The organism is Microbacterium sp. W4I4 (assembly GCF_030816235.1).
GTDB lineage: Bacteria > Actinomycetota > Actinomycetes > Actinomycetales > Microbacteriaceae > Microbacterium.
Window position 1 is genome coordinate 1,474,041 of record NZ_JAUSXT010000001.1, and the last position, 461,373, is coordinate 1,935,413.

Annotated in this window: 405 protein-coding genes, 9 tRNA genes and 7 pseudogenes (2 of these 421 running past the window's edge); 182 read left to right on the plus strand and 239 right to left on the minus strand. The window is 67.1% G+C overall.

What is annotated here, in order from left to right; genetic code table 11:
• Both QF046_RS07085 and QF046_RS07090 read right to left on the minus strand, forming a co-directional pair.
• Window positions 1-658 carry the 5' portion of a hypothetical protein gene (locus QF046_RS07085; RefSeq protein ID WP_307367643.1) on the minus strand. 203 nt of this gene lie to the left of the window's left edge, so 658 of the gene's 861 nt are visible here — the first part of the coding sequence; the start codon lies at window positions 656-658; its stop codon lies beyond the left edge, outside the window.
• A gap of 9 nt (window positions 659-667) precedes the next feature.
• A complete protein-coding gene (locus tag QF046_RS07090) occupies window positions 668-1,810 on the minus strand; it encodes a glycosyltransferase family 4 protein (protein WP_307367645.1) in 1,143 nt (380 codons plus the stop codon).
• Between the two features lie 137 nt (window positions 1,811-1,947).
• Here QF046_RS07090 and QF046_RS07095 point away from each other — a divergent pair, with 137 nt between their 5' ends.
• The 4 genes from QF046_RS07095 to QF046_RS07110 are packed head-to-tail and all read left to right on the plus strand — an operon-like array spanning window position 1,948 to window position 7,236.
• Window positions 1,948-3,990 (plus strand): glycosyltransferase, encoded by a 2,043-nt coding sequence (locus tag QF046_RS07095; RefSeq protein ID WP_307367647.1) that lies wholly within the window; start codon window positions 1,948-1,950, stop codon window positions 3,988-3,990.
• On the plus strand, window positions 3,990-5,087 hold the full coding sequence (locus QF046_RS07100) for a glycosyltransferase (RefSeq protein ID WP_307367649.1): 1,098 nt from the start codon (window positions 3,990-3,992) through the stop codon (window positions 5,085-5,087). The genes QF046_RS07095 and QF046_RS07100 overlap by 1 nt, the downstream gene beginning before the upstream one ends.
• Window positions 5,084-6,136, plus strand: coding sequence for a glycosyltransferase (locus QF046_RS07105; RefSeq protein WP_307367651.1), 1,053 nt, complete (start codon window positions 5,084-5,086; stop codon window positions 6,134-6,136). The genes QF046_RS07100 and QF046_RS07105 overlap by 4 nt, the downstream gene beginning before the upstream one ends.
• Window positions 6,133-7,236 (plus strand): glycosyltransferase, encoded by a 1,104-nt coding sequence (locus QF046_RS07110; protein WP_307367654.1) that lies wholly within the window; start codon window positions 6,133-6,135, stop codon window positions 7,234-7,236. Before QF046_RS07105 ends, QF046_RS07110 begins: the two co-directional genes overlap by 4 nt.
• 64 nt (window positions 7,237-7,300) lie before the next feature.
• On the opposite strand, the gene QF046_RS07115 is transcribed toward QF046_RS07110, so the two are convergent.
• Window positions 7,301-7,858: a hypothetical protein gene (locus QF046_RS07115; protein WP_307367657.1), complete on the minus strand. Its 558-nt coding sequence runs from the start codon at window positions 7,856-7,858 to the stop codon at window positions 7,301-7,303.
• A gap of 208 nt (window positions 7,859-8,066) precedes the next feature.
• On the opposite strand from QF046_RS07115, the gene QF046_RS07120 reads away from it, so the two are divergent.
• Window positions 8,067-9,866: an ABC transporter ATP-binding protein gene (locus tag QF046_RS07120; protein ID WP_307367660.1), complete on the plus strand. Its 1,800-nt coding sequence runs from the start codon at window positions 8,067-8,069 to the stop codon at window positions 9,864-9,866.
• Window positions 9,867-9,897: 31 nt separating this feature from the next.
• The gene (locus QF046_RS07125; protein WP_307367663.1) at window positions 9,898-10,737 is read left to right on the plus strand and encodes an alpha-1,2-fucosyltransferase; all 840 of its coding nucleotides are present in this window, start codon (window positions 9,898-9,900) and stop codon (window positions 10,735-10,737) included.
• On the opposite strand, the gene QF046_RS07130 is transcribed toward QF046_RS07125, so the two are convergent.
• A complete protein-coding gene (locus QF046_RS07130; protein ID WP_307367665.1) occupies window positions 10,695-11,627 on the minus strand; it encodes a glycosyltransferase family 2 protein in 933 nt (310 codons plus the stop codon). The two genes, QF046_RS07125 and QF046_RS07130, sit on opposite strands and share 43 nt — an antisense overlap.
• A 65-nt stretch (window positions 11,628-11,692) precedes the next feature.
• Between QF046_RS07130 and QF046_RS07135 the strand changes: the two genes are divergently transcribed.
• The 4 genes from QF046_RS07135 to QF046_RS07150 all read left to right on the plus strand — a co-directional run bounded on the left by QF046_RS07135 (window position 11,693) and on the right by QF046_RS07150 (window position 15,820).
• The gene (locus QF046_RS07135; RefSeq protein ID WP_307367668.1) at window positions 11,693-12,640 is read left to right on the plus strand and encodes a glycosyltransferase family 2 protein; all 948 of its coding nucleotides are present in this window, start codon (window positions 11,693-11,695) and stop codon (window positions 12,638-12,640) included.
• A 62-nt stretch (window positions 12,641-12,702) separates the two neighbouring features.
• Window positions 12,703-13,548: a glycosyltransferase gene (locus QF046_RS07140; protein ID WP_307367670.1), complete on the plus strand. Its 846-nt coding sequence runs from the start codon at window positions 12,703-12,705 to the stop codon at window positions 13,546-13,548.
• The gene (locus QF046_RS07145) at window positions 13,545-14,606 is read left to right on the plus strand and encodes a glycosyltransferase family 1 protein (RefSeq protein WP_307367673.1); all 1,062 of its coding nucleotides are present in this window, start codon (window positions 13,545-13,547) and stop codon (window positions 14,604-14,606) included. The genes QF046_RS07140 and QF046_RS07145 overlap by 4 nt, the downstream gene beginning before the upstream one ends.
• On the plus strand, window positions 14,603-15,820 hold the full coding sequence (locus tag QF046_RS07150; RefSeq protein ID WP_307367677.1) for a hypothetical protein: 1,218 nt from the start codon (window positions 14,603-14,605) through the stop codon (window positions 15,818-15,820). Before QF046_RS07145 ends, QF046_RS07150 begins: the two co-directional genes overlap by 4 nt.
• A 22-nt stretch (window positions 15,821-15,842) precedes the next feature.
• Here QF046_RS07150 and QF046_RS07155 read toward each other — a convergent pair whose 3' ends face one another.
• The 5 genes from QF046_RS07155 to QF046_RS07175 are packed head-to-tail and all read right to left on the minus strand — an operon-like array spanning window position 15,843 to window position 21,469.
• A complete protein-coding gene (locus QF046_RS07155; RefSeq protein ID WP_307367679.1) occupies window positions 15,843-16,742 on the minus strand; it encodes a polysaccharide pyruvyl transferase family protein in 900 nt (299 codons plus the stop codon).
• 11 nt (window positions 16,743-16,753) lie between these two features.
• Window positions 16,754-17,905 (minus strand): glycosyltransferase family 4 protein, encoded by a 1,152-nt coding sequence (locus QF046_RS07160; RefSeq protein WP_307367682.1) that lies wholly within the window; start codon window positions 17,903-17,905, stop codon window positions 16,754-16,756.
• Window positions 17,892-19,481: a polysaccharide biosynthesis tyrosine autokinase gene (locus QF046_RS07165; RefSeq protein WP_307367685.1), complete on the minus strand. Its 1,590-nt coding sequence runs from the start codon at window positions 19,479-19,481 to the stop codon at window positions 17,892-17,894. The genes QF046_RS07160 and QF046_RS07165 overlap by 14 nt, the downstream gene beginning before the upstream one ends.
• 25 nt (window positions 19,482-19,506) lie before the next feature.
• On the minus strand, window positions 19,507-20,940 hold the full coding sequence (locus QF046_RS07170; protein WP_307367688.1) for an O-antigen ligase: 1,434 nt from the start codon (window positions 20,938-20,940) through the stop codon (window positions 19,507-19,509).
• Window positions 20,941-20,962: 22 nt separating this feature from the next.
• The gene (locus QF046_RS07175) at window positions 20,963-21,469 is read right to left on the minus strand and encodes a hypothetical protein (RefSeq protein WP_307367691.1); all 507 of its coding nucleotides are present in this window, start codon (window positions 21,467-21,469) and stop codon (window positions 20,963-20,965) included.
• A 154-nt stretch (window positions 21,470-21,623) separates the two neighbouring features.
• Here QF046_RS07175 and QF046_RS07180 point away from each other — a divergent pair, with 154 nt between their 5' ends.
• The 7 genes from QF046_RS07180 (at window position 21,624) to QF046_RS07210 (ending at window position 28,359) form a co-directional block, all read left to right on the plus strand.
• Window positions 21,624-22,934, plus strand: a complete 1,311-nt coding sequence (locus tag QF046_RS07180) for a UDP-glucose/GDP-mannose dehydrogenase family protein (protein WP_307367694.1) — start codon at window positions 21,624-21,626, stop codon at window positions 22,932-22,934.
• Window positions 22,934-24,040: a glycosyltransferase gene (locus tag QF046_RS07185; RefSeq protein ID WP_307367697.1), complete on the plus strand. Its 1,107-nt coding sequence runs from the start codon at window positions 22,934-22,936 to the stop codon at window positions 24,038-24,040. Before QF046_RS07180 ends, QF046_RS07185 begins: the two co-directional genes overlap by 1 nt.
• Before the next feature lie 62 nt (window positions 24,041-24,102).
• Entirely contained in the window at window positions 24,103-24,633 is a 531-nt protein-coding gene (locus QF046_RS07190) for a VanZ family protein (protein ID WP_307367700.1), read from the plus strand.
• The gene (locus tag QF046_RS07195) at window positions 24,630-25,346 is read left to right on the plus strand and encodes a low molecular weight phosphatase family protein (RefSeq protein WP_307367703.1); all 717 of its coding nucleotides are present in this window, start codon (window positions 24,630-24,632) and stop codon (window positions 25,344-25,346) included. Before QF046_RS07190 ends, QF046_RS07195 begins: the two co-directional genes overlap by 4 nt.
• Before the next feature lie 215 nt (window positions 25,347-25,561).
• The gene (locus QF046_RS07200) at window positions 25,562-26,353 is read left to right on the plus strand and encodes an AraC family transcriptional regulator (protein WP_307367706.1); all 792 of its coding nucleotides are present in this window, start codon (window positions 25,562-25,564) and stop codon (window positions 26,351-26,353) included.
• 187 nt (window positions 26,354-26,540) lie between these two features.
• Complete coding sequence (locus QF046_RS07205; protein WP_307367708.1) at window positions 26,541-27,332, plus strand: hypothetical protein; 792 nt, start codon at window positions 26,541-26,543, stop codon at window positions 27,330-27,332.
• A 10-nt stretch (window positions 27,333-27,342) separates the two neighbouring features.
• Window positions 27,343-28,359 carry a MauE/DoxX family redox-associated membrane protein gene (locus QF046_RS07210; protein ID WP_307367710.1) on the plus strand — a complete coding sequence of 339 codons (1,017 nt, stop codon included), beginning with the start codon at window positions 27,343-27,345 and terminating at the stop codon, window positions 28,357-28,359.
• Here QF046_RS07210 and QF046_RS07215 read toward each other — a convergent pair.
• Together QF046_RS07215 and QF046_RS18270 are read right to left on the minus strand one after the other, a co-directional pair.
• Window positions 28,309-29,406: a DUF418 domain-containing protein gene (locus tag QF046_RS07215; protein WP_307367713.1), complete on the minus strand. Its 1,098-nt coding sequence runs from the start codon at window positions 29,404-29,406 to the stop codon at window positions 28,309-28,311. The two genes, QF046_RS07210 and QF046_RS07215, sit on opposite strands and share 51 nt — an antisense overlap.
• Window positions 29,407-29,459: 53 nt before the next feature.
• Window positions 29,460-30,407 (minus strand): nucleotidyltransferase family protein, encoded by a 948-nt coding sequence (locus tag QF046_RS18270; protein WP_373425674.1) that lies wholly within the window; start codon window positions 30,405-30,407, stop codon window positions 29,460-29,462.
• 230 nt (window positions 30,408-30,637) lie between these two features.
• Between QF046_RS18270 and QF046_RS07220 the strand changes: the two genes are divergently transcribed.
• The gene (locus QF046_RS07220) at window positions 30,638-31,903 is read left to right on the plus strand and encodes a nucleotide sugar dehydrogenase (RefSeq protein ID WP_307367716.1); all 1,266 of its coding nucleotides are present in this window, start codon (window positions 30,638-30,640) and stop codon (window positions 31,901-31,903) included.
• Between the two features lie 49 nt (window positions 31,904-31,952).
• Here QF046_RS07220 and QF046_RS07225 read toward each other — a convergent pair whose 3' ends face one another.
• Together QF046_RS07225 and QF046_RS07230 are read right to left on the minus strand one after the other, a co-directional pair.
• Window positions 31,953-33,119, minus strand: coding sequence for a glycosyltransferase family 4 protein (locus QF046_RS07225; RefSeq protein ID WP_307367719.1), 1,167 nt, complete (start codon window positions 33,117-33,119; stop codon window positions 31,953-31,955).
• A 73-nt stretch (window positions 33,120-33,192) separates the two neighbouring features.
• Window positions 33,193-34,494 carry a hypothetical protein gene (locus QF046_RS07230; RefSeq protein ID WP_307367722.1) on the minus strand — a complete coding sequence of 434 codons (1,302 nt, stop codon included), beginning with the start codon at window positions 34,492-34,494 and terminating at the stop codon, window positions 33,193-33,195.
• Between the two features lie 204 nt (window positions 34,495-34,698).
• On the opposite strand from QF046_RS07230, the gene gmd reads away from it, so the two are divergent.
• The 4 genes from gmd (at window position 34,699) to QF046_RS07250 (ending at window position 39,218) form a co-directional block, all read left to right on the plus strand.
• Window positions 34,699-35,712, plus strand: coding sequence for a GDP-mannose 4,6-dehydratase (gene gmd / locus QF046_RS07235; protein WP_307367725.1), 1,014 nt, complete (start codon window positions 34,699-34,701; stop codon window positions 35,710-35,712).
• Between the two features lie 410 nt (window positions 35,713-36,122).
• On the plus strand, window positions 36,123-36,941 hold the full coding sequence (locus tag QF046_RS07240; RefSeq protein ID WP_307367728.1) for a glycosyltransferase family 4 protein: 819 nt from the start codon (window positions 36,123-36,125) through the stop codon (window positions 36,939-36,941).
• A 16-nt stretch (window positions 36,942-36,957) separates the two neighbouring features.
• A complete protein-coding gene (locus tag QF046_RS07245) occupies window positions 36,958-38,028 on the plus strand; it encodes a DegT/DnrJ/EryC1/StrS aminotransferase family protein (RefSeq protein WP_307367731.1) in 1,071 nt (356 codons plus the stop codon).
• Window positions 38,029-38,048: 20 nt separating this feature from the next.
• Window positions 38,049-39,218: a hypothetical protein gene (locus tag QF046_RS07250; RefSeq protein ID WP_307367735.1), complete on the plus strand. Its 1,170-nt coding sequence runs from the start codon at window positions 38,049-38,051 to the stop codon at window positions 39,216-39,218.
• A gap of 9 nt (window positions 39,219-39,227) precedes the next feature.
• Here QF046_RS07250 and QF046_RS07255 read toward each other — a convergent pair whose 3' ends face one another.
• The 6 genes from QF046_RS07255 to QF046_RS07280 are packed head-to-tail and all read right to left on the minus strand — an operon-like array spanning window position 39,228 to window position 45,858.
• Complete coding sequence (locus QF046_RS07255; RefSeq protein WP_307367738.1) at window positions 39,228-39,905, minus strand: acetyltransferase; 678 nt, start codon at window positions 39,903-39,905, stop codon at window positions 39,228-39,230.
• Window positions 39,906-39,910: 5 nt separating this feature from the next.
• A complete protein-coding gene (gene wecB, locus QF046_RS07260) occupies window positions 39,911-41,050 on the minus strand; it encodes a non-hydrolyzing UDP-N-acetylglucosamine 2-epimerase (RefSeq protein ID WP_307372769.1) in 1,140 nt (379 codons plus the stop codon).
• Window positions 41,050-41,946, minus strand: coding sequence for a sugar nucleotide-binding protein (locus QF046_RS07265; RefSeq protein WP_307367741.1), 897 nt, complete (start codon window positions 41,944-41,946; stop codon window positions 41,050-41,052). Before QF046_RS07265 ends, wecB begins: the two co-directional genes overlap by 1 nt.
• Window positions 41,946-43,016, minus strand: coding sequence for a polysaccharide biosynthesis protein (locus QF046_RS07270; RefSeq protein ID WP_307367743.1), 1,071 nt, complete (start codon window positions 43,014-43,016; stop codon window positions 41,946-41,948). Before QF046_RS07270 ends, QF046_RS07265 begins: the two co-directional genes overlap by 1 nt.
• A complete protein-coding gene (locus QF046_RS07275) occupies window positions 43,013-44,275 on the minus strand; it encodes a glycosyltransferase family 4 protein (RefSeq protein WP_307367746.1) in 1,263 nt (420 codons plus the stop codon). The genes QF046_RS07270 and QF046_RS07275 overlap by 4 nt, the downstream gene beginning before the upstream one ends.
• Window positions 44,272-45,858 carry an NAD-dependent epimerase/dehydratase family protein gene (locus tag QF046_RS07280; protein ID WP_307367749.1) on the minus strand — a complete coding sequence of 529 codons (1,587 nt, stop codon included), beginning with the start codon at window positions 45,856-45,858 and terminating at the stop codon, window positions 44,272-44,274. Before QF046_RS07280 ends, QF046_RS07275 begins: the two co-directional genes overlap by 4 nt.
• On the opposite strand from QF046_RS07280, the gene QF046_RS07285 reads away from it, so the two are divergent.
• The gene (locus QF046_RS07285; RefSeq protein ID WP_307367752.1) at window positions 45,857-46,180 is read left to right on the plus strand and encodes a hypothetical protein; all 324 of its coding nucleotides are present in this window, start codon (window positions 45,857-45,859) and stop codon (window positions 46,178-46,180) included. The genes QF046_RS07280 and QF046_RS07285 overlap by 2 nt on opposite strands.
• Before the next feature lie 272 nt (window positions 46,181-46,452).
• Here QF046_RS07285 and QF046_RS07290 read toward each other — a convergent pair whose 3' ends face one another.
• Together QF046_RS07290 and QF046_RS07295 are read right to left on the minus strand one after the other, a co-directional pair.
• Entirely contained in the window at window positions 46,453-48,303 is a 1,851-nt protein-coding gene (locus tag QF046_RS07290) for a nucleoside-diphosphate sugar epimerase/dehydratase (protein WP_307367755.1), read from the minus strand.
• Between the two features lie 79 nt (window positions 48,304-48,382).
• Window positions 48,383-49,585 carry a hypothetical protein gene (locus QF046_RS07295; protein WP_307367758.1) on the minus strand — a complete coding sequence of 401 codons (1,203 nt, stop codon included), beginning with the start codon at window positions 49,583-49,585 and terminating at the stop codon, window positions 48,383-48,385.
• Between the two features lie 103 nt (window positions 49,586-49,688).
• Between QF046_RS07295 and QF046_RS07300 the strand changes: the two genes are divergently transcribed.
• The 6 genes from QF046_RS07300 (at window position 49,689) to QF046_RS07325 (ending at window position 56,318) form a co-directional block, all read left to right on the plus strand.
• On the plus strand, window positions 49,689-51,089 hold the full coding sequence (locus tag QF046_RS07300; RefSeq protein WP_307367761.1) for a polysaccharide biosynthesis tyrosine autokinase: 1,401 nt from the start codon (window positions 49,689-49,691) through the stop codon (window positions 51,087-51,089).
• Window positions 51,090-51,177: 88 nt separating this feature from the next.
• Window positions 51,178-52,617 (plus strand): polysaccharide biosynthesis tyrosine autokinase, encoded by a 1,440-nt coding sequence (locus QF046_RS07305; RefSeq protein ID WP_307367764.1) that lies wholly within the window; start codon window positions 51,178-51,180, stop codon window positions 52,615-52,617.
• A gap of 38 nt (window positions 52,618-52,655) precedes the next feature.
• Entirely contained in the window at window positions 52,656-53,528 is an 873-nt protein-coding gene (gene rfbA / locus QF046_RS07310) for a glucose-1-phosphate thymidylyltransferase RfbA (RefSeq protein ID WP_307367767.1), read from the plus strand.
• Complete coding sequence (gene rfbB, locus QF046_RS07315) at window positions 53,525-54,574, plus strand: dTDP-glucose 4,6-dehydratase (RefSeq protein ID WP_307367770.1); 1,050 nt, start codon at window positions 53,525-53,527, stop codon at window positions 54,572-54,574. The genes rfbA and rfbB overlap by 4 nt, the downstream gene beginning before the upstream one ends.
• Window positions 54,571-55,956 carry a dTDP-4-dehydrorhamnose reductase gene (gene rfbD, locus QF046_RS07320; protein ID WP_307367774.1) on the plus strand — a complete coding sequence of 462 codons (1,386 nt, stop codon included), beginning with the start codon at window positions 54,571-54,573 and terminating at the stop codon, window positions 55,954-55,956. Before rfbB ends, rfbD begins: the two co-directional genes overlap by 4 nt.
• Window positions 55,957-56,081: 125 nt before the next feature.
• A complete protein-coding gene (locus tag QF046_RS07325) occupies window positions 56,082-56,318 on the plus strand; it encodes a hypothetical protein (RefSeq protein ID WP_307367778.1) in 237 nt (78 codons plus the stop codon).
• 31 nt (window positions 56,319-56,349) lie between these two features.
• On the opposite strand, the gene QF046_RS07330 is transcribed toward QF046_RS07325, so the two are convergent.
• Window positions 56,350-57,801 carry a hypothetical protein gene (locus tag QF046_RS07330; RefSeq protein ID WP_307367781.1) on the minus strand — a complete coding sequence of 484 codons (1,452 nt, stop codon included), beginning with the start codon at window positions 57,799-57,801 and terminating at the stop codon, window positions 56,350-56,352.
• On the minus strand, window positions 57,798-58,580 hold the full coding sequence (locus tag QF046_RS07335) for a glycosyltransferase family 2 protein (RefSeq protein ID WP_307367783.1): 783 nt from the start codon (window positions 58,578-58,580) through the stop codon (window positions 57,798-57,800). The genes QF046_RS07330 and QF046_RS07335 overlap by 4 nt, the downstream gene beginning before the upstream one ends.
• 61 nt (window positions 58,581-58,641) lie before the next feature.
• On the opposite strand from QF046_RS07335, the gene QF046_RS07340 reads away from it, so the two are divergent.
• Window positions 58,642-59,088: a GtrA family protein gene (locus QF046_RS07340; protein ID WP_307367786.1), complete on the plus strand. Its 447-nt coding sequence runs from the start codon at window positions 58,642-58,644 to the stop codon at window positions 59,086-59,088.
• A gap of 29 nt (window positions 59,089-59,117) precedes the next feature.
• Here the strand turns inward: QF046_RS07340 and QF046_RS07345 are convergent, their stop codons facing one another.
• From QF046_RS07345 to rplM, 5 genes are all read right to left on the minus strand, one after another.
• Window positions 59,118-59,558, minus strand: coding sequence for a hypothetical protein (locus QF046_RS07345; RefSeq protein ID WP_307367789.1), 441 nt, complete (start codon window positions 59,556-59,558; stop codon window positions 59,118-59,120).
• Window positions 59,559-59,650: 92 nt separating this feature from the next.
• Complete coding sequence (locus QF046_RS07350) at window positions 59,651-60,271, minus strand: hypothetical protein (RefSeq protein ID WP_307367792.1); 621 nt, start codon at window positions 60,269-60,271, stop codon at window positions 59,651-59,653.
• Between the two features lie 150 nt (window positions 60,272-60,421).
• Complete coding sequence (gene glmM / locus QF046_RS07355) at window positions 60,422-61,783, minus strand: phosphoglucosamine mutase (RefSeq protein WP_307367795.1); 1,362 nt, start codon at window positions 61,781-61,783, stop codon at window positions 60,422-60,424.
• A 14-nt stretch (window positions 61,784-61,797) separates the two neighbouring features.
• Window positions 61,798-62,283 (minus strand): 30S ribosomal protein S9, encoded by a 486-nt coding sequence (gene rpsI, locus QF046_RS07360; RefSeq protein WP_307367797.1) that lies wholly within the window; start codon window positions 62,281-62,283, stop codon window positions 61,798-61,800.
• 26 nt (window positions 62,284-62,309) lie between these two features.
• Complete coding sequence (rplM, locus tag QF046_RS07365) at window positions 62,310-62,756, minus strand: 50S ribosomal protein L13 (RefSeq protein ID WP_307367800.1); 447 nt, start codon at window positions 62,754-62,756, stop codon at window positions 62,310-62,312.
• A 530-nt stretch (window positions 62,757-63,286) separates the two neighbouring features.
• Here rplM and QF046_RS07370 point away from each other — a divergent pair.
• Window positions 63,287-64,273 (plus strand): hypothetical protein, encoded by a 987-nt coding sequence (locus QF046_RS07370; protein ID WP_307367802.1) that lies wholly within the window; start codon window positions 63,287-63,289, stop codon window positions 64,271-64,273.
• A gap of 296 nt (window positions 64,274-64,569) precedes the next feature.
• On the opposite strand, the gene QF046_RS07375 is transcribed toward QF046_RS07370, so the two are convergent.
• On the minus strand, window positions 64,570-65,238 hold the full coding sequence (locus tag QF046_RS07375) for an endonuclease/exonuclease/phosphatase family protein (RefSeq protein ID WP_307367804.1): 669 nt from the start codon (window positions 65,236-65,238) through the stop codon (window positions 64,570-64,572).
• A gap of 64 nt (window positions 65,239-65,302) precedes the next feature.
• Window positions 65,303-66,178, minus strand: a complete 876-nt coding sequence (gene truA / locus QF046_RS07380) for a tRNA pseudouridine(38-40) synthase TruA (RefSeq protein WP_307367806.1) — start codon at window positions 66,176-66,178, stop codon at window positions 65,303-65,305.
• A 59-nt stretch (window positions 66,179-66,237) separates the two neighbouring features.
• Between truA and QF046_RS07385 the strand changes: the two genes are divergently transcribed.
• Window positions 66,238-68,085 carry an acyltransferase family protein gene (locus tag QF046_RS07385; protein ID WP_307372771.1) on the plus strand — a complete coding sequence of 616 codons (1,848 nt, stop codon included), beginning with the start codon at window positions 66,238-66,240 and terminating at the stop codon, window positions 68,083-68,085.
• Between the two features lie 12 nt (window positions 68,086-68,097).
• Here QF046_RS07385 and QF046_RS07390 read toward each other — a convergent pair whose 3' ends face one another.
• The 10 genes from QF046_RS07390 to QF046_RS07435 all read right to left on the minus strand — a co-directional run bounded on the left by QF046_RS07390 (window position 68,098) and on the right by QF046_RS07435 (window position 78,246).
• Complete coding sequence (locus QF046_RS07390; RefSeq protein WP_307367808.1) at window positions 68,098-68,667, minus strand: hypothetical protein; 570 nt, start codon at window positions 68,665-68,667, stop codon at window positions 68,098-68,100.
• Window positions 68,668-68,884: 217 nt separating this feature from the next.
• Entirely contained in the window at window positions 68,885-70,357 is a 1,473-nt protein-coding gene (locus QF046_RS07395; RefSeq protein ID WP_307367813.1) for a cation acetate symporter, read from the minus strand.
• Window positions 70,354-70,764 (minus strand): heavy metal transporter, encoded by a 411-nt coding sequence (locus tag QF046_RS07400; protein WP_307367815.1) that lies wholly within the window; start codon window positions 70,762-70,764, stop codon window positions 70,354-70,356. Before QF046_RS07400 ends, QF046_RS07395 begins: the two co-directional genes overlap by 4 nt.
• On the minus strand, window positions 70,761-71,486 hold the full coding sequence (locus QF046_RS07405; RefSeq protein ID WP_307372772.1) for a LytTR family DNA-binding domain-containing protein: 726 nt from the start codon (window positions 71,484-71,486) through the stop codon (window positions 70,761-70,763). Before QF046_RS07405 ends, QF046_RS07400 begins: the two co-directional genes overlap by 4 nt.
• Window positions 71,486-72,670: a sensor histidine kinase gene (locus QF046_RS07410; RefSeq protein WP_307367818.1), complete on the minus strand. Its 1,185-nt coding sequence runs from the start codon at window positions 72,668-72,670 to the stop codon at window positions 71,486-71,488. The genes QF046_RS07405 and QF046_RS07410 overlap by 1 nt, the downstream gene beginning before the upstream one ends.
• A gap of 47 nt (window positions 72,671-72,717) precedes the next feature.
• Entirely contained in the window at window positions 72,718-72,954 is a 237-nt protein-coding gene (locus QF046_RS07415; RefSeq protein ID WP_373425675.1) for a YbdD/YjiX family protein, read from the minus strand.
• On the minus strand, window positions 72,954-75,227 hold the full coding sequence (locus tag QF046_RS07420; protein ID WP_307367821.1) for a carbon starvation CstA family protein: 2,274 nt from the start codon (window positions 75,225-75,227) through the stop codon (window positions 72,954-72,956). Before QF046_RS07420 ends, QF046_RS07415 begins: the two co-directional genes overlap by 1 nt.
• 222 nt (window positions 75,228-75,449) lie before the next feature.
• Entirely contained in the window at window positions 75,450-76,835 is a 1,386-nt protein-coding gene (locus QF046_RS07425; protein ID WP_307367824.1) for an aminotransferase class V-fold PLP-dependent enzyme, read from the minus strand.
• Between the two features lie 12 nt (window positions 76,836-76,847).
• Window positions 76,848-77,372 (minus strand): Rid family detoxifying hydrolase, encoded by a 525-nt coding sequence (locus tag QF046_RS07430; RefSeq protein WP_307367826.1) that lies wholly within the window; start codon window positions 77,370-77,372, stop codon window positions 76,848-76,850.
• Between the two features lie 307 nt (window positions 77,373-77,679).
• Window positions 77,680-78,246 carry a TetR/AcrR family transcriptional regulator gene (locus tag QF046_RS07435; RefSeq protein ID WP_307367828.1) on the minus strand — a complete coding sequence of 189 codons (567 nt, stop codon included), beginning with the start codon at window positions 78,244-78,246 and terminating at the stop codon, window positions 77,680-77,682.
• A gap of 117 nt (window positions 78,247-78,363) precedes the next feature.
• On the opposite strand from QF046_RS07435, the gene QF046_RS07440 reads away from it, so the two are divergent.
• The 3 genes from QF046_RS07440 (at window position 78,364) to QF046_RS07450 (ending at window position 82,030) form a co-directional block, all read left to right on the plus strand.
• Window positions 78,364-79,206, plus strand: coding sequence for an alpha/beta fold hydrolase (locus tag QF046_RS07440; protein ID WP_307367831.1), 843 nt, complete (start codon window positions 78,364-78,366; stop codon window positions 79,204-79,206).
• A 133-nt stretch (window positions 79,207-79,339) separates the two neighbouring features.
• The gene (locus QF046_RS07445; RefSeq protein ID WP_307367834.1) at window positions 79,340-80,377 is read left to right on the plus strand and encodes a LacI family DNA-binding transcriptional regulator; all 1,038 of its coding nucleotides are present in this window, start codon (window positions 79,340-79,342) and stop codon (window positions 80,375-80,377) included.
• A gap of 135 nt (window positions 80,378-80,512) precedes the next feature.
• On the plus strand, window positions 80,513-82,030 hold the full coding sequence (locus tag QF046_RS07450) for an alpha/beta hydrolase-fold protein (protein WP_307367837.1): 1,518 nt from the start codon (window positions 80,513-80,515) through the stop codon (window positions 82,028-82,030).
• 102 nt (window positions 82,031-82,132) lie between these two features.
• On the opposite strand, the gene QF046_RS07455 is transcribed toward QF046_RS07450, so the two are convergent.
• The 12 genes from QF046_RS07455 to QF046_RS07510 all read right to left on the minus strand — a co-directional run bounded on the left by QF046_RS07455 (window position 82,133) and on the right by QF046_RS07510 (window position 93,618).
• Window positions 82,133-82,206 (minus strand) — tRNA-Met (locus QF046_RS07455).
• 33 nt (window positions 82,207-82,239) lie between these two features.
• Window positions 82,240-82,311: transfer RNA gene (locus QF046_RS07460), tRNA-Thr, on the minus strand.
• A gap of 67 nt (window positions 82,312-82,378) precedes the next feature.
• Complete coding sequence (locus QF046_RS07465) at window positions 82,379-83,431, minus strand: M23 family metallopeptidase (protein ID WP_307367839.1); 1,053 nt, start codon at window positions 83,429-83,431, stop codon at window positions 82,379-82,381.
• A 287-nt stretch (window positions 83,432-83,718) separates the two neighbouring features.
• Window positions 83,719-84,510, minus strand: a complete 792-nt coding sequence (locus QF046_RS07470) for an inositol monophosphatase family protein (protein WP_307367842.1) — start codon at window positions 84,508-84,510, stop codon at window positions 83,719-83,721.
• Window positions 84,507-85,547: a hypothetical protein gene (locus QF046_RS07475; protein WP_307367844.1), complete on the minus strand. Its 1,041-nt coding sequence runs from the start codon at window positions 85,545-85,547 to the stop codon at window positions 84,507-84,509. Before QF046_RS07475 ends, QF046_RS07470 begins: the two co-directional genes overlap by 4 nt.
• Before the next feature lie 98 nt (window positions 85,548-85,645).
• Window positions 85,646-86,464, minus strand: a complete 819-nt coding sequence (locus QF046_RS07480; RefSeq protein WP_307367848.1) for an enoyl-CoA hydratase/isomerase family protein — start codon at window positions 86,462-86,464, stop codon at window positions 85,646-85,648.
• Between the two features lie 37 nt (window positions 86,465-86,501).
• The gene (locus QF046_RS07485; protein ID WP_307367850.1) at window positions 86,502-87,377 is read right to left on the minus strand and encodes a bile acid:sodium symporter family protein; all 876 of its coding nucleotides are present in this window, start codon (window positions 87,375-87,377) and stop codon (window positions 86,502-86,504) included.
• Window positions 87,378-87,457: 80 nt separating this feature from the next.
• On the minus strand, window positions 87,458-87,949 hold the full coding sequence (locus QF046_RS07490; protein ID WP_307367853.1) for an FBP domain-containing protein: 492 nt from the start codon (window positions 87,947-87,949) through the stop codon (window positions 87,458-87,460).
• Between the two features lie 9 nt (window positions 87,950-87,958).
• A complete protein-coding gene (locus QF046_RS07495; protein ID WP_307367856.1) occupies window positions 87,959-88,642 on the minus strand; it encodes a GntR family transcriptional regulator in 684 nt (227 codons plus the stop codon).
• 268 nt (window positions 88,643-88,910) lie between these two features.
• On the minus strand, window positions 88,911-91,649 hold the full coding sequence (locus tag QF046_RS07500; RefSeq protein WP_307367860.1) for a multicopper oxidase domain-containing protein: 2,739 nt from the start codon (window positions 91,647-91,649) through the stop codon (window positions 88,911-88,913).
• A complete protein-coding gene (locus QF046_RS07505) occupies window positions 91,646-92,953 on the minus strand; it encodes a hypothetical protein (RefSeq protein WP_307367863.1) in 1,308 nt (435 codons plus the stop codon). The genes QF046_RS07500 and QF046_RS07505 overlap by 4 nt, the downstream gene beginning before the upstream one ends.
• Window positions 92,950-93,618: a metalloregulator ArsR/SmtB family transcription factor gene (locus tag QF046_RS07510; protein WP_307367866.1), complete on the minus strand. Its 669-nt coding sequence runs from the start codon at window positions 93,616-93,618 to the stop codon at window positions 92,950-92,952. The genes QF046_RS07505 and QF046_RS07510 overlap by 4 nt, the downstream gene beginning before the upstream one ends.
• A 58-nt stretch (window positions 93,619-93,676) precedes the next feature.
• Between QF046_RS07510 and QF046_RS07515 the strand changes: the two genes are divergently transcribed.
• The gene (locus QF046_RS07515; protein WP_307367870.1) at window positions 93,677-93,991 is read left to right on the plus strand and encodes a DUF2249 domain-containing protein; all 315 of its coding nucleotides are present in this window, start codon (window positions 93,677-93,679) and stop codon (window positions 93,989-93,991) included.
• Window positions 93,992-94,038: 47 nt separating this feature from the next.
• The gene (locus tag QF046_RS07520; RefSeq protein ID WP_307367873.1) at window positions 94,039-94,539 is read left to right on the plus strand and encodes a GNAT family N-acetyltransferase; all 501 of its coding nucleotides are present in this window, start codon (window positions 94,039-94,041) and stop codon (window positions 94,537-94,539) included.
• Between the two features lie 58 nt (window positions 94,540-94,597).
• On the opposite strand, the gene QF046_RS07525 is transcribed toward QF046_RS07520, so the two are convergent.
• From QF046_RS07525 to QF046_RS07540, 4 genes are all read right to left on the minus strand, one after another.
• Window positions 94,598-94,679: transfer RNA gene (locus QF046_RS07525), tRNA-Tyr, on the minus strand.
• A gap of 86 nt (window positions 94,680-94,765) precedes the next feature.
• Window positions 94,766-95,686, minus strand: coding sequence for a carbohydrate kinase family protein (locus tag QF046_RS07530; RefSeq protein ID WP_307367876.1), 921 nt, complete (start codon window positions 95,684-95,686; stop codon window positions 94,766-94,768).
• Between the two features lie 164 nt (window positions 95,687-95,850).
• Window positions 95,851-99,717 carry a DNA-directed RNA polymerase subunit beta' gene (rpoC, locus tag QF046_RS07535; protein WP_307367878.1) on the minus strand — a complete coding sequence of 1,289 codons (3,867 nt, stop codon included), beginning with the start codon at window positions 99,715-99,717 and terminating at the stop codon, window positions 95,851-95,853.
• 39 nt (window positions 99,718-99,756) lie between these two features.
• Window positions 99,757-103,257 carry a DNA-directed RNA polymerase subunit beta gene (locus QF046_RS07540; protein ID WP_307367881.1) on the minus strand — a complete coding sequence of 1,167 codons (3,501 nt, stop codon included), beginning with the start codon at window positions 103,255-103,257 and terminating at the stop codon, window positions 99,757-99,759.
• A 237-nt stretch (window positions 103,258-103,494) separates the two neighbouring features.
• On the opposite strand from QF046_RS07540, the gene QF046_RS07545 reads away from it, so the two are divergent.
• The 4 genes from QF046_RS07545 to QF046_RS07560 all read left to right on the plus strand — a co-directional run bounded on the left by QF046_RS07545 (window position 103,495) and on the right by QF046_RS07560 (window position 107,000).
• A complete protein-coding gene (locus QF046_RS07545) occupies window positions 103,495-104,742 on the plus strand; it encodes an LCP family protein (RefSeq protein ID WP_307367885.1) in 1,248 nt (415 codons plus the stop codon).
• A 23-nt stretch (window positions 104,743-104,765) separates the two neighbouring features.
• Complete coding sequence (locus QF046_RS07550) at window positions 104,766-105,635, plus strand: spermidine synthase (protein WP_307367891.1); 870 nt, start codon at window positions 104,766-104,768, stop codon at window positions 105,633-105,635.
• 260 nt (window positions 105,636-105,895) lie between these two features.
• Window positions 105,896-106,423: a hypothetical protein gene (locus QF046_RS07555; protein ID WP_307367894.1), complete on the plus strand. Its 528-nt coding sequence runs from the start codon at window positions 105,896-105,898 to the stop codon at window positions 106,421-106,423.
• An 88-nt stretch (window positions 106,424-106,511) separates the two neighbouring features.
• Window positions 106,512-107,000: a SprT-like domain-containing protein gene (locus QF046_RS07560; protein WP_307367897.1), complete on the plus strand. Its 489-nt coding sequence runs from the start codon at window positions 106,512-106,514 to the stop codon at window positions 106,998-107,000.
• A 12-nt stretch (window positions 107,001-107,012) separates the two neighbouring features.
• Here the strand turns inward: QF046_RS07560 and QF046_RS07565 are convergent, their stop codons facing one another.
• The 9 genes and pseudogenes from QF046_RS07565 to QF046_RS07605 form a co-directional block, all read right to left on the minus strand.
• Window positions 107,013-107,387, minus strand: a complete 375-nt coding sequence (locus tag QF046_RS07565; RefSeq protein WP_307367900.1) for a DUF3054 domain-containing protein — start codon at window positions 107,385-107,387, stop codon at window positions 107,013-107,015.
• A gap of 81 nt (window positions 107,388-107,468) precedes the next feature.
• Window positions 107,469-108,131 carry a 2-phosphosulfolactate phosphatase gene (locus QF046_RS07570; protein ID WP_307367903.1) on the minus strand — a complete coding sequence of 221 codons (663 nt, stop codon included), beginning with the start codon at window positions 108,129-108,131 and terminating at the stop codon, window positions 107,469-107,471.
• A 228-nt stretch (window positions 108,132-108,359) separates the two neighbouring features.
• Window positions 108,360-109,829 (minus strand): ABC transporter permease, encoded by a 1,470-nt coding sequence (locus QF046_RS07575; RefSeq protein WP_307367906.1) that lies wholly within the window; start codon window positions 109,827-109,829, stop codon window positions 108,360-108,362.
• Complete coding sequence (locus QF046_RS07580; RefSeq protein ID WP_307367909.1) at window positions 109,826-110,587, minus strand: ABC transporter ATP-binding protein; 762 nt, start codon at window positions 110,585-110,587, stop codon at window positions 109,826-109,828. Before QF046_RS07580 ends, QF046_RS07575 begins: the two co-directional genes overlap by 4 nt.
• 191 nt (window positions 110,588-110,778) lie before the next feature.
• Complete coding sequence (locus tag QF046_RS07585; protein ID WP_307367912.1) at window positions 110,779-111,414, minus strand: response regulator transcription factor; 636 nt, start codon at window positions 111,412-111,414, stop codon at window positions 110,779-110,781.
• A gap of 66 nt (window positions 111,415-111,480) precedes the next feature.
• On the minus strand, window positions 111,481-112,680 hold the full coding sequence (locus QF046_RS07590; protein ID WP_307367914.1) for a sensor histidine kinase: 1,200 nt from the start codon (window positions 112,678-112,680) through the stop codon (window positions 111,481-111,483).
• Between the two features lie 179 nt (window positions 112,681-112,859).
• On the minus strand, window positions 112,860-113,651 hold the full coding sequence (locus tag QF046_RS07595) for a class I SAM-dependent methyltransferase (RefSeq protein ID WP_307367918.1): 792 nt from the start codon (window positions 113,649-113,651) through the stop codon (window positions 112,860-112,862).
• 103 nt (window positions 113,652-113,754) lie between these two features.
• Window positions 113,755-114,879 carry an AMP-binding protein gene (locus QF046_RS07600; RefSeq protein WP_307367921.1) on the minus strand — a complete coding sequence of 375 codons (1,125 nt, stop codon included), beginning with the start codon at window positions 114,877-114,879 and terminating at the stop codon, window positions 113,755-113,757.
• A gap of 202 nt (window positions 114,880-115,081) precedes the next feature.
• Window positions 115,082-115,994: pseudogene (locus QF046_RS07605) on the minus strand (1,4-dihydroxy-2-naphthoyl-CoA synthase).
• Window positions 115,995-116,070: 76 nt separating this feature from the next.
• On the opposite strand from QF046_RS07605, the gene QF046_RS07610 reads away from it, so the two are divergent.
• Window positions 116,071-116,778 carry a peptidylprolyl isomerase gene (locus QF046_RS07610; protein ID WP_307367927.1) on the plus strand — a complete coding sequence of 236 codons (708 nt, stop codon included), beginning with the start codon at window positions 116,071-116,073 and terminating at the stop codon, window positions 116,776-116,778.
• A gap of 106 nt (window positions 116,779-116,884) precedes the next feature.
• Here QF046_RS07610 and QF046_RS07615 read toward each other — a convergent pair whose 3' ends face one another.
• Both QF046_RS07615 and QF046_RS07620 read right to left on the minus strand, forming a co-directional pair.
• The gene (locus QF046_RS07615) at window positions 116,885-117,841 is read right to left on the minus strand and encodes a permease prefix domain 1-containing protein (protein WP_307367932.1); all 957 of its coding nucleotides are present in this window, start codon (window positions 117,839-117,841) and stop codon (window positions 116,885-116,887) included.
• Between the two features lies 1 nt (window position 117,842).
• Window positions 117,843-118,175 carry a PadR family transcriptional regulator gene (locus QF046_RS07620; protein ID WP_307367937.1) on the minus strand — a complete coding sequence of 111 codons (333 nt, stop codon included), beginning with the start codon at window positions 118,173-118,175 and terminating at the stop codon, window positions 117,843-117,845.
• Window positions 118,176-118,338: 163 nt separating this feature from the next.
• Here QF046_RS07620 and QF046_RS07625 point away from each other — a divergent pair, with 163 nt between their 5' ends.
• Entirely contained in the window at window positions 118,339-119,313 is a 975-nt protein-coding gene (locus QF046_RS07625; protein ID WP_307367939.1) for an o-succinylbenzoate synthase, read from the plus strand.
• Window positions 119,314-119,337: 24 nt separating this feature from the next.
• On the opposite strand, the gene QF046_RS07630 is transcribed toward QF046_RS07625, so the two are convergent.
• Window positions 119,338-119,955: a TetR/AcrR family transcriptional regulator gene (locus QF046_RS07630; protein WP_307367942.1), complete on the minus strand. Its 618-nt coding sequence runs from the start codon at window positions 119,953-119,955 to the stop codon at window positions 119,338-119,340.
• Window positions 119,956-120,095: 140 nt separating this feature from the next.
• Here QF046_RS07630 and QF046_RS07635 point away from each other — a divergent pair, with 140 nt between their 5' ends.
• The 3 genes from QF046_RS07635 (at window position 120,096) to QF046_RS07645 (ending at window position 125,779) form a co-directional block, all read left to right on the plus strand.
• The gene (locus QF046_RS07635) at window positions 120,096-122,990 is read left to right on the plus strand and encodes an efflux RND transporter permease subunit (RefSeq protein ID WP_307367943.1); all 2,895 of its coding nucleotides are present in this window, start codon (window positions 120,096-120,098) and stop codon (window positions 122,988-122,990) included.
• Window positions 122,987-125,023, plus strand: coding sequence for a YhgE/Pip family protein (locus QF046_RS07640; RefSeq protein ID WP_307367947.1), 2,037 nt, complete (start codon window positions 122,987-122,989; stop codon window positions 125,021-125,023). The genes QF046_RS07635 and QF046_RS07640 overlap by 4 nt, the downstream gene beginning before the upstream one ends.
• 165 nt (window positions 125,024-125,188) lie before the next feature.
• Window positions 125,189-125,779 (plus strand): 2'-5' RNA ligase family protein, encoded by a 591-nt coding sequence (locus QF046_RS07645; RefSeq protein ID WP_307367949.1) that lies wholly within the window; start codon window positions 125,189-125,191, stop codon window positions 125,777-125,779.
• A 108-nt stretch (window positions 125,780-125,887) separates the two neighbouring features.
• Here the strand turns inward: QF046_RS07645 and QF046_RS07650 are convergent, their stop codons facing one another.
• From QF046_RS07650 to QF046_RS07675, 6 genes are all read right to left on the minus strand, one after another.
• The gene (locus QF046_RS07650; RefSeq protein ID WP_307367952.1) at window positions 125,888-126,271 is read right to left on the minus strand and encodes a phage holin family protein; all 384 of its coding nucleotides are present in this window, start codon (window positions 126,269-126,271) and stop codon (window positions 125,888-125,890) included.
• Window positions 126,272-126,291: 20 nt separating this feature from the next.
• The gene (ccsB, locus tag QF046_RS07655; RefSeq protein WP_307367957.1) at window positions 126,292-127,284 is read right to left on the minus strand and encodes a c-type cytochrome biogenesis protein CcsB; all 993 of its coding nucleotides are present in this window, start codon (window positions 127,282-127,284) and stop codon (window positions 126,292-126,294) included.
• A gap of 1 nt (window position 127,285) precedes the next feature.
• Window positions 127,286-129,040, minus strand: coding sequence for a cytochrome c biogenesis protein ResB (locus QF046_RS07660; RefSeq protein WP_307367960.1), 1,755 nt, complete (start codon window positions 129,038-129,040; stop codon window positions 127,286-127,288).
• 4 nt (window positions 129,041-129,044) lie between these two features.
• Window positions 129,045-129,818 (minus strand): cytochrome c biogenesis CcdA family protein, encoded by a 774-nt coding sequence (locus tag QF046_RS07665; protein WP_307367963.1) that lies wholly within the window; start codon window positions 129,816-129,818, stop codon window positions 129,045-129,047.
• Window positions 129,815-130,435 carry a TlpA disulfide reductase family protein gene (locus QF046_RS07670; RefSeq protein WP_307367967.1) on the minus strand — a complete coding sequence of 207 codons (621 nt, stop codon included), beginning with the start codon at window positions 130,433-130,435 and terminating at the stop codon, window positions 129,815-129,817. Before QF046_RS07670 ends, QF046_RS07665 begins: the two co-directional genes overlap by 4 nt.
• Before the next feature lie 64 nt (window positions 130,436-130,499).
• Window positions 130,500-131,135: a histidine phosphatase family protein gene (locus QF046_RS07675; RefSeq protein WP_307367969.1), complete on the minus strand. Its 636-nt coding sequence runs from the start codon at window positions 131,133-131,135 to the stop codon at window positions 130,500-130,502.
• 72 nt (window positions 131,136-131,207) lie between these two features.
• On the opposite strand from QF046_RS07675, the gene aspS reads away from it, so the two are divergent.
• Entirely contained in the window at window positions 131,208-132,989 is a 1,782-nt protein-coding gene (aspS, locus tag QF046_RS07680) for an aspartate--tRNA ligase (protein ID WP_307367972.1), read from the plus strand.
• A gap of 131 nt (window positions 132,990-133,120) precedes the next feature.
• Here the strand turns inward: aspS and QF046_RS07685 are convergent, their stop codons facing one another.
• Window positions 133,121-133,897 carry a TSUP family transporter gene (locus tag QF046_RS07685; RefSeq protein ID WP_307372776.1) on the minus strand — a complete coding sequence of 259 codons (777 nt, stop codon included), beginning with the start codon at window positions 133,895-133,897 and terminating at the stop codon, window positions 133,121-133,123.
• Window positions 133,898-134,164: 267 nt separating this feature from the next.
• On the opposite strand from QF046_RS07685, the gene QF046_RS07690 reads away from it, so the two are divergent.
• From QF046_RS07690 to QF046_RS07710, 5 genes are all read left to right on the plus strand, one after another.
• Window positions 134,165-135,304 (plus strand): ABC transporter substrate-binding protein, encoded by a 1,140-nt coding sequence (locus QF046_RS07690; protein ID WP_307367975.1) that lies wholly within the window; start codon window positions 134,165-134,167, stop codon window positions 135,302-135,304.
• Window positions 135,301-136,233, plus strand: coding sequence for an ABC transporter permease (locus QF046_RS07695; RefSeq protein WP_373425676.1), 933 nt, complete (start codon window positions 135,301-135,303; stop codon window positions 136,231-136,233). The genes QF046_RS07690 and QF046_RS07695 overlap by 4 nt, the downstream gene beginning before the upstream one ends.
• Window positions 136,230-137,024 (plus strand): ABC transporter permease, encoded by a 795-nt coding sequence (locus QF046_RS07700; protein WP_307367978.1) that lies wholly within the window; start codon window positions 136,230-136,232, stop codon window positions 137,022-137,024. Before QF046_RS07695 ends, QF046_RS07700 begins: the two co-directional genes overlap by 4 nt.
• Entirely contained in the window at window positions 137,021-138,106 is a 1,086-nt protein-coding gene (locus tag QF046_RS07705) for an ABC transporter ATP-binding protein (protein ID WP_307367981.1), read from the plus strand. Before QF046_RS07700 ends, QF046_RS07705 begins: the two co-directional genes overlap by 4 nt.
• A 92-nt stretch (window positions 138,107-138,198) precedes the next feature.
• Window positions 138,199-138,378 (plus strand): YegP family protein, encoded by a 180-nt coding sequence (locus QF046_RS07710; protein ID WP_307367983.1) that lies wholly within the window; start codon window positions 138,199-138,201, stop codon window positions 138,376-138,378.
• 60 nt (window positions 138,379-138,438) lie between these two features.
• On the opposite strand, the gene QF046_RS07715 is transcribed toward QF046_RS07710, so the two are convergent.
• From QF046_RS07715 to QF046_RS07755, 9 genes are all read right to left on the minus strand, one after another.
• Window positions 138,439-139,194 carry an amino acid ABC transporter ATP-binding protein gene (locus QF046_RS07715; RefSeq protein WP_307367986.1) on the minus strand — a complete coding sequence of 252 codons (756 nt, stop codon included), beginning with the start codon at window positions 139,192-139,194 and terminating at the stop codon, window positions 138,439-138,441.
• Window positions 139,191-139,982 (minus strand): amino acid ABC transporter permease, encoded by a 792-nt coding sequence (locus tag QF046_RS07720; RefSeq protein ID WP_307367989.1) that lies wholly within the window; start codon window positions 139,980-139,982, stop codon window positions 139,191-139,193. The genes QF046_RS07715 and QF046_RS07720 overlap by 4 nt, the downstream gene beginning before the upstream one ends.
• Window positions 139,983-140,012: 30 nt before the next feature.
• Window positions 140,013-140,840, minus strand: coding sequence for an ABC transporter substrate-binding protein (locus QF046_RS07725; protein ID WP_307367992.1), 828 nt, complete (start codon window positions 140,838-140,840; stop codon window positions 140,013-140,015).
• Between the two features lie 207 nt (window positions 140,841-141,047).
• Complete coding sequence (locus tag QF046_RS07730) at window positions 141,048-141,350, minus strand: Dabb family protein (protein ID WP_307367995.1); 303 nt, start codon at window positions 141,348-141,350, stop codon at window positions 141,048-141,050.
• A complete protein-coding gene (locus QF046_RS07735; RefSeq protein ID WP_307367998.1) occupies window positions 141,347-141,610 on the minus strand; it encodes a glutaredoxin family protein in 264 nt (87 codons plus the stop codon). The genes QF046_RS07730 and QF046_RS07735 overlap by 4 nt, the downstream gene beginning before the upstream one ends.
• Window positions 141,607-141,900, minus strand: a complete 294-nt coding sequence (locus QF046_RS07740; RefSeq protein ID WP_307368001.1) for a rhodanese-like domain-containing protein — start codon at window positions 141,898-141,900, stop codon at window positions 141,607-141,609. The genes QF046_RS07735 and QF046_RS07740 overlap by 4 nt, the downstream gene beginning before the upstream one ends.
• 62 nt (window positions 141,901-141,962) lie before the next feature.
• Window positions 141,963-142,061 (minus strand): 30S ribosomal protein bS22, encoded by a 99-nt coding sequence (locus QF046_RS07745; RefSeq protein ID WP_003792170.1) that lies wholly within the window; start codon window positions 142,059-142,061, stop codon window positions 141,963-141,965.
• A 118-nt stretch (window positions 142,062-142,179) separates the two neighbouring features.
• The gene (locus QF046_RS07750; protein ID WP_307368004.1) at window positions 142,180-142,371 is read right to left on the minus strand and encodes a helix-turn-helix domain-containing protein; all 192 of its coding nucleotides are present in this window, start codon (window positions 142,369-142,371) and stop codon (window positions 142,180-142,182) included.
• A 125-nt stretch (window positions 142,372-142,496) separates the two neighbouring features.
• A complete protein-coding gene (locus tag QF046_RS07755) occupies window positions 142,497-142,910 on the minus strand; it encodes a helix-turn-helix transcriptional regulator (RefSeq protein ID WP_307368007.1) in 414 nt (137 codons plus the stop codon).
• A 105-nt stretch (window positions 142,911-143,015) separates the two neighbouring features.
• Here QF046_RS07755 and QF046_RS07760 point away from each other — a divergent pair, with 105 nt between their 5' ends.
• The 3 genes from QF046_RS07760 (at window position 143,016) to QF046_RS07770 (ending at window position 146,285) form a co-directional block, all read left to right on the plus strand.
• A complete protein-coding gene (locus tag QF046_RS07760; protein WP_307368010.1) occupies window positions 143,016-144,446 on the plus strand; it encodes a TrkH family potassium uptake protein in 1,431 nt (476 codons plus the stop codon).
• Between the two features lies 1 nt (window position 144,447).
• Window positions 144,448-145,110 (plus strand): TrkA family potassium uptake protein, encoded by a 663-nt coding sequence (locus tag QF046_RS07765; protein ID WP_373425677.1) that lies wholly within the window; start codon window positions 144,448-144,450, stop codon window positions 145,108-145,110.
• Window positions 145,111-145,214: 104 nt separating this feature from the next.
• On the plus strand, window positions 145,215-146,285 hold the full coding sequence (locus QF046_RS07770) for an alpha/beta fold hydrolase (protein ID WP_307368017.1): 1,071 nt from the start codon (window positions 145,215-145,217) through the stop codon (window positions 146,283-146,285).
• 11 nt (window positions 146,286-146,296) lie between these two features.
• On the opposite strand, the gene proC is transcribed toward QF046_RS07770, so the two are convergent.
• Window positions 146,297-147,136: a pyrroline-5-carboxylate reductase gene (proC, locus tag QF046_RS07775; protein ID WP_307368020.1), complete on the minus strand. Its 840-nt coding sequence runs from the start codon at window positions 147,134-147,136 to the stop codon at window positions 146,297-146,299.
• A gap of 65 nt (window positions 147,137-147,201) precedes the next feature.
• Between proC and QF046_RS07780 the strand changes: the two genes are divergently transcribed.
• Both QF046_RS07780 and QF046_RS07785 read left to right on the plus strand, forming a co-directional pair.
• The gene (locus QF046_RS07780; protein ID WP_307368023.1) at window positions 147,202-148,173 is read left to right on the plus strand and encodes a cation diffusion facilitator family transporter; all 972 of its coding nucleotides are present in this window, start codon (window positions 147,202-147,204) and stop codon (window positions 148,171-148,173) included.
• A gap of 4 nt (window positions 148,174-148,177) precedes the next feature.
• Window positions 148,178-149,071 carry an alpha/beta hydrolase gene (locus QF046_RS07785; protein ID WP_307368025.1) on the plus strand — a complete coding sequence of 298 codons (894 nt, stop codon included), beginning with the start codon at window positions 148,178-148,180 and terminating at the stop codon, window positions 149,069-149,071.
• Window positions 149,072-149,169: 98 nt separating this feature from the next.
• On the opposite strand, the gene QF046_RS07790 is transcribed toward QF046_RS07785, so the two are convergent.
• The gene (locus QF046_RS07790; protein ID WP_307368028.1) at window positions 149,170-149,625 is read right to left on the minus strand and encodes a nucleoside deaminase; all 456 of its coding nucleotides are present in this window, start codon (window positions 149,623-149,625) and stop codon (window positions 149,170-149,172) included.
• A 94-nt stretch (window positions 149,626-149,719) separates the two neighbouring features.
• Between QF046_RS07790 and upp the strand changes: the two genes are divergently transcribed.
• On the plus strand, window positions 149,720-150,352 hold the full coding sequence (upp, locus tag QF046_RS07795; protein WP_307368030.1) for a uracil phosphoribosyltransferase: 633 nt from the start codon (window positions 149,720-149,722) through the stop codon (window positions 150,350-150,352).
• Window positions 150,353-150,394: 42 nt separating this feature from the next.
• Here upp and QF046_RS07800 read toward each other — a convergent pair whose 3' ends face one another.
• From QF046_RS07800 to nadE, 3 genes are all read right to left on the minus strand, one after another.
• Window positions 150,395-150,973 carry a GNAT family N-acetyltransferase gene (locus tag QF046_RS07800; RefSeq protein ID WP_307368032.1) on the minus strand — a complete coding sequence of 193 codons (579 nt, stop codon included), beginning with the start codon at window positions 150,971-150,973 and terminating at the stop codon, window positions 150,395-150,397.
• Between the two features lie 213 nt (window positions 150,974-151,186).
• Window positions 151,187-154,690, minus strand: a complete 3,504-nt coding sequence (locus QF046_RS07805) for a bifunctional RecB family nuclease/DEAD/DEAH box helicase (RefSeq protein WP_307368035.1) — start codon at window positions 154,688-154,690, stop codon at window positions 151,187-151,189.
• A 156-nt stretch (window positions 154,691-154,846) separates the two neighbouring features.
• The gene (gene nadE / locus QF046_RS07810; RefSeq protein ID WP_307372780.1) at window positions 154,847-155,659 is read right to left on the minus strand and encodes an ammonia-dependent NAD(+) synthetase; all 813 of its coding nucleotides are present in this window, start codon (window positions 155,657-155,659) and stop codon (window positions 154,847-154,849) included.
• A 68-nt stretch (window positions 155,660-155,727) separates the two neighbouring features.
• Between nadE and QF046_RS07815 the strand changes: the two genes are divergently transcribed.
• Window positions 155,728-156,300 (plus strand): nucleoside phosphorylase, encoded by a 573-nt coding sequence (locus tag QF046_RS07815; RefSeq protein WP_307368038.1) that lies wholly within the window; start codon window positions 155,728-155,730, stop codon window positions 156,298-156,300.
• 41 nt (window positions 156,301-156,341) lie between these two features.
• Here QF046_RS07815 and QF046_RS07820 read toward each other — a convergent pair whose 3' ends face one another.
• The 4 genes from QF046_RS07820 to QF046_RS07835 form a co-directional block, all read right to left on the minus strand.
• Window positions 156,342-159,341 carry an SMC family ATPase gene (locus tag QF046_RS07820; protein ID WP_307368041.1) on the minus strand — a complete coding sequence of 1,000 codons (3,000 nt, stop codon included), beginning with the start codon at window positions 159,339-159,341 and terminating at the stop codon, window positions 156,342-156,344.
• Window positions 159,341-160,516: an exonuclease SbcCD subunit D gene (locus tag QF046_RS07825; RefSeq protein ID WP_307368044.1), complete on the minus strand. Its 1,176-nt coding sequence runs from the start codon at window positions 160,514-160,516 to the stop codon at window positions 159,341-159,343. Before QF046_RS07825 ends, QF046_RS07820 begins: the two co-directional genes overlap by 1 nt.
• Window positions 160,517-160,781: 265 nt before the next feature.
• Window positions 160,782-161,243: a DIP1984 family protein gene (locus QF046_RS07830; RefSeq protein WP_307368048.1), complete on the minus strand. Its 462-nt coding sequence runs from the start codon at window positions 161,241-161,243 to the stop codon at window positions 160,782-160,784.
• Window positions 161,244-161,274: 31 nt separating this feature from the next.
• Entirely contained in the window at window positions 161,275-161,583 is a 309-nt protein-coding gene (locus tag QF046_RS07835) for a GNAT family N-acetyltransferase (RefSeq protein ID WP_307368050.1), read from the minus strand.
• A gap of 336 nt (window positions 161,584-161,919) precedes the next feature.
• Here QF046_RS07835 and QF046_RS07840 point away from each other — a divergent pair, with 336 nt between their 5' ends.
• The 4 genes from QF046_RS07840 (at window position 161,920) to QF046_RS07855 (ending at window position 164,564) form a co-directional block, all read left to right on the plus strand.
• Window positions 161,920-162,609, plus strand: coding sequence for a winged helix-turn-helix domain-containing protein (locus QF046_RS07840; protein WP_307368053.1), 690 nt, complete (start codon window positions 161,920-161,922; stop codon window positions 162,607-162,609).
• Between the two features lie 49 nt (window positions 162,610-162,658).
• On the plus strand, window positions 162,659-163,597 hold the full coding sequence (locus QF046_RS07845) for a DNA-3-methyladenine glycosylase (protein WP_307368058.1): 939 nt from the start codon (window positions 162,659-162,661) through the stop codon (window positions 163,595-163,597).
• Between the two features lie 55 nt (window positions 163,598-163,652).
• Window positions 163,653-164,063: a VOC family protein gene (locus QF046_RS07850; protein ID WP_307368060.1), complete on the plus strand. Its 411-nt coding sequence runs from the start codon at window positions 163,653-163,655 to the stop codon at window positions 164,061-164,063.
• An 87-nt stretch (window positions 164,064-164,150) separates the two neighbouring features.
• On the plus strand, window positions 164,151-164,564 hold the full coding sequence (locus tag QF046_RS07855; RefSeq protein WP_307368062.1) for a VOC family protein: 414 nt from the start codon (window positions 164,151-164,153) through the stop codon (window positions 164,562-164,564).
• Between the two features lie 25 nt (window positions 164,565-164,589).
• Here QF046_RS07855 and QF046_RS07860 read toward each other — a convergent pair whose 3' ends face one another.
• Window positions 164,590-165,489 (minus strand): oxidoreductase, encoded by a 900-nt coding sequence (locus QF046_RS07860; protein WP_307368065.1) that lies wholly within the window; start codon window positions 165,487-165,489, stop codon window positions 164,590-164,592.
• Window positions 165,490-165,551: 62 nt separating this feature from the next.
• Here QF046_RS07860 and QF046_RS07865 point away from each other — a divergent pair, with 62 nt between their 5' ends.
• Both QF046_RS07865 and QF046_RS07870 read left to right on the plus strand, forming a co-directional pair.
• Window positions 165,552-166,115, plus strand: a complete 564-nt coding sequence (locus tag QF046_RS07865; protein WP_307368068.1) for a TetR/AcrR family transcriptional regulator — start codon at window positions 165,552-165,554, stop codon at window positions 166,113-166,115.
• A gap of 54 nt (window positions 166,116-166,169) precedes the next feature.
• Window positions 166,170-166,574: a VOC family protein gene (locus QF046_RS07870; protein WP_307368070.1), complete on the plus strand. Its 405-nt coding sequence runs from the start codon at window positions 166,170-166,172 to the stop codon at window positions 166,572-166,574.
• Window positions 166,575-166,581: 7 nt separating this feature from the next.
• Here the strand turns inward: QF046_RS07870 and QF046_RS07875 are convergent, their stop codons facing one another.
• Entirely contained in the window at window positions 166,582-167,013 is a 432-nt protein-coding gene (locus QF046_RS07875; RefSeq protein ID WP_307368073.1) for an NUDIX domain-containing protein, read from the minus strand.
• A gap of 219 nt (window positions 167,014-167,232) precedes the next feature.
• Between QF046_RS07875 and QF046_RS07880 the strand changes: the two genes are divergently transcribed.
• A complete protein-coding gene (locus QF046_RS07880) occupies window positions 167,233-168,081 on the plus strand; it encodes a CPBP family intramembrane glutamic endopeptidase (RefSeq protein ID WP_307368076.1) in 849 nt (282 codons plus the stop codon).
• A 127-nt stretch (window positions 168,082-168,208) separates the two neighbouring features.
• Here the strand turns inward: QF046_RS07880 and QF046_RS07885 are convergent, their stop codons facing one another.
• From QF046_RS07885 to QF046_RS07950, 14 genes are all read right to left on the minus strand, one after another.
• The gene (locus QF046_RS07885; protein WP_307368080.1) at window positions 168,209-169,648 is read right to left on the minus strand and encodes an aldehyde dehydrogenase family protein; all 1,440 of its coding nucleotides are present in this window, start codon (window positions 169,646-169,648) and stop codon (window positions 168,209-168,211) included.
• Between the two features lie 24 nt (window positions 169,649-169,672).
• Window positions 169,673-170,446, minus strand: coding sequence for an SDR family oxidoreductase (locus tag QF046_RS07890; RefSeq protein WP_307368081.1), 774 nt, complete (start codon window positions 170,444-170,446; stop codon window positions 169,673-169,675).
• A gap of 2 nt (window positions 170,447-170,448) precedes the next feature.
• Window positions 170,449-171,369, minus strand: coding sequence for a dihydrodipicolinate synthase family protein (locus tag QF046_RS07895; protein ID WP_307368084.1), 921 nt, complete (start codon window positions 171,367-171,369; stop codon window positions 170,449-170,451).
• Window positions 171,366-172,169 carry an enoyl-CoA hydratase-related protein gene (locus QF046_RS07900; RefSeq protein ID WP_307368087.1) on the minus strand — a complete coding sequence of 268 codons (804 nt, stop codon included), beginning with the start codon at window positions 172,167-172,169 and terminating at the stop codon, window positions 171,366-171,368. The genes QF046_RS07895 and QF046_RS07900 overlap by 4 nt, the downstream gene beginning before the upstream one ends.
• The gene (locus tag QF046_RS07905; protein WP_307368091.1) at window positions 172,166-173,380 is read right to left on the minus strand and encodes a CaiB/BaiF CoA-transferase family protein; all 1,215 of its coding nucleotides are present in this window, start codon (window positions 173,378-173,380) and stop codon (window positions 172,166-172,168) included. The genes QF046_RS07900 and QF046_RS07905 overlap by 4 nt, the downstream gene beginning before the upstream one ends.
• Window positions 173,377-174,765 (minus strand): FAD-dependent oxidoreductase, encoded by a 1,389-nt coding sequence (locus tag QF046_RS07910; protein ID WP_307368094.1) that lies wholly within the window; start codon window positions 174,763-174,765, stop codon window positions 173,377-173,379. Before QF046_RS07910 ends, QF046_RS07905 begins: the two co-directional genes overlap by 4 nt.
• A 69-nt stretch (window positions 174,766-174,834) precedes the next feature.
• Window positions 174,835-175,164, minus strand: coding sequence for a ferredoxin (gene fdxA, locus QF046_RS07915; protein WP_307368098.1), 330 nt, complete (start codon window positions 175,162-175,164; stop codon window positions 174,835-174,837).
• 43 nt (window positions 175,165-175,207) lie between these two features.
• Window positions 175,208-176,386 (minus strand): CaiB/BaiF CoA-transferase family protein, encoded by a 1,179-nt coding sequence (locus tag QF046_RS07920; protein WP_307368102.1) that lies wholly within the window; start codon window positions 176,384-176,386, stop codon window positions 175,208-175,210.
• Between the two features lie 60 nt (window positions 176,387-176,446).
• Window positions 176,447-177,268 (minus strand): ABC transporter permease, encoded by an 822-nt coding sequence (locus QF046_RS07925; RefSeq protein WP_307368106.1) that lies wholly within the window; start codon window positions 177,266-177,268, stop codon window positions 176,447-176,449.
• A gap of 2 nt (window positions 177,269-177,270) precedes the next feature.
• On the minus strand, window positions 177,271-178,053 hold the full coding sequence (locus QF046_RS07930; RefSeq protein ID WP_307368110.1) for an ABC transporter ATP-binding protein: 783 nt from the start codon (window positions 178,051-178,053) through the stop codon (window positions 177,271-177,273).
• Between the two features lie 3 nt (window positions 178,054-178,056).
• Window positions 178,057-179,127, minus strand: a complete 1,071-nt coding sequence (locus tag QF046_RS07935) for an ABC transporter substrate-binding protein (RefSeq protein WP_307368113.1) — start codon at window positions 179,125-179,127, stop codon at window positions 178,057-178,059.
• Window positions 179,128-179,287: 160 nt separating this feature from the next.
• Window positions 179,288-179,899: a helix-turn-helix domain-containing protein gene (locus QF046_RS07940; protein WP_307368116.1), complete on the minus strand. Its 612-nt coding sequence runs from the start codon at window positions 179,897-179,899 to the stop codon at window positions 179,288-179,290.
• A gap of 78 nt (window positions 179,900-179,977) precedes the next feature.
• The gene (locus tag QF046_RS07945; protein ID WP_307368118.1) at window positions 179,978-181,432 is read right to left on the minus strand and encodes an MFS transporter; all 1,455 of its coding nucleotides are present in this window, start codon (window positions 181,430-181,432) and stop codon (window positions 179,978-179,980) included.
• A 38-nt stretch (window positions 181,433-181,470) separates the two neighbouring features.
• Window positions 181,471-182,802 (minus strand): M20/M25/M40 family metallo-hydrolase, encoded by a 1,332-nt coding sequence (locus QF046_RS07950; RefSeq protein ID WP_307368121.1) that lies wholly within the window; start codon window positions 182,800-182,802, stop codon window positions 181,471-181,473.
• Window positions 182,803-182,832: 30 nt separating this feature from the next.
• Here QF046_RS07950 and QF046_RS07955 point away from each other — a divergent pair, with 30 nt between their 5' ends.
• Complete coding sequence (locus tag QF046_RS07955; RefSeq protein WP_307368125.1) at window positions 182,833-183,846, plus strand: FUSC family protein; 1,014 nt, start codon at window positions 182,833-182,835, stop codon at window positions 183,844-183,846.
• A gap of 6 nt (window positions 183,847-183,852) precedes the next feature.
• On the opposite strand, the gene thrC is transcribed toward QF046_RS07955, so the two are convergent.
• Both thrC and QF046_RS07965 read right to left on the minus strand, forming a co-directional pair.
• Window positions 183,853-185,271, minus strand: coding sequence for a threonine synthase (thrC, locus tag QF046_RS07960; protein ID WP_307372781.1), 1,419 nt, complete (start codon window positions 185,269-185,271; stop codon window positions 183,853-183,855).
• Between the two features lie 118 nt (window positions 185,272-185,389).
• The gene (locus QF046_RS07965; RefSeq protein WP_307368128.1) at window positions 185,390-185,884 is read right to left on the minus strand and encodes a methylated-DNA--[protein]-cysteine S-methyltransferase; all 495 of its coding nucleotides are present in this window, start codon (window positions 185,882-185,884) and stop codon (window positions 185,390-185,392) included.
• A 91-nt stretch (window positions 185,885-185,975) separates the two neighbouring features.
• On the opposite strand from QF046_RS07965, the gene QF046_RS07970 reads away from it, so the two are divergent.
• The gene (locus tag QF046_RS07970) at window positions 185,976-186,209 is read left to right on the plus strand and encodes a type II toxin-antitoxin system ParD family antitoxin (RefSeq protein WP_307368131.1); all 234 of its coding nucleotides are present in this window, start codon (window positions 185,976-185,978) and stop codon (window positions 186,207-186,209) included.
• Window positions 186,206-186,526, plus strand: coding sequence for a type II toxin-antitoxin system RelE/ParE family toxin (locus QF046_RS07975; RefSeq protein WP_307368134.1), 321 nt, complete (start codon window positions 186,206-186,208; stop codon window positions 186,524-186,526). The genes QF046_RS07970 and QF046_RS07975 overlap by 4 nt, the downstream gene beginning before the upstream one ends.
• A gap of 34 nt (window positions 186,527-186,560) precedes the next feature.
• On the opposite strand, the gene QF046_RS07980 is transcribed toward QF046_RS07975, so the two are convergent.
• From QF046_RS07980 to folE (QF046_RS07995), 4 genes are all read right to left on the minus strand, one after another.
• Window positions 186,561-187,304 (minus strand): pyrimidine reductase family protein, encoded by a 744-nt coding sequence (locus QF046_RS07980; protein ID WP_307368138.1) that lies wholly within the window; start codon window positions 187,302-187,304, stop codon window positions 186,561-186,563.
• Window positions 187,297-188,175 carry a dihydropteroate synthase gene (gene folP, locus QF046_RS07985; protein ID WP_307368141.1) on the minus strand — a complete coding sequence of 293 codons (879 nt, stop codon included), beginning with the start codon at window positions 188,173-188,175 and terminating at the stop codon, window positions 187,297-187,299. The genes QF046_RS07980 and folP (QF046_RS07985) overlap by 8 nt, the downstream gene beginning before the upstream one ends.
• A 63-nt stretch (window positions 188,176-188,238) precedes the next feature.
• On the minus strand, window positions 188,239-189,378 hold the full coding sequence (locus QF046_RS07990) for an NAD(P)/FAD-dependent oxidoreductase (protein WP_307368143.1): 1,140 nt from the start codon (window positions 189,376-189,378) through the stop codon (window positions 188,239-188,241).
• A 55-nt stretch (window positions 189,379-189,433) separates the two neighbouring features.
• Window positions 189,434-190,081, minus strand: a complete 648-nt coding sequence (gene folE / locus QF046_RS07995; RefSeq protein ID WP_307372783.1) for a GTP cyclohydrolase I FolE — start codon at window positions 190,079-190,081, stop codon at window positions 189,434-189,436.
• A gap of 187 nt (window positions 190,082-190,268) precedes the next feature.
• On the opposite strand from folE (QF046_RS07995), the gene QF046_RS08000 reads away from it, so the two are divergent.
• From QF046_RS08000 to QF046_RS08040, 9 genes are all read left to right on the plus strand, one after another.
• The gene (locus QF046_RS08000) at window positions 190,269-191,207 is read left to right on the plus strand and encodes a sugar-binding transcriptional regulator (protein WP_307368146.1); all 939 of its coding nucleotides are present in this window, start codon (window positions 190,269-190,271) and stop codon (window positions 191,205-191,207) included.
• The gene (locus tag QF046_RS08005; RefSeq protein ID WP_307368150.1) at window positions 191,204-192,598 is read left to right on the plus strand and encodes an FGGY-family carbohydrate kinase; all 1,395 of its coding nucleotides are present in this window, start codon (window positions 191,204-191,206) and stop codon (window positions 192,596-192,598) included. The genes QF046_RS08000 and QF046_RS08005 overlap by 4 nt, the downstream gene beginning before the upstream one ends.
• Window positions 192,599-192,742: 144 nt before the next feature.
• Complete coding sequence (locus QF046_RS08010) at window positions 192,743-194,308, plus strand: sugar ABC transporter ATP-binding protein (RefSeq protein WP_307368153.1); 1,566 nt, start codon at window positions 192,743-192,745, stop codon at window positions 194,306-194,308.
• Window positions 194,305-195,294, plus strand: a complete 990-nt coding sequence (locus QF046_RS08015) for an ABC transporter permease (RefSeq protein WP_307368155.1) — start codon at window positions 194,305-194,307, stop codon at window positions 195,292-195,294. The genes QF046_RS08010 and QF046_RS08015 overlap by 4 nt, the downstream gene beginning before the upstream one ends.
• A 41-nt stretch (window positions 195,295-195,335) precedes the next feature.
• On the plus strand, window positions 195,336-196,391 hold the full coding sequence (locus QF046_RS08020) for a substrate-binding domain-containing protein (RefSeq protein ID WP_307368158.1): 1,056 nt from the start codon (window positions 195,336-195,338) through the stop codon (window positions 196,389-196,391).
• An 8-nt stretch (window positions 196,392-196,399) separates the two neighbouring features.
• On the plus strand, window positions 196,400-198,106 hold the full coding sequence (locus QF046_RS08025) for a dihydroxyacetone kinase family protein (protein WP_307368161.1): 1,707 nt from the start codon (window positions 196,400-196,402) through the stop codon (window positions 198,104-198,106).
• Between the two features lie 31 nt (window positions 198,107-198,137).
• A complete protein-coding gene (locus QF046_RS08030) occupies window positions 198,138-198,599 on the plus strand; it encodes a ribose-5-phosphate isomerase (RefSeq protein ID WP_307368164.1) in 462 nt (153 codons plus the stop codon).
• Complete coding sequence (locus tag QF046_RS08035) at window positions 198,599-199,345, plus strand: GolD/DthD family dehydrogenase (protein WP_307368167.1); 747 nt, start codon at window positions 198,599-198,601, stop codon at window positions 199,343-199,345. Before QF046_RS08030 ends, QF046_RS08035 begins: the two co-directional genes overlap by 1 nt.
• Before the next feature lie 178 nt (window positions 199,346-199,523).
• The gene (locus QF046_RS08040; protein WP_307368170.1) at window positions 199,524-200,405 is read left to right on the plus strand and encodes an alpha/beta hydrolase fold domain-containing protein; all 882 of its coding nucleotides are present in this window, start codon (window positions 199,524-199,526) and stop codon (window positions 200,403-200,405) included.
• Between the two features lie 49 nt (window positions 200,406-200,454).
• Here the strand turns inward: QF046_RS08040 and QF046_RS08045 are convergent, their stop codons facing one another.
• Entirely contained in the window at window positions 200,455-201,345 is an 891-nt protein-coding gene (locus QF046_RS08045) for a cation diffusion facilitator family transporter (RefSeq protein ID WP_307368173.1), read from the minus strand.
• A gap of 9 nt (window positions 201,346-201,354) precedes the next feature.
• On the opposite strand from QF046_RS08045, the gene QF046_RS08050 reads away from it, so the two are divergent.
• Window positions 201,355-201,480, plus strand: coding sequence for a hypothetical protein (locus QF046_RS08050; protein ID WP_307368176.1), 126 nt, complete (start codon window positions 201,355-201,357; stop codon window positions 201,478-201,480).
• On the opposite strand, the gene QF046_RS08055 is transcribed toward QF046_RS08050, so the two are convergent.
• Window positions 201,459-201,824: a metalloregulator ArsR/SmtB family transcription factor gene (locus tag QF046_RS08055; RefSeq protein WP_307368179.1), complete on the minus strand. Its 366-nt coding sequence runs from the start codon at window positions 201,822-201,824 to the stop codon at window positions 201,459-201,461. The genes QF046_RS08050 and QF046_RS08055 overlap by 22 nt on opposite strands.
• Window positions 201,825-201,927: 103 nt before the next feature.
• Here QF046_RS08055 and QF046_RS08060 point away from each other — a divergent pair, with 103 nt between their 5' ends.
• From QF046_RS08060 to QF046_RS08085, 6 genes are all read left to right on the plus strand, one after another.
• Entirely contained in the window at window positions 201,928-202,455 is a 528-nt protein-coding gene (locus QF046_RS08060) for a VOC family protein (protein WP_307368182.1), read from the plus strand.
• 5 nt (window positions 202,456-202,460) lie between these two features.
• On the plus strand, window positions 202,461-203,264 hold the full coding sequence (locus QF046_RS08065; RefSeq protein WP_307368186.1) for a MerR family transcriptional regulator: 804 nt from the start codon (window positions 202,461-202,463) through the stop codon (window positions 203,262-203,264).
• A gap of 125 nt (window positions 203,265-203,389) precedes the next feature.
• Complete coding sequence (gene nhaA, locus QF046_RS08070) at window positions 203,390-204,688, plus strand: Na+/H+ antiporter NhaA (RefSeq protein WP_307368189.1); 1,299 nt, start codon at window positions 203,390-203,392, stop codon at window positions 204,686-204,688.
• Between the two features lie 45 nt (window positions 204,689-204,733).
• Window positions 204,734-205,423 (plus strand): TetR family transcriptional regulator, encoded by a 690-nt coding sequence (locus QF046_RS08075; RefSeq protein WP_307368192.1) that lies wholly within the window; start codon window positions 204,734-204,736, stop codon window positions 205,421-205,423.
• Window positions 205,424-205,473: 50 nt separating this feature from the next.
• Entirely contained in the window at window positions 205,474-206,412 is a 939-nt protein-coding gene (locus QF046_RS08080) for an ABC transporter ATP-binding protein (RefSeq protein WP_307368195.1), read from the plus strand.
• Complete coding sequence (locus QF046_RS08085; protein ID WP_307372785.1) at window positions 206,405-207,205, plus strand: ABC transporter permease subunit; 801 nt, start codon at window positions 206,405-206,407, stop codon at window positions 207,203-207,205. The genes QF046_RS08080 and QF046_RS08085 overlap by 8 nt, the downstream gene beginning before the upstream one ends.
• A 178-nt stretch (window positions 207,206-207,383) precedes the next feature.
• Here the strand turns inward: QF046_RS08085 and QF046_RS08090 are convergent, their stop codons facing one another.
• Window positions 207,384-208,268 carry an aminoglycoside phosphotransferase family protein gene (locus tag QF046_RS08090; protein ID WP_307368199.1) on the minus strand — a complete coding sequence of 295 codons (885 nt, stop codon included), beginning with the start codon at window positions 208,266-208,268 and terminating at the stop codon, window positions 207,384-207,386.
• A 254-nt stretch (window positions 208,269-208,522) separates the two neighbouring features.
• Here QF046_RS08090 and QF046_RS08095 point away from each other — a divergent pair, with 254 nt between their 5' ends.
• The 3 genes from QF046_RS08095 (at window position 208,523) to QF046_RS08105 (ending at window position 211,489) form a co-directional block, all read left to right on the plus strand.
• Complete coding sequence (locus QF046_RS08095; protein WP_307368202.1) at window positions 208,523-208,951, plus strand: MarR family winged helix-turn-helix transcriptional regulator; 429 nt, start codon at window positions 208,523-208,525, stop codon at window positions 208,949-208,951.
• A gap of 113 nt (window positions 208,952-209,064) precedes the next feature.
• Window positions 209,065-210,681, plus strand: coding sequence for an SPFH domain-containing protein (locus QF046_RS08100; RefSeq protein WP_307368205.1), 1,617 nt, complete (start codon window positions 209,065-209,067; stop codon window positions 210,679-210,681).
• A 133-nt stretch (window positions 210,682-210,814) separates the two neighbouring features.
• On the plus strand, window positions 210,815-211,489 hold the full coding sequence (locus QF046_RS08105; protein ID WP_307368208.1) for a TetR/AcrR family transcriptional regulator: 675 nt from the start codon (window positions 210,815-210,817) through the stop codon (window positions 211,487-211,489).
• A gap of 86 nt (window positions 211,490-211,575) precedes the next feature.
• Here QF046_RS08105 and QF046_RS08110 read toward each other — a convergent pair whose 3' ends face one another.
• The gene (locus QF046_RS08110) at window positions 211,576-213,036 is read right to left on the minus strand and encodes a collagen-binding domain-containing protein (RefSeq protein ID WP_307368212.1); all 1,461 of its coding nucleotides are present in this window, start codon (window positions 213,034-213,036) and stop codon (window positions 211,576-211,578) included.
• Between the two features lie 201 nt (window positions 213,037-213,237).
• Between QF046_RS08110 and hrpB the strand changes: the two genes are divergently transcribed.
• Window positions 213,238-215,796 carry an ATP-dependent helicase HrpB gene (gene hrpB / locus QF046_RS08115; RefSeq protein ID WP_307368215.1) on the plus strand — a complete coding sequence of 853 codons (2,559 nt, stop codon included), beginning with the start codon at window positions 213,238-213,240 and terminating at the stop codon, window positions 215,794-215,796.
• A 69-nt stretch (window positions 215,797-215,865) separates the two neighbouring features.
• Here the strand turns inward: hrpB and QF046_RS08120 are convergent, their stop codons facing one another.
• From QF046_RS08120 to QF046_RS08140, 5 genes are all read right to left on the minus strand, one after another.
• Window positions 215,866-216,600 carry an ABC transporter permease gene (locus QF046_RS08120; RefSeq protein ID WP_307368218.1) on the minus strand — a complete coding sequence of 245 codons (735 nt, stop codon included), beginning with the start codon at window positions 216,598-216,600 and terminating at the stop codon, window positions 215,866-215,868.
• The gene (locus QF046_RS08125; RefSeq protein WP_307368220.1) at window positions 216,597-217,376 is read right to left on the minus strand and encodes an ABC transporter ATP-binding protein; all 780 of its coding nucleotides are present in this window, start codon (window positions 217,374-217,376) and stop codon (window positions 216,597-216,599) included. The genes QF046_RS08120 and QF046_RS08125 overlap by 4 nt, the downstream gene beginning before the upstream one ends.
• Before the next feature lie 193 nt (window positions 217,377-217,569).
• Window positions 217,570-218,157 carry a TetR family transcriptional regulator gene (locus QF046_RS08130; protein ID WP_307368224.1) on the minus strand — a complete coding sequence of 196 codons (588 nt, stop codon included), beginning with the start codon at window positions 218,155-218,157 and terminating at the stop codon, window positions 217,570-217,572.
• 38 nt (window positions 218,158-218,195) lie between these two features.
• Complete coding sequence (locus tag QF046_RS08135; protein WP_307368226.1) at window positions 218,196-219,701, minus strand: L-serine ammonia-lyase, iron-sulfur-dependent, subunit alpha; 1,506 nt, start codon at window positions 219,699-219,701, stop codon at window positions 218,196-218,198.
• Window positions 219,702-219,790: 89 nt separating this feature from the next.
• Complete coding sequence (locus QF046_RS08140) at window positions 219,791-221,521, minus strand: L-aspartate oxidase (RefSeq protein WP_307368229.1); 1,731 nt, start codon at window positions 221,519-221,521, stop codon at window positions 219,791-219,793.
• A gap of 71 nt (window positions 221,522-221,592) precedes the next feature.
• On the opposite strand from QF046_RS08140, the gene QF046_RS08145 reads away from it, so the two are divergent.
• Window positions 221,593-222,558 (plus strand): LysR family transcriptional regulator, encoded by a 966-nt coding sequence (locus QF046_RS08145; RefSeq protein ID WP_307368234.1) that lies wholly within the window; start codon window positions 221,593-221,595, stop codon window positions 222,556-222,558.
• Window positions 222,559-222,599: 41 nt separating this feature from the next.
• Here QF046_RS08145 and QF046_RS08150 read toward each other — a convergent pair.
• From QF046_RS08150 to QF046_RS08160, 3 genes are all read right to left on the minus strand, one after another.
• Window positions 222,600-222,672 (minus strand) — tRNA-Arg (locus QF046_RS08150).
• A 66-nt stretch (window positions 222,673-222,738) separates the two neighbouring features.
• Window positions 222,739-223,374 carry an asparagine synthase gene (locus tag QF046_RS08155; protein WP_307368237.1) on the minus strand — a complete coding sequence of 212 codons (636 nt, stop codon included), beginning with the start codon at window positions 223,372-223,374 and terminating at the stop codon, window positions 222,739-222,741.
• A 50-nt stretch (window positions 223,375-223,424) separates the two neighbouring features.
• The gene (locus QF046_RS08160; protein WP_307368239.1) at window positions 223,425-224,084 is read right to left on the minus strand and encodes a GntR family transcriptional regulator; all 660 of its coding nucleotides are present in this window, start codon (window positions 224,082-224,084) and stop codon (window positions 223,425-223,427) included.
• Between the two features lie 191 nt (window positions 224,085-224,275).
• Here QF046_RS08160 and QF046_RS18275 point away from each other — a divergent pair.
• Together QF046_RS18275 and QF046_RS08165 are read left to right on the plus strand one after the other, a co-directional pair.
• Window positions 224,276-224,395, plus strand: a pseudogene (locus QF046_RS18275) (hypothetical protein); the annotation flags it as partial.
• Window positions 224,396-224,456: 61 nt separating this feature from the next.
• A complete protein-coding gene (locus tag QF046_RS08165) occupies window positions 224,457-224,978 on the plus strand; it encodes an alpha/beta hydrolase (protein ID WP_307368243.1) in 522 nt (173 codons plus the stop codon).
• Between the two features lie 13 nt (window positions 224,979-224,991).
• On the opposite strand, the gene QF046_RS08170 is transcribed toward QF046_RS08165, so the two are convergent.
• From QF046_RS08170 to QF046_RS08180, 3 genes are read right to left on the minus strand one after another with little or no spacing between them, the layout of a single operon-like run.
• A complete protein-coding gene (locus QF046_RS08170) occupies window positions 224,992-225,126 on the minus strand; it encodes a methionine/alanine import family NSS transporter small subunit (protein WP_307368246.1) in 135 nt (44 codons plus the stop codon).
• A complete protein-coding gene (locus QF046_RS08175; RefSeq protein ID WP_307368249.1) occupies window positions 225,123-226,745 on the minus strand; it encodes a sodium-dependent transporter in 1,623 nt (540 codons plus the stop codon). Before QF046_RS08175 ends, QF046_RS08170 begins: the two co-directional genes overlap by 4 nt.
• Before the next feature lie 26 nt (window positions 226,746-226,771).
• A complete protein-coding gene (locus QF046_RS08180; protein WP_307368252.1) occupies window positions 226,772-227,338 on the minus strand; it encodes an NADPH-dependent FMN reductase in 567 nt (188 codons plus the stop codon).
• A gap of 156 nt (window positions 227,339-227,494) precedes the next feature.
• Between QF046_RS08180 and QF046_RS08185 the strand changes: the two genes are divergently transcribed.
• Window positions 227,495-227,842 carry a YciI family protein gene (locus QF046_RS08185; protein ID WP_307368255.1) on the plus strand — a complete coding sequence of 116 codons (348 nt, stop codon included), beginning with the start codon at window positions 227,495-227,497 and terminating at the stop codon, window positions 227,840-227,842.
• Window positions 227,843-227,926: 84 nt separating this feature from the next.
• On the opposite strand, the gene QF046_RS08190 is transcribed toward QF046_RS08185, so the two are convergent.
• From QF046_RS08190 to QF046_RS08200, 3 genes are all read right to left on the minus strand, one after another.
• Window positions 227,927-228,949: a LacI family DNA-binding transcriptional regulator gene (locus QF046_RS08190; protein WP_307368258.1), complete on the minus strand. Its 1,023-nt coding sequence runs from the start codon at window positions 228,947-228,949 to the stop codon at window positions 227,927-227,929.
• 145 nt (window positions 228,950-229,094) lie between these two features.
• Window positions 229,095-231,485 (minus strand): carbohydrate-binding protein, encoded by a 2,391-nt coding sequence (locus QF046_RS08195; RefSeq protein ID WP_307368261.1) that lies wholly within the window; start codon window positions 231,483-231,485, stop codon window positions 229,095-229,097.
• A 121-nt stretch (window positions 231,486-231,606) separates the two neighbouring features.
• The gene (locus QF046_RS08200; RefSeq protein WP_307368263.1) at window positions 231,607-233,985 is read right to left on the minus strand and encodes a glycoside hydrolase 43 family protein; all 2,379 of its coding nucleotides are present in this window, start codon (window positions 233,983-233,985) and stop codon (window positions 231,607-231,609) included.
• 211 nt (window positions 233,986-234,196) lie between these two features.
• Here QF046_RS08200 and QF046_RS08205 point away from each other — a divergent pair, with 211 nt between their 5' ends.
• Complete coding sequence (locus QF046_RS08205) at window positions 234,197-236,632, plus strand: LuxR C-terminal-related transcriptional regulator (protein ID WP_307368266.1); 2,436 nt, start codon at window positions 234,197-234,199, stop codon at window positions 236,630-236,632.
• Between the two features lie 328 nt (window positions 236,633-236,960).
• On the opposite strand, the gene QF046_RS18280 is transcribed toward QF046_RS08205, so the two are convergent.
• Entirely contained in the window at window positions 236,961-237,035 is a 75-nt protein-coding gene (locus QF046_RS18280) for a hypothetical protein (protein WP_373425753.1), read from the minus strand.
• Window positions 237,036-237,930: 895 nt separating this feature from the next.
• On the opposite strand from QF046_RS18280, the gene QF046_RS08210 reads away from it, so the two are divergent.
• Window positions 237,931-241,149, plus strand: a complete 3,219-nt coding sequence (locus tag QF046_RS08210; RefSeq protein ID WP_373425754.1) for a tandem-95 repeat protein — start codon at window positions 237,931-237,933, stop codon at window positions 241,147-241,149.
• A gap of 25 nt (window positions 241,150-241,174) precedes the next feature.
• On the opposite strand, the gene QF046_RS08215 is transcribed toward QF046_RS08210, so the two are convergent.
• The 3 genes from QF046_RS08215 to QF046_RS08225 are packed head-to-tail and all read right to left on the minus strand — an operon-like array spanning window position 241,175 to window position 243,922.
• Window positions 241,175-242,170 carry an NADP-dependent oxidoreductase gene (locus QF046_RS08215; protein WP_307368272.1) on the minus strand — a complete coding sequence of 332 codons (996 nt, stop codon included), beginning with the start codon at window positions 242,168-242,170 and terminating at the stop codon, window positions 241,175-241,177.
• A 10-nt stretch (window positions 242,171-242,180) separates the two neighbouring features.
• Complete coding sequence (locus QF046_RS08220) at window positions 242,181-243,419, minus strand: MFS transporter (RefSeq protein ID WP_307368276.1); 1,239 nt, start codon at window positions 243,417-243,419, stop codon at window positions 242,181-242,183.
• Window positions 243,416-243,922 carry a PaaI family thioesterase gene (locus tag QF046_RS08225; protein ID WP_307368279.1) on the minus strand — a complete coding sequence of 169 codons (507 nt, stop codon included), beginning with the start codon at window positions 243,920-243,922 and terminating at the stop codon, window positions 243,416-243,418. The genes QF046_RS08220 and QF046_RS08225 overlap by 4 nt, the downstream gene beginning before the upstream one ends.
• A gap of 91 nt (window positions 243,923-244,013) precedes the next feature.
• On the opposite strand from QF046_RS08225, the gene QF046_RS08230 reads away from it, so the two are divergent.
• Window positions 244,014-244,496, plus strand: coding sequence for a helix-turn-helix domain-containing protein (locus tag QF046_RS08230; RefSeq protein ID WP_307368283.1), 483 nt, complete (start codon window positions 244,014-244,016; stop codon window positions 244,494-244,496).
• A gap of 45 nt (window positions 244,497-244,541) precedes the next feature.
• On the opposite strand, the gene QF046_RS08235 is transcribed toward QF046_RS08230, so the two are convergent.
• Window positions 244,542-245,189: a peptidoglycan-binding protein gene (locus QF046_RS08235; protein WP_307368286.1), complete on the minus strand. Its 648-nt coding sequence runs from the start codon at window positions 245,187-245,189 to the stop codon at window positions 244,542-244,544.
• Between the two features lie 676 nt (window positions 245,190-245,865).
• On the minus strand, window positions 245,866-246,414 hold the full coding sequence (locus QF046_RS08240; protein ID WP_307368289.1) for a TetR/AcrR family transcriptional regulator: 549 nt from the start codon (window positions 246,412-246,414) through the stop codon (window positions 245,866-245,868).
• 133 nt (window positions 246,415-246,547) lie between these two features.
• On the opposite strand from QF046_RS08240, the gene QF046_RS08245 reads away from it, so the two are divergent.
• Window positions 246,548-248,725 carry a glycoside hydrolase family 3 C-terminal domain-containing protein gene (locus QF046_RS08245; protein WP_307368292.1) on the plus strand — a complete coding sequence of 726 codons (2,178 nt, stop codon included), beginning with the start codon at window positions 246,548-246,550 and terminating at the stop codon, window positions 248,723-248,725.
• A 114-nt stretch (window positions 248,726-248,839) separates the two neighbouring features.
• Window positions 248,840-250,141: an MFS transporter gene (locus QF046_RS08250; RefSeq protein ID WP_307368295.1), complete on the plus strand. Its 1,302-nt coding sequence runs from the start codon at window positions 248,840-248,842 to the stop codon at window positions 250,139-250,141.
• Between the two features lie 57 nt (window positions 250,142-250,198).
• On the opposite strand, the gene QF046_RS08255 is transcribed toward QF046_RS08250, so the two are convergent.
• The 4 genes from QF046_RS08255 to QF046_RS08270 all read right to left on the minus strand — a co-directional run bounded on the left by QF046_RS08255 (window position 250,199) and on the right by QF046_RS08270 (window position 255,545).
• Entirely contained in the window at window positions 250,199-251,236 is a 1,038-nt protein-coding gene (locus QF046_RS08255; protein ID WP_307368298.1) for an alpha/beta hydrolase, read from the minus strand.
• Window positions 251,185-253,962 carry an alpha-L-rhamnosidase gene (locus tag QF046_RS08260; protein ID WP_307368302.1) on the minus strand — a complete coding sequence of 926 codons (2,778 nt, stop codon included), beginning with the start codon at window positions 253,960-253,962 and terminating at the stop codon, window positions 251,185-251,187. The genes QF046_RS08255 and QF046_RS08260 overlap by 52 nt, the downstream gene beginning before the upstream one ends.
• Complete coding sequence (locus tag QF046_RS08265; protein WP_307368305.1) at window positions 253,908-254,819, minus strand: alpha/beta hydrolase; 912 nt, start codon at window positions 254,817-254,819, stop codon at window positions 253,908-253,910. Before QF046_RS08265 ends, QF046_RS08260 begins: the two co-directional genes overlap by 55 nt.
• Window positions 254,820-254,939: 120 nt before the next feature.
• Window positions 254,940-255,545, minus strand: coding sequence for a TetR/AcrR family transcriptional regulator (locus tag QF046_RS08270; protein ID WP_307368308.1), 606 nt, complete (start codon window positions 255,543-255,545; stop codon window positions 254,940-254,942).
• A gap of 176 nt (window positions 255,546-255,721) precedes the next feature.
• Here QF046_RS08270 and QF046_RS08275 point away from each other — a divergent pair, with 176 nt between their 5' ends.
• The 4 genes from QF046_RS08275 (at window position 255,722) to QF046_RS08290 (ending at window position 261,136) form a co-directional block, all read left to right on the plus strand.
• Window positions 255,722-257,026, plus strand: a complete 1,305-nt coding sequence (locus tag QF046_RS08275) for an ABC transporter substrate-binding protein (RefSeq protein ID WP_307368311.1) — start codon at window positions 255,722-255,724, stop codon at window positions 257,024-257,026.
• 11 nt (window positions 257,027-257,037) lie between these two features.
• Entirely contained in the window at window positions 257,038-257,997 is a 960-nt protein-coding gene (locus tag QF046_RS08280; RefSeq protein WP_307368314.1) for a carbohydrate ABC transporter permease, read from the plus strand.
• A gap of 92 nt (window positions 257,998-258,089) precedes the next feature.
• The gene (locus QF046_RS08285; RefSeq protein WP_307368317.1) at window positions 258,090-258,836 is read left to right on the plus strand and encodes a carbohydrate ABC transporter permease; all 747 of its coding nucleotides are present in this window, start codon (window positions 258,090-258,092) and stop codon (window positions 258,834-258,836) included.
• A complete protein-coding gene (locus QF046_RS08290) occupies window positions 258,833-261,136 on the plus strand; it encodes an alpha-L-rhamnosidase (protein WP_307372787.1) in 2,304 nt (767 codons plus the stop codon). Before QF046_RS08285 ends, QF046_RS08290 begins: the two co-directional genes overlap by 4 nt.
• Before the next feature lie 42 nt (window positions 261,137-261,178).
• Here QF046_RS08290 and QF046_RS08295 read toward each other — a convergent pair whose 3' ends face one another.
• Window positions 261,179-262,294 (minus strand): alcohol dehydrogenase catalytic domain-containing protein, encoded by a 1,116-nt coding sequence (locus tag QF046_RS08295; protein ID WP_307368327.1) that lies wholly within the window; start codon window positions 262,292-262,294, stop codon window positions 261,179-261,181.
• A 41-nt stretch (window positions 262,295-262,335) separates the two neighbouring features.
• Entirely contained in the window at window positions 262,336-263,331 is a 996-nt protein-coding gene (locus QF046_RS08300) for a LacI family DNA-binding transcriptional regulator (protein WP_307368330.1), read from the minus strand.
• 164 nt (window positions 263,332-263,495) lie between these two features.
• Between QF046_RS08300 and QF046_RS08305 the strand changes: the two genes are divergently transcribed.
• The 7 genes from QF046_RS08305 (at window position 263,496) to QF046_RS08335 (ending at window position 277,284) form a co-directional block, all read left to right on the plus strand.
• Complete coding sequence (locus QF046_RS08305) at window positions 263,496-264,416, plus strand: alpha/beta hydrolase fold domain-containing protein (RefSeq protein WP_307368332.1); 921 nt, start codon at window positions 263,496-263,498, stop codon at window positions 264,414-264,416.
• 1 nt (window position 264,417) lies between these two features.
• On the plus strand, window positions 264,418-265,860 hold the full coding sequence (locus QF046_RS08310) for an MFS transporter (RefSeq protein WP_307368335.1): 1,443 nt from the start codon (window positions 264,418-264,420) through the stop codon (window positions 265,858-265,860).
• Between the two features lie 6 nt (window positions 265,861-265,866).
• The gene (locus QF046_RS08315; protein WP_307368338.1) at window positions 265,867-268,056 is read left to right on the plus strand and encodes a beta-glucosidase; all 2,190 of its coding nucleotides are present in this window, start codon (window positions 265,867-265,869) and stop codon (window positions 268,054-268,056) included.
• Between the two features lie 64 nt (window positions 268,057-268,120).
• On the plus strand, window positions 268,121-269,704 hold the full coding sequence (locus QF046_RS08320; protein ID WP_307368341.1) for a GMC family oxidoreductase: 1,584 nt from the start codon (window positions 268,121-268,123) through the stop codon (window positions 269,702-269,704).
• A 1,727-nt stretch (window positions 269,705-271,431) separates the two neighbouring features.
• Window positions 271,432-272,568 (plus strand): glycoside hydrolase family 99-like domain-containing protein, encoded by a 1,137-nt coding sequence (locus tag QF046_RS08325; protein ID WP_307368343.1) that lies wholly within the window; start codon window positions 271,432-271,434, stop codon window positions 272,566-272,568.
• A gap of 430 nt (window positions 272,569-272,998) precedes the next feature.
• On the plus strand, window positions 272,999-275,248 hold the full coding sequence (locus QF046_RS08330) for an alpha-L-rhamnosidase (RefSeq protein ID WP_307368346.1): 2,250 nt from the start codon (window positions 272,999-273,001) through the stop codon (window positions 275,246-275,248).
• 56 nt (window positions 275,249-275,304) lie between these two features.
• Window positions 275,305-277,284 (plus strand): glycoside hydrolase family 36 protein, encoded by a 1,980-nt coding sequence (locus QF046_RS08335; RefSeq protein ID WP_307368349.1) that lies wholly within the window; start codon window positions 275,305-275,307, stop codon window positions 277,282-277,284.
• A gap of 32 nt (window positions 277,285-277,316) precedes the next feature.
• Here QF046_RS08335 and QF046_RS08340 read toward each other — a convergent pair whose 3' ends face one another.
• Genes QF046_RS08340 through QF046_RS08350 form a run of 3 tightly spaced genes read right to left on the minus strand, consistent with a single transcriptional unit; the run spans window position 277,317 to window position 280,698 of the window.
• Complete coding sequence (locus QF046_RS08340) at window positions 277,317-277,838, minus strand: twin-arginine translocation signal domain-containing protein (RefSeq protein ID WP_307368352.1); 522 nt, start codon at window positions 277,836-277,838, stop codon at window positions 277,317-277,319.
• A gap of 51 nt (window positions 277,839-277,889) precedes the next feature.
• Window positions 277,890-279,437: a glycosyl hydrolase family 28-related protein gene (locus QF046_RS08345; RefSeq protein ID WP_307368355.1), complete on the minus strand. Its 1,548-nt coding sequence runs from the start codon at window positions 279,435-279,437 to the stop codon at window positions 277,890-277,892.
• A 46-nt stretch (window positions 279,438-279,483) separates the two neighbouring features.
• Window positions 279,484-280,698 carry a Gfo/Idh/MocA family protein gene (locus tag QF046_RS08350; protein ID WP_307368358.1) on the minus strand — a complete coding sequence of 405 codons (1,215 nt, stop codon included), beginning with the start codon at window positions 280,696-280,698 and terminating at the stop codon, window positions 279,484-279,486.
• A gap of 92 nt (window positions 280,699-280,790) precedes the next feature.
• Between QF046_RS08350 and QF046_RS08355 the strand changes: the two genes are divergently transcribed.
• Window positions 280,791-281,651, plus strand: coding sequence for a fumarylacetoacetate hydrolase family protein (locus QF046_RS08355; protein WP_307368361.1), 861 nt, complete (start codon window positions 280,791-280,793; stop codon window positions 281,649-281,651).
• Window positions 281,648-282,322, plus strand: a complete 675-nt coding sequence (locus tag QF046_RS08360) for an SDR family NAD(P)-dependent oxidoreductase (RefSeq protein WP_307368364.1) — start codon at window positions 281,648-281,650, stop codon at window positions 282,320-282,322. The genes QF046_RS08355 and QF046_RS08360 overlap by 4 nt, the downstream gene beginning before the upstream one ends.
• Before the next feature lie 70 nt (window positions 282,323-282,392).
• Here the strand turns inward: QF046_RS08360 and QF046_RS08365 are convergent, their stop codons facing one another.
• From QF046_RS08365 to QF046_RS08390, 6 genes are all read right to left on the minus strand, one after another.
• Window positions 282,393-284,597, minus strand: coding sequence for a DUF4038 domain-containing protein (locus tag QF046_RS08365; RefSeq protein ID WP_307368367.1), 2,205 nt, complete (start codon window positions 284,595-284,597; stop codon window positions 282,393-282,395).
• Window positions 284,598-284,863: 266 nt separating this feature from the next.
• A complete protein-coding gene (locus tag QF046_RS08370) occupies window positions 284,864-285,643 on the minus strand; it encodes an SDR family oxidoreductase (RefSeq protein ID WP_307368370.1) in 780 nt (259 codons plus the stop codon).
• Complete coding sequence (locus tag QF046_RS08375) at window positions 285,640-286,491, minus strand: carbohydrate ABC transporter permease (RefSeq protein WP_307368373.1); 852 nt, start codon at window positions 286,489-286,491, stop codon at window positions 285,640-285,642. The genes QF046_RS08370 and QF046_RS08375 overlap by 4 nt, the downstream gene beginning before the upstream one ends.
• Complete coding sequence (locus tag QF046_RS08380; protein ID WP_307368375.1) at window positions 286,488-287,429, minus strand: carbohydrate ABC transporter permease; 942 nt, start codon at window positions 287,427-287,429, stop codon at window positions 286,488-286,490. Before QF046_RS08380 ends, QF046_RS08375 begins: the two co-directional genes overlap by 4 nt.
• A 95-nt stretch (window positions 287,430-287,524) precedes the next feature.
• A complete protein-coding gene (locus tag QF046_RS08385; RefSeq protein WP_307368377.1) occupies window positions 287,525-288,805 on the minus strand; it encodes an ABC transporter substrate-binding protein in 1,281 nt (426 codons plus the stop codon).
• Between the two features lie 97 nt (window positions 288,806-288,902).
• The gene (locus tag QF046_RS08390) at window positions 288,903-290,342 is read right to left on the minus strand and encodes an FAD-dependent oxidoreductase (RefSeq protein WP_307368379.1); all 1,440 of its coding nucleotides are present in this window, start codon (window positions 290,340-290,342) and stop codon (window positions 288,903-288,905) included.
• Window positions 290,343-290,913: 571 nt separating this feature from the next.
• Between QF046_RS08390 and QF046_RS08395 the strand changes: the two genes are divergently transcribed.
• Window positions 290,914-291,738: an IclR family transcriptional regulator gene (locus QF046_RS08395; RefSeq protein ID WP_307368381.1), complete on the plus strand. Its 825-nt coding sequence runs from the start codon at window positions 290,914-290,916 to the stop codon at window positions 291,736-291,738.
• A 45-nt stretch (window positions 291,739-291,783) separates the two neighbouring features.
• Window positions 291,784-291,954, plus strand: coding sequence for a transposase domain-containing protein (locus tag QF046_RS18285; RefSeq protein WP_373425678.1), 171 nt, complete (start codon window positions 291,784-291,786; stop codon window positions 291,952-291,954).
• A 69-nt stretch (window positions 291,955-292,023) separates the two neighbouring features.
• Here QF046_RS18285 and QF046_RS08400 read toward each other — a convergent pair whose 3' ends face one another.
• Window positions 292,024-292,341, minus strand: a complete 318-nt coding sequence (locus tag QF046_RS08400; protein WP_307368385.1) for a helix-turn-helix transcriptional regulator — start codon at window positions 292,339-292,341, stop codon at window positions 292,024-292,026.
• 158 nt (window positions 292,342-292,499) lie between these two features.
• On the opposite strand from QF046_RS08400, the gene QF046_RS08405 reads away from it, so the two are divergent.
• From QF046_RS08405 to QF046_RS08455, 11 genes are all read left to right on the plus strand, one after another.
• Window positions 292,500-293,351 carry a hypothetical protein gene (locus QF046_RS08405; protein ID WP_307368388.1) on the plus strand — a complete coding sequence of 284 codons (852 nt, stop codon included), beginning with the start codon at window positions 292,500-292,502 and terminating at the stop codon, window positions 293,349-293,351.
• Window position 293,352: 1 nt separating this feature from the next.
• Complete coding sequence (locus QF046_RS08410; protein ID WP_307368393.1) at window positions 293,353-293,970, plus strand: M23 family metallopeptidase; 618 nt, start codon at window positions 293,353-293,355, stop codon at window positions 293,968-293,970.
• Between the two features lie 17 nt (window positions 293,971-293,987).
• Window positions 293,988-294,275, plus strand: coding sequence for a hypothetical protein (locus QF046_RS08415; RefSeq protein WP_307368395.1), 288 nt, complete (start codon window positions 293,988-293,990; stop codon window positions 294,273-294,275).
• Between the two features lie 476 nt (window positions 294,276-294,751).
• The gene (locus tag QF046_RS08420; protein ID WP_307368397.1) at window positions 294,752-295,753 is read left to right on the plus strand and encodes a hypothetical protein; all 1,002 of its coding nucleotides are present in this window, start codon (window positions 294,752-294,754) and stop codon (window positions 295,751-295,753) included.
• Window positions 295,750-297,243: an SCO6880 family protein gene (locus QF046_RS08425; RefSeq protein WP_307368400.1), complete on the plus strand. Its 1,494-nt coding sequence runs from the start codon at window positions 295,750-295,752 to the stop codon at window positions 297,241-297,243. Before QF046_RS08420 ends, QF046_RS08425 begins: the two co-directional genes overlap by 4 nt.
• Entirely contained in the window at window positions 297,243-298,829 is a 1,587-nt protein-coding gene (locus QF046_RS08430) for a hypothetical protein (protein WP_307368403.1), read from the plus strand. Before QF046_RS08425 ends, QF046_RS08430 begins: the two co-directional genes overlap by 1 nt.
• Complete coding sequence (locus QF046_RS08435; protein ID WP_307368406.1) at window positions 298,826-300,031, plus strand: ParA family protein; 1,206 nt, start codon at window positions 298,826-298,828, stop codon at window positions 300,029-300,031. The genes QF046_RS08430 and QF046_RS08435 overlap by 4 nt, the downstream gene beginning before the upstream one ends.
• Before the next feature lie 79 nt (window positions 300,032-300,110).
• A complete protein-coding gene (locus tag QF046_RS08440) occupies window positions 300,111-301,961 on the plus strand; it encodes a type IV secretory system conjugative DNA transfer family protein (RefSeq protein ID WP_307368409.1) in 1,851 nt (616 codons plus the stop codon).
• Window positions 301,958-302,347 carry a hypothetical protein gene (locus QF046_RS08445; RefSeq protein WP_307368412.1) on the plus strand — a complete coding sequence of 130 codons (390 nt, stop codon included), beginning with the start codon at window positions 301,958-301,960 and terminating at the stop codon, window positions 302,345-302,347. Before QF046_RS08440 ends, QF046_RS08445 begins: the two co-directional genes overlap by 4 nt.
• Window positions 302,344-302,823 (plus strand): hypothetical protein, encoded by a 480-nt coding sequence (locus QF046_RS08450; RefSeq protein WP_307368415.1) that lies wholly within the window; start codon window positions 302,344-302,346, stop codon window positions 302,821-302,823. The genes QF046_RS08445 and QF046_RS08450 overlap by 4 nt, the downstream gene beginning before the upstream one ends.
• A 36-nt stretch (window positions 302,824-302,859) precedes the next feature.
• Window positions 302,860-303,306, plus strand: a complete 447-nt coding sequence (locus QF046_RS08455; protein WP_307368418.1) for a single-stranded DNA-binding protein — start codon at window positions 302,860-302,862, stop codon at window positions 303,304-303,306.
• Between the two features lie 587 nt (window positions 303,307-303,893).
• On the opposite strand, the gene QF046_RS08460 is transcribed toward QF046_RS08455, so the two are convergent.
• From QF046_RS08460 to QF046_RS08500, 9 genes are all read right to left on the minus strand, one after another.
• Window positions 303,894-308,087 carry a DEAD/DEAH box helicase gene (locus tag QF046_RS08460; protein WP_307368421.1) on the minus strand — a complete coding sequence of 1,398 codons (4,194 nt, stop codon included), beginning with the start codon at window positions 308,085-308,087 and terminating at the stop codon, window positions 303,894-303,896.
• A gap of 80 nt (window positions 308,088-308,167) precedes the next feature.
• Window positions 308,168-310,189 carry a hypothetical protein gene (locus tag QF046_RS08465; RefSeq protein ID WP_307368424.1) on the minus strand — a complete coding sequence of 674 codons (2,022 nt, stop codon included), beginning with the start codon at window positions 310,187-310,189 and terminating at the stop codon, window positions 308,168-308,170.
• Window positions 310,190-310,248: 59 nt separating this feature from the next.
• Window positions 310,249-310,428 carry a hypothetical protein gene (locus QF046_RS08470; RefSeq protein WP_307368427.1) on the minus strand — a complete coding sequence of 60 codons (180 nt, stop codon included), beginning with the start codon at window positions 310,426-310,428 and terminating at the stop codon, window positions 310,249-310,251.
• 7 nt (window positions 310,429-310,435) lie between these two features.
• Window positions 310,436-311,647 carry a hypothetical protein gene (locus QF046_RS08475; RefSeq protein ID WP_307368429.1) on the minus strand — a complete coding sequence of 404 codons (1,212 nt, stop codon included), beginning with the start codon at window positions 311,645-311,647 and terminating at the stop codon, window positions 310,436-310,438.
• A gap of 4 nt (window positions 311,648-311,651) precedes the next feature.
• Window positions 311,652-311,912 (minus strand): hypothetical protein, encoded by a 261-nt coding sequence (locus tag QF046_RS08480; RefSeq protein WP_307368431.1) that lies wholly within the window; start codon window positions 311,910-311,912, stop codon window positions 311,652-311,654.
• Entirely contained in the window at window positions 311,912-314,830 is a 2,919-nt protein-coding gene (locus QF046_RS08485; RefSeq protein WP_307368434.1) for an AAA family ATPase, read from the minus strand. Before QF046_RS08485 ends, QF046_RS08480 begins: the two co-directional genes overlap by 1 nt.
• 671 nt (window positions 314,831-315,501) lie before the next feature.
• A complete protein-coding gene (locus tag QF046_RS08490; RefSeq protein ID WP_307368437.1) occupies window positions 315,502-316,032 on the minus strand; it encodes a hypothetical protein in 531 nt (176 codons plus the stop codon).
• Window positions 316,033-316,035: 3 nt separating this feature from the next.
• The gene (locus QF046_RS08495) at window positions 316,036-316,602 is read right to left on the minus strand and encodes an ImmA/IrrE family metallo-endopeptidase (RefSeq protein WP_307368441.1); all 567 of its coding nucleotides are present in this window, start codon (window positions 316,600-316,602) and stop codon (window positions 316,036-316,038) included.
• Window positions 316,603-316,606: 4 nt separating this feature from the next.
• Window positions 316,607-316,969 (minus strand): helix-turn-helix domain-containing protein, encoded by a 363-nt coding sequence (locus QF046_RS08500; RefSeq protein WP_307368443.1) that lies wholly within the window; start codon window positions 316,967-316,969, stop codon window positions 316,607-316,609.
• Window positions 316,970-317,063: 94 nt separating this feature from the next.
• On the opposite strand from QF046_RS08500, the gene QF046_RS08505 reads away from it, so the two are divergent.
• From QF046_RS08505 to QF046_RS08515, 3 genes are read left to right on the plus strand one after another with little or no spacing between them, the layout of a single operon-like run.
• Complete coding sequence (locus QF046_RS08505; RefSeq protein ID WP_307368446.1) at window positions 317,064-317,348, plus strand: multiubiquitin domain-containing protein; 285 nt, start codon at window positions 317,064-317,066, stop codon at window positions 317,346-317,348.
• On the plus strand, window positions 317,323-318,501 hold the full coding sequence (locus QF046_RS08510; RefSeq protein WP_307368448.1) for a ThiF family adenylyltransferase: 1,179 nt from the start codon (window positions 317,323-317,325) through the stop codon (window positions 318,499-318,501). Before QF046_RS08505 ends, QF046_RS08510 begins: the two co-directional genes overlap by 26 nt.
• On the plus strand, window positions 318,498-318,911 hold the full coding sequence (locus tag QF046_RS08515; protein ID WP_307368451.1) for a DUF6527 family protein: 414 nt from the start codon (window positions 318,498-318,500) through the stop codon (window positions 318,909-318,911). The genes QF046_RS08510 and QF046_RS08515 overlap by 4 nt, the downstream gene beginning before the upstream one ends.
• A 100-nt stretch (window positions 318,912-319,011) precedes the next feature.
• Here the strand turns inward: QF046_RS08515 and QF046_RS08520 are convergent, their stop codons facing one another.
• Entirely contained in the window at window positions 319,012-319,953 is a 942-nt protein-coding gene (locus QF046_RS08520) for a hypothetical protein (RefSeq protein ID WP_307368454.1), read from the minus strand.
• A gap of 132 nt (window positions 319,954-320,085) precedes the next feature.
• On the opposite strand from QF046_RS08520, the gene QF046_RS08525 reads away from it, so the two are divergent.
• Together QF046_RS08525 and QF046_RS08530 are read left to right on the plus strand one after the other, a co-directional pair.
• A complete protein-coding gene (locus QF046_RS08525; RefSeq protein WP_307368457.1) occupies window positions 320,086-320,226 on the plus strand; it encodes a hypothetical protein in 141 nt (46 codons plus the stop codon).
• Between the two features lie 99 nt (window positions 320,227-320,325).
• Window positions 320,326-321,288, plus strand: coding sequence for a hypothetical protein (locus tag QF046_RS08530; RefSeq protein ID WP_307368460.1), 963 nt, complete (start codon window positions 320,326-320,328; stop codon window positions 321,286-321,288).
• A 115-nt stretch (window positions 321,289-321,403) separates the two neighbouring features.
• On the opposite strand, the gene QF046_RS08535 is transcribed toward QF046_RS08530, so the two are convergent.
• The 3 genes from QF046_RS08535 to QF046_RS08545 are packed head-to-tail and all read right to left on the minus strand — an operon-like array spanning window position 321,404 to window position 324,619.
• Window positions 321,404-322,420, minus strand: a complete 1,017-nt coding sequence (locus QF046_RS08535) for a hypothetical protein (protein ID WP_307368463.1) — start codon at window positions 322,418-322,420, stop codon at window positions 321,404-321,406.
• Window positions 322,413-324,059, minus strand: a complete 1,647-nt coding sequence (locus QF046_RS08540) for a class I SAM-dependent DNA methyltransferase (protein ID WP_307368466.1) — start codon at window positions 324,057-324,059, stop codon at window positions 322,413-322,415. The genes QF046_RS08535 and QF046_RS08540 overlap by 8 nt, the downstream gene beginning before the upstream one ends.
• Entirely contained in the window at window positions 324,056-324,619 is a 564-nt protein-coding gene (locus QF046_RS08545) for a type IV toxin-antitoxin system AbiEi family antitoxin domain-containing protein (RefSeq protein ID WP_307368469.1), read from the minus strand. The genes QF046_RS08540 and QF046_RS08545 overlap by 4 nt, the downstream gene beginning before the upstream one ends.
• Before the next feature lie 126 nt (window positions 324,620-324,745).
• Between QF046_RS08545 and QF046_RS08550 the strand changes: the two genes are divergently transcribed.
• Together QF046_RS08550 and QF046_RS08555 are read left to right on the plus strand one after the other, a co-directional pair.
• Window positions 324,746-324,997, plus strand: coding sequence for a hypothetical protein (locus QF046_RS08550; RefSeq protein ID WP_307368472.1), 252 nt, complete (start codon window positions 324,746-324,748; stop codon window positions 324,995-324,997).
• 10 nt (window positions 324,998-325,007) lie between these two features.
• Window positions 325,008-325,988 carry a zeta toxin family protein gene (locus tag QF046_RS08555; protein WP_307368475.1) on the plus strand — a complete coding sequence of 327 codons (981 nt, stop codon included), beginning with the start codon at window positions 325,008-325,010 and terminating at the stop codon, window positions 325,986-325,988.
• Window positions 325,989-326,231: 243 nt separating this feature from the next.
• Here QF046_RS08555 and QF046_RS08560 read toward each other — a convergent pair whose 3' ends face one another.
• The 8 genes from QF046_RS08560 to QF046_RS08595 form a co-directional block, all read right to left on the minus strand.
• Window positions 326,232-326,819: a hypothetical protein gene (locus QF046_RS08560; protein ID WP_307368478.1), complete on the minus strand. Its 588-nt coding sequence runs from the start codon at window positions 326,817-326,819 to the stop codon at window positions 326,232-326,234.
• A 173-nt stretch (window positions 326,820-326,992) separates the two neighbouring features.
• On the minus strand, window positions 326,993-327,931 hold the full coding sequence (locus tag QF046_RS08565; protein ID WP_307368482.1) for a ribokinase: 939 nt from the start codon (window positions 327,929-327,931) through the stop codon (window positions 326,993-326,995).
• The gene (locus tag QF046_RS08570; protein WP_307368485.1) at window positions 327,928-328,911 is read right to left on the minus strand and encodes a nucleoside hydrolase; all 984 of its coding nucleotides are present in this window, start codon (window positions 328,909-328,911) and stop codon (window positions 327,928-327,930) included. Before QF046_RS08570 ends, QF046_RS08565 begins: the two co-directional genes overlap by 4 nt.
• Before the next feature lie 17 nt (window positions 328,912-328,928).
• Window positions 328,929-329,675: a GntR family transcriptional regulator gene (locus QF046_RS08575; RefSeq protein ID WP_307368488.1), complete on the minus strand. Its 747-nt coding sequence runs from the start codon at window positions 329,673-329,675 to the stop codon at window positions 328,929-328,931.
• A 123-nt stretch (window positions 329,676-329,798) separates the two neighbouring features.
• Entirely contained in the window at window positions 329,799-331,199 is a 1,401-nt protein-coding gene (locus QF046_RS08580; protein WP_307368491.1) for an MFS transporter, read from the minus strand.
• Between the two features lie 43 nt (window positions 331,200-331,242).
• Complete coding sequence (locus QF046_RS08585) at window positions 331,243-332,178, minus strand: nucleoside hydrolase (protein ID WP_307368494.1); 936 nt, start codon at window positions 332,176-332,178, stop codon at window positions 331,243-331,245.
• 25 nt (window positions 332,179-332,203) lie between these two features.
• Window positions 332,204-332,908, minus strand: coding sequence for a deoxyribose-phosphate aldolase (deoC, locus tag QF046_RS08590; RefSeq protein WP_307368497.1), 705 nt, complete (start codon window positions 332,906-332,908; stop codon window positions 332,204-332,206).
• Between the two features lie 20 nt (window positions 332,909-332,928).
• A complete protein-coding gene (locus tag QF046_RS08595) occupies window positions 332,929-333,855 on the minus strand; it encodes a ribokinase (protein ID WP_307368501.1) in 927 nt (308 codons plus the stop codon).
• A gap of 154 nt (window positions 333,856-334,009) precedes the next feature.
• On the opposite strand from QF046_RS08595, the pseudogene QF046_RS18290 reads away from it, so the two are divergent.
• A pseudogene (locus tag QF046_RS18290) lies at window positions 334,010-334,784 on the plus strand (nucleoside phosphorylase).
• Window positions 334,785-334,910: 126 nt separating this feature from the next.
• On the plus strand, window positions 334,911-335,696 hold the full coding sequence (locus QF046_RS08605; RefSeq protein ID WP_307368507.1) for a GntR family transcriptional regulator: 786 nt from the start codon (window positions 334,911-334,913) through the stop codon (window positions 335,694-335,696).
• Between the two features lie 194 nt (window positions 335,697-335,890).
• Here the strand turns inward: QF046_RS08605 and QF046_RS08610 are convergent, their stop codons facing one another.
• From QF046_RS08610 to QF046_RS08660, 11 genes are all read right to left on the minus strand, one after another.
• Window positions 335,891-336,889, minus strand: a complete 999-nt coding sequence (locus tag QF046_RS08610) for a nucleoside hydrolase (protein WP_307368510.1) — start codon at window positions 336,887-336,889, stop codon at window positions 335,891-335,893.
• Window positions 336,890-336,926: 37 nt separating this feature from the next.
• Window positions 336,927-337,871, minus strand: coding sequence for an ABC transporter permease (locus QF046_RS08615; protein ID WP_307368514.1), 945 nt, complete (start codon window positions 337,869-337,871; stop codon window positions 336,927-336,929).
• Window positions 337,868-340,660, minus strand: coding sequence for an ATP-binding cassette domain-containing protein (locus tag QF046_RS08620; protein WP_307368517.1), 2,793 nt, complete (start codon window positions 340,658-340,660; stop codon window positions 337,868-337,870). The genes QF046_RS08615 and QF046_RS08620 overlap by 4 nt, the downstream gene beginning before the upstream one ends.
• Window positions 340,661-340,731: 71 nt before the next feature.
• Window positions 340,732-341,775: a BMP family protein gene (locus QF046_RS08625; protein ID WP_307368522.1), complete on the minus strand. Its 1,044-nt coding sequence runs from the start codon at window positions 341,773-341,775 to the stop codon at window positions 340,732-340,734.
• 119 nt (window positions 341,776-341,894) lie between these two features.
• A complete protein-coding gene (gene lsrF, locus QF046_RS08630; protein ID WP_307368526.1) occupies window positions 341,895-342,779 on the minus strand; it encodes a 3-hydroxy-5-phosphonooxypentane-2,4-dione thiolase in 885 nt (294 codons plus the stop codon).
• A 50-nt stretch (window positions 342,780-342,829) separates the two neighbouring features.
• Window positions 342,830-343,207 (minus strand): cupin domain-containing protein, encoded by a 378-nt coding sequence (locus QF046_RS08635; protein WP_307368528.1) that lies wholly within the window; start codon window positions 343,205-343,207, stop codon window positions 342,830-342,832.
• A 30-nt stretch (window positions 343,208-343,237) separates the two neighbouring features.
• A complete protein-coding gene (locus tag QF046_RS08640) occupies window positions 343,238-345,205 on the minus strand; it encodes an SDR family oxidoreductase (RefSeq protein ID WP_307368531.1) in 1,968 nt (655 codons plus the stop codon).
• A gap of 1 nt (window position 345,206) precedes the next feature.
• Entirely contained in the window at window positions 345,207-345,719 is a 513-nt protein-coding gene (locus QF046_RS08645; protein WP_307368534.1) for a cupin domain-containing protein, read from the minus strand.
• Complete coding sequence (locus tag QF046_RS08650) at window positions 345,712-346,692, minus strand: nucleoside hydrolase (RefSeq protein WP_307368538.1); 981 nt, start codon at window positions 346,690-346,692, stop codon at window positions 345,712-345,714. The genes QF046_RS08645 and QF046_RS08650 overlap by 8 nt, the downstream gene beginning before the upstream one ends.
• Window positions 346,693-346,698: 6 nt before the next feature.
• Complete coding sequence (gene mtnA, locus QF046_RS08655; RefSeq protein WP_307368541.1) at window positions 346,699-347,706, minus strand: S-methyl-5-thioribose-1-phosphate isomerase; 1,008 nt, start codon at window positions 347,704-347,706, stop codon at window positions 346,699-346,701.
• Window positions 347,707-347,909: 203 nt separating this feature from the next.
• Window positions 347,910-348,632 carry a GntR family transcriptional regulator gene (locus QF046_RS08660; RefSeq protein WP_307368545.1) on the minus strand — a complete coding sequence of 241 codons (723 nt, stop codon included), beginning with the start codon at window positions 348,630-348,632 and terminating at the stop codon, window positions 347,910-347,912.
• Between the two features lie 246 nt (window positions 348,633-348,878).
• On the opposite strand from QF046_RS08660, the gene mtnK reads away from it, so the two are divergent.
• From mtnK to QF046_RS08675, 3 genes are all read left to right on the plus strand, one after another.
• Window positions 348,879-350,192 (plus strand): S-methyl-5-thioribose kinase, encoded by a 1,314-nt coding sequence (gene mtnK, locus QF046_RS08665; protein ID WP_307368548.1) that lies wholly within the window; start codon window positions 348,879-348,881, stop codon window positions 350,190-350,192.
• Entirely contained in the window at window positions 350,189-351,226 is a 1,038-nt protein-coding gene (locus QF046_RS08670; RefSeq protein WP_307368550.1) for a Gfo/Idh/MocA family protein, read from the plus strand. Before mtnK ends, QF046_RS08670 begins: the two co-directional genes overlap by 4 nt.
• Window positions 351,227-351,556: 330 nt before the next feature.
• Complete coding sequence (locus QF046_RS08675) at window positions 351,557-351,991, plus strand: hypothetical protein (protein ID WP_307368553.1); 435 nt, start codon at window positions 351,557-351,559, stop codon at window positions 351,989-351,991.
• Between the two features lie 195 nt (window positions 351,992-352,186).
• Here QF046_RS08675 and QF046_RS08680 read toward each other — a convergent pair whose 3' ends face one another.
• The 3 genes from QF046_RS08680 to QF046_RS08690 are packed head-to-tail and all read right to left on the minus strand — an operon-like array spanning window position 352,187 to window position 353,616.
• Window positions 352,187-352,441, minus strand: coding sequence for a glutaredoxin family protein (locus QF046_RS08680; protein WP_307368556.1), 255 nt, complete (start codon window positions 352,439-352,441; stop codon window positions 352,187-352,189).
• Complete coding sequence (locus tag QF046_RS08685; protein ID WP_307368559.1) at window positions 352,438-352,944, minus strand: hypothetical protein; 507 nt, start codon at window positions 352,942-352,944, stop codon at window positions 352,438-352,440. Before QF046_RS08685 ends, QF046_RS08680 begins: the two co-directional genes overlap by 4 nt.
• A gap of 3 nt (window positions 352,945-352,947) precedes the next feature.
• On the minus strand, window positions 352,948-353,616 hold the full coding sequence (locus QF046_RS08690) for a ParA family protein (protein ID WP_307368562.1): 669 nt from the start codon (window positions 353,614-353,616) through the stop codon (window positions 352,948-352,950).
• A gap of 114 nt (window positions 353,617-353,730) precedes the next feature.
• Here QF046_RS08690 and QF046_RS08695 point away from each other — a divergent pair, with 114 nt between their 5' ends.
• From QF046_RS08695 to QF046_RS08705, 3 genes are read left to right on the plus strand one after another with little or no spacing between them, the layout of a single operon-like run.
• A complete protein-coding gene (locus QF046_RS08695) occupies window positions 353,731-354,321 on the plus strand; it encodes a hypothetical protein (protein ID WP_307368566.1) in 591 nt (196 codons plus the stop codon).
• Window positions 354,314-354,538 carry an AlpA family transcriptional regulator gene (locus QF046_RS08700; RefSeq protein WP_307368568.1) on the plus strand — a complete coding sequence of 75 codons (225 nt, stop codon included), beginning with the start codon at window positions 354,314-354,316 and terminating at the stop codon, window positions 354,536-354,538. Before QF046_RS08695 ends, QF046_RS08700 begins: the two co-directional genes overlap by 8 nt.
• Window positions 354,535-355,686: a hypothetical protein gene (locus QF046_RS08705; RefSeq protein ID WP_307368571.1), complete on the plus strand. Its 1,152-nt coding sequence runs from the start codon at window positions 354,535-354,537 to the stop codon at window positions 355,684-355,686. Before QF046_RS08700 ends, QF046_RS08705 begins: the two co-directional genes overlap by 4 nt.
• A 19-nt stretch (window positions 355,687-355,705) precedes the next feature.
• Here QF046_RS08705 and QF046_RS08710 read toward each other — a convergent pair.
• The 10 genes from QF046_RS08710 to QF046_RS08755 form a co-directional block, all read right to left on the minus strand.
• Window positions 355,706-355,797 (minus strand) — tRNA-Ser (locus QF046_RS08710).
• 73 nt (window positions 355,798-355,870) lie between these two features.
• Window positions 355,871-356,872, minus strand: coding sequence for a LacI family DNA-binding transcriptional regulator (locus tag QF046_RS08715; RefSeq protein ID WP_307368575.1), 1,002 nt, complete (start codon window positions 356,870-356,872; stop codon window positions 355,871-355,873).
• An 87-nt stretch (window positions 356,873-356,959) separates the two neighbouring features.
• Window positions 356,960-358,243 carry an ABC transporter substrate-binding protein gene (locus QF046_RS08720; protein WP_307368578.1) on the minus strand — a complete coding sequence of 428 codons (1,284 nt, stop codon included), beginning with the start codon at window positions 358,241-358,243 and terminating at the stop codon, window positions 356,960-356,962.
• Between the two features lie 53 nt (window positions 358,244-358,296).
• Entirely contained in the window at window positions 358,297-358,950 is a 654-nt protein-coding gene (locus QF046_RS08725; RefSeq protein ID WP_307368581.1) for a hypothetical protein, read from the minus strand.
• Window positions 358,951-358,952: 2 nt separating this feature from the next.
• Window positions 358,953-359,852: a carbohydrate ABC transporter permease gene (locus tag QF046_RS08730; RefSeq protein WP_307368584.1), complete on the minus strand. Its 900-nt coding sequence runs from the start codon at window positions 359,850-359,852 to the stop codon at window positions 358,953-358,955.
• Window positions 359,849-360,844 (minus strand): carbohydrate ABC transporter permease, encoded by a 996-nt coding sequence (locus QF046_RS08735; RefSeq protein WP_307368588.1) that lies wholly within the window; start codon window positions 360,842-360,844, stop codon window positions 359,849-359,851. Before QF046_RS08735 ends, QF046_RS08730 begins: the two co-directional genes overlap by 4 nt.
• An 81-nt stretch (window positions 360,845-360,925) precedes the next feature.
• Window positions 360,926-362,218, minus strand: coding sequence for an ABC transporter substrate-binding protein (locus QF046_RS08740; protein WP_307368591.1), 1,293 nt, complete (start codon window positions 362,216-362,218; stop codon window positions 360,926-360,928).
• 133 nt (window positions 362,219-362,351) lie between these two features.
• Window positions 362,352-363,296 (minus strand): hypothetical protein, encoded by a 945-nt coding sequence (locus QF046_RS08745; protein ID WP_307368594.1) that lies wholly within the window; start codon window positions 363,294-363,296, stop codon window positions 362,352-362,354.
• On the minus strand, window positions 363,293-364,414 hold the full coding sequence (locus tag QF046_RS08750) for a Gfo/Idh/MocA family protein (RefSeq protein ID WP_307368597.1): 1,122 nt from the start codon (window positions 364,412-364,414) through the stop codon (window positions 363,293-363,295). The genes QF046_RS08745 and QF046_RS08750 overlap by 4 nt, the downstream gene beginning before the upstream one ends.
• A gap of 35 nt (window positions 364,415-364,449) precedes the next feature.
• Window positions 364,450-365,367, minus strand: coding sequence for a PmoA family protein (locus QF046_RS08755; RefSeq protein WP_307368600.1), 918 nt, complete (start codon window positions 365,365-365,367; stop codon window positions 364,450-364,452).
• 141 nt (window positions 365,368-365,508) lie between these two features.
• On the opposite strand from QF046_RS08755, the gene QF046_RS08760 reads away from it, so the two are divergent.
• From QF046_RS08760 to QF046_RS08840, 18 genes and pseudogenes are all read left to right on the plus strand, one after another.
• Entirely contained in the window at window positions 365,509-366,498 is a 990-nt protein-coding gene (locus QF046_RS08760) for a LacI family DNA-binding transcriptional regulator (RefSeq protein ID WP_307368603.1), read from the plus strand.
• 69 nt (window positions 366,499-366,567) lie between these two features.
• On the plus strand, window positions 366,568-367,917 hold the full coding sequence (locus tag QF046_RS08765) for a Gfo/Idh/MocA family protein (protein ID WP_307368607.1): 1,350 nt from the start codon (window positions 366,568-366,570) through the stop codon (window positions 367,915-367,917).
• Complete coding sequence (locus tag QF046_RS08770) at window positions 367,914-368,837, plus strand: NAD(P)-dependent oxidoreductase (protein ID WP_307368609.1); 924 nt, start codon at window positions 367,914-367,916, stop codon at window positions 368,835-368,837. Before QF046_RS08765 ends, QF046_RS08770 begins: the two co-directional genes overlap by 4 nt.
• Window positions 368,834-369,734, plus strand: a pseudogene (locus QF046_RS08775) (5-dehydro-4-deoxyglucarate dehydratase). The gene QF046_RS08770 and the pseudogene QF046_RS08775 overlap by 4 nt, the downstream one beginning before the upstream one ends.
• Window positions 369,731-370,813, plus strand: a complete 1,083-nt coding sequence (locus QF046_RS08780; protein ID WP_307368614.1) for a mandelate racemase/muconate lactonizing enzyme family protein — start codon at window positions 369,731-369,733, stop codon at window positions 370,811-370,813. Before QF046_RS08775 ends, QF046_RS08780 begins: the two are co-directional and overlap by 4 nt.
• 46 nt (window positions 370,814-370,859) lie before the next feature.
• On the plus strand, window positions 370,860-372,626 hold the full coding sequence (locus QF046_RS08785) for a glycoside hydrolase family 35 protein (protein ID WP_307368617.1): 1,767 nt from the start codon (window positions 370,860-370,862) through the stop codon (window positions 372,624-372,626).
• Window positions 372,626-373,594 carry a serine hydrolase gene (locus QF046_RS08790; RefSeq protein WP_307368619.1) on the plus strand — a complete coding sequence of 323 codons (969 nt, stop codon included), beginning with the start codon at window positions 372,626-372,628 and terminating at the stop codon, window positions 373,592-373,594. Before QF046_RS08785 ends, QF046_RS08790 begins: the two co-directional genes overlap by 1 nt.
• A 10-nt stretch (window positions 373,595-373,604) precedes the next feature.
• On the plus strand, window positions 373,605-375,605 hold the full coding sequence (locus QF046_RS08795) for a beta-galactosidase (RefSeq protein ID WP_307368622.1): 2,001 nt from the start codon (window positions 373,605-373,607) through the stop codon (window positions 375,603-375,605).
• Window positions 375,541-375,810, plus strand: coding sequence for a hypothetical protein (locus QF046_RS08800; protein WP_307368625.1), 270 nt, complete (start codon window positions 375,541-375,543; stop codon window positions 375,808-375,810). Before QF046_RS08795 ends, QF046_RS08800 begins: the two co-directional genes overlap by 65 nt.
• Before the next feature lie 296 nt (window positions 375,811-376,106).
• Window positions 376,107-378,626 (plus strand): annotated as a pseudogene (locus QF046_RS18295) (SGNH/GDSL hydrolase family protein); the annotation flags it as partial.
• Between the two features lie 981 nt (window positions 378,627-379,607).
• Window positions 379,608-381,524 (plus strand): annotated as a pseudogene (locus QF046_RS18300) (rhamnogalacturonan lyase); the annotation flags it as partial.
• A gap of 1,048 nt (window positions 381,525-382,572) precedes the next feature.
• A complete protein-coding gene (locus tag QF046_RS08810) occupies window positions 382,573-383,604 on the plus strand; it encodes an autoinducer 2 ABC transporter substrate-binding protein (RefSeq protein ID WP_307368631.1) in 1,032 nt (343 codons plus the stop codon).
• Window positions 383,605-383,680: 76 nt separating this feature from the next.
• On the plus strand, window positions 383,681-385,222 hold the full coding sequence (locus tag QF046_RS08815; protein ID WP_307368634.1) for a sugar ABC transporter ATP-binding protein: 1,542 nt from the start codon (window positions 383,681-383,683) through the stop codon (window positions 385,220-385,222).
• Window positions 385,219-386,238 (plus strand): ABC transporter permease, encoded by a 1,020-nt coding sequence (locus tag QF046_RS08820; RefSeq protein WP_307368638.1) that lies wholly within the window; start codon window positions 385,219-385,221, stop codon window positions 386,236-386,238. The genes QF046_RS08815 and QF046_RS08820 overlap by 4 nt, the downstream gene beginning before the upstream one ends.
• The gene (locus QF046_RS08825; RefSeq protein ID WP_307368641.1) at window positions 386,235-387,338 is read left to right on the plus strand and encodes an ABC transporter permease; all 1,104 of its coding nucleotides are present in this window, start codon (window positions 386,235-386,237) and stop codon (window positions 387,336-387,338) included. Before QF046_RS08820 ends, QF046_RS08825 begins: the two co-directional genes overlap by 4 nt.
• 100 nt (window positions 387,339-387,438) lie before the next feature.
• The gene (locus QF046_RS08830) at window positions 387,439-387,789 is read left to right on the plus strand and encodes an L-rhamnose mutarotase (protein WP_373425755.1); all 351 of its coding nucleotides are present in this window, start codon (window positions 387,439-387,441) and stop codon (window positions 387,787-387,789) included.
• Complete coding sequence (gene rhaI / locus QF046_RS08835; protein WP_307368647.1) at window positions 387,786-388,949, plus strand: L-rhamnose isomerase; 1,164 nt, start codon at window positions 387,786-387,788, stop codon at window positions 388,947-388,949. The genes QF046_RS08830 and rhaI overlap by 4 nt, the downstream gene beginning before the upstream one ends.
• A 92-nt stretch (window positions 388,950-389,041) precedes the next feature.
• A complete protein-coding gene (locus QF046_RS08840; RefSeq protein WP_307368651.1) occupies window positions 389,042-390,697 on the plus strand; it encodes a DapH/DapD/GlmU-related protein in 1,656 nt (551 codons plus the stop codon).
• A gap of 9 nt (window positions 390,698-390,706) precedes the next feature.
• Here the strand turns inward: QF046_RS08840 and QF046_RS08845 are convergent, their stop codons facing one another.
• Window positions 390,707-391,693, minus strand: a complete 987-nt coding sequence (locus QF046_RS08845; protein ID WP_307368653.1) for an aldo/keto reductase — start codon at window positions 391,691-391,693, stop codon at window positions 390,707-390,709.
• Between the two features lie 96 nt (window positions 391,694-391,789).
• Here QF046_RS08845 and QF046_RS08850 point away from each other — a divergent pair, with 96 nt between their 5' ends.
• The gene (locus tag QF046_RS08850; RefSeq protein WP_307368656.1) at window positions 391,790-393,847 is read left to right on the plus strand and encodes a bifunctional aldolase/short-chain dehydrogenase; all 2,058 of its coding nucleotides are present in this window, start codon (window positions 391,790-391,792) and stop codon (window positions 393,845-393,847) included.
• A 130-nt stretch (window positions 393,848-393,977) separates the two neighbouring features.
• A complete protein-coding gene (locus QF046_RS08855) occupies window positions 393,978-395,393 on the plus strand; it encodes a rhamnulokinase family protein (protein ID WP_307368659.1) in 1,416 nt (471 codons plus the stop codon).
• A 45-nt stretch (window positions 395,394-395,438) separates the two neighbouring features.
• On the opposite strand, the gene QF046_RS08860 is transcribed toward QF046_RS08855, so the two are convergent.
• From QF046_RS08860 to serS, 5 genes are all read right to left on the minus strand, one after another.
• Complete coding sequence (locus QF046_RS08860) at window positions 395,439-396,686, minus strand: LCP family protein (protein ID WP_307368663.1); 1,248 nt, start codon at window positions 396,684-396,686, stop codon at window positions 395,439-395,441.
• A gap of 20 nt (window positions 396,687-396,706) precedes the next feature.
• Window positions 396,707-396,791, minus strand: a tRNA-Ser gene (locus QF046_RS08865).
• Window positions 396,792-396,887: 96 nt separating this feature from the next.
• Window positions 396,888-398,588: an MFS transporter gene (locus QF046_RS08870; RefSeq protein ID WP_307368666.1), complete on the minus strand. Its 1,701-nt coding sequence runs from the start codon at window positions 398,586-398,588 to the stop codon at window positions 396,888-396,890.
• A 162-nt stretch (window positions 398,589-398,750) separates the two neighbouring features.
• Window positions 398,751-399,545, minus strand: coding sequence for an HAD family hydrolase (locus QF046_RS08875; RefSeq protein WP_307368669.1), 795 nt, complete (start codon window positions 399,543-399,545; stop codon window positions 398,751-398,753).
• Complete coding sequence (gene serS / locus QF046_RS08880) at window positions 399,542-400,879, minus strand: serine--tRNA ligase (RefSeq protein WP_307368673.1); 1,338 nt, start codon at window positions 400,877-400,879, stop codon at window positions 399,542-399,544. The genes QF046_RS08875 and serS overlap by 4 nt, the downstream gene beginning before the upstream one ends.
• A gap of 167 nt (window positions 400,880-401,046) precedes the next feature.
• Here serS and QF046_RS08885 point away from each other — a divergent pair, with 167 nt between their 5' ends.
• Window positions 401,047-402,045, plus strand: a complete 999-nt coding sequence (locus tag QF046_RS08885; RefSeq protein ID WP_307368676.1) for a diacylglycerol kinase family protein — start codon at window positions 401,047-401,049, stop codon at window positions 402,043-402,045.
• An 84-nt stretch (window positions 402,046-402,129) separates the two neighbouring features.
• Here the strand turns inward: QF046_RS08885 and QF046_RS08890 are convergent, their stop codons facing one another.
• The 3 genes from QF046_RS08890 to QF046_RS08900 form a co-directional block, all read right to left on the minus strand.
• Window positions 402,130-402,879, minus strand: a complete 750-nt coding sequence (locus QF046_RS08890; RefSeq protein ID WP_307368679.1) for a hypothetical protein — start codon at window positions 402,877-402,879, stop codon at window positions 402,130-402,132.
• 49 nt (window positions 402,880-402,928) lie between these two features.
• Window positions 402,929-404,392 carry a cardiolipin synthase gene (gene cls / locus QF046_RS08895; protein WP_307372789.1) on the minus strand — a complete coding sequence of 488 codons (1,464 nt, stop codon included), beginning with the start codon at window positions 404,390-404,392 and terminating at the stop codon, window positions 402,929-402,931.
• A 105-nt stretch (window positions 404,393-404,497) separates the two neighbouring features.
• Complete coding sequence (locus QF046_RS08900; RefSeq protein ID WP_307368681.1) at window positions 404,498-404,674, minus strand: hypothetical protein; 177 nt, start codon at window positions 404,672-404,674, stop codon at window positions 404,498-404,500.
• 136 nt (window positions 404,675-404,810) lie between these two features.
• On the opposite strand from QF046_RS08900, the gene QF046_RS08905 reads away from it, so the two are divergent.
• On the plus strand, window positions 404,811-405,929 hold the full coding sequence (locus QF046_RS08905; protein WP_307368685.1) for a DUF4192 domain-containing protein: 1,119 nt from the start codon (window positions 404,811-404,813) through the stop codon (window positions 405,927-405,929).
• 9 nt (window positions 405,930-405,938) lie between these two features.
• Here QF046_RS08905 and lysS read toward each other — a convergent pair whose 3' ends face one another.
• Window positions 405,939-407,471 (minus strand): lysine--tRNA ligase, encoded by a 1,533-nt coding sequence (gene lysS, locus QF046_RS08910; protein ID WP_307368688.1) that lies wholly within the window; start codon window positions 407,469-407,471, stop codon window positions 405,939-405,941.
• Between the two features lie 83 nt (window positions 407,472-407,554).
• Here lysS and QF046_RS18305 point away from each other — a divergent pair.
• Window positions 407,555-408,208: pseudogene (locus QF046_RS18305) on the plus strand (DUF2207 domain-containing protein); the annotation flags it as partial.
• Here QF046_RS18305 and QF046_RS08920 read toward each other — a convergent pair.
• Complete coding sequence (locus QF046_RS08920; protein ID WP_307368694.1) at window positions 408,145-408,396, minus strand: hypothetical protein; 252 nt, start codon at window positions 408,394-408,396, stop codon at window positions 408,145-408,147. The pseudogene QF046_RS18305 and the gene QF046_RS08920 sit on opposite strands and share 64 nt — an antisense overlap.
• Window positions 408,397-408,482: 86 nt before the next feature.
• On the opposite strand from QF046_RS08920, the gene QF046_RS08925 reads away from it, so the two are divergent.
• Window positions 408,483-409,376, plus strand: a complete 894-nt coding sequence (locus QF046_RS08925; protein ID WP_373425681.1) for a hypothetical protein — start codon at window positions 408,483-408,485, stop codon at window positions 409,374-409,376.
• Window positions 409,377-409,504: 128 nt separating this feature from the next.
• Here QF046_RS08925 and QF046_RS08930 read toward each other — a convergent pair whose 3' ends face one another.
• From QF046_RS08930 to QF046_RS08960, 7 genes are all read right to left on the minus strand, one after another.
• Window positions 409,505-410,206, minus strand: a complete 702-nt coding sequence (locus QF046_RS08930; protein WP_307368700.1) for a DUF2520 domain-containing protein — start codon at window positions 410,204-410,206, stop codon at window positions 409,505-409,507.
• A gap of 49 nt (window positions 410,207-410,255) precedes the next feature.
• Complete coding sequence (locus QF046_RS08935) at window positions 410,256-411,086, minus strand: serine hydrolase (protein ID WP_307368703.1); 831 nt, start codon at window positions 411,084-411,086, stop codon at window positions 410,256-410,258.
• Window positions 411,083-412,057, minus strand: coding sequence for an LD-carboxypeptidase (locus QF046_RS08940; protein WP_307368707.1), 975 nt, complete (start codon window positions 412,055-412,057; stop codon window positions 411,083-411,085). Before QF046_RS08940 ends, QF046_RS08935 begins: the two co-directional genes overlap by 4 nt.
• Complete coding sequence (locus QF046_RS08945) at window positions 412,054-413,715, minus strand: ABC transporter ATP-binding protein (protein ID WP_307368711.1); 1,662 nt, start codon at window positions 413,713-413,715, stop codon at window positions 412,054-412,056. The genes QF046_RS08940 and QF046_RS08945 overlap by 4 nt, the downstream gene beginning before the upstream one ends.
• Window positions 413,716-413,718: 3 nt before the next feature.
• On the minus strand, window positions 413,719-414,636 hold the full coding sequence (locus QF046_RS08950) for an ABC transporter permease (protein WP_307368714.1): 918 nt from the start codon (window positions 414,634-414,636) through the stop codon (window positions 413,719-413,721).
• The gene (locus tag QF046_RS08955) at window positions 414,633-415,673 is read right to left on the minus strand and encodes an ABC transporter permease (protein ID WP_307368717.1); all 1,041 of its coding nucleotides are present in this window, start codon (window positions 415,671-415,673) and stop codon (window positions 414,633-414,635) included. Before QF046_RS08955 ends, QF046_RS08950 begins: the two co-directional genes overlap by 4 nt.
• A gap of 97 nt (window positions 415,674-415,770) precedes the next feature.
• A complete protein-coding gene (locus QF046_RS08960; RefSeq protein ID WP_307368721.1) occupies window positions 415,771-417,621 on the minus strand; it encodes an ABC transporter substrate-binding protein in 1,851 nt (616 codons plus the stop codon).
• Window positions 417,622-417,929: 308 nt separating this feature from the next.
• Here QF046_RS08960 and QF046_RS08965 point away from each other — a divergent pair, with 308 nt between their 5' ends.
• Window positions 417,930-419,042 (plus strand): C39 family peptidase, encoded by a 1,113-nt coding sequence (locus tag QF046_RS08965; RefSeq protein WP_307368725.1) that lies wholly within the window; start codon window positions 417,930-417,932, stop codon window positions 419,040-419,042.
• Window positions 419,043-419,079: 37 nt separating this feature from the next.
• On the opposite strand, the gene QF046_RS08970 is transcribed toward QF046_RS08965, so the two are convergent.
• Window positions 419,080-420,204, minus strand: coding sequence for a M20/M25/M40 family metallo-hydrolase (locus QF046_RS08970; protein ID WP_307368728.1), 1,125 nt, complete (start codon window positions 420,202-420,204; stop codon window positions 419,080-419,082).
• Window positions 420,205-420,316: 112 nt separating this feature from the next.
• Between QF046_RS08970 and QF046_RS08975 the strand changes: the two genes are divergently transcribed.
• From QF046_RS08975 to QF046_RS08995, 5 genes are read left to right on the plus strand one after another with little or no spacing between them, the layout of a single operon-like run.
• Window positions 420,317-421,102: a GNAT family N-acetyltransferase gene (locus tag QF046_RS08975; protein WP_307368731.1), complete on the plus strand. Its 786-nt coding sequence runs from the start codon at window positions 420,317-420,319 to the stop codon at window positions 421,100-421,102.
• Window positions 421,099-421,821 carry a MurR/RpiR family transcriptional regulator gene (locus tag QF046_RS08980; RefSeq protein ID WP_307368734.1) on the plus strand — a complete coding sequence of 241 codons (723 nt, stop codon included), beginning with the start codon at window positions 421,099-421,101 and terminating at the stop codon, window positions 421,819-421,821. Before QF046_RS08975 ends, QF046_RS08980 begins: the two co-directional genes overlap by 4 nt.
• Window positions 421,818-422,969: an o-succinylbenzoate synthase gene (gene menC, locus QF046_RS08985; RefSeq protein WP_307368737.1), complete on the plus strand. Its 1,152-nt coding sequence runs from the start codon at window positions 421,818-421,820 to the stop codon at window positions 422,967-422,969. Before QF046_RS08980 ends, menC begins: the two co-directional genes overlap by 4 nt.
• Window positions 422,966-424,771, plus strand: a complete 1,806-nt coding sequence (locus tag QF046_RS08990; RefSeq protein WP_307368739.1) for a membrane dipeptidase — start codon at window positions 422,966-422,968, stop codon at window positions 424,769-424,771. Before menC ends, QF046_RS08990 begins: the two co-directional genes overlap by 4 nt.
• The gene (locus QF046_RS08995) at window positions 424,768-426,309 is read left to right on the plus strand and encodes a serine hydrolase (RefSeq protein ID WP_307368741.1); all 1,542 of its coding nucleotides are present in this window, start codon (window positions 424,768-424,770) and stop codon (window positions 426,307-426,309) included. Before QF046_RS08990 ends, QF046_RS08995 begins: the two co-directional genes overlap by 4 nt.
• 14 nt (window positions 426,310-426,323) lie before the next feature.
• On the opposite strand, the gene QF046_RS09000 is transcribed toward QF046_RS08995, so the two are convergent.
• From QF046_RS09000 to hpt, 9 genes are all read right to left on the minus strand, one after another.
• The gene (locus QF046_RS09000) at window positions 426,324-428,009 is read right to left on the minus strand and encodes a PH domain-containing protein (protein ID WP_307368745.1); all 1,686 of its coding nucleotides are present in this window, start codon (window positions 428,007-428,009) and stop codon (window positions 426,324-426,326) included.
• Complete coding sequence (locus QF046_RS09005; protein WP_307372791.1) at window positions 428,006-428,578, minus strand: PH domain-containing protein; 573 nt, start codon at window positions 428,576-428,578, stop codon at window positions 428,006-428,008. Before QF046_RS09005 ends, QF046_RS09000 begins: the two co-directional genes overlap by 4 nt.
• A 136-nt stretch (window positions 428,579-428,714) precedes the next feature.
• Complete coding sequence (locus QF046_RS09010; RefSeq protein ID WP_307368749.1) at window positions 428,715-429,179, minus strand: DUF3180 domain-containing protein; 465 nt, start codon at window positions 429,177-429,179, stop codon at window positions 428,715-428,717.
• Window positions 429,176-429,730 (minus strand): 2-amino-4-hydroxy-6-hydroxymethyldihydropteridine diphosphokinase, encoded by a 555-nt coding sequence (gene folK, locus QF046_RS09015; RefSeq protein ID WP_307368752.1) that lies wholly within the window; start codon window positions 429,728-429,730, stop codon window positions 429,176-429,178. Before folK ends, QF046_RS09010 begins: the two co-directional genes overlap by 4 nt.
• Window positions 429,727-430,098, minus strand: coding sequence for a dihydroneopterin aldolase (gene folB / locus QF046_RS09020; protein ID WP_307368754.1), 372 nt, complete (start codon window positions 430,096-430,098; stop codon window positions 429,727-429,729). The genes folK and folB overlap by 4 nt, the downstream gene beginning before the upstream one ends.
• Before the next feature lies 1 nt (window position 430,099).
• On the minus strand, window positions 430,100-430,909 hold the full coding sequence (gene folP / locus QF046_RS09025) for a dihydropteroate synthase (RefSeq protein WP_307368757.1): 810 nt from the start codon (window positions 430,907-430,909) through the stop codon (window positions 430,100-430,102).
• A complete protein-coding gene (gene folE / locus QF046_RS09030; protein WP_307368760.1) occupies window positions 430,906-431,544 on the minus strand; it encodes a GTP cyclohydrolase I in 639 nt (212 codons plus the stop codon). Before folE (QF046_RS09030) ends, folP (QF046_RS09025) begins: the two co-directional genes overlap by 4 nt.
• Window position 431,545: 1 nt before the next feature.
• Window positions 431,546-433,546: an ATP-dependent zinc metalloprotease FtsH gene (ftsH, locus tag QF046_RS09035; protein ID WP_307368763.1), complete on the minus strand. Its 2,001-nt coding sequence runs from the start codon at window positions 433,544-433,546 to the stop codon at window positions 431,546-431,548.
• A 104-nt stretch (window positions 433,547-433,650) separates the two neighbouring features.
• On the minus strand, window positions 433,651-434,202 hold the full coding sequence (gene hpt, locus QF046_RS09040; protein ID WP_307368766.1) for a hypoxanthine phosphoribosyltransferase: 552 nt from the start codon (window positions 434,200-434,202) through the stop codon (window positions 433,651-433,653).
• Window positions 434,203-434,330: 128 nt separating this feature from the next.
• Between hpt and QF046_RS09045 the strand changes: the two genes are divergently transcribed.
• Window positions 434,331-434,945: a DUF937 domain-containing protein gene (locus QF046_RS09045; RefSeq protein ID WP_307368770.1), complete on the plus strand. Its 615-nt coding sequence runs from the start codon at window positions 434,331-434,333 to the stop codon at window positions 434,943-434,945.
• A gap of 90 nt (window positions 434,946-435,035) precedes the next feature.
• Here QF046_RS09045 and tilS read toward each other — a convergent pair whose 3' ends face one another.
• Window positions 435,036-436,028 carry a tRNA lysidine(34) synthetase TilS gene (gene tilS, locus QF046_RS09050; protein ID WP_307368772.1) on the minus strand — a complete coding sequence of 331 codons (993 nt, stop codon included), beginning with the start codon at window positions 436,026-436,028 and terminating at the stop codon, window positions 435,036-435,038.
• Between the two features lie 100 nt (window positions 436,029-436,128).
• On the opposite strand from tilS, the gene ppa reads away from it, so the two are divergent.
• Complete coding sequence (gene ppa, locus QF046_RS09055) at window positions 436,129-436,620, plus strand: inorganic diphosphatase (RefSeq protein ID WP_307368776.1); 492 nt, start codon at window positions 436,129-436,131, stop codon at window positions 436,618-436,620.
• Between the two features lie 70 nt (window positions 436,621-436,690).
• Here ppa and QF046_RS09060 read toward each other — a convergent pair whose 3' ends face one another.
• Window positions 436,691-438,070, minus strand: a complete 1,380-nt coding sequence (locus QF046_RS09060) for a M23 family metallopeptidase (RefSeq protein ID WP_307368779.1) — start codon at window positions 438,068-438,070, stop codon at window positions 436,691-436,693.
• Window positions 438,071-438,280: 210 nt separating this feature from the next.
• On the opposite strand from QF046_RS09060, the gene QF046_RS09065 reads away from it, so the two are divergent.
• The 3 genes from QF046_RS09065 to QF046_RS09075 all read left to right on the plus strand — a co-directional run bounded on the left by QF046_RS09065 (window position 438,281) and on the right by QF046_RS09075 (window position 438,594).
• Window positions 438,281-438,353: transfer RNA gene (locus tag QF046_RS09065), tRNA-Glu, on the plus strand.
• Between the two features lie 27 nt (window positions 438,354-438,380).
• Window positions 438,381-438,454, plus strand: a tRNA-Asp gene (locus QF046_RS09070).
• A 67-nt stretch (window positions 438,455-438,521) separates the two neighbouring features.
• Window positions 438,522-438,594 (plus strand) — tRNA-Phe (locus QF046_RS09075).
• A 174-nt stretch (window positions 438,595-438,768) separates the two neighbouring features.
• Here the strand turns inward: QF046_RS09075 and QF046_RS09080 are convergent.
• Both QF046_RS09080 and QF046_RS09085 read right to left on the minus strand, forming a co-directional pair.
• Window positions 438,769-440,049, minus strand: a complete 1,281-nt coding sequence (locus QF046_RS09080) for a type II toxin-antitoxin system HipA family toxin (RefSeq protein WP_307368786.1) — start codon at window positions 440,047-440,049, stop codon at window positions 438,769-438,771.
• Window positions 440,046-440,342, minus strand: coding sequence for a helix-turn-helix domain-containing protein (locus QF046_RS09085; RefSeq protein ID WP_307368791.1), 297 nt, complete (start codon window positions 440,340-440,342; stop codon window positions 440,046-440,048). The genes QF046_RS09080 and QF046_RS09085 overlap by 4 nt, the downstream gene beginning before the upstream one ends.
• A gap of 264 nt (window positions 440,343-440,606) precedes the next feature.
• Between QF046_RS09085 and QF046_RS09090 the strand changes: the two genes are divergently transcribed.
• Together QF046_RS09090 and QF046_RS09095 are read left to right on the plus strand one after the other, a co-directional pair.
• The gene (locus tag QF046_RS09090) at window positions 440,607-441,701 is read left to right on the plus strand and encodes a MerR family transcriptional regulator (RefSeq protein ID WP_307368793.1); all 1,095 of its coding nucleotides are present in this window, start codon (window positions 440,607-440,609) and stop codon (window positions 441,699-441,701) included.
• Window positions 441,698-442,882 carry an MFS transporter gene (locus QF046_RS09095; RefSeq protein WP_307368803.1) on the plus strand — a complete coding sequence of 395 codons (1,185 nt, stop codon included), beginning with the start codon at window positions 441,698-441,700 and terminating at the stop codon, window positions 442,880-442,882. Before QF046_RS09090 ends, QF046_RS09095 begins: the two co-directional genes overlap by 4 nt.
• A 72-nt stretch (window positions 442,883-442,954) precedes the next feature.
• Here QF046_RS09095 and QF046_RS09100 read toward each other — a convergent pair whose 3' ends face one another.
• Window positions 442,955-443,530 carry a nuclease-related domain-containing protein gene (locus tag QF046_RS09100; RefSeq protein ID WP_307368805.1) on the minus strand — a complete coding sequence of 192 codons (576 nt, stop codon included), beginning with the start codon at window positions 443,528-443,530 and terminating at the stop codon, window positions 442,955-442,957.
• 117 nt (window positions 443,531-443,647) lie between these two features.
• On the opposite strand from QF046_RS09100, the gene QF046_RS09105 reads away from it, so the two are divergent.
• Window positions 443,648-445,147, plus strand: coding sequence for a deoxyguanosinetriphosphate triphosphohydrolase family protein (locus tag QF046_RS09105; RefSeq protein ID WP_307368809.1), 1,500 nt, complete (start codon window positions 443,648-443,650; stop codon window positions 445,145-445,147).
• Between the two features lie 2 nt (window positions 445,148-445,149).
• Window positions 445,150-445,464, plus strand: a complete 315-nt coding sequence (locus QF046_RS09110; protein ID WP_307368812.1) for a hypothetical protein — start codon at window positions 445,150-445,152, stop codon at window positions 445,462-445,464.
• A 73-nt stretch (window positions 445,465-445,537) separates the two neighbouring features.
• Here QF046_RS09110 and QF046_RS09115 read toward each other — a convergent pair whose 3' ends face one another.
• The 6 genes from QF046_RS09115 to QF046_RS09140 all read right to left on the minus strand — a co-directional run bounded on the left by QF046_RS09115 (window position 445,538) and on the right by QF046_RS09140 (window position 456,467).
• Window positions 445,538-445,801, minus strand: coding sequence for a DUF6458 family protein (locus QF046_RS09115; RefSeq protein ID WP_307368814.1), 264 nt, complete (start codon window positions 445,799-445,801; stop codon window positions 445,538-445,540).
• 108 nt (window positions 445,802-445,909) lie between these two features.
• On the minus strand, window positions 445,910-446,554 hold the full coding sequence (locus QF046_RS09120; RefSeq protein WP_307368824.1) for a hypothetical protein: 645 nt from the start codon (window positions 446,552-446,554) through the stop codon (window positions 445,910-445,912).
• Window positions 446,555-446,626: 72 nt separating this feature from the next.
• Window positions 446,627-451,195, minus strand: a complete 4,569-nt coding sequence (locus QF046_RS09125; RefSeq protein WP_307368827.1) for an LPXTG cell wall anchor domain-containing protein — start codon at window positions 451,193-451,195, stop codon at window positions 446,627-446,629.
• A 247-nt stretch (window positions 451,196-451,442) separates the two neighbouring features.
• Window positions 451,443-453,992, minus strand: coding sequence for a LuxR C-terminal-related transcriptional regulator (locus tag QF046_RS09130; protein ID WP_307368829.1), 2,550 nt, complete (start codon window positions 453,990-453,992; stop codon window positions 451,443-451,445).
• Window positions 453,993-454,081: 89 nt separating this feature from the next.
• A complete protein-coding gene (locus tag QF046_RS09135; protein WP_307368833.1) occupies window positions 454,082-455,260 on the minus strand; it encodes a low temperature requirement protein A in 1,179 nt (392 codons plus the stop codon).
• A gap of 19 nt (window positions 455,261-455,279) precedes the next feature.
• Window positions 455,280-456,467, minus strand: coding sequence for a glycosyltransferase family 2 protein (locus tag QF046_RS09140; RefSeq protein ID WP_307368836.1), 1,188 nt, complete (start codon window positions 456,465-456,467; stop codon window positions 455,280-455,282).
• Window positions 456,468-456,610: 143 nt separating this feature from the next.
• Between QF046_RS09140 and QF046_RS09145 the strand changes: the two genes are divergently transcribed.
• The 4 genes from QF046_RS09145 to QF046_RS09160 form a co-directional block, all read left to right on the plus strand.
• The gene (locus QF046_RS09145; RefSeq protein WP_307368838.1) at window positions 456,611-458,905 is read left to right on the plus strand and encodes an ABC transporter substrate-binding protein/permease; all 2,295 of its coding nucleotides are present in this window, start codon (window positions 456,611-456,613) and stop codon (window positions 458,903-458,905) included.
• 8 nt (window positions 458,906-458,913) lie between these two features.
• Complete coding sequence (locus tag QF046_RS09150) at window positions 458,914-459,693, plus strand: amino acid ABC transporter ATP-binding protein (RefSeq protein WP_307368842.1); 780 nt, start codon at window positions 458,914-458,916, stop codon at window positions 459,691-459,693.
• A gap of 41 nt (window positions 459,694-459,734) precedes the next feature.
• The gene (locus tag QF046_RS09155; protein ID WP_307368844.1) at window positions 459,735-459,998 is read left to right on the plus strand and encodes a glutaredoxin domain-containing protein; all 264 of its coding nucleotides are present in this window, start codon (window positions 459,735-459,737) and stop codon (window positions 459,996-459,998) included.
• A gap of 171 nt (window positions 459,999-460,169) precedes the next feature.
• Window positions 460,170-461,373 carry the 5' portion of an aldehyde dehydrogenase family protein gene (locus QF046_RS09160; protein ID WP_373425756.1) on the plus strand. Its footprint extends 578 nt past the window's final position, so 1,204 of the gene's 1,782 nt are visible here — the first part of the coding sequence; its start codon is at window positions 460,170-460,172; its stop codon lies beyond the right edge, outside the window.

Here is a 461,373-nt window from a genome sequence, read left to right on the forward strand (position 1 = left end):
TGCGCGTGCCGCCCTGGGAGACGGCGCGCCACAGCCGGTAGTCGCGATGACCGTGCCAGTTCTCGAGTTCGCCGGTGACGACGGATGCCGCGACCTCGGCGTGAAGTTCGCTTACGAGCTGATCGATCGAGCGCAGTTGTTCGGCAGCCAGTCCGCGTCGAAACGCCAGGGCCGCGTCACGATCGCCCTGCGATCCGCGCGCGGCGTTGAGAAGGAACAGCGCCCCCTGAGCAGCGAGTTCCGGCACCACCAGATCGAGCCCGGCGGCAGTACTCGCGGATGAGTCCCGCGCGAGCACGTCGAACGCCGTGGCATCCGCCAGCCCGATCCCGGGGAACCGGCGGTGAAGGTCGATGTAGCCCCAGTCCGGATGCCAGTAGGTCTGCGCATGTCCGAAGGGAGACCCCTCGTCGAAGGTGCTGTAGACCGTCCATCCGTGGGCGAGCAGCGCGCGGTGCATCTCGACCACGCGGCGGGGGTCGACGATGACGTCGACGTCGCTGCCTTCGCGTGCATCGGGCCGGATGCGGGCATCGAGCGTTGCGCCCTTGATGTGCAGCATCCGGATGCCGAGGCCGTCGGCGATCACCTGAAGACCGGCGCGGCAGAGCTCGATCCGCACCGACAGCGGAATCGTCGTCTCGGGCATCTCCCCCACGGCGTCAGCTTAGGCCAGCACGGGGCTGGTGCGGCGGGCGAGAACCTCGCCGTAGGCGTTCGCGTGCGCGCGGGCGACTGCGGTGTCGTCCATGAGGCCCGGGGTGCGCTGCCCGACGTCCGAGAGCCGTCCGCGCAGTGCCGGATCGTCGCCCAGGCGCCCCAGCGCGACGGCGAGCGCCGGCACATCGCGCGGCACGACCCGAAGGCCGTTCACGCCGTCGTCGATCCACTCGGTGGGACCGCCCTCGTCGGCGACGACCGTGGCCGCTCCCCCGGCCAGGTACTGCAGCACGTTCTGTCCGAGCGGCTCGGGGCGGGTGGAGTACTGCACGGCGATGTCCCACCCGGCGATGCGCGCCGCGGTGTTCTCGACGTGGCCGAGCAGGTGCACGCGGCGGCCGATGCCGAGTTCGTCGGCGCGGGCGCGCAGTTCGGCGGCGAAGGTCTCCTGCCCGAAGGGCGCGCCGCCCGCGAGTTCCAGGTGCGCGTCGCCGGAGCCGAAGGCCCGAGCGAAGGCCTCCAGCAGCTCCCGCTGTCCCTTCCAGGGGTCGATGCGGGCCAGCATCCCGACGCGCAACGGGCCTTCTCCTCGTGTGGCGGGTACCGGCCCGGAGATGCCGGAGGCGCTCGGGATGCTGACGGCGACGGTATCCGTGCGCAGGAAGGGACGCGCGCTGTCGAGCGTCGTGCGCGAGTTGCCGATCACGCCGTCGGCGCGCGGCAGGATGAGCCGCGTCATCAGTCGGTACCCGAATCCGCCGAGCGCGTCCGGCGTGATCAGGTCGCGCAGATGCACGACGAACGGACGCGACGAACCTCGCACCGCCAGCGCACCGTAGGCGGCGGCCCGGGTGCTGTTGGCCACGACCACATCGCTGCCGCGCACGCTGCGATGCCAGCGGGTGGCCGCGGCCTGCGCGAACAGCCGCGCCGCGAGGTCGGCGAGGCGTGCCGGTGACGAACCGCTGCCACCCGCCCCCTGACGCACTCCGGCGACGAACCGTGGAACGCCGGCAGGCAGCTCGGCGAAGACATCATCGGGCTCGGATGCCGGCAACAGCACCGTGGCATTCCACGACGGTTCGGCGCGCAGCAGGCGCAGCAGAGCCAGCTCTGCACCGCCTCGAGCACCGGTGTGGTCGAGATGCACAATGCGTGGCCGAACGTCCCCAGAACGCGCGCTATCCATTCCCCTTCGATCCCCAGAATCGACCGTCGCGGTGCACTCCCCAGTGCGTTCCACGACGGATATGGTTGCTCCTGACAGCATATCCCTGGGGAGGCCATGTGCGCGTGCTGCGAATCTCGCACAGCGCCACGATCACGGCGTGGCGCGGTCGTGAGCGCGCACTGCGGGATGCCGGGGACGACATAACCCTCATCACCGCCCCGCGCTGGCACGCCGGCGGGGTGTGGGTGGACCTCGACGCGCAGCCCGAGGAGCAGGTGCGTCCGGCGCGCACGTGCTTCGGCCGGCATCCGGCCCTCTTCGTCTACGCGCCGGGTCCGCTCTGGCGGGCGCTGGGCGAGCGCTGGGACGTGATCGACATCCATGAGGAGCCGTTCGCGCTCAGCACGGCTCAGGTGCTGCTGATGCGCGCGCTGCGCCGCAACAGCGCCCCGATCGTGCTGTACACCGCGCAGAACCTCGACAAGCGCTATCCGGTGCCGTTCCGATGGCTCGAGCGGTGGGCGCTGCGGTCTGCCGCCGGGGTCTCCGCGTGCAATACCGAGGCCGCGCGGATCGCGATGCGCAAGGGCTTCGCGGGTCGCGCGCGGGTGATCCCGCTGGGCGTGGATGCTGTGACGACGGATGCTGCGGCACCCCAGCGGACAAGTGGCACACATGGCTCCCTTGCTGCCCGGGAAAGCGACCATGTGGCGCACATGTCCGGGCGGGCGGACGGCGACGGCGTCGTCATGGTCGGTCTGCTCGGTCGACTCGTGCCCGAGAAGGGCGTGCTGACACTGTTCGAGGCGATGCGAGAGCGCCCGGCTCTGCGCGCTCGCATCGGCGGTTCCGGGCCTCTCGCGGACACACTTCCCGACCTGGCCGCCGCGCACGGCATCGAGGATCGCGTGCAGCTCCTGGGCGCCATCTCACCCGACAAGGTGATCGATTTCTACCGTTCGATCGACGTGCTCGCCGTGCCCTCGATCCCCACCGACTCGTGGACCGAGCAGTTCGGCCGGGTGGCGGTCGAGGCGATGGCCGCCGGAGTGCCGGTGGTCTCCAGCGATGCCGGTGCACTGCCGGATGTCGTGGGCGGGGCGGGCATCGTGGTGTCGGTGGGCGGGGCGGGCATCGTGGTGTCGGTGGGCGACCCGGAGAGACTCGCCGAGGCTCTCGAGACCGCAGCAGGCCCGCGCCGAGCCGAGCTCATCGAGGCCGGTCTGAAGCGGGCACAGGAATGCTCGTGGGAGTCGGTGGCCGCCCAGTACCAGGAGCTGTATCGCTCGGTTGCGCACGCGACGACGACAGAACGCGGCCTGGAGATCATCGTGGTCGCCTACGGCGCGGTCGACATGCTGCGCCGGGCGCTCACTCCCGTTGCCGCCCTGCCGGTCACCGTGATCGACAACTCGTCGATGCCCGAGATCGCCGCGCTGTGCGCGGAGCTCGGCATCCGCTACCGCGATTCCGGTGGCAACATCGGTTTCGGCTCCGCGGTGAACCTCGCCCTGACCGACCGCCTGGTGCCCGGCGGTGACGTGCTGCTGCTGAATCCGGATGCCGAGATCGACGCGGATGCCATCACGCGCCTGCACACGGCGCTGCGCGCCGAACCCGACCTGGCCAGTGTCGGCCCCGCCCAGGTCGACGATGCCGGCCACAGCGCCCGGGTCCTGTGGCCGTTCCCCGCGCCGCATCGCAGCTGGCTCGAAGCAGTGGGCCTTGCGCGCCTGATCCGCGGCCCGCAGTTCGTGATCGGCTCGATGCTGCTGCTGCGCGCCGAGGCGCTGGACCAGGTCGGCGGCTTCGACGAACGCTTCTTCCTCTATGCGGAGGAGACCGATTGGGCCTACCGCGCGCACCTGCTGGGCTGGCGTCACACGTCCGTCCCCGCGGTGCAGGCCGTGCACGCCGCCGGCGGGACCAGCACGGATCCCCGACGTCGCGAAGCGCACTTCCATGCTTCTCAGGAGCGCTACTTCCGCAAGCACTTCGGCGCGGGCGGCTGGCAGAGCGCACGGCTCGCGGCCTGGGTCGGCGCGACCGCCAGATCGATCGTCCTCCGCGGCGAGCGCGGCGCCGCCGCCCGTCGCCGCGCCGCTCTGTACTGTCTGGGCCCGGTGCGGGTCGAGCAGCGGTTCCGGAGGGCGGGCTGATGCACATCGTGCAGATCGCCTCGCGGGTCGGCCCGGGCACCGGCATCGGCGCGGTGGCATGGAACCTCGAGCGCGAGTTCCTCGCTCAGGGGCACACGGTCGAGCGGTTCACGATGACGCCGAAGGCGGCTCGGACCCGCCTCGGACACCAGCTGCGTCAGGCCTGGTCGACCGTGCATCTCACGTTCACCGGCACCCGCCGCGCACGTCGTTTCCTCGCCGAGCGAGCGGATGCCGTCGCCATCAGCCACAATGCTGTGATGGCCGGAGATCTCTACGTCGATCACGGCCTCGCCATCGCGGCGGTGTCAGCCCGCGGCCGTACCCCGCTGCGCGTGCTGCGCAACCCCGCGATCGGCTTCGGGTGGGTGCGCGACAGCATCCGCTTCCGCAACGGCACGCACCGGATGATCATCGCGCCGACCACGGCCGAGGCCGGCGTGCTGCGACGAGTGCACCGCGGCATCCGCACCCCGATCGAGGTGATTCCGCACGGCGTCGACCTCGAGACGTTCCGTCCGCCGACGCCAGACGAGAGGAGCTCTGCGCGCGCGGCACTGGCGCTGGACGACGAGCACCGGGTGGCGCTGTTCGTGGGACATGAGCTGCGTTGGAAGGGCGTGCCGCAGCTGATCGATGCCCTGGTGCACGCGACGACGGTGATGCTGCTCGTCGTGGGCGGCGACACGAAGACCATTCCCGAGATGCGACAGCGAGCGCAGCAGCGCGGAGTCGCCGAGCGGGTGCTGTTCGCGGGGATGCACGCCGACGTACGCCCTTTCTACTTCGCCGCCGACATGTTCGTACTGCCCAGCGGCTACGAGTCGTTCGCCCTGGTCATCGCCGAAGCGCTCGCCTCCGGTCTGCCGGTGATCGCGACCCGCACCGGATGCGCCCCTGACCTGATCGTCGAAGGCGAGACCGGGTATCTGGTCGACCGGGACCCGGTGATGATCGCCGACCGCTTGGAGCGCATCGCGGCAACAGATGTCGAGGAATGGCGCGTGCGCTGCCGGGAAACGGTGGCGGGCCTCGCCTGGCCGATCGTCGCGGCGCAGTACCTCTCGGTGCTGCGTGGCCTGGCGGTGACGAGGTGAGCGACGCGCTCCGGATCATGCATGTCGTCTGCTCCGACCGCTTCGCGGGCGTGGAGCAGTTCGTGCTGCGGCTGGCGGTCGCGCAGGCCGAGGCGGGGCACGACGTGCATGTCATCGGTGGCGCAGAACCGCGGATGCGAGAGCCGCTCGCCACCGCGAATGCCACCTGGGCTGCGGCGACGGGGGTCCGGCAGGCGTTCTCCGCGCTGCGATCTCGTAGCAATGATGTGGATGTGGTGAACGCGCACATGACGGATGCGGATGCCGCTGCCGTTCTCGCGCTGGGCAGGCGCGGTCCCGCACTGGTGTCGACCCGGCACTTCGCCCTTCCTCGCGGGCGGGCACTCGGAGTGCCGGTCGACCTGCTTGTACGACGGCGAGTGGATGCCGAGATCGCGATCAGCACAGCGGTGGCCGGCGCCACCGGCATCCCCTCGACGGTCGTGCACTCCGGCGTGCCAGAGGCCGCCCCTGACACAGGAGCACCGCGAGAGCGCGTGGTGCTGATGGCGCAGCGTCTGCAACCCGAGAAGCGCACCGACGTCGGCATCCGCGCCTTCGTGTCGTCCGGTCTCGCCCGCGACGGCTGGCGGCTCGACATCGCGGGCGCCGGGCCGCTGCACGGCGACCTGCAGCGGCTCATCGATGAACTCGATGCGGGCGAATCGGTGCGGCTGCTGGGCTTCCGTGACGACGTCCCTGAGCTGCTGAGGACGGCCGGACTGTTCCTCGCCCCGTGTGAGGTCGAGGGCCTCGGCCTGGCAGTACTGGAGGCGATGTCCGCCGGCATCGCCCCGATCGCCGCGGCCGCCGCCGGTCACCGGGATGTGCTGGCCGGGCTGGATGAGCGCAGCGGCTACCGACCGGGCGACATCGAGGATGCTGCAACAGCCCTGCGCACCCTGGCCGGCGACGACGAGCGACGAGCTCGCCTCGCGGCCGCAGCCCGCGACCGCGCCCGCACGGAGTTCTCGCTGGAGGGTCAGGTCGCCTGCACGGACGCCGTGTACCGCCGGGCACTGGAGCGCACCGGAGGGCGGCGCGCGTGAACGCCTCCAAGGATCTCGTCGTGCTGTCGCTGGAGCGCTGGGACGGAGTGTGGCGCCGCAACCAGCATCTGATCTCGGGCCTGCTCGCCGCCGAGCCCGAACTGCGGGTGCTGTTCGTCGAACCGGCAGATGACCCCGCGCACGACCTGCGCAGCGGGCGCCGCCCCGACCTCGGCAGTGGTCTGCGCCGCATCGATGACCGACTGTGGGGGCTGCGCCCCGTCAAGTGGCTGCCGCGCCGTCTCGATCGCCGTGCAGACGACCGGCTGGCACAGGCTGCGGCTCGCGCGGCAGAACAGCTCGAGATGCAGCATCCGATGCTCTGGGTCAACGATCCGGCTTCAGTGCAGCTCGCCCAGCGCACCGGTTGGCCGGTGCTCTACGACATGACCGATGACTGGTTGGCCGCTGATCGCCCGGAGGCCGAGCAGCAGCGCATCGCGGACGGCGAGGCCTGGTTGCTGGAGCACGCCACGACGGTCGTCGCCTGCTCGCCCGAACTCGTCCGACGCAAGTCGCCGCAGCGGGTGGACATCGCCCTGGTGCGCAACGGCGTCGACACTGCGCGCTACCTGACGCCGATGCCGCGACCTGCGGATGCTCCCGCCGAGCCGTACGCGCTCTACGTCGGCACGCTGCACCGGGATCGCATCGACGTCGACCTGTGCATGGCGACCGCGAACGCCATACACGGCAAGGGCCGGCTGGTGCTCATCGGGCCCGAGGCATGGAGCGCCTCGGACGCCCAGCGCGTGCGCGACGCGGGTGCGATCGTGCTCGGCGCTCGGCCGCACGATCAGGTGCCCGCCTACCTGCAGCATGCCGACGTGCTGGTCGTGCCGCACGTCGTCGACGCATTCACCGAGAGCCTAGACCCGATCAAGCTCTATGAGTATCAGGCCGTCGGCAGGCCGGTGGTGTCGACGCCGGTCGCGGGGTTCCGAGATACCCCGAATGCACAGATCGCCGGCGGCGCGGCATTCGCGGCTGCCGTCGCTGCCGCGATCCCCGCGGGGACGCGCTTCCCCCAGGATGCGAATGCCACGAACGCCGACTGGTCGACGCGCGTCGCGCAACTCGTCGCCCTGCTGTCACCCTGAGGGGAGTTCGTATGACAGCAGAGGACGCACGACAGGCGCCGACCAGTGTTCGACAGTCAGATGATCAGCAGGGCGGGTAGCCGCACTGACCGTAACCGGCCGACGTCGGAGTCGGTGTGCTGGACACGTGCCAGTCCTTGGTCACAGGCGCGTGGTTGTCAGGGTCGGGGCCGGGCCAGTTGTGTCCCCAGCTGATCTCGGCATGCGCATCGAAATTGATGTTCCCACTGTCGCTGCTGTTCGCCCATACGTGCAGGCAGACGCTGTCGCCCGGTGCGATCGGCGTGCCGAACGCGGGGTCTGCACCGTAGACCGAGAACGTGATCCCGCTCGACGTCGTCAGCGTCACCCCGTAGATGTAGATGACGCTGGAGGTGGTGTTGTCGACGTGGAACGTGAACATGTACGCCTTGTTGGCGTCGAGCGGTGCGCCCGGCTCGTTCGTGCAGCTCGCGCCGGGCCACTTCAGCGCAGGACCGACGGTGACTGTGGGCGGCGGGCCCGATGCAGCGAAAGCCGGAATCGGTGCGGCGACGGCGATCGCGGGAACCGCCCACGCCATCGCCTTGGTCACGGTACGGCGACTGATTCCGTCGCCGGTGGTCTGCGATTTCTCGCTCATGTGAGCATCCCCAATTGTGCGCCCCAGCGCGGCTCCCCCATAGAGCCGTGAACGCCAAAGGCATTACCGACTAAGACTAGCTCAATCGTCCTCTGCTGGGAAGACGCCGATATAACGGATCCGCTTCGGCGCAGAACGTCGATGTTAGATTCATCGAAGCTGTCGCCGCGATGCGCGCCGACAACTGCGAGGGGACGGGGATCACAGTATGGGGCGACAATCGGAACTGGCGCAGCTGCGTCGGCTTCTCGAGACCACAGGCGCCGCTCCGGGCCGCTGGATCGCCGTCACCGTCACCGTCTCGCTGCTCCTCGCCGGTCTCGACATGGTCGGCGTGCTCGCGATGCTTCCGCTGATGCAGTTGATCACCGTCGGGACCACCGACGGGCCCTTTCTCGGCACGATCTCGTCGCTGACCGGGGCGACCGAGGTGAGCTCGCTGCTGCCGCTGGTGGCTGCGCTCGTCACCGTGGCCTTCCTCGTGAAGAGCATCGGTGCGCTCGTGTTCCGCTGGTGGCTGCTCGGCCGCACCACCAGGGTGTCGGCCCTGGCCGCGTCCGAGCTGATGCGCCGGTACGTGCTGGCCCCGTACGGGGCGCATCGCAAGCGCAGCTCGAGCGAGATCTACCGCAATGTGAACGACGCCACGAATCAGGCGTCCAGCGTGCTGCTGGCGACGGTGAGCATCTCGACCGATCTGGTGACCATGACCGCCATCATCGTGGTCCTGGCGTGGAGCTCGCTGCTGTCGACGATCTTCGCGGCCGTGCTGTTCGGCGTGATCGTGTTCGGTGTGCAGCGCGCGCTGCGCCGCCGACAGATCGGACTCGGCGAGGTGACGGCATCCGCTTCTCTGCAGGCGTGGCAGGCCCTCATGCCGGGCATCGAAGGCTTCCGCGAGACCCGGCTGACGGCCAGCTCGGCGCTCTTCGTGAGCCGTTTCCGCGCCGCCCGCCTTCGTGCCGCGCATGCGCTGCGGCAGATGGGCATCCTCAGCGACATCCCGCGCTATCTGCTCGAGATCGCCTTCATCCTCGCGATCGCCGGCATCGCCGCGATCCTCGCGATGACCGGACAACAGGGTGAGATCCTGCCGGTGCTCGGCGTCTTCGCCGCCGCCTCGATGCGCCTGCTTCCCACGCTCAACCGCATCACCGCGAACGTGGCGACGACTCGCGCCGGCCGTGCCGGTCTGCGGATCATGGTCGAAGCGCTCGATCAGCTCGAGTCCGAGGGACAGCACGCAGAGGCGTCCGCGAACGCCCGTGCGCTCACCGGCGACATCAGCGTGGAGGATCTGAGCTTCCGCTTCCCGGACTCCAGCGAAGACGTGCTGCGCGCGATCACCCTGACCATCCCCGAGAACCGCACGACAGCGTTCGTCGGCTCCAGCGGCGCGGGCAAGAGCACACTGCTCGACCTGCTGCTCGGTCTGCTCACGCCCACCGGTGGTGAGATCCGCTGCGGCGACCGGTCCATCGACACCGATCTCGCGAGCTGGCATGCGGGACTCGGCGTCGTCCCGCAGGACGTGTTCCTGTCGAACACGACGCTCATCGAGAACATCGCGTTCGGGCAGCGTCGCGAGCAGATCGACGAAGAACGAGCACGCGAAGTCGTGCGGATGTCGCTGCTCGACGATCTGGTGGCCGAGCTGCCCGAGGGCCTGGACACCATGGTCGGCGATCGCGGCGTGCGCCTGTCAGGTGGCCAACGACAGCGGGTCGGTCTGGCGCGCGCGCTGTACCGTCGACCGCGGGTGCTCGTACTCGATGAGGCGACCTCGGCGCTCGACAACGCCACCGAGTACGAGATCGCCCAGACCCTTCAGCAGCTGCAGGGGTCGATGACGATCATCGTCGTCGCACACCGGCTTTCCACCGTGCGCCACGTCGATCAGCTGATCTTCATGCGCCATGGCGAGGTCGCCGTCTCCGGCACGTTCGACGAGGTGCGTGCATCGGATGCCGAGTTCGCACGGCTTGTGCAGCTCGGCTCGCTCGACTGATCGGGCGGCGCCCGACGCTAGGCTGTCGCTCGTGTCGAACCCGTCGTCTCTGCCCCTTCGCGTCGTTCATCATCTGGCGTGGCGGGGTCGGCGACTCCGCCGGACGACGGTCGACTTCTTCCGGCGCGGAGACCGCACGGTGATCATGACTCCGCCGGTCGGGCTGCGGTTCGGCAACTGGCTGTATCTGTGGCTCGATGCCCATCAGCAGACAGCGCTGGGGCAGCCGACGTTCGTGCGCGAGGCACCCGGCATGGCCGAGTGGTTCGACACGTTCCCGGAACTGCGCGCGCTGACCGTCGACGACGCCGAGATCGGCTTCCATGATCGGCGCGATTGGGAGGAGACGACCTTCCGTCAGCGGTTCGGCATCGACTACTCGCGGGAGACGCTGCATGAGTTCGCCCGCGACGTGCTGGCGCCCCGCATCCCCGTCGGTCCTCCCGGCCGGCTCGTGATCAACGTGCGCCGCGGTGACTATTACTCGACGCCGTTGAAAGCCGCCAGTTACGGCTTCGACCAGGTCGGCTACGTCCGCGCGGCTCTGGCACTGCTCGACGACGTCGTCGACGTGCTGGTCGTCTCGGACGACGACGTGTGGTGCCGTGAGAACCTCGACGGCCCGATCCGCGAGCGGGCGAGCAGCGTCGCCTACGCGAAACCCGATCCCGCTGCGAACTTCCTGGCCGTCGCGGGCGCCCGGCGCATCATCGGGATGAACTCCACGTTCACCTACTGGGCTGCCTACGTCGCGGATGCGATGAATGTCGACGCGAAGATCATCATGCCGAGCTTCCACGCCCGTCTGGGCGGCAGTTCGACGGCCGATCAGCTGGATCCGGCTTGGACGGCACTCGACGGCTTCGGCTGATCGCCCGATCCGCGCGCTCGCGTGACCACGGCCCGCACCGACTGCAGCGCCACGTGCAGCAGTCCCCATCCGGCGATCCGCAGGGCATAGCCGCGCTCGCCCCGTCGCACGGCGGTGATGAACTCACCGAGGTTCTCCGCGGCCGCATAGCGGCGAAAGGCCGCTCGGTGCCGGCGCAGCATCCGGGTCAGCCGCTGATCCGATCGAGCGCTGTCGAGCAGGTCGGCGAGTACCCGCCGGTTCGCCTCTCGACCAGCCAGGCCGCGCTGAGTGACGTTTCCGCGGTGCCTCCGATATCCGACCAGCTGACGGTCGACGCACGCGATCTCGCCGCGCTGCAGCAGGCGCTGGATCAGGTCGTTGTCCTCGGCGGGTTCCATCGCGCTGCGGCAGCCGTCGACGGCCAGATAGGCAGTGCGACGGATCAGCAGCGTCGTGATGCGCGGCGGAATCGCGTCGTACGCGATCATCTGCGCGGACGATGCCTGCGGGGCACCCCATCCCGATCCGAACGTCACTCCCTCGGCATCCATGTACCAGCCTCCGGTGCAGGCGGCGATCGCGTCGGGCATCGCATCGAGCGCCCTCAGCTGCTCCTCGATGCGCTCCGGATGCCAGACATCGTCGTCGTCGAGGTAGGCGATCCAGTCCCCGGTCGCGGCGACGGCGCCGTTGTTGCGCCCGACGGACAATCCCGAGGGCTCCTGCCGCAGGTATCCGAGTCCGAGCCGCTCGGCGACGCCACCGAGACCCGGTGCGGGAGAGCCGTCATCGACGAGCACGATCTCGTGCACGGGGACTGTCTGCGCCCGCACCGATGCGATCGCCGCATCGAGGTACTCCCCACCACGATTCGTGGGGACGATCACCGTCACCCTGGGCTCCGTCATCCCCACACCTTTCGGCCGCCTGCCGCGAGCCTATCGCCCGGCGCCGCCCAACTAGGCTGAGCGGCATGCCAGACCCGCTTCTGACCGTGTGCGTCGTCACCTATGAGCGCACCGCGTTCCTGGTGAGGTGCCTCGCCTCGCTCGCGGCGCACGCCGGCGATGTCGAGGTCGTCGTGGTCGATGCGTCCGCCCGCGACGACCGCGCCGCCGCGGAGACGGCCTTCCCTGGAGCGCAGTACGTGCACCGCCCTGATCTGGCCGGCTGGATGACACGCTCTCGCAACGCGGCGCTGCTGCACGTGCACGGCGACGTCGTCGCGTTCCTCGACGACGACGTCGTGATCTCCGAAGGCTGGCAAAGCGGACTTCTCGCGGCCTTCGCGGCGACGCCTGCGCCGGATGCTGTGGCGGGCCGCACTCGCAACCTCCAGCCCGGCGAGGAGACATACGAGCTTCCGATCGGCAGGCTGCGCGAGGACGGCACCCTGACCGCCGGGTTCGCGTCTCTGCCCGCTGGACCGGTGCCGGTGGATCACGGGATCGGGGCGAACATGTCGTTCCGCCGCGAGATGATCGCCCGACTGGGTGGATTCCGCGACGACTACCCCGGTACCGCGATGCGCGAGGACACCGACATGTTCCTCCGGGTGAAGCAGCTGGGCGGGCTCACCGTGTTCGCTCCGGACGCCGTCGTCGATCACCTGCCGGCACCGCACGTGAAGGGCCGCCGTTTCGACACCCGATACAAGCTCTACGGCCGCCGCAACCATCTGGTGCTGCTCGCGCGCCATGCGGGTCTGGGATCGCGCTTGGTGCGTCGCTGGATCGCGGCCGATCTGCGCGCGGTCGGCGCGGCCGGCGGCCTGGGTCGTCGGATGCAGCGTCTGGGCGTCACCGTTCCCGGCATCCTCTGGGGCATCGGGGCCGCGTTGCGTCAGGCGCGTCCGGCCCCGCTGGCTCCGGAGCGCCAGGGCCCGGCGGCGGATGCCATCCGCCTGGCCCTCAGGCGCTGAACCGGGCCGCGACGCACGATCGACGCGCCCCTAGACTGTGAGGCACAGCGAGGGGAGCGCGGATGCAGGGGACGCTGGGGATCGTCATCCCGGTGTGGAACACCGAGGGCGAGTTCCTCGATGAGTGCATCGCCTCCGTGCGTGCTCAGACACTCGAATGCGTGGTCGTGATCGTCGACGACGGCTCGACGAATCCGTCCACGCTCGACGCGCTCGCGCGTTTCGAACAGCAGGGTCTTCGGGTGATCCGTCACCCCGAGAATCGCGGCACGAGCAGGGCGCTCGACACCGGTGCTGCCGCCCTCGACACCGACTACCTCATGCCGCTGGGCAGCGACGATCGCATCCTTCCGACCTTCGCGGCGAACGTCGTGCGCGAGCTCGATTCGGATCCCGAAGCGGGAATCGTCTCCGTCGACCTGCGGTTCTTCGGGCGGGCCACAGGCGTGCAGCGACTGCCCGAGGTGAACGGCGTCGCAGACCTGCTCTTCGGCAACATCATCCCGGGCGCATCCGCGTTCCGCCGCAGCGACTGGGTGGCTCTGAACGGGTTCGCCCCGGGTCTGCGTCTGGGGCAGGACTGGGAGTTCTGGGTGCGCCTGCTGGCAACCGGCAAGAAGGCGCATGTCGTGCACGAGCCGTTGTACGAGTACCGCCGTCACAGCGGTCAGGCCACTGCACGCACGCCGTACGGCGACCGGATCGCTCTCAGCCTGGACGTCGTGCGGATGAACGCCGACATCTGGGGCGCGCATGTCGAGGAGATCATGGCCCGGTACTGGAAGGTCGATGCCGAGCGGCAGAGCCAGGCCGACCGACTCGAGGTGCTCGAGCGCCGCTACGGCGCGGTGAACCGGCTGCTCGGGCGGATGGCGCGCTTGGCACGACCGAGCCGACGATCGTCATGAGCAGCCCTCGTCTGAGCATCGCCACGATCGCGACGACCACGCCGATGGGCGCGCAGGCGTATGAGCAGCAGATTGTGAGCCGGATGCCGACGGCGCTGGCCGAGGTCACGTCGACGCCGTGGCGCACGCGACAGCTGGTGGTGCGTTCGCTGCGATCGCCCCTGGCCGGCACGCGGCGGCTGCCGATAGGCTACCTGTCTCGGGCATCGGCTGCGGTGCGTCGGGAGGCAGGACGGATGCTGTTCGCCGGCGACACCGTCTCGCATCGGATGGGCCTCGAGCTGCCGCCGTCGCCGCACGCAGACGTCGTGACGCTGCATGATGTGGTGGCCTGGCGGTTCACGGACGAGTCCGCGCCGGTGCCCGCCGCCGTCGAGGAGCTTCGGCGAGCGGCTGCGGTGATCTGCGTCTCGGAGTTCAGCGCCCGCGAGGCGGTCGAGGTGCTCGGCATCCCGCAGCCGCAGGTCGTGCACAACGGGGTCGACCCCCGCTACTTCGACGCCGCTCCGCTGCTCGACGAAGAACTCGCCGCACTCGGACTGCACCGCCCGTACGTGCTCCACGTGGGCGGCGCGGCTGAGCGGAAGAATCTTGCCGGACTGGCTGCGGCGTGGCCGCGCGTGCGGGCCGAGCGCCCGGAGCTCACTCTCGCGCTGGCCGGTCCACCGCATCCGCGTCGGACCGCGCTCTTCGAGGGGATGCCGGGTGTGGTTCTGCTCGGACGCGTGGCCGATGAGGCGATGCCGGGTCTGGTCGCGTCGGCGAGTGCGATGGCCGTCCCCTCGCTCTACGAGGGCTTCGGACTGCCGGTGCTCGAGGCGATGGCGGCGCACACTCCAGCGGTGGTCGCGAACACGAGCAGCCTCACAGAGGTGGCCGCGGGCCATGCGCTGCTGGTCGAACCGGATGGAGACTCGATCGCATCCGGCCTGCTCGAGGCGACCTCCGGCGACTCCGCCCTCTCCGCGTTGGTGCGCGACGCCCGGGCGCATGCCGGCGAGTTCACCTGGGAGCGCAGCGCGCTGGGACATGCCAGGGTCTGGGAGTCGCTGCGATGACCCGCATTCACGAGGCCGACGTGATGGAGACCTCACCGCCGCGACGCGACGAGATCGACGGCCGGGTGAGGGTGACCACGGACGTCGGCGGCCGCGCGCCTCTGTGGTTCTCGGTCGACGAGCTGTTCGGCGACCTGGTGAGCGATCGCGCCGATCACGTCCTGATCGCCCTGCTCATGCCCGCCATGAAGGAAGGGCTCGATCTGCATGTGGGCGGCACGGTGAGCGACAGCCTGCTGCACTACGCGAATGCCGACCTGCAGCGGCTGCTGCGGATGGAGCATCCTGATCTGTCCGTCATCCAGGTGACGGCCGACGCGCCGGTCGCTCCCGCGCCGAGAGCGGCCGGTGTCGCCACGGGCTTCTCGGGCGGGGTGGATTCGTTCTCCTCGCTCGCGGAGTACCTCTGGGGCGACGATGTGCCGCAGTCGCTGCGGGTGACGCATCTGCTGAACAACAACGTGGGCGCGCACGGCCATGGCAGCATCGCCGATGAGCTCTGGCATCGTCGCCGCGAGCCGCTGGCGCGGATCGCCGACGAGCTGGGCCTGCCGTTCGTCACGGTGGACAGCAACCTCGACGAGCACTACCCGCGCATCGGGTTCATCGAGTCCGTCACCATGCGCAATGCGGCCGTGCCGCACCTGCTCGGCGCCGGCATCGGCCATCTGCATCTCGCCTCGGCGATCCCGTTCCCGTACGTGCGGGTGGACGACACCGGCGAGATCGCCCGCATCGACACGATGCTGGTGCCGCTGCTGTCCACCGCTGCGGTGACGATCGCCTCGGCGAACTCAGGACTCACCCGCGTGCAGAAGACCCTGTCGCTGATCGGTCGACCCGAGTCGCAGCACCTCGATGTGTGCACCGACGGCGACCCGGCTCGGACCCGCAACTGCTCGGCGTGTTCGAAGTGCATGCGCACGATGCTGACGTTCGAGATCGCCGGGCACCTGCAGGAGTACTGCCCGGGAACGTTCTCGTACGAGCGCTATGCCGAGCGGAGAGACGCTTTCGTCGCGAAGGTGCTGTCATCCGACGACCCGTACCACCGGGAGATCCGCGCCTACGCGACCGAGGTCGGGTGGCAGTGGGATGCGGCCGACCGTCGTCGAGCAGCGCTGGAGGCCGCGCGCACTGCAGCCTCGCGCGCGATTCGAAGCGCCGCCCGGATGCCGCTGCTGCGGTCGCTGCGCCAGCGACTGAAGGGCTGAGCCGGTTGACGCGCTGAGACGATCAGCCCCCGAGCAGGGCGCGCACGGCTGCCACGGGGAAGGCGCCGATCGCGGATGCCATGACGCCATCGAGCGCATCCTCCAGCGAGTCGCTCAGCCGCGTGACCACCGCCGGATCGGCAGCCCACGCGCCGTCGACGAACTCTTCGAGCGAGCCCGCCCCGTCGAACGCCCGGTAGCGCGTGCGGCCCGGGGTGACGGCGGCCTCGTAGTCGCGGAACTTGAAATCGCCTCCCCCGAGCGGCGGCTCGAGCATCGTCCAGACCGCGGGGATGCCGTATGCGTCAGCCGTGATCAACCCGTGCAATGACGTGGTGACAACCGCGCGGCTCGCGGCGATCTCCCGCACGGCGGCGGCCGCACGCTGATGCACGTTCACGATGCGCACGGCATCGCCCTCCGCGGCGATCAGGCGCGCGAGCCCGGCATGCGTGCGGTGATGTCCGTGCGGAACCACCGCGATGCGCCCGTCCTGCACCGGCCTCGGCACGTGCCGCGCCACGAGCAGCCCGGGATCACCGTAGGCCGGCTGCTCGCGCAGTCCGATGCGCTCGGCGGTGAGCGGGCCGCGCACGGCGAGAACTGTCGCATGGGGCAGCGGGTACGCGGCGTCGTTCATCAATCCGGTCCCCCAGATCGCCCCGGCGAAATCCGTGGGCAGGAACTCGAGCAGGCTGCCGACACCGATCAGGCGGGCCGCACGAGGTTCGCGGTAGAGGGGGACGATCCCGTACCGGGGCAGCAGCATCGGCGTCAGGTCGTCGCCGAAGTTCGGGTGACCGTCCCACCAGAATGCGGGCACGATCACCCCGTCGCGGCGCGCACGAGGTTCGGCGAGCGCCTCTGCGAACCGTCGCACCTGCCTGCCCCGCCGTCGCAGCGCGCCCTCATACCGCGGCATGCGCATCGCCGTCACCGCGGCTTCCGGGAGCGGCGAACGATCGCGTCGAGCATCATCTCGTACAGCAGGGCGACGCGCGGCCAGCTGAACGCCTTCACCCGCTCGGCGCCCTTCCGCGCCAGGCGCTCGCGCAGTCCTGCGTCGTCGAGCATCCGGCGCATCGCATCCGCCAGGGCGTCGATGTCGAGGGGGTCGACGAGAAGACCGCCTTCGCCGTCTTGCACGAACTCCGCGGCTCCCCCGCGCGAGGTCACGATCAGCGGTGCGCCACCGCGCCAGGCTTCCAGGGCGACGATGCCGAACGATTCGGATCGGCTCGGCACCACCACGGCGGTGGCCGCCGCGATGCGCTCGGCGACGCCTGCGGCATCCCGAGCACCGACCAGCCGCACCCGATCCGACAGTCCCGCCTCATCGATCTGCTGCTGCAGCGCGTCGCGCTCGGGACCGCCACCGACGATCTCGAGCCGAGCCCCGTCGACCCGCGTGATCGCGTCGATCAGCAGGTCGAATCCCTTCATCCGCCCGAGCCGACCGACGGCGATGATCAGATCGTCCGCCCGCACGACCGAGCCCAGCCGAGGCAGCGGCGCGACCCCGTTGGGAATGATCGTGCCCTCCCCTGCACCGAATCGGGCGGTGAGGTCGTCGAGCACGTAACGACTGGGGGCGGCGTGGGCGGATGCTGTGGACAACGCTTCGCGCAGCGCCGTGCGCAGCTGCCGCGAGCGCACGAAGGCGCCGTTGTCGTCGCCGAGCGTCTCACCGTGCGACACCACGACGAGCGGGATGCCCGTCCGCCGGTGCAGGCGCAGCGCATAGATGCCGTTGGGCCCGAAGCACTGCACGACCAGCACGTCGGGCCGCAGGTCGCCCGCGGCGGCCGCCCACCTGCGGCGAGCGCCGATTGCCGTGGTCGCGTAACGCAGCATGGCCGAGATGCTGCGGGCGGGCAGCGGCGTGGGAAGGTAGCGCACGGGGAACGGGGCCGAGTCCTGGGTGCGCTCACCCCGATCGACCGTCCACACCTCGACGACGTGCCCGTGGGCATCCAGCGCGCGCGCGACCTGCGCCACGTGCTCTTCCACTCCGCCCACATGCGGCGCGTAGGACGAGGCGATCAGCGCGACGCGCAGACGCCGTCCGTCTTCAGCGACCGCCATCGACGCGGTGCTCGGCTGGTACGGGACCCGCTGGAGTTCCCCGGAACAGGTCGTCCAGCAGATCGGCGTCCTGCTCGATCCCCGCATTCGCCTGGCGACGAACGCCTGCAGCCGGGCGCGGCTTCCTGGTCGCGGACTCCGCCGGCGTGGCCTTCCTCGGGCGCGGAACCGGCTGCGGCGCTGCCTCCTGCACGCCCGCCTCATAGGCGTACACCCCGCCATAGGTGCCACCCGTGACCGGCAGCCTGTTGAGCACGATGCCGAGCACGTGACCATGGATCTTGTCCAGGACCGCAAGCGCGTCGTCCACGATGTCGTAGCTGGTCCGGCCGGCAGAGACGACCACGAGCGCACCATCGGCCTGGCGCGTCAGAATCGCCCCGTCGGTGACGGAGAGCAACGGAGGTGCGTCGATGATCACCATCGCGTGCTTGGCCAGGTCGTTCAGCAGCGCGTGCATCCGCTCCGACCCGAGCAGCTCACTGGGATTCGGCGGCAGGGTGCCGGCCGGCAGCACCAGCAGGTTGGGGATGCCGTTCACGCGGCGCAGCGCGTCGGTGATCTCGAGCCGTCCGGCCAGCACGTCGGAGAGACCGATGTCTCCGTTGACCCCGGTGGTCTCGGCGACGGTCGGTCGACGCAGATCGCCGTCGATCAGGATGACGTGCACGCCGTTGGCCGCCAGCGTGCCGGCCAGGTTCGCGGCTACTGTCGACTTGCCCTCGCCGGGCATGGCGCTGGTGACGACGATCGTGCGCGGCGGGTCGTCGACGTTCATGAACTGCAGGTTGGTCCGCAGCATGCGCAGTGACTCGCGCACGGCGAAGTCGGCGCGCTGCGCCTTCATGCCGTCTGCGGAGTCCGTCGGCCTGTAAAGCCGGTTTCCGCCGGACAGTGCTCCCACATCGGGGAGTGTGCCGGCGACCGGGATGCTCAGCCGCTGCTCCACATCCGCAGCGCTTCGCAGGCGACGGTCCGCCATCGCACGGACGAGCGCGAAGGCGATCCCGCCCCCGAGCCCGAGCATGAGCCCGACGATCATCGCCATCTTCTCATCGGGGAACTGCGGCGCGGTCGGCAGGGATGCCGATTCGCCGAGCTGGATGGTCATGTCGGCGCTTCCTGCGCTGCCGTCGCCTTCTACGCGATCGATCTCGGCGGACAGGGCGGTGACCCAGGCCGAGGCGAGGTCGCGGGCTGCGGCCGGCGAGTCACCGGTGGCGGAGATCTTCAGGATCGCGGTGCCCTGCGGGTTGGAGGTCGAGATGCGCTGCACCAGTGCCTCGGGCGAAGCCGACAGCTTCAGCTGTTCGACCGCCCGCTCCGCGACGGTTCGCCATGTCGCCATGTCGAGGTACGTCGGAACCTTGCTCTTGGCCAGACTGTCGGCCTGTCCCAGTCCGAAATTCGTCTGGTCGACGTTGTCGCTGACGCTGATGTAGCCGCTGGCGTCGGCCTGGTAGACGGGGGTCTGCAGTTTGGCCCAGCCGTAGCCGACACCGATGCCGAGCGCGATCATCAGCACGATGGCGAACCAATACCTGCGGAACGCGCCCGCATAGTCCCGAAGCCTCATCCCCATGCCCCTCTGTTGCGGTTGATCATACGCTGACGTCCTTCTCGCGGATCCCTGCTCTGGCCAGGGCGCGGTCGATCTGCGGCCGTGCGCTCGCGCGCCGGGTTCTGCGCTGACGGGGCGCCCAGATCTTCTCATCGGGATCGCGCTCATGCGCGAGCGCCTGCGCCCCCAGACAGATCCCCGCCACGAAGAACGGAATCGACACCTGCGCGGCCACCCAGAACAGGTCGAACTGCGCCTGGACGATGCGGGAGAGCACCAGACCGAAGGCGAGCATGCCGTACTGCGGAGCCACCCGCCACAGCGCGACGAGCATGACGACCCACATCGTCAGGAACCCGACGAGTCCGATGATGCCCGCCGAGGCCGCCACCTCGATCTCGGCCTGCGGCGGCTGGAAGTTCGCCTGCGGACTCACATACCAGTAGCGCAGCCCGTGTCCGAAGATCGGCGAGTGCTTCCAGAAGGCGAAGACCTCGCGCATCCAGTCCAGGCGCTGGTAGAAGGAGTTGAAGCGGTTCTGAGAATCGATCTGCTCGATCACGCTCTGCACGATCAGATAGGCAGCGGGCACCGCCAGCACGACGACGAGAGCGATGTGCTGGCGCACGCCGCGGCGCAGGGTGTGCACGAGAAGTGCGACGGCGAGCCCGATGCCGGCCTGCCGAGATTGGGTGAGCAGCAACGCGATCAGGAAGACGACGAACCCCGCCTTCATCCAGCGCGGATCGATCTTGGCCCAGGGCGGGTTCACGTAGGCGATGAGGGCCGCGAAGGCCAGCATGCCGCCCGCGAAGTTCTTGTGCATCGGCCACGGCCAGGTCGGGTAGACGGCATGAAGCGGCTCGCCCGAGACGGCCTGCAGCAGTGCCGTGCCGAAGGTCCCGGCTGCGATCACCGCGGCCGCGCCCAGGATCAGGATGAGTGCCAGCCGCGCGTGCCCGGCCCGGCCGATCGCCCAGCCGACGACCAGTGCACCCGAGATGAGCACCCACGCATGCACCCATTCGACGGTGTTCTGCGGGAAGGGGTTGACGATCACGGTGAACAGCGTCGCGAACTGGTAGCCCAGGTTCGCCCACAGCATCGCCTTCATCGGCGGGGTGTAGTCGTGCTTGCCCAGCAGCACGACCGCACCGAGGGCTGCGGCGAGTGCGGCATCCGACACGGTGAGGTCCACCCCACCCGCGCCGAGGCGTTCGGTGATGAGGATGGCGGGCGTCGCCATCAGCGCGATGGCGAGGGGCTCGGCCGCGGTGAGTACGACCCCGACGACGAGCACGGCGATGGCGGATGCCATGACTGCGCCGTTCGGGATCGCGCGGTCCAGCAGAAGATAGACGGCGAAGACGACACCGCCCGCGAACAGGCACCAGCGCCAGATGTTCGCCCACCACGCGCCCAGTCGGGAGGGCGCGGCGAAGGGTGGCGTGTGTCGCAGCAGCCCCATCCCCATGTGCGCCCCCTCAAGCGTTCCCTCAGTATCGCACTGCGACCCCCTGCACCGCTTGCGTCAGTATGCGCTCGACGAGCGCGTCGGCGGTCTCGTCGTGGGCGCTCTCGTCCTCGAGCAGGGTCGCGACCAGCGCGCGGATGCCGTCGGTGTAGGCGCCGGGCGCGACGAGCCACCACGGGGCCGCGTCGGCCTCCTCGTGAGTCTCCGAATCCTCGCGGGACGAGGCCCCGCCTGTCGCAGGAACGCTGACGGCGACCACGCCGACGGCCGTGTGCGCGCGAAGCGTCACCTCGCCGGCGGGCCCTACGTAGACGATCGGATCCGTGATGATCGTGGCCGAGCCGGCTCCCACCGACACGGTGCCGGCGCACAGGAGCAGCGTCGCGCTCGGCACCGTGGCTTCGCCGAAGTCCTGAACGGCGCCGGGAGCCAGCTCTCCGCTGACGATTGCGGCCGCTCCCCAGGTGCGGCGAACCGCCCGGCCTCGAGATGTCGGGCCGGTTTCGGAGTCGCCTTCACTGGTCATCATGATGGTGTCTGCGGCCGGAGCATCCGCCCCTGCCCCGCGCCAGCCGGTAAAGAATAGCTGAATATCCTGGTATAACGGCTGACCTTCGCGCCTCGCGGCAGCGCGGATGCATCATGATGAACTATCGACGTCCTCGGGGGAAAGGAAAGCCGTCGTGAGAATTTCTGTCATCGGATGCGGTTATCTGGGGGCCGTGCACGCGGCGGCCATGGCTTCGATCGGTCACGACGTGGTGGGCATCGACATCGACGCCGACAAGGTTCGCGCGCTGTCGCGGGGTGACGCACCGTTCTTCGAGCCGGGGCTTCCGGAGCTCCTGCAGCAGGGCGTGCGCTCGGGTGCTCTCACGTTCACCACTGACATGTCGGCCGCCGCCGGCGCAGCCGTGCATTTCGTCGGTGTGGGCACGCCGCAGCAGCAGAGCGGGCACGCCGCCGACCTGTCGTTCGTGGATGCCGCCTTCGATGCGCTCATTCCGCATCTGCGCGAGGGCGACGTGGTGGCGGGCAAGTCGACCGTTCCGGTGGGCACGGCCGCCGTGCTGGCGGAGCGCGTCGCTCCGACCGGCGCGACGCTGGTCTGGAACCCTGAGTTCCTGCGCGAGGGCTGGGCCGTTCAGGACACCATCGACCCGGACCGCCTGGTCGCCGGAGTGCCCGCGGGCGCGGAGGGTGAGCGCGCCGCCGACCTGCTTCGTCAGGTGTATCACCCGGCCGTCGCCAAGGGCACTCCGTTCATCGTCACCGACTACGCCACGGCCGAGCTCGTGAAGGTCTCGGCCAACGCGTTCCTCGCGACGAAGATCTCCTTCATCAATGCGATGGCCGAGATCGCAGAGGTGACGGGTGCTGATGTCACGCTGCTGGCCGAGGCGATCGGCCATGACAAGCGCATCGGCCGTGCATTCCTGGGTGCCGGCATCGGGTTCGGCGGTGGCTGCCTGCCCAAGGACATCCGCGCGTTCGCCGCCCGCGCCGAGGAGCTGGGCCGAGGCGAGTCCGTGAACTTCCTCCGCGAAGTGGATGCGATCAACCTGCGACGTCGCGATCGTGCCGTGCAGCTGGTCGTCGAGGGTCTGGGCGGAAGCGTGTTCGGCAAGAAGGTCACGCTGCTGGGTGCCGCCTTCAAGCCCTACAGCGACGACGTGCGCGACTCCCCGGCCCTGGAGGTCGCGGTGCGGCTGAACGGCCTGGGTGCCGACGTGGTCGTCACCGACCCCGAGGCGATCGAGAACGCCCGACGTCTGCACCCTCAGCTGACCTATGTGGAGAGCCGGGACGAGGCTCTGCAAGACGCGGATGCCATGGTGCTGGTCACCGAGTGGGATGAGTATCGACGCGAGCTGTCGCCGGAGCATGCCGCCTCGCTGGTGCGCGGCCGCGTGGTGATCGATGGACGCAACTCCTACGACGCGAGCGTCTGGCGTGCGGCGGGCTGGGACTACTACGGGATGGGCAGGCCCTAGTGACGGGCCTTCTCGTCCACGAATGGATCGAGAGGTCCGGCGGCGCCGAGCGCGTGCTCGATGCCATGGCCGCGGCATTCCCGGACGCCGGGATCCAGTGCCTGTGGAACGATGCCCCCGAGCGCTATGCCGACCGCACCGTGCGCGAGACCTGGCTGGCACGCACTCCCCTGCGCAGGCACAAGGCGCTGGCGCTGCCCTTCATGCCGGCCACCTGGCGGCGGCTGTCAGACGGCGACGAGTACGAATGGATGCTGATCAGTTCCCACCTGTTCGCCCACCATGCCCGCCCCCGCGATTCCGGCACCCCCAAGTACGTGTACGCGCATACGCCGGCTCGGTACATCTGGTCGCCTGAGCTCGATGAGCGCGGCAGCAGTGCGGTCGTGCGCGCGGTCGCGCCCGCTTATCGGCGTCTTGACCGCACGCGAGCACAGGAGGCTACCGCGATCGCTGCGAACAGTCGGTTCGTGCGAGACCGGATCGCCCGGACCTGGGACCGGGATGCGACGGTGATCCACCCGCCGGTGGTTACGGAGCGCATTCTGTCGACTCCGGACTGGCGCACGTCGGTGACGGACGACGCCGAGCGGCGGATGCTGGAGCAGCTGCCGCCTGTGTTCGTGCTCGGTGCGTCTCGCTTCATCCCCTACAAGAGACTCGACCTGGTGATCCGGTCCGCGGCTCGCGCCGATCTGCCTGCCGTGATCGCCGGCAGCGGCCCTGACGAAGCCCGTCTGCGGGCTGTGGCGACGGATGCCGGCGTTCCCGTGATGTTCGTGATCTCCCCCTCGGATGCGCTGCTCTACGCCCTCATGCAGCAGGCGAGCGCGTTCGTCTTCCCTGCCGTGGAGGACTTCGGCATCATCCCGGTCGAGGCACAGGCCGCAGGCACGCCTGTCGTCACCGGCCCCGTCGGCGGGCAGCGGGAGACCTTCACGGATGGCGTGAGCGGAGTGGCCGCCGCGTCGACCGGCCCGGGTGACCTTGCCACGGCGATCTCCGCGGCAATGGATCTGCCGCCCTTCATCGCTGCGAACGTCGTCGCGCCGTTCAGCGAGTCCGTCTTCGTAGACAAGATCAAGAACTTCGTCCTCGGTCGTTGAGCGAGCGCCAGCGAGTCGAAACGCCCACCAGTCCCTCAGATCGTCCGGATACGCTCGTCCTCATGCCGACATCTGCCCCTCCGAACTGGGTCCCTGAGCCTATGGAAGGGCGCGAGCCTGTCGAAGGGCCCGTCTACATGTGGGCCCCGCCGGCCCCGCGCCGCCGGCCGCATTTCCGTCTTCTCCCGAACGTCCTTCTGCTCCCCTACGCGATCGCGCTGTTCCTGATCACCTGGCTCCCTGCGTCGCAGGCGGGCAAGGTGACCGGGATCGTCGCCTACATCGCCCACTACCTCGACCCGCGTATCCCGTTCTCCGTCGGCTACCCGGTGCTCGAGTTCCTCGCGAACATCGCCCTGTTCGTGCCGCTCGGGCTTCTGCTCAGCGCAGGCTGGCCGCGCGTACCCGGGTGGGTGGTGATCCTGATCGGCTTCGCGACCACGGTGACGATCGAGTGCGTCCAATGGGGCATCCCGTCGCGCTTTCCGGCGATCTCCGACATCGTCTCGAACACACTGGGCACCATCATCGGCGTCGCTCTCGTCGCGTTGGTGACCGCCTTCGCGCCTCGGCGTTCTAATCTGGTGCGATGACCGATCCCGACGGCGAGACTCGCCCTCGCGTCAACCGCGCCGAGCTGCGGCGGCTCCGTGAGGCGCTCTCGCGCGACGATGTTCCGCTGAAGCTGCCGGTCACCGTGCCGACTCAGGTCGGCCCACGCGGCAGCATCCTCACCGTGTGCACGGGCAACATCTGCCGCTCTCCGATGGCCGAGGTGCTGCTCCACGCCGGCCTGCGGGATCTGCGGGTGCACCTGCACAGCGCGGGCACGCACGGTCTGGTCGCCCATGAGATGACCGAGCAGGCTCAGCAGCTGGCCGTGTCTCACGGCGCAGATGCGGCGGATGCCGCCGCCCATCGGGCGCGGCGTCTGGACGACTCGATCCTGCAGAACGTCGACCTGGTGCTCGCCATGGCTCGGGAGCACCGTTCATTCGTCGTGCAGTCGGTTCCGGCGCTGCTGCACCGCACCTTCACTCTCCGCGAGTTCGCCCGGCTGTCTGCGACGCTGACGGATGACGAGGTGCGTCGCGGTGTCGCGGGCTCGGGTCCCGACGCGGGCGGGCGCCTGCGGGCGCTGGCGAGGCTGGTCGGTTCGCAGCGAGGAATGGTCCCACCTGCGCCCGATGACGACGACGTCGTCGACCCGTATCGTCGCTCCATGGCGACGTACGAGCTGTCGGCATCGCAGCTGGTTCCGGCGGTCGACGAGGCCAATCGGGTCATCCGCGCCGCCCTGGTTTGAGTCCACACGGGTAGATGCCGATATGCTGTCGGCACACGGCGTGACTCGCCCGGCCTACCCAGCCGATGAGTGACGTCTCAGCTGTACAGGTCTGAGGGACGATGTCGGCGAACCAGGGGAACGTCGCGAGCGCTGTCCGCGTATTGGGAGCGCACGAGTTTCGTGGTGCCATCGGGGCGTCGCGCATCAGGGCGTCGGAACTCGCCTGCGGCAGCGTGACGATCCTGGATCTGACAGCCGATGCGGCCGAGTTCGACGTGCGTCCCTCACCCGAGCATGCGGACCTCGTGACCTTCACGTTCATCGAACACGGTGCGGTGCTCTCGAAGCATGCCGACGAACCGTGGCTGTCGTTCGGCGTGTCGATGGTGGTCTCGCCGGAGGGCATCGAGCGTCGCGTGCGGTTCGACTCGCCCACTCGATTGCTGTCGGTTCGCGTTCCCTCGTCCGAGCTCGCGGGATTCGTCAGCGACCTGCCGCTGCGGCCGATCGCGCACGATGATCAGCGGATGCTGGACCGCGCCCTGAATGCCTTCCTGAACGCGGTGATGAGCAGTGACCGCCCCAGCTCGGCCATCGACAAGTACGCCATCGAGCACCTGGTGCTGGAGATGTGCGGAGCGATCCTGCTCGACCGGATGGGATCGGTGTGGACGCACGGCGCTCCCGGCACCGCGCTGCGCGATCGTGCTCTGGCAGTGATCGCACAGCAGTGCGAGGATGCCGAACTCACTCCTGCGCGGGTCGCCCGCGCCGTGCAATCGTCGCTGCGGCAGCTGCAGGCGGTGTTCGCCGAGGTCGGCTTGACCATCGCGACCGAGATACGCCGCCATCGCGCCCGCCTAGCGCGTGCCACCCTGATCAACAGCCGCTTCGACGTTCTCACGATCGCACAGGTGGCGCATCGCTCGGGGTTCGGTAATCCGATGAGCCTGCGGCGTGCGCTGCACGACGTCTACGGCATCGGCCCGAAGGAACTTCGTCGCACGCGCGACCAGTCCGCGTAGCGCAAAAGGCACAATCCGCGCACGAATCGTGCACAGTACGCGGTCTTCTTGACTGCGCCGTTTTCGCTCGCGACCCGCTCCTATCGTGATGGCCAGGAGGGGCTTCGAGGGGACTTCGCGTCACACGGCTCCACCTACTCCCCATTACGCGCGACCTGTCGCGCACATGACTAGAGAAGGTATCACTGTGACTGAAGAGAACAAGGGTCTCTCCCGCCGTACCGTCGTCAAGGGCGCCGCCTGGTCGGTTCCCGTCATCGCCGCCGCTGTCGCCATGCCGCTCGCCTCGGCGTCCAACATCAACCAGGCACTCGACGTCACCGTGACCGGAAGCTGCACGGGGCAGTACGACATCGCCGATCTTCAGACGCTGCTGGCTGGTGTGAGCCTCGCCGGACTTCCGATCGGTTTTGGCGCATCCCAGCTTGTCGATGTTGTCAAGGCCGCTCTGGCGGCTCTCCCCGTCCCAATTCTGGACGGGGCAAAGCGGGGATTCAACATCAGCGTCGCCGGCGACGTGCTCCCCCAGGGCGCGACATTCGTGCTGAGCACCAGCCCCGGGACGCTTATCAATGCTGATCTCACACTCCTCAGCAGCCTGTTCAACACCCAGGCGCAGGCAGCATTCATTGCCAACGTCAACGGCAGCACGGTCTCGCTGACGACGACACGCCCCATCGACCCAGGCGAGTCGTTCCCCTTCGAACTTGTCGAAGGGCTACTGGACGTGGATGCTCTCACGACCACCACGCTGACGTACGCGCCCGCACTGGATACGACTGCCGCCGGCGAGGGTGCAGATGCTGGCAGCTTCACCACGCTGGTGGGGACTCCGGTCAACATCGGTTCGCTGAACCTCGCAGGCGTTCTGGACTCTGTCCTTGGTACGGCCCTCGCCCTCCTTGTGGGACCTCTGCTCGGGACGTTGCTGCTGCCCCAGCTGACCACCCTCTCGCTGCGAGTTCAGGTCTGCCAGTAATCTGAACTCTATGCACACGAGCCCGGTCGATTACGTTGCCACGTGGTCGGCCGGGCTCGTTGCATACACATTCATCCTTGCGGGATTGTCCAAGCTTCGATCCCCGGATGCAGTGGTCGCGGCCTTCAGGACGCTCCAAGCACCGAAACTCCTGGATCGGCGATTCTTCACAGTCGCCCTGCCCTTGGCGGAGGCTTTCCTCGGGCTCGCGTGGATGTTCACGTATGGCGTCCCACGCCTATTCGCCGGCGTCATCACCATTCTGGTTCTCGTCGTGTTCACTTGGTTCTTGATCAGTGCGATACATCGAGACGAGCAAGGATCATGCAACTGCTTCGGCGCGCTCGGCGACGATGTCCGTATCACGTACTGGTCAGTGGCCCGCAATGTCGCGCTCATGGTGCTTACCGCCGTCGCCCTACTCGTCAGCCCACACCGCGGCTCGATGCTCACGGAGACCCTCAGCGGCCCTCCAGCCTGGACTCTCGCCCTTATGCTCGGTTGGATGCTGATCCTGGTCGCGCTGCTCATTCGTCGAGTCGCGACTCTCTCCCAGACTCGCGAGACACCTTCCGACCTGCCCGTCACCGGAACCGCCCACCCGCTGCTGATCAATGAAATGGGCGACGCCATTCCAGCCGCCGAACTCGTGAGTGGCCAGGGCGTCACTGTCCCTCTGAATCGCCTTGGAAGAGGCGCACCAGTCATGCTGATCTTCGTATCCGCAAATTGCAGCTCGTGCCAGCCGGTCATGCGACGCATCGACGAGTGGCAGAGACTCCTTGGGCCGTTGCCGATCCGAGTAGCGACGTCATCCCGGCCTGATGAACTGGAAGCGGCACTTCCGGGCATTGCGCGCTATGCCCGCTATGGTGCGAGCGGCGCGCGTGCTGCGCTGGGTGTGACAAAGAGCCCCGCGGCAGTGGTCCTGGGTGATATCAACTTGCCGGTCATCGCTTCCCCGGTCGTGTACGGCCTAGAGGAGATCGACGGGCTCGTTCACAGCCTGGCGAGCGCTCGGGCGTGAGCTTGCGGTGAGCAATGGCTTGCGCCGGCCAGTGACGAAGCCCATCACCCACTCCACTGGACCGGTACCTACGTAGCGCCACCAAAGCCACGCGACCAGGCACATTCCGGGCACGATGAGCAGCCAGCCAACGTAGTTGTTGTGGTCGGGCCACCCATAAGCACGGCTCCATAGCGCGATGACACCCACATGCAGCAGGTACAGGCTGAGGGCGAGCTGCCCCAAGGCTCTGAATGGCGTGAGAACCGCGTCTCGCACACGAGCGCCAGGTTCTCGCAAGTTCGAGGTGGATACCAGCACCACCACAACGTAAGTCGCAAAGACGAGGCCAACATCGTGCAGGGTGTCGAGATAGTCGCCGGTCATCACCCGACCGAGATCGCGAGCGTTGACGCCTGCGGCCGGCAAATATGCGATCGGGGCGATGACCGCCATCGCCCACATCACGCGGTCACGCTTCAACCCTCGCCTGATCAGGAGTCCGCCAAGCAGGAAGAACGGCAAAAGGTTCATCAGCCGGTAGTGGGCACCGTTGATCGTCCAATCCGCGAGGGCTCCAACAGCTGGCCCCTGCATGACGAACCACCAGGCTCCTTCACGGGCCGCTGAGACTACGGGCTGACTGACCAGGAGAACAAGTACCGCGGTCGCCGCGACCATCCGGCTGCCGAGCAGCAAAAGCGGCACCCCGACGATCAACAACAGCCCGAGCGGCTGCAGCACGATCGCCACCCACGAGCCCCACGTCGCCATCCAGATACCGAGCGCGATCAGGATAATGCCACGGATCGCCTGCTGAACTAGATTGATCGGCACTCGCGCGGAGCGCTTCCACACCAGCTGAGCGGACATCCCCATCACAAGCGCGAATAACGGAGAGGCTAGGTCGTTGATGTTGCCGCTGAGGAAAGCAACGGCCCACGGCATATCCGGAATCAACGGCACGCCGTGCGCAACAAGCATCGCAACGATCGCGAGGCCCCTCAAGAGGTCGGGAATGGCCTGGCGTACTCTCACTGAGACATGCGCAGCATCAATCGACACCATTGCACTCTACCGAGGCCGCAAGATCACAAGCCAGGCGCTCTTACGGCCCGTTGTCAATCTCGTCGAAAATAGACTCGCATACCCCTCTTCCAGCGTTCCAATTGATAATCCCAATGCTCACGCCGAGATGGCAGTCGCGATACAAGCGACCGGGGTACATCCGCCCGTCGGACCCACAACGCGCGCCACAAGCGCGACAGCTGACCTGTGCGCAGAGCGCGCACGGTCTCGCTACGCCACAAAAACGCCGACTTGTCAGCAGTGTCGAGTTGAGTCAGTCTCCAGAGCCGCTTCTCTTCGGGACTCGCATCATCGATCATCTCGACCCCTGGGATGCCGCGTAATAGATCGTTGAGTATCCACCGCGAACGGCACGCGGAGGCCACGTCGAGAACCTGAGCGAGCTCAGGTTCGGAAAAGGTGTTCGTAAGTGCGTCCCTGATCCCGGGGAGCTCCCTGCGGTTGCGTGGTTCCGCAGGACTCCTGAGCGCATGTAATGCAACTATCAGCATCATCCCGCTCCGCGAGGGCGCAAAGACGGGCTGTCGAGCTATCTCGTATTGCTCACGCACCGCCCAGAGCGCATCAAAGCATATGTCTGGCGGGGCGAGCAGTCCTGGGAACGACCGATGTACGTCAATCGCGCACGGCCACTCGTCGTGTACCAGAGTCGTCGAGTGCGGGTCGAGAATACGAGGCACCTCGCGTGTGATGGGCGGGTGCCAACCCCGAGACGTCAGTGCCGCGCATAGCCCATCTACCGAGCTGGGCTCCACAAGCACGTCAACGTCAGCAGACACGCGGGCCGGCCGTAGCTCTTGAATGGCCGCGATCGGCCCCTTGATGAGTAACGCTCGAGCTCCGATGCCTAGCGCCATCCTTGCCACGAGGGCGTGAGCCAGATCCACCCCTTCGGATTGTGACATCGTCCGAGCCGACACCGTCAGTACCGGCCCGCCAGATCTGTCGGGAGGAGCGACACCCGGGGAGCGGTAGATCATGTCTCAATGTTACCGACAGCGACAGGACGCGCGATTCAATGTGGAACTCCCGTGCTGAGGTGAAGCTCCGGCAATTCACAGGCACATTCGTGATCACACGGAGTGCCGGATTGAGCCCAATGGTCGCCTGCCCGGCCCACTACGCTAGATAGACTCTTCCGAGGAAACGTGCGCGTGCGGCGCCCCGGACTTGCTGGGCACCGCCGTCACCTCACGCTTGAGGAGAGTTGATGACTGAGTCACAAAAGGTCGTCGTTGTCGGGCAGGGATATGTGGGACTACCTGTTGCTATGCGAGCCGTCGACGCCGGCTTCACGGTGATCGGTCTCGACATCGACGAGCATAGGGTCAACGCTCTAAACAACGGCATTTCATTTGTCGAGGACATCACCGACGATGAGCTATCCACCGCACTAGCGAGCGGCCGTTACACCGCGTCGAGGAACTACGAATCAGCGGCAGGCTTCGATGTTGCGGTCATCAGCGTGCCAACGCCTTTGCGTGAGACCCTGCCGGATCTCACGTTCATCGAAGATGCAGGGCGATCGCTCGCCGCACACCTCACGCCGGGCGCGACCGTCATCCTAGAGTCGACCACCTACCCTGGAACCACGGAAGAGTTGTTGATACCCATTCTTGAGGATGGCAGTTCTCTGAAAGCAGGAGACGATTTTCATGTCGGCTACTCCCCTGAGCGCATAGACCCCGGCAATAAGCGCTGGAACCTCAAGACGACACCTAAGGTCGTTTCGGGAATCGACGAAGCATCGCTCGCCCATGTGAAGGGCTTCTTCGACCGCATCGTGGACCAGACTGTCGCGGTCTCTGGTACCAGAGAGGCCGAGCTCACCAAGCTGCTGGAGAATACGTTTCGCCACGTCAACATCGCACTTGTGAATGAGCTTGCAGTGTTCGCAAACCAACTTGGCGTTAACGTCTGGGAGTCGATCGATGCCGCCTCGACAAAGCCCTTCGGCTTCATGAAGTTCACTCCGGGCCCCGGCGTCGGGGGACACTGCCTCCCGGTAGATCCGAGCTACCTGTCCTGGCAGGTGCGCCAACAGTTAGGTCAATCATTCCGCTTCGTTGAGCTCGCCAATGACGTCAACGAGCACATGCCCAATTACGTTGTGGAGCGCACAACAAGCATATTGAACGACGACAGAAAGGCCCTGAACGGTGCCCGCGTACTGATCATCGGGCTTGCATACAAGAAGAACACCGGTGACGTCCGGGAGGCGCCGTCGCTCCGACTTGTCCCGCTTCTCACACAGCGGGGAGCGAAAGTAGTTGCTGCTGATCCCTATGTCGTAGAGCACCGCTGGCCCGCAGGTGTTGAACGCGTGGACCTTAGCCAAGAGGAAGTAGACGGGGCTGACATCGCAATACTCGTCACTGAACATGACGAGTTCGACCTGGCAATGTTGAGTAGGGCTGCCACCCCAATCCTCGATACGCGTAATGTCGTTACTGGCGATCACGTGACGCGCCTCTGAGCCGCCCGCACGCTTCAAGGGACGTAACGCGAGTCGCCTAGCTGTACGATCAAGCGGTTCGACTATCAGCCAGCGCTGCCCTGGCAAGCATCCACACGTGCGCATCTGGTGTTCGCTTGGCCCAGTTTTCGTAAGCGGTTCCTGCCGCGGCCCGGCGCAAGCGTCGCTCCGCCGCCGGCTCGGTGGCGAGACGCTGCAACTCCTCCGCCCAGGCGCCCGCTGAACGGGCGATCACCAAACCTCCCCCGCCCTCCAGTATCGGAGTCCAAGGCGTATGTGGAGTTGTTGCTACGGCACAGGATGCACACAGAGCCTCTGCGATCACATGACCGAAGTTCTCGCCCGCCGTCGGCATAAGCATCACGTCGTATCCAGACAGGACCGTAACAACATCTCCTGGAGCGACCGGACCATGAAAAGCCAGTTGGATATGACGAGGAATTTCAGCTGCTCGGCTCTGGCACTCGGCGAAGTATGCTTCTTGCTCACGTGATCCATAGACATGGAACTCCAGCGGCACCGTGACGCTCTTCAGCGCTTCCAGAACGATATGCAAGCCCTTGTGTTCCACAATCCTTCCGAGAAACACGGCTCGAAACGCGTTCGAAGGGGCATCGGTGATCTCACGCGCGTGACGCGGCAAAAGCGTGTCGTTGCCACGTTCCACTATATGGACGCCATCGCCCCACTGTTGAATGATCTCAGCGGTTTCACGCGGAGCTGTGGAGTGCCAGATCACCCTCTTGGGGAGTCCAAGCAAACAGAACGCGCGCATGTACGCGCGCTTCTTTTGTGCTCGCCGCGAGAGAGCGCCTTCACCGAACTCACCCCGCGGCGCCAACAAGACTTTTGCGCCACGAAAGAATCCTAACCGCCAAAGCATTAAGGGAATTATGGAAAAGAGTGGATTCATGAAGCTATTCAAGTGTATGAGATTTGGTCGCTTGCGTCTAACTTCCCGCATCGCGTGCATGTACCCTAACCACGAGCCTATCGTGGCGTAATAAACATCCACCCCGTCTTTTTTCACCCAAGCGTTAGCAACGACCGGAAGCCGCTCTTCAGCGCCAAGGTCACGATCGCCTGTCAGCACCGAAACGGTCATGTCTTTGGGCGCGAGTTGCGCCATCGCGTGGATCGACCGAATCGGTCCGCCGCCATTGAACGCGGGAGGATAGAACGGGACAATGGCTACTACTCGGTATGTCGTTGTCATCTGCATTCTATTCTCTCGCCCGTCTGCATTCTTGGTTTCCGGGTGCACACGACGGCTCCGGACCGACCTTTGATCAACGGATACGCACCTTCTCGGAGTCGGCAGATCTCCGCCCACGTGCCGCGCGTCTCAAGAAAAGCACTAGGACGAGAGGCAGCGACGACACCAGGTCCTGAAGCATGCCAATTATCGTGTCGGGGAACGTCGAGAACCACCCCAGGGGCCCACTCATCACCAAAGCCAGCAGCATCACTCGGAAGGGCGTAATTCGGGCACCTCCACGCCAAATCAGGTTGACATATACCGCCAGCAGGAAATAGTACACGAAGACATAGAGCGGACCCTCTAACGCGTACGCGGTCGTAACCGGACCAAATGTATAAGCTGACGTAACATTCCCTCCCAGCGCAACATTGATCACCTGTCCAGTCGAAACCACGGGGCGGGCGGGGTCGAGGATGCGTGGAATGACCCCAAATCGAAGAATGTCTAGAGGCGTCGGATGCACCAGATGGGTGGGAATCTCGATGTCTAGAGGAACCTCAATATCCTGCGCGCGCGCGAATTGCAAGTCGAACCGCAAGCGATCGAACGCCTCCACACCTGCGGTTACCTGGACCCCCTCTTGCGCACGGAGATCGTTCCGGATGTCAAAGATCACTGGCCAGACAAGAAGAACAGCAAACGCTCCAATCAGGACGACCTTGACCTTGATGATGCCGAACAGCAATGTGACCATTGCTAGGAACGTGACGAGCATGAGCAATGGCGCGGTTATTTGAGTGAAATACGCGTTGACGATGCCGGCAACAACTGGCACCGAGAGGATCAGAAAAAAGAACCTGGTAGAACACATGCCACCTACGTGTGCAGCAAGCAACAGGCCTATACCAACATACACCCAGCCGCCAATGAGCGAATCGAGACTGTCGACTAACCCGGTCGAGACTTCAGCAGCACCAATTTGTACCGCAACAGAACCACGACCTGCATATGAGGCCAGCATGCTTGTAATGCTACTGGCAACGATCGCGAAAACAGCGACATAAAGCAACGCGCGCCCGTATTCACGCGCATTACTGGTTGCCGGCGCGGAGTCCTTTGCTTTCGGCCGAATCACTTCCGCGATGAAGGCACCCGCCAGTGCAATGAGAGCGACGCCGATCAGGAACCAGACTCGTGGATTCTCAAACACGAACGCAGGGGGGAGGACAAGCAGAACATACGGCGCCAGGAGCGAGATCGTAACCGGAAACCGGCGATACAGGGAGACGAAGCTGGTGGGATTCGTATACTGTTGCCAGCCACGTGGCGCATTCGGTCGCGCCTGCTGATCGCCCTCGGCGTTGTGGCTGCGAACCTGGGCATGGGTCATGGTCGGACTTCCTCCAGTTGCGTGCGCGCAACTGGTGGGTACTGCAGACCGTCCACAGACCCATGGTTGGAAAGTCTACGCCGCCAGTTCCACCCAAACGAAGCACGAGCGGACACCTCACGTTACTGTCCGAGAAGGTCGCGCCTCCTATACTGGCCTATCAGGCCCACGTTCGTGGGACTAGACAGAGTCCATCAGAAGGCGATGATGAAAACTGCACTGATCACCGGCACCACGGGCCAGGACGGGAGCTACCTCGTTGAGTTGCTTCTCAGCAAGGGGTATGAAGTACACGGAACCAAGCGCCGTTCGTCGTCCTTCAACACGTCCCGGCTAGAGGAGGTCGCTCGCGCCGAAGGACATCGACCAGATGGGCTCTCCCTCCACTACGCGGATCTGTCGGATGCCAGTTCGATCACGAACCTAGTCCGCGACATCCAGCCCGACGAGATCTACAACCTCGGCGCTCAGAGCCATGTTGCCGTGTCTTTCGACATTCCGGAGTACACAGCCGACGTCACGGGCGCTGCGACCATCAGACTGCTCGAAGCGATCCGCGCAAGCGGCGTCGACACCCGTTTCTACCAGGCATCCTCCTCAGAGATGTTCGGTTCAACACCGCCTCCACAGAACGAAGCGACTCCGTTCCACCCGCGGAGCCCATACGGCTGTGCCAAGGTCTTCAGCTACTGGTCCACCATAAATTATCGCGAAGCTTATGGGCTGCATGCATCGAACGGAATCCTCTTCAATCACGAGAGTTCCCGTCGCGGCGAAACCTTCGTAACTCGGAAGATCACACGAGCGGTGGCGCGTATTGCCGAAGGTGTTCAGAACAAGCTCGTGCTCGGAAACCTGGACGCGGTGCGCGACTGGGGATACGCGCCCGAGTATGTCGAAGCGATGTGGATGATGTTGCAGCAAGACCAACCCGACGACTACGTAATCGCCACTGGCGAGGCACACAGCGTTCGGGAGTTTGTTCAGGCAGCCTTCGAACGGGTGAACCTCGACTGGGAACGATACACGGAGACCGACTCGCGCTACGAGCGTCCCGCCGAAGTCGACGCGCTGATCGGGGATTACAGCAAAGCGAAACGTCAGCTCGGCTGGTCACCGACCACGACGTTCACTGGGCTTGTCCACCGTATGGTCGACGACGATGTGCAGGCAGTACGTGATGAGAAGGCTGGGCGCAACGTACGGGTGGAACTCTGAACGTGCGTGAGCACAATGCTCGCATGTCCTCGTCTGAGATAACTCTTGATTTTACATCTGTAGGACCAGACGCCGGAGGCGTAGGAATCGTAGCAGCCGGCACAGCACAGGGGTTATATGACTTAGGAGTGCGTTTCTCTTGCGTCGTGAATGAAAGCCAGTTCTCACCCTGGGCTCAGCATCTTCCGATGTTGAAGGAGCGAATTGTTCCCGTCAAAGTCGCGCTGAGTGCTACGAGCTTCTGGCAGAGTTTTCTCCGGCGTCATATTCCTCGCCGGATGCTTTCCGCGACCCTTCTCGGTAAAGTTCGCTCAGCGCGAGCACTGTCTACGGCTCGGACCGTGGACCAAGGTCAAGGTGTCGTCTGGCTACCGTTCCATAGATCACCGCTCACGTCGGATAAAGGCGTTGTGACTGTTCACGATCTCCGTGTTTTCGAGAATGGACTCGCTTCACCGGCTGACCAAAAAATTATTGAGGAGAACGTTCGAAAGGCTGCTGCAGTCGTTTGCAGCTGGGTTCATCCTTATCAATCGCTCCTAGAACGTTTCCCGTTCGCGAGAGAGAAGACGTTCTTAATCCCACTTCCTGTCCTCAATCCGGGCACTGCGCGTGTGCGTCAACAACCGAATTTCGGTCACGTACGGCTTCTGACACCCGGATTCATCACGCCGCACAAAAATCAGGAGGTGATCGTGAGGGCGCTTGCTCACCTCCCGAATGCTATCGCAGTCTTTACCGGAGCCGAGGATGGTCGATATGGCGACGAATTGCGCGCGCTCGCATCAGAACTCGAAGTGTCCGCACAAATCGAGTGGCGAGGTTACATCGGAACGTCCGAACTCGAAGATGAGTATTCCAAAGCCGATCTTTTGGTCATGCCGACCCGTTGGGAAGCAGCCAGCGGGCCCGTCTTCGAGGCAATCGCACGGCAGTTACCCTTCGTCGCCAGCGATATTGCGCCAATTCGTTCACAACTCGCAGCGATCCCGCTGGAAGCAGAACTGTTCGATTGCGATTCGCCGGACGCTCTCGTGAGTGCTATAAAGGCTGCAGTCCGCAATTACAATGCGTCGGTGACGAGGTTAGCGATGGTCTCAGGCCCCATAGTCAACCGCACATGGACAAATCTTGCCGCAGACTACAAGCGCGTTTTCGACTTCGCTGCGGGAACAGGTCCCCGCCCGTCGGACCTGATGATTGGAGTGTCCGATGATCCCAGTTTCTGAGCCAAGCCTTGGTCCCTTGGAACGCAGCTATCTCCTCGACGCTTTCGACAGTGGATGGATCTCTTCGCGAGGAGAGTACATCGGACATTCCGAGAAGATCCTTGCGAGTGTCGCAGGTACACCTTATGCGGCGGTTTGCAGTAATGGGACGACCGCGCTACACCTCGCGCTGCTCGCAATCGGGATCGCGCCTGGGGACGAAGTGATCATCCCCAGCCTCACGTACATTGCCACCCTGAACGCTCTTTACTACGTCGGAGCGACTCCGATCATCGTTGACGTGCTGGATGACACGTGGTGCATCGATCCGACTGCAGTCGAGTCGGTCATCACTGCCCGCACCAAAGCTATTATCGCTGTCGATCTGTACGGCCAGCCCGCCGACTATACCGCGCTGGCTCAGGTGGCGAAGCAACACGGCCTACGACTTATTGCTGATGCTGCCGAGTCAATCGCGGGATCCCTCCACGGAGTACCGACAGGAGCCCTCGCCGATGTGAGTGTCTTCTCATTCTTCGGGAACAAGGTGATCACAAGCGGCGAAGGGGGAGCGGTCACGACCGCTTCGCCTGACATCGATCGGCTCGTACGCCAGCTACGCAATCAGGGAAATCATCCCACGCAGCGTTACGTCCATGACATGATCGGCTACAACTACCGGATGACGAATCTGTCTGCGGCAATTCTCACCGCTCAGCTTGAGCGAATCGACGGACTGGTCTCTGAGCGTAGACGCGTAGTCGACACCTATACCTCTCTGATCGGGGGTTCAAACGCCTTTCGCCTCCAGGAGGTATCACCGGGAGCGGTGCCTACACCGTGGATGATTTCTGTACGGATCACTGGATTGGACTCGGCTAGAAGGGACGAGGTAATCCAGCGTCTCGGCGAAGTAGGCATTGAGTCACGACCGGTGTTCCCTCTCATTCAGACCATGCCGTTCGTGCCCAAGGAACACCGTCGATCGACACCTGTCGCTGAACTCATCTCGCAGGAAGGTATCAGTCTGCCTACGTTCCCGCAGCTCTCGGACGATACCATCCAAATGATCGTGGATGCTCTGCACCGTACGTTGGCCCAGATCTAACTGACCGACGACCGCCAAACGTGAACCGAAAACGCATCGCTTTCGCGGTCCTAAGTAACAGCGCCGCAAGCGTCGCTACCTTCTCATTATCAGTATCTGTGGCCAGGAATTCAACGATCGACGGGTTCGGTGCATTCTCTCTCGCGATGATCATTTTTCTGTTCGGGTCAGGCTTGCAACGGGCCGGTCTGACCGACTCTGCACTATCTCGCCCCGCGTCGAAAGGCGCATTCGTTCGAAACAGTCAAAGGGGATCGGTTGTTGGCGTGCTCGGCGGGATCTCACTCGCCGTCATCGGCACCCTTTCGGCGAACACGTACCTGATATTCCTCGGGATTGCCTTCCATGGCCTGCTGGCACTGGACTTTTTGCGGACGTATGATGCAGCAGTCGGCAACGTCACGCGGGCTTTCATGACGACCATTCTGTGGTCCGCGACCACAATCTCCTTTGCCGTCGTGTCGATCGTGTCCCCCATACCCTCCCCAGTCGTATTCGGATCTTGGGCATTCTGTGGCGCCACCATCGGTTATATTAGTGCGCTCATTGCGAGGATGCCGCTGGTCCCCCGCTGGCCCAAGAATCGATTCGAATCGCGTATCGCGGGACTGTTTGGCCTCGATTACATCGTCGGTTCCGGCGGTTCGTCCTTGACGACGGCGCTACTCGGTACTTTTGTCAGCCCGCAGGTAATCGCCGCAATCCGAGGCGGCGGCACTCTTCTCGGTCCGGTAAACCTTATCTCTGCCACCGTTCGTTCTCTGTCTCTACCCTTTCTAGCAGCAGGGGAACGCAGAATTTCCGAGTTCGCGAAGGCAGTTCGGCTAACACTCGCAGTCAGCGTGGTGATCACCCCGTTGCTGGGTTTCCTTGTCTTTCTGCCCGACACGTGGGGGGCAGAACTACTAGGCGAAAGTTGGACGGTTGCACGACCTGCTCTGCTCCCCCTAAGTATCGAGACGTTGCTTGCGCTTGTGGGTGGCATCGCTGCCGCCGGGCATCGCGTCGCCTTCGCCAGCGTCCGCACGTTGGTATTGCGTCTTTCTGTCGGCATCCCCCGACCATTTATAGTCGTGTGTTGCGCGGTAGCCTGGGGGATCCCTGGGGCCGCCTGGTCCATGGCGATAATCGCGGCGGTCAATGCTGTTCTCTGGTGGACCAGCTATCGTCTACTCACGCGGCCGGCTTAAACTACCACGTTACCGATTGAACACTCGTCCGGGTACGCCGACGACGACCACACCCGCGTCAACATCCTTAGTAACACATGCCGACGCCCCCACAGTCGCATCATTCGCCACGCGACGGTTTTCAAGGATAACGGCTCCCGCGCCCACCAGTGCTCGCCGACCTACCCTCACATCCCCCGAGATAATTGCACCAGGATTGATCGATACGAAGTCTTCAATTGTCACATCATGGCCAATCGTGGCATTCGGATTCACGGTCGAATAGCGGCCAATACGAACGTTCGTGGAAATGACAGCACCTGCGCAGACGATGGAGCCTTCGGCGATCGTCGTGTAACGCCCAACGTGGGCCGCTGGGTGTACGAGCGTCAGAGGTCTGATGCCCGCGCGAAGGAATCTATTGACCACCAATTCACGAATCCTGGGATCCCCCAGCGCAACAACGAAGTAATCCGCGTCCGGATTCGTTAGAAACTCGTCGTCCGTTCCTAGGTGACGCACTCCTCGCTGACGCAGCCTCGTTAGATGGGCGGCCATGGGTGACGGATCCGTCACCCCGACGACCGTGAAAGCTGCCTCGGACACCTCTGAAAGGTCATCTAGCACGTCAAGAGTCTCTCTGGCAAATCCTCCGGCTCCCGCGACTACAACCCTCCGACCAGCCGATTCAATATGCTTCCCGACCATTTTGACTATCCCTCGAGTGAATCGTTCCCGCGCACTCCCGTACGCATACGATGGGAGTGCGAGACGGAGCGGATGAAGGCGAGCACTCGTCTAGACGTGTCGCCAATCTCGTACTCTGCCGGGATCGATGCAGTCGTGCAGTGCTCATCGAGACTCAAACTCATTCGGACGGCATCGAGGATAGCGTCCTTCTCCAACCCTGTCGTGATGATCGTACCGACGTCGAGCGCCTCGGGACGTTCAATGAAATCCCGCATCGTGACGGCAGCGAACTTGAGGATGCTGGATTCTTCGCTGATGGTTCCGCTGTCCGAGAGCGTGAGCCGCGCGTTCAGCTGAAGTTTAATGTAGTCATGAAACCCAAACGGGGGATGAAAAATCAAACCTTCGCTATTGATTGAGCCGAGGCCCTCAAGCCTTTTCCGTGTGCGTGGATGCGTAGAGACGAGAACCGGCAGCGAATATTCCTCATGAAGCGATTGCAAGGCACGCACTGCAGAGCGAAGACGAACGGGGTGATCGACATTCTCCTCCCGATGCAAACTCACCAAAAAGTAGCCGTCTCTGGAAAGGCCCTGCTGCTCAAGTACGCCGCTCATCTCGATCTGCGATCGGTTCTGTGCCAGAACCTCCTGCATCGGAGAACCGGTCAACAGAATCCGGGAGGGATGAATGCCTTCTGCGAGGAGATTCCGTCGCGCATGCTCAGTGTAGACCAAATTGTAGTCAGAGATATGGTCCACGAGACGCCGATTGATTTCCTCAGGAACGTTCTCGTCAAAGGACCGGTTGCCCGCCTCCATATGAAATACCGGGACCTTCAAGCGCTTTGCAATCAACGCGGATATGCTGCTATTCGTGTCCCCAAGGATCAAGAATGCATCAGGCTTCTCCGTGAGAATAAGCTTCTCTATCTTGATCATGATGCTGCCCAAAGTCGAACCGAGGGAAGATGTATCCGCTTCGAGGAAATAATCTGGACGACGTAGACCCAAATCCGAGAAGAACACCTCGTTTAACTCATAGTCGTAGTTCTGACCGGTGTGCACGAGCACATGGTCGGCGTGATCGTCGAGTAACTTGATCGTTTCGGAGAGGCGGATAATCTCCGGGCGGGTGCCCACGACCGTCATAATCTTGAGCATCATTGATCTTCCCCTTGAACTCGTTCTAGATCCTTAACCATGTCCGCAATAGTAGGCAGAACCGTGTAACCACCGGCGGCCCATAGCGCTTCGTTGCGCGCTGGATCCGAGGATGCCAACGTCCGATTCACTGGGCTCCCAGTCTCAGTTGGCACTACTTCGATATCGTCACGTCCGAATGTTCGCAGGATCAGTCCCAGCAACTCATACTTCGAGACAGAATCTGCTGGGACAAGGTGAGCGAGCCCCGGTCGCCAGATGCCGTTCCTCACCACTCCTAGCGCCACCCGTGCGAAGGCCGTAGTAGTCACTCCGTTCCAGAAATGATCGGTATATCCGCGAATCACCGCTTCCTTAGGTTGTAAAACTGCCCAATCAACGAGCGATCGGTGCTCGCGCAGTTCACGCCCAATGATTGATGCACGGATATGCATAATCTGGGGGCTGGGAACTTCCCCGAGAGATTTCGTCTGCCCGTAGACATCGCCCTCATTGTGGGAGGATTCCTCAACGTATGACCCGAGCCTGCCGTCGTACACACAGTCCGTCGCAATTTGAATGATTCGGAACCCTCTTTCTCGCGAGGCCCGATCTAACTGATGCGGCAAGTTGGCGTTAAGGGCAATTGCACGCTCACGACTGTAGAGCGACGCGTCGTCAATCAAGTGTTTGATCAACCCGACGCAGTTGATCACTAGGTCCTGCTCAGCCAAACTACCAACGACTTCTGCCACGGGCGTAGTGGCGGCATCGAAGTAGATCAGTTCATCCGGCGATCTGTCGGCGACCTCGCGCTGAGTCGTAGTCCCGGCAACATCCAGTCCGAGCTCGGATGCGTGCGCCATCACTGCAGACCCAAGCATTCCAGTCGCTCCAAGAACGAGGATCTTCGACATCAGCGGTCGACTCTACTTGATTCCGCTTTACGCTCCGACGGCGTGATGCCTGCGGACGCAAGCACGGCTCGGATTTCTGGAAGCGTAAGCAGCAGCGCTTCGACACCCTCTACACTAAGCCTGTCGGCGGTGTGAGAGTCATAGTCCTCGAACTGGGATTGGCTAGGATCACCTTCCTCGAAGTATGCAGAGTAGTTCAGATCCCGTTTGTCTGCAGGAACCCGAAAGTACTCTCCCATGTCGTACGCCCTCGACAACTCTTCACGGGTGGCAAGTGCCTCGGAAAGCTTTTCTGCGTGCCTTGTGCCGATCACTTCCACCTTCGCGGAAGACTGGAACAGGTTGATCACTGCCTGCGCGAGATCACCGATCGTGCACGCTGGCGCCTTCCGAATGAACAGATCCCCCTGGGCGGCGTTCGTGAAGGCGAAATCGACAAGATCGACCGAATGGGCAAGTGACATCATAAATCGAGTCATGGCGGGATTTGTGACTGTCAAGTTCTTTCCCGACTGCAATTGTTTGATGAACAGAGGGATAACCGACCCTCTCGAGTACATCACGTTGCCATAGCGGACGCAGGAGACCGTAGTAGCCGTCTTCGGATTGTTAAGTCCGTGAGATTGCGCAACCTTTTCCATCAACGCTTTGGACATTCCCATCGCGTTGACCGGGTAAACCGCCTTGTCCGTGCTAAGACAAACCACCGACCTTACGTCATTCTTTTCTGCTGCCCTGACGACGTTTTCACTGCCCATGACATTAGTTCGAACAGCTTCCATAGGGAAGAATTCGCATGAGGGCACCTGCTTCAGAGCGGCCGCGTGGAACACATAGTCAACATCGCGGGATGCGCGTTCGACGCTTTCATAGTCCCGCACATCGCCGACATAGAACCTCAAACGGCTATCACTGACTTCGTGACGCATGAGGTCCTGTTTTGCCTCATCCCTGCTCAAGATCCTGACTTCACCGACGTCACGTCCCAATAGTTGAGCCGCGACGGTGTGGCCGAACGACCCTGTGCCTCCTGTTACGAGAACCCGCTTGCCTGTGTATGAGTCGTTCACCCTCGGCCTCCATTGCTGTTTATTACATTCGAAAGGGAATCGACGATCGCTGCCGTCGTGGACCGCACAGACAAGTGGGAATCGTAATAGCGACGCCCTCGTTCACCGTACCCTGCCCATTGAGAGGAGCCGGCATCAGCCATCCGGGTGATGGCAGCGGCGAGCCCCTCGGTGTCTCCCGGGCGTACCACGAGACCTGCCTCGGCATCGCTGATCATACGAGCGCCATCTCCGGCGAGGTGGCCGATTATCGGAACCCCCGAAGCAAGCAGGGATGCGATCTTACTCGGTGTCGTGTAGGCCAGGAACGGCGCATCGGAAAGACTCACAAGCTGGACCTGCGCACGCGCGATGAGCTCTGGGATCGTGTCCTGCGATACTCGGCCGAGGAACCTGACATTCGTGAGGCGCTCCTCCTGAGTGCGCCGCTCAAGTCGTTGTCGGCTGATACCGTCGCCCACGATCGTCACGCGGATGTCAGCTCGACCTCGGAGGAGTGCAGCGGCGTCGAGAAGCGTGTCGAGCCCCTGTACGTCGCCCACTGCGCCCGCATACATGATCTGCACCACGTCTGCCGCCTTGGCTGGAATGCCCTTTTCGGCACGGATGGCGTCCACAGGTCGGAAGAGGGCCTCGTTCGTCGGATTGGGAGCGTAAACAATCTTCTGCGGATCGATCTCCGGGTGTCGTGACAGCAAGATGTCGCGCACGCTGCGCGAGCTGACCCCGATGACTGCAGCATGCCGTTCGGTTACGCGCACCACCCTCGCCATCACAGATGCAGCGATGGTTCCCACGAGCCCTTGTGGCAGCATTCCGCTGTCGATCATCGAATCCGGCCAAAGGTCCTGCACATGGAGGAAGAACGGCTTGCGCCCCCATCTCGTGTGCCAGAGCAGCGGAAGCCCTACGGTCGGAGGCGAGTTATACACCCAAACCGCATCTGCGTCCTTAAGAGCTGCGCCCGACAGGGCTGTCGCCGACGCGAGAAAGGACACATAGTTGGCAATGCGTCCGAACGACGAGGAACTGTGATTCGGGTAGAGGGCGACCCTTGTGACATCCATACCCGGGCTGTGCTCTCGAGTCCGCGGGCGAATGCGAAAGCCGTCGTAAAGCACTCCATCGGGATAATTGGGAAACCCGGTGAGCACACGAACTTCGTGGCCTCGCGCAATCAGCTCGCGGGCGTAGACACCGGGTAGCGATGCCGGCCCGGGCTCTGGGTCAAACCACTGGCTGAGGATGCCGACTTTCATGTTGCTGCTCCCGATCCCGTCTCATGGTGCACGCCGTCCGAGAGAATACGCTCCAGTCGCTCACGCTGAACCGCAGGGAACGAACTCGAGAAGGAGGACACTTGCCGTTGCCCTAGCCACATCAATTCCAAACGGCGGGCTGCGCCGGCGATCTCCGGGACGACAACGCCGATGGTACGAGCGATCGTGATCAGCGCCCGACACAGAACAGGAGGCAGGCTACGTGGCACTCGGCCTCCTGCGCTGCGGAGCACATCTGAGGCCGAGAATCCCTCCCATGGCTGCAACATGATCGGACCGAGCTCCTGCTCGCTTCGCGCAACGCCAGTGACGAAGGCGACTAGCCCATCAATGCTACTCACCACCGTTGGTTGACTCCCGGTGCCTGCCACACTGGCCAGCGGAGACTGCGCGACCCTGCGAAGCGTCTCTGTCGTTCGTCGCCCAGGACCTTGCACAGAAGTCGCTCGAACCACGATCAGGTCCGGAGCGGAATCCGCTAGACACGAAACGAGAAAGGCTCGTTCCCCCAGCGCCTTGGATCGCGAATAAGGCGAGAACGGCGAAACCTCGAGGCTCTCGTCGAGAACGGCACGACGGCCCTGCGTGGCGGCAGAACTGAGGTGAATCACCCGTCGTGCTCCCGCAGCTGCCGCGGCCTTGGCTACGAGTACAGGCAGAAGCGCATTGGCCCCATAAAGCTCCTCGCTAGCGGTGGCGTCTGGCGTCGCAAGCCCTGCGGCGTTAATCACGACGTCCACCCGTCCGATCATTCTTGTCAGATCAGCGACAACGTGTTGATCCCCGATCGCTGAGGCGATCTCGAATGGGTCGTGACATTGTGGCGATAGCTTCACGCGAGGTCCGCGAACCCCGACGACGTCGATGTTCTGAGCGCGAAGATACGCAACGACGGCTGCCCCAACGAATCCTGTCGCCCCGATTACCGCATAGCGCTGCGGGCGGAAGCTCTGTCGTGGCGCGACCGCGAGAGGCTGCTCAATCTGGCCTACGGGGTGTGTAGACCGCAACGGGAGCTTGCTTCCGCGTAACCGCGGCAGCAGGAGGTAAAGTGCACAGACAAGGCAGATGCCAACTAGCGCTCCCCAGAACCAAACGCCGCCGCGCATTGCCACTATCCCGAGTCCAGCGTTGATCCCAGAGAGCAACGCCACGAGTATCGAGACCTGAACGTGTGATAGACCCGTGTCAGTCAGACGCTGGTACGCATGCGTCCGGTGCGCGCTAAGGACCGCCTCACGGCGGCTCGCCCGCCGGACAAGCACCGAGATCGTGTCAACAAGGTATATCGACAGTGGGGCGAACACCGTGAGCAGTGGCGCCCCGACGAATACTGCGGCGATGGTCGCGGCCGCCACGAAGCTGCCGAGCAGATAGCTGCCGACATCTCCGAGGAACATTCCCGGCGGCAGTAGATTCCACGGCAGGAAGACCGCGAACACGACGGCGATCAGCAGCCCCACAGCGATGAGCCATGAGAAGTCGAGCATTACGCCGATCGTCGCGAATGCCCCGCCGACAACCATCCCGTGCAGTCCTGAGATGCCATTAATTCCGTCCATGAAGTTAGCAAAATTGACGTATGCCGCGAACAAGATAATTGCGACGACGACAAGCCATCCTGCTGCTCCGAAGAAGTTACCCAGCCAAACCGCAGCGAAGCGCTCCGATCAGAAGCTGACTACCTGCGCGGACGGCAACGTTAACACCTCGCAGGTCCTCGGCCGCACCGACCATGCTCATCATCACGGCGCTGAGCGCCACCGCGACGAACGGTGCTGCCGCGTCAGTGCCTATGAACCCGGCGGTGACTACTCCTCCACCCACCATGACTCCGGCAAGTGGACCGATCCCGCCTCCGCGGAGCGTAGGCCGCACGTGTGATGAGCGTTCGTTGGGAACATCCAGCACACCAAGACGCGTCAGCGCCGGTCGCAGGAAGACGGGGACTATCCCCGCGACGAGCAGACCCAGGCCAACCCCGATCAAAATGGGCCAGGTCATCGATCATCTCTCCATGCAGACCCCTCGCCACCACATTCCGCCCTGCTCAGTGCTGAAGACTTCCGAGGTACAACGACGACCATACGACGATGCGCGATCGCCCTCACGGATTCAGCCCAGTACTCATCGCAGACGGACTGATGTCGAGAGCATCACGGTGGGATTACGGACGTGTCGTTGTTCCTGGGCTTCTCTGCCATCCGTGCTTTCCAGCCCGCGTTGTCCAGGCGCTCCGGCGAGATCGGGTCGGCATGCGTGTGGGAGATCTTGGGGTGGAACGGACGTTCCAAGTGCTCCTTCGCGCCCACGAGAACCTCGTGCAGCTTCTCGCCGGGCCGCAGGCCGGTGAAGATGATCTCGATGTTCTTGCCCGACATCGAGATCATGCGCTTGGCGACCTCCAGAATCGACACGGGCTCTCCCATGTCGAGGATCAGCACCTCGCCGGGGCGACCGATGCCGCCGGCCTGGATCACCAACTGGCACGCCTCGGGAATGGTCATGAAGTAGCGCGTCGCCTCGGGGTGCGTCACCGTGATCGGCCTGCCCTCACGGATCAGCGTCTGGAACGTCGGCAGCATCGAACCGCGGCTGCCGATCACGTTGCCGAAGCGCACCGACACGTAGTTCATACCCGTCTCCTGAGCGGCCCATGCGGTGAGCTTCTCGGCCACGCGCTTGGAGTGCCCGAGCACGCTGGAGGGATTGGCCGCTTTGTCGGTCGACACGTTCACGAAGTGCGTCACGCCCACTCGCCGAGCGGCATTGAGCACGTTCAGTGAACCGAGCACGTTGGTCTTCCACCCCTCGTCGGGGTACTGCTCCAGCATCGGCAGGTGCTTCAGCGCCGCCGCGTGGAAGACGACCTCCGGGCGGCGGTCGTCGAAGATGCCATTGATCACATCCGCCTCGCGGATGTTCGCCAGAACAACCTCGCGATTGTTCAGCAGCCCGTGTCCGGAGACACCGAGCTGCGCGACCTGCAGACCGGTCTCGTCACGGTCGAGCATGATCAGCTCGGCCGGGCCGAACTTCGACAGCTGACGGCACAGTTCCGACCCGATCGAGCCGCCGGCGCCGGTGACCAGCACGCGCTTTCCCGTGACATAGCCGGCGATCAGCTCGACGTTGGTGTCGACCGGATGCCTGCCGATCAGGTCTTCGATGCTGATGTCCCGCACATCGGTCGGCGCCTCCTCGCCCGACATCATCGCGTTCAACGTCGGGGTGACGGCGACGCGGGCGCCGACGCTCTCGGCGTGGTCGCTGATCCTGCGCAGCATGACGCTGTCGGCCTGCCCCATGGCGACGACCACCATCGTCGCGCCGGTGCGCTTGACCACATCAGCGACGTCGGAGGTGCGTCCGAGCACGGGCACCCCGCGCAACACGAGGTTCTTCTTCGCCGGGTCGTCGTCGAGCAGACCAACCGGCCGGATCGGGGATGTCGGGTCGGTCGTCATGTTGTGCAGCATGCGATCGGCGATAAAGCCGGCGCCGACGATGATCGCCGGCTCGGCATCGGCACCCGGCTTGCGCGAGTGGTCGAGCACCAGACGGGCGAAATAGCGCACCCCGAACATGAGCAGCAGCACGATCGGCGCCGCCAGGAACACGGTGCCGCGCGGCACGTGCACGGCATTGCCGATCACGGCGATGACGAGCCCCAGCACGATCGTGATGCTGAGCACGATCATGGCGAGCAGACGGACTTCGTCGAACGAGCCGTAGGTGTGGCGTCCGCGGTACAGCTTGGTCGCGTAGCCGATGGTCACGTGGATTCCGGCCGCGACCAGAGCGAGCAGCAGGGTGACCGTCCAGCCTTCGGGCGCCATCGAGAACTCGAAGCGCAGCGCCACCGCGAGGAGCACGCCGGTTCCCCACGCCAGCGCATCGACCACGGCCGCCCAGGCCCGACGCCGTCGCTGCGCAAGGGAGACGGCAGGTACGACGGTGATCTCACCGGTCGGTGGCACGGCTAAATTGGCTTCTTCAGCCCTCATGAGTCAACCCCTCAGTCGACGAACTCTGCTCACAGCATATTCCCACCCAACGCCGCGCCCTGCCCCGTGTCACGCGAGGTCACCCTTCGGGAATCGTGATGGGTGATCCGAGGTCGGCGGCCGGATCGGCACCCTGATCACTCGGGTCTGTCGGAGTCGGAGTGGGCGATGGGTCTGGCGTCGAATTCCTCGGCGGATTCTGCTGCTGCTCGCGTCTACGCTCCTCCTCACGCAACTGATCCGCGCGCACGCGGTCCTGATGCACCTGGTCGGCGACGAGCTCGATGAGGGCGGTGCGATAGCCCGACAGCGTCGCAAGGCCATCCGGCGTCGTGAGGTCGGCGGCGGCAACGGCTCCCGCGGCCACGGTCAAGGCGTCCTTGACATCCTGACCGGCATCCGGATTGTCGTCGATCGCCGCCTGGGTCGTCGGGACGAACGTCGCAGTGAAGGTCTTCAGCTGCGAGGCGAAGGCCTCGCCGCGGGACTGCACGGCGGCGCGCACCTCGCGCGCAGACGCCGTGGCACGATCCAGCTCGGTCAATTGCAGCTGAGCCGCGTCGATCGCCGCAGCGACCGAGGTGAGCGATCCCTTGTCCATGCTCTTGCGCTTGTAGGCATCGGGTAGCGACGGCGGTTCGACGGCCGCGAGGTCCTTGCGATACCCGTCGACGGCGGCGAGCGCGGCATCCAGCGCCTTGCCGTCGGCGATCGGAATCGTCCCGGCATCCGCGGGCGGCTCGCTCTGACCGGGCGGGATGTCTTCGGGATCGGGTGCCTCACGCACAGCCTCCAGCGCCGTTCGCAGGGCCGCGGCCTGCGCGTCGGCGGCGGCGATGTCGTCCGCGATCTGGGTCTGTCCCTCCACCAGACGCGCTTCGACGCTGCTGATCGTCCGCTCATCGGCGGTGAGCACTCCCAGCGCTTCGCTCGCCGGGCTGGCCGTCGCCGCCTGCATCCCCCCGACGACCCCCGCGGTGACCACTGCGACGACGGCGAGCGCGACGACGCCGACATTCAGGAGGTCGATCCGTCGGCGAACGGGCTTCTGCTTACCCTGCGGCCCCGGCGACGCCGACCGCGTGGGTTTCGCGTCGGCGGCGGCCTGGTTGACCAGACTCACCAGTGCAGGGCGCGAGGAGGCCCGATGGGTCAGATCGAGGTCGGCACGACGGTCACCGAAGAGCTGATCGAGCCGGCGCATCGTGTGGTGGTCGTCGAGCACCACCTGCGCGTCGCGATGCTCTTTCGCGTCGGGAAAGATGTCGTCAAGAGTGCTCATACCTGGTTCCGGGATCGAGTGCCTGCGGGCGGGTGCGCCGTCAGCCGATATCCTCAGACGATACCCGGGGTACCTGCCCGGTGTCTGGATCAACGGGAGCAGCATGGATCTTCGCGACCTCATCCGCGTCGCTCGACGCCAGATGGCCGTGCTCGTCGCCGCCACCATCATCGGTCTGTGCGGCGGTCTGATCTACTCGATGCTCACCCCCGAGCGCTACCAGGCATCCGTGCAGCTGATGATCACCGTCGACACCGCCGACGCGTCCACGACGGGCGAGCTGAACCTGGCCAACAGTTATGCCGTGCAGGTGGCCGAGAGCTACCGCGCCGTGCTGAACAGCACCCTCGTGCTGCGCCCGGTCATCGAAGACCTCGGGCTGGGCTACACCGCCGGCGCTCTGGCCTCCAAAGTGACGACGAGCCTCGCCCCCCGCGGCGTGATCATCACCGCCACCGTCAGCGACGGCAACCCCGGGCAGGCGGCGCGCATCGCCAATGCGATCGGCGAGAGCTTCAGCACCGTCATCGCCGATCAGGTCGAGCGTCGCGATGAGGCGACCGCCTACACCGTCAAGATCGTCACGGTGCAGCCCGCGAGCGTGCCAGTCACACCCGCAGCGCCGAATGTGCCCCTCTCGATCACCCTGGGCGCGATCCTCGGACTTGCGGTCGGCATCGGCCTCGCGCTGCTGCGCACCGTGCTCGACCGGCGAATCCGCACCCTCGACGACGTCGACAAGGCGGTCGACGCGCCCGTGATCGGCGGTGTTCCGTTCGACGCCACGTCATCCAGCCGCCCGCTCGCAGTCACCAGCGACCCGCACGATCCGCGCGCCGAGGCCTACCGCACCATCCGCACCAACCTGCGGTTCCTGTTCCCGCCGAACGAGGTCGGCGTCTTCGTCGTCACCAGCGCCGGACCCTCCGAAGGCAAGTCGACCACCGCGGCCAACCTGGCGATCGCGCTGAGCGAGTCGGGATATCGCGTCGCGCTCATCGATGCCGATCTGCGCAAGCCACGCGTCGCCGGCCTGTTCGGTGTGGAGGGCACGATCGGACTGACCGACGTTCTGGTCGGCCGAGTCAGCATCTCGGACGTGATGCAGCGCTGGGGTCGGGGAACGCTGTTCCTGCTGCCGGCGGGCACTCGTCCGCCGAATCCCGCCGAGATGCTGGGGTCATCGGCGATGGAGATGCTCGTCCTCGACCTCAAGGCGGCGTTCGACGTGGTGATCATCGATGCTCCCCCGGTGCTGCCGGTGACGGATGCCGCCGTCATCTCGCGCATCGCCACCGGGGTGCTGCTGGTGGCGGCAGCCGGAGCGACCACCACCGACCACCTCTCCGCCGCCGCAGAGCGGATCCACACAGCGGATTCCCGTGTGCTCGGCACGATCATCACCATGCTGCCCACCCGCGGAGCAGACAAGACCGCCTATGGTCGATACGGCTACAGCGCCGCGCACGCGGGGTCGACCACGTCTCACAGCACACATGTGTGAGAATCGAAGGACGTGGGGACGATGCATCACAGGCACTGGGGACAACTGAAACACAGACACCGGGTCTGGAACTGAGGAGAACGAACGCGTGGAGCTTCGCGACTACGTCCGCATCCTGCACAAGAACTGGATCCTGATCCTGATCCTTCTTGTGCTGGGTCTCGCGGGAGGCGCCGGATATGCGGCGCTGCAGGCACCCAAGTACGTCGCCTCGACACAGCTGTACGTGTCGGTGCGCACGGAGGGAGCCGCCACAGGCGACCTCGTGCAGGGCACGACCTTCGCGCGGCAGATGGTGACCAGCTACGTTGACGTCGTCAACACCGCCCTCGTGCTCGATCCGGTGATCGAGCAACTCAAGCTGGACACCACCGTCGCCGCCCTCGCACCCCGAGTCAGCGCGACCACGCCGCTCAACACCGTGCTGATCGACATCTCCGTGACCGACGGCGATGCCGAACGCGCCGCGAAGATCACCAACGCGGTCGCCGAGAGCTTCACCGGCGTGGTGCAGGGCAAGCTCGAGGCGCGCGCCGAATCCGCCGACGCGAGCCCCGTGCTGGTCACGATCACCGAGCCCGCCGTCGCGCCGAAGTCTCCGTCGAGCCCGAACGTGCGGATGCTGATCCTGCTCGGCGGACTGCTGGGCCTGGCCGTCGGCATCGGCCTGGCCATGCTGCGCACGGTGCTAGACACTCGCATCCACACGCTGCATGACCTCGAAGACATCACCGAGCGGCCCATGCTCGGCGGCATCGCGAATGACCCCGATGCGCCCAAGCGCCCGCTGATCATGCACGCCGACCCGCACAGCCCGCGCGCCGAGTCGTTCCGCACCCTGCGCACGAACCTGCAGTTCCTCGACGTCGAGGGCGGGCCGCGCATCTTCGTGATCTCCAGCGCCGGCCCCGGCGAGGGCAAGTCCACCACCTCGGCGAACCTGGCGATCGCCCTGGCCGAGACCGGTGCCCGCGTGGCACTGATCGATGGCGACCTGCGACTGCCGCGCGTGGCCGACTACATGGGCCTGGAGGGCGGCGTCGGGCTGACCGACGTGCTCATCGGCCGGGTCGACGTGGCCGACGCCCTGCAGAAGTGGGGCAAGAACGAACTGTTCGTGCTCACCAGCGGACGCATCCCGCCGAACCCCAGCGAGCTGCTCGGCTCCACGGCCATGACGCAGGTGCTCAAGCCCCTGGGCGAGTACTTCGACTACGTGCTGATCGACGCACCGCCGCTGCTGCTCGTGACCGACGCCGCCGTGCTCGGGCGCAAGACCCGTGGCGTGATCCTGGTCGCCGCATCCGGCAAGACCAAGAAGCAGGAGCTCACCGGAGCGGTGCGCAGCCTGGCCACCGCCGGCGTCGACCTGCTCGGCACGGTCGTCACCATGCTCCCGACCAAGGGTCCGGACAGCTACGGCTACGGCAGCTACACGTACGGCGCCAAGCACGTCGTCGACCAGGCCGAGCCGGAGCTCAGCGAGGCACAGGCGAAGCCGAGGCGACGAGCCACCGCGAAGGTCTGAGCTAACCGCCGCGCATCCCACCATGCCACGATGGAGGGATGAAGGGGATCATTCTCGCCGGCGGCTCGGGCACGCGACTGCATCCGATCACGCTCGGCGTCTCGAAGCAGCTGATCCCGGTGTTCGACAAGCCGATGATCTACTACCCGCTGTCGACCCTGATGCTCGCCGGCATCCGCGACATCCTGGTGATCACCACCCCACACGACGCACCGTTCTTCGAACGCCTGCTCGGTGACGGTTCGCACTTCGGCATCTCGCTGACCTACGCGCAGCAGGCCTCACCCGACGGTCTCGCGCAGGCGTTCACGATCGGTGCTGATTTCATCGGCGACGACTCCGTCGCCCTCGTGCTCGGCGACAATCTGCTCTACGGTCCGGGCCTCGGCACCCAGCTGAAGCGCTTCTCGGGCATCGACGGCGGGGCCATCTTCGCCTACTGGGTGTCGGAGCCCACCGCCTATGGAGTGGTCGAGTTCGACGGTGAGGGCCGGGCGGTCTCGCTCGAGGAGAAGCCGACTGTACCGAAGAGCAACTACGCGGTGCCGGGACTATATTTCTACGACAACGACGTGATCGAGATCGCCCGTGGACTTCGGCCGAGTGCGCGCGGCGAGTACGAGATCACCGACGTGAACCGCGAGTACCTGTCGCGGGGTGCACTGCAGGTGGAGGTGCTCCCCCGCGGAACGGCCTGGCTCGACACCGGCACGTTCGACCAGATGACGGATGCCGGCGACTACGTGCGCACCATGGAGCGTCGCACCGGGATGAAGATCGGGGCGCCCGAAGAGGTCGCCTGGCGACAGGGATACCTGTCCGACGACGAACTGCGCATGCGCGGCGAGGCCCTCGTGAAGTCGGGCTACGGGACGTACCTGCTGGGGCTGCTGGAGAGAGGCGAGCGGTGAGGCTTCTGGTCACCGGCGGTGCCGGGTTCATCGGATCGAACTTCGTGCACCACGTCGTGGAGCACACCGATCATCACGTCACGGTGCTCGACAAACTCACCTACGCCGGCAACAGGGCGTCACTCGCGGGCTTGCCATCCGACCGGGTCGCATTCGTGCAGGGCGACATCGCGGACGCCGAGCTGGTCGATTCGCTGTTCGCCGAGACGGATGCCGTGGTGCACTACGCCGCCGAGTCGCACAACGACAACTCGCTGCACGACCCGCGCCCGTTCCTCGACACGAACATCATCGGCACCTACGTGCTGCTCGAGGCCGCGCGCAAGCACGACGTGCGCTTCCACCACATCTCCACCGACGAGGTCTACGGCGACCTCGAGCTCGACGATCCGGAGCGGTTCACCGCGACCACGCCTTACAACCCGTCATCGCCGTACTCGTCGACCAAAGCCGGCTCCGACCTGCTGGTGCGCGCCTGGGTGCGCTCGTTCGGGTTGCGCGCCACGATCTCGAACTGCTCGAACAATTACGGTGCATTCCAGCACGTGGAGAAGTTCATCCCCCGTCAGATCACGAACGTCATCCGCGGCATCCGCCCCAAGCTGTACGGTGCGGGCCTCAACGTGCGCGACTGGATCCATGCCGACGACCACTCGTCCGCAGTGCTGCGGATCCTGGACGCCGGCCGCATCGGCGAGACCTACCTGATCGGCGCCGACGGCGAGAAGGACAATCGGTCGGTGATCGAACTGATCCTCACCCTGATGGGCCAGCCGTCCGACGCCTACGACCACGTCACCGACCGCGCCGGACACGACCTGCGCTACGCCATCGACTCCAGCAAGCTGCGCGACGAACTCGGCTGGACGCCGCAGTACGCCGACTTCGAGAAGGGACTCGCCGCGACCATCGACTGGTACCGGACGAACGAGGACTGGTGGGCACCCGCGAAGGATGCCACCGAGGCCCGTTATGCCGCACAATCGGTCGTTGAGCGAGGGAGCGCAGCGACCGAGACGAAACGCGACCACGGAGAGACCGCATGATCCGCGAGACGCCGATCCCCGGCCTTCTGCTCGTCGACCTGGGCGTGCGGCACGACAACCGCGGCTGGTTCAAGGAGAACTGGCAGCGCGAGAAGATGGTCGCCGCTGGCCTGCCGGACTTCGGCCCCGTGCAGAACAACATCTCCTTCAACGACACAGTCGGCACCACCCGCGGCATCCACGCCGAGCCCTGGGACAAGTTCGTCTCCCTCGCCACCGGCCGCATCTTCGGCGCCTGGGTCGACCTGCGCGAAGGCCCCACCTTCGGCACCGTGTTCACCGCCGAGCTCGATCCCTCTCGCGCGATCTTCGTACCCCGCGGCGTCGGCAACTCGTACCAGACGCTCGAGGCGAACACGACGTACGCGTACCTCGTCAACGACCACTGGTCCCCCGACGTCGACTACGCCTTCCTGAACCTCGCGGATGAGACCGCCGCGATCGCGTGGCCCATCCCCCTCGACCAGGCCGAACTGTCCGACAAGGACAAGGCGCACCCGCGGCTGGCGGATGTCACACCGATCCCGGCTCGCAAGATCCTGATCACCGGCGCCGACGGACAGGTCGGTCGCGCACTGCGGATGCTGTACGGCGATGCTCCGCACGTCGAGTACGCCGACCGGGCATCCCTCGACCTCACCTCCGCGGACCTGGCCACGGCACGGCGTTGGCGCGACTACAGCACGATCATCAACGCGGCCGCCTACACGCGCGTCGACGCCGCCGAGACCGCCGAGGGCCGGGCCGATGCATGGGCGGTCAATGCCGCGGCATCCGCTTCTCTCGCCCGCATCGCGGCCGAGTACGGGATCACCCTGGTGCACATCTCGAGCGACTACGTCTTCGACGGGGCCTCCGAGCAGCCGTACTCCGAGGCTGCGCCGCTGAGCCCGCTGGGCGTGTACGGGCAGACGAAGGCGGCGGGCGATATCGCCGCCTCCACCGCAGCGCGGCACTACATCGTGCGGACGTCGTGGGTGATCGGCGACGGCGCGAACTTCGTGCGCACCATGGCATCCCTCGCCGAACGCGGCATCGACCCGCGCGTGGTCGATGACCAGACCGGCAGGCTCACGTTCGCCGACGACATCGCCCGCGGCATCCGACACCTGCTCGACACCGGCGCTTCCTACGGGACGTACAACCTCACCGGGTCGGGTGCTGCCGTTTCGTGGGCAGACGTCGCCCGCTCTGTCTTCGAGATCGCCGGCCACGATCCGGCGCGGATCACGCCGGTCAGCACCGAGGAGTACTACGCGGATGCCACCGGGCCGATCGCCCCGCGCCCCCGCAACAGCGTGCTGAAGTTGGCAAAGATCGAGGCGACCGGGTTCGTCCCGGGGGATTCAGCTGAGGGGCTGCGGGCGTACCTCGGAGGTTGAGGAGCCTGTTCTCCACATTCGACGACTGGCACGGGTTGTCCACAACCGCCGGGATTCCGACGATGGGACATCCCACTGCTTCGTAGGATCGTGACAGGCCCCGAGATTCGAGGCAGAATGGAGGCATGTACATGTCCGCCGAACTGATTGCGATCCTGAGCTGCATCGTCACGCTCGGCGTCGGCATGTTCGCGGGCTTCGCCTGGATGGTGCGACGACTTGACCGAGTCGAAGACAAGCTCGGCTCACGGATCGACGGAGTCGAACAGAAGCTCGGCGCGCTGACCGGCGAGGTGACCGATCTGAAGATTGCGGTCGCGCGATTCGAAGGACCGCCGCGGCACCTGATTCAATCGCGCTGAGCGCTGACGACGTTTGGTGAGACGCTGAGAATCAGGGCGCGGCACACACCCGATAGCGCGCGCCCTCGACGAGCGTCGGAGTCTTGCAGGGGAAACCCGTCAGCCGTGGCACGCCGGCCATGGCGTTCGCATCGAACAATCCCACGTGCGCACCCGACAGCACAATTGGAGCGACCGCTGCACCCCACGGGTCCGCAGCCAGCCAGGTCGTACCGGTCTCCCGCACCCAGTCTGCGATCGGAGCGACCGCCACCCGCTGGGTGGCGAGCGTCTCGGAACGCGGCAGCGCAGTCTGCTGCACGTGTCCGACCACGCTCCACGCCAGCGACGCGCTGAGCAGAGCCACCAGAAGGGCCCCCAGAGCGCGTCTGAGGCCCCCGTGAGCGATGAGCGCCCTCGTGCCCCATACGGCGCAGATGACGAGCACAGGGAAGAAGGCAGGCACGCCGGCCGCCGGATGCCGCACCCACAGCGGAGTGTGCGCGGCCGTCGACCACCAGCCGACGAACGCGAGAGCGCCGACGGCCGACACGGCGATCAGCATGACGGCGAGCCGATCGGCATCCGTCGCCCTGCCCCGGACCGCCAGCAGCCCGCCGACGATGAGCAGCACGCAGAGCACCGCGGTCGCGATCCCCACCCACGACGGCACGAACCACGCCCCCGCGAGAGTCTCGAGCTTCTGCGGCACGGTGGTCGGCTGCACGTGCTGTCCGCCGCCGCGTACGAAATGCGCCAGACCGCGCAGATGCTCGACGAACTTCGCCGACCCCATCGACAGGAACGCGGCGACCTCGACGAGCAGGGTCGGCACCCCGGCCAGCACCAGCGGCAGCCACGACCGCTTGAGCGTCTGCACGATCCGCTGCCACCCGTGCCCAGGCGCGAGCACCCACAGCGCCACCGCGAAGCCCGGCAGCGCGAGCAGCGCGATCAGCTTGGCCTGCACAGCGAGCCCCACGAGCAGCCCCGCGAGCCATGCCCGGCGCGGCAGCACCACCAGCGCCCACACCAGCAGAGCCGCCGCCGGAACCTCACCGAGCAGATCGGTGGGGCCCTGGATGGGCGAGACGCTGCCGAGCCCGTTGAACGCCAGCGGCACGGACGCGGCCAGGAGCGCCGCCCAGCGGCCGGCGGTGCGCCGCCCGAGCACGATCAGTCCGGCGATCAAGGCGATCCAGAACGCCAGCGGGATCATGCGGGCGCCGATCACGGCATCCGCCCCGAAAGCCAGCACCGCCGTCACCGGCAGCAGCACGGTCGGCCCGGTGGAGATGCGCGGATCGAACAGGGTCAGCGTCGAGCCCGACAGTGCACCGTCGCTGGCGTAGCCGAGCCCGGCGAGAAGGTTGCGTGGCACGGTGAGGTTGAACGCCTCGTCCTCCCAGAAGCGGGCGCCCAGGCTGTGCTGGATCACGATCACGTGGCAGACCAGCAGCGCCGCCGCCAGCAGCCAGAAAGCGACCGTGCGGGCGAGCCTCATGGCCTGCGGTTCTCCAGGCGGAGGCTGCGCAGCGGCGCCCCCGGGCGCAGCGACAGACGCCACGCTTCGCGCAGCGCCTCCGCGACGAACTTCCGCAGCCGCGGCGGCGGCACAAGGGCCTTCACTCCCCCGCCCCACATGGTCCCCTGCGTGGACGAACCACGACGTGGAATGCTGCGCACGGCCACATACCGCACGACGAAACCGCCACGAGCCTCGGCCAGCGAGAAGTGCACGTGCGGCACCAGCGCATCGGCCGGCACGGCATCCATCAGCATCCGCAGTGCTGCCGGCCGGTAGGCGCGCAGCGGCGTGTTCACGTCGGGAACCCGGTGCCGCGCGACCGCGGCGATCATCAGACCCACCGCTCCGGTCAGCACACGGCGGTACCAGGGGTCGGTGCGACTGTGGCGCACGCCATGAACGACATCCGCCCCGGTGCCCTCGATCGCGTTCACCAGACGGGCGAAGTCAGGGCCGAGGAACTGCCCGTCGCCGTCGACGTGCACGAGCAGATCGGGATCCAGCGCCAGACCCGCACGGTACGCCGCCAGCGCCGTCGGCCCGTGGCCGCGGTTCTGCGCCTGCGGCTCCACCTGCACGTCCTGGATTCCCGTGAGCGCGGCGACTGTGGCATCCGTCGACCGGTCGTCCGCGACGACGAAGGTGACCCGATCGGCGAGCGGCGCGACGTGCTCGCGGATCTCGTCGATGAACCCGCGGATACCCTCGGCCTCGTTGTAGGCGGGCATCACGATGGCGAGATGAGCTGCGGACACACGGTTCCTCACAGTACGACGAGAGCGGACGGTCGCACTCCCCCGGTATTCTAAGGGAGCTATGAAGATTCACCCCCGACTGCGTCGGCTCGCCTCTGTCGGGAGTCGCTTCCTCGTCGTGGGCGGACTCAGCACCGTCATCGAGATCGCCGTGTTCAACCTGCTGGTCTACGCGATGGGCGTCGACGTGGTGTGGGCCAAGATCATCGCCTCACTCGTCGCCCTGATCAACGCCTACTTCGGCAACCGGGAGTGGACCTTCCGCAACCGCGACCGCCGCGGGCGCGTGAACGAACTCGTGCTGTTCCTGCTCACCAACGCCGCCTGCACCGGCCTGGGAGCACTGCTGCTGTGGGCCGGAGTGCAGGCCGTGAGCGCATTCCAAGGCCATGCCGCCGGGCCGTTCGCGGTCAACATCGTCAACCTCGCGAGCATCGCCATCGTCGTGCTCGTGCGCTTCGTGCTCTACCACTGGGTGGTGTTCCGCGTCAGCGCGTCCAAGCGCTGAGGCGGGGCCTGTCGCATACTCGTACGCTGTCAGAGTCGCCGCACGGTGATGTCCGTCTGAGCCCCGTAGGGGATCGCAGCCTGGACCCACTTCCGTCGCCACTGCGCCAGGAGCTTCTGGTCGTCTTTTCCCGGCTTCGCAAGTCTCGAGATCAGCTTGAACATCTCCTCGACGTAACCAGGAATCGCTACCACTTCGCCTGCCGTGGCTTCAGCGAGAATCCGCAACGCAAGGTCCGCATCGACTCCCTCCTTGAGGAGTGCAAGGATCTCGCGGGCGTCCTTCGCGCCTTTCTCGGAATGCGATCGGTCGAGTAAGTCGGCGAGCTTCGTCACGGCGTGAGCCTCGACTGTCAGCAGGAGCCACGGCGGCGCGATCTCACGATCGACGTGGTTCGCGAGCGCTTCGACCCGCAACCGCAGGCGCATTCCGAGCTGGGATTCGTGCGGAATGTAGATGTCCAGGTGCACGCCCTCGAGCTCACCACTGAACTTCCGCCCTTGGTGGACGGTATTGTCAGAGATTTCCGGAACGACCTGGTGGATTCTGTGCCGGCCCCTGTTCAGCCATGAGCCTTCTGGTCCCAGTCCGCTTCGCTGAACAGTTGTCGATGCAGCGCCATCCGGAACTCGGTGGCCTGCCACCCTGGAAGCGCGAACAGGTCAGCATATGTCTGCGCCCGGCTCGCATATCCCGAACTCCACGTCCGGCGCGCAACCGCATCCCGGACGACGACACGTACTTCGTCACCGGGAGGAAGAGTTGTCGCCGGATCTCCGTCTGACTCCTGATCGACGTACACCAGCCGGATCCCTACTGCGGCTACGGTGTTCCTGCCCCCCAGCCAGTGGACCGCGGCGTCGGCCCCACCTACTGTCACGCTCTCGGGGTCTTCAGCCAATAGGTCGTTGATCGCTGCGGCCGTCGTCATGGCGAGAGTGTCGTTGACGAGGTTGCGATAGCCGCTCATCTGAATCAGGATCTTCTCCGGCGAGAGCACCGTAAGCCCTCCGCGGCGCCGTATCGACACCGCGCCGATGTCGACGAGCCGTCGAAGCGCATGGTGCGCGTTTCCGCTGGTGAGGTCAGCCATGTCGGCCAGCGTCGTGACATCGGGCCACTCCCGCCGGCCGTCGAGCGCCGCGTCGGCAAGCGTGCGCCAGAGCCTTTCCGTCTGCTTCACAATCACAGCTCACCTGGAAAAGCTTGATTCTGGATCAAGTTTTTCCTTGATTCTGAATTGAGGTTTTCCTGCTCCAGGGCTGTTCACCCCACCGAAACGAATGAAGGCGGCCACCCCGGAGGGAAGCCGCCTTCAGACGTGTTCTGCGGTTCAGAGTGCCAGGTGCTGTCTGACCACCGACGCCAGCGATTCCGCGTGGGCGTGAGCGGTCTCGGCATCCGCTGCCTCGACCATCACGCGCACGAGCGCCTCCGTGCCCGACTTGCGCAGCAGCACACGGCCGGTCGAGCCCAGCTCGGACTCGACGTGCTTCACGGCATCCTGCACGTCGGCGTGATCCGAGACGGCGTCCTTGTCGACATCCTTCACGTTGATCATCACCTGCGGGTACACGGTCATGACCGACGCGAGCTCCGCGAGGGTCTTCTTCGTGCGGGCCATCTCCGCCACCAGGTGCAGACCCGTCAGCACGCCGTCACCGGTCGTGGCGAACTCGCTCATGATCACGTGACCGGACTGCTCGCCGCCGAGCGAATAGCCGCCGGCGTTCATGTCCTCGAGCACATAGCGGTCGCCGACACCGGTCTGACGCACGGTGATGCCCTGCTCGTGCATGGCGACGTGCAGCCCGAGGTTGCTCATCACCGTGGCGACGAGCGTGTCGTCGACGAGCTTGCCGCGGCTCTTCATCGCCACGGCGAGGATCGCCATGATCTGGTCGCCGTCGACGATCTTGCCGTCGGCGTCGACCGCCAGGCACCGGTCCGCATCGCCGTCATGAGCGATGCCCACGTCGGCCCCGACGCGCACGACCTCGGCGGCCAGCTTGTCGAGGTGGGTCGAGCCCACGCCGTCGTTGATGTTGATGCCGTCGGGCTCGGCGCCGATGACGGTCACCTTCGCGCCGGCACTGGAGAACACTTCCGGAGAGGCGCCGGATGCCGCGCCGTTGGCGCAGTCGAGCACCACGTGCATGCCGTCGAGCCGATGCGGCAGAGACGCCAGCAGGTGCAGGACGTAGCGATCCTCGGCATCCGAGAAGCGCTGCACGCGACCCACATCGCCACCGGTCGGCTGCAGCTTGATACCCGACAGCATCGTCTCTTCGATGCGCCGCTCGACCTCATCGGGCAGTTTCACTCCGCCACGGGCGAAGATCTTGATGCCGTTGTCGGGCGCCGGGTTGTGCGATGCAGAGATCATCACGCCGAAGTCGGCGTCGATGTCGGAGATCAGGAAGGCCGCCGCCGGGGTCGGCAGAGTGCCGGCATCCAGGACATCCACGCCCGACGAGGCGAGACCCGCCTCCACAGCGGCGCTGAGGAAGTGACCTGAGATCCGCGGGTCGCGAGCGACCACGGCGGTGAGCCGCTTGCCGGCAGCCTTGCGGGCCTCGGCAATACGGCCCTGGCCCAGGACGACAGCAGTCGCCTGGGCCAGGGTGAGCGCAAGTTCGGCGGTGAGGGTGCCATTGGCCAGCCCTCGCACGCCGTCCGTACCGAACAGTGCCATGTAGGGACTGCGGATCAGCGCTTCGAGTACTGAGGAGCCTTGCGGGCCTTCTTGAGACCGGCCTTCTTGCGCTCGATGACGCGGGAGTCGCGCGAGAGGAAGCCGGCCTTCTTGAGGGTCGGACGGTTGTTCTCGGCGTCGATGTTGTTCAGCGAACGGGCGATGCCGAGACGCAGCGCGCCGGCCTGACCCGAGTCGCCGCCACCCGAGATGCGGGCGATGACGTCGTACGCACCCGCGAGGTTCAGCACGGTGAACGGGTCGTTGATCAGCTGCTGGTGCAGCTTGTTCGGGAAGTAGTCCTCGAGAGTACGACCGTTGACCGTGATCGTGCCCGAGCCGGGGACCAGACGCACGCGGGCGATGGCCTGCTTGCGACGGCCGACGGCTGCGCCGGGAACGGAGAGCACGGGGCGGGGTGCGGACTCCACTGCCTCGGCCTCAGGGCTCGAGGTGGTGAAGTTCTGCGGGAATTCTGCGGTGTCCTGAATGTCAGCCACGAGTATGTCCTTAGTCTGGGCGGCGCTTACTGGGCGACCTGGTCGAGGGTGTACGGCGTGGGCTGCTGTGCGGCGTGCGGGTGCTCGGCACCGGCGTACACCTTCAGCTTCGACAGCTGCTCACGGCCCAGGGTGTTCTTCGGGAGCATGCCGCGGACGGCCTTCTCCACGGCGCGAACCGGGTTCTTCTCGAGGAGCTCGGCGTAGCTGGTGGACTTCAGGCCGCCCGGGTAACCCGAGTGACGGTAGGCCATCTTCTTCTGGAGCTTCTGACCCGTGAGGGCCACCTTGCCGGCGTTGACGATGACGACGAAGTCGCCCACGTCCACGTGCGGAGCGAAGGTCGGCTTGTGCTTGCCACGCAGGATTGCTGCGGTGTGCGAAGCGAGGCGGCCGAGAACGACGTCAGTGGCGTCGATGACGATCCAGTCACGCTGGATCTGCCCGGCCTTCGGGGTGAATGTGCGCGTCACAATAGTGCTGCTTTCTTGATTCGAACGGAGAGGTTCGTGAATCCCACTCCGGGGTGGTTCTCTGTCTCTGAGCGAGACGGGGAACACGCCAGTGGAGGGCTCACGTTCGTCGTGCAGGCACCTCGGCAGGCCGAAGCGCAGGCACCAAGGAGCCAGCTTACAGCATCCCGGGCGTGGCGCGGTATCCGGTGCTGGTGCTTCTTCCCTCCTTGGCAGGGTCTCTTCCTTCGCAGGATCTCTCCCTTCGCAGGTGCTCTCCTTCGCAGGTGCTCTCCTTCGCAGGGCGCAACACGCCGCGTGCTCCGGTGCGAAGCGGCCACACGCGCCCTGGGAACCCGTTCGACCTGGCCTGGCATTTCTTTCTCTTCTTTCGCAGGGCGCAGCACGCCGCGTCATCCGCCGCGAAGCGGCCACACGCGCCCCGCGAGTGGGCGCGCGTTCGCCCTGCACATTCCCGGCTCCGCGCGGGTTGTGCACAGATCGTGGCTCCCGGCGGCTTCCGCGTCGGCGCACCCGCGCACAGTGGACGGATGCCGAAGAAGCCATCTCCCCTGCCGACGACCCTTGGCGGGCATTTCAGCACGACGATCGCGCTGCAGTCCGGCGTGAATCGACGTCGTCTGCGCTCCAAGGACCTGACCGCTCCATTCCATGGGACACGGCGCACACAGGAGGACATCAACGCCGAGAATGAGGAGATCGAAAAAGATGCCTCGCCGCTCGCGCTCAGCCGTGCGGTCGCCCGTCGCATCCGGTCGAAGGCGCTGTCGTTCCTTCATGTCATGCCCGAGGGCGGCTTCGTCTGCGGCAAGAGCGCCGCGGCGCTGCGCGAGTACCCCATCACTCCTGGCGATGATCTCGACATCGGCACCATCACTCCACACCGCTCTCCTCGCGGTCGTGGCATCAAAGGCCGACGTATCGAAGCTCACCTTGTCGAGGTCGAACTGCTCGATGGCATCCCGGTCACCACACCGGCGAGCACCTGGGCGATGCTCGCGAAGGATCCGAGCGTGCGGGAGCTGACACAAGTCGCTGATGCGATCCTTCACATCCCTCGCGACAACCATGGCAGACCGCATCCTGAGCTCGCAGGCGGTACCCGCGAGGATCTGCAGGCGATGATCGATGCCGGCCGCCGCATCGGCGTGAACCGACTGCGAGAGGCGCTGGCGTGCGCGAGGGTCGGAAGTGCCTCACCGTTGGAGACCGATTACCGATTGGATGCCGAGGCTGATGGCCTGCCCGAGCCGGAGCTCGATGTCGAGATCCGTGATGCCCGGGGCAGACTGATCGGCATCTCGGAGATCGTGTACCCCGCGTATAAGACGGTCGTCGAGGTGGAGGGCGATCATCATCGAACCTCGCGCCGGCAGTGGAACCGGGACATCCAGAAGTACCGGGATTATGCCGAAGCGGGATGGGAGGTCGTGCGACTCACATCCCAGCAGATTCGAGTGGATCGCACCGCTACGCGCATCGTCCGTGCAGTGCTGAATCGCCGCCGCGCGGCATGAGCGCAGCTGCGCGCCCCGCTCGCAGGTCACAACACGCCGCAACCCACGCCGGGAAGCGACCATATGCGCCCTGCGAACGACATGGGGTCTGCAGCACGCCCGCCCGCACCCCGCTCGCAGGTCACAACACGCCGCAACCCACGCCGGGAAGCGACCATATGCGCCCTGCGAACGACATGGGGTCTGCAGCACGCCCGCCCGCACCCCGCTCGCAGGTCACAACACGCCGCATCCCACGCCGGGAAGCGACCATATGCGCCCTGCGAACGACATGGTTGCCGACCCCGACCCCGCATCTACACGGCCGCGGCGGTGACCAGGATCGGGCGGTGGTCGCTCGTGCCCTGGGGCAGGGTCGTGATGTCCGAGATGTCGAAACCCGAAGAGGTCGCGAAGTCGTAGTGACCGCGGAACACCCGGTAGCGGGTGTACGTGCGGTCGTCGCTCAAAGTCAGGCGGTATCCGTGCTCGCGCACCGTCTGGCCCAGGTTCTCCTTGAACACCGGGTAGTTGTAGTCCCCCACCATCAGCACCGGCAGGTCGGGGCCGAGCGCCTGCAGCGCGTCCAGTCCGGCACGGATCTGATTGCGCCGCAGCGAGTTCAGCGCGGTCAGCGGCGCGGCGTGGAACGACGCCACGATCAGCCCGTGCCCGGTGTCGATGTTGCGAAGCCGGGCACCGAGCACCCGTTCGTGCGCGGGCTTGAGCACGCGGTCATGCAGCGACTTCTTCAGCCCGATCGTGCGCGTCGCCTCGACACGGTACTGATTGCTGCGCAGGTACATCGCCAGCCCGAGACGGTTGCCACTGGTGGCCCGCACCAGCGAGAGCCCGTCGATGACCTCCGGCAGGGCCGTGGTGTCGCATTCCTGCAGGCAGAGGATGTCAGGATCGTGCTCTCCGACCAGCGCCGCCAGTTCCGTGGCAGCCCGATGCTTGCGCAGGTTGTACGAGATCAGCCTCATACCGCCACGGTACCGCCGTCACCTGAAGGCGGAACCCCTCTTGACGAGACGCCGTGTCCCGGGCTCACGCCTCCCGGCCGCGACGGTTGCGGGTCTGCTCGGCGCGGGATGCCAGCAGCTCGTCGGCCGGATACCCGACCTCGGCCAGCGTCAGCCCGCGGGCGGGCAGAACCTTGAACGCACTCGTGCGGGTCAGCTCGTCACGCAGGCGCACGACATCATCCACCGACAGCTTGCCCTCCCCCACCGCCGCACACGCGCCGACCAGCGCGCGCACCATGCTGTGGCAGAACGCGTCGGCCTTCACCTCGGCGACCAGCACACCCTCGGCATCCCGCTCCCAGCGGTAGTCCAGCAGGGTACGGATGGTCGTCGCCTCGTCGCGCGGCTTGCAGTACGCGGCGAAGTCGTGCAGCCCGATGAGCGTGCGCGCGGCGGCATCCATGGCATCCGCATCGAGAGCTGCGCGCACCGTCGTGGTGTCGTCGCGACGCATCGGGTCGTACCCTACGGTCAGGTCGGCCAGGCGATACCGGTAGCGCCGCCACACCGCCGAGAAGCGCGCGTCGAATCCTTCGGGCGCGAGCGAACTGCGGCTGACGGTCACATCGGGGTACTGGCCGAGAACTCCGCGGATGCGACGGGCGAGCGACACCGCTGGATCAGGCACCGCTGGATCAGGCACCGCTGGATCGGACGCTGCGCGCCCCTGCCGTGACTCGATGCGGGCCCACTGCCCCTCGTCGAGGTCCACGTGCGCCACCTGACCTGAGGCGTGCACTCCGGCATCCGTCCGTCCTGCGACGACGAGACGTACGTCGGAGCCGAGGATGCGAGCCAGGGCCGCCTCGAGCGTGCCCTGCACCGTGCGCAGCCCGGGCTGGGTCGCCCACCCGCGGAAGTGGGTGCCGTCATAGGCGATGTCCAGGCGAATGCGCACCCACTCAGCCTAAGCTGGAGCTTTCCCCTCCTCTGTGAAATGCGCCCCTCCACGTCGTGATGTCTCCGTCCTCGCCCCACATTCCGCGGTACGCGGGGCTCGATGGACTCCGCGCGATCGCCGTCTGCCTGGTGCTGCTCTACCACCTGTTCCCCGGCGCCGGCCTGCCGAGCGGATTCGTCGGGGTGGACGTCTTCTTCGTGGTGAGCGGTTTCCTCATCACCTCGCTCCTGCTGCGCCCGACCCGCCACACTCTCCGCCATCGTCTGGTCGACTTCTGGCGCCGCCGCGCACGCCGACTTCTGCCCGCGCTCGCGCTGATGCTGACGGTGTGCGCGACCGCCGCCTGGCTGATCGGCGGCGACGTCCTCGTCGGCATCGGACGACAGCTGCTGGGGGCGGCGACCTTCAGCTACAACTGGGTCGCACTCGCGGGCGGTTCGGACTACTTCGCGGCGACCGAGCCCGAGCTGTTCCGCAACGTGTGGTCGCTGGCCGTGGAAGAGCAGTTCTACCTGCTCTGGCCGCTGCTGCTTCCCGTGCTGCTGCTGGTCCTTCGGGTGCGTTGGATGCTCGTGGCGTTCGCGCTGGCGGCCGCCACGGCATCCGCGTGGTGGATGTCGATTCTGGTGGGATCGGATGCCGTGACCCGCGCGTACTTCGGCACCGACTCGCACGCGTTCGGCGTGCTGCTCGGCATCGCGCTGGCCTTCGCCCTGCGGAATATGCCGGAGCGGGAATGGATGCGCTCCCGCACGGCGCGACTCGGCGGCATCGGAGTCGGGATGCTGGGACTCGGGCTGATCGTGACCGCGGCTGCGCAGCCGGATCCGGCGGTGGGCTCGGCGTTCCCCTGGACGCTGCTGCTGGCATCCGCAGGCACCCTGCTGGCGATCATCGCGGGCGTGCTGCCCGGCTCCTGGTTCGGGCGTGCGATCGACGTGCAGCCGCTGCGCTGGATCGGCGATCGCTCGTACGGCATCTATCTGTGGCATTGGCCCGTGCTCGTGCTCGTCACCGCCGCGAGCGGGCTGGGCGTCTCGGGCAGCGTCGGCGAGGTGCCGGTGTGGGCGGGGGCACTCGCCCTCGCGCTGTCGCTTGTCGCCGCGGCCGCGTCGTACCGGTTCGTCGAGACTCCCCTGCGCCGGTACGGGTTCCGCCGCTCGCTGAGAGCCGTGCGCGCCCGGCTCGCACGCGGTCCGCGGAGCCGACTGGCGATGCTGGGCGGCGTACTGGCGGGAGCGCTCGCACTCGGCGGCACGACCGCCGCGGTCGCGAGCGCGCCTCCGATGACGACGTCGGAGATGACCATCCGGGCGGGCCAGCGCGCCATGGATGCTGCCGACCGGCGCCCCAGGCCCGCACCGACGCCTGAGGCGATCACCGGCGATGACATCACCGCCGTCGGGGACTCGGTGATGCTGGCATCCGCCCCCGCCCTGTACGAGAAGCTGCCCGGCATCGCCGTGGACGCCGCCGTGTCGCGCTCGATCTGGGCCGGGCCCAAGATCATCGATGCGCTCGCCTCATCAGGGCACCTGCGCGATCACGTCGTGGTGGCCCTCGGCACCAACGGCTCGGTGGACGCCGGGGTGCTTCAGAAGATCGCCGACACCGTGGGACGCGATCGCGACCTGGTGCTCGTGAACGCCTACGCGCCGCGCGACTGGATCCCCGGTGTGAACAGCGACCTCACCGCGTTCGCCGACGCCCGCAGCGGTGTGGTCGTCGCCGATTGGGCGGACGCCATCGCCCCGCACGAGGATCTGCTGGCCGGCGACCGCATCCACCCCGGCATGGCCGGGGGCCGCATCTTCGCGGACGTCGTGGAGCAGGGCATCCGCGCATCCGAGATCGAGCGCGCGGGCCGCGCCGCACCCCCGGACCGGGTGCCGACCGCGCCGTGAGGGTGCCTGTGCTCAGACGCGGGGCGGGTTGAAGACCACGTACTCGGTGTTGGAGTTCCGGTTGTTCGTGCTGTCCGTGTCTGTGACATCGGCCCCCGGCTGCAGCTGGAAGTCGGACCTCATGAGCACCCGATAGAAGTCCGTCGCGTCGTCGCTCAAGTCGTTCAGATCCACGGTGAAGTTCACGGCAAAGCTCGCACCGGCCGGGAGCTCCTGGTTGAGCACGAAATCCCAGATGCGGCGCAGGGCGAGTGGATTCGTGGCTATGGTCTCTGTGCGAGTTCCGGCTGGCGCCAGCGAGTACCCGTCCGAGTTGGTGATGGCCAGCGTCGCGGTGTTCCAGATCAAGTCGAGAGGAAGGCCGAGTGAGACCACTGCGCCGCCGGGCAGTGGATCTGGCCCAAGATTCCCGAACGTGTAGGTGAACGCCAGGGTTCGCGGTCCTTGGTAGTAGGGAAGAGTGTTGCCGCTCTCGGTGATGACACCGTCGGGGGGGCTATCGGGCAAACGTGCCGTCGACCACAGATTCACCTGTGATTGCGTGGAAGCAGCGGCCAGTGGCATCGCGACGGCGGCAGCCACCACCGGAACCGACCACATAGCGGCCTTGCTCACCGTGCGTCGGCTGAAAGACGCCGAATAGGCTGCGGGCGCGGGAGTACTGCTGTTCAGACGATCTCGCACGGATCAGTTTCCCCACTGCTGTCGAGACGTCATGGCGATCGCCTTCTGAGCTCAACGTACGCGAAATAAGCCCTGCGAGCATGTGCGGGCGCCAAGAAGTCCGCACGAACCCTGTTCAGCCCTGCTCCGACTGCCGCTCCGGCAGATGCAGGCGGGTGAGGTACCTCTCCGCCCGCGGCGGCGCACCGCGCTTGTCCAGGCGCGACACCAGCACTATCACGCCCGTCACGAGCGGTATCGCCCAGGCAGCGGGCTGCACGAGCAGGGGTGCGATGGCGCCGGCATCGGCCCCGAGGAGTGCCGACGCCAGCAGCGAGATGCCGACGGTCACGGCGCCCACCAGCATCCCCGCCAGCGATCCTCGCGCGGTGAGTCCGCGCCACCACACACCGAGCAGGATCACCGGCGTCAGACTCGTCGCCGCCACGAGGAACACCGTGCCGACGCTGGAGACCAGCGCCTCGGGTCCGGTCAGCAGCGCCACCCCGAGCGGAGCGAGCACGCACAGCACCGCCGAGAAGCGGAACGAGCGCACCGAGCCGTCGAAGACGTCCTGACTGATCACGCCCGCCAGCGAGACGACCAACCCCGACGACGTCGCCAGGAAAGCCGCGAACGCCCCCGCCACCACCAGGGCTGTCACCACGTCGCCGAGCGGTCCGGGAAGGATGCGGGAAGGCAGCGCCAGCACGACGGTGTCGGCGAGCCCCGGCTGTGCGAGATCGGGCGCCGCGGCCCGCGCGATCAGCCCCATGGTGCCCGACACGGCGTAGAAGACCCCGATCATGCCGATCACCAGCACGGTCGTCCGGCGGGCCGAACCGCCGTCGGGACTCGTGTAGAACCGCACCAGGACGTGCGGCAGACCGATGGTGCCGAGCAGCAGTGCGATCATCAGCGACGTCGTCGAATACGGGTCGGTGGCGATCGGGCCGACCTCGACCGGATAGGCGAGCACGGGGTCCCGCGAGGGCTCCCGCCCCGACAGGGCGATGAGGATGAGCACCGCCGGCACGAGCAGGGCGATGAGCTTGACCCAGTAGTGCATCGCCTGCACAGCGGTGATCGCGCGCATGCCGCCGGCGGCGACCAGGCCTGTAACCACCACGGCGACGACGATCGATCCGACCCAGGGCGGCACGTCGGCGACCACCTGCAGGGTCAGAGAAGCCCCGTGCAGCTGCGGCACGATGTACAGGCAGCCGATCACGATGACCAGCAGACTGGTCAGCCGGCGCACTGCCCTCGATTCCAGGCGGGCCTCGATGAAGTCGGGGATCGTGTAGGCGCCGCTTCGTCGCAGGGGCGCGGCCACGAAGAGCAGCAGCAGCAGGTACCCGGCCGCGTAGCCGATCGGGAACCAGAACCCGTCCGCCCCCACCAGCAGAACGAGCCCGGCGAGCCCGAGGAACGTGCCGGCGGACAGGTACTCGCCGCTGATCGCCGAGGCGTTCCAGACCGGCCTGACGCTGCGGGATGCCACGAAGAAGTCACCCGTGGTGCGGCTGAGCCGCACGCCCATTCCGCCGACCACGATCGTGGCGCCGAGCACCAGCACGATCGCCGCGACGCCGAGCACGACGCTCATCGCGGCCGCCCCTGACGCTCGTCGTCCTCCGCGAGTCCGCGGTAGCGGCGCTCGTTCCTCGCCGCGTTTCGGGCGAACACCACGGCGAACAGCAGGATGATCGGGTAGTACCCGTACGCCTGCATGATCCACGATGCGGGAACCCCGAACACGGGTGGGTCGGCGGTACTCGCCATGATCATGATCACCGCGGTGAACGCCAGAGACACCAGCAGGAAGCCGATCAGGCACGCGCCCGCCAGGCGCAGCTGGGCGCGCATCAGGTCGTTGAGGAACACCGCCCCGGCTTCGTGCACCGGCGCCCCCGGCAGGGCGATGCCCTGCGTGCGCGTGGAGTCGGCGGCTGCGGTCCGGCTGTCGAGCGAGACCCGCACTCGCTGCGGTTGCTCGGCGGCGTCCGGGGTCATCGCCGGTCGCCTTTCAGCAGTCGGGTGCGCACCGCGGGGATCAGGCGACGGCTGACCGGCAGTTCGACCTCGGCCAGGACGACCGTGGGCGCCGAGCCCGTCAGCCGCACCTCGCTGACCGCGTCGACATGCACCAGGTAGGACCGGTGCACGCGCACGAAGCCGGCGGCATCCCACCGCTCCTCGAGCTCCGAGATCGGGATGCGCACGAGATGGCTGTCACCCGACTCGGTCCACAGCCGCGAGTAGTCGCCCTCGGCCTTCACCCAGCGCACGTCGTCCCGGCGCACCAGACGCACCGCCTGCCCCACCGAGACGGGCACGGTCTCCGCTTCACCGGCATCCGCGACCTCCCCGCCCCGGCCTGCGGCGATCACCCGATCGACCGCCCGTCTCAGCCGCTCCGGACGGATCGGCTTGAGCACGTAGTCCAGGGCGCGCACCTCGAAGGCTTCGAGGGCGCCCGCCTCGTCGGCCGTCACGAACACCACGGCCGGACGCTCCGCGAACCGATCCAGTGCGCGCGCCAGGTCGAACCCGCCGACGCCGGGCATGTGGATGTCGAGGAACACCGCGTCGATGGCCTCCACCGACAGCATCCGCAGCGCATCCGCCCCGCTGGATGCCGCGTGGATCGCGCCGATCCGCGGGTCCGCCTGCAGGAAGGCGACCAGCTCGGCGAGCGCGGGCGGCTCGTCATCGGCGACCAGGACGTCGATGATCACGGCGCATCAGCCTCGTGCATGGGCTGCGACTTCGGTACCCGCATCCGCACCATCGTACCCGCGCCCAGATTCGTGTCGATGACCAGTCCGCCCTCCGCCCCGTACAGGCGACGCAGGCGCGTGTCGACGTTGCGCAGCCCGATATGGGTGGTCTGCACAGGACCGGCCAGCGCATCCTGCACGAGGGCGGGGTCCATGCCCACACCGTCGTCCTCCACTGAGATCTCGGTGTGGGTTCCCTCGTCCTCGGCGGCGATGACGATGAGACCACCGGATGCCGTGGGCTCCAGCCCGTGACGCACGGCGTTCTCGACCAGGGGCTGCACCGACAGGAAGGGGATGACGGTGGACAGCGTCTCGGGGGCGATCCGCAGACGCACCTCCAGCCGGTCGCCGAAGCGCGCGCGCTCCAGCTCGAGGTAGTTCCGGATGCTGCCCAGTTCCTGCGCGAGCGTGGTGAACTCGCCCTTCTGTCGGAACGAGTACCGGGTGAAGTCGGCGAAGTCCAGCACGAGGGTGCGTGCCCGTTCGGGGTCGGTCGTGATGAACGAGGCGATCGCGGCGAGGGAGTTGTAGATGAAGTGCGGGCTGATCTGCGCCCGCAGGGCACGCAGCTCGGCCTCGGCAAGGCTGGCCCGGGAGGCCTCCAGCTCGGTCAGCGCGATCTGGGCGGCGCACCAGTCCGCGACCTCCCCGGTGGCGCGCACGAGCGGACTGCGCACGTTCTCGGCGAACGCGATCAGAGCTCCGCGGTACTCCCCGTCCACCGTGACGGGGGCACCCACGGCCTCGTGCACGGTGTCGGTCCCCCGGCGCCGGGGGAACACCTGACGGCGATCCGTCTCCCGCACGCGTGCGGCGACACGCAGCGCCGAGGCGTCCAATCCGCTGATGGAGCCGTCGAAGACCACGGCCCCCTCGGCGGTGACGAATGCGACGGCCTGCACGCCGAGCAGTGTTCGCACGTGTCGGGCCGCGCGCACGAGATCCGGACCATGCGCGGCCCGCAGCTCGGCGGCGGCGAGGCCCGCGAGATGCAGCGTGCGGCTCGTCGCGCGCTCGGCCTCCCCGCCGAGGTCGCGCGATCCTCGTGCGAGACGCACCACCCCGATCAGGATCAGAGCGAGGAGCACGCCGGCGACGACGCCGAGCGAGCCCGTGAGGAGCGCCTGATCCGTCATGCGCTCAGCCTACGGTTCGCCGGTCGTCGCCGCCGTCTGCGCAGTGCTCAGCAGCACCTGGCGCCGGGGTTGCGATCCTGTTCCGCCATCCGCTCGCACCAGAACTGCCTCTCGGTGGGAACGGGAGCATCCGGATGGTGTGCGCGATGGTGCGCGACGTACACGTCGTACGCGCGGTCTCCCATCAGGGTCGTGACGTACCAGCGGACCTTCGCGGCGGCGCCCCGCATCCGGCGCCACAGGGCGACGGATGCGGGGCGGACGCTGAACTCGGGAGCGCTCATCAGTGCCCTGCCGGGTTGCGGATCACGCCGTTCGCGGCGTCGTGAGCCTCCCACTGGCCCTCGATCTCGCGCTCGGCCCTGGTCGCGAGGAAGCCGGCCGGTGCGAAGCGGCGCGAAGCCACCGCGGCATCCTCACCGTCCTCAGTCAGCCCCCTGCGGATCGAGTTGATCGCCGATCCCACCGCGACGACGATCACGACGATCGTCAGCACCACGAAGATGATCGACAGCGTCCCCTGCACCGAGGTGTTGCGGATGACGGCCTCCACGACCTCCGGCGCTCCCAGGCTGCCGTCGCCGGCGGCCTGTGCGGCCCGGTACTTGGCGTTGTTCGCCCAGTATCCGATGGCCGGCACGGGCGAGAAGATCTTGTACATGGATGCCGTGATCGTGACGACCGCGGCGAACGCCAGCGGCACGCCGATGATCCACAGCCAGCGCACGTAGCTCCGGCCGCGCTTGGCGACGATGGCGAACACGACCGCCAGGGCGATGGCCGCGAGCAGCTGGTTGGCGATTCCGAACAGCGGGAAGAAGGTGTTGATGCCGCCCAGCGGGTCGGTCACACCGAGGATGAGGATGTAGCCCCAGCCGGCGACCATGATCGCCGTGCAGATCCAGACGCCGGGGCGCCAGCTGATCTCGCGGAACTTCGGGATCCAGGCGCCGATCGAGTCCTGCAGCATGAACCGGGCGACACGCGTTCCCGCATCGACGGCGGTGAGGATGAACAGCGCCTCGAACATGATGGCGAAGTGGTACCAGAACCCCATCATGGCGGTGCCGCCGCCGATCTGATGCATGATGTGCGCGAGCCCGAGAGCCAGCGTCGGCGCCCCACCGGTGCGGGAGACGATGCTCTCCTCACCGACCGACTGCGCCGTGGACGTCAGCATCTCGGGTGTGAGGTTCACCCCGGTGAGCCCGAGAGAGTTCACGAACGCGACGGCACCCTCCACCGTGCCCTGCGTGGCGGCTGCGGAGGAGTTCATGGCGTAGTAGATGCCCTGGTCGATCGAGATCGCGGCGACCAGCGCCATGATCGCGACGAACGACTCCATCAGCATCCCGCCGTATCCGATGAACCGCGTCTGGCGCTCCTTCTCGATCAGCTTCGGCGTGGTGCCGGAGGAGATCAGGGCATGGAATCCCGATAGGGCGCCGCAGGCGATCGTGACGAACAGGAAGGGGAACATGGGGCCGGAGAACACCGGGCCCAGGCCCGTGAAGGCGAAGTCGGTGAACGCGGGGACGGTGATCTCCGGCCGCACCAGCACGATGGCGCCGGCGAGCATGACGATCACGCCGATCTTCATGAAGGTCGACAGGTAGTCGCGCGGGGCCAGCAGCAGCCACACCGGAAGGATCGCGGCGATGAAGCCGTAGACGATGATGCCCCAGGCGATCACCGAGCGGTCCAGGTGGAACATCGCCTGACCCCACTCGGTGCCGGCGACAGCACCGCCGCCGGCGATGGCGGCGATGAGCAGCACGAAGCCGATCAGCGAGACCTCGGTGATGCGGCCCGGGCGCAGGAAGCGCAGGTACAGCCCCATGAACAGGGCGATCGGCAGGGTCATCGACACGCTGAAGACGCCCCACGGGCTCTCGCCGAGCGCGTTGACGACGACGAGGGCGAGGATCGCGATGATGATGACCATGATGAGCAGCGAGGCGATGATCGCCGCGGTGCCGCCCACCTTGCCGAGCACGTCGCGGGCCATCTGCCCGATCGAGCGCCCGCCGCGGCGCATCGAGAAGAACAGCACCGTGTAGTCCTGGACGGCACCGGCGAGGACGACGCCGATGATGATCCAGATGGTGCCGGGAAGGAAGCCCATCTGCGCGGCGAGGACCGGCCCCACGAGAGGGCCGGCGCCGGCGATGGCGGCGAAGTGGTGCCCGTAGAGCACGCGGCGGTCAGTGGGGACGTAATCCTTGCCGTCTTCGCGGATCTCCGCGGGGGTCGCGCGGCGGTCGTCGGGTCGCGTGATGTAGCGCTCGATGACCTTGGAGTAGAACCGGTAGCCGATCAGGTAGGTGCAGACCGCGGCGAACACGAACCAGATCGCGTTGACGGTCTCGCCGCGGACGATCGCGAGCATCGTCCAGGCGACGGCGCCGAGCAGGGCGATCGCCGCCCACAGGATGATCTTCGGCAGGTTCCAGCGGGACTCCCGCTCGAGCTCGGCCTCGGGGACGGCGACGGGAGGCAGGTCAGGATCCTGCACGATCGCGCCCTTGCCCCGTCGGGATTCAGGGGTGGTTGTCATGGGTCTTCTCCTTGGTACGCGGCGTTGCGTAGGTGAGCGACGTTGCGTCGTGTGCGGGGTAAGGATATGGGGGTTCGGCATCCCGAATCGGGGTCGCCGTCACGGGTGATCCACCCGTGCGACGAACGGATGCGGATGCGCGACGAACGGCGGCGTCCGCGGCGCCGCGAGGGGTGCGATCGCCGGCCGGACGTGGGACGCCCGGCCGGCGATCGGTACGGCTCAGGCCATCTTCTTCGAGAGTTTCCAGGCCGCGTCGATCAGCCGGTCCACGTCGCTCGGCTGATGGAACAGATGCGTGGACACGCGGAGCGGACTGTGCTTGGCGGAGTCGCCGATCACCGACAGCGACGTGTTGCGCACCTCGATGCCGTACTCGTCGAGCAGCCGCGAGACGAAGGCAGCGGACTTCGCGGAGTCCTTGACGTCGGCGGGATTCTGGAACGGGTTGAACCCCGTCAGCGCACAGGTCAGACGGGTGTCGCTCTTCGCGGAGTACAGGGACTGGATGCCCCAGCGTTCCACGATGAGCTCCTTGGTGCGATCGGCCAGTCCGACCACACGGTCCTGGATGCGCTGTCGGCCGATCTCATCCCAGATCTCGCCCGCCTTCTTCACCCCGGCGTTCAGCGCCTTGGTGCCGTTGCCGATGCTCTGGGCGTACTTTCCGATGTCCTGCGACTCGTCGCGCGAGCGCAGGTCGACGGACTCGTCCCGCGGGTAGCCGGACGACACCATCGGCCAGAACTCGGGCAGCGGGGTCGGATTCGCGGCGGTCACACGGTTGCGGATGTAGAGGATGCCGGTGCCGCCCGGTGCGCACTGCCATTTCGCGCCGGCGCCGGCGAGGAAGTCGACGCCCAGCTCCCGGAAGTCGTAGGCCATCATGCCGGGGATGTGCGCACCGTCGACGACCGTGATGATCCCGTGCTGCTGAGCGAGCTCCGCCAGCATCCGGATCGGCAGCATGGTGCCGGTGAGGTAGGTCGGCGCCGAGAACATGATCACCTTGGTGCGGCCGGTGATGCCGGCGCGGAACAACTCGACGTAGTCCTCCGCAACCTGATCGTCTCCGATCGGCAGCTCGACGCGCTTGATCACCACGCCGTAGCGGTCTCTGGCCAGCGCCAGCGGGGTGTCACCGCCGGAGTGCTCGTGATTGGTGGTGAGGATCTCGTCGCCCACGCGGAGGTTGAGCCCCAGCAGCGCCTTGGACATGCCGTCGGAGGTGTTGTGCGTGATGACGATCTCGTCGGTGTCGACGCCGTGGGCTTTCGCGATGACAGCGCGCACGTCGGCGAAGTCGCTGTACGACGCCTCCGCGTCGCGCGCCACCTGCCGGTGCACGGCGTCGACGACGTCGAGCACCTGGCGCGGGGGCGATCCGACGGTTCCGACGTTCATGTACAGGATCCGCTTGTCGAGGGTGAACATCTCCCTGACCTTGTTCCAGTACCCGGTGTCGGAGGCCGCGGGGACGACGGTGGATGCCGCCGCCGGGGATGCGATTCCGAGGGTTCCGAGGCCCACGGTGCCGGCACCGGCGCCGAAGAGCTTGAGGGCGGTGCGGCGGGAGAATCCTGTGCTCTGTGCAGTGTTCGAAGACATTGTGTTCACTCCTTATCGGACGGCGATCGCGCTGATCTCGACTTTTGCGCCCAGCGGCAGTTCGGCGACCTCGACGGTCGCGCGAGCGGGGGCTGCCTCGGTGCCGAAGTATTCGGCGTAGACGACGTTGAACTCGGCGAAGTCGGCCATGTCGGCCAGGTACACGGTGGCGCTGACGACGTCGCCGAGGTCGAGCTTCGCCTCCTTCAGGACGGCCTCGATGTTCTGAACCGACAATGCGGTCTGCTCGGCGATCGTCTGGCCGTTGTCGATCGCGCCGACCCTCGGATCGATGGGCAGCTGACCGGAGACGTACACCGTGCCTCCCGCGGCGATGCCCTGAGAGTAGGGCCCGATCGCCGCGGGTGCGTCGGGGCTCTCGAGAACCTTCTTGGCGGAGGATCCGCGGTCGGGCTGAGCGGGTGAACCGGCGTGTGCCGAGCCCCCGATTGCAGAGGTCACGGCGAGACCCGTGACCACGACGACCCCGGCGACGGACAGTGCCGTGGTTCGGGGTCGAGAGGCGAAACTGAACAAGATAATCTCCTTCGAGTTCGGTTCGAGCGCGACGATGCGACTCGCAATGCGGCGGCACGTTCAGAACGGGACGTCGCGTGCCGGCCACGTTAGGGAGGAGCCTCCTGGGGCACCATGACCGCCGTCGGACCCTGCGCGACCATGCGACGAACGGTGCAGGAGACGCGATGAGCGGTATACCGGTATACGGCGGGCGTTGCGCAGGGCGCCTCACCAGGCGCTTCGCAGGTCGCAACTCGCCGTCTCGTCGGCGGGGACGCGGCGTGCTGCGCCCTGCGAGCGAGGGTTGGGCGTGGGCCGCAGTGCCTCAGGCCGCGCGGAGCGAGGCGGCGATCAGCACCTCGGCTGCGGCGAGCGCCTGGTCGGCCGCGACGGGGCTGCCGGAGATCGCCGCGGTGCTCTGAGCCCCTTCGGCGAGGATGGCGAGCTGCGCGGCCAGCAGCTCGCTGCCGCCCAGCTCGGCCACGAGGCCGGCCATGTACTGCTGGAACGTCTTCTTGTGCTCACGGACGAGAGCGGCGACCTCGGGGTCAGTGCCCCCGAGCTCGGCGAAGGCGTTGATGAACGCGCAGCCTCGGAAGTCGTCTGCGCAGAACCAGCTCTGCAGGTACGAGAAGACGGCGATCAGCTGGTCGTGCGCCTCCGGACCCGCAGCATCCACACTGTTCGTCACGCCCTGCTCCCAGGAGTCGTGCGCGCGCGAGAGCACCCCCTTGATGATGTCGGACTTGGACGGGAACTGCCCGTACAGCCGGCGCAGCGACACCCCGGCCGCCGCGCGGAGCTCGTCCATGCCGACAGCCGCGTATCCCTTGCTGTAGTAGAGATCCGCTGCGGCCGAGAGGATCTTCTCGCGTGCCTCGTCATCTGTCATTCCTCCAGTGTACTTGACATGAGAACGATCGTTCTCTACCGTGAGGGAATACCCAGCGAGAACGAGCGTTCTCACTGCCAATGATCCTCAACGGGGATCCTGAGAAAGGAACTCATCATGGCAACGATCAAGGTCGGCACCGAGAACAGCACCGACATCGAGCTGTACTACGAGGATCAGGGTTCCGGCCAGCCGGTCGTTCTGATCCACGGCTACCCGCTCGACGGACACAGCTGGGAGCGTCAGACCCGCGAGTTGCTCGCACAGGGCTACCGCGTGATCACGTACGACCGCCGCGGATTCGGCCAGTCATCCAAGGTGAACGACGGATACGACTACGACACCTTCGCCTCCGACCTGAACACGCTGCTCGAGACCCTCGACCTGCGCGACGTCATCCTGGCCGGCTTCTCGATGGGCACCGGCGAGCTGGCCCGCTACGTCGGCCGCTACGGCCACGAGCGTGTCGCCAAGCTCGCGTTCCTCGGATCCCTCGGCCCGATGCTCGTCGCCGGCGAGCAGAACCCGGCCGGAGTCCCCCAAGAGGTCTTCGACGGCATCGCGGCGACCGCCAAGGCCGATCGCTTCGCCTGGTACACCGCCTTCTACTCCGACTTCTACAACCTCGACGAGAACCTCGGCACGCGCATCAGCCAGGCCGCCGTCGACGGCAGCTGGAACGTCGCCATCGGCAGTGCTCCTGTCGCCTCCTACGCCGTCGTCCCGGCATGGATCGAGGACTTCAGCAGCGACATCGCGGCCGTCCGCGAGAGCGGCAAACCCGTCCTCATCCTGCACGGCACCGCCGACCGCATCCTGCCGATCGACTCGACCGCCCGTCCATTCCACGCACTGGTGCCGGAGGCCACCTACGTCGAGATCGAGAACGCTCCTCACGGTCTGCTGTGGACCCACACCGACGAGGTCAACGCCGCACTCACGGAGTTCCTCCGCAAGTGAGCGCTCGTGGGGCCCGGGGAGAGACTTCCCCGGGCCCCACGGAACGCCGCGCGGTCGCCCCTCCCCGTTCGCCGCAACACGCGTCCAAGTGCGCATGCGCATATGCTCGTCTGGCAGAGAGGGAGGGTCGCCTATGTCCGCGACGATGCACGATGTCGCCCGCCTGGCGGGCGTCTCGGCGAAGACCGTGTCGAACGTCGTGAACGACTACCTGCACGTGCGACCGGCGGTGCGCGAGCGTGTCCGAGCAGCGATCGCCGAGCTGGACTACCGACCGAATCTGAACGCGCGCGGCCTGCGCTCCGGCCGGTCCCGAGTGATCGGTCTCGCCGTGCCGTCGTTGCGCGAGAACTACTTCGCCGAACTGGCCGACGCCGTGATCCGGGCCGCGGCACGACACGATCTCATCGTGGTCGTCGAGCAGACCGGCGGCCGACGCGAAGCCGAGCTGAACGCGGTGTCGAACAGCCGCCCGCGACTGCTCGACGGACTGCTGTTCAGCCCCGTCGCACTCGGGCAGGACGACGTCGACGCTCTCGACGTCGGCAGCCCGCTGGTGCTGTTGGGAGAACGGATCTTCGGCGGTCCCACCGACCACGTCACCATGCACAACACCTCGTCGGCCAGGGCCGCGACCGAGCACCTGCTCGGGATCGGTCGTCGCCGGATCGCGGTCATCGGCGCCGACCCCCGGGGCGCCGAGGCGAACTCGGCGAACCTGCGCGTGCGCGGGTACCGCGAGGCGCTTGAGAGCGCGGGCGTGCCGATCGACCCCGCGCTCGTGAGGGAGACCCCGATGTCGGAGTGGCACCGGGCCGGCGGCGCCGCCGCGATGCGGCGCCTGATCGACGACGGCGTGCCGTTCGACGCGGTCTTCGCGCTCAGCGACACGCTCGGACTGGGTGCGCTGCGCGCACTCGGCGAGCGCGGTCGACGCGTGCCGGACGACGTGGCAGTGATCGGCTTCGACAATATCGACGAGAGCGCATACTCGCTGCCCTCGATGTCGACCGTCGACACCGGCCGCGACGATATCGCGGCGATCGCCGTCGAACGGCTCATTCTGCGCATCGACGAGAAGGACGATCGTCGCGCGCCCGAGACGTTCAAACCCGACTTCCGCATCGTCGCGCGGGAATCGACGGGCCACAGCGACGCCGAGCAGCTCTGACCCCTGACGAAAGTCACCCCTGGATCCTTCGGACTATGGCCGAACGTCGATATTTACCACGTAGTAAATGACCGCTAGTCTCAGCCTTGTCGAGCAGCAACGCCGCTGCCGAACACCCTTCGAGAAGGAAGTATCGTGTTCAGAATCCGCCGATCTCAAGACACCTGCCCACCCACCCGCAGCCTTCGACCCTTCGCTGCCGCGGGACTCGCGCTGACTCTCGTCCTCGGAGCCGTGCCGGCCGTCGCACAGGCCGCCGACGCCACTCCGACGCCCGGCCCGACGATCGTCGCCGACGCCGACTCCCCGACCGGCTACACCGGTCACTTCGTCTACTACGACCCGGATGCGACGTCGGTCGTCTTCGTGGCCGACATCCTGCTGCGCAACTGGGCCGACCAGTCCGACACCCGGGTCTACCAGCCCGACGAGTACAAGCCCGGACTCATGCGCGGAGGTGGCGGCTACGAGGTCGCGATGACGAACGTCGGAGACGGCTACTGGGTCACCGACGTTCCACTGGCGGCCGGTGTGAACCAGTACTGGTTCTACGTGGACGGCGACCGCAACTACTGGGCGCCCGACCCTGCCAACGCACCGAACTTCGCACCCGACGGCCTCACCGGAAATGCACGCCGCGCCTTCAACAAGGTGTACGTGCCGTACGACGACGCCAAGCAGGATTTCGCTCCGCTTGAAGCCCGGCAGATCGAGCTCGAGCGCGCCGACGCGCCCAAGGGCGACTTCAGCTACGTGCCGTTCGAGATCGGCGGCACGACGCGCACCGTCGGCGTCTACCTGCCCCCGGGATACGACCCCGACCGCGCCGAGCCGTACAAGACCATCTACATGCAGCACGGCAGCGGACAGGACCAGTCCGACTGGATGACCATCGGTGATGTGCCTGTCATCATGGACAACCTCATCCAAGATGGCGACACCGAGCCCGCGGTGGTCATCTCGACGAACTCCACCTACATGGGTGCGGCGAACCAGGGATACCAGAACCTCCGCGACGTCGTCATGCCGTTCGTCGAGGGGAACTACAACGTGTCCACCAAGGCCATCGACCGCGCCTTCGCTGGCCTGTCGATGGGCGCCGGAATTACACAGAGCATCATCAACTACGACGCGACGGAGTTCGGCTACTACGGACCGTGGAGCGGCGGGGCGAGCGTGCGCGCGACTACGGAGAACATCGGCGCGCCGTACATCCTCTACGGCGGCGGCAAGTGGGACTTCGGACTTCCGAACGCCAACACCGTCGCCGATCTCGACAAGGTCGCTTTCGTGGAGAACGTGGTGGTCTCCGGTGCGCATGACTTCAACGCCTGGAACCAGATGTTCACCACGTTCGCCCGCGACTACGTGTGGCAGCCCGAGGCGTTCGTGCAGGACGAGATCGGCCAGCTCAAGGACGGCGTGGCCGCGTCCGGCCTGAACCAGGGCAACGCTAACGCACTGACGGTGAAGCTCGACGGGGCGCTCGCCCTTCTCGCCGCCGGTGACACCGCGGGCTCGCTGGACCAGCTCAACGTGTTCCTGAACCAGGTGAGCGTCTTCCAGAAGACCGGCAAGCTCACCGCCGACCAGGTGGACGGACTGCGCGCAGTCGCAGACCAGATCACCTTCAGCCTGGAGTACTGGCAGTAACCGCTCCGGCAGCAGCGACGAGGGCGTCGGCGGGTCTCGCACCCGCCGGCGCCCTGCAGGGAAACAAAAAACCCTCGGAGATTCCGAGGGTTTTTCTGTCTGTAGCAGGAGCGGGGATCGAACCCGCGACCTCACGATTATGAGTCGTGCGCTCTCACCATCTGAGCTACCCTGCCGCACGGCATCCGATCATAAGATCAGACGTTGCGAGCCCCGAGTCAGGATTGAACTGACGACCCCTTCCTTACCATGGAAGTGCTCTGCCACTGAGCTATCGGGGCGTGCTGCCCGTGTCAGGGCAACCAGACGAGATTACCATCAGCGAGCCCGTCTCACGAAATCGAGGCGTCAGTACGAGTACCGGCCCGCGTTCTTGCGCATCCAGTCCAGCGGATTGACCGTTGAGCCATTGATGATGATCTCGAAATGCAGGTGAGCGCCATAGGAACGACCGGTGTTGCCGACCTTTCCGATGGTGTCCCCGACCTTGACCTTCTGCCCGGCCTTGACCTGCAGCGAACCGTGCTGCATGTGCGCGTAGTGGCTCGTGACGACCTTGCCGTCGATGATGTGGTCGACGTATGCGGTGACACCGTAGGCGCCACCGGACTCGGTCGCGATCCGCACGGTTCCGTCGGCGATCGCCTGGATCGTCGCGCCGTTGCCGGGGACGAGGTCGATGCCCGCGTGCATGCGGCCGTTGCGCATGCCGTAGGGCGAGCTCATCGCGACTCCGACCATGAACGGCCACTGGATCGCGGCCTCAGGGTCGTTCGTGTACAGGCTGTCGGAGAAGCGGATGTTCTCTTCGGCCGCGACATCGATCAGCGAGACCGTCGAGTACTCGTCCGAGCGCACCAGCGCCTCGTCCTTCACGCCGGACGAGGCGACGAACGCCTGGATCTCGTCGTCGGGGACCTTCGCAGTCGACTTCTGGGCATCCGCGGCGACGAGGGATGCGACCGGAGCCGCCCCACCCTGCGCGGCGGCCACGGCAGTGGCCGGCAGCGTCATCGACACGGCCATGAAGCCGGCCACCGTCATGACGCCGAGGCTCGCGCCTGCGGCGACGAGGCGCTTCGCCACACGATGGCGACGCGGAGCCGCGTGCACGGATGCGGGAGTCGCGCCGACGAGCAGAGGCTCATCGGAGGCGGAGGCGGAAGCTGCGGGCTCGTCATCGCGGACGGGCGCGAAACCGAGAGCACCGGATGCCTGCGCGAACGCATCCATGACGGGAGTCGACTCGGTCTCGGGCTCGACGACCGGCTCGGTTGCCTCGACGACCGGCTCGACCTCGACGACGGGGATGTCCGCATCCTCGGCCGCGGCGACGACGGCCGCGGGGACGACGGATGCCGCAGACGCGGCGAGAGCGAGGCGCAGAGCGCGGCGACTCATCGTGATGTCTGCGGACTCGACGGGTGCGCTGACAGCATCCGACGTCGCAATGATCTCGGGAGTCTCCGAAGGTCCGGTTGCCGCGGTGCGGAGTCGGTTGGATCGGCGCGTGGGCGCAGACTCATCCTCAGGGCGTACAGGGGGCAAATCAGATCTCTCGGGTCGCGGTCAAGCTCGGGGGCGCTTGGTCACCTTCGAAATCAGGGTAACGAAAGTAACGATCGGGTAAAGACTACATCTTCAGGGCTGAGAAAGCCATGAGTCCGAGCGCGTGGCGAACGCTCGACTCACGCACCACCGCCAATGATGTCGAGCAGCCGCCCGTGGACAGCCGGCCCTCCGGCGACGAGCATCGGGCGAGCGCTGTCCAGCTCCAGCCTTGTCGCCGATCCTCCGGCCTCCTGCACGAGGATCGCCCCGGCGGCGAAGTCCCACGCATTCAGTCCGCGCTCGAAGTATCCGTCCAGTCGTCCAGCGGCGACATAGGACAGGTCGATCGCCGCCGAGCCCATCCGGCGCAGGTCGCGCGCCATCGTCATCACGCGGCGCACCATCGCGAGGTCGCCGTCGTGCGTGGCGGGGTCGTAGCCGAAGCCTGTTCCGAGCAGCGCGCCGGCCGGCGTCTCCTCGTTCACCGCGAGGCGCGTGCCGTCCAGCCATGCGCCCTCACCGCGCACCGCGGTGAACAGCTCCCCGAGCACGGGGGCGTTCACAGCGGCCGCAACGCCCTGCCAGCGCTCCGGATCGGGCTCGCCCTCCACCACCGCGATGCTCACCGAGTACGACGCGATGCCGTAGGCGTAGTTGACGGTCCCGTCGATCGGGTCGACCACCCAGGTCAGTCCGCTGGTGCCGCGGTCGGCGCCGGTCTCCTCACCGAGGAATCCGTCGCCCGGCCGCTCGGCGCGCACCCGGTCGCGAATCAGGCGCTCCACCTCGCGGTCGGCCTCCGTGACGATGTCCGCCAAGGTCGACTTGGTCGCGGCCAGCGACACGCCCTCGCCCCGTCGACGCTTGGCCAGATCGCCCGCCTCACGCGCGATGTCCGCGACGAGCGCACCGAGATCGACGTCGCTCACTGTGCGCCTCCCGGCATGGTGGGCGGCGGTGGGAACGAACCGTTCGCGCCCGGGGGCGCCGGCGGCACGGGCGGAGCCGGCGGGCTCTGCGGTGCGACGCCGTAGTCGGGCGCGGGCGTTGCCACCGGGGCTGCGGGAGCCGGCTGCTCGGGAACGTACGGCGCCGGGGGCGCTGCGGGTGCCGGCTGGTCGGCATCCTGGGGCACCGCGTACGGAGCCTGCGGCACAGCATCCACGACCGGGAAGTCCTGTGTCGGGGCCGGCGCCGCGTAGGTCGGGTAACCGGTGTAGTACGCGTTCCAGTCGGGTGAGCCATCGGGCATCACCGGCAGCGGCGTGCGGCCGTCGGCGTACGTCGGCCACGCCTGCTGCGGCTGCACGGCCTGCGCGGGTGCGCCCTGCGGGGCCTGCACCTGCGGGCGCGGCGCGCGAGGGGCGAACAGCGCGTTCAGCAGCGGGATGAGAGTGGTGCCCACCGCCACGAGGATCGCCAGCGCGATCACGATGCGCCAGTACAGGTCGTTGTAGTGGAGCTGGTCGGGGAAGGTGAGGAAGAAGACCAGCATCGCCACGAGCAGCGCGAGCATGACGAAGGTCACGATCACGACGACCCGCGTGAACATCGTCACGTAGCGCTGCGCCGCATGCAGGAACAGTCGCACGTGCACAAGCGTGAGCTGGAGGATCCCGATGACCACGAGGAACTGCAGAACCCGCATGCCCCCGGACGAGCTGCTGAACCCGTACCCGTAATCCGGCTCGGGTGCGGGCAGCCAGATCTTGACGGCGCCGACGAGCAGCACGACGATCCAGGTGACCATGCTCGCGAGCACGAGCCATTCGGGGCGGCGTGCGGCGACGTTGGACTCGACGATCGCGATCCCCGCGAAGGCCGCCAGCAGCAGGATCGTGAGGAACGCGCGGCCGATGATGCCGTCCTGATTGCCGATGAGCACCCAGACCACGCACACGATGGCCGCCGCGATCAGTGAGCCGATCGCGATCCAGATCGCACCGCGCATCAGTTTCGAGGTCATGGACGTCGCCGCGGGCGGCGGTGTGGTTTCAGACATGAGGGTCCTCCCGGTCGCTCTCATCCTGCCATGCGACGGGACGGGGCGAACGGATGCCGATGTCAGCGGGCGGTCTTCTTCGATGCGGCGGCGAACCCGGCCACGCGCGCCTGAGCATCCGGGGTATCGAACGCCGCACCGATCGAGCTGGCCTCCTCGGCCAGCTGCTCGGCGAAGGTGCGCGAGGGCTGCGAGCGCACCAGTCGCTTCGCGTGCCCGTAGGCACCGGCGGCGCCTGCCAGCCAGAACCGCGCCACCTGCTCGGCGCGCTCGCGCACGGCATCCGCTTCCGCCGCGGCATCCTGGGTCCCTGAGCCCGTCGAAGGGCCCTCGACCGCCTCGGCGACGAGTCCCCATTCCACGGCTTCGGATGCCGTCAGCATCCGGTCCTGCAGCACCAGCTGCAGTGCGCGGCGCTCGCCGATCGCCCGCGCCAGCTGCGCCGAGACCGACAGGTCGGGGGTGAGGCCGATGTTCGCGTACAGGCTGCCGATCTTCGAGCCTGCGCCGACGATCGCGTAGTCGCTGCACATCAGGATGCCGAGCCCGCCGCCGGCCGTCGTGCCGTGCGCCGCCGCCACGACGGGGATCGCGGAGGTGGTGAGCGTGAGGATGCCCTCGTTGATGACGTGCGCGAGCGAGGTGATGTCCTCGCCGCCGCCCATGCCCGTGGCCATCGCCAGAACGTCTCCCCCGGCGCAGAAGGCGCGTCCGTTGGCATCCAGCATGATCGCCCGCACGTCGTCACGCCCGACCGCCTCAGCCGTGACGTCGCGCCACGCCATCGCCAGGTCGGCGTCGAAGGCGTTCAGGCTCGCGGGCCGGTTCAGTGTGAGGCGCGCGAGGCCGTCATCGACCGTGAAGAGGATGGATTCGGTCATGGGATCTCCTTGCAGCGGGTCTTTGCGGCGGTCTGGTTCAGCGTATCGCCGGGGCCTCGGCGTGCACCTGCTGCGGCGTCCGGTCCCGGATGAGGAATCCGAACCCGAAGGCGATGAAGAACATCAACACGCCGTAGACGGCGGCGGGCAGCATGAGCTCGGTCGAGCCGAGCACGGTCTGCGCGATGACGATCGCCAGAGTCGCATTGTGGATGCCGATCTCGAACGACGTCGCGATGGCCTGGCGCCTGCCGATCTTCAGCATCCGCGGAACCACGAAGCCGATGCCGAGACTGATCAGGCAGAACAGGATCGTGATGACCGCGAGCTGGGCGAAGTTCTCGGAGAGCAGCTTCCAGTTGGATGCGACGGCGCCGGCGATCACGACGACGAGGATGACGACGCTCGCGATGCGCACCGGCTTGTCCATGCCATCGGCGAACCTGGGCCAGAACCTGCGGATAAGCATCCCGAGGGCCACCGGAAGCAGCACGATCGCGAAGACTTCGAGGGCCTTGTCCCATTGCAGCCCGAGCTGATCGTCGAAGGGCTCGAAGTAGAGGATCGCGACGTTCGTGATCACCGGGAGGGTGATCACGGCGATCACCGAGTTCACAGCGGTCAGCGAGATATTCAGTGCGATGTCGCCGCGGAAGAGGTGGCTGTACAGGTTGGCCGTGGTGCCTCCAGGCGAGGCCGCGAGCATCATCATGCCCACGGCGAGCACCGGTGGAAGATCGAAGAGCAGCACGAGTCCGAAGCACACCACCGGCAAGATGATCAACTGGCAGAACAACGCGGTGATCACCGCCTTCGGCTGCTTCAGCACGCGTGCGAAATCTGCAAGCGTGAGGCTCAGGCCGAGGCCGAGCATGATGATGCCGAGTGCGATCGGCAAGGCAATGGTGGTCAACGTTGATCCCATGGGACTCAGTATGACCCAATGTGAATCTCAGTACCTACTGTTTTGACCAATGCGAGATCGAGACGCCATCAATCCTCGCTGAGCACCCGCATCACGAACTTCTCCATGCGCGCCCGCGTGCCGTCCAGGCGCATGTCGGCCTGCCCGGGCGCGCGCACCTCGTTCGGGGCGAGCGGATGCGCGAGGCGCACGTTGTCGTGGCAGGACAGGTCCGCGCAGATGTACGTGCCGGCGCTGTCGCCGCGACGCCCCTTCGTTCCCCCGCGGCGCGCGGTGAGCAGCGCCACCTGGTTGCCGGGCTGCAGCGTGTGGCAGATGTTGCACATGCCCGAGCGCACTCGTGCCGGATCGGTCGCTCGCAGCACGATCCCCACCGGAGCACCCTCGTGCTCGACGATCACCACCGCGCGGCGGCTGGATTCCGGGTCGCGCCACGCGAGGAAGTCGACGTAGTCCCAGTCGGTGAGGATGAGATCGTGCGGCATCCCGACCTCGGCGACCTCATCGGCATCCGCGTTCCGGATCGCATCTCGGATCTGGGTCTCGGTCAGTGCTCGCATCGATTCAGTCTAGGAAGGATCGCCGCCAGGGGACGAGTGGTCCACGCCGGTGAGCAGGAATGCCCGTCGGGTCGCGTGATCGATGCCGGCAGCGTCATTGGCGGACATCGCCGCCTGCAGCCCTCGATACGCGGGCTCGAGCTCCTCCACTGCGGCTCCGAGTCCATCACGGGCGCTGAAGGCGTGATGCCCCAGTGGCACGCCGAAGCGCTCGATGATGCCGATGAGCACGCGGTTGGGGCATCGTTCCACGAGCCGCTGGAAGTACTCACCCGATACCACGGCCGCAGCGATGGCGTCGCTCTCGGCGAGTCGGTCGGCCGTCCTTCCGGCGAGTTCTGCCAGAAGCATGCGATCGGCTTCGGTGAGCACGGGTACCGTCAGGGCACTGACTCCCACGATCATGACGCCGAGGGTCTGCAGATTCTCCACCACCCGATCGGCGCGGGGCATGGCGACGATGGTGTGCGACTGCGGCGCCGACTCCACGAGCCCTTCGATCACGAGCGCGTGCAGAGCCTGACGGATCGGTGTCGCCGAGACGCCCAGCCAGCCGCGCAGCGCCGCTTCGTCGAGCCGCTCGCCTGGCGCGAGGACACCGGACAGGATCGCCTCGCGGATGGTCAGATGCACCCGTTCACGGACCAGCTGCCGCGGCACCTCGCCGACTCGACTCGCACTGGGAATCGGCATCCGCATCCTCCTCAGGCCAATTGAAATTTGAGTTTCAGCCTCCAGCATAGTACGGTCGCACTGACCGAGTGTTCCCCAGCCCCGGTCACGGTTCCGGCCTGGGTAACCGTGTGATCAGTCCCCTCATTTCAGATCGCACGGCGCGTGCTCGTCACGCGGGGTCGGCGCCGCTTGAGAACGGGGTCCCCGTGCAACACGGCGGCCCCGTTCTTCTCTCCCCTCGGCAGTGCCCCTCGCACGCGGCTCGACCCTCGCCCGAGGCGGCGGACTATTCGGTCACGTCGAACAATCCGTGCGCGCCGCGCTCGGCGTCGAGCATGAAGTGAGACACGAACGGGTAGGTGCCCTTCTCAGGGAAGGTCAGCTCCACGAAGCCGCCCTGCGCGGGCTGCAGTCCGAGCGCCTGCGAGCCGGTGTCGGCCGACCTGTTCAGGAGATACGCGCCCTCGGACCAGACGGTGTCGAACTGTCCGCCGATGACGTGGAAGCTCGTCGGTCGCTCGATGCCGGCATCCAGCACCCACACCCGAACCCGCTCACCGACCTTCGCCTCGAGCGGCGCGTGATCGTACTGGTTCGCGTAGCCGTTGAAGGTGACCAGGTCGGGGTCGCGCGTGGCGATCCTGTCGACGTCGACTTCGCCGCCGTCGTGGTCTCCCAGGTAGTACTCCCCCTGCACGAGCACGTAGCTGCGGTCCACCGCGGGCAGGTCGGCGGGTTCTATGACGACGCCGCCGTACATGCCGTTCGCGATGTGCGCTGTCATGGGCATGGTCGAGCAGTGGTACATCCAGATGCCGGCGCGGGTCGCGGTGAACGTGTACGTCAGGCTCTCCCCCGGCGCGATCGTGCGCATCGGATGGTCGGGCGCGAGAACCCCGGCGTGGAAGTCGATGGAGTGCCCCATCGAGCCCTTGTTCACCAGCGTGATGACGAACCTGTCGCCCACCCTGCCGTGCAGCAGCGGCCCCGGTGCGGACCCGTTGTAGGTCCACAGCGTCTGGGTGATGCCCGGCGCGACCTCCTTCTTCTCGTCGCGCACGGTGAGCGTCAGCTCGCGGGTGACGGGAGAAGCGGATGCCGGAAGCGGATCCAGCGCGGCCCGGTACGGCGTGAAGTCGGGGCCGGGCTCGGCATCCGTCTTCGCGCCCATGTCGTGCCCGGCGTGCGCGTCGTCGGTCGCAGCCGGTGCGGGGGCGGCTCCGCTCGCGACGATCTGCAGTGTCATGCCCATCTGCCGGTGGCCGACGATCGAGCACCAGCCGTCGAGGTCGCCGGTGATCACGCCCACGTCGATCGTCTCGGACTGCCCGGGAGCGAGTCGCTTGCCCGCGATGCCGTTCGCGAACACCAGGTCGTGCACGAGCGACGCGTCGGTGTTGGTGACCTCGATGATCAGGCGGGTGCCGGCCGGGACCTCGATGCGGTTCGGGGTGAAGCGCATGTCCGCCGCCTCGACCTGCACGGTCCGCACCGGGGCATCCGCATCCCCCGTCGCCGCCGCGCTCCAGCCGAGCCCGACCGGATCCGCCGCCGCGGTCCCGGCGACGACCAGCAGCACGGCCAGCAGCCCCGCGACGGCCTGCCCGGCGCGGCGACCCTGCGGCTGCTCACCCTCGGGCACCATGGGTCCGTGCCGGCGCGCCGGCCTCTGCGCGCGGGCTGGATCAGAAACGTCGCTCGCAGCGGCCTCCCGCACCGAGGATGGATCAGAAACGTCGCCCGCGGCGGCCTCGGGGATGCTTTTCTGCCCCACACCGGCGAGGCCGGGCGCCTTGGCGCGGCGCTGCGCGCGCATCGCGCGCAGCATCACGACCAGGAAGGATGCCATCGCGATCAGATACAGGACGGATGCCGCCACACGCATCAGGCTCGACACCGGCAGGGCACAGACGGCGAGCGCGGCGTTGGCGACCGTAACCCGCAGCGGGCCCGCCGCATCGAACCCCGTGGTGCCGACGCGCACCGGAGTCGGGCCACCGCCGAGCACGACGGGGATCAGGTAGCTGAGCGCACCCAGCACGACCTGCGCGGCGAAGCCGGCGGCGAGATACGGGACGACCTGGTCGACGAGCGCGGCGAGCGCCTCGAAGCCCGAACCGTCGACGGCTGAGACGACCGCGCCGACCGCGAGCACTGCGACGGAGCCCGCCCACCACACCAGGGCCAGGCCTACGGACATGGCAGAAAAGCTGCGCGGAGCCTTCTGCCGGGCGGCGCGGAACAGCGAGACGCCGATGATCACGAGCCCGATCAGGTAGGCGACGAGCCCGACGCCGACGATCAGCAGCTGCGACAGCGCGGCACCGGTCGCGGCCGCGACGACACCACCGGCGAGCAGCGGCAGGGCGCGCGCGGCACCTCCTGCTGCGTGCCCGTCGGCACGCGTGCGCAGGATCGTCGGCCACAGGGTGACCACGGTGCCTGCCACCGTGAGGCCGATCCAGCCCAGCACGTTGAGGAAGGCGTGGGCCAGCACGAGGTTCGGCGCCCCGTCGCCGCGCGCGAGCCATGCGCCCAGCGACGCGCCGATGCTCAGCAGGGCGGCGGATGCGATGTAGTACCGGATCGTGCGGCCGAACCGACCGGGCATGCTGTGGCGGGACCGGTGGATCAGGCTCACCGCGTGCCAGATCACGGCCACGACCAGGGCCGCGGCTCCGACGATCGTGACCGGCCAGAGGCGCGTGAGGACACCCGCGATGACGATGGCGGCGCCGGAGTTGGACAGGATCAGGCGGATGTTCTGCGTGCGGCGATCGGCCTCGGTGGCCCGGCTGCGCAGCAGGGCGAACGAGAAGTACTGGCTCCACGTCAGGATCGCGTGGGTGACGGCGCCAAGCAGCAGCAGGTGCAACATCAGCCAGCCAGGCATCGGCAGGGCGCGGTGGGCGACGGCCGCGATGACGGTCAGCAGCAGCCAGACGACGGTGGGGATGTCGCGCATCGGCCAGAATCCGCGGTTCCTGGCCGGGGTCGGAGGTGTTGCGCCCAGGAAGTGGCTCATGCTGTGGTCCCGTCGGCATCCGCACCCGCATCCGCATCCGCACCCGTACCCGCACCCGCACCCGCACCCGCACCCGCACCCGCACCCGTTCGGGAGGAGTTCTCACGGATGGGAGGAGATTTCAGCAGCATCCGTCCTCCCGAGCCGGAGTTCTCCTCCCGAGCGGGAGCGACGACGGCGCCGACGGAAGCGGATGCCGAAGCGCGCTTCACCGGCCCCATCACGGCACTCGTCACGGCCGTGAGCACGAACAGCAGCAGTGCGATCACACCCAGCACCCCGCCGACCTGCCACGCGGCCGGGATCCCGAGCCCGTCGCCGATCCACACCCGCACGATCAGCGCGACCTGCAGCACCGTGATCGGCACCCAGAACGCGGGCCGGTACGGCAGCGGCAGGTGCAGCACGGCTGGGAGGATCGTGGTCGCGTGCGCCATGATCATCGAGAACGTGTACCCGAGGAACACCGCGTGGATCACCGCGTCGTAGGCGGGCTGCTCCGAGGGGTAGCCGAGCAGCAGCACGAGCGCGGCGACCGCCAGCCACACGTACCCGGCGAGGATGCACGCGGCCATGTAGCGGGTCACGCCCTGCGCGCGGATCGTGCGCCGGGCGACGTCGTGCACGACCAGCCACCCGGTCAGCGAGAGCAGGACGACACCGAGCAGCATCGCCCCGGCATCCGGGAAGACGACGCCGACGACCAGCGCGCCGGTCACCGCCCAGGCATGCAGCAGAAGCCGGATGCCGGCCTGCGGCCCCATGGTGATGCGCGCGAGTTCCACGCGCTCGGCGGCGATCGTCAGCACCAGGAATCCGATCAGCCACGGGATGATGCGCGTCATCTCGTCCTGGCCGATCCAGATCACGGCGCCCACCAGTCCGAGGCCGGCGGCGAGCAGCTGGGTGAGCAGGGCGGCATCGTACTGCCGCTGCCACAGGGGAATGTAGAGCAGGAGGAAGGCCGCGGCGCCCGCGGCCAGCACGATCTTGGCAGCGACCAGCGGCACCGGCGTCACGATGAGCAGGATGCCGCCCAGGCCCAGCAGGGCCGGGGCGAGGAACCCGATCGGTCGGGAGTAGGCGGTGGCGCGCTCGAGGCTGATCAGCGTGCCGACGAAACCGAGCACGAGCAGCATCCCGTGCACCTCGGGCAGGCGCTCGGTGGTGACCGGGGCGGGCAGACCGAGCAGCAGCATTCCGGCGTCGAGACCGGCGAGCAGGGCGAGACCGGCGGGCAGCATCCACAGCATCCGCACCGGCACCCGGCGGCGGGATGCCGTGCTCCGCGGACCGGCGTTCACGAGGCGGCGCGCAGCCGCAGGATGCAGGCGCCGTCGGCCTGGAACGGCAGCAGCCTGGCATCCGCCTGCGGGTCGCGCGAGCCGACGATGCCCGCGAGCATCCCCTCGTGCACGGCGCAGACGACGTCGGTGCGGCGCGCCGCGGCAGCGAGCAGCGGGCAGCGGTGCAGGACGATGTCCTCGCCCTCGACCTCGGGGGCGAAGCCCTGCTGACGCATCACGTCGATCGCCAGCGCGCGGGGGTCGTCGACGGCATCCGCCTGCTGCTCGACGATCTCGCCGCCCCACCGCATGCCGGAGGCACGGGCCTGTGCGGTCGGGTCCTCGCTCACGCGGGTCAGGGTGTCGGCGAGGGCGAGCGCCAGTCCGGCGTACGGATTCACGACGTCGGCCGGTGGGGCCTGCCAGAGCCATCCCGGGCGTCCGCGCCCCTGGACCTCGGCGCGGACGCGGCGCAGCCGGCCGTCGGCGCGCAGACGCGAGAGATGCTCGCGGACGGTGTTCTCGTGCAGGCCGGTCTCGGCGACGAGCTCGGCCGTGGATGCGGTGCCGCGGGACTCGACCTCGCGGAGGATCCTCTCCCGCGTGGACGAGTGGCGACGGCCGTCGACGCGCCGACGGATCCCGTCGTGCTGGCCGTCTTCGGAAGTTGGATTGTTTTCCACGGTATTCATTGTAATAAAATCGGGAGCGAATCATCCACACGCAGAGCGGGAGAAGAACATGGGAGACATCGAGATCCACCGATCGAGGTCAGAGGCGACCAACCAGTCCCCCACCGCAGGCTGCACCTGCGGCGAGGTCGACGAGGAGCTTCCCGAACTCGACGTGCAGACCATCCCGCACGCCGTTCGTCACGCCGCGATCTTCGGCGCGATCGAGTCGCTGCGCCCCGGTGCGGCCATGGTGATCTCCGCCACGCACAACCCGGTACCCCTGCTCACCCAGCTCGAAGCCAAGCACGGCGCCGCTTTCAAAGCCCGCTACCTCGACGAGGGCCCCGATCGCTGGCGCATCCTGGTCCGCAACGCGGCCTGAGTCGGAGCGGGCGACCGGATGTCGGCGGCCCGTGGCCGGGTCGGTGCATGGAACCAATCACCCTGCGCCCATGGTCGACCGACGATCTGCCGCTGCTGCGGCGCGGGAACACCCCCGAGATGACGACGTATCTCAACGGTCCGGAGACCGATGAGCAGGTCCAGGAGCGTCAGGAGCGCTATCTGCGGCTCTGCGAGTCCGGCGAAGCGCGCATCTTCGCCATCCTCGCGGCCGATCAGCCGGTCGGATCCATCGCGTACTGGCAGATGGAGTGGCACGACGAGCCCGCCTTCGAGGCCGGATGGTTCGTCGTGCCCGAGGCGCAGGGCAGAGGCGTCGCATCGCAGGCACTCGCCCTGATCATCGAAGATGCTCGGACGCAGCGTGGCGACAGGCGGATGCTGACCGCCTGCCCCGCCATAGAGAACATCGCGTCCAACAGCGTCTGCCGACACAACGGCTTCACGCTGCACGGCACGTTCACGGAGACCTTCCGCGGTGCAGATCTCGCCCACAACGACTGGGCGCTGGATCTGACCACGGTCTGAGCACGGATCACGCCCGCAGACAGAGGAAGGCCCCCGCGCTGCGAGGGCCTTCCTGATGTGGCAAGTACTGGATTCGAACCAGTGAAGTCGATGACGGCTGATTTACAGTCAGCTCCCTTTGGCCGCTCGGGCAACTTGCCAGTGCACCCCCGTCCGGCTTGTCCAGTCAACCGGGGGCGCGAGTATCAAGCATACCGGTCAGAACCGGCGTCAAGAAATCGAAGGCTCAGCTCCCGAACACACCGCGCTCCGACTCGGCGAGCGACTCGGGCGTGCGCAGCAGCCCGCCCTCCGAGCGGACCGTCGCCGCGGCGATCGCCATCGCCCGATCCAGCAGGCGCTGCCACTCGGCAGCCGACGACGGATGCCCCTCCACGAGCCCCTCGGCGACGGCGGCGAGCGTGGCATCCCCCGCCCCGACGGTGTCGATGACAGGCCCCGGCAGCGCGGCGATCGGGGCGGTGACTTCACCGGCATCCGACTCCAGCACGGCACCATCCGCCCCTGCGGTCGCCAGGACGGCGCTCACGCCCAGATCCCGCAGCCGAGCCCGCAGCGCGTCCAGATCGCCGTCGTAGAGGAGCACGGCGTCATCGGCACCGACCTTGACCAGCTCGGCGCGGGAGGCGAGCTGCTCGAAGCCGCGCACGAACTCCGCGCGGTCGTGCAGCATCCCGGCGCGCGGGTTCGGGTCGATCACCAGACGCGCGTCGCCCAGGGCATCCGACAGCGCCGCGACCTCGGCCTCGACATCGAACGGGAAGCAGCTGACGGCGACCAGCGCGGCCTGCGAGATCGCCGCGCGGGCCGCGTCGGAGTAACGGATGCTGCGCCGCTGCGCGGCCTCGTTGAAGACGTACTGCGGCTCGCCGTTCTCCGCCCGCTGGACGATCGCCCGCGAGGAGCCGAGCGCGGACGGGCTCTCGATCAGTGCCACACCATGATCGGAGAGGTACTCGCGGATGTGGTCGCCCGCGGCATCCGCTCCCATCATCGCGATCAGGGTGACCGGCACGCCGAGCCGCTGCAGCCCCACGGCCACGTTCAGCGCGGCCCCTCCGACCAGCTCGCGGATGCCAGTGGCATCCCGGATCTCATCGATCAGCGCATCGCCGATGACGACGACTTCCGTGTTCTCAGTGCTCACTCCGTGAGACTATCGCGAGGCGAGCAGCCTTCGCGGGCCGCACATGGCCGCATCCGCGCGTGGGAGGCGACCAGACGCACCCCGCGAACCCCGGATGCCGAGCGACTCGACGACGAAGGCCCCGGCCCTCCGAAGAGGGGCCGGGGCCTTTCAAGCGATCACACTCAGTTGTAGGTACCGGGCGTGATGTCGTCAGTCGAGAACGCGTCGAAGTCGACGTAACCGAAGTCGCCATCGGCGTACGCACCGTCGGATGCGAAGATCCGGTTCGGGTAGCGCTCGCTCTTGGCCTCTTCCGTCGCCTCGACCGCGATGTCGCGGTAGCGGCGCAGGCCGGTTCCGGCGGGGATGAGCTTTCCGATGATGACGTTCTCCTTGAGACCGATCAGCGGGTCGCTCTTGCCCTCCATGGCAGCCTGCGTGAGCACACGGGTCGTCTCCTGGAACGAGGCGGCCGACAGCCACGACTCGGTCGCCAGCGACGCCTTGGTGATACCCATCAGCTCCGGACGACCCGACGCGGGGCGCTTGCCCTCTGCCACGGTCTCGCGGTTGATCTGCTGGTAGCGCTTCAGGTCGACCATCTCACCCGGAAGCAGCGCGGTGTCAGCGTGGTCCACCACGGTGACCTTGCGCAGCATCTGGCGGACGATGACCTCGATGTGCTTGTCGTGGATCGGCACACCCTGCGAGCGGTACACGCCCTGCACGCCGTTGACGAGGTAACGCTGCACCTCGCGGGCGCCCATGACGCGCATGACCTCCTTGGGGTCCAGCGTGCCGACCTGCAGAGGCTGACCGACGGTGATGTGCTGGCCGTCCTCGACGAGAAGCGTTGCACGCTTCAGCACCGGGTAAACCACCTCTTCGTCACCGTTGTCGGGCGTCAGGATGACCTTCTTGCCCTTCTCGTTCTCCTCGATCGTGATGCGACCATCGGCCTCGGCGATCGGCGACGCGCCCTTGGGGGTACGCGCTTCGAACAGCTCCTGCACACGAGGCAGACCCTGGGTGATGTCACCCGCGGATGCCAGGTGGAAGTTACGCATCGTCAGCTGGGTACCGGGCTCACCGATCGACTGCGCGGCGATGATGCCGACAGCCTCTCCGATGTCCACCGTCTTGCCGGTGGCCAGCGAACGGCCGTAGCACTGTGCGCAGACACCGACAGCGGAGTCGCAGGTCAGGACCGAGCGGACCTTGATGGTCTCGACCCCTGCCGCGACCAGCTTGTCGATGAGCACATCGCCCACGTCCTCACCGGCGGTGGCGAGCACCTCGCCCTTGGCGTCGACCGCGTCGGCGGCCAGCGTACGAGCGAACACCGAGTTCTCGACGTTCGGGTCGCGCACCAGCACACCCTGCGAGTCCTGTGCGGCGATCGGGAGCTCGAGGCCCTTCGACGTGCCGCAGTCGTCCTCACGGATGATGACGTCCTGCGAGACATCCACCAGACGACGGGTCAGGTAACCCGAGTCGGCGGTGCGCAGAGCGGTGTCGGCCAGACCCTTACGGGTACCGTGCGTGGCGATGAAGTACTCCGCCACCGAAAGGCCCTCGCGGTACGAGGAGATGATCGGACGCGGGATGAGCTCACCCTTGGTGTTGTTCACCAGGCCACGCATACCCGCGATGTTACGGATCTGCAGCCAGTTACCACGGGCACCCGAGGTCACCATGCGGTTGATGGTGTTGTCCTTCGGGAAGTGCTCGACCATCGCGGCCTGCACCTCGCTGGTGGCAGCAGTCCAGATCTGGATGAGCTCGGAACGACGCTCGACGTCCGTGATCAGACCCTTGTCGTACTGCGACTGGACCTTCGCGGCCTTCTTCTCGTAGCTCGCGACGATCGCGCCCTTCTGCGGGGGCGTGATGACGTCGCTGAGCGCGACCGTGACACCCGAGCGGGTCGCCCAGTGGAAACCGGCATCCTTGATGCGGTCCAGCGTGGCGGCCGTCTCGACCTTGGGGTACTCCTCAGCCAGCTTGTTCACGATCTGCGAGAGCTTGCCCTTGTCGGCCACGCCTCGCACGAACGGGTAGCCCTTCGGCAGCGTGTCGTTGAAGATCGCCTGACCGAGCGATGCGTCCACGAGACCGTGACGCTCGTAGCCCTCGGGAGCCTCACCCTCGAGGAAGGTCAGACCGGGGACGCGGATGCGGATCTTGGCCTGCAGGTCGAGGGTGCCCTCGTCCTTCGCCAGGATCGCCTCGCCGACCGAACCGAACGCACGACCCTCACCGACAGCACCCTCCTTGACCGTGGTCAGGTGGTGCAGACCGATGATCATGTCCTGCGAAGGCAGGGTGACCGGGCGGCCGTCGGACGGCTTCAGGATGTTGTTCGATGCGAGCATCAGCACGCGGGCCTCGGCCTGCGCCTCGACCGACAGCGGCAGGTGCACAGCCATCTGGTCACCGTCGAAGTCGGCGTTGAACGCGGCGCACACCAGCGGGTGCAGCTGGATGGCCTTGCCTTCGACGAGCTGAGGCTCGAAGGCCTGGATGCCCAGGCGGTGCAGGGTGGGTGCACGGTTCAGCAGCACCGGACGCTCGCGGATGATCTCCTCGAGCACGTCCCAGACCTCGGGACGGGTGCGCTCGACGGCACGCTTGGCGGCCTTGATGTTCTGCGAGTGACCGAGGTCGATCAGACGCTTGATCACGAACGGCTTGAACAGCTCCAGAGCCATCTGCTTGGGCAGACCGCACTGGTGCAGCTTCAGCTGCGGACCGACGATGATGACCGAACGGCCCGAGTAGTCCACGCGCTTGCCGAGCAGGTTCTGGCGGAAGCGACCCTGCTTGCCCTTCAGCATGTCGCTGAGGGACTTCAGGGCGCGGTTGCCGGTACCCGTGACGGGGCGACCGCGACGACCGTTGTCGAACAGGGCGTCGACGGCCTCCTGCAGCATCCGCTTCTCGTTGTTGACGATGATCTCGGGAGCACCGAGGTCGATCAGACGACGAAGACGGTTGTTGCGGTTGATGACGCGGCGGTACAGGTCGTTCAGGTCGGAGGTCGCGAAGCGGCCACCGTCGAGCTGCACCATCGGACGCAGCTCCGGCGGGATCACCGGAACGACGTCCAGCACCATGGCGGCCGGGCTCATGCCGGTCTCCAGGAAGGAGCTGACGACCTTCAGGCGCTTGATCGCGCGGATCTTGCGCTGACCCTTGCCCTCGGAGATCTGCAGGCGCAGGTTCTCGGCCTCGCCCTTCAGGTCGAAGGCCTCCAGGCGACGCTTGATCGACTCCGCACCCATGTGGGCCTCGAAGTACTGACCGAACCGGTCCTGCAGCTCGTGGAACACGTCGTCCTCGGGACGAAGAGCGCCGACCTCGAGCGTGCGGAAGTCCTCCCACACGCGCTCGAGCTTGGCGATCGCCTCGTCGGCGCCCTTGCGGGTGAGGGTCATCTCCTTCTCAGCAGCGTCCTTCACCTTCTTCTTGGCGTCGGCCTTGGCACCCTCGGCCTCCAGGGCCGCGAGCTCCTCCTCCAGCTTGGCCATCCGCTCCGCGATCTTCGCGTCGCGGCGGTCGCCGAGCGTCTTCAGCTCGAGCCGGATGTTGTTCTCCTGCGTGGCCAGGTCGCGGTGACGAGCATCCGCGTCGACCGAGATCACCATGTAGGCGGCGAAGTAGATGACCTTCTCGAGGTCCTTCGGCGCCATGTCGAGCAGGTACCCGAGACGCGACGGCACACCCTTGAAGTACCAGATGTGGGTCACGGGGGCGGCGAGCTCGATGTGGCCCATGCGCTCACGGCGGACGGAGCTCTTGGTGACCTCCACGCCGCAGCGCTCGCAGACGATGCCCTTGAAGCGGACACGCTTGTACTTGCCACAGGCGCACTCCCAGTCGCGGGAGGGTCCGAAGATCTGCTCGCCGAAGAGGCCGTCCTTCTCCGGCTTCAGCGTGCGGTAGTTGATCGTCTCGGGCTTCTTGACCTCACCGTACGACCATCCGCGGATGTCGTCAGCGGTCGCGAGGCCGATTCGAAGCTCATCGAAAGTTGTTACGTCGAGCACTTGTTCTCCTGGGTAGAAAATCTGTCGAATGAGCCGAGATCAGATCTCGTCGATCGATGCGGCTTCGAAACGGCTGGAGATGTTGATGCCGAGCTCCTCCGCCGCGCGGAAGGCCTCGTCATCGGTGTCGCGGAGGTTGACCGGGGTGCCGTCCGCCGAGAGGACCTCGACGTTCAGGCACAGCGACTGCATCTCCTTCATGAGCACCTTGAAGGACTCGGGGATGCCGGGCTCCTGGATGTTCTCGCCCTTGACGATCGCCTCGTACACCTTGACGCGGCCGAGGATGTCGTCGGACTTGATCGTGAGCAGCTCCTGCAGTGCGTAAGCGGCGCCGTAGGCCTCGAGGGCCCACACCTCCATCTCACCGAAGCGCTGTCCACCGAACTGCGCCTTTCCACCGAGAGGCTGCTGGGTGATCATCGAGTACGGACCCGTGGAGCGCGCGTGGATCTTGTCGTCGACCAGGTGGTGCAGCTTCAGGATGTACATGTAGCCGACCGAGACCGGAGCCGGGAACGGCTCGCCGGAGCGGCCGTCGAACAGCTGGGTCTTGCCCGAGCGGTCGATCAGGCGCACACCGTCGCGGGTCTCGAGCGTGGAGTCGAGCAGACCCGAGATCTCCGGCTCGCTGGCGCCGTCGAACACCGGGGTCGCGACCTTGGTGTTCGGAGCGACATCGCGTGCGTCGTCCGGGAGGTGAGCCGCCCACTCCGGGTTGCCCTCGACCTTCCAGCCGGTCTTGGCGATCCACCCGAGGTGGGTCTCCAGAACCTGACCGAAGTTCATTCGACCCGGGATGCCGAGCGGGTTGAGCACCACGTCGACCGGCGTGCCGTCCGAGAGGAACGGCATGTCCTCGACGGGGAGGATCTTCGCGATGACACCCTTGTTGCCGTGACGGCCGGCGAGCTTGTCGCCCTCGGTGATCTTGCGCTTCTGGGCGATGTAGACCACCACGCGGCGGTTGACGCCCGAGCCCAGCTCGTCGTCGCCCTCCTCGGCGTTGAACTCCTTGACGGCGATGATCGTGCCCTGCTCGCCGTGCGGAACCTTCAGCGAGGTGTCGCGAACCTCACGGCTCTTCTCGTTGAAGATCGCGCGCAGCAGGCGCTCCTCGGCGCTCAGCTCGGTCTCGCCCTTCGGCGTGACCTTGCCGACGAGGATGTCGCCGGGGCGGACCTCGGCGCCGATGCGGATGATGCCGCGCTCGTCGAGGTCCTTCAGCAGCTCGGGGCTGACGTTGGGGAGGTCACGGGTGATCTCCTCCTTGCCCAGCTTCGTGTCGCGGGCGTCGACCTCGTACTCCTCGATGTGGATCGAGGAGAGGGTGTCGTCCTTCACCAGCTCCTGGCTGAGGATGATCGCGTCCTCGAAGTTGTGACCCTCCCACGGCATGAACGCGACGAGCAGGTTCTTGCCGAGCGCGAGCTCGCCGTTCTCGGTGGCGGGGCCGTCGGCGATGACCTCGCCGACCTCCACGCGCTCACCGGCGTTGACGACCACGCGCTGGTTGTAGGACGTGCCCTGGTTGGAGCGGTCGAACTTGCGCAGGTGGTACTCCTGCGTGCCGCCCTCGTCGAGCATGACGACGACGCGGTCCGCGGAGACCTCGCTGACGACACCGGCCTTGTGCGCGGTGACAACGTCACCGGCGTCGATGGCCGTGTAGCCCTCCATACCGGTTCCGACCAGCGGCGAGTCGCTGCGCAGCAGCGGCACAGCCTGACGCTGCATGTTGGCACCCATGAGGGCGCGCTGTGCGTCGTCGTGCTCGAGGAACGGCACGAGCGAGGTCGCGACCGACACCATCTGGCGCGGGGAGACATCGATGTAGCCGATCTCCTCGGGCAGGAACAGGTCGACCTCACCCGATCCGCCACGGGGGCGGGCAAGCACGTGGCTCTCGGTGAAGGCGCCGTTCTTGGCCAGCGGTGCGTTGGCCTGAGCGATGTTGAAGTCGGCTTCCTCGGCCGCCGTCAGGTAATCGATCTGGTCGGTGACCTTGCCGCCCTCGACCTTGCGGTACGGGGTCTCGATGAAACCGAACGAGTTGATGCGCGCGAACGTCGCGAGCGCACCGATCAGACCGATGTTCGGGCCTTCAGGAGTCTCGATCGGGCACATGCGGCCGTAGTGCGAGGGGTGGACGTCACGGACCTCGACGCCGGCGCGGTCACGGCTCAGACCACCGGGGCCGAGGGCCGAGAGGCGGCGCTTGTTGGTCAGACCCGCGAGCGGGTTGTTCTGGTCCATGAACTGCGACAGCTGCGAGGTTCCGAAGAACTCCTTGATCGCGGCGACGACGGGGCGCACGTTGATCAGGGTCTGCGGGGTGATCGCCTCGATGTCCTGCGTGGTCATGCGCTCGCGGACGACGCGCTCCATGCGGGACAGACCGGTGCGGACCTGGTTCTGGATCAGCTCGCCGACCGCGCGGATGCGACGGTTGCCGAAGTTGTCGATGTCATCGGGCGCGATGCGGATGTCGGCCTTCTTGCCCGAGCGGATGCCGGGGAAGGTCTCGTCGCCGCGGTGCAGGCGCACCAGGTACTTGATCGTCGCGACGATGTCCTCGACGGTCAGCACCGAGTCGGTGAGAGAGCCGGCGAGACCGAGCTTCTGGTTGATCTTGTAACGACCGACCTTGGCCAGGTCGTAGCGCTTCGGGTTGAAGTAGAAGTTGTCCAGCAGCGCGCGCGCGGCCTCGGCGGCCACCTGCTCGCCCGGACGCAGCTTGCGGTAGATGTCGCGCAGCGCGTCTTCCTTGGTGAGGATGGTGTCCTTCGCCAGGGTCTCCTCGATGGAGGGGAAGCCGGCGAACTCGGCGAGGATCTCCTCGCTGGTCATGCCCAGAGCCTTCAGGAAGACCGTGACCGACTGCTTGCGCTTGCGATCGATGCGTACGCCGACCTGGTCGCGCTTGTCGACCTCGAACTCGAGCCATGCACCACGGCTGGGGATGACGCGAGCGGTGACGATGTCCTTGTCACTGGTCTTGTCGGGCGACTTGTCGAAGTAGACGCCGGGCGAGCGGACGAGCTGCGAGACGACGACGCGCTCGGAGCCGTTGATGATGAACGTGCCCTTGCCGGTCTGCAGGGGGAAGTCGCCCATGAAGACGGTCTGCGTCTTGATCTCACCCGTGAGGTGGTTCATGAACTCGGCCTCGACGTACAGCGGTGCGGCGTAGGTCTTGCCGCGCTCCTTGCACTCGTCGATCGAGTACTTCTCAGGCTCGAGGTACGGGTTCGTGAACGAGAGCTGCATCGTCTCGCCGAGGTCCTCAATCGGGGAGATCTCCTCGAAGATCTCTCCCAGACCCGAGATCTCGGAGACATCGGTGCGACCGGCCTTCTTCGCCTCGGCGAGGCGGGCCTTCCAGTCATCGTTCCCGACGAGCCAGCCGAACGACTCGGTCTGCAGCGCGAGCAGATCCGGGACCTCCAGCGTGTCGGAGATCTTGGCGAACGAGAGGCGGGATACTCCGCGGCCGTTCTTCTTAGTGGTGGATGTGGATGCGTTGCGAGCAGCAGCCAAGGGAGTAACCTCCGTGAGCCCGGGCAGGGCTGGTCGATTCCTAGACGGTGGAGTGTGCGCACGAGAGCTCAACGAATTGCCGACCACCATATGAGGGCACGGAGAAGCGAGCGCAACTACTAACTATATGTCGAGAATCACGACATGGCAAGCTGAATCCTTGACCAATTCCGGAAGCTGCGGTATGAGCATCCGATCTCGGCTCGTTCTCCGGCGTCGCAGGTAGGGTCGGATGCCATGAAGCGGACCCCGATGGCGAAGCACGCTCCGCACTCCACCCCCACCGCATGGGGTTCGCTGCTGTGGATGCTGGGCATCGGCCTCGCCGTCGTCACCGTCTCCGCGGTGGCCATCGCAGGGTTCGTGATCATGGATCTCGCGCAGCGGGTGGGCAAGGATGCCGTGACGCTCGAGGGCGCCCCGAAGGCGCCGCCGCCCTCGCTCGGCGAGTTCCCCGGCGCGTTCTCGATCCTGCTGATCGGCACGGACGAGTGCGGCGCACTCTCGAAGAAGATGCTCGGACCGCGCTGCGAGCGCGAGGACGGCATCCTGAACGACATCAACCTGCTCGTGCACGTGTCCGCGGCACCCCGCCGGGTGACGGCCGTCTCCCTCCCCCGTGACCTGATGCTGGAGGTGCCGCAGTGCACACGGGAAGACGGCAGTACGGCATCCGCAATGCGCAAGGCTCCGATCAACACCGTCTACTCGCACGCCGGACTGTCGTGCGTGGCGAAGACGGTGACGCAGCTGAGCGGAATCGACGTCGACTTCGCCGCCAAGCTCAGCTTCGACGGAGTCATGGAGATCACCGACGCCATCGGCGGAGTCGAGGTGTGCATCGGCCCGGAGGGTCTGCACGACCCGCACAACACCGGATTGGACTGGGGACCGGGTCCCCGGACCATCAAGGGCTACGACGCCCTGCAGTTCATCCGGGTGCGGCACGGCATCGGCGACGGCAGCGACCTGTCGCGCATCTCCAACCAGCAGCAGTACATGTCGAGGCTCGCCCGCACCATCCTCAGCAGCGAGACGCTCACCGACATCCCCAAGATGATCCGACTGGCCGGCACGATCGTCGACAACGTGCAGGCCAGCAGCGAACTGGCCGACCCGCTGCGGCTCGCCCAGCTGGCGCTCGCGATGAAGGACGTGCGGTTCGACGACTTCCTGTTCCTGCAGCTGCCCACGGTGGAGGATCCACAGGCACCGGAGCAGCGGGTGGTGGAGAACACCGCCGCAGCGGCGCCGATGTGGAAGGCGATCATCGACGGTCGGTCCATGCGGATCACCGGCACGGCGAGCAGCCACGGCAGCGCGACCGTGGAGACGCCGACCGCACCGCCTGCAGGGCAGCCCTCGGCATCCCCCTCGTCGAAGCCCTCCTCGACGCCCGGGTCGACGCCCGGGGACGAGACCGTGCTCTCCCCTCAGATCAGCGGCATCGACCTGAACCAGCAGACCTGCACCAGCTCCCGCTGATCACGCCTCGCTAGGCTCGACCCATGGGACGTGTGCGCGGGCGTGATGCCGAGAACCCCCGGGCACGGCTGGACCACGGCGGCATCGCCGAGATCGCCCCGAGCGAGTTCGCCGGCGGCTTCGAGCTGATCGTCGACGGCACCCCGCAGTCGCACGTGGATCCGGAAGACGCCACTCACCTGCACTTCGAGTACATCGTGCGGATGGGCGCGGTCATCGATCAGCTCGGCGCCTCGGCATCCGCTCCCCTCAGCGTCGTGCACCTGGGGGCGGGCGCCCTCACGATCCCGCGCTACATCGCCGCCACGCGACCGGGCTCGCGCCAGCAGGTGATCGAACTCGAGGCACCCCTCGTCGAGCTCGTGCGCGAGCACCTTCCACTGCCGCGGGGAGCGGCCATCCGCATCCGGATCGGCGACGCGCGCGAAGGGCTGCGACGCCTGCCACCGGCGATGACCGGCAACTGCGACCTCGTCGTGTCGGACGTGTTCTCCGGCGCGCAGACGCCCGCACACCTGACGAGCGTGGAGTTCTACCGCGAGATCGCGACACTGCTCTCCCCCACCGGCGTTCTGCTGGTGAACGTCGCCGACGGCCCAGGGCTGGCCTTCGCGCGGCGGCAGGTCGCGACGTCCGCGTCCGTGTTCCCGGATGTGGCGCTGCTGGCGGACGCGCAGGTGCTCAAGGGCCGCAGGTTCGGGAACCTCGTGCTCGCGGCATCCGCCACCGACCTGCCGACCGACTGGCTGCCCCGACTGCTGGCCGCAGGCCCGCACCCGGCGAAGATCGCGCAGGGCGCGGAGGTCGCCGCGTTCGCGCGCGGCGCGGCACTGGTGACGGATGCCGATGCCGTGGCGTCCCCGAAGCCCGACTCCGGACTCTTCCTGCGCTGACCGCACCGCGTTCGCTCCCCTGCCCCCCGCGGATGGAAAACGTGGGCCCACGCACCGTCCTACCGTCGAAAAGCATCCGCGTGGTGGACTCGCAGATGGATTTCGCCGTCTCCAGTGCTCCGGTAACGACATTTTCCATCCGCGCCGAGTTCGTCAGGCGATCGGACCGGCCGGCTTGACCGATATCCTGGCGTGCCTCGAACGGTTCCCGGGTCAGCGATGCAGACTGGGAGGACGGTCGCGGAGAGGAGTCAGCAGTCGTGAATTTGATCCAGGGTTACGACCCCGACACCCTTCGCGAGATCGTCGATGCGCGCGAGTGCACGATGCGTCTCGCCGAGATCGAGAACCAGCGCAGCCTGCCCGTCCTGCTGGAGCGGGTGTGGCTGCTGAAGGTGCTCGAGCGCCTCGACGAAGCCCTCGAGCTCGCCGATGAGGCGGTTCGCCAGGCGCGCATGGCAGGCACCCGCAAGGACGTGCTGCGCGCCCGCGTGCTGCACGCCACCATCCTGCAGAACCGCGGCGCGCACGCCGCCGCCTCCCAGGAGTTCGTGACCTGCGCCAACGAGGCCGAGGGACAGGGCTGGGCCGGCATCGCCGCCTTCGCGCATCAGCACCGCGGCCGCAACGCCTACGAGGCGCGGGACTTCGACGAGGCGCGGGAGAGCTTCAAGCAGTCGCTGTTCCTGCGACGCGCGGCAGGCGCCGACGACTCAGATCTCGAGCAGGCGCTGCGTTCGATCGAGGCTGCCGAGCGGCGCGGTGCCGAGACGAGTGCGCTCGTCTGAGCCTTTGGTCATCTGAGCCCGTGGCTCTGCTCATCCGGCATCCGCGGTCTTCACCCCTGATGTCGGCGGACCGTTCTACGCTGATCCCATGGCTGATCTGAACCGCGTGCGCGTCTGGGCACAGGCGCTGATCACCATGCATCTCGATGCATCGTGGACGTTCGACTTCGATCACGCCAAGCGCCGCGCGGGGCTGTGCGACTACCGCCGCAAGCGCATAACGGTATCGCGGTATCTGGCCGCCCGGTTCGAGGACGACGAGGTGCATCAGACACTGCTGCACGAGGTGGCGCACGCCGTCGCCGGTCACGCCGCCGCGCACGGGCCGGAGTGGAAGCGCGTCGCTCGCGACCTGGGTTACGTCGGCGGCACGACGCATCACGGCGAGACGGCGACCGAACTCGCACCGTGGGTCGGGCGCTGCCCCGCGGGACACGTCACCTACCGTCACCGCCGACCGGCACGGGAGACGTCGTGCGCGAAGTGCTCGCGCCGATTCGATCAGCGCTACCTGTTCACCTGGACGCGCCGGGAGATCACGCCGGCCGACCGACTGGCCGCACAGCTGCCGCGCTGAGCACTTCCGACTTCAGGCGTTCTCGCGGGGTGCGCGGTAGCGGCGCACGAGCAGCGTGATCAGACGCCAGCCCAGCAGGAACACCGCCAGCACGATCGAGGCCACGATGATGAACGGCGTCTCCGCTGTGTCTCCCGTGGCGATGCGCAGCAGCATCCCGCCTGCCACCGTGACCACCCAGGCGATCACGCCCCAGCCCAGCGACCAGGGACGACGCGGACGCATCGGCACCAGCGCGGCGAGTGCGTGCCCGACGATCAGCGCGACGAGGAACGGCCAGGCGGTGAGCAGGAATCCGATCGGATCCTCCCCATGCGAGGCACGACCGATCACGGCGAAGATCAGCACGAGAACAGCATCGACGAGGAGCGCGGGCAGGTACCTCATGCTCCGACCTTAGAGGCATCCGCTCGCTCCAGGGCGCGGCGCGCGGGTATCCGACGCGCGGCGCACGGATGCGTCCTCGCGTCAGGCGAAGCGCTCGAACACTCCGTCGCGCAGCACGGGCACGGCGTCGACGGCATCCAGCTCGGCGGCCTCTTCGACGGTCGCGGGGCGGATGCCGGATTCGGCCATCCGTGCGGTGGACGCAACACCGACGGCCAGCTCCCGCCCCGAGCCGCTCGCGGTCAGCAGGTGGCGCAGCGCCCGGCGCAGCGCGCGGAAGGATTCGGAGGCCACAGCACCGTCGGGGGCGGAGTGATCGATGCCCAGGTCGGTCAGCGCCGCGATCACCGCGCCGGCTCCGAGCTGGTCCTCCACCGCGTGGCGCAGGTCTCCATCAGGGGTGCGCTCCCCCGCGGCGAGGATCGTCACGGAGGTGCGGTCGGCGCGGCGCTCCTGAAGGGTCATGACCGCACGGGCGGTCGCGGCGGCGTTGCGGATGCCGCCGAGCAGCACGACGGCGCCGGTCTCAGCCGCCGCGGTGGCCACCGCTGCGCCGTTGCTGGACCAGTCCCTGGCATCCTCGAGCGGCACGGTGCCGCCGGCCGCGACGACATCCGCCATGGTCGAGCTGAAGCGCAGCACGTCGACCACCACGACGATGTCGGCGGGGGCGAGGCGGGCGAGCCCCTCCGTGCCCCACTCGAGACGGACCTGGTAGTAAGACTGATCGAACGGCGACGGCATCCTCCCAGCCTATTCCGGCTGCGCTCGCCCGCTCGTCCGCGCCCGCTCGCCCCCTCGCCCGCCACCTCGCCACCTCGCCTCGCCCCCTCGCCCCCTCGCCGACCCACCAAGCAAGCGCCGAGCCACCAGGCAGATCGCAGTGATTTGCTTGGTGGGTCGACGACTGCTTGGTGGCTCGGCGGCCCGGGCGAGCTGGTCCGCGGGGCGCGCCTCGCTAGGGTCGGCGAGTCAGTCCGCGGCGAGCGCCTCGACGGGAGCCACCCGGGTCGCGAGGCGTGTGGGAGCGACGGCGGCGATCACGGTCAGCAGGGCTGTCGCCACGACGATCACCACGACCGGCAGCCACGGGATCGCGGGCAGCACCAGCCCCGCGGGTTCGTAATCGGGCAGCACGGGCACCGCACCGAGCAGCGACTGCGCGGCGATCCAGCCGTAGGCGATGCCGAGCACGAGCCCGGTCACGGTGGCGGCGACCGTGACGTGCAGCGCCTCCAGCAGCACCATGCGGCGCACCTGCGCTCCGGTGAGTCCGATCGCGCGCAGCAGACCCAGCTCGCGCTTGCGCTGCACGACCCCGATGGTGAGCAGATTCACGAGCCCCACTGCGGCGATCACCGCGGAGACGGCGACCAGCACCATCATGATCGCGGCGAAGGCGTCCATCGGGGCGAACATGTCGTCGGCGCCGCTGCCGTCGCCCTGGCGCATCAACAGCGCCTTCGACGACTCCAGCGCGACGGCGAACATCGTCACGAGGGCCACGCCCATCACCACGCCGATCGCCATCCGGCTCGACCGCTCCGGGTAGCGCAGCGCGTTCTCGGCGGCCAGACGCGCCGTGGCGCTGCGGCCGAACATCCGGCCGACCAGACGCAGCACGGGCGGCATGACGAGCACCGCTCCGGTGACGATCCCGGTGAAGGAGAGCACCCCACCGACGAAGGCGACCACGACGCCCAGCGGAGTGACGAGTCCGAGCAGGACGCCGAGGAACAGCAGCGCGGCGCCGCTGATGATCAGCACAAGGGCCCCCACGTTCCGGCCGACCCGGCGGCTGACGTCCTCGTGGGTGCGCTCGACCGAACCGCCCAGGGCCTGCAGCGGGGTGACCGTCAGCACCCGGCGCGAGCCGATGTGCGCGGCAAGCCACGTGGTCAGCGCGACCCCGATCACCGGCAGCAGCACGCCCGGCTGCAGCAGGGAGAAGGACTCGGGCGCTCCGTCGAGCAGACTGTCGCCGACCGCGATCCCGAGTGCGGAGAAGCCCAGACCGACGACCAGTCCGGCGACGGCGCCGATCACGCCGACGACGAAGCCCTGCCCGGTGACCTCGGCGCGCTGCGAGCGCGCGGATGCCCCGATCAGCCGCATCAGCGCGATGCGCCGCGTACGGCCGGCGATGATCGTCGAGAACGTGTTGGCGGTGACCACCGCGGCGACGTACATCGCGACGGCCGTCAGCAGCACCGACAGGATGGCGACCACCACCGCGAGTGTGCCGCTGTCACCGATGAACGGATCCGCCTGCAGAGTCGCACCGATGTAAGCGGTCACCTCGACGAGCACGACGCCGAAGGCGGCGGCGAGAGCCGCGACCAGGACGCTGGCTCCCATCCCCCGCTCGCGCAGCCAGGCCAGGCGCCCGGTGGTCGCCTTCGTCTCCGGCACGACCGTGGTGAGCGCCGCGGCGGCGGTCATGCCGCCACCTCCGCGGCGAGCATGTACGCGGAGATCTGCTCCGCGCTCTGCCGCGGGTGATCGGCGACGATGCGGCCGTCGCCGAGGAACAGCACCCGGTCGGCGTGCGCCGCGGCGATGGCGTCGTGCGTGACCATCGCGATCGACTGGCCGTGGTCGCGGCTCGCAGCGGCGAGCAGTCCGAGCACCTCGCGGCCGCTGCGCGAATCGAGGTTTCCGGTCGGCTCGTCGGCGAAGACCAGGTCGGGCGCGGTGGCGAGCGCGCGGGCGATCGCGACGCGCTGCTGCTGGCCGCCGGAGAGTTCGTGGGGGCGGTGGTTCAGGCGCGATGCCAGTCCGAGCCTCTCGACGAGCCCATCGATGCGGGCCTTCTCGATGGCGGTGGGGCGGCGTCCGTCGAGTTCGAAGGGCAGCAGGATGTTGCCGATCGCGTCGAGGGTGGGAACCAGGTTGAACGCCTGGAAGATGAATCCCACACGTCGACGGCGCAGGATGGTCATCTCCAGGTCGCCGAGGCCGGTGATCTCGGTGTCGCCGATCCAGGCGCGACCCTCGGTGGGAGCGTCGAGTCCGGCCATGATGTGCATGAGCGTGGACTTGCCGGAGCCGGACGGCCCCATGATCGCGGTGAACTGGCCACGACGGATGCCGACGCTGATGTCATCCAGTGCGCGCACGCCGGCAGCGCCGGTGCCGTAGGACTTGGTGAGGTGCTGGACGCGTGCGGCGAGGCCGAGGTCCGAAGTCGTGATCTCCATGCTTCGACGCTATTTCCCGGCATCCGCCCGCCGCATCGCCCGGGCGTCGCATCCCGTGTACATCTGCAGGATGATCATCCGGTGTCAGGCAAGCGGCGAATCCACGAATGTCGGCGGAAACGACGGATGTCGGCGCGAATGCGCCGTTTCGTCCGACATCCGTCGTCCGCGCCGACAGGTGTCGGCCGAGCTCAGTTGAGGCCGTGCTCGAACGCGAAGACGACCAGCTGCACGCGGTCGCGCAGCGCGAGTTTGGTGAGGATGCGGCTGATGTGGGTCTTCACGGTCGCCTCGCTGAGATATTCGCGGGCGGCGATCTCGGAGTTCGACAGCCCGCGGGCGGCGAGCGCGAAGATCTCCCGCTCGCGGTCGGTGAGATCGGAGTACGACGGCGGCACCGGCTTGGTCTCGGGGGCGAAATGCGCGAACAGGTCGCGCGTGGCGGATGCCGCGATCACGCTCGACCCGGAATCCACCGTGCGGATCGCGGCGAGCAGGAACTCCGGATCGGCGTCCTTGAGCAGGAAGCCACTCGCGCCCTGCCTGATGGCGCGGGCCGCGGCCTCGTCGAGGTCGAAGGTGGTGAGCATGACGATGCGCGGTGGATCGGGGCGCGTCAGCAGCTCGGCGGTCGCGGTGAGCCCGTCCATCACCGGCATCCGGATGTCCATCAGCACGACATCCGGCCGGGTGCGCTCGACGACCTCGATCGCCTCCTTGCCGTCCCCCGCCTCGCCGACGACATCCATGTCCGGCTGCGACGAGACCAGCATCCGCACTCCGGCACGGAACAGCGCCTGATCGTCGACCAACACCACCCTGATCATTCTGACCTCCTGATCATCGGGATCGACTTCCATCTTCACGGGTCGGACGCACCCGTCCGCGCAGGATTACCGGACGGAACCGACGGGCAACGTCGAACGGACCACGAACTGGTCATCGATGCGCTCGGCTGTCAGCGTGCCGCCGACCAGCTGCGCGCGTTCGCGCATGCCGACCAGGCCGTGACCGCCACTCGGGCCCATGCCGACCGGCACCGTCGCGATCGTGTTGCGCACGTCGATCTCGACGCGGTCCGGCCACCAGGACAGGCGGATGTCGACACCATCCCGGCCGTGACGCAGGGCGTTCGTCAGCGCCTCCTGCAGGATTCGGTAGACGGCGAGCTGGATGGATGCCGGCGGCTCCCCCGGCGGCATCGGGTCGATTGTGACGCGCGGCTCGATGCCGGAGCCTCGGACGTGCGCGAACAGCTGCTCGAGGTCGGCGAGCGTGGGCTGCGGGCCGTCGCCCTGACGATGACGCAGCTGGGTGAGCAGCATCCGCACGTCCGAGAGCGCGGCGCGAGCGGTCTGCCCGATCGTGGTGAGCGCCTCCTGCGCGAGCTCGGGCTGCGTCGCCGCCGCGTACCGCGCACCGTCGGACTGGGCGATCACCACCGCGAGGGAGTGCGCGACGATGTCGTGCATGTCGCGGGCGATGCGTACGCGCTCCTGCTCCTCCGCCGCGACCGCCTCGGCCTGCAGCTGCGCCTGACGGGTGGCGCGACCGGCCCGGATGACACGCCAGATGAATCCCGATCCCCAGGCGATGACCAAGGCGAAGCCGACTGAGGTGGCGGCCAGCAGCGCCAGCCACACCAGCTGCGTCGCGGACCCGAGGTCCGCGCTCAGCCCGGTCTCCCTCAGTTGGATCAGCGCGATGTACGTGCCGGCGACCAGACCGCCGACACCCGCGGAGATCGCCCCGATCCACAGCAGCCGTCGGCTGCCCCACGCGGCCGTCGCGAACAGCACCACGAAGACGGCGATGTTCAGAGGCAGCGGCGACAGGCCCGCCACCATCTGCAGCAGGGCGGCCGCCCAGGCGATGATCAGCGCGAGGACCGGTGAGAGCCTGCTGATCGCCGCGGCGCCCCACATCGCGATCCCGACGACCACGACCACGCTGTTCGCCAGCAGCCCCGGTCCCATCCACGCGCTCAGCCAGCCCATGCCGAAGAGGAACGACAGCGGCACGGTGATCAGCAGACCGAGCACGCTGCCGACGATGTCGAGCACGAGCCAGGTGCGGGAGATGGGGCGGATCACACTCACACGCTACGGGAGAGGTCCGAGTCGGGGCATCCGTCGGGAGATGTATCCCTGGGGTCCGGGCATGTGTGCCACATGGCGCCCTCGACGGCGGGCATGTGCGCCACATGAGACCTGTCACCCCCATCGAACGTGGCATGTGCGCCACCTGTCCGGGACGACAGCAGGGCGCCGGGTCAGGCGCGGCAGAGGATCTCGCCGTGCGGGACGAGATACCAGCCGTCGCCGTCGGCGGCCCAGGCGCGCCAGGCGTCACTGATGCGCTGCAGATCGGCATCCGACGCCATCCCCGACGAAGTCAGCTGGCGGGCGAGGGCGGACTGGCGGATGCGGTCGGCCCACATCCCGCCCCACCACGCGCGCTCCTCCGGAGTCGCGTAGCACCAGGTGGATGCTGTCGCCGTGACGTCCGCGAAGCCGGCGGCCCGCGCCCAGCCCAGCAGTCGTCGGCCGGCATCAGGCTCCCCGCCGTTCGCCCGCGCCGCCTCGCTGTACAGGCGCAGCCACTCATCCAGTTCGGGCAGCAGCGGGAACCAGATGAATCCGGCATAGTCCGCGTCGCGGGCTGCGACGATGCCGCCGGGTTTGGCGACTCGGCGCATCTCGCGCAGCGCCTGCACGGGATCGCCGACGTGCTGCAGCACCTGGTGCGCGTGCACGACGTCGAAGGTGTCATCGGCGAAGCTCAGTGCGTGCACGTCCTCGACCGCGAAGTCGATGTTGGAGATGGCACGCGACGCGGCCAGCTTCTGCGACAGGCTCAGGGCATCCGGATCGATCTCGGTGGCCGTGACGTGCGCCACGCGCGAGGCGAAGTCGGCCGTGATCGTGCCGGGCCCCGCGCCGACGTCGAGAAGGTGCACACCGGCCGTGAGGTGCTCGGCGAGATACGCCGCGGAGTTGTCGACGGTGCGGTTGTTGTGCGAGCGCAGCACCGAATCGTGGTGCCCGTGCGTGTAGACGGCCATGCCCGCCAGCCTAGAGCCCGTCTGTATGGCGCAAACCGCCCATTTCAGACCGGAATCAGGGCGGTTCGCGCCATATAGACGGGCTTGAGGAAAAGGGCGGGTCTCAGGCGGGCGGGGGCGGGACTTCGTGGATCCTGCGGTGCAGTGTCTCGCGGTCGGGTTTGCCGGATGCCAGCATCGGCAGCTCGCCGCCCTGCAACTGCACGGGGCGGGCGTGCCTGCCGATCCCGGCTTCCACCCGTGTGCGGGCCTCGTCCAGCATCCATCGCCCGTCTCCGCCCTCCGGCACCGGAGCGAAGATGACCGACGACTCGCCCCACCGCTCGTCGGGCATGCCGAGCACGACGGCCTGTTCCAGACCGGGCACGGTGCGCACGATGCGCTCCACGCGGTCAAGGGAGATGTTGATGCCGCCCGAGACGATCACGTTGTCGAGCCGGCCGTGCACTTCGACCTCGCCGTCCAGGATGAAGCCGCGATCGCCCGTGCGGTACCAGCGCTCGCCCTGCTCGTCGGTGGTGAAGATGCGATCCGTCAGCGCCGGGTCGCCCAGGTAGCCGGTGGCGAGCATCGGCCCGCTGATCCGCAGCTCGCCGTCGACCTGCCCTACCCGCACGCCGTCCAGCGGGATGCCGTTGTACACGCATCCTCCGCTGGTCTCGCTGGATCCGTAGGTGTGCACGAGCGGCACACGCAGTTCCATGGCGCGGATCCGGATGCTGTCGGAGAGGGCCTGCCCGCCCACGAGGATCGCCCGGTGGGCGCGCAGCGCCGCGAGCACATCCGGGTCGTCGGCGGCATCGATCAGCGTGGCCACCTGCGCGGGCACCAGGGAGATGTACTCGCCCCCCTGACCTGCGGCGTCGACCAGGGCCGTCGGCGTCAGCTTTCCTTCGAGCAGGATCGGATCGGTGCCGGCGAGCAGGGAGCGCGCCAGCACCTGCAGACCGGCGACGTACCCGGCGGGGAGCGCGAGCGTCCATCGCCCGGAGCCGATGCGCTCGGCGGTCGCCGTGCCGCTCGCCGTCAGCGCGGCCGCGCTGAGGATCACCTTCTTGGGGACGCCGCTCGAGCCCGAGGTGGCGATCACGGCGGCGGTCCCGTCCGGAACCTCGTCGTCGGATGCCGGTGTGAAGCCGAGCGCAAGCGGCCGGGCGCCGTCGAGGGCCGCCGGCAGCGCCTCGAGCACCGCGCGCGCGTCGTCGCCGTCGATCGGATGCAGCCTCATCGGCGCCTCCTCCCGGCGCTCCAGGTCGCAGTTCGTCCCGGTTTGCGCGTCGCGCGTCGTTTCAGGTCGCAGTTCGTCCCGGAATGACCGGCGGATACCGAGACGAATCGCGACCCGAACGTCCGGGCGCTCCCGTGAACGGGACGAATCGCGACCTGAACGCGGGATGGCGACGGCGTGCCCGTACCCGTGGTGAACGTCATCAGAAGTGGTACGGGAACGGCGACCAGTCGGGGTCGCGCTTCTCGAGGAACGAATCGCGGCCCTCCACGGCCTCGTCGGTGCCGTAGGCGAGGCGGGTGGCCTCTCCGGCGAACACCTGCTGACCCACCATGCCGTCATCCACCGCGTTGAAGGCGAACTTCAGCATCCGGATCGCCGTCGGCGACTTCGTCAGGATGATGCGCGCCATCTTCAGCGCCTCCTGCTCCAGCTCGGCGTGCGGCACGACCCGGTTCACGGCGCCCATCTCGTAGGCGCGCTGCGCGGAGTACTCCTCCGCGAGGAAGAACACCTCGCGGGCGATCTTCTGTCCGGTCTGGCGGGCCATGTACGCGGAGCCGTAGCCGGCGTCGAAGCTGCCGACATCGGCATCCGTCTGCTTGAAACGGCCGTGCTCCGCCGACGCGATCGTCAGGTCGCAGACCACGTGCAGCGAGTGCCCGCCACCGGCCGCCCAACCCGGGACGACCGCGATGACGACCTTCGGCATGAAGCGGATCAGGCGCTGCACCTCGAGGATGTGCAGGCGGCCTGCGCGCGCCGGATCCTGCACGGCCGACTCGTCGGCGCTGTACTTATACCCGTCGCGGCCGCGGATGCGCTGGTCGCCGCCGGAGCAGAACGCCCAGCCGCCGTCCTTCGGGCTCGGGCCGTTGCCGGTGAGCAGCACGGCGCCGATGCGCGGGTCCTGCCGCGCGATGTCGAGCGCGCGGTACAGCTCGTCGACGGTGTGCGGGCGGAACGCGTTGCGCACCTCCGGCCGGTCGAATGCGATGCGGGCGACACCGCCGTCGCGCGAGACATGCGCGGTGATGTCGGTGTACGCCTCGGCGCCCGGCGCCAGGGTCCACTCGGCCCGGGTCGAAGATGTCGGAGACGAAGTCATCGGTCACGCCCCCAGCCTATTCCGGCCCGCCGATCGGCGAGCCTCGTCCATTCGCCACGGGCGCCCTCACGTACGATCGTCGGGTGCGAACCTCAGCCCTCAGCTCCTCCCGTGTCCGTCTCGCCCTCCTGGCCCTGACCGCGGCGACAGCCCTGGCTCTCGCCGGGTGCGCCTCGAATCCGACGACGGATGCCGGCGCGCAGCCCACGTCCGCGGCATCCGACTCCCCCGTGGCATCCGGCGAGTGCAGCTACCCAGCCGACTCGCGGCCGGCGTCGAAGCCGGTCGATGCTCCGGATGCCGACCCCACCGCCTCTGGCGACGTGTCGGCGACGATCGCCACCAGCGCCGGCGATCTCGCGGTGACGCTGGATGCGGAAGCCGCGCCGTGCACGGTGAACAGTTTCCTCTCCCTGGCGAAGCAGTCCTACTTCGACGGCACCACCTGCCACCGCCTCACCACCCAGGGCATCTTCGTGCTGCAGTGCGGCGACCCGACGGGCACCGGAACGGGCGGCCCCGGCTACTCCTTCGCCGACGAGCTGAACGGTTCCGAGACCTACCCGGCCGGCACCCTCGCGATGGCCAACGCCGGCCCGAACACCAACGGCTCGCAGTTCTTCGTCGTCTACGCCGACACGCAGCTGCCGCCGTCGTACACCGTCTTCGGCCACCTCGACGCGGCCAGCACCGAGATCGTCGCGGGCATCGCCGACGAGGGAACTGCGAACGGCGCCCCCGACGGAGCGCCCAAGACGCCGGTGAAGATCACAGCGGTCACTCAGGGCTGACCCGCGCACACGACCGTCCAGGTCGCAATGGTTGCCGCTCCGCAGCGCGGATGACGGCAACCATTGCGACCTGGACGTGTATGCGGCGACCGGGCAGCGGACGAGGTCAGACGGCGAAGCGGGCGCGGCGAGCCTTCAGCCATCCGTCGACCGCGTCCCAGATGGCGCTGCCGGCGATGCCCACCCCGGTCAGCACGGCGAGCACGGTCAGCGCTTCGGCATCCACCCCGTTGTCCGTGAACACGACCTGCACGAACTCCGGGTTGAACAGCACGCCCCGCCCGAGGGCGGTGAGCGCGAGACTCATGAAGACCACCGCGAGCACGGTGTTGGTCACGGCGAGGGCCGAGGTCCACTGCCCGCGTGCGTACACTGCGATGGCGAGCGCCGCCTCGGCTGCCATCAGCACGAGCACCGCGCCGATGCCCCACGGCCACAGATCGGGGTTCAGCATCGGCAGGGGCGCATCGGCGGTGGGCACGAATCCGCGGAACCGGTCCCACAGCAGCACGGCGGCGAAGATCGCGAGCATCACGAGGGAGCCGATCAGATCGCCGCGTCCTGTTCCGGGATGCGTCTCCTCAGGAAGCTGATCCACGCTCCACTTGGCACCGGTGTCGGCCCCGGTGCGCTCCAGGATGACGAAGACCAGGGTGGTCCAGAATGCGATGTGCACGACCACCGAGAGCGTCACGGCGATGCTCTCGCCGATGATCCCGCCGACAGTGGCGCCGTCGATCGCCTGCGCGATCGCCACACCGCCGAAGGCGCAGGCCGGGACTATCGCGATCAGCAGCTTCAGCAGTCGCCACCAGGTCAGGTAGTACTTGGGTCCGATCAGGTGCAGCGGGCGGTCGGCATAGCCGGCGGCGAGCACGCCCGGGTCGCCCAGGTCGGTGAGCACGTCGCGCTCGGCGTTCTCCAGCGCGGCGCCCTGCTCGGTGCGGGCGTCGATGGCATCCGCGATGGATGCCTGCAGCTCGTCCCGCACCTCGGACTGCAGCTGCGGCGGCAGGCTCTTGACGGTTGCGGTGATGTAGCGGTCGGTCAGCGTGGCGGTCATGTCATTCTCCGTCAGTGAGTGCGGCGGTCGCCGCCGCGATGGCGGCGACCTCCTGGGTCAGGATCGTGGCGAGACGGTTGCCCGCCTCGGAGGTGCGGTAGAACTTGCGCGGACGCGCCTCGTCGGTGTTCCACTCGCTCTCGAGACAGCCCTGCTTCTCGAGTCGGCGCAGCAGCGGGTACAGCGTGTTGGCATCGGTGGGGAACCCAGCGGATGCGAGCTGCTCGAGCAGCCCATACCCGTAGCCCGGCCTGCGCAGCAGCATCAGGCTGGCCAGCACGATCGTGCCGCGCCGCAGCTCCTGCAGGTGTCCGTCGAACTCCGTGTCGTTCATGACTCACACGTTACTGTGCGTCACACACTATTGTCAATCACACATTAGAGTGCGACCGCTCCAGAGCCCGCCTGTTTGCGTCTTGCGCACCCCTTCGGGCCCGTTTCGCATGCGTTCAGCACAAATAGACGGGCTGGGGAGGCGACGAGGGCATGATGGACGCATGACGCCGTCGCTCGCAGAACTGCTCGCCACCGCCCGCGTGGTCGCCCTGCCGATGAACACCCGATTCCGGGGAGTCGACGTGCGCGAAGCGCTGCTGTTCGAGGGCCCGCAGGGGTGGGCGGAGTTCTCACCCTTCGTCGAGTACGCGGATGCCGAGGCCGCGACCTGGCTGCACGCCGCGATCGACTTCGCGTGGAACGAGCAGCCCGCGCCCCTGCGCGACCGCATCCCCGTCAACGCCACGGTGCCGGCCGTCGACGCCGCGCGCGTCGCCGAGGTGCTGTCGAGATTTGACGGATGCCGCACTGCCAAGGTCAAGGTCGCCGAGCGCGGGCAGAGTCTGGCCGACGATCTCGCCCGCGTGCGCGCGGTGCGCGAGGCGATGGGACCCGAGGGTCGGATCCGCATCGACGCCAACGGCGGCTGGAACCTCGACGAGGCCGAGCGCGCCATCCACGAGCTCGGCGAGCTCGACCTGGAGTACGTCGAGCAGCCCTGTGCGACCGTGGATGAGCTGGCCGAGCTGCGCTATCGCGTGAAGCACAAGGGCATTCCGATCGCCGCCGACGAGAGCATCCGCAAAGCCGCCGACCCGCTGGCCGTCGCGCAGGCCAAGGCCGCGGACCTCATCGTGATCAAGGCGCAGCCGCTGGGCGGCATCCGCAAGGCGCTGTCGATCGTCGCCGAAAGCGGCCTGCCCACCGTGGTCTCCAGCGCCCTGGACACGGCCGTCGGGCTTTCGCAGGGCGCGGCGCTGGCGGCATCCCTCCCCGACCTCGACTACGACTGCGGGCTCGGCACGGCTTCGCTGTTCGCCGACGACGTGGCCGACGCGCGCCCGGTCGGCGGGTTCGTCTCGGTCGCGCGAGTGACCCCGGATGCCGGCGCGCTGGCGCGCCTGGAGGCTTCGGCCGAGCGCCGCGAATGGTGGCTCGCGCGCCTCGAGCGCTGCCACGCACTGCTGGCGGACTGAGCCGGCGGCCAGCACCGACCGGTCTCAGACGCGCAGGAGCTCGACCATCCGGCCGAGGGCCTCGCTGCCGGCGCGACGCAGACGAGTGGAGTCGTCGCCGCCCATCGCACCGCGCACGGTCATGCCCTCCCAGACGACCATGAGCAGGCTCGCGGCCTCGGCGGCGGGAATGCGGAGGGTGATCTGACCGGAATCGATGATCTCCTGGATCATCTCGGCGATGCTGCCCACCATCTCCCGCTCCTGCGCGAGATAGGCGGCACCGAACGCAGGGTCGCGCAGTGCGCGGATGCGGATCTCGCTCATCATCATGACGCCGAGCCGGTCATCCGCACCGGAGTCCATGATCTGCTGCACGAGTTCGACCGGATCGCAGTCCTCGAGGGCCTCGGCACTGACGAGCTCGCTCACCCGTGCACGCACGGCGGTCAACCGCGCCTCACCCACGGATGCGGCGAGAGTGAGGAAGAGCTCGTCCTTCGACTCGAAGTTGGAGTAGAACGCACCGCGGGTGAAGCCGGCCCGCTCGCAGACGGCCTCGACGGTTGCACCCTCGAGCCCGACCTCGGCAAAGACCTGAGTGGCGGCTTCGAGCAGGCGCGCACGAGTGTTCTCCCTGCTCCGCGTCGCAGACGTCGACATCGCTCCTCCTGAAGCCTCAACTCTTTCAGAGAACCGCCGCCCGATGTTCACATCCTGTGCACAGCATCCGGTTCCTCCGACGACTTACGATACAGGTACGTACTGAATACATCTGTGTATCGAACTGCCGCGGAGGCCGCGTGTCCACTCTTCTGTCCTCGCTGGGTCGCTGGTCGTTCCGGCACCCCTGGCGCGTGCTCGTCAGCTGGCTTCTCGTGCTCGGCATCGCCGGCGGCGGCGCGCTCGTGCTCGGCGCAGGCACCGACAACAGCTTCTCGATCCCCGGCACCGAATCGCAGGCCGGCCTCGAGCAGCTCTCGCGCACCTTCCCCCAGGTCAGCGGCACGAACGCGCAGTTCATCGTGGTCGCCGCACCGGGCGATGACATCCGTGACGACCCGTACAGGGCCGACATCGAGAAGTCGGTCAAGGACCTGACGAACCTCGACGACAGCGTGCTCGCGGTCACCTCTCCGTACGACGAGAACATCAGCGGCATGGTCAACGCCGAGCACAGCGCTGCGATCGTGCGCCTGCAGTTCGAGGGCCAGGCCACCGACGTGCCCGCACAGGCCAAGGCCGACCTCCAGAAGCAGGTCGACGAGCTCCGCACCGCCCTCCCCGACGGCTCGCAGGTCGCACTCGGCGGAGACCTGTTCGCGATGTCGATCCCCGCGATCACGATCACCGAGGCAGTCGGCCTGCTGATCGCCCTGCTCGTGCTCATCGTCACCTTCCGCTCGTTCGTGGTCGCGGGGCTCCCGCTGCTGACCGCGATCCTCGGCGTCGGAATCTCGATGGCCGGCATCTTCGCCGCGACGGCATTCGCCTCCGTCTCCTCCACCACTCCGCTTCTCGCGCTCATGCTCGGCCTCGCGGTCGGCATCGACTACTCGCTGTTCATCGTCGCCCGGCATCAGGACCAGGTGCGCGACGGCGTCGATCCCGAGGAGTCCGCATCGCGTGCCGTGGGCACCGCCGGATCCGCCGTGGTGTTCGCCGGCATCACCGTGCTGATCGCCCTGATCGGACTCGGCTTCGCCGGCATCCCCTTCCTCACGACGATGGGCATCGCGGCATCCGTCGCCGTCGCGATCTCCGTCATGATCGCGATCACGCTCACCCCCGCGCTGCTCGGATTCCTCAAGGGCCGCGTGGCCGGACGACCGCGTCGCGCCGCCGAGAAAGTTGCCAAGGCTGCGGAGAAGAAGACGGCCCTTCGACAGGCTCAGGGACCCATGCCGAAGCCGGCCGTGCGCCGCACCTTCTCCGAGCGCTGGGCAGCGGGCGTCACGAAGCGCCCGATCCTCGTCACGATCGCGGTCGTGCTGGGGCTCGGCATCATCGCCATCCCCGCGCTGAGCCTGAACCTCGCCCTGCCCAACGCCGGCGTGCTGCCGAAGGACTCCGAGGCACGGCAGAGCTACGACTTGACAGCCGACGAGTTCGGGCCCGGGTTCAACGGCCCGCTGATCCTGACCGGCACGATCGTCACCTCGACCGACCCACTGAACCTCATGGAAGACCTCGGCGCCGCCGTCGAGAAGCTCCCCGGCGTGCGCGAGGTGGCTCTGGCCACCCCGAACGAGACCGCCGACACCGGCATCGTGCAGATCATCCCGAACACCGCGCCCGACGACCCGGCCACCGCCGATCTCGTGCGCGAACTGCGCTCGCACCACGACGAGTGGCAGAAAGAGTTCGGCATCGACCTCAAGGTGACCGGATTCACCGCCGTCGCGATCGACATCTCCGACCAGCTGGGCGCCGCCCTGCTGCCGTTCGGCGTCTTCGTGATCGGCCTGTCGCTGATCCTGCTGGCGATCGTGTTCCGCTCGATCTGGGTGCCCGTGACCGCCGCGATCGGCTACCTGCTCTCGATCATCGCCGCGTTCGGCGTGGTGGGCGCGGTCTTCGAATGGGGCTGGTTCGCGGATGCCCTGCACGTCGCCCGCACCGGCCCGATCATCAGCTTCATGCCGATCGTGCTGATGGGTGTGCTGTTCGGCCTGGCGATGGACTACCAGGTGTTCCTCGTCTCCCGCATGCGCGAGGACTTCGTGCACGACAAGGCCCGGCACGATCCGGCCACCCGCCGCGAGTCCGCGATCCGCGCCGTGCGCACCGGCTTCTCGAGCACGGCCCGCGTGGTGACCGCCGCCGCTCTGATCATGTTCGCCGTGTTCGTGGCGTTCGTCCCCGAAGGCGACTCGTCGCTCAAGCCGATCGCCCTGGGCCTGGCCGCGGGCATCGCGATCGACGCGTTCCTCGTGCGCATGACGCTGATCCCCGCCGTGATGGCCATCCTCGGCGACCGCGCCTGGCGCATCCCGCGCTGGATGGAGCGGATCCTGCCGCACGTCGACATCGAGGGCGAGGCCGTGGAGCGCGAGCGGGCGCTGGCCGAATGGCCGGGCGATGACAGCATCCTCGCCGCCGATGACCTGGACATCTCGGCCGTCGACGTCGCGGGCGCGCATCTGCGCCTTGCACCCGGCGGATCCCTGATCGTGACGGGTGCGGCGCCGCGTGCGCTGCGTGCCCTGTCGCTGGCCGTCGCGGGGCGGATGAAGACGGATGCCGGGATGTTGCGCGTCGACGGCCATCTGCTGCCGGGACGCGCCGCATGGGTGCGTGCCCGGGTCGGCATCGCCCTGCTCTCCGAGCCGGATGCCGCGACTCAGGCCGCCGAGGCGCTGCGCGGACGCGCCGGGCTGGTGGTGCTCGACGGCGTCGACCGGCTCACCTCCGCCGAGCGCGATCAGGTCGCCGCTCGTCTGCGTGACGCCGGCCCCGACCTCGCCGTCTTCGTCACCGCGACGGATGCCGATTCCGCGCGGGCCCTGCTGACCGAGGCCGGTCGCTCCGCGGCATCCGTCGTCGACCTGCGCGACCCCGCCCCCGCCACCTCCGCCGAAGACCGTCTGTGGGGCGCAGATGTCGGCTTCCCGACCGCTGAAGCCGACGTTCTCGCCCCACAGCCGGTCGCTGGTGCGACCACTGATTCCTCCGACACGACCGAGGTGACCGCATGACTCTCCCCATCGAACGCGCGCGCTCGCGCCGGCCGATCACCTGGCTGACGCTCATCGGCGTGCTGCTGCTGCCGGCGATCATCGGCGGCATCCTCGTCACCGCGCTGCAGAACCCCACCGACCGCCTCGAGTCGATGACGGCGGCCGTCGTGAACCTCGACAAGCCGATCACGATCGACGGTCAGTACACGCCGCTCGGGCGTCAGCTCGCCGCGGGCCTGGTCGACGGGTCGGACGAGATCGACTCGAACCTCACCTGGGTGATCTCGAACGAGAAGGACGCCGCGAAGGGCCTCGGCGACGGCACGTACCAGGCCGTCGTGACGATCCCGAAGTCGTTCTCCGCTGACGCCACCTCCTCCGGCACCGCGCTGAAGGACGGTGGGGATGCCGCGAAGCAGGCCAAGATCACCGTCACCACGCCGCCCGACGGGCGCGTGGCCGACGACCTGATCACGAACCAGATCGCCTCGGTCGCCACCTCGACCATGGGCACCATGCTCAGCGAGGCCACAGTCGGCAACGTGCTGGTCGGGTTCAGCACCATCGGAGACCAGATCGGCGAGGCCGCCGACGGCGCTTCGAAGCTCGCCGACGGTGCGCGCAGTGCCGCCGATGGAGCGGCCGCGCTGCCGGGCGGAGCGTCGAAGCTCGCAGAGGGTGCGGACGGGATCGCCGGTGGGGCGAGCAAGCTGGCCGGCGGCGCCATCCAGCTCTCGGACGGCGCCACGAAGCTCGGCAGCGGGCTCGACACGATCGCATCCAAGACGCGAGAGGTCGGCGCAGGAGCGACTCAGCTCGGTCAGGGACTCACGGCGGGTGCCGCCGCGCTCTCCGATCCGAAGGGCGACATGCAGCAGCTGGTCGGAGCCGCGGGGACCTCGGCGACCACGGCCCAGCAGGTCGCGGACAGCGTCGGCGGAAGCGCTCAGACGATCGGCGACCTCGCGCAGGAGTGCGCGGCATCCGGAGCGACCGTCGATTTCTGCACACGCCTCGGTCAAGCGGCAGGAGACCTCGGCGCCGCCGTCAAGCCGGCGTACACGAGCTCGGCGTACGCGAAGAACGTGTCGGACGGAATCGCCGCGACCGCCGGCGAGCTGAGCTCGCAGATGCGCACCGCCGGCGGGGCAGCATCGCAGCTCGGCAGCGGCCTCGGTCAGCTGGCGGCCGGCATCGACCAGTCCGCCAACGGCGCACGAGGACTCTCCGGTGGCGCGAGTGACATCGGCGACGGAGCATCCGCCCTGTCCTCCGGCGCATCCCAGCTCGGTGACGGCGCCTCCGCCCTCGCCGACGGCGCGGGCAAGCTCGCCGATGGCGTCGACAGCCTAGCATTCGGCACCGGCGAGCTCGCCGACGGCCTGAAGACGGCGTCGACCTCGCTGCCCTCGTTCGACGAGCAGCAGTCGACGAAGCTGGCATCCGTCATCGCCGACCCGGTGAAGGCATCGGCGGAGGCGGATGCCATGTTCGGCCCGACCGCGATCCCGCTGCTGTCGGCCGTGGTGCTGTGGTTCGGCGCGCTGGCGTCGTTCATCGCGCTGCGCGCCGTGCCGGGCAACGCTCTCACTTCGCGCCGCTCGTCGATCGGCATGGTGCTGCGCGGCTTCTGGCCGGCCGCAGCGCTGGGCGTCGGGCAGGGCCTGCTCGTCGCACTGATCGTGCAGATCGTCGCCTCGTACGACGCCGCCACGTGGTGGGGCTTCGCCGCGTTCGCCGTGCTCGCAGGCATCGCCTTCGCCGCGGTCAACCAGGCCCTGGTGGCCGTGCTCGGCGGGATCGGACGCTGGATCAGTGCGCTCGTGGGCGTGGTCGCCGTGGCCACCGGACTGATCTCGACGATCCCCGGCTGGCTGGCGGGTCTCGGCGCGGCGATGCCGACGTCACCCGCGCTCGGAGGCCTGATCGCCCCGACAGGCGCCGCGGCTGCGGGGCTGATCGTCTGGGGCGTGCTGGCGCTCGGAGCCGCGACCCTCGCGGTGACCGCCCGCCGCACGACCAGCGCGAAGGCGGTCCTCGCCGCGGCGTAGCATCCGGCATCCGGCATCCGGCATCCGGCATCAACCCGCTTCACCCGCGACAGGAGATTCGCTGAGAACAGGACGATTCGCGAAGAATCGTCCTGTTCTCGCCGTATGTCCTGTTCTCGAGCGCATGTGACGACGATGCTGAAGCGCCGCCGGTAGTGTCGCGGGATGGCACGTGACTTCATGACGAACCCCGGTCAGCTGCGAGATCTGGAGGGGCAGCAGTACGTCGTGCTGCGGCCGGTCGGTGCGGTCATGCGGGAGTTCGACCGGGTGCAGGATGCCGCGCGGCAGCGTCTCGGCGACGGCGTGCGCTACCCGGGCGCCGCGCACGTCACGCTGCGCGGGCTGTACGAGCCCGAGCGCATCGACGCGGTGCGCTCCGTCGTGCAGACCTGGGCGGCGCAGCAGCATCCGATCGACATCGTCTACGAGGCGGTGGACTCGTTCCCCACACCCTGGCAGATCGTGATCGCCCGGCTGGGACGCACCCCCGCACTGCTGCACGCCTACTCGTCGCTGACCGACGCATTGGACGCCACCGACCTGCGCCGCATCGGCGAGCTGCCGCTGCAGGACTGGACCTTCCATCTCTCCACCGTCTACGCCAAGACGCTGGATGCCGCGGCCTGGGCTCAGCTGGCATCCGACACGCACCACGAATACCCGTCGCCGCCCGTCGAGACGGTCGCCGAGGTCGAGTTCGTGTCCTATTCGGGCGGCGCCGAGCACCGCGAGGTCATCCCGTTCGGCCGGTGAACCTGCACCCAGGACAGGAGAATCACCGAGGACAGGCCGATTTCGCTCGGCTCGTCCTGTACCGGACGAATCTCCTGCACCGGTGAAAGGACGGATGCCGGCGGCTGATCAGCCGCGCTGGGTCACCGTCTTCTTCAGGAAGATCAGCGGCAGCAGCCAGGTTCCGAGCGCCGTGATGACCCAGACGATCAGTGTCGCGAGCACCCAGGTGCCGATGCCGGTGATGTGCAGGCCGCCCGGGAACAGCGAGGCGATCAGCAGCGCGACGAAGGTGGAGATCAGTCCGACGCCGCCGAGGATCGCGTTGGCGTGCTTGCGGGCGAGGGAGGTGATGACCGGACTGAGGATCGCCTGAGCGATCGTGAAGACGATCACCGCGGTGAGGAACCCGCCCAGAGAGAGTCCGAAATCGGGCAGCACCCAGAAGCACACGAGCAGCGCGACGGCCGACGTCCCGAGAGAGATCGCCGTGCGGATGAGGAAGCGGACCATGCCGCCATGCTAGACCCGGGTCAGCTCAGGCCGGAGTACGCGTGCAGGCCCTTGAAGAACACGTTCACGATCGTGAAGTTGAAGATCACCGACGCGAAGCCGACGATCGACAGCCACGCCGACGGGGAGCCGCGCCAGCCGCGCGTCGCACGGGCGTGGATGTAGCCGGCGTACAGCACCCAGATGATGAACGTCCATGTCTCCTTGACGTCGAAGCCCCAGTAGCGACCCCAGGCGTCCTGCGCCCAGATGGAACCGGCGATGAGTGTGAAGGTCCACAGGATGAACCCGACCACGGAGAAGCGGTAGGCGAGGTTCTCGAGCCGCACCGTGTCGGGCAGCGTGCGCAGGAACCCGGGGCCGGCGTTCTCGATGCCCTCGGCCAGGCGACGCTCGCGCCGCGCCTGCATCAGCTGCACGACCGAAAGGGCGAACGCCAGGGCGAACACGCCGACCGACAGCGAGGCGACGAACACGTGGATGACCAGCCACACCGACTTCAACGGTTCGGCGAGCGGAGTCACCTCCCGGTAGAAGTTCGCCGCGGCAGCGCCCAGCAGCACCAGAACGAGTCCGGTGATGAACGCCCCCAGGAAGCGCAGGTCGATTCGCATCAGAACCACGAGGTAGACCAGCACGACCAGCAGCGTGCCGATCATCGCGAACTCGTAGAGGTTCGACCACGGCACGTGGCCGTCGGCGATGCCGCGCGTGACGGTCGCGGCCAGATGGAACAGCCAGCCCAGGATGGTCAACGAGGTTCCGATGCGCGCCATCACGAAGCGCTGCTTCACCGGCGCGACGGCGCCCTCGGCTCCTCCGGTACCCGACGCGTACGGCGATTCGCCCGGAGCTGTCACGACCGCACCGTCCGCCATCACCAGCATCCGCTCCTCGGCCTTCACGGTGGACGAGCGCCGCGCCAGGTCGAAGGTGAAAACGATGAAGGCGCCGGCGTAGATGGCGATGGCCGTCCACAGCGTCAGGATCGAGATGGAATCCAAGTCGGGCATGTCATGCTCCCTTCACGGGGTGCCGAGAAGCGGTTGCATCGAGCAGCCGCTCGTGTCCGCGGACGAGGTCGTCCACGGCGGCGGAGAGTGTGGGGTCCTCGCCTCGCGCGAGGCCAGCGTACTCCAGGTGGATGGTGTCGTCGGATGCTGTCGCCTTGACCCACATGCGACGTCGGGGGACGAACAGGGCGAGCCCGAGGCCGGCGAGCGCGAGCAGCGCGAACACCAGCACCCAGACAGCCGAGTCGTCGTGGTGGATCTGCAGCGAGACATAGCGCTTCACCGACTGGGTGAAGTCCTTGGCCCCGGCGGGCGCCTCGTTGTCGAACGTGACCGTGCCCAGCCCGTTCGGCAGGTCGGCGGTCTCGCCCGGCTGCAGTTGGATCGACTTCACGTCGGTCTGTCGACCGGTGAGCTGGGTCATGTCCTGGGTGTCCAGTTGATACACCGACACGGGGGTGCCACCGTCGATGCCCAGGTCGCCCTCGTACACGTCGAGGGTGAGCAGCGGGATGTTCAGGGCGCCGTGCGCCGAGGTGAGCGCGCCGGACTCGAGCTTGACCGCCGTCGGGTAGAAGAAGCCGACGAGGCCCAGCTGCTCCGGCATCCCGTCGGGGATCTTCACGACGCCCAGCGAGGTCATGTTGTTGTCCTGCGGAAGGAACTCGACCGCATCGTGGAACACGCTCTCACCCTGCGCGTTGCGCACGGTGATGGTGGGCGCATAGCCGTTGCCGAGCAGGTAGATCTTGTCGCCGCCCACGCTCAGCGGGTGATTCACCTTGACCGCGTCATCGATCTTCGAGCCGTCCGGCTCGCGCACGCTGAGGTTGGCCTTGAAATCCCCCGCCTGGCCCGCCCCGGCTTCGCCGAGGCCGACGTAGGAGACGTCGAAGGACTTCAGCGTGAGGGCATAGGGCTCGAACGCGTCATCGGCGACGAAGCGGCCCTTGTTGATCGAGTTGTAGTCGATCAGGGCGTTCACGTAGGACTTGCCCTCCACGACCACCCTCTGCCCGGTGTACGCGTAGTTGCCGCCGATGCCGACGGTGATCAGCACGCCGACGAGCGCGATGTGGAAGATCAGGTTGCCCGTCTCGCGCCAGTACCCGCGCTCGGCCGACACCGACCAGGTGCGGCCGCGGTCGTAGCGGGCGACACGGTAGCCGAGCGCTCTGAGCTGCTTCTCGGCGACGGCGACGGTTGCCTCCGCCTCCGCATCCGCGGTCCCTGAGTCTGTCGAACGGGCGCGGGAGACCGACCGGTGATCGTCCAGTCGCGCCAGCCGTGCCGGGGTGCGTGGCGGCAGCGCGCGCAGCGCCTTGAGGTGGTGCTTGATGCGCGGGATGATGCAGCCGATCAACGAGATGAACAGCAGCAGGTAGATCGCCGAGAACCACGGCGATGAGTACACGTCGAACAGGCTGAGCTTGTCGAGGACCGGGAACAGGTCGGGGTTGTCGGTCTTGTACTTCAGCACGCCGTTCGGGTCGGCGGAGCGCTGCGGGAAGATCGAGCCGGGGATCGCCGCGATCGCGAGGAACAGCAGCAGGATCAGGGCGACGCGCATCGAGGTCAGCTGGCGCCAGCCCCAGCGCAGCCAGCCGGTGACACCGAGCTTCGGCTGGGCGATGCCGTCGTCGACGGGAGCTGCGGAATCGACGTGGTCGGCAGGGCGCAGCGGGTCGGATGCCGCGGACGAGCCGTCCTGCGCGTCGCGCGCCTTCTTCTTCGGGGCCTTCGCGGCGTTCTTCACACCATCAGAGGGGGAGGATGACACTGCCCATCACCGCCGTCAGTCTCGACATGATCTGAGTCCACACGCCGGTCACCATCAGCACGCCCAGCAGGATGAGCAGCGTGCCGCCGATGATGTTGACCGTGCGGATGTGGCGCCGCATGAACGCGGTCGCCGAGGTCGCCCAGCCGAAGCCGAGTGCGACCAGGAGGAACGGGATGCCGAGGCCCAGCGAGTACGCCACACCCAGCAGCGCGGCGCGCCAGGGGTCACCGAGCGTCCAGCCCACGCTGATGATCGCCCCGAGCGTCGGTCCGGTGCAGGGGGCCCAGCCGATCGCGAGCGTGATGCCCAGCAGCGGTGCGCCGACCAGGCCCGTGGTGGAGTTCACGTGCAGTTTGAACTCGCGCTGCGCGAAGCCGAACAGTCCGAGGAACACCAGGCCCATCAGCACCACCACGACGCCGAGGATGCGGGTGATCAACTCACCCCACTGCAGCAGGAAGACGGATGCCGCACCGCCCAGCACCGTGTAGGCGACGAACACGACCGTGAAACCCGCGATGAACAGCAGCACCCCCAGCAGCATCCGCCGACGCTGGGTGCGCGCCTGCGTGGCGGTGGCCGTCTGGGCGCCGGAACCCGTTGACACCCCCGCCGCTCCCCCGATGAAACCGAGGTAGCCGGGCACCAGAGGCAGGATGCACGGCGAGAGGAATGAGACGAGGCCGGCGGCGAGCGCCAGCGGGATGGCGAGCCAGAGAGCTCCGGCGCCGATCACGGCATCCGGATTCACGCCTTCTCCTTGAGCACGTCCTGGATCAGGGTCGACAGGATGGAGGTGCCGTCGATGGGCCCGATGATGCGGGCCGCGACCCGGCCCTGCTTGTCGAGCACGAGGGTGGTCGGCGGGGCCTGGATGGGCGTGACCTTCGCGAACGCGAGCTTGGCCTGACCGGTGTCGGCATCCATCAGGCTGGGGTAGGTGATGCCGTACTTCTCCGCGAACGCCTTGGCGGTATCGGCCTGGTCGTAGATGTTCACGCCGATGAAGGCGACGCCGTCATCCTCGTGCTTCTGCCAGGTGGCCTCGAGATCCTTCGCCTCGATGCGGCAGGGACCGCATCCGGCGTACCAGAAGTTGACGACCGCGACGTCGCCGCTGATGTCGGTGCTCGAGAACGTCTTGCCGCCTTCGGTGACGCCGCCGAACTCGACGGGCTCACCGCGCTGGTCGGCGGGGATCTCCTGGACCCGGAAGTCCTTGGTCGTGTAGGCCTTCTGATCGCCGTTCAGGAACGCCTCGGTGGCCGGGTCGGGAGCGCAGGCGCTCAGGCCGATCGCGAGCGTCGCAGCGAACGCTGCGGCGGCGATGCGCCAGGCGCCACGAAGGGAACGGGCAGACGTGGACACGCTGGGAATCGTACGCGCGTTTCCTATGGTTGCTCTGGAACGGTGCTCCGCTCGCAGGCCCGGCTCAGACCGCGCCGAGGTCGATTCCGGATGCCGCCGGCTCCGCGTAATCGACCTCGCGCCAGACGTCGCCGACGCGCTCGAAGCTGGTCACGCTGGACAGCGCGCAGCGCCGCGTGCGGGGATCGTGCCGCAGCGGAAGACCGGCGACCGCCAGGTGCGTGATCCAGATCGGCGCCTGGTGCGAGACGAAGACGATGTCGCCGCCGTCGGTCGCGTTCGTCACCTCGTGCCAGCTCTCGTCCATCGCCGCCAGCATCCGGTCGGTGATCGAGAGATAGGACTCCCCCCAACTCGGCACAGAGGGACGGCGCAGGTGCCACCAGTTGCGCGGGTCGCGCAATGCGCGAGACATCCGCTTGCCCTCGAAGATGTTGGTCGGCTCGATGATGCGCTCCTCGAGCACGGGCGTCAGGCCGGTGAGCTCGGCGAACGGCGCCGCGGACTCCTGGGTGCGCTCCAGCGGCGAGCATCGCAGCTGCGCGACAGACCTCCCGAGACCGACGACGTGCTCGGCGGCGGCGCGCGCCATCCGCTGCCCCGCCTCGCTGAGGTGATAGTCGGGCAGGCGACCGTAGAGCACGCGGGCGGGGTTGTGGACCTCGCCATGGCGCACCAGATGGAGTCGGGATGCGGGCATGCCGCCAGTCTAGGAGAGCTGGCCACTCGCCTAGAATGGCGGAGTTCCCTTATCCGATCAGGAGGAAAATCCGTGCTTCGCACCCACACGGCAGGCTCATTGCGAGCCGAGCACATCGGTCAGACTGTCACCCTTTCGGGGTGGGTCGATCGTCGCCGCGATCACGGAGGCGTCGCATTCATCGATCTTCGGGACGCATCCGGCATCGCGCAGGTCGTCATCCGCGATGAGGAGATCGCGCACCCGCTGCGCAGCGAGTTCGTCCTGAAGGTCACCGGCGAGGTCTCCCGCCGTCCGGCCGGCAACGAGAACCCGAACCTGCCCACCGGTGAGGTCGAGCTCATCGCATCCGACGTCGTCGTGCTGAACGAGTCGGCCCCGCTGCCGTTCCAGGTCTCCAGCGGACTGGCCGAGTCCGACCCGATCGGCGAGGAGGTGCGCCTGAAGCACCGCTACCTCGACCTGCGCCGCCCGGCGCCCGCGGCCGCCATGCGCCTGCGCTCCGATGTCTACAAGGCCATCCGCGACGAGCTGCACAAGCGCGAGTTCGTCGAGATCGAGACGCCCACGCTGACCCGCTCCACCCCCGAGGGTGCCCGCGACTTCGTCGTGCCCGCACGCCTGCACCCGGGCAGCTGGTACGCGCTGCCGCAGTCGCCGCAGCTGTTCAAGCAGCTGCTGATGGTGGGCGGTGTGGAGAAGTACTACCAGATCGCCCGCTGCTACCGCGACGAGGACTTCCGCGCCGACCGTCAGCCGGAGTTCACCCAGCTCGACATCGAGATGAGCTTCGTCGAGCAGGAGGACGTCATCGAGATGATGGAGTCCCTCATCGTCGCGATGTGGAAGACCATCGACGTCGACGTGCAGACGCCGCTGCCGCGGATGACCTACGCCGACGCCATGTCGAAGTACGGCTCCGACAAGCCCGACCTGCGCTTCGGCCTGGAGCTCGTCGAGGCCACCGCGTACTTCAGCGAGACGCCTTTCCGCGTGTTCCAGTCGGAGTACGTCGGCGCGGTGCTGATGCCCGGCGGCGCCTCGCAGCCGCGCAAGACGCTGGACGCCTGGCAGGAGTGGGCCAAGCAGCGCGGCGCACGCGGACTCGCGTACGTGCTCTTCAACGAGGACGGCACCCTGGGCGGCCCGGTCGCCAAGAACCTGTCCGAGTCGGAGCAGGCGGGCCTCGCCGAGCTCGTGGGCGCCGAGCCCGGTGACTGCGCGTTCTTCGCCGCCGGCGAGACCAAGGCGAGCCGCGCCCTTCTCGGCGCCGCGCGCGTGGAGATCGGTCGCCGCCTGGAGCTGCTCGACCCGGACGAGTTCGCGTTCACGTGGGTCGTCGACGCGCCGATGTTCGAGTCCGCGTCGGATGCCGTCGCCTCGGGTGATGTCGCGGTCGGCGCGGGCGCCTGGACGGCCGTGCACCACGCGTTCACCGGCCCGAAGCCCGAGTTCGAGAACACCTTCGACACCGACCCTGGCTCGGCCCTGGCCTATGCCTACGACATCGTGTGCAACGGCTCCGAGCTCGGCGGCGGGTCGATCCGCATCCACCGCGAGGACATCCAGAAGCGCGTCTTCCAGGTGATGGGCATCAGCGAGGAGCAGGCCGACGAGAAGTTCGGCTTCCTGCTCGACGCGTTCAAGTTCGGCGCTCCCCCGCACGGCGGAATCGCGCTGGGCATGGACCGCGTCATGCAGCACCTGACCAAGACCGACTCGATCCGCGAGGTCATCGCATTCCCGAAGTCGGGTAACGGGTTCGACCCGCTCACCGAGGCGCCCGCTCCGATCACCCCGGAGCAGCGCGCCGAGGCCGGCGTGGACTTCGTCGCGGAGGATGCCGAGGCCTGAGCCGACACCTCCCAGGTCGGGCCTCCGCTTCGTCGCCGCCCCTGCTCAGCCACCTCGCCCCTGCTCATCCGCGTGAATGAGCAGGGGCGGGGCAGCCCAGCAGGGGCGGCGTCCCGTACGGGGCGCTGGGCTCAGGCGGCGAGAGCGGGCGCGATGTTCTCGTTCCAGACGTCCATGCCGAGTTTGCCGATCAGCAGCACGACGACGATCAGGAACACGATGCGGATGAACTTCGAGCCGCGCGAGATCGCCATCCGCGAGCCCAGATAGCTGCCCGCGACGTTCGCGACCGCGAGGATGCCGCCGAACAGCCACAGCACCGCGCCGTGCGGGATGAACAGCAGCAGCGCCCCGGTGTTGGTGGCGAGGTTCACGATCTTGGACTTCGCGCTGGCCTGCAGGAAGTCGTAGCCCATCAGCGCCACCAGAGTGATCACCAGGAATGTACCGGTGCCCGGCCCGATGAGGCCGTCGTAGAACCCGATCACGAGCCCCGAGAGTCCCGCGGCAATGTGGTGCCTGCGTCCCTGGAACCGCAGTCTCGTCGCGGCTCCCAGTTGCGGCTTGAAGGTGGTGAACAGCGCCACCGCGAGCAGGGCGACGACGATGATCGGCTTGAACGCGGATGCCGGAAGCACGATCGCCACCGCGGCGCCGCCGAACGACCCGGCGAGCGCGATCGCCGCCATCGGCAGCGCTGTGCGCAGGTCGGGTTTCGCGCGCCGATAGTACGTGGCAGTGCTGGTGGCCGTGCCCGCGACACCGGCGAGCTTGTTCGTCGCCAGCGCCTGCACGGGCGTGATGCCCGGGATCAGCAGCAGGGCGGGCAGCTGCAGCAGGCCACCGCCACCCACGACCGCGTCGATCCAGCCCGCGCCGAACGCGGCGACGACGATGAGCACGAGCATGCCCCAGGTGAGCTGCTCCAGCCCGAGAAGTGCACCGATCTCCACGTGTCAGACGATCGGGAGTCGGGGAGAAGGCATGAGGACAGTATTCCAGGCGCACGCTCGCCTGCCGCCCGCCCGGGACGTACTCGGTCGCGTCACTCTCGACACCCGGTGTCGCGCACCGGTAACCTCACGTTCATCGGCTCCGCCCCGTGGGGTAACCGTCGATGCATAGCATCCAGACGTTCCCGACCCGGCGATCTGCCGGAACCCGAGAGGAAACTCATGGCAATCACCTCCCGCCGCACGCGCCTGGGCGTCGGCATCGCACTCGCCACCACTGCGGTCCTGCTGCTCACGTCGTGCTCATCGAGCCCCGGTGACAGCGGCGACGGCAGCACCGGTTCCGACGCCGCGACCGCGACCTCCGTCGCCGACTTCGGCACCTTCGCCGACCTCGAGGCCGCAGCGAAGAAGGAGGGCCAGCTCAATGTCATCGCCCTCCCGCGCGACTGGGCCAACTACGGTGCGATCCTCGACGCGTTCAAGAAGAAGTACCCCGAGATCAACATCGACGAGCAGTCGCCTGACGTCTCGAGCGCCGACGAGATCACCGCGGCGAAGACCAACAAGGGCCTGGACACCGCTCCCGACGTCTTCGATCTGGGCCTGGCCGTCGCGCTCGCGAACACCGATGTCTTCGCCCCCTACAAGGTGCAGACCTGGGATGACATCCCTGATGCTCTGAAGGAGTCCACCGGGCTGTTCGTCGGCGACTACGGCGGTTACATGTCGATCGGCTACGACTCCTCGAAGTTCCCCGAGCCCACCAGCCTGGACGATCTGAAGGGTGCCGATTTCAAGGGCTCCGTCGCCATCAACGGCGACCCGACGCAGGCCGGTGCGGCCTTCGCAGCGGTCGGACTCGCAGCAGTGCAGTCCGGTGGTGGCCTGGACGACTTCCAGCCCGGCATCGACTACTTCGCCGATCTGCAGAAGGCAGGCAACTTCCTCAAGGTCGACCCGACGCCGGCGACCGTCGCCAGCGGTGAGACGCCCGTCGTCTTCGACTGGGACTACCTCAACGCCGCCTACTCCAAGGACGTCAAGAACTGGAAGGTGACCGTCCTTCCCGGCATCGGCTACGCCGGCTACTACAACCAGGCGGTCAACAAGGATGCCTCGCACCCCGCGGCCGCCCGCCTGTGGCAGGAGTTCCTCTACAGCGACGAGGGTCAGAACCTTTACCTCGCCGGCGGCGCGCGTCCGGCCCGCATGGAGGCCATGACGACGGCGGGCACGATCGACGCCGACCTCGCCGCCGCTCTTCCGGCGGTCCCCGAGGAGACGGTCGTCCCCACCGAGAAGCAGAGCACCGACGCCGGCACGCTGCTCGGCGAGAAGTGGGCGGCGGCCATCCAGTGACGATCGCCGCAGGCCTGGGGGCGGATGCCACGGCATCCGCCCCCGACCCCGCCGGGTCCCCGCGCGCAGCAGGTGCCCGGCGCACACCGTCGTGGGCGTGGCTCGGGCTGACCCCGTTCGCCGCCTACGTGCTGCTGTTCCTCGCCCTGCCGACCGTGCTCGCCATCGGCTCGGGCTTCTTCACCCGCGACGGCGCCTTCACCTGGAACAACGTGTCGGCACTGGGCGACCCGGCCGTGCTCAGCACGTTCGCGAGCTCCGCCTGGGTCTCGCTGCTCACCGCTGTCGTCGGCGCCGTCGTCGGCGCTCTGGTCTGCTACGCCATGCTCGGCATGAACCCCGAGGGGATTCTGCGCCAGTCGGTCGATGCCGCCGCCGGCGTGCTCGCCCAGTTCGGCGGCGTCATGCTCGCCTTCGCGTTCATCGCGACGATCGGCGTGCAGGGAGTGCTGACGTCGCTGCTGCGCGACCGGTTCAGCATCGACATCTTCGCATCCGGCACCTGGATCTACGAGGTTCCCGGCCTGCTGCTGCCCTACATCTACTTCCAGGTTCCGCTGATGGTCATCACGTTCATGCCCGCCCTCGCCGCGCTGAAGCCGCAGTGGGCCGAGGCGAACGCGACCCTGGGTGGCACGCGCGGCAGCTTCTGGCTGCGCATCGGCATCCCGGTGCTGGCGCCCTCGTTCCTGGCCAGCCTGCTGCTGCTGTTCGCGAACGCCTTCTCCTCCTATGCGACGGCCGCGGCGCTGATCAGCCAGGGCTCGCAGATCGTGCCGCTGCAGATCCGCGCCGCGCTGACCAGTGAGACCGTGCTCGGCCGCGAGAATCTTGCCGGTGCGCTCGCGCTCGGCATGATCATCGTCGTCGGGGTCGTCATGGCGATGTATTCGCTCATCCAACGCCGTGCAGCGAGGTGGCAGGCATGATCTCCCTCGCTCCGTCCCGCCTGACGCGCTGGATCATCGGCATCCTGGTCGGCCTGTTCTTCGCCATCCCGCTGGTCTCGACCTTCCTGTACACGCTGCGGGATCCGAAGGGCGGGCTCTCCGGGGTCAACTGGGCCAAGCTCGTCGACCCCGCCTTCTCCTCGACGCTCCGGCCGATCTGGACGGGCCTGGGCAACTCCCTGGTGCTCGCCGTGGTGACCGTCCTGATCGTCCTGCTGCTGCTCACCCCGACCATGATCCTGGTGCACCTGCGGTTCCCGAAGCTGCGCCCGGCGTTCGAGTTCCTGGCCCTGCTGCCGATCTCGATCCCCGCGATCGTGCTCGTGGTCGGGCTCTCGCCGATCTACCTGCAGATCGCCAGGACGCTCGGCACGGGCACCTGGACGCTGGCGTTCGCCTACGGCATCACGGTACTGCCGTTCGCGTACCGGGCCATCCAGGCATCCATCGACGCCACCGACCTGCGCACCCTGTCGGAGGCGGCCCGCACGCTCGGCGCGAACTGGCCGACGATCGTGATCAGGGTGCTGGCACCCAACCTGCGCCAGGGACTGCTGGCCGCATCGCTGATCTCGGTGGCGGTCGTGCTCGGCGAGTTCACCATCGCCTCGCTCCTGAACCGGCAGGTGTTCCAGACCGCGATGGTCGTCGTCCGCAATCAGGATGCGTACCTGCCCGCCATCTTCACGCTGCTGGCGCTGCTGCTCGTCTTCGTCCTGCTGCTCATCATCGGCCGCGCAGCCCGCGGCACCCGAAAGGCCCGCTCATGACCGCTCCCCTTCCCCGCACCCAGGACAATGCGCTGCTCGCCGACGCCGGCGAAGGCACGCGCGTGCAGCTGCAGAGCATCGTGAAGAGCTACGGCGCCAACCGCGTGCTGCACGGCGTCGACCTCGACGTCGCGCCCGGCGAGTTCGTGTCGCTGCTCGGTCCGTCCGGCTGCGGCAAGACCACCCTGCTGCGGGTGCTGGCAGGTCTCGAGGGCTCGGACGAGGGCGCCGTGCTGCTCGGCGGGAAGGACGTGTCCCGCGTCCCCACGAACCGGCGCGACATCGGCATGGTGTTCCAGTCCTATTCGCTGTTCCCGCACCTGCGGGTCACCGAGAACACCGCCTTCGGTCTGCGTCGTCGTGGAGTCGGGAAGGCGGATGCCGCGCGTCGTGCCCTCGATGCGCTGGCACTGGTGGGCCTGACGGAGCACGCCGACAAGTTCCCGCACCAGCTCTCCGGCGGTCAGCAGCAGCGCGTCGCCCTGGCGAGGGCCCTGGTCACCGAGCCCAAGGTGCTGCTGCTGGACGAACCCCTCTCTGCGCTGGATGCGAAGGTCCGCCTGCAGCTGCGCGATGAGATCCGCCGCATCCAGCTGCGCCTGGGCATCACCACGGTCTTCGTCACCCACGATCAGGAGGAGGCGCTGGCGGTCTCGGATCGCGTCGCGGTGATGAGCGCCGGGCGCATCGACCAGATCGGCTCCCCGGAGGAGCTGTACGGCGCCCCCGCCACCGCATCCGTCGCCGCCTTCGTCGGTCTCTCCAGCGTCGTCGCCGGTATCGCGGAGGGTGCTCAGGTCACCGTGTGGGGCCGCTCGCTCCCGCTGCAGACGCCGGCGACCGGGTCGGTGGACGTGTACCTGCGCCCGGAGAACGTCGTGTTCGCCGAGACGGCGGATGCCGATGCGCGCGGCACCGTCGAGCAGTCCACGTTCCTGGGCAGCATCCGACGCACGGTCGTGCGCACCGAGTCGGACGAGCGCGTGATCGTGCAGCACTCCCCCGGCATCCGTCCGGCCTTCGGCGATGTGGTCGGTCTGCAGCTGGTTCCCGAGCCGGTCGCTGCGCGTCCGCGCGTCTGAGCAGGCCTCCGCCTCTTCCGGCATCGGCCGCGTGCGGATAGCGTGGATGCCGAGAGCGAAGCAGCTCCATACCCGCAGGGAGAGGAAGTCTCATGGCAGGCAAGTTCGAGCTTTATCAGGACAAGGGCGGCGACTGGCGGTTCCGCCTGAAGGCGGGCAACGGCGAGGTCATCGCCACCGGCCAGGGCTACTCGTCGAAGTCGGGTGCGATGAACGGCATCGACTCGGTGCGCCGCAATGCCGACTCCGAGGTCGTCGAAGTCGAGAACTGACCTGATGGAAGAGGCCTCCGCCCGCTGACGCGGGACGGAGGCCTCTTGTCGTACAGCGAGCTAGAGCACGCGCGCGAGGAAGTCCTGCGTACGCGGATGCTGGGGATTGGCCAGCACCTCGCGCGGGTCGCCCTGCTCGAGGATGTGACCGCCGTCCATGAAGATCAGGCGCGAGCCGACCTCACGGGCGAAGCCCATCTCGTGCGTGACCACCAGCATGGTCATGCCCTCGTCCGCCAGGGTGCGCATCACCTGGAGCACCTCGCCGACCAGTTCGGGGTCGAGCGCCGACGTGGGCTCGTCGAACAGCATCATGTCGGGATTCATGCACAGCGCACGTGCGATCGCGACGCGCTGCTGCTGACCGCCTGACAGGTGGCTCGGATACGCATCCGCCTTCTCCGCCAACCCCACACGGGTGAGCATCTCCTGCGCGACCTGCTCGGCCTCTGCCCTCGAGCGCTTCTTCACGCGGCGCTGGGCGATCGTGAGGTTGCCCAGCACGGTCATGTGCGGGAACAGATTGAAGCTCTGGAACACCATCCCGATGCGCTGGCGCACCCGGTCGATGTCGGTCTCCTCGTCGGTGACGTCGATCCCCTCGATGAGGATGTGGCCGCCGGTGGGCTCCTCGAGCAGATTCACCGAACGCAGCAGCGTCGACTTGCCCGAACCCGACGGCCCGATGATGCAGACGACCTCGCCGCCGTGCACCGTCAGGTCGATGCCCTTGAGCACCTCGTTGTCGCCGAAGTGCTTGACCAGACCCTGGATGTCGATCGCCGGTGCCTGGATGTCGATCAGATCCGTGCTCATCGTTGCCTCGCCATCCGCCGCTCGAGCCACGCCGTGAAGCGGGTGAGTGGAATCGTCACGATCAGGTACAGCAGCGCCGCCATGATCAGCGGCGTCGCGTTCGCGTACAGGGTGTTCGCATCGCGCGCGAAGCTGGTGAGCTCCTTCGACCAGATGAAGGTGCCCGCGATGAACAGCAGCGAGGTGTCCTTCAGCAGGAGCACGAACTCATTGGTCAGCGGCGGGATGATGATCCGGAAGCCCTGCGGCAGAACGATCCAGAACATCGTCTTCATCGGCGACATGCCCAGCGATCGAGAAGCCTCGGTCTGACCCTTCGGAACCGCCTGGATGCCGGCGCGGATCACCTCGGCCATGTACGCCGAGGCCACCAGGATGAGGCCGATCAGACCCGCGCCGACCGGACCACCCGGGGGCTTGATCCCGAACGCGATCGGCAGGATGAATGCCATCGCGAAGATCGTCAGCAGCGCGGGAAGCCCCCGGAAGAGCTCGATCCATACGGTCGCGAACCAGCGGAACGGTGCGATGATCGACAGCTTCATCAGCGCGAACACGATGCCCAGCAGCAGTCCGCCGGCGAAGGCGATCAGTGTGAACAGCACCGTGTTGCGCAGAGCGACGATGACGATATCGGGGAACAGCTTCGCTGCGACCTCGAGATCGAAGAACTGCTTGCTGATCTTGCCCCAGTCGGTGGCCACCGCGACCAGGACGACGAGCGCGATGAACAGCGCGTACATGGAGTACCGGTACAACCGGCCCCTGGTCCTGCGCTTCAATGCCATCGGAACGGATCTCCTATCTGCCTGAGTCGCTTACTTCGCGGCGAAATAGGTGTCGTAGATGGTGTCGTAGTCGCCGCTGTCGCGCAGTTCCTTGAGCGCCTTGTTCACGGCCTCGCGCAGCTCGGTCTTCTCACCCTTCGCGAAGGCGAACCCGTAGGACTCGTCGGTGTCGTACTCCTCGACGATCTTGTACGTGTCATCGGCCTTCTCGTGCTCGATGTTGACGGGCTGATCCTGCAGGATGGCGTCGATCTGTCCGGCCTGCAGCGCTGGCCACAGCTCGGCGTCACCCGGGTACTGCACGAGCGTGGCCCCCGTGGCGTTCTCCGTGGCGTAGCTCTCACCCGTGGTGCCCTGCTGCACGCCGACGTTCTTGCCCTTGAGGTCGCCGATGTTCTTGATGCCCGAGTCGACGCTGGTCAGCAGCGACTGCAGAGAGGCGTAGTAGGGGTCGGAGAAGTCGATGTTCGCCTTGCGCTCCTCGGTGATCGTCATGGCCGAGGCGCCCATGTCGCACGTGCCGGCGATCAGGGTGGTGCCCGACTGGAGCCCGTCGAAGCTCACGTCCTGAACGGAGAGCTTGAGGTCGAGCTTCTTCGCGATCGCGTCGGTCAGGTCGATGTCGAAACCGGTGTAGCCGGTTCCGTTGTCGCCGCCCTCGAACTCGAACGGGACGTACGGGACCTCGGAGCAGATGGTCAGCGTGCCATCGGTCACCAGGCCGTAGTCGGGCCCGGAGGCCGAAGGAGCCTTGTCGCCGCCGTCACCGCCGGAGCCCGGGTTGCTCGCGCAGCCGGAGAGGACGAGGACAGCGGCGGCCGCGACGGCGGTGCCGATGAGCAGAGGACGACGGTTCATGGTCACTCCTGTGTGACGGGGCTTGCGCCCGGACGGTACGGGTTTTGCACTCATCTTGGCATGCCCTCCGTGCCGACGACCACCGAGCGGACGGCTGAGGCGGTCACGATTGGGTTGCGAGAGTGCGCAGTTGTGCGGGGCAGACTGTTCACAATTGGATATTTATGCTCAGATTTCCTGCGCAGAACTACTGATTCGCAGATCTGCTCAGAATTCGAAATCAACGGCGACGCGGGATGCCACGACCGACTTGATGTACGCGCCGACCTCCTTGTGCGCCGGATGCACCTGATAGGCCTCCAGTGCGTCCAGAGAATCCACGTCGGCGACGAGGGTGACGTCCCAGTTGACATCCGGATGCGCGATGTTCGCACCCGCGGACACCGCGCGCAGCTCGGGGACGACGCCCATCAGGGCATTCAGCCGGCGAGCCACCTCGGCGGCCTGCTCGCCGCGCAGCGCGGCATCCTCTTCCGCCAGCTTCCAGCTGACCACGTGACGGATGCTCATCCGATCGCCTCCTCGAGTGCGGAGCGCAGCCGCTCCGGTGAAACACGCCAATGCGCGTGCAGTTCGCCGTCGATCAGGACGACAGGGATCTTCTCCCACCAGCGCTCGTAGAGCGTCGCGTCATCGCTGATCGACTGCTCGACGATCTCGATCTGCTCGGCAGCGGCATCCGGAAGCTCCGCCACGACGGCATCGACGACGTCGCTCGCGACCTCGCAGAGATGGCAGTCGGGCTTGCCGATCAGCGTGACGGTGGTCACTTCTCGACCGGATGCCCCTGAGCGATCCATTCGCCTGTGCCGCCCTCGACGTTGGTGGCATCGTAGCCGCGCGACTCGAGCGCCTGCACGGCACGCGCCGAGCGTCCGCCGGCCTGGCAGATCACGTCGAACGCCTCGCTCGGGAGCTCCTCGAGACGGTCTCCCAGCTCGGACAGCGGAACGTTGACCGCGCCGGGCACGTGGCCTGCGGCGAACTCATCACGTTCGCGCACATCGATGAGGGGCACGCCCTCGCGAGTGGTGAGTTGGGCGATATCGATCGATTTCATGAGATCCTCCCGCGGAAGACACAAAGCGCCCGTCCGGAGACAGGCGCTCGGTGTCGTGCCGCTTACTTCTTGTTGCGGCGCTGGTGGCGAGTCTTGCGAAGCAGTTTGCGGTGCTTCTTCTTCGCCATGCGCTTGCGGCGCTTCTTGATGACTGAACCCACGGAAACCTCACTAAGTCAGGGGCTGGATGCCACGAAGGCGGGCACCCGGGTACGGGCACGGAAATGCCTCGGACGATTCTAGCAAACGGTCGGGCTCACCCCGAACCGAGCGCTCAGATCATCCTACGTCGGCGATGGGCCTGTTGAGTGCATCGGCCACAGCGGACTCCGGCACGCGGTAGCTGCGCCCGAACCGGATCGCGGGCAGCTCGCCGGCGTGGACGAGCCGATACACGGTCATCTTGGACACGCGCATGAGCTCCGCGACCTCGGCGACCGTCAGGAAACGAGCGTCTTGAACATCGGGCATCCCCTGTACCCCTTTCTGCTGAAGCACAGCATATGGGGAAGATGCGACTGCTGTAAACCACTGTGACTCATGTGAGTGCTGGGACGCACGTGCACCGAGCCGGCGCGGGCGCGCCCGCCGCTCGATCAGCTCAGGCGCTTGAACGCGTTCGTCACCACATGCTTCGCCGATGCCGCAGCGCGCCCGACCACCTCGGCCGCGTGCGCGGCGCCGTCCGGTAGCGGGACGGACGGGAAGCTGTAATCGGGAGCCTGGTCGCCGTAGGCATCCATCAGGAAGGGCACGAGCCAGTCGTCGACGGTCTCCAGGGGACCGACCGCGATGCTGTAGAAACGACGCTGTCCGTCTTCTCGGACCGTCACGAGTTCGGACTCCCGCAGCACCTTGAGGTGTTTGGAGACGGTCGGCTGGCTGACGCCGAGCTCACTCACGATCTCGGTCACACTGGTCCCTGCATCGCCCTCCGTGGAGCGGCGCAGCAGCAGCTGGAGGATGTCGCGCCTCGTGCCGTCAGCGATCACATCGAAGATGTCCGTCATGCCATCAGGGTAGTCGGCGCGGGCACCGAGTACCACGCGCGCACACGGAGTACCATGACGAAAGCTCGGCGAAGGCCGTCGTGCGCGCGGCGACAAGGGGGATGGATGTCGGGCATGATGTCGGCATCTCCTCCGAGGAGGGGTCTGCACGTCGCGGCCCGCAACATCAAGCACATCGTGACCTCTTCGCCGTCACGTTTCGCGATCGTCATCTTCGCCGCCCTGATCCTGCTGTTCACCGGACTGCTGTCGCTGCCCCTCTCCTCGGCCGACGGCACGATCACCCCGCTCAGCGATGCGCTGTTCACCGCCGTCTCGACGATCTGCGTCACCGGACTGACCACGGTCGACATGAGCACGCACTGGTCGGGTTTCGGCCAGGTGATCATCTTCATCGGCGTGAACATCGGCGGACTCGGCGTTCTGACGCTGGCCTCGCTGATGGGCCTGGCCATCTCCAAGCGTCTGGGCCTGAGCGCCAAGCTCATGGCCGCCGGCGACACCAACCCGCTGCGTGCGCACGGGGGGCCGATCAACGAGAGCCAGACCGTGCGTCTCGGCGAAGTCGGCCAGCTGCTGACCACCGTCGCCCTCTCCGCACTCATCATCGAGGCGGGCCTGGCCGTGCTGCTGTATCCGGCCCTGATCCTCGCTGGCGTCGACCCGTTCTCGGCGCTCTGGGAAGCGCCCTACTTCGCGGCGATGGCCTTCACGAACACCGGATTCGCCCCGAACTCCGGCGGAGTGGCCGCCTTCGGTGACGACTATCTGGTGCTCGTCCTGCTCATGACCGGCGTCTTCCTCGGCAGCATCGGCTTCCCGGTGATCTACACGCTCGCCAAGCATGTCTGGCATGTGAAGCGCTGGTCGCTGCACGCCAAGCTCACGCTCGTCACGACGGTGCTGCTGTTCTTCGTCGGCGCCGCGGTCTTCCTGCTGCTCGAGTACGACAATCCGCGCACGTTCGGCTCGATGGACGCGGCCGACACCACGGTGAACGCGTTCTTCCTGTCGGCCATGACGCGCTCCGGCGGGTTCAACGTGATCGAGATGTCAGACCTGAACGGCTCCTCGATGCTCGTCGCGTGCATGCTCATGTTCGTCGGCGGCGGCTCGGCTTCCACCGCAGGCGGCATCAAGGTGACCACCCTCGCCGTACTGGCCATCGCGGTGTGGTCCGAGGCCAAGGGGCGCGGCTCGGTGGAGGCGTTCGGGCGCCGCATCCCCTCGGACGTGCAGCGCGTCGGCCTCTCGGTCGTCGCCTGGGGCGCGACCATCGTGGCGATCTCGACGATCGCGATCACTCAACTCACCAAGCTGCCGGTGATCGACGTGCTGTTCGACGTGATCTCCGCATTCGGCACCGTCGGGCTCTCCTCCGGCGTGACCGCGGCGCTGCCGGATGCGGGTTCGTACATCCTCGCCACCACCATCTTCATGGGGCGCGTTGGTACAGTGACTCTCGCCGCGGCCGTCGCCGCGACATCCCGTTCGCAGCTCTACTCGCTGCCCGTGGAAAGGCCGATCGTTGGTTGAGATGGTTCGCGGTGACGCACCGGTGCTCGTGATCGGACTGGGGCGCTTCGGCGCCGCCTGCGCGGGCGAGCTCGACAGACTCGACCGCGAGGTCATGGCGATCGACGAGGACCTGGGTCTGGTGCAGAAGTGGTCCGAACGGGTCACGCACACCGTGCAGGCGGATGCCCGCAACATCGACGCCCTGCGCCAGATCGGCGCGCAGGACTTCCAGGTGGCGGTCGTCGCCGTCGGCTCGCTGATCGAGGCATCCGTCCTGATCACCGCCAACCTCGTCGACCTGAAGGTGCCGCAGATCTGGGCGAAGGCCGTCTCGCAGTCGCACGGCAAGATCCTCGCCCGCGTCGGCGCGAACCACGTGATCTACCCCGAGCGCGAGGCCGGCGAGCGCGTCGCCCACCTGGTCAGCGGGCGGATGCTGGACTTCATCCGCTTCGACGACGACTTCGTCCTGGCCAAGATGTACCCGCCGAAGTTCATCCGCGGCGTCGGCCTGAACGAGTCCGGTGTGCGCACCAAGTACAAGGTGACCGTGGTCGGTGTGAAGAGCCCGGGCAAGCCGTTCCGCTACGCGGAGGCCGACACGGTCGTGACCAACCACGACCTCATCATCGTGTCGGGCACGAACAGCGACATCGAGCGCTTCGCCAGCCTCGACCGCTGACACGCCGCAGCTGAACCTGAGAGACGGTTCACATTCGGTTCGTCACGCGTTAGAGTCATGCTCAACGCGGCATCGGCGCCGCGATCCGTCACGAAGGAACGACGATGAGCGCACCCGACACCACCCTCTTCGAGGGCATCACCTCTCGCATCGTCACCACATCACGACTGGCGATGCAGGTGTTCGAACGCGTGGACGACGACCCCGCCGCCGGCCCGCGCAAGACCGTCGTGCTCGTGCACGGCAACGTCTCGTCGGCGCTGTTCTGGCAGGAGATCATGCTGGCGCTGCCGCGCGATCTGCGGGTGATGGCCCTCGATCTGCGCGGGTTCGGCGGCAGCGGGTCGCAGCCGGTGGACGCCACTCGCGGGCTGCGCGACTACAGCGACGACATCGCCGCGCTGTTCGACGAACTCGGCATGGTCTCGGCGCACCTGGTCGGCTGGTCGATGGGCGGCGGAGTCGTCATGCAGTACGCGTTGGAGCATCCGGTGGTCAGCCTCACCCTGCAGGCGCCGGTCTCGCCCTACGGCTTCGGCGGTACACGCAGGGACGGCTCTCGACTGACGGACGACGACGCGGGATGCGGCGGCGGCGGCGCCAACCCCGACTTCGTGCAGCGACTGCAGGACGACGACACGAGCGCGGATGCGCAGACCTCGCCGCGCAGCGTGTTCCGCTCCAGTTATGTCTCGGCCGGCTACACGTCACCGCACGAGGACGTCTGGGTGGCGTCCATGCTGACGACCTCCACCGCCGCCGGCAACTACCCCGGCGATGACGTCGCGAGCGAGAACTGGCCCGGCTTCGCGGCCGGCGAGAACGGTGTGCTGAACACGATGGCGCCGCAGTACTTCAATGCCGCCGGGCTCGTGGACCTCGACGAGAAGCCACCGGTGCTGTGGGTGCACGGCACGGCGGATGCCATCGTCTCGGACGCCTCGTTCTTCGACCTGAATCACCTCGGCGCACTCGGGATCATCCCGGGCTGGCCCGGCGCCGAGGTCGCACCCGCGCAGGAGATGGTCTCGCAGACCCGCGACGTGCTCGATGCCTACGCCGCTGCCGGCGGTGCCGTCACCGAACTGAACTGGGAGGGTGTCGGCCACTCCCCGCACCTGGAGCGCCCGAAGGAGTTCTGCGCGGCGCTCGTGGCTCACATCGAAGGGGCGTGAGTCAGGCAGGCTCAGCTGCCGGCGGCGAGCTCCTGGGCACGCGCCAGGGCGGCGGCCGTCGCACGGGCGAACATGTCGTCGAGCTGTGCGTCCTGCATGACGGCGACGGCCCGCTCGGTCGTTCCCTTCGGGCTCGTCACACGGCGACGCAGCTCGGCGGGATCCTCACCGGATGCCTCGAGCAGGGCCGCCGCGCCGATGAAGGTCTGCTCGGCCATGAGGCGCGAGTCGGCATCCGAGAAGCCCATCCCGGATGCCGCCTTCGTCAGCTCCTCGATGAGGAGGTACACATACGCGGGGCCCGAGCCCGACACAGTGGACAGCGGGTCGATCTGCGCTTCGGGCACCTCGATGACCGCGCCGACCGTCTCGAACAGCGCCCGCACGAGCGCCATGTCCTCGGCGGTGGCCGATGCGCCTGCAGCGATGCCGGTCACGGCTCGCCCCACGGTCGCCGGGGTGTTCGGCATCGAGCGGACGGCGTGCACGCCCGCGCCCAGAGCATCCGCGAACGTGCCCAGGGTGACCCCCGCGGCAAGGCTCACGACGATGGCATCCTCCCGCAGCACGGGAGCGATATCGCGCAGCAGATCGGGCACCATCGCCGGCTTGACACCCACCAGCACGATGCGGGCCGCGGCCGCGGCATCCGTGTTCCCGTCTGCGTTCTCCTCCAGCGCGATGCTCGTGACCCCGGGCAGGGATGCCAGGGCATCCGCTTTCGCGCGAGTCCGATTCGTGGCGACGATGCCGCCGTCGACCGGAACGCCGGAGGCGACGACCCCCTGCAGGATCGCACCTCCCATCGAACCGGCACCGAGGAATGCGAGGGAGGGAAGCTTGTCGACCATGCGGCAATCCTACGAGCGTGTCGTGTCCCCCGGCACTGCGAGGACTGCGTCGTAGACTCGGTGCCATGAGCGCATCCGGTGGCAGCAAGGCGATCGTCGCGGCACTCGTGGCCAATCTGGGCATCGCCCTGGCCAAGTTCGTCGCCTGGGCCCTCTCGGGCTCGGCGTCGATGCTCGCCGAGGCGATCCACTCGGTCGCCGACTCCGGCAACCAGCTGCTCCTCATGCTCGGTGGCCGCAAGGCCGCGAAGCAGGCAGACCAGGCGCATCCGTTCGGATACGGCCGGGAGCGGTACGTGTCGGCATTCGTCGTGTCGATCGTGCTCTTCTCCCTCGGCGGACTGTTCGCCGTCTACGAGGGCATCGACAAGCTCACGCATCCGCACGCCATCGATCAGACGTGGTGGTGGCTGCCGCTGGTCGTGCTGGTGATCGCGATCGGACTGGAGTCGTACTCGCTGCGCACCGCCGTGCGCGAGAGCAACCTGGTGCGCGAGAAGGGCCAGTCCTGGCTGTCGTTCGTGCGGCGCTCGAAGGCGCCCGAGCTGCCTGTCGTGCTGCTCGAGGACACCGGCGCGCTCACCGGTCTCGCGTTCGCACTGCTCGGGGTGGGCCTCACCCTGATCACCGGCAACCCGCTCTTCGACGCGCTGGGCACCCTGATGATCGGTCTGCTGCTCATCGTGATCGCCCTGATCCTGGGCATGGAGACCAAGAGCCTGCTCGTCGGTGAGGGCGCCAGCACCGCCGACCACGACCTCATCGTCGATGCCATCTCGGGCGGCCCCGATGTGGTCAAGCTCATCCACATGAAGACGCTCTACCTCGGACCGGACGAGCTGATGGTGGCGGCGAAGATCGCCCTCACCGCCGACAAGACCGTTCGCGAGGCCGCCGACGACATCGATGAGATCGAACGCCGCATCCGCGACGTCGTGCCGGCCGCCCGCGTGATCTACCTGGAACCCGATGTGTACCGCCCGTCTCTCGATCCGGAGCCCCCGACGGACGCGTTCGTTCTGAAGTCCTCCGACTGACGACGTGGTGATCGACCAGCTGCGGGCCGAGCTCGCGCGCGACGATCTGCCACCCGTGATCGAGCGGAAGCTGCGCGGCCTGATGACTGTGCTGGCGAGCGACCCGCAGGCGCAGCTGCAAGCGCTCGCCATGGTCGACCCCGGCCCGCACGCCGTGGTCTCGTTCGGGGACCTCGACACGGCCGACCTCGTCGTCTACGTGCTGCACGGCATCGACACCGATCTGCTGGCTTTCGCCGGATGGGCGGATGCCGCGCAGCGACTCTGCGCGGATGTCATCCGCTCGTGCGTCGCACGCGGCGAGCCCCGCAGGGTCGCGACCGTCGCCTGGTTCGGGTGGGATTCCGGCACGCACGTGTCTGCGCTGGCGACCAGGCACGCCACGGTCGGCGCCGCCCGGCTGGCGGTCGACATCGACAGGCTGGAGCCGCGCAATCCGCATGCGCATGTCGCGGTGGTCACCTACTCGTACTCGTCGACGCTGCTCGGCGAGGTGTTCGCCATGAATCTCGGCGAAGACGTGCGCACCGCCTTCTCGATCGCCTCCGCCGGGGTGACCCATGCGGCCGGTGTGGCCCTGGCGGATGCGATCGCACGCGGAGACCTGACGCTCTACGCCACCGAGAGCGCGAACGACAGCATCGCCCCGCTCGGGCGGCTGGGCCAGCATCCGCTCGACCCGCGCGACGTCCGCGGGGTGATCGTCTACGACTGCGACGGAGGCGAAGCTCCCGACCTCGACGGCTCCACCACGATCGGCACCGCCGTCGAGGGACATTCCTCGCAGACGTCCATCGATGAGCACGGCGGCCGGCACATCGGGTACTACGACCCACGTGCGCAGGGCTACCTCACGCTGGTCGCCCGACTGGCCGACGCCGCCGTCGCGGTGCGCTGACGCGACACCCCTGCCCGCTCCATCGTGTTCGCAGGGCGCATCTGGCCGCCTCGAACCCGCGGATGCGACCATCCGCGCCCCACGAAGACGGACCGGTCCTAGCGCCGCGACTCGAAGAAGTCGCGCAGCAGGGCGGTGGCCTCGTCCGACCGGATGCCGCCGACGACCTCCGCGCGGTACGGCAGGCGTCGGTCGCGCAGCAGGTCGTACATCGAACCTGCCGCTCCGGCCTTGTCGTCCCAGGCGCCGAAGACCACCCGGCCCACGCGCGCCTGCAGGATCGCGCCGGCGCACATCACGCAGGGCTCGAGGGTGACCACGAGCGTGTGGTCCTCGAGATTCCAGCCGCCGTGCGCGGCGGCGGCGGCGCGCAGCGCGACGACCTCGGCGTGGGCGGTGGGATCGTGGGTCTGCTCTCGAAGGTTCAGTCCTTCGCCGACGGTGCGTCCCGTGGCATCCAGGACGACGGCTCCGACCGGCACGTCGCCGGCGGCACCGGCCTGCACGGCGAGGGCGAGCGCGCGGGCCATCGGCTCGTCGTAGGCAGCGGTCATGCGTTCGAGATTAGCCGGGTGTCGACCGGAAGGCGGATGCCTCGATCGCAGAGTCCGTTCCGCCGCGAAGGCCGTGCCCCGGTAATCTGGTCACATGCGCGTTCATGTGGCCGACCACCCCCTCATCACTCACAAGCTCACGGTGCTGCGGGATGAGAGGACCTCGTCGCCGGTGTTCCGGCAGCTGACGGAGGAGCTCGTGACGCTGCTCGCCTACGAGGCGACCCGAAGCGTGCGGGTCACACCGGTCGAGATCCAGACCCCGGTCACCAAGACCATGGGCGTGAAGATCGCCGAACCCCGCCCGATCGTCGTGCCGATCCTGCGCGCCGGTCTCGGGATGCTGGAGGGCCTGGTCAAGCTCATCCCCACCGCTGAGGTCGGATTCCTCGGGATGGTCCGCGACGACGAGACCTTCGAGCCGACCACGTACGCCGAGCGGCTGCCCGACGATCTGAGCGACCGGCAGTGCTTCGCCATCGACCCGATGCTCGCCACCGGCGGTTCGCTGGGCGCGGCGATCCAGTTCCTCTTCAACCGCGGTGCGAAGGATGTCACTGCGATCTGCCTGCTCGGCACTCCCGAGGGCGTTGCGGCGATCGAGAAGCTCGTCGGCGACCGCGACGTGACCCTCGTGCTCGGAGCGCTCGATGAGCGGCTGAACGAGAAGGGCTACATCGTCCCGGGTCTCGGCGACGCCGGCGACCGCCTGTACGGCACGGTCTGACGCCGACTCGCGTCGGCGCGACGGGCGTCACGCGCGGCTCGCTCAGACCTCGAGCAGGTAGCCGCGCTCGTCGCCGTAGTGGGTGAATCCCGCACGGGCGAGGATCGGCGCCGAGGTGCTGATGCGCCCCTTCACGATCGCGGTCGTCGCTCCGAGCGCGGCGCCGTGGCGCAGCCGCTCGGCCAGCACAGCACGGTACGCACCGCGGCCACGCGCCTCGGGCAGTGTCGCCGCTCCCCACAGCCGCACGAACCCGTCGATGACGGTGCAGCCACCGGTGCTCACGGCGACGTCGTCGACGCGGGCCAGCATACGTGCGCCCTCGCCGGTCTCGAGGCCGTCCGTCACCTCGGCGAGCTCAGCGCGCAGACCATCCTCGTCGAGCGGATCCTGCTTCCAGACAGGCACGTTGATGGCATCCACCTCGCGCACCTGCTCGAGGGTGCGCACCAGCTCGGCGGTGACGTCGTCTGGGACCTCGATCGCGATGCCGTCGATGGGTCGCGCGAACACCGCGACCGTGTCGATGTGCTCAGCACCGCGGCGCTGCAGCTCGTCTTCCAGGTCGGGATCGTCGGACGCATTGGTCCAGAAGGTCAGCTTCAGTCTCGCCCCACGCACGCGTGCGCTCGATGGCGTGATCGAGGACCCCTGCGGCATCCTTCGTCGATTCGACCTGTGACGCTTTGACCCCGCCGCCGAAGCGCGCCGGGTACCGCACGAGCTGCAGCTCGGACTTCTCCTGGTCCCCATCGCGCGGGAACCACACCCAGGCTGCCGAGGCTCGCAGGATGTCGTCGAGAGTGTGCATGCCGTCCAACCTATCCGGGCCGGTCAGTCGCGATCGGCGCCGACGAGGTGCGCGAAGGCGCTGAGACGGGCCACACCCTCCGGCGTGCACGGCAGGTCGTCGAGCAGCGCCGGCGAGTGCACCAGATACGCGACGCTCTTCGCCCGCGAGATCGCCACGTTCAGTCTGTTCTGCAGCAGTAGGAACTCGGGGCCGCGCGGGGCGTCCCGTCCGCTTGATGCCGCGAGCGAGGTGATCGAGACGACGGCCTCCTTGCCCTGGAAGTTGTCGACCGTCCCGACCGGCACATCGGGCAGGCCCGCGGCGGTCAGCTCCTCATGGATCAGCTGCTTCTGCGCGTTGTACGGGGCGACCACGATGATGTCCGCCTGCGCGAGCGGGCGGGACGAGGCATCCTCCATCCCGTCGATGTACCCGCGCCCCAGCAGGTCGCGCACGATGCGCACGACCTCGGCGGCCTCCTCGCGCGACTCCGTCGCGTTGCCTCGGTGGCGCACGGGCACGATGTGCAGCCCGGGCTCCACGCCGTCGACCACACGGCCCTCGGTGCCCGCGGCGGACGCCAGACGTCCGGCGTAGGCCAGCTTCGACACGGGTTCGGCGACGGCGGGATGCATCCGCCAGGACTCGGCGAGGAAGTACCCGTGGGCGGGATCGATGACCGCGGATCCGTCCATCACCCAGCCGAGCGCGGACGTGTCGACGGGCTCGGGATGCGTGCCCTGGCTGACCTGCGGCAGCTGCTGCGGGTCGCCGAGCAGCAGCAGCCGCTTCGCCCCGGCGGATACGGCGATCGTGGACGCCAGCGAGAACTGGCCCGCCTCGTCGATCACGAGCAGGTCCAGACCCTGCCGGTCCACCCGGCGGGTGTTGCTGAAGTCCCAGGCCGTGCCACCGACGACGGCACCGCCCTGGGCGTGCTCGCCGAGGAATGCGGCCATGCCGTCCTTGCGGATGACCGTGTAGGCGGGAGGTGCGGCATCCCGATCCTTCGGAGATTTGGCGACGTTCGCTGCGGGAACACCGTCGGCGACGACGCGTTCGAGCAGGTTCTCGACGATGGCGTGCGACTGCGCCACCACCCCGACGCGGAAGCCGTGCTCGTTCACGAGCCGCGCGATCACCTGCGAACCGGTGTAGGTCTTCCCCGTTCCGGGAGGGCCCTGGACGGCGAGATAGCTGGAGTCGAGATCGAGGATGCCGCGGACGATCGCGTCGATCGTGTCGTCGCCGCCATCGGGCAGGCCCGCGCCGGAGACGGTGCGCGGTGCGATGCGGCGCAGGATGTCGGTGGCCGCGTCAGCCGGGAACCCGGGGGCCGCGCGGTGCACGGATGCCGCCCACTCGTCGATCGCACCCTGCTGCGTGGCGACGTTCGGCGGCGATGCGGGCGCGAGTGCGACGGGCAGGTCGTCCCAGATCTGGCCCTGCACCGTGCGTTCACGCACCAGGTACCCGTCGTCGAGCACCTCGACGACCTCGACCTCGTGCGGCATGTGGATCACGCGCGAGGGCCCGGGCGCGTCGAACGGCGTGGGCACGGCGTACAGGGCGAACGGCCGCCCGCCGACGCCCACCGTGCTGCCGGGGGCGACCTCGCCGCGCAGGCTCAGCAGCCGGGTCTGCGTGCGCTGTCCCTCGGCGACTCCCCAATCCTCGTCGACCGCACTGGAGTCCGCATCGATGCGCAGCACGTCGCGCGTCGACTCCCAGATCGAGACCGGCTCACGCAGGCGTTGGAAATGTCCCTGCCAGAAGCTCTTCGCCTCGCGCGGGTAGTAGTCGATCGCCGCGGCGGCGACTCGGAACGCCTCACCGTCACGACCCTCGTGCTGGGCGTGCTGCGCCTCGGCCTGCAGCGCGAGCGACAGCGGCGATGGTTCGTAGGCGCGGGTCTCCGGATCGTCCGGAGGGGCAGGGAGCACGCCCTCCTGCTTCGCCAGGCCGATCAGCCAGTCGCGCAGTCGGCGGGTGGAGACGCAGTCGTACCGGTTGTAGTCGGCGAGATCGTCGAGGATCTGCTGCGCCTCGGCATCCTGTCCGGCGTCCGCCAGAGCGCGGGCCTGCACGTACTGGACGATCGAATCGTCGCCCTTCTGCACGTCGCTGGTGCGCACCTCGGCGCCCATGTACAGCGGCTCGAGCTTCTTGATCGAATAGGAGCGCGAGCCGATGCGCACCGAGCGCAGCACGATCGGGTACAGGTCGACGAACACACCCTCGCGCAGCAGCCGGTCGACATCGGCCTCCCCCACGCCGTAGCGGGCGGCCATCGCCGACAGGTGCGAGGTCTCGTAGGGCGCGTAGTGGTAGATGTGCAGGTCGGGATGCGTCTGGCGCCGCAGCTTCACGAACGCGAGGAAGTCCAGCAGCGTCTGCTTCTCGTCGGCGAAGGTGTGCGCCCACAGCGCGGAGTACTGCTCGTCGTTGTCGATCCAGCCGAACAGGTAGTCGATGCCCCATTGCGGCTTGTCGCCTGGCGACACGACGGGCTCGGTGTGCAGCGGGTCGCCCTCGAAGTCGAAGAACAGGTCGCCGCGGCTGGGGCGCGGCATCAGGCCGATCGCGCGCGCGGAGACGAGTTCGTACGGCGGGGCGTCGTGAGGGTCCAGCGCGAGGCCGGCCTGCAGCCGGGCCTGCGACCGCAGTGCGGTGAACGTGTCGGAGTTCATCCCGTCGGGAGCATCGGAGGCCGCCGCCAGGTCGTCGACGGTTCGGATGCCGGCGGCGCGCAGCCGCTGGCGCTGCACGGGCCGCATCCGGGCGACCATGAGCAGGTCTCGGTGCGCGATCACCTGCTCATCGCAGGTCGCGCAGCGTCCGCATGCGGTGATCTGCAGGTCGCCGCGGTCGTCGCCCCACGCCAGCGGCGCTCCGGCCGCCCCGGCGGGGATCTCGCGGTCGGCGATCAGCGCGCGCAGCCGCGCCCGGCGTACATGGAACAGCGGCAGGATGTCTTCGACGCGGTGTGTGCTGGTGGTGCCGTCGCCCAGCAGCAGGTCGACCTCATCGGAGCGCGGGATGCCCAGCCTGTCGAGCTGATCGACATATGCCGCCAGCTGCATGAGTGCGGTCGCCCGCGCCGTGCGAGCCAGCTTGGAGTCCTGCACCCGCCAGCGGTCGTCCTCTCCCCGGGTGATGAAGTCGGCGAAGCCGACGAACTCCGGCGTCGAGAAGGCGGCCTGGAAGACCACGGATGCCGGGCTGCGCAGGGCCCGCTCGGTGTCGGCCACTACGGCGTCCAGAGCCTCAGCATCCGTCGATCGGACCTTCGGCAGCGTCACCACACCAGGGCCGCCGTCGATGGACTCCCCGAGCTCGGTCAGGTACTTCTCCAGCACGGCGACCTCGTGCAGGTCACCGAGCTGTGCTGCCCTGGCGAGCGTGGCGTCCTCCGGCTCCTCGACGGCGGGAACCCGACCGAGCTTGGCGTCGATCGCCCGCATCCAGGCGAATTCGCACTCCGCTGCCGCCTTCAGGTCGCTGGCGCTCCAGACCACCCGGTTCTCCGCTGCGATGACCCGCACGACGCCCCTCTCCCTTGCCTGTCTCCGACACTATCCGCAGGCACCGACACCGCCTCCGGGCCCGACGCCGTGCACATGCTTCGCAGGTCGCCGCATCCGCGCTCACGAAGCGTCCATTCGCGCCCCGCGAACGCGCCAGTCAGAGCGGCGGAGCGCTCAGCGCCACCAGGTGTCGCCGGGAACCACGGGAAGGTGGCGCTTGTGGCGCGTGGCCAGATACTTCTTCTCGATGCGCTCGGCGACGTCGGCCGGAACCTCGCGCCCCTCCAGGAAGTCGTCGATCTGCTCGTAGGTGAGTCCCAGCTCGTCCTCGTCGGTGCGCCCTGGCTGCCCGTCGAGCAGGTCGGCGGTGGGAACCTTGTGCGAAAGGTGCTGCGGAGCGCCGAGCTGCTGCAGCAGCATCCGTCCCTGCCGCTTGTTCAGACCCGACAGCGGCAGGAGGTCGGCGGCACCGTCGCCGAACTTCGTGTAGAAGCCCGTGACCGCCTCGGCGGCGTGGTCGGTGCCGATCACCAGCAGGCCGTCGTGCCCGCCCAGCGCGTACTGGGTCACCATGCGCAGGCGCGCTTTGATGTTGCCGCGGTTGAAGTCGGTGATCTGCTCGCCGAGGCCATCTTCGAGATCCTGCTCGACCCCTTCGACGCCGTGCTGGATGTTGATGGTGACGGAACGGTCGGCGGCGATGAACGCGATCGCATCCTTCGCGTCCGCCTCGTCGTGCTGCACGCGGTACGGCAGCCGCACCGCGACGAAGGTGGCCTCTCCCCCGTCGGCGCGAACCCTCTCCACCGCGAGCTGGGCGAGCCGCCCGGCGAGGGTGGAGTCCTGTCCGCCGGAGATGCCGAGAACGAATCCCTTTGCTCCGGTGGCGCGCAGGTAGTCGACGAGGAAGCCGATCCTGGTCTCGATCTCGCGGGCGGGGTCGATCTCGGGCTGGACGCCCAGGTCGTCGGCGATCTGCTGCTGCATGGTCACGGCGGTCTCCTCTTGTGCGGACGTCGGCGGGGTTCCAGTTTTCCACCTGCGAGGATGGATGGGTGAAACTTCTCGTCGCGGCGCTGAGCTCCGAGCTTCAGGCCTTCCCCGCAGATCTGTCCGGATTCGACCGTCTGGTCACCGGTCCGGGCAAGCTGATGGCCGCCTTCGGCCTGACCCGGGCTCTGGATGCGCAGCTGTCGGCAGGTGCGCAGTACGACGAGATCGTCGTGGTCGGCACCGCCGGCGCCGTGGACGACGAGGTCGAGTCCGGCATCTACGACGTCGCCGCTGCGATCCAGCACGACGTGCAGGATCTCGACGGCATCCTCGGCCGACACGTCTCGCTGCCGCACCGCGTGGAGACCGGCCGGGAAGGCGTCACGATCGCGACCGGCGACATCTTCGTCGACGACGTGGATGCCGTGGCGCGGATCCGCTCGCTCGGCGGAGTGCTCGTCGACATGGAGACGTTCGCGTTCGTGTGGGTGGCGCAGCAGTTCGGCGTGCCGATCCGCGTGCTGCGGGTCGTCTCGGATCGCGCGCAGGACGGTGCGACGCAGATCTGGGATGACGTGGTCGCCGCGTGCAGCGCCCAGCTGTGGAACCACGTGCGGCGCGAGTACGAGGTGTAGCGCCGCTACAGCCGCGGTGCTGTTCGGCTGCGCGGGGCTGCTCAGCCGCGCGGCGCGTCGATCACGCTCGGCCCGTCGGGCAGCGCCCGCACGGTGAGCTGAGCGGGGATCTGCTCCTGCATGGCCTCGACGTGACTGATCACGCCGACCGTGCGGCCACCCTGACGCAGCTCGTCGAGAGTGCGCATGGCGGTCTCGAGGGTGTCGGCGTCAAGCGATCCGAAGCCCTCGTCGATGAACAGCGTGTCCAGGCGGATGCCGCCGGCTCGCGCAGTGACGACCTCGGCGAGACCGAGTGCGAGCGCCAGCGAGGACAGGAAGGTCTCTCCTCCGGAGAGCGACCTCGCCGGCCGGGTCTGCCCGGTGAACGCATCGAACACGACGATCCCGAGACCGGATGCCGCACCGCGGGCGGCCAGAGCATCGGAATGCTGCAGCTCATAGCGCCCGGAGGACATGTCGCGCAGGCGCAGGTTCGCCGCGGCGACGATCTCCTCCAGTTCGGCAGCCAGCACGAAGGTCTCGAGGTTCATCTTGCGGGTGTTGCCGGAGCGTCCCGCGAGGGCATCGGCGAGGCCGCGCAGCACCTCGAACTCGGCCGCGTCGTCCGCCGACGCCTTGTGCTCCGATGCCGCGGAATCCACCGTCGCAGCGAGACTCCGCTGCACGCCACGGGCGCGACTGTCGGCGTCGACGGTGCGCTGCCAGTTCGTGCGTGCCGTCGCCGCCTCCTCCTCGGCCGGGATCAGATCGATCAGCTCCTCGGGCAGGACGCGCATCTCGAGGTCGAGCAGCAGCGCGCGCTCCTTGTCGCGGGCGACGCGGTGCGCGGTGACTCGGTCGTCGAGGCAGGTGATCTCGGCGGGGTCGAGCAGCGCCTGCTCCGCTTCGGTGATGTCGTCGAAGATCGACTCCGCGATCGCCCCGTCGAGGTCGTCGCGCGCGATGCGTGCACGGTCGGCGAACTCCCTGTGCTCCTCAATGGCGCCGGCGGCGGTCTGCGCCGCAGAGATCCGATCCCGCGTCACGGCCAGCCGCTCGGCCACGGTGTCGTGCTCGCCGCGTGCGGCGGCGATGGCGCGGTCGGCGTCGGTGATGCGCTGCTCGATGAGGGAGAGCGCGGTGCGTGCAGAGCTGAGGGATTCGGATGCCGAGGCTCGGCGCTCCTGCAGCCCGGCAGCCGCGCTCTGCAGCTCGGCCAGCTGTGCCGAGAACTGCTCGGCTCGCTCCGCCGCGGCCACGGCAGATGCGTGGCCGGTGCGTGCGGCGGTCAGCGCGTCGGCCGCGTGCTCGGCACTCGAACCGGCGGATCGCTCGACTGCTGCGGCGTGCGTTGCCGTGAGCGTCGCGAGGACCCTGGACGCGGTCCGCTCGGCTTCGGCGGCGGCGTCGCGCTGTGCCTCCGCCTCGGTGATGTCGTCGGCCGAGACGGGGTCGGCGTGCTCCGCCGGGGCGGGGTGCTCGATGGATCCGCAGACCGCACAGGGCTCGCCAGACGTCAGCGCTGATGCGAGTTCTCCGGCGTACCCGTCGAGACGGCGCCTGCGCAGCCGGGCGAGGTCGGTCTGCGCTCGGTTGTGCGTCTCGGTGGCGTCCGACTCGGCGCGGGCGGCGGCGTGGATCTCGGCGGTGAGCCGTTCTGCCTCCACCGCTCCGGCATGCCGCTGCTCGGCGAGGTCGACGGCTTGGGTGAGCGCCTCGACGCGGTTGCCCTGCCGCGCGGCCTCGTCACGGCCGGCGGCGAGTTCCGCGGTGCGCGCCGGGAGGGTCTTCTGCTCGTCGTCGATGGCGGTGAGTTCGGAGGTCGCGGCGTCCACCGCGGTCTGAGCGACTGCGCGCTCGGCATCCCGCTGCGGAGCGGCCTCTTCGAGTTCTGCGGCGCCCTGCCACGCACCGCTCTCGCGGGTGCGATCGGATGCCCAGCCTCGGAAGTGATCGGCGGCGGCGTCCACCTGCTCCAGGTCGACGGGAGGTACTCCGGCCGCGAATGCTGCGGCGGTGGCGGCCGTCGCCGCGTTCGCGGCATCGATCACCACCGCGGCGGATCTGGTCGCCGCGACGATCCCGCTGCGCAGATTCTCGGCTGCTCGCCCACGGTCCCGGCGTCGTGCCGCCTGCTCGATCTCCTCGGTCTCCGCGTCGAGTGCGGCGAGTGCCGTCCGGGCCCGATCCCGATCGGCCTGGGCCTGGCGCTGCTCCTTGAGCCCGGCGAGACCGGCATCCGCGACCTCGAGGGCCTTCTCGGCCGCGGTGCGCTCGGTGCTCACCCGTTCCACCTGGTAGTCGGCGCGAGTGATCGCCCTGCGCAGGCGTTCGATCCTGGCATCCGTCGTGTCGGGCGACGCGTCGGCATCGTCTCCCCATAGCCCCGCCTCGGCGACGACGCGCTCAGATTCGTCCAGCCGCGCGTCGACGGTGGCTCGGCGGCCGCTCAGCGCCTGCTCGGCGACCCGGCGGCGCTCGTCGAATCGCACCTGGTAGTCGGAGAACCGGCCGCTGTCGAACAGGCGTCGCAGCAGAGCCTGGCGCTCCTTGCTGTCGGCGAGCAGGAAGTCGGCGAACCTGTTCTGGGCGAGCAGGATCACCTGCAGGAACTGCTCCTGACTGAGCTGCAGGATCTCGTCCAGCGCGTGGGCGACGTCGACGACGCGCGCCGCGCGGCCGATCCACTCCCCGTCGACCTGTTCTTCGAGCAGGGCGGACGGGGCCTGCGTGGTCAGTCCGCCGCCGCGCTTGGCCGGTCGCTCGTACGCCGGCGAGCGGGTCACGCGGAAGTGCCCGGCGACCGTGCTGAACTCCACTACGACCTCGGTGGGGTCGTCGGGGTCGCAGTGGTCGCTGCGCAGGCGCTTCTCGCCGCCGTCGTAGCGGGGCACACCGCCGTACAGGCCGAAGCAGACGGCATCCAGGATGCTGGATTTGCCCGCACCCGTGCGCCCGGCGATCAGGAAGATGCCGTCGTCGGCGAAGACGTCGAACTCGACGATCTGGCGCGCAAGGAACGGCCCGAACCCCTCGACCTCGAGACGATGCAGCTGCATCAGACGAGCGCCTCGGCGCGCACCCGATCATCGAGCACCTCGCGGATCAGCTCCGCCTCGTGCTCACTCGCCCCCTGGCCTGCGCGCACATGCTCGAGGAAGGCCTCGATCCGATCGGCATCCGTGACCGCCGCCCTCAGACGCTGCGTATAGGAGGTCTCGTCGGCGGCATCCGCACTCTCCGGCTGGTGCTGCACGAGCGCGCAGAACTCGAATCGCTCGCGCAGTCGGCGCATCGGCTCATGCTGCGGGAGCGAGTCGGTGTAGATCGCGCACACCCAGTCGTCGGCGTGCTCCGCCGCGTTCTCGTCGGAGAGGATCTCGTCGAGCGTGCCGGTGAGCGTCACCAGCCGCCGCGGCACCGGCAGCGCCAGCCACCGCGTGCCTGCGAGTCCGTCGGCGTCGAGGTCGACGAGCCAGGAGCCGCGTTCCTTGTGCTGCTCTCCGAAGCTGTAGTGCAGCGGAGCGCCGGAGTAGCGCACCCGCTCGCCGAGCTGCTGGCGGCCGTGGATGTGACCGAGGGCAACGTAATCGGGCCCGTCGAAGGAGGCCAGCGGCACCATGTCGAGACCGCCCTGGCGCACCTCGCGCTCCAGGCCGACCGTGGCGTCGACGCCTGCGGCGAAGCAGTGTGCGACGGCGATGGATCGGCCTTCGTGCACGGTCATGCCCTCACGGACGAGGGCCATGGCGTGGTTCATGACCTGCGCCTGCGTGCGCAGCGCGGGGGCGACGCCCTCGGCATCCGCTGCGTTCCAGTGCTGCCGGACGATCGCCGGCTCCAGGTAAGGGATGCCATAGAAGTGCACAGGGCCGTGCTCGTCGCTCACAGTGACCGGCGTCGCGATCGCGAGCGGGTCGGTCAGCACATGGATGCCGTCGCGCAGCAGTCGCGAGTGGAAGCCGAGGCGCGCGGCGGAGTCGTGATTGCCGCTGGTCATGATCACGGTGACGCCGGTCTCGTGCAGCGCCAGCAGGGTCTCATCCAGCAGCGTGTAGGCGGATGCGGCGGGCGTGGCCGAGTCGAACACATCGCCCGCGACGATCACCACGTCGACGTCGTTCTCGCGGACCTGCGCGACCAGCGCGCCCAGCACCTCGGCCAGCGCCACGAGCGTGGAGTGCCCGTGGAACGTGCGACCGATGTGCCAGTCGGAGGTGTGCAGGATTCGCATGTCTCCAACGTAGGGACGGCCTCCGACATCGCGTCCGAGGCGTGCCGCGAGCACGCGATCATGAGGAGCGGAAGGTCCCCTGACCCACCCTCGTCGAGTCGACCGGCACGTGGTGATGCAGACTGCGCGTTGCGCTGTCACCGGTGCGGAATGCGGGGCTGCGTCATGCAGGTGATGGGCTGCCCTCCGCCCTGGCTGGTCGACTTGCCCCGCCGACCAAGGGGGTGTGCCCGCTTCGTCTCGACTACCGACTTCCGCTCCGCGTCTACTCGCCCAGGTCGTTCCCCCAGTTCGCCTGCTGGATCCGACTGTCCAGTTCGCGCAGCTCGCGCGCGACATCATCGGCCTGCGAGCGCAGCTCGGCGACGGGAAGGGCCGCGAACTGACGCAGCTCCGAGCGCATCTGCCGCATGAAGCCCTGACCGGATGCGGCGGTGGCGGCATCCGTCAGCAGCGAATGCCGCATGCGAAGAACGTCGCGTGCGGCGAGCGCGTCGGTCATGGTTCCGTCGGCACCGAGGTCGACCCGACTGTTGGTCGCATTGATGCGACGGATCAGGTCGCGCAGCTCGTCGAGCGCGGCATCCGCCTCTGCCAGGAGACCCGCGGCATCCTCTGCCGGCTCCTCGCCCTCCTGGTAGCGGGCGTTTCCCGTGATGCGGGAGCGGAGCTGTTCGATGCGACGCTGCAGATCTGCGCGCGCGGCAAGCGCTTCGGCGAGTCTCATGTCTTCATCCTGTCAGCCGGAACCCGCCGTGTCAGCGGGCGCGCAGGAGGGCCGCGTGCTCCGGATGCGCGTCGAACCAGTCGGCGACGTACCAGCAGACGGGGTCCACCTTCCGGTCACCGCGGGCCTCGATGTCGGCGACTGCACCGGCCACGACCTGGGCCGCATACCCGTGACCACGGAAGGTCGGGATCGTGAACGCCCGGGTCAGCGCGACGGTGCGTCCGTCGTCGCGGTAGTCGAGCACACTGACCAGATCGTCGTGGTCGGTGAGGGTGTACCGGGATGCGTCCTTCTCGTCGGTGAGGACGAATCGGGAGGCGCGGGCGGGAAGACTCATGCGTCCGACGTTACGCCGTGTGACGACCCCGGGATCGACACGTTTTGACACAACGGGTCATCGTAGGAAATAATCAGCCCCATGACCACCAACGCAAGCCCTTTGTCCGCCCAGGAGGCGAACAGGACTGCCGGGATGATGATGCCCGGTCGCGTTGGCATGTGTTGCCGAATGTGTTGCTAAGGCGCAACCACACAGATTGACCTGTGTTCCCTTCATCTCGAGGGACGGGTCTCTGAGCGCCCACCCTTCGCGCTCATCCCCCACCGGCTCATCCCGGTCATTCGTGCAACGCACTCCGAGCCCGCCGGCTCGCGTCCCTCAAGGATCATCATCATGTCGAACGTCGCAACCCTCGATCGCCCCGTCACCGCTCCCGTCCGCGTCGTCTCCCCCGCGGATGCCGCAGCAGATCTGCCTTCGATCCGCTCACCCCGTGGCTTCGCCCTCTACGTCGGAATCGACGAGATCAAGGCCGCCGGAGCCGGCGTGAGCCTTCCCGTCCTCGTGGACGCACTGCGCCGCACCATCGCCGAGCTCGCCCCGGCCGCAGAGACCCACGCCACCGTCGCCCTCGCCCCGCAGTCCGCCGGTGGCCGCGACCTGGATGTCGTGCGCCTCGCGCTGCACGAGCCCGGCGCGATCGCCCGTGCGCAGGCCGCCGTCGAGGAGGAGAAGGACGAGGACGCCGGTGTCGTCGTCGACATCTCCCGCAAGCGCGTTCTGCTGGACGGCGAGTCCGCCGCCTTCACCTACAAGGAGTTCGAGCTGCTGCAGTACCTGGTGCTGCGCGAGGGACGCACGATCGAGCGCTCCGAGCTCGTCTCGGCCCTGTGGCAGGCGTCGTCCGATGAGGACGCTCCCGGTGAGCGCACCATCGATGTGCACGTGCGCCGCCTGCGCGCCAAGCTCGGCCGCCACGAGGACATCGTGCGCACCGTACGCGGTGTCGGCTACCGCTTCGACCGTCACGCCGACGTCACCATCCGCTTCGGCCACGGCACCCCCTCGCCCGACCGCTTCTGAGTCTCGCCGCGCGGCTCGCGCTGTCAGCCGCCGCGCGTAGGGTTCTTGCATGACCTCGGTGACGGATGCCGCGCTGCGCGCACGCGAATCCGTCTACCGTCCGCAGCATCCGCTCGATCTGATGGCGACGGTCGGGATGCTGCGCCGCGGCGGCACCGATCCGACGATGCTCATCGATGGCGGTCGGATCTGGATGGCGTTCCGCACGGATGCCGGCGTCGCAACGCTCTGCCTGCGCGCGACGGGCGACGATGTGCGCGCGGCAGCGTGGGGGCCCGGCGCTGACGACGCACTCGATTCGGTGCCGAGATTGTGCGGTGCGGAAGACGATCCGACCGGGTTCGACGTGACCTCGCATCCGAAGCTCTCCGAGCTCGCGCGGCGCAATCCGGGCATCCGGATGGCACGCACGCTGCGCGTCTTCGATGCCCTGGCGTGCGCGATCCTCGAGCAGAAAGTCACCGGCATGCAGGCGTTCGGAGCCTGGCGGCATCTGGTGAGCCGGCACGGCGAGCGCGCTCCCGGTCCCACGCCGCGGCCGATGTTCGCCGCACCGTCAGCGGACGTGTGGCGGGCTATCCCGTCCTGGACGTTCCACCGCGCCGGGGTGGAGCCGTCGCAGGCGCGCACCATCGCCCGGTCGGCGATCCGCGGCGCGGCGATCGAGCGCGCCGTGCTCGCGGCATCCGACGGCGACGCCCGCGATCGAGTCCTCACCAGTCTGCCCGGCATCGGCCTGTGGACCTCTGCCGAGACCCGCATCCGGGCTCTCGGGGATCCGGATGCCGTCAGCGTCGCGGATTTCCATCTGGCACACGAGGTCGGCTACGCGCTGACCGGAAGCCGGACCGACGATGCGGGGATGCTGGAACTGCTCGCCCCCTGGGCGGGGCACCGCCAGCGTGTCATCCGACTGCTGTTCTCGAACGGCATCCCCGAGCCGCGTCGCGGTGCCCGCCTGGCGCCGGAGGATCACCGGAGCCGGTGACGCCGCCCGAAGTCGGAGGCTGCCGCCGCGAGCGGGCCTGGGACAGACTGGACGCATGGCCCTTCTGGATCACCTCGGCATCTCCGTCCTCGACATCGAGCACGCGAGGCGCCAGTTCCATCCCGTGCTGACAGCTCTCGGGTACTCGCTCGGCGTCGAGGCGCCGAACGGGATCTCGTGGGACAACGGGTCCGAGACCGAGATCATCATCTTCGGGATCCGCGACGACGCAGAAGCGGCTCCGCACCGGCACGGCGAGGTCGGATGGCAGCACCTCGCGTTCGCCGTGGGCTCCCGCGAGGAGGTCGACCGCGTGCACGGGATCGCCGTGGAAGCCGGATGGACGATCGTGCGCGAACCCAAGATCTACACGCGCTTCAACGACCGCTACTACGCCTCGTTCGTCGAGGACGAGAGCGGCATCCGGATCGAGTTCATGCACAACCCGCCCCGAGACGCTACGTGAGCATGAAGCCCCTTGCCGATGTCGGCGACCAGTCGCAGACTGTGACGTGCCGGCGATGACGTCGGCATCCGATCGGAAGGCGAACCGATGGCAATTCTGACCCCGTACCTCTCGTTCCGCGACAACGCCCGAGAGGCGATGACCTTCTACCAGTCGGTACTCGGCGGCAAACTCGACCTGGTCGAGTTCTCGTCGTTCCCCGGCATGCCGCACGATCCCGCCGACGCCACGAAGATCATGCACTCGTGGCTCGCCACTGACGACGGCATGGTGCTCGCGGGCTCCGACACACCCACCGGCATGGACTTCCAGCCGCCGCAGAACATCTCGATCTCGGTCAGCGGCGAGGACGAGGCGCGGATGCAGGCGATCTGGGACGGCCTCAGCGACCGCGGCACCGTGACCATTCCGTTCGAGGCTGCGCCGTGGGGCGGCCTCTTCGGCATGCTGGTGGACCGCTACGGGATGTCCTGGATGGTGACGGTCGACGTCGCGACGTAGGCCCGCCCTCGCCGAAGCCTCCGCCTCAGGCCTCGGCGCTGGCCACCAGCGGGAAGCGGGTGCCGGTGAGACGTTCGGACACGTCCCAGAGGCGTCTGGCGACGTCGGGATCCTTCGCCTGCGCAGCGGGCTCGACGACCGCCGCCGGGCCGCGCACACCACCCATGCGGCTCGGCCCGGCGAAGCCACCGGCCGGGACCTCTCCCGCTGCGGCCAGCAGCGTGGGGAGAGCTCCGCCGTCCGGGCCGTGGGCGAGAAGCGGCGTACTGAGAGCCATGAGCGCGTCGAGGACACGATTGCCGCTGGAGATCCGGAACCCGGTCGACGCCCACCCCGGGTGCGCGGCGGTGGCGATCACGGACGAGCCGATGCCTGTCAGTCGACGCTGCAGCTCGGCGGTGAAGAGCAGATTGGCGAGCTTGGACTGGCCGTACGCGCCGAACGGACGATACGCACGCCGCTCCCACTGCAGGTCATCGAAGTCGATCCGGGCCGAACTGTGCGCGCTGGAGGTGACCGTCACCACACGGCTGCCGATGCGATCCAGCAGCAGGTTCGTCAGCGCGAAGTGTCCGAGGTGGTTGACACCGAACTGGCTCTCGAATCCGTCGCGCGTCTGTGTGCGGGAGCCGGTCATGGCGCCCGCGTTGTTCACGAGGATGTCGACGGGTTCCTGCACACCGTCGACGAAGGCATGAACGGAGGCGAGTGACGCCAGGTCGAGCGATCGCGCTTCGACGGAGCCGTCCATCGCATCGGCGGCGTCACGCCCCTTGTCGAGGTCGCGGACGGCGAGGATCACACGGGCGCCGCGGGCTGCGAAGGCGTTGGCAGCTGCTCGGCCGATGCCGCTGCCGGCACCGGTGATCACGACGGTCCGGCCGGTCTGGTCGGAGAGCTGAGAAGGAGAAGAGATTGTGCTCATCGCTTTAATGTAGCCAGTGGCAACAATGTTGTCAACGGAAACTCGATTGATAGACTGATGGCATGACCTCTCCTCGCCCGTACCATCACGGCAATCTGCGTCGAGCCGTCCTTGATGTCGCAATGGAGAGGCTGCACGAGGTCGCGGCGTCGGAACTCTCACTCCGCGAACTCACCGGCGAAATCGGGGTGAGCCACGCCGCTCCGCGCAGGTATTTTCCGGACCGCCAGGCGCTCCTCGACGCGTTGGCGACCGAAGGTTTCGCACGCATCGGTGCGCGGCTGCGTGAGGCGACCGCCGAGGGCAACCAGCAGGAGCGAATCCGTGCGATCGCCCGCGCCTATCTCGACTTCACGGCCGCAGAGCCGAACCTGGTCGAGCTGATGTTCGCCCACAAGCGCGACGCCGACCGGGACTCCATCGCGCACAGCGCGGTCGAGGCGTTCTCCCCTCTCCTCGAGGTGTTCCCGTCCGCGGATCCGGCCGGAGCACAGCAGACGGGCACGACGTTCCTCGCCACACTCCAGGGCCTCGCCTCCCTGATCGCCTGCGGCGTCGTTCAGCCGGAGCAGATCGAGGCTCTCGTCGAAGACATCGTCGGCAGGTACGGCACCGACCTCGCCTGACGACATCCGACGTCCGCCCTGCCGGACGTCGGTGGCTTCCGGCACACTGTGGTGATGGCGACATTCGATCACCTCGGCATCACCGTCGATGACGTGCCTCGCGCGTCCGAGCAGTTCAACCCCGTCTTCGAAGCGCTCGGATACATCCGCGCGCACAACGCCGAAGACCTCGCGTACTGGCGGCGCGACGACGAACCGGAGATCCTGCTGTACCCGGCCCGGGAGCACGGCGTGCACGTGCACGGTCGGGTCGGCTGGCAGCACCTCGCCTTCGCCGTCGAATCGCGCGACGAGGTCGACCGGCTGCATGCGATCGCGCTGGATGCCGGCTGGGTCGACGTGCGGGCTCCGAAGGAGTACCCCCGGTTCAGCGAGCGCTACTACGCCTGCTTCGTCGAGGATGAGAACGGCATCCGTCTCGAGATCATGCACAATCCCCCGCGGGAGACGTCCGACTGACGCCGGATCAGGCGAGCCCGCGCGCGATCTCGAGGATCCCGTTCGGATAGAACGGCAGCGCGTCCTCACCGAGGTCGTCCAAGCGGAACCAGCCGACGATCGAGCGGCTGTCACCGTTCGCCCGTCGCTCGTCGAGCGGCATCCCCTCCAGCGCTGCGCAGTGGATCCCGAAGACGTGCACGATCTCGTGCCCGCGGCGTCCGGCGAGGGTGAAGTGATTCTCGGTGACGGCGAGCTGGGCGACCTCGCCGAGCTCGACGTCGAGCTCCTCCTGGAACTCGCGCCGCAGGGCCTCCTCGGCGGTCTCACCGAAGTCGATCCCACCACCGATCGCGCGCAGGAACCGCGGGTGACGATCGGATGCCGGGTACTCCTCAGCCAGCACGTGTTCGCCTCGGACGATCAGGCCGACGGCGATATTGCGGATGCGTTCAGTCACCGGCTCAGCGTAACGGGCACGCACCCGGTGGGGCAGCGTCGGCGGCCCGCAGCACGATCATGCGCACTGGGATTCGTGCGGCGATGACCGGCAGCAAGGACCGCTGACACCGGTGGAGACGCCGTCAGCGTAACTGTCCGCCTTGGGGGAAGCGTCCGCCGGCCTGTGTCGTTGTGGTCGGAACGCGGCCGATCCACGGCCAGATACGGAGCAGAGAAAATGACCTCGTCCACCTCCCCCGACACGAAGAACCTCGGCATCATCCGACGCTTTCTCGCCTTTCCACTCGTCTGGTTCGTGCTGGGTGCGGTCGTGATCATCGCCGTCGACCAGGTGATCAGAGTCGCTGCCTCCGGGTTCGGCGCTCCGATCCGCATCGTCGCCTCGCTCGTCAGCGCGGCCCTCGCGATCGGCATCTACGTGCTGACCATGCGGCTGCTCGCGCGACGGCGCACGCCCGAGCTGCGCGGATCCGTCTTTCGAGAGATTCTCCTGGGCGCTGCGATCGGGGCGTTCTTCGTGATCTCCTCGGTACTCGTCATCGCCGCGCTCGGCGGCTACAGCGTGCAATGGCATCCGATCGACGCGCTGAACACGGTGTCGCTGGCGATCGTGTTCAACTTCGGCGTAGCGATCGTCGAGGAGCTCGCATTCCGCGGACTGGCGCTTCAGGCGATCGAGAAGCTCGGCGGCCCGTGGATCGCGATCGCGGTCACCGCACTGCTGTTCGGTGGGGCGCACCTTCTGAACGCGAATGCAACGCCGTGGAGTGCCCTGGCGATCGCTTTGGAGGCCGGCGTTCTCATCGGCGCAGCCTTCGTCTGGCGGCGCAGCCTGTGGTTCGTCATCGGACTGCACTTCGCGTGGAACACGTTGGTGAGCCTGCTCGGCATCCCCGTCTCGGGCAGCCGCAAGCCCGGACTCTTCGCGACCACCACTCACGGTCCGGACTGGCTGACCGGCGGAGCGTTCGGAATCGAGGCATCGGTCATCACGGTCGCCGTAGGCGTCGTGGTCTCGACGGTGATGATCATCGCCGCGGTGCGCACGCGTCGCGTCACGGCATGATCGCGCGCCCGGTGCACCCGCATAGGGCCGAGACTGTGACTCACGGATGCACGACCAGGGCACACCTGCACGACCGGTTCCGCGAATCCGGCGTGCGGCCGTTCCCGGGTCGTGCAGGTGTCCCGGCTCAGCGATCGATGCCGACGTAGACCGTCTTCTCCCAGGTGTAGAACTGCGTGGCCGTGTGGCCCTGTTCGCGGAACGTGTTCGAGGAGGACTCCTTGATGCCGCCGAACGGCACGTGCAGGTCCAGACCCGACGTCGGCCGGTTGACCTTCACCACGCCCGCCTGCACGCGCGCGGCGAAGTCCGTCGCGTACGCGAGACTTGTCGTGCAGATGCCCGCAGTGAGCCCGTACGGCGTGTCATTGACGGCAGCCAGGCCGGACTCGTAGTCGTCGACATCGATCACCGCGACGATCGGCCCGAAGATCTCCTCGGATGCCAGCGGGGAGCCGTGCTCGAGATCCGTCGCGACGACAGGGCCGAAGCCGAGTCCGTCGGGGATGCCGGTCCCGTGGTGCAGGGTGGCGCCCGCCGACACCGCAGCCTCGACGGCCGCGGCATCCTGCTCGAGCTGCGGCCTGCTCACCACCACGCCCATGCTGGTGGCGGGATCCAGACCGTCGCCGGGCGTGAACCTCGCGGCGGCCTCGGCGAGCTCCTTCAGGAACGCGTCGCGGATGCCCGGAGTCACGTAGACCCGAGAAGTGGCGGTGCACGCCTGACCGGTGAGCGAGAAGGCACCGGCCGCGACGACCGCCGCCGCACGCCGCGGATCGGCGTCATCGAGCACGAGGACGGCGTTCTTGCCACCCATCTCCAGCTGAGCCCGCGCGCGGCGCGCATTGAGCGTCGTCTGCAGGCCGAGCCCGACAGCGGTGGACCCCGTGAAGGACAGCCCTGCCACACGACGATCCTCGGCGAGGGACTGACCGACGACACGTCCCGGACCATGGACGACGTTGAAGACGCCGGCGGGAAGCCCGGCCTCCTGCAGCGCTCTGGCCAGATGGGTCACGGACATCGGGGTGAGTTCGGCGGGCTTGATCACGACGGAGTTGCCGCTGATCAGGGCAGGCGCCGTCTTCCAGGCGGGGATGGCGATCGGGAAATTCCAGGGGGTGATGAGTCCGACCACACCGAGCGGCTCCCGGTTGGTGCGCACCGTGGTGTCGGCCAGCGCGCTGTCATAAGTCGCCCCGGTGGCCGACCAACCGGCAGCCCCGAAGAACTGGAAGACGCCGATCGCCCGACCGACTTCACCGGTGGCCTCCGCGATGGTCTTGCCCTCCTCGCGCACGAGGTCTCCGGCGATCTCGGTCTGCCTGCTGCGCAGGATCTCCGCAGCGCGCAGCAGAACCGCGCCACGAGCAGGTGCGGGAAGCCCGGCCCACGCGGGCTGAGCGTCCCCCGCGGCCGAGATCGCGGCATCCGCATCCGCCGCCGTGCCGCTCGGATACCGTACGGCGACCTCACCCGGGCGCGCAGGGTTCTCCCGCTCTTTGTCCGCGCCGCCGAGGAACTCGCCGCCGATCAGGTGCTGAGCCAGTGCTGTCTGTGCCATCCGTCTACATCCCTTCGTGAAGTTTCAGAGCGCCTGCACGAGTCCGCCGTCGCAGCGGATGGCTGCGCCGGTGACATATGAGGCGATGCCGCTGCAGAGCACGGCAGCCATCGCACCGAACTCCTCCGGCTCCCCGTAGCGGTGAGCCGGGATCAATGCCGTCGAGCGCCGACGCACCTCGTCGACGTCGACCCCCTGCCTGTCGGCATTCGCCCGATCGAGCCCGTCGACGCGCGCCGTTGCGATGCGGCCGGGCAGCAGCAGGTTCACCGTGACGCCGTCGGCCGCGACCTCGCCGGCCAGCGTCTTCAGATATCCGGCCAGCGCCGCTCTCCCGAGATTCGAAGTCACCAGACCCGCGAGCGGGGCGACGACTCCGGAGGATCCGATCGCGAGCACGCGACCCCACCCGCGTTCGCGCATTCCCGGCAGTACCTGCGAGATCAGGTCGACACCGGGCCTGACCAGATCGTCGAACGCCGTGCCGGCCTCATCGGCCGACAGGGTTGCGGCGGTCTGCGGCTTCGGCCCTGGGCCGTTGATCACCAGCACGTCGACGGCGCCGAATCGTTCCTCGGCTGCGCGCACGGCCTCCTGCCGCGAGGTCGCATCGCGGATGTCGAGCGCCACTCCGATCGCGGACGACAGCCGTGAGGCGACCTCCTCGGCCGCGTCCAATCGGCGACCGGTCACGACGACGTTCGCGCCTTCGCGTCCGAGCGCCTCCGCCGTGGCGCGCCCGAGTCCGCCGGTCGATGCCAGGACGAGCGCCGTGCGCCCGTGCAGCCCGAGATCCATGGTCAGGCCTCCTGCAGTTCCGCGACCAGATCGAGATGCCGTTGGGCGTGCGCACTCAGCGCGGCAGGGAACGGCGTGGCCGGCGGGCGTACCGTCGCGTTCTCGATGAGGCCGCGGCGCCGCATCAGCTCCTTGCGGATGCCCAGAGCGATTCCGGCCTGCTGCTCGAAGTTGATCAGGGGAAGGTACGGCAGCAGCGCACGCGATGCGGCGGAGAACCCGCCTTCCTGCCAGGCGTCGATCGTCCTGACCAGACCCTCCGGAAAGGAGAATCCGGTCATCGCGCCGGCTGCGCCGCTGACGAGCTCGTCGAGCAGGCCCTGTCCGCCGAGGCCGCCGAAGACCGAGGCGGTTGTTCCGCATGCCGTGATCCTCGCCACCGCGGGCGAGGTCGGCGGTGCTTCGGCCTTGACGGCGACGATGCCCGGGCCGGCGTCGAGCACGACTTGGAGCGCGTCGGCCGAGATCGCCACGCCGCTCGCCCGCGGGTAGTCCTGCAGCACGATCGACGCACCGGTCGCCGCCACGATCGCCTCGAGGTGGCGGACGACATCATCGGCGTGCGAGGAGTTGACCTGCACCATCGCCGCGCGGAAACGCTCCCCAGTCACGGCGGCCGCGCTCGCGATCTCGCGGATGACGTCGTCCGTGTCGAGGGCCGTGATGCCTGTCACGATCGGCACGTCTGTGCTGTCCACGACCACCCGCAGTGCGAGCTCGCGTTCCTGCTCGGTCAGCGATGCGGCTTCGCCGAACACTCCGAGCACGGTCAGGCCGCGGACGCCCGCAGACTCGCTGAACTGCACCAGCCGGGCCAGGCTCAGCTCGTCCACGGCCGACGCATCAGCGGTGAACGGCGTGGCGACCACGCCCCAGACTCCGGACTCGAGTGCCGCGCGCGCCTCCTGAGTCACGGCGCTCATCGGCCTGTCCACTTCGGCGCGCGCTTCTGCTGAAACGCCTCCACACCCTCTCGGGCGTCGTCACTGTCGAGCGCGTCGATGAGCGCGGGAAGGCGCATGCCGCGCGCTTCCCGCGCGGTGAGGTGCCCGGTCTCGGCGATCATCTGCTTCATCGCACGGATCGAGCTGGGTGAGCTGGCGAGCAGATCGGCGATCCAGCGCTCGACCGCGGCATCCAGATCGTCCATCGGAACGACCTCGTTGGCCAGCCCCATCCGGTGGGCCTCCTGCGCAGGAATCATGCGCCCGGTGAGCAGCATGCCCATCGCCAGCTGGTGCGGCACCTTGCGCACAAGCTGGTGAATGCCGCCGTCGAGGGCGAGCCTGCCGACACGGGGCTCGGTGAGCCCGAACTTCGCGTGCTCCGCGGCGACGATGATGTCGGCGCCGAGGGCGATCTCCATTCCGCCTCCCACCGCGTACCCGTTCACGCGGGCGATGATCGGCACCAGGAGCGTGCGGCGCAGGCTGATCCCGCCGAAGCCGTTCGGGTCCAGACCTGCCCAGTACTCCAGCCCGGTCTTGCCCACGGCCGCGGCGGACATGTCGGCGCCTGCGCAGAAAGCTCGGTCACCGCCACCGGTGACGACCACCACCCGCACGTCCGGGGAGCCCTCCATCAGGGCCCACACCTCGTTCAGCGCGTCGTGCGTGCGCTGGTCGACGGCGTTGCGCACGTCGGGCCGGTCGATGGTGACCGTGGCCACACCGCGCTCGTCGATGTCGAGTCGGACGCCCGCTTCCCATTCCGTGGTCGTCATCGCAGTGCCCCCGCCTCGATGAGCACGCGGATGCGGTCCTCGTCGAATCCGAACTCGGCGAGCACCTCCTCGTTGTGCTCACCCAGCCGCGGTCCCACCCGGCGAACCGTGGCTGGTGTGCCGGAGAGGTGGATAGGCGTGCCCAGCATCTTCACCGTGCCAGCGACGGGATGCTCGGCCTCGACGATCATGCCGTTCACGGCGGTCTGTTCGTCGTCCAGGGCTTCGGCCATGGTGCGCACCGGAGCATTGAGGATGCCGACGGCCTCGAGCCGCCCGGTCCAGTACTCCGTGGTGTTTCCGGCGATCTGCTCGGCGAAGATGGCCTGCAGCGCCGCACGGTTGGCGGTCTGCGCGTCGAAGTCCGCGAACTCGGGCCGCAGCGACAGGTCCTCGCCGACCTCGAGCGCCTCGCTGATCTTGCGAAGCGGCTCAGTCGTGAAGCCGCCCACGATGCACACTGCGGAGTCGACGGTCGGGAAGACGCCGCTCAGCGGCATCCGCGCCCAGTTGATCTCGCGTCCGCGGTTCATGTGCATGCTCGCCTCCTGCATCTGCATGTGCAGCATGGAGTCGTACATGGCGACCTCGACTTTCTGGCCGACCCCGTTCACGTCGCGAGACCGCAGGGCGAGCAGAATGCCCTGGAACAGGTGCATCCCGGTCGTGTAGTCGCACAGCGTGGTCGGGTAGATCGTCAGCGGGACATCGTCGGCCGAGCGACGCCAGAGCACCCCGGAGTACGCCTGAATGACGACGTCCTGGCCGCCTTCGGACGAGTGCGGCCCGACCGGGCCGAAGCCGGTGCCGGATGCCCAGATGATGCGCGGATTGATCGCTTTGAGCTCCTCGTAGCCGAATCCCATCCGCTCCATCACCCCGGCGCGGAAGTTGCTGACGACCACGTCGGATTCGGCGATGAGAGCGCGAAGCGCCTCGCGGCCCGCCTCCGATTTCGTGTCCATCGCGACACTGCGCTTGTTGCGATTGATGGAGAGGAAGATCGGGTTGTCCTGACCGTCGCGGTCGGGCACCGAGTTGCGGGAGATGTCTCCGTACTCGGGACGCTCGACCTTGATCACATCGGCGCCGAAGTCACCGAGCAGCTGCGTGCAGCTGGGGCCCATGAACACCTGGGTGAAGTCGATGACGCGGATGCCGGCCAGTGGCAGCGCCTGATCCGCGCCGGACATCCGAACCGGGGCGGTCATGCCTCGATCGCCTCCTTCTCGGCAGACGGCAGCTCGGAGAGCTCATCGATGGTCGCGTTCTCCGATGGGACATCACCCGGGTCGGCGTTGTGCTCGCGCATCAGTCGCTGGACGTCGGTAGCGTCGACGTCTCGGACGAGCACCTTCTGCTGCAGCGACAGGACGCTGGCGAGCGCGACGGCCTGCCCCATGGCCATGCACGGTGGGATCTCCCGCGAGCTCTTCTGCGCATCAGAGGTCGCGGAGTAGTGCCGGCCGGCGACCAGCAGCTGGTCGACGTTCGTGGGCACCAGCGACCGGTAGGGGTAGTAGTAGTCGCGACCGCGGGCGACGGAGTCCTGGAAATGTCGACGCTGCACGACATCATCCTTGGTCATCACGTACTCTCCCTGCAGAAGGCGGGTCTGGCGCACGCCGATCTGCGGCGCCGTGTCGACCACGAAGGCGTTCTCGAAGCCGGGCATGCTCTCCCGGACGTAGTCGACGACGGCGGCGATGCGCTCGCGCGCCGAGTAGTCCGCCTCGGTCAGCGACGCGGGGTCCGTGCCGTCGAAGCCGCTCATGTGTGGGGCATTGCACCAGATGATGCCGTCCAGCGGCGTCTTCAGCCACCAGTGCTCCCACGCGCCGCCCAGGATGCGCTTGGCCTGACGGTTCAGCGCGCGAGCGGCCTTGGGGTCGGCCTGCTCGAATTCCTCCGCGCGCTGAGTGTCGATCCCACCGAGGCGGAAGACCAGAGTGGTGATGTAACTGCCCTGGATGTAGTCGGCACCGGCGCGCGAGGCGACGTCGATGTCGCCGGTGGTGTCGATCACGACATCCGCCAGGTGAGCCTGCGGGCCGGACTTCGTCTCAGTGATGACGCCCTTGATGACGCCGTCGTCGACGATGGGACGGGCGAACCAGGAGTGCAGGAACAGCCGGACGCCGGACTCGCGCACCAGGTCGTTGGAGACGCGCTTCCAACCGTCGGGGTCGAACGCCGCGGCGTACACGATCGGCTTCGGGTGGGCCTTGCTGTGGAAGTCGTAGGTTCCGTAGCGGTTCCACTTGTTCCACAGCTCTTCGGATGCGCGGCGGTCCTCCTTCGGGGGGACCACCGCGAGACCGAGCTTCTGCAGGCGCTCGACGTACTCGGAGACAATGCCGGTGACGGTGATCTCCTGGCCATTGATCATGTCATCGAGGACCAGCACCATGCCACCGGAGGCCAGACCGCCGAGAGAGGAGTACCGCTCGATGAGGGTGACGGAGGCGCCTGTTCGAGCGGCGGTGACCGCCGCTGCCGTTCCTGCCGGCCCTCCGCCGACGACGAGGACATCCGAGCGCGAGGCGACCGGCGCCTGCAATTCATCGGAGCTGACTGCGAGTGCACTGGTGTTCACTGGTTCTCCCCTTCTTCTCTGACTGGGAACAGATCGTTGATGTTTAGCATATTAAACTTTTTAACTATGTCAAGCTTTTGGCGCTGAGCTGAGCCAGGGCAGCGCGGTCACGTGCGGGTGGTCCTCGATGCGGCCATGGCGATCCGCGCCGCCGGGTGCTCCGACAGAGGCGAACGCCTCCTCTGCGATGCCGATGAACCGCTCGTCTTCCTCCTCCACGTCCTCGCTGAAGGTGATCGCCTCCACCGGGCACACCGACTCGCAGGCACCGCAGTCGATGCACTCCGACGGGTGGATGTAGAGCGTGCGCGCTCCCTCGTAGATGCAGTCCACCGGACACACCTCCACGCAGCCGAGGTCCTTGACATCGACACAGGCCTGACCGATCACGTATGTCATGACGACACCGCTCCTCTTCTCCGTGCTGCCGTTCCCGGCAGCGTCACTGCACGATTCCGTCGGCGATCAGCCGACGGATCTGCTCGTCGGAATACCCGGATTCCGACAGCACCTGTTCGGAGTGCTGCCCCAGTCGCGGGGGGACGACACGCACCTCCGGCACCGAGTTCGACATCCGGATGGGGGATGCGATCGTACGGATGATGCGCCCGTCGGCGTCCGGGAACTCCAACAGCATCCGATTCACCTCGGTCTGCTCGCTCGCCAGAGCCTCGGCGAGGGTGAGCACGGGTCCGCAGAGCACGTCCTGCTCCTCGAGCGCCGTGAGCCAATAGGCGGTCGTCCGCTCGCCCAGTCGGGCGGCGATGATCCTGCGCAGCTCGGCGCGGTTCTCCCGCTGCTCCTCGAGATCCGCGAAGCGCGGGTCGGCCGAGAGATCCGGCAGCTCCAGCGCTGCGCAGATCCTCTGCAGCGGGTTCTCCTTGAACGCCCCGATGATCACCAGCTCGGAGTCGGTGGTGGCGAAGCATCCGGTCAGGGGCATCATCGCCCAGTTCAGCTCGACGTCGTACATGAGCCGAGCCGTCGCCTCCTGCGCCTGGATGGCCAGCATCGAGTTGTACAGGCTGACCTCGACCTTCTGCCCTTCCCCAGTGCGCTCGCGGTGCAGCAGCGCCAGCAGAATCCCCTGCACGAGGTGCTGGCCCGCCGTGTAGTCGGCGATCGCGGTGGCGTACACCGCTACCGGGGCATCAGGATCGGGCGTGCGCTTCATGACCCCGGAGTACGCCTGCCCGAGCACGTCCTGGCCGCCCTTGTGGGCGTAAGGGCCGGATGGACCGAAGCCGGAGCCCGCAGCCCAGATGATGCGCGGGTTGATCCTGCGCGCGTCCTCGTAGCCGAGGCCGAGACGCTCCATGACACCGGGGCGGAAGTTGCTCACCACCACGTCGGCGCGGGCGATGAGGGACTCGGCGACCTCTCGTCCGGCATCCGTGCCCAGATCCAGCGCGACGCCGCGCTTGTTGCGGTTCAGGGCGAGGAAGACGGGGTTGTCCATGCCCTGATGCGCGAGCACTCCGCGGCGGGACAGGTCTCCCATGCCGGGTCGCTCGATCTTGATCACCTCGGCCCCGTAGTCGCCGAGGGTCTGGGTCGCGATCGGCCCCATCATCACCTGGGTGAAGTCCAGCACGACCGTGCCTGCAAGCGGCTGCATCATCGCGGCCTCCTTCCGAGGGGGCGGCGCGGTCGCCATGGTCGGCGACCGCGCCGCGTCGCCTCACATCTTCGACTCGGCGGTCCAGGTCACGATCAGACGCTCCAGCACCGAGACGACGGTGAAGAACACCACGGCGACCAGCGAAGCCATGATCATCACCGCGTACAGGAACGGAGTGTCGAAGTTGTACGTGGCCTGGATGATCAGGTAGCCGAGGCCCTCCTGAGCACCGATCCACTCTGCGACGATCGCACCGATGACGGATGTCGTGGCAGTGATGCGCAGCGAGGAGAACAGGAACGGCACCGAGGCGAACACGCGCAGCTTCCAGAAGGTCTCGCTGCGGGATGCCGAGAGCAGGCGGAACAGCTCCAGGTGCTCACGGTCGACGGCCTTCAGCCCCTTGACCATGTTCACCAGCGTGGGGAAGAACGAGATCAGGGCGGCGATGACCACCTTCGGCGCGTAGCCCGTGCCGAGCATCAGCACCAGCACGGGGGCGATGGCGACGATCGGGATGGTCTGGACGAACACCGCGACCGGCATCAGCGCCTCTTCGGCAGCGCGCCAGTGCACGAACAGCACGGCGAGCAGCACGGCGATGCCGTTGCCGACGAGGAAGCCGAGGAGCGCCTCGAACGCCGTCGGCCACATGTTCTTCGTCAGTGACGGGAACTTGTCGACGAAGGCCGCGGCGACCTCTACCGGCGTCGGGATGATGTAGTACGGGATCTGGAAGATCATGCAGATGAGCTGCCAGAGGACGAGAAGGACGACGACGGCGAGGATGGGGGCTCCCATCCGGCGCAGTGCGGACTTCTTCGGCTTCGACTTCGACTTCTGCGCGGATGCGACGGCGAGCGCCTCGGTGGTGGTGGACATGTTCACGCCCCTTCCAGTGCGCGGCGCAGCAGCGCCTCGTATTCGGCGAACTGCGACAGCGACCGCACGGCGCGCGATCGGTCCCCTGGCAGATCGATGTCGTGCACCTCGCTGATCCGGCCCGGCTGGGCCGACATCACGACGACCCTCTGCGAGAGGAACACTGCCTCGGCGATGCTGTGGGTCACGAACACGATCGTCGTTCCGGTGAGCTGCCAGATGTTGAGCAGCTCCTCGTTGAGGCGGTCGCGAGTGATCTCGTCGAGCGCGCCGAAGGGTTCGTCCATGAGCAGCACCTTGGGCTTGGTGATCAGCGCCCGGGCGATCGACACTCTCTGCCGCTGGCCACCGGAGAGCTGAGACGGCAGCGCTTCGGCGCGTCCGTCCAGTCCCACCAGAGCGAGCAGCTCCTCCGCACGGCTGCGATCCTCAGCGGTCGCCTTGCCCGGGCCGATCTCCAGCGGCAGCATCACGTTGTCGACCGCGTTGCGCCAGGGCAGCAGCGCGGCATCCTGGAACACGAAGCCGAGCCGCCGGCCCTCGCGGGCGACCTGCGGCGACTCGCCGAGCACGGTGACCGTCCCCGACGTCGGTGCCAGCAGGTCGGAGATGATGCGCAGCAGCGTCGACTTGCCGCAGCCGGAAGGGCCGAGGAGCGAGGTGAAGCTGCCTGCCTCGAGCTGCACCGAAACGCCCTCGAGCGCGGTGACCGAGCCGCCGGCTGTGTCGAAGGTGATCCCGACGCCGTCTACGAGAATGGGATCCATCGTCGTCACGTCAGCCATGGCTCAGCCGACCTTCGGGCGGACGTCGGCGGTCGCATCGAGGATCTGCCAGGTCGCGATGTCCTCGACCTTCGGCGCGGCGGAGTTGAACTGGCCGAGCTGATCCCAGAGGTCGATCTGCGTCTGCCAGACCTCCTTCTTCATCGTGCCCCAGCCCTCGGTCTTGGTGTCGGCGTTGAAGATGTAGTCCATCAGAGCACCGCCGTCGTCCTTGATGTCCTCGAGCTTGAGCTCGGGCGACATCTCCACCATCGCCTTCGCCGCCTCGTCGATGTTGTCGCGCACGTAGGCCCATCCCTTGGCGGTTGCGTTCATGTAGTGCTCGACGCTCTCGGGGTTCTTCTCTAGCACCTCATCGGTCGTGTAGTAGATGTACGCGTAGAGCGGCACACCGAACTTCGCCAACGGCATGGCCACGAAGTCCTCGCCGATCTCGCGACGCTGCGACTTGGAGTTCAGCCAGGTTCCGAAGACATCGACCTGTCCGGTCAGCAGGGGTGCGATGGTGTCACCGGTGGCGACGAACTCCACCTTCTTCTCGTCGACGCCGTTCGCGGCGAGGAAGGCCTTGAACAGGATCTCGCTGGTGGCGGGGCCGCCCACCTTCTTCCCGATGAGCTCTTCGGGGCTCTCGATGGGATGGTCGGTCTTGGAGATCCACGCGTACGGGTGCTCCTGGACGCCGACACCGAACGCTTTGACGGGAATGCCCTGCGAGCGCGCCAGCATCAGCGATGGGCTGGATGAGATCTGGCCGATCTGGGACTCGCCTGCGGCGACGAGGGCGATTCCGTCGATGCTCGGTCCGCCGGACTTGATCTTGAACTGCAAGCCGAGGTCGTCGTAGTAGCCCTTCTGGAGTGCGATCGCCTCACCCATCTGCCCGGAGTTGAGCAGCCAGCCCAACTGCATGTTGAGCGCATCGCCTCCCCCGCCGCCCGGCTTGGAGGGCCCACCACCAGGTGATGAGCATGCGGTGAGAAGTGCGTTGCCGAGCAGCAGGCTGCCGACCGCCACCCCCGTGCCCTTGAGCAGGTTGCGGCGCGAGAGGTCAGTGAACATCGGGTTGGACATGCGATTCTCCTCATTGAGATTCGGACGCGCGACGAACGCATCCGCCCTTTGGGGTCGGGAACAGCACGATCATCCGGGCATGCCGAAGGCATGCCTGGTGGAGGCGTGCTGCAGGTCTGTGCGACTCACCGCCCGTCGGGCGAGAGCGTTGTCTGGACTGCTACCAGGTGGGGGGCGTGATGACCGAGATCGAAGCGCACGGCTCGTCGGAGCTGTTTCCGAACCAGTGCGGTATAGATGAGTTGTACGTGATCGAGTCGCCTGCTTCGAGGGCGTAGCGTTCCCCGTTGAGGTACACGTCCTTTTTGCCGGAGATCACGATCACGAACTCCTCGCCACCGTGCTTGAACGGGGTGCTCTCGGTCGTCGAACCGGGCGGGGTGACCACCCAGATCGCTTCGAGACTTCCCGACAGGTTCGGCGTCAGCAGTTCGAAGACGGTGTCATCGCTGGCCGACTCGGGCGCCCGCCCCTTGAGGTCGCGGCGGGCGTTCTTGCGGACAACGGGCGAGTGGCTGTCCTCCTCGTCGGGGAAAAGCTTCCCGACGGGGACGTTCAGTCCGTGCGCCAACTGCACGAGTGTGGAGAACGAGGGGTTCGCGAGACCCCTCTCGATCTGACTGACGATCGCGGTGCTCAGGCTTGTGGCCCGAGCCAGGTCCGCGAGAGTGAGGCCCTTCGCCTTGCGCATTTCGCGCACTCGGGTTCCGATGGTCTCCAGGATCACGCTCACGCCCAACTCAGCGGGAGCTTCAGTGCTAACGTCGACCATGAATCCGATCCTCCGTGGAACGATGGGGTGAATTCAGTATAGTTAAGAAATTCACTGAGTCAACAGTTCTGCCAGAGATCATCCGGGGTTGTCGGTGAAGGCCTGCTTCGGCACGAACATGAGCAGCACGGCCGCGACCAGCGCCGTGACGCCGCAGACGATCCACACGGTCATGTAGCCGGACAGCGATCCTGCGGTCGCATCGGCGGCGGATGCTCCGGTGCCCACCACGCCGTTCAGCAGCGCGATGCCGAACACGCACGACGCGATCGCGCCGCCGACGGTCTTGACGGAGTTGGTAAGTCCGGTCGCGACACCGGTCTGGGTCGAGGGAGCGGCGGATGCTGCCGCGGCGGGCAACGCGGCCACGAGCGCCCCCGAACCGAGGCCGACGATCACCATGTTGATGATCACCTGCAGGTACGTGCCGTGCAGCGGCAGGAACAACATGAATCCGATGCCGACGAGCGTGGACGCACCCATGAGGGTCAGCCGAGGAGCGGTGAGGCGTGCGATCACCGGGAACAGCAGTGCGCCGGCGATCATCGCGATCAGGTAGATGCCGATGATCAGCGAGGTCGCGAATCCGGTCGTACCGAGGCCGTAGCCGTACACGGCCGGGTCGGTGCGCGCGAAGGTCGACAGCGGCGCCTGCGCGCCGAGCACGCTCACCCCGAACAGGCCCGCGGTGAGGAACACCGGCCCGAGCGCCGGCGAGCGGAACATGCGCACGTCGATCACCGGGTCGTCGTGCTTCAACTCCCACCGCACGAACGGGATCACCAGCAGGATGCCGAGCACGACTACGCCCCACGACCAGACGCTCGTCAATCCACCGGGCAGACGCAGCAGGCTGAGTCCACCGGTGAAGGCGATCAGCGCCACCGAGATCAGCGAGATGCCGACCGTGTCGAGGCGTCCGCCGGTCAGTTCAGGCGACTCCTTCACCCCGAACAGGATCACGAAGAAGCAGACGACGATCAGCACCGCGGGCACCAGCAGCACGAGCCACAGCGGCAGGATGTCGATGAGCGCCCCACCGGCGAGCGCGCCGATGATCGCGCCCGCCTCGAGCGCGGCGACGAGCATGCCCGCCGCCCTGGCCGTGATCACCGACCGGCCCTCCATCCGCCGCGAGCGCGACCAGATCAGCGCGATCTCCAACGGCAGCCACACCACGTAGAAGCCCATCAGCGCCCAGCCGATCAGGAACACGAGGAAGGAGTCGGTGAACGGCAGCACCAGCGCCGCGGCCGCGGTGAGCGCGGTCGAGACCAGCAGCATCCGCTTGTGCCCGATCATGTCGCCGAGCTTCGCGAACGCCGGCACGACGAGCGCCGAGAGCATCAACTGCGTCCCCTCGAGCCAGTTCACGTCGGCGTCGTGGATACCCAAGTGCCGGGCGATGTCGGTGAGCATGGGCGTGTAGTACCCCTGCAGCACTCCGCTGGTGAACTCGACGAAGGCGAGGAAGCCGACCACTGCGGCGAGCGCGCCGAAGGTCGTCTTGCGAAGGGCATCGGTGCGCGTCATCGCGCCTCCATCTCGGGGCAGAGCAGTACCGGGTCAGCTCACTGTAGTCGTTCGATCAGCGCGCGATGGAACCGCTCCCCGCGCTCGAGGGCGGCGATCTCCACGCTCTCGTCGACGCCGTGGATCGACGCGCGCTGCGCGCTCGACATCTCCAGCGGCGCGAAGCGGTACACAGCGGGCGAGAAGCGATGGAAGTGCCGAGAGTCGGTGGCGGCCATCATCACGTACGGCACGGCGGGGACCCCCGGATGCGAGACGCTCAGCGCCTCTTCGAGCAGTGCGAACGGAGCCCCATCGGTCGCCGACTCCGGTGAGGGCTCACTGCCCTCGAGCACCTCGATGCCGACGAGCGGGTCGGCGATGCGATCGCGCACCCGCAGCACGGTCGCATCGACGGTCTCCCCCAGCGCGATGCGCACATTGACGGTCGCGGATGCCTGTGAGGGGATGACGTTGGCGGCGGTTCCGCCGGACTGCATGGTCGCGGCGACCGTCGTGCGCACCAGCGCGGCGGGCTCGCCGCCGAGCCTCGCGAACACCCGCGCGGTGAGCGCCGGCATCCGACTCAGAACGCCGAGTCCGATACCGGCAAGACCGGGGGTGCGAGCGCTGAACTGCGCCAGCATCCGGCTGATCGCCTGCGGCGCCCGGGCTGGGAACATCGACGGATCCAGCCGGTTCACCGCGCGCGCGATGCGGCGGACGGCGGTCTGAGTGGGAGGCGTGGAGGCGTGACCGCCGTCTCCGCGCGCGGACAGGCGCAGAGTCACGACGCCCTTCTCCCCCACCCCGATCATGGCCGCGCTGCCGGGCACGAACGGCAGTGGTGAATCCACCACTGCGCCGCCTTCGTCCACGACAAGCCAGGGGGTGATGCCGCGTTCACGGAAGGCCTCCGAGATGGCCAGCGCCGCGCCGCCGAACGTCTCCTCGTTGCCGCCGAACGACAGGTAGACGTCGCGCGCGGGCACGAAGCCATCGGTGAGCAGGTTCTCGACCGCCTCGATCACGACGATCAGCGGCCCCTTGTCGTCCAGGGCTCCGCAGCCGTACACCGACCCGTCCGCGATGCGCCCCTCGAAAGGCGGGTAGTTCCACGGGTCGGACTCGTCGACCGGCACGACGTCGTAGTGCGCCATCAGCACGAGAGGATCGGATGCGGGTTCGCGTCCGGCCCAGTGGAACAGCAGCCCGAGGTCGGTGTGCCGCTCCAGGGCGAGGTGCTCGTGCACCAGCGGATACTGCGCGGCGAGCAGCCGCACGAACGCGTCGAACGGCTCGAGCCCGCGCTGCTCGAGCTCGGCCGAGACAGTGGGCAACTGGATCATCTGCGACAGTCGCGCTGCGATCCCCGGGCGGACGGTGCTCATCCGATCAGCCTATTGCGGAAGAATGGACCGGTGAGTCTGTTCGCCTTCGCGCCGCCCCGTGGTCCTGCCTGGCAGATCGGCCTCCAGGCCGGCGTCAGCATGACCGTGCCGATCGTCCTGATGACGATCCTCGGGAACCCGCAGCTCGGCTACATCGCCGGCTCCGGTGCGTTCGTCGCCCTGTTCGGCCGCGCTTTCCCCGTTGTCGAGCGGGCGCGCGTGCTCCTGTTCATCACCGCCGGCCTGATCGTCAGCGGGGTGCTCGGCGTCGCCGTGGCGCACTCGCCCCTGCTCGTCAACGTCGGCATCGTGGTCGTCGCGATCGTGGCTGCGGGACTGTGCTTCGGCTACCGGATCGGAGTGCCCGGTCCGCTGTTCTTCATGATCACCTTCGGGCTCTCTGCGACGGTGATGCGCGCGGCTCCGATCGCCCCGTCCACGTACGTGCTGGCTTTCGTGGCAGGGTGCGTGTTCGCCTATCTCGTGACGCTGGCGCCTCTCGTGCGCGCCGCGGATCGCGCCGTGACCGCACGACCGATCCGAGAGCTGATGCCCGGCCCGGCGTGGGGTGCGGATTCCAGGATGCTGGTGCTGCGTGTGGCGATCGTCGCGGCGCTGGGCGTGCTGATCGGGATCTTCCTGGATACGGATCGCGCGTACTGGATCGCCGGGGCGGCGATCGCGGTGATCGGCCTCACTGCGGACCGGCGCGTCGCCATGCAACGGGCCATGCACCGGATGCTGGGGACGATCGTCGGCGCCGGCGTGTACGTGCTGCTGTCGCTGCTGCATCCGTCGGGGATTCTGCTCGCCCTCCTGCTGGGCGCGCTGCAGTTCCTGATCGAGATCGTCGTGGCGCGGCATTATGCGCTGGCGTTGACCATGATCACTCCGCTGGTGCTGCTGCTGGTCGGCGCCGCCACAGGCAGCATCGGCGACCTGGGCGTGGCGATGGAGCGTGTCGTCGACACCCTGGTCGGCGCCGCGCTCGGCGGCATCTCCGGCCTGCTGCACCCGCGGGCGGCGGCGGTCCGCATGCCCTGAGGCGGCTCAGCGCAGCGCGTGCTGCTCGATGAAGGCGCGCAGCGCCTGCTCGTCGTCCGCCATCTCGGTGACGTGCTGCGGAGCATCCAGCATCCGTCGCAGTTCCGGCGAGAACTCCAGGTCCACCCCGATCGCCTCGGTGATGGTCTCGGCGAACTTCTGCGGCTTGGCCGTCTCGAGCACCAGCATCGGCACGTCCTGCTCGACGTGCTCGCGGGCGACCTTCACGCCGTCTGCGGTGTGCGGGTCGATGATCTCGCCCGAGCCCTCGTAGACCGAGCGGATCGTGGCCAGCCGGTCGGCGTGCGTGGAGGTGCCGCTGACGATGCCGAACTCGCTCTCGAAACGCGGCTGCTCGGCGGAGAAGTCGAAGAAGCCCTGCTGGTCGAGGTCGCGCCACGCCGCCACGACACGCTCCGGTGAGCGTCCGACCAGGTCGAAGATGAACCGCTCCAGGTTCGACGCCTTCGAGATGTCCATCGACGGGCTCGACGTGGCGTGCGTGTCGGCGGCGGAGCGCGGCCGGTAGATGCCGGTGCGGAAGAACTCGTCGAGCACGTTGTTCTCGTTCGCGGCGAGGACGAGGCGCCGGATCGGCACGCCCATGTTCTTCGCGAAGAAGCCCGAGAGGATGTTGCCGAAGTTGCCGGAGGGCACCGTGAACGACACCTCGAAGCCGGTGCGGAACTCCGGCTCCACGGCATCCGTGACCCGCATCCAGGCCCAGAAGTAGTAGACGACCTGCGCGGCGATGCGGCCGAGATTGATCGAGTTCACGGCGCCGAGGTTCTGAGCGTGCTTGAAGTCGAGATCGCCGGAGAGCTTCTTGACCAGGTTCTGGCAGTCGTCGAACACGCCCTCGACGGCGATGTTGTGCACGTTCGCGTCATCGAGCGAGAACATCTGCGCGCGCTGGAACGGGCTCATCCGACCCTGCGGCGAGAGCATGAACACCGAGACCCGGTCCTTTCCGCGCAACGCGTGCTCGGCGGCGGATCCGGTGTCACCGGAGGTCGCGCCCACGATGTTCAGCACGCGGTCCTTCTTCTCCAGCACGTCCTCGATCACCTGGCCGAGGAACTGCATCGCCATGTCCTTGAAGGCCAGCGTCGGCCCCTCCGAGAGCCCGACGAGCGTGATCCCTCCGCCGATCGAGCGCAGCGGCACGACCGCATCGGGAAAGTCGGCGTAGGCGGCATCCGTCATCCGCGCGAGCTCCTCGCGGGAGATGTCTGTGGCGAACAGCCCCAGCACCTCGGCGGCGAGCTGCGGGTAGGTCAGCGCCCGCCAGCGCTCGAGCGTCTCGGTCCCGACCTGCGGCAGAGCCTCGGGAACGGCCAGGCCGCCGTCGGGTGCCAAGCCCTCCAGCAGGGTCTCGCTGAACGGCTGCGGCTGCATGCCGCCGCGCGTGGAGATGTAGCGCACATCGGTCCTGGGCAAGAGAACTCCTCGGGTCGACCGCTCGGACTTCCATTCTCGCAGGATGCGCGATGAGCGGGAGACGGATGACGCGAGCATCCGATCGTGTGAGAGAGCGGCGCTCTCAGAACAGGGCGGTCGGCAGGGCTCCCTCGTGCTCGAGCAACCAGCGTTTGGTGATGAGCCCCTCGCCCTTCGCGCCGCCGGAATAGCCGCCGAGTCCATCGCTGGACACGACCCGGTGGCACGGCACGATGATCGGGACCGGGTTGGCACCCATGATCGCGCCGATCCCCCGCGCCGGCACGTCGGTTCCGCTGCGCGCGGCGAGCTCACCGTAGGTGACGGACTCTCCGAAGGCGACTGACTCGTACAGGGCGGTGAGCACAGCACGCGTCGCATCGGTCTGCCTGCCGAGATCGAACGGCACGTCGAAGGCCGCCAGACGGCCGGCGAAATACGCATCCAGCTGCGACAGTGCCTCCTGCACGAGGGCGTCGGGGGCACCGGCATCCGCGTTCTCCGGCCCGTGCGGCCAGAACACCCGCGTGATCGCCGCACCGTCGCTCTCGACCTGGACAAGACCGACCGGAGTCGAGATCGCGCCGCGGAAGGTCATGGTGCGAGGCTACTCGCCGGCACAGACATCGGCCTTGATGTCGCACACGCCTGCCGATGACAATCTTTGCCATCGCGCCTAGAATCTTGGTATGGCGACCATGAACGTATCCCTTCCTGACGGCTTGAAGGAGTTCGTCGAGGAGCAGGTGACCGAGCGGGGTTTCGGCACGAGCAGCGAGTTCGTGCGAGACCTCATCCGTCGTGAGCAGGATCGTTCTCGATTGCATGCGCTGATCGCCGAGGGCATGACGTCCGGATCGGGTTCTGTACTGGACGACGCGTATTTCGAGAGGCTGCGCGACCGCATTCGCGGTGACGCGTGACGGCTCGGCGCGCCGTCACCACCAGACGGGCCGACGAGGATATCGAGCACGCGGTCTCCTACTATCTCGAGCAGGGGGCGATGGACGCCGCGCTCAGCTTCGTGGACGCTCTGGAAAGCGCCAAAGCACTGATGTGTCGGCATCCGTCTGTCGGCTCGTCAGGTTTCGCAGCCGAGCTGGGGATACCCGAGTTGCGGGCACTGGCGCTGCAGACGTACCCCTACATCGTGTTCTACACCGATGATGCCGACGTGGTTCGAGTGCATCGCGTCCTCCACTCCAGTCGCGACATTCCGGCAAGATTCACGCAAAGCTGACGAGCACCCGAGCCGGGCACGAGCCCGCCGACGATCAGTCGAGACGGTAGTGCAGCAGCAGCTCGTCGCCGGCGCGGAGGACGGATGCCAGCTTCGCGCCGACCGGCGCCTCGACTCCACGGGCGATGCGTCCTGCCGACCCCACCTCCAGTGACGGCGCCAGAGTGAGGTGCAGTGCGTCGACCGCACCGACGGCAAGCATCGCACCGAACAGGTGCGGCCCGCCCTCGGAATGGATGCGGTACAGGCCGCGGCCGGCGAGATCCTGACGGATCCGCATCCCGTCGGCATCCTCATCACCGGCATCCACCACGTCGGCGACGTCAGCGAGCTCCGCCCGGCGATGAGCGGGAGCGGATGACACGGTGTAGACGATCGGCCGCACCGGTGCATCCGTGAAGATCGGCGCCCCCGGGTCGAGATCCAGACTGCGGCTGACCAGCGCGAACGCGGGCTGCGGGACGAGCCCGGCATCCGTGCGCCATGCCACCGCCTCGTCCGACAGTCGCATCCCGCCGTATCCCTCGATGCGCGCGGTGCCCGCGCCGAGCAGGATCACGTCGGCCTCCCAGCGCAGCAGGTCGAACAGGCGCCGGTCGGCGGCATCGCCCAGTCCGCCGGAGCGGCCGGCGCGCGTGGCCGCTCCGTCGAGACTGGCGACGAAGTTCATCCGCAGCCAGGTGCGACCGGCAGGGAAGGCGATGCCCTTCAGCAGTGCGGCATCGTCGAGATCGGATGCCGGGTCGGGCCAGACCCTGTCGATGGCGGCGTCAGACATTGCGGCTCGGGTGGGTGTTGTGCTCGAGTCGGACGGGATCCCGCCAGCCCTGGATCGCCTCGATCATGCGCACGGCGTCGACGGTCTCCGGGATGTCGTGCATGCGCACGATCCGGGCGCCGCTGAGGATGCAGGCCGTCATCGCCGCCAGCGACCCGGACAGCCGCTCCCCCTGAGGGCGGTCGATCGACTCGCCGACGAAGTCCTTGTTCGACACGGCGACCAGCAGCGGCAGCCCGATGGAGGCGATCTCGTCGAGCCGACGGGTGATCTCCAGCGTGTGCAACGTGTTCTTGTCGAGGTCGTGCCCCGGGTCGATGATCAACCGCTCGCGAGGAACACCGGCCGCCTCGGCGCGGGCGACCCGATCGACGAGGAACGCGCGCACCTCGCCGACGACGTCATCGAAGTGCGCGGCGGGCTTCTCAGCACGCGGCGGCCCCACACTGTGCGTGATCACGACGTGCGCCTCGCTGGCGGCGAGCACGTCGGCCATGCGCGGGTCGCCAAGACCGCTGGTGTCGTTGATCACGGCGGCACCGGCGGCAATCGCCTGCTCGGCGACGTCGGCGTTGTTCGTGTCGACCGAGATCACCAGCTCCGGCGTCGCCGCCGTGATGGCGGCCACCACCGGAACCACGCGGTCGATCTCTTCGGCCGTGGTCACCACCGGGCCGCGTCCGAAGGGCACCCCGCCGATGTCGACCCAGTCAGCGCCCTGATCACCCGCGCGCAGCGCGCTCTCCACTGCCCGATCGAGCGCGAACGTCGCACCCTTGTCGTAGAACGAGTCGGGAGTGCGGTTGATCACGGCCATCACGGCGACCTGGCGCGAGAAGTCGAAGTCGCGCGTGCCGATGCGGCGCAGCATCCGGGTCTCCCTCACTCGATCAGTCCTGTCACTCGATCAGCCCTTCAGTCACTGCGTCACCCGTCACCGAGTCGTGCCGACACTGTCTCGCACGGCATCCGAGGCGTCCCAGTCGTTCGTGTGCATCGCTGCACGCACGGTGCCGTCCTTGACCCAGTAGGCGCGGAAGGCTCCGCCGTTCACGACGTCGGTGTCGCCCTCGATGTCCACCCGATCGTATCCGTCGGGGCCGACGCTGCCGAAGTACTCCATGCCGAGGTCGTACTGGTCGGTGAAGAAGTAGGGCAGATGCGTGTAGGGCTCCGAGGCACCGGCGAGGTTGTGTGCGGCGACCTTGCCCTGCTCGATCGCGGTGTCCCAGTGCTCGACGCGGATGCGGCGGCCGAGAACCGGATGCTGCTGCGAGGCCACATCGCCGATCGCGTAGATGTCGGGGTCGGAGGTGCGCAGCGTCTCGTCCACCAGCACGCCGTGATCCACATCGAGTCCGGCCTGCTCGGCCAGCTCCGTCGCCGGAATCGCGCCGATGCCGACCACCACGAAGTCCGCGGCGGCCATCGCCTCCTCTGTGACGGGAGTGCCCAGGCGCAGGTCCACGCCGTGCGCACGGTGCAGGTCGGCGAACAGCTGGGCCACCTCCGGCCCGAGGACGGCGACCAGCGGCAGGTCTGCGACTTCGTAGACGGTGACCTCGGCATCCTTCTGCCGTGCCGCCGATGCCACCTCCAGACCGATCCATCCGGCTCCGACGATGATGATCTTCGCGCCCGGCTTGAGCGCGGCGAGCAGCCGGGCGTTGTCCTCGACGGTGCGCAGGTACAGCGGGTCGGAGACGCGATCGGCGACGTCGAAGTGACGCGGCACGGCGCCGGTGGCCAGCAGCAGCTTGTCGTATCCGTGCTCGGTGCTCTCGCCGCCGGCGACGGGCTCGGCGCGCAGGGTGTGCGCGGCCGGATCGATGGACACGACCTTCACGCCGCGCTCCAGGCGCACTCTGTTGTCGGTGTACCAGGCCTCGTCGTGCACCTGCGCCTCTTCGACCTGCTTGCTACCCAGCAGCACCTCCTTCGACAGCGGCGGCCGCTCGTAGGGCAGGTGGTCTTCGGCAGAGTAGATCACGACATCCCCGTCGTAGCCCCTGTCACGCAGTTCCGTGGCTGCGGTGGCGGCCGCGAGGCCTCCTCCGACGATCGCGATGGTCATGGCGTTCCTTCCGATGGTTCTGACGGGTGGATGCTGATGCTCGGGCGGCACGTGCTCAGCGCGTGCGGTCTGCGGCGAGCGCGAAGAACTCGGCGCGCGAGCGCGCATCCTCGCGCAGCAGACCGCGCACGGCGGACGTGGAGGTCTTCGCACCGGTGGCGCGGGCGCCGCGCAGGGTCATGCAGGTGTGCGTCGCCTCGACGACCACGCCGATGCCGCGGGGCTGCAGGCGTGCGGCGAGCGCGTCGGCGATCTGCACGGTCAGCCGCTCCTGCGTCTGAGGCCTGCGCGCGTAGTGATCGACCATCCGCGGGATCTTCGACAGCCCCACGACACGGTCGGCGGGCAGGTATGCGACGTGCGCGACGCCGGTGAACGGCAGCAGGTGATGCTCGCAGAGCGACTGCACCGGGATGTCGCGGATCAGCACGAGCTCGTCGTAGCCCTCGTTGTTGGCGAAGGTGGTGAAGTCGAACGGCTCGGGCGACATCAGTTCGGCGTACGCCTTGGCGAATCGATGCGGTGTGCGGGCGAGATCCGGCGCATCCACGGCATCCGGATCGATGCCGAGCGCCTTCAGGAACAGCCGTGCGGCGTGCTCCGCCGCGACCAGATCGATCGGCCGCGGCGCGGCCTCGATCCGCACCCGCCGGGGCGCGCCGCCCCGCGCGTCTCGTTCATCGCTCTCGTCCAGTGCTGGCATCGTCATGGCCGACCTCCCGTGCCTCTCCCTCTATGAGACACCCGATCGGCTTCTAAATGCAAGTCTTTTCTTTTTTAGAGGCGCATGGCGCATGTTGAACACCGCATGCACTCGGCACGCTCAGCCGTGCAGGAACGCGCTATTCTGAGCGAAGCTGATCTCACCACGCACAGTCGAAGGAGACGCGATGCCCGGCGCCGGACCGCTCTCGAACATTCAGCTCGCCCATGTGGCCCGCGAGCACTACGTCAACGGCAAGTCGCGGGTGGAGATCTCCAGCGAGACCGGTCTGAGCCGCTTCAAGATCGGACGCATGCTCGACGAAGCGCGCGAGCGCGGCATCATCCGGTTCGAGATCGTCAGCACCCCCGGCATCGACCTCGACCTGTCGATGCGACTGAAGCGGCGCTACGGCTTGGAGCACGCTGTGGCGGTCGAGCTGCCGGTGGACACCGACGAAGCCGCGCAGTCCGCCCTGGGTGCGGCTGCGGCAGGGATTCTGCACGAGCTCATCGATCATGATGGCGTCCTCGGGCTCACCTCCGGACGCACCCTCAACGTGATGGCACGGCAGCTGCACGAGGTTCCCTGTCGTGCTGTCGTGCAGCTCGCCGGAGTCGCGGGACCGATCCAGGAGAGCGGTCTTGAAGTGATCCGCCGCCTGGCCAGCTTCCCGGGCGTTCAGCCCTGGCCCATCTATGCCTCGCTGGTCATGAGCGATGCGCAGACCGCCCGAGGCACCCTCCGCCAGCCCGGGATCCGCGCGGCGGTCGAGATGTTCGACGAGGTGACGGTCGCACTCTGCGCCATCGGATCGTGGACGCCGCCGAACTCGCTCATGATGATGAATCCCGCGATCGATGACGAAGATCGTCGGAGACTCCTGGGGCTCGGCGCGGTCGCGGAGATCGCGTCTACGGTGATCACCGACACGGGCGAGGTGATCCACGACCTCGACGACCGCTGCATCGCCGTGACCGAGACTCAGCTCCGCGCGATCCCCTCCCGCGTCGCCGTGGCGGGCGGCTCGTCGAAGACGCGCGCCATCCGCGCCTCGCTCTCCTCCGGTCTTCTCACCGGGCTGATCACCGACGCGTTCACCGCGGCGCGGCTGCTGGCCGGATGACGATGACGCCGACCCTCGTAGCGGGAGTCGACTCCTCCACGCAGCAGACCAAGCTCGTCGTGCTCGACCTCGCCCGCGGCGTGCTGGTCCACTCGAGCGCGCTCCCGCATCCCGACGGCACGGAGCTCGACCCGACCCACTGGTGGTCCGCCCTGCACGGTTCGGGCAGTGCGGAACCTCACGGAGCCGCCGCGATGAGCATCGCCGCGCAGCAGCACACCACGATCTTCCTCGACGAGGACGGCGAATCGGTGCGCCCGGCACTGCTCTGGAACGACCTTCGCGCCGCGGAGTCCGCGCGGCGACTGCGCGAAGAACTCGGCGATGCCGTCTGGCTGGAGGCCACCGGCCTTCTTCCCGACAGCGCCCACGCGGTGAGCAAACTGCGCTGGGTCGCGGAGCACGAGCCCGAGAACGCCGCCCGCATCGCCTCAGTGCTCCTCCCCCATGACTGGCTCACCTGGCACGTGCTGGGCAGGCAGGGCGACCCCGTCACTGACCGATCGGATGCCTCCGCCACAGGCTACTGGTCACCACACACGGAACAGTTCCGCGTCGACCTGCTCACGCGTGCACTGGGCCACGCGACGCGAACTCCCGCCGTGCTGCCACTGTCCGGCATCGCCGGGCAGACCTCTTCAGGCACGCTCGTCGCGTCGGGCTGCGGCGACAACGGTGCGACCCACCTCGCCCTCGACACCGCTCCGGGTGATGTGGTCATCTCGATCGGGACGAGCATCACCGTCTCGATGCGCACGCTGCATCCGATCGACGATCCGGCCGGCGTCATCGACACGATGGCCGACCCGCGATCGGGATTCATCCCGATCGTCGTGATGCTCAACGGCGCGCGGGTTCTGCTGGCCACCGCCCGCATGCTCGGCATCAGCCTGGACCGGCTGGACGTACTCGCCAGGAGCGGTGCGCCCGATGCGAACGGAGCACTGCTCGTCCCGTACCTGGACGGCGAGCGCAACCCGGTGGCTGATGCGTCGTCCGGCAGGCTCATCGGGCTCAGCCGGAGATCGATGACTCCCGCCGACATCGCGAGAGCGACAGTGCTCGGACTGGGATGCGCGATCGCGGACGCGTTCGAGACCATCACGCGTTCGGGGACGCCGCTCAGACGGATCCTTTTGGTCGGCGGCGGTGCGCGGTCAGCCTGCGTCCGCCAGATGGTCGCAGACCTCATCGGACGCGCAGTGGAATGGCCGAGGCACCGCGAACACGCCGCCTACGGCGCGGCGCGCCAAGCGGCATGGGCGCTGACGGGCGAGTCGCCCGACTGGCCGACGCTGCCCTCTGTCGCCGTGAACCCTTCGGCTGATCGCGCGTGGGTGCGCGGGGTGCGCGACCGCTACTCCGCCGCGACCGTCGACCGCATCGGCTGACCGCTCCGGACCACGGCCAGGAGGTGGATCACATCCCCGCGTCCGGGTCTTGCTCACATGAGCACGCCTATTTGCAGATTGCGAATGCATCGCATATGGTCTCTGTGTCGCACATCTGCGCGACAAGGAGCAAGGGAGCTGAGCGTGTCTCATCCTGTGGCTGATGCGAATCCCGAAGCAGCGATGCTGCTGTGCAGCGGCATCGAGATGTCGTTCGGAGGCGTGCCCGTCCTGAAGGGCGTCGATCTGCGCCTCGAACCGGGAACGGTGACCGCGTTGGCCGGCGAGAACGGTGCCGGCAAGTCCACTCTGATGAAGATCGCCTCCGGCCAGTACCGCCCCGATGCGGGCTATGTGCACGTGCGCGGCCAGGAGCTGCCCGCGGGAAGCACCAAGGCCGCGTCGGCGCTCGGTGTCGCGATCGTGCCGCAGGAGCTCGCCTCGATCCCCGAGCTCACCGTCTACGAGAACCTCTTCATCGGCCGGGAGATCCGCACGGCGATCGGAACCTTGAATCGTCGGGCGATGGCCAACAAGGCCAGCGACGACTTGAAGGCGTTCGGCCTCGACCTCGACCCGCACCTGCAGATGGGCACCCTCGCCGTCGGAGTCAGGCAGATCATCGAGATCGTCAAGGCGACCAGCCGGGGCGCCCGGGTGCTGCTGCTCGACGAGCCGACCAGTGCCATCGCCGAGCGCGAGGTCGCCCACCTCACCGAAGTGGTGCGCAATCTGCGGGACCAGGGCGTCGCGGTGCTGTTCACGACGCACAAGATGGAGGAGATCCGGGCCATGGCCGACCGGGTCATCGTCCTCCGAGACGGCAGGCTCATCACCGACTCGGCACTGTCCGACATCACCGACGACGGAATCGTCACAGCGATGATCGGTCGCGAACTCGAGAGCCTCTTCCCCGATCTCAACGAGCCCGGTGACGATGTCGTACTCACCGTCGAGGACCTCGTCGTCGCGCCGGATGCCGACCCCGTCTCCTTCACCGTCCGCCGCGGTGAGATCCTCGGGCTGGCCGGGCTCGTCGGCGCCGGACGGTCCGAGCTGATCGAGTGCATCTACGGCATCCGCACCCCCGTCTCCGGCACCGTGACCGTCTCGGGCACGGCCATCCGCCCCGGGAGCCCCCGCCACTCGATCGCACAGCACGTGGCCATCGTCCCGGAGGACCGCAAGGGCGCGGGCGCCGTGCTGCCGATGAGCGTGCTCGACAACGCCACCCTGCCCCGCATCGCCGCCTTCTCCCGGTTCGGACTGCTCAGCGAGCGCAAGCGCAAGTCAGCGGTCGGCGAGGTCATGGCCTCGATGCGCCTGAAGAGCAATGGGCTCGGCCAGCACATGGAGAACCTCTCGGGCGGCAACCAGCAGAAGGTCGTGCTGGGGCGCTGGCTCACCGGCCCCGTCGACGCCCTGCTTCTCGATGAGCCCACCCGCGGCGTCGACGTCGGCGCCCGCAGCGAGATCTACCGCATCATCGTCGATCTCGCTTCCCAGGGCATGGCTGTGGTGATGGCATCCAGCGACATGCCGGAGATCCTCTCGCTCGCTCATCGGGTGCTGATCATGCGCGAATTCGGCGTCGCCGGCCGCCTCAGCCGCGCCGAGCTCGGCGAACCCGACGCACAGGACAAGATCTTCCGGCTCGCCTCCGGACAGGAAGCCGGCACCGACCAGACAAACGAGGAGACCGCATCATGACCACGAGCGTGACCACGGCAGTCCCGCAGACGAAGCGCAGCACATCTGCTCGCATCACGGATGTCCTGATCCAGAACATCATGATCGTGGTGATGCTGCTGATCGTCGCGTTCTTCGCCTATCGCAGCGCCCGGTTCGCCACGCCGGACAACCTGCTGACCATTCTCATCGCCGCCGCGCCGTTCGCACTGATCGCCCTCGGGCAGACGCTGGTGATCCTGACCGGCGGCATCGATCTCTCCGTGGGCAGTGTCATCGCCGCGAGCGCCATGGCCGCCGCCTGGACCGCGAAGAACGTCGGAGACAACCCCGCACTGCCGCTGATCGCCGCGGTTGCCACCGGCCTCATCGCAGGAGCCATCAACGGGTTCGTCGTCAGCAGGATGAACGTACCGCCATTCATCGCCACTCTGGGCATGCTGACCCTGGCATCAGGCATCGCCTACGTGATCGGCGGCGGCGCCCCGATCAACGGACTGCCTTCGTCATACGGCGTCTACGCGAACACCTCCGTGTTCGGGCTGACCATCCCCGTCATCCTGATGATCGCCGCGATCCTGGCATTCGCCTTCATCATGAAGCGCACCAGCTACGGCCTGCGCGTCTATGCCGTCGGCGGCAATCTCCTGGCCGCAGAGATCGCCGGCGTGCGCTCGAAGAGCATCCTGTTCAGCGTCTACGCGATCAGCGGTCTGCTGGCGGGCCTGTCGGGCCTGATGCTGTCCTCCCGTGTGATCACCGGAGCCCCCAACCTCGGCCAGGGCTATGAGCTCGACGCGATCGCGGCTGTCGTGATCGGCGGCGCCAGCCTGATGGGCGGGCGTGGCACGATCTGGGGCACGGCCATCGGCCTGCTGCTGATCCAGACGATCAACAACGGCCTCGATCTGCTCCTCGTGCCCGCGTACTGGCAGAACGTCATCAAGGGCGTCATCATCGTCGCCGCCGTCGCGGTCGACGTCTGGGCTGCCAAGCGGCGCAAATAGCTTCCCCCTCCACCACCCCCTCAATGTCGAAGGACAACACCATGAAGAGAAGACTCAGCACCTCCATCGCCGCAGCGGCGATCGCGACCAGCACCGTTCTCGCCCTCGCGGGCTGCGGCGCGGGAGACCCGACTGCCGGCGGCGCCGACAGCATCACCGTGGGCGTCACCGTCTACGACATGTCGTCGTTCATCACCCAGGGCAAGGAGGGGATGGAGGCGTACGCGAAGGCGAACGACATCACCCTGCAGTGGAACTCGGCGGGCGGCGACGTCTCCAACCAGGCGAACCAGGTCGACCAGTACGTCAGCGCAGGTGTCGACGCCATCATCATCGTGCCGGTGCAGGCGGACTCCCTCGCACCGCAGGTCGCCGCGGCGAAGGCCGCGAACATCCCCGTGGTCGCGGTGAACACCTCATTGACAGGCGTCGAGGTCGACGCCAGCGTGCAGCCCGATGACGTGGCTGCCGGCGAGCAGGAGGCCACCCAGATGGCTGACGCGCTGAGCGGCACGGGCAACGTGGTCGTGCTGGAGGGCCCGCTGGGCTCGTCGCCGCAGCTGGATCGCGGCAAGGGCATCGAGAACGTGCTCGCCGAGAACCCCGGCCTCAAGGTCCTCGCGAAGGACACCGCGAACTGGAAGCGCGATGAGGCCGTGAACAAGATGAAGAACTGGATCTCGGCATTCGGCTCCGACATCGACGGCGTGATCTCCCAGAACGACGACATGGCGCTCGGCGCCATCCAGGCACTGCGGGAGGCAGGCCTCACCGATGTGAAGGTCGTCGGCGTCGACGGCATCGAGGACGGACTGAATGCTGTCAAGAACGGTGAGCTCATCGGCACCTCGCTGCAGCACGGCACCGTCGAGCTGGCGACCGGGCTGGCCGTCGCGGCGAAGATCGCCCGCGGCGAGAAGGTCGACACCGAGCCCGTCTACGTCATGCCGGCCATCACCCCCGACAACGTCGAGGACGCCATGAAGAACGTCGTCACGGACCGGGAGTCGTTCCTCAAGAGCCTCGCCGCCCTGGTGGACGAGAACCTGACGTCCGGCGACATCGCCTACGAGGGCCTTCCGGGCCAGAAGCGCTAGGAGCACCGATGACCACTCTCTACAACGACCCCGCCGAGTTCGCCGAGGATCAGCTCGCCGGCTTCGTCGACCTGCACTCCGACCGACTCCAGGCCGTCCCCGGTGGCGTCGTCAGCCACCGGGGCCCGGCCCCGATCGTCGCTGTCGTCGTAGGGGGTGGCTCCGGCCACTATCCGGCATTCGCCGGGCTCGTCGGGCCGGGGTTCGCCTCCGGCGCCGTCGTCGGCAACATCTTCACTTCGCCGTCGGCCGCCCAGGTCTACTCGGTCGCCAAGGCCGCCGACCAGGGCCGAGGGGTCATCCTGACCTTCGGCAACTACGCCGGCGACGTGATGAACTTCGGGATCGCCGCCGAGCGGCTGCGTCGCGAGGGCATCGACACGCGCATCGTGCTGGTCACCGATGACGTGGCCTCGTCGCCGATCGAGGATCAGCGACGCGGCATCGCCGGTGACTTCACCGTGTTCAAGGCCCTCAGCGCAGCTGCGGCTGCCGGCGCGGACATCGACGAGGTCGAGCGCATCGGTCGCGCGGCCAACACGGCCACGCGCACCTTCGGGGTCGCCTTCTCCGGATGCACGATGCCGGGCGCACTCGAGCCGCTGTTCACGGTGCCGGACCGGCACATGGGCGTCGGCCTCGGCATCCACGGCGAACCCGGCATCCGCGACGCACCGCTGATTCCCGCGCGCGAGCTCGCCCGCCTGCTCGTCGACGGCATCCTCGCGGCCCGTCCGGTCTCGGATGCCGCTCGCGTCGCCGTCATCGTCAACGGCCTGGGCACGACGAAGTACGAAGAACTCTTCCTGCTCTGGAACGACATCCGTCCCCTTCTCTCGGATGCGGGGCTCACCCCCGTCGAGCCGGAGGTCGGCGAGCTCGTCACGAGCCTCGACATGGGCGGATGCTCGCTGACCTTGATGTGGCTCGACGACGAACTCGAGTCCGCCTGGCATGCCGACGCGTACGCCCCCGGCTACCGCAAGAGCACGGCGGCTGTCGCCGAGCTGCGTCCGGCTGTCTTCGGCGCCGCGGCCTCGGAGGATGCTGTTGCCCCGCAGCCGTCGACGGCCGGCACCGCCGCCGCGACCCTGATCGCGGCCGGCCTGCGCGAACTGCAGCGCACGGTGCATGCGAACGAGCAGGAGCTCGGGCGCATCGACGCAGTCGCCGGGGACGGCGACCACGGTCGCGGCATGGTGAAGGGCGCGGATGCCGCCATCACGACCATCGATGCACTCGACGGCACCGGTCCCGCGTGGCTGCTGCGCGCCGCGGGGCGCGCGTGGGCTGCGGGCGCCGGCGGCACCTCCGGCGTGCTCTGGGGTGCCGGGCTGGAGGCAGCCGGCGAGGCCCTGACCGACACGCGTGATGCGTACGACGGCTCGTGCGCGACGGACGCCGTGGCGGCGTTCACGGACGCCATCATCGAACTCGGCCGTGCCGAGCCGGGAGACAAGACGCTCGTCGACGCACTCCTGCCGTTCCGCGACACGCTCGCAGAGCGGATCGCCGCCGGGGATCCGCTCGTCGCGGCATGGCGTACGGCAGCAGCATCCGCCGTCGCCTCGGCCGAGGCCACCGCGGGCCTGAGCCCCAAGAAGGGCCGCGCCCGCCCACTCGCGGAGAAGAGTGTGGGGACTCCGGATGCCGGCGCCACCTCGCTGTCCCTCATCGTCACGGCACTGGGCGCGCTGACGCCCGTCGCCGACTGACCGAACACCCACCCTGAAAGAAGGAACCACCATGAGCGACACTCCACTTCGCCTCGTCGTCGGCTCGGACGATGCCGGGTTCGACTACAAGGAGATCCTCAAGAACGACCTCCAGAACGATTCGAGGGTGGCATCCGTGGTCGATGTCGGCGTCACCGCCGACGGACACACCGCATACCCGCACGTCGCGGTCGAGGCGGCCCGGCTCGTCGCCGAGGGCAAGGCCGATCGCGCCCTGCTCGTCTGCGGCACCGGGCTGGGTGTCGCGATCGCCGCGAACAAGGTTCCCGGCATTCGCGCCGTCACCGCCCACGACTCGTACTCGGTCGAGCGGAGCGTGCTCTCCAACGACGCACAGGTGCTCTGCTTCGGTCAGCGCGTGGTCGGCATCGAACTGGCGCGACGCCTGGCCAGGGAGTGGCTGGGCTACACCTTCGACCCGCAGAGCCCGTCCAACGAGAAGGTGCGCGCGATCCGCGCGTACGAGGAATGATGATGAATCAGGAATTCACCGGCAAGATCGCGGTCGTCACCGGCGCCGCGAGCGGCATCGGATATACCGTGGCGCACCACCTCGCCGAGCGAGGAGCCCGAATCGTGGGGCTCGACCTCAACGATCGCGTGCACGAGCTCATGAATGATCTGCCGGGCCGCGGGCACCACAGCATCGTGGCGGATCTGACCGATCCGTCCGCTGCGAGCACCGCGATCACCGAGACCGTCGAGACCGTCGGCGTGCCGCACATCCTTGTCAACTCCGCGGGGCTCGCGCTGCTGGACCCCGCCGTCGACGTGACGCCGGACAGGTGGAAGCTGACACTGGATGTGAACCTCAGCGGCACCTTCTACATGGCCCAGGCCGCGGGGCGCGTGATGCTCGAGGCCGGATACGGGCGGATCATCAACCTCGCCTCGCAGGCTGCCGTGATCGGACTCGACCAGCACGCCGCGTACTGCGCCAGCAAGGCGGCCGTCGTCGGCCTGACCCACGTGCTGTCGCTGGAGTGGGCCCGCCGGGGCGTCACCGTCAACGCCGTGTCGCCTACGGTCGTGGAGACCCCTCTCGGAAAGGCCGCCTGGGCCGGTGAGAAGGGCGAGAAGGCGAAGGCCGAGATCCCCGTCGGGCGCTTCGCGCAGCCCGAAGAGGTCGCCGCATTGATCGCCTTCCTGGCCGGCGATGACGCCGCGATGATCACGGGAAGCAATTATGTGATCGACGGCGGTTTCACCACGGTGTGAGTCGGCCCTCATCCTCGAGGATGCGGGTCGGCTCACGCCATGGTGAGTTCGCCCTCATCCTCGATGAGGCGGGTCAGGGGTGCTTCGGCCGAGTTCGCTCATCTCAGGGCTCGACTGGCGGCAGTGCCCGACCCGGCAGGCGATCACACCGTCGGCACGAGATGCCAGGATACGGAGTGTGATCATCCCCGAGGCCGTCATCCCGGTCTATCTGAAGGCGACCCGCGCGCGAGCGCCGTTCGTCAGCATCGAGTCGGCCGGACACGCGGTCCGGCACGCCGAGCGGCGGTCCGCCCGGCGCCGTCCGCCCAGGCTGCGGTCGGATGTCCGCATCCACGCGATGCGGGTGCACGGCGCGCCCGTGTACGTCCTGACCCCCGCCGCGGGCACACCGTCGGGAGCCGTCGTCTACGTGCACGGAGGCGGCTGGATCCACCGGATCGCCCCGCAGCACTGGTCGCTGACGGCCCAGCTCGCCGTCGAGGCGAACGTCGCGGTGGCCGTGCCCATGTACCCGTTGCTTCCCTCCGGCAGCGCACAGATCGCACAAGAGCTGGTCCTCGCGATCGTCCACGAGCTCAGGAACGAGCACGGCGACGTCCAGCTGATCGGCGACTCCGCAGGCGGGCAGATCGCCCTCTCGGCAGCGCAGACGCTCCGCGATCAGGGCGTGCCCTCCGTCCGCACCGTGCTGATCGCTCCGGCCCTCGATCTGACGTTCTCGAACCCGTCGATTCCGGAGGTGCAGCCGGATGACCCGTGGCTCGCACCCGGTGGGGCGCGAGAGCTCGGACGCCGGTGGGCCGGAGACCTCGATGCGCGGGATCCCGTCGTCAGTCCGCTCTTCGGACAGTTCGACGGGCTCGGGCCGATGCTCGTCCTCAGCGGCACTCACGACATCCTGAATCCCGACGCCCGCATCGTGGTCGACCGGGCGCGCGCGGCGGGCGTGGACGTTCGGCTGATCGAGCGCGCCGGCGCCCTGCACGTCTTCCCCCTCCTGCCCACGCGAAGCGGCCGGGACGCCCGGACGGAGATCGTGTCGGCGGTGGGCGCCTGACCTGTCGCCCGATCAGCACCCGAGCACTCGGCGACGCGGAGCGACGGATTCAGAACCCGGAGACTCTCCCTCTGACGAGGAAGTCGTCCACGTTCGGAAGATGCTCGCGCACACTGCGTTCGGCGGCATCCACGGCATCCGGATGCCGCCCATCGACCGTCACGAGCGCATCACCCTGCAGGCGGTGACCGACCCAGCGCAGGCGAATGCGATCGATGCTGACCAGCCCGTCCACATGCTCGAGCGCATGCTCCACGCGGTCGACGAGCTCGGGCTCGATGCCGTCGAGGAGCCGCCGCCCCACACTGCGGATGGTACCGATCAGCAACACGAGGATGGCAGCGGAGATGATCAGTCCGACGATGGGATCCGCCAGCGGGAGCCCTGCCAGCACGCCGATGCCGCCGATCACGACGGCGAGCGAGGTGAAGCCGTCGGTGCGCGCGTGCACGCCGTCGGCGACGAGAGCCGCCGAGCCGATGCGGCGGCCGACGCGGATGCGGTAGACCGCGACGGCCTCGTTGCCTAGGAACCCGATCACGCCGGCGGCGATCACCCAGCCGATGTTCTCCAGCGGTTGCGGATGCAGGATGCGGTCGATGGACTGCCACGCGGCGAGGATCGCCGACAGCGCGATGACGAACACGATGAAGAGTCCCGCGAGGTCTTCGGCGCGCCCGAAGCCGAAGGTGTAGCGGCGGGATGCCGCGCGGCGCCCCAGCACGAAGGCGATCCAGAGCGGCACCGCGGTGAGTGCATCGGACAGATTGTGGATCGTGTCGGCGAGCAGCGCGACGGATCCGCTGAAGGCGACGACGATCGCCTGCAGAGCCGTGGTGATCAGCATCAGCACCAGGCTGACCTTCAGCGCGCGGATGCCGGCAGAATTGGCCTCCATCGCGTCGTCGATGGAGTCGGCGGCGTCGTGAGAATGCGGCACGAAGAGCCCGTGGAGAAAGCCCTTCAGACCCCTCGGATGCTGGTGACCGTGGTCATGGGCATGGGCATGGGCGTGGTCGTGCGCGTGGTCGTGGCTGTGCCCGTGCTGCGCGGTCATTCGCCTGCTCGATCCTGATGGTGGTGCCGCGGCGTCCCGCCGAGGGAGTGCTCGGCCTGGAAGATCGCAGAGGCGACGAGCTCGGAGGCGTGCTCGTTCTCGAGCCGGTAGAAGACCCGTTGCCCGTCCTGCCTGGTCGCGACGATCCGCGCGAGACGCAGCTTCGCGAGATGCTGAGAGACGGCCGCGGGCGACTTGTCGACGATGTCGGCGAGGTGGTTGACCGAGAGCTCCTCGGCATCCTGCAGCGCGAGGATGATCCGCACTCGCGTGGCATCCGCCAGCATCCCGAACACCTCCACCGCCAGCTCGACGAAGGAACTGTCCGGCGTGTATCCGCATCTCCGCGTATCTGCACTCATACGCAGATACTAATACAAACCGAGCCGGCCGAGTCCGGCCAAGATCGCATCCGGACCGCGCGAAGTTGACCCTCACGCGACGTGAGGATCCAGGCTGTCCCCCATGACTGACTATTTCAATGCATTCGAGATGAGCCCCGTCCCCGACGGCCCGGACGCCGTCGCTCCGGACCCGTTTCTCGGCATCTACGCGATGCCGATGTTCGTGAAGATCCAGACGAGAGACCTTCACGCGTCGACGGAGTTCTGGGTCAACGGACTCGGGTTCGTCGACTTCTTCAGCGTTCCCGGGCAGATAGTGCATCTGCGACGGTGGGCCTTCCAGGACGTCCTGCTCGTTCCCGCCGAAGATGCCGCTCCGCCGTCGGCATCCACCGTGCACGTGTTCGTCTCGTGCGTCCTCTCCCAGCTCGAGTCCGTAGCCGCCTCGTGCCGGGCCCTGTCGCCGGATTCGGTGACCGGGCCGTACGACACGGCGTGGAGAACTCGCGATATCTCCGTCGTCACCCCGGAAGGGGCGAATGTCACGTTCACGGCGGCGACTCCGTTCATCGCCGACAGCGACGTGGGGCGCGATTTCGCATCCGTCGGCATCCTCAGCCCGGATGACGTAGAGGGAGGAGCAGAATGACATCGATGGTCGACAACGAGATCGATGAGGATGCGACGGTCGGCGTGGCCGCCGACCTCCTCGGGTTGACCGTGCGCACTCTCCACCACTGGGACGAGATCGGCCTTGCATCGCCGTCCCGCCGCACTTCTGCCGGGTACCGCCTGTACACGTGGGATGACCTCGAACGCCTCAGTCGCGTCGTCGCCTACCGCGAAGCCGGGCTCACCTTGGACGCGATTCGGGAGGTGCTCGATGACGCGACTGCCGAGATCGGAGACACCCTGCGCGAGCAGCGGGCCCAGCTGGCTGAGAAGATCGTCGAACTGCAGAAGCTCGATGAACGACTCGAACGCATGACGGATGCGCACGAGCGCGGCATCCTCATGAGCGACGACGAGCAGCGCGAGGTCTTCGGCGAAGAATGGGATCCACAGCAATCGCGCGCGGCGCGCTTCGTCTGGGGAGGATCCAGACAGTGGGCACAGTTCGCCGAACGCTCCGCGTCCCGCTCTCCGGATCAGTGGCGCGCGCTCTCCGAGGCCATGTCTGCTCTCCAGCGCGACCTCGCTGACGCGGTGAGTCGAGAAGTGGAGCCCGGGAGCGAGGAGGCCGACGGGCTCGTCGAACGCCACCGGGAGCTGTTCTCGAACTTCTTCCCCCTGACGCGGCAGATGCAGGTCTGCCTGGGCCGGATGTTCGAGGCCGACCCGGGGTTCTCGGCGTACTACAACGGGATCGGCGAAGGCCTGTCCGCGTGGTTCCGCCAGAGCATCGACGAATCGGCGCGCCACCACGGCATCGATCCGGATGCCGCGACCTGGGAGTAGGTGCGTAGCGAAACCGCTCGCGCCCGCCGAGCTCAGCCGTATCCGCGCCGCCCGGCTAGAGTGATCCGTGGAGTGTCGGGAAGCCTGGTCGACGAATGCCCGCTCGTCGACCCGAAAGCTCCCTCATGGACAAGTCCTTCTCGCGACTCACCAGAGTCCGCGCCGTCTTCCCCTCCGCCTCCCGCATCGAGTCACGCCGCATCGGCGAGATCCTGCGCAAGGAGACCGTCGGCGGAATCCTCCTCGTCGCACTCGCGGCGATCGCGTTGCTGTGGGCGAACTCGCCCTGGGCAGAGGCGTACTTCGCGCTGCGTGACTTCGAGATCGGGTACGAGCCCTGGCATCTGCGCCTGAGTCTCGGCGCCTGGGCCGCAGACGGTCTGCTCGCCATCTTCTTCTTCCTCGTCGGCCTCGAGCTCAAGCGGGAGTTCGTCGCCGGGGACCTGCGCAAGTTCAGCACCGCCGTGGTCCCGATCGTCGCTGCCGTCGGCGGCGTGATCGTGCCCGCCGTGATCTACCTCGCCGTGGTGGCCGGATCCGCCGAGGAATCTCACGGGTGGGCGATCCCTACCGCGACCGACATCGCGTTCGCGGTCGCCGTGCTCGCGCTCATCGGATCGCATCTCCCCAGCGCGCTGCGGATCTTCCTGCTCACCCTGGCGGTCGTCGATGACCTCATCGCGATCGGCATCATCGCGGTGTTCTACACCGAGACGATCAAGCTCCTTCCCCTGGTGCTCGCGTTCCTCGCGATCGCGGTGTACGGCATGATCGCGCAGCGGTACCGGGACTTCTTCCACCTGCGTCCGACGGCCGCCTGGCTGATCCTGCTGCCCATCGGCGTGGGCGCGTGGGCGCTCGTCCACGCGTCGGGCATCCACGCCACGATCGCCGGTGTGCTGCTCGGCTTCACGATCCCGGTGCTCCACAAGCGGTCCGGTCACGGGACCGATGCCGCTCCCGGGCTCGCCGAGGTCTTCGAGCACCGGTTCCGCCCGCTGTCGACTGGCTTCGCAGTGCCGGTGTTCGCGTTCTTCTCCGCGGGCGTGGCGCTCGGCGGTGGGGAAGGTTTCGCGTCGGCGTTCGCAGACCCGGTCGTCGTCGGGATCGTCATCGCTCTCGTCATCGGGAAGCCGCTCGGCATCACTGCGGCGACCTGGATCATCACCAGACTCCGACGCATCAACCTCGACCCGTCGCTGAGATGGATCGACATGATCGGCGTCGGCCTCCTCGCCGGCATCGGGTTCACGGTCTCGCTTCTGGTGGCCGAGCTCAGTTTCGCCGTCACGAGTGAGCATCACGACCACGCCAAGGTCGCCATCCTGATCGCATCCGTCATCGCGGCCGGCGGAGCGTCCGTGCTCCTCGGGGCCCGCAACCGCCGCTACCGACGGCTCGCGCGCTCTGACGACGGGACCTGAAAAGGACTCTTGCCTCCGGCTGAACAAGCGTTTAACATGCTGACTATGCGTTCAGCATCCGAAGATCTCACGACCAGGGCGCGCATTCGCGACGCGGCGATCGCGCGGTTCGGCCAGCAAGGATTCGCCGCCACAAGTCTGCGACAGATCGCACAGGACGCCACGGTGAGTCCGGCGCTCATCCTGCACCACTTCGGCAGCAAGGACGGGTTGCGGGAAGCGTGCGACACCCACGTCGTGAGCGAGTTCCTCTCCGAGCGCGACGGGATGACCGGCGCCGACGCGTCACGCCTGATGCGGGAGGCGCTGGACTCGCTGGAGGGGCGCAACGTGGCCCTGGACTATCTCGCAGGGATGCTCGTCGACGACTCCGCCGCATCCGACCGGCTCTTCGACTCGTTCCTCGCCGGCACTCGAGAGATGCTGCGCGAACAGGTCGCCGCGGGCACGATGCGCGAGCAGACCGACCTCGAAGCCACAGCCGTGTACATGACGCTCTACGGCCTCGGTCCCGTCATCCTGCGCCGCCACCTCGCGCGCGCCTTCGGAGAGAGCACGCTGACGACGTCGTTGCTGGAACGCTCGACGATCCCCGTGCTGGAGCTGTACACGCACGGGCTCTATGCCGACGACCGATTGCTTGTCGCCGCGAAAGAGGCACTGTCCCGGCGCAGCGGCCCTCGTTCGGACAAAGGAGTGAACGACCCGAACCAGGACCCGGATCCGCCGCGCTGACGCGACCCCCGAACCTGATTCCTCGTCACCCTTCCGAAAGGAGCAGGGACATGAACCCTGCCATCGAACTGACCCGTCTTCGCAAGCAGTACGGTCGACGCACGGCCGTCGACTCCCTCGACCTGCGCATCGAGACCGGCACCGTCTTCGGGCTCATCGGCCCCAACGGCGCTGGGAAGACCACCACGCTGCGCATGATCCTCGACATCATCCGTCCCACGGCAGGCGCCATCCGGGTCCTGGGCGAGGACCCGCGCCAGGGCGGTCCCGCGCTTCGACGACGCATCGGCTTCATCCCCGGCGAACTCCGGCTCGATGGCCGGGTGACCGGACAGCGCATGCTCGACTTCTACGGGGAGCTTTCCGGGCCAGTGGGACCTGGAACGATCCGCGGCCTCGCCGACCGCCTCGACCTCGATCTGAGCCGCCCGGTGCACGCGCTCTCGAAGGGCAACAAGCAGAAGCTCGGCATCGTCCAGGCCTTCATGCACGAACCGCCGCTGCTCGTTCTGGACGAGCCCACCAGCGGGCTCGATCCGCTGGTCCAGCGAGAGTTCCTCCACCTCATCACCGACGCCAGAGACCGCGGCCAGACCGTGCTGCTCAGCTCGCATGTGCTCAGCGAGATCCAACAGACGGCTGATGCCGTCGCCGTCCTCAGCCAGGGGAAGGTGGTCGCTGAGGGTGATGTGGCATCCCTCAGGCTCGGTGCGATCCGGCGGGTGCGGGTAGGTCTCGCCGCGACGAACGAGACAGTGATCCGTGAACAGCTCGGTGCGCTGCCACACATCTCGGAGCTGGACGTACGCGGCGAGACGGACACTGTCCGGGTGAGCGCCACCGTCGAGGGCGACATCGACCCTCTGGTGAAGGTGCTCGCGCGGCACCGGGTCATCGACCTCGCGATCGAGGAGCCCGACCTGGAGGAATCCGTGCTGAGGCTCTACGGCGAGTCCTCCCGTCCAGAGGCGGGTGAGCGCGATGCGTGATGCGCTTCCAATCTTCCGGCGTGCGCTCCGCGAGAGCTGGCGCGGAACGCTGGGCTGGACCATCGGCGTCGCCGCGGTGCTGTTCATGTATCTGCCGCTCTTCCCCAGCATCGGCGGCAACGGGCAGATGCAGCAGATCATCGACAGCCTGCCTCCCGAGTTGGTGGGAGCGCTCGGCTATGACCAGATCGGCACCGGTGCCGGATACGCGCAGGGCACCTTCTACGGTCTCATCGGATTCCTCCTGCTGACCATCGCCGCCACGGCCTGGGGCGCGGGCGCCATCGCCGGAGCCGAGGAATCCGGGCGTCTCGAGCTGGACCTGGCTCACGGTGTGGGCCGTGTGGGATACGCGCTGGAGTCCGCCGCCGCCATCCTGGTCCGGCTCGTCTGGCTCGGTGTGTTCGCGGGCGCTGTGGTCGCCCTGCTCAACGATTCCGCTCAACTCGACATCGAACCGATCCGCATCGTCGACGCCACCGTCGTCTTCGTCGGACTCACCGTGCTCGCGGGGAGCAGCGCGCTCTTCGTGGGTGCGCTCTTCGGTCGCCGTTCCTGGGGAATCGCTGCCGGCGCAGGCATCGCTATCGCCGGGTACGCCTTCAACGCGATCGCGAACCAGGTCGAGGCGGCGGAATGGCTGCGGACGATCTCCCCCTACTCCTGGGCCTTCCATCAGCCTCCCCTCGTGGAGGGACTCAGCCCGAGCGGCGCCGTCGCGCTCTGGGCGCTGAGTCTCGTGCTCATCGCGGGAAGCGGGTGGGCGCTGCGCCGCCGCGACGTGATCGGCTGAGTCGATACGGGCGCTCATCCTCGCCTTCGGCACGCAGCGCGATGTCGAGCCCTGTGCGGCACTCGCCGAACGGCTGCAGAGCGGGGGCCATGTCGTCCTGCCGAAGCGGCGACGCTCGCCCCGTGCATCACGGCGGGGCGGGGACGACTGCAGCCGGGGCGCGGGAAGAGCGTCGTTCTCATGCCGTCGTCAGGTCGGCCACGTCGCTCAGCACGGCATCACGTGAGCGCCCGTATTTGGCAAGCACCTCTTCGGAGGAACTGATGAGGGCCTTCCACAGCGCCCAGGCGGCTCCTCGCAACCATGCATCCCCCGGCAGCTCCAGCCGGTCGCGCAGTCGATCACGTTCGGGAGAACTGCAACTCAACCATGCGAAGGCGAGGTCGCAGGCGGGGTCCCCGACGCACGTCTGGCCGAAGTCGATGAGCGCCGCCAATCGGCCGCTGCTGTCGAACAACATGTTGCCCGGCGCGACATCGCCATGAACCCACACCGGCGGCCCGGTCCACACCGTGGCCACGGCCGCATCCCAGAGCGCCCGACATCCCTCAGCGCGACGTCTGTCCAGCAGCGGGAGCCGGCCCTGCACCTCCTCGCCGACCGCACTGACGTGGCAGCCGCGGTAAGCAGATGCGCTTCCCGCCCACGGGCCTCCGACCGTGTCGCAGTCCTGCAACGCCTTCAGGGCATCACCCAAACTGCTGATGGCGCTGTTCCGCTCGCGCGTCTCAACCGCGGCCAGAGTGTGCCCCTCGATCCACTCGCGAACGGACCAAGGTCGGTTGAATGCCGCCGAGGGGACCCCTGTCGCCACTACCCGGGGGATCGCGACGCCAAAGCTCGATCCGAGGATCGCGAGGGATTGCTCCTCCCGGACCAGGCCGGCGACGTAGCCGTCAGCGCTCGGGAGGCGGACAGTCATCCGGTCGCCCAGCCGGAAGGTGCGGTTGTCCCACCCCTGAACCTCCACCGGGCGGACCGGCAACTCCGACCACTGAGGAAACTGCTCCGATACGAGAAAGCGAACCAAGGAAGAAGTGATCTCTTCGGAAGCGGCGGCCATCGCGCCAGCTTAGTAAGCGACCGCACGGGCACTCGAGAAACCACAGATGTCCGTCACGATTTCCGTGATCAAACCTTTACATTCGTTACCGCGCCGTTATACACTCATCGCACGGTGAATGTTTGCTGTGGCATACACCGCATGTGATTGCAGGACACTCTTGGTGCAAGGGACAAAGGGCCGGTCGGAAGCCTCTCCGACCGGCCCTTACTGCGTGGACGACGCATGTCGGCGCACGCCAGTACGCTGAGTGCATGACCGACCGCCAGCTCGCCCTGCAGGCCTGGGAGGCTATGTTCCGCGCGCAGCACGAACTCTTCGGCCGGATGGCCTCCGACTTCGACGGCGCCGAGATCACCCAGGCCGAGTACGACGTACTGCTCACCGTGGTGCGCGGGCGCACCACATCCGCCCGCCTGCGCGCCATCACCGCGAACTCGCTGATCAGTCAGCCCAGCGTCTCGCGCCTGATCGATCGCATGGTGTCGCGCGGCCTCCTCACCAAGGCGTCCGACCCCGACGACCGCCGCGGCGCGATCGTGACCGCCACGGATGCCGGGGCGCGAGCCTTCCGCACTCTCGCCGCATCGCACGGCCGCACCATCGCGCAGCTGATGTCGTCACTCGATGACGGCGAACTCGCCACCCTGCTCGCGCTGACGAACAAGCTGCGCGGCAACTGAGTCGCGACTCCGGGCAGTCTGACGGGCAGAAGAACCCATCCGGCGACTCCCGCCGCGATGCCCATCTCTGGCAAGGTGGACGGAACCACACTTTCTGAGGGGAAAGGTTCACTATGGAGATCGCCGGAGCAATCGGCATCCTGATCATCATCGGCATCGCTGTCGTCGCCGTCATCATCATCGGACTGATCCTGCTGCTGTTCGCACGCAGCTGGATCAAGGTCGCGCGTGCCGACGAGGCCCTGGTGATCTCCGGGCGCAAGCAGAAGGTGCAGCGGGCGATCATCAACGCCGACGGCAGCACCAGCTCCGAGATGGCCGAATCGCCCGTGACGGTGATCGTCAACGGCAAGTCCCTGGTGAATCCGATCACGCAGCGCCACGAGATCATCTCGCTGCGCTCGCGTCAGGTGTCGCTCAACGCCGAGGCGCAGTCGCTCGACAGCGTCACCCTGAACGTCGACGGCGTCGCCATCGTGAAGATCGGCTCCGATCCGCTCTACGTGCGCCGCGCCGCCGAGCGCTTCGCCTCGCAGGACTCCGCGATCGAGCAGTTCACCACCGAGCAGCTCGAGGGCGCCCTGCGCGGCATCGTCGCGACGCTCTCCGTCGTCGAGCTCATGCGCGATCGCAAGAAGTTCTCGGATCAGATCGCCGCCGACGTCTCGCAGGATCTGGCCGAGCAGGGTCTCATCCTGGACTCGTTCCAGATCAAGGGCATCACCGACAAGGTCGGCTACATCCAGTCGCTCGGCGCCCCGGAGATCCAGGCGAAGCGTCAGTCCGCCGAGATCTCGCAGACCAACGCCGATCGCGCGATCAACCAGAAGAACATCGCCAACAACGAGGCGAACCTGGTCGAGCAGACCGCGCTCGACACCAACACGGCCAACGCCAACGCCGGCATCGGCCGCGCGCGCGCTGAGGCCGAGCAGGCCGAGCACCTCGCCCGCGCCCAGGCCGAGCAGGCCGTTCTGCAGCAGAACGCCGAGAACCGTCAGGCGCAGCTGGATGCCGACGTCAAGCGCGTCGCCGACGCGCAGCGGTACGAGGCTGAGACCCGTGCCCAGGCAGAGCTCTTCACCCGCGAGAAGGCGGCCGAAGCGGCCGCGATCGAGCAGGTCAAGCAGGCCGAAGCCCGCACCCGCATCGCCGAGCAGCAGGCCGAGGCTGACAAGGCCCGTGCCGCAGGTGAAGCGGCCGCCGCCGAGGCGAAGGCCACCGGTGAGGCCAACGCACTGCGCGCACAGGCAGACGCCGAAGCTCAGGCCCGCCGTCTGCGCGCCAACGCCGAGGCCGACGCCATCCGCGCCGAGGGTGAAGCCCGCGCCGCCGCCGTCGAGGCAGAGGCCAAGGCCATCGCCTCCAACCAGGAAGCATTCCTCTCGCAGCGCGTGCTCGAGACGCTCCCGTCGATCATGGCCGAGTTCTCCAAGGGTTACGCCGCGATCGGCAACGTGTCGATCATCGGCGGCTCCGGCGAGGACGGCGCCTCCAGCGTCGTCGGCAGCGACAACGCGATCGCGCTGCGTTCCGTGTTCGACAGCGTGAGCGCCGCCACCGGCCTCGACCTCGCCGGAATCATCCAGGGCCAGGCCGTCGGTCGCGGCATCGGCACCGGCGTCGCGCAGGCGACGGATGCAGCATCCGCTGCATCCAAGCCCAAGGCCGCGAAGCGTCCGTCGACGCCTCCCGCTCCCCCGGCTCCCCCGGCGCCCGCCGCCGAGTGAGCTGATCCGCGAAAGGAGCCGCCCCGTGTTCGGGGCGGCTCCTTTTCGCATCCCGCGCGCCCTCGCATCCGCATCGCAGGCCTCTCCGGTGATAGTTTGTATGCCTCCGCATGCGTCGTTTCAGGAGGCACCATTGGAGTCTTCGCGGTCCAAGGCAGAACTGCTCGATGCCGCCGCGCGCGAACTGCTCCATTCCGGATATGCCGCGTCCTCGCTCGCCTCGATCGCAGCACGGCTGGGCCTGACGAAGGGCGCCCTCGGTCGCAAGTTCCCGGCCAAGAAGGACATCGCCTGGGGAATCATCGACACCCTGCGCGAGGTCATCGCCGAGGAGAGCTCACGCGCCCTCGAGCTGTATCCGCACAGCGGAATCCGTGCGATGATCCGGTTCCTGCTCGCCGTCGGAGTCCGCGCCGCACAGGAGCCTCAGATCGCAGCGGGCGCCGTGCTCATCACAGACCGGGCATCGCCGGCATTCGAGGTGGCCGAGGTTCTCGACGGATGGGTGCTGGCGCTCCGCCGGTTCCTCGAAGTGGCTCTCGACTCAGAGGAGTTGCCTGCGGGCACCGACCTGGAGGAGCTCTCGGAATACATCTTCGTCACCAACCTCGGAGAGGCCATCTTCGGCGCGCGCGCCTACGCTCCGCCGCGCTCGACTCCACGTCTTCGATTCATGCGGGTCACCCTTCGGTACGCGGGTGTCGCAGACGCAGACGATCTGATCGATGAGGTGTGGGGTGGATTCAGCGCGGATGCGCTCGAAGGGCTTCCCACTCGTTCGACGTTGAGGCGCCACTCGCAGCCATGACGAAGGGGTGGGACCGCAGACGATCCCACCCCAACTTCGGGTTCTCGATACCAGGACTCGCGTGGACGCCCGGTATCCGCCGGTCGCTAAGCGCGTGACTTGCGGCGCACCAGCAGCAGGACTCCACCCACCGCGAGGAGCATCGACCCGCCGGCGAGCAGCGGCCAGTTCACATCTGCGCCGGTCAGAGCGAGACCGTCATCCGCGGTGCTCGGATCGGTCGGGTCGATCGGATCCGTCGGGTCCGTGGGATCGGTCGGGTCCGTGGGATCAGTCGGATCGGTCGGGTCCGTGGGATCAGTCGGATCCGTGGGATCCGTCGGGTCCGTCGGGTCCGTCGGGTCCGTGGGATCGGTCGGGTCCGTGGGATCAGTCGGATCCGTGGGATCAGTCGGATCCGTCGGGTCCGTGGGATCGGTCGGATCCGTGGGATCGGTCGGATCGGTCGGAGCCGTGGGATCGGTCGGGTCCGTGGGCTGTTCGCAGGGGAGCTTCCCGAGGAACGTGTGGTGATGCACCTCGCCACCTCCGGCAGTGGTGATGTCTCCGCCTGCGAACCACTGACCGTTGGTCGTGACGCCCGAGTTGAAGTTCAGGCTCGCCTTCGGGGCCCAGATCGCACCGAGCGCGAAACCGTCGATCGTGACGTCACCGGCCACATCGGACATGTCGAGCATGATGTAGCGGGCGAGCGACTGCTGCGCGCCCTTCTGAGGCGACCACCCTTCGAAGTTCAGCGCGCCGATGCTCGTCGTGCCCGCTTCGACGCGGATCACGAGCGGGGCATCAGCGGTCGGAACGTAGCCGTCCGCCCTGTCCATCTTGATGGTTCTGCCCGCAAGGTCGGCGTAATCGATCACGTTCGGGCGGTCGGTGGCGAATCCGCTGAGGAACACCATGCCGCCTTGGTCGTCCGCCACGACAGAGCTGCTCAGGCCGGACGCCGGGTCGTACATCGACGCCAGGCACTGCGCCGTCTGCGCCACGCGTGCGTCGACATCCGGGAAGTACGCGGCGACAGAGGACTCTGCGGTCCGGTAGTCGGCGATGTCGGAGCCCGCGAACGGGACGTTCTTCAGGTCGATGTTCCCGCCGTCAGGGTTCGTGACGCGCAGGAAGTTGCCGCGCTCGGCGGCCGTGAAGCCGTCGATGTCGACCAGTTTCACCACGGCGTTCGCCTCGGGCGAGTCCGATGCGATCGTGCCGGAGTCGTCACGGTTCGACAGGTCGAAGGACCCCGCACCGGTGAAGCTCGCCGCGAGGATCCTCACCGGGGCGCCATCGATCGCCGGCACCGTGTATTCGGCCTCACCCGCGGCGGAGTGCAGGACGGGGTACCCATTCTGGTTTCCGGTGGAGATCGAGCCGAACGCTGCGGCAGATCCCTCGATCTCGCCGTTGTTCAGATGGATGTCGCCCTGCGCGACAGTGGTGAACCCGCCGTTGATGTCGAAAGGGTTGAAGGTGGATGTGGCTGCGGCCGCTGCCTGCATCCCGCCCCCGCCGACGGCTCCGGCGACCAGCACCGTGACCCCCAGACCCGTCAAGCTCCGCTTCCAGCCCGCGACCGCGGGCGGACGTGATGAAGTACCCAAGATTCTCTCCCCCATGAGGTGCTGTATACACACAAAAAGACGCCTGCGGAATGCACCCCTGAAGACCGTAGACGTTCGTCTACGCAAGGATAGCCAAGGTTACCAGGGCGCGCAAAAGCAGCAGCGGCCGCCCAGGCACGGCAGACTGGAGACGTGACACGAACGGCGTTCGACCTGGCGCGGATCGGCGACGGTCTCAGCTTCGCCGCCGCCCTCGACGAGCTCACGGCCGCGCTCGATTCGAGCACCTCCGCCATCGTCTCCGCTCCACCGGGAACAGGAAAGACCACACTGGTTCCTCCGCTGCTGGCATCCCGCACCTCCGGCCGCGTGATCGTCACCCAACCGCGCCGGGTCGCCGCCCGCGCCGCCGCCCGCAGGCTCGCGCACCTCGACGGCACGCCGCTCGGCAGCCGCGTCGGCTTCACCGTTCGCGGCGAGCGCTCGGTCGGGCCGCAGACCCGCGTCGAATTCGTCACCGCGGGCGTGCTGCTGCGGCGGATGCTGAACGACCCGGGACTCGACGGGGTGGGCGCGGTCATCATCGACGAGGTGCACGAGCGAGCACTGGAGACCGACCTGTTGATCGGCCTGCTGAGTGAGGTGCGCCAGCTGCGCGATGACCTCGTGCTGGTCGCCATGTCCGCCACACTGGACGCCGAACGCCTCGCCGCCGTGATCGGGACGGACTCCGGCCCCGCCCCGATCGTCGACCACACGGTTCCGGCGTTCCCGCTGACCGAGCGCTGGGCTCCGAGTGCCGCGCCACGACTCGATGAGCGTGGCGTGACGCGGGCCTTCCTCGACCATGTCGCCCGCGTCACGGCATCCGCTGCCCGAGATCTGAACCGGGACGATCCCGCGGCCGACGTGCTCGTCTTCGCACCCGGTGCCCGAGAGGTCTCCGAGATCGCCCGCCGCATCCGGGACACTGCGAGCGGGTTCGACGTGCGGGAGCTGCACGGGCAGATCCCGGCGGCAGAGCAGGATGCCGTCATCCGCGGACGCCGCGAGGATGATCCGCCCCGCATCATCGTCACCACCTCCCTGGCGGAGTCGTCGCTGACCGTTCCGGGCGTGCGCCTGGTCATCGACAGCTGCCTCTCCCGTCACCCGCAGCGCGATACGGCGCGGGGTATGAGCGGGCTCGTCACCACGAGCACACCGCGCTCGTCCGCCATCCAGCGCGCCGGCCGCGCCACCCGCCAGGGCCCCGGCATCGTCATCCGATGCGTCGACGAGCGCACCTTCGCAGCCGCCCCGGCGCGGCCGGCTCCGGAGATCGCCACGACCGACCTCACGGATGCCGCGCTGCTGCTCGCCTGCTGGGGCACTCCCGGCGGCACAGGCCTCCGCCTGATCGACCCGCTCCCCGCCGACAGCATCGCCGATGCGCATCAGGTTCTGCGCGGTCTCGGCGCCATCGACGAGGACGGACGGGCGACCGCCGAGGGCCGCGCGCTCGCCCGCATCCCCACCGACCCGCGCCTCGCCCGCGCCCTGCTCGACGGGTCGCCGCTGGTCGGCGCACAGCTCGCCGCGGAGGTCGTCGCACTGATCGGCGGCGACCAGCGGATCGGTGATGCCGACGTGACCGCCGCCGTCGTATCCCTGCGGAACCGGCGTGGACCGGATGCCGCCCGCTGGGCGCGCGAGGTCGATCGGATGCTGCGCTTCGCCCCGGACGGCGGCCGCACGCGCCCGAGCATCGACGACGTCGGGCTGGTGATCGCGCTCGCCTTCCCCGAGCGGGTCGCACGGCGCATGGACCGCACGGCAGACGGAGCGACGTTCCTGCTGGCATCCGGGACCCGCGCCGCCGTGCGCGGCTCGCTGGCGGGCGCCGAGTGGCTGGCGGTCGCCGACGTCGCCCGAGCATCCGGGCGCGCGGCGGCCGGATCGGGGGCGGTCATCCGCGCGGCAGCAACTCTCACCGAGAGCCAGGCGGCGCAGGCAGCCGACCACCTGCTGACCGACCGCGTGGAAGCCGAGTTCGTCGGCGGCCGGGTCACCGCCCGCCGGGAGCGGCGGTTCGGCGCCATCGTGCTGTCGTCGGTGCCGCTGCGTGCGACGGCCGAGGAGGGTCGCGGCGCGGTGCAGCGGGCTCTGCGGTCGCAGGGGCTGGATGTCTTCACCTGGTCGGATGCCGCGGTCGAGCTGCGCCGCCGCCTCGCGCTGCTGCACCGCGAACTGGGGGCACCGTGGCCGGCGGTGTCGGATGCCGCGCTGCTCGCCGACCTCGACAGCTGGCTCGCCCCGGAGGTGGATGCCCTCGCATCCGGGACACCCGCAGGACGAGTGAACCTCGCACCCGCTCTGCGGCGACTGCTGCCCTGGCCCGCCGCCGTGGACTTCGATGAACTGGCGCCCGAGCGGCTCGAAGTGCCCACCGGCAGCCGCATCCGCATCGCCTACCCGCCGCTGGACGAGCCGACCGCCCGGCCGGTGGTCGCCGTGAAGCTGCAGGAGTGCTTCGGCTGGGCGGAGACACCGCGCCTGGTCAGCGGGCGCGTGCCGGTGCTGTTCCACCTCCTCTCCCCCGCCGGACGGCCACTGGCGGTCACCGACGACCTGGCCTCGTTCTGGTCGGGCCCGTACGCGCAGGTGCGCGCCGAGATGCGCGGCCGGTATCCGAAGCATCCGTGGCCGGAGGATCCCTGGGCCGCAGCTCCTACGCGCCATACGAAGAACCGCGGCGCGCGCCCGTCCTGAGGCTTCGCAGGTCACAACACGCCGCGTCTCCGCGCCGCATGCGACCATTCGCGCCCTGCGAGCCCGGCCCTACGGGGTGCGGCGGCGCAGGGTGAGCGGGGCGAGCACGAGGAATCCGACGGCGAACGCCACCACGATCAGCAGCGGAGCTCCGACATCCCAGCCCTCGTCGCCCGCGGCGACCGCCTGGATCGCGTCGATCGCGTGGCTCAGCGGCAGCCAGTCGGAGATCGCGTAGAGCACGTCGGGCATCTGGTCACGGGGCATGAACAGACCGCCCAGGATGATCTGCGGGAAGACCAGAACGGGCATGAACTGCACGGCCTGGAACTCGGTCGACGCGAACGCGCTGGCCAGCAGCCCGGTCGCGGTGCCGAGCACGGCATCCACCACCGCGACGAGTCCCAGCTGCCAGAGCGGACCGTCGACCGTGAGTCCGCACACATAGACCGCGAAGGCCACCGTGACCACGGCCTGCAGAATCGCCATCAGACCGAACGCGAATGCGTAGCCGACGATGAAGTCGGCTTTGCCGAGCGGGGTGGTCATCAACCGCTCCAGCGTGCCCGATCGGCGCTCGCGGAGGGTGGTGATCGAGGTGATCAGGAACATCACGATGAACGGGAAGAGCGCCAGGATCGCGCCGCCGAAGCGGTCGAAGACGCCGTCCTGATCGGCGAACAGCCAGGCGAACAGGCCGACCAGCAGGCTCGGGGCGATGAGCATCAGCGCGATGGAGCGCGGGTCGTGCCGCAGCTGCTGCAGCACGCGCCCCGCTGTGGCGAAGGACCGGTGGAGATTCATCGCTCCTCCTCCCTCCGAGAACGGCGCGTCTCGTGCTGCACGCCGGTGTCGTGTTCGATGAGCGCGAGGAAGGCGGCCTCGGCATCCGTTTGCCCGGTGTCGGCGAGCAGCCGCTGCGGCGTCGTGTCCGCGATGATGCGCCCGTCGCGCATGAGCAGAAGCCGGTCGCAGCGCAGCGCCTCGTCCATCACGTGGCTGGAGACGAGCATGGTCGTGCCGTCATCGGCTATCTCACGGAACAGACCCCACAGCTCGGCGCGCAGCACCGGATCGAGACCCACGGTGGGTTCGTCGAGAACGATCAGCTCGGGTTCGCCGAGCAGTGCGGCACCGAGGGAGACGCGGTTGAGCTGCCCTCCGCTGAGAGCATCGACGGACTGGTTCGCGTGCGCGGCGAGGCCGACCTGGGTCAGAACCCGGTCGACATCGGAACGAGGAGCGCCGAGGACGGATGCGAAGTAGCGCAGGTTCTCCCGAACGGTGAGGCCGGTGTAGACGGCCGACCCCTGCGTGCCGTACGAGACGCGTCGGCGCAGACCCCGGGAGCCGGCGGGCTCTCCGAGGACCTCGACCGTGCCGCCGTGCGTGCGCTGCACGCCGACGATGGAGCGCATCAGCGTCGTCTTGCCGCAGCCGGAGGGCCCGAGCAGGCCGATGACCTGACCGCGCGGGATGCGCAGCGACAGGCCGTCGAACACGTCATGACGCCCGCGCCGCACTTGCAGCCCATCGATCACCACCGCATCCGTGCCTGCGGCATCCGCGTTATTCATCATGCGTTGAATTATGGTCCCGGTCGGCTCGCGGGTCAATCCCCTCGGTTCCGCGAGTCCAGGTCGCAATGGTTGCCGCTTCCCCGCGGTTTTGGCGGCATCCGATGCGACCTGGAGCGAGGAGCGCGCTGCTGTCGGACGGAGACGGATGCCGAGGCGGGAACGGATGCCGAGTACGGGACACCAGCCGAGGCCGTCAGCCGAACAGGTACCGCTGGATCGTCGGTCCGACCTGCGCCACGAGCTCATCCGGCGTGGCGTCCGCCATCGCGGGCAGCTTCACGACGTACCGGGTGATCAGCATGCCGGCGATCTGCGAGGCCACCAGCGATGCGCGCAGGGACGCATCCGGCCCGTCCAGCTCCGCAGCGATGCGCGGCAGCAGCTCCCGCGACAGGAAGCCCGTCATCAGCGGTGCCGTCAGTCTGCTGCTCACCGCCGTGCGCAGCACGATCACGCCGCGCTTGCGCACCTCCGGCCGCTCGAACGCCTCGAGCACGAAGCGCACGATGTGCTCCCCCGCCTGATCCCGCGGCCCGCGCAGGATCCGGGGCACCTCCAGGTCTGGTCGCAGCGGAAAGTCGGTGACCTCGGCGAAGAGATCGGCCTTGGCGCCGAAGTAGTGGTGCACGAGCGCGGCATCCACCCCCGCCCGCGCAGCGATCGCCCGCACCGTCGCGCCCTCGTAGCCGTGCTCGCCGAACTCGTGCACCGCAGCGGCCGCGATCCGCGCGCGCGAGTCGGACTCCCCCGGGGGACGCCCCCTGCCGCGCCTGGTCACCATGAGGTCAGCCTACGACCCGACTCCACCCCCGAAGCGGCTCAGCACTCGATGACATTGACCGCGAGGCCGCCCTCGCTGGTCTCCTTGTACTTCGTCGACATGTCCAGCCCGGTCTGGCGCATCGTCTCGACGACGGCATCCAGTGAGACGAAGTGCTCGCCGTCGCCGCGCAGGGCGAGGCGGGCGGCGGTGACGGCGGTGGATGCCGCGATCGCATTCCGCTCGATGCACGGGATCTGCACGAGCCCGCCGATCGGATCGCAGGTGAGACCGAGGTGGTGCTCCATCGCGATCTCGGCGGCGTTCTCGATCTGCCGGTTCGTGCCGCCCATCACGGCGGTCAGCCCGCCGGCAGCCATGGCGCACGCGGAGCCGACCTCGGCCTGGCATCCGCCCTCGGCCCCCGAGATCGACGCGTTGGCCTTGAACAGCGAGCCGAGCGCGGTGGCGGTCAGCAGGAAGCGACGGATGCCGCGGCGACGGTTCGCCTCGGCGGTCTGCTCGTCATCGAGGGCGTCAACGGCGGGCGTCTGCTCTCCGCCGAACCCCAGCAGAGCACTGCCGACGAGCTCTCCGTGCGGGGTGACGGCATTGCCGACGCCGAGACCGGAGTCGGCGAGGAAGCGCCACCAGTACATGCCCACGGCGGGCAGGATGCCGGCGGCGCCGTTGGTGGGAGCCGTGACGACCCGGCCGCCCGCGGCGTTCTCCTCGTTGACGGCGAGCGCGAACGCGCCCAGCCACTCACCGGGCAGCGCCTGATGCCCGTCGGCCTCGGCGGCCTCGAGCTGCGCACGGATGTCGGAGGCACGGCGCTTGACCTTGAGGATGCCGGGCAGGATGCCGCCGGAGTGCAGTCCCTCGTCCACGCAGGTGCTCATGGCATCCCAGATCGCATCCAGGCCGGACGCGACCTCGACCTCGCTGCGGACGGCGGTCTCGTTCAGCCGTGCGATCTCGGCGATCGACAGACCGTTCTCGTCGCACAGTTCGAGAAGCTGCGCGGCGGTGTCGTACGGGTAGGGCTGCTCGGCCACGGTGATCCGGGCCTCCTCGCCGTCTCGGCGGATGAATCCGCCGCCGATCGAGTAGTAGGTCTGCTCCAGCAGCGGGGCGCCGTCGGTGTCCAGCGCGCGCAGCGTCATCGCGTTGGGGTGCCCGGGGAGGCGCGTGCGCGGGGTGAAGACGATGTCCTCCTTGGCGAAGTCGATCGGATGCCGGCCTGCCAGGTTCAGCTGCGAGCCCCCGCCATCTGATGCTTCGGGCCAGTTCTGCCAGATCGCCCGCACGTCGTCGGGATCGCAGGTCTCGGGCAGCAGGCCCTGCAGACCCGCGAGCACGGCGTCCGGGGTGCCGTGTCCGAGGCCGGTGGCCCCCAGCGAGCCGAACAGCTCACAGGTGACGCGGCTGACCCGCCCGAGCAGGCCTTCGGCCTGCAACCGCGCGGCGAAATCGACCCCGGCGCGCATCGGGCCGACGGTATGGGAGCTCGAGGGACCCACTCCGATGGAGAACAGATCGAAGGCCGAGACGTACGCAGTCACACCCCCAGCCTACGGCGCTCGGTGACCGCTCGGTCTGTATCTCGGGGCAACTCCCCGCCACGGACCGTGCCGGGCGGGGAGCCTGCACCCTATTCGACGAGCTTGCCGGTGCTGTCGACCTCACGCATCAGCTCCGCGATCTCCTCGGGGACGGCACCGATCGGCTCCCGCGTGACGCCGGCGGTCGGCGACCATACCAGGTTCACCTGCAGTGCACTGTCGGTGTCGGGGAAGTCGCTGCGGTTGTGGCATCCGCGGGTCTCCCGGCGCTCCCTCGCCGCCTCGAGGGTAGCCCGCGCGGCGATGGCCGAGGCCCGCAGATCGAATGCGTGTGCGAGGTCCTGGAACCCGGCGATGTCGGGGTGGATGCCGACGTCCTTCATCCGCTCCTCGATCGCGTCCAGCTCGCGGAGCCCCTCGAGAAGGCCCTCCTCGTCGCGGACCACGCCGGCGTGCTCGGTCATGGTGTTGCGGATCGCCCGCTGCAGGGCGCGCACGTTCTCGTGCCCGTCGGCGGTGAGCAGATCGTCGACCTCGGCGCGCGCCTGAGCCACGGCCTCCGCCGAGCGGTGCTGCGACTCCAGACCATGTGCGTGCGCCATCGCGGCCTGCGCCACGATGCGCCCGTAGACGAGCAGCTCGATGAGCGAGTTGCCGCCGAGGCGGTTCGCGCCGTGCAGGCCACTGGCGGCCTCACCCACGGCGTACAGGCCGTCGACGTCGGTGCCGTGGTCGTCGGGACGCACCCACACGCCGCCCATCGAGTAGTGCGCGGTCGGCGCGATCTCGATCGGGTCCGTGGTGATGTCGAGCATCTGCAGCTCGAGCAGCGTCTGGTAGACGCGCGGAAGACGGTTCATGATCGTCTCGCGCGGCAGATGCGACACGTCCAGCCAGATGCCGCCGTTCTCGGTTCCGCGTCCTTCCTTGATCTCGGTGTACGCGGCGAGCGCGACGCGGTCGCGGGTGGACAGCTCCATGCGCTCGGGGTCGTACTTCTGCATGAACCGTTCCCCCAGAGCGTTGCGCAGGATGCCGCCCTCGCCGCGCGCTGCTTCGGAGACGAGGGTGCCGGCCGCGTTCTCGGGCTCGATGATGCCTGACGGGTGGAACTGCACGAGTTCGGGGTCGCGGATGCGGGCACCGGCCTCGACGGCCAGGCGGAAGGAGTCCCCGGTGTTCTCGTCGCGTCGCGAGGAGGTGCGCCGCCAGATGCGGGTGTGTCCTCCGGCGGCGAGGATCACCGCGTCGGCGTGGATGAGATACCGCGTGCCGTCGCTCTGGTCGAAGCCGTAGGCGCCGAAGACGACGTTGTCGCGCACGAGGATGCGCGTGATGTACACGCCGTCGAGGATGGGCACCTCGAGCTCCTCGGCGCGGCGCACGAGGGTGCGCTGGACCTCGAGACCGGTGTAGTCGCCGGCGAAGGCGGTGCGGCGGAAGGTGTGCGCGCCGAAGAAGCGCTGCGAGATGCGGCCGTCGTCCTCCCGCGCGAAGCCCATGCCCCAGCGTTCGAGGTCGCGAATGCCGCGCTCGGCACTCTTGGTGACGATCTCGACGGTCTGCGGATCGGCGAGCAGGTAGCTCTCCTTGATGGTGTCGGCGGCGTGCTGCTGCCAGCTGTCCTCGGCATCCATGGTGCCGAGCGCCGCGTTGATGCCACCGGCGGCGAGCGAGGTGTGCGCATCCTGACGGGGACGCTTGCCCACGGCGAGGACGTCGATGCCGTGCTCGGCCACTTCGATGGCCGCTCGCAGCCCGGAGCCGCCCGTTCCGATGACCAGGACGGTGGTGGATATCTGTCGTTCACGAGCATTCATGCTCTTCACGGTAGGCACACCCCGGCTATAACTCCAATGCATTATCCGAGTGGTTTCGATAGCCTGAGCGTATGAATCTGGAACAGCTCCGCGGTTTCGTCGAGGTGGCGCGCCTGGGCCATTTCACCCGCGCCGCCGAGTCGCTGCACGTGGCGCAGCCGTCGCTGAGCCGGCAGATCTCCACCCTGGAGCGCGAGCTGGGGGCGCACCTGCTTCGCCGCGCCCGCGGACACATCTCGCTGACGCCCGCCGGAGAGGCGCTGCTCCCCCGCGCGCAGCGCATCCTCGCCGAGGTCGCCGCCATCGGCGACGAGATGGACGAGCTCGCAGGGCTGCGCCGAGGACGTGTGCGACTGGGCGCACCGCCGACGCTGTGCGTGAGTCTGGTCGCCGAGGCGATCAGCACGTTCCACGACTCGCATCCGGGTGTGGATCTGCACCTCACGGAGGGCGGCTCGCGCATGCTCGTCGATCAGCTTGCCGTCGGCGACCTCGACATCGCGCTGATCACGGCATCCGATGCCCGTCCGCCGCACGGCGTGACGCTCAGCCGCGTCGCCCTGCTCGAGGAGGAGCTCGTGGTGGTCACCTCGGCGACGAACCCGCTGGTGGAGGAGGGCGCCGCGGTCGGGATGGAGCGCCTCGCCGGCCTGCCGCTGATCGCCCTGGACCGCAGCTACGACCTGCGCGAGACGACGGATGCCGCCTTCCGCGCTGCGGGTCTGGCTCCGAGCCCCGTGCTCGAGGGCCCCGAGATGGATGCCGTGCTGCGCTTCGTGGAGCGCGGCCTCGGCGTCGCAGTGGTCCCGGCCATGGTGCTGACCGATCGCCCTGCCCTGCGCTCGGCCCGGCTGTCGAACCCGCTCACGCGCACGGTGAGCCTGGCGCACCGATCGGACGTCTCACCCGGGATCGCGGTGGCCACGATGCGCGATGTGCTGGTCAGGACCGCCGCGGCCTTCGCCGACCGCGATCCCGCGCTGCACAGTGTGATGGAGACGGAGCCTCGACGTGCGAGGATGGCCGGGCGGGAATGAGAAAACCCCCGCCGCTTCCGCGACGGGGGTTTCATGCACTGTGCGCCACAAGGGACTCGAACCCCTAACCTTCTGATCCGTAGTCAGATGCTCTATCCATTGAGCTAGTGGCGCATGGCCCTCAGCGGGCCAAGGAACAGCCTACAACACCGTGATCCGAGATGTGAAATCGCCGGGGCCTCAGGAGCTGCCGGCATGCCGCGCTTCCCGTCGGCTGGTTCGCTCGCTCTTCACCGCAGCCTTCTCGGAGACCTTCTCGGAAGCCTTCTCGCGCTTGCGGCGGGAGCGCTGCTCGGAGGAGAGCGCCTGCAGGTCGACGAGCTTGAGCGCCTGCATCCGCGCATCCCGCATCCGGTCGTAGTCCGGGTCCTGATCCGGACGCATGCCCTCGACGCGCAGCCGACGATCGAGGTTGCCGCGCACATCGGCCCAGGCGGCGGACCGCGCCTCTTCGACGAGCGCGCCGAGCGCTTCGGGATCTTCGGTCATCTTGCGCAGGCGCTCGGCGACTCCGGTGGACTGCTTGGCGCGCCGACGCAGGTTGCGCACGTCGCGGTCCCGGTAGTCGTGCGTGCCGTGCGGGTCGGAGTGGCGGCCCTTGGCCCGCTTGCGCAGTGTGGTGAGGTTCTCGGCTGCGTCGTCGGATTCCCGGGCCATGGCCAGCAGCGCTGAGCGGGCGACGTCCATGTAGTGGTCGAGCTCGAACGTGCCGCCGCCGGCGATCGTGCCGACGAGGATCTGGTTCCGCACGGTCAGCCTGGCCGCCGCTGCGGCGATCGCCACACCTTCGGCGATGGCATCCCCTGTGCGTCCCACGTAGACCTCCCGAGTCGAGCGTACCGGCAGGCACCGACCCTCAGCGAGGGTCAGTCGATTTCATCATGTCGGCCGAACAGTCGCTGCTCGGCAGCGATCCGCCCCTCCGCGAGGTGCGCGGGGATCAGCCGACGGATGGCGGGGACGTCGCCAGCCTGCATGGCCGTGAGGATCTCACGGTGAGCGACAGCCATCCCGGCCAGGTCATCGTGCGGACCGAACAGCCACCGCAGGCGAGTCACCAGCGACCCCGCGAGCTCGGAGAGCATGGCGTTGTGCGCCAGGTGCACGGCGGTCATGTGGAACCTCGTCGATGCCATGCGCGCCGCCGTGACATCACCCGCCGCCGCCGCGGCATCCTCTTCGCCCACGATCGACTCGAGCAGCCGCAGACCCGACTCGCCGGCCCGTTGCGTGGCGAGTTCGAACGACAGGGTCTCCATCGCCTCACGCACCTGGGCGAAATCCTGCAGATCCTGCGCCGAGAAGGTCCGCACCACCGCCCAGGTGCGCGGAGTGGCGATGACGATCCCATCGGATACGAGGTCTCTGATCGCCTCACGCACGGGCAGGCGCGACACCTGCAACTCGGCGGCGATGTCCCGTTCGACCAGGCGCGAGCCGGGAAGACGTCTGCCGAACAGGATGTCCTCGCGCAGGATCTCGGCCACGCGCGTCGACTCCAGCTGGGTCGTCCGCTCCATCACCATGTTGGCAGTCAACCATTCGGCCCGGTCACACACCAGTATTTCGCTGAGACGGATGCCATTCTGGAACCATGACCCTCCCGCACCCCGCACTCGATGGCATGGTCCGCGTCTACCCCGCAGGCTCCGGGCCCCTGCAGGGTGTCGGCCTGCTCTGGGCGCATGGCGGCGGCTTCATGCATGGGGATCTGGACATGCCCGAAGCGGATGCCGTCTCGTGCGCCTTCGCCGCGTGCGGCGCCGTCGTCGCCAGCGTCGACTACCGGCGTGTGGTGGACGGGGCCGACCGCTTCCCTGCCGGCTCCGATGACGTACTGACTTCCTGGCGCTGGCTGATCGCGCAGGCCGCCGAGCTCGGCGCGGACCCGGCCCGGCGTGTTCGTCGGCGGCGCGAGCGCGGGCGCCAACCTCGCGACCGGCGCGGTGCTGCGGATGCTGGGGCACGAGCCTGCGACGGCATCCGCTCCGCTTCCCGCCGGTGTCTTCCTCGCCTACCCGACGTTGCTGGCTGTCCAGCCGGCGCCGGATGCCGAGTTGCGTGCGGCGCTGGATGCCGACCCGGCAGCCGACCACTTCCCCGCATCCGTGGTGTGGGGGATGTACGAGAACTATCTGGGTCGCGACCCCGAGGGTGCGCCGATCTCCGCGATCCCCGGCCTCGCCACCGCTGCCGAGCTGTCGGGCTTCCCGGCGACGATCATGGTCAACGACGACACCGACGAGCTGCGCGTGTCGGGTGAGGCGTTCGCGGCGACCCTGGCGGATGCCGAGGTGCCGATCGACGTGTCCATCGAACCCGGAACCACGCACGGACATCTCAATCGTCCCCTCGACGAGAACGCGCCCGCGTTCGAACGGACCATCCAGCGGGTGGCGGACTGGATGGCGGCGCGCTGAGCGTGCTTCTCCGCTAGAGCTCGGCTGGCGGATTCGGCTCGGTCTCGGCGGCCTCGGGATGCCGGGCCAGGTTGATGATGCCCGCGATGAGACCGCCCCAGACGGTGACCATGGCGATGACCATCATGATGATGGCGACGAGGGTCATGGCTGTGCTCCCTTCGAGGTGTATCCCGGAACTCTGACGGTTCCGGTCTCGGCATCCGGCATGTAGTCCTCCTCGATGAGGAACTCGTCGTACTCCGGATCGTCCTTGGCGTGCGATCGGCGACTCCACGGCAGCAGCGACAGCAGGATCGCCAGCACGACGAGTGCGATCACCATGCCCCAGCCGAAGATGGCCAGGAACCAGTCCGGGTAGCCCTCGTACGGCGTCGTGACCTTGGCGATCACCGCATTGACGAACAGGTAGCCGAGCACGACCGGCGCAAGGGCGCCGACCAGCAGCATCCAGAACCACCCGATCCTGAAACTGGAGCGGCGGTTGAGGTGCTCGCGCAGCACCGGCAGCTTGTGCAGCAGCCAGGCCACGACGATCACCGCGACGAGAGCCACGGCCATGATGCCGAAGGCGTTGATGAAGGCATCCGTGGTGTCCAGGACTGCGAGCGCGGTGGTCGTGGAGAACATCGCGATCGAGATGAGAGCGACCGGGATCGAGACGGTCAGGGTGGTGCGCACACGCCCCCAGCCGAGCTTGTCCTGCAGAGCCGCGACGACGACCTCGAGCACCGAGATGAGCGAGGTGATCCCCGCGAACACCAGAGCACCGAAGAACAGCACGCCGATGATCGAGCCGCCGGTGGCCTGCGAGACGATCGTGGGGAAAGCGATGAACGCCAGGCCGATGCCATCGGTCGCGACGCCCGCGACATCCGTCCCCTGCGCCTGCGCCATGAAGCCGAGCGCCGAGAACACGCCGATGCCGGCGAGGATCTCGAAGCCGGAATTCGCGAACGCGACCACGAGGCCGGATCCGGTCAGGTCGGTCTTGCGCTTGAGGTACGAGGAGTAGGTGACCATGATGCCGAACGCCACCGACAGCGAGAAGAAGATGTGTCCGTATGCCGAGGCCCAGACAGCCGGGTCGGCGAGCGCCTTCCAGTTCGGGGTGAAGAAGGCGTTCAGCCCGTCGACCGCTCCGGGAAGGAACAGCGACTGCACGACGAGCACGGCGAACATCACGGTCAGCAGCGGCATGAGCACGGTGTTCGCCCGGCCGATGCCCCGCTTGACGCCGAGCGCCATGATGATGATCACGATCAGCCAGACGCCGATCAGCGGCAGCCCGACCTGGGGTACGAACTGCGTCGAGACGCCGGTCTTGGCGACGTTCCCCATCTGCAGGAATTCATTGAAGAAGAAGTCCTCCTCCTTGCCCTCGCCCCAGGTGAGCTGGGCCGAGAACCAGGTGTACATCGCCGCCCATGCGATGATCACCGCGTAATAGGTTGCGATGACGACGCAGATGAGCACCTGCCACCAGCCCAGCGGCTCGGCCACCCGGTGCATGCGGCGGAAGGCGAGCGGCGCGGAGCCCCGGAAGCGGTGGCCGATCGCGTAGTCGAAGAACAGCAGCGGGATGCCGGCGGTCAGCAGCGCGCAGAGGTACGGGATGAGGAAGGCCCCGCCGCCGCCCTCGTAGGCGACGTAGGGGAAGCGCCAGATGTTGCCGAGACCGACAGCGGAGCCGATCGCCGAGAGGATGAAGACGTTGCGCGAGCCGAAGGCCTCGCGCTTGGTGGTCTGCGTCGTCGCGTTCGCCATGTGACGAGGGTACCCGAGGGCGCCCCTTATGAGCGGGGCAGCACCGTCAGCACGCGCTCGACGTGATCCCGGAACTCCTGCATGAAGCCGCGCAGGAACTGCTCGGTGTCGGGCTTCGTGATGGTGCCGTCGTCGAGGAACACCTCCGACGTGTAGTGGATGTACGCCTCGGGGGCCGTCATCTGACGGGCGTTGCAGAATGCCATGACCGAGCGCAGGTTCTGCTGGGCAACGGCCGTGCCGATGACGCCGATCGAGGCGCCGATCACCGCCGTCGGGACGTGATGGAACGAGTTCTGACCCCATGGCCTAGAGGCCCAGTCGATCGCGTTCTTCAGCGCACCGGGGATCGACCGGTTGTACTCAGGTGTGACGAAGAGCACCGCGTCGCTGGCGTCGATCGCGTCCTTCAGCGCCCGCGCGACCTCGGGGTAGTCCGCGTCGTAGTCCGGGCTGTACAGCGGCAGGTCGCCCATCGGGATCTCGGTGAACTCGAGGTCGTCGGGGGCGACGTTGATCAGCGCTTTCGACAGCACTCTGTTGACCGACGTGGACGACAGGCTTCCGACGAAGTATCCGACCTTGTACGACATGGCAGCTCCTCACGGTTGATGTGACACAAGTGTGCTCCCGGATGCCGCGGCTGTCAGCCCCTGCTTCTGTACTGCCCGGCGGGAATCACGTAGCATCCCACCAGGTCCGCGCCGCTCGCGGCGGGACCGTCGCGAGCCCACGTCGAGGAGACTCATATGCCCCAGTTCGCCGTTCTCATCTACACCGGTGATTCCGCCCACGAGCCGGATGCGACGAAAGAGGACCTCGCGGTGCCCGATGGGCACGCCGACGCCATGACGGCATCCGGCGCCATGCGTGCCGCCTACGCGTTCACCCCGCGGAACATGGCCCGTTCGGTCCGCACCGACGGCGTGAGCGAGGGCCCGTTCGTGGATGCGGCGCAGGTCGTCGCCGGTGTCTACATCCTCGAAGCGCAGGACTGGGACGAAGCGCTCGCGCTCGCGTCGACGGACCCTGCGATCCAGGGCCAGAACGGCATCGAGGTGCGTCTCGTCCACAGCGGGGGCACTGTCGAGGCGTGACGAGGTCGGGTCCGGACTTCGCGGCGGGAGCTCGTCACCGATGGGCGCACTGCTGGCGGCATCTGATCTCCATGATCAGCGGCGTCATGGGCGAAGCGGGGCGGTGGACGCCCGGATCTTGAGCTTCGGGGCGATCATCTCGCGCTGTTCGTTGTCCTCGCCATCGATGGCGGAGATGATCGAGCTCAAGGCCAGTCTGCCCAGGGCTGCGAAGTCCTGGCGAACGGTTGTCAGCGGCGGCAGGAAATGCCGCGCATCGGGAAGGTCATCGAATCCCACCACACTGACGTCATCGGGTACGCGGAGCCCCCGCTCATGCAGGCCATGGATCACGCCGAGCGCCATCTGGTCGTTCGCGGCGAAGATCGCCGTCGCGGTGTCCGGCTCGAACGCCAGCCCGAAACGGTATCCGAAATCCGATGTCCAGTCGCCGACGAACGGGTCGGAGAGGTCGAGGGCGGCATCGGTCAGAGCATCGCGCCACCCTCGAACGCGCACGCGGGCGTCGTACCAGTCCTGGGGTCCGGCCAGATGGATGATGCGCCGATGCCCTATCTCGATGAGGTGGTTGACGGCCAGCATCGCGCCCTCATGCTGATCCACGCCGACCGTGTGAATGTCGGGATGCGGTTCGGACTTGATCACCACCGTCGGAAGATTCACATTCTGCCCGGCGAGCAGATCAAGAGAAGATGCGCGCGGTGCGATGACGCACAGCCCATCGACGCCTTCCGCGAGCAGGTCGACGACCCCGGCATCCAGCTGCCGACCGTCGCCCTCGGCGATCGAGTACGCGCTGATCGCGTACCCGACCTCGCGCGCCGCGACCTCCAGGGCGCGCAGCGTGCTGTTGGGGCCGTACTGCACCGGCGAGTCCACGATCACGCCGATGCGATTCGCTCGCCTCGTGGCGAGGGCGCGCGCGATGGAACTCGGCGTGAAGTTCGTCTCGGCGATGGCGGCGAGTACGCGCTCGCGCGTCTGCTCGCGGATGTTCGGATGACCGTTCAGTACGCGCGACACCGTCATGTGGGATACGCCGGCGACCTTCGCGACGTCGTACATGCTCGGTCGACGCCAGCCGTTCGGCGAGTTCGAGTTCGCCATCATCTCCCCCTGCCGGTCGAAGTCGGCCCGCGGGTCTCAGCGTAATGCCCGCACATCGACCCAGTGCCGTATCCGACGACAGGGGGAACGCCGTGGCGCCCACGGACCAGAGGCCCGCCGACGCCACGGCGTTCTGAGAGACGTCCTACGAGCGGTACACCTCCGCCAGCGCGTTGAGCGCATCGGTGAGCTCGGGGCTCGCCGATCCGACCTTGCGCACGGCGTTCTCCAACTGGGCGACGATCGCCTGGTTCGCAGCCGAACCGGACGCGAGGTGCTCGGCCTGGTCGATGTGCTTGCGCACCTGCGCTGCCGCGTTGGCGTTCAGTGCGCCTGCGGCCTCGGCCTGGTCCACGAGCGTCCGCGCGTCGTCGAAGGTGACCTCGCCGCCAGTCGGATCGACCGGGGCGAACTCCCAGTAGTCGGCGTCGAACAGCACGGTCTGCGGCTCGGAACCGGTGAACACGAAGAAGACGTCGTGGACGCCTGTGGCGCCGGACACCTCGGTCGTGAGTTCAGCCCACTCACCGATCGTGGAGTCCACCGGCAGGGTGGCCACCACGGCACCGTCGACCGGGTCGTCCAGACGGATCTCGATCGATCCGCCCACCGCCTTCGGCATGACGCGAGCAGTGAAGCTCTCGGCGCCGTCGGTTCCGAAGTCGACCTGGGAGATCCCGGTCCAGTCCTGATCCTCGATGCGCGTCAGCACCACGTTCCCGCCGTTGTTGTGCTCAGGGAACACCGACGACGCACCCGGCTGGATGTCGAAGTAGGTGCCCTGCTGCCAGGCGAAAGTCTGCGCTTCGATCTTGCCGTACGGGTCGAAGTTCTCGATCTGCGTGGCGCCGCTGCGCGTTCCCTGGATGGGCACGATCAACCCGTCCTCATTGAAGGACATCTCCTCGACGTGGGTGTTGCGAAGGTTGCCCCACACCGGGAAGGTGGTCGCCGTGCCTTCCTTCCAGGCTTTGCCCAGCGTGCGGGAGTGGTACAGGAAGTACGTCCGGTCCTTGTACTGCATGATGTCGGAGTGGTTGTTGCCACCGGCATCCTGGAAGAACGAGTTCGGGTTCTCGAACGCGACGCCGACGTAGTTCTCCGGCGTCAGAGACATCGGATCGTCGGTGATCATGTACGGGATCGAGCCCGCCGACGGGTACTTGCCCTCTTCATAGCGGATGCCGAAGTTCGCCGAGTACGTGTAGTAGTACTTCCCGTCGTGCTTCATCATCGATGAGGCCTCGAAGACTCCAGGAGCGTCGATGTAGCGCACCGCGTCCTCGCAGCTCTCCTCGCCCTCGCCGTCGCACGCGACCTCGTACATGTTGTCGCGCAGCTTGACCACCGCGGTCGACTTCGGATGCTTGGGAGCGTCGCCGATGGTGTTCCCACCGAAGTAGAGGTAGGCCTGACCGTCGTCATCCACGAAGATCTCGGGGTCGAAGAGCCACATGCCGGACTTGAACTGGATGGGGTTGCCCTGCGAGATGAGCATCCTGTCGTTGCCGGTGTACCCCGCCTCACTGCGCACATCGTGCCACGGGCCGAGCGGAGAATCGCCCATGAGCACGGCCGTTCCGGATCCGCCGTTGCAGAAGTAGAGGAAGATCTTGGTCTCCATCTCTCCGGTCTCGGGGTTCTTGACCTCGCGGGCGATCGCGGCGGGAGCCCAGGACCGGCCAGCCCACGGCGCGACGCCATCGGGTCCGGCGACGGGGACCTCGCCGTGATCGACCCAGTTGACCATGTCAGTGGTCGAGGAGACGTTCAGCGTGGTGACGTTGTACTGCCCGTCACTGGTCGCGTATCCGAACGCGTCCTTGTCGCGAGCCGTGTAGTCCTGGTTGTCGTTGGTCGCGTAGACGTACAGCCGACCCTCCCACTCCAGCCCTGTCGGATCCGCACCGAACTTCCAGGGGTTGATGGGGTTGTGGTCATCGAGGCCCTTGACGAGCACGTCCTCGACCGCACGACGTTCGGGAGCCGGCGGCTCCTCTTCGCCCGGCGCCTCGGTGGTCTTGACCAGCGAGACGTTGTCGATCTTGAAGTCGGGGATGTCGCTCGCGGTCGGCGAGCTGCTCCAGTTGTTCTCGAAGAACAGCCAGTCCCACTCGTCGGTGGTGGCGGTGAAGGTGACGTCGAGTGCCAGCCATTCGCCCTTCTGCGCGGTCGCGCTGCGGATCACCTTGCAGACGGCGCCGTCGTAGTTGTCAGGGCAGAGCGTGAAGTTGAAGTTCTTGGTCGCGTCGCCCTCGTCGTACTTCAGCTGCGCCGTCAGGCGAAGCTGGTCGCCCTCCTTGATCTTCCCGGAGATGTCGTAGAAGGGGCTCGACTGCGTCGTCGTCCGGCCGACGATGGCCAGGCTGCTGCCCGAACCGCCGAACCCGTCGTCGGACAGTTCGAGCGTGCCGCCGCGCTGAGCACTCCAGCCATCACTCCCCGTCCCGAAGGCACCGTTCGTGATGAGCTCGTCGCCGACAGCGGATTGCGCGGCGACACCGCCGCTCAGAATGATCCCTATGGAAGCGATCATCGCGATCGTGGCGGCGCGGACTTTCCCTCCGCGCCGTCGTCGTTGAACACGCAGCATGGTTCTCTCCTTGGTGTGTTGTATCGGTTGGGGTCTTGCAGGGTCTGCTCGCGCAGCCGCGGCACTAGTCGACGATCGAGACGTCGCGGATCTTGACGTTCCCGCGGGTGTCGACGAACACCCGGTAGGACCCGACGTCGTAGGTGTCCGCCGCATTGTTCCGGATCACGAAGGTCTCGCTGATCTCCGTCTGCCCCGCGAGCGACCACGTCTCGGTGACGGTGACGGTCAGCCGGTTGTTCTCGCCGTTCACCTTCTCGACGGTCGCGGACGGTACGGCGCTCACGAGCTCGCCCTTCGGTTCGCCGCCGGATGCGAGGAACTCCGCGACCGCGAGCTGGAGCCGCTCGACGGCGGCATCCGCCTGCGTGTGGGTGTGGATGCCGGCATCCTTCGCGCGCTGCGCTTCAGCCAGCCAGAACTCGACATCCTTCGCCTTCTCGGTCGCGCCGTCGTGCAGGTTCAGCGCCTCGGCCGCAGTGATCGCGGCATCGACGCGGTCGGCCGACACGGGCTGCGCCGGATCAGCATCCGACAGGTAGAGGTAGTCGAAGTCGGCGTGTCCGCCGGTCGCTTCGGTCGCGTAGCTGAAGAGTCCCAGCCTCGGTCCCATGAAGTGCGTCGGATGCCATCCGCCGAAGGCGGTGACCGTCTCGGCGCCGAGCGCATTCCAGCTCTGCCCGTCCCAGGAGTAGAACCACCGTGCACGCAGGTCTCGGCCGTCGCTGCCTGATGTGTCGACTCTGAGATAGACGCCGTCCTGCCCGTCCGGCACCGGCACGGACGCGATGAACTCCTCCACCTCTGCAGCTTCGATGGCCCCGAGTTGGCCGCGCACCTCAGCCGGAGTCCTCTCGACGAGGCCGATCGACAACTCTCCGTCGACCTTTCTCGCAGCGGCGTACGTGAATGCCCGGTTGTAGACGGCGAGCCCGGCGGTGTCACCGTCGTTCAAGCCGCTGAAGTCCAGGCGCGTCTCCGCGCTCATCCGCGGGAGTACGACCCGCTGGCTGAGGGTGTTCCGCGCCTCTTCCAGGTAGGTGAGGCCGCCGGCGTTGTCGCCGCCGCCGCGGTGCGAAGCCTTGCCCGTGACGACACTCGGCGGCGCAAGCCGCAGCCAGCCCTCGCGGTCGGTCAACGACCAATGGCTGTTGTCGGGAGCGTGGTTCCACTCCCACTGCGCCCGCAGATCGGAGCCGTCGTAGGCGACTTCATCGAGCGCGTCGCCCTCGAGCCCCCATCGCTCGTATTCATGGGTCCAGGGCTGACGTCCTGCGTCGTTGCGGAAGTCGTCGGAGGTGACGATGGACTTGGCTCGGGCGAGGTTCGCCTGATCCTCGTCGAGAGTGATCAGGTGGTCGAAGGTGTCCGGATAGCCGACTGCGCCGGCCCGCCCGAAGACGGGCCATCCGGCATCGGCGGATCCGTCCGCGGGCCAGACCGCAGGGATCAGCGCCGGGATGCGACCCCACGGGTAGGTGTCGCGGAAGAAGAATCCGTGCCATGTGGTGGTGCCATCGCCGTTGGCGACTTCGACCAGGCTTCCCTGCGCGTAGCCGTTTGAGTTGAGTCCGGAGTGGTCCTCGTATGTGTTCGCACCGCCGGATCGCTCATCGTACTTGCCCAGCAGGAACGGGGATCGCAGAATGAGCACCTGTCGGGACCACCCGGAGCCCGAGGTGATCATGACCATGTAGTACATGCCGTCGATGTACGCGAGCTGGCTGCCCTCGAACAGGCCCTTCGTCCATTCCGCGCTGTAGTCCGATTGGCGGAAGATGTTCGGATACTCCTCGACGATGGCCCAGTCGTTCTCGGGATCCAGCTTCACCGCGGTCTGGGCGCCATTGCCGTAGAAGACGTAGGGGTCCCCGCCGTTGGCGTCGTCGAAGAACAGCGTCGGGTCGTGCATCCCTCGGCCGAACTGCACCCGCTCCCACGTGCCATTCTCCGGGTCGTCGGTATAGAGCATGTAGGCGCCGCCGAGGTTGTTCGTGTTGAACAGCACGTAGGTCGTGCCCTCGTGATAGCGGATCGAGCTCGCCCACTGCCCCTGGCCGTATGACGACTTGCCATTGCGGAGCGAGAAGCCGTCGCCGGTGCTGATCCTGTCGAACGCGTAGTTGACGATCTCCCAGTTGACGAGGTCGTACGACTTCATGATGGGGGCGCCCGGGCTGAGGTGCATGGTCGTGGACACCATGTAATAGACGTCGCGGCCCTCGTCGTTCTCGGCGGCGGGAACGCGTGCGACCGAGACATCGGGCACATCCGATCTCAGCAGCGGGATGTCGTACGTTCCGTCTCCGTTGTCGGTCGAGGTGATCGACGGGACGAACGGAAAGTCTTCAGTCGCCGATGACGCGCTGGGTGCGATGACGCTCGCTGCCAGCACGCCCAGAACGGCACTTGAGATCCAGAAAAGCCCTTTGCGTCTTTGCATCTTGCTGCCCCTTCACGCCCGCCGGCAGCATCGCCAGGGGAACATCGAGAACCGAATGTTAACGGTAACAGATTGATGTTAACGGTAACAGAGTCGGCTCGAGCGAACAAGGGCGGAGCGACGTCCTCGCGGATTTCATTGCCGGAACAGCCGCGAACAACGCCTCGGACTCCTACGATGAGGGCATGGGGCACTGGGGCTGCGGCACACGATGAGCGTCGAACCCTCGCGCGAGAACATCAGCCTCGCTTCCCACGCGGAGACCAGCCATTCGATGCTCTCGCCGCTGATCGGCCGAGAGGCCGAGTTGCGTGCCCTGCTCCGGCTGCTCCACACAGGCGGGACCACTGTCATCAACGTGACGGGTGCGCCTGGCGGCGGAAAGTCGGCTCTCGTGAGCGCCGCGCTCAGGGGCCGCTCGAGGTCGCTCTTCGTCGACGTCCAACGACTCGATCTGACCGGCGAAAGCATGGCATCCGCGATGATGGGGCTCCGCCATCACGTCTCCCACGCACCCATCCCGCTGCACCGCGACGACTCCCGATCGAACGGGGAGAGGATTCTCCTGCATGTCGAGCGAGCGGATGTGCTGGCTCGATCAGGTCAAGAGCTCTCTCGACTCCTCTCAGGGCACGGCGGACTCATCCTGTTGGTCGAGTCGGTACCGCAGATGCGCGACGCCACCGTGGGTATCGTCCACGCAGGACCGCTCGGACCGGATGCCGCCGGGGAGCTGTTCCGCCGCACAGCTGAGTCCGTGGCGGTTTCACTCAAGGACGACGAGGAGTCGAGGGACTCGATCCGGCGAATCTGCAGCGCGGTCGACGGGAACGCGTTGGCGATCGAATTGGCGGCACTGCGGTTGCCACTCGCTCCGCTTGCCTCGCTCGCGGATCTCCTCGAAACACCGGAGCGGGCGCTCGCCGTTCTGACCATGCCCGCCAGGGTGGGAACGACACGGGCCGTCAGGACAGGTATCGCCGACACCCGCCGGACCTCGTCTGCTGATGCCCAGCAGCTCCTCGACTCGCTCAGCGTCTTCTCCGGGTCGTTCACGATCGGGGCGATCGAGGCCGTCTGCGCCGGACAGCTCCCCTCGTGCTACGACGCACTCGGGGAACTGCTCGACCTTCGACTCGTCGAACTGGACCAGGACACAGGCGGGCGCGAGGGCAGGTATCGGCTCAGCAACCTCGTCCATTGGTTCGCCGCCGAGAGACTCACCGCATCCGGTGCGGCAGCCGAGGCGCGAGTCGCACACGCCGCGCACTATTCCGAGGTGGCGCAGCGAGCCGCCGCCGCGTTCGACGACGCAGACGAGGAGGCGGCTCGCCGTCTTCTCGGCGAGGACTACGCCGAGGCCCTCGCCGCCGCTCGATGGCTGGCGGCGTCGAATCCGGATGCCGCGCTCCGGCTCGCGGCAGACCTCGGGTGGACCGCTGACCGATACGGCAACGCCGCGGCGCTCATCGAGGTTCTGACAGCCCTGACGCACACGACGAGCGTGGGAACCGCGGCGGCTCGGCGGGATGCACTGCTGTGGCTCGCCGCGATGGCGAGCTGGTCACCGGTGGTCAGCGACCGCTCCGAATTGATCGGTCGCCAACTCGAGGAGGGGCTGGGTCTGGGCCGCCAGATCGCGGATCCGCTGCCTTTCCTGCGTGCATTGCACACTCACTTCAACGCTGCGGCGGGGCTGGGAGAATTCGAAGCCGCAATGAGGTCTTGCGTAGAGGGGCTGCGGCTGGCGTCCGAGATCGGACACACTCGCTGGCTCGGCCGCTTCGAGATCTCGCTGGGCACGATGAATGCCGCGCTTCGTCGATACGAGGAGGCCGCGAGCCTGACCGCGTCAGGGTTTGAGCGTGCCATGCGCGCCGGTGATCGGACGGGAGTGGCGTTGGGCAGCCTCGCCCTGCATGCGCTCCCCCCGGAGTGCGTCACCGACCGCGCCGAGCTGCCCTCCCTCGAGGGGGTGCTCGAGATGTTCCGCGCTCAGAGCGACCTCGTGCACGAGATGCACACGCTGGCGATCCTTGCCCAGGACGCGATCGAATCAGGCGATTCGCATCGGGCTGCCGCGTGGGTCCTGACCCGTCAGGAGCGACTCGGGCGGATGGATCTCCTCAACGGCTTGACGATCTCAGCCATGTGCGCCGTGCAGATCAGCCTGCTCCGCGGCGAGCCAGCGATCGGCGCGTTCCTGCACGGAAGCATTGCCGCGCACATCGCGCCGCTGATGGCGATCATGTCCCCCGCCCACTCCGCGCTGTACCGCCATGCGCTCGACAGCATCCGCGGTTCGCTGAGCCTCGAGGACTATGCGCGGCAGACCGCTCGAGGCCGGATGCTGGACCGCGACGAGACACTCTCAGAGCTGTTGACCTACCTTCGCGAGGTCGTCGACGCGGCACCCGCTCCCCCGGCAGCGAGCGCCGCCGCCGCTTCCCCCGAACTCACTCCACGGGAGCATCAGGTTCTACGGCTCCTCGCCCAGGGCCTGCACAACAAGGAGATCGCGGGCGCACTCCGGATCACTCCGAAGAGCGTCATGCATCACACTGTGTCGATCTACCGCAAGCTCGGTGTGCGCGGACGTACCGAGGCGGTCACCGCCGCGCTCCACTCCGGCATGCTCTCCCCCTGACGATCTGGGCGGGCGCGTCGACAAGGCGGGCAAATGCCCGATGCGCCGCGCGCGCCGGCTTCCTAGCCTGGGCGGACCGGTTCACGCAACGCGTCAGACCGCCCGAAAGGATGTCGATGATGGCAATTCACCACGCACTCGGAGCACGTCGGGGCCTCGCCCTGCTTGTTGCGAGCGTCCTCGCCACGGGATCGCTCACCGTCCTTTCCCTCACCGGCCCAGCGCCTTCGGCCTCAGCGACGCATCTTCCGGGTCCGTCGGTCGACTGCTACTACGGAACCTTCGACGGCTGGATCGTGAACGAAAACCTCGGTGCCACCGACGACGTCTACGACCGTGATGCGCTCGCGAGCTGGTTCGCGCCGCTTCCGTATTCCCCGGCCCCGCTGTACAACTCCGTCATCGCCCCTGGGCGCAGTTCGGGCGTACTCGACAATGATTTCACGCTTGGCTTCCCCGCGGACAATCATGTGCCTCTCAGCTCGACCTACCGGGCGATCCTGTGGGCGAGTCCGGATCACGCCAAGTCGTTCACACTCAACCCGGACGGAAGCTTCACCTACGTCCCCGCCGACGGCTACTACGGCGCGGACAGTTTTCAGTACGTGTACGCGTCGCAGGCCGTGGGCAGTCCCTGTTCGAATGTCGCGACCGTGCGCATCGCGGCGGTGGATCAGGTCCGAACTCAACGAGACGTCTACACGGCCTACCAGGACACGCCGCTCGAAGTGGGCAAGCTCGTCTGCGGATTCACGTGCGGTCTGCTCGACAACGACGTCCTCGCCAATCGCGACACCGTCGTCAGGTCGGTTGCGGCGAGGTTTCCGGTGTCCTTCACCGAGAAGACTGTCGGGTCGTTCGCCTCGATCGAGACCGATCAGGGCGGCACACTGACCTTCGTCGATCCGAACGGCTCATTCATCTATACGCCACCCTCAGGATTCATCGGTGTCGACTCGTTCCTGTATCGCGCCCGGGGAACCTCGCCAACCGGCCTGCAACTTTCGCTTGGTGCTGAGGAGAACGCCGCCCACACGAGGGTCACCATCAACGTCGTCGCGCCACCGGCGCCCGATGTGCCTGCCGGCGAGCCCGACCTGCTGAACGCCGTCGAAGACACCTCGCTGCCCATCCAGTCGGGCGATCTCCTCGAGAACGACGGGCACGCCGCCTATATCGGATACATCGGCGGCGCCTTGTTCGACGGACAGGACGAGGTGCGCACTCAGCACGGAGTGCTCCGGATCGGATGGGTCGAATTCATCCCAGGAGTGCCCTTCAACCTGATCGTCAGCAGCATGACCTACACGCCCGACCCTGATTTCACCGGCGTCGACCGGTTCACCTATTTCGTCACGAACGACCCCATCGACGGCGCGACGACACCGGTCGATGCCTTCATCGATGTCGCGCAGGTCGTTGATGCTCCGTCTGTGACGAACGACACGGCGACGATCGACGAAGACACCCCGACAACTGTCGATGTCGCCGCCAACGACACCGACGGCGATGGCGATCTGCGGCCGGCCTCTGTGGTGGAGGATCCCTGCGATGCGCATCTCTGCGCGCCGGTGGGTCGGGACCTGTACCTTCACGGCGAGTGGACGGTGAATGACGATGGCACTGTGACATACACTCCCGAGCGGGACTATGTCGGTGAGGCGATCTTCCTGTACCGGATCAGCGACGCGCTGGGCCAGTTCGGCTTCGGACGTGTCACTGTGACGGTTCAGGCGAGCGACGCCATGGATGACGGATTCGATGCCGTCGAGGATCAGCTTCTGTCGGTGGCTGCGCCCGGAGTGCTCGGCAACGACGACCCCGCAGCGGCGGGCGACAACCCGATCGTCACGGTTCCGGCCGAGCACGGCCAGGTCGTGATGGCGACCGATGGCTCATTCACCTACCTTCCTGGGGACGATTTTGCGGGGAAGGATCAGTTCACGTACGAAGCCGGGGACGACCCGGCTACGGTGACCCTCGACGTCGCAGCCGTGAACGATGCTCCGGTCGTGCACCTGAACCCGTACTGCGACCCGTCCCAGCCCCTCGTCCTGTGCCTCGGTGACCTCGACGACAGGGATCTTCTCGAGGGCGAGGCCGCCGAGCTTCGAGGAAGCATCGCCGACGCCGAGTTCGATGTCGGCACCTACGTGATCGAATGGGGCGACGGCAGCCAGAGCACCGGCAGCTATCCGTGCAGCGGTGAAGGCTGCCCGTTCGAGTACTTTCCCACGTTCAACAGCGGACTCTGCATCCCTCTGTCGAGCTGCGCCGGACCGCTCTTCTTCGCCTTCGAGCACTCCTACGGCGATGATCCGACGGGATCCGCAGCCTACTTCCCGATCACGATGACGGTGACCGAGGGGGATGGGACGACGAGTGCGGGCGTCAGCAGCGCGAGAGTGCTCAACTCTCCCCCGACGATGACCCTTGCCCCTGACTGCGGGGCCGCTGAGGGCTCGATCTGCCTCGGAGACTACTCGATCCTCGCCGGACAGCCCGGAGACCTTCTTCGCGTCGGCGGCAAGGTCGACGACATCGGCCGCGACGTCGGAACGGTCACGATCGATTGGGGCGACGGGTCCGAAGACACGGTGATTCCGACCGGATGCGACGACGCTGACAGCACATGCGCGACACCTTCGGAGCGGGATTTCGGATGCGCCGCCACCCTCACCGCGCCGCCGTCGTGCGGCTACTTCGCCGGGACGCACGCGTACGCGTCAGGCGGCGACTACATCATCACCGTCGTGGCGGACGACGGTGATGGCGGGGTCGACCAGGAGACCGCGACCGCAACTGTGACGCACGCGAACGGAGCACCGGATGCCTCCGACGGGAACGTCGTCACGCGCGAGGACACCGCGATCACTGTCGACCTGGCCGACCTCGTCACCGATGGAGAGACCGCGGATGCCGATCTCGGATACGAAGTGATCGTGGATCCGACGGCTGGCACGGTGACGCTGGCCGGCTCCGTCGCGACCTACGTTCCGTCGGCGGACGCCAACGGCGTGGACTCGTTCGAGTATCGGGTCACCGATCGGGGCGCCCCGGATGACTGCGGCGAGCCCAGCGATGACTGCTCGGGTTCGCTCGGCGCCATGGCGACCATTGGAGTGACGGTCACCGCTGTGAACGACGCCCCGTCCTTCACCGGCGGGCAGAACATCCACGCGGTCGGCGACGGGGTTGCGGTATCCGAGCCGGGCTGGGCGACCGGCATCTCAACGGGCCCCGCCGATGAGGCGTCCCAGACGGTCGAGTTCGTCGTCGACACCGAAGACTCCGAGTTGTTCACCGCCGACGGACAGCCTGCGATCTCGGCCGACGGAACGCTGACGTTCACCCCGGCGGCCGGAGGAATCGCAGAGCTCAGTGTCACCGCGGTCGACAGCGGACCGGCTACCGCTCCCGACGACAACTCGAGCGAGCCTCAGGCGCTCACGATCTCCATCGTGCCGCCGAACCGGGCACCCGTCTTGATATCGCCCGACGAGCCGACGGGCTCGTACTCCGATTTCCTCTCATTCATCGTGTCCGCGAGCGACCCTGAGGACGGACTCAGCGGGGTCACGATCGAGGTCGAGGCGCTGCCGTCGGGCCTGACGGCTACGGGCACCGCGGAGCAGATGACGATCTCGGGGGTGCTCACCGCCGAACCCGCAACATATCCGGTCATCCTGCGCGCGTGCGACGCACTCCACGCGTGCAGCGAGACGGTCCTGAACATCGTGGTTCAGCCAGAGGCCATGGCAGTGAAGCTCGCCTCTTCCACTCCATCGGCTGTCCCTGCCGATGCGAGCGGGGTGGCGCCGCCCATCACCTTCTCCGCGAAGCTGATCGAGGACAAAGACGGACGTTGGGGTGACCTCACTCGCATCCAATCGAGCGATCTGAGCGGAACCCTGACTTCCGTCGTGACCGGTTTCGAGACGACGTGCGCGCCACGGATCGTCAAGACGACGGCTGCGCGCGGCAACGCGCCCGGGACCCTTGAGCTGACGTGCACGTTCGCGACGGGTGTGCCGGTTGGAGTCTACGATGTCGCGTTCTCGGTCGGTGGATGGTTCGCCGGCGGAGCCAGCGCCGCGTTGACCGTCACAGCGACACCTGTGCCAGGCGACACCGTGACGGGCGCAGGATCGGTTGCACTGCCTGGCGGCGGTACGGGTGATTTCACCTTCTCCGTAGCGCCGTCGGGGAAGAAGGCGGTGACCGGCACGTGGACCTATGCCGAACGAGACGCTGGCGCAGTCGTCATCCGATCGGTGAACGCGACCTCGATCACCTCGTTCGCAGTGACCGGATCCGGCGCATCGCGCACGGTCGTCATCACCGGAAAAGCGCAAGTCGACGGCATCGGCGGGTACGACTTCCGAGTCACGGCGATCGATGGCGGAGGCGCCTCGGATGCGTACGGCCAATCGGTCACGGGCGCCAAGAAGGCAGCTGCACCCCCGCTGAGCTTCACTCCGCTTCCACTGGCGAGTGGAGACATCGCCTTGCAGTAAGGGTCGAGGGTGTGGGCCCGCGGCGTCAGGGAACGGTGATGACGACTTTGCCGCGGATGCCGCCCCCGGCCAGCGCTTCGAGCGCCTGCGGGGTCTCCTCGAATGGGAAGACCTTTCCGACGACGGCTCGCAACATCCCGGCGTCGACAAGGGAGACGATCTCGCGGAGCTGGTCACCGCTGGAGCTCATCAGCAGGAACTCGTAGGTCACACCGAGCTTCTTCGCCTGAGAGCGGATCCTGCGGCTCAGCGCGGCGACTGCCAGACGCACCACTGCATTCAGGCCGGCTGCCTTCGCGAATGCCGGGTCCGGCGGGCCGGAGATCCCGATGGCCTTCCCGCCCGGCTTGAGAATCTTCAGAGACTTCTCCAGGTTCGCCCCGCCGAGGCTGTCCACGACCAGGTCGTATCCGGACAGCTCCTCCTCGAAGTCCTGGGTGCGGTAGTCGATCACCACGTCCGCTCCGAGCTCACGGACGAAGTCGGCGTTCCTGCCGGAGGCTGTGGTGGCGACACGAGCTCCGAGATGCTTGGCGAGTTGGATCATCATCGACCCCGCACCGCCGGCACCGGCGTGAATGAGCACCTTCTGGCCCGGCATCACGTTGCCCCTCACCACGAGCACCTGCCATGCGGTCAAGGCCACCAGCGGCAAGGACGCCGCCTCGACGAGGCCGATCGTGGTGGGCGCGAGCGCGAGATCGGATTCGTCGATCGCAATGCGCTCCGCGAAGCTGCCGATCCTGTGGTCCCGGGGCCTGGCGACCACCCGATCACCGGGCGTGAAACCGGCCACCTTCGATCCGACGCGGATCACCGTGCCGGCGACATCGTGTCCGAGCGTGAGAGGTGTCTTGTAGGGCAGGATCGCCTTGAACTCCCCCGCGCGGATCTTCTCGTCCAGCTGGTTCACCCCGGCAGCCGCCACCTCCACGAGAACATCTCGCTCGCCGACGACGGGCTCCGCCACGTCAGCTTGACGCAGGGGCTGCTTGTACGCGTCGAGAACGAATGCCCGCATGGGATCTCCTTCAAATAGCCTGTCTCGTCGCCCTTGCGGCGACGAGCATGAGAACGAGCACCGCGGCGCTGAGTGCGGTCAGTGACAGAGCGGCAATGCCGACAGCGGTGCTCAGACCGCCGGCGGTCGCCAGCGCACCCACACCGATCGCGGTCCCCGCTTGGAGAGCGTAGGAGACCAGATAGAGCAGCGACAGAGTGCTGCCGCGGTGGCGCGGGGAAGCGACCCGGTTGATGAGACCGAGCCCTCCCGTGAACGCGAAGGAGTAGGCGATCCCGCCGAAGATGCACCAGCCGAGGAAGAGGATGACGGATCCGGCCGTGCTGGCGGCCGCCATGAGACCGAGGCTGACAAGCGTGAGGGTCGCGCCGATCCCGATGGAGACGTTCGGTGGGACGCGGGACAGGAAGAGCGCGGTCAAGCCGATGGTCGCCGCGGAAACGCCGAGAAGGGCACCGACGAGCGCGCTGTTCCCGGTGTGCGCGAACTGGGTGATCATGTGGGCGCCGAGGGACAGGAAGATCGCGCCCACGCAATACGCCAGAGACACGGAGAGCGTCGCGATGGCGAAGCGCAGTCTGATGCCGCGGGGCATGCTCGGGGCTTGCGGGCGCCACCGCTGCAGACGGATCGGTGTGTCGTCCGGAGAGAGTGCCAGCGCTCCGATGGATGCCACAGACAGTACGAGGAGGACGATGTAGCTCCAGAGCAGGGGCAGCGGGGCGAACTGGGCGACCGCACCGCTGAGCACGAGGGCCAGAGTGAGTCCGGTCGCAGTCGAGATGGTCGCCATCGAGCTGGCGAAGCGGGGGTTGGCGCTGGTGTTGTTCTCAATGAGTGACGCGGTCGCCGACCCCATCGCCAACCCAGCACCGGCGCCCTGCAGGGTCCGGCCGATGAACAGGAAGGACACATCGGAGGCGACGGCGAAGAGGATCGCGGATGCCGCGATGAGGGCGACACCGGCGAGCATGACGAGCCGTCTGCCGAACTGGTCGGAGAGGCTTCCGAAGAGCGGAAGGACGATGATGAGCGCGAGCTGATAGGTCGCGAACACCATCGTGATCGTGAGCGGGGTCAGATGCCACTGCTCCGCGTAGATCGGGTACAGAACGCTGGGCGCTCCCGACGACCAGAGCACGAGGGCGAGGACGGATGCCGCGGCCCAGAACGCCCCGCGCCTTCCCAGCCGCCATCGCGTGCGGGACGCGAGAGCATCCGCCGGCGCGGCTGTCCCCTGGGTAGTCATCGGGCGGCAGTCGGATGGATGATCAGGCAGGTGCTGGATGCGGTGGCGAGCACCCTGCCATCGCTGTCACGGATGTCAGCTTCGGCGAAGGCGGCGCTTCTGCCGCGGCGGGTGATCCAGCCGTGAGCGGTGACGGTGCCGGTTTCAGCGGTGATCGGCCGCAGGAAGGAGACCTTGATTTCCAGGCTCGTGTAACCCACTCCTGCGGGCAGGGTGCTGTGCACGGCGCTCCCGCACACCGAGTCGAGCACCGTCGCGAAGAAGCCTCCGTGGACCGATCCGATCGGGTTGTAATGCGACTCGTCGGGCTGGGCGGTCATCACGACATCGCCATCATCGGCGGAGACGAACTCCAGACCGATGTGGCTGCTGATCGGCGGCGGTGGGACCAGCCCGTCGATCAGCGCGCGCAACTGCTCGAGCCCCGTCCGCTCGAACAGTTTCGTCTTGTCCTCTTCAGGACGGTGGTAGTTGATGGTGCGTGAACGAGTCTGCGGCGTCATCGACTCTCCTCCGGGTGCTGGATACCAGGATCACCCTACTGATGCTAACTTGGTTATGCCAACTCAGAGTTCACGCACCGAGGATGAGGTAATGCCCCGTAAGCCACCGATGCTCGCCGATGCACTGGACAACCAATGCGCCATCGTCAGATCTCTTGGTGTGCTGAGCGACTCCTGGAGCTTCCTGCTGCTGCGCGAGGCGCTGCTCGGCCGGCGCACGTTCGCGCAGTTCCGAGACTCTTTGGGCATCGCGAGCGACGTGCTCAGCGCGCGACTGAACGCACTCGTGGAGCACGGCGTACTGGAGCGGATTCCGTACCAAGAGCCCGGACAGCGCACTCGCGATGCCTACGAGCTCACCGCAGCAGGCGATGAACTGAAGGTCGTGCTGGTGGCCATGCAGCAGTGGGGCGAAGCCCACGTTCAGCGCGGGCGCACCGGAAGCGTGCTTCCGGTGCGCCGTGGTGGCCATGAGCGCGTGCGAGCCGTATTGGTAGACACCCATGACGTGATCCTCGGAGAAGACGACGTGGATTTCGTTCGCGTCACCGCCTCTGAGGCTCCCCGGCGCTGAATAGATCGCCGAGGCGGGCCCGGGAGCCCTCTGCTCTGCAAATGATCAGCGGCAGACAGGGAGAGCGCCTCGAGTGAAGCCGAACGGGCTGGTCACTGTGGAGGTGGTGCCGTTCGCGCGACGCGCTTCCAGCGCGCGGAAAGCCGCGGTCGCCCCGGTGACCTGGTAGTACTGGCCCGACTTGGTCTGACCGCGGTCGATGTAGTCCAGGTACGTCCCGGACGTGCTTCCCGAGTACCAGAGGGTGATTCTGCGCAGGTCGGTGGTGGTGTTGTTCCGGGCCGAGTAACGCACGCCCGTGTTCGCCGAGTTGCGGCATGCAAAGACGTGGATCCCGTTGAGGGAGTAGATCGCCGTTCCCACCCTCGGCAGTCCGGCCTTGAGCTTCGACCAGGTGAGGGGTCCCACAACACCGTCCGCGGCAAGACCGTTCGCGCGCTGGTAGAAGATGACGGCGCGCCTGGTCAGCGTGCCGAACGAGCCGTCGACCGACAGACCGCCGAGGCGCTGCTGGAGCACGCGCACGCAGCTGCCCGTGTCACCCGGGCGCACCTTCTGGGGCGCGGAGATCGTGCAGCTGACCGTCGCTGCGCTCGCGGGTGAGGCGCCGCCGACGAGCACGCTCCCGGCTGCGAGTGCGACGACTGCGGCCACAGCGGCCAGCCGATTGCGGAGGGTGGATCGGACAGTCATGGAGCTCCTTACGGCAAGGCCGATCCGCATGAGGCGAATCGGTCGGTCACCGCGATGCTATTGAGCAGTCAGGGGTCTCGCCCATGGGCTGTTCTGCCCATGAAGTGCCTCCGACCTCGCAACGTCAGCTGGCGAACGGTCAGCGGTCACAATGAAAAGTCCCTGGTCAGAGTTGAATCTGAACAGGGACTTCTTGGCGGAGACGGAGGGATTTGAACCCTCGGTCCCCTTGCGAGGACTCCACCTTAGCAGTGTGGTGTTCTCGGTCTGACTGCCCGGTGGTCTCGCGGTGCTGAAACCGGCTGAATGGCTGGGAAGCCCGTGATTCCGGGGCTATTCGGCCTTGTGCCCTTCGACTCCCCATGCACTGGGGACACGCGAAAACTCGTCAGAAACGCCAACCTCGGGATGCTCCGGACACTTTTGGGACACTTGGCGACGCGCTGGGTCACGGTGGAGTTCGAAGCCGAATCGCTGACGTTCTCTTGGGTCCCATGCAGTCCAAAATGCCGGATTTCGGCGGACTCACCCCTTTCCAATACCGCCTGGAACTGGCTTCGATCCGGCTCGATCTCGTGCGTTCGTGGTTGAAATCTTGGAGGCGATTCTTTCCAGATCGCGAGCTACGGCTGGACGGACTCGCACCGAGCGCGCGGCCCCAAGGCCGAGTCAGTACTCACCTCCGCACCAACAGGACCGAGGCATTGCGCCAAAGAGCCACGAGGTCGAGGTCGGGGTCCCGGAGCCACTGGAGCTGCAGCCCGTCCATGATCGCAAGCACTTCGACGGCGAAGCCTTCCGGATGCGGATGCCACGGGCGAGCGGCGTCAGCGATGGTCACACGCCCCACCGTCGCGCGTCGCGCGAAGAAATCATGGGCCGGATGGGACGGATCGAGAGCCTCGGCGCCGAGGATCGCGTAAAGCTGCACGATCTCGCGACGTTCCGCGTTGCGACGGACCTGCTCGTCCAGCGCCCGCCAGACCCCGGCCTCGTCGGTCGGCAGGGCGCCGCCCGGTGCGGCGATCACCTCGTCCACTTCATCGCGGTGGCGGAGGATCTCGATGAGCACCGCTTCTTTTGTTCCGAAGTGGTGTTCGACGCCTGCCCGGGTGATGCCGCTCTCGGCGGCGACCTGGGAGAGGTTGAAGGTGTTGAACCCCTGCTCGGATACCAGCCGAGTTGCTGTCTCGACGATCTGCGCGCGGCGCGCGGCCGGTGCCATTCGTGTGCGGGTTCGGGGTGTCTTCATCTCACGAGCCTTTCATATCCGCTCTTGCGGGAATTTGTTGTCTATGCCTACTATCGCTTACCTGTATTGATACAGGTAAGCGATTTGGACAGCGAGGATGTGTGTGATGTCAACGACGAGTACCGCGACGACGGCTTTCGCCGAGAGTGTGGACCGGGTGCGCTCCGGCGCCAGCGCGCAGGATGTGGCAGGGGAGCTCCTCTCCGCGCTCACGCGGCAGGAGAAGCTGTTCCTTCTCGACGGCGACGAGGAGTTCTGGCCCGGGATGGGCGAGATCATCAAGCAGTACAACTCGGCTCCGATCGTGATGGGTCGAGTCGACCGCCTCGGCATCCCCGGGCTGCGCTTCAGCGACGGACCCCGTGGAGTGGTGATGGGCGAGGCGACCGCCTTCCCGGTGTCGATGGCGCGCGGCGCGACATGGGACGTCGAACTCGAGGAGCGCATCGGAGTGGCGATCGGCGCCGAGATGCGTGCGCTCGGCGCGAACTTCTATGGCGGCGTATGCATCAATCTGCCCCGTCACCCGGCATGGGGTCGCGCGCAGGAGACCTACGGCGAGGACAGCCACGCTCTTGGTGAGTTCGGTGCGGCCCTGACCCGGGGGGTTCGTCGCCACGCGATGGCCGTGGCGAAGCACTACGCCCTGAACTCGATGGAGAATGCGCGCTTCACCGTCGACGTCAGCGCCGATGAAGCGACACTGCAGGAGGTGTACCTGCCGCACTTCCGCCGTACGGTCGAGCAGGGCGTCGACGGAATCATGACCGCCTATAACAGCGTCAACGGAGAGTGGGCCGGCGAGAACGAAGCCTTGATGGAAGGCATCCTGCGCGAGCAGTGGGGGTTCCAAGGCGTCACCGTCTCGGACTTCATCTGGGGGCTGAGAGACGCGGCGAAGTCGCTGCGCGCAGGGCTCGATGTCGAGGAGCCCTTCCGCCAGCAGCGCGCGGAGCACCTTCCCGCCGACCTCGCAGCCGGACGGGCGTCATGGTCGGACGTGGATCGCGCCGGCCGGCGCATCCTTGCCACGCAACTCGCCTTCTACGCCCGAGACCGCGACGAGGAGCCCACCGCCGACGTCGTCTTCTCCGCAGAACACCGCGCGCTTTCTCGCGAGGCCGCAGCCGCCGCCGCAGTGCTCCTGAAGAACGACGACGTCAACGGCCGGCCCGTTCTCCCGCTGTCAGCGGACGCTCTCGCCCGCGTGGCGGTCATCGGGCGTCTGGCGGATCTTCCGAACACCGGCGACGAAGGGTCGTCCAACGTTCATTCCCCGGAGATCGTCACACCACTGCAGGGCCTGCGCGCCGCCCTCCCTTCCGCTGCCGTCACACACGTCTCCGCCGATGACCCGGGAGAGGCCGCCGGCGCAGCCGGTGACGCGGATGTGGCTGTCGTCGTCGTCGGCTACACCTCCGCGGACGAGGGCGAGTACATCGGCGATCTCGCCAGTCAGCACGAACTCCTGGCGCTCTTCCCGCCGCCTCCGGAGGGCGTTGATCTCGCAGCCGTCATGGGCGCCGCCGACAGCCAGCTCGCGATGGGAACCGCAGTGGGCGGCGACCGCCACTCCCTCCGCGTGCGCCCGATCGATGCGGACATCATCCGCGCTACCGCTGCGGCGAATCCCCGCACCGTCGTCGTCATCGTCACAGCCGGCGCGATCATCACCGAGGAATGGCGTTCGTCCGTTCCCGCCGTGGTGGTCAGCTGGTACAACGGCAGCGAAGGCGGAAGCGCACTCGCCGACGTGCTCCTCGGCGTCCACGACGCGACCGGTCGCCTGCCCTATTCGATTCCGACGAGCGAAGAGCATCTGCCGGCCTTCGACATCGACGCGACCACCATCACCTATGACCGGTGGCACGGGCAGCGTCTGCTCGACCGCGATGGAATACCCGCCGCCTTCCCACTCGGCTTCGGCCTCTCCTACACGAGCTTCTCCCTGGACGAGCTCACCGTCGGCGAGGTCACCGGAGAGAGCTTCGATGCACAGGTCACGATGACCAACACCGGCGACCGTGCTGGACGACACGTCGTCCAGCTCTACGCGGCGATCGACGCGGAGGACTTCCCGCACCGCGTCCTCGTCGGCTTCGCCCCCGTCACTCTCAACGCCGGCGAGACCCGCACGATCGCTGTCACCGGATCCACACGACCCACGAATCGGTGGGCCGAGGGACGATTCGTTCCTGCCGCGACACACGTGGTGATCGAAGCAGCCGCCTTCTCCGGCGACCCCCACGCGATCACGGCGACTCTCGACCTGCTTCCATCCTGACGAATGCTTCACGATGCCGCGGAGAGGTCTTCGCTTCGCGGCACCGTGAACCATTCCTCCCTTTCCCTCACGTCCGCAAACCACTGCCGCTCGGCCGACCCTTCAAGGACAACGATGTCTCAGACGCCCGCACCCGATCAGTCCCCCTACGCTCCCGCACCGGACACGACGACCGTGACCGCCAACCCTCACGACGGGCGAACCACCTTTCGCCCCCTGCGTCTCGGCCTCGCCCTCTTCATCGGCGGGGCTCTATGGGTCGGACCCTTCTACGCATACAACGCCGTCCTCATCCCGGCCCGGCTCGAACAGATCGCACCCGCCGACAAAGTCGGGCTGATCGCCATGATCGCCATCACCGGATCGCTCGTCGCGATGTTCGCAAACATCATCTTCGGAGCCCTCAGCGACCTCACTCGCAGCCGCTTCGGCCGCCGCGCGCCGTGGATGATCCTCGGCTCAGCGGGAGCATCCGCGTCCCTGTTCGTGCTGCTCTCGAGCGAGTCGACAACCGTCGTCGTCTTCTCCTGGATGGCGTTCCAGATGTTCCTCAATGCGATCGCCGCCCCTTTGATCGCCACTCTTGCCGAGCGCGTCCCCAAAGCTCGTCGCGGCACATACTCCGCCATCTACGGAGTAGGGGTGCTCATCGGCGTGTTCGGCTCGCAGATCGCGGCATCCTTCTTCACCACCGACCCCACGACAGGCATGGCCATCTTCGCGGTCATCGTGCTGCTCGCAGGCCCCGTGGTCGTGCTCATCTCGCCGGAGAAGTCCAACCTGAACCAACCGCGGCAGTCCTTCAGCGTGCGCATGATCGCCGACAACTTCTCCTTCCCCCGGCACGGCGCACGCGACTACTACTTCGCACTATTCGGCAAGCTGCTCGTCATCCTCGGCGCATACTCGCTCTCCGGATACCAGCTCTACATCCTCACCGACTACATGGGGCAGACGCTCGCCGAAGCTGGCGGCACCATGGCCATGATGGGCATCATCCAGCTGGGAACGGCGCTGGTGTTCGGCGCGATCTCCGGGCCGATCTCGGACCGAATCGGTCGCCGCAAACCGCTCGTGATCGGCTCGGCGATCCTCATCGCCCTGGCCTCCTTGCTCCCCTTCTTCGTCGTGGAGCCGTGGGCGATGCTCGTCTACGCCCTGGTCGGGGGCACCGGACTCGGCATCTTCAACTCGGTCGACCAGGCACTGAACACTGAGGTGCTGCCCAACATCGACAACGCCGCCAAAGACCTCGGGATCCTCAACATGGCCACCACGGGCGGCCAGATCCTCGGCCCCGGCCTCACCTCGAGCATCGTCGGCATCACAGGCGGCTACGCCCCCGTGTTCATCGTCGCAACCGGCATCGCCACCCTCTCCACACTGCTGATCGTCCCCATCCGCTCCGTCCGCTGAGGCAGGCTCTCCGAATTCAGGGGGTCAGCGGATGGGGTGGAGCGATCGGGCCGGAAGTCACGAGACGTGAGGGCGCAGGGATTCGATCATCCGCGACCGGAATCCGGAGGTGATAGCCGTCACCATCGCTGCGTCGGCTCCGTGATACATGCCGTCCTCCACGTGAACCTCGCAGGAGACGCCTGCGCTGTTCAGCCTGCGCGCGTACTCGAGATTCTCGTCGTGGAAGAGGTCGAGGCTGCCGACTCCGATCCAGGCCGGTGGGAGACCGGAGAGATTCTGGCGACGCGCAGGCACGGCGTATGGCCGAGATTCGAGCAGGCCCGGCTTGTGACCGAGGTAGACCCTCCATGCCATGCGGTTGAGGGTGGGCGTCCAGGCAAAGCGGCCACGACCGGCGGGGTCTGGACGAAGGCCGGTTCGGTCATCGAGCATCGGGTATTCCAGCATCTGAAAGCTGACAGGAATGCCTTGGTCGAACGCCCGCTGCGCAAGGGCCACGGCGAGGCCGCCGCCCGCGCTTCCGCCGCCGATTGCGATTCGTGAGTCATCGATGTTCAATGAGTTCGCGGAGTCATGCAACCACTTCAGCGCGGTGAAGCAGTCATCCAGATCCAGAGGGAACGCGCCGATGCGGTAGTCGACGCTGATGACCGGCACTCCGAGATCTTCCGCGATTTCTGTACACCAGGAATGGTCCCCAGCGGCTGTTCCGAGGATGTGCCCGCCTCCGTGAATCCACAGCAGCGCACCGGTCCTTCTCTCGCGTCGGAGCGGCTCGTAGATGAAGACATCGAATGAGCCGTCCTCGCTCGGCAGCGAGACCGTTCGAACACTCGCCCCTTCGGGCACGGCGGTCGGGCGGTCGAGAAGTCGCCGCCCCAGCGGAAGCATCCAAGGCCGTGCGAATGAGTAGTTGAAATAGAGGCCGATCGACCGCAACTCCGGAGCGACGCTTGCGATCGACCGCCTCGTGACCAGGATGTGCCTGAGGATCGTTGCAGCCGCACCTGCCGCAGCGCCCGCGAGGAGACAGGTGGGCTTCATCTCGACAACCGATCGCTCTGTCCTGCAAGCGGCCACGCGAATGTCCATTCCCCCGACCCCACTGCATGGATGGTCCTATCCGGCAGTGTCACCGTGGCTCGGGAGCCGGTCGGAACCGTCACGACGACTCGACCGCCCATCTCGGAGACGTCCCACCGGATCGATGCCGATCCATACGGCGTCTCCACCGACGACTCGACGAACGTCAGGCCCCCGCCGACAACTGGTCTGAAGCCGATGTGTTCGTACCCGGGAGCAAGCGGCGTGATTCCTGCGAGCTGTTCGCGCATCCATCCGGCGACGGATCCCAATGCATAGTGGTTGTGGCTTTCCCTGGCCCTGCCGTGCTCGTCGTACCCCTCCCAGGTCTCCCAGATCGTGGTCGCGCCCTGCTTCACTGCGAACAGCCACGAAGGAGCAGTGTCCTGCAGAAGCAGCCGGAATGCGACATCCTCGTGTCCGGTATCCACCAGTGCGGACAGCAGCATGGGCGTGCTCAGGAATCCAGTACCCAAGTGCATTCCCGCGCCTTCGATGAGCTCGATCAATCGAGTGGACGCATTCTGCCGTTCATCCGCGCTGAGGAGATCGAAGGCGATGGCTCGCACGTAGTCGTCCTGCAGGTCTCGGCCGATGCGTCGACCCTCGTCTCGGACGAATGCCGCGCGCCACGCCTGCCTGACCGAGTTCGCGAGTGCTCGGTAACGGGCAGCGTCCCCGCTGTGGCCGAGCACTTCTGCGGCGTTCGAGAGCAGCCGGGCGGAATGCTCGAAGTATGCGGTCGCCAGCCCCGCTCCATGCAGCACACCATCGAAGAAGCTCCATGGAACGTGCTCTCCCGGGCGCAGCCACTCGCCCCAGTGGAAGCCACTGTCGAGAATGTACCGCTCGGCCTTGCCGACACGCGAAGAGAACCAGCGCTGAAAGCCGCGTCGACGCGCGGACCGCTCCAAACGGTCCACCCATTTGCGCATGCTGTCGTACTGAGTGCTCAGCACGTCTTCGTCACCGTAGTAGCGGTAGATGTCCCAGGGCATCAGGACAGCGGCGTCACCCCAGCCGACGGAATTTCCCAGGAAGTCGCCGAGAAGGCGCGCAAAGAAACCCGCATTTCCGGATCGTTCGCTCGGTATCCACGGGGAGACGTTGCCGTTGTCCTTCTGTTCCACAGCGAGGTTGCGCAGATACCGTTTGAGAAATGCTCGGCTATCCACCATCCCCGTCGCTGTGGGGGTGAAGACCTGGATGTCGCCGGTCCAGCCGGAACGCTCGCGTGTCGGGCAATCGGTGGGCGTGTCTGTGAAGTTGGACCGAGTGCTCCAGTGGACGTTGTGCCACAGCTGCGTGAGGCGGCTGTCGGATGCCGAGAAGGATCCAGCTGTCGGAAGGTCCGACGAAAGCGCGATGCCTTCGACGTCGTCGGGGGCAAGGTCTTCGGAGAGCCCTTCGATCTCCACGTACCGGAAGCCGTGAATGGTGAACCAGGGCCGCCACCACTGCTCCGATCCGTCCAGGATCACCTGATCGCGCTGGTACCAGGGCTTCTTCGGGTTCTGAATGATCCAGTCGGTGTCGAGTTCGCCATCCGACGTCAGCACTTCGCTGAAGGTCAGTCTGACCGTCGTGCCGGCCTCGCCCGCGAGCCGGATCCGGAGCACGCCGGCCAGGTTCTGACCCAGATCGACCAATTGCCTGCCGGCCGGCGAGCGCCATGTCTTCGGAGCGAAGGAGCGAATCCGTGTGACCCGAGGAACTTCCTCCGCGATGAGTCGACGAGCATGGGGCGGGAGCAAGTCCACCGGCGCGAAGCGACCTGGCACCGCATCGTCGGCGAGCCAGTCACTATCGGGAACTCGAAGATCCACCGTCTCCCCCAGCTTGGGATCGCTCTCGATGATTCGGCCCGGGCCTGCCGCCCAGGACTCATCCGTGGCCCAGTGCACTGTGGTTCCGTCGGCGAGCTCGAGTTCCAGTTGCAGGAATCCGGCCAGACGGTCTCCGTACACTTCACGTCGATCGAAGAAGCTCACCTGACCGCGAAAGCGGCCATCGGCCACAGCCATGGCCACGACGTTCGTCCCAGCCCGGAGGCGGTCGGTGACGTCGTAGACCTGATACTCGACGGTCTCGTTGTAGGGCGTGTATCGCGGTACGAGCGCCGGTCCGGTCAGGTCAGCGCCGTTGACGAAGAGGCGGTACCAACCGAGCGCGCTCGCGTACGCACGGCCGCGGACGACGGGCGCGGAAAGCTCCAGTTCGCCCCGCAGATATATCGGCGCTGTCGTCGATACTGAGTCTCTCCGGGCCGTGATCCACTGGGCGTGCCATCCGTCGGATCCAAAGATGCCGGTTTCGAAGCTCGCCGACTCGCTCCACCCACCGCTGCGATTGTCTTGATCCCAGACGCGCACCCGCCACCAATACCGGGTGGAGGACGAAAGCGGAGCACCCGAATATCTGAGACCGAACGGGCGGGATCCTGCTACCGGACCGGTGTCCCACAGGACGGCGTCACCGAAGTCGTCGCGCAGTGCCACTTGCACTTGGAACGCCGTCTGCAGCAGATCTCTGCCGTCACCCACGAGATGCCAGGTCAATTCGGGATGGGCATCTCCGATCCCCAATGGCTCCGGGAAGTCGTTGGTGCGCAAGTTGGTCGCGCTCAGGGCAGCTGCGGGCTTCACGGGAGTTGTCCTTCTCATGCTCTGCTGATGCGGGGTCAGTGGCGAGGTGGCAGCGCGTCGTTGATGATGGCGCGGGCGCGGGCGTTGCACTGCCGGCTTGCGGCGAACGGGACCGCGTTGAAACCGTGCGGGGCACCGGGGAAGATGTCCAGCTGCACGTCGATGCCGTCCGCCCTCATCCTGGCTTCGATCCGGCGTGCGTCGTCGAGGATGAGGTCGCGGGATCCGACCGGCATGTAGGTCTTCGGGAAGCCGCGGAAGGATCCGAACAACGGAGAGACTGCGGGGTCCTGAAGATCGCGGTCGCTGGCGTACCAGCGTGCGGACAGCGCCACTTCGGAGCGCACCAGGATGTCGCGGCCGTTGTTGGCGGTTGAGGATCGACCGCTGAGCGACAGGTCGCCCCAGGGGAACACGGCGACCAGGGCGGTGACCATTGGAAGGCCCGCCGCCACGACAGCCTGCAGGACGGTGAGCGCAAGTCCGCCGCCCGCGGAGTCGCCGGTGATGGCCATCCGATCGGCGCCGACGGTCTTGAGCAGAGCGCGGTAGACGGTCAGCGCATCGTCCAGGGCTGCAGGGTAGGGATGCTCGGGGGCCAGGCGGTAGTCGACGCTGACCACGTCCGGTCCGCCCTTCGTCGCGAACGGGATGGACAGCGCTCCGGGGTCGCCGAGCACATATGCTCCCCCGTGGAAGGCGAGCACCGTTCCACGGTCGCCGCGGCCGGAGGAGAAGCGGATGACGGGGATGCCGTCGATGTGCTCCTCTGTTCGCTTCACATCGCGTGGCAGCCGGAACCTCCCCGTGATCCGCAGGTTGTGCCGGCGGGCCGCCTGCAGATCGAATGGCTGACCCTCCCGACGGCGCGCGTTCATCGCCAGGAAGCCGGTCAGCGCCGTGCCGACCAGACCCACACGCTTCGGTTCGCTGGTGAAATCGATCATCTTCGTGTCCCCTCGTCGACCGCGCCATCAATCCCACTGATTCGAATCAGTACGGTAGCACGGCACTGCCAGAAGGACCGCTCCTCCGACTCACACGATTCTGTTGATCCCGGGCGCCGCTTACGGAGCCCCCACGACCACATCATCTCGGCGAGTCAGCACTCGCATGGCGCGATCCAAGGCATTTGCAATATCGAACGTTGGGGCTATCAGCCATTGCGCCTGCAAACCGTCCCACATTGCGATGATCTGCCGACCGACTTCAGTCGGGTCGAGAGCGGGGTCGGCGAGCCCGCGAGCCTGCCGCAGCTTCACCTCGTTCGCGTAGGAGTCGATGATCGCCGCATAGCGACGAACGAAGAACGTGTGTGCGGGGTGCTCCGGGTCGCTCGCCTCGGCCGCCATCGCGACGTAGAGCCGCACTGTGTTCTGTCGTTCAACTCCCGCCTTGGCGAGCGTGCCGGCCAGCTCGTAATGCGCCAACCCGGCGGTGCGCTCGCGCTCGCGATCGTCATGCGCCTTCAGTGCGGCTGCGAGCAGATGCTCTTTGCTCGGAAAGTGATAGAGAACTGTCGCCTCGCTCATGCCGGCCCGCTCGGCCACCTCTGCGGAAGTCACGGCTCGGTGACCGAACTCCTCGACCAGATCCAGTACGACGCCGGCAACTGCATCTCGTCTTGCCTTGCTCTTGGCGTAAGGGCCGCGGGGGCCGGTGGGGCGTGCCATGTGGCGACTATAACACTCAGGCAACGATGCGAAACTTGTGCAGTTACTAGGATTGACGTCCAGCGGTGTGCAGGGATAGCCTCTGACTATGCCAAACTTAGTAGTTACTTAGGTTTGAAACGATCAAATAGGCATAGCGGTCTCCCAGCCGCATCTTCTGTTGCAAAGGAGCAAAGATGAACTCTCGTCCGCTTATCGGTGCAATGGCCATTCTGGCCGTCGCCGCACTGACCACCGCGTGCAGCCCGGGCGGTGGAGGCTCTGGGTCGGAGTCGGGCTCGACCTCTGGCCAGACCCTCACCGTCTGGTACAACTCAGCTGACAGTGAGGCACAGCTCGCCGTTTACGAACGATACGAGGAGGAATCCGGCAACACGCTGAACCTCGTCGCAATCCCGGCGGACGGATTCGAGAACCAGGTGACCACCAAGTGGGCCACCGGCGACCGCCCCGACATCCTCAGATATCACTCGACGTCCTTGTTCTTGGCGCTGAATCCTGCCAAGAATCTTCAGGATCTCTCAGACCAGGCCTTCGCCTCGCACTCAGGCGAGGTGTACAAGAGCGGAGCCGCATCCTACGACGGCAAGACCTACGGCGCAGTGACCACTCTTCCTACCCAGTTCGGCATCTACTACAACAAGGATGTGCTTGCGAAGGCCGGCGTCGAGGCGCCTCAGACGTTCGAAGACATTGAGGCTGCGTGCGTCGCGATTCGCGACGCTCTCCCCGACGTCACCCCGTTGTGGGAGTCGGGCGGGTCGTCCTGGCCGACTCAGATCCTGCCGCTGATGTACCTCGCCGACGCCAACAAGGGCAACGCGTACGCGGATGATCTGCTCAGCCAGGACGAGTCGCTCGCCGATCCGGACGGTCCGCTGGTCGCGGCCATCGCCGAATACGACAAGCTGCGGGAAGATGGCTGCTTCAACTCGGACATCACGACTGCAAAGTTCGAGGATTCGGTGCGTGCTGTCGCGGACGGAACCGCCGCGATGGTCGCCCTGCACAGTGCCGTCCTGCCGATGTTCAACGAGGCGTTGGGTGGCGCCGCCACCACCGACGCCAAGATCGGATGGGCAAACCCCTCCACTGAGGACAGCGTGTCCGTGTGGTCTCCGCCGATGGCGACCTACGCTCCGAAAACGGGCGATGCCGATCGTGAGGCCGCAGCTTTGGACTTCATCGATTACCTCACGGGCGACGGCTACCAGCAGTTCATCGATGAGGCGGCCCTCTTCCCGATCATCGAAGGCGCCAAGGACCCTGCCGGAGCACAGGAGCTGATGATCACGATCAAGGACGCCTACCTCGCTTCGGCGTCGCCCGCGTTCAACTCCAACCTGGTCGGGTTCAACGCGACGTTCGACAAGACCATGGGCCAGGTCATCGCCGGCCAGCTCGATCCCGAAGGTGCCGGTGAACTCAGCCAGCAGCAACTGGAGCAGGGTGCACAGACTGCCGGCTTGCCAGGCTGGTGAGCGAGCGCTTCATGTCGACATCAACCGCTACCAGCGGCACTGCCGCGAAGCGCGGCGGGTCATCCGCCGGGGGTGCGTCATCGACGCATCCCCGGCGGGGCCGGCGCTTCCTCAACCGCCACGCGTGGTGGCCGTATGCTCTTCCGGGTGTGGGCCTGGTGGTCGTCTTCTTCCTCGTTCCATTCCTCCTGAACCTGCGGTTCTCGTTCACGAACTGGTCGAGTTTCACGGACGTCATCACCTGGAACGGACTGCGCAACTTCGAAACGCTCATCGACCAGAACATCTTCTGGCCGTCCGTGCAGGTCACCCTCATCTACGCTGTGACGGCCATGGTCGTGCAGAACGTGGTGAGCCTTCCCCTTGCCTACGCACTGCGGGACACGAACGGGATCAACTCGTTCTTCCGGTCGTTGTTCTTCCTTCCGGTCCTGATCGCTCCGGTCGCGGCCGGATACATCTTCTCCGCGTTGCTCAGCCCAGCCGGGCCCTTGAACGCGGCAGTGGCGGCAGCCATCCCCGGGTTCGATTTCGCGTGGCTCGGGGAGACGTCGACGGCGATCTTCATCGTCGCCGCCGTAGACGCGTGGAAGTGGAGCGGCGTCATCACCCTGGTCTACATCGCCGGCCTCAACGCCATTCCCCAGAGCTTCATCGAAGCCGCACGAATCGATGGGGCCAACCGTCTGCGGGTCTTCCGCAGTATTGAACTGCCATTGCTGGCCCCTGCCGTGACGTTCAACGTCGTGGTCACACTCCTCGGTGCCATCAGCGCCTTCGACATCGTCGTATCCGCGACCGGCGGTGGACCGGGCAACTCGACCACCGTTCTGAACCTCGCGATGTTCCGCCAGTGGGGGGCAGGGTTCTTCGGCACCGCCAGCGCATTGAGCTTGACAGTGGCCGTGCTGGTCATCGTCATTGCACTGCCGCTGGTGTCGTTCCTTCGCAAGCGAGAGGTGGAGATGTGAGCAAGCACCCGACGACGGGGAAGACCGTCAAGTACATCGTCCTGGGGCTATTCGCACTCCCGTGGGTGGTCATCCCGATGTGGATGCTCCTCGTGAACTCGTTCAAGCCCCTCAACGAGGCGACGCAGCTGAAACTGACGTTGCCCGAGAAATGGGCATTCCTCGAGAACTACGCCTACGTCATCGAAAAGGGCAACTATGCGACCGGGCTGACGAACTCCCTGGTCATCGTCGTCCCGACGATGGCCGCCGTCGTGCTGCTCGGGGCGTTGACAGCCTGGGCGTTCGCACGCTCGAAGTCCATGACGATGAAAGTCGCCTACAACGTGACGGTGCTCTCCATACTGCTGCCGCCCGCGTTGCTGCCGACGATCTTCCTTCTGGAGAACATCGGCCTGGGCGGGACCACCGCAGGGTACATCCTGGTCACCATCGCCACACGACTGGGGATCATGGTCTTCCTCGCAACCGGATTCCTGCGGGCCTTTCCCCAAGACCTGGAAGAGGCGGCACAGATCGACGGTGCCTCGCGGCTCGGCACCTTCTGGCACGTCGTGCTTCCCCTTCTGTCTCCCGTGCTGTTCGTGGGCTCCATCCTTCTCGTGATCGGGGTGTGGAACGAGTTCTTCTTCGCTTCCTTCCTGCTCCCCACCGAAGGTCAAGCCACACTTCCGCTGGCGCTTTTCCGGTTCTCTGTCGCGTCCGCCGAATTCGCGTCAATGCGCTGGAACCTGATCTTCGCGCACGTCGTACTCACCTCCATTCCGCTGATCCTGGTCTACTTGATCGTGCAGAAGAAGGTGCTCTCCGGCCTCACCGAAGGTGCGATCAAAGGATGAACCATGTCACTGCCGCCGCGCGGGAGATCCTCCGCGGCGATCCGCTTCTCGGCGCGGCGTTCATCACCGCCGAAGCGCCCCGGAATGCGGCCCCGCTCCTGTCGACGCGCGTTCGGCTCGAGCAGTCTTCGTCGCAGATCGCCGCCGCGAGCGTCCGGGCGACGGCGCTCGGAATCTACGAGCTGAACATCAATGACCGCCCTGTCACACAGTCCGTGCTGAACCCTGGGTGGACCGCGTACGAGTGGCGGCTTCAGTACCAGGAGTTCGACGTCACACACATTGCCGACGATGCTGTCGACGAACTCCGCGTGGAGGCCAAACTGGGCAACGGCTGGTACCGGGGAGATCTCGGGTTCGAAGGCGCGAACGCCAACTATGGCGACGAGATCGCCGTGTGCGCAGTACTGGAGATCACGTATCACGACGGGACGACGCAGCGAATCCGCACCGGCGCAGACTGGGTCGCGCACACGTCGGACACTCCTGCGAACTCGCTCTACAACGGTCAGCGGATCGACGCACGACTGCGAAGCGTGACCGATGCGCTTCCCGTGCGCGAGGTGGACGTCGATCGGTCGAGGTTGGTTCCGCAAGCAGGGCCACTGGTGCAACGTCATGAACGACTACGCCCGCAACAGATCTGGACAAGCCCGCGGGGAGAGACTCTCGTCGATTTCGGACAGAATCTCGTGGGCTGGATCCGCTTCACCGTCACGGGACCCGCCGGCACCCAGATCACGATCCGGCATGCGGAAGTGCTTGAGCACGGCGAGCTGGGCACGAGGCCGTTGCGCCATGCGCGGGCCACTGACGTATTCGTCCTCTCAGGCGGCAGCGACACCTTCGAGCCGACGTTCACCTTCCACGGGTTCCGATACGCCGAGATCAGCGGATGGCCCGGCGAACTCGACGCGGACAGCATCGAAGCCGTCGTAGTCCACTCTGCGACGCGCGCCACCAGCGAGTTCGAGTGCTCGGACCCCCTGGTCAACCAGCTCGTGCACAACTCCATCTGGGGACAGAAGGGAAACTTCCTGGACGTGCCCACCGACTGCCCCCAGCGCGACGAGCGGCTGGGCTGGACCGGTGACCTCGCGGCCTTCGCACCGTCCGCGTGCTTCCAATTCGACTCCGCCGACTTCATGCACAAATGGCTGCTCGACCTCCTGGAGGAGACGCGGCATCACCCCGAAGGCATCGTGCCCATAACCGTTCCTGACATCCTGAAATACGCGGAGTTCACCAACGGATTCACGCTGAACGGGCTCGGGCCGACCGCGATCTGGAATGACGCCGCCGTCTGGGTTCCCCAGGCGCTGTGGCAGGCATACGGAGACGAGGACCGCCTCACTGCGCACTACCCGGCAATGGTTCTGTACCTGCAATCCGTCGAGCGCGTACTCAGCCCGTCCGGCCTCTGGGACGAAGGGTTCCAGTTCGGTGACTGGCTCGACCCGGATGCGCCCCCGGACCAGCCCGGCACCGCCAAAGCCGACCCGTATGTCGTCGCCACGGCCTGCTTGTTCCGCAGCGCCACTTTCGCGGCGGAGATCGCGGGCCTCCTGAACAAGCCAGAAGACGCTCAGCGTTGGACTGCACTTGCGGCACGTACCCGCGACGCCTTCAACACAGCTTACGTCGATGCGGGTCGCATCTTCTCGGACTGCGCGACCGTGTACGCTCTCGCGATCTGCTTCGGGCTGCTCGATCCTCCCGACCGCCGCGTCGCAGGCGACCGCCTCGCCGAGATCGTCGAAGCCGGCGACTACCGGATCACCACCGGATTCGCGGGGACACCATTTGTCACCTGGGCGCTCTCGGAGACGGGGCATGTCGATGCGGCTTATGCACTTCTTCTGGAGAAGAGCTGCCCGTCGTGGCTCTACTCGGTGACCATGGGAGCCACGACGATCTGGGAACGCTGGGACTCGATGCTGCCGGACGGCACGATCAATCCCGGTGAGATGACGAGCTTCAACCACTATGCACTCGGTGCGGTCACCGACTGGATCTATCAAGTGGTCGCCGGCATCCGTCCTGCCGAGCCCGGATACCGAAAGATTCGTATCCAGCCCGTCCCCGGGCCGGGCATCGATCACGTCCACGCGGCCCTGGAATCCGTCGTGGGTCGTATCTCTGTCGAATGGCGCAATGACCATGCAGGATTCACGCTCGCCGTGGAAACGCCTCAGGGCACCCCTACAGAGATCGTGCTGCCCGACGGCAGCTCCACCCTCGTCGATGGAGGCGCGCACCACTTCCACGTCGACGCTGCTGTACGCGACCGGAGACTCTGAGAAGCTGAGGTCCTGAGCGCAGTCAGACGCGAGCCGACACGCTCACAGCGATCCCGGGAAGGTGATCAGCTGCCGCAGCTCTGATCCGTCCGCCAGTCCATCCATCGCCTCGTTGAGCGCGTCGAGGGTGATCGAAGAAGAGATCAGCTTCTCTACCGGAAGACGACCACGCCGCCAGAGGTCGACGAAGATCGGGATGTCCCTGCTCGGCACGGCCGAGCCGAGGTAGCTGCCGATGATCGTCCGGGCCTCTGCTGTCAGCACCAGCGGTGAGATCGAGCTGCGGGCCTCCGGCGCTGGCAGGCCCACTGTGACCGTTCTTCCGCCGACCGCGGTCAGCTCGACTGCTGTTTCGAAGGCCCGTGCGTTGCCGGCGGCCTCGATCACAAGCGGCGCGCGCACCCCCAGGGCTGCGGCCTCGGTGGGCGAGTACGCTGCGGATGCCCCCAGCTGGAGTGCCCGCTCAAGCTTGCTGTCGACTGCGTCGACAGCGGTCACGCGACCGGCACTCTGCGCGATGGCGGTGAGCACTGCCGCCATACCCACGCCGCCAAGACCGACGACGATGACGTCCTCGCCCGGGGCAAGGCGGCCGGCGTTCATCACAGCACCTCCTCCGGTCAGCACCGCGCACCCGAGCAGCGCGGCCACCGTCGGGGGAACGTCAGGGGGGACCGGTACGACGGATCGCCGGTCGACAACCGCGTGGGTCGCGAAGGCCGAGACGCCGAGGTGGTGTTGGACCGGCTCGCCGTCACGGTGCATTCGTCGCGCTCCGGACATGAGTGTGCCGTTCCCGTTCGCCGCCGAACCCGGCGTGCACGGCAGCCTGCCTTCGGTGCGGCACGCGTCGCACGCGCCGCACCGAGGCAGGAAGACCAGCACAACCCGCTCGCCCAGCTGGATGTCATCGACCCCGCTGCCGATGCCCTCGACGATTCCCGCACCCTCATGGCCGAGCAGCATGGGCAACGGTCGCACCCTGCTGCCGTTGACGACGGAGAGGTCCGAGTGACAGACCCCTGCCGCTTCGAGCCGGATCAGGAGCTCGCCGTCACCCGGCGGGTCCAGATCGAGGTCGCTGATCGACAAGGGACCGCTTTGGGCGTAGGGACGCGCGAGGGCGGACTCCGTCAGTACTGCGCCGCGAATTCTCATTCTTCTCGTCCTTTCGGAATCAACCATCTGCTGCAGACGAATCAAGCCGACTCGCGGTCGATGACCTCGATCGCGTTCGCGCTCGACAGATGCGGGGCGGGTCGACCCGCGATGCCCTCCACGACCACCTTCGCCATGTGCTGCGCGATCATCTGCTCGTTCTGGCGCACGGTGGTCAGCGGCGGGACGAGGAATCGTGACAACGGCTCGTCGTCCACACCGATGAGTGCGAGGTCTCCTGGGGCTGATAGGCCGAGAGCCCGCATCGCTGCCAGCAGTGCCGCTGCGACCTGATCGTTGTAGGCGGCCACCCCCGTGATCCCCTCGGCCAGCCAAGACTCCACGGCCGCCTTCGCGCCTTCGAACGACGAGCCGATGTCGATGATCTCGGGGGCGTCCAGGCCGCGCTGCAAGGCTGCTAGCCGCGCTCCCTGCACCCTGAGCCGGATGAATGATTCCAGTTGTGGGTCAGTGATCGTCGCATACCCGATCCGCGTGTGCCCTCGCGACACCAGATGCTGCAACTGGAACTCTCCGATGTGCTCCTGCGGCACGACCACGGCACGTCCGAGCGCGGTGTCCCCCGCCAGCAACGCCGACGCGACATAAGTGCCGCCCGCCTGAATGACCGCCAGCTCGGCTCGGTCGATCTCGCCGAATGCGATCACTGCGGCCGGCATGACCTCCCGCGACATCGTGACGAGCGACTGGCGCTCCTGCCGTCTACGAGTCAGCAGCACCAGGTCGCTGCGCTGCAACTCGTTGGTCAGCTCGTCGAGGATCCTCGCCATCACGTGGGTGAGCGGCCAGTCGGGCAGGATGAGCAGCACGACGTCGTTGCGTCCACGCCTCAGCGCCCGTGCGGCTGATGACGGCGTGTAATCCAACTCTCGTACAGCGTCGTATACGCGCTGGCGAGTGTGCTCCGGGATCTGCTGATTCGGGGTGTCGTTCAGCACATAGCTGACCGTGGTCTTCGACACACCGGCGGCACGCGCCACGTCGAGCGCCGTCGCCCTGCGAGCTACTTGGGTCACGTCGACCTCCCGTTGTTGTTGCTCTCCAGGCTACTGATCAGATTCACCAGGTTCGACCCAGCCGCTGATCGGATGCATCCCTGCTCGACTTTACTGATTCGAATCAGTAACATGGGTCATCGGAGCCACGAGGTCGTCGTCTCCACGAAAAACTAGGAGAGTCAGTGTCGACGAGCATCAAGTCGAAGTCCGAGTGCGAAGCCACGATCGCAGCCTTCGAGGTCGGCGACCTCCTCATCGAGGGTCCGCATGGCTCGATCCCGCTGCGAACCTATCTGCCGAAGGATGCGACGCAGGGGCTCGTCTGGGTTCACGGGGGCGCGTTCTCTTTCGGCGGTCTCGACGACGCGGAGAGCGACTGGGTCTCCCAACGCATAGCCGCGAGCGGCATCGCAGTCGTCGCCGTCGACTATCGGCTCGCGCCGGTACCCGACTGGCTGGCGACCGCAACCGGAACCCCAACCCGTTCAGGGGTTCATTTTCCCGTCGCATCCGAGGAGGTGGATGCCGCGTTCCGCTGGGCGACCACAAGCACCCCTGGCGTAGCGCCGAGCGCGTGGTCGCTGGGCGGCGCCAGCGCGGGGGCGGCTCTCGCGTCCGGTGCAGCGCTTCGCCTCCGCGACAGTGCAGGCGCCAGCGCCAGCGAGCGACCGCGTACTCTCGTCTTCGCCTACGGCCTGTTCCACGGCTCGCTTCCCCGACTTCGCCCCGAGATCGCGACGAAGTTCGCGGCGCTGCCGCCGGAAGCAGCGCGGCTCACGCCGGAGACCCTCGAAGCGCTCGCGCTCAACTACGTCGGCAGGTCGGGCCTTCTCAGCGAGGCGTACGCGTTCGCCGGCGGCCACGATCTCGTGGGACTGCCTCCTGTCCTTCTGGTCAATTCCGACAGCGACTCCATCCGCGCTTCGGGCGAGGCGTTCGCCGCCGAGCTGGCCGCGGCAAGTGTCGACATCGCTGTCGTCAACGAGCCCGGCACAATCCATGGCCACCTCAGCACACCCGATCACCCGGGCGCCGCACGGAGTGCGCAACGAATCGTGAACTGGCTGGCCTCGCGGCAGTCGGCAACCGAAGGAGCTCTCTGAAATGACTCGTCCTACGCTCGGCCGGGATGCCGCACAGGGCGCCGAAGCGCCCGGCCTGCGCCGCGCCGGCACATCCGACATGCACGTGCCGGGCGGTCCGTTCCGTCGGTATCTGCTCCTCTACGGCGTGGCGGTGCTCGGCTGCTTCATGGCAATGGCCGCGATGAGCAACATCCTGTTGCCCAATCAGGTCCAGGGCATCGAGTTCGGGAACTTCTTCAGGGGTGCCGACGCGGGGCTCGATCTGAAGGCGCTCACGGACCTCAATGCGCGGGTCGCAGACGGCGCACTCACACCGACAGCGGAGCAGACCCGTCAACTGGCCATGCTGCGCGCCTATGACGCCGCTCGCGCCGAGAGCCTCTCGATCGCCGCCGCACTCGGCATCCTGGCGACTCTCGTGGTCCAGCCGATCGTCGGCGCGCTCTCCGATCGCACCCGGTCAAGATTCGGCCGGCGCGCTCCCTGGATTCTGGCCGGCACGATCGTCGGCGCGCTCGCCATCGTCGGGCTGCGCTACTCCAGCACGATCCCGCTCGTGATCGCGTTCTCCGCCGTCGCGTCCGTCACGATCAACGTGGCACTCGGCCCGTTGAACACGACTGTCGCCGATCGTGTGCCGCATGATCGGCGCGGCGTCGCCTCGGCGATACAAGGGCTCGGTCTCCTGCTCGGAGCGGCGATCGGCGCGATCATCGCAGCGGTGCTCTTCGCGTCGATCGGCCTGGACGCGTACTTCCCGCTCGCGATCGTCGTCGCAGTGCTCGGCATCCTGTTCGTCCTCCTCGCACGCGATCGCTCCTCGAAGCAGCTCGAGCTCGAACCCCTGCACTGGGGCCCATTCCTGCGTGGCTTCATCGAACCGTTGCGTGCGCATGACTTCCGCTGGACATGGATCGCGCGCGCAACGCTCATGTTCGGATACTCCATCTCCACGGTCTTCTCCCTGTACATGCTGCAGAGCTATGTGCAACCGGCGTTGAGTGCGGCTGTGGCCACCGCGACCGCCCCGTTGCTCGCTGTGGTACTCGTGCCAGCCGCTCTGATCGGCATCGTCATCTGTGGACCGCTCTCGGACCGGCTACGACGACGCAAGCCGTTCGTCATCTGGTCGTCGGTGCTGATGGCCGCCTCGTACGTCATCCCGCTTGCGTGGCCGACCGTCACGGCGATGATCCTCCAGATGCTGATCGGGGGTCTGGCCTTCGGCATCTTCATCGCCGTCGACGCAGCGCTGTTCCTCGACGTGCTGCCGAACAAGCTGGCAGTCGGTCGCGACCTCGGCGTGGCCGCTGTCGCAACGAATCTCGGTCAGGCGATCGCGCCGCTCGTCGCAGGACAGATCGTTGCGATCAGCGGCTCGTACGCGCTCGTCTGGGTCGCGTCCATCATCGTTGTTCTCATCGCCGCAGTTGCGATCGTTCCCGTCAGGTCAGTCAGGTAGGCAGTCATGGATAACGAACTCGGCACCCCGGGGAGTGCCTTCACCTCCGCAGTGGAAGACGTCCGCGCCGCGCGCACGACCGTCGAATCTGCAGCCTCCGGACTGCTCGACCAGCTCTCCGACCGCGAGCTGCTGTCCCTGCTCGACGGCGACCGGCGATTCCTGCCTGGCTTCATAGCGACCGCGATCCGCTACAACTCCGTGCCCTACGTGGCCGGCCGCATCGATCGACTAGGGATCCCCGGCATCCGCTTCACGGACGGACCCCGCGGGGTCGTGATGGGCTCGGCCACCGCATTCCCCGTCGCTATCGCGCGGGCCGCCTCATGGGACGTCGACCTCGAGCGACGCGTCGGCGCGGTCATCGGCCAGGAAGCACGCGCCCTCGGCGCCAACCTCTTCGCCGGGATATGCCTCAACATGGCGCCGTTCGCCGGCTGGGGACGATCGCAGGAAGCCTACGGCGAGGAGCCGCACCTGATGGGCGCGATGGGCGCCGCGATCATCGACGGCGTCAAGCCGTGGGTGCTGTCGACGGTCAAGCACTTCGCCCTCAACTCCATGGAGGAGGGCCGCTTCCGAGTCGATGTACAGGTCGACGATGCGACTCTGAACGAGGTCTACCTGCCGCACTTCAAGACCGCGATCGACGCGGGCGTCGACGCGGTGATGAGCGCTTACAACTCCGTCAACGGCGAATGGGCCGGCGAGAGCACACCATTGCTCACGACCGTGCTGCGCGATCAACTGGGATTCGACGGCTTCGTGATGACTGACTTCATCTGGGGGCTGCGCCATCCCGTCGAGTCGGTCTCCGCGGGCCAGGACCTCGAGATGCCGTTCAGCCAGCAGCGGGCGTCCACCCTGCCGAAGGCCGTGCGCGCGGGCAGGCTGGCCAAGGACGATGTCCGACGCGCAGGAGCTCGACTTCTCACAGCGCAGCTGAATCTCGCGCTGCGCGCCGAGCCGACTCCACCGGCGTCCGTACTCGCGTCGCCCGAACACCGGGCCCTGGCACGCGAAGTCGCACACCGCAGCACCGTCCTGCTGCGCAACGCCGACGTCGACAGGGTCCCCGTTCTCCCGATGGATGTGAGCGGCGGCGCGCGAATCGCCGTGCTCGGCTCGCTGGCAGACGCCCCCAACATGGGCGATGTCGGCTCATCCCAGGTGTTCCCGCCCAGCTCCGTGTCGATCGCCGCCGGGCTGACCGAGCGTCTCGGCGACCGTATCGTCCGACCTGACGACGGATCGGCGGAGGCGGCGATGGCCGCGGCTTCCTCCGCGCACACGGCGATCATCGTCGTCGGACTCAGCTCGGTCGATGAGGGCGAGTCGCTCGTCGCCGTCGATGTCGATTCCGTCCGACTCTTCGGCGGGCTGGCCCGCTTCCGACCGATCGCCCGGCTGCTCATCCCCCTGCTGCGGGGAGCCGCGGCGAAGAAGAAGGTCGGCGGCGATCGCCGCGATCTCCGGCTTCACCCCCAGGACGTCGAGCTCATCGAGGCAGTCGCGCGGGTGAACGCACGAACCGTCGTGGTTCTCATCGGCGGTGGGACCATCATCACCGCCCCATGGGAGTCACATGTTGCGAGCGTGCTCCTCGCCTGGTATCCCGGCATGGAGGGTGGCCGCGCGATCGCCGATGTCCTGCTCGGCATCGAGGAGCCCGGTGGACGCCTGCCGGTCACGATCCCGCACAGCCAGGCCGACCTGCCCGCGGCCGACTGGGACGCGAGCATTGTGCGCTACCCCCGGATCTGGGGGCAGCGTGCCCTGGATGCTGCATCGACGGCGGCATCCCACCCCTTCGGATTCGGTCTCGGCTACACCACGTTCTCCATCGATTCCCTCCGCGTCGGGACCATCGAGGACGACGGCTTCACCGCGCAGGTCGGAGTGACGAACGTCGGTACGCGCCCCGGCCGCCACGTGGTCCAGCTGTACGCGGCGCCGTCCGCCGATGGCAGCCGACCCCGCGCACTGCTCGGGTTCGCCACCATCGCTCTGGCCCCGGGCGAGAGTGCGACCGTGCGCATTCCCGGGAGCGTGCACCCGCTTCAGCAGTGGAACGGCAGACGTCTCGCGTTTCCGGCCGGCCCGTTCGAGGTCGAGGCCGCAGCCTTCTGGGGCGACCCGGCTGCGGCGACCGCATCGCTCAGCAACCGTCCGGCGAGGACGGTGGGTGCCGCGTGAGCAGCATCCGGCTTCAGAGGATCATCACTCCACACACACCGTGCTCCGTTCAAGGGAGATCGCTATGGCACACTCATCCGCTCCAACACCCGACGCTGCCGATGTCGTCATCGTCGGAGCGGGCTCTGCAGGCGCCGCTCTCGCCGCACGCCTGAGCGAGGATCCGACCCGGCGGGTCGTCCTGCTTGAGGCAGGCGGACCGGCCGACGACATCTCGATTGCCGTGCCCGCCGCGTTCTCCAAGCTGTTCAAGACCTCCGTCGACTGGGACTACCAGACGACACCGCAGGCGAGTATGCGCGGCCGCTCGATCTACTGGCCGCGAGGCAAGGTGCTCGGAGGATCCTCATCGCTGAACGCGATGATGTGGGTGCGTGGATTCGCGGCGGACTACGACGCATGGGGCGAGATGGTCGGGTCGGAGTGGTCGTGGCCCGCGATGCGCGACCTCCTCGCACGCGTCGAACGCCCGCTCGGTGCGACCGACGGCGCCGTCAGCGTCGAGCCTCAGCGCAGTCCGTCGAAGCTCACGACCGCATTCCTGCAAGCGGTCATGCAAGCAGGAATGCCCGTTGAGACAGCCAACGCCGACCAGCCCGACGGCTTCAGCCAGACGATGCTCACCCAGCGCCGCGGAGCCCGCTCCAGCACCGCCGTCGCCTATCTCCATCCCGCCCGCCGGCGCCGGAACCTTGAGGTCAGAACAGGCGCACACGCCGCCCGGGTGCTCTTCGAGGGTCATCGGGCAATCGGTGTCGAGTACTTGCAGGGCAACACGCTCAAGCAGGTCACAGCCCGCGCAGAGGTCGTGCTCTGCGGAGGCTCCATCAATACTCCGCAACTGCTTGAACTCTCGGGTATCGGAGACGGAACCCGCCTTCGCGCCCTGGGCATCGACGTGCTCGTCGACCGTCCGGCAGTCGGGGAGAATCTTCAGGACCACCTGGTGTCCGCCCTCATTCCCGAGGTGCGCGGTGGGACGCTTCTCGACGCCACCAAGCCGACCCAGCTCGTCAACTATCTCGCGCGGCGCCGCGGGCTGCTCACCTCCAACGTCGCCGAGGCGTACGGATTCGTCCGGTCACGCCCTGATCTGCCGCTGCCCGACCTCGAGATGGTCTTCGCCCCCGTCGCCTACGTCGGTGAGGGACTGGTGCCCATCCCCGCGCACGGCATCACCGTCGGGCCGATTCTCCTCACCCCGAAGAGCCGCGGGTCAGTGCACATCCGCTCGACCGATCCATCCGACAAGCCGACCATCGACCCTCGCTACCTCTCCGATCCGGAGGGTGCCGACTACGCGGCGATCATGGCGGGCTTCCGCGTGGCCGAGCGTCTTCTGGAGACGCCAGCCCTCCGCACGCACCTCACCGGGCGGTACATCGCCCCGGAACGCGGCGAGGACATGACACCGGAACAGCGCAGCACCGAGGCCCTCGAGCGGTACGGGCACACCCTCTACCACCCGACCGGCACCGCGCGCATGGGGCGGGATGCCGATGCCGTCGTCGACCCGGGCCTGCGGGTGCGCGGCGTGGACGGACTCCGTGTGGCAGACGCCTCGGTCATGCCGCAAATCATCCGCGGGCACACCAACGCGCCCGCCATCGCGATCGGAGAGCGAGCAGCGGAGCTGATCAGCGGGTAGCCGCACGTTGCTGATCGCCCACGAGCGCTGCTTGCGAAGCCGAACTGCGTTGGACGAATCGACGAAGAGAGCCTTCTTGCGACGTCCAGCCCGTCGCGGTTGCCTCACGAGGTCAGATCGGGCGAACTCTGGACTCGCAGAGCAATTGGGAAGCACGCCCACCACGCGTGACGTTCGACTACCGCCAGCTGGTCGCCAGCATTCGCACACACGTCACCGCTCCACCGCGCTGACACAGCACGAACCCTGTCAATACCGTCGCCGGCGCGGGATCGGGGGGGGGACACCACCCCTGTGGGGTGGCGTCCCCCTTCGACTCCGCCCGACGGAAACCGCGGAATCACGCGGATCCAGGCCACCCGCGCACGCGATTCCGGCGATGAAGTGTCCGTGGAGTTTCCCGGAACGGGACACTTTTGGGACACTTGGCACCCGAATCCAACCAAATCAGCGCTCGCGATGCCCTGACCAACCGACGAGAAAAGCGGTTCCGACCAGGACTTTTATGGCGGAGACGGAGGGATTTGAACCCTCGGTCCCCTTGCGAGGACTCCACCTTAGCAGGGTGGTGTGCTCGGTTCAGCTGGTGGACGGGTTCAGCGCTCCGGAGTCCTTGGAACGACTGAGAAGCCCGCGATTCCGCGGATCCTGGGCCGTCTGGCCTCATGCTCGTCACGCTCTGGAGGCACAATGAAACTCGTCAGAAACGCCATCCTCGGGATGCTCCGGACACTTTTGGGACACTTGGCGACGCTACGGATGCGGAAGCCCCTCAATCGCCGATCTCACGATTATGAGTCGCAGCGGGCGAAATCTGCTCGTCTCGTCTCATCCGTGTTTGTCTCGAAATCCGCGGAATCATGCGGATGTAATGATGTGCCGACATCTTGTCATGCCGACCGATCGGGTCTGGTTGCGCTTGGTTCGTGGGCAGAATGTGGGCACGGAGATGGGCCAAGTGTGGGAAGCCCCGCCAGCCGCCGGGAGCGTTGAGACGCACGGCGTTAGCACGATGTTGTGCCGGGTCGAGTTGCCTGATGACCGCAGTGCTCTGGCACCCTTGACACGACTGAGAACGCCGTGATTTCGCGGCTCTTCAACCTTGCGACCTTCGACTCGCATACACGGGAGTCACCCGAAAACTCGTTAGAAACGCTCCGCTCGGGGTATTCCGGACACTTCTCGGACACTTGGCGGCGCCCCCTCAATCCGGGAACAAGTGCTCGCGACCGCAGGTGTCGAATTGCAGGGAGGACACTGCGTTCGAGGAGCGAGGTCAGGTACTGGTGGTCCAGGAACATGTCGACGTGGCCGATAGCGATGCGGTTCGGGTCCACGCCCTCCTCCTACAGGATTTCGAGTGGGTCGACGCCGGTGGGGTACAGGAAAGCGTGCGTGGTCACCGCGGCGCCTGTGGCATTGGACGCCCCGCGCTGCGGCTCGAAAGACGCATTCTTCAGCGGGAGACAATGTCGAGCCGTGAGTCTCGATTTCTCCGATCACTCCGCCGTGCGAGACCTCGATGGCGTCCACGCCGGCGTCATCCAGAGCGCACGCTATCTTGGCGGCCTTCGCGGGTGTGCTGCAACACCGGCGGGCCCGCCACCGCAACCACGACGTCGAATGCGAGCGACTTCGTCTCATCTATGTTCATCTGTCGCTTGTCGCTTCGCGACAAGAGAACTGCTATTCTCACAGAGCGATTAAGTCGGCTGGTAGGAGGGCTCATGACACGACCGCTGGTACTTGCCTATTACTTTCCGGACTGGCATCAAGACCCGCAGAACGACACGTGGTTCGGGCGCGGGTGGACGGAGTGGGACCTGGTGCGCGACGCGCGTCCCCGCTTCCCGGGCCATCGCCAACCACGTGTGCCACTGCTCGGACATCGCGACGAATCCGACCCGAACGAAGCTGCGCGCGATATCGCGATGGCGAGCTCGCACGGGGTCGACGGGTTCCTCGTCGACTACTACTGGTACGACGACGGTCCATATCTGTCGCGCGCGCTCGATGACGGGCTGCTGAAGGCCCCCAACATCGATGAGGTCAGATTCGCGTTGATGTGGGCAAACCACGATCTCGTCAACATCTTCCCGTCACAGGCGCCCGGAGCAGATCACCGGACACTCCGCACGGGGGCAATATCACGGACGTCGTTCGAGCGCTTCGCCCACGTCGCGCTGGAGAGGTACTTCTCGCACGACTCGTACCTCACAATTGACGGTGCGCCCTGGCTGTCCATATACCAGATCGGGTCGCTGCTGGAAGGTCTCGGTGGCGTGGCAGAGACTGCCAATGCCTTGGCATGGTTCAGGGATCTCGCCCGCGAGCACGGATTTCCAGACCTCCACCTCGACGCCGTGGTCTGGGGCATTGGAGTGCTTCCTGGAGCAATCGCCCTCGAACAGCCTGAGCGACTGCTAGAGCAGCTCGGGTTCAGCTCGGCCACTTCCTACGTCTGGATCCACCATGATGACCTAGGCGCGCATCCGTTTCCTGAGGGCGACATCGAGCGCCTTCGTAACCGGTCCTTCCAGGAGTACGACGACTACGCCACGACGTTGCCAGTGCCGTTCTATCCCAATGTCACCGTCGGGTGGGATTCGAGCGCCCGCACGCGGCAGGACGCCGTCTACGAGCACGCGGACTACCCCTGGTATCCGGTATTCGATGCGTCACCGACGGAGTTTACGGCGGGCCTCATCGCCGCACAGTCGTTCCTGAACGAGCACCGCCCCCCGAATCCCGTGGTGACGATCAATGCATGGAACGAGTGGACGGAAGGGTCATCGCTCCTTCCGGACTCCCGCCACGGATACGCCTACTTGGAAGCCGTGCGGAAGGTGTTCGGTCGTGCCTGAGCCGCTCCCCAGCCTCGACATCATCGACACCGACAATCGGCTCCTGCGCGTCGTATCGCAGTATCCGCCGGGGATGATTGGCGTGCCTTCCGAAGGGCTTCGACTGACGTGGCGACAATCGCGACCAGACCCCCAACTTGGATACCAGGTGCGTTGGTCGAACGAAAGCGTACAAATCAACCCGCCGGTCTCCTCTGACGCATCGATCGGCATCCCTGCACCCGGGCCCGCACTCGGCTCGGGTGAGCGTCGCCTCTACTCCGTCCGTGTTGCGACTCGACGCGGCTGGACGGGATGGAGTGACGCCCTCGAGGTCGAGGGGGCGCTTGTCTCCAATGACATCACCGCACGACCCGTAGGAGGAGGAAGCCTGACCGGAGGACACGCCACGCTGTTACGCCATCGTTTCACGTTGCCTACCACTGCGCGGATGGCTCGACTCACAGGCACTTTCTGGGGCATCGGCGAGATCCGCCTCAACGGGCAGAATGCGACGGACGAGCACCTCACGCCAGGATGGACTCCCTACTCTGAGCGACTCCTCGTCGGAACGTGGGATGTCACCGATCTCCTGCACAGCGGTGAGAACGTGATCGGAGCGCTCGTCGGCGACGGCTGGTACCGTGGCCGACTCGGGTGGGACGGCAGGCAGGAGATCTACGGCGACGAGAATGCCGCCTTGCTCCAACTCGACGTGGAGTGCGTCGATGGTTCGCTGATCCGTGTCGCGTCTTCACAGCAGTGGCGAGTTGCGCGTGGGTCCATCCAATCGGCGGGCCTATACGACGGCGTCGCCGTCGACCTGCGCCACGAGCAGCGCGGGTGGGACAGCGCCGGATTTGACGACTCAGGCTGGGAATCGGCGCGACCCGCCCCAGTCGACACGAGCGTCTTGGAGCCTCGAGTCACAACCGGCGTTCGCACGGTCGGAGAGTGGGGCGCGCAGATTGCGCCCCGTCAGGGAAGTACCCTCGTGGATACAGGGCAGAACATCGCTGGGTGGCTCCGCCTGGTCGTCGTCGGCTCAAGCGGCGACGAGGTCGTCGTGCGTCACGCCGAGGTGCTCGAACCGGACGGCGCACTCCACACGGCATCACTCCGCTCGGCACGAGCGACAGACTCCTATGTCCTCGCCCACGACGGCGAGACGGTCCTCGAGCCGCACCTCACCTACCACGGCTTCCAATTCGCTGAGGTCGTCGGTGCTTCGGTCGTGAGTGCCACGGCCGTTGCGATCTCCAGTGCGGACAGGCCGCGCGCTGAGTTCGCGTGCGCGGATGATCGGCTCAATCAGCTTCACTCGAACGTGGTTTGGTCGCAACGAGCCAATTTCGTGAGCCTCCCCACCGATTGTCCACAGAGGGATGAGCGTCTCGGCTGGACGGGGGATGCTCAAGTCTTCGCGGCCACAGCGTGCACACTGTTCGACGTGGAGTCATTCTGGTTGTCCTGGATGCGTGATGTCGCTCTCGAGCAGGATGACAACGGATCGATCCCCTCGGTCGTGCCGAACATCCTTGCGGCTGTGGGCACGGGTGATGATCGGACCTGGACTTCGGGGCGAGCTGGTTGGGCGGACGTCGCAACGATCGCGCCGTGGGCGGTCTATGAGTCATATGGAAGCGATGAGATCCTCATTCGCCAGCTAGAGAGCATGCGGAGATGGGTGTCGCACCTCGAAATCCGATCAGCGGGGAATCTTCTGCCGGCGGAGTTCCAGTTCGGTGACTGGCTCGATCCGGACGCGCCCGCGGACGCGCCTTGGAAAGCGAAAGCTCCGGCAGAATTCGTCGCCAACGCGTTCTTCGCTCACAGTGCTCGCTTGCTGGCTGACGCGGAGGAGCTGGTCGGTGATGCGACGCGAGCGGTCTTGATGCGTGAATTGGCTGCGCGGGTAGCAGAGCTCACCTGGAGCCGATGGGGGGAGGAAGCGATCGATACACAGTCGGGAGCAGCCCTTGCCCTCGAATTACACATCGCTCCGCCCGCAGAGCGCGAGCACATCGGTGCGCGGCTCGCGGAAGGCGTGCGTGACCGAAGCGGACGAATCGCGACCGGATTTCTCGGCACACCGCTCGTGCTTCACGCCCTCGCGGGCGCTGGACACTTCGACGAGGCGTACGAGATGCTTCTCCGCTCACAGCCGCCGTCCTGGTTGTACCAAGTCGAAATGGGGGCGACGACGGTTTGGGAGCGATGGGACGCGCTCGATCCCGCCGGTCACACCTTGGCTGCAAGCGATGGCTCTGACGGGATGCTCTCGTTCAATCACTACGCGTACGGCGCCGTCGTGGACTGGATGTACAGGGCCGTCGCAGGCCTGGCGCCAACACGTCGCTCTCCCGGTTACAGAACCATGATTGTCGCCCCGCGACCATGCCGTCAGATCCCCTGGGCGCGAGCAAGCATCGAGACGCGATTGGGCACTGCATCGGTGTCCTGGACGATCCAAGACGGCGACCTAGAGATTGATCTTGTCGTTCCTCCCGGTTCCGAGGCGGTCCTCGATCTGGCTACGACGGAGAGTTCCCGCATTGTCTTGAACGATCTCGCATACACCGGAGGACTCGTCTCACCCGGCACACACCATGTCACAGTGACCTCGCCCCGGGTCTTCAGCGCGGCGGGTGAGGCCAGCTCGCCCCAGAACCGAGCGTCGCTCACGGGCCCAAGCCTGTGACGCGCAGCGTCTCCGACCCTGGCTTCGTTCAGCCTCACCGCCAAGAACTTGGGACAATGACAATGTCGCACTTTCATCCCGAAATCGTCGAAGTTCAGATCGAAGCATCCGACACCTCGAGTCTCGCGTGGACCCTAAGACCGACTGGAGACAGCGGCGAAGACCGCTTCGTAGTTGTCGTCGAGAACAACGGCGAGCATCCCGTGGAGGTTAACTGGATCGACGTGATCCTGCGCGCTCGAATCGCCCCCACCGACGACGTTCGCGTACTAGAGCTGGGGTTGCAATCAACCGATCTCGACGTAGGAGTCGTCAGCGTCCCGGACGGTGGCTCATACTGTTCCGAGCATGTCGCAGTCGTCTCCCTCGACGGCCAGCGACACCTTGTCACGGGTTACGCAACGTCCACTCGATTCCTTACATCGGTGCGCACGACCCGGACCTCCAGCACGACTCTGAGTTTCGTCGCCACTTGTCTCACCGACGCCATTGCGATCGAGCCTGGACAAACCATCACCAGCGAAGCTCTTGTACTGATCACGGGCCCGAGCGCTCACGAAGTTCTGGCTCGATACGGCGATGCCTGCTCTGAGCTGATGGGAGTACGCTCGCGATTTGCGGAACCCCCGACGGGCTGGCTGTCCTGGTATTGCTTCTACGGAGAGGTGACCGAAGAAGACGTCCTGAGACAGCTGGATACGCTGGCTAGCGAGTACTCGTACGCGCGCCCCAAGTACGTCGTCATCGACTCGGGGTGGTACCCGGAAAGCGGCTGGGGGGACTGGGAACCCAACTCCAAATTCCCCCACGGCATGAAATGGCTGGCAGACCGCATCCGCGAGGCAGGATTCGCCCCTGGACTGTGGTTCTCCCCGCTTCTCGTCTCCGCCACCTCACGGCTCGCTCGAGAACGTCCGGAACTGCTTCTTCGTCAGAGTGACGGGCGACCTGTGGCGACAATGGGAACCGCGATCTGGGACCACGCGGCCGAGGGCGCGACGGGGGCCGGCGTCGATGTCGTCGAGGACGCAGAGACAGTTCGATTCGCCCTCGATCTCGGATCAGATTCGGTGCACGCGTGGCTGGAAGAGCTCTTCAACCGTGTCCGTCATGAGTGGGGCTACGAGTTCGTCAAACTCGACTTCCTCATCCGCGCACTGGTCACGGATCGCGGGCTCTCGCCAGACCGGCCAGGTCGAGGCCACGACGTGGTTCGTCATTCGGGGGTAACCGCCGTCGAGGGATACCGTCGAGCGCTCAGAACCGTACGGCGCGCAGTCGGCGAGGACTGCTTCATCCTCGGGTGCGCCGCACCACTGGTCGCGAGCGCAGGCGACCTGATCGATGCGAATCGAATGACGCCTGACATCACGCGTCGCAACTACGGCGACGCCCCGCTTCCTGACCGCCCCTCTTCCTGGGAACTCGTCTTGATGTGCGCTCGCAGCCTTGCGCTTCGATACGCATTCAACGGACGCATTGGCTGGAACGATTCCGACGTCCTCATCGTGCGGGATCGGCCTCTCCCTGGGATCTCAGACTCGTTCAGCCCGACCGTTGCCGAGGCGCAAGTCTGGACAACCATCGTCGCCGCGGCCGGAGGGATCACGTTCCTCGGAGATGACCTCAGTCGTCTCACCGCGGAGAGACGAGAACTCACACGATTGGCCTTTCCGCCACTCCCAACTGCGGCTACGCCATGGGACCTGCTGAGTGCACCTGCTCCCCGAATCTGGGTCAACTCCTCAGCCAGCTTGGGGCATAGTCAGCCCGCTCGCATCGCTGTGATCAACTGGAGCGATGATCAGGAAGTCGTTGACGTCCCGATCGCCGCGCTCGAGGCCGCGGGTGTGGACGCGCAGTACGGCATCTCGGCCGTCGACCTCTGGAGCGGGGAGAAGACAACCCACGGCCCTCTGCCCTCCCGAGGGCTGTCGGTCCCGCTCGCCGGCCGATCTGTGCGGTGGCTTCAGGTCCTGCCGATGCGGCGGCCGTGGAGTGATCAGGGCCGTGTCGACGCGTCCCGGCTTCGATAGGCTGTCGCTGGCGCGGCTGAAGTTGTAGGTCATCAGGCGCTGCCGACTCCTGCGGCAGAGATGGAGTTGGCGAACTCTCGCCACGTCTGCCTTGCGGACCACTGCTGGCTCTCCTCGTAGGCATCGGACTTTGTTCCACTCACCGTCAGTGTGCGTCGTGAAAACGAGAAGCGTGTGTGCACCCCCGCACCATCGCGGTGACCGCGCACCGTGGTCAGCGTGAATGACTGCGTATCGAGCGCCGTCACCTCCATGGGGCTCACACTTGGCGCTTTGCGAACGTACACATACCGCTGACGATGGTAGAGGTGAACGACCGTGCCCTTGCTTGGGTCATTCACCATTCCGGCGAGAGGAAACCACGCCCCCAGGCGGGGTGCCACGTGTGCGAACAACGCGACCCCCGAAGCGATGCCAGGCGCGGGAGATTCGAGAGCGAACTCGTAGTTGAAATGGCGCGGGTCGGCGCCAACTCTAAACTCAGACGCGCCGGAGACGGCACTCAGGCCGAGCCCGACGGCCGACGCTTGCAGAAACCCTCGACGGCTGATCACTTGTTTCTCCTCCCAGCTGTGCGGTCGTCGGCGATTGACTCAGAACCGGGATCAGTTCGCCAGAGCGAGTCCGCCAACATACCGAGGTGAGCCCCAGGTGAGCACTCCGGAGACGCCGATCCCCCCTGCGCTGACCCATGATGCCGTAGCCCGCGAGGCGGTGAGCCCGGAGTTGCTGCCGTACCTGAAGGTCGCAGTGGCGTTGTCACACCACAGCGCAAGCGCGTACTCGCCGGCCTCGACATACGCAGCTGAGATCCCCTGGACCTTATCGCCTGTCGCGCATGCGACGCTCCCTGAGGTGAGGACGCGAGTCCATGATCCGCCCGACCCCAACTTCAGCAGCGCGACCTGCATTGCGCCTGAACCGGAATCAACCCGAAACTGGGCAAGCGAGTACACCGCCCCCGTCGGAATGTGCAAGCGGTGCGCGATCACGGTCTCCGATCCGGGCCACGCGGCGGGTGCCGGAATTGAAAGCATTGAAGCAGGAGGAAAGATTACGTTCGCTGCACTCGCGTGACGTGCCCATAGGGATCGTGGCCGGCAGGAGGCGCCGATCGTTGCAGGATTCCCCTGGAAATAGGGGGTCCCGTACTGGTTTCCGGACACCATGACGATCGCGGCATTGTCGAATGAGTTGTGGTTCGAACCGGTATCCTCCCGATAGATCTGTCCCTTTGCCGAATGGATGACAGGTTGGGAGTGCTCAGTACCGTGGAATGTGTTTCCACTCGAGCCGATCAACTCGATGTCCGGGTATCCGCCATCAGCCTTATTGCTCTGCTGGAATCCGATGGTGCTAAACGAACAGTTGTGGGTGTTGGTGAGATGAATCCCCGTGCGCCCCAGGTTGTACGTCCGCCATCCGGCAACGAAGATCAATCCGGAGTTCATGGCTTTGATACCATAACCTGTCATGATGTCGTTGTACGAGCCATCTGAGTAACCGCCATTGATGACGACGTTGTGCACATTCGTGAAGCTATATGAGGCGCCGCTTCCTGTTCCGGGCACAGTATCGACATTATTGAAGGACCAGCCGTCAGCGATGTTCGAGAGTTCGATCGCGGGCCCGTCCACGATGTTGTTGGCCCAGACATAGCTGTCGGACATATGTCCGTCGCTCACTTGATTGACGACCAGGCGCCCGTTCCTGATCCAGACCCGCGTCAGCTGCGGCATGAAGTGAGCACCGGGGGCAGAGTTGTCTCCACGAAGTCGAATGCCGCAAGTTCCTGACACGCCGGTGGCGCCGTCGATCTCGAGATCCTCGAAGACGGTCTTGGTCGGGTTCGTCACATCGATGTCCCATACGGCGCGAGTTCCCACGAACCAGGATCGCAACCGGAAGTTGCGTAGCGACTCGCCCTGGCCGCCCGTCCAACTCAACGCGGTGATATCGGTAGTGACAAGGATCGTCGAGGTCTTAGCACCTGATCCCATCAGCTGCCTGCCCGCTGGGATGGTGACGGTCGATTCGAGCTTGTAGGTACCTTCGGGCATGTAGGTATCGCCCAAGGCCAGAGCCGCAGCGAAAGCGGCGGAATCATCGGTGACTCCGTCACCTACTGCTCCATAGTCGCGCACATCGAACATCGGGTCTCCTCTGTTTGGCTCTTCCATGGCTGCGAAGGACTCCAGATCACATGTACGCCACTCGTTCATCCGCCCATCGACCGCGCGTAAAATCGGGCACGTCAACGAAGGCGAGTTCGCCGTTCGACCGCTCGCTGAGCGGGCCAATCGAACTCAGAACAGCGGCGTCATAGACATCCATATCGGGCTCTCGTCCATTCAGCATCGTGTCGATGAGGCGCCACAACATGATGTAGTCGATCCCGCCGTGGCCGCCGAGGAGCGCCTGCTCACGGTTCAGCGCCCAGAATCGATGCTCGTACTGTTCTCGCATAGCGTCCAACGGTTGCGGATCGTGGCTCACCGGGATGCCAAGTGCGGGAATCTCCGATTGCAGGTAGACCTCATTGGCGAATCCACTTGCGTAACCTTTGTCACCCGAGATGACGTTGTGCCGGTTGTAGGGGCGCGGGCTGACCTCGTCGTGCTGGAGCATGACAGTGCGTCCTCGAGCGGTACGCAGAATCGACACGTTCATGTCGCCGGCCACATACGCCTCTTCTGGCTCATGACCGATTTCGCGAAAGTACGACTGAAGCCCGATGGCAGCCGAACTGAGCGACGCCATGGTCACGAAGCGGTCACCCCGATTGATCTGCAGATAGTTTGCGACCGGGGCAAGCCCGTGCGTCGGGTAGAGGTTGCCGTTTCGAATCGCGCGAGCATGCAGGCGCCACGGCTTCTCGAGATAATAGTTTCGGAGGTCATGGATGTAGCTGGCGTCCGCATGTACGAGTTCGCCGAAGACTCCCGCGCGCACCATGTTGAGCATGAGAAGTTCTTCGTCGCCGTAGCTGCAGTTCTCGAGCATGACGCAATGGCGCTTCGTCCGCTCAGAAGCATCCACCAAAGCCCAGCAGTCTTCGATCGTCACAGCCGCGGGAACCTCCACGGCCACGTGCAGACCGGCATTCATGAGATCAATCGCAATCCATGCGTGATCCGTCCACGCGGTGGCGATGATCGCAAGATCGACACGTCCCGCATCGGCGCGCAGGTTCTGCAGCGCATCGGGGCCGGAGTAGAGGTGGGGGACCTCATGACCAGCAACTCTGATGCTCTCGGCGAACTTGGACACGCGATCCGCGTTGAGATCGCACAGCGCCTCGACCCGCGCACCCGCGATCTTCACGAGAGATGACAGCAGCGTGGACTGACGCGAACCGAGACCGACGATTGCGACTCGAACGACGTCGTGCTTCTCAAACGGAGTACCTAGCATCACTTCTTCCCTGAGTGCGAATTTCTATTCTCTATTGGAGCATAATATGAGCAACCGTGAAACTCAACGGTCATCGGGAAGGAAGTCCATCTATGAAACTGATTCGAATCGGCGCTCTCGGTAACGAACGTCCCGCTGCGCTCATCGACCCGCAACACTATGTCGATCTCGGCGACGTCGTCGAAGATTTCGACGGCGACTTCTTCGCGCACGATAGCCTCGATTCTCTCGCCGAGGTTGTTCGGGTGCGCATCGCTGCCGCCGAAGTGCGCAAGCTGGGTAACCAACGTCTCGGATCGCCCATCGCACGACCGCACCAGATCATCTGCGTCGGTCTCAACTACGTTGATCACGCCGCAGAGACCGGGCAGGCAGTTCCTGCGGAACCGATCCTGTTCTCCAAATCACCGAACACCGCGGTCGGACCTTACGATGATGTGCGGCTACCCCGCGGAGCGACGAAAACCGATTGGGAGGTCGAACTCGGCATCATCATTGGTGCTCGAACTTCGTACCTTGAGTCAGACGATGACGCCCGGGAGTCGATAGCGGGCTGGGTCCTCGTCAACGACGTCAGCGAACGAGCGTTTCAGCTTGAGAGAGGTGGACAGTGGCTGAAAGGCAAGTCGTCCGAGACCTTCAACCCGATCGGCCCATGGCTTGCCACCAAGGACGAGATACCTGATGCATCGATGCTTGACATGCGACTCGACGTGAACGGCGTGCGGCGACAAACAGGCAACACGTCCACGATGATCTTCGACCCATACTTCATCGTCCGCTATGTCTCGCAGTTCATGGTGCTGGAGCCCGGGGATCTCATCAATACAGGCACACCCCCGGGAGTGGGCATGGGGTGGAATCCGCCCATCTGGCTCAAGCCTGGTGACGTCATGGAGCTCGAGATCTCGGGCCTCGGCGTTCAGCGGCAAGTGGTAGTGGGCGCGCGATGAGGCGCGCCCTGATCACGGGCGGCGCGAGCGGTCTCGGCGCAGCCACAGCAACACGTCTACGGGCCGAAGGGTACGAAGTCATCACGCTCGATCGTCGCGGCGATGCCGACATTCGCCTCGACATCACAGATCAGGACGCGCTGGCGGCTGCAGGCACGGAGATTGGAGTCGTTGATGTACTCGTGAACTCCGCAGGGATCGTCGGCCCGAATCGCGCTCTCATCGATACAACCGCCAAAGAGTGGCGCGATGTTCTCGAGATCAATGTGATCGGCACTGTGGCAACCATGCGCACCTTCTTGCCTGGAATGATCGAGCGTCGGTGGGGTCGGATCGTGAACCTCGCGAGCATGGCCGGAAAGGACGGGAACCCTCAACTCTCCGCGTATTCGGCCTCAAAGGCGGCAGTGATCGCCCTGACGAAATCCGTCGGTAAGGAAGTGGCCACAACGGGGGTCCTGATCAATGCCGTCGCGCCAGCGGTAATCGCTACCCCAATGAACGACAACACCAGCGCCGAGGTACTTGAAAGAATCACCGGCCTCATTCCAATGAGACGACCGGGTCGTGCCGAAGAAGTCGCCGAGCTCATCGCGTGGCTCTGCTCCGACCGGGTCAGCTTCTCGACCGGCGCGGTCTACGACATCAGCGGCGGACGCGCGACCTACTGACCGTGCATGAATCGACGGCGGGTTCCGGATCGTCCGGAGCCCGCCGTCGATGTCTTGCCAAGCGGAGAGATCAGCCGAGGTAGGACTGGTACAGGTCGGTGACTTGCTCGTCGGTGAGAGCCCGATCATAAATCCGCGCTTCGTCTACGAGACCGTCCATGAACGCGAGGTTGTCTGCCGACTTGTGCCCGAATCGCCAGGGGTCCTCGATGTCCTTGAGCGTCCCGCTTACTCGTCCGCTCGCGCCTGTCTCGACACCATCAACATACATGCGATACTGCTGGCCGTCGTAGACGGCAACCAGGTGCTTCCATGCGCCTGGTGTGAGTGGCTGACTGAAGACGGCGATCGCCGAGTACCACGGAGACCCGCTAGTGGCAGCGACGAAGTGGCCAGCCCCCGTCGGAAGTACGAGGAACCGAGCCCCACCACCTGCACCAACGGAGTCCTCCTTGCCCAGCGGAGTGACGTTCGCACCAGGAACCCCATTCAGGTTCGCCCATACCGAAAGAGTGAACTCTGGGAACCCGTCGAGTTCGGGCGTGTCCGCGATCTCGGCAAAGCCATCGACCCCATCAAGCGAGAGAGCGCCCCCCGCGATGCCGCGCGGGACAATGCTGGCGCCACCGTGCAGTGCAGCATCGTTTCCGGCGCCTGACGCGTCTTCGACGAGCCCGTTGTTGACGGCGTCGAAATGCCATTCGCCTACCGGGTTCGGCATGGCGCCGTCGTCCGTACCTGCGCATTCCGGTTCCGGAGCGGGAGCGGTCGTGAGCGAACCGGCCTTCTCGACAAGAAGCAGCCAGTCTGCCTCCGTCGGCTTAGGCGGCATGCACCAGGTACCTGCAGTGCTGGGTGTTACGTTCGCCGCCGCAACCGTCCGGGAACCAGTGCTGGGATCGATCCAGGTCGCCCGGTACGCGTGGTCGGTGTCGAGCTGCTTCAGCAATCCCGTTGCGGGGTCGCGGTTGTAGAAATACCCGAGGTACGAATCGCTCCCCACCGATGCCAGCGCGCTGGAACCGGCGTGCGCGTACGCCACCCACGCCGGATCAGTGAAACGCGGCTCGAAATGCGACCAGTCGAGCGAAGTGAACACGTCCTTCAGGATGCCCATGTCCTCCCCACCCGCGGCATGCAGTCCGTCCCACCAAGAAACGTTCTGTCCGTATCCGGCGAGGCTGACGTTCCAGATGCCCTGTGCCCCGTACGAGTAACCGAGACCACCCGCGAGGATCGCCCTATACGCACCCATCCGCACGGTCGACGCGTCGATCTGCGCACGCAGACCCTCGTAGTTGAGCTCGCTTTCGAGGAACGGCTTCACGGGCGAGTAGTCCCACGACTGCTTGTAGTGGGCTAGTGAGGGAAGCGTGTTGTGGCCGCCCTGAATCATCGTGAAGTCATGCCACGGCTGCTCCACCCACGGCGACTTCGGGACGCCCGCGGACTGATGAACCGACTGCGGATGGTTGTAGTCGTCCGCCCGGTCGATCTCTTCCGCTGCCGCCATCCAGACCGACTGAAGATCCACAGGCGCGAGGTCGACCTCCTGAGCGGTGAACCACGTCACAGGGTACGCACCGTATCGGGCGACGAAGAGTCGTGCCAGACGCTCGGCGCCCTGTTCAGTGAGCTCGGCTGTGTGGTGGTATGCGCCGAGTCCCATATTGTGAACGAGGCCCTTCGAGGCGATGTACTCGACCTTCTTGTCATAATCCTTCAGCAGGGTCAGATCGGGCACAGTGCACGACGCGTTGCAGAGCGAGAGCCTGTGCCCATCGGGTTCTGATTGAATCGCGGTGTAGCCCTGCTCCACTCGCTTGTCGATTATCGCTTTGAACTGCGAGTCCACCCCGGGGACGTCACTCCCTGCCCACTGTTCCTGGCTGAGGAACCGATGCGTGTCGTCCAGATAGAAGAATGGCTTACCGTCTGCGAAAGCGAGATCTCTACCACTCTCGCTCACCTTCAGAAAACCGTGCTTGTACACGTCCAAGTTGCCACGATACGGCGTCCCGATGACAACGCCGGTTTGCGTAAGTCCTGCATTGGATCGATCGCTGGTCTCGGTCGTGTATTGCCATCCGCCGACATCGTCGGGCGCGAAGCGCACCTTCCACACGTCGCCACCGTCCCAAAAGGCCGGTCGGGTGATGGTCTCGCCCCGCGGGCTCGTGAAGGTCGCCGTCACATCCACTTCGGTGAACGGCGATTCGTAGTCGACGGAGCTGTGCAGGGTGATCTCAGCTACCTGCCACTTCTGCACAATCACAGGAGGAAGCGTCGGCGTTGCCGCTGCGCTCAGTGGCGCGAGACCACTGACCGCAGTGACCAATACAGATGCGAGCGCGATGAATCGCGCACGCGGTCTGCGTGAACTGCGCGTAATGGGCGTTGTACCTTGTCGTTTTGGCATCTTTGCCACTCTCCCAGAGTCGACTTGCATCAGAGGTTAATTTTCTGTGCGCGAATTATGATTCGCACTCAGCAAATACAAGATAGCCCCTGCGCGGACGTTGTGGCAAGGATCACGACACGTCACCGCACAAGTTCGTCGAGAAAGGGCAGGCTGCCGGCGGTAAGGCCCGCGTCGACTGGCAACGCCACTCCGGTAATGCCACTCGCTCGCGGGGACGCCAAGAACAAGACCGTCTCAACGACTTCCGACGGGCGGACAAGACGGGCCAACGGGTACAGCCTGCGCACCCGATCGAGAATCTCCGAGTCGCGCGCGATTCGATGATCCCAGGCAGCGGTGTGAATCGATCCGGGGCAGACCACGTTGGATCGCAGCCCCTGCCGTCCGTACTCAACGGCGAGAGCGCGTGAGTAGGCATTGATTCCCGCTTTCGCTGCGGAATAGGCGGGATTCCCGAAGTGCTGAAGCGCGTTCACCGACGAAACGAAAACGATTGAACCACGCTCCGCCGCCCCCATAGCTTCAGCGCATCGAGCGGTCAAGGTCATGACACCGGTGAGATTGAGATCGATTTCCTTACGGATGGCATCGAGCGTGAGAGATGCCGCACTGTCCGCGGAGCTCGCACCCGCGTTGTTGACCACAATGTCGGGCGTAGCGTCGCGCACGATCTCCTCAGCCGCGTGGGCTACCGCCGCGGTGTCGACGAGATCAAAGACTTTTCGTTGGTGCGCCTGTACTCCCGCGAGTGCTGAAGCTGATCTGTCACACGCGATGACTTCTGCCCCACGATCGGCGAAAGCGCTTACGAGCAACCTGCCCAAGCCTCCTCCGGCCCCGGTGATCACTACGCGGCGACCGCGGAACTCGTTGTCCCTTGGGTCGAGCTGGATGTTCATCCGCGCAGCGCGCCGTGGGTGAGGCCCGAGATAAAGAAGCGCTGCAGTGAAACAAACAAGATGATCACGGGGATGAGCGTGATCACCGCGGCAGCGAACACAACCGGAACGTCGCTGTTGAAAGTGTTCATGAGCCCGAGTGTCGCCTTCCCTAGCGTGAGCTTCTCCGCGCTCTGCAGGAAGAAGAGCGCGACGAGAAGATCGTTCCAGACCGAGATCGCAGAGATGATGATGACTGTGGCTGTGGCCGGTCGCAGCAGCGGAAACACGATGCTGATGAAAGTGCGCCACTCGCTCGCGCCGTCCACGCGAGCCGAATCTTCGAGCTCTTGCGGCACCGCGAGGAGGAACCCCGCGTACAGGAAGATCGCGAAAGGGAGGCTCGTTGCGATCTGGATAATAATGACTCCGGCCAGAGAATCGACCAGCCCCACCTGCGCCCAGAGTCGATAGAGCATCGGCAGGCCGAGCTGAAACGGAACGATGAGTCCGAAAACAAAGAAGATGTACAGCATCGTGCCGCCCCGCCCCCGCCAGCGCGCGATCGCGTAACCGGCGATCGACCCGATGATGACCACACTGAAGACCGTCACAACTGACACGACAAGGTTGTTGACGAACGCGCTCATGAAGTTCCCGCGCTCCCACGCCTGGACGTAGTTCATCCAGACCGGCGCTGCGGGGAGACCCAGCGGATCGGTCGCGAATTCATGCCGAGTGCGCAACGAGATCACGACAAGGTAGAAGAACGGCACCGTGAGACTGAGCGCCCACGCGACCGGAAGCAGCAACCGTGCGGCGCTGAGACCGTTCCGCCGCTGGCGGTAGGAGATAAATGTTCCGGTCACGCGCGCAACTCCCGTCGGCGAAGGATGGCAAGAAGGATGATTGAGATCGACAGAACGAGGATCGTCAGCATGAGGTTGGTTGCGGCCGAGTACCCAAACTGCCCGAAGCCGCCTTGAGCAACCGCGCGGGCAACGATTGTCTCTGTTGCCCCGCCCGGACCACCTTTCGTGAGCACGTAGATGACGTCGAAAACCTTGAAACCACCGATCGCCGTCAGCACGATGTTGATCGTCGCCGCGGGCGCGAGCAATGGCCATGTGACGTGGGCAAAGCGACGCCAGGCACCCGCGCCGTCGATGGTGGCAGCCTCCAGTAACTCGGAGGGAACCGTCGAAAGACCCGCAAGGAAGATCAACATCGTGAAGCCCGTCCACTGCCACAGGTTCATGAAGATGACCGCACCCATGGCCAGGGAAGGATCGCCCAACCAGTTCTGCGCCAACCACCCCAGGCCCGGGAACTGCGAGAGAGCGACCAGCAGGCCGCTGCGCGGATCGAAGATCACAGTTCCGAGAAAGCCGAGCACGACGCCGCTGACAGCGATCGGAAGCACGATCACGAGTCGCAGAGTGCTACGCAGAATTCCGGCGCCAAAGAGGGCGAGAGCCAGAGCTAGTCCGAGCGCGAGTTGAATCACCGAGTTCACCCCGGTGAATACGAGGGTGTTGCGGACCGCCCGCACATTGGCCGGGTCAGAGAAGACATGGACGATGTTCTCAAGACCGACAAAATTGAACGTCGAGCCGATTCCGTTCCAATCCGTGAACGAATAGAACAAATTGAACAAGATCGGCAGTACGACGACCGCGGTAAAAAGCGCGACGGCGGGGAGCACAAAGACGATGCGGTTGCCATTGGATCCCAATGGTGATCGACGTCGTCGCGTGATAGATACAGTGCGCTGTGCTGCTTTCGCTTGCCCTGTCCTCAGGTTCACGCGAGTCGCATTACTAGACATGAAGAGGATCCCCGATCCCTGTGAGTGGGTGGTCGACGCAGCCGTTCATCGCGACGCCGACCATCCTGTACGGGCTAATTGCCGGCGGCCTGTGCGGCATCGATCGCCTCAAGCACCTGCTCGACGGAGGCAGACCCGACCATCAGGCCCTGCATCCCCGCCTGAATTGCGGCACCGACCTCGGGAGTCGGCCGCACCAGGCCGGCGATCTCGATGCCTCGCGTGGGGAGCAGTTCGCTGGCCGACTTGAACGCCGGGTCGATGTCACCAGCCGTCGAGGTAACCAGCGACGTCAGAGCGGAAGCATCGGTTAGATACTTCGCGTGCACTTCGGGCGACGCCCAGAAGTCCAGAAATTTCTTCGCGAGCTTCGGGTTGGCCGCAGTGGTCGGGATCGCCTGAGTAGCCGCGGGAGAGAGAGCCAGCGGAGCGGGCACGCCGTCGGCGCTGAACGGAAGCGGGAACATGCTGAAGTTCCCGCCGGGCGCGGCGTTGCGGATGGCCGGGAGCGCAACGGTTCCCTGGATCATCATGGCCGTACGGCCCAGAGCGAAATCGTTCGCACTGGACGGCCAATCAACGCCAGTCGCATTCGGATCGAAGCCGCCCGCTGCCACCAGGTCAGCAAAGGCGGGAATGATCGCCGCGGTCGATGCCTTCGAGTACTTCAAGTCTCCCGAAGTCAGCTTCGCTCCTTCCTCGGGGGTCGAGGTGGCGCGCATCATCTGGGTCCACTGGGTCTGCAACGTCCAGCCATCCTTGCCTCCGACCGAGAGGGGGGTAATCCCGTCGGCACGGAATCGCTTCACGATATCCAGGAACTCATCCCACGTCTCGGGGATCTCGATGCCCCGCTCCTCAAACATGTCGACGTTGTAGAACACGCCGCCCGAGTTCACCTCCGGCACGAACGACAGCGTCTTGCCCTCGGTCTGCTCCGCCAGGTTCTGGACCGTTTCGATCTCGTTCTTAACCCAGGGTTGGACAGTGAGATCGGTGAGCAGGCTCGACTCTAGCCACGGCCTGAGGTCGTTGTTCAAGACCTCGAAGATATCGGGTGCCGTACCCGATGCCATTCGGGTAGCGAGGATGGTGTTGTAGGTGTCGTCACCCGCGAGAATCTCTTGCTTGACATCGACCTCCGGGTTCGCCTTCTCGAATGCGGCGATGAGATTCTCGTACTTGATGCCGGCGTCGCCACCCGTGAAGGTCACAATGCTCAGTGTGTTGCTCTCGGGTTTGTCGCGATCTGCGCTGCTCGCTGAGCTGCATCCTGCGGCGATGAGCGCGACTACCCCTACTACTGCAACTCCACCGAGCCGCCTACGGATCAGATGTGCGATTTGGGTGGTCATGTGGACTCCGTCCGTTTGCTGTGACCCGGCGTCATCGCCCGTCGGTCGCATGTGCTGTTGAATCTAGAGGATCCGCCACTTGCTTCGAGGCGAGTCTTTATCCCTGTGAGGAAATTGCTATTCCCGGTCCGAGGATAGAACAAACTTGCTTCGAACGGAAGTCCCCTGACAAAACTCCCCCGGTCGATGCCCCGGTTCGTGTACGGGCGCTCTGTTCTGGCGCTGAGATCTTCCACAGTCGTGTTCGCGCCTCGACGAAGTCCGCCCACGCCACGTCGCCCGGGCTCACTGCTGCAGCAACGGCTGTCGCAGCGGCTATTCCGGCTGCTTCTCCGATCGTCACTGCATTCCCCGTCACCCGATAGCTGGAGTGAGCCCAGAAGTCCCCGCTGATGCACCGTCCTGCTGTCAGTAGGCCCTCGACATCACGAGGAACCATGGCGCCATACGGGACGTCATAAGGGTGCCGCCGAAGGTCGAGATCACCCGCCTCGGTGCTCAGATACCCGCCTTCCGCGGCGGTGAACGCATGAATGTCTGAACCGAACCGCACCGTACAGACGGCATCCGGCCTCTGTCTTCCGCTGTCAACATCAGCGCGGCTCACATAGTCTCGACCGAGTACTCGTCGCCCCTCACGAATTCCGATGTGAGCGGCGGTAGAGAGCAGTCTCAGTCCGCTCCACGGCGCACCCGCCGATGCAAGGCTCGAGACGACGTCGTTAATCTCTCGTCGCGCGTGCAGAGTCGCGGCTGTTACATCGGCTGCGCTGAGCGCTGAGTACCCGTACTCGTGATTCACCATCAGCGCGAAGAGCGAGTCCGTAACACGAAACAACGTCGGCCCCTTGTAGGACGGCTCGACTCCTGACCTGGAGATCGCCTCGAGCAGTCGACGCTTGGGGGCGTCCACGTCAGGGCTTGCACGTTCGGTGAACACGTGACCGCCCGTGACGAACTCCGACACCTCGTCGTACTCGACACCACCCACCAGCGCCATCAGGCTCATCGGCTGGGTCTTGCCGCGCACTGGATGCCCCAATTCGTATGCGCAACCGGCGAGCGCGGCAAGATCACCGTCTCCTGTTGCGTCGATGAAGACATCGGCCGCCCACACCTGATGCCCAGACTTGGACTCTGTATGGATCTCGCGTAGACGGTCATCGCGCACGACCCCGGTGACTCTCGTGTGAAGTTGGATCGTCACTCCCGCTTCGAGGCACATCGTCTCTAGCACGAGCTTCATCGCCTCGCTGTCGTATGTGAAGTCTGCGTCCGGTTCCCCCGTGCGGGCGTCAAGCTCATCGAGTCGAGAGATGATCTCTGCCATCGCTCCCTGTTTGCCAATCGCATCAATCACCCAACTAAGGCTCCCTGCGGTCCAGACGCCACCAAGACACCCCTGAACCTCGATCAGTGCCGTATGCGCTCCGAGTCGCGCCGACGCTACCGCTGCAGCAACCCCAGAAGGACCGCCCCCACTAACGACCACGTCGAATCGATGGGGTTCTCGAACATTCGCTTTCATGAGACGCATTGTATCTTCGCACAGCGCGAATTGCTATTCGCTTCTAGGGATGGGTGCCCATGCTCGACTTCCGCCGAGAGGCTCCCATGCCAACGAGCCCCACCTGGCGCGTCATCGTCCGCGGAGGCGCCGATTTCGCCGCACACGGCGTCGAACACGCGGATGTCGCTGTGCGAGCCGATCTGATCACCAGGTCGACGCCATCTCGCTAGGATCAGACGGCCACGTCGTCGACTGCGTTGACCAGCTGATCCTGCCAGGCTTCATTGACGTGCACACGCACGTCCACGGGGTGTTCGATGATGTATCTGCACAGGTTGCGCTTCTCGCGCAAGGCGTCACGAGTGTCATCGTGGGACGGGACGGCGTGTCGTTCGCGCCCGATAATGACGCAGACGCGTCAGAGCTACCCATGTCAATACCGGAGGTCCTCCCCTCATCCCATCAACCCATCAACCCATCAACCCATCAACCCACGCTGCCCGCAACCTCCGCGGGAAGAACATCTAGAGTGATCACGGTGGATCCGACGGCGTATCCTGCCGTGGCGACAAGATAGGAAAGCGGGGGCAGCGAAGACATGACTGCGGGAGCGGAAGATGGAACCGGCGGCGAGCACGGCACAGTCGGTGCGCTTGATCGGGCGATTCGCATCATCGATGAACTCGCCGGAGCACCGGACGGGCTCGACCTCGCGAGCGTCGCGAAAGCAGTCGGGATGAGCGCTTCAGGTGCGCACCGGGCCTTGAAATCTCTGGTCATCGGCGGCGTGGTCGCACAGCGTGAACGTCGAGGCGAGTATTACCTCGGTCCCAAGATTCTCGTGTGGGCTCAACAGATGAAACAGGACGGCGCGCTTGCCACGCTCGCAGCCCCAATGCTGCGCGATCTGAACGGAGAGACAGGCGAAAGCGTATACCTATCCGTTGTGCGCGACTCCCGAATATGGAACATCGTGTGGCTGAGCGGGCGCGGCCAGATCGTTGTGCACGCCCGGCCGGGTTCAGAGTCGAACTTTCACAGCACCGGACGCGGCAAGCTCTTCCTTGCTTATATGCCGAAGGAGCGGGCGCGCACCCTGATTCACTCAACAGGGCTGCCCAAGGTCGGTCCATCGTCGATCACGGACGAAACAGTGCTTTGGGAACAAGTCGCTCACGCCCACGAACTGGGCTACGCCGTGAGTCGAGAAGAGTCCTTCGCCGGCGGGGCTGGAGTTGCCGCACCGGTGCTCGGCGTCGACGGCACGCTGCTCGCCACTATCGGCGTGAGTGTGCCATTGGTTCGTTTTGAATCGGTCGGGGAGCAGTATTTCGTCGATCGAGTGCGCGCGGCCGCCTCGAAGATCGAAGAGGCAGTGACACGCGAGTTAATGACAGGTATGCGCTCGGTTTCGCAGAGCTAGTTCCAATACAGTTCGGTTAAGCGGTAGGGCGGTACTGGTGAGGTCATGCCTCGTTCTGGATGGAAGGTGTCGGCGTCTGATCGTTGGTTGTCGAATACGGTGCCGATTGGGCTGTTCACGCGGGTGTCCCCGGCGGATGTGGTTGAAGAGGTGATCGCGACGGTGGGACGCGCGCAGGTGCGGCATCGGAGCTTGCCGGCTCGCTTCATCGTGTAGTTCTCGATTTGAATCGCATCCCAGGTCTGGTTCTGCTCATGCAGATTGGATTGATTCCCACGCGCCCACTCAGATCTCGCCGATCTCCTGCCCCAACCGTAGGTAGATCTCAGTAACCGCCTCGTCGTTGACGCGATATCTGACCCACTCCCCCCGCTTGCGCTCCCCGCGCGGTGGATGAGCGAGCAGCAGCCCCGCAGCCTCCAACTCCCCGAGGTACGGCACGAGCGTCGACGGTGGAACCTGAAGCACCCCAGCGATGTCCTTCCGCCCAACGTTGGGAGTCTTGCGCAGTTGGCGGATGATGCCGGCCATGACGCGGTTGCCGAGGATGGCGAGGGGGCCTTCGGCTCCGTCGCCGTCTGCTGGGCGCGCGTATTTCGGCATCTTCCCATTGTGCTCGCCGGCCGCAAGCGAGTCCAGATCAAGCGGACTAATTACCCGTTTACTTCGTGACTGAACGGGTGTACCGTTCAGTTCATGTTCGAGGCAACGCAGTCGGATCCGCTCCGTTTCGGGGCTGGTTCTACGAGTTTGTCCCCCAAATGGCCTACAGACGCGGCAAACCGGGCTGGAGTAACGTCCACTTCGTCACTGCGGCGCATGCCGGCTCAGTGCAGTCCGCGCATCGTCGCCATCCTGAGGGTTCGGGAGGGCTGACCATCGTGGCCAGGGAGCGGAAGCAAGGGCGCCACCTGCTGTGGGCGTGGATCGGCGGCGCCATCCTGGTCGCCGGCATCATCGCCATCATCATCAGCTCGACCCTGAACGCTCAGAGACCGACGCCCACGCCCGCCGGCACGACGCACTCATCGACGCCCCGGTCAACCCCGAGCAGCACTTCGGCCGATGTCGTAGACGCATCTGTGACCGAGCACGGGTGGGTTCCTGAGCCGATCACCACCGACGCGGATACCTATATCCGGGCTGCTCTCGAGGCGGCCGCGACGTTCGACACCCAGCATGGTGATCGCGACGCGTGGTTGGCCTACCTCGACTCCTGGTTCACCCCCGACACCCGCTACACCTCCGAAGACGACCAGAAGAACGCCATGACGAGTTCACAACTCGAAATGCGTCAGGCTGTCGTGCTTCCCGAAGACGATTGGAACTCCCTCGCAGCTGAGAAAGGTCGAGTCCGCGCAACGGTGAAGGGCGAGATTGACTACGTACCCGTGTCTGAGGACCCGACGGGGTTGATGAAGATCGGCACCGCCGATGTCACCCTCACCTATATCCGTGCCGATAACAACGGCACGGAGAGCTCGTACGACGAGCAGGCCCGCGTCAGTGTGCAGGTCTTGTGCGGCGGCGAGAGCATCCCTACCCCTGATAGCGACCAGCAGCCTGGCGATTGCAAGATCGTCCGCTACTTCTCGGAGCCGATGGAGCCGTGACGTGGGCGCCCCACTGCTGGCCCTGTCGGCCCTCGCGAAAGCGAGGACCGGGCGCCGGGTAGTACTGGCCCTGTTCATCCCCGTAGCACTCGTTCTACTGCTGATTGTCTCGCCACTGCTCGTGGTTCCGCTTGCCCTCGCCGGCGATCCAGCACAGTCCGACTCTTCCGCACTCCCGGGGTCTGCCCCGGTTGCCAACGGCGACTGGGGATACCCGCTGGCCGGCAGCTATCGGAAGGGCCGTGGTTTCGGTCACAACCCGGTCAGCGGCTGCAGCTACTGCTCGACCGAGCACAAGGGTTATGACATGGCCCAGGGATGCGGGAGCACGGTCTATGCCGCTGGCGGTGGGGTCGTGACGGTCGCGGGCTCGTACTTCGGGTGGGGCAACACCGTCCTGGTGGATCACGGCAACGACCTGGAGACCCTGTACGGGCATATGCAGTGGGGCTCGCTTCAGGTCGCTGTCGGTCAGCACGTCACTGTCGGGGCGCGCATCGGCGCGGAGGGCAGCACCGGGCACTCGACCGGCTGTCATCTGCACTATGAAGTCCGCAAGAGCGGTGTCGCCATCGACCCGCAACCGTTCATGGCCGCGCTCGGCCTGCCGTTGAAGTGATCCAAAGGAGAATCATCGTGAATCTGCCAGCCGACGTCGACGTCCCGGACATCAACCCGGACTTCTCCGCCCCGTTCTTCCAGGGCTTTCAAGTCATCGCGTCCTACATCCTCGCCGGGGCGATGCTCGTGGTGTTGATCATGCTCATGCTCGCCGGCGCCGCACTCGCCTTCCGCGGCCTCGCCTCCGACCGGGTACGCACGTGGGCGGGTGAGAACATCCTCTGGATCTTCATCGCCGCAGCGATCCTTGGCGCGGCGAACGGGCTGTTCGCCTGGTTCGTGAACTTCGACTTCGGCTTCTGATGCGCACCCTCCGCACCGCACTGGCAGGGATCCTTCTCGGATTCCTCACAGTGCTGTGCGTGCTCAGCCCCGCGGATGCTGCCGTGGTGCCGTCATCGACCGGCACCGTTCAACCGCGCACTCAGTTGGATTCCGTGACTGGCGAATCCTGGTCGGCGCCGGCATACCCCGTGGCCTGCAACCAGGCGTCAGGTCAGGTCTCGTGCACGCCCACGAACCCTAATGACGTCAAGCCGCAGCAGTGTTTCATCAGGGTTCTGATGAAGGGTGCCGACACAACGGTGTGCACGACCTACGAAGGCCACGTCGCTGCAATTCAAGCGGCAGGCGGCCGACCCCTCTTGGTCGAGTACGGCTGCAGTTTCGGTGACGCGGTGTGTGTCACGTTTGAGAACGCGGGGCGAGGGATGGCGTTGACGGCGACGTCGGCGATGATGCTGGTGGCGTCGAGCATGAGGTTCGATACGAGCAGTGTCTTGTGGACAGCGGCCGTGAACGAGTGGTCGTTCTGGCAGTGGGCCGTCCTGGTCGTGCTGTTCGCCGCGATGGTCTGGTCGATCGCGGCGGCGGTCGTCTCCGGGGACCGTGATGAGCTCGTGGGGGCGATCATCCGCAGCTTCCTTGCTGTCCCGGCCGTGCCCCTGACGTTGTGGATGCTGGGGCACCTGCTGAATGCGGTGGATGATCTCACCTGGTACATCCTGAATCGCGACGGCCCGGTCGCGCTGTTCCGGACGTTGCAGAAGGTGATGTGGGCGGGCGGGCAGGCGAACTATTTCTTCGCGTTCCTCATCCACGGGATGTTGCTGCTGTCGATGCTGCTCCTGGTGCTCGTCTTCACCTTCCGCAACATCGCGTTGGCCGCATTGATCACGGTCGGACCTGTCGCGTGGATGCTGTTTCCTGTGAAGAGCGTCGGGCCGCAGTGGGTGGTTCGGTACGTGTCCGCGACGGTCGCGTTGTTGTTGGCGGGGCCGTTGACGATCGGGTTTGTGACGTTGATCATCAATGGGCTTGCTGAGGTCGAGACGATCTGGGATCCGCAGTCGTGGCCGTTGCTGATCGGTCTCGCTCTCGCGGCGTTCGCCCCGTTCGCGGTGTTCGGGCTATTCAGCTTCGTCGGCGCATCCGCATCCGATGCCCTCGGCTCGCGCCTCGGCTCCGGTGCCGGCCGGGTCGCATCCGGTGCCGCGCGCTCTGCCGCCCGACTGCCCTCGCGCCTGGGCGCCCTGCCGGCCGGTGTCACCAAGGGTGCGGCTCCCGCTCGCGCTGCCGCACAAGCCGCGTCCGGTTCCGGCTCCGCGCGTCGGGGTGTTTCCCGGCCTGCGGGCACGCGCCCTTCGGGCGCTCGCCCCGCAGCATCCGCCTCGTCTGCCGCGCCGACCGCGTCCGCACGGCAGGCCACGTCGGCGTCGAGTCGTGCGGCGTCGCCGCCGGCATCCGCACCTGTTCCGAATTCTGAGGGGAAGCAGCCATGACTTCTGCATCCGACAGCACGCGCCCGGTCCGCCTGCCCGGGAGATCCCGCCAGGGGATCGTGCTCGGGATGGACGGCTGGCAACTCGCGTTCATCGCCGCCGCAGCCGTCGTCGTCCTCATCTTCGTGAACAGGTTCGGCCCCGTCGGGCTTCTCTATGCGGCTCCCCTCTATCTCGCGTTGGGGGTCTCGGCGGTGGTGACGGTGCATGGCATGTCGGCGCCGAAGATGGCGGGGTTGTGGCTGATGAAGCAGGTCCGGCACGCGACGGGTGCGACCACGCAGGCCTACCGTCCCGAGCGCCCACAGCTGGTCGGCACGCTGAACCTGCCTGGCGTGCGCGCGTCGGTGCAGCTGTGGGATGTCGAGGGCATCGCGTGCGTCTACGACCCGCGCGGCCGCACCGTCTCCGTCACCGCGGAACTCGAGGTTCAAGGATTCCTCATGCACGACGAACCGGAGCGGCTGGACCTGGCTCAGCAGTGGTCCCGGGTCCTCGCGTCGTTCACCCAACGCCCGGGTATCAAGCGGGTCACCCTTCAGGAGCGCACCCTGCCCACAACGATCCGCAGCGCCCGCGAGCACTACGACCAGACGATCCAGCGGCGCGAGCTCGATCGCACGTCGGTGCTCGCGGAGAACTACGAGCGGGTGATGAACGACTCGGAGCGGTTCGCGGTCGCGCACCGCAACTACCTCACCTTCACCCTCGACCTGACCGCATCCAGCGCACAGGTGAAAGCGCTCGGTGGTGGCAGGGAGGGGGCGCAGGCGCTGGCGTTCGTCGAGACCCGCACCCTCTCCGATGCGCTGAGCGCCGCGAAGATCACCGTCCGCAGGTGGCTGTCACCACGGGAGATCGCCGCACTCATCCGCATCGCTTTCGACCCGGAGTTCGCCTCGACCATCCAGAACCGCTCCGATGACAAGCCTGGGGTCGACCTGGCTGCGATGGGGCCGATGTATCTGGAGGAGCCGAGAGGTGTGAACCATCTGGTGCGCACCGACTCCGGGGTGCACACGACGATGTGGATTCACGAATGGCCGCGGTCCGACGCGCATGTCGGGTTCGTGTCCCCGATCGTGTTCGCCCGGCACCCCCACACTGGTGAAGCCGTCACCCACATCCTCTCGCTGGTCCTCACACCGGTGCCGTTGAAGCGGGCGTTGAAGCGGGTGCGGGATGAGAAGAAGGTGTGGCGCGGCAACGAACGCCTCCGCGCGAAGCGCGGCGTCGACGGGTCAGCGGCGGATGCGGCGGACTGGACAGCGCTGGAGAAGGAAGAGCAGGAGCTGGTCGCAGGTCACGGTGAGTTCCGGTACGGCGGGTACCTCACCGTCACCGCCCCGGATGAGGAGCAGCTGGATCAGGCGATCGCGGGGATGCGGAACGCGCTGGCGCAGGCGGAGATGGAAGCACAGATCATGTACTGCCAGCAGGCCGAGGCCCTCATGGTGAACGCGCTGCCGATGGGGTTGGGGATGAAGTGATGAGCCGCCAGCGGATCGACTTCGAAGCCAGCGGGCTGTCTCGCAAGGAGCGCCGGCAGGGGCGGCGCGCACGCGCGAACGACCACTACGACGCCGAGCCCACCCGGGCCCGCCGTCGCGACCAGGCGCTCCCGGAGCCGGCAGTGCCCGGCCCGTTCGGTCCGGGTCTCACCGAGGGCGGGTACTGGAACCTCGCCCCGGTCAACGTCCCGCCGCACCAGGCGACGTCGCAGCATGTCGCGGGCATCTACCCGTTCGTCGCGGATGCAGGGCTCGGGCATCGCGGGCCGATCCTCGGCGTCGACCTCAACGCCGACGCACTGTGGCACTTCTCCCCCTGGGAAACATACGCCGACAGCACCGACCGGGGGTCGTTCTCCACGAACGTTCTCGTGCTCGGCGCCTACCGTGCTGGCAAGTCCGCGGTCATCAAGACGCTCGTCACCCGGTCGATGGCGTTCGGCCACCAGGCCGTCGTCCCCTCCGACCCGAAGGGAGAATGGCGGGCCGTCGCCGAAGCCATCCCCGGTGGGAACGTCATCCGCCTCGGCGGCGCGTTCGACACGAGACTCAACCCCCTCGACCGCGGACCACGACGCACCGGTGTCACCAACGAGCAGCACGAGCTGATGGTGAAGCAACGTCGCATCACCGTCCTCACCTCCCTCGTCCAAGCAGCCCTCCCCGGCGCGAGCCTCACCGCCGTCGAACACGCAGCCCTCCTGGAAGCCCTCGATCGGTGCATCGTCCACACCGATGACCAGCCCACCTTGCGCGGAGTGTTCGCGGAACTCACCCAGCTGACCACCGAGACCAACCGGGATCGGCATCTCGCCCACGGTGCCATCCAGCCGTCCTTCGTCCTGCGCCGGTTCGTCAACGGCGACCTCTCCGGCTTGTTCGAAGACGAATCAACGGTGAATTTCGATGACGATGCGCCGATCGTCGTCGTCGACACCAGCGAGTTGTTCGCCCGTGGTGACCTGGTCGCCCAGCTATCGCAGATCTGCACCACCGCCTGGAACCAGGCCGTGATCTCCGACCGCGGCGCGCACAAGACCCGGTACGTGATCCGGGAAGAAGGCTGGCGGGACATGACCTCGCTCGCGTCCTTGCAGATGTATCAGCAGTGGTTGAAGCTGTCCCGGCATTACGGGATCAGCAACATCGTCATCCTGCACAAGATGGGCGACCTGGATGCCGTCGGAGAAGCCGACTCCCAAGAACGCAACCTCGCCTACTCGATCGCCGGCGACATCGAGAACAAGTTCATCTTCCGCATCAACCAGCAAGAAGCCACCAGCATCCAACAGCGACTGGCCGTGCCACCCGCCCACGCCGACATGGCCCGGCAACTGCGCAGGGGCGAGTTCCTCGCCTACGTCGGCCAGTACTCCTACCTCGTCGACGCATTCGCGACATCCACCCCGTGGGAGTACGAGCTATTCAAGACGGATGACGCGATGGACCTCGACCCGGGCCGGGCCGGCGAGCTGCAGTACTTCGAGCCAACCGATCTCGATGCCGTGTGGCCGGCGGACACCGACGTGGACGGTTGGCTGACCTCGAGTAAGGAGCTGAAATGACCCTCGAAGCTGTCCCCCGCGCCTATGCGACCGTCACGGGAACGGACGCCACCTTCATCACCCCCGACGGACGTAGTGAGCCCATCACGGCATCCGCGGATGAGGACATCCGCCGCATGATCGTGCAACGCGCCACCGACGAGGCCCGCCGCACCGGCGCCGCACTCGAACTCATCACCTCCGGCGACCGGGGCGAGCACCACCTCCTCGTTAGCGGCACAGGAGAGCTGTCAACTGTGCCGGTGACGCGCGCCGCCGAGCGGGCACGCGCAGCCGGCGCACCGGATGAGGATGCTGACCTGCCGGGCGCACCGGAACCGGACGATCCGGACGAGCCGGGTGATCTCGGACGTCCGCAGCGTGCCTCGTTCATCACCCCGGGAACCCTCGAGCAGACACCCGCTTCCGGGTGGCGCGGGACAGTGTCCGGGCTCGGCATCCGTATCCCTGAGTCCGCGCGTCAACGTCAACGCAGGATCGACGAGGCGAATGTGTCTCGGCATGTGGCGGGATGCCGTGCGGTCGCGGTCGCGAACGGAAAGGGCGGCATCGGGAAGACCATGACCACCGCCATGCTCGCCGCGGTGTTCGCACGGTTCGGTGGCGGGAATGTCCTTGCGTGGGACAACAATGACACCCGCGGCACGCTCGGCTGGCGGACAGAACAAGGTACTTACGACACCACCATTCGTGACCTCCTGCCCGCCACCGCGGAGCTCCTCGCACCTTCCGCGTCCGTCTCCGATATCTCCCGGTTCGTGCATCACCAGTCCGTCGACCGGTATGACGTGCTGCGCTCGAACCCCGAACTGCTCGCCACGCATCAGCGCATCGAATCCGTACAGTTCGCGGAGCTGTTGAAGGTCGCGACCCGTTACTACCGTCTCATCGTCTTCGATTCCGGCAATGACGAGTCCGCCGACCGGTGGCTGCGGATGATCGACGCGTCCCATCAACTCGTCATCCCCACCCTCCCCTCCCCCGAATCCGCCGAATCCGCAGCCCTCCTCCTCGACGCGCTTCGGGACAGAGATGAACACTCGGCCCGCCTCGCCGAGAACGCCGTCCTCGTCGTCACCCAGTCCGAACCCGGCGCCCGACGGGCAGCGAAAGACATCGCCGCCAGGGTTCGCGGGACAGGTCCGCACGGTGCAGATTGTGCCCTTCGACCCGGCGCTGAAAAGCGGACCTTTGCGGTTTGATTCGCTCCGGACACGGACACGGGATGCCTGGCTTCGTGTTGCCAGCGCCGCCAGTACCGGGTGGGAGTGAGGTGCCGCCATGAACACCGGGATACTGGGAAAGGCAGCGGCGGTCCTCATCGCCGCAGCATTCGGGCTGAGCCTCGCCACAGCAATGATCGCGGAAGCCGTCACCGGCCTCGTCTGCGGTGAACGGCCCCGACCTGCCAGCATCTTCGCCGGACTCCTCCTCGGCATCACCGGCGACGCATCCCACTACACGTCATCGTGTCCGATGCCCGTCTGGCAGATCCGGGCACTCGACCTCCTCCTGCTGCTCCTCCTCGCCGGCGCGATCGTGGCACTCTGGGCGGCCTACCGGCGTTACAAGAGCTCCGATCGTGCCTTCGTCGCCGACCTGCGTGCCCGTCCCGGGTTCGCGAGCGCCTCCGAGGTCCGCCAGCACCTGTCCGCGCGGGCCGTGCTCCGTCGTGCCCGTCAGCTCCGCCCGGACCTCGACAAGCCGCAGCCGACGGATGTGGGGTGGCGCGTTGGCCGTTCGCGCGGCCGCGACGTCTACGTCTCCATCGAAGACTCCGTCGCCCTGGAAGGTCCACCGCGGTCGGGGAAGGGGTATCGGGTGTTGATCTCCGCGATCCTGGACTGGTCGGGGCCGCTCATCACCACCTCGACCACGAACGACAATCTGACGGCGACGATGCGGTTGCGTCAGCAGCGCGGGGACGTGCACGTGTTCGACCCGCAGGGGCTGTCCGGCATCCGGCATCCGCTCCGCGTCAGCCCGCTCGCCGGGTGCGAGGACCCGCTCGTCGCGATGCAACGCGGCAACGCGATCATCACCGGCACGGCACTGGGGGCGTCGACGACGAACGGGGAATGGGCGCAAGCATCCGGCGTCGTCCTGGGCCGGCTCCTGCACGCCGCCGCGATCGGGGACCGCACCATCCAGGACGTCTACGACTGGGGATCCAGCCCCGCCTTCGCCCGCACCGCCGTCGACGTGCTGCGCTCAGACGGCGCACCCGGATGGGGCGACAATCTTGAGGCGACCATCAGCGGTGACGAGAAACTCGTCTCCTCCATCTGGTTCGGTGTCCAAGGTGCCGTCGCCCCACTCGCCGTCCCTCAGATCCGCGACGCACTCATGCCCCGCCCCGGCGACCGGATCCTCGACCCCCGCGAATTTCTCAACGACGCCAACACCCTCTACCTGATCGGATCCTCCTCAGGGGCTGCGGCGATGGGCGGATTCCTCGGCGCGCTCCTCGACGACATCGTCGAAGTCGCCCGCGCCCGGGCCCTCGCCTCCCCCGGCTCCCGGCTCGTGCACCCGCTCGGGCTGATCCTGGACGAGATCGCGAACATCTTCCGCTGGGACGCCCTGCCCCGCACGATGGCCGACGGTGGTGGGCGTGGCATCTGCACTTTCGTCGTCCTGCAAGCCCTCTCCCAAGCCGAAACCGCCTGGTCCCGCGCGGAAGCAGACACCATCTGGGCCGCCGCCACCGCGAAAGTGCTCCTCGGCGGGGCATCCCACGTCGCACACCTCCGCGACATCGAAGCACTCCTCGGCACGCGGGATGCGCGCCGCACCGAACGATCCTGGAACACCGAACAACACGGCCACCACACCAGCGAACGACAAGACCGGCTCCCGCTCATGTCCGTCGATGAGATCCGCCGCATGCCCGAGACCCTCGGGCTGCTCGCCTACCGCAACCGACGCGGCGTGCTCCTGGACCTTGCGGGGTGGGACGCACGACACGATGCGAAAGCGATCCAGCATGGCAAAGCCAGCACCGAAGCCGAACAGCGCACCGTCTTCGACGCCGCCGAACGACACACCACACCCCCACGCTCAACCGACACCGACGATGCTCGGGATGCCGAGGCATCCGAGCTGCCGACTGAGGCGGTGAGTGACGAATGAGCAACCACCGCCGCACCGGGCTGAAGAACCTATACAGGGAGGAGTTCCTCCGCTCCCCGGCCTGGTTCGCCCGCCGAAACCGCTGGTTCCGAGACCACAGCACCACCGGCGCGCTCCCCTGCGCTGCCTGTGGGGTGGTCACCGTCAAGGACGAGCTCGAGCTGCATCACCGCGACTACGAAGGCGTCCGCATCATCCAAGGTGTCTGGCAGGCCTGGGAAGACGACGAGGACCTCGTCGCGTTGCATCCGCACTGCCACGAACTCCTGCACCGGCTCATCGACCGCGACGTCGTCCTCTCCCGCCACCGCACCCGCCGCGACGCCTCCGACCACGCCCTCCGGGCCCTGCAAATCAAACTCCACAGTGTGGAGGCCGCATCATGAGCAGATACGACCCCGAAGATGTCGACGCCCTCCTCGCCCAAGAACTCAGCGGATTCGACCCACACTCCCGCACCGGAACCTCCGCACTCATCGGCGGGACCGTCACTAGCTGGCGCGACCTCACGGATGAGGAAGCCGCCGAGCGGTGGCAGGCGCTGCGCGAATGGGTCGAATGGTTCACCGTCCGTTACACCGTGCCCATCAGCATCGTGCCCGACTGTTGGTGGCGGCACGGGCACCTCGTCGAAGAACTCTCCGCCCTCCACACCGCACACGTCACCGCGTTCGACCCCGCCGACAGCGGATTCGGCCCCATCGGCTGGCACGAACGCCTCACCATCGCCCTCCCCAGACTCAACCGCGCCTACGGCGGCGGATGCAACAACGGACACAAACCCACCAGACCCCGCTCATGGGCCGGAACGACCAATGAGCAGGAATGGGAGACGTGGACCACCCAGGCCCACGCCCACTAGGACGCACCCCGCGCCCGCAACGAAAGGAAAGAACGCATGACCACCAAGATTCCGGTGACGCTGGAGGGCAACCTCACAGCCGACCCCGAACACGGCGCCGGCGAATCAGGCAACGAGTACGCCCGCTTCACCCTCGCCGTCAACGACCGCAGGCTCAACGAAGACACCGGCCGGTGGGAAGACGCCGGCACCGTCTTTCACCGCGTCGTCGTCTTCAACCAGCAGTCCCGCCACGTCACCGACTCGCTCCACAAGGGCGACTCCGCGATCGTCGTCGGCGACCTCCGCTTCGGCAGCTACACCGACAAGGAGACCGGCCAAGTCCGCGAGACCCGCGACGTCATCGCCGACAACATCGGCGCCTCCCTCAAGTTCGCCGGCGCCACCGTGAACCGCGCCCCAAAAGCTAACGGCCCCGCAGCAGACGCTTCGGGGCCGGTAGCAGCACCGGCCTCGTACGCCAGTGCAGGTGTCGCGCGCTGACAATCCAGACAGAAGCGGACGGGAGCGATGCTACTCCCGTCCGCTCCTTGGTGCGAGGGTCATGCTGAGGTGCGTCGCTGCGACGTCAAGCGCCTTGTCACCACATACTCAAACCACCTGCGAATCGGCCCTTTCAGATCAACGCAACCAGATCCCGTCGGTCCGGACTTCGTCGGTTAAGGACTTTGCGGACGCGACAGGCGTTCTTACTGCGCTCACTATTCCTGCAGTGGCTCATCGACGGCTTCGCCCATCCATCACTAGGTGTCGACGTCCTCATCAGTAAGGCGTGGGCCGGCTACCTGTTGCTCTGGTCCACGAACGACCCGTGACTCATCAAAGATCCGACACGCCAGACCGTCGGGTCCGCGGTCGATGCGCTGGTTACGGCCCTGAGGCGACGCGACAGCTGAGCGAACATCTCCTCCTCGTCCGTCCTGTCCTTCGACCGTGAGGCGCACCTCTGGCTGACGAACGCCCGCGTGGGTGGCCGTGGGTGGAGACATCGACTCAGACTGAGATGAGCGCAGGGCTCGCCCGCGCGCAGAAAACCTACAGCGTCCTGCCGACCGGCGCGTTTCGCAGGACTATGTCCGCCACCTCAGCTCTGTGGTCACATCTCCCTCCGGTGACGGGAGGTCGACGAGCAGTTCATTCGAGCAGAAGACGTCCACGAAGTCTTTCAGCATCTCGCTCGTGCGGATTGTCTCGAGGTCGTTGCTCGTGTGCTGAATGATCTCGCGGCTCGCCATGACGATGAGCTTTGCGCGGGCGCGCGTTGCGAGGACGTTGAACCGGTTGAGGTTGTGGAGGAAGTCCTCCTCTTCGGCGACCGTGTCGGGGTCGCCGACCGCGTAAGTGGCGAGGATGATGTCCCGCTCTTGACCTTGGAAGCGCTCAACCGTGTCGACAGCGCTCTCGATCCATCCGGGGAGCCGCGGGTCAGAGGACGCGGTGACGAACGCCGCTCTGAGCAGTTCAATGATGCGGGAGCGCTGAGCGCGGTGAAGGCTCACCACCCCGATTGCTTCAGTCCAGAAGTACTCGTCCGTCATGGAACTTGTGCCTGCGCTACTCAGGCCGCGGACAAGGGTGCTGTGGTACCAACGGACGAGGTCCGCGATGGTCATCGCTTCGAAGTCGTTCCACTGCCCGGAGACGCCTTCGAGGTAGGTGACGGTGACGGCCACACGGTCTGGATCTGCGACGGCCACGAGGTCCTCGCTGAGCGCGAGCTCGATGCGAACGTCGTCGAGGGACACATCGTCTCGATACTGGATGCGGAGGTCTGGACGCTCCGCGCGCAGCGCATCCGGGTAGCCGGCGAGTTTGCCTAGCTCCACCAGTGTGGCGTTGGACCGGTAGTTGACGAGGAGCTGCTCCTGCGGGACGCCCTGGTCGTGAAGCAGGTAGTTGTAGATCGAGCCGACCTTGTTCTCCAGGCCCAGGGGAGGTTCGGCCGCATGGATGGGCGCCAACTGCAGGTGGTCGCCGGCCACGATGAGCTGGGCCCCATTGTTGGCACCGGAGAGCAGCAAGGTTGCGTGGGCGACGTCGAGCTGGCCGGCCTCATCGAAGATGATGACGTCGAAGGTTCCACGCGTCCCGCGGGCATCGCGCGTCTCGATGGCGGCATGGAGCTGCTCGGTGGTTCCGAAGACGAACATTGGTTGACCGGATCCGAGGTCGTCTATGAGCTCATCGAACTCGGGGGTCCGACGCCTGACGTCCATCTGCGGCGGGAGCCAGTCAGGTGTCGCTCGTGCGCCCGAGCTCAGTCGCCTGACCAGCACGTTCGACGGCAGCGCAGGAAGAAGTCCCTGCAGCACCGTGTCGATGGCCGTGTAGGTGAAGGCTGCTATGGCCACCCGCAGCGGCCGCCCAGTGACTGCGAAGCCCTGGAGGATCGAGCGGACGGTGGCTGTCTTACCAGTTCCTGGGGGTCCCCAGATGAGGGTTACCCGGCGGGACAGGGCGCTCTCCCATGCGCTGTCCTGGGACGCGTTGAGGCCCGCGAAGGTCGCGGGCATCGCGGCTCGCAGTACCTGCATGTCGCGAGCCACAGTTGTCGCGTTCAACGCCGCCGCGTTCCAAAGCAGATCCCCGGCAGGGTGGGCTGGGCCCGTGCGAGGGCGCACCGCTCGACCCAGCGCCGAATCGACGAGAGGATCTCGGCCTGATGCGGGAGGGTTGCCGATGGCTTTGGTCGCCTCTTCCAGGCGCCTGACGAAGAAGTCTCGGTTCACGGCCTCGAGGGTGAGTGGCCCATGTCCACCGAAGGCACGAGCCTGCCCCAGGCGGCGTCGGATCTCCGTGCGGATACCCCAGGTGTCCAGGTCAGCGACGAGTGTTGCCTCGTGCCTGTCGATGTTGACGATGGTGGCGCCGAGGACATCCCCGAGAGTGGTGCGGAAGTCATTGATACCGTCCCACCAGGCGGACAGCTGCGCGTTATTGACCCGGCGCACGAAGCTGTTGATGGTGGTGTCGAGATCCATCGCGAGCATTTCGGGAACGACTGCCCAGAGGAACTCTCCGGGCTTGACCTTCACATCGACACTCCCCGGACGGAGCCTGAACACCATACGCTGCGGCAGATGAGGGAGACCCAGGCGTGTCAACTCCGCGTCGCGGTCGGGTCCCTGCAGTGCCGTCATGACTGCCGTCTCGAACTTCGCTTCCTTTTCATCGGTGGGCAGCGCTCGTATCTGTGCCTGGTCCAGTTTCGCGACTGCACGATCCAGCTTTGAGTAGGCAACGAGGAGAACCCCGAGAGGACTCGTCGCGTTCTGTAGCGTCGGCGCCGACAACTGGCGCAGCAGCGGTGCCTTCCGTGAAATGCGGTCACCGAACGCAGTGGTCAGGGCATCGGTCACATCACTGAGCGCGCGCAGCTTCGTCTTGACCGTCTGCAATAGCCGGCCAGAGAGTTCCGCGGGCGTCGGTGCGGAGGGCGCCCGCCGGGGGTTCCAGAGCTGATGGGCACGCTCAGGAGGGATCTGGTCAGTAAACGGATCCTCCCAGAACATGGGCACGTTGTACGGGTAGGGACTGTTCGGGTCCTGCAGTTTCCGAGCTACTCCGAGCAACGTGTACGTATGGGCGAGGTCCACGGCGAGCGTGGCTTTCGCCGCGTTCCGGACGATACTGACGGCGGGCGCCTCTGTCAGAGCAGGGCTGTCGAGTACCTCCTCAGGAGGGAACAGCCATACCAACCGTTGCAGGCGACCGCTGGCAAGGATGCGGGCGAGGTGGCGTCCGACGACTCGCGTCATGTGTTCGAACGTGACGGTGTCCCACACATAGACCTGCATCGACTGCGTTCGGTCGTGAGTGGTGCACTCGTCGATGAGGGCCGCGAGGTCGTCGAGCAGGCCGGACAATGCGTCCCACTCTGCATCGGCGGACTTCTGGTCCGTGTGGTGCACTCGAGTCCGCGAGATGCTGGAGGGTTGCCAGCCTCTCTGCATCCATGCCCAGGAGAGGCCGAAGGAGAGACTGAGGGCGCTGCCCGGGTCGAAGTCTGCGGTGATGTAGATGCGAAGGCGCGCCCAGGAGGGGATCGCTGCGGTCGTGTATAGCGACGAGTCCAGAGGCACGACGCTATTCCCACCGAGGGCCTGCGCACGTCGGCTGACGATCTGTCGCTGGCCTCGCAGTCGGTGGTGAAGGTCGAAGGTCTCGTCAGTGGTGTCGAGGCCTGCGAGGTCGGTGACGGTGGACGTCCCGTGAGTGCGGAGGATCTGGAACGCGCCCCTTGTGAGGAAAGGGACCCGTGAGAGGTGCTGCTCGGCCTCGGCCTGCGGCAGGCAGTGCCGGGCGTCCCAGGCGGAACCACTGGTGCCGGGTGTGGTTGAGAACTTCTGGCCGAGGTTCTCACATCCCTGGCAGGCGGGAGTGACCGACCACGGAAGATCGGCGAGACGTTCGCCGAGTACGTGCGGGATGTCGACGTGGAGGACCCTGCGGACCTGTGCGAGGAACGTCCGCATCGGAACCGTCTCGAGATCCTCGTGGAATCCGGCGTAGCGGTCCGCAGCCGCCGCCCCTGCAGCTGCCGCCGCGTGCAGCGCCGATTCTGATTCACTACCCGGCCAAATCGCTGGGTAGGCGCTCACAAAGTAGCGGTCGTCCAGGCCGACGTCCTCGAGGAAAGCCGCGAGCGTCAGCGCGTAATAGGCGAGCTCGGCGAAGTACCGCGGCCCCGGCTCACTGGTGAGCTTGACGTCGATGATCCGCAGCCCCAGTCGTGGATCAGCTACTTCAATCGGGACAATATCGCCGTTCACGGCGACACCCTTATCGCCGAGTAGGGCGTCGTCCGCTTCGAGTACCTCGATGACGTCTGGGCGAACTCGCGTGAACTGCAACGGTCCGCTCGTCTCGGCGAACGCGATGGCATCCAACTTGTGGGCGAGGCGGAACGTTGGGGTGTCCGCAAGGAACTCGGTCTCGATGAGGAACTGCCCGGGGGCCACACCAGCGACGAGGAACGGCTCCAGCGGTGTCGCGGTGTAGCTCAGGCCAGGCTGCGTCGTGCTCCCAGTGACGGCGAACGACCCGCCCAGAAGGTTTCCTGCACCGAACGCTTCCTGGAGGTCATGGACCTTCGCCTGCCCCCACTCGTCACCAGCGTCCTGGATACCGCGGAGAGCAGGGCGGACCTGCCGGTGCGGGAGGTCCAGCGCTTGACGTTCGTGGACGAACGTTCCACTGTCAGGGTGCATTGATAGTCGGAGCTGTCGTTCACAGCCGGAACCGACGAACTGAGTGATGGTCATCTTCTCAACGCGAGGCATAGTTGTACCTTGTGGCCGGCGCAGGGCTCGTCCCCCGCGAGTGGCTCCACTCTATGCGCGCGCTATGACACGACGGCGACAGCGTGCTCGAGGGTTATCACTTCGTCATCTGTCGGTTCGTCGTCATCCAGGAAGGCAGCGACGGCCAGCGCGCGCCGCAAGTTTGCCGTGTCCGGATCAGCGAGCTGGAGAGTTTTCGCCCATCGGCTGGCTTCAGCGTGAACCGTGTCGAGCACGGATGGGGAGCGGATGGCGTCATGGCGAACGGGCGCTGCGTCGTCCTTCGCCAGCACGAACACGGCGTCCCAGACGCTGGAGCCCTGGTGTCGGTGAAGGCTCATGTCGCTATCTCCGCGAAGGGGGAACACCGTGACGTAGCGCAGGCCGGTTCCTCTCAGGGCTCCACCCAGTGCAGACCAGGCGCCGGGGGCTTTGTGCTGGAAGGTGAAGATCAGGCGTCCGCCGGGCTTGAGGATGCGTGCGGCTTCGCGAAAGCAGTCACGCAACCCTGCTTCAAAGAGCGGGGCATGGTCCGCACCGCGGCCCTTGGTTGCCAAGCTGGCCGTCGAGGGGCCTCCGGGGTCGGTAATGGCGCCGGCGGCAGCGAGCCACGGAACGAAGAAGTCCGCGAGTTCCGAGTAATCGATGTTGTCGAGGTACGGCGGGTCGGTGAGCACAATGTCGACACTGGAATCGGGGATCTGTGCGAGGGCGCGGCTGTCGTCGTTGTAGATGAGGACCGTTCGGTCCTCGGCCGGAAGCGGCGAGTCGACGAAGCCGGTCTTCGAGTATTCGCGGGGAGCCTTGGCGTAGGAGATTGCGTTCGCCACTTTTCGGAGGGCGTTCGGGAACGTGCCGCGCCCTGTGCCGCGCAGCCAAGGGTTGAGCTCCACCGGCCTGGTCGAATGAGCGAAAGCCCGGAGTGAGAACAGCGGCGTCACTTGACGCCACCGTTCGGTATAGCGGGTGAGGTTGCAGTTCGACGTGAGGTGATTGGAGAACGCCAGAGCGTACGGCAGCTGATACTCCTCGGGGAGGGAACCGATGGCAGAGAGGAGCCGGTTAGCGTGCAGCAGCTGGCGGTCGTTGAACAGCTGCGTGTACGAGGTGTACCCGTAGGAGGTTAGACGGTTGTCGCTGCGTCCGAGGTGGGGGATGGCGCGGGTCGGAAGGAGGTCTCGTTCGTCGCGAAGGTTCGCTTGCGCCGTGGCGAGGTTCTTGAAGTCGAAGTCGCTCGGGCGGTGGATGACACGGTCACGAATCGGAACCGCGCGCGTGGACGAGGAGCCTGCGGCGATGGACTCGATGGCGAACAGGCGGAAGGCCGGGCGTTCGCCGGTGCGGCGGGCGTGCTCGATGAGCGCCTCGGAATGCTGGCAGGCGGGGCATGTCGCGATGCCGCGCTGAACGGTGCCCTCCGCGATGGCTGTTCGGTAACCGCAGGCACAATCGACGGTCGTGACGTCCCCACCGACTCGGTAGATGTCGCCGCAAGCCCGACAGAAGACGATCTGGTCGTCGCCGTCGAGAGCAATCCGGTGGTGGGGGTGCGCGTCGAACGTGTGGTCACATCTCTCACAGGTCACTTGCTGCACCCAGAAGTAGTGCAGTCCGATGCGGTCGTCACCATCGGGCCCGACGGTCGAGTACAGAGACTGCTGCTCATGGAGCGCACTGTTGACGTCGTCGAAAGCATCCCAGGGGTTGGGGTACGTGTGTGCCGTCAGCTCGAATTCGGTGACGACGCATGCCACAGGGTCGATGTCCGCTCCCACCACGTTCGCGCCCAGGCGCGACGCCTCGTAGAGACTGGTGCCGCCCCCGATGAAGAGGTCGGCGACGATTGCGCCGGTCAGTGGGCCGCCCTTTTCGAAAGTCGTCCAGAACTCCTTCTCCGTGGTCGTCTGTGACCCGACGAGGAGTGCCCGCATCGCGGTACCGAACCGCCTGGCGAACCACTTGTGTGCGAGGTAAACCGGGCGGGGACGGTGCGCTTCGCGGCGGGCGAGCTCAGCGAGCGCGACCAGCGGCAGCGCAGCATCGTCGAGGAGGCTCGTCGCAGAGTCGGAGGGAACGGGTTTCATGGGCTATTCCATTGTGGGGGATCTTCTCCTCCATGCGCGGCCGGCCGCAGCGCTTGGGCCTATCCGGCTGAGCGCAGTAGGCGGGCGCCGAGCTTCTCCTGGTCGCTCGGGAACGGCCCGTCGTACACATCGCACAGGAACAGGCGCACCAGAGCGCCGTTCACGCGGACCGGGGAGTCGAGCATCTCGCGCAGCGCCTCGTGCTCGGTGATGTCGGCGCCACCTGGGAGTCTGTGCACGCGGCTCTCACCCCAAGCCCCTCGTTGTTCCGGAACCGGTGCCGGGCACCTGATGTGGAGCTGCTGGGTCGAACCTCGGGTCTCCTCGATGAATGATGTCCTCGGCGCGCCGGATCGTGCGGTTGCGCATCGCCTTCAAGCGCTGGTCGACGATGGATGCAACCTCGTCGTCCACACGAGCGTCCAGTTCCTCTTCGAGTTCGTACGACGGCAGACCCCGCACCACTCGCGCGATGGAGTCCAGCCGGATCTCTTCCCGGAGTCGCGCCTCGTGCCGTTCGCGGTGGTGTTCGAGGATCTGGGGGCGCTCGGCACGGATCTTCTCGACGAGCGCCTCGTGAGTCTCCTTCAGCGCTTGCAGGTCCCTGGCGCGACGCCACCGTCGAACGACGGCGGGTATGTCCTCTTCGGGCCTTGTCGAATCCCGCTCAATCGAAGTCGAACCGGTGGGCCTCGACTGTTCTCTGAGGATCACTCGCCTGCGCACGGCGACCACTTTGGGGATGGTGAGCGCGTCCGTGTCGCTCCCCTCTGCGGCGATCCGACCCCGCGTCGCGACATCCCGACGCCGTGCGAAGTACTCCCCTGCTGCGGCGTCATGTGCGCGGCGTTCCTCCGCGTAGATCCGGTGGAACCGGATCGGTGGTAGGCCGAGCTTCTTGAGTCGGCGTTGAAGCCGTGCCGTTTCGCGGCCTCGCGCGCGTTGCTCCTCAAGATGCTTCTCGTACCACCGCTTGTGCTGGTCAGGATCCTTCTTGCGACGTTCCTCCGCAGCCAGGCGCTGTTTGGCTCGGAGCTCCTCGGCGTTCTTGTCGCGGTAGCGCTGCGCGCTTTCGCGACTGGACTGGCGTGCACGTTCGGGATGGCGTTCCTTGTATCGCCGCTGATACTCCCGAATCTTGTCCGGATGCGCCTCCCGGAACGCGCGTGACTTCTCCCGGGCGGCGTCCGGATTCTGTTCACGCCGTTCCTTCTGGTGCGCGTTCTTCTTCAGTCGCTGCCGGCGACGTTGGGCCTGCCGTTTCTCGGACTCGCGGTTCAGCTGGCGGGACCGCTCACGGTTGCGTTCGCGCCAGGCCCGATGCGCGGCCGCGAGCTCCTCGTGGTGCGCCTCACGGTAGCGTCGGCGGCCTTCCGCTGCGGCTTCTGGGTGCGCTTTTCTCCAGTCTTGTTGAGGACGCGCGCCGGTCGGCTCGTCGTCCTCGCCCGTCGGGCACATGCGCTCACTCCGCCTGCTCGGCGGCCGCGACGGTGCCGTACACGAACGAGGTCAGTGTCTCCCTGTGACCGGTGGGATCCACCACGGTGCGCCCGATCAGATCCCGAAGCTCAGAACTCACGTCCTCCGCCGCGAGCCCATCGAGACACCAGTCGATGTCCTCACTGAGTTGGTACTCCGGGGAGTCGGCGGGCAGCGCCCGGTAGTACATGATCGCGATCGTCCCGACCCGCTGAAGAAGCGCGTCTGCATCGTCGAGTTTCATTAGATTCCTCCTTGTATGGATACTGGTGCCGCAGCAACCAGCTCTGGGTGTGGTCTAGGTTCGCGGTCATCGTTGACGTAGCGTGCGAGGTCCCGCGCCTCGAGCGCCTCCGCCCTGGCGAGGCACTCTTGCAGTCGAGCGCGGGTCGCGCGGTCGAGGACGGCTCGCGCGTCGGCATCCACCGGCAGCAATCTTCCGTGCTTCCGCGCCGCGGCTCCGGCGTCACCCGCATCCGCCTGAAGGAGTGCCGTCCGCGCCGCGTGCACCCATTGGTCGAACTCGGTCGGGTCTTCGGGTGGTTCGTCGCGTGCGGAGCGGTGCAGGTCGCGGCGGGCGGCGCTGATGGCATCCGCGATGTCGGGTTCGGGCAGGCCTCGCATCATCTCGCCGGCGAGTTCCTCTCGGGCCTCGACATCCGTGCGCGCAATGACGACGACTTCGTTGTGTCGGCGCCCACGCGTCAGTCCGACGTAGAGGCCCGAGGCGTCGACGTCAGGCCCGACGAGGGAGGTGTCGGTGGTCTCGCCTTGGATGCCATGCACGGTCGTGGCGTAAGCGAGGTGCACGTAGTCTGCCGCGTACTCGAGCGAGACGACCCGGGTGTCCGCGGCGTCGTCGATCCGCTGCAGCTCGAGGACGGCTGGGCCGATGTGCGCGACTTGCCAGATCGCACGGTTCTCCACCCCGGCATCCCGATCGTTGCGCCGCGTCTGCACAACGTCACCCTCCAGAATCCTCTGCTCCCCCGCACCGACCGCGATCCGGTGCGTGCTGAGCTGGGCCCGGGAGACGCGCTCTTGCTGGATGGCTTCGTTGATGTACGACGCTTCCTCGTTCGTGGCGGTGACGATCGCCACCGTCCGGCCGTGCTCGTGATGCTGGAAGTAGCCGCGGACGAGCGCGGCGCGCGCAGCCTCCAGGTCATCGACGCGCTTCACATGATGCTGCTGTTGCAGTGCTGCTGCGGTCTCGATCGCGTCGAAGAGGGTGTCCGGGGAGCGCAGGCGCAGGGTGAGGGCGGCGTAGTCGGGGTCTTCGAAGCGATGCATCCCGCTCAGCACCACGTCCTTGCCCGCGCGGCGCTGTGCCAGAGCCATCGCGCCGGCATGCCCGACCGGGCTCGCCTGCAGGGGGTCACCGACCAGGGCGATACCGGCGCCAGTTTCGATCGCCAGCTGGGTCAGGGCATCGGCGGCATTGAGGTCCAGCATCCCCGCCTCGTCCACGACGATCCGCGCCCGCGCATCCAACGGGTATCGTCGAGGCCCCCGGTAGATCACACCGGTTGCGGGGTCCGTCTGCCCAGGGCGCAACCGCCACCACAGGTCAGCGCCCGCGTCGTCTGTGCCCCAATTCCAGCCATGGTCCGCAAGCAGGGCATGAACGCTCGTCCCTGATGCGCCGATCTCACGGCTCGCGACCGCGGCCGCCTTCCTCGTCGGCGCAACGATCAACAGCCGCCGCCCCTGCACCTCCAGCGTCGCTCGCGCGACCCGCAACATCGTCGTCTTACCCGTACCAGCAGGCCCCGTGACGGTCACGAGTCGATCCACATCCGCGACCGCACCCGCAGCCGCCTGCTGCGACGCATCCAACCCACCCGCCGCCACGATCCGGGCAGCATCACCCGAGGCGCGCCGCGGGGCGGGCTGCTGGTCGTTGCTCAGGATGCTGAGCCGGGCGCCGAGATCAGACTTCAGCCGCGCGAACGCGTGCGTCACGAGCGCCTTCACATGCTCCGGCTTCTCGAGATCGTCCGGGATCAAGTCTCGGGTATGTACGAGAGCCCTCGCGGTGACGTCATCGATGAGGTGCTGCAACTCGTCGCGTCCGGCGACGAGACCTGCGGATGCCACTGCCCGGGCGGCACCGGCGCGGACGTCCAGCACACTGAAGCGACCATTGCTCGCCCGCGACCGATCATCCGCATCCACCACAGCACACCGCGCAAGCAAATCATGATCGAGCACACCCTCGGGGGAAGCAGGGCCGGCGACGGGTGAGCGTGGTACGAGCACGTTGGGGTCCAGGCGGAGGAGTTCCTGTCTCGTGAGCTCGGTCCACTCGTCCTCGTCCACCTCGCGTGGCTTGCCTGGGCGGCCCGTCGCCCACGCCCGCCGATCTATCATCTGCACCACATCCGGACTCGGAACCTGGCCCGGATGATCGGCTCTCCATTGCTCGAGGAGAACAGCCCGGTTCGCTTCGATCTGGTTCGAGCGTCGGGAGACAGCGCGGACCAGATGCGCGAGCTGCATGATCTCGCCATCCGCGTTCAGCATGTATCCGTGCGCGGCAAGCGCCGCGATCCACTCCGGGTCCGTCCGGGCCGCGAGCTCCCCCTCAGCGTTGACGAGATTCTGCACGCGCATCGCGACGCGCGAGTCCACATTCGACCACTTGCCGTCCACTCCGCGCACCCGCACGTTCAGCCAAAGGTGTCGATGGATATGAGGATCCAGCGCGCGTGAGCGGCGATGCTGCAGCTCCACCACCTCGATGCGTGCGAGACGTTCACGGATCCGCCCGCCGGCCCCGCGCCGGGCGTTCAGCTCGCGCTGCCACGTGGCGATGATCCGATCCCGAAGGCTATCCTGCAGCGCCTCGAAAGCGGTCGCGAGTTCCGGATGCAAGAGCGCGGCGATGCTGAAGGACTTCGACGCGTTGATCGTGCTGTCCAGAATCAGATCCGAAGCCGGCGACGCAAGGTCGCGCCCGCGCAGCTCCCCCGTCTCCGGATCACGACCATCAACCCAGTTCGTAAGCTGCTCCGCATCCAACTCATCGACGACGATCCTCCCGGACTCGATACTGAACCGCGTGACCGTCGCGCCCCCGACCTGGCTGTACGCACCCAAGGCATCGACGCCGGCCGCCCGCAGATGCGAGTCACAGGACCCGCGAAACGCGTAGGCCATCGCCTGCCGGACCCCCTGTGAGCCCGCGCCCCGCTTCCAACGTTCGAGTCCACCTCGCACGCCATCAGGCTACGCCGAGTTTGCCTATCACGCCAGAGTATTCACAGAAAGTGCCTGCGTGCATTGCACCTCTCGCTATGTCTCGTCAGTGGGCGCTTCCGGGTGTCGCTTCCGGGTGTCGCTTCCGGGTGTCGCTTCCGGGTGTCGCTTCCGGGTGTCGTTTCAGCGCGCTCCTCGGCGCTCGCAAGACGTGCGTTCAACGCGCACGAGTGCGGGCAGGGTATTCGTGCGGCGGGGCACGGTCGACATGATGCTCGATCTGAAGGAACTGAAGCCGTGCATTCAGGGACTGCTCTACGTTCTCCCGGACCGGGGCACGGGCTCGATGGATTGCGCCGCCACTATCGTTTCGAGCGTGGAGTCGAACTCGAACGCCGTGAGTGCCGCACGACCGACGCTTCTCATACTGTCTGCGACCATGGTCGACGCTGCCTCACCGTCGGAGAGGGCGCTCAAGAGCATCACCTGCCGGGCGAAGCCTTCGGCGAAGCTCAGACAGGGAGCCAGAGACACGCGCTCGTCTACCGGGTTGCGCGCGCTACGGCGCGGATTGGTCACCACGAGGTTGGGAACGCGCGAGCGCGACGGGCATACCGCGGTGCGCCGTACGCCTACTGTTCCCGTGCCGCTCGACGGACGATTCCGCTCGGCCGACGTACTGCGGACCGGTCCCGGGGGTCGGAGCGTTCTTGAATGCGCGCGGCAAGTCGATCTATCGCCGCCGGCACCGTCCACCAGATCACAGCGGTGACGACCGGCATGACGTAGGCGGCGGCGAGGAGGCACATCGCTGAATCAGTCCACGGACTCGAGAGCGGGGCCTGGCGTTTAATGCTCACGAGAGCGCCAGCGAGGACTCCAGCGGTGAGCCAAAGGCAGACGTTCCACGCAGTGGTTCGGGTGACTGACGCTCGCCTGGCGAACCAGAGGACGAACGAGGCGGTCGCTCCCGCGGCAAGCCAGAATGCGGAGTACGGGCCGACGAGCCACGCGACCACCTCCTGGACCCGGTCCATGCCCCAGGCGCCTGACGGCAATTGATCGATGAGCGGTTGCCCAAACGTCTTCATGAGAGCCGCCGAGATGATCGTGACGGCGAAGGTGGTGACCCCGCCGACAACAACGCGAAAGAGCATCCTCATGTTTCACGCTGCTCGTCGGCTACGCTCGCGCGCGGCACGCTTGCGCGCCCCCGTCGCGTTCAGGCGGAAGGTGACCATGGCCGCGCTGACCCCGAAGTGAACTGCTGCCCCTTCGACCGTCCAGCGGCCTCGGGCGATAGCGAGCGCGGCGGGCTCCGGGATGAGGAGGCAGCCGGAGAGCCACCCGGCCTCGTCCTCGAAGTCCTGGTTCCAGATGCGGCATCCGGCGGCGTCGAGCGCGGGCGTGGGCGGGTGGGCGAGGAGACCGTGGCTGAGCTCGTGTCCGATGTTGCTGCTCTGACGCGCCGGCGTGTGCCCGTCGTTGTGGACGATAAGCCGACGGCGCCCGGCAAAGACGGTCATCGCAGAGAAGACCTCCGGTTCACCGTCGATGAGGTACTCGACCTCGGGCGCGGCAGCTGCAAACCCCGAGAGCGCGATCACCGGAATGTCGAGCGACTCGGCCAGCACGATCGGGTCGAGTCGTGCGGTGAGGCTCAGACCGAGTTCGGCGCGCGCGTCCGCGGCGATGATGTTCGCCCAGGTCTTGAAGCCGCGTTGAAATGCCATGGTGCTACTCGCTATCGCTTCGGAGTCTCTCGTAGGTGACCTTGATCAGACCGTCCAACGCTGTCGCCGCCTCCGGCGATAGGTTGCGGTCGGAGCGGAGGTAGGTGGAGATCTTCGCGAGCGAATCTGGCTCCCGAACAGCGTCGTCGGCACCCCGAACGAAGTCGTCGACCGCGAGGCCCGACCATGCGGCGAGTGCTGCCAGCCCATCGACATCAGGGCGTTTCCCCTGCGCCATGCGCGTCAAGGTGGACGCGCTCACGCCCGACGCGGCGGCCACCTGCTTCCAGTTCAAGCGGCGGCTCTGGCGCTGCGCATCAAGAGCCTCGTAGAAGCCCTCGGCGTCGAACGAACCAACCTTGTCCATGTCATCCCTTCAAAATTGCGATACTGCAATCTATAGTCTAATGTGGGTTTCGCATTAGCAATCAGACACCTCAAGTCTAACGGAAGGAGCGAGGATGTCACCCGAAGACAAGCCCAGCAAGCCGGAGAAGCCGGACAACCCCAGCCGCTACGAGATCATCGTGAACGGCCAGGTCCAGGAGGTCCCGTCGGCGACGGTCACCTTCGAGCAGATCGTGGCGCTCGCGTTCCCAGAGCATTCCAGCAACACCGACCTCACGTTCGTGATCACGTACCGCAAGGCCCACTCCCCCAAGGAAGGCAGCCTCGCCGAGGGCGGTTCGGTCGAGGTCAAGCCCCGCGGAACGATCTTCAATGTCACCTTCACCCGTCGCTCGTAGTAGCGATCTGCAGCGGCTGCGCGCCGAGGGTTACGAGATCGAAATCCGTGACAACCACCTTCTCGTGCACCACGTGCCGTACGTCACCCCCACCCGGGAGATGGCGTACGGCACGCTGATCTCGACGCTGCACCTCAACGACGACCAGACGCTGGCGCCGGACACGCATGTGGTCTCGTTCATCGGCGAGCGGCCGTCCCGCGTCGACGGCTCCGAGGTTTCGAACCTGCTGCATCAGAAGGGGCCCATCCAGCTCACCGCGACAATCACCGCAGACTTCTCGTTCTCGAACAAGCCGGACGCCGGGTTCGCCGACTACTACGAGAAGATGACCTCGTACGCGAGCATCCTGTTGGGCTATGCACTCCAGCTGGACCCGACAGCGACACCGAAGACCTACGTCGTGCACGGGGACGACGATCCCGACTCGGTGTTCCTGTACGCCGACTCCGCGTCATCGCGCGCGGGGATCTCGGCCATCAACGACAAGCTGCGCCTCGGCAAGATCGCGATCGTCGGCGTCGGCGGCACCGGCTCCTACATCCTCGACTTCACCGCGAAGACCCCGGTGCGCGAGATCCACCTCTTCGACGGCGACCGTTTCCTGCAGCACAACGCCTTCCGTGCCCCCGGGGCCGCGAGGCAGAGCGACTTCGCCAGCATGCCGTTCAAGGTCGACCACTTCGCTCAGATCTACTCGGCGATGCGCCGCGGCATCCACCCGCACCCGTACGACATCGACACGCAGACGGTCGCCGAGCTCGACGACATGGACTTCGTCTTCCTGGCTGCCGAGGGCGGTCCAACGAAACAGCTGATCATCGAGCGATTGCAGGCGACCGGCATCCCGTTCGTCGACGTCGGAATGGGTTTAAGGCCTCATGACGGCCGGCTCCACGGCATCCTCGCCGTCACAACGGGAACGGACAGCAAGGCCGACCACGTCCCCGGACGCATCGACTTCTCTGAGACTGACGAGGCCGACGACTACGACCTCAACATTCAGATCGTCGATCTCAACGCGCTCAATGCCGCCCTCGCCGTCATCAAGTGGAAGAAGCTGTTCGACTTTTACGCCGACCTCGAGAACGAGCACTACGCTGCGTTCACGATCGACGGCAACCACCTGCTGAACGAGGACCAGGCCGAATGACCCGCCAAGAAGAGATTGAGTTCCTGTTCGTCGACTACATTCCGAATGAGCTCGAGGAAGGCATCCTCTACATCGCGGCCGAGTTCGGCGCCGTCGTCCACCTCTGCTTCGACGGGTGCGGTGAGCGGGTCTCCACACCCCTTCACCCGGGACAATGGACACTCACTTTCGACGGCACCACCGTGAGCCTCAGTCCGTCAGTCGGGAACTGGGGGCTGCCGTGCCGGTCGCACTACATCATCCGTCGCAACCGCGTCGTATGGGCTGCCGACTGGTCCACCGAGGCCGTCGTGAGGTCTGCCGCGAGCGACCGTCAAGCGGTGGACCGGCCCGCGATCCCGCGCGCCACCAACCGCCGCTCTCTCATCCAGATCCTGAAGCTAGTCTTCTCGGGCCGCGGAAGCCGCTGACGGGACGATTGACGAAACGCCTTTCTTGGCGCACGAACAGCCCCGTCTATATTCATCTGGTTCATAGGACCGTTCCCCGGGCTAGGAAGCCTCGACTTCGTCAGGAGGGGGTTGAGGTCCACATGGGGTGGTGAAGATCGAACAGAACATGGCTCATCGTCTGCACGCTGATTCCGTTCGATGCTCCCAGGCGGAGTGCCTCGGTCAGCTCGTCGCTGTCAAAGATGTGAATGTGCGCCTGGTTACCCTCACCCGTGCGCCTCTGCTTCCCACACGCCCACAGAGAACGAATCGCGACCGACATGTGTGCCGTCATCATGACGGCACACGAGTAACTGATCCAAACGACGGTCTTGGTCCACCGTGGTTCCCCGTCGAATTGCTGGGGCTCGATCACGGTGAGCGATGGGCCGGACTGCGAGATGACGGCGCCGTCATCGACTTTGACTCCGCGTTCGCCAGGCAAGATCGCCAGGCCGTGCTTGCCCGCGTTATACAGGTCAGCTCCATCGAGAACCGTGTCACACGCAAACTGAAAAAGTGAGCGCACTCCTTCCCGATGCCGCGTCCAGCCCCCCTTCTTGCTCCATGAGACTGAGGCTTCGACCTTCTTCCGGTCCCCGCTCCAACTGACCACCGTCAGCAGATCACGGATCACGCTGTCCGAACCGAGACCATCGCGGAGCGTGCGGACCTCGCGAGTAAACACTCCGGGCGAACGCATGTTGGTCATCTCAGCCCAGGGGCAGGCTGCGTCGTTCGCGTGCGCGAAGTAGAGCCGCAAGAGAGTCTCCGCGGCCTGATGGAGGATGAGCGTGCTCTCAAGTGCCACGAACTGGACGCGCTTGGAACCTGATGGGGCAGCGTCGCGTGAGAGTGAGAGATCGTCCGCTTCGTATCGCGCTTCAGTCGATTCGTCGCCCAGAAAGCGGGCCAGCATCCATAAACGATGGTCGATTACTTCGGCGGGGTCGGCGGCGTAAAACTCTCGGTTCAGTGAGTCGAACTCGTGAGGGTCTATCGGCGCGGGGCTCTCTCTCATGAGCTGAGGGTAACCACGGGCTCCGACCCTGGAGTCCCGGCGCTCCGCCGCTCAGCCCGCACGTAACGCGCCCTCAAACGCGCGATGCACGAACATCGATCGATGACGCCCCACCGCCCCTAGGCTGGCAGCATGCGCGACTCGCAAGCCGACCCGATGGCCTGCCCGACCTGCGGCGACAAGTTGGCGTTCGGAATTCTTGATGACGAGAAGTTCCTCGTCGCCTGGTCGTGCCCGACCTGCGGCGTTATCCGCACCACGGAACCTGCATAGGACGACTCGCACGGCATCCGCCGCTACCGCGCATTGAACGCATAGGGATCGGGACGCCCCCGGGCGCGGTCCGCGGCGGCAAGACTCTACGATCGTCACGTGGGCACGTTGAAGCATGCATGGCATTACACGACGGCGGCGGCGCTAGTCCAGATCGTTACGCGGCACCGACTGTGGGCGACCTCCGCCGCGTATCTGAATGACAGCGCCGAGATTCGAGCGGGGCGACTCGCGCTGCAGGAAGCTGTCAAGTCCCGTAAGCCTCCCCTTGAGAGCTGGCAGCTAGAGCAACTTGGAACGTTGGGGGTGATGAGGTCGGGTGACCCGCATGATCTGTTCTTGCTGTGCGCCTCGAAGCAAGGCAACTCGCTCACTCTCTGGCGTAGCTACGGAGCAGGAAGTGAGGCCGAGTACTCAATCGACTTCGATCCTGCGGTCTCGCTGTTGCCCGTGCAACAGCGAGACGACCCCCACCACCCCGCACCCGAACCGCCAGGCTGGGGGTCAGATGCGATCGACTACACCGATGAAGGTGTGGAGTTCCGGTCCTACGATCCCGATGAAGCCTACGCCTACGCGAGCGACTGGTCTGCGGTTGAGTACCTCCGCCCAAGCAACACAGCCGCGGAGAAGGAACTCGACGAGGTGCTGAAGGAACTGCGCAAACCCCCAGAGGGCAAGCGAGTCATGCCGTTCCTCCTCGATTACCTTGCAGGCCCAGAACCGACTGCCACATTCAAGCACCCCGGATTCGCAGACGAACGAGAGGTACGAACCTCGTGGACGGTCCAACCGTGGTGGCGCTTCGTGCTGTACCGTGCCAGCCGATTCGGCGTGACTCCGTACATCGAGGTTGGTAGGCCAAGAAACGACGCGAGCGCCCGAAATAACACCAGGCACAACTTCATTCATCCACGCGACTTGGATCGCCTGCCAATCCGCGCGATCCGGATCGGACCGACACGAAAGGCCGTGGAGGCAGAGCGGAGCCTCCGCGCGCTGCTAGACGCGAACGGCTACGGGGATGTCACGATTAAGCGGAGCTCCACGCCGTATCGCTGATCTCAACGAGTCCGCTGACGGCACACAGTTGCTCCCTCAACGGGCACTGCCCGCAGGGGGATCCGATTCGCGCGACTAACGACGAGCACCACTAGCCCCTCGACCACCACGCTGCTCAGAGCTTAGATCGCGGAGTGGATTCCACGAACGGACGCCCGGCACGGATTCGTGCCTCTCGATGGAGTGTGATCGGGGTGATGTCGAGCACGTGCTCAACCATCGTGTTCAGGAACCGCGCCGGATCGAGGGCGGGCGGCGCAAGATCGCGGCGCACCCGAACCACTGGCAAGGTTGCCAAGGCGGAATCCACCTCGATCTGCGACACATCTAGTGCTGCCACGTCATCGTCGACTGGACCGGACACCGGGAGTGCTGGCGAATCATTATCGTCAGTGTCCGTTAGCTCGCCACCGTACTCGAGCACGAGAAGGCAAACGCCATCGTAGGCGTCATCTTCGCGCCCTAGCTTCTCAAGCAGGTCAGCAATCCAGCGGGCGGTTGCGGGCTCCGTGTCAAATGCAGTTGATCGAAGCCCAAACACGAACCCGAGCGCTGCGAGCGGGTGACGTCCACGCAGGTTCTTTGCATCGCCGTAGGACTCCTCCACTCGGTTTGCCGCGTTCTTACCGAACGAGGAATCCATCCGTTTGGTACTGATGAGGATCTGAGGTCCAGTGTCCCAGGCACTCATGACGACATCGACCTGCTTGATGTAGTTCTTTCCCAGCACGTTCGCAGAAGCGCCAACAACTCCAGAGGGCGGGTTGCGTCCTTCGAGACGTTCGCGAAGGGGCTTGCTCTCGCGTATGGGTAGTGCGTCAAGGAGCGTACTAATAGAGGTCGGGACGACGCGAGGTGACTGCGCACGCGGCCATACTGCATCGGGGTGGAAGCCCGCGCGGCGAAGCTCATACGCTACCCATACATCTAGGGCGAGCGCGGCTACGCCGGACTGTGTCTTTCCGTCTGGGACTATCTGCAACGCTGCGCCGAGCAGCCGCTCCAGCGTTGTCATGTCCGGAACGTATCCATCATCCTGCCATGGATTCGAGTGCTCACCCCGAGGCGCCGCATCATCGAGAATGGTATCGAACAAGGCCCAGGCCTTACCTTTGGCGGAGTCTTCAGCCACTCTTCCCCCTGGTCATTCGCCGCGCCATCCAGTCCGCGTGATCTGCGCGCACCGCTGCCAACTGATTCGGATCGACGCAATCTACGAGCAGCACCTCGTCAACGAGAGAAGCCGCGTCAAGCAATCGTCGCTGCTTGAGCAAACTGTCCACTTGAGCTTTGATCTCGACCAGATCACCATGCCGAGCGCGAAGGAGGGCTTCAGACGGCACCCACCAACGATCAGCCTCACGTGGCTCGATTTTCAGAATCCCGCCGCCGTAGGATCTACCGGTGAGTTCGCCCGACAAGAGCGTGATCGAGTTCAGCGAAGCGACCGGAAGAACCTCGCGCGCGAGGGCACGCACGTCGCCTCGAAGATACACGCCGTGCACGGAGTTTAGGTGACGGGCGCCAGCAGAGTTCCCCACGAGCCTAGGAGCATCCGCATTCATATACGTCACGAACAAATCGGGCGGTGCGAGCAGCGGTGTCCGATACCAGGGTCGACGCACTCGGCACTTGTAGGCGTCATTGACCCCCGTATGCTCACCTTCCTCGATGTAGCGCTGCGTCGCTTGGGCTGGTGATGCTGACGGCCAGAGCAACCAGGTCGGCTCCCCTGCCTTCCCCAGGGCTCCGAGGCGTGAGCTCGTGAGGTCTAGTCGCCGAAGATGAGCGCTGCCCGGAGGACTGATTCGAACCAGGTCGCGTCGCGGGATCTGCAACTGCGCGACCCGCTGTGGGGTGAGCGCGAAGTATCGATTCCCTCCTGTTACCGCTCCAAGCGATGTTTCTCCGAGCGTGATGAGTGGCGTGAAGTGACCTTGCTCAAGCACAGATGCCAGCGCATCCGTGGTCACATCGCGAAGCGGCAATGGTTGCCAACGCGCATCAGTCGTCGTTGGTATCCAAGAAGTTCCGGCGCCAAGTTCGCCCAGAGTGCCCGCGTTCCGCGCTTGCCGAAGCCTTGCTTCGCCTGCTGGACCCTCCCGCCACCCGTCTGCTTTCACGAGCACGGTGTCGGCCTCAGCATCCGGGAACACTTGCTCGTCGAAGACGATCAACTCAACGGAACGGAACTGTTCAAGTAGGAATCGGCGCACCGGTGCCGCGTAGTTGACGGATAGAAGTTCCGCAGGAAGCACCATGGCCAGCCGGCCTCCGCTTCGAAGCTGACCAGCAGCGTGCACCACGAATGCTGCCCAGGAGGATGCGAGACCGGTCAAGGCCACGCCTTGTTGCAGGGCAGCTAGACGCGCGCGATCCCGCTGGGCGCCGGTCCAGTCCTGATATCGGATAAAGGGCGGGTTCCCGATGACGACATCGTATTTGGCTAGAGCAGCAATCTTGAAGAAGTCACTCACCCGGATCACGGCACGTGCGCCGAGCTGACTGATCAAGGCGCGCGCAATGCCAGCACTCGATCCATGGATTTCGACACCATGCACTTCTGGCTCAACCGCACCGAGTTCTTTCAGACGGTCCACCGCAGCAACCAGGAACGCAGCCTCTCCCGTCGACGGCTCGAGCACCCGATCCCCCACATCACGGACAGCCCATGCGGCTAGGTGCTGAGTGATACCTTCTGGCGTGAAAAACGCGCCGCGCCCCTTTCGCAATGACGGCGTGTCGGCGCGGCTCATCGTATTCGGGATCACATCTCCAGACTATGCCGCAACCCTCCGACACCGGAGAACATCGAGACGATGTTGCCAGAGCAAGATCCGGGTTTGCTACGTTGTGCTGCATCGACCAGCACCTCCCACCGGTCGGGTGGCATTCGATGCTGCATGTCCTTCAAAGCCAGTTGGACAGTCGTTGCGGGGATGCCTTCGTAGCGGGTGAGGTCCGTGTCGGGCACATCAGGTCGGTGCTCCAGGTCCATCCACTCTGGCAGAGCACGCCGCACCCGACGTCGCGTACCGACGCGCACTTTTGGCGGGTTGAACTGCCCGAGCCCGAACAGATGCAGCACGGACTCACGATGCAGGAACGCCCCGGCACCGGCGAGAGCGACAGCGATCGTCGGCTCAGTCAACGGCGTCGTCGGCACGTCACGATGCGCGTAGACACCTTGCCCGTACCCCCGGAGTGCGCCGCGGGCTGCGAGCTTGCGTACCTCGACCGCGGGAACGCCCGCATCCTCTGCCTCAGCGATGGTCACCACACCGTTGCGGGATGCGGCGATCTCCCACAGGTCCTGTCGATAGCTCGCCATCACGCCTCCTCGTCAATACCGTACCAAAAACGGTACTCTATTGACAGCCTCGTGACCTGACGGAACAGCTCAGACGACCCAGGTGGTGCGAGTTCGCCGTTGGTAGGCTCGCCTCAAGGAGTCGAGATGTCACAGCAACTCTCGCCATGGCGAGTGAATGATGCGGTGCTTTACGACGCCTTGCGCGATGAGCTCCGTTCAGCCATCGCCAGTGTGATGGCCACTGCCGATGGCTCCGGCGACGAGGTCGTCGCCGTGGTGCGGCAGTCACGGTCCGAGATGTACGGCACGGACGGGTTCGACCGCGACGGGATCGCTTCGCGTCTCGAAGCTGTGCGAGCATCCACTCGAACGGCACCGGAGCGGTCGCGTGGCTGACGATGAATCGGTGGATGCCAGACGGGTGCAGGATGTCATCCTGCGCTCGTTGTTCGATGGTGCCCGTCCGAGCGAGACCCCGACGTTCGTGCTTCTGGCGGGTGCGCCGTCCACCGGCACGGGACGTGTGATCGGGCGGCTGCGTCGCGAGCATGACGGGGATCTCGTCCCGGTCTCGATCGAGGATCTGCAGGCCTTCCACCCGAGGTACTTGGACACGCAGTTCCGGCAGTCTCCTTCGGGTCGGAAGGAGTTGTCGCAGGTCGCGGCGTCGTGGCTGCAGGCCAGCATCAGCCATGCGCGCGCGAACGGGTACTCGTTGCTTCTTGAGGGCGAGTTCCGGACTCCGGGAACGGCGCTGGGCGTGGCGCTACGGTTTGCTGATGCCGGCTATGACGTGCGCGTCGTCACGGTCGCTGCGCGCGAGGATCAAAGCCTGCTCGCGGCGACGTCGCGTGGTCTACGCCGCTTGCAGCAAAGGCAGCCGGCGGAGTTCGTCACCCCTGCGGAGAATGAGCAGAGTATGCGGGACGTGAGCGCTCTGATCGTGGCTGCCGCGGACAGTCCGTTAGTCGGGCGGGTGTCCGTGCTCGATCAGCAGGGTGTGAGCGTTTTCGATGCCGAACGGTCAGAGTCTGGGATGCTGAGCGGAGCATCCGTCGCGCTGAGCACTTCACGGTCAACTGCGATGAGCGCTCTCGAGGCGACGCAGTGGTTGAGCGAGCTTCGCCACATGACGGAATACGCACGGTCCCTGCGAACCGTCCCCACCCCCGCGCTTGACTCCCTGGTCGCGCTGCATCAGATGGCGATCCGTCGCGTCGTGCCCGAACTGCCCGTGCCGCCGGGTTCGGAGGTTGTGAGGATCCAGCAGCAGAAGTTGGCAACAGATCTCGCGGCGCTCAGAGGCATGCAGGTGCACCCAGAGGTCGTCGATGTCGCCGCTCCTACGGTCACTCCCGTGGAGTCGGGGCCTTCGATCTCCCGGTGAGTCGACCGCGCATTCTGGCGCCGTCCGGATAGCTGCCGAGTTGTAGTGGGCGGTGGGCTGGGTAGTGCCGCGTCGTGGAATACCGGACTGAGCGCCAGCGAGGGAGGATATGCCGCGAAAGCGCGGAACGGACCAGCACGCCGTCCACTATCCTCTCGCAGCCGGCGGTGGCGACCGTTCACTCTGAAGACAAGACGACCGGGCTCCATCCTCCTGCCGGTGAGCCGTGCTGCGGGTTCGGGCTCACAGCAGAATCTCCAAGGCGTCCTGGATCGAGGGGCGCGCCTTCGGGAAGCTCTTGGCCATCGTCAGCAGTGCAGCGGGACTGTTGCCGCGTCCCCGCAGCCATTGTTTGAGCGCGCTGATCGCGAGGTCGCTCCCCCAGGTGTGCCGTAGCCGGAAGAGATCGATCAGGGTCCGCTCGGTCGAGTACAGCCCGATCGTCAGCCCACCCGGCAGCGCGTATTCCTCGCGGCCGATTTCGAAGGTGTCGGCGTCGAAGCGGTGCCAGGCGATGGGAGCGTGATGGACAGTGAGTGGTTGCGTCCCGCGCGGGATAGCGATGTCGCTGCGTGTGGGGATCTCGTCGGTGAGTTCGTGCAACGACAGCGCGGTGAGCAGGCAGAGTGTCGCGTCGGGTTTCTTCGCAGCGATCGCGGTCCATGCCGCGGTTGTGTCGTCCGTGAGTCCAGCACGCAGGAACAGTCCGGGCGCGATGCGCTCGAACTCACCGGACTCGATCAACCTCTTCAGGCCATGTCGGGTAAGGCCGTGGTCGGCCAGGCTGTCATAGCCGAGCAGGTCCGGCAAGGTTGCGGCGTCGACCCTCACTCCATTCCAACAGAAACCATGACAGGTCAAGCATACCTGTAATGGTTTTTGCTGACCAGTGGTCGAACGGAGTCAGCAACGGGGCCTCGCGTCGCGGCACCGCGCGGTAAGTTCACCCAACTGGATCGGCCTGCTTCGGTTTCGCGCATTCAGATGACAGAGGCCTTCCCGATTCAATCCCACGTGAGCAGCTCCTCGACCTCGGCGCGATCCCGATACGACGATTGTGCACCCGCGTGCTGCACAGCGATCGCTGACATCGCCGTCGCGAAGCGGACGGCGTCGGTGAGGCTCGCGCCATTCGCAAGTTCACATGCAGTGGCGCCGACAAACGCGTCGCCTGCCCCTGTGGTATCGACGGCGCGCACGACATGCGCCGGGATAGAGCGCAGCCCGTCGCTATCAGCAACGAGTGCGCCCGCGACACCAAGGGTGATGATCACCGAGCGGGTGCCTGCCTCCCGCAACCCGCGCGCGAGGTCTTCGGGTGCCAATGACTCGTTGCCCAGCACGATTCCCGCCTCATGCTCATTGACGATGAGTGGATCGCACCAGCGCAAGATGCTGTGCTCCAGCCGCCGCGCCGGCGCCGCATTCAGCACGACCCGAACACCGGTGCGCCCCGCGCGCTCAAGCGCGTAGGCGACCGTCTCTTCAGGGATCTCCATGCTCGCGACGAGCACCGACGCGTCGCGCCAGGCTTCGGCTGCGGCATCCACGATCGCGGTGCAGACCTCGCGGTTCTCCCCCGGTGAGACGACGATCGAGTTCTCGCCGTCCGGAGTCAGCAGGATCAGTGCTGTTCCCGTAGGCCCGTCGCCGATGCCGAGAGCAGAGACGTCCACGCCCGCGTCGGCGAGCGCGTCCCGCAGGAGTCGCCCGTAATCATCATCGCCGACGCGACCGATGAAGGTGGTCTCTGCACCCGCGCGCGCTGCGGCCGCGGCCTGATTTGCGCCTTTACCCCCGGGGTGCACTCGCAGATCCGAGCCGAGCAGCGTCTCGCCGGCCCCAGGGCGCCGCTCGACTTCGACGACGAGGTCGGCATTGGCGCTTCCCAGCACGACGACACCGTTCGACATCTTCCCAACCTCTTCTTCAGCGGTCATCATGCGGCCAATGCTTCGGATTCGTACGCCGCAATGAGCGCGACGACATCGTCGGCGATTGAATCCTCGATGTCGAGCAGCAAGGTGTGTCGTGCGCCGGGTATGGACGGGTTGCCCGAATAGAGCCCTCGCAGGTCACAGAGCGTCGCGCCGCGAGACGGGCCGTCCGAGGTGTCGATCACGATGTCGATGACAGGGGCGCTATTGATTCTGAGCGTACCCGCCGCTGCCGCCACGGCGATCGTGTCGTGCATCGTTGCGGTCCATGTGCCGAACGTCTGCGCGCAGAAGTCGCCGTAGAATCCGAGAATCTGCGACATGTACTGGGCTGCCGGTCCGCCCGCGGCCAGCGTGGCCCGGCGTTCGGGTGTGATGAGAACTTTCATCGTGACGTCCAGGCCCGCCATCGTGATGGGCCACGCCGCAGCGAATACCGCCGCAGCGGCTTCTGGATCATGCCAGATGTTCGCCTCAGCGACAGGTGACACGTTACCCGGCGACATTGCAGTGCCGCCCATGATCGACACCCCGGCAATTAGCGACGGAAGCTCGGGTTCAATCACCAATGCCGCAGCGAGATTCGTCAGTGGACCCACGGCGGCGATCCACACCTCACCGGGATGCGCGCGTGCGGTCTCGACGATCTGCTGCGCCGCAGAAATGGAGGCGGCGGGCCCGACCGGAGTTTCATCGTACGCGTTGCCCTGGCCATCGTCACCGTGTACGAAGTAGGCGTACTCCTGCTCTTCGCCGAGAATCGGGCGCGCAGCGCCCTGCGCCACAGGGATGTGCCCGGCCCCGACCATTTCGAGGGTGTGGATCGCATTGCGCGTTCCCATCGGCACTTCGACGTTTCCCCAGACTGTGCCGACTGCAAGCAGATCGATATCGGGGTGCAGCGCTGCGTACATCAACGCCATCGTGTCATCGACACCGGGGTCGCAGTCCAAAATGATCTTCGTCAAACTCTTGTCTTCTTTCATGGGGCGGCGAGCGAAACTCACCGACTGAGCAGCGAGGTGACCCGCAGGCGATCCGAGCGGATCCACACGTCTGAGTATTCGATGGGGCGACCATCAGCGAGGTAGGTGACCTGCTCGAGGTACTGCACCGGATCGCCTTCGGCGATCTCGAGCAGCTCCGCAGTCTTCGCCGTCGCACGCTGTGCGCTGAACGAGCGGCGAGCTGTGGCGATCTTGAGCCGGTAAACGCCCTCTATTGTCGCGAACAGTCGCTCCTTCGTGAAGTCGATGTCGTCGATACCGCGCACATCCGTCGCGCGGACGTAGTTGTGCAGCAGCGCGACCGGCCCGTTGACCGCCACATGACGGCGATACAGACGAAAGACGCGTCCGTCTGATTCGACATTGAGGAGGGCAGCTACCGGAGAGGGCGGAACGACGAGTCCACTTTCCAACACTTCGGTCGTCGTCACGATTCCCTGCGATGCGTAGTCCTCGCTTAACGTACTGAGCTTCTGCGCGATTGCGGGCTCGATGGTCGCCGACGTGACGAATGTGCCCTTTCCGCGCACCTGTCGCAACAGGCCCTCCTGGATGAGGGTGTGCAGAGCCTTTCGCAACGTGCCTCGACTCACCGCGAGTTCTCGTGCGAGCTCCGGCTCACTGGGCAGGCGATAGGACGGTGGCCATTCACCCGACGCGATGCGCGTGCGGAAACCATCCGAGATCTGTGCATGGATCGCCAAGGGCAGGTGGCGATCGACGGGTCGAACGTCAACCATCATTCGTCTCTTCTCATGCAGGTCGGCTTTATCACGGAGGCAATTCGAGCGTATGCCACGGCGGGAGACCGGCACCGAGGCGCCGCGCTCCCGCCATGACTATCAGTCGTCGTCGGCGCGTACGGGTTATACCTTCTCCCCTGCCGGCGGTCGGATGAACAGACTCGCGATAAGCGCAAGCGCGGCCAGTCCGCACGAGATCACGAGACCAGTGATGAACCCCTCACGGGTACTCTGAGCGACATAGGGTGCGACGACGGCGATACCGAGGCTCGCTCCGATGCCGAACGCAGCGCCGTTCAGGCCGGGCAGGATGCCCGGTTCCGCCTTGGGGGAGAGGAGCACGCCGAGACCATTCACGGTGGTCAGCGCAAGCCCGTTGTAGGCGATTCCGAACAGCACGACGGCCACGATGATCGCGCTGAACACCGTCGGGAACACGGCCACGATCGCGATGCCCAGGATGCAGATCGCCAGGCCGATGCGCAGCATCCGGATCCAGCCGAACTTGCCGGCGAGCCACCCGGAGATAGGCGCGGCAGCCACGCCGATGAGAGCTGGCGGAGTCAGCACGAGTAGCGCCGACATACCGCCGTTCAGACCCAGGCCCACCTCGGTGTTCTGGCTCAAGACCACAAGCGTGAAGTTGATCACCGCGAACACGCCGCACAGGGTCAGCACGGTGGTCGCGATCATCGGCCAGACCTGGCGCGAACGCAGGTGCTCGACAGCCACCAGCGGATGGGTTGTGCGCTTCTCCAGGAACCAGAAGCCGACGAACGCCGCGATCGTGATCGCCGCCCACAGGAGCGTCATCGGATCGAGCCAGCCCTTCGACGACCCTTCCGACACGAAATAAGTGAGCGCGATGAGCACGATGGAGAAGAGCGCTGCGCCCCACCAGTCCATCTTCCCCGCCGAGCGAGGTGCGCCGTCACGGGGCACGACGAGCCAGATCGCGACGAGACCGATGACGCCGAACACGAGGATCACGACGAAGATCGACCGGAATCCGAAGCTGTCGGCAAGCGCGCCGCCCAGGTACGCGTCCAGACCGCCGAGGCCGCCGTTGACTGCGGTCACGACACCCATCGCGGTGGCGAACGCCTTACGGGATAAGTTCTCGTTGAGCAGGATGTACGCGAGCGGGAAAGCTGCGGCGGTCGCACCCTGCAGCACGCGACCTGCAAGCAGCAGGGGCAGGTTCGGCGCGACCAAGCAGATGATCGTTCCGACCATCAGTGTGCTCAGCACGAGGATGAACATGCGCCGTCGCCCGATGAAGTCGCTCCAACGGGCGAGTACGACACCGCCGACCGCACCTGCGAGGAAGAACAGCGAGATCACCTGCGAGATCGCATCAATGCTCTCGCCGAGGCGGTCCGCCATGTCCGGCAGCGCCGGACTGAGCATGCTCGAGTTGAGCTGGTAGGCGAGGACGCCGAGGATCAGTACCGTCACGAGCGCGACGGTGCGCCCTCGCGTCATCTGCGGAGGCGCGGCGGCGGTGGTGGCCGATGAGGACATCAGAGAACTCCTTCGTTCATGGGGTAAATGGTGGGATTCGGGTTCAGGACAGAGCGTTGACCATGGTCTGGAAGAAGAGTTCCTGATCGATCTCCTCGATGACCCGCGCATTGGGCGCGTGTCCAGAGCGGTTCACGGCGTCGACGAGCATGTATCCCTGTGTGAGCCCCGGATTGGTCTCGACATCGACGAAGTACTCGGTCGCCTTCTTGACGATCGCGGGCTCGACAGCGATCGCTGCAGCGATCGAGTCGGGGTGCGTACTTCCCTTGACGCCATGCGTCTTCTCGACATACTCGACGCTCGCACGGTTGGCCCGTGTGAAGAACCGCGACTGCGGGGTATCGAGCTCATCGATGATCTGAAGCTGCTCGGGACTGAACCGGCCCTGCGTCATCGTGAGATCCCAGGTGACGAGCGTGACGGGGAATCCCGCAGCGAGCACGATCTTCGCAGCCTCAGGGTCGTGCCAGAAGTTCGCTTCCGCGGCTGCGGTGATGTTGCCGACGGCATTGTTCGTACCGCCCATGATGAACATGTCCTTGACCTTGCCGGCGATCGATCGATCAGCCGCCACTGCGCAGGCGAGGTTCGTCAGCGGCGCCTGAGCGATGATGGTGAACTCGCCCGGGTTGTCGTTGATGAGGCGGATAAGCGCCGCGACGGCGTTCTCGCTCTCTGGGCGCTGCGTTGCCTTGGGGAAACCGGCGCCGCCGAAGCCGTCGACACCATGCACGTAGGACGAGTCATCGAACGGGGCGATGAGCGGCAACCGGCATCCCTCATAAACGGGCACCTGCCCGCCGAAGCCTGCAACCTCGATCGTGTACAGCGCGTTCTCGACCATCTGATCGAACCCCACGTTGCCATAGTTGATCGTGACGGCCTCGACCTGCGTATTCGGGTGACGCAGGCCGATCATGAGTGCGAACGCGTCGTCCTGCGCGGTGTCGGTGTCGTGGATCAATCGAAGAGTCATGGGATGTGCCTTTCGGGAAGTGCGGTCAGTAACTGGTGGTCTGGTCGTCGGAAGAATCGGTCACGATCTCGATTCCCGCGCTCGTCCCAAGTAGCACGGCACCGGCGCTCAGCAGTTCGATCGCCTGTGCGCGGTTCGTGATCGCCCCCGAGGCCTTAACCTGCACACCCGGCCGTGCACGCTCGACGAGGTAGCGGATGCTGGCGCGGTTAGCGGTCTCGATAGCCCCACTGCTCGCGTTCTTGAGGAACGCGACACCGGCGTCCATCGCAAGATCGACAGCCGCCTGCTTCTCGGCCTCGCTGAGGAGCGGGAGCTCGAGCATCACCTTGACGGGAACACCCGAGGCGCGAACGACGCCCGCGATGTCGTCGCGGAATTCATCGAACATGCCGCTCTTGAGGTAGCCGACCTGCACACCCATGTCGATCTGAGTCGCACCCGCCTCTGCGAGTCGCTCAGCTTCGAAGGCCTTGCCCGCCGGCGTTGTGACGCCCACAGTCGGGAAATCGAGCGCACTCGCCACACCGATGCCTGTCCCCTCGAGTTCTTTCGCCGTGAGGCTCACCCAAGACCCCGGAACCATCGCGGCGTTGAAGCCGTACTCAATGGTCTCCTTCGCGTGGGCGATCATCTCGTCACGGGTGAGGCCGGTCGCGATGCGAGTGTGCTGGATGTAGGGCGCGAGTTCGCGCGGGGTGAGGGCTGCGAAGTCTGTCTGGGTCGTCATGGGATGTTTCCTTCCGGTGGTCAGTTCTGTGGGTTCTGCGAGCGCATGATGCGATCGATGTCGGCGCGCGTCGGGAGCGCGTCGATGACTCCCGCGCGTGTCACGGCGTGGGCACCTGCAGCGCTTGCGAAGCGGACGGCGTCGTCGATGGGGAGGCCCTCGGTGACTGCGACCGCGAGTGCCGCAGTGAATGCGTCGCCGGCTCCCGTCGTGTCCACGACTCGGTCAGCGCTATATGGGGCGAGGACCCGCGGGGTCTCATCCGTCATGACCGCGCAGCCGCCCGCGCCGAGGGTCAGCACGATTGTTGCGGCGGTCTTCTGCCGCAGGCGACGCAGCAGTTCTGTCGGGTCAAGGTCATGAGCATCATCGAGCCCGAGCAGCAGCGCCGCCTCGCTCTGGTTCGGCGTGATGATGTCGATCCAGTCCCAGATCTCTTCCGGCAGAACCGTCACCGGTGCCGGATTCAGCAGCGTCCGGGTTCCCTCTTCATGCGCGACACGCAGTGCCGCGCTCGCCGCTTCGGGTGAGATCTCGAGTGAGACAACGACGAGGTCGGCCTCACGGACGACGTCGCGGAACGCTTCGACGTGTGCGGGGGTGAGTAGCTCGAGAGCACCGGGGGCGATCGCGATCTCGTTCTCACCGGCGTCGTCGACGAATATGAAGCCGACCATCGTAGGAGCATCCATGCGTGCGACGTGGCCCGAGCCGACTCCTTCATCACGCCACAGCGTCAGAGCATCGTCAGCGGCATGATCACGGCCGATCGCCGTCAGCAGTTCGACTTCGGCGCCCAAACGTGCGGCAGCGATCGCCTGGTTGGACCCTTTACCGCCCGGTCCTGCGGAGTAGAGACCGTGCGACACCGTCTCGCCCGCGGAGGGAAAGTGAGGCACTGTCATCGTCATGCCGACGCCGTACCCGCCGACTGCTGCGATCTTCATCCCGAACTTCCTTGTCTATGGACAACCATGTACATGCACACAACCACATTCGTACGAGTTCGTCAACTTCAGTGCACGACTGGGACAATTGCGTTGCTCCCTCAAGAGGTATAATGTCATACCCGTATCGTTCCGCAGTACTCAGGGAGCCAAGATGAGCAGTTTTTCAGCTGTTGACAAAGACACGTCAGGCATAGGCGAGCGTCAGTACCACATAGGAATCGCCCCTGGGGAGGTGTCGAGCGTGGCACTGCTGCCCGGCGACCCGTTCCGGGTGCCGCTAGTCGCCGAGTTCTTGACCGACGTCAAGACCGTCGCCCACCAACGCGAGCACATGACCATGGTCGGAACCTATAAGGGCCGTTCGATCACCGCGACATCGACGGGTATGGGCTGTCCCTCGACCGCGATCGCGGTCGAGGAGCTCATCCGTGTTGGCGTCACGTCGTTCATCCGTGTCGGTTCGTCGGCTGGCCTGCAAAGCGGGATCAAGCCGGGGGACCTCTTGGTCAGCGAAGGCACGCTGCGCAACGATGGTACGACGGCCGCGTACGCTCATGCTGGTTTCCCTGCCGTGCCAGACCTCGAGATTGCAACAGACGCTGAAGAAGGTCGCTCGCGAGCTCGTTGCTGGCACGGACACCGAAGCCTATTCGGGGCTCAACGTCAGCGACGACGCGTTCTACGCGGAAGGACCCGAGTGGATCGACCAATTGAATAAGCTTGGCATTCTGAATGTGGAGATGGAGAGCTCGGCACTTTACGTGGTGGCCCGGCTGCGCGGGGTTCGCGCCGGCATGATCTGCGCAGCGTCGAGCAACTTGTTCGACGGAACCAGCTTGTACGACGGCGTGAAGGATCAGCTCAAGGACGGCTGGATGCGCAGCATCGAAGCTGCACTCGAGACCGCCGTACGACTGGAGTTGTAGCCAGGCGATTCGATCCCTTCGGGCGCAGGGATATAGTCGTTGACTGGTGTCATACCTCTTGGGTTCGATGCGTGCACGAAAATTCCTTCGTGGTTGATGTCTTCCGCTGGTCCGAAGGAGAGCAATGTGAGAGCGACGAAGACCAGTTTCTTGGATAGTCCGCTGCTGACCCCCCCTGGACAGCCACTACGCATCGCCGTGTACTCACGCATTGCGGAAGGCATCCGAACGAACACCTTCCGGCTCGGTGAGGCATTGCCGCGAGAGACGGAGTTGGCTGTCTCGCTCGGCGTGAGTCGAACGGTGGTGCGAGAGGCGCTGATGCTTCTCGAGGAGGACGGGCTCATCGTCACCAAGCGTGGCATCGGCCGATTCGTCACTGATTCGATCCCCCGGGTCGGCCTCGAGGAACTGCGACCTTTCGAGGAAGTCCTCGCTGAACCCAATTCGGCACTGTCGGTGAGGGGCATTGAGTTCACTCTGCAGCAGGCGACAGATTTCGCCTCAACCTACTTGCATCTCGACTCCGAGGCGAACATCTGGTTTCGTGAGAGCCTCGTCAGCGTCAGCAGTAACCCCCTCGCGATCGTGCAGGAGTACCTGCCCGCGGGGCGGGGCCTGAGCGATGTAAGCGAAGAATTCGCGCGCTTCCTGCCCGAAGCGGCAGAGGCTGACGCGACCGTCCTCAAGTCCGTGCTCGATCGGCTCGGCCCGATCTTCAATGGAGCCGTATGTCATATCGCCGCCAACGTGGTCGGGCAAACGCGAGGTCGACAGCTTGGAATGAAGGCTAGCGAACCCGTTCTGATACTGACTCAGACCGCAGAGATCAACGGAACCCCGACCTATTTGGCCAAGTGCATCGTCTCGGCACAGGTGGGAAGCCTATCGGTTATGCAGTCCAGCGGATAGCGACTCGCAACGTATCATCGCCTCGTCCGCAAACGGTACCAGCGATTGAATTGAGATCTTCTGCCCTGCCAGCGGAGTCTAGGTCGACGAGCCGAAAGCGCGAGGCTATTGCCTCTTTGGCACTGCATCCATGATCGGGTCTGTCAGATGCATGGACCTGGGCCGCGCGTATGTCCCTCGTCGAGGATGGACCGTTAGTCACTGTGTCCGGCCTGCGCCCGCGATCGTTTCTCCGCGGCACCTCTGTACTCGCTGATGATCGCCACGACATCGTCGGCGATCGAGTCGTCGATGTCGAGCAGCACCGTGCAATGCGCTCCCTCCTGCGAAGGAAAACCCATGTATCGGCCTCGCAAGTCGCACAGCGTCGAGCCATGCGAGGGCCCGCCCGAGTAGTCGACCTCGACATTGACGACCGGGGCCTCTCGAACGATGAGCGTCCCGGCCGCAGCCGCGACGGCGAGCGTATCGTGCATGGTCGCATTCCAGGTGCCGAATGCAGTGGCTGCACAGAAGTCACCGTAGAACTGCATTATGGTCGACAAGTATCGACCGGCGCTGCCGCCGTTGTCGAGCACGGCACGTCGCTCGGGAGTTATTAGGACCTTCATAGTGACGTCGAGGCCCACCATGATGATGTCCCACTTGGCACGGAAGACCGCAGCGGCCGCCTCGGCATCGTGCCAGATGTTCGCCTCGGCCACAGAAGTGGCGTTTCCGGGTGCGAGCGCGGCACCACCCATGATCGAGACACCGTCGACCAGCGACGGCAGATCCGGCTCGAGCACGAGCGCCGCGGCGAGGTTGGTCAGCGGCCCGACGGCGACCAACCGGACTTCTCCCGGATGACGGCGCGCTATCTCGACGATCTGCTGCGCGGCCCCGATCGGAGCCACGTCGTACACCGGTGCACCGTCGTAAGCGTTGCCCTGCCCGTCCTCTCCGTGCACGTAGCCGGCGAACTCGGGCTCGGCTCCGACCATCGGGCCGGCGGCGCCCTGTGCGACGGGGACGTCGGCCGCCCCGACCATCTGCAGAGTATGCAGCGCATTGCGCGTTCCCGTGACCACATCCACGTTCCCCCACACCGTGCCGACGGCGAGCAGCTCTATGTCCGGGTGGAGCGCCGCGTACATGAGCGCCATCGTGTCGTCGACACCTGGGTCGCAGTCGATGATGAGTTTCGTGACCACAGCATTTCTCCTAAGGATTCAATAGACGGGCGGCGACTCACACGCCGGCGAACTTCAGGGCGCGCTTCGCGCGGGCGTTAAACGCGGCTTTCACGCGCACGGCCACGACGACGAGCGCCACGATCGTGATGACATACGGGGTGGTCAGAGCCAGCGAGGAGTTGACCCCGCCGAGAACCAGCCTGTCCGCCAGCGCATCGGCAGCACCGAAGATGGCGCAGGCGATGAGCGTGCGATACGGCCGACCCAGCCCGAAGGTCAGCGCAGCGAGAGCGATGAACCCGCGCGACGACGTCATGTTGGCGGTGAAGGATCCGACGGTCGCCATGGCAAGTTGGGCACCGGCAAGGCCGCACAGCAGTCCGGACAGCAGGATGGCGATGAACTTAACATTGAACACGTTGATACCCGCGGCGACCGCGGCGGGCTCGTCCTCGCCGACCGCCCGCAGGTGCACACCGTACCGGGTTCGGTAGAGCACATAGGCGTACAGGGGCACGCACAGGAAGGCCAGCCAGACGAGGATGGTCTGGTTGTTCAACGCGGCGCCGATCACGGGTATCTGCCCGATCGGGCCCAGGTCGATCTTCGGAAGAAACGCTTTGACGTCTCCGGGCGTGACTCCAGCGTTGCCGTAGAGCACGATCAGAAGCAGCACGGTGATTCCCAGGGCCAGAAGGTTGATGCCGATGCCGACGACGATGAAGTCCGCCTTGAAGACGAGAGCCGCGATCGCGAATATCAGCGCCAGCAGGCCGGCCGCCCCCATCGCCGCCAGGATGCCGATCCAGGGACCCGAGAACGCACCGACCGCTACCGCGGTGAAGGCGCCGACGAGCATCATGCCTTCGAGGCCGATGTTGAGGATGTTCCCCATCTGTGTGAAGGCTCCGCCGACCGCCGCCAGCAGGATCGGAGCGGTCTTCATGAGGATCACCGCGAGGGTGCCCGCGGTGAGGACCTGCGCGAGGATGTCGTTCATCGTGATTCCGCCTTGCTGGAGTGCACCGGTTCCGTGAGTGAGAGCCGCTTTCTCCGCCCCGGAAGCCGGACGACGAAAGTGGCGGTGATCGCGATGATGATGATGCCCTGCAGGACATTGACTACGGGGAGCGGGACACCCACGGATTGGATGCCCGTGCCTCCGGCCATCATCGTCGCGTAGAACAGGGCCGCGATGAGCGACGCCCAAGGATTCAGTCGCGCCAGCAGCGCGACAGTGATCGCGAGGAAGGCGAATCCCGGGGAAAACTGCTGGATGAAGCGTCCGCCGTTCGGACCGATGACATACAGCGCACCGGCGAAACCCGCTGCAGCGCCCGAGAGCATGAGCACCTGCATCGACATCGCGCGCGTGGACACACCGGTGTACTGCGCAAACCTGTTCATCTCGCCCATCTGCTTGACTTTCAGCCCCCAGATGCTTCGCGTGAGCACTAGCGCGAGCCCGATGGCGATCACGATCCCGATGATCAGATCCGGCCCGAAGCCGTACATCGAGTCGAACATCGTGAGCCGGGACTCCTGAGGAATCTTGGGCGAGGCCACGATGCCGCCTTCGGGGTCCTTGAAGGGGCCCGTCACGAAGAAGTGAGTGATGAGCTTCGCGATCTCGGAGAGCAGCAGCGTCGCGACGATGATGTCGACCCGCCAGAAGGCATAGAGCGCACCGGGGACGAAGCCCCATGCGGCACCGGCCAGAGCTCCGACCACCAGGATGAGCAGCATGTGGAGCATCGGAGGCAGCCCGGTGATCGCGAATCCCGCGAACGCGCCGAAGAATGCGCCGAAGTAGAGCTGTCCTTCGCCACCGATGTTGAAGAAGCCCGCACGGAAGGAGATGATCGTACCCGCCGCCATGATGGCGAGCGGGATGAACGTGGCGATGATGCTCGCCATTCCGAAAGGCGTCCGCCAACCGGAGGTGAAGAGCTCCCAGTACGCCGCGATCGGGTTCTGTCCGATCAGGAGGATGATCACGGCACCGAGGACGAGCGCGGCGAGAAGCGCACCGATGGGCTGTGTGGCGCCTTTGACGAGCGCGGTCCCGAGCTCAGTCAGCCTGCTCGGAACCGGAGTCCTGAGCACCTGGCGCGCCGTTGCCGTAACGGATTGAGGAGCGAGAATGCTCGTCGTCTTGACCTCCTCCAGGACGATGTCGGCGCTGGGCTGTTCGGGCTCCGCTAGCGTCGCCCCAGTGGCGGCGAGTTCCGCAGCGCGTCGTGCGTGTTCGAGCTCCGCCTGAGCCAGTGAATCGGGGGTCGGCGCGATTCCCGCCATAGCCAAACCGACGGCCACCTCCGACATGTTCTCCTGGGTGAACTCTGCGACGATCCCCCCTCGATAGATCACCAGCAGACGATCCGAGAGGCTCATCACCTCGTTCAGATCTGCCGAGAGCAGCAGCACTCCCGCACCCCCATCCCGCGCTCGCAGGATCGAGTTGTGCACGAACTCCATCGCTCCGACGTCGACACCGCGCGTGGGCTGGGAGACGAGCAGCAGCTGCGGCTCCGATGCGAACTCTCGGGCGATGATCACCTTCTGCATGTTGCCGCCGGACAGGGTGGCCACGGGAGTCTCGGTCGTCGCTCCCCGAATGTCGAACTTCGCGATCAGCGTGCGAGCGAAGTCCCGCATCGCTTTCATCGAGAGCCACCCGAAACGTGCGATCGGCGCGTGCAGGTGAGTGCTGACCGCGTTCTCCGCAACGCTCAATGTCGGGGCCGCGCCCTCGTCGTGACGATCCTCGGGGATGTAGGCGAATCCATTCGCCCGCCGCTGTGCGACCGACGCACGGGTCATTTCCTTGCCCGCGAAGGTCACCGTGCCCCGGGGCGGATTGTACATGCCGGCGATGGCTGCGGCGAGCTCCGTCTGTCCGTTGCCCTCGACTCCGGCGATTCCCACGATCTCCCCACGGCGCACGCTCAGGGAGAGATCGTTCACGACGATCGCGCCCCGCTGATCGATCGCGTACAAGCCCTCGATGCGAAGCGCCTCGCCGGTGGGGTTCGGCGGAGTGTGCTGCACCCGCAGGAGCACCTCTCGCCCGACCATCAGCCGAGCGATGTCGGTCTGGCTCAGTCCTTGCGCAGGCCGGGTGTCCACGACTCGACCGTCGCGGATGACGCTGATCTCGTCAGCGATCGAGAGTACTTCGCCGAGCTTGTGAGAGATGAAGACGACAGCACATCCTTGTGCCGCCAATTGGCGGACCACGACGAACATCTCCTCCGTCTCGGCCGGAGTGAGCACCGCCGTCGGCTCATCAAGGATAAGAACTCTGGTGTCGTGCGAGAGCGCCTTGATGATCTCCACGCGCTGGCGCTGTCCGACGGAAAGGTCCTGAATTGTGTCCTGCGGGTTAATCTGCAGCCCGAAGCGGGTGGCCAGTTCTTCGACCTTCTTCTCCATGGCACGCTGACTCAGTCGGCCCAGCCTGTTGCGGAGCTCCCTGCCCAGGAACACGTTCGACGCGACCGAGAGCGAGGAGACGAGCTTGAAGTGCTGGTGCACCATCCCGATGCCGAGCGAGTTAGCACGGTTGGGATCGTTCATCACCACCGGCTCGCCATCGAAGATGATCGTTCCCGAGTCGGGCTGGAGATTTCCGGAGATCATGTTCATCAACGTCGTCTTGCCTGCACCGTTCTCGCCTACGATCGCGTGCACCCGCCCCGCCGTGATCGTGAGCGAGACGTCCTCGTTGGCCGTTTTCGATCCGAACGTCTTCGTGATGTTCCTGAGCTCAAGGATGCGAGCACTCATATCGGTTCCTTCGTGCGTTAGGTCTGTGGAACGGGTGGGTGCGGACTGCTGTCCCCACCCACCCGCGAGAATCAGCCCAGCGTCGTGGGGACCGCGATGGACCCGTCGACGACCTCCTGCTTGTACTTCTCGATCTGGTCGATGATCGACTGCGGCACGAGATCGCCGTTGCCCTCGAAGGTCAATCCGACGCCATCGTTCGCCAAGCCGAAGGATGTCGCCTCACCGTATTTGAGCGTGCCCTCTTGGGCCTGCGCGATCGCCGTCACGATGGTTCCGCCCGCGTTCTTGAGCATCGAACCGAGCACGTGTCCGGGCTGAAGGTCGTTCTGGTTGATGTTCACACCGATCGCGTACTTGTTCGAGTCCTTCGCCGCCTGCAGCGAACCGATCGCCGATCCGCCCGATGGAACGTATACGACGTCGGCACCCTGGTCGTACATCGCCTTGGCCTGGTCGTATCCCTTCGCCGAATCCGTGAACGAGCCGACGTAGCTCACCAAGACCTCGATGGTGGGATCGACGGCCTCGACGCCCGCTTCGAAACCGACCACGAAGTCATTGATGATGGCGACGTCCTGTCCACCGACGAGTCCGACTTTCTTGCTGCCCTCGGAAAGCGGGAACGCGTCGGTCTCGGTCGTTGCGAGCGCCGCGAGAACTCCTGCGAGGAAAGAGCCCTCGTTCTGCATATACGTGATGGAAGCGACGTTGGGCGCGTCGACAACGGCGTCGTACAGGATGTAGTGCTGGTCCGGGAATTTGGGCGCATCCTCGGTGAGGATGTCGAACATGCTGAATGTGCCCGTGACGATGACATCCCACTCGCCAGTGGAGACAGACTGCAGATTGGCCTTCCACTGAGCGGGGTTGTTCCCGTCAGCCTGGAGGGTGTTGGTCTCGTGACCATCACCTTCCAGCTTGTCCATACCGGACTGCGCGTCGTCGAAGAAGCCCTGGTCTCCAAGGGCGCCCGGCACAACGTGTGCGACGGAGATTTCGCCCGAGGCGCCGTCATCCGTTCCGCTAGGGGTTTCGGCGGGTCCGGTGCAAGCACTCAAGGTCACAACGAGCGCAGCCGCGGCCGCGACAGTGCTGAATCGCGAGATCTTCATGTCAACTCCTTTGTATTCATGTGGGGTTTACTGCGTGGTGGCGCTGCTCGCCGGCCCTCGGGGCGCTCGCACTGCGCAGCACCGCGAGGATCGGCGAAGGTATGCGAACGTCGCGTCGGTCAGTCCGAGGCGCCGTCCGAAAGGTCTAGGTACTGCCGGTGGGCATCCTCCGGGGTCGCGTTCGCGTGGACGATCGACTGCACGGCGAGCATCATGGCCTCCGGCGCTTCACGCTGGAAGATGTTGCGGCCCATGTCCACGCCGGCGGCTCCCTGATCGAGGGCCTTGTAGGCCATCGTGAGGGCATCGATCGCCGGCAGCTTCTTACCGCCGGCCATGATCACCGGCACCGGGCACCCGGCGGTGACCTCTTCGAATCCTTCGTCACAGAAGTACGTCTTCACGAGCTGGGCGCCCAGTTCTGCGATGATTCGCGTCGCGAGGCCCAGGTAGCGAGAATCGCGCACCAGTTCCTTGCCGACGGCGGTCACGCCGAGAACAGGGATGCCGATCCGCAGCCCGTCGTCGACGAGGGTGGTGAGGTTCTCGATCGACTGGGTCTCGTGCTCACTTCCGACGAATACTTGAACCGCGACGGCGGCCGCGTCGATGCGGGCCGCATCCTCCATACCCATCGCCAGTCGCTCATTTGAGAGGTCCTTCAGAATGGACGGTCCGCCGGAGGCGCGCACCACGAGCGCGTTGCGGTTGGATGCAGGCACAACGGAGCGGAGGATTCCGCGCGTGGCCATGAGCGCATCCGCGTGTGGCGCCAGGGGAACGATGTTCAGGTCGACGCGCTCCAGGCCGGAGGTCGGGCCCTGAAAGTAGCCGTGGTCGAACGCGAGCATGACGGTCTTCCCGTCCGGACGGAAGATGCGAGACAGCCTGTGCTGCATACCGTAGTCCAGTTGCGTCGCTCCCTTGACCGCCAGGGCAGGGGTCTCCTGAGCGATGCCGATGCCGTAGTCCTTCGCGGAGATGTTTCCTTCGAGATCAGCCATGATGATTTCCTTCGTTCGGGATGGGGTTGGTGCGTGCGAGCGATGAGCTATCAGGCAGTGCTGCCGGATGCCGACTCGCGAGGGTTCCACGGTTCAGCGTGGGTGTCGCCCGGACTGGACGGCGACTTGATGAAGAGGAGTCGGAACGCGCTCCCGGTCTCATTGATCAGATAGTGGTGCTCGCCCGGCTCGCAGCGGTAGACGTCACCAGTGCGCATGGTGTGTCTGTACGCTCTCTCGATCCACAGCGTGCATTCGCCTTCGAGGGCGATGAATGTCTCATCGCAGTGATTATGGAAATGGTTCTCCACCTCATCTCCCGGACGCAGCATCAGGACTCCGATATCGCTGCTCGAGCCGTTGACGAGGTATGCGGGGCCCCATTCCCCGTTGCGGTACTCGGGGTTCTCCGTCGATGCGTACTTCACGTCCTCGCCTCCCTGTGTTCGGTCATCGGCTCAGATGACACGTTCGTTCCCGCCGTCGATGGGGACCTGAGCACCGGTGGTGCACGCGAAGGTGTCGTCGACCATGGCGCGTGCGAGTCTGGCGACCCCCGAGCTGGTCACTTCTACACGCAGGAGATTTCGACGCTTGTACTCGTCAACGCTCATGCCGTAGTGGTGCGCCCGTTTTGCCAGCAGTTCCGGAGTCCACAGGGCCGTATCGAAGACGGCATCCGGATGGATCATATTCACCCTGATTCCGCTGGCCGCCCATTCCAGGGCGGCGACACGGGACAGTTGAACCAGAGCGGACTTCGATGCCGAGTATGCGGCGGCTCCCGGCCCCGGCGCCCTGACGTTCTTGGAGGCGACCACCACGACCCGGCCACCGCCTGGCGCGAGGGCGAGCAGAGGCTGAGTGATCGCGAAGAGGTCGGCGACCGAGTTCACGTTGATGTCCATGGCACGCCGCCACGCGTTCATGTCGAGTTCTGCCAACTGCTGCGAGGGCGGGAAGATTCCGGCGGAGACCACCAGAATGTCCAGCCCGCCGAATGCGCGGACCACCTGCTCGATCGCGGCGCGCTGCTCGTCGCCACTGGTGACATCCACCTGAATGCCCAGCCACTCGGGGCCGTCGAATGCATCCACGATCTGCGGGTCGATGTCCCACCCGACCACGCAGGCGCCGGCATCGAGCATCTCTGCCGCTATCGCACGTCCGATCCCCGATGCCGCACCCGTGACCAGCGCGATGCGACCGGCAAGAGGCTTGTTCCGAAGCGCTCTCGCCAGCTTGTCCCGCTCCGCAGACCAGTGCTCCAGCTCGAAGACGTGCTGCGCATCGATCGGCTGGTAGCCGCCGAGATCCTCGGCGGCGGCGACGACGTCGACCGTGTGCAGGTAGATGTCCTGCGCGGCCTGCGCTTCGGATCCGGTGCGCCCTGCGGTGAGCAGTCCCAATTCTGCGTCGACGATCACGCGGGGTGCTGGGTCGTGCGCCGGAGTCTGCGTGCCTTGCGAGTGCTGCGCGTGGTAGCTGTCGTAATCGGCTGCGTACTGCGCGACGTCGCGTCCGCGCAGGGGTCGGTATCCGGTGAGGATGACATGGTCGGGCGTGATCGGCCCCCGGGAGACCGCGGCCATCAGACTGTCGGATGCCAGCAGGTTCGCGGCCTGGTCGTCCCGGACGTTTCGCACGATCATGGGTCGGCCGGCGAAGTCGCTGAGCTGCTGCCGCAGTCGCGCACGGTCCGCGATGCTGCTCGCCGCCTGATGCACAGGCGCATCCGCTGGCCGATGGCGCTCCGCGATGTAGCGATCGGCGATCTCGACGAGTTCGACGTGACGTTCCAGCGCCTGTTGCGGGGTATCGCCCACCGTGAACAGACCGTGGTTCACAATGACCAGCCCCCAGGCCTCAGCCCGCTGCGAGGCGTGCGCGTTCCAGGCGTCAAGACACGCAGCCGCCGCGACGGGTCCGGGCATCGTGTAATCGACGACGATGACTCTGCCTCCCAGCGCCTCCTGCACGAGACGCTTGCCGTCAGCGGAGTTCGTGAGCGTGAGGATCGCATCCGAGTGGGAATGCAGCACGGCCACATGCGGCAGAAGTGCGTGGACCAGGGACTCCACCGATGCCGGAGGGGCTTCCGGGTCGAGGCACGCCATCGTGAGTTCCCTGGCGAGATCGTTGGCCGCCAGTTCGGTCGGGGGAAGCAGACGGCGGAGGCGGTCGAGCCGCAATGGCGTGAATCCGTCCGGGGAGATGGTTGCCATATCGTGGCCGCTGCCCTTGACAAGCAGCGCGGGGATCTCCTCCCCGGTGACGTCTGTCCACGTGAGCTTCACCGATGAGTTACCGCCCCCATGCAGAACCAGTCGGCTGTCGCGACCGATCGCACGGGAGGCTCTCGCGATCTCGGACAGCAGCGCGCTGCCGTCGCCATCGAGTCCCACTCTTGGGTTCGACAGTGTCATCTCACGCCTCCTGTTCATGCGACACGCAGATCGTCCCGTTCGAGATCTCCTGCAGTTCGCAGCCCGGCGTCAGGTACTCGATGCGCCCGGCCACCTCCGGGTAGGCGGTTTGAAGAGGGACCCGGCATCCGATGTGGAATCCCTCGGGCGTGTACTGCGGGGCCAGAGTCGTTCCCACCAGGGTCCAGTCTCCGAGGGAGGACACCCCCTGCCAGCACCCGGCAGGCGCGACGAACTGCGGACGCTGACCGGAGCGCAGGTCCATGCCCAGCACCGGTTGCTCGACGGTGCCGTCGGGGTGCAGCACGAGCATCTGCAGCGCGGCTCCGCCGTACCAGTGCCAGATCTCCGCGGAATCGAGCGCGTGCAATGCAGAGACGTCGTCGCCGGAGGTGAGGTAGTAGATCGCGCCCGAGTACGCGTTCTCGAACGTGCTGCGGAACATCCCCCCTTCTACGGGAAGGCGCTCGAGGCCCAGCATCTCGATCACGTCGTCGGCTCTGAGATCACGCATTGTCTCTCCCTGGAATTGTGGCGAAGTCGTGGATCAGTGCGCCCACGATGAGGCGTCGCACGGCATCGCGATCCACGTCGGATACGAACGTGTGCGCTGTGCCGTGGGCAGCCGCAGGGTCCCCCCAGACGGAGGCGCGGCCCGACTCGTCCCAGTGCACGGCGGCCGGCAGGCGCTCGACCCTGCGGATGAGGGCCGGGTCGAGGAAGACGGCGGCGGCGATCGAATCCCACACCGTGAAGGCTCGATCACCCAGACCGTAGGAACGCGTGACGAAGTCCGAGTAGAACGCGGTGGCGTCATGGATGAATCGTGCCTGCGGTGAGCCGTTTCGCGCATGTTCTTCGAGCAGCGCATAGGGGACGAGGAACGTGCCCCCGATATCCATTCCCACCCAGGTGATCGGACCCTCGGCGCGTGAGACGATCTCGGCCGCCTCCGCATCGCTGTTCATATTCGGATCGCCCACGGCCAGATAGTTCTGATACCCAGCCACGCCCGAGGCCGCCTGCCTGCGAGCGCCCATGCCGCCCATGATCACGACAGATCTGAAGCGCGTGAGAACCGTGGGGTCCACGCGCAGGGCATCAGCGACATTGCGCACGCAGCCAAGCGTCAGCAACTCGACCTCGCCCGGCCGCTCATGAGCGATGCGCAGGATCTGTTCGCTTGCCGGCTCCGCAGAGAACGCCGCGTTCTCCGGTGTGAGTCCAAGTTCACCGAGGCCGTCTGACCCGTGCACGAAGTCGGCGTACTGCTGGTCGTCGCCCGCAGCACGTCCGATGGCGACCGGCACGTCCGCCCGGTTCGTGAGCTCCAGGATGTACCGTGCGTTCGATGCCGCGTCGTGCACCGAGCAGTTTCCGAAACTGCTGGTCACCGCGACGACGTCGATATCAGCACGGCTGAGCAGTACCAGTAGTGCCAGTGCGTCGTCGACCCCTGTGTCGGTGTCGATGATGATGCTGCGCATGAGCCCTTATCCGATCTGTGAAGTGTCGAGAGAATCACCGCGATCGAAGCGCACGACACGGCTCTCCGTGACGATCGCGGTGATCAGGTGATGGGGAGTGACGTCGAAAGCCGGGTTCAGCGTCTGCGTTCCCACGGGAGCGGTCTGCCTGGTGCCCCAGTGGGTGACCTCGTCCGACCCGCGATCTTCGATCTCGATCTCTGCGCCCGATGCGGTGGCCGTGTCGATCGTCGACTCAGGGGCGACAACGATGAAGGGAATGCCGGCGTGCTTCGCGGCCAGCGCCAGCGAGAACGAGCCGATCTTGTTGGCCGTGTCTCCGTTGGCGACGATACGGTCGGCCCCAATCAGCACGGCGTCCGCCTTCCCGCGGCTGAGCAGGAATGGACCCGCAGAGTCGATCGTGAGTTTGAACGGTGCGCCCATACGCGAGAGCTCCCAGGCAGTGAGGCGGGAGCCCTGGAGCAGCGGTCTGGTTTCCAAGGGGATGACCTCCTCGAGCCAGCCCTGCTCGTGAACGGTCTGGATGACGCCGAGCGCCGTGCCGCGCTCGACAGCGGCGAGGCCTCCGGTGTTGCAGATCGTCATGACGCGCAGCTTCGCGTAGGGAACCAGCTCGCGCAGGAGATCAGCGCCGTTGCGTCCCATGTCCGTGCAAGCGGCGATGTCCTCGTCCCTGATTCGCAGAGCCTCCTCAAGGACGGCTTCCGCTCCGTCGGAGAGCTTCGACAGAGCACGGTCGACACCCCAGGAGAGGTTGACCGCCGTTGGACGGGCTTCGCGAAGCTCTGCGGCCAGACGGCGAACGGACTGCGGGTCTGCACACTGGTCAGCGAGCTGCGCCACTCCCATCGCCCCTGCGACGCCGAGCGCGGGTGCGCCGCGCACCGCGAGGGCCTGAATCGCCTCGATGACAGACGCGGGTGTCTCCAGCAGGCGAGTGGTCACCGTAGTCGGCAAGAGGTTCTGATCGATGATCTCGATCGCGCCGTCCACCCAGTCGATTGTTCGCATTCCATCTCCAGTGATGATCATGTTGACTTACAACTCGTTATCAACACGCATAACTATGGGTTACCACCTGGACCAATGTCAACTCCCGAATAGCAACCATCATGAGGGTGCTTGGGAGGACGGCGGACAGATAGCTCGCGCGCACGTGCGCGCGAGCGACACCCGCCGCACGCTCAGCTCCCCGCCACGCGGGAGGAACGACCTCAGATGCTGCGGACGACGAAGAAGGCGTAGCGGCCTTCGATGAAGTATGTGCGGGAGTACAGGACGAGTTCTCCCGAGGAATCCCTGTGCATCTGGCTCAGCAAGAGGAAGAGTCGATGAGACGTCGCACCCGGACCCCATCCGACGTAACCGGATTCCACGGCGTGCAGTTCTGCCACCGCGGTGGTGGGCGCTCGATTCAACGTCTCGCGTGCAAAGTGGAACAGCGATCCGTCGACGTCGTCAACATCGAACTCCTCTGGCAGCAAACTCGCGGGAACCAAGTCGTAGGAGTAGGCCAGAACCTCGCCGTCCGCCAGTATGGTGCGGCGGATCTCCAGTACTGACGTGTCTCCGGGCACGTCCATCCGGTCGGCCTCTTCGGGCAGGACCTCACGGATGAGCCGGCTCGCGAAGACGACTTCGGGATTGCGCCCCGTCGCGCGGATCGATTCGGTGATGGAGCTCAAACGCTCGAGCCCCGTGCGCACCGTCGGCTTGTCCACGACGAACGTGCCCACCCCGTGAGTCGTCTGTACCAGACCGAGCACGGCGAGCTCGCGGATAGCTGCGCGGACCGTGGGCCGCGAGACCTCAAACCGTGCACTGAGCTCATTCTCGGGCGGAAGCTTCGACCCTGCCGCGAAATCGCCTGACGCGATCGATGAACGCAGCTCTTGCGTGACCTTGGCTACAAGTGAGCCCGCTCGCGACTTGCCCATATGGATCCGCTTCACTCCAAAGCTCTGCGACCCCTCGAATGCGGGCCTCTGAGTGACCTGTTCCTCGACGTCACAACATTGACAACTACTGTTGAGCTATCTTACGCTACGGGTGTTGTCTTACAACTGTGACAACACGGTTACAAGAACCCTGTTCCACTCCTCCCCGAGTATTCCTGATGCTCACGGGAACCAGGCTGACGATCATTGATGATCGTCGTTCGATCACCAGAGAGGTTGACAAGAATGGGACACAACAGTCGCGAAGATTACGAGATCCTCGACGTGGACTCCGTCGCCGACTACCTGCGCAGCCGACCAGCACTCGCCGAGCGCATCGATGCCGACCAACTCGAGGACATCGCCGAGATCGGCGATGGAAACCTAAACCTGGTCTTCCTCACCCATGATCGGTCCGGACGCGGACTGTGCCTGAAGCAGGCCCTGCCGTATGTGCGGATGACCGGTGACAGCTGGCCGATGACGCCCGAACGCGCACGATTCGAGGTCGACTCGCTGCGTCTGCATGGGAAACTCGCGCCGTCCACCGTGTGCGAGGTCGTCGATTACGACGCGGACCGGTACCTGATCGCCCTGGAAGATCTGAGCGATCACACAGTATGGCGCGCTGCGCTCAACAACGGGATCATTCATCAAGGGGCCGCCAAGGCGGTGGGTCAGTACATCGCGGCCGTCGCATTCGGGACCTCCGCTCTGGGAATGGACCGACATGTCCTCGCCGCCGTGCAGGCGAGGTCTCTGAACCCCGAGTTGTGCCAGATCACCGAGGACTTGGTGTTCACCGAGCCGTCGGTCGACAGCGGCAGAAATGGAACGATCCCCGCCAACCACGCGGATCTGCGCGAGCTCGCCGCTGACGAGGAGTTCGTCTCAGCGATGGGCCGCGCGAAGTGGAAGTTTATGACGCAGGCGGAAGCGCTGATTCACGGCGACCTGCACACCGGCTCGGTCATGGTGCGAAGTGCCAAGGGCTCCACGACCGACGACAGCGTCAAGGTCTTCGACTCCGAGTTCGCGTTCTACGGCCCCGTCGGCTTCGATCACGGGCTTCTCTGGGCGAATTTCGTCTTCGCCGCCGCTCGAAGCGTCGCTCTCGGTGAGGACGCTCGGGCCGATCAGATCCTGTCGTTCGTCGGCGAGTCCTGGCATGCCTTCGAGAACGAGATGCGCGCCCTCTGGCCCGGACGAATCGATCCCCGGGTCTGGCGCGAGTGCTTTCTGGAAGAGCGCATCGTCACGTGGCAAGAGGATTCCTGGCTGTTCGCGGCCGGCGAGATGTCCCGTCGCGTCGTCGGGGCGGCGAAGACCTCCGACATCGAGTCTCTTCCCGAGGATCTTCGAGAGGGCGCTGTCCGCGGCGTTCTCAACGCGACCCGACAGGTGGTTCGTGTCTACCGGCAGAACAGCACGCCGGAATCCTTCACGAAGATCGTCGGCGATGCGCTTCGCGAGGCGCGCACGACGACTCAGCGTGGCGAGGATGTCGAGCCCGCCGCGGTGCAGGACACATCTGCATCAATCGCCGGCCTTCATTCATGATGACGTCCGCGAACGTTGTACCGGTGTTCATGGGCTCCGGTCTCATCGCTCACAGTCATGCCCGAGCCCTCGTCGAACTGGGCCACCGCCCCGCCGTCGTCTGGAGTCCCCGCGCCGATAGCCGGGACCGATTCGCCAGAGCATGGGGCGCCGTCTCCGCACCGTCGATCGAGGCGGCGATGGACACGGCAGGAGCAACGCACGTGCACATCTGCACGACACCGATGAACCATAATGAACCCATTCGAGCTGCGGCGGCGCGCGCACTGACCATCGTCAGCGAGAAGCCCCTCGCCCCTACCGGGGCTCTTGCGCAGGACGCCTTCGATGCCGTGCAGGGTACCCCGACAGAGGCATGGTTGAACTTTAACCGCCGAATGGATGAGGGCATCCAGCTTCTGAGGTCGATCATGGCTAAGGGCACAATCGGCACAGCCGTCTCGGTCAACGGCCACTATCGCCAACAGTGGAACGCCACCCCGACCGGGCTGGATTGGAGACTTGATCCGAAGCAAGTCGGTCCGTCGCGCACAATCACCGAGATCGGCTCTCACTGGCTTGACCTGGCCGCGTTCGTGCTGGGCGCACGCATCACGGCCGCATCGGGCGTGCTCGGCTATGGTGGGCCGCGGGAGTATGTCACCGACACGGATCGTGGAATGGTGAATCCGCCCAACGATGACTTCTTCGCCAGCCTGCTGACGTTCGAATCCGGTGCCGTGGGGCAGGTGTACGGCACTCAACTCGCTCACGGAGCGTTCGACGAGATTGAACTGCGGATCGACGCGACGCGCGGCAGTGCCGTCTGGTCATCCGAGCATCCCAACCTGCTGAGATTCGGCAACAAGACGGAGGGGATGCGGACGGTAGGCATCGACTCGCCGACACGGTCGCTCAGCGCGAGCATCTCCGCGATCTATCAGGGAACGGCGCCCGAGCAGGGTGTCGCCACATTCTTGGATGGTGTGAACAATGCTCGGGCCATCGATGCTGTCCTGGCATCCGCGCGCACGAGGGCGTGGGTGGACGTATGACGCGGTCATTTTGATTGCACTCGGCCATCAGGTTGGTAGCAGATGACTAATGGGTGGTCGTTCTCCGAGTCTGCTGTGGCAACGGACGCGTCCGGGAGAAGCTTGGCTCTCCGCGCCGCGCGCCGAGCTGTCGAGAGCGCGTGGTATGACCTCAAGATGAGGCAATCATCGGGAGTCCAAGCGTGAACAAGTTTGAGCAGGTGATGAGTCGAACATTTTGGGCTGCCGGGCCGCCGACACCCGGCTTCGACGCGTGGTCTACGCCGCATGCGGGAAAGGCAGCCGGCGGAGTTCGTCACTCCAACGGAGAATGAGCAGAGTATGCGGCACGTGAGTGCACCGATCGTGGCTGCCGCGGATAGCCCGTTGGTCGGGCGGGTGTCCGTGCTCGATGCCGAACGGTCAGAGTCTGGGATGCTGAGCGGAGCATCCGTCGCGCTGAGCACTGCACGGTCAGAGGCGATGAGCGCTCTCGACGTGACCCAGTGGTTGAGCGAACTGCGACACACCACCGAGTACGCATGCTCTCTGCGAACCGTCCCCGCCCCCGCTATTAACTCCCTCATCGAGCTGCATGAGATGGCGATCCGACGCGTCGTGCCGGAGCTGCCCGTGCCGCCGGGTTCTGAGGTCGTGAGGATCCAGCAGCAGAAGTTGGCAGCAGATCTCGCTGCTCTCAAGCGCCTGCAGGTGCAGCCAGAGGTCGTCGATGTGGCCGCCCCTACTGTCACACCCGCGGAGTCGGGTCCTTCGATCTCCCGGTGAGTCGATCGCGCATTCTGGCGCCGTCCGGATAGCTGCCGATCCTTAGTGGGCGGGGGCTGGGCAGTGCCGCGTCGTGGAATACCGGACTGAGCGCCAGCGAGGGAGGATATGCCGCGAAAGCGCGGAACGGACCAGCACTCGGTCCACTATCCTCTTGCAGCCGGCGGTGCCGTCAACACGGGCATCCCACTCCGGTCAACCGAGTCCGAGACCAGCCGCGATCCCGTCTATGAGGTCTGGTCGGAACCCGGACCACCGTGCAAACCCGACTTCGACGATCGGCGCTTCGCGGTAGCCGAGCTCGTCGACGAGGAAGGCACGTACGGCAGCGTTGTGTTCGGCCTGGATGTCGACCAGGTCGTATCGGATGCGGAGCGCGTCGAGGCGCTGGCAGGTGAGTCGGCAGCGTTGGCAGGACGGCCCGGTCGAGTACACCGTGACACGCGTCATGACTTCGTCCCCCATCCGCTAGCCGGGACCGCCGCGTCGCCGGAGTGCGAGTCTCCGCGCGTTCGTGACTCCGACGCCTCGGCACATCCGATGTCCCGAACATCCGCAGTCCGCGACACCGCAACTCCCCCACTTCGGGAGCGCGCGCCTTCCAGACTCTGTGAGTCTGCGGCTTTCAAACTTCGGAAGTCTGGAACTCCGGAAGCCACAGAGCGTCGGAGTTCCACCTCGTCCGATCCGCGCAGCTCGCCCTGGTGGGCGAGGAGGAGGTCGATGGCGACGCGGATGAGGGTGTTCTCGGTGATGCGCTCACGACGCGAGACCCGACGGCGCATCAGCGAGCGGGCGAGATTCGTCAGCTGCGCGTACTGGTCCTCACGAACCCGGGTCTCCTTCCTGGTGAGCTGCGCGAACTTCGCGACCGGCTCCGCCGCGCCGTCCTGTTGGCGCGCGAGGCGCACCCGGGTCTTCTCCAGTCGCTCGCCGAGATTGACGTGCCCCATGATTCACCACGCTCCCTGCAACTGGGGGCTCAGCTGCTCGATCATCTCTAGGCCGAGTCGGGTGACGTCCCAGATCGCGCCCTGCGTGGTCCGGTTGTCCCGGACCGTCGTGACGAGGCTTCCCAGCACCGGAGCGTCAGCCTGCGCCTTGTACTGACGCAGGTAGGCGTCCAGGCGTGGAATACCGAGGGTGACGTCGAGGAGTTCCTTCCACGTGTCCAACTGCCCATGAACCCGCGGGTCAATCCGATTCAACAGAACCGCGAAACGGATGCCGCGCGGTTCGATCAACCGTTGAATCGTCCGCATTGTGGGCTCGACCGCGAGCGGCTCGGGCGCCAGGGGGACGATCACGAAGTCCGAGGCGTCGACGACCGTTTCCAGGGTGCGGGTATCCTCCAGGCTCCCTGGAGTGTCCACGATCACGAAGTCGTACTCGCCGGCGAGATGCGACAGGCGGGACAGGACCGACGGATGCTGACGTCCGGCGAAATCGAACGGCATGTGCTTGTCGGCGTTCTCCGCCCACCACACCGTGGACTGCTGCGGATCGACATCCACCACGAGCACACGATGCCGGCGCGACAACGCCGCCGCGAGCTGCATCGTGACCGTCGTCTTGCCCATCCCGCCTTTCTGGTTCGCGAGCGAAATGATCTTCAACTCAGACATCAGCATCACCCTTCTTGCGTATTTAAACTGGGTATTGACACAAGTAAACGTCTTAGTCGTACACTTGGCAAGAAGGATCTGCGAATCTCCAGTGCGGTAAGGCAAACTAAGGGGGTGAAGGTCGACGTGAACAATCTCGACGGCAAGACGATGACGTGGCACTCAGCCACGCAGCCCGTCGGGTCCGCGCTGCGCATAGCCCCCGCATTCGTAGCCTCCACCACCGATGAAGACACCGGTGTGGAGACCACAATCGAGGCGCACTATAACGCCAACGAGGGCCGCTACATCGTCACCGCGATCATCAACCGGGCAGTCCGGGACGACTTCGATCAGCAAGCACTGCGGCGAACGGCATCCGTCGCGATCCTGCAGGCTGCCATTCCTCACTGCATTGCTGTGCGGCTCACGGACGAGCCGGGTGACACGTGGACGTCCATTGCGGACCTCACCTCCGCGGAGGGTCGGATCATCCCGTCGTGGATGGCGGCTGCCGCGGTGAAACGCGGGATGAAAGACGAGCGGATGGAAGTCATCGAGATCCTCTACGGCGCAGCCGCACTCTCCGGCACACCACCCGTCCGTGCCGTGCAGGTCGAACTCGACATCCCCCACCGCACCGCCTCTGACTGGATCAAGAAGGCCCGCGACGCGGGACGCCTGGAGGGCATGACGTACAACGTCGGCCGCCAGGCAGATGGCTAACCCACAACTCACCGACACAGAACTCACGCCGGCCGCTGCCCTCACCCCGCTGTTCTACTCTGAAGAGGAAGCAGCGCTGCTCCTCGGCATACACCGCACGACCCTGCGCCACCTCGCCGTCGACGGCAAAGCACCCGTCCCGCCCGTGCACATCACCGAGCACAAGCGCATTTACCGACGCATCGACGTCGAACGCCTCGCGGGGGTGGCGACGTGAGCGTCGAGACGCGAAAGACGAGCGCGGGCAAGACGAGATACCTCGCCCGCGTCAAGGTCGGGAATGTCCAGGTTGCCACCAAGACGTTCCACCGGAAGAGCGATGCCGAGGCATGGGAGCGAGAGCAGAAGCACCTGCTGACCACTGGTCGCCCCCTTCCTCCGACCAAGTCGATCAGTCTGGGTGAACTGGTGGTGATGTTCCAGCGCGCACGAGAAAGCGGGAACCCGCACACCATAGACACGGACAATCACAACCTTGCCGCGCTGTCGAAGCGACTCCTTGTCCGACCCCTGTCGTCGATCCAGTCCGATGACGTCCGTGAGCATCTGATCGCCGAGTTGCAATCCGGGAAGGCTCCGGCAACCGTCGCGCGGGCACGGACGACACTCAGCGCCCTGTTCACGTACGCGGCCGAGCACGATCTGCTTCGCCAGCCGCATCCAGTCAGAACAATGAGGAAGATCCCCGAGCTCGGCATGGCGGCGCAGCGAACACTCAGCCTCAGCGAGATCCCCACTGCTCAACAGGTCACCGTGACTCTGGCGGCGCTCCGGGAACGGCGCTCCGACATTGCCGACGTGTTCGAGTTCATGTCCCTGACCGGGATCCGGTGGGGCGAGGCGCGAGCCGCGCGCGTGAGTTGGCTAAGCAAGCATGGACTGGAACAGCTCGACGTGGGACGTTCACACTCAGATGGATACTCGGAAAAGAGCCCCAAGTCCTGGCGTGGCACGAGATCGATACCGCTTTCGCCTCGCGCGGTAGAGATCTTCCGCGCCCACGCCGCCGGAAAATCATCCGGCAGCTACGTCTTCACCAACCGGCTCGGAGGACAGTTGTCCGCGAACCTTGTTCGCAAGTTCCCGCTCGGGTTCCGTCGACACGCGCTTCGACACTTCGCAGCATCGACGTGGTTGAGATTGGGCACGCCAGTCAACGAGGTGGCCGAGTATCTCGGAGATGAGGCCCGGACGGTTCTTACGACGTACGCGCACATCCTGGGCGAAGGCCAACGCCGGGATTTCGTCAACAGATTGGCCAATGCAGAGAGCAGATCTCAGAATCGCGTACACTCCACGTACACTTGGAGCCCAGATTCGTCCCAAGCGAGCGATCTGAGCGATCGGCCGGGCTTCGGAATCTAGCCCCTGACCAGGACTTTTATGGCGGAGACGGAGGGATTTGAACCCTCGGTCCCCTTGCGAGGACTCCACCTTAGCAGGGTGGTGCACTAGGCCGAACTATGCGACGTCTCCAGGCATCCGGCTCGAAAGAGCGTGGATGCGCGTTGTAATCATAACGGTTCCGCAGGGCAGTCACGAATCGAGATCAGCCGCCGCTGGAATCCCTCGCGACGAGTTCGGGCTGGAAGCGCACCCGCCGCTCATGGTCGACTCCGTCGAGTTCCTTCAGTAGCAGGTCGACCCCGGTCCAGCCCAGCAGTCGCGCGGGCTGGCGCACGGAGCTGAGCGGCACGACGGTGGCCGAGGCGAAGTCGATGTCGTCGTATCCGACCATCGCGATGTCCTCGGGAACGCGGATGCCGGAGCCGAAACTGAACGCCTGCAGCAATCCGACCGCGAGCAGGTCGTTGGCCGCGAAAACAGCATCCGGTCGATCTCCGACCGCACGTGCCGCGAGCAGCTCCCCCGCGGCCCGCCCCTGCAGCACTGTCATCGACGACTGCTCGATGATCTCGAGCGTCGCGCCGGAGGGCGCTGCCACGGCAGCCTCCGCTCCGCGCAGACGATCCGCGACCTGCTGCACGCTGCGCGGACCGCACACGAACGCGATCCGCCGTCGCCCGCCGTCGAGCAGGTGCTGCACGGCGAGCCGTCCGCCCTCGACGTCATCGACCGACACCGACGGAAAGGCCTCGGCATCGACCTCCCAGTCGACCAGGACCACCGGCATCCCGCCCGCGGCGAAGCGCTGCACCGACGCGAGGTCGTCGGATGCCGGCGTGAGCAGCACACCATTCACCCGCTGCTCCTGGAACAGCGCGAGATGCGCGTCCTGCCGATGGACGTTCTCATCGCTGTTGCCGAGCAGCACCGTCATCCCGGCCTCCGCCGCCCGATCCTCCGCACCGCGCGCGACCTCGGCGAAGAAGGGGTTGCCGATGTCGGGCACCACCAGTCCGATGCTGCGGCTGCGCCCGGCCCTCAACTGGCGGGCGGCGTCGTTGCGAACGAAGCCGAGCTCGCGGATCGCGTTCTGCACGCGCGCCACTGTCTGCACGGAGACCCTTTCGGGTCGGTTGAGCACGTTCGACACGGTTCCGACCGACACCCCGGCCGCAGCCGCGACATCCTTGACGCCAACTGCCATGCAGTTCCCCTCCCACTGCCGCCCGCGAAGGGCGTGCGTTCCACCTTCTCATCCCGAGCGGGTCTCACCCGGAAACGACGTCACCTCTCATTGCAGAATGACGTCGGCCTCGTCGAAGAACTGGTTCACCGCATCATCGACGGACACGGTTCCGAGGCCGATCTCGCGACCGAGGTCCCAGAACTTCTGCTCCAGGGATCCGTATCCGACGACCGGCACGGGCGGCGCCTCGCCGACGCGATCCGCGACGGAGGCGATGTAGTCGGCGACCTGCTTGTCGATGCCTTCCAGCGTGGTGCCGGCCAGCTTGCTCGACGAGGCGGGGAAGCCCAGGGTGGTGCCGAAGATGCGCCCGGCGTCCTCGCTGTTGACGATGAAGTCCAGGAACGTCGCGGCGGCTTCCGGATGCTTGGTGTTGGGCGCGAGCGCGATCTGCAGACCGCCCTGCTGGTAGAGGTCCTTCGACCCTTCGACCGCTGTGGGCGGTGCCACGATCGACATCGCCTTCGCGCCGGAGTCGGCGAGGTAGCCGCCGAGGAAGTTGCTCCAGCTCATCTCGCTCGCGGTCAGCTGACCGCCCAGGCCCGACTTCGGGCTGATCTCCTCGAGCCGCTGCTGGGGGACGGTGACGCCGTCGCGCAGTTCGGCGCCGCTGGACCAGTAGTCCTTCAGCTCGTCCTTCGTGAAGCCGAGCTTGCCGTCTGCGGTGTAGAGGTTCTCGCCTTCGGCGCGCAGCACGAGCTCGAAGCCCTGGATGCGCTGCGTGTAGTCGGTGCCGCCGAAGACCTTGCCGTCGGATGCCTCAGTGAAATCCGCCATCCAGGTGTTGAAGTCCTCGGGGCTGGAGCCGGCCTCGGGCGCCTGAATGCCGTATTCGGCCAGCAGATCCTCGTTCACGAAGTTCGCCCACATGCTGTAGCCGGTCGGCAGGGAGTACTGCACGTCGTCGAGCCGGCCGGTGCCGAGCAGCGAGTCGTCGAACGTGGAGAAGTCGATGTAGTCCTTCACCTTCGCCAGGTCCATCACGTGCCCGCTCTCGGCGTACTGACGCAGGTAGCTGTCCGAGAACTGGAACACGTCGGGAAGGCCGCCGCCGGCCGCCTCGGTCGCGCGCTTCTCCCAGTAGCTGGGGAAGTCGCTGAAGGTGACCTTGATCGTGATGTTCGGGTGCTTCTCGTTGAACGCCTCGATCAGCTGGTTGTAGCGATCAGCGCGGTCGTCGTTGCCCCAGAACGCGAAGTCCAGCGACACCTCCGCCTCGGGATCGTACGTGGCGGCCGGCTCCGCCGCGGCGCATCCGGCCAGCATCAGTGCACCGGCGGCGGCCGCCGATGCGACGACGATCAGACGTCGATTCAGGGATTTTCTCATTCTCGGGACCTCTTCCATAGAACTCTCGAACGGGTGTGACGACAGCAGAAGTTTCAGCGCCGACGGCGCACCGGGACGGCGACGACCGCCAGTGCGGCGCATCCGATCGCCGGGATGAACAGGGGGATCAGCGCCCAGGTCACCACGCCGACGAAGACGGCGGTGGCCGCGATGTAGAGCGCGCCGACGGCATCCGCTCGCACGATCCCGGGAACCTCACGAACCGCCGCCCGCCATCCGGCCTGCGGCGACCAGGCACCGGCTGCGACCAGTACCGCGACCGCCAGGATCACGAGGCCCGCCCAGCCGACGACCCCCACGATCTCGCCGCCGGGCAGTACGCCGGAGCGGGCCAGCACGACGTCCACGGTGAGCACAGCGGCGATCAGCACGGCCGGCACGCCGACGACCAGAGACGGCAGGATGCCGGTTCGCACATCCGCCCAGAACAGCGCTGCCCGGGAGTCCTCAGCCGCGGCGAACCGACGCAGCTGACGGATGCCCGCGGCCAGCGCGATCGGCAGGGTGACCACCGCCAGCGAGACGAGTGCGATCAGCAGGCCGACCGTGAGCACCTCGCCGAACAGACCGAACTTCGCCTTCGCCCCGGGATGCGGCCCGGCGACGAAGTCCTCGCCGACAGGACCGGCACCGGAGCGCGCCTCGCGCACTGCGGCCCGGTTCCCACGACGACGAGTCGGCGACATGCTCAGCCCTTCAGACCCTGCGTGGCGACCCCGTCCACGAGGAAGCGCTGGAACACGATGAAGAACAGCAGGATGGGGACCAGTGCCACGAACGAGGCGGTCACCGTCGCGCCGTAGTCGGCACCGCCGGATGAGGCGTCGTTGTAGAGCCGCAGGGCGATCGGGAGCGGATAGTTCTCGGGGCTGGTCAGATACAGCAGCGGACTGAGGAAGTCGTTCCAGGTCCAGATGAACGCGAAGATCGCGCAGGTGATCAGCGCCGGCCGGATCAGCGGCAGGATGATCGACCAGAAGATGCGCAGGTGTCCCGCCCCGTCGATGCGCGCCGCCTCATCCATGTCGCGCGGCATCTGGCGGATGAACTGCACGATCAGGAACACGAAGAACGCCTCGGTGGCCAGGAACTTCGGCAGGATCAGCGGGATGAAGGTGTCGATCCAGCCGAGCTTGTTGAAGATGATGTACTGCGGGATGATCACGACGTGGAACGGCAGCAGCAGCGTGCCGATCATGGCGGCGAACAGGATGCCGAGACCCTTGAACTGCACGCGGGCGAATGCGTAGGCGGCGAGCGCCGACGACATCACCGTGCCGACCACCGCGGAGGCGGCCAGGATGAGCGAGTTCAGGAAGAAGCGCCACATCGGCACTCCGGCGATGCCCTCCATGACCTTGCCGTAGTTGTCCAGCGTGGGGCTGACCGGGAACAGGCCGGGGTTCTGCCCGAACTCGTCGTTGGGCTTGAAGGTCGACAGGAACAGCCAGACCAGCGGGTAGAGCACGATGACGGTGAGGATGATCAGGCCCACCATCCAGATCACGGTCTGGACGGTCTTGCGCTTGACCCTGCGCCGTGCGGGGGCAGCCACCCGGCGGGTGCTGTCGGCGGTCGTGGAGGTCATTTGTCGTCTCCTGCGTAGTGCACCCAGGACTTCTGCGTGCGGAAGAGGATGAATGCCAGCAGGGCGACCACGATCAGCAGCACCCAGGCGATCGCTGCGGCGTAGCCCATCTGCCCGTCCGAGAAGCCCCGCTTGTAGAGGTAGACGGTGATGAAGTTGGTCATTCCGGCGGGTCCGCCGGTGCCGTTGGAGATGATGTACGCGGATGCGAAGACCTGGAACGCGCCGATCAGGCCCAGCAGCAGGTTGAAGAACATCACCGGGGAGAGCATCGGGATGGTGACCGCCCGGAATCGGCGCCACGCACCGGCTCCGTCCATCTCGGCGGCCTCGTACAGCTCCTTGGGGATCTGCTTGAGTCCGGCGAGGAAGATGACCATGGTCGAGCCGAAGGTCCACACGTGCAGCAGGATCATCATCGGCAGCACCATGGCGGGGTTGCCGATCCAGCCGCCGAGGTCGATGCCGAAGATCTGCAGGCCGCTGTCGACGGGGCCGTCGGTGGCGAACATGGCCCGCCAGACGATGGCGACCGACACCGAGGCGCCGATCAGCGATGGCGCGTAGAACGCGGAGCGGAAGAACCCCGAGCCCCTGTCGCGGTAGTTCAGCAGCATCGCGACGCCGAGCGCTGCGGCGAGCGTGATCGGGGTTCCCACGAACACGTAGATCAGGGTGATCTCGGCCGACTGCAGGAACACCGGGTCCTTGGTGAACAACCGGATGTAGTTGTCGAAGCCGATCAGCCGCGGCGGCTGGAAGATGTTGTACCGCGTGAACGACAGGTACAGCGAGTACGCCATCGGCACGAGGGTGAGACCGAGGAAGCCGATCAGCCACGGTGTGAGGAATGCGAAGCCGACGGCGGTCTCGCGTCGCGCGCGAGTGCGCTGGCCGGGGCGGGTCGGGTCAACCTCGCGTCGGCCCTTGCGCAGCAGATGCGCGCTGGGGCGGTCTTCGGTGACGATGACCCTTGTCGCAGTGGTGCTCACGGGGCTGTCCTTCCGGGTGTGCGGGCGGGTGTGGAGGGTGCGCCGGCGGATCGGGAGCTGTCCCGATCCGCCGGCGATGCCTCACTGGTTGAGGACGACGTCCATCTCGGTGAAGAACTGCTTCACAGCATCATCCACCTTGACGGTTCCGAAGTTGAGCTCGGTGCCCAGCACGCGGAACTTCTCCTCCAGGCTGCCGTAGCCGACGATCGGCACGGGCGGCGCGTCGCCGAGGCGGTCGGCGATCGAGGCCTCATAGTCCTTGATCTGCGTGCTCATCGGGTCGAGGTCGGCTGCTTCCAGAGCCGTCGTCGAGGCGGGCAGACCACGGTTGGTGCCGAAGATCTTGCCGGACTCGGGCGAGTTGATGAGGAAGTCCACCAGCGTCGCAGCAGCCTCGGGGTGCTTGGTCTTGGCCGAGATCGCGTGCAGCATCGACGGCTTCAGGTACAGGTCCTTCGCGCCGTCCTTCGTGACGGGCGGGGCGACCAGGCCCAGCTCGGTGTAGCCCTCGCCCAGGTTGCCCAGGTAGCCGGCACCGAAGTTGTCCCACGTCAGCTCACTGGCGGTCTTGGCGGCGTCGAAGGCGCTGAGCGGCAGGAGTTCCTCTGCCTGCTGCTGCGGAAGGACGGCGCCATCGCGTGCCGCGGCGCCCTCGTTCCAGAACTCGGCGAGACGCTTCTCGTCGAAGCCGGGGGTGCCGTCCTCGTTGAAGAGGTTCTTGCCCTCGCTGCGCAGCTGCAGCTCGAAGTTCTGGATGCGACCGGTGTAGTCGCTGCCGCCGAAGACCTTGCCGTCCGAGGCGTCGGTGACCGACTTCATCCAGTCGGTGTAGTCGCTCCAGCTGCCGCCCTCGAAGTTCTCGACACCGGCGGTCTCGAGAAGCTTCGGGTTGGTGAACAGGCCCCAGGCGTTGGTGGAGGTGGGGATCGCGTAGGTGGTGTCGTCGACGACGCCGATCTTGAGGATGTTGTCGGCGAGCGGCTTCTTGTCGATGATGCCGCCGAGGTACGGGCCGAGGTCCAGCAGCAGCCCGTTCTGCGCGTACTGGCGCAGGTACGAGTAGTCGAACTGCATGACGTCGGGCAGACCGCCGCCGGCCGCCTCGGTCTGCCGCTTCTCCCAGAACTCGGGGAAGCCGAGGAAGGTCGAGTTGACCTTGATGTTCGGGTACTCCTCGTTGAACGCGTCGATCGCCTTGTTGTACAGATCGGCGCGGACGTCGTTGCCCCAGAACGCGAGGTTCAGGGTGACCTTCTCGTCGGGGTTGAACGTGGCGGAGGGATCGGCCGTCTCACCGGCGCAACCGGCCAGAACAAGCACCGCTCCGGTCGCGAGCGCGGCCGCGGCCACCAATCGCTTCTTGTTGAACATCTTTGTCCTCTCTGTGAACATCCCCCCTGCGGCTGAGCCGAGGGACATCCGTGTCCATGTGGGTGCAAGGCGCGCTGCCCGAGGGTCCATGGGAAAGCGCTTCCCTGCAAACTAACTCAAATTGAAACGTTTTTCAAGACCGGATGCCGCGAGGGACTCCACCGTTCCGTGACTCTCCGAGGCCCAAGACGCCCGCTTCGACCGCCAACCGTGTGCGATGCACCGCCGAGCGGCGCAGCTCACCACTCGGCGCATGCACTTCGGCATCCGCCTGTCCGAAGTAGTAGAACCAGACGTTCTCGCCGTCGCGCACGTGAGCGCCGTGATGGGCGTGGCCGCCGTTCGGCGCGGACCCGAGGATCACATCATCGGGTCCGCCCTGGCGGGTCCAGCGGATGCCGTCGTCCGAGCGGTGCACGCCCATCCCCCGCCATTCGTCCACGAGCATCCACCAGAACCCGCCGAGCTCGAACACGTCTGGCCCCTCGTGCGGGTTCCCGCCGATCGCGACTCCGTCCACGCGCCAGTCGCGCAGGTCGGGCGAGGTGGCGACCATGGTGACGGAGTCGGCGGCTTCGTCCTTGTACCAGAGCCGCCAGAGCGCATCGGGGGTCTGCGCGATCGCCGCATCGATCACCCGGTCGCTGCTGAGCGCGAGCGGTGCGATCCGACGCCAGTCGCGCAGGTCTTCCGAGACGTACTCGACGATCTCGCGCACGTGGCCCTGCCACCGGTCGGGGACGCCGTCGATCTCGGTGAGGTGCATGCGCCACTGCGCGCCGTCCCAGATCACCTCGGGTGCCCAGTGAGTGCGGTCGACGTCGGCGGGCGGTGGCCCGGGCTCGAGGAGAAGACCGGATGCCGTCGGCTCCAGCGTCCCGGCGTACTCCCACGCCACCCCATCAGCCGACATGGCGACGCCGATGCGGCTGCCGTGCACCCAGGCGACGCCCGGTCCGGGCTCTGCCAGGCTGGCCCGACGCTGGGTGTAGAACATCCACCAGTCGCCGGCGCTGTCGATGACGACGCGAGGGTCGGTGGCCCCGTCGTAGACCGGATCACGGAACAGATCGGTCACGGACGCAGGTCCTGCACGGGGCTCCTGAAGCCGGCGCGGTGCGTCGGGTGCCCCGCCAGCTGCTCCGGCGTGATGGCTGCGCCGTCGGCGGCCGCGGAGGCGTAGATCGCCGCCACGATCTCCAGCGAGCGCGCGGGCGCATCGGCCGTGGGCGGCAGCGGAGTGCCGTCGAGAAGGGCGTCGAAGACGTCGCGCAGCAGCGGCGCGTGGTCGCTGCGCTCCTCGGCATCCGGGAAGGCCCACCCCTCCGCCTCGGCTTCGAATCCGGGCGCCGGGGTGATGCGCCAGTTCTCGTGCCCATGCCCGTAGACGTGGTCGACCGTGATGGTCGCCTTCTGCGCGTCGATGCGGATCGAGCTGGTCTCCCGCGGCGAGACCGCGCTGGTGATGACCTGTGCGACGACTCCGGCGTCGAAGACGATCGTGGCCGTGGAGACGTCCTCGGTCTGCGTCTCGCGATCAAGACGGAACAGGCGCCCCTGCACGCTGGACCAGTCGCCGAGAAGGTGGGCGAGCAGGTCGATCTGATGGATGCCGTGGCCGAGCGTCGTGCCGCCGCCCTCGGTCTCCCACTTGCCGCGCCACGGCACGGCGAAGTAGTCCGCGTCGCGGTACCAGAGCGTCTGGCAGACGGCGACCAGCGGCCGGCCCAGTGCCCCGCCGGTCAGCAGTCCGCGCACGTGCGCGGCGGCCGTGCCGGTGCGCTGCTGGAAGACGACGGCCAGCTGCCGGTCGGCGGCGAGCGCGGCTGCGCGCATGTCGTCGAGCTCGTCGAGCGAGGGCGCCGGAGGCTTCTCCACGATGACGTGCGCGCCGGCGGCGAAGGCGGCCAGGGTCTGTGCCCGGTGGGGCCCTGGAGGGGTGCAGATCAGGACGACATCCGGATGCTGTGCGGCGAGCATCTCGTCGTAGTCGCCGTACGATTCCGGTACGTCGTACTCGGCGGCGAAGGCGGCCGCCCGATCGGCGCTGATGTCGGCGACCGCGACGAGCTGCGCGCGCGGGTGCGCGGCGACGGCCTTCGCATGCAGGTTGGCGACGGATCCGGTGCCGACGAGCACGCAGCGCAGTGTTCTTTCGGATGGCACCGTGCGGTCGGACGGGGTGTGGGGCGACATCGATCCTCCTCGGGGGACGGATCGATCATAACGTTTCAATCGGGGCGCGTGCCGTTCATCAGCAGGCCGCGCAGCGCTTCGGCGATCCGCGGCGCGTCGTCTGCGTCGGCGTCCGCGATCCCCACCGCATAGCGGAACACCACGCTCTGCCCTGCCGCCACGCGCAGCTCCTCGCTGAAGAACGGTGCCGGATTCAGCGCGGCGTACTCCTCCGAGCGGGCGAACCACTGCGGCGGGTGGTGCGGGTTGTCCGCAGCATCCGTCATCACGATCAGCGAGGTGGCGTCGACGGCATCGTGACGCCCCACGAACCCCATCCACTCGTGACGCTGCCCGCGCACATCCGAGCCGGTTCCGGTGCCCGTGGCGGTCACCAGGCGCCCCTCGGTGAACGAGCGGGGCCCACGCCAGAACAGGCCGCCGTAGCCGGCATTCTCGCGCCCGCGCGTGGTGGGCGAGCCGATCGAGATCGCGGCATCGGTCGTGTTGGTCATGGCGGTCTTGAAGGTGAGGGCCCAGGCGGTGTCGTCAAGGATCCGGGCGGTCACCGTGCGGCGCTCGACGAACATCGGGCGTCCGCCCTCGGAGATCCACTCCAGGTCGTGGGAGAAAGTCGCGATGTGCCCTTCGACCGCCGCGACGGCCGTGTCGATGTGGGCCTGCGTGCCGTCGTTGGACAGTTGCACGTAGCCCTGGTCACGCAGATAGGTCGGCCCGCCCCAGAAGTTCTCGTCGTCGACGACCGGCAGCGACCAGGCGAGGCCCTTGTGCCAGACGTGGTCCCACGGGCGGAACAGGCTCACCACGTGGCCGGCGCGGGTGCGGATCGGGTCGAGGTAAGGCTTCGGCGACTCCAGCTGCACGGTGTCGGGCCGGGTCACGTAGCGGAACAGCTCGACGTCGCCGTCGGCGACCGACACCGCACGGTCGGTGCGGCTGAGCGTCAGTGCCATCGCACGGTCTCCTCACATGGTGTTCTTCATCGGGGGCGATCTCGAGCGTACGGCGTGCGGGCAACGCCGTGATGACACACGACACGGAACGCTCTCCGGCCCGCACCCACCGTAGGCTCGTCTCCGACAGCAGGAGGACGGATGCCGCGGGCGAAGATCACCGAGGTCGCCCGCGAGGCGGGAGTCTCACTGTCGACCGTGTCGCGCGTCATGAACGGCAACCCCACGGTCGACGCCGCGCTGGCGGAGCGGGTGCGCGAGGTCGCCGCCCGTCTCGGCTACTCGGCCAATCCGCTCGCCCGCAGTCTGGTGCTCGGGCGCACGCAGACGATCTCGGTCGTGGTCCCCGATCTCGCCAACCCGACCTTCCAGGCGATCCTGCGCGGGCTCAGTCACGCAGCCTCCAAGGACGGCTACCACGTGCTGATCTCCGACACCGAGGAGCGCGTGGAGGACGAGCAGGAGATCGCCGTCACGACCCGGCGGCGCACCGATGGCGTGATCCTCTGCGCGCCCCGCCTCCCCCAGGACGAGCTGTCCGCCCTGCTCCCCGCGATCGGGCCGGCGGTCGTCATCAACCGTCCGCCGCAGCCCGAGGTGCCGACGGTGTCCGCCGACTACGGCGTCGCGACCGCCGGGCTCATCGCCCATCTGCAGTCGCTCGGACATCGACGCCTCGCGTTCCTGTCGGGGGCGGTACGCAGCGCATCGGGTGAGGCCCGCCGACGCGCCATCGCCGCGGCATCCGACGCGGATCCCGCACTGGAGGTCGTCGAGATCAGCGCCGGGGTCGACTTCGACAGCGGCGCCGCAGCAGCCGATGCAGTGCTCGCGAGCGGCGCGACCGCCGCCCTCGCATTCAACGACCTCGTCGCGATGGGACTGCTCTCGGCGGTCACGAGCCGCGGCGTGCGGGTTCCCGACGACCTGTCGATCGCCGGGTTCGACGACATCCCCTTCTCCGCCTACACGAGTCCTCCGCTGACGACGGCGTCCGTCCCCGCCGCCGATCTGGGCGAGCGCGCCTGGGCCGCCATGCACGCCCTGCTCTCCGGCGGCGAGCCGGAGACCGACGTGACCCTCGCACCGCAGATCGTCGTGCGCGCGAGCACCGCACCCGCCGCGCACTGACCGCCCCTGTCTCCGACCATGACCCGCGTGATAGCCTGAGAAAACGTTTCCTGAGATCTGGAGTCATCGATGCCACGCCTTCGATATGCCCTTGCCGGAGCCGGTCACCGCGCACAGATGTATGTCGGCGCGATCATCGGCGAGCACCGCGAGCGGGCCGAGCTCGTCGCCATCTGCGAGCCGAACCCGGTGCGCGCCGAGATCCACGCCCGCGCAGTGGTCGACGCCGGCGATCCCGCTCCCCGCATCGGCGCACCGGACCAGCTCGAGCAGCTGATCCGCGAGGAGAAGGTCGACCGTGTCATCATCACGGCGCGCGACGACCTGCACGCCGAGCTCATCGTTCGCTCCCTCGAGGCCGGTGCCGATGTCGTCGTCGAGAAGCCGTTGACCATCGACGCCCCCAGTGCCGCGCGCATCGAAGAGGCCGTCGCCCGCACCGGCCGACAGGTCGTGCTCACCTTCAACTACCGCTACTCGCCGCGCAACAGCGCGCTGCGGCAGGTGCTGCAGGACGGCGAGATCGGCGAGATCACCTCGATCGACTTCTCGTGGATGCTGGACACGAACCACGGCGCCGACTACTTCCGCCGCTGGCACCGCGAGAAGAAGAATTCCGGCGGGCTGCTCGTGCACAAATCCAGCCACCACTTCGACCTGGTCAACTGGTGGCTGCGCTCGCAGCCGCGCCGCGTGTTCGCATCCGGTGGTCTGCGCTTCTACGGCGCCGAGAACGCGGCGGCCCGTGGCCTCGGCGACCGCCCCGCACGCGGAACCCACGACGACGGCGACCTGTTCGAGCTGGATCTGCGCAAGGATCCGCGACTGAAGGCGCTGTACCTGGATGCCGAGCAGCACGACGGCTATCTGCGCGACCGCGACGTGTTCAGTGAGGGCATCACGATCGAGGACAACCTCGCCCTGATCGTCGACTACGCCTCGGGGGCGACGCTGTCGTATTCGCTCAATGCGCACTCGCCGTGGGAGGGCTACCGGGTCGCTGTGAACGGCACCCTCGGCCGCGCCGAGCTGACGGTCGTCGAGCGCGGCGCCGTGCTCGCCGGCGAAGGGCTGCACCCGGCGATCGACCCGAGCCTGACGGGCGCTGACCGCCCCACGAGCCTGCGCCCCGAGGGCGAGCACCTGATCGTGCAGAAGCACTGGGGCGAGGCGTACGAGGTGCCCATCCCCGGAGACTCCGGCGGTCACGGCGGCGGTGATGTGCTGCTGCTGAACGACGTCTTCGTCGGCCCGGGCGAGGACCCGCTGGCGCGCCCGGCGGACTGGAGCGACGGCATCCGCTCGATCGCCGTCGGCATCGCCGGCAACCGATCACTGGAGACCGGGATGCCGGTGCAGGTCGCCGACCTCGGCGTCCACCTGCTCGAGAACGCCGACGAGGGACGAGGCGCACGATGAGCCGCATCGTCGTCACCGGCGGCGCCGGGCGGCTCGGCCGCAGTCTGGTCGCCGGACTCGCCGAACGCGGTCACGAGGTCGTCTCCTTCGACCGCGCGGTCTCCGACGTCCCGCAGCTCGCCGACGCGCAGCAGTTGGCGATCGACCTGACGGATGCGGATGCCACGGCATCCGCCCTGCAGGAGGCGCAGGCCGACGCCGTGATCCACCTCGCTGCGATCGCCGTGCCGTTCAGCGCACCGGAGGACGTCATCCTGCGCACCAACGCCGCCCTTGCCATGAGCGTGCTGGGCGGTGCCGTGCGCGCCGGAATCGGCCGCATCGTTGCCGCGTCGAGCCTGACCGTGCTCGGCTACGGGACATCCGGCTGGCTGCCCGATCGCTTCCCCCTCGACGAGCAGACCGCACCGAAGCCCTCGCACGCCTACGCGCTCTCGAAGCACCTGGTCGAGCAGACCATGGCCATGCTGCAGCGCCAGCGCGACGACATCCGATTCGCCTCCTTCCGTCCCTGCTACGTGATCGCTCCCGAGGAATGGCGCGGTGCGCCGACCCAGCAGGGGCACACGGTGCGCGAGCGCCTGGACGAGCCCGCACTGTCCGCCCCCGCGCTGTTCAACTACGTGGACGCGCGCGACGTCGCCGACTTCACCGACACCCTGCTGCAGGCCATGCCGGAGATCCCCAACGGCGAGACCTTCATCGTCGGCGCCGATGACGCGCTGGCCCGTGAGCCGCTGGCAGACCTGCTCCCCCGCTTCGTGCCGGGCAGCGACGAGCTCGCCTCTGTGCTCACCGGCACCGCACCCGCGTTCTCGAGCGCGAAGGCCCGTCGGCTGCTCGGCTGGCGCCCCGAGCGGTCCTGGCGCACCGAACTCGCACCCCACCCGCACACCCCGACCCAGGGAGCTCCGGCATGAACTTCGACGGCATCCTCTTCTTCCCCGTCACCCCTTTCACCGCCGACGGCGCGATCGATCACGAGCTGCTCGCCCAGCATGTCGACCGCGGCGTCGCCGCCGGCGCCGGGGGCGTTTTCCCCGGCCTGCGGCACGGGCGAGTTCCACGCCCTGTCGGCCGGCGAGGCGGCATCCGTGGTCCGCACCGCCACCGACGCCGTGGCCGGCCGGGTGCCCGTGATCGCCGGAGCCGGTGGCACGCTCGGGCACGCGATCGAGGTCGCGAAGGCGGCGTCGGATGCCGGAGCCGACGGACTGCTCGTGCTGCCGCCGTACATGGTCGGCGGAACCCAGGCGGGCCTGATCTCCTACGTGGAGCAGATCGCTGCGGCATCCGATCTGCCCGTCATCGTCTACCACCGCGGCATCGCGCAGTACACCGTCGACTCGATGCGTCGTCTGGCACAGAACCCCCGTGTGGTCGGATTCAAGGACGGCACCGGCGACATCGGCGCCGCCCAGCTGATCGTCCGCGCGGTCGCCGATGAGGGCAGGGCGGACTTCGCGTTCTTCAACGGTCTGCTCACCGCCGAGCTCACCCAGGCCGCCTACCGCGGCATCGGCATCCCGCTGTACTCCTCGGCCGCCTTCGCGATGATCCCCGACGTGGCGAACGCCTACTACCGGGCCTACGTCGACGGCGACGAGGCACGCCGGCTCGAGCTGCTCGACGGCTTCTACCGGCCGCTGGTCGGCCTGCGCGATGAGACCCCGGGCTTCGGCGTCTCGCTGATCAAGACGGGCCTGCGGCTGCAGGGGATGCCGGTCGGCTCCGTGCGCGCGCCGCTCGTCGACCCGACGCCCGACCAGGAGCGCCGACTCGCCGAGATCCTCGAGGCCGGGCGCGCCCTGCTGTGAGCACGATCGCCCGGTTCGAGGCCCGACTGCTGCGGGTGCCGTTGACACGCCCCTGGGGCGCGGACGTCACCTCGGTCGGCGTCATCGAGACGCACGTCGTGCGCGCAGACGGCGCCGAGGGATGGGGCTTCTCGTGGACGCCGCAGATCGGCGCCGAGGCCGTGCAGGCACTCCTCGCGCATGACATCGCGGCCGCCGCGATCGGTCGCTCGGCCGTGCCCGGCGAGGCATGGCAGGGCCTGTGGGAGCACCTGCACGAGGCCGGCGGCGGGGGCATCACGACCATCGCGCTCGCGGGCCTGGACCTGGCGCTGTGGGATGCCGAGGCCCGCAGCCGCTCGCTGCCGGTGTCGTCGCTGCTGGGCCGCCACCGCGATTCCGTGCGCGCCTACGGCTCGGGCGTGAACCTGCACTACTCGCTGGACGAGCTCACCGCACAGGTGCGGCGGTGGACGGATGCCGGATTCGCGGCCGTGAAGATCAAGGTCGGCCGCCCCTCACTGGAGGAGGATCTGGAGCGCGTGGCCGCCGTGCGCGACGTGCTCGGGCCGGACCGCGAGCTGATGATCGACGCCAACCAGCGCTGGGACCTCGACCGCGCGACACGCTCGATCGATGCGCTCTCGGCGTTCGAGCTCTCCTGGATCGAGGAGCCGCTGCGCGCCGACGATCTTGCAGGGCACACCGAACTCGCCCGCCGCCTGGCCGGCTCCAGCGCCGTCCCCATCGCGCTGGGTGAGAACGTGCACACCGCGCACCGCTTCGGGGACTTCCTGCGGGCGGGCGCCGCGCAGATCGTGCAGCCGAACATCGTGCGTGTCGGCGGCATCACGCCGTTCCGGCGCATCGCCGACCTCGCCGAGCAGCACGGCGCGGCTCTGCATCCGCACCTGCTGCCCGAGCTGTCGGGACAGCTGGCACTCACCCTGCCCGGCACCGTCGCAGAGCCCTGGACGGAGGATGTCGAGGACGCCGGCTTCGGCGAGCTCGGCGCCCTCGCAGAGCCCTCGCCCGTGGCGGTCCGCGACGGCAGACTCACCGAGACCGTGCACGTCGGGCTCGGCATCCGCTTCCGCTGACGCGCCCGCACTTCAGACAGAAAGCGCTTTCCGATACGCTGAGGTCATGACCTCCCGCTTCGTGATCGGCGAGACCGATTTCCTTCTCGACGGCGCCCCGCACCGCATCATCTCCGGTGCCATGCACTACCCCCGCGTGCACCCGGATCTGTGGCGCGACCGCATCCGCAAGGCGCGCCTGATGGGCCTGAACACCATCGAGACCTACGTCGCCTGGAACGCGCACGAGCCTGTCAAGGGCCAGTGGCGTCAGGACGGCGACGTCGACCTCGGCCGCTTCCTCGACATCGTCGCCGAGGAGGGCATGCACGCGATCGTGCGCCCCGGCCCGTACGTCTGCGCCGAGTGGCACAACGGCGGCCTGCCCACCTGGCTGACGGCCGACAAGAGCATGAAGCTGCGCAGCAGCGATCCGGCGTATCTGGCCGAGGTCACCTCGTACCTCGAGAAGGTCAACGCGATCATCGCGCCCCGACAGATCGACCGCGGCGGCAGCGTGATCCTCGTGCAGATCGAGAACGAGTACGGCGCGTACGGCGCCGACAAGGACTACCTCGAAGCGCTGATCCGCGTCACGCGCGACGGCGGCATCACCGTGCCGCTCACGCAGGTCGACCAGCCCATCCCGCACATGCTCGAGAACGGCTCGCACCCCGAACTGCACAAGACCGGCTCCTTCGGCGGGCGCATCGACGAGCGTCTGGCCACGCTGCGGGAGTACCAGCCGACCGGGCCGCTGATGTGCATGGAGTTCTGGTGCGGCTGGTTCGACCACTGGGGCGAGAAGCACCACACCACGGCATTCGCCGACAGTGCGGCGGACCTGGACCGACTGCTGGCGGCCGGGGCGTCCGTGAACATCTACATGGTGCACGGCGGCACGAACTTCGGCCTGACCGCAGGAGCCAACGACTCCGGACGCTACCTGCCGATGGTGACCAGTTACGACTACGACTCCCCCATCACGGAGTCCGGCGACCTGACCGAGAAGTTCCACGCCTACCGCGAGGTGATCGCCAAGCACGCTCCGGTGCCCGATCTGCCGGTCGCGGAACCGGTCGCGGCCCCGACGCCGCGGGCCGAACTCGAGGCGGTCGCCGCCCCGCTCGACCTGGTCGCCACCGACCGCGGCGCCTTCGCGACGCCGCCGACGATGGACGAGCTCGGTTCCGATGTCGTGTTGGCGGAGTACACGACGGATGCCGCGGGCGCCGGTGTGCTCGAGGCCGAAGTGCGCGACTACGCCTGGGTCGAGCGCGACGGGACGGCGGTCGGACGCCTGCAGCGCACGATCGGCGAGCTGTCCCTGGCGATCCCCGCCGGACAGCAGCTGCGTCTGCTGGTCGAGGAGACCGGCCGGGTCAACTACGACCAGAAGATCGGCGAGGCCAAGGGCCTGATCGGCGTCCCGCTGCTGGACGGCACGGCCCTGGAGGGCCCGTGGCACGTGCGCACCTTCGACGTCGCCGCCCTCGGCGCCGCGGTGTCGGATGCCACGGTGTCAGGCGCCGTGGCCGCGACCCCGATCGCGAACGGCCGTGCGACCGGGCCCGTCGGTCTGCGGGGGAGCTTCGACCTGGACGAGCCCGCCGACCTGTTCCTCGACACCGCCGGCTGGGGCAAGGGCTACGCCTGGGTGAACGGCTTCTTCCTGGGCCGCTACTGGCGTCGCGGCCCGCAGCGCACCCTGTACGTGCCGGGACCCGCCACGCGCGCAGGCCGCAACGACGTCGTCATCGTCGAACTCGAAGCCATGACGGATGCCACGGCGCGCTTCCTCGCGCGCCCCGATCTCGGACACGAGGTGGAGTGATGACCGCGTACACCGCAGCCTTCGATTGGGCACGTCGGCATGTGCAGGCGGAGCGCCTGCCCACCGCCGTGCTGGGCATCGCGGATGCCGCTGGCATCGTCGCGCTGGACGGGTTCGGCGCGGCGACGGATGCCGTGTACCCGCAGTTCTCGGTCACGAAGGCGCTGGTCGGCATCACCGCCGCCCGCGCGGTGGAGCGCGGACTCCTCACGCTCGAGACCCCGCTTTCGGCGGCGCTTCCGGAGTTCGGCGCCGACCGTGACGACGTCGTGCGGCTGCGCCACCTGGTCAGCCACACGTCCGGCATCAGCGAACCCGAACTCGACACGGCCGTGCCGCTGCGCACCGAGCTGCTCAGCCGGGATCGCGACTTCCGTGCCGGCACCGCATCGCGGTACTCGACGATCGCCTTCGAGGGCATCGCGGCGCTCACCGAGCACGCGACCGGCGTCCCCTGGCACGAGGACACGTTCGCCTGGGCGCACTCCATCGGCGCCGACGGCCTCGCACTCGACCACGAGGGATCGATGGACGTGGTGGATGCCGCCGAGGCCGGGCTCGACATCGATCAGTTCCGCGCGAACCGGTCTGCGGGCGCCGGCCTGCTCGGCCGCGCCGAAGATCTGCTGCGCATCGGCTCCGAACTGCTGCGCATCCACGCCGGCGAGACCGACGGCATCCTCGCCCCGGCGACGCTGCGGATGATGCTGCGCCCCCTCACCGGCGACATCCCGCGCCTGGATCCCTACCCGATCGAGCGCGGTCAGGACTGGGGCTTCGCGTTCAATCTGCGCACCCGCGCTCCCGGCCTGATCGACCGCGACACGTACGGCCACGGCGGCTGGGCGGGCACCGAGTTCTGGGTGCACCCGAGCGCCGGGCGGTGCTGGGTGCTGCAGACCAATCGTGCCGAACGGCCGGGCGTCGATATCGACGAACTCGACAATGCAGTCGTGAGCGAGCGGTGATGAACGGACGATGATCCACTCCGTCAGGCACCGCGGGTGGGCCGCTGCGGCATCCGCCAGTCCTCTGCCCGAGCCCGCCGAGGCGGCGCTCGGCATCACCGTGACCGACCGCGCCGTGCTGCGCGACGGCGTGCCGGTCGTGCCGGTGTCGGGCGAGGTCCACTTCAGCCGGCTGCCCCGCGAGCGCTGGGCCGAGCGGGTGCGCCAGATGCGCGCGAACGGCATCACCCTGGCATCCGCCTATGTGCTCTGGCTGCACCACTCCCCCGAACGCGGCGTCGCGCATTTCGACGGCAATCGCGATGTCGGCGCCTTCATCGACGCATGCGCTGCGGCCGGGCTCGAGGTCGTGCTGCGGATCGGCCCGTGGGCGCACGGCGAGGCGCGCAACGGCGGGTTCCCCGACTGGGTGCAGGCGGCCGACGTCGAGCACCGCAGCGACGATCCGGGCTATCTCGAACTGGTCGCCGAGTGGTTCGGCCAGTTGGCGGAGAATCTCGACGGACGCGTGCGGCCGGGTGGCCCCGTCGTGGCGATCCAGCTCGAGAACGAGCTCTACGACCGGCCCGAGCATCTGGTCACCCTCAAGCGGATGGCTCGGGATGCCGGGATGTCCGCTCCGCTGTGGACCGCGACCGCCTGGGGTGGCGCACAGCTGCCTCCCGGCGAGGTCATGCCGCTGTTCGGCGGGTACGGCGACGGATTCTGGGCCGATCCCGCCGACGACTGGGACTCCTCTTTCCGTGCGCACTACTTCCCCTCTCACACCTGGGACGACCCGGGCGTCGGCGCCGATGTGCGCGCCACGCAGGGCTTCGACGCCGCGGTTGCGACGGCGCCGGCATCCGACCCGCTCGGTGGCTTCCCGCCGGCGACCTGCGAGCTCGGCAGCGGCATGGCCACGGCCTATCACCGCCGCCCGGTGCTCAGCGGCCGCGATGTGGCCGCGCTCGCCCAGGGGAAGATCGGCAACGGCTCGGCCTGGCAGGGCTATTACATGTTCGTCGGCGGCCGCAATCCGGGCCCGGGGATGCAGGAGACGCAGGCCACCGGCTATCCGAACGACATGACCGAGTGGAGCTACGACTTCCACGCGCCGATCGGCCAGTCCGGTGATCTGCACGAGTCCGCTGCGCTGCTGCGCGCGCAGCACGCTTTCCTGGCCGCCTTCGGCGACCGGCTCGGCGAGATGACCTCGAGCCTGCCCGCACTGCAGGCGACCGGGCTGGACGACACCAGGACACCGCGCTGGGCGCTGCGCTCGAACGGGTCGGAGGGCTTCTGCGTCATCACGCATCACCAGCCGCACCGTCCCCCGCACGAACCCGTGCAGGACGTTCTCGACGTGCAGCTGCAGGTCGAGCTGGACGGCGAGACGCTGCTGCTGCCGAGCATGCCCGTCGACATCCCGGCCGGCACGATCGCCCGCTGGCCGGTGGGTCTGCGGTTCGGCGACGCGCGACTGCGGTGGGCCACGGCATCCGCTCTCACGGTTCTGCCGGACGGCACGCTCGTGCTGACGGCCGATGCCGGCATCCCGGTCGAGGTCGCCGTCGGCGATCTCGCACCCGTCATCGTGACCCCGGGCGCGCTCGAGATCGGCGGGCTGTCGCTGCTGGTGCTCGCGGACGCGGGCGATGCCTGGGTGCTCGGCGACGAGCTGTGGCAGTGCGACGGGCAGCTGCTCTGGGACGGCACGACCGTCGAGGCGCGGGATGCCGTGTACCTGCGCCGGTTCGATCCGGCCACGCGGGCGTGGGTCTCGGCGCCGGCGATCGGGCCGGAGCCGGCGCGGCCCGTCGGCATCCGACGGATGCGGGATGCCGCCGAGGTGCCCGCCGACCACGGCTTCGGCGGAGCGCGGGCACCTCGCCCCGACCGCCGAGGTCTTCGACGACCTGGCAGCCGTCTTCGCCCTGGATCTCCCCGCCGGCGACGGCGATGCCGTGCTCGACATCGACTGGGCCGGCGACACCGCGCAGCTGCGGGTGGACGGCAGGACGGTCGATGACCGCTTCTGGGACGGCACGCGCTGGTCGGTGTCGCTGCGCGACGTCGGAGCGGATGCCGGCAGCACCGTCACGCTGCACGTGCTGCCGCTGTCCATGGAGAGCACGGTGTGGCTGCCGGACGCGATGACGCAGCGCGGGGATGCCGCGCGGGGTGTCGTGCGAGCGGTCAGCGTGCGGACGCGCACCCGCCCAGCCACCATCTGACCCGCGAGCCACCACGCAAGCACGCGCTGGTTGCGTGTGTGGCTCGTCGATTGCCTGGTGGCTCGACGATTGCGTGCGACGCAGCGCCGCAACGAGGTCCGATGTGAAACGTGTCAGAAAATGCTTGCCCTGCTGATGCGCGACATGCAAGGATCATGATCAACCCTTTGGGAATACGTTTTCCGAAGGTTGGATCACGGGACCGTCGTTCGTACGCGTCCCGGCTTCCATGATGCGCATCGCGCTGCTGCGGTGACCGTCAGACCCCCTTCGACAGCGACGCCCAAGGAGGAATCGTGGATCATCCCACCCGTTCTGCAGGATCGTTCTTCGCACGACGCACCCGAAGCACCCTCGCGGTCGCGACGACGGCCGCTCTCATCGGCGCAGTCCTCACCGCATCGCCCGCCGCCGCCGCGCTCGCCCCTGCCGATGACGGCAGTTGGCGCTTCGACTTCGGCACCTCGACCAGCCCCGTGGCCGAGGGATACCAGCAGGTGCTCACCACCTCGCTGTACACCGCCGAGTCGGGCTGGGGGGTGACCGTCGCAGACGGCGTCGCACTGTTCGACCGCAATCGCACCGGCAACCGCACCCCGGCAGAGCCGGTGGCCGAGGACTTCGTCGCGGGCACCGACTGGGGCTTCCTGCTCGATGCCGTGCCCGCCGGCGAGTACGACGTCACCGTGTCGATCGGCGACGCGCTCGCCGGCACCTCGGGCACGAACGCGACCGTGGCGCTCGAAGGCGTCGCGCAGACTCGACTGACCACCGAGAAGGGCGGCACGACCACGCAGACGTTCCGGACCGCAGTCGAGGACGGCCAGCTCACCGCCGGATTCACCGGCAGCGGGCTGGGCGCCTATGTCAACGGGCTCGTCGTCACTCCGGTCGTGCCGGCGACCCCCGCCGACCTCACCGTGACCCGCGTGGCATGGGACTCCGTCGACCTGAGTTGGGGCGCCGGGGACGGCGCTAGCTCCTACCGAGTGCTGCGCGCGGACGTCGTCGGTGACGTCGTCGGAGAGTTCAAGCAGATCGTCGAGACAGACAAGACCTCGTTCACCGACTCCGACGTGACCGAAGGCGACTCCTTCGCGTACACGGTGCAGGCGGTGAGCCCGTACGGAGCCGTCTCGGCGCCCACGGATGGCGTTCGCAGCGGGGTCATCCCCGCACTGGCCGTCCCCGCGGCGCCGACCGGTCTCACCGTGACGAAGGTGACGAAGACCGACATCTCGCTCAGCTGGTCGGCGGCCGTCAACGCCGCCGAGTACGTGCTGGAACGAGCCGGCGACGACGGCGTGTTCACGCCCATCGCGACCACGACCGACCTCGTGCACGTCGACGTCGTCGACACCACCCGCGCGTGGTCGTACCGAGTCACGGCGCGCAACACGGCCGGCTCGTCGGCGGCATCCGACCCCGTCGTCTCCCCGGTCTACACCGCGCCCGCGCCGCTGCCCACTGGCGATCGGGTCGTGTTCGACTTCGGCCCCGGTGCCGTCGCCGACGGCGCTCTCGCCGTCACCTCCACCACCGCCTACTCCGACGAGTGGGGCTACGGCTTCAGCACCGCACCCACCGCGGAGTCTCCGGACGTGGACCGCGGCGGAGACGATCCGCTGCGCGATGACCACGTGGCAGCCCAGGGCGGCATCTTCGAGGTGCAGCTCGGCGCCGGGGACTACACCGTGCAGCTGATCGCCGGCGACCGCACGACCGCGAGCGACATCGCCATCACCGCCGAGGGCATGGCGAAGGTGCAGGCGACCGCGAAGCCCGCCGGCGAGTACCTCGAGATGGCGTTCCCGATCGCCCTGGTCGACGGCCGGCTGACCTTCCAGGTCAGCGGTGACGCCGCGGCGCTCGATGCGCTGACCATCATCCGGCAGCCGAAGCGGCTCGCCGGGGCGATCCCCACGGCATACATCGCCGGGGACTCGACCGTCCAGACCTATGACGGCTCGGCATACGCTCCGCAGGCGGGCTGGGGCCAGATGATCGACCGGTTCTTCGCCGACGACATCGCCTTCGCCAACCATGCGATCGGCGGACGGAGCTCGAAGAACTTCATCAGCCAGGGTCGACTCGACGACATCCTTCGCGGCATCCGCCCCGGCGACTACCTGTTCACCCAGTTCGGCCACAACGACGCGACCCAGGGCGTCGACGACCGCTACGCCAGCCCCGCTGACTACAAGGAGTACCTCCGCACCTACGTGCAGGGGGCTCGCCAGCGTGGCGCCACACCCGTGCTGGTCACCCCGGTCTCGCGGCGCAGCTTCAACGCCGACACCGGGCTGTTCAACGTGAGCTTCCCCGAGTACGTCGACAAGATGAAGGAGCTCGCCGCCGAGGAGAACGTGCTGCTCGTCGACCTGTCGGCATCCAGCCGTGCGTACCTCGACCAGATCGGGCCGGAGGCCGCGAAGGCCGTGTTCCTGTGGGTCGACCCTGGCATCTTCCCGAACCGCCCCTCGGGCACCCAGGACGACACGCACTTCCAGGAGTACGGCGCCATCCAGATTGCCCGACTGATCGCGCAGGACGTCGTGGACCTCGATGACCCGCTGGCCGCGAAGGTCATCGACATCGACCCGCCCGCCGAGGTTCCCTCCGCGCCACAGCATCTCGTCGCGGGCTCCATCTCGAACGCCGGGGCCGTGCTGCAGTGGCAGGCCTCGCCCGGCGCCGACATCTACCGCATCGAGCGTCAGGCCGTGGCCGACCCCGACCCGCAGTGGGCGCTGGTGACCACGACGACGCAGAACTCCGCCATCGTGCAGGGGCTGGCCGAGGGCACCGGATACCGCTATCGCGTCATCGCGGTGAACGGCCGCGGCGACTCGGAGCCCTCGGAGGTGGTGACGTTCACCACCAAGCAAGCGAGGTGGAAGTTCGACTTCCAGCTGGCCGGCAACCCGCTGATGGCCGGCTACACCGAGGTCAACCCCGATGCCGGGTACAGCGCCGAGGCCGGGTTCGGCTTCGCGACCCCGCTGCCCGCCAACGCCGGCCGTGACCGCGGCGCCGCCGACGGATCGAACGACCTGTTGCGCGACTTCGTGCTGCCGGGTGATTCCAGCGAGTTCCTGCTCGATGTGCCGAACGGCACCTACTCGGTGAAAACCTACTCGGGCGACTGGATCGGCTCCACGCGCACGAACTTCGACCTCGAAGGTCGCGCCTTCGGCAGCGGCAACGCCGGCAAGGGCTCCGTCAACGAGTCCGTGCGCGGTCCGGTGCTGGTCGCCGATGGACAGCTGACCGTGCGCGCCTACGGCGCGGCAGCCGGCACCCGTCTGAACGGCCTGGAGATCACGCCGATCCTGCTGGGACCGATCGGCCTGCAAGTGACGGATGTCAACGCCGACCCGGCCGCGCCCGCAGTCCAGCTGGACTGGACGAGCGACGCGGACGTGACCTGGAACGTGTACCGCACCTCGGAGTTCGACAAGAAGGCGACCAGGGTCGGCGAGACGACCACGGCATCCTTCACGGACACCACGGCCCGGATCGGGCTGGACTACTCGTACCACGTCACCGCAGTCGACCAGACCGGGCTGGAGTCGGTGCCGTCGGCATCCGTCGACGTGTCCTTCGTCGACCCCGACGTGACCACCCCGGGTGCGCCGACCGGCCTGGCCGTCGATCGCCTCGACAAGCGCGAGGTGGAGATCTCATGGGCGCAGCCGAGCACCGCGCTGTACGCGATGGTGTTCCGCTCCGAGATCGCCGGCGAGCGCGGCGAGCTGGTCGGATTCACGGCCACCAACCGCTTCACCGACACCGACGTGCTCACCACGATCCCGTACCACTACACGGTGGTGGGGGTGAACGCGGGCGGTGCGGGCACGGCATCCGCGCAGCTGACGACGGATGCCGCCACCGTGCTGCAGCGCCAGGCCGAATACCTCGACCGGGCTCCCGTCGCCGTGCGAACCGATGACGGCAACCTGGTGTCGTGGCGGATGCTGGGCACCGACCCCGACGAGGTCGCCTTCCACGTCTATCGCGACGGGAAGCGCATCACCGACGAGCCGATCACGGACTCGACGAACTACCTCGACAAGGCCGGGTCGGCGGATGCGACGTACTTCGTCACGAAGGTGCTGGGCGAGGTCGAGACCACCGAGACCGACGAGTTCGGCGTGCGGGACGGCGACTACCTCTCGGTGCCGCTGGATCGCCCCGCCGACGCGTACACGAAGGACGGCCAGCCCTACTCGTACCGGGCCAACGACACGAGCGTCGGCGATGTGGACGGCGACGGCCAGTACGAGCTGATCGTGAAGTGGGACCCCACGAACTCCAAGGACAACTCCCAGGCCGGTTACACCGGCAACGTCTACCTCGACGCCTACCGGCTCGACGGCACGCGTCTGTGGCGCATCGACATGGGCGTCAACATCCGGGCCGGCGCGCACTACACGCAGTTCCAGGTGTTCGACTACGACGGCGACGGGCGTGCCGAGGTCATGGCCAAGACCGCCGACGGCACGATCGACGGCGCAGGCCAGCCGATCGGCAACGCCGGCGCCGACCACCGGAACAGCTCGGGCTACGTGCTGACCGGACCGGAGTACCTCACGGTCTTCGACGGCGCGACGGGCACGGCTGTCGACACGATCGACTACACGCCGCCGCGCGGTGACGTCGGTGCGTGGGGCGACACCTACGGCAACCGGGTCGACCGGTTCCTCGCGGCGACCGCCTACCTGGACGGCGAGCACCCGTCCGCGATCTTCAGCCGCGGCTACTACACCCGCGCGGTGATGGCCGCGTACGACTTCGACGGTGCCGAGCTGCATGAGCGCTGGGTGCTCGATTCGAACGACCCCGGCAACGAGGGCTTCTACAGCATGGGCAACCACAACCTGTCGGTGGCGGATGTCGACGGCGATCAGAAGGACGAGATCGTGTTCGGCTCGGCCACGGTCGATGACGACGGCACGCTGCTGTACTCGACGGGTCTCGGTCATGGCGATGCGCTGCACGTCTCGGACCTGGTCCCGTCGCGTCCCGGCCTGGAGGTGTTCGCGGCCCACGAGGACATGGGCAACTCGGAGAACCGGGGAGCGACCATGCGCGATGCGCGCACCGGCGAGGTGCTCTGGTCGATCCCGGCGCTCAAGGACACCGGCCGCGCCGCCGCCGGCGACATCGACCCGCGATACGAGGGCGCCGAGGGCTGGGCGATCGGCGGAGACGCCGCCTGGGACTCTCCCGTCGGCCAGCTGACGTCCTCGACCGGCGAGCTCATCGCCGAGAAGATCCCGGCGGCCAACTTCCTGGCCTGGTTCGACGGTGACCCGCTGCGCGAGATCGTCGACCACGACTGGAACGCCGACACGTCGCAGGGCGTGCCGACGATCTCGAAGTGGAACTGGGACACCGAGTCGGAGGATGTGCTCCTGAAGGCCGACGGCGCCCAGTCGAACAACGGCACCAAGGGCACGCCGAACCTGCAGGCCGACCTGTTCGGCGACTGGCGGGAGGAGATCGCCTGGCGCTCAGACGACTCGAGCGAACTGCGCATCTACTCCACGACGGATGCCACCGAGCTGCGTCTGCGCACGCTGATGCACGACCCCGTGTACCGACTGTCCGTCGCATGGCAGAACACCGGCTACAACCAGCCGCCGCAGACCAGCTTCTTCCTGGGCGACGGGATGCAGCAGCCTGCGGCCCCGCGGATCGCGGTGACCGGAGACCCGACCGGGGCTTCGGACACCACCGCTCCCGTGCTCGCCGGCCTGCCGGCCGAGGGCAGCCTGCTGGCCAGCACGTCCGACCTCACGGTCGATGTGACGGCATCCGACCCCGAGTCGGGGGTGCGCAACCTGGACATCGCGTTCGATGGCGAGCCGGTCTCAGCCGGTCAGGTCATCGATCTCGACGGCCTGGCGGGTCCGCACACCCTCACAGTGAACGCGGTCAACCACGACGGTCTCGTGACCAGGGCATCCGTCTCGGTGTTGGTGTACGACGACGAGGGCACGAGCAGCAAGCCCGGACGCGGCGCGCTCTCGACCGACTCCGGGTGGGACACCGGTCTGCACGACGGCGACCACACGGTGTCGATGAACCTGTGGAGCGGGACCAACGGCGCGGTGTTCCGTCTGTACGAGAACGGCGAGCTCATCGCCACGAAGCTGCTCGATGCGAATTCGCCCCAGGCGCAGCTGACCACCGTCGCAGTGAGCGGCAAGTCGAACGGCACGTACGTGTACACCGGCGAGCTGATCAACGCGAACGGCTCGACGGCCACGACATCCGTCTCGGTCACCGTGAAGGATGCCGCCCCCGGCGTCCCCGTCGTCAGTCATGACAACCGGGACAAGGACGGCAGCTACACGGTGACGGCCGATCTGTGGTGGGGAACCAACGCCACCTCCTACCGGCTGTACGAGAACGGCACGCTGATCGACGAGCAGTCGCTCACCGCGGCGACGCCGAAGGCGCAGCAGGCGAGCACCGCGATCACCGGGCGCGCACCCGGCACGTACGAGTACGTCGCCGAGTTCATCAATGCAGCCGGTTCCACGAAGTCGAAGCCGGTGAAGGTGACGGTGCGCTGAGCCGTCGCCTGGACGGAGAGGCCTCGGCGGGCCGATGCTCGTGGGCGCCTCTCCCTCCAGGTGGCCCGGACCTCCGGGTGCGCCGCAATCGCGGCATGAATCGTTACAACATCTTTATGTGGTCCGGAATACCATGGGGCTGAACCGGCCCCGCCGGTTTCGCCAACAAGGAGGTTGCATGAAGTTCATCGGAAAGATCCTCGCCGTCACCGCGGTGGCCGCACTCGCCACCACCGCCCTCGCGGGCTGCACGCAGCGCGGGAGCACGGATGGCGCATCCGAAGGGCCGGGCACCTCGAACAAGGAGGTCTCCGTCGCCTTCGTCCCCAAGCTGCAGGGCATCCCGTACTTCGAGGCCATGAACACCGGCGGACAGGCCGCAGCGAAGGACCTGGGCCTGAAGTGGCTCTACCAGGGTCCGACCTCGGCCGATGCCGCAGCGCAGGCCGACATCGTCCGCTCGTACATCCAGCAGAAGGTCGACGTGCTGTTCGTCGCTCCCAACGATCCGAACTCGATGGCGCCGGTGCTGCAGCAGGCCAAGGATGCCGGCATCCGTGTCGCCACCGCCGACACCGACGCGCCGGACTCCGTCCGCGAGCTGTTCGTCAACCAGGCCTCCACAGAGGGCATCGGCGAGACCCTGACGGATCAGCTCATGACAGCCATGGGAGGCAAGGGCAAGTACGCCATCGTCTCCTGCGGCGAGACGGCCGAGAACCTCAACTCGTGGATCGCCGTGCAGAAGAAGTACACGGCAGAGAAGTATCCGGATGCCGAGATCGTCGACATCGTCTACGCGGGCGAGGACCAGGCCAAGGCGACCCAGATGGCCACCGACCTGATGAACGCCCACCCCGACCTGACCGGACTCGTCGGCGAGTGCACCTCCAGCGCTCCCGGTGTCGCCCAGGCCGTCGCGGACGCCGGCAAGATCGGCAAGGTCTTCACCGTCGGACTCGGCACGCCGCAGGCGATGAAGCCGTACCTCGACGCGGGCTCCTCCAGCGCATCCGTGCTGTGGGACGTCGAGGCGCTCGGATACCTCACCGCCTGGGCCGGCCAGCAGCTGGCCGAGGGCAAGGAGATCCCCGCCGAGCCCGATGTGAAGGCCGCTCCGGACGCGAGCTACGACGCCGGCACGAAGGTGCTGCTGCTCGGACCGCCGCTGGTCATCACGAAGGACAACGCAGGAGACTTCTCCTACTGACGGTCCGCCCGCGTGCGCCGCACCACCCCGGTGCGGCGCACGCGTCGACCCCCGAGACCGACGCAGGAGAGTGGCGATGGTGCAGCCCCGACTCGAGATGAGTGGAATATCCAAGCGGTACGGCGGCGTGCGGGCGATCCGCGGGGCCGACCTCGAGGTCCCTCCCGGATCCGTTCACGCCCTGGTCGGCGAGAACGGTGCGGGCAAATCCACCCTGATCAAGATCCTCGCCGGTGCGGAGCAGGCCGACACCGGCACGATCCGCATCGACGGCGCCCCGGTGCACATCGACAGCACGGGTGACGCGATCGCCCTCGGCATCCAGACCGTGTACCAGGAGCCGCACCTGTTCCAGGATCTGTCGGTGGCCGAGAACTTCTTCGTCGGGCGGGAGATCACCCGCGGTCCGATGATCGACTGGCGCGCGCAGGCCCCGCGCATGCTCGAGCTGCTCGACGTCGTAGGCCTGAACCGCGCCGTCGCCTCGCAGCCCGTGCGCTACCTGTCGATCGCCCAGCAGCAGCAGGTGTCGATCGCCAAGGCGCTGCTGGAGGACGCCAGGATACTCATCCTCGACGAGCCCAGCGCGATCCTCACGCAGAGCGAGATCGACGTGCTGTTCGGCGTCGTCCGACGGCTGGCATCCGACGGCGTCTCCATCATCTACATCTCGCACCGCCTCGATGAGCTGTTCCAGATCGCCGACACCGTCACGATCATGCGCGACGGCAGCACCGTCTCCACCGACCCGATCGGCGAGCTGACCGTGCGCGACATCGCGGAGCGGATGGTCGGCGGTGAACTGTCCAGCGGCGTCCGCTCCCCCGGGCCCATCGGCGAGACCATGCTCTCGCTGGAAGGGCTCACCCTCGACGGCGCATTCGCCGACGTGACCTTCGAGGTGCGCCGCAACGAGATCGTGGGACTCTACGGTCTGGTCGGCGCCGGCGCCGCCGAAGTGGGCGACGTGGTCTACGGGATGCGACGACCCGACTCGGGCACGATGCGCGTCGTCGGCAGTGCGCACACGGTCCGCAGCCCGCGGCAGGCCAAACGCCGCGGCGTGCGGATGCTGCCGGCCGACCGCTCCAGCCAGGGGACGTTCTCGTTCCAGTCGATCGCGTTCAACATCACCATCGGCTCCCTGAACCTGCTCTCCGACATCCCCGGCTGGATCAGCCGACGCCGCGAGCGTCGCACCGCGCAGGACCTCATCGACCGGCTGGCCGTGAAGACTCCCAGCTCCCGTCAGCCCGTGCGCGCCATGTCCGGCGGCAATGCGCAGAAAGTGGTTCTCGCCCGTCAGCTCGTCGAGCGCCCCGATCTGCTGGTGCTCGCCGAGCCCACCCAGGGCGTCGACGTCGGTGCGAAGGAGGAGATCCATCAGATCGTCTCCGCCCTGGCGGATGCCGGCACCGCCGTGCTCATGATCACGACCGACCTCGCCGAGGTGCTGCGCGTCTCGGATCGGATCATCGTCTTCCGCGGCGGCCGCGTGGTCGCCGAGCTGCCGCCGACGGCGACGCAGAGCGATGTACTGGCGCTCGCCGCCGGCCACGAGGGATCGCCCACACGCCAGCCCGAGAACTCCGATCAGGAAGGCGGTGCGAGCGCATGACCTCGCAGCTCGAACAGCGGACGGCGACCGTCTCGCTCAAGCGCATTCTTCCTCCGGTGATCACCGGCCAGGAGATCGTGCTGGTCGCGGTGATCGCCGTGCTGTGGGTGCTGCTGGGCTTCTTCACGCCCTCGTTCCTCTCCCCCGGCTCCATCGGACCGCTCCTGGTCGCCGTCGCCCCCGTCGCGCTGATCGGCATCGGCATGACGTTCATCATCATCACCGGCGGCATCGACGTATCGGTCGCCGGCATGACGATGGTCTGCGCCGTCGTCACGGCACGGCTGCTGGTCTCCTTCGACATCCCGCTCGTCCTGGCCGTTCTGGTGTCGATGGTGGTGGGCGCCGCGCTCGGCTCGCTCAACGGGTTCCTCGTGGCGTACGCCCGGGTGCATCCGATCATCATCACGTTCGGCACGTGGAACCTGTTCCTGTTCCTCGGATACCGCGTGTTCGACTCGTCGACGGTCAACGGCATCCCCGACACCTTCGACGTCTTCGGCAAGGGAGCCGCGGGCAGCACGCTGGGTGTGCCGAACGCCTTCGCGATCGTCGTCGTGCTCGTCGTCGCCGCCTGGTGGTTCCTGCGATACACGCGCGTCGGCCGCAATCTCTACGCGATCGGCGGCAACGCCGAAGCCGCGCGCCTCACCGGCATCTCCGTCCAGCCGAGACTCGTGTGGGTCTACGGCATCACCGGTCTGCTCGTGGGCCTGGCGGCCTGCATCACGATCGCCTCGGGCACGTCCTCACTGGATCAGTCGGTGGGCAACGGGCGGGAGCTGGAGGTGATCGCCGCCGTGGTCATCGGCGGAACCTCCATCATGGGCGGGCGGGGCTCGGTCGTCGGCACCCTGCTGGGAGCGCTGCTCGTGCAGACCGTGGCGGTGGGCGTGACGCAGCTGGGCTGGCCCTCGCAGCTCTCCCGGCTCTTCGTCGGCGCGTTCATCATCATCGCGGTCGGCACCGACCTGGTGCGAGAACACGCACGTCGCAAGGCGGGGAGGAAGTCATGAGCGCTGCCGCACAGTCCACCGGGCTCGGTGCACGGCTGCGCACCTGGTTCACCGATGGAGGTCTGAGCGATCGACGCAGCGTGCTCGTCGTGCTGCTGCTGGTCCTGCTCATCGCCATGACGATCCTCGACGGCGCGGGAGCCACGTCGGCCTCGTTCAACTCCGACTATCTCGCATCCGCGCTGATCAACCTGGTGCCGCTGGCGCTGCTGGCGATCGCCGAGCTGTTCGTGATCACCACGGGCAACGGCAGCATCGACCTGTCGGTGGGCTCGATGGTGTCTCTGGTGGGAATGGTCTTCGGCATCCTCTACGGCGTCGCCGAGTGGAGCTTCCTCGGCGCCGCCACGGCGGCTCTTCTCCTGGGCGCGCTGCTCGGAGCGGTCAACGGGGTGCTGACCGCCTATTTCGGCTACCCCGCCCTGATCACCACCCTCGCGACCTACTACGCCTTCGCATCCATCGCCCTGGTCATCACCAATGCCTCGCCCGTCTCGGGCGGCCGCATCCAGGGCCTGTACAGCGCAGCGCAGTCCATCGAGCTGCCGCTGATCGGCGCCTACCTGCCACTGGTGCCGCTGGGCGTGTTCACATTCCTGCTGCCGGTGGTCGTGATCGCCTGGATCGTGCTGAACCGCACCACCTATGGACGGGCACTGTACGCGGTCGGCACGAACGAGACCGCCGCGCGCTGGGCGGGCATCGACACCCGCCGCACGCAGTTGATGGCGTTCGTCGCGTCCGGCGTGATCAGCGGACTGGTCGCGATCTACACCGTGGCACAGTTCGCCTCGGCCAGACCGGATGCCGGGACGAGCGGGGCCGGCATGGCGCTGCCCGCGATCACCATCGCGGTCCTGGGCGGCGTGGCGATCACCGGTGGAGTGGGCCGGATCGGCGGCGTGGTGCTGGCGGCACTGCTGATCGTCTGGACGAATGCCTCGATCCTCATCGTCGTGCCAGGCAACACCGGCACACAGCTGCAGTTCCTGGCGCTCGCGGTCGTGCTGATCGGCGCCTCGCTCGTGGATGCGCGCAGCAACCGTCCGCGGCGGCAGAGACGCGAGACGACCGCATCTCGTACGGCGACGGTGTCCTGACCCGATCACGGCGGATCGCAGAGACGCGGCTCTTGCATCCGCCGGATCGAGCCGATAGTCTCTGAAACGATTCATAACTCCGGAAGGAACCACGATGACCGTGACCCGCATCGCCTTCGAGCTGCAGGTGCGCCCCGAGCTGCTCGATGAGTACCTCGCCCGGCACTCGCCGGTCCGGCCCGAGATGCTCGCCGAGATCGCCGCGTCCGGCCGGCGCAACTACTCGCTGTTCCTCGCCGAGGGCGGGCGCCTGATCGGCTACTACGAGACCGATGACGATGCCGCCGCACAGGCCTACCTCGCCGCATCCGAGATCGCCGGCCGCTGGGAGGCCGAGATGGGCCGCTTCTTCGTCGGCCTCGAAGGTCGCCCCGATCAGGCGGCCACGCCGCTCACCGAAGTCTTCAACCTCGAAACACAGCTGGCTGCAGCAGAAAGCACCGAATCATGAGCATCCTCACCCCTGACATCCTGACCGAGCTCGAGAAGCAGTCGATCGAACTGCCCTCGTGGGCGTTCGGCAACTCCGGCACCCGGTTCCGCGTGTTCGGCACGCCTGGCACGCCGCGCGACCCCTTCGAGAAGATCTCCGATGCCGCGCAGGTTCACAAGTACACCGCACTCGCCCCGGCCGTGGCGCTGCACATCCCGTGGGACATGAGCGACTTCGGCGATCTGCGCAAGCACGCCGAGGACCTCGGCGTGCAGCTCGGCACGGTCAACTCGAACACGTTCCAGGACGAGGACTACAAGTTCGGCGCGCTGACGCATGAGGACGCCGCGGTGCGCCGCAAGGCGATCGATCATCACCTCGAGTGCATCGAGGTGATGGATGCCACCGGCAGCCGCGACCTGAAGATCTGGCTCGCCGAGGGCTCGAACTACCCCGGCCAGGCCGATATGCGCGCCCGTCAGGACCGCCTCCACGACTCGCTGTCGACCATCTACGCGGGGCTCGGCGACGAGCAGCGCCTGGTGCTGGAGTACAAGTTCTTCGAGCCGTCGTTCTACCACACCGATGTTCCGGATTGGGGAACCAGCTACGCGCAGGTGGCGGCGCTGGGCGACAAGGCCATGGTGTGCCTGGACACCGGCCACCACGCCCCAGGCACCAACATCGAGTTCATCGTCATGCAGCTGCTGCGACTGGGCAAGCTCGGCTCGTTCGACTTCAACTCGCGCTTCTACGCCGACGACGACCTGATCGTGGGCGCCGCCGATCCGTTCCAGCTGTTCCGCATCCTGTTCGAGGTCGTCCGCGGCGGCGGCCTGAACAACCCCGACGTGGCCTTCATGCTCGACCAGTGCCACAACATCGAGGACAAGATCCCCGGTCAGATCCGCTCGGTGCTGAACGTGCAGGAGATGACGGCTCGGGCACTGCTCGTGGATCGCGACGCGCTGGCCAAGGCGCAGTCCGCCAACGACGTGCTGGCCGCCAATGCTGTGTTCATGGACGCGTTCTACACCGACGTGCGCCCGGCTCTGGCCGAGTGGCGCGAGTCGCGGGGCCTTCCCGCAGATCCGATGGCCGCGTTCGCGGCATCCGGCTACCTGTCCCAGATCGCCGCCGACCGCGTCGGCGGCACCCAGGCCGGCTGGGGCGCCTGACCACCCGCCCGTCTATATGGCGCAAATCGCCCCGTTTCGCAGGTTTCGAGGGCCGTTTGCGCCATATAGACGGGCTCTGCAGGAGGAGCGGAATGGACGAGGAGCTGCACGCGGCATCCGACGCGCCGCGTCGGGTCGACTTCCTGCCCTGGGAGTACGACCCGGCGTCGGCCGAGGGGGCACTGCAGGCCGATCGACAGCGCGCACTGACCGGTGCGACCATCGGCCAAGGCGTGATGATCGCCTCGACCGCGGCGGTCTTCTGCGACAGCCTGAGCATCGGCGACCGCAGCTACGTCGCCGCCCTCGCGTATCTGACCGGCGATCTCACGATCGGCGCGGACTGCTCCGTGAACCCGTTCGCGGTCGTGCGCGGTGACGTGGTGATGGGCGACGGCGTGCGGATCGGAGCGCACACCTCGATCCTCGGATTCAACCATCGGATGTCGATCGAGTCGCCCGTGTTCACGCAGGAGACCTGGAGCAGGGGCATCAGGATCGGCGACGACGTCTGGATCGGCTCGGGCGTCACGATCCTCGATGGGCTGACCGTGGGCGACCATGTCGTGATCGGCGCCGGATCGGTCGTCACGAAGGACGTGCCCGACTGGGCGGTCGTCGCCGGAAACCCCGCCCGACTCATCCGCGATCGTCGCGTGGACGCCTCCGGCGACGCCGACCTGCGCGCAGCCCTGAGCGCGTTCGGCGACACCGCGCGCGCTCAGGCCGCGGCAGTACTGGCCAGGTGCGTCGAGGACGGCGGGTTCGTCGACCGTCCCTCGGCTCTCGCCGAGACGGATGCCGCGGACGTGCGCCCCTGGTGCGATGCGATCGAGATCGCCGACCTCCTGCTCGGCGGCCCGCCGCCCGGGTTCGAGACCGCCGATCTCCTGCAGCGCCTGACCTCGCTGCAGGATGCCGCGACCGGCCTGTTCTCCCCCGACGGGAGCGAGCCGGATGCCGCGGCCCCGGATTATCACGTGCTGTGCGTCGGCTACGCGATCCATCTGCTGGGTGGCGCGCTGCCGCATCCGATCCACGCCGTGCACTCCCTGACCGGCGGCGCAGTGACCTCAGCGCTCGCGGGGCGCGAATGGCGGGGCGGCGCCTGGGGCGACGGCGACGCGGTCGATGTCCTCGCGACGGCCTGCGCACTCACCGTCGCCGATCATGGCGACAGCCTGCCCGATGGCGGCTTCGGTCCGTACTTCGAGATCTTGGGCTGGCTGACCGCGCACGCCGATCCGACCACCGGCATGTGGGGGTCGGTCGATTCCAGCGAGCTGCGCCTGCAGGCCGTGAACGGGTTCTACCGGCTGACCCGCGGCGCGTACGCGCAGTTCGGCGTGCCGCTGCCGCATCCCGAGGCCGCGATCGACACGGTGCTCGCGCACGCCGCCGATCCGCTGCTCGAGACGCCGGAGGGCCTGACGGCCTGCAACATCCTCGACATCATCCACCCGCTGTGGCTCGCCGCCGAGCAGACCGGGCACCGCCGCGGGGAGGGCGCGGCCTGGGCGCGCGGTCAGCTCACCGCGGCGCTGGACCGCTGGGTCGACGGTGCGGGCTTCGCGTTCGCTCCGCTCAGCGTCGGCCCCGACGGCGTTCCCGGCCTGCAGGGCACCGAGATGTGGTGCGCGATCATCTGGCTGCTCGCCGACTATCTGCAGCTCTCGGATGCTGTGGGCTACCGCCCGCGCGGCGTGCACCGTCCCGAGCCGCTGGTCACGCCCGGCCGCCTCGGCTGAGAACGACCGTCACCAGCGGGGGTGCACGGCGGCACGCAGGCGACGGTCGTAGATCTCGCGCACGGATGCGGTGAACTCCGCTCCGAGGTCTGGAATCGACCCGGCGACGGCGTTCGACTCCGCCTGCGCGACGTTGCGTGCGCCGGGGATCACCGCGGAGACGCCGGGGAGCTGCGACACCCAGGCCAGGGCTGCCGCGGCCGGCGCGAGGCCCGCGTTCTCGGCGAGTGCGGAGAACTCCCGGGCGGCTTCGACGCCGTCGTCGTAATCGACGCCCGAGAACGTCTCGCCCTGATCGAACGCCTCGCCGTGGCGGTTGTACGTGCGGTGATCGTTCGCGGCGAAGACGGTGTCGTGCGTGTAGCGGCCGGTGAGCAGTCCGCTCGCGAGCGGCACGCGGGCGATGATGCCGACACCGGCCTCGCGGGCCGCCGGGAGCACCCGGTCGAGGGGCTTCAGGCGGAAGGCGTTGAGGATGATCTGCACGGTCGCGACACCGGGGCGCACGATCGCGGTCAGCGCCTCGTCGACGGTCTCGACGCTCACACCGTAGTTCGCGATCGCCCCTTCGTCGACGAGCGTGTCCAGGGCGTCGAACACGGCGTCGTCGGAGTACACCGCGGTCGGCGGGCAGTGCAGCTGCACGAGGTCGAGGGTGTCCATGCCGAGGTTGCGCCGACTGCGATCGGTCCACGCGCGGAAGTTGTCCAGCACGTAGTTCTCCGGGACCTGATCGACGCGGCGCCCCATCTTGGTGGCGACCGTGAGCTCGGCATCCGGATTGTCCCGACGCCAGGCGCCGATCAGCGACTCGCTGCGTCCGTCGCCGTAGACGTCGGCGGTGTCGAAGAAGGTGGCTCCGGCCGCCGCGCTCGCGTCCAGGACCGCTCGCGCATCGGCTTCGCTCACGTCGCCCCAGTCAGCGCCGAGCTGCCACGTTCCGAGACCGATCAGAGACACGTCGCGGCCGGTGCGGCCCAGGATGCGATGCTGCATGGCCCCAGCCTATGGCGCGGCAGCTCCCGGCCTTGCGCTCGCGCGCTGAGGCCTCTATTCTTGAAACGATTCACACGTTCGATCGACGGAGCTCTCATGACCAACCCCACCGCCGCTGCTCTCCTCGCGCGCTCGAACCGCCTCGGCGCGGATGCGAAGAACACCAACTACGCCGGTGGCAACACGTCCGCCAAGGGCACCGAGACCGACCCGGTCACCGGCGAGCCCGTCGAGCTGCTGTGGGTCAAGGGCTCCGGCGGCGACCTCGGCACGCTCAAGGAGCAGGGGCTCGCGGTGCTGCGCCTGGACCGCATGCGCGCACTCGTCGACGTCTACCCGGGCGTGGACCGCGAGGACGAGATGGTCGCGGCCTTCGACTACTGCCTGCACGGCAAGGGGGGAGCCGCCCCCTCGATCGACACCGCGATGCACGGCCTCGTCGACGCCGCGCACGTGGATCACCTGCATCCCGACTCCGGTATCGCGATCGCGACCGCGGCCGACGGCCCCGAGCTGACCGCGAAGATCTTCGGCGAGAAGGTCGTGTGGGTGCCGTGGCGCCGCCCCGGCTTCCAGCTGGGTCTGGACATCGCCGAGATCAAGGCGCAGCACCCGGATGCCATCGGCTGCATCCTCGGCGGGCACGGCATCACCGCGTGGGGCGAGACGAGCGAGGAGTCCGAGGCGAACTCGCTGTGGATCATCGACACCGCCGCGGAGTACATCGCCGCGAACGGCAAGGGGGCCCCGTTCGGCGGCATCCGTCCCGGCTTCGAGCGCCTTGCGGATGCCGAGCGCCGCACCCGCGCCGCCGCCCTCGCCGCGACGATCCGCGGCATCGCCTCGCACGACAAGCCCATGGTCGGGCACTTCACCGACGCCGACGTGGTGACCGACTTCCTGGCCTCCGAGAAGGCGCCGGAACTCGCCGCCCTCGGCACCAGCTGCCCCGACCACTTCCTGCGCACCAAGGTCAAGCCGCTGATCCTCGACCTGCCGGCGACGGCATCCGTCGACGAGCAGATCGCCCGCCTGCAGGAGCTGCACGCCGAGTACCGCACCGACTACCAGGCGTACTACGACGCGCACGCGACCGCCGACTCTGCTGGTGCCGCGGGCGCGTGGCCCGCGATCCGCGGCGCCGACCCGCTGATCGTCCTCATCCCGGGCGTGGGCATGTTCTCCTACGGCGCGAACAAGCAGACCGCACGCGTGGCCGGCGAGTTCTACGTGAACGCGATCAACGTCATGCGCGGCGCCGAGGCGCTGTCGACCTACGCGCCGATCTCGGATGCCGAGAAGTTCCGCATCGAGTACTGGGCGCTCGAGGAGGCCAAGCTGCAGCGGATGCCGAAGCCGAAGTCGCACCAGGGTCGCATCGCGTTCGTCACGGGTGCGGCATCCGGCATCGGCAAGGCCATCGCCACCCGCCTGGCCGCCGAGGGCGCCTGCGTGGTCGTCGCGGATCTGGATCTGGAGAAGGCGCAGGCCGCGGCCGCCGAGCTCGGCGGCACGGACGTCGCGATCGGCGTGGCCGCGAACGTGGCGGATGCGGATGCTGTGCAGGCCGCGCTGGACGAGGCGGTGCTGGCCTTCGGCGGCGTCGACCTCGTCGTCAACAACGCCGGCCTGTCTCTGTCGCGCCCGCTGCTGGAGACCACCGAGAAGGACTGGGATCTGCAGCACGATGTGATGGCCAAGGGCTCGTTCCTCGTCTCGAAGGCCGCCGCTCGCGTGCTGATCGATCAGAAGCTCGGCGGCGACATCATCTACATCTCCTCGAAGAACTCCGTCTTCGCCGGTCCGAACAACATCGCCTACTCGGCGACCAAGGCCGACCAGGCCCACCAGGTGCGACTGCTGGCCGTGGAACTCGGCGAGTACGGCATCCGCGTCAACGGCATCAACCCCGACGGCGTCGTGCGCGGCTCGGGAATCTTCGCCTCCGGCTGGGGCGCCAACCGCGCCGCGACCTACGGCGTCGCCGAAGAGGACCTCGGCCAGTTCTACGCGAACCGGACGATCCTCAAGCGCGAGGTCGTGCCCGAGAACGTCGCGGATGCCGTCTTCGTCCTCACCGGCCCCGAGCTGTCCCGCACCACCGGCCTGCACATCCCCGTCGACTCCGGCGTGGCCGCAGCGTTCCTGCGATGACCGTCCCCCTCCCGCGGCCGCTCCCCATCCTCCGTCGAGAGCACGGGACTTCGCCGAGTGCACAGGGCGTTCATGTGAATGAGCCGTGCACTCGGCAGCATCCGGTGCACCCGGCGAGCGGATGCCGGGCATGACCGTGAACGCAGACACCGCCGTGCACGCCTTCGCCGCCGTCGACCTGGGCGCCACCAGCGGCCGGGTCATGATCGGCCGGGTCGGCGAGGGGCGCGTCGAGCTCGAACTCGTCACGCGCTTCCCCAACGGGCCCGTCGAGCATGCGGACGGACTGCACTGGGACTTCGACGCCCTGTACGAGAACGTCGTGGCCGGGCTCGCCGAGGCCGTGCGCCGCGAACCCGGGATCGAGAGCATCGGCATCGATTCCTGGGCGGTCGACTACGGTCTGCTGCGCGACGGGATTCTGATCGCACAGCCCTTCCACTACCGCGACGACCGCAGCACGCGCGGCGTGGACGAGGTGCACGCGATCGTCCCGTTCGCGGAACTGTACCGCCGAAACGGCTTGCAGTTCCTGCCGTTCAACACGCTGTACCAGTACCGGGTCGACGCCCCTCTGGCAGAGGCGGATGCCGCACTGCTCGTCCCCGACCTGATCGCGTTCCTGCTCACCGGTGAACAGGTCGCGGAGCGCACGAACGCGTCGACGACCGGACTGCTCGACGTGCACACCTCCCAGTGGGACGTCGAGCTGGCGGGGCGGCTCGGCCTCCCCACGACGGTGCTGCCGCGACTCGTGGACCCCGGCACGGTGATCGGCACGCTGCGGCCCGAGCTGGTCGCACGCATCGGCGCGGAGCTGCCCGTGGTCGCGGTGGGGTCGCACGACACGGCATCCGCGGTCGTCGCCGCGCCGCTGTCGTCACCCCACGCCGCGTACATCTCCTGTGGCACGTGGGGTCTGGTCGGGCTGGAGCTGCCCGAGCCGGTGGTGACGGATGCCGCGCGCGCCGCGAACTTCACCAACGAGCTCGGCGTCGACGGCCGCATCCGCTTCCTGCACAACGTCACGGGGCTCTGGCTGCTCAGCGAAACCGTGCGCGCCTGGGAGGCCGAGGACGGCGCCGAGATCGATCTGCCCGGCCTGCTCGCCTCGGCATCCGATGTCGCCGGTGACGTGCCGCTGTTCGACGCGAACGATCCGTCGCTGAGCGCTCCGGGCGACATGCCGGCTCGAATCGCCGCGCTGATCGGCGATGCCGCCCCGACCACGCGTCCCGCGTTCGCGCGCAGCATCGTCGAATCGATCGCCGCGGCGTTCGCGGATGCCGTGCGCACGGCATCCGCGCTGTCAGGTCGCGATGTCGACAGCATCCATCTCGTCGGCGGCGGCTCGCTGAACCGACTGCTCTGCCAGGCGACCGCCGACCGCACTGGGCTGCCGGTGCTCGCGGGCCCCGTCGAGGCGACCGCTCTGGGCAACGTCCTGGTGCAGGCGCGGACCGCCGGCGCGGCTCCCGTCGCGCTGGAACGACTGCGCGAGATCGTCGCCGCGACGCACGTCCCCGTGCGATACGAGCCGCGCTGACGCGCGTCACCGCAGGAGAGCGGAGTCTCGACGAGACCGGGAGGGTCAGCCCCGGGTCTTGCCGTTCGAGCAGGTCTCGACCGCGGCCGAGTTGCCCCTGATCGACGACGGCAGCTCGACGACGTCTCCCGGAGTCTGGGTCGGCGTGGGAGTCTGCGTCGCGCCGGGCACCGGCTCCTTGACGACCACGCCGTCGTTGTTGGTGTTCTCGTGCGTGATCTGCAGCTGCTTGTTGGCCGTGATGGCATCCCAGAGCGTGGTCGCCGCGGACGTGTTCGGGACGACCTTGTTGGGGTTGTCCGGGTCCTCCAGGGTGGGGTACTGCACGAAGACGATGTCCTCGAACGGCACGCTCTTCACCGCCAGCGCGATCTGCGCGATCGTCATGGGGTTCGCGAGCGAGGTCGACGCCTCGAGGTTGTTCAGACCGGTGTCGGCGAGCTTCAGCACCGTGCCGACATTGCCGAGCACCTCACCGCTGATCAGTTTGCGCACCAGACTCGACATGTACTGCTGCTGGTTGCCGATGCGGCCCAGGTCGCTTCCGTCGCCCACGCCGTGACGGGTGCGCAGGAACTGCAGCGCCTCCAGGCCCTTGATGGTGTGGGTGCCGGCCTTCAGGTCCAGACCCGTGAAGCGGTCCTTGATCGGGGTGGCCAGGCATACGTCGACGCCACCGATGGCATCCGTGATCTCGATGACACCGCCGAAGGTGACCTTCGCAGCGAACTCGATGTCCTCGCCCGTGAGGTCGGAGATCGTCTTGACGACGCAGTTCAGGCCGCCGCCGTCGCCGCCGTGCTCATACGAGACGTTGAGTGGCTGCTTGCTCATGGAGGAGTACGTGCGGTCGTTGGCATCCGTGCAGGACGGGATGCCCAGCATCAGGTCGCGCGGGAAGCTGACCACCGTGACGCGGCGCGGCGCGTCCGACACGTGCACCAGCAGGTTCACGTCGTTCAGGGTGCCTTCGGAGTCCTTGCCCGTGCAGCGCTTTCCGAACAGGTGCGCGTACTTCGGCTCGCAGGTGTCGACGCCGGTGAGAAGGATGTCGAAGCCGCCCTTGAGCGCGGCGACGTCCGGCGGGATCTCCTTCTGACCCTCGAGCTCCACGGCGTTGGCGCTGACGGTGTTGAGGAACCCGCCCACGACGAACCCGGCCACGCCCAATCCGCTGACGAGGATGACGGCCATGGCGATCCCGATCAGCTTCAGCAGCTGCCCGGTGGCGCCGGGCGAGCGCAGCTGGCCGTGACGCGCGACGGGTCTGCGTCGCCTGCTCGACTCGCTCACTCAGTGCCTTTCACGTAATGCGGAGGGTGTGGGATTCGAACCCACGGGACATTGCTGCCCACTGGTTTTCAAGACCAGGTCCATCGGCCGCTCGGACAACCCTCCCTGGTCCGGCTCGCACCGGACGGTCAGGCGTCGAGTCTATCGGCTCCGGGGGGAACCGATTCGACGTCACCGATTCTCCCGTGCCCACCTGGGGATCTACTGGGCGGGATCGGCCGCGGGCTCGGCAGGCGGGAGTGCCGGAGAGGTGCGCGACATGCGCACCCCGGCCCGTCCGAGCATGGAAGGCGACGGTGTCGATGCCTCCAGCGCCGCCGCGAACTCGTCACCGGAGATGCGCAGGAGTCGGCAGTCCGACTTCGTGATGACCGTGGCCGAGCGCACGGTCCGATCCAGCAGCCCGAGCTCGCCGACGTACCCGGGCGCGTCGACGTCGGGAAGCTCCACCGCCAGTCCATCGGCACGGACGGCACTGACAGCCAGGATGCCGTCCTCGAGCACCCACAGGGCATCCGAAGGGTCGCCCTGGGTGATGAGCAGCGTACCCGCGGGGACAAGCCGCTCCTCCGCACTCTCGGCGAGATGCTCGATGAGGCTGCGCGGTGCGCCGGCGAACAGGTCGAGCTGGTCGAGCGTGCGTGTGAGGGGCTCGAGTCGCGCGGCCCGCTGCGCGACATCGGCATCGAGGCGGAGCAGCACGGGGAGCCCGAGCAGCCCGAGGATCGGGAATCCCAATCCGATGATGCCGAAGGCCCAGCCGAGACCGAACTGCGCGAACAGGACGCTCGCCAGCACCGATGCCAGTACCGCGCTGGCGAGGATCAGCACGTCGAGCGTCCCCAGCACGCGTCCGAGCACGTCACGCGGCAGGTCGCGCTGCAGGGTGCTGAAGGCGATCACGTCGACGATGACCATGCCCACGCCCGAGATCACCTGCAGGCCCAGCGCTCCCACCACCGATCCGGCGAAGACGCTCAGCCAGAGCGGCACGCACTGGATGAAGATCGCCGCAGTGATCAGCGCGGCCAGCCGCTTCGACGTGGCGAGCCGCTGCGCGATGCCTGCCACGATGACACTGCCCAGGGCGTTCGCCGCCAGCAGCATGGCGTACCCGATCTCGTCGCTGCCCAGGTGCTGCGCCAATGGCGGCATGAGCACGTTCGCCGAATTCGCCGCCGCCGAGTCGAGGATCAGGAAGATGGTGAGCACGAGCGCCTTGTGGTGCCCGGCGAGCGTCCGCACCCCCGAGACCCACTGGCTGAATGCTCCACCGCCGGCCTCGGCGCTGCCCTTGGAGCGCACTCGCAGACGCTGGTACAGCAGTCCTGCGGCGACGAAGCTCACGGTGTTGATCAGCACGCCGTACGCGGGTGCGCCGATCAGCAGCATCAGTCCGCCGATCCCCGGGCCGATCACGACGATGACGCCCTCCAACAGGGCGAAGAGCGCGTTCGCGGCGATGAGGTCCGACTCGGGCACGACCTCGGGGATCAGCGCCCCGGATGCCGGGCGCATCGGGGTGCACACCGCCGTGAGCATCGCCACCCCCACCAGCAGCAGCCACAACGGTGCCTCGACCCAGACGATCGCGGCGATCCCGACGGTGACCACTGCCGCGATCCAGGCGCTGACCGCGAGCACCACGCGCCGGTCGTAGCGGTCGGCCAGCACGCCGGCGTATCCCCCGCACAGCACGCCGACCACCCAGCGCACCGTGACCAGCGCGGTGATCCAGCCGGCCGAGTGGGTGCGTTCGAAGACGTACGCGATGAGAATGACGCTGTACGCCCAGGACGCGCCGCCGTCGATGATGAACGCGACGACGAGCAGCCGCAGGTCGCGATGCCGGAGCGCGGCGGTGAAGCGCGGTTTGACCTGCTCGACGTCCCCAGCGACCATGTTCGCTCCCAAGGCGTCCCGGTGTCCGTGAGGAGAGCCGGGTGATGACATCCGTGCGGGTACAGCGGACTACGCAGACTGTAGATCCGCGACGTGCCTCCGCACATCCGTGTATCTACGGATGTCCGCGTCGGATGCGCGCCGCGATCGATGCGCTCGCGTTCAGAGCAGGGTGCGCAGCGCCACGGCGAGCCCGCCGTCGTCGACGACTCCGGTCTCCTCGCCCGCGGCGATCTTGACCTCGTCGGGAGCCTGCCCCATCGCCACGGCCCGTCCGCCTCCGGCGAGCGCCCAGCCGAACATCCCGATGTCGTTGCGCCCGTCACCGGCGACGAACACCCGATCGCCCGGGATGCCGAGTTCGACGCGCACCCGCTCGAGCGCGGTGCCCTTGTCAACGCCCAGCGGTGCGATGTCGAGCCACGCCGTCCAGCCGATCGCGTAGGAGACCTCGTTCAGCCCGGCCTCGGCGACCAGGCGGTGGAAGTCCTCCTCGTCGTGGTTCGGCGAGACCACGACCACGCGCGACACCGGCTGCGACCCGAGCTCGTCGAAGCCGACCTGCCGACCGTCGTCGAGCGTCCAGTCGTCGAGCACCGCCGTGTACAGCCGCTGGCCGGAGCCGAGCTCCACCATGTACCGTGCCTCGGGGAGTCGATCACGCAGCAGGGACAGCACGGGCGACGGGTCGAAGACCTCGACCATCCACCGCTCCCAGCCGTCTCCATCGCGGCGCATCACGACCGCGCCGTTCGAGCACACGACGAAGTCGGCGACCAGATCGAGTTCCTCGACGTAACGGCGGGTTCCCATCCAGCTTCGGCCCGTCGCGAGCATCACCTCGAAACCGGCATCCCGCACCTCTGCCACGGCCTCGACGACGCCAGGGCTCAGCGTCTCGTCCTGCAGCAGGATCGTGCCGTCGATGTCCAGGCCGACGAGGCCGCGGCGGGTCACTCCGCTGCCTGTGCTTCGCCGGTCTCCTCCGACGGGGCGGTCCAGCCCAGCGGCCGCAGCACGTCCAGACCGCCGAGATACGGCCGCAGCACCTCGGGAACCGTGACGGATCCGTCGGCCTGCTGGTGCGTCTCGAGGATGGCCACGATCCAGCGGGTGGTGGCGAGGGTGCCATTCAGCGTCGCGACCGGCGTCGTCTTGCTCGGGGCGCCCTCCTGGGTCCCTGAGCCGGCCGAAGGGCGGTAGCGCATGTCCAGCCGGCGCGCCTGGTAGGTGGTGCAGTTCGAGGTCGAGGTCAGCTCGCGGAACGCGCCCTGAGTGGGCACCCACGCCTCGATGTCGAACTTGCGGGCGGCGCTGGAGCCGAGGTCGCCTGCGGCGACGTCGATCACGCGGTACGACAGCCCCAGCGCGGTCAGCATCTCCTCCTGCAGGGCGACGAGACGATCGTGTTCCGCCTCGGCGTCCTCGGGGGTCGTGTAGACGAACATCTCGAGCTTGTTGAACTGGTGCACGCGGATGATGCCGCGGGTGTCCTTGCCGTACGAGCCCGCCTCGCTGCGGTAGCAGGTCGACCATCCCGCGTAGCGCAGCGGCCCCTCGGCCAGGTCGAGGATCTCGTCCTTGTGGTAGCCGGCGAGAGGAACCTCGCTGGTGCCGACCAGGTACAGGTCCTCCTTGTCGAGGTGGTAGACCTCGTCGGCGTGCTCGCCGAGGAACCCGGTGCCCTGCATGATCTCGGGCCGCACGAGGGTCGGCACGATCATCGGCGTGAAGCCGTTCTGCAGCGCCTTGTCGAGTGCGAGGTTCATCAGCGCGATCTCCAGACGCGCACCGATGCCCTTCAGGAAGTAGAACCGCGCTCCCGACACCTTCGCGCCGCGCTCCATGTCGATGGCGCCCAGCATCTCGCCGAGCTCCAGGTGATCGCGCGGAGTGAAGTCATAGGTCGGCACGTCGCCGACGCGGCGCAGCTCGACGAAGTCCGCCTCGCCGCCGGCCGGCACGCCGTCGATGATGACGTTCTCGATCTTCGCGAGAGCGGATGCCGCAGCATCCGCCGCCTCGTTCGACGCCTGCTGCGCTGCCTTGACGCTGTCGGCCAGAGTCTTGGCCTGCGCGACGAGCGCGGCCTTCTCGTCCTTGGGCGCCTTCGCGACAGTCTTGCCGAAGGCGTTCTGCTCGGCCCGCAGCGATTCGAAGGCGTTCAGCGCGTCGCGGCGCGATCGATCGGACTCGATCGCCGCGTCGACGGTTTCGGGCGCGTTCCCGCGCGCGATCTGTGAGCGTCGGACGAGCTCGGGCTCATCACGGAGAAGGGCGAGATCGATCATTGTGCAAGTCTACCGAGCGGCACCCGCGCTACGATCGCCGACCCGGCGGCCCTCGCAGGGCGCGAATGGCCGCATCCGCGCGCCTGAGACGGCCATCCGTGACCCGCGAACCGGCGCCCGTGACGGCGGCGCCGCTCGGCAGCGCCGTTCGGCCGTAGAGTTGCGGCATGTCGGCATCCGGGACGCAGCACGCGCACGCGGCGCTCGTGCTCAACCCGGTCAAGGTCGACGCGGAGCGGCTGCGTTCGATCCTGCGGACCCTGTCGAAGAAGCACGGGTGGGCTCCGCCGCGGTTCTACGAGACCAGCATCGAGGACCCCGGCCAGGAGATCACGCGCACCGCCCTCGCCGACGGAGCCTCCGCCGTGCTCGCGGCCGGCGGCGATGGAACCGTGCGCTCGGTGTCCGAGGCGATGGCCGGCACCGGCATCCCGTTCGCCATCGTCCCCGGCGGCACGGGCAACCTCTTCGCCCGCAACCTCGGGCTTCCGCTGCTGAATCCGGGGAAGGTCATGGAGGCCGTGTTCCTCGGCTTCACGCACCCCGTGGACATCGGCTGGGCGATGCTGACCCGCGAGGACGGATCACAGAGCGAGCACGGCTTCGTGGTGCTCGCCGGGATGGGCCTGGACGCGGACATGATCGCCAACACCCGCCCCGATCTGAAGAAGTCCGTGGGCTGGATGGCGTATCTGGACGGCGCCGCGCGCTCGCTGCCCGGCGCGAAGCCGTTCCGGGTCGTCTACCAGCTCGACGACGGCCGGCTGCACTCCACCAAGGTGCACAGCATGCTGTTCGCCAACTGCGGCATCCTGCCGGCGGGAATCGCCCTGATGCCCGATGCGTCGCTGGATGACGGGATGATGGACATCGCGGTCATCCAGCCGACCGGGCCGCTCGGCTGGATGGGCATCTGGCGCAAGATCTGGTGGGACAACTCGGTGCTGCGGCGCACGCGAGCCGGGCGGCGGGTGCTCGAACGACGCGGCCGGAACGCATCGATCCGCTATCTGCGCGGAGGAAGCGCCGAGGCGGCGATGGTCGCGCCGACCTCGATCGAGCTCGACGGCGATGAACTCGGCACGGCGGTGCGGATGCTGTGCCGCATCCAGCAGGGCGGGCTGACCCTCGCGCTGCCCGCCGGCCACGACGTCTCGCGCTTCTGACAGCCCGTCTGTTTGTGCCTTATGCACGTTCTGAGCCCGAACTACCTGCGTAAGACACAAACAGACGGGCTCTGAGGGTCCGCGTCAGCCGAGGACCGGCACCTCGGCGTCGAGGTTGTCGCCGACGAGGGTCAGCGTGAAGGGCGCGTCGTCATCGTGGTCCTCGAGCAGCGTGATCACCGTGGCGCGCGGGGCGAAGTCCATCGTGCACACGCGATCCGCGGTCTCGAATCCATTGAAAGTCACCTTGGCACCGGAATCCGTCATCGCGAGCTCCTGCACGACCGGCGGGCACGAGCTGGAGCCGTAGGTGAGCAGCACGATGCCGTCGTCGTCGAACCATCCGGCCGACGGCTGCTGCTCGCCGGGGCCCTGCGGTGCGGCATCCAGACCGTCGAGGTCGGCGTCGGCCTCGACGTCGCCGTATGTCACGCGCAGGTCGATATCCTTCGTGACGTCGACGCCCTCCGGAAGCATCGCCGCAACCGCGCGCGGACCGAGGTCGTCGGTGCAGGCCATCTCATCGGGATCGGCCAGCGTGACGGCGACCGTCTGACCGTCCGCCTTCACGTCCGCGACATGCGGACGGCAACTCGAGGATCCCCACGTGACGATTCCGATGACCCGTCCGTCATCGAGCCAGGCCGCTTCGATGTCACTCGCGGTGCGGTCGAACGTCGACGACCCCGCATCCGATCCTGGGGTGCTCGATGGCGAACCCGCCGTGCTGGTCGGCGCGGGGGAGGCCGGACCCGTCCCGCATCCGGCGGCCAGCAGCGCGACCGCGGCGAGCGCGAAGACGGACGGGATCGGGCGCAGTCGAGAGAGGCTCATACTCCCTAGTGTCGCGGGAGAACCGAACGTCTCAAAGCCCTTGTCCGGATCACTGCAGGGCAGAGGTGAGCCGCGCGAGGTTGTCGAGGATGTTGGAGCGCAGCGGCTGCTTCTCCCACTCCGCCAGCGTGAGCTCACGGCTGAGCGAGCGGTACTCGTCCTCGACGATGCGCATCTCGGTGACGAACTCCTCACCGCGCACGAGCATCGACACCTCCATGTTCAGACCGAAGGAGCGCATGTCCATGTTGCTCGAGCCGATGACGGCGACCTCGTCGTCGATCGTGAGGCTCTTGGTGTGCAGGATGTAAGGCTTGGGATAGAACCAGATGCGCACGCCGGCGCGCAGCAGCACCTCGTAATAGCTGCGCTGCGCGTGATAGACCATGGCCTGGTCACCCTGCTCCGAGACGAACAGCTCCACCTCGACGCCCCGATCCACCGCCGCCGTCACGGCCAGCAGCAGCGCCTCGTCCGGCACGAAGTACGGACTGACGATCATGATCCGCTTCTTGGCCGCATACAGCAGTCCCAAGAACAGACGCAGGTTGTTCTCGGCTTCGAATCCCGGGCCCGAGGGCACGATCTGGCAGTCCAGGTCGCCGTCGCCGAACTCGACGCGCGTGATGTCGACGCTCTCCGGGACCCGGTCGGTCTCGGCGTAATAATCAGAGAGGAAAATCGCGTTCAGGCTCGCGACGACGGGGCCGTTCACCCGCACCATCAGGTCGACCCAGTGCAGACCCTGACGGATGTTCTTGGGCAGGTTGTACGAGGAGTCTGTGATGTTCTGCGAGCCGAGGAACCCCACACGGCCGTCGACGACGAGCAGTTTGCGGTGGTTGCGCAGGTCGGGTCGTTGGATGCGGCCCTTGAATGGCTGCACGGGCAGCATGAGATGCCAGTCGGCCCCCATCGCATCGAGGCGCCGCACGGTCTCGCGGTACTTCGGCTTCCAGCGATTCGCCCAGTAGTCCAGCAGCACGCGCACCGGGATGCCGCGCGCAGCGGTCTCCTCCATCGCCCGGAAGAAGTTCTCGGTGGACGTGTCGGACTGCAGGATGTAGAACTCGATGTGCGCGTAGTCCTGGGCGCCGCGGATGGCCTCGGCCATGGCATCCAGGGATTCCTGGTAGTCGCTGATGAGGTGAGCGTCGTTGTCGCCGGACTGCGGCGGGGCGCCCAGCGCGTCGTTCATCTTCACCAGCGGAGGGAACCAGCGCGGCGGGTTCGGCCGCAGCGAGCCCAGGTACAGGCCCTGCGCCGTCTTCGCGATGTACGCGTTGATCTGGTCCTGTTTGCGGCGGCGAGCGCGGGGCAGCTTGGGATTTCCGATCAGCAGGAAGATCAGGATTCCGACGATCGGGATGATGAAGATCGCGAGCAGCCAGGCCATCGCCGAGGTGGGGCGGCGGTTTCGCGGCACCACGATGACGGCGAAGATCCTCAGGCTGATGTCGATGACGACATAGACCAGCACCAGCCACCAGGGCCAGTTGTCGACGTTGAACATCACACCCCCGCCCGTTCGACTGGGTTCAGCGTAGCCGCAGGCGCCGACTTCGAGTGCAACCGCGCGATCTCACGCGAGCCGCGGGCGTCAGAGCGACTGTGCTGGTCAGAGCGACTTGGGGGGAAGACCGCGCGCGGCGCGCTCCTCGGCCTCGATGCGGGCATGCACCTTGCGTTCGGTGCGATCGAAGCGCAGGATGCCGCGCAGCACGATCACGAAGATCCCGCTCACCACGATGGTCGGCAGAATCGACCATGCCGCCGCGACCCAGAAGTTGTCCACGGGTCCATCGTACGCCGTGCAGCCTGTCAATCGTCCGGCGACGATGTCCCTGCACGGATGGGGGTTTCGGACGACCTCTTCACAATTCCTGGGATCCGCCCCCTCGAGGGTCGGTGCGCGCGGGCAGGCTCCCTGCATGAACACGATCATCCGCACCACAGAACCCGCCGAGCTTCTCGGCATCGTCCCGGCCCTGGCCGGCTTCACTCCTCGGCAGAGCATCGTCATGCTGCCGTTTCACGGCACGCGCGCCTCCGGTGCAATGCGCATCGACCTGCCCGATCCGCAGACCGATGCCGACGACTTCGCCGAGGTCGCCCTGCGCGCTCTGCTGCAGGTCAGCGGCGTCGACGGGGTCGCCGCCGTCGTCTACACCGACGAGGCGCCGCAGTCCGTCCCCGACGGCATCCTGCTGCCCCGACTCACCCTGATCGAGGCGCTGCTGGACGTCGCCGCCGATGCCGGGCTGCGCATCGTCGACGCGCTGTGCGTGACCGCCCAAGGCTGGGGCGACTATCTCGACGAGGACCCGGTCGTGCGAAGTCTGGAGGAGATCCCGGATACCCCGGACATCGCGGGGATCGGCGACGTCAGCGGCGATCAGGAGTCCGGCGCCGAACTGCCGGCCGGCGACCTCGTCGACCGCGAGCGGGTCGGACGCGCCCTGCACGAGATCGATGACCTGCTCGAGCGGCATCGCCTGGGCAGCGGCCGGATAACCGCCACGGACAGCCCGTTCGCCCTGTCCGTGGCTTGCATGCTGCTCGATGACCTGCCGGCCTTCGCGGAGGAGCTGCTCGACGCGCCGAGCGGCGACGACCCCTATGACTGCGCGGCCCTGCTGTGGTGTCTGAACCGGCCGGTGCTGCGCGACGCGATCCTGGTGCAGTGGGCGACCGATCTGGCGTTCGGCGAACGCGCTCTGGACGCGCAGCTCGAGTTCTCCGCATCGGGCGGGGGAATCCCGGATGCCGTCGGCGAGATCTTCCTGGGGCGGGGCCCGCGCCCCGACGCCGACCGGCTCGGCTGCGCGCTGCAGGTGGTGCGCGCCGCGGCATCCCGAGCACCCCGGCACGCGCAGGTCGGCGCGCTCACCGCCGCAGGATGGCTCGCGTGGGCTCTGGGACGCTCGTCGCACGCCGGGAAGTACATCGACCGGGCGCTCGAGATCGATCCGAAGCACAGCATGGCATCGCTGATCTCGACGATGCTGTCCGCCGCGCTCCTTCCGGAGTGGGCGCTGCAGCGCGGGTGAGCGGTGCGCCTACTTGACCAGCGGGAACAGGATGGTCTCGCGGATGCCGAGGCCGGTGATGGCCATCAGCAGACGGTCGATGCCCATACCCATGCCCCCGGACGGCGGCATGCCGTGCTCGAGGGCCCGCAGGAACTCCTCGTCCACGCGCATGGCCTCCAGGTCACCACCGGCGGCGAGCTTCGCCTGTTCGACGAAGCGCTCGCGCTGGATGACCGGGTCGACCAGCTCGGAGTAGCCGGTGGCCAGCTCGAAGCCGCGGATGTACAGATCCCATTTCTCCACGACGCCGGCGATCGAGCGGTGCTCGCGCACGAGCGGCGACGTGTCGACGGGGAAGTCCATCACGAAGGTGGGGCGCACGAGGTCGCCCTTCACGAAGTGCTCCCAAAGCTCCTCGACGAGCTTGCCGTGGGTGGCGTGCGGGGGGACATCCACGCCGTTGGTCTCGGCGAACGCGATGAGATCCTCCACCGCGTCGTCCGGGGTGACCGTGCGTCCGGACGCCGCCGACAGCGACTCGTACATCGAGACGCGGTCCCACTCGCCACCGAGGTCGTACTCGGTTCCGTCGGCCCAGGTGACCGTGGTGGAGCCGGCGACGGCGATCGCGGCGTTCTGCACGAGCTCCTGGGTGAGCCGGGCCATCTGGTCGTAGTCGCCGTACGCCTGGTAGGCCTCGAGCATCGCGAACTCGGGCGAGTGCGTGGAATCGGCGCCCTCGTTGCGGAAGTTGCGGTTGATCTCGTAGACGCGCTCGATGCCGCCCACGACCGCGCGCTTCAGGTACAGCTCCGGCGCGATGCGCAGGTACAGCTCCGTGTCGAACGCGTTCGAGTGGGTGATGAAGGGACGTGCGGATGCTCCGCCGTGCTGCACCTGCAGCATCGGCGTCTCGACCTCGAGGTACTCGTGGCCGGTGAACGTGGCGCGCAGGCTGGCGTTCACGGCGGCGCGGGCGCGCACGGTGGTGCGGGCCTGATCGCGCACGATCAGGTCGAGGAAGCGGCTCCGCACGCGCGTCTCCTCGTTCAGCTCCGAGTACGCGTTCGGCAGCGGCAGGATCGCCTTCGAGGCGATCTGCCAAGAATCGGCCATGACAGACAGCTCACCGCGGCGGCTGGAGATGACCTCGCCGTGCACGAAGACGTGGTCGCCCAGGTCGACGAGCTCCTTCCAGCCCGCCAGCGACTCCTCGCCGACGTTGGCCAGCGAGACCATCGCCTGGATGCGCGACCCGTCGCCGGCCTGCAGCGTGGCGAAACAGAGCTTGCCGGTGTTGCGGCTGAACACGACCCGGCCGGCGATGCCGACCATCTCGCCGGTCTCGGCTCCGGCCTCGAGCTCGCCGTACTGCGCGCGCAGCGCGGGTATCGTGTGCGTGACGGGCACGCCCACCGGGAAGGCGCCGCCACCGGCATCCGTCCGGTTCGCGATCAGCTTCTCCCGCTTCGCGAGACGCACGGCCTTCTGCTCGAAGACGTCCTCCTCCTCCTGGCCGGCAGGGTCGGACGAGGGGATCGGCGCAGACGCGTCAGTCATGTGTGGGAGCTCCTTGAAGAAAGTCGCATTCAGTCTACCGGCGCACGCATGAGCGCCGAGCGGCCCGGGTTAGCCTCGATGGCATGCGACCTTCCCCCACCGCACCGCACGCTCGACGACGCATCCTGTCGGTTCTCGCGCTGGCCGCAGCCTCGGCCGCCGCCGTGCTGCTGCCCGCATCCGCGGCGAGCGCCGACGTGAACGACTTCTCGTACTCGTCGTGGGACTCGCAGTACGAGATCTCGCTCGACGCCGACGGGCGTGCGCAGGCGCACGTGACCGAGACGGTGGTCGCCGAGTTCCCGGAGTTCGATCAGAACAAGGGCATCATCCGCGGCTACCCGGAACGCTACGAGGGTGCAGGTCTGGGCCTCGAGATCCTCTCGGTGAAGGATGCCGAGGGTCACGACGTGCCCTACGAGACCGAGCACGAGGACGGCATGCTGCTCGTGCTGACCGGCGATGACGACTACGTGCACGGTCCGACCACCTACGTCATCGAATCGGCCATGCGCGACTTCATGATCCACGGCTCCCAGACGAAGAACGACGAGTTCTACTGGAACCTCCTCCCGCTGAACAGCACGCAGAAGATCGACCGCTTCCGCGCCTCGATCGACTTCTCCCCCGACCTGTCCGATGCCCTCACCGGAGACGCCGCCTGCTACTACGGTCAGGCCGGGGAGCGGCTTGCGTGCACCATCGACGGGCCGCAGACGGATGCCGAGGGCGCGACGTTCACCGTGAAGTCCGGCACGCGCGTCGCCGGAGACGGCGTGACCCTCGCCATCGGCTTCGCTGCCGGCACGGTCGCCCAGCCGGCGGCGCGCTCAGCGGACCCGGTGGCGGACTTCGGACCCGCCCTCGCCGGGCTGGGGGCGGTCGGCCTCGCCGTCGGCTCCTGGGCGTCGGTCGCGGGGCTCAAGCGTCGCCGCCGCGTCGCGTCCGGCATCATCGTCGCGCAGTTCGATGTGCCCGCCGATCTGCCCCCCGCTGCTCGCAGCTCCGCTCATGCCCGGTGCGCCGAACCCCATCCCCGCGCAGATGGTGCACCTCGCGGTGCAGGGCGCCGTGCGGCTGGAGGAGGAGATCCTCGAGCAGGGAGGCAAGAAGCGGCCGGCCCTGCGACTCATGGACCGCTCCGCGGCACGCGATCCGCTGGATGCCGCACTGATCGACGCCGTGTTCCCTGGCGACCTGACCGTGCGCCGCATCCCCCGCTCCAGTACGAAGTTCGCCAAGCGCATGGACAAGCTGGTGCGCAAGGGCCGCGCGGAGGCCAAGCGGCGCGACTGGTTGACCGAGGAGCGCAGTCGCGGCGCCATGGCGTTCGGCTGGGCCGCCGTGGCGCTGGTCGCTCTGACGGTGGTGTTCGTGGTGTGGTCGGCGACGAAGGACCGCGATCTGCTGCCCCTGTCGATCGTCGCGGTGATCTTCGCGACCACGGCGGTGGCCATCACGGCGTTCGTGGCCTTCTCCAAGCACACGGTCCTCACCCCTGCCGGGGCGGAGCGCTACGAGTACCTGCTCGGCATGAAAGAGTTCATCCGCGTCGCCGAAGCCGACCGGCTGAAGATGCTGCAGTCGTACCAGGGTGCGGAGCGACGCAGCGACGGCACCGTGGACATCGTGCACCTGTACGAGAAGCTGCTCCCGTACGCGATGCTGCTCGGCCAGGAGAAGAGCTGGACCGCCGCGCTCGAGACCGCGTACTCGACGGCGGGCGGCAGCCCCGGATGGATCGACGTCGCCGCGGGCGCGTCGATCGGCACGCGCCTGTCCACGTACTCGACCTCGATGCAGACCGCCGCGACCTACAGCCCTTCCAGCTCTTCGGGCGGCGGATCCACGGGCGGCGGCTTCTCGGGTGGCGGCGGAGGCGGCGGGTTCTCCGGAGGCCGCTGAGCCGCCCGGCACTCGCCGACGTGGATCAGAAACGCATCCTCGCCGCGCAACGTGGATCAGAAACGTATCCCCGGATCGCTCTGCGGATACGTTTCTGATCCAGCCCCACGCGACGCGTCCCACCGCGTTCAGAGGGCGATCGGCGGATCCAGCGGTCCGGATGCTTCGCGCAGGGCCTGCTCGACGGTGGACTGCACCAGCGCGGAGAGGTATCCGCCGGGGTTGTCCACGCCGACGCCGCGCAGCAGCGAGGTGGCCTGGCCGACGATGGCACGGGAGAACTCGGATGCCGTGGCGATGGCCTCCCCGTAGGCTGCCCGGTCCTGCTCGGCGATGACGACCGGCTCGCAGCCCATCTCCACGGCCAGTGCCTGAGCGATCGGCAGCACGGCGGCGGGCGCCGTGACCCCGGCGTACGCCGCCTGCAGCTGACGCAGATCCATGGTCGTGCCGCTGAACGAGATCGCCGGGTGCACGGCCAGCGGGATCGCGCCCTGTTCGGCGGCCGGGCGCAGCACGTCGATGCCGTGTCCCGGGTCGGTGTGCAGCACGAGCTGCCCCATCTGCCATCCGCCGGCCTCGGCGATGCCGGCGACGAGCCCCGGCAGCTCGTCGTGCGGCACGGCGATCACCACCAGTTCACTGCGGCGCACGATCTCCAGCGCGTCGAGCACGACCGCCCCGGGCAGCACCGCCGCGGAACGGTCGTCGTCCGAGCCCGAGGTGATGCCGGTGATGGCGTGCCCCGCTCCGGCGAGCGCGGCACCGATGACCGGTCCGACCCGTCCGGCGCCGATGATGCCGACGCCCAGTCGGCCACTTCGAGTCATCCGTCGATGCTAGCGGACGGGTGACGCCACGAGCGCCGCCCGCAGGCGTTCAGACGCCGTCCAGATCACGACCGGTCACATGCCGTCGCAGGTGCTCGCCGATCGTGTGCATGGCTGCCAGCACGGGTGCACGCAGGTCGATGCCGAGACCGGGCCAGTTCGCCGCCACCGCATAGGCGACCGTCGCCTCCGGACCTGAAAGGTACCCCACGTCGATGCGCGAGAAGGAGGTGCTGCCCGTCTTGTGGCGCAGCACCATGCCTTGGTACTCCGCCTCGACGTGCGCGAGCGAGTCGAGCAGCAGCGAGTCGGCGACCAACGAGGTGTCGGCGTTCGCCGCCAGCCACGTGAGCACCAGGTCGCTGACCTCCGGTGAGATCACCTCGCGCGCGCCCAGCCGTCGCATGAGATCCGACAACTCGGCGCCCGTTCCATACGACGGCGTCCACGGCATCCCGGCAAGCCGCTCATTGCGGATGTAGTCCAGCAGCGAGGTGTCGGCGTACCCGAGTTCCGGCGCGACAGCGCGCACGGACTCCAGTCCGCACAGGTGGATCAGCGCGTTCGTCGCGAGGTTGTCGCTGAACGCGCCGACCAGGAGTGCAGCGTCGTACACCGAGATGGTCTGGTTGCGCATGCGGTACAGCAGACCGGAGTCCTCGACGCGATACTCGTCGGGAACCTCGACCCGTTGATCCGGCGACAGGCTGCCGTCGACGAGGCGCCGGGCGACCTCGATCAGAAGGAACACCTTGCCGACACTCGCCGTCTGGCACACGACGTCGGGATCGTGCTCGGCCAGAACGGATCCGTCCGCAGCATCCACGATCCGGATCGACCAGGTCGCGCGGAAGTCGAGAGCGGGAAGCGCGATGTTCATGATTGTGCTCCTCCGATCGTGAGGCGGATGCCGTCACCGGCCTCCGATTCGAGCACGCCGTCCACGTTCAGCGGGATGCTGAGGGCGTTCGGGTCGTGCCCGAAGCCCTGCTCCCACAGCACCGGCACGCCGAGATCGGCGAGGTACTCGCGCATGAGTTCACGCACTTGATCGAGTTCTCCGCACTTGTGCCAGGATCCGAGGACGATCGCGGATGCGGCGGGAATCCGCCCTGAGCGCATCAGCTGCAACATGAAGCCGTCCAGCCGGTAGATCTCCTCATCGATGTCTTCGAGGAAGAGGATGCCGCCTGGGTCATCCGCTGCTTCCGGCGCACCGAGTCCCCCGGCGAGCAGGCTCAGGTTGCCACCGGTGAAGCGGCCTGTCGCACGACCTGGCACGAGCACTTCGGTGCTCGGACCGACGATGCTCCGACCCGCCCACGGCTCGAAGAGCCAGCGGTGCACGTCGGTGCGGATCGTCTCGGAATCGCGGAAGACGTCGTTGCCCGGCATCGGGCAGAACAGGGTCGGCACATCGAGGTGCACCCGGAATGCCTCGTGCAGCGCGGTGACGTCGGACGATCCGGTCAGCAGCTTCGGACGCCCGTCGCGGCGCGTGGACTGCGCGCTCATGGCATCCCAGTCGATGCCGTCGAGCAGTCGCATCGCGCCGAAACCGCCGCGCAGGCATACGACAGCGGCCGTGTCGGGGTCGAGCCAGGCGCGCACGAGGTCCTCGCGGCGGTCGGCATCCGGCCCCGCGAGGTACTTCGCCCTCGGATGGGGGTCGAGCACATGCTCGGCCACTCTGACATCGAGGTCCCACTGCCGGTAGTAGCCGACAGCGCGCTCCAGGCTCTCCGCGTTCCCGAGCCCCGACGGCGACACCAGGTGCACCACGTCACCCGCCTGGAGCGGTGCCGTGGCGAGGTAGGCGTCGCGCTCGACGTGAACGGCGGCGACGCTCATACGGTGCGCCTCTCGATCGTGGGCGCCGCCGCGAGCAGGCGCTTCGTGTATTCGTGCTGCGGATCCAACAGCACCTGTTCGGTCGGGCCGTACTCGACGATCTCGCCCTCCAGCATGACCGCGACGGTGTCCGCGATGTTCCACGCGAGGCCGAGGTCATGAGTGATGACGAGAGCACTGAGCCCGAGCCGCTCGCGCAGCGACAGCAGCAGCGCGAGGATCTCGCCGCGCACCGAGGCATCCAGCGATGCGACCGGCTCATCGGCCACCAGCAATTGCGGTCCGACGGCCAGCGCTCCGGCGATGACCGCCCGCTGCCGCTGCCCACCGGACAGCTCCTGCGGAATCGCGCCCATGAAGCGTTCCGGCGGGGTCAGCTCGGCATCGGTCAGGCTCTGCGCCACGCGCTCCCGCTCGTCTCCGCTGTAGTGCTGCACACGCAGCCCCTCGGCGACGGACTCGTACACGCTCAGTTTCGGGTTCAGCGCCGCAGTGGGATCCTGCAGCACCATCTGCACTTCACCGTGGAACGCGCGCAGCGCCTTGCCGCTGCGGGGCAGATCCTTGCCGCGGAACTGCACGGTCGAAGAGTCATCCGGATGCTGCAGCCCGACGAGTGTTCGCGCCAGCGTGCTTTTGCCTGAGCCTGATTGGCCCACGAGGGCGAGGATCTCCCCCTTGTGCACCGCGAGATCGACGTTCTTGACGGCCCGCAGTGCGTGGCCGCGCCCGTGATAGGTGACGTTGAGCCCCTTCGCCTCGAGCAGAACATCATCAGCCGTCCACGACCGGGACTGCGCCGTCGGCGTCGCCCGTTCGGACGACTCGCGCCTGGTCACCGGGTTCATCCGCGACGCGGGGTCGCCGATCGTGGGGAACGCCTCCGCCAGCTGCCTGGTGTACGGATGCTCCGGTTCGAGGCACACGCGCAGGGCTTCACCGACCTCGACGAGCTGACCGTCGCGCATCACCGCGATCCGGTCGCACGCCGTGGCGAGCACCGAGAGATCGTGGCTGATCATCAGCATCGAGATGCCGCGCTCGGCGACGAGTGTGCTGATCATCTCCAGGATCTGCTTCTGCACGATGACATCGAGCGCCGTGGTGGGCTCGTCCGCGATGATGATCTCCGGCTCGCACGCCAGCGCCATCGCGATCATCACGCGCTGCTTCTGCCCACCCGACATCTCGTGCGGGTAGGCGTCGGCCTTCCGCGGGGCGAGATCGACCACGCGCAGCAGCTCCGCGACGCGCTCCCGGCGCGACTTCTCCGTGCGCCACCCATCGGCGACGTGCAGCTCCAGCGCCTCGGTGATCTGCTGCCCCACCGTGCGCACCGGGTTCAGCGAGTGCATCGCCCCCTGGAAGATGATCGACGCCTCGGACCAGCGCAGCGCCCTCAGCGCCCCGAAGCCGAGCTCCGTGATGTCGGTGTCACCGACGCGAACGTTTCCGGTGAGAGTGGCGTTGCCCGGCAGCAGCCGCAGGACGCTCATCGCCAGGGTGGATTTGCCGGAGCCGGATTCGCCGGCGACTCCGAGTGTGCCGCCGGCGGGCAGCTGCAGGGAGACTCCTCGCACCGCCGCGATCTCGCCACGGTCGTGGCGCGCAGAGGTGCGATAGGTGATCGAGACGTCGTCGAATGTGAGATCGGGCATCGCTCAGCGCCTCCGCAGGGTCGGGTTGATGATGTTCTCCACCGCGCGCCCCACGAGCGTGAAGGCGAGAACCACCAGCACGATCGCGATGCCGGGCACGAGCACGTACCACCAGTAGCCGCTGGTGGCCGCGGAGACATCCATCGAGTTCTTCAGCACCGCGCCCCACGACTGCAGCGTGGTGTCACCTAGTCCGAGGAAAGACAGAGTCGACTCGGCGATGATCGCGGACCCGACCGTGAGCGTCGTGTTGGCGAGCACCAGGGGCAGCACGCCGGGCAGAAGGTGCTTGACGATGATGTGCCAATGGCCGGCCCCCAGGACCCTGGATCGCTCGATGTAGTCGCGCGACTCCACGGACAGGGTCTGCGCCCGCACGACACGGGCTGTTCCCGCCCATGACGTCAGGCCGATCGCGATCACGATCGTCCACACGCCGCGCTGCAGCACCGAGGAGAGCACGATGGCGAGGATCAGCGAGGGCAGCACGAGGAAGAAGTCGATGATGCGCATCAGCACGCCGCCCGCCCAGCCGGTGAAGTGGCCTGCGGCGATCCCGACGATCGTGCCGATGATCATCGACACGGCGGTCGCGGCGAATCCGACGACCAGCGACACCTGCGTGCCCCAGAGCATCCGGACCCAGATCTCACGGCCCTGATGGTCGGTGCCGAGCGGATGCTCCCACGACGGCGGCGCGAATCGCGGTGAATCGAGCAGCTTGGTGACGTCGAGCATCGATGCGGGCGCGATCACCGGCGCGAGGATCGCCAAGACGATCACGACCGCGAGGAAGACGAGCCCGACCATGCCCGCGCGGCTGTGGGAGAACTCACGGCAGAAGTCGCCGGCGGCCTTGCGGCGGCGAGCCCACGCCATGCCGCGCGGGGAGCGGGCGGTGATGTCGGTGCGGATGCTCATGCGCGCCTCACTCTCGGGTCGAGCCAGCGATAGATGAAGTCGGCGAACAGGTTCATCACGATGATGATCGCCGAGAAGACCACGAACGTTCCCTGCAGGAGAGGGAGATCGGGCCCTTGGATCGCCTCGAAGGTGAGCTTGCCGAGACCGGGCCAGGAGAACACGGTCTCCACAGTGACGGCTCCCGCGATGAGTCCTCCGATGTGCATGAAGACGAGCGTCACAGCCGGCAGCAGGGCGTTCGGCACGGCGTGGCGGGTGCGGACCAGGTCGTCGCGCAGCCCCTTGGCCCGAGCCGTGGTCAGATAGTCGGCACTCATCTCCTCCATCACCGATGCGCGCATCACCATGACGTACTGCGCATAGACGACGGCCACCATCGTGGCCACGGGGAGAACCATGTGAGAGATCACGTCGAACACCTGGCCGATGGCATCCGCAGGTGGGCTCGATGAGACCATCCCTCCGGTCGGGAACCAGTGCAGCGTCCCGCCGAAGACCATCAGCAGGATGAGCCCGAGCCAGAACGTGGGCACCGACCACAGCACGAGCGAGGTGCCGGAGGTGATCTTGTCGAAGGTCGAGCCGTGCTTCCAGCCGGCCTTCTGGCCGAGCCACAGTCCCAGCGAGATGGCGAGGACCGCGGCGGTGCCGGTGAGCAGGATGGTGTTCCAGAAGTACTGTCCGATGAGGGATGCCACGGACTCGTGGTACACGTAGCTCTCACCGAAGTTCAGCGTGAAGACGTTCCCGATGTAGTCGGTGAACTGCTGCAGGAGCGGACGATCGAGACCGAGCTGCTTGCGAAGCTGCTCCATCTGCTCCGGCGACATCGGCCTGTCGCGGGCCATCGCCTTGACCGGGTCGCCCGGAAGGATCTTGAACGCGAAGAATCCCAGGATGATGACCATCACCAGGCTGATCAGTGCGCCGCCGATCTTGGTGAGGGCGTACTTCAGCGCGGGCGTGCCGCGCGGGGCGGAATCACCCTGCTCTTCGAGGATGACGGCCTCGGTGGCCGGCACTGTATCGGACACGTCGGTCTCCTGTCCTGCCGCTTGACGCGGATGATCGTGACGTTCGGATGAAGCGCGCCGTGGCGCCCCCGGAGGGTACGCCACGGCGCGCTTCGTCTCACTCGATGTCGGCGCTGCGACGACGTCGGACCATCAGCAGGATCACGGCACCGATGACGAGGACTCCGACGACACCACCGGTCACCAGCAGGCCGACGTTCGGGCCTCCCTTGGCCGTCTCGGCGTCACCGACGGCGTGCACGGTCAGGTAGCCCCAGTAGCCGGACTGGTTGGCGATGATGCCACCCTTCTTCGGCATCAGGGAGAAGTCCGTGAATCGGTCGGAGCGGTAGGCCTCCAGGCTGTTGGCGTACCAGGTCGCGACCTGAGCGGTGGCCTCGTAGTTCATCTCGAGCATCTCCTGCACGAGCGCCTTGCGCTTTTCGGGGTCGAGCTCGGTGTGCTGCTCGTCGTACAGCTTGTCGAACTCCGGGTCGCACCAGCCGTCCTGCGAGGTGCCGCCCGATCCGTCGGTGCCGGTCGGGAGGTTCGCGCAGGTGTTGATTCCGAGCTGGAAGTCGGGGTCAGCGCCCATGCTCCACCCGCTGAAGTACATGTCGTAGTTGCCCGCGGAGGTCTCGGCACTGATCGTGTCGACGTCGGTGGACTCGATGTCGACCTGGATGCCGATCTCCTTCATCCACGGCACGAAGTACTCAGCCTCGGACTGCTCGGTGATGCTCGACGAGTCCACGAACAGTCGGAGCTTCAGCGGCTGACCGTCCTTGACGCGAATGCCGTCCGCTCCGACCGCCCAGCCCGCTTCATCGAGCTTCTTCTTCGCCGCATCCGGGTCGTACTTCATGATGACCGGGCTGTCAGCGGGCAGCGTCCAGTTCGGGTACGAGGCGGGGACGAAGCTCGTCGCCAGTACGCCGTAGCCGCCCAGAACCTTGTCCAGCAGCGTCTCGATGTCGGTGCCGAGGCGAATCGCCTGCCGCACGGCTACATCCTGGAGTGCCGGGTTGCCGTTGCCGTACGCCTCACCGGTGCGCGTCTTCCACCCGGAGTTCAGACCGATCGACGAATAGCGGCGACCCTGACCCGAGTGCACCGTGATGCCGTCGACGTTCTTCAGCGCTTCGTACTGCGTAGCCGTGAGACCGGTGACCATGTCGACGTCGCCGGAGCGCAGCGCCTGCACCTGCGCGTCCGAGTTGGTGTAGTAGATGTACTGGATCTTGTCGATCTTGGGGGCGCCGCGCCAGAAGTCCGGGTTGGCCTTGAGCGTGATGAACTGGTTCGCCTTGTAGCTCTCCAGCAGGAACGGGCCGGAGCCGACGACGTCCTTGTCGTTCGGGTACTCGGCAGGGTTGTCGATCTTCTCCCACACGTGCTTGGGCACGACGGGGATCTCGACTCCGGGGTTGGGTGCCTGCGGAGCGGTCATGGTGAGCACGACGGTCTTCTCATCCGGCGTGTCGATCGAGTCGAGGTTCGCCAGCAGGTTGCCGTTGGCGACGCCGAGCGCGGGGTCGCTCATCATCGTCTCGTACGTGTACTTGACGTCTTCCGAGGTGATCGGCTCGCCGTCCGACCACTTCAGGCCGTCCTGCAGGGTGAATGTCCAGACCTTGCCACCCTCTGAAGTCTCCCAGCTGTCGGCGAGGCCCTTCGTGGGCGAGCCGTCCTCCTGCGCGAACTGCACGAGGAACTCGTACGTGTAGCGCAGGGTGTTCGTGGGCAGGAGGTAGATCGAGGTGAACGGGTTGAACGAGTCGACGAAGCCCGAGGTCGCGATCCGCAGCGTCTTGCTGTCGGCATCGGAGGTGGGTGGTGCGGTTGATTCCGCGGCGCGGATGCCGGAGGGCGCGCTCGCGCTCGCCATGGTGGCCGGCGTGGCCATCAAGGCGGTCGCTGCCGCCACGCACAGCACGCGCATCAGATGTTTGCGGTGTCGAGTTCGCATGAGAGTCCTTCCATCGCTGCCGGAGTCCGCAGTCGGCCCCGAGGGTTGGAGCAATAGAACCGCACATCACACGATGCGGTCAACACATTCGTACCAAATGATTGTTAACGCTGTGTTGCAGCCGACGGGTCTGCGGGGGCCTCGCAGCGCGAGGGAACCCTCGCCTCGACGGCACAGCAGGGCTTGCTTAGCGCGAAATGATCAGGAATGCGGGCTTCACTTCGGCGCGTCGCCCGAATGCCGCCTCCGCACCCGGCCCTTGACGCGACAGGGACAGATGGCGGAGGATCCGTTACGGATCATCCCCCATGGACGGAGCACCCCCGATGCCGACCTCACCCGCCCCGACGGTGCCCACGTGGCGCACACTGCTGATGCGCGCGGACACCCGCGTCGGCTGGGAGGGGCCCCGATGGACTTCCGACATCCTGGAACCGGGGTTCGCCGCCGACCGCGCCATCGCATCATGGAATCTGGATGCCGGGACGACCGCACAGGTCGACATCCGCTCGCGCCGCCCCGACGGCGCTTGGCATCCGTGGCAGTCGCTCGCGACCTGGGGCGAGCCGGGTGCCCGAACCAGCCCCGCTCGCTCCGCGGCGAAGCCGGGCGAACAGGGCATCCCCGTGGTCGACACCGACGTGCTGACAGCTCCCGCCGGTGCCGAGTTCGACGCCGTGCAGCTGCGCATCACGCTCGGGGAGGGACAGGACGCGGACGGCGACCGGTCCGCAGGACCACTGCACCTGGCGACGGTGAACGTCACTGCGTCGGCCGACCCGGCACCACTCGCAGACACCGATGCGATCGGCGGGATCCTCGGCGCGGCAGCCTCGGTGCGCCCGCTGTCGCAGCGGGCGTACCCCGCACGAGACGATCTGGGCGGTGGCCCCGTCTGGTGCTCACCGACCTCTTTGACCATGGTCGCCCTGGCCTGGGGCACCGAGATCCCGACCGCTGCACCCGAGGAGATCCCCGAGGGCGCCGATCCGCACGTGCCGTGGGTCGCCCGCTCCGTATACGACATCGCCTACGAAGGCACGGGCAACTGGTCGTTCAACGCCGCTCTCGCGGGTTCCCTGGGCCTGGAGGCGTTCGTGACCCGACTGCCGGGGCTGCGCGCCGCGCGGACGTTGACGGATGCCGGCGTCCCGATCGTCGCCTCGATCCGCTTCGGCAAGGGAGAACTGTCCGGCGCGGACTACGGCGCACCGACCGGGCATCTGGTCGTCATCCGCGGGTTCACCGCCGACGGCGACGTCCTGGTCGCGGACCCGGCGAACCCCGGCGGCGCGGCCGGCCTGCGCACCTACCCGCGCGCGGCCTTCGACACGGCGTGGTCGTACAGCCGTCGGACCGTCTACGTCGTCACGCCGCGCGGACACGAGCTTCCGGCGGTCGTGGGCGATGCTGCGTGGTGATCGGATCGTCATCGCGGTGCCCGCGGCCGTACCTCGACTAGACCGGCATGTCGGCGAGAAGCGCGGTCAGCAGGTCGATGCGCTCCATGAGCGACGCCATCGACGCGTGCTCTGTGGCCGCATGAGCCCCACCGCCGCGCGGCCCGAATCCGTCGACGGTGGGGATGCCGAGACTGCCGAGCAGGTTCGTGTCTCCTGCCCCGCTGGCGGGACGCGCGTCGATCTGCTGGTCGATCCGGTCGCCGACGACGCTCACCCGTTCGCGCAGCCGCTCGTCCGCGGCCGAGGGGCTCCATGCCGGGCGGTGGCTGAGCACGCGCAGGTCGACGACCGCGCCCTCGCGCACGGGACGGAGCTCGCGCAGTGCGGCGAGGACGCGGTGCTCCGAATCGGCATCCACGAATCGCAATCCGATCTCTGCCGAGGCATCTGCCGGGATGACGTTCGCGCGCCCTCCCCCGGTGATCGTGCCGACGTTGCACAGAACCTCGACCGCGAGGGCAGGATCCGTCACGATACCCCGCACCGCGATCAACTGGTCGACGAGTTCATCGATCGCCGAGACTCCCGAATCCGGATCGAGCGCCGCGTGCGCCGCGCGGCCCCGCACGGTCAGCAGCACGCGCGTGCTGCCACGGCGGCCCACCTTCAGCGCGCCGTCCGGATGCGGGGACTCGAACCCGATCGCGCCCCTCACGCCCATGGCGCACGAGCGCAGCAGCTGCTGGGAATGCGGCGAGCCCACCTCCTCATCGCAGACGATCACGGCGCGAACGGCGCGATGCGAACGTCCGCGCAGACGCTCGATCGCGGCGATCATCACGATCAGTCCGCTCTTCATGTCGTAGACGCCCGGGCCCCGCACCGTGTCACCGTCCACGAGCCAGGGCACCTCGCCGTCGAGCGTTCCCCGTGGCCACACGGTGTCGGAGTGACCGACGAGCAGCAGGGGATCGCCGACGCCCGCCACCTCGGCGACCAGGTCGGTGCCGGCAGCGCTCTCGATCAGACGCACCTCCGCGCCGGCGGATGTCCACCACTCGGCGAGCAGCCCGACGACCGCGCCGCTGGCAGGACGGTCGAAAGAGGGCGACTCGATCGCGACGAGACGTTCGAGTCGGGTCAGGACGCGCTCGCGTTCCCCGATGTCGTCACGCCGCATGCCACTCCCCGTCCTACCCTTTTACGAAACGTATCCGAGAGTCGGTGCACGCGTCAATGCTTGACAATTCAGTACTATCGCGACGCGCAAGGACGAATATAGGATGCGTATCATGCAGGACGCCTCGACGGGACCCTATCGAAGCTCGACGTTGCGCACGCACGCGGAGTTCCATGCCGCCGCCGAGCTCTACGCCTGCGTATTCGGTTATGACAGTCCTGATCTGCAGCTGAACACGAATCTTCTGAGCGCACTCGTGCGCAACGGCGGGTCGGTCGTCGGGGTGCATACGCGCACCGGGGCGCTGGCCGGTTTCGCCTACGGCTTCTCGGGGCGCGACGCCTCGGGTCGCGAGTTCCACTACTCGCAGGCCGCCGTCGTCCACGCCGAGCATCAGGGAGCGGGCGTCGGTCGCCTCCTCAAGCGCGCCCAGCGCGATGTCGCCCTCGGGTGGGGCCATCGACGCATGCGGTGGACCTTCGACCCGCTGCTCACCCGCAACGCGCACTTCAACTTCAGCTCATTGCGCGCTGAGGGGATCGACTGCATCGACGACTACTACGACCGCCCGGGAACCGATCGTGTCGTCGTGGACTGGGTGCTGGATCGGCGCACCGATCCGTATGACGCGGCGCGGAGCATACGCCCGCCGGCATTCGGCTCATCCGACTGGGGGCGCCCCACGCGCCACGAGGATACGGATGCAGACGCGGTCTGGCTGCCGGTGCCGGCGCAGACCTCGGGATCCGCATCATCCGGCGCCGAGATCATGGAGCTGGTCCGCGACGGAGTGCGGTCTCTTCTTGCCGAGGACCGGACCCTCGTCGCATGCAGGAGAGTCGATGCCACCACGGCCGCATACCTTGCGGTTCGCCGTCTGGATGAGGAGAACGCATGATGTCCGAGCGACAAGAGCCGACGCAACCCGACGACTTCGATGACAGCCTGCACGACCGATCGCTGGTCTCCCCCGGCGAGCGGTACGGAGAGCGCATCCGCACCAACATCTCGGCCGAGGCGCTGCAGGCCCGCGTGATCGAGACGGAAACGCGTTCACTCCAGCGGACGTTCGACGAGCTCACCCGCAGCGGCGACGTGCCCCGCGCCGCGACGCTCATCCTTGGCGCCCGCCGGCGCTACATCGGTGGGCTGGGCAAGGCGGCGGCATACGCGGAGCTCCTCGGCGCCGATCTGTCGGCGACGCTGTCGAATGTGTTCCTCGTGGACGGTCGCGCGCTCTCGCCGCTCACCGTCCTCACGGACGTGCGTGCGAGCGACGTGCTGATCGTCTTCTCGATGAGGCGGTACCGCGCGGAGACGGTGCGATTCGGCGAGTTGTTCCGGGAGGCCGGCGGCCAGCTCGTCGTCATCACCGACAGCGACGACGCCCCCCTGGCCGCAAGCGCGTCCTCACTCATCCGTGTTCACACGGGATCCGCCTCGTACGCCGATTCGCCCACCTCTGTGGCCGCGGTCTGCCATCTGCTCTCCACGCTCACCACCGCGAGCGCCAAGGGTGCGCGCCGGCGGCTCGCGACCAGGGACCGGTTCGCGACCGACCTCGGACTGCACCACCCCGGTCCCCATACCGACGCAGACAAGGAGCAAAGGAAATGAGGATCGATCGACTCCGGTTGTTCGACGTCTCGCTGCCGCTGGTGCACGGGTTCGAGACGAGCTCGCACCGCAAGACCGGCATCAACCATCTGCTGATCGAAGCGACCGACCGCGAAGGACGCGTCGGGTGGGGCGAGATCGCCTCCCCCGCCGATCCGTACTACGGAGCGGAGACGACCGAGACGGCATGGTCGATCGCGCTGCGCTACCTCGTACCTGCTTCCCTCAGCGCGGAGTGGGACGAGCCGGAGGAACTGGAGTCGGCATGGTCACGGATCCGCGGCCACGAGTTCGCGAAGGCGGGCTTCTCCATCGCCGCCTGGGATCTGCACGCGCGCGCCGCGGGCCTCTCGCTCGCATCAGCACTGGGCGGCACCCGCATCGACGTCGCGGCGGGCGTGTCGCTGGGCATCGAGCCGAGCATCGATGACCTTCTCGTCCAGGTGGAGCGGCAGCTCGCGGCGGGTTACGGCAGGATCAAGCTCAAGATCGCCCCTGGGTGGGACGTCGACCCGGTGCGTGCGGTGCGCCGGGCGCATCCGGATCTCGACCTGCACGTCGACGCGAACGGCGCATACCCCGACAGCCCCGAGACCACGGCGATCTTCCGCGAACTCGATGCGATGCGGCTCACGATGATCGAGCAGCCGTTCGCCCCGCGCGACTTCGTCAGCCACTCCGCGCTGCAGCGATCGCTCGACACCCCGGTGTGCCTCGACGAGTCCATCGTCGACCTGGGCGATCTGCGCACCATGCTCGCCCTCGATGCCGGACGAGTGCTCAACATCAAGGTGTCCCGCATGGGGGGCCTGTCGGTGGCGCGCCGTGCACATGCGCTCGCGGCGGAGGCGGGTGTTCCTGTGTGGTGCGGCGGCATGCACGAGTTCGGCATCGGGAGAGCGGCGAACGTCGCGATCTCGTCCTTGCCCAACTTCACTCTTCCCTCCGACGTGTCCGGTTCCGACAAGTACTACGCGCGTGACATCGTCACGCCGCCGATCGTGGCGGAGGCGGGACGGGTGCGGGTTCCCACGGCGCCCGGCCTCGGGTACGAGGTGAACGCCGACTGGCTGCGGGAGCACTCGTCGCGCGTGTTCGACAGCGCGGCCGGGAACACCGGATCCACCATCGAAAGGCTGACTGCATGATCCCCGTCATCGACGGACACAACGACCTCGCCTGGGCACGTCGCGAACGTCACGGCTACGCGACGACGGGTCTCGACGGTCACGTGCCGGAACTGCACACCGACCTGCCCCGTCTGGTCGCCGGCGGAGTGGCAGGGCAGTTCTGGTCGGTGTGGGTCGACCCCGCCCTCGACGGCGCCGAACAGGTCACCGCGACCCTCGAGCAGATCGATTTCGTGCAGCGGCTCGTGCAATCGCATCCCGATCGGCTGGCGTGCGCGCGCACCGCGGGTGAAGTGCGCGCCGCCATGGCTGCGGGCAGGATCGCCTCGCTGATCGGCGTGGAGGGCGGCGCGCAGATCGACGGCTCCCTGGCAGTGCTGCGACAGTACGCACGTCTCGGCGCGCGTTACATGACGCTGACATGGTCGCGCACGATCGACTGGGCCGACTCCGCGACCGACGACGCCCGCCACGGTGGGCTCACCGAGTTCGGGCGCGAGGTCGTGCGCGAGATGAATCGCATCGGGATGCTGGTGGATCTCGCCCATGTCGCCCCGACGACGATGCGGGATGCACTGGGCGCGAGCACGCGCCCAGTCATGGTCAGCCATTCCGGGGCGCTCGCCCTGTGCGATCACCCGCGCAACGTCCCCGACGACGTGCTCGCGACGATCGGCGAGCGAGGCGGCATCGTGATGGTCGCGTTCGTGCCCTCGTTCCTCTCGCAGGCGCGAAGGGACTGGGTGCTGTCCGGTGAGGTCGGCCCGATGCCGCTCGTCGGCATCGCCGATGCCGCTGACCACATCGAGCACATCCGCGAGGTCGCCGGCGTCCACGCCGTCGGCATCGGCGCCGATTACGACGGCACGGACGCCATGCCGTCCGGTCTCGACGATGTCTCCCGGTATCAGGACCTTCTCGAGGAGCTGCGTCGGCGCGGATGGACGCAGAACGAACTCGAGGCGATCGCTCACGGCAATGCGCTGCGCGTGCTGGAGGCGTCCGATGGCGATTATGCGGCGTTCCTCGCCGGCACTGCCCCCGCCCCTTCCTGGGTCGCGCCCTCCGTCGACGTCGCTCGGCGCACCGCCGCGGAGCATCCGCGCGTGCTCGTGGTCGTCAACGCCGAGTCCTCGGGCCCTCGCCGTCTCGGCGACTGGCTCCGGGAGGACGGCATCCGTGTCGAGGCCGTCCTGGGGGCCGACGGACTGCCCGCCGATCTCAACGGCTACGACGGGCTCGTGATGCTCGGCGGCGGGCTCATGCCCGACGACGACGACCGCGCACCCTGGCTGGCACAGGAGCGTGAACTGGCACGTCAGGCCATCGCCGCCGACCTGCCCACACTCGGCATCTGCCTCGGCGGTCAGCTGCTCGCCCATGTCGCCGGTGGCGAGGTCAGGGCGTCGTTCGGGCCGAAGGAGCGCGGCGCGACCGTGATCACGCCGTCCCCCGAGGGCAGCCGGGACGCTCTCCTCGGTGCGCTCGGGGACGCAGCGCCGATGATCGAGAACCACCAGGACATGATCACGCGGCTGCCTCCCGGCGCCGTGCTGCTGGCCTCGAGTGACGCCGTGGAGAACCAGGCGTTCCGGCTGGGTTCTCACGTGCGGGGGCTGCAGTTCCACCCCGAGGTCGGTGCCGAGGATCTCACCAGGTGGAAGGAGCCGACCAGCCCGGCGCCGACGGATCGCCCCGTGGCCGAGCTGCTCGCCGAGGCACGACGCGGCGATGAGAGCAACACGCGGGCGAGTCACGCGATGGTGACGGCCTTCGCCGTCGCGGTGCGCGCCGCCGCGGCGGGGAGGGCATCCCGGTGACTGTCGCGGTCGACGAGCTCACGGCGCACGCGCGTGAGGCGCTGGCAGCGCAGCTCGACGACCAGACGCTGCGCCGGGCCCCGGCATGCATCGCCGCGGTCACCTATCGCGGGCGAACGATCGCCGTGTCGGCTCACGGAGAGCCGCGCGGCGACGGCGCGATGACGATACCCGGCACGGTGTTCAGGATCGCCTCGATGTCGAAGAGCTTCCTCGCCGCAGCCGTGCTCGCGCTGCGCGATGAGGGCCGGCTCGACCTGCAGGCGCCCGTGTCGCGGTACGTCCCCGAGCTCGCCACGGCGCGCTTCGGCGATGACGTCGACGGAGACGCGCTGACGCTCGACGCCGCGCTGCGCAACGCCGGGGGTCTCGGGGAGGACAACGCGTGGGGCGATGAGCACCTCGGAGAATCACGCGAGTTCATGTCCGCCGTCGTCGGTGGCGGGCTGACCCTCGCGACGAGGCCGGGAACGGTGTACAACTACTCCAACCTCGGGATCTCCTTCGCGGGCCGTGCGATCGAGGCCGTCACGGGCCGGAGCGTCGAAGACGTCGTGCGCGACAAGATCCTCGCACCGCTGGGCCTCGTGGACACACGGGCCTCGGCCGAGCTCTATCCGACCGGAACGGATCTCGCGCTCGGGTATCGGACCTTCGACGACGGGACGACGTTCACCCCTGAGCCGTACGTCGGCACTGGAGCGCTCGGCTGCATCGGCAGCCTGTTCAGCACCGTCTCCGACATCGCCGCATGGATGCACTTCCTGGGTTCGGCGTTCGACGGCGCGGATGCCGAGCGCGACGCCGTGCTCCGAGCGGAGTCGCGTCGTCAGATGCAGAGCGTTCAGACACTGATCGCCCCGACGTCGGGTCAGTTCGGCGACCGCGTGCTCGATGGCGCGGGGTACGGGTACGGGCTGGTCGTCGAGCACGACCGCCGGTTCGGGCGCGTCGTGCAGCATGCCGGTGGCCTTCCGGGGTTCTCGTCGCACATGCGCTGGCACCCGACGACCGGGATCGGCGTCGTCGTCTTCGGGAACTCCGACGCCTTCAGCGCCGGACGGGTCGCCGGTCACCTCCTCAGTGACGTGCTGCGCCGCATCGACGCCCCGGCCGCGATCGTGCGGCCGTGGTCCGAGACCCTCGAAGCGGCTGAGCGGCTCGACGCGATGATCCGCTCAGGTGCTCCGCTGCACGATCCGACGGCGTGGGAGCTCGGGGGTCTGTTCGCACGCAATGTACTGCGCGACGTGCCCGCGGCGGTGCGCACACGGCGTCTGCGCGAGGCTGTGGCCGAGACCGGATCGCCCCTGCCGTCAGCGGCGGCACTCTCAGTGCGAGTGCTGTCGGCCCCGGATGCGGCCACCCTGCGCTGGACCGTGCCCTGCGTCGACGGTGCGCTGGTGTGCGACGTGCGTCTGATGGGGCTGCACGCTCCCGTCGTGCAGTCCCTCGACGTGCGCGTGGCCGAGGAGACCGGCAAGCCGCGCGACGAGGCCGCGCAGGTCATCGATCATCACCGCGCCGACCTGACCTGATCCCGCGCGTCAGATCATGCGTCCGACCATTCGCCCCAGCGGTGCGAGTGGTCGCGGGACGCGGCCAGCGCGGCCGCGCGGCTGGCGTTCTCAAGCAGGGCGATCGCGTCGTCGCGCTCCAGGCCGGACAGCGTGCCGGAGATGGGTCCGGTGACCGAATGCACCTGCGCGCCGGACACCCGCTGCCACCGACCGACCGGGCTCTGGCTGGCCGACACGCCTTGCAGGCGTGCCAGTGGGAAGATCGCGAGCTTGCGCCATACCAGGCCGCGGCGCAGCAGCACGCCGAACTCGGTGATCGCGTATCCGTGGCGCTTCCACGACAATGGGCGACGCCACCAGGCGCGCGCGGGGATCGTCCGGTAGGGGTCGTCGGCGATCGGTCCGAGGATGCCGTGCTCCCACACCAGCGGCAGGTCGCTCTGCGGAGCATCGGGGAGGATCAGCGACAGCACGCGTTCGACGTCTTCGCGCTTGCCGACCGGCAGCACCACGTTGAACTGCTGCGCGCTGCCGGACTGCTGCTGGCTGGCGCTCTTGCCGCTCATGCGGTTGATCTTGATCGTCCACCATCCGAACGGGCGCCACAGCAGCGACTGCGTCACCTCGACCGCGAAGATCCGGCCGGGCGGAAGCGTCTCGGTGACCGTGGTCAGCAGCCCGTAGGTAATGCGCACACCGTCGGGGGTGGGCGCGATGGAGTAGCGCAGCGATTTCGAGATCTGCGCCCAGGTGATTCCGACCACCGCGATCACGAGCGGCACGCCCATGCCGAGGGCGATGCCGACCATGGCGATGACGATCTCACCGCCGCTGTCGCCGTCCGAGGTCATGCCGTAGTAGGCGGCCGAGAGCGCGACGGCGAAGATCGCGCCGAAGAACAGCACCCACAGCACAGCCGAGATCAGCTGCGAGGCGACCAGGCGTCCGGTCGGGATCTTGACGACGCTCTCGGGCCCGACATCGGCCAGATCGACGCCCGCGATCAGGTCGGTCACACCCGCGTTCACGGATCCGACGAGTTGCGATGTCCTGCCGGCCGACGCGGGAGCACCGGTGCGCTCCTGTGCGCGTGCGGCCCGGGCGCCAGATGCCAGACGCAGGATGTCGGCGCGCACCGACTCCGCCCGCGAGGTGGCCAGGTACTCCAGGGGGACGTTCGCGTCGGTGCCGGCGCCGACGACCTCGAGCTTCGCGAGCCCGATGATGCGCGCCGGGAACGGGCGGGTCAGATTGACGCCCTGCACGCGGTCCAGCGGTGCACGCCGGTGCGAGCGGAAGACGATCCCCTTGCGCACCTCGACGTGATCGCCCGTGATGCGGAACTGCTGGAAGCGCCAGACGAACCAGAAGATCGCGACCAGCACGATCACGAGGGCGAGCAGGCCGAGCAGCGCCACGAGCAGGAAGTTGTTCGCCAGCACCCAGTCGACCGGGTCACCGCCGTACTCCAGGTAGCGCGACTCATCGGGGGCGAACACGCTCACGACCCACCCGATCACACGATCGCGCATGTTCGAGATGACGATGCCGGCGACGACGATCAGCGCCAGGCCGCCCTTGAACAGCGGGGTGAGCGGATGCATCCGGTGCCACTCGCCGTCGGCGAGCGAGGATGAACCGCCCTCGGGCAGCACGGCGGCCGGCTGCGCGGCGGGGGCTTCCGGCGGGAGCCCGTTCAGCGGATCGGGCGTGCTCACAGGCCGGTCCGGCGGGTCTCGGCGACCTCGATCAGAGTGTCGCGCAGCGCCTCGGCGGCCTCCTGGCCGAGCCCGGGGATCTGCACTCCGGTGGTCGCGGCGGCCGTGACCATCTTCAGCTGCGAGACTCCGAAGGCCCGATCCAGCGGCCCCTGCGTGATGTCCACGAGCTGCATCCGCCCGTACGGCACCGCCACTATGCGCTGCCAGAGGATGCCGCGGCGGAACACCACGTCATCCTCGCGCAGCATGTAGCCGAGCGCCTTCGCCTGCCGCGGCAGGATGATCAGCGTGATCAGGGTGATGGCGATGACGACGCCGATCGGGATCCACACCCAGGTCTGCTCGAGAGCGATGCCGACGATCAGGGCCACGACGACGAGGAAGGCGATGAAGATCCCGTTCTGCACGAACTGCGACGCGACGTAGCGCGGCGAGATCTGATGCCACGAGCCGTCGAGCGCCAGGGCGCCGGAGCCGCGCGGGGTGCGCAGAGCCGTGTAGGTGCCCGCGTCCAGGACGGGCGCCGCGGTACCGGATGCCGGCGGCACGGGCGGGGCCGGTGTCACAGGCGGGGCCGGTGCCACAGGCGGGGCCGGTGTCACAGGCGGTGCCGGCGGTGCCGGTGCCTCAGGCTCGGGCGCCGCGGGCGTTGCGGTACCGGATGCCGGCGGCGGTGTCACCGGCATCTCGAAACCCTCGGAGTCACGGGGCGGGGTCGTCGGGCTCTCGGTCATCGGAATCCTTCGGCAGAGTGCAGAACTGTTCGGCGACCAGCGCCGCGCTGATCAGCACCAGTGCGCCGACGATCAGGGCGGCCATCGCCACAGTCGACCCTACCTGCGCGGGCACCGGTCGCGTCGCGAGGAACACGAGCAGTCCGGCACCGAATCCGGCGAGGATCGCCCCGAGCAGGCTCGACGCCCGTGCGAGCGTGGCCGCGCGCAGCGCTCGGAAGGGGTCGATCCGCGTTCCGCCGCGCAGGCTGCGCCGCACCGGCCAGGCCAGGCCCAGCACGACGACTGCGAGCAGCACGAGCAGGATCGGCAGGAACACCGAGGGCACGAACGTGGCGCGACCGGTGGCCGTCAGCAGGTGGTCGAAGCCGAAGCCCGCCCCCGCCGACAGCAGCGCCAGCACCGCGAGGACGCCGATCGATGTGCGCTTCACTGCTCCGTCCCTGAGTCCGATGATGTGTCCTTCAGCCGGCGGATCAGTTCGTCCACCCGGCCGGCACCTGGCAGCACGGCTTCCGGATCGACACTCAGCCACGGCTCCAGCACGAACAGCCGCTCAGCGGCCCGCGGATGCGGAACCATCAAGTGCTCCTCATCGCTGCGGAAGTCGCCGTAGGCGATCAGGTCGAGGTCCAGCGTGCGGTCGCCCCAGCGCTCGAGGCGCACCCGTCCCTGCTCCTCCTCGACTGCATGCAGCATCACGAGCAGCACCTGCGGTGCGAGCCGTGTGGTCATCAGCGCGACCGCATTCAGATACGGAGGTGCGTCGGGGTCGGGACCGTCGAGCTTCACCGCGACCGATTCGATCGGTTCCGACATGACGAAATCGTCGACCAGCGGCAGCCGGCTCAGCCGCTCCGCAGCGGCGCGCAGCATGTCTCCGCGGTCGCCCTCGTTCGAGCCGAGGGCGATGACCGCGACCTGCGGCTCTCGGCCGGGACGCGGGTCGGGCGGCGGGGTCAGGTGCGTGAGGCGGCGGTTCATAGGATCCGTCCCCGGTGCACGGTCACCGCGACGTCCGAGAAGGTCTGCGCGATCGGGGCGTGCGGTTTGTGGACGGTGACGGTGACCAGTTGCACGCGCTGATCCTCGAGCACGGCATCCGCGATGCGCTCCGCGAGCGTCTCGATGAGATTCACCGGTTCGCCGGCGACGATCGCCGCGACCCGGTCGGCGAGCTCGCCGTAGTGCACGGTGTCGACGACATCGTCGGATGCCGCGGCCGGCCGCAGCGGCAGCCGCAGCAGCAGGTCGATCGAGAACTCCTGCCCGTCGCGGCGCTCGAAGTCGAACACGCCGTGGTGACCGAAGACCGTCAGACCGGTCAGTGCGATCTCATCGAACGGTTCCATGTCATGCTCCATCCCATGCGCCGACGATCGCCAGCGCATCCCGTGTCGCCGCGACGTCGTGCACGCGCACGGCCCAGGCGCCCGCCCGTGCGGCCAGCGCGCTGGTCACCGCGGTCGCGAGGTCGCGCCGCCGCTGGCTGAGCGGGTCCGGCCCCGACACCTGGTGCAGGGCATCCGCGAGCAGCCGCTTGCGCGAGGTGCCGATGAGCACCCGGTGGCCGAGGGCCGCGATCTCGTCGAGGCCGCGCAGCACCTCCCAGTTCTGCTCGCCGGTCTTGGCGAAGCCGATGCCCGGGTCGACGATGATCCGCGAAGGGGCGATGCCGACGGATGCCGCCGCCTGCACCCGCTCGCGCAACTCGGCGCCGACCTCGCGGGCCGCGCGGGTGTACTGCGCGTGGGCGTACATGTCGTCCGACGGTCCGCGCCAGTGCCCGATCGCGATGTCCGCGCCGAGATCGGCGACAGCCGACAGCATCCGCTCGTCCGCCAGCCCCCCGGACACGTCGTTGACGATCCGCGCTCCGGCGCGCACGGCCGCGACGGCCGTGTCGGCGTTGAGCGTGTCGACCGAGACCGGGATGCCGGCATCCGCGAGCGCCTCGATGATCGGCAGCACGCGCGCCTGCTCGACGGACGACTCCACCCGGACGGCGCCCGGGCGGGTCGACTCTCCGCCGACGTCGATGACGGCGGCGCCCTGCGCGCGCATCAGGTGCGCCTGCGCCAGGGCCCTGTCGGGTTCGGTATAGCGTCCGCCGTCGCTGAACGAGTCGGGGGTGACGTTGAGGATGCCCCAGATGACGGTCATTCGGGGTTTCCTGACGTGGTCTTCGAGCTGGCCGCATGGGTCCCTGAGCTCGTCGAAGGGCCGATCAGGGCGATGAGCTCGGTCCTCGCCACCGGGTCGGTGTACACGCCTCGCGCGGCGATGGTGAGGGTGGATGCCACGGGCTGACGCCCGCCGCGCATCGTCACGCAGCCATGCGAGGCGTCGAGCACCACGAGCACGCCGCGGGTGTCCAGGCCCTCGGCGATGGCATCCGCGATCTGCTCCCCCAGCCGCTCCTGCACCTGCGGGCGGGCCGCGAGCGTCTCGACGACCTTGACCAGCGCGCCGAGCCCGACGACCTGCTCACCGGGAAGGTAGGCGAGGTGTGCGACGCCGGCGAAGGGCAGCAGATGATGTTCGCAGACGGAGCGGAAGCGGATGTCGCGCAGCAGCACCGCGCCCGAGGGGAGCGTGTCGGGTGCGGGGCCGCGGGAGACGCTGATGGTGCGCTCGAGGTGCACCGCAGGGTCCTCGCCGATCCCGGCGAAGAACTCCGCGTACAGCTCGGCCATCCTGGCCGGCGTCTGCTTCAGGCCTGGCCGGTCCGGGTCCTCGCCGATCGCGGCGAGCAGTTCACGGGTGAGCTGCTCGACGCGCCCCCTGTCGACGGCCACGTCAGGCCGTCGCCGGTCGGGCCTGTCCCCCGGCGGCCTTCGGACCCGCGCTGCGTGCGGTCCCGCCCTGCGCGGGAGTCTGCGCGGCGATCGCCTCAGGACGGACCGGCACATCGATGGGAGGCTGGGTCGAGACCGGGCGCTCATTGCTGGACAACCACTGCGGACGCTCAGGGAGCTTGCGCACCTCGGTGAAGATCTCGGCGATCCGGTTGTGGTCGAGAGTCTCCTCCTCGAGCAGCGCGAGGGCGAGGCGGTCGAGGATGTCGCGGTTGTCGCTGATCACCTGGTAGGCCTCGTTGTGCGCCTGCTCGATCAGGGCGCGCACCTCGGTGTCGACCCGCTCGGCGATGGTCTCGGAGTACTCGCGGCCGCGGCCCATGTCGCGGCCGGCGAAGGGCTCGCCGCCCTCGGTGCCGAGCTTGACCGGTCCGAGCTCGGTGGTCATGCCGTACTCGATGACCATCTTGCGGGCGATGCCGGTGGCCTTCTCGATGTCGTTCGACGCACCGGTGGTGGGATCGTGGAAGACGATCTCCTCGGCGACGCGCCCGCCCATGGCGTAAGTGAGCTGGTCCTGCAGCTCGTTGCGCGTGACCGAGTACTTGTCCTCCAGCGGCAGCACCATCGTGTAGCCGAGTGCCCTGCCGCGCGGCAGGATGGTGATCTTCGTGACCGGGTCGGTGTGGTTCATGGCCGCCGCGGCGAGGGCATGACCGCCCTCGTGGTAGGCGGTGATGAGCTTCTCGCGGTCCTTCATCACGCGAGTGCGGCGCTGCGGGCCGGCGATCACGCGGTCGATGGCCTCGTCGAGGGCGCGGTTGTCGATCAGCTGCGCGTTCGAGCGAGCGGTCAGCAGTGCGGCCTCGTTGAGCACGTTGGCGAGGTCCGCACCGGTGAAGCCCGGGGTCTTTCGCGCGACGATCTCGAGCTCGACCGACTTCGCGAGCGGCTTGCCCTTGGCGTGCACCTCGAGGATGCGCTGGCGGCCCTTCAGGTCCGGGGCGTCCACGCCGATCTGGCGGTCGAAGCGCCCGGGGCGCAGCAGCGCGGGGTCGAGGATGTCGGGACGGTTGGTCGCCGCGATGACGATGACGTTGGCGTTCGGGTCGAAGCCGTCCATCTCGACGAGCATCTGGTTCAGCGTCTGCTCGCGCTCATCGTTGCCGCCGCCCATGCCGGCACCGCGGTGACGGCCGACGGCGTCGATCTCATCGATGAAGATGATGGCCGGAGCGTTCTCCTTGGCCTGGTTGAACAGGTCGCGCACGCGCGAGGCGCCGACGCCGACGAACATCTCGACGAAGTCCGAACCCGAGATCGAGTAGAAGGGCGCGCCGGCCTCGCCGGCGACGGCGCGGGCGAGCAGGGTCTTACCGGTTCCCGGAGGGCCATAAAGCAGCACGCCCTTCGGGATGCGGGCACCGATCGCCTGGAACTTGCCGGGATCCTGCAGGAACTCCTTGATCTCGTGGAGCTCCTCGATGGCCTCGTCCGCGCCGGCGACGTCGTCGAAGGTGACCGTCGGGGTCTCCTTGTTGACGAGCTTGGCCTTGGACTTGCCGAACTGCATGACCTTGCTGCCGCCGCCCTGCATCGAAGAGAGCAGCCACCAGAAGAGCAGGCCGAGGAGCACGAGCGGCAGAAGAAGGGAGATGAAGCCGTCGAACCAGGTGGCGCGCGGGACGACGTCGTTGAAGCCGTCCTTGGGCTTGGCGTCGTCGATCGCCGTCACGACCTGGTCAGCACGGGCCTCGACATAGTAGAACTGCACGTTCTTGGAGCCCTCGAACTCCTTCGAGAGCGTGAGGTCGACGCGCTGGTCTCCGTCGGTGTTGATCGCCTTGGTGACCGTGCTGCCGTCGAGCAGCTCGAGTCCCTGCTGCACGGTGACCTGTTTGGGCGCCGCCAGGTTCGAGATCAGCAGGAAGCCGGCGAAGAGCAGCACGCCGATCAAAGCCACGTAGATCAGCGGATTCCGGGAGACCTTCTTCACATCCATGATGCGTTCAGCGTACCGTTCGGCTGCTAGCGGCCTGCTGTGCGTTCACCGACGGCGTACCCTTCGCCCGCTCAGGGCCCTTCGACAGGCTCAGGGACCCAGTCTCAGGAGTACACGTGCGGGGCGAGCACGGCGACATCGCGCAGGTTGCGGTACCGCTCTGCATAGTCCAGGCCGTATCCGACCACGAATTCGACCGGGATGTCGAAGCCCACGTACTTGCAGTCGATCTCGACCTTGGCCGCTTCCGGCTTGCGCAGCAGGGCGAGCACCTCGATCGACTCGGCACCGCGGGACTGGAAGTTCTCCAGCAGCCAGCTCAGCGTCAGCCCGGAGTCGATGATGTCCTCGACGATGAGCACGTGCTTGCCGTGCAGGTCGGTGTCGAGGTCCTTGCGGATCTGCACCACACCACTGGACTTGGTGCTCGCTCCGTAGCTGGAGACCGCCATCCAGTCCATCGGCGCGTGCATCGGCAGGGCGCGGGCGAAGTCCGCCATCACCATCACTGCACCCTTGAGCACGCCCACCAGCAGCAGATCCTTGCCCTCGTAGTCCGCGGCGACGCGCACGGCGAGTTCATCGAGCTTGGCGATGATCTCCTCCTCTGTGACGAGGATCTGGGCGAGGTCTGCTGAGATGTCCGCTGCGCGCATGCCTCGATTTTAGACGGTGCCACCTGGGCATCCGCACGCCCGCCCACCGGCCGCGCGCACTTCTGCGCGCTCCGCATCCTCACTACTGTGAGCGAAGGAGCGGGCAGGCGCCCGCGGGGAAGGAAGACATGGACCTCGACGACATCCTCAAGCAGGTGCCGATCGGCGACATCGCCGAGAAGTTCGGCGTGAGCCCGGACGTGGCGCGCCAGGCGGTGCAGGAGGGCGGTGCAGCGCTGCTGGGCGGCCTCGCCAAGAACGCCGAGACCCCGGAGGGCTCGTCCGCCATCGAGGAGGCGCTGAACCGCCACGGTGGTTTCTCGGGCGCCTCGAAGGTCGACGACGTCGACCAGGCCGATGGCGACAAGATCGTCAAGCACGTGTTCGGCGACAAGAAGGGCGAGGTCGTCGAAAGCCTCACCAAGAGCGAGAAGACCGCCGGCGGCATCGACTTCGGCAAGCTCCTGCCGATCCTCGCTCCGATCATCATGGGCGTGATCGCCAACGCGAAGGGCTCCTCCGGCTCCGGCGGCGGCCTCGGCGGCATCCTCGGCGGACTTCTCGGCGGAGGACAGCAGGGTCAGGCGTCCGGCGGCCAGGCCGGTCAGGCGTCCGGCGGCGGGCTCGGCGACATCCTCGGCGGGCTCGGCGGCCTGCTCGGCGGAGGCTCGACCTCGGGCGCGCAGGGCGGCGGCAACGTGATCGGCGACATCCTGGGCGGGCTCTTCGGCGGCAAGAAGTAGTTCGCAGCCCTTTCGCGGGGCTCAGCTGGCCGCCTCATCCACTCGGATGCGACCAGATGGGCCCCGCGAATCGGCATCCGGGCGCGAGGCTCAGCCGCGCGCGGTGAACACGATCCGGCCGCCTGCGCGTCGCGCGGTGCAGCCGGGGAGATCGATGGGGCCCTGGCCCGACCAGTCGGTCACCAGGCGCGCGACCTCGACGGTCTGCACGCGGGTGAGGCCGACGCCGAATTCGCTGTCCACGACGAGTCGGATGATGCGATTGCGCAGCGCCGCCGGATTCGCGGCGAGCGCGGCGACGCTGACGGAGATGCCGGCCTCGGCATGCTCGACGATGTCCTCGATGGTCTCGTGGATCATCTCGTCGAACGCCTCGGCATCCTCGCGCAGCTGCTCGGCGGTGCGGGCGAGGGCCTCGGCGATGCCGGGCCCGAGCTCGTCCTCGAAAATCGGCAGCACTCGCTCGCGGGCGCGCACACGGGCGAAGCGCGGGTCGAGGTTGTGGGGGTCATCCCAGAATTCGAGAGCGGATGCCGCGCAGCACGCCCGCGTGGTGGCGCGCTTCACGCCGAGCAGGGGACGCAGCCACAGCATCCCGTCCTCGTCCTCGCGCACCGGCGCCATGCCCTGCAGGCTCGCCGCCCCCGAGCCTCGGGCGAGGCCCAGCAGCACGGTCTCGGCCTGATCGTCGAGGGTGTGCCCGAGCAGCACGGCCCCGGCGCGCACCTCGACGGCGCAGCGTCGCAGCGCGTCGTAGCGGGCGGCGCGGGCCGCCGCTTCGAGACCGTCCGGATGCCGCAGGTCGACATCGACGGTCAGCACGCGGGCATCCGCGCCGACCGCCCGCGCCTGCGCTGCGGCGCGCTCGGCGACGGCATCCGATCCGGCCTGCAGACCGTGATCGACGATCGCGGCCGTCACAGACGCCCCGATCTTCGCCGCCTCGAAGACGGCGGCCGCGGTCAGTGCAAGCGAGTCGGCGCCCCCCGACAACGCGACCACGACACGTCCGCCGGCGTGCGGGGCGAGAGCCGCGCGCACGGCGCGACGGACTTCAGCGATGGCGGGATCCAGGGATGGCACTCCTCCACGGTACGGGCATGTCCGCGTCGACACGACGCTCACCGCGCGCGAGTAGGCTTGTTCCGGCATCCCAACCCGATATCTCCCGAGGAGCACACGCATGGGCGCACACGACGCCGTCATCGAGATCCCGCGCGGCAGCCGCGTGAAGTACGAGGTCGACCACGAGACCGGTCGCGTCCACCTGGACCGCGTGCTGTACACGACCTTCGGCTACCCGGCGGACTACGGCTACTTCGACAACACGCTCGGCGAGGACGGCGACCCGCTGGACGTGCTCGTGCTGCTCGACCACGCCATCTACCCCGGCGTCGTGGTGAGCGTGCGCCCCGTGGCCGTGCTCAAGATGAGCGACGAGGCCGGCGGCGACGACAAGCTCGTGGCCGTGCTGTCGAAGGACCCGCGCTGGGAGCACATCCAGGACATCGACGACCTGGCCGAGTACACCAAGAAGGAGATCGCGCACTTCTTCGAGCACTACAAGGACCTCGAGCCCAACAAGTGGGTCAAGGTCGACGAGTGGGGCAATGCGGCTGAGGCTCAGCGCATCCTCGACGAGGCGATCGCGCGCTTCGGCACCGAGGGGCACTGACCTTCACGGACTGAATGACGAAACCCCCGGTTCGCACCGGGGGTTTCGTCATTCTGCGGGGCAGCGGATGCTAGAGAGCTCCGCGCGCCTGCAGGAAGGTGTAGGGGTTGGTCGTGCTGCCGTTGAGGTAGACCTCGAAGTGCAGGTGGCAGCCCTGGGATGCACCTGTGTTGCCGGCGTAGGCGATCACCTGTCCGGCGCTGACCTGCTGACCGTGCGAGACGGCGTAGCGGGCGATGTGCCCGTAGCCGGTCGCGACGCCGCCGCCGTGCTGGATGCGGATGTAGTTGCCGTAGCCGCCGTTGTAGAACGCGGCGTCGACGCGGCCGGAGTGAGCGGCGTAGATCGCTGCACCGCATCCGTTGGCGAAGTCCAGACCGCGGTGGAACGTCGAGCGCCACACGCCGTTGCTGAACACCGGAGGCCGGGAGCCGTAGCCCGAGGAGATCCGTCCGCCGTGCGGGCGGCGCCAGGCTCCGGAGCCGCTGCCGCCGGTTCCTCCGCCGCCACCGCCTCCGCCGCTGTTGTGATTCTTCGCGGCTTCCTCGGCTTCGCGGCGGCGCCGCTCCTCCTCCGCCTTGCGGCGACGCTCCTCTTCGGCCTTGCGCTTGCGCTCGCCCTCCTCGTACCCGGCGACCGTGGCGGCCGTGGTGTCCTTGAGGGCTGCGAGCTGCGCCTGGAGAGTGGTGAGGTTGTTCTGCTTCTCGTCGAGAGCGGCCTGCGCGGCGTCGGCTGCCGCCTGCGCCTGGACCATCTTCTCTTCGGCGACCTTCTGCAGGCGGTCGCGCTCGTCACGCGCACGCTTGGCCTGGTCGCTGAGGGACTGCGCCGAGTCGCGAGCGGCGGATGCCTTCTCTGCGACCGTGCTGCTGTATTCGAGCAGCTGGTCCATGCTGCCCAGGCGCGAGAGCAGATCGTCAGCGCCCTGGGATGAGCCGGAGAGGAAGACCTCGAGAGCGGCCTGGTCGCCGCCGTTGCGGTAGAGCTGCGTGGCGACCTGCCCGGCCTGGCGCGAGCTCTCGTCGGCGATCTTCGCCTGCTCGTCTGCTTGTTCCTGCCGCAGGTCGGCCTTGTCTGCGGCTTCGAAGTACGCCTGCTGGGCGACGTAGTACTCGTCGCCGGCCTTGCGCGCGGCGGCCTCGGCCGCGGCGGCGCGCTGGGTGAGAGAGGCGATGAGGTTCTGGATGCGGGTGATCTCGGTGCCCTTGGCGGCCTCGTTGGCCTTCGCGCGCTTGACGTCATCCCAGCTGGGATAGTCGGCGGCGTGGGCGACCTGTGCGCCGGCGGAGATGCCGAATGCGGTGAGACCCAGGGCGCTCATCGCTCCCACGGCGAACGCGCCGCGGCGGGTCACTTTGGAGGACGGCCAGAAGGCACGCTGCTCGTCGGGCGACGGAGCACAGCCGCAATCGTCGGATGCTATGGCATCCGCCTTGAGATGGTCGTTCACACGGACCCTTCCGCCGGTTTCACAAGTGCCACACTAACAACATTCGTCACATCCGCAACAGATGACCCCTCCGTCTTCGGGCACAGGGGGTACAGCCATCGTCCTCCCGAAACGCCCGGGAAGGAAGAAGACCCGCCCTCGATTTCGTTTTTCGCGGAGATCTCCCTTATGCTTGAGCGTCGGCAAGGGAAACCCCCAGGGAGTCTCTGCGGCCCCATCGTTTAGCGGCCTAGGACGCCGCCCTTTCACGGCGGTAGCACGGGTTCGAATCCCGTTGGGGTCACTCTTACCGATACAATTTAAAAATCATGGCCCTGTAGCGCAGTTGGTTAGCGTGCCGCCCTGTCACGGCGGAGGTCGCGGGTTCAAGTCCCGTCAGGGTCGCTCTGAACGATGAGCCTTCTTTCGAGGAGGCTCTTCGTCTAGGACGCGACAGGCTCGCCGGTCGCGCGGCTCTGTAGCTCAGTTGGTAGAGCGTTCGACTGAAAATCGAGAGGTCACGGGATCGACGCCCGTCGGAGCCACACGGATGATCATTACAATCATCCCAGAAACCCTCGCCTAGCTTCTACATGGCGGGGGTTTTGCTTTGCCCTGGTGCTGCAGATCTGGGTCCCTGAGCCTGTCGAAGGGCCTGGTCGTTGAGCGTGACGAAACGCGCTACCCAAGAGGTCTGTGCCGGTGGATCCATCCCTCGGTCATGAGTGCGCCTCGCCCATGAGTGCGCGCCTGGCTCTGCGTATTGCATCCACGCCGGCAGCGAAGGAGTCCACGAACCGCAACAGTGCCGCGCTCTTCACGCCATTGCCAGTGGCGACGTCGCGCCAGGAGTGCAGCGCATCCTCGATGCGCTGCAGTTCGCTGTCCGCATCCTCGACGCTGAGCCGGCACGCTACCGCGAGTTCGCGCAGTCCATCGGCTGCGGTGCGCACATCGTCTGAGCCTGCGACGGAGGTCTGCCGGACCTTCGCCTCGGGAGTGGGGTTGATGTCGAAGGCGGGGCTCAGCACCCATCCACCACGGTGCCGGAGGAAGCCATGGTTGCGGAGGTGGTCATCGGTGTTGTTCAGTCCGACGCTGAGAGCAGCCCTGCGAAACAGCTCTCGCGCATCGTCGCTGGCACGGGCGCTCACCTCGGGAAGATGCTCAGCGATATCGACGTAGTCAGCCCTCTCGCCGTCGCGACGCTCGAGCATCGTCATGGCACTGATGTAGCCGATCCGGCGCGCATCGTGAGTCCTGTCGAATCGCTCCAACAGCAGGACATGCCTGCCTCCGACGCGGGTGAGCGTGTGCCGGGCGGCATTGATGCCCGCCGCAGAAGCGAGATCGAGGGCAGTCGCTTCCCAGGCCATGACGTCCCATTGATCCTCGTGATGCGGGAACTTCGCGATCAGCTGGCGATCATCCTCTCCGACCACAGACGCCTTGGGTCGAGCCCCGCCCAGCGAGCCCGTACCGGCCGACAGCAGCGCTTTCACAGCGTCGAAGTCATCGTCGTCGCCGTCCTGCGAGACGGCGTCAGAGGCGCGCAGGAGTCGGGGCAGGCTCAGCAGCTTCGGTACGCCGTGTCCGGCGCCGAGGAACACCGGGTCATCGTCCGTGCGGAAGCGCAGAGCACCCTGCCGGGTCGCATCGCTGACGCCGGCAAGGAAGTCGGCGTCGTCGAGCGCGCGCGGACGCCGCGATTCGTCGAGTGCTGCCGCGCGCTCGCGCGCCGCGATGAGGCGGCGGCCCCAGCGATCCGGGGCGCTGTCGCTGAACGCCCCCGGGAGTCCGGCGAAGACTTGCTGACTTCCGGAGACGAGGTCCAGCGCCGGGTCCAGAGCATAAGCACGCGGATGCGCAAGATACGAAGACTCGTACTGGAAGGTCGAGGATGCCAGTTCGCCACGGCTTCGGTGCAGGTGCACGCGTCCGGCGAAGAGGCTCTCGCCCTCGACGTCCACGTGCACCTGGAGAGTGTCGGGATGGATCATCGCACGCGTTTCCTCTCCAGGAGTCCGGCGCGGGCGCGGCCCAGATCAGTCTTCAAGGGGTCGAGGGACTCGGCGATCGTGTCGAGAATCCCGAGGGCACGCGCGACGCGCAGCACGACATGGAACGCGACGGAGGGATCGCCGTGCTCGAGCTTGCGGAGCGTGGTGCGGGAGATGTCGGCGCGGTCTGCGACCTGCGTGGTCGTCAGCCCGAGGATCTTCCGCCAGCCGGCGAAGTGTTCGCCCATCTCAGTGGCGGCGCGGGCGACCTTCAATGGCAGATCGTCCGGCATGGCTGTCTCCTCATCTGACGTAATGATCAGTAACATGTTCAGTATCGCATGTACTGGTTATTATTGCGACCGCTATCCGCAACGATCCATTGTGAGCCTTACCCTGGCATCCCTCGTCAGCAGGCACAGCGTGCGGCGCTGCCCGGGGAAGGCTGAGAAGCCAGCGCACTCCTAGGACGGCACGACGTGCGAGTCAGCCACCCCGACACCCCACGACCACACCCTGCTTGACCTTCATCCTGGGTGAGAGTCGATCATGAGTCCATGGACGATTTCCGCGAACCCGAGCGGGGGCGGCAGACGCTGCAGATGATCGGCGACTTCGCGCGGGCGGTGGGCCTCAGCCCGAGCGCGCTGCGCGAGTATGGAGAGAGCGGACTGATCCCTCCGGCCACGGTCGAGGAGCGCACGGGATACCGTTACTACTCCCTCGATCAGCAGCAGCGCGGCATCTGGATCCGTCGGCTCCGAGACGCCGGGCTTCGCCTGGACCGGATCCACGAGGTTCTCGACGGCTCCCCCGCCGTCGCCGATGCCGTGCTCGATGACTGGCTCGCCGAATCCCGCCAGCGGACCTCCTCACTCTCCGACCTGGTGGACGATCTGAAGCTCAGCCTGCGCGCGCATGCCGGCGAGCATCCCGCACGGCGGACCTCGGCATCCTTCGACGCCGCCGTGCTCGCCTCAGCGATGGGGCAGCTGGGCCCGTCGACGGGCCACGACGACGCGTTCGACACCGTGCTGGTGGAGCTGCACCCGCATGCGGCGACCGTGGCATCCACCGATCGATTCGTCCTGCTCGCCCGCACCGACGTGCCGGCGCGCGTCGACGGCCCGCCCGCGCGTGTCTGCCTACCCGTCGCCGATACCCTGACGTGGCTGCGCGGACGACGGAGCGCAGAGCTCATCCTCGAGCAGCCCGTCGGTCGCGAGCATCGCACCCGCGAACTGCACATCGCACTGCGCGATCCCGACGGCGGAGAACTCGGGTGGGACTCCCCCACCGATCTCTTCCCCGACGTGCACAGAATCATCGCCGCGGCCGGCCCCACTGGCCGTCGGGTCGCCTTCGCGCGCGATGATCTGCGGATGCTCGTGGACGGTGCGGATGCCGACAGCATCCGCCTCGTCACCGACGAGGCGCGCGCCCGTCTGATGATCGGCCGCCGGACCTCGCACGGCACCGCCTCGGGACCGGATGCCGATCTCGAGCTGTCGAGATCCGCCCTCGCGCGCGTGGTCGAGGTCGCGGCAGAAGGAGAGATCACCTGCGACGTCGGCCACCAGGACGAACCGTTGCTCTGGAGATCGCCGCGCCAGCCGGACTTCGCGGCGATGATGATGCCGCGCATGGCATGAGTCGCCTGCGGATGCCGCGCGGATTCACCGCGTGGGTCACGGCGTCGATCGGCGCCGAGCTCGGCGCGGGTGTGCTCGCCTTCGCGTTGACGTGGGTGGCGTCCGGTCTCGGGCCGAACATCGCATCCGCTGTGCTCACCCTCACCGTCGCACCCTCGGTCGTGCTCGGCCTGTTGGGCGGGGTCGTGGCGGACCGCTTCGGGCCTCGACGCGTCATGATCGCCGGCACGCTCGCACTGCTGATCATCAGCGCCGGCACGGCCGTCGCCGTCGCTCTCTGGGGCGCACCCGCACCGCTTCTTCTTCTCGTGGCGGTGCTGATCGGCACCGTCTCGGCGTTCCACCGGCCCGCGGCCGGCGTGTTCCCACGGCTCTTCGTCGACGATGACGCGCTCGGCGCCGCGATGGCGCGAGCGGGAATGGCGAGCCAGCTCGCCCGAACGGTCGGGCCCCCGCTCGGCGGCCTGCTGATCGGCCTGATCGCGCTGAGCGGCGTCGCCCTGCTCGACGTCGCCGGATGCACGGTGATGCTCCTCACCCTCCTGCTCATCCGTCCACCCCTGGAGCGTGCGCCCGCGCGCGACACCGCCACGTTCCGGGGCATCGCCGAGGCGATGACGACCGCGCGTCGCGCCGGAGGCGTACCGGCGCTGCTGGGCGCGGTCGCCATCGTCGCGGGCGCGGTGATCCCCGCCGTCGTACTCGGCATCCCGCTCGCGGCGCGCGAGCGCGGCTGGACCGCCGCCGAAGCCGGCATCATCGAAGCCGGCTGGATCGCCGGAGGCCTGGTCGCGGGAGCCTGGTACGCGTGGCGGGGAACCGCATCCGTGGCCTGGCGCCCCATGACGGCGGGCCCGATCATCGTGGCCGCGGGCCTCGGCATCCTGGCACTCGCGCCCACCTGGACCTCAGCGATCGCCGGTACCGTCGTCGTGGGCGTCGGTGTGGTCGTCTTCACCGCGCACCTTTTCCCGACGTACGTGCTCCTCGCACCGACAGCGATGATCTCGCGTTTCCAGAGCCTGCTGATCCTCGCCCAGCAGGCACCTCAGCTGCTCGCGACCCCTCTCATCGGGGTGGCCGTCGCCGCCTTCGGAACCGGACCGATGATCGCCTCATCCGCACTGCTGGCCGTCGCCGCATCACTGGTCGTCGGCAGCGACGCCTCCCTGCGACGTTAGGCACCTACAGTTCCTCGAGCATCATGGCCATCATCCGTGCTGGGGCCGAGGCGCCTGTCCGTCGCGCGACCGTCAGGCGATGGGGAACCTCGCCGCCAGCAGCGCGTGCACGCGCTCGGGATCGAATCCCTCTATGGCCGCCGACGCCGCGATCCGCTTCACCAGCAGGCCCGGCCACAGCACGGCGAGTCCGTCCACCGAGAAGCTTCCGCCGAAGAGCGGCCAGTCGGCATCGAGGAAGCAGAGCACGCCGTGGACGGGCACCTCCTCGGCATCCACCCCGCCCGAAGCAACAAGCACCGACGTGACGAGCGCGACCTGCTTGTGCACGCCGTCGACGAGCTTCGTGCCGTCGCGCCCGCCGGTGCGCAGGCTCTCGACCCGAGGACGGAAGATGCCGCCCGCGACCTCAAGTGCAGGGCGCTTGTTGCTGTACCGCTTGGCGTCGACGATCCACACTCCCGACGGCGCGACGACGATGTGGTCGATGTTCGCGCGCGTACCCGGGATGCGCCGATCGTTGAGCACTCGGACCGACGGCGGGAGCTCGCTCAGGGTCGCTGCCAGCCTCTCCTCACCGATCGCGCCGCGCTCCCAGACCCTCGTGCTCTGAGGTTCATCAGTGAGCGCAAGGATCAGACCGCCCACCGCGAGACTTCTCTTCCAGCGTGAGAAACCACGTCTGCGCGTACGTCTCATGCGGGAAGTGACGTCTCGCGAGGACAGTGTCGAGCTGCACGACCCCACCCATGCCACACTGATTTCATGGCCGAGCAGCAGACCTCCGACCCCCGCCAGGCGCGACGCCTGCCCGAGACGCTCGACGAGTTCCAGCAGGCCGAGGGACATCCGAATTTCCGGGTGGACATCGAGCGCATCCGCTTCTCGCCCTACTATTCGCGGCTCTCCGCCGTCACCCAGGTCATCTCGCAGACCGGCGCAGGCCTGGCCGTGCACAACCGGCTCACGCACTCCATCAAGGTCGCCGCCGTGGCGCGCGCGATCGCCACGCACTTGTCCACCCGCACCGACGAAGCCGCCCGCATCGTCACCGAGCTCGGCGGCGCGCACCCCGTCGTCGTGCAGGCCGCCGCGGCCGCACACGATCTCGGCCACCCGCCGTTCGGGCACCTCGGCGAATACACGCTCGACCGCATCGCCCGCACCCGGTTCGGACTGAGCGAGGGCTTCGAGGGCAACGCCCAGACCTACCGCATCCTCACCCGCCTCGACGAGCACGACCGTCCCGGCGTCGGCCTCAACCTCACCGCAGCCGTCCGCACCGCCGTGCTCAAGTACCCGTGGCGGCGCGGAGAAGGCGGCAAGCGCCGGGGAGGCGCGAGCAAGTTCAACTATTACGCCATCGACGAGCAGGATGCCGTGGCCGCGGCATCCGCCTACCCCCTGATCGAACCCGGCCAGCAGAGCGTCGAATGCTCGATCATGGACATCTCCGACGACATCGCGTACTCGCTGCACGACCTCGACGACTTCTACCGCGCCGGCCTGCTCAACCAGGCCACGCTCTCGGCGGAGTTCCGATCCTGGCATCGCGATCTCGCCAAGCTGCGCGCTGCCGACGTGGCGACCCTCGCCGCCGACACGCGGACCCCGGGGCACTCCCTCGAGCTGCTCTGGCGGCGGCTCCGGGACAAGGATGCCTGGATCGCCGACCCCGATGCCTTCAGCGGCGCGGTCGCCAAGGTCTCGGCCGAGGTGATCGACGGTCTGGTCGCCGAGCCCTTCGACGGGTCGCTGGCCAGCGAGCGCTCCCTGGCCCGTTTCACCACCGGCTGGATCGCCCGTCTGCAGTCCTCGGTCGAGGTGCACCGGCATCCCGACATCCGGTCCGGGCACGTCAGCCTGAACCGCCAGGCCTGGCATGAGGTCGCGGTGCTGAAGTTCCTGCACGAGCGGTTCATCCTCGAGCGCCCCGACCTCACCGTGTACCAGCGCGGGCAGGCCGGGATCCTGGAGCGGCTCGTCGAGGGCTTCACCGCCTGGCTCGACGACCCGCGCGACGCCCGCCGCGCCCCGCGCCGCCTGATCGACCTGGTCGACCTCGCGGTCGACGACTATCGCCGGCTGCGACGGGAGGCACCACGCCTGGTCGGTCCGCGGACGGACGCCGATCTCGATTCCCTGGCGCGCGGTCGCGGCATCATCGACTACGTCGCCTCCTTGACCGATTCCCAGGCCATCTCGTTGGACGCGCTGCTGGCCGGACACACCGAGCGGCTCTGGGATGCCGGACAGGGACTGTGACGATGAGCGCTGACACACCGAGCACGGACAACACGAACATCCGCCGCATCGAGCTCACCCTGCGCAAGCCCTGGCTGAAGCTCTACGCCGGCATCCGCCCGACCCTCGTCATCCGGGGCCATGGCCAGCCGACCCAGTGGGGGCACGGCACCTGGCAGGTGCCCGCAGACGAGACCGTCACACTGGGTGTCTTCCTGTTCAACCGGATGTGGCGCTTCGGCGAGGCGGAGATCGCGATCGAGCCCGGCCGCACCCCCGCGATCACCTATCGGGCACCGGTGCTGCCGTTCGGCCGCGGACGGATCCGCGCCGACTGAGATGCCCGAACGCGCAGAACCGGCCGGGTCAAGATGACCCGGCCGGTTCCGGAATGTCAGACGACCTCGGGTGTCAGACGACCTCGTCACCTGCGCCGGGCTCACGCACCGTGCGGCGCGTGGCATTGCCACCGTCGGCAGAGCCCTCCGTGCGGGTGACGACATCGGTCCTGCGACGACGTGCCATCAGGATGATGCCCACCAGGAAGACGACCACACCCGCGCCCATGAGGATGTAGCCGATCAGGTCGAGATCCGCCCACTCGACCTGGATGTTCAGGGCGAAGGTGAGGATCGCGCCGATCACGAACAGAACGACTCCGGTACCGATGCTCATGGCATGCTCCCTTTCGTACACGCGGGGCCTGAATGCCCCGTTGCGCCCTCAGGCTAGTCGATGCACGCGACGGTCAGGAAGGGCTTGACAACGTTCGGCCGGAGTCCGTCATCCCGCGCTGGCCGCTGCCTCTGCGCGCGCTCGGCGTCGCCACCACCACAGTCCACCGCCGCCGAGCAGCACCACCGGCACGGCGATCACCGCGATCAGGCCGAGGTTCACGGTGGACTCCTCCACAGCATCCACCGGGATGGGCCGCGGCGTGTCGGCCACCCCGTGAATCGACGCGGCGTGGGCGGTGCGAACCAGCGCACGCTCCTGATCGCCGACGAACGCGCTCAGCACCGAAGTGACCCGCACCTCGCCGTCCGGTATCGACCCGATGACGACATCCGCTTCCCAGGTCTGCTCCTGCGCTGCGCCGAGCGTGACCTCCCACGTCAGGTGCGAGCCCTCGACGTCGCCATCAGAAGCATCCGCCACCGACACGTACGGGGGAAGCTCGAGCACGGTGCGAACAGGGACCTCGACGGTTCCCGTGTTGGACACGGTGGCGGTGAGCGTCACCTCGTCTCCCGAACGGACGACGTCCTGGTCCGCGGTCAGAGTCACCGAGAGCTCTGCCTGTGCGGATGATTCGGATGATTCGGTCCCCTGCACTGCGGAGGCAGGAAGCGGTGCCGCCCAGAGAATCGGGGCCGACAGCAGCGCGGCCAGCACCGCCTTCGACAGCGTGCGGCGATGAATGCGCATTCAAGAACTCCTTTCACGGAAGGAGGCGGGCCGGTCTCCGAGGAGTACCGACCCGCCTCTCACCGCGTGATGTCAGATCGCTTCGCGACGACGCCGGATGAGGATCAGAGCCAGACCCGCGAGCAGTGCTGCCGCACCGCCGACGAGACCCACCAGGTTCCACTCCTGCCCGGTCTGCGGCAGCGTGCCCGGCCGGTCCACGGTCGTGGTCGTGCCGCAGGCATCGTCATCCGCACCCGTCAGGCAGTTTCCGCCTGCCGGGGTCACGATCACGTTCTCCAGCTTGCCGTCTCCGGCGCCGGCGGCTTTCACCGTGACCGAGTAGGTGATGGTCGCCGAGGCGCCCACCTCGAGGGGGCCGGCCCAGGTCAGCCTCGGAGCCGCATACAGGGCGCCGCCCGTGGCATCGTCGTTGAACGACGCGTCGTCCAGCACCGCCGACATGTCGTCGGTGAAGGCCGCCGGGCTGTCGTCCGTGTAGGCCGCCTCGCCCGTGTTCGTCACGACCACGGTGTACGTCACCTTCTCACCGGGCTTGACGCTGTCGGTGCTCGCGGTCTTCGTGACCCCGAACGAACGCGTCGGCGTGTCGGTGAAGCAGCCATCGGGCTCCGTGCACGCGCCGGACGGGTCCGGCGACGACACCACGTTGCGCAGGTGCTGATCACCAGTCGTGTGCGCCCCGACGGTCACCGTGTAGGTCACCGTCTTCGTCGCACCCACCGGCAGCTCGAGCGCCCAGGCGAGCGTCGGCTCGGTGAACACGGCACCGTCCGTCGCGTCGCCGTTGTAGACGGCGTCATCCAGCACACCCGACAGATCGTCCGTCAGCACGGCCGGGTCTGCTGCCGTGTACGCCGCGGCGCCGGTGTTGCGCGCCGTGATGGTGTACACGACCTCGTCACCCGGGTTCGCGACCGACGTCGACGCGAGCTTCTCGAAGGCGAAGGCCTTCACGGGGTTCGAGGTGCCGCAGACGTCGCAGTCACCGCCGGGACCCGTCGGGACCACGGCGTTGGTCAGGATGCCGTCGCCCTGGCCCACCGGGTTGACCGTGACCGAGTAGGTGATGGTGATCGACTCGCCCGCGGCCAGCTCACCGGTCCAGCTCAACACGTCGCCGGAGACGACCGCCTCCCCATCGGCATCCTCGTTGTACGTCGCATCATCGAGAACCTTCGACAGATCGTCCGTGAAGGATGCCGGGTCGGCGTCGGTGTAGTCGACAGCGCCCACGTTCGCGACGACGACTCGGTAGGTCACGGTCTGACCGGGACTCACGTCACCGGCCGGATCCGAGCTCTTGGCGAGCGTGTACCCGCGCACGGGGTTCTCGGTGATGCAGTCGCCGTCGCATGTCGACCCCGGGACCGTGCCGATCACGGCGTTGCGGATCTCTCCGTCTCCGCTGCCCGCCGCACCGACGGTCACCGAGTAGACGATCTGCACGGACTCGCCTGCCGCGAGCGGACCGGCCCAGGTGAGAGCCGAGCCCGCGACGGATGCGCCGCCGGTGACATCGTCGTTGTAGACGGCGTCATCGAGCACACCCGACAGGTCGTCCTCGAACGATGCCGGATCCTGGGCGGTGTAGTCGGCCGTGCCGCTGTTGCGGGCGGTGATGGTGTACGTCACCACGTCGCCCGCCTGCACCGGACCTGTCGCCGAAGACGTCTTGCTCAGCGTCAGCGTGCGGACGGCCGTCTCGGTGATGCAGTCCTCGACCTGCTCGCACACGCCACCGGGGCTGGCCGGACGCACGGCGTTGCGAACGTTCCGGTCGCCCAGATCGGGGTCGTTCACGGTCACCGAGTAGGTGACCGTCTTCGTCTCCCCTACGGCGAGGGCGCCCTCCCACGAGAGGGTCCCGCCGCTGAGGGTGGCTCCGCCCGTGGCGTCGCCGTTGTAGGCGGCGTCATCGAGCACACCGGACAGATCGTCCTTGAACGACGCCGGCTCGGCGGCGGTGTAGTCGACCTGACCGGTGTTCGAGACGGTCACGGTGTAGGTGATCGTCTCGCCCGGCTCGACCTCGGACTCGGATGCCGTCTTGACGACCGTGTACGCCCCCGAGGGGATGCGCACGTTGCACGCCACGTTGTCGGTACCGGCGGGGCAGTCACCGCCGTTGGTCGTGATGACCGCGTTGTTCAGCCTGCGGTCACCACCGGCGGAGGCGTCTCCGACCGTCACCGAGTAGGTGATGGTTCGGGTCTCGCCCACGGCGAGAGCACCGGACCACGACAGGGTCGGGTCGGCGAAGACGGCACCACCCGTGGCGTCGCCGTTGTACGACGCGTCATCGAGCACCTCTGACATGTCGTCGGTGAGGGCGGCCGGGTCAGCGGTCGTGTACGGCGCCTTACCGGTGTTGCGAATGCTGAGCGTGTAGGTGATCACGTCACCGGTCACGACCTCGGTCGCGTCGGCGGACTTCACCACGCTGAACGATTGCACGGGAGTGGTGGTCGAACACCTGACGCATTCGCCGAGCTCACCGGGCACCACGGTGTTGTCGAGGGAACCATCACCCACGTTCCGGTCGCGGACAGTCACGGAGTAGGTGATGGTGGCCGTCTCGCCGACCTCGAGAGGTCCTGCCCAGCGCAGCTGCGCCCCGCTCACGGTCGGCGCATCCGACGACGTGCTGCCCGAGAAGGAGACCGCAGCATCGCCGTTGTAGGCGGCATCGTCGAGAACCCCGGTGAGGTCGTCGACCACAGTGGCCGGCGTCTCAGCGGTGAAGGGCACGTTGCCCGTGTTCGCGACCTCGATGGTGTACGTGAGCGTGTCGCCCAGCTGCACATCATCAGCCGATGCCGACTTGGTGACCGTGTACGCCGGCTGGGGGCAGAGGGCGCTCGGACGCATCTGCGCCAGGAAGCCCTCGAATCCGGGACCGGACTGGATCTGGACGATGATCGTGTTCAGACCGGTCTTCCAGTCGCTCGCCAGTGTCGTCTGCGCGGCGTTCTCCAGAGCGAAGCCGCCGTAGTAGTACGACCCGGTCTTGAGCACGTCACGAGGCGGGGTCAGCGCAGTCTGCGGCAGGCCCGTGGTCTTGCCCGACTGGGCGATGCCGTTCACGAAGACCTCCGCGACGGTGTTGTCCGCCAGGAAGTTCATCGACAGCGCGAACTTTCCGGCATCCACACCGTCATCGAGCTGGAACTGGTAGCGGTAATACCAGTCGCCGGACGCGGGCCCCTGGGAGGGGTTCGCGATGGTCTCGCGCGAGATCCACTGCGCGTTGCCGTAGGGGCTGGCCGGCCAGGCACCCGGCGCCATGTTGCCGACGTTCGCGCGCGCCCAGCTGGTGTCTGCCGGCGGCGGGCTGACGGTTCCCGTGGCAGGGAGCATGGGCGAGACCTGCCAGTTCGCGTCCTTCGCGTTGTCCGGCAGGATGCCGCCGCTCGCTGCGCTGTAGCCGGTGTTGAAGCGGTTGCCGTCCGCCGCGCAGGTCACCAGCGGCACCAGCGGCATCGTGTGATCAGAGGTGTTGTTGGCGCTCACCAGGTCGCGCTCGTTGCCGGCGACGGTCGCGGTGTTGGTCACCGTGCCGCTCGTCGCACCGCTGGGAGCCGATGCCGTGACGGTGTAGATCGCAGACGCTCCCACGGCCAGGCGGCCGCCGGTGCAGGTGAGAGTGCCGGCGGTCACGGTGCACGCGCTGTCGGGGGTGGTTGCGCCGGTCAGTGGTGCGGGGATCGTGTCCTTGACGATGTAGCCGCTCGAGACCCCCGGCCCGTTGTTGGTGACCGTGAGCTCATAGGTCACGGAGCCGCCTGCTCCGACGCTCTCCGGGCCGGACTTGGCGATCGCGAGATCCACAGGCGCACCCGGGCTCGAGGCGCCGTCGTTGTTGCTCGAGGAGGGCCCGGGCTGGGTGGACACCAGGGTGAAGGTCGGAGTCGCCGCAGCGGGCGAGGCCACCGCCACCTGCAGGACGGTGCCTGCAGCGTTGAGGGAGAAGCCGAGGTTTCCGTTGCCGTACGTCCACGCCGCGCCCGCGGCTTCCATGTTGCCGCCCGGCAGAGCCAGTGGCCAGCGGAGGGTGACGCCGTTCAGCGGGTTCGTGCGCGTGATCGCGCCGTTGCCGAAGGACCAGAGGTAGCCGTTCAGGAATGTGAAGTCGGCACCGACCATCGCTGCGCCGGTCAAAGTCTGCCTGCTGACGATCGCGCCCGAAGTGGTGTTGATCTTGAGGATCTGATTGTCGATCTCGATGTAGTAGAAGCCGTCCGCTCCGAAGGCTCCGCGCAACGATGCGCCGTACGTCTGCGTTCCGACGCGCGTGACGACGCCGTCCTGGCCGATCCGGAGCAGCGAGCCAACGGGGATGGCGGCGCTGGTGCCGATGCCGCCGATGGCGTAGATGTAGTTGTCGACGGTGTTGTAGGCGATCGCGTTGTAGTTGATCGCAGATGCAGGACCCTCGTCCTGGAAGGTCACCGTGCCGTCGCTGCCCACGACCGAGGTGAAGAGCTGTGTCGGCGATTTCTGTGCGATGAACACCAGCGGCGTCGCCGGGTCGAAGGCATCGCCCGCTGCGGCGGACGCGGGGGCGGCCGTCATGAACACGCCCGTGCCCAGCGATGCTGTCACGACCACCGTCGCCATCAGCCTCGCGAGCAGGCTCATCCCGCGTCGTCGCCCTTGATCACTGCGGTGATCTTCTCGGAACTTGCTTCTTGACACGCTCGAATCCCCTCCGGTGGCGCCCTCGACGGGCGACAGGTGCATGCTGTTGCAGCCGAGTCAATCAGCGGCCAGGCGGCGGTGATCGGGGGGCCTGAGAAAATCACCCTCTGCGGGGCGCGGAATCACCCTTGATCTGCACGACATCACCCCATCCGAGGGGCCCGCCGAGCGACCTTCACCCCGTGGATCACCCTCGGGGGTCGAGATACCCCGCGGCCGCGGCGCGCTCCACCGCCGCGACCCGATCCGCGACGCCGAGCTTGCGATACAGGGCTGCGAACTGCGTCTTGACAGTGTTGATGGAGACGCTGTGACGTCGCGCGATGTCGACGCGACTCAGGCCCTCGGCCAGGCTGCGCACGAGCTCCTGCTCACGGTCGGTCAGGTCGACGTAGCCCACCGTGCCTGAGAAGACATCCCTCGCCGCGGCGTATGCGCTGCGGGCCGGGTCCGGAATCCCGAGATCCTCGAGCCGTGCGGCCGGGACCAGGCGCAGGGCCCGCCACGCCCCCGTGCGGCTCAGCAGCTCACGGATCTGATCGCCGACTTCATCACGACGCGGATCGCCATCCTTCCCGCGGGCGCCGGCCGCGAAAAGGATCAGCAGCGCGTTCAACCGCTCGCGCTCCGTCAGCCCTGTAGACGACAGTGCCCGGCGAACGGTGACGGCCGCCTGTGCGGGGCGGCCTGCGAACAGCTCGACGCGTGCGCGGGCGATGATCACCTCCGAGGACTGCATCCGCAGGACGCTGACAGCACCCATCGCCGCACGGACATCGCCTCGCGCCAGGTGCGCGTCGACGCCGAGGATGTCCGTCAGCGACCTGGCGACGCTGCCCGGCTTGGGGCGGTGCCGCTGCACGACCCCGTTCAAGGTCGCCGCGGCGACCTCGGCGCATCCGAAATGAAGCTCGGTCAGCACGACCAGCTGCATCGCGAACGGCCACAGCTCCAGATCCGGCATCCGCGGCTCGAGTTCCCGCATCGCCGAACGCGCGGCGGACTCATCGAGACGATCGAGTGCCCGCATTCCCTCGGCGATCACCGCGCCCGCGCTGCCCAGCGGGGCGCCCCACCACTGCTCACCGGATCCATGCCGATGGTGGTCCAGCCAGGCCTGAGCCTTGGCGGCGTCGCCGCGCACGGTGTGCAGCAGTGCGAGGTTGGCAGCGGAGTTGGCCTCCACATAGCTCGGATGGTCTTTCGCCGTGCGCCAGGCCGATTCGTAGAGCACGGCTGCTCGCTCGAGCTCACCCGCCAGCGTCCAGCTGAGAGCATGCTGCATCTCGAACTGCGCGTGCAGTGCCTCATGACGTCTGATGTGTCCGACCCGGGCCTCGATGTGCTCGCCGTACTCCAGCGCCTCGCGGATTCTTCCCCGCAGCCGCAACCTGATCATCTGCCCCGCGCCGAGGAAGAGCACCTCGGCATCCGACAGACCCTGCGCCCGTTCGGGCGTCAGATCCACAGGAGCTCCGATCGTGCCCAGCACGCGACGATCGCCCTCAGGTGCGGGTACGTCGGGCATGACCCTGGTCATCGCGAGGGTGTGCGCCAGCGACGTGTTCTGCTCGAGCCGCGCCGCGGGCAGCAGGGCGATCGCCGCCGCCAACCGAGCGGGATGACGACCGAACAGACCGAGGACGTTGTCGGCCCACAGCCTCTGCACGAGCACGTACTCATCGGCCGCGCACGCGTGCTCGAACGCGTCCATCGCCGCATCGATCCCGGGGCGAAGCGAGTACCACTCCGCGAGACGCCGGTGGAAGTCCCGCGCTTCTGCAGGCCGCGTCGTCCAGAGGTCCTCCGTGAGAACGCGTCGTACCGTGGCCGGTATCCGCACTTCGTAGCCGGTGGTGTCCTTGTGCAGGAGCGTCGTCCGAACGAACCCGTCGAGCGCGGTGGGCGGCAGCACGTCTTGGGAGTCCGCGATGAAGCCGTCGTCCAGCCGGGAGACGAGGCCGACCTTGGCGAGCACACCGGTCCAGTGATCCTGCGCCTCCGACAGCACCTCCCGGATGTGGTCCTCCACGTACTCGGGGCCGAGGCCCTGCTTCTGTGCCAGGATCGCCAGTCGAGACGGGCCGAACCATCCGCCCAGATCGCGCAGCAGCCGATCGGACTCCCCGTCCGGCAGTGAATACCCGAGCGACAGGGCGAGTCGTTCGAGGCCACCGGCATCGAGCAGGAGTTCGTTCATGCCGATGGTGACACTCTGGCACTCCGCAGCCGCACGCGAGGCGAAGCGGTGCTGACCGCGCGTGATGAGCACCAGATGGAGGTTGGAGTGGGAGTTGACGAGGGTGATCAGGTCGCCCGCGAGGGAGGTGTCCGTGAGGTGATGCAGATTGTCGAGCACGATGTAGACCCGGCGGTCACTGCGCGCGTCCAGCGCCTCGGAGAGCGCCACCAGCACCGGTATCCGCTCGCTTCCCCCGTCGAGTGCGCCGGCCTCGACGAGACGTCGCCGCAGCAGGTCGAGGAGCAGATCACGATCGGCGAGGTCGCTGATCAGGCTCAGCCACACCACTGCATCCTGTCCGGCGGACCTGCGCAGCCACCGCGCGACCGCGGTCGTCTTGCCGGAGCCGTCGATCCCGCTCACCACGGTGACACTGGCTCGCGTCTCCAGCAGGCCCTCCGCGTCGGGTCGCTCCAGCGCGGTCGATGGGATGCGCGGGATCGCGCTTTCCCGAGATGGCGACGACGCCTCGATGGCTGACGGACTCGCAGTCATTGTGATCCCCTCCGGAGATCACGTTAGCGCCAAACCACGACCCCGGGATCTCGGCATATCACCGTCTCGCTGAGCGTGACGGGCGCCGATCAGGCCACCGTCCTGTGCACCGGAGGGCGGAGCACCAGCACCACGACCACCGCGACGAGGATCACCGCGGTCAGTGTGACCGGCACCGGCAGCAGCGGGTCGAGCAGCACGAGCACCGCACCCAGCGGAACCACCGTGTTCACCACGCGGTCGGCGTTCTCGCGGATCGCGACGAACCAGATGCCCAGCAGGAAGACGGCGATCGGGATGCTGGTCGCGAACGACACCGCCACCGGGTCGAGGTCCGTGTGCCCGGTGAGGGCATCGATCTGCACCTCCACCCCGGCGGAGAACGCAGCGGCCGCCGCGAACACGAAGTAATGGGTGTATCCGTATCGCAGTGAGCGCCACATCGTGGAGATGGCCGCGTGGTGCGGCGGCCAGAAGTAGATCCACCACATCCCGGCGGCGGAGATCAGCGCGACGATGGCGATCCAGATCAGGGGGCCGAGCGAGTCGACCTCTTCGCGGACCCCGATGACGGCGGCGGCCGAAGCCAGCAGGCTCTCACCCAGCACGATCAGGGTGAACAGGCTGTACCGCTCGGTGATGTGGTGCGGATGCCACGGCGTCTGCACGCGCCGCTCCGCGATGACGGGTACGGAGATCTCGGCGAGCATGAGCACGACGAACACGAGCAGCCGCGCCGAATCGGGCACGAACAGGAAGCCCACCCACAGCGCCTGGATCACGGCGATGCACCAGGCGTAGGCGAGGGTCGTACGGCGCCCGTCGCCCGCGCCGCGTGCGGCTCGAAGCCACTGCACGATCATGGCCACGCGCATCACGATGTAGCCGATCACCACGACGGAGAAATCGGGGTGATGCTCATCGAACACGGGTCCCACACCGGCCGCCAGCACGACCACCCCGCCCATCTGCACGATCGTGAGCACCCGATAGAGCCAGTCGTCGACGGCGAAGGACGTCGCGAACCAGGTGAAGTTCATCCACGCCCACCAGATGGCGAAGAAGATCATCAGGTAGGACACGATCCCGGACGCGGCGTGCCCCTCGGACAGTGCGTGATGCAACTCGGACGACGCGGTGCTGACGGCGATCACGAAGACCAGGTCGAAGAACAGTTCCAGCGAACTGGCCACCCGGTGCGGTTCGTTCGGATCTCGAGGCAGCATCCGCTGCAGTCGGAAGCGCGTCCCCGGTGCGTTCTCGTTCACCGGGCAAGAGTAGCGCGCGTCACAGCTCGCCCGGACGCATCGCCTCCGCATCGATCGCACGGATGATGCGCGACGCCGCCGTGTCGGTCGGCATCTCCCCGGCATCCGCCTTCCGCCGCCTCGGGGCGTACACGACCAGCGCATGGAAGAGGAAGCGCGCGAAGAACGCGACCACGAGCGAGATCGCCGTGGCGATCACGCTGGAGATGTGCCAGGTCTCGACCATCAGCGCCATCACGGGGATGCGCAGCGCCGCCTCGACGGTGTTGAACGAGGCTGATGCCGCGAACCGCACCCAGAGTCGCGAGGCGTCGTGCCGCTCCTCACGGAACACGAACAGCTCCTGCAGCACGAAGTTTCCGACGATGGTGACGGCGGCGCCGATGATCGCGGCCAGCACGTAGTCCACGCCCAGATGCGTCAACAGCCACATGATGCCGATGTTCGCGACCGCGCCGATGCCGCCGATCAGGGCGAACAGGCCCATCTTGCCGAACCGCAGTCGCGCGAGGTGCGCGAGGAAGGTCGCCCCCTGCCGCAGACCGGCCTTCGAGGTGCCGTGACGGCGCTCGTCGAACGCGAGCGGCACCTCGGCGATGCGCAGCTCGCGCCGCTCGCCGCCGCGCACGAGGATCTCCAGAAGGATCTTGAATCCCTGGGGATGCAGCTCGTCGAAGTCGATGCGGGTGCGGTCCACGAGGAAGAAGCCGGTCATCGGGTCGGTGCTGCGCCACAGCCGGCGCAGGAACATCGCCTTGGTGACGGCGGTCGCGGCCTTCGAGACTCCGAAGCGCACTGCGGTGCCCAGCCCCGTGGAGTCTCCCCCGCCGATGTAGCGCGACGCCGCGACGACATCCGCTCCCCCGTCGGCGTAGCGGGCGAGCAGCGCCGGAAGAAGCTCCGGCGGATGCTGCAGATCGCCGTCCATCACGATGCACACGTCGCCGCGCGCTTCTGTCAGCCCGACCACGACCGCGCCACTCAGTCCACCGGTGTTGTGCTCACGGTGGATCACACGGACGGGAAGCGAGGCGGATGCCGCCACACGGATGACCTCGCCGGCGGTGTCGTCGGAGCTGTCATCGATGAAGAGGATCTCGGCGTCGACTCCGGCGAGCGCGACCGCCGTGCGCTCGACCAGCTCGGCGACGTTGTCGCGCTCGTTGAAGGTCGGAATGATCACGGTGACAGTGCGGGGGGCGCTCATGTGCTCCCCCTCATCCGGTTCATGCGACGCGGGAACAATCGTGCCATCTTTCACTGTGCGCCGAGTCACCCTTGCCTCGTTCGGAGCGCCCGATAGGGTGGCACAGGCCAGGAAACACGGTCGACGACGACGAAGAGGACTCCATGACTCTGCTCAGACAACCGGCGAACTGGTGGCGCGAGAACCGTCTCCCGCTGCTCGCGAGCATCACTGCGATGTTCATTCTGCTGTTCACGATCGGCGGCGCCGTCGGCGTCGCGAACGCGGCCACCAAGCCCGCCGCAGCCGACGACGGAGTGAAGGGTCAGACCTTCACGATCGCCACCGACACGACCTGGGCTCCCTTCGAGTTCCAGCGCGACGGCGAGCTGCGCGGCATCGACATCGACCTGATCAAGGCGGTCGCGAAGGATCAGGGCTTCGACGTCGAGATCGACGTCCTCGGCTTCGACGGCGCCCTCGCCGCGGTCACCGCCGGGCAGGCGGATGCCGTGATGGCAGGCATGTCGATCACGAAGGAGCGGCAGAAGACCTTCGACTTCTCCAACCCGTACTTCGACTCCGGCATCCAGATGGCGATCGCCTCGAGCGACACCTCGATCTCCGGCTACGAGGACCTCAAAGGCAAGTCCGTCTCGGCCAAGACCGGCACCGAGGGCTTCGCCTTCGCCGAGAAGCTCGGCAAGGAGTTCGGCTTCACCGTCACAGGCTTCCAGGACGCCTCCGACGCCTACAACGACGTGACCGCCGGCAACTCCGCCGCAGTGTTCGACGACTACCCGATCCTCGCCTACGGCATCGCCACCGGAAACGTCGCGCTGAAGACCGTCACCGACCAGGAGAAGGCGTCCAGCTACGGCATGGCCGTGAAGAAGGGCGACAACGAGGCGCTGCGCAAGGCGTTCAACACCGCCCTGAAGAACCTCATCGAGGACGGCACCTACCAGGGCATCCTCGACGACTACCTCGGCGACAACGCTCCCGATGCGACCGGCATCGGCGGCGGCAAAGCCGTGCTCGGCAATGACCAGCTCGACCCGGGCAAGCCCGGCGAACTGCCCAAGAACCCCGCGTTCGCGACCGATGCACCCCAGACCAACGGCTCCTTCACGATCGCGACCGACACCACGTTCGCGCCGTTCATCTACCAGGTGGGCGGCAAGGACATCGGCATCGACATGGATCTGCTGCGCGCGATCGCCGCGAACCAGGGGTTCACCGTCGAGATCAAGACGCTCGGCTTCGACGCCGCGCTGCAGGCGGTGACGGCCGGACAGGCCGACGGCGTGATCGCCGGAATGAGCATCACCGACGAGCGCAAACAGGTCTTCGACTTCTCCGACCCGTACTACGAGTCGGGCGTGCAGATGGCGGTGTCCAAGGACAGCGACGTCACCTCGTACGAGGACCTCAAGGGCAAGAACGTCGCGGTCAAGACCGGCACGGTCGGGTACGACTTCGCCAAGCAGCTGAGCGAGCAGGTCGGATTCACGATCAACGCGTTCCAGGACTCGGCCGACATGTACAACGACGTGGCCGTCGGCAACTCGGCAGCCACCTTCGAGGATGCACCGGTGCTGCAGTTCGGAATCGCCTCGGGTGCCGTCCCCCTGAAGATCGTGACCGATGCCGAACCCGGCTCCAACTACGGCTTCGCCGTGGCGAAGGGCGCCAACGCCGAGCTGCTGAAGATGTTCAACGACGGCCTCCAGAACGCCAAGGACACCGGCGCCTACCAGCAGATCATCGACCGCTACCTGGCGATCGATGACACCGAAGCGGTGGACAACTCGTTCTGGACCCTCGTGAAGACCTCGATCGGCCCGCTGTCGCATGGTCTCGTGCTCACGCTGCTCGCGACCGCCCTGGCGATCGTGTTCGCCATGATCCTCGGCATCGTGTTCGGCATCCTGAAGCTGTCCACCAACCCGTTCCTGCGGATTCTGGCCGGCGCCTACGTCAACATCTTCCGCGGCACCCCGGTGCTGGTGCAGGCGTTCTTCTTCTACTTCGGCGTGCCGGCCGTCACCGGTCAGCCGCTGGACGCCCTGACCGCCGGTGTGATCACGCTCTCGCTGAACGCGGGTGCGTACATCACCGAGATCGTGCGCGGTGCCGTGCAGGCCGTGGACCCCGGACAGATGGAGGCCTCGCGCTCGCTGGGCCTCGGCTGGGGCGCTTCGATGCGCCGCGTCGTGATGCCTCAGGCGTTCAAGATCATGACGCCGAACCTCATCAACCAGTTCATCATCACCTTGAAGGACACGTCGCTGCTGTCGGTGCTGGGCTTCGCGGAGCTCACCTACCAGGGCCGCATCGTGATCGCCTCGACGTTCCGTTCGTTCGAGATCTGGATCATCGTCGGTGCGATGTACTTCGTGGTGATCTGGCTGCTCACGGTGCTGTCCAACTGGGTCGACCGTAAGTTCAACAAGTAGGGATGATCATGACGAACAATGAACCGACCTACACGCGCCCTGTCACGACCACGTCGGGCGACCCGATCGAGGTGCGCGGGCTCCACAAGTCGTTCGGCAAGAACCATGTGCTCACCGGCATCGACCTGACGGTCGCCAACGGCGAGGTCGTCGCCGTGATCGGCCCCTCCGGCTCGGGCAAGTCGACGCTGCTGCGCTGCCTGAACCGGCTGGAGGAGGTGACCAGCGGCGAGGTGCTGATCGTCGGCGAGAACATCGCCGTCGCGAAGGGCAAGCAGCTGGACGCGGTTCGCCAGCGCGTGGGCATGGTGTTCCAGCACTTCAACCTGTTCCCGCACATGACGGCGCTGGAGAACGTCTCGCTGGCGCCGATCGAGCTGCGGATGCAGAGCAAGGCCGAGGCGCGCCAGCGCGGCGTCGAGCTGCTCACGCGGGTGGGCCTGGCCGACAAGGTGGATGCCAGGCCGGCATCCCTCTCCGGTGGACAGAAGCAGCGCGTGGCGATCGCGCGGGCCCTGGCGATGAGCCCGGAGATCATGCTCTTCGACGAGGCGACCAGCGCGCTGGACCCGGAGATGGTCGGCGAGGTGCTGCAGGTGATCCGCGACCTCGCCGCGTCCGGCATGACCATGGTGTTGGTCACCCACGAGATGGGCTTCGCCCGCGAGGTCGCCGACCGGGTGGTGTTCATGGCCGATGGCAATGTCGTCGAGTCGGGTGCACCGGCCGACATCTTCGACCACCCGAAGGAGCCCCGCACGCAGGACTTCCTGTCCAAGGTGCTCTGATCCCCACGCCCCACCCAGCACGGCGGCCTTAGGCTGGATGCATGACCACCCCCGCATCCGACACCATCACCATGTTCGGCGCCGAATGGTGCAGCGACTGCCGCCGCACCAAGAAGCAGCTCGACGAGCTCGGCATCGAGTACGCCTACATCGACCTCGAGGCGGAGCCCGCCGCTGCCGACGTCGCCAAGGAGATCTCGGGTCGTACGAATATCCCCGTGGTCGTGTACCCCGATGCAAGCCACCACGTCGAGCCCTCCAACGCCGACGTCGAGGCCAAGCTGCGCGAGCTCTCCCTGATCTGAGCGAGCCGCTCCTCGCGAGCCACCACGCAATCACCGAGCCACCAGGCAGATCGCCGCGATTCGCCTGGTGGCTCGGCATTTCGATGGTGGCCCGACGTTGATGAGGGCGCACGCACGTGGAACTCAGTCCCACCACGCCGTAGGCTGGGTGCCATCCCGAAGGAGACGATGATGACTCAGGATGCCGCAGTGACCACCGCGCAGGATTCCGCCCCGAAGGGCGCAGCATCCGCTCCCCCCGCGCTCGACGACGACGAGCGCGCGGCTCTGGACGCGGACATCGCCCTGCTGCAGCAGGGATCGCGCACCTGGGCGAGTCTGACCGTCGCCCAGCGCGTCACACTCCTGCACGCGCTGCGCGTCAGCGTCGCCGCGGTGACTGAGGACTGGGCGAACACCGCCGCCGATTCCAAGGGCCTGCGGCCCGGTCATCCGCTGCGCGGGGAGGAGTGGCTGAGCGGTCCGTACTCGGTGCTCGGCGCGATCGACGCCTACGCCGACACCCTCACCAGGCTCGCGGCCGGGCAGAGCGCTCTGGAGGGCGTCGGCATCGGCCGAGCGCCCGGCGGTCGCACGAAGATCGACGCCTTCCCGCTGACCGGCATCGACCGGTTCCTGCTGTCGGGCTTCACCGGCGAGGTGTGGCTCGAGCCCGGCATCACCCCGAAGACCGCACGCAGCGCCGCCGGCCTCGCACAGCTGACGCCGGCGGCATCCGGTGGCGTCGGCCTGGTGCTCGGCGCGGGCAACATCACCTCCATCCCCGTCCTCGACGTCGTCTACGAACTGCTCGCGCACAACCGCGTGGCGCTGCTGAAGGTGAACCCCACACAGGATGCCCTGGTGCCCGTGTTCGAGCGGGCGCTCGCCCCACTGATCGAGCCGGGCTTCCTGCGCATAGTGCGCGGCGGTCCCGCCGTCGGCGCATACCTCACCGGGCATCGCGACCTCGTGCACGTGCACATCACCGGGTCCGCCGCCACGTTCGACACGATCGTGTGGGGCCAGGGACCGGCGGCGCGCCGTCGCAGGCGCGAGAACCGGCCGCAGTTGAAGAAGCCGATCACCGCGGAGCTGGGCGGCGTCTCGCCCATCATCGTCGTACCAGGCGAGTGGACCGATGCCGACCTCACATTCCAGGCCGAGCACGTCGCGACCATGCGACTGCAGAACGGCGGGCACAACTGCATCGCCGGCCAGGTCGTGATCATCTCCTCCGACTGGCCGCAGGCCGAGCAGTTCCGTGCCGCGCTGCGCCGTGCCTACGCGGGCGCCCCGGAACGACCGATCTGGTACCCCGGATCGCCCTCGCGGATGCGACAGGCGGGCGAGGACTACCCGGATGCCCTGGTGCTCGCCGACCGCCTGCTCGTCG

Bases quoted from the DNA above. Each gene is read 5' to 3' on its own strand.
- QF046_RS07740 (WP_307368001.1), bottom strand. From the start codon at position 141,900: ATGAAATCGATCGATATCGCCCAACTCACCACTCGCGAGGGCGTGCCC.
- QF046_RS07615 (WP_307367932.1), bottom strand. From the start codon at position 117,841: ATGACCGCCACGCTGACCGACCGCTACATCACCGCAACCGTCAAGAGC.
- QF046_RS08005 (WP_307368150.1), top strand. From the start codon at position 191,204: ATGACGATGACGCCGACCCTCGTAGCGGGAGTCGACTCCTCCACGCAG.
- QF046_RS08490 (WP_307368437.1), bottom strand. From the start codon at position 316,032: ATGAGGATGCTCTTTCGCGTTGTTGTCGGCGGGGTCACCACCTTCGCC.
- QF046_RS07280 (WP_307367749.1), bottom strand. From the start codon at position 45,858: ATGGACGGAATTAATGGCATCTCAGGACTGCACGGGATGGTTGTCGGC.
- rfbA (WP_307367767.1), top strand. From the start codon at position 52,656: ATGAAGGGGATCATTCTCGCCGGCGGCTCGGGCACGCGACTGCATCCG.
- QF046_RS08690 (WP_307368562.1), bottom strand. From the start codon at position 353,616: ATGTCTGAGTTGAAGATCATTTCGCTCGCGAACCAGAAAGGCGGGATG.
- QF046_RS08430 (WP_307368403.1), top strand. From the start codon at position 297,243: ATGAGCCGCCAGCGGATCGACTTCGAAGCCAGCGGGCTGTCTCGCAAG.
- QF046_RS07645 (WP_307367949.1), top strand. From the start codon at position 125,189: ATGGCACGTGACTTCATGACGAACCCCGGTCAGCTGCGAGATCTGGAG.
- folK (WP_307368752.1), bottom strand. From the start codon at position 429,730: ATGAACCGCCGCCTCACGCACCTGACCCCGCCGCCCGACCCGCGTCCC.
- QF046_RS08660 (WP_307368545.1), bottom strand. From the start codon at position 348,632: ATGGGCAAGTCGCGAGCGGGCTCACTTGTAGCCAAGGTCACGCAAGAG.
- QF046_RS08025 (WP_307368161.1), top strand. From the start codon at position 196,400: ATGACCACTCTCTACAACGACCCCGCCGAGTTCGCCGAGGATCAGCTC.
- QF046_RS07255 (WP_307367738.1), bottom strand. From the start codon at position 39,905: ATGGTCGGGAAGCATATTGAATCGGCTGGTCGGAGGGTTGTAGTCGCG.
- QF046_RS08715 (WP_307368575.1), bottom strand. From the start codon at position 356,872: ATGGCAGTTGGCGTCAAGGATGTCGCGGCTGCGGCCGGGGTGTCGGTC.
- QF046_RS08345 (WP_307368355.1), bottom strand. From the start codon at position 279,437: ATGTTCGATGTGCGCGACTATGGAGCAGTAGGTGACGGAGTCACCGAT.
- QF046_RS08930 (WP_307368700.1), bottom strand. From the start codon at position 410,206: ATGACTCGAAGTGGCCGACTGGGCGTCGGCATCATCGGCGCCGGACGG.
- QF046_RS07400 (WP_307367815.1), bottom strand. From the start codon at position 70,764: ATGACCCCGGACGCCGCCGAGCAACCGCAGCGAGTGCGGGTCTCGCTC.
- QF046_RS07765 (WP_373425677.1), top strand. From the start codon at position 144,448: ATGGTTCGCGGTGACGCACCGGTGCTCGTGATCGGACTGGGGCGCTTC.
- QF046_RS08700 (WP_307368568.1), top strand. From the start codon at position 354,314: ATGGCTAACCCACAACTCACCGACACAGAACTCACGCCGGCCGCTGCC.
- QF046_RS08185 (WP_307368255.1), top strand. From the start codon at position 227,495: ATGCCCCAGTTCGCCGTTCTCATCTACACCGGTGATTCCGCCCACGAG.
- QF046_RS07170 (WP_307367688.1), bottom strand. From the start codon at position 20,940: ATGGGGATGGGGCTGCTGCGACACACGCCACCCTTCGCCGCGCCCTCC.
- QF046_RS09155 (WP_307368844.1), top strand. From the start codon at position 459,735: ATGACCACCCCCGCATCCGACACCATCACCATGTTCGGCGCCGAATGG.
- QF046_RS07790 (WP_307368028.1), bottom strand. From the start codon at position 149,625: ATGACCGCTGCCTACGACGAGCCGATGGCCCGCGCGCTCGCCCTCGCC.
- QF046_RS08240 (WP_307368289.1), bottom strand. From the start codon at position 246,414: ATGGCACCGGCCGCGCGCCGCGCGCAGATCGTCGAGACAGCAACTCGG.
- QF046_RS07435 (WP_307367828.1), bottom strand. From the start codon at position 78,246: ATGACAGATGACGAGGCACGCGAGAAGATCCTCTCGGCCGCAGCGGAT.
- QF046_RS08550 (WP_307368472.1), top strand. From the start codon at position 324,746: ATGTCACAGCAACTCTCGCCATGGCGAGTGAATGATGCGGTGCTTTAC.
- QF046_RS08245 (WP_307368292.1), top strand. From the start codon at position 246,548: ATGTCAACGACGAGTACCGCGACGACGGCTTTCGCCGAGAGTGTGGAC.
- QF046_RS08725 (WP_307368581.1), bottom strand. From the start codon at position 358,950: ATGTCGCCGACTCGTCGTCGTGGGAACCGGGCCGCAGTGCGCGAGGCG.
- QF046_RS07520 (WP_307367873.1), top strand. From the start codon at position 94,039: ATGGAACCAATCACCCTGCGCCCATGGTCGACCGACGATCTGCCGCTG.
- QF046_RS08740 (WP_307368591.1), bottom strand. From the start codon at position 362,218: ATGTTCAACAAGAAGCGATTGGTGGCCGCGGCCGCGCTCGCGACCGGA.
- QF046_RS07160 (WP_307367682.1), bottom strand. From the start codon at position 17,905: ATGGCGGTCGCTGAAGACGGACGGCGTCTGCGCGTCGCGCTGATCGCC.
- QF046_RS07990 (WP_307368143.1), bottom strand. From the start codon at position 189,378: ATGACCATCGCGATCGTCGGAGGAGGCCTCGCGGCCGCCACCGCAGCC.
- serS (WP_307368673.1), bottom strand. From the start codon at position 400,879: ATGATCGATCTCGCCCTTCTCCGTGATGAGCCCGAGCTCGTCCGACGC.
- QF046_RS08190 (WP_307368258.1), bottom strand. From the start codon at position 228,949: ATGGCGAACTCGAACTCGCCGAACGGCTGGCGTCGACCGAGCATGTAC.
- QF046_RS07825 (WP_307368044.1), bottom strand. From the start codon at position 160,516: ATGCGAATCCTGCACACCTCCGACTGGCACATCGGTCGCACGTTCCAC.
- QF046_RS08840 (WP_307368651.1), top strand. From the start codon at position 389,042: ATGGACGAGGAGCTGCACGCGGCATCCGACGCGCCGCGTCGGGTCGAC.
- QF046_RS08485 (WP_307368434.1), bottom strand. From the start codon at position 314,830: ATGGCCTACGCGTTTCGCGGGTCCTGTGACTCGCATCTGCGGGCGGCC.
- QF046_RS09045 (WP_307368770.1), top strand. From the start codon at position 434,331: ATGGACCTCGACGACATCCTCAAGCAGGTGCCGATCGGCGACATCGCC.
- QF046_RS07370 (WP_307367802.1), top strand. From the start codon at position 63,287: ATGCCGAAGAAGCCATCTCCCCTGCCGACGACCCTTGGCGGGCATTTC.
- QF046_RS07565 (WP_307367900.1), bottom strand. From the start codon at position 107,387: ATGAGGTACCTGCCCGCGCTCCTCGTCGATGCTGTTCTCGTGCTGATC.
- nhaA (WP_307368189.1), top strand. From the start codon at position 203,390: ATGGACAAGTCCTTCTCGCGACTCACCAGAGTCCGCGCCGTCTTCCCC.
- QF046_RS07780 (WP_307368023.1), top strand. From the start codon at position 147,202: ATGAGCGCATCCGGTGGCAGCAAGGCGATCGTCGCGGCACTCGTGGCC.
- QF046_RS08475 (WP_307368429.1), bottom strand. From the start codon at position 311,647: ATGTGCCCGACGGGCGAGGACGACGAGCCGACCGGCGCGCGTCCTCAA.
- QF046_RS07265 (WP_307367741.1), bottom strand. From the start codon at position 41,946: ATGTCGAAGATCCTCGTTCTTGGAGCGACTGGAATGCTTGGGTCTGCA.
- QF046_RS08520 (WP_307368454.1), bottom strand. From the start codon at position 319,953: ATGAGAGAGAGCCCCGCGCCGATAGACCCTCACGAGTTCGACTCACTG.
- QF046_RS07930 (WP_307368110.1), bottom strand. From the start codon at position 178,053: ATGGCTGACGTGACGACGATGGATCCCATTCTCGTAGACGGCGTCGGG.
- QF046_RS08685 (WP_307368559.1), bottom strand. From the start codon at position 352,944: ATGGGGCACGTCAATCTCGGCGAGCGACTGGAGAAGACCCGGGTGCGC.
- glmM (WP_307367795.1), bottom strand. From the start codon at position 61,783: ATGGCACTGTTCGGTACGGACGGCGTGCGAGGGCTGGCCAATGGCACC.
- QF046_RS08625 (WP_307368522.1), bottom strand. From the start codon at position 341,775: ATGAAGATCTCGCGATTCAGCACTGTCGCGGCCGCGGCTGCGCTCGTT.
- QF046_RS07850 (WP_307368060.1), top strand. From the start codon at position 163,653: ATGGCCCTTCTGGATCACCTCGGCATCTCCGTCCTCGACATCGAGCAC.
- QF046_RS08055 (WP_307368179.1), bottom strand. From the start codon at position 201,824: ATGAGTGCAGATACGCGGAGATGCGGATACACGCCGGACAGTTCCTTC.
- QF046_RS07300 (WP_307367761.1), top strand. From the start codon at position 49,689: ATGGATCTTCGCGACCTCATCCGCGTCGCTCGACGCCAGATGGCCGTG.
- QF046_RS08730 (WP_307368584.1), bottom strand. From the start codon at position 359,852: ATGACCTCCACGACCGCCGACAGCACCCGCCGGGTGGCTGCCCCCGCA.
- QF046_RS08265 (WP_307368305.1), bottom strand. From the start codon at position 254,819: ATGATCGATTTCACCAGCGAACCGAAGCGTGTGGGTCTGGTCGGCACG.
- deoC (WP_307368497.1), bottom strand. From the start codon at position 332,908: ATGACGACCCAGACAGACTTCGCAGCCCTCACCCCGCGCGAACTCGCG.
- hpt (WP_307368766.1), bottom strand. From the start codon at position 434,202: ATGCGCGCAGCGGACATCTCAGCAGACCTCGCCCAGATCCTCGTCACA.
- QF046_RS08350 (WP_307368358.1), bottom strand. From the start codon at position 280,698: ATGCTAGGTACTCCGTTTGAGAAGCACGACGTCGTTCGAGTCGCAATC.
- QF046_RS07750 (WP_307368004.1), bottom strand. From the start codon at position 142,371: ATGCCCGATGTTCAAGACGCTCGTTTCCTGACGGTCGCCGAGGTCGCG.
- QF046_RS08095 (WP_307368202.1), top strand. From the start codon at position 208,523: ATGACCGACCGCCAGCTCGCCCTGCAGGCCTGGGAGGCTATGTTCCGC.
- folP (WP_307368757.1), bottom strand. From the start codon at position 430,909: ATGACCGTCATCTGGGGCATCCTCAACGTCACCCCCGACTCGTTCAGC.
- QF046_RS08360 (WP_307368364.1), top strand. From the start codon at position 281,648: ATGAGGCGCGCCCTGATCACGGGCGGCGCGAGCGGTCTCGGCGCAGCC.
- QF046_RS08405 (WP_307368388.1), top strand. From the start codon at position 292,500: ATGGCCTACAGACGCGGCAAACCGGGCTGGAGTAACGTCCACTTCGTC.
- QF046_RS07420 (WP_307367821.1), bottom strand. From the start codon at position 75,227: ATGACAACCACCCCTGAATCCCGACGGGGCAAGGGCGCGATCGTGCAG.
- QF046_RS08335 (WP_307368349.1), top strand. From the start codon at position 275,305: ATGACAATGTCGCACTTTCATCCCGAAATCGTCGAAGTTCAGATCGAA.
- QF046_RS08075 (WP_307368192.1), top strand. From the start codon at position 204,734: ATGCGTTCAGCATCCGAAGATCTCACGACCAGGGCGCGCATTCGCGAC.
- QF046_RS07230 (WP_307367722.1), bottom strand. From the start codon at position 34,494: ATGACCCATGCCCAGGTTCGCAGCCACAACGCCGAGGGCGATCAGCAG.
- QF046_RS08160 (WP_307368239.1), bottom strand. From the start codon at position 224,084: ATGGTGATGGAGCGGACGACCCAGCTGGAGTCGACGCGCGTGGCCGAG.
- QF046_RS08545 (WP_307368469.1), bottom strand. From the start codon at position 324,619: ATGGCGAGCTATCGACAGGACCTGTGGGAGATCGCCGCATCCCGCAAC.
- QF046_RS08670 (WP_307368550.1), top strand. From the start codon at position 350,189: ATGATGACGTCCGCGAACGTTGTACCGGTGTTCATGGGCTCCGGTCTC.
- cls (WP_307372789.1), bottom strand. From the start codon at position 404,392: ATGTTCAACGTCGACAACTGGCCCTGGTGGCTGGTGCTGGTCTATGTC.
- QF046_RS08170 (WP_307368246.1), bottom strand. From the start codon at position 225,126: ATGACCCTCGTCGCCATCATCATGATGGTCATCGCCATGGTCACCGTC.
- QF046_RS07550 (WP_307367891.1), top strand. From the start codon at position 104,766: ATGGGACGTGTGCGCGGGCGTGATGCCGAGAACCCCCGGGCACGGCTG.
- QF046_RS09120 (WP_307368824.1), bottom strand. From the start codon at position 446,554: ATGCGCATTCATCGCCGCACGCTGTCGAAGGCGGTGCTGGCCGCGCTG.
- QF046_RS07690 (WP_307367975.1), top strand. From the start codon at position 134,165: ATGGCAATCACCTCCCGCCGCACGCGCCTGGGCGTCGGCATCGCACTC.
- QF046_RS08230 (WP_307368283.1), top strand. From the start codon at position 244,014: ATGCCCCGTAAGCCACCGATGCTCGCCGATGCACTGGACAACCAATGC.
- QF046_RS07730 (WP_307367995.1), bottom strand. From the start codon at position 141,350: ATGAGCATCCGTCACGTGGTCAGCTGGAAGCTGGCGGAAGAGGATGCC.
- QF046_RS08980 (WP_307368734.1), top strand. From the start codon at position 421,099: ATGATGTCCGAGCGACAAGAGCCGACGCAACCCGACGACTTCGATGAC.
- QF046_RS08325 (WP_307368343.1), top strand. From the start codon at position 271,432: ATGACACGACCGCTGGTACTTGCCTATTACTTTCCGGACTGGCATCAA.
- menC (WP_307368737.1), top strand. From the start codon at position 421,818: ATGAGGATCGATCGACTCCGGTTGTTCGACGTCTCGCTGCCGCTGGTG.
- QF046_RS07285 (WP_307367752.1), top strand. From the start codon at position 45,857: ATGAAGTTAGCAAAATTGACGTATGCCGCGAACAAGATAATTGCGACG.
- ccsB (WP_307367957.1), bottom strand. From the start codon at position 127,284: ATGCCCGACTTGGATTCCATCTCGATCCTGACGCTGTGGACGGCCATC.
- wecB (WP_307372769.1), bottom strand. From the start codon at position 41,050: ATGCTCAAGATTATGACGGTCGTGGGCACCCGCCCGGAGATTATCCGC.
- QF046_RS07940 (WP_307368116.1), bottom strand. From the start codon at position 179,899: ATGGTCGACGTTAGCACTGAAGCTCCCGCTGAGTTGGGCGTGAGCGTG.
- QF046_RS07475 (WP_307367844.1), bottom strand. From the start codon at position 85,547: ATGACCTCGAAACTGATGCGCGGTGCGATCTGGATCGCGATCGGCTCA.
- QF046_RS07480 (WP_307367848.1), bottom strand. From the start codon at position 86,464: ATGACCGAATCCATCCTCTTCACGGTCGATGACGGCCTCGCGCGCCTC.
- QF046_RS07705 (WP_307367981.1), top strand. From the start codon at position 137,021: ATGACCGCTCCCCTTCCCCGCACCCAGGACAATGCGCTGCTCGCCGAC.
- QF046_RS08100 (WP_307368205.1), top strand. From the start codon at position 209,065: ATGGAGATCGCCGGAGCAATCGGCATCCTGATCATCATCGGCATCGCT.
- QF046_RS07375 (WP_307367804.1), bottom strand. From the start codon at position 65,238: ATGAGGCTGATCTCGTACAACCTGCGCAAGCATCGGGCTGCCACGGAA.
- QF046_RS08820 (WP_307368638.1), top strand. From the start codon at position 385,219: ATGACCTCGCAGCTCGAACAGCGGACGGCGACCGTCTCGCTCAAGCGC.
- QF046_RS07445 (WP_307367834.1), top strand. From the start codon at position 79,340: ATGTCCGCGACGATGCACGATGTCGCCCGCCTGGCGGGCGTCTCGGCG.
- QF046_RS08355 (WP_307368361.1), top strand. From the start codon at position 280,791: ATGAAACTGATTCGAATCGGCGCTCTCGGTAACGAACGTCCCGCTGCG.
- QF046_RS08125 (WP_307368220.1), bottom strand. From the start codon at position 217,376: ATGATGAATAACGCGGATGCCGCAGGCACGGATGCGGTGGTGATCGAT.
- QF046_RS08640 (WP_307368531.1), bottom strand. From the start codon at position 345,205: ATGACACTGTCGAACCCAAGAGTGGGACTCGATGGCGACGGCAGCGCG.
- QF046_RS08570 (WP_307368485.1), bottom strand. From the start codon at position 328,911: ATGAAAGAAGACAAGAGTTTGACGAAGATCATTTTGGACTGCGACCCC.
- QF046_RS07395 (WP_307367813.1), bottom strand. From the start codon at position 70,357: ATGAGCGTCGTGCTCGGCGTCGCGGCGATCGTGCTGGTGCTCGGCGCC.
- QF046_RS07175 (WP_307367691.1), bottom strand. From the start codon at position 21,469: ATGATGACCAGTGAAGGCGACTCCGAAACCGGCCCGACATCTCGAGGC.
- QF046_RS08195 (WP_307368261.1), bottom strand. From the start codon at position 231,485: ATGATCGCTTCCATAGGGATCATTCTGAGCGGCGGTGTCGCCGCGCAA.
- QF046_RS09095 (WP_307368803.1), top strand. From the start codon at position 441,698: ATGAGTCGCCTGCGGATGCCGCGCGGATTCACCGCGTGGGTCACGGCG.
- lysS (WP_307368688.1), bottom strand. From the start codon at position 407,471: ATGACTGACGCGTCTGCGCCGATCCCCTCGTCCGACCCTGCCGGCCAG.
- QF046_RS08385 (WP_307368377.1), bottom strand. From the start codon at position 288,805: ATGACCACCCAAATCGCACATCTGATCCGTAGGCGGCTCGGTGGAGTT.
- QF046_RS08460 (WP_307368421.1), bottom strand. From the start codon at position 308,087: ATGACCATCACTCAGTTCGTCGGTTCCGGCTGTGAACGACAGCTCCGA.
- QF046_RS08295 (WP_307368327.1), bottom strand. From the start codon at position 262,294: ATGAGAATTCGCGGCGCAGTACTGACGGAGTCCGCCCTCGCGCGTCCC.
- QF046_RS07135 (WP_307367668.1), top strand. From the start codon at position 11,693: ATGCCAGACCCGCTTCTGACCGTGTGCGTCGTCACCTATGAGCGCACC.
- QF046_RS07970 (WP_307368131.1), top strand. From the start codon at position 185,976: ATGGCGACCATGAACGTATCCCTTCCTGACGGCTTGAAGGAGTTCGTC.
- QF046_RS08850 (WP_307368656.1), top strand. From the start codon at position 391,790: ATGACCAACCCCACCGCCGCTGCTCTCCTCGCGCGCTCGAACCGCCTC.
- QF046_RS07685 (WP_307372776.1), bottom strand. From the start codon at position 133,897: ATGCTCGTGCTCATCGTCGTCGCCGCGTTCGGCGCGGGCTGGATCGAC.
- QF046_RS07820 (WP_307368041.1), bottom strand. From the start codon at position 159,341: ATGCAGCTGCATCGTCTCGAGGTCGAGGGGTTCGGGCCGTTCCTTGCG.
- QF046_RS08425 (WP_307368400.1), top strand. From the start codon at position 295,750: ATGACTTCTGCATCCGACAGCACGCGCCCGGTCCGCCTGCCCGGGAGA.
- QF046_RS08495 (WP_307368441.1), bottom strand. From the start codon at position 316,602: ATGGCATTTCAACGCGGCTTCAAGACCTGGGCGAACATCATCGCCGCG.
- QF046_RS07490 (WP_307367853.1), bottom strand. From the start codon at position 87,949: ATGCGAGCACTGACCGAGACCCAGATCCGAGATGCGATCCGGAACGCG.
- QF046_RS07500 (WP_307367860.1), bottom strand. From the start codon at position 91,649: ATGAGCCACTTCCTGGGCGCAACACCTCCGACCCCGGCCAGGAACCGC.
- proC (WP_307368020.1), bottom strand. From the start codon at position 147,136: ATGGTCGACAAGCTTCCCTCCCTCGCATTCCTCGGTGCCGGTTCGATG.
- QF046_RS08035 (WP_307368167.1), top strand. From the start codon at position 198,599: ATGATGAATCAGGAATTCACCGGCAAGATCGCGGTCGTCACCGGCGCC.
- QF046_RS08220 (WP_307368276.1), bottom strand. From the start codon at position 243,419: ATGACTACCCAGGGGACAGCCGCGCCGGCGGATGCTCTCGCGTCCCGC.
- QF046_RS08225 (WP_307368279.1), bottom strand. From the start codon at position 243,922: ATGACGCCGCAGACTCGTTCACGCACCATCAACTACCACCGTCCTGAA.
- QF046_RS08060 (WP_307368182.1), top strand. From the start codon at position 201,928: ATGACTGACTATTTCAATGCATTCGAGATGAGCCCCGTCCCCGACGGC.
- QF046_RS07700 (WP_307367978.1), top strand. From the start codon at position 136,230: ATGATCTCCCTCGCTCCGTCCCGCCTGACGCGCTGGATCATCGGCATC.
- QF046_RS08080 (WP_307368195.1), top strand. From the start codon at position 205,474: ATGAACCCTGCCATCGAACTGACCCGTCTTCGCAAGCAGTACGGTCGA.
- QF046_RS07965 (WP_307368128.1), bottom strand. From the start codon at position 185,884: ATGACCTTCCGCGGCGCGATCTCGACTCCGGTCGGTCTTGTCCAGGTC.
- QF046_RS07225 (WP_307367719.1), bottom strand. From the start codon at position 33,119: ATGACAACGACATACCGAGTAGTAGCCATTGTCCCGTTCTATCCTCCC.
- QF046_RS07425 (WP_307367824.1), bottom strand. From the start codon at position 76,835: ATGTCTTCGAACACTGCACAGAGCACAGGATTCTCCCGCCGCACCGCC.
- QF046_RS09140 (WP_307368836.1), bottom strand. From the start codon at position 456,467: ATGAGCGCCCCCCGCACTGTCACCGTGATCATTCCGACCTTCAACGAG.
- QF046_RS09150 (WP_307368842.1), top strand. From the start codon at position 458,914: ATGACGAACAATGAACCGACCTACACGCGCCCTGTCACGACCACGTCG.
- QF046_RS07840 (WP_307368053.1), top strand. From the start codon at position 161,920: ATGTCGAACGTCGCAACCCTCGATCGCCCCGTCACCGCTCCCGTCCGC.
- QF046_RS08440 (WP_307368409.1), top strand. From the start codon at position 300,111: ATGAACACCGGGATACTGGGAAAGGCAGCGGCGGTCCTCATCGCCGCA.
- QF046_RS09110 (WP_307368812.1), top strand. From the start codon at position 445,150: ATGAGCGCTGACACACCGAGCACGGACAACACGAACATCCGCCGCATC.
- QF046_RS07410 (WP_307367818.1), bottom strand. From the start codon at position 72,670: ATGACGGATCAGGCGCTCCTCACGGGCTCGCTCGGCGTCGTCGCCGGC.
- QF046_RS08925 (WP_373425681.1), top strand. From the start codon at position 408,483: ATGCCCGGTGCGCCGAACCCCATCCCCGCGCAGATGGTGCACCTCGCG.
- QF046_RS08650 (WP_307368538.1), bottom strand. From the start codon at position 346,692: ATGCGCAGCATCATCATCGACACCGACACAGGGGTCGACGACGCACTG.
- QF046_RS07630 (WP_307367942.1), bottom strand. From the start codon at position 119,955: ATGTCGACGTCTGCGACGCGGAGCAGGGAGAACACTCGTGCGCGCCTG.
- QF046_RS07895 (WP_307368084.1), bottom strand. From the start codon at position 171,369: ATGAGCGCCGTGACTCAGGAGGCGCGCGCGGCACTCGAGTCCGGAGTC.
- QF046_RS08575 (WP_307368488.1), bottom strand. From the start codon at position 329,675: ATGATGGTTGACGTTCGACCCGTCGATCGCCACCTGCCCTTGGCGATC.
- QF046_RS08760 (WP_307368603.1), top strand. From the start codon at position 365,509: ATGCCGCGGGCGAAGATCACCGAGGTCGCCCGCGAGGCGGGAGTCTCA.
- QF046_RS08455 (WP_307368418.1), top strand. From the start codon at position 302,860: ATGACCACCAAGATTCCGGTGACGCTGGAGGGCAACCTCACAGCCGAC.
- QF046_RS07640 (WP_307367947.1), top strand. From the start codon at position 122,987: ATGACTCTCCCCATCGAACGCGCGCGCTCGCGCCGGCCGATCACCTGG.
- QF046_RS08935 (WP_307368703.1), bottom strand. From the start codon at position 411,086: ATGAACATCGCGCTTCCCGCTCTCGACTTCCGCGCGACCTGGTCGATC.
- QF046_RS08960 (WP_307368721.1), bottom strand. From the start codon at position 417,621: ATGCGAACTCGACACCGCAAACATCTGATGCGCGTGCTGTGCGTGGCG.
- QF046_RS08205 (WP_307368266.1), top strand. From the start codon at position 234,197: ATGAGCGTCGAACCCTCGCGCGAGAACATCAGCCTCGCTTCCCACGCG.
- QF046_RS08680 (WP_307368556.1), bottom strand. From the start codon at position 352,441: ATGACGCGTGTCACGGTGTACTCGACCGGGCCGTCCTGCCAACGCTGC.
- QF046_RS08785 (WP_307368617.1), top strand. From the start codon at position 370,860: ATGACCTCCCGCTTCGTGATCGGCGAGACCGATTTCCTTCTCGACGGC.
- QF046_RS07650 (WP_307367952.1), bottom strand. From the start codon at position 126,271: ATGGTCCGCTTCCTCATCCGCACGGCGATCTCTCTCGGGACGTCGGCC.
- QF046_RS07600 (WP_307367921.1), bottom strand. From the start codon at position 114,879: ATGAGGCTGCATCCGATCGACGGCGACGACGCGCGCGCGGTGCTCGAG.
- folP (WP_307368141.1), bottom strand. From the start codon at position 188,175: ATGCTGCGCCGCATCGGCACGCGCGACTTCGACTTCTCGCGCCAGGTC.
- QF046_RS08085 (WP_307372785.1), top strand. From the start codon at position 206,405: ATGCGTGATGCGCTTCCAATCTTCCGGCGTGCGCTCCGCGAGAGCTGG.
- QF046_RS08510 (WP_307368448.1), top strand. From the start codon at position 317,323: ATGTCACCTTCACCCGTCGCTCGTAGTAGCGATCTGCAGCGGCTGCGC.
- QF046_RS08180 (WP_307368252.1), bottom strand. From the start codon at position 227,338: ATGTCGTACAAGGTCGGATACTTCGTCGGAAGCCTGTCGTCCACGTCG.
- QF046_RS08770 (WP_307368609.1), top strand. From the start codon at position 367,914: ATGAGCCGCATCGTCGTCACCGGCGGCGCCGGGCGGCTCGGCCGCAGT.
- QF046_RS07860 (WP_307368065.1), bottom strand. From the start codon at position 165,489: ATGAGCACAATCTCTTCTCCTTCTCAGCTCTCCGACCAGACCGGCCGG.
- QF046_RS07845 (WP_307368058.1), top strand. From the start codon at position 162,659: ATGACCTCGGTGACGGATGCCGCGCTGCGCGCACGCGAATCCGTCTAC.
- QF046_RS18285 (WP_373425678.1), top strand. From the start codon at position 291,784: ATGCCTCGTTCTGGATGGAAGGTGTCGGCGTCTGATCGTTGGTTGTCG.
- QF046_RS07720 (WP_307367989.1), bottom strand. From the start codon at position 139,982: ATGGCATTGAAGCGCAGGACCAGGGGCCGGTTGTACCGGTACTCCATG.
- QF046_RS07330 (WP_307367781.1), bottom strand. From the start codon at position 57,801: ATGAGGCTCGCCCGCACGGTCGCTTTCTGGCTGCTGGCGGCGGCGCTG.
- QF046_RS07725 (WP_307367992.1), bottom strand. From the start codon at position 140,840: ATGAACCGTCGTCCTCTGCTCATCGGCACCGCCGTCGCGGCCGCCGCT.
- QF046_RS07100 (WP_307367649.1), top strand. From the start codon at position 3,990: ATGCACATCGTGCAGATCGCCTCGCGGGTCGGCCCGGGCACCGGCATC.
- QF046_RS08480 (WP_307368431.1), bottom strand. From the start codon at position 311,912: ATGAAACTCGACGATGCAGACGCGCTTCTTCAGCGGGTCGGGACGATC.
- QF046_RS07980 (WP_307368138.1), bottom strand. From the start codon at position 187,304: ATGTCTGACGCCGCCATCGACAGGGTCTGGCCCGACCCGGCATCCGAT.
- QF046_RS07155 (WP_307367679.1), bottom strand. From the start codon at position 16,742: ATGCCGCGGTATGAGGGCGCGCTGCGACGGCGGGGCAGGCAGGTGCGA.
- QF046_RS08200 (WP_307368263.1), bottom strand. From the start codon at position 233,985: ATGCAAAGACGCAAAGGGCTTTTCTGGATCTCAAGTGCCGTTCTGGGC.
- QF046_RS07770 (WP_307368017.1), top strand. From the start codon at position 145,215: ATGAGCGCACCCGACACCACCCTCTTCGAGGGCATCACCTCTCGCATC.
- QF046_RS07580 (WP_307367909.1), bottom strand. From the start codon at position 110,587: ATGGAGATCACGACTTCGGACCTCGGCCTCGCCGCACGCGTCCAGCAC.
- QF046_RS07290 (WP_307367755.1), bottom strand. From the start codon at position 48,303: ATGAGGGCTGAAGAAGCCAATTTAGCCGTGCCACCGACCGGTGAGATC.
- QF046_RS18270 (WP_373425674.1), bottom strand. From the start codon at position 30,407: ATGATCTACCGCTCCCCGGGTGTCGCTCCTCCCGACAGATCTGGCGGG.
- QF046_RS07415 (WP_373425675.1), bottom strand. From the start codon at position 72,954: ATGAGCGCTCCCGAGTTCAGCGTCCGCCCCGCATCCGTCGCCCTGTGG.
- QF046_RS09090 (WP_307368793.1), top strand. From the start codon at position 440,607: ATGGACGATTTCCGCGAACCCGAGCGGGGGCGGCAGACGCTGCAGATG.
- QF046_RS08795 (WP_307368622.1), top strand. From the start codon at position 373,605: ATGATCCACTCCGTCAGGCACCGCGGGTGGGCCGCTGCGGCATCCGCC.
- fdxA (WP_307368098.1), bottom strand. From the start codon at position 175,164: ATGACATACGTGATCGGTCAGGCCTGTGTCGATGTCAAGGACCTCGGC.
- QF046_RS08500 (WP_307368443.1), bottom strand. From the start codon at position 316,969: ATGGACAAGGTTGGTTCGTTCGACGCCGAGGGCTTCTACGAGGCTCTT.
- QF046_RS07140 (WP_307367670.1), top strand. From the start codon at position 12,703: ATGCAGGGGACGCTGGGGATCGTCATCCCGGTGTGGAACACCGAGGGC.
- QF046_RS07855 (WP_307368062.1), top strand. From the start codon at position 164,151: ATGGCAATTCTGACCCCGTACCTCTCGTTCCGCGACAACGCCCGAGAG.
- QF046_RS08845 (WP_307368653.1), bottom strand. From the start codon at position 391,693: ATGCAGCATCGCATCCTGGGCCGCACCGGCCGCGACGTGTCTCTGATC.
- QF046_RS07220 (WP_307367716.1), top strand. From the start codon at position 30,638: ATGACTGAGTCACAAAAGGTCGTCGTTGTCGGGCAGGGATATGTGGGA.
- QF046_RS08145 (WP_307368234.1), top strand. From the start codon at position 221,593: ATGAATCTGGAACAGCTCCGCGGTTTCGTCGAGGTGGCGCGCCTGGGC.
- QF046_RS07585 (WP_307367912.1), bottom strand. From the start codon at position 111,414: ATGATCAGGGTGGTGTTGGTCGACGATCAGGCGCTGTTCCGTGCCGGA.
- rhaI (WP_307368647.1), top strand. From the start codon at position 387,786: ATGAGCATCCTCACCCCTGACATCCTGACCGAGCTCGAGAAGCAGTCG.
- QF046_RS08890 (WP_307368679.1), bottom strand. From the start codon at position 402,879: ATGAGCCTCTCTCGACTGCGCCCGATCCCGTCCGTCTTCGCGCTCGCC.
- QF046_RS07935 (WP_307368113.1), bottom strand. From the start codon at position 179,127: ATGTCCAACCCGATGTTCACTGACCTCTCGCGCCGCAACCTGCTCAAG.
- QF046_RS07570 (WP_307367903.1), bottom strand. From the start codon at position 108,131: ATGCCGTCGCCGTTCGATCAGTCTTACTACCAGGTCCGTCTCGAGTGG.
- gmd (WP_307367725.1), top strand. From the start codon at position 34,699: ATGATGAAAACTGCACTGATCACCGGCACCACGGGCCAGGACGGGAGC.
- QF046_RS08435 (WP_307368406.1), top strand. From the start codon at position 298,826: ATGACCCTCGAAGCTGTCCCCCGCGCCTATGCGACCGTCACGGGAACG.
- QF046_RS07190 (WP_307367700.1), top strand. From the start codon at position 24,103: ATGCCGACATCTGCCCCTCCGAACTGGGTCCCTGAGCCTATGGAAGGG.
- QF046_RS08255 (WP_307368298.1), bottom strand. From the start codon at position 251,236: ATGGACATTCGCGTGGCCGCTTGCAGGACAGAGCGATCGGTTGTCGAG.
- QF046_RS08720 (WP_307368578.1), bottom strand. From the start codon at position 358,243: ATGAGAAAATCCCTGAATCGACGTCTGATCGTCGTCGCATCGGCGGCC.
- rfbD (WP_307367774.1), top strand. From the start codon at position 54,571: ATGATCCGCGAGACGCCGATCCCCGGCCTTCTGCTCGTCGACCTGGGC.
- QF046_RS08870 (WP_307368666.1), bottom strand. From the start codon at position 398,588: ATGGTCGCTGGGGACGTCGAGCAGGTCAAACCGCGCTTCACCGCCGCG.
- QF046_RS07620 (WP_307367937.1), bottom strand. From the start codon at position 118,175: ATGAACGACACGGAGTTCGACGGACACCTGCAGGAGCTGCGGCGCGGC.
- QF046_RS08765 (WP_307368607.1), top strand. From the start codon at position 366,568: ATGCCACGCCTTCGATATGCCCTTGCCGGAGCCGGTCACCGCGCACAG.
- QF046_RS08525 (WP_307368457.1), top strand. From the start codon at position 320,086: ATGCGCGACTCGCAAGCCGACCCGATGGCCTGCCCGACCTGCGGCGAC.
- QF046_RS08445 (WP_307368412.1), top strand. From the start codon at position 301,958: ATGAGCAACCACCGCCGCACCGGGCTGAAGAACCTATACAGGGAGGAG.
- QF046_RS07325 (WP_307367778.1), top strand. From the start codon at position 56,082: ATGTACATGTCCGCCGAACTGATTGCGATCCTGAGCTGCATCGTCACG.
- QF046_RS07710 (WP_307367983.1), top strand. From the start codon at position 138,199: ATGGCAGGCAAGTTCGAGCTTTATCAGGACAAGGGCGGCGACTGGCGG.
- QF046_RS08615 (WP_307368514.1), bottom strand. From the start codon at position 337,871: ATGAACGACATCCTCGCGCAGGTCCTCACCGCGGGCACCCTCGCGGTG.
- QF046_RS07465 (WP_307367839.1), bottom strand. From the start codon at position 83,431: ATGAGTCGCCGCGCTCTGCGCCTCGCTCTCGCCGCGTCTGCGGCATCC.
- QF046_RS08620 (WP_307368517.1), bottom strand. From the start codon at position 340,660: ATGAGTGCTCGCATCCTTGAGCTCAGGAACATCACGAAGACGTTCGGA.
- QF046_RS08825 (WP_307368641.1), top strand. From the start codon at position 386,235: ATGAGCGCTGCCGCACAGTCCACCGGGCTCGGTGCACGGCTGCGCACC.
- QF046_RS08250 (WP_307368295.1), top strand. From the start codon at position 248,840: ATGTCTCAGACGCCCGCACCCGATCAGTCCCCCTACGCTCCCGCACCG.
- QF046_RS07165 (WP_307367685.1), bottom strand. From the start codon at position 19,481: ATGAGGCTTCGGGACTATGCGGGCGCGTTCCGCAGGTATTGGTTCGCC.
- QF046_RS08400 (WP_307368385.1), bottom strand. From the start codon at position 292,341: ATGCCGAAATACGCGCGCCCAGCAGACGGCGACGGAGCCGAAGGCCCC.
- QF046_RS07625 (WP_307367939.1), top strand. From the start codon at position 118,339: ATGACGCCGTCGCTCGCAGAACTGCTCGCCACCGCCCGCGTGGTCGCC.
- QF046_RS07115 (WP_307367657.1), bottom strand. From the start codon at position 7,858: ATGAGCGAGAAATCGCAGACCACCGGCGACGGAATCAGTCGCCGTACC.
- QF046_RS07560 (WP_307367897.1), top strand. From the start codon at position 106,512: ATGGCTGATCTGAACCGCGTGCGCGTCTGGGCACAGGCGCTGATCACC.
- QF046_RS08015 (WP_307368155.1), top strand. From the start codon at position 194,305: ATGACCACGAGCGTGACCACGGCAGTCCCGCAGACGAAGCGCAGCACA.
- QF046_RS07545 (WP_307367885.1), top strand. From the start codon at position 103,495: ATGAAGCGGACCCCGATGGCGAAGCACGCTCCGCACTCCACCCCCACC.
- QF046_RS08815 (WP_307368634.1), top strand. From the start codon at position 383,681: ATGGTGCAGCCCCGACTCGAGATGAGTGGAATATCCAAGCGGTACGGC.
- QF046_RS09145 (WP_307368838.1), top strand. From the start codon at position 456,611: ATGACTCTGCTCAGACAACCGGCGAACTGGTGGCGCGAGAACCGTCTC.
- QF046_RS07595 (WP_307367918.1), bottom strand. From the start codon at position 113,651: ATGGCCGTCTACACGCACGGGCACCACGATTCGGTGCTGCGCTCGCAC.
- QF046_RS08855 (WP_307368659.1), top strand. From the start codon at position 393,978: ATGACCGTGAACGCAGACACCGCCGTGCACGCCTTCGCCGCCGTCGAC.
- QF046_RS07830 (WP_307368048.1), bottom strand. From the start codon at position 161,243: ATGAGACTCGCCGAAGCGCTTGCCGCGCGCGCAGATCTGCAGCGTCGC.
- QF046_RS07885 (WP_307368080.1), bottom strand. From the start codon at position 169,648: ATGGCACAGACAGCACTGGCTCAGCACCTGATCGGCGGCGAGTTCCTC.
- QF046_RS07150 (WP_307367677.1), top strand. From the start codon at position 14,603: ATGACCCGCATTCACGAGGCCGACGTGATGGAGACCTCACCGCCGCGA.
- QF046_RS07675 (WP_307367969.1), bottom strand. From the start codon at position 131,135: ATGCCCGCATCCCGACTCCATCTGGTGCGCCATGGCGAGGTCCACAAC.
- QF046_RS08310 (WP_307368335.1), top strand. From the start codon at position 264,418: ATGACTCGTCCTACGCTCGGCCGGGATGCCGCACAGGGCGCCGAAGCG.
- QF046_RS07145 (WP_307367673.1), top strand. From the start codon at position 13,545: ATGAGCAGCCCTCGTCTGAGCATCGCCACGATCGCGACGACCACGCCG.
- QF046_RS09080 (WP_307368786.1), bottom strand. From the start codon at position 440,049: ATGATCCATCCCGACACTCTCCAGGTGCACGTGGACGTCGAGGGCGAG.
- QF046_RS08905 (WP_307368685.1), top strand. From the start codon at position 404,811: ATGAACACGATCATCCGCACCACAGAACCCGCCGAGCTTCTCGGCATC.
- QF046_RS08565 (WP_307368482.1), bottom strand. From the start codon at position 327,931: ATGATGACCGCTGAAGAAGAGGTTGGGAAGATGTCGAACGGTGTCGTC.
- QF046_RS08090 (WP_307368199.1), bottom strand. From the start codon at position 208,268: ATGGCCGCCGCTTCCGAAGAGATCACTTCTTCCTTGGTTCGCTTTCTC.
- QF046_RS08395 (WP_307368381.1), top strand. From the start codon at position 290,914: ATGACTGCGGGAGCGGAAGATGGAACCGGCGGCGAGCACGGCACAGTC.
- QF046_RS08965 (WP_307368725.1), top strand. From the start codon at position 417,930: ATGGACGGAGCACCCCCGATGCCGACCTCACCCGCCCCGACGGTGCCC.
- QF046_RS07925 (WP_307368106.1), bottom strand. From the start codon at position 177,268: ATGTCCACCACCACCGAGGCGCTCGCCGTCGCATCCGCGCAGAAGTCG.
- QF046_RS07870 (WP_307368070.1), top strand. From the start codon at position 166,170: ATGGCGACATTCGATCACCTCGGCATCACCGTCGATGACGTGCCTCGC.
- QF046_RS07215 (WP_307367713.1), bottom strand. From the start codon at position 29,406: ATGGTGTCGATTGATGCTGCGCATGTCTCAGTGAGAGTACGCCAGGCC.
- QF046_RS08390 (WP_307368379.1), bottom strand. From the start codon at position 290,342: ATGCGTCTCATGAAAGCGAATGTTCGAGAACCCCATCGATTCGACGTG.
- folB (WP_307368754.1), bottom strand. From the start codon at position 430,098: ATGGAACCGTTCGATGAGATCGCACTGACCGGTCTGACGGTCTTCGGT.
- QF046_RS08990 (WP_307368739.1), top strand. From the start codon at position 422,966: ATGATCCCCGTCATCGACGGACACAACGACCTCGCCTGGGCACGTCGC.
- QF046_RS08750 (WP_307368597.1), bottom strand. From the start codon at position 364,414: ATGTCGCCCCACACCCCGTCCGACCGCACGGTGCCATCCGAAAGAACA.
- QF046_RS08020 (WP_307368158.1), top strand. From the start codon at position 195,336: ATGAAGAGAAGACTCAGCACCTCCATCGCCGCAGCGGCGATCGCGACC.
- QF046_RS08280 (WP_307368314.1), top strand. From the start codon at position 257,038: ATGTCGACATCAACCGCTACCAGCGGCACTGCCGCGAAGCGCGGCGGG.
- QF046_RS08235 (WP_307368286.1), bottom strand. From the start codon at position 245,189: ATGACTGTCCGATCCACCCTCCGCAATCGGCTGGCCGCTGTGGCCGCA.
- QF046_RS07120 (WP_307367660.1), top strand. From the start codon at position 8,067: ATGGGGCGACAATCGGAACTGGCGCAGCTGCGTCGGCTTCTCGAGACC.
- QF046_RS08945 (WP_307368711.1), bottom strand. From the start codon at position 413,715: ATGCCCGATCTCACATTCGACGACGTCTCGATCACCTATCGCACCTCT.
- QF046_RS07495 (WP_307367856.1), bottom strand. From the start codon at position 88,642: ATGCCGATTCCCAGTGCGAGTCGAGTCGGCGAGGTGCCGCGGCAGCTG.
- QF046_RS08000 (WP_307368146.1), top strand. From the start codon at position 190,269: ATGCCCGGCGCCGGACCGCTCTCGAACATTCAGCTCGCCCATGTGGCC.
- QF046_RS08450 (WP_307368415.1), top strand. From the start codon at position 302,344: ATGAGCAGATACGACCCCGAAGATGTCGACGCCCTCCTCGCCCAAGAA.
- folE (WP_307372783.1), bottom strand. From the start codon at position 190,081: ATGCCAGCACTGGACGAGAGCGATGAACGAGACGCGCGGGGCGGCGCG.
- QF046_RS07920 (WP_307368102.1), bottom strand. From the start codon at position 176,386: ATGATGCAGCCGCTTGCAGGCACGGTCGTGCTGGACTTCACCCAGGTG.
- QF046_RS08580 (WP_307368491.1), bottom strand. From the start codon at position 331,199: ATGTCCTCATCGGCCACCACCGCCGCCGCGCCTCCGCAGATGACGCGA.
- QF046_RS08515 (WP_307368451.1), top strand. From the start codon at position 318,498: ATGACCCGCCAAGAAGAGATTGAGTTCCTGTTCGTCGACTACATTCCG.
- QF046_RS07760 (WP_307368010.1), top strand. From the start codon at position 143,016: ATGTCGGGCATGATGTCGGCATCTCCTCCGAGGAGGGGTCTGCACGTC.
- QF046_RS08950 (WP_307368714.1), bottom strand. From the start codon at position 414,636: ATGAGCATCCGCACCGACATCACCGCCCGCTCCCCGCGCGGCATGGCG.
- QF046_RS09105 (WP_307368809.1), top strand. From the start codon at position 443,648: ATGGCCGAGCAGCAGACCTCCGACCCCCGCCAGGCGCGACGCCTGCCC.
- QF046_RS07880 (WP_307368076.1), top strand. From the start codon at position 167,233: ATGACCTCGTCCACCTCCCCCGACACGAAGAACCTCGGCATCATCCGA.
- QF046_RS08215 (WP_307368272.1), bottom strand. From the start codon at position 242,170: ATGCGGGCATTCGTTCTCGACGCGTACAAGCAGCCCCTGCGTCAAGCT.
- QF046_RS08120 (WP_307368218.1), bottom strand. From the start codon at position 216,600: ATGAATCTCCACCGGTCCTTCGCCACAGCGGGGCGCGTGCTGCAGCAG.
- QF046_RS07275 (WP_307367746.1), bottom strand. From the start codon at position 44,275: ATGAAAGTCGGCATCCTCAGCCAGTGGTTTGACCCAGAGCCCGGGCCG.
- QF046_RS09115 (WP_307368814.1), bottom strand. From the start codon at position 445,801: ATGAGCATCGGTACCGGAGTCGTTCTGTTCGTGATCGGCGCGATCCTC.
- QF046_RS08585 (WP_307368494.1), bottom strand. From the start codon at position 332,178: ATGACTCTTCGATTGATCCACGACACCGACACCGCGCAGGACGACGCG.
- ftsH (WP_307368763.1), bottom strand. From the start codon at position 433,546: ATGGATGTGAAGAAGGTCTCCCGGAATCCGCTGATCTACGTGGCTTTG.
- QF046_RS07945 (WP_307368118.1), bottom strand. From the start codon at position 181,432: ATGACGCGCACCGATGCCCTTCGCAAGACGACCTTCGGCGCGCTCGCC.
- QF046_RS08140 (WP_307368229.1), bottom strand. From the start codon at position 221,521: ATGAATGCTCGTGAACGACAGATATCCACCACCGTCCTGGTCATCGGA.
- QF046_RS08320 (WP_307368341.1), top strand. From the start codon at position 268,121: ATGGCACACTCATCCGCTCCAACACCCGACGCTGCCGATGTCGTCATC.
- QF046_RS07950 (WP_307368121.1), bottom strand. From the start codon at position 182,802: ATGAGCACCGTCCGCCCGGGGATCGCAGCGCGACTGTCGCAGATGATC.
- QF046_RS08810 (WP_307368631.1), top strand. From the start codon at position 382,573: ATGAAGTTCATCGGAAAGATCCTCGCCGTCACCGCGGTGGCCGCACTC.
- mtnA (WP_307368541.1), bottom strand. From the start codon at position 347,706: ATGCGAACAATCGACTGGGTGGACGGCGCGATCGAGATCATCGATCAG.
- QF046_RS07385 (WP_307372771.1), top strand. From the start codon at position 66,238: ATGTCTCCGTCCTCGCCCCACATTCCGCGGTACGCGGGGCTCGATGGA.
- QF046_RS08290 (WP_307372787.1), top strand. From the start codon at position 258,833: ATGAACCATGTCACTGCCGCCGCGCGGGAGATCCTCCGCGGCGATCCG.
- QF046_RS08175 (WP_307368249.1), bottom strand. From the start codon at position 226,745: ATGGCGAACGCGACGACGCAGACCACCAAGCGCGAGGCCTTCGGCTCG.
- QF046_RS08645 (WP_307368534.1), bottom strand. From the start codon at position 345,719: ATGCGTGATCTCAGAGCCGACGACGTGATCGAGATGCTGGGCCTCGAG.
- QF046_RS08275 (WP_307368311.1), top strand. From the start codon at position 255,722: ATGAACTCTCGTCCGCTTATCGGTGCAATGGCCATTCTGGCCGTCGCC.
- QF046_RS08940 (WP_307368707.1), bottom strand. From the start codon at position 412,057: ATGAGCGTCGCCGCCGTTCACGTCGAGCGCGACGCCTACCTCGCCACG.
- upp (WP_307368030.1), top strand. From the start codon at position 149,720: ATGCGCGTTCATGTGGCCGACCACCCCCTCATCACTCACAAGCTCACG.
- QF046_RS07295 (WP_307367758.1), bottom strand. From the start codon at position 49,585: ATGAGCACTCTTGACGACATCTTTCCCGACGCGAAAGAGCATCGCGAC.
- QF046_RS08315 (WP_307368338.1), top strand. From the start codon at position 265,867: ATGGATAACGAACTCGGCACCCCGGGGAGTGCCTTCACCTCCGCAGTG.
- QF046_RS08790 (WP_307368619.1), top strand. From the start codon at position 372,626: ATGACCGCGTACACCGCAGCCTTCGATTGGGCACGTCGGCATGTGCAG.
- QF046_RS08970 (WP_307368728.1), bottom strand. From the start codon at position 420,204: ATGCGGCGTGACGACATCGGGGAACGCGAGCGCGTCCTGACCCGACTC.
- ppa (WP_307368776.1), top strand. From the start codon at position 436,129: ATGGGCGCACACGACGCCGTCATCGAGATCCCGCGCGGCAGCCGCGTG.
- QF046_RS08130 (WP_307368224.1), bottom strand. From the start codon at position 218,157: ATGGTGACCAGGCGCGGCAGGGGGCGTCCCCCGGGGGAGTCCGACTCG.
- QF046_RS07835 (WP_307368050.1), bottom strand. From the start codon at position 161,583: ATGAGTCTTCCCGCCCGCGCCTCCCGATTCGTCCTCACCGACGAGAAG.
- nadE (WP_307372780.1), bottom strand. From the start codon at position 155,659: ATGCAGCAGCAGATCGCCGACGACCTGGGCGTCCAGCCCGAGATCGAC.
- QF046_RS07715 (WP_307367986.1), bottom strand. From the start codon at position 139,194: ATGAGCACGGATCTGATCGACATCCAGGCACCGGCGATCGACATCCAG.
- QF046_RS08370 (WP_307368370.1), bottom strand. From the start codon at position 285,643: ATGAACATCCAGCTCGACCCAAGGGACAACGAGTTCCGCGGTCGCCGC.
- QF046_RS07130 (WP_307367665.1), bottom strand. From the start codon at position 11,627: ATGACGGAGCCCAGGGTGACGGTGATCGTCCCCACGAATCGTGGTGGG.
- QF046_RS09130 (WP_307368829.1), bottom strand. From the start codon at position 453,992: ATGACTGCGAGTCCGTCAGCCATCGAGGCGTCGTCGCCATCTCGGGAA.
- QF046_RS08505 (WP_307368446.1), top strand. From the start codon at position 317,064: ATGTCACCCGAAGACAAGCCCAGCAAGCCGGAGAAGCCGGACAACCCC.
- QF046_RS07755 (WP_307368007.1), bottom strand. From the start codon at position 142,910: ATGACGGACATCTTCGATGTGATCGCTGACGGCACGAGGCGCGACATC.
- QF046_RS07440 (WP_307367831.1), top strand. From the start codon at position 78,364: ATGGCAACGATCAAGGTCGGCACCGAGAACAGCACCGACATCGAGCTG.
- QF046_RS08465 (WP_307368424.1), bottom strand. From the start codon at position 310,189: ATGAAACCCGTTCCCTCCGACTCTGCGACGAGCCTCCTCGACGATGCT.
- QF046_RS09085 (WP_307368791.1), bottom strand. From the start codon at position 440,342: ATGCCGGACGATCTGCCATTGAAGGTCGCCCGCGCCGCCACTGAGATG.
- lsrF (WP_307368526.1), bottom strand. From the start codon at position 342,779: ATGGCTGATCTCGAAGGAAACATCTCCGCGAAGGACTACGGCATCGGC.
- mtnK (WP_307368548.1), top strand. From the start codon at position 348,879: ATGGGACACAACAGTCGCGAAGATTACGAGATCCTCGACGTGGACTCC.
- QF046_RS07900 (WP_307368087.1), bottom strand. From the start codon at position 172,169: ATGACGACCACGGAATGGGAAGCGGGCGTCCGACTCGACATCGACGAG.
- QF046_RS07905 (WP_307368091.1), bottom strand. From the start codon at position 173,380: ATGACCGCCCCGGTTCGGATGTCCGGCGCGGATCAGGCGCTGCCACTG.
- QF046_RS08270 (WP_307368308.1), bottom strand. From the start codon at position 255,545: ATGGCACGCCCCACCGGCCCCCGCGGCCCTTACGCCAAGAGCAAGGCA.
- QF046_RS08330 (WP_307368346.1), top strand. From the start codon at position 272,999: ATGGCTCGACTCACAGGCACTTTCTGGGGCATCGGCGAGATCCGCCTC.
- QF046_RS08595 (WP_307368501.1), bottom strand. From the start codon at position 333,855: ATGAAGATCGCAGCAGTCGGCGGGTACGGCGTCGGCATGACGATGACA.
- QF046_RS08975 (WP_307368731.1), top strand. From the start codon at position 420,317: ATGCAGGACGCCTCGACGGGACCCTATCGAAGCTCGACGTTGCGCACG.
- QF046_RS08030 (WP_307368164.1), top strand. From the start codon at position 198,138: ATGAGCGACACTCCACTTCGCCTCGTCGTCGGCTCGGACGATGCCGGG.
- QF046_RS07515 (WP_307367870.1), top strand. From the start codon at position 93,677: ATGGGAGACATCGAGATCCACCGATCGAGGTCAGAGGCGACCAACCAG.
- QF046_RS07865 (WP_307368068.1), top strand. From the start codon at position 165,552: ATGACCTCTCCTCGCCCGTACCATCACGGCAATCTGCGTCGAGCCGTC.
- QF046_RS08210 (WP_373425754.1), top strand. From the start codon at position 237,931: ATGACCTACACGCCCGACCCTGATTTCACCGGCGTCGACCGGTTCACC.
- QF046_RS07195 (WP_307367703.1), top strand. From the start codon at position 24,630: ATGACCGATCCCGACGGCGAGACTCGCCCTCGCGTCAACCGCGCCGAG.
- QF046_RS07340 (WP_307367786.1), top strand. From the start codon at position 58,642: ATGAAGATTCACCCCCGACTGCGTCGGCTCGCCTCTGTCGGGAGTCGC.
- QF046_RS09125 (WP_307368827.1), bottom strand. From the start codon at position 451,195: ATGAGCCTGCTCGCGAGGCTGATGGCGACGGTGGTCGTGACAGCATCG.
- QF046_RS08755 (WP_307368600.1), bottom strand. From the start codon at position 365,367: ATGGCACTGACGCTCAGCCGCACCGACCGTGCGGTGTCGGTCGCCGAC.
- QF046_RS07210 (WP_307367710.1), top strand. From the start codon at position 27,343: ATGCACACGAGCCCGGTCGATTACGTTGCCACGTGGTCGGCCGGGCTC.
- QF046_RS07575 (WP_307367906.1), bottom strand. From the start codon at position 109,829: ATGACCGCCGCCGCGGCGCTCACCACGGTCGTGCCGGAGACGAAGGCG.
- QF046_RS08885 (WP_307368676.1), top strand. From the start codon at position 401,047: ATGTCGGCATCCGGGACGCAGCACGCGCACGCGGCGCTCGTGCTCAAC.
- QF046_RS08065 (WP_307368186.1), top strand. From the start codon at position 202,461: ATGGTCGACAACGAGATCGATGAGGATGCGACGGTCGGCGTGGCCGCC.
- QF046_RS07890 (WP_307368081.1), bottom strand. From the start codon at position 170,446: ATGGATCTCGGGCTGCACGGGCGCACGGCGCTCGTCCTGGCATCGACC.